This is a genomic window from Pseudomonadales bacterium, assembly GCA_024234615.1.
Taxonomy (GTDB): domain Bacteria; phylum Pseudomonadota; class Gammaproteobacteria; order Pseudomonadales; family IMCC2047; genus JAJFKB01.
In genome coordinates this window covers 172,331-633,703 of record JACKNY010000003.1, presented here as the reverse complement: position 1 = coordinate 633,703, position 461,373 = coordinate 172,331, and the positions used below count along the sequence as shown (strand labels likewise).

The following is a 461,373-nucleotide window of genomic DNA, read 5'->3' as shown; positions in this document are numbered from 1 at the left end:
GTGCCTTAAAATGACAAAGCATTTTTCGCCCGTCATTACTTAGAAAGCTCTCATGCCAGGACATATCGTACAGGGGCATACATTCGAAAGTTTCGTCTGCCATTTTTTGGACATCGCCCAACCCGATCGGTGGACTAAATTCTCTCAGCAAAAATATTTCGGCCATGACGGCAATACCTTAATTTAATTCTGCCAATAGTTGGTTAGCACGTGAACGGGCCCAGGTTGCTACCGGTGTCATATCCATCGCTCTTATCGCTGTCAAGTGCTGTTGCCAGGTAACCCTATCGTTAAGTAATTTGCCAGCTTGGACTAACGCCACATGAGATAACAGAATGTCAGAATTGCGGGTAAGCTGCTTCGCATAACTCAGAGCTTCATTTGCATGTGCGATTGCAGAATCGGCATCGTCAAACTGGATGTCCAATAACGCGGCCCGGTTCAGAATGTAGGTTAATCGCTGTTTGGCATCAGCATAGCGTAATTCCTCAATGCTACTGTCAAGTGTTTCGCTCTCACCATTAAGGGCATAGTGACACAGTGCAGTAAGACACCTCGCAAAAGGTGCTTCGCTCCCTTCACGCAGTTTTTCACCAATGGCGGTCAATTGCTGGCAACGGTCAATCGCAATATTAAAATTTCCACGTTCGATATCTATCATGATGAGGTATTCATTGGCCAGATACTCATTGAGTCTATCGCCTGCGGACTTGCAACGAACACGGGCTTCCTCTAGTAATTCTTCCGCTTCATCGAGGTTGTTATCAAAATAACGAAGAATTCCTTGTGCGGCGGATATTGCAGAGGTGCTGATTTGTTTGCGAGACGCTAATGATCGGGCTTCCATTAACATAGCCTCCGCCTGCGATAAATCCTTTTCCAACAAAGTCAGACACAAGGCGGTCTCGGCCATACCCACGATATGCTCTTCATCGCTACCACCACGTGTCACTCTTTCTGCCTGCAGAGAGGCACGTTGTGCGCCGGACCAGTTGCCATGAATCCAGCGAACATAGCTGGCCATTTGATATCCCAGCCTTGCATAAGGCAAGGCCCCATGATCCAGGGCTTGCTCTGCCAGTGAAATATACTTCTCTGCGGCCATTTTCCAATCATTCAAAGGTGCAGCTGTTAGTTCTATTTCGCACAATTCCAGTGTTAGACAGACCCGTTCAGCATCGCCCAGTTGCGTCGTCAACTGGAACCCCTTATGGGCAAGGTTCAGCGCATCTTCATTAGCATAAAAACGCAGGCAAAGCCGCCCCGCCGACACCATCGCTCGGGCGGCAAGCGCAGGGTCACCACTTTTTTCCGCATGGTAAGCTAGGTCGGCTGCCAACTTAAGGTTCAGGGCCATCTCCATCTCTAAAAGCTCAGCAACACGGCGGTGCATAATTTGGCGTCGAGTCGGCGAGATTGTCTGATAAACACTTTTTGCTATAAGGTCATGGAAAAATCCAAATTGCTGTTGTGTCAGCTGCAAAATATGGTGCTTTTCCGCAAGATCCAGAGCCCGGTTGAGCTGACTGCCATTTAAGCCCGTGGCTCTTTCCAGCAGTTTTAAATCAACATTCGGTGACAATACGGCCAGCCACAATAAGACGTCTTTAACCTCTTCATCAAGACGAGAAATTCGTTCCTCTATCAGCTCATCAAGTGAGCTACCTTGATCACCTTCAACTTCAGCGCGAGCCAACTCTATTGCCAACAGCGGATTACCAACACACTCCTGACTTAATCGTTGACTGTCTGCCTGTGGTGCTCGCGTGGTGATCAGTTTGCATAAAGCCTCCTGGGAAAGCGGTCCGAGTTTTAACTCCTGCAATAGTTGATCATGTCGCATTCCCCGGATAGCCTGCTGAACAGCTTCATTCTTACGCAATTCCCCGTCGCGCGCAGTAGCGACAACCATTAAGGCTTGCTCACGGTTGGTTCGCATGACATAGTGAATAGCAGCGGCACTGGATTCATCACACCAATGGATATCGTCAAACAGCACAACCATCGGGTGTAGGCGTGTTTCCCTGGCAACCAGTTGACTCATATCACGAAAGAGCTGATCGCGTGAGATACGCTTATCACCACTGAGTAGTTCAGCTGCGCTCGCTAACTGGGAACGGCGAAATGCATCACTCCATAGGGCAAAAGGCCCAATAATTTTAGACTCAAAGGCGCTGGCACGCAGCAAACAGGCTCCTGCCTCCTGCGCTAATTCTGCCATGAATTCGAGGATTCGGCTTTTACCGATACCTGGTTCACCACACAAGAGTACAAAAAGAGCCTGGCCCCCGATTGCCGTCTCCAATAGGGTCTGCAATTTGCTGATTTCAGGGTCACGGCCAACCAGAGATTCATTCTGGACTCCCCCCGAGTCAACAATTTTGGAAGGTTCTCTTTTAATGAAAGTACGGGGTTTAGCGGGTTCCCGCCAAGCTTTATACAGCAGCCCAGAGCCTGTTACCGAGATTTCCTTGAGCAGGCGAATACCGACCTGATATTGTTGTTCAGCTTCCTGCTTACGATCGAGCGAGATCAGCGTTCGAATGAATGCCGCACGGGCAGCTTCATCATAGGGCAGCAACCCCACCAATTGTCGATGATAGTCCAGAGCTCTTTCAGGCTGGCTTTTCAATCGGCTGATCAGCTCCTGCAATAAGATGGTCTGGGAACGGGCAGCCCTCTCTCGCTCAGCAATACACCAAGTGTAAAAATCAGAGAAGTTTGGCAGTTCAAGCCCTTCCAAAAACTCCCCACGGTATCGATTCGCACAATCCTCTAAAATTTGTGTGTCTTTTCTTTCCAGATCGTTGCTAACCAGACTGTGCAAGGTAGTGATATCGATCTCAACATCGCTGGCATCAAAGGATACGCTGGCGCGGTCGGCGATAATGCGGGTATGCTCCGCATCATCCACCAAGCGCCTTAGTTTGGATAGGCTCCAACGCAGCGAACCGCGAGGGTCATCAGGGATCTCCCAGAGCAAATCGCAGAGGTGTTCACGCCGAAAGGGTTTGTTATGAAGCACCAGGTAGGCAAGTAACCCTCTGGTTTTTTTTGACGGCGGTAAGACTTGCACATCTTGTCCCCGAATGACTTCAAGGTCACCAAGAAAATGTAGTTTGAGTCTATTATTTGCCATCATGTTAGGACTGCCTGGCCGGCACTCTAAAGAGTCAACTACTGCCGTGAGCAGTATATGTTAAAACAGTTGCCCAAAGAAAAAAACCACGCTCAGTACAACGCTCACTTCCTCGAAAGTAACGCAGGATTAACCCCATATCCCCTAAAGTAAGGGTTCGCCGAATAATGATTCATCGGCTCAATTTGGAGGAGATCCTTATGCCACGTTACGAAAACATTCTTCAGACTATCGGAAACACACCATTGGTAAAACTGCAAAAGTTGGCGCCACCTGATGTTAATCTCTATGTCAAAATAGAGTCATTTAACCCCATGGGTTCTATCAAGGATCGAATGGCGCAGGCCGTCATCGAATCCGCAGAACAAAGTGGCGAACTTCAACCAGGACAAACGGTTATTGAGGCCACCAGTGGTAATACCGGTATCGGACTAGCCATGGTCTGTGCGCAAAAGGGTTATCCTTTGGTCGTCACTATGGCCGAAAATTTCAGCATCGAACGACGTAAATTGTTGCGTTTTCTCGGTGCCAAGGTAGTGCTCACCCCGGCCTCAGAAAAGGGTACAGGGATGCTTAGCAAGGCCATGGAATTAGCCGAAACACATGGTTATTTTTTATGTCGGCAGTTTGAAAATGAAGCCAATGCCGATGTTCACTCCAGAACAACCGCCCAAGAGATTATTAGCGATTTTGCCGCTGAACCATTGCACTATTGGGTGTCTGGTTTTGGGACCGGAGGAACGCTGAAAGGTGTCGCTCGCGCATTGAAAGCTGCCAAGCCGGAAACCACAGTAGTTGCGGTTGAGCCTGACAACTCTCAGGTCCTCGGTAGCGGGATATCCCAACCACGCAATCCAGATGGTTCCATTTCCGAGAGCCATCCTTACTTCAGACCTCATCTTATGCAAGGTTGGAGTCCTGACTTTGTCTCACGCCTGACGGAAGAAGCTATGTCGGCTCGACTGGTCGATGAAGTAGTACCGGTTTCAGGCGATGAGGCATTGCGTCTTTCTCAAGCGTTAGCACAACGTGAAGGAATTTTTGTCGGAATATCCAGCGGTGCTACACTGGCAGGAGCCTTGCAGATTGCCGAGCGATCGCCCGCAGGAACCAATATTGTTTGTATGTTGCCCGATACAGGCGAACGTTACATGTCCACCCCATTATTTGAGGGTATCTCAGAGGAGATGAATGAAGAAGAAACCTTGTTATCACAATCCACGCCCGGATGCCGATTTGAAACACCACAAGCTGTAGCACAGCCAAAGAACGGGGGGCAACTGCCATCCGTAGCGCTGGATGTGAATGCCATTAGCTTCGTGGATGAAGCCATTACTTCGCATCCAGTCGTCATGTTCGCACTTGAGTGGTGCGAGTTCTGTTGGTCGGTTCGTAAACTCTTTAATACGCTGAACATTGACTACCTTAGCGTTGATCTTGACTCCGTCGCTTATCAAAAACAAAACAAGGGTGGGAATATTCGTCAAGTCCTGACCAGCCGGTTGGGGGTATCGACTATTCCACAGATTTTTATTGGCGGCCAACCTATTGGCGGTAGTACCGAGCTCTTTGCCGCCTATCAAAATGGCTCCCTTCAGGCTCAGCTAAAGGCCCTTAATATTGATTTCAAAGATACCCTTGGCCTGGTCGCCGCTGACCTGTTACCAAAATGGCTGCACCCTCGTAAAAGCGCATGAGGTAAAGGCGATGAGTACAAACCATATTCCTGTGATAAATATCTCAAACCTGCATCTTGGCGAGACGTTACGTGCTTTAGACAGTGCCTGCCGTGAGTGGGGCGCATTTCAAATTGTAAACCATGGTATTGACAAGAAGATTGCTGAGGATGTTTTTACGGCCATGCATCAATTTTTTGCCCAGCCAACGGAGCGCAAACGTTCAATTTCCCGCAGCTATGAAAATCCCTGGGGGTTTTATGATCAGGAGCTCACCAAAAATACCCGTGACTGGAAAGAGATTTTCGATTATGGCCCTGCAAATGGAAGCTCGCAAAAACCCCAATGGCCGCCAGGGTTAGCACAGTTCAAGCCTGCTGTGCTGGCATTTTACCGCGCAGGTGAAAATTTGGCATTTCGACTGCTGCAAGCTATCGCATCAAATTTAGGCGTGTCGGCACAGCAACTGACCCCCTATTTCCGACCACATCACACCAGCTTTGTCCGGCTTAACTATTATCCAGAGCATCCCAAAATTCCAAAAGCTGACAGATTTGATATCTCACAGTGCAACTATTTGGGTGTTAATCAGCATACCGATGCCGGTGTTTTGACAATCCTTTTGCAAGACAACCAGGCAGGCCTGGAGGTATTTCGGAATAACCAATGGCACTTAGTGGAACCCCGTTCAGAAGCATTGGTGATTAACCTGGGTGACATCGTTCAGGTGTGGTCCAACGATAGGTACTGCGCGCCAGTACACCGGGTTATTACCCATGAAGGCGTTAAGCGATTCACCGCACCTTTCTTTTTCAACCCGGCTTACAACACTGAATATAGTCCTTTACCAACGATGATTGATGACCGGCACCCGCCACGTTATCGTCAGATCAACTGGGGAGAGTTTCGTCAGAAGAGAGCACTGGGTGACTATGCTGATGTTGGTGAAGAGATCCAAATTAGTCATTATCGCCAACCCTAAGAGGAGAGCCCTTATGGCATTTATACAGACTATTCCCGTTAGTGAAGCCACTGGCGAGGTTTTGGAGTTATACCAACGACAACAGGGCCCCTATGGTTATCTCCCTAATTATGCGAAAGTATTTTGTTATCGTCCCGAAGTAATGAAGGCCTGGGCTAATCTACAAATAACTATCCGCCAGCATCTTGATCAAAAATCCTTTGAGTTGATTACGCTTGCTGCCGCCCAAGCGATTCATAATTCATACTGTTGTCTGGCGCATAGCAAAGTGCTTTGTGAAAAATTCTATACAGTTGATGAAGTCAAGGCGATTGCCAGCAACGCCGACACCAGTCCATTAACAGAAGCCGAGAAAGCGATGATGAGGCTGGCCCGTCAGGTGGCAACAGACTCCTCTTCTATCAATGCCGCTGATATTCAAGACTTGCTTGACCTTGGTTTTTCTGAAGCGAAGATATTCGATATTGTTTCAGTCGCCGCTGCACGCTGCTTTTTTGCTAAAATTGCAGACGCTTTGGGCGCAGCGCCAGATGCCGCTTTCCTGGCAATGGATCAAGGCCTGCGCGAATTATTGACCCCAGGACGGCCAATAGACCCAAGTCAGCCGGAAGTGTTGTCTTGATCGCATTATCCGATGATGATCTACATTTCCTCAAACTAAATCTAATCCCATCAAAATTGGTTCTAATATAACTTGGCAGGCAGGGGTACCCTAGAAGCGGACTCTCAATCCATCTTTTCGGGCTGTCATGTGTAACTTGACCGGAGTATTTTCCTTCCTCACAATAACCACACCTAATGGGGTCCTGTTATGCGGAAAAGACCCAAACGCTAGAAACTGCGTATCTTAATGATTTATAGGGAAGTAATGACAAATTAATAAAACTACAAATCTTACTAACGGAACCGTAGGGCCCTGTTAGTAGGCTATTAACTTTCAAAACGAGGAATTACCATGAGTACATACCCAAGAACGTTCTCACACATCGGAATTTCTGTTCCTGATGTAGTGAAAGCGGCCAAATTTTACAGCGAAGTCATGGGTTGGTATCACATAATGGAGCCCACCGTCATTACCGAAGAATCAGACACACCAATAGGCCAAATGTGTATTGATGTTTTTGGCAAAGGATGGGGATCCTTTAAGATTGCTCACATGTCTACTGGCGACAAAATCGGAGTTGAAATGTTTGAATTTAAAAACAATGAAGCTCCGAAAGATTTTGAATACTGGAAAACGAGCACCTTTCACTTTTGCGTTCAGGACCCGGATATTGAAGGACTGGTAGCAAAAATCGTGGCGCACGGTGGGAAGCAGCGGATGCCTATCCGTGAATATTACCCTGGAGAGAAGCCCTACAAGATGTGCTACGTCGAAGATCCATTCGGCCTCATCTTCGAAGTCTATTCACATAGCTATGAATTAACTTATTCACAAGGCGCTTACTAGAAAGTTAAAAATCTTACTAACGGAACCGTAGGGCCCTGTTAGTAGGCTGTTAACCGTCTTAGCTCTTGCCAATCACAGAGTGATAGAATAGTATCACTTTTATGAAAACAGAACTCGTAACCACACTAAAGCGCCAAGCCACCCGAATCCTTGCAGACCTACATGAGACCAAGGAGCCCGTTCTAATTACTGAACACGGCAAACCATCGGCCTACCTCATAGATATCGACGACTATGAGCACATGCAAAATCGCATGGGTATACTGGAAGGAATTGCACGAGGCGAAACAGCCCTACAAGAAGGGCGCACCTATTCACAGGCTCAGGCCAAGGAAAGAATGAGTAAATGGCTCAAATAATATGGACAGAGCCTGCTATTTCAGACCTTGATAAAATTGCAGAATACATTGCTTTAGATAAGCCTGAGGCCGCAGGAAATCTTGTTAAAAGGGTATTCGAAGCTGTAGAGAGATTAAAGCAATTTCCTAATTCAGGAAAAAAACCTCCTGAACTTTCCCGTAACACTCGATATAGCGAAATTATAATTGGTCCGTGCCGTATCTTTTACCGAGTAGACAAAAATAAAGTATTTGTTCTATATGTTATGCGTAGCGAAAGAGTGTTACGCCAGTATATTCTCAGTGATCGCATGTAAACCAACAGTTACTAACGGGGCCGTAGGGTCCTGTTAGTAGGCTGTTAAGCGCAATGTGAGATCAGATAAATTATCCAGAATTTCCGTCGTCATTTGTGTTGATGTAACAATTGTCCGATTTAAATAAAGTTTGTGAATCGGTGCCGCTGAAACCCGCATTTTAAGCGCGCATAATTTTAATAAAGATTGTGAACTATTTGAAATTAAAAATCATATCTCGAGGTGCTTTTTAATAAAGATTGTGAATACGTGCCCTCAAGCGACAGAAGCTGTTCCTATTTCTACAATATTACAACGATGAGCCGCTAAACCGAGAATGCCTGTGTCTTTTTCGCACCACCAAATACCTGCACCTACTCTCCGATGCTTAACCACAAATCAAACCGGTTCATTATTCAAAATATGGATACTCAGTCAAAGAATATCTTGATCACATTATCCTATGATTATCTGCATTTCCTCAAACTAAATCTAATGTCATCAAATTTGGTTCTGATATAACTTGGCAGGCAGGAGTGTCCTAATAAGAGATAGTCGAACTCTTAGAAAACTAATTTGCTGTCCGGCAGGAGCTGTAGTGGTCAATATTTTCCTGGCCACACCCCCCCAAAATATACGAGGCGGCACTAACCGTCTGATTATTGCTAATGAATATTTAATGGCTGAGCATAGGTATTTTTGGCCCGCAAAATAGCGATTGATATCTAATACCACGATGCATAACCCCTTCCGGCAACAGGCTTAGGTAGGGCGGCAGCTTAGGCTTACGGTTATTTTGAAAAATAAATCTGACACCTTTATTTATCCCGGCAAAATTCACCTGGGAACTCTAGCTCTATCGTAGTGTGCGACAAATCGTAGGGAAGTAAGAGCGTGGCTATTTCATTTTTTATCTTCGCTTGTGGCAATTGATCGATAGCCTTATCTAGAACAAGGTGAGCGGTCAAAACATGGTTGTTGCCGTCAAGTGACCACAAATGAACATGGTGAGCGTCACAGACATTTGGCAGAGAGCGAAGATCATCAATGATCTTCGCTCTGATTCTTTTATCGGGCGTGGCTTGCAAAAATAGTTTGATAGTCTCGGCAAGATTTTTTGCAACATTGAATAAGATAAATAATGTGAAACCGATCGATAGTACTGGGTCTAGTATGGGAAGTTCTACAAATAGCAGTACAGTTGCTACGATCAACACAGCGAACCACCCCAATACATCCTCAAGCAAATGCCAATTTAATACACGTTCATTTAGTGACTTGCCCCGACTCAGTTTATAGGCAGCAAAGCCATTAACAGCTACGCCAAAAATGGATAATAGGATCATGCCTTGAGCATCAGGCATTTCAGATTTGGCCAATCTGGGTAAGGATTCACTCAATACCCAGATTGATCCGCCGATGAGTACTGCACCATTAGTCAACGCACCCAACAATGAAAACCGTTGGTATCCGTAACTAAACGAATCGTTGGCTTGTTTATCTGAAAATTTATTCAGTATCCAGGCCAGACCTATTGATAAGCTGTCACCCAGGTCATGGACTGCGTCGGCCATAATGGCAGTACTGTTAGTCAGCCATCCGCCAATAAATTCAACGAATGTAAATCCCACGTTGAGAAAAAATGCCCAGCCGATACGTGAAGAGGCGCTGTTATTGTCGCGATGTGCGTGGTTGTGCATAGCTAGATTTCGTTATTTTAAAGGTCTTCCCCACCAATCGGTAGGGCTTGTTCAATGGGGCTGACGTAGACCCAGCCAGAAATATTCGGCCCAATTCGTCCTGCTTTACGAATAATGCCAGTGACTTCGTCAACTTGCGAATTTTCACAGACCAAAGATATTCGGACTTCTGAAATAACCACGTCAGCATCAGTGGAGTAATCCTGTTCGGATTCACTCAGCGGTTTGAGAGTACCTTTGACATCCAGTAAGGTAATGTTTTTATAACCAGCATCACGCAACGCTTCAACGACAGTGGCGGAACGGACGTGATGTATAAATGCTTTAATTTGTTTCATGCGCTTACTCCAAGCTTTGAATAGCTATTCGTGTGTAAATAGTGGGTCTGGCCATAGGGGAAAAGTGCCCCCTATGGCCAGTTCATCAGCTATTAGGATGCCATTGCATTATCATTATTTCCGATAAGGTCTTTGCCTTTGCGGTAAGCCATTCGGTAGAGACCTGGCAGTACCAGCAGCGTTAACAGCGTGGATGATATAATTCCTCCAATAACTACTGTTGCTAAAGGGCGCTGCACTTCTGCGCCAGTACTGGTGTTGAGTGCCATTGGCAAAAATCCTAGTGCTGCGACCAGTGCGACCATCAATATTGGCCGCAGTCGCAACATCGCACCTTCTCGAATGGACGCATCGATATTTTCACCTTGACTTAATTTATCGCGGAACGCCGAAACCATCATGACACCGGTAAGTACCGATACGCCACACAGTGTAATGAAGCCGACACCGGCAGTGATCGACAATGGAATATCACGCAACCAAAGGGCGATGACGCCGCCGGTTAACGCCAAAGGAACGCCACTAAAGACTAGGGCTGCATCCTTGGCCGAGCCAAAGGTCATCATCAGTAGGGCGAAAATCATAACCAGTGTAACGGGTACCAACAACGTTAATCGCTCGGTTGCAGATTGCAATTGCTCGAATGTACCACCGTATTCCAACCAATATCCCGGAGGCAAGGTAATCTGTTGTTCGACCTGTGTTTGTACCTCGGCGACAAAGCCGCCCAAATCACGGCCACGAACATTCGCACTAACTACCAGACGGCGCTTACCATTCTCTCGGGAGATTTGGTTTGGCCCCGGAGCAAGGTTGAGTGTAGCGACTTCATTAAGAGGTACGTAACCGCCTTGTGGTAATGGAATCGGTAGGCGCTCTAAGGTTCGCAGGTCATTACGGGTTTGCTCCGCTACTCTGACAACGATGGTAAATCGACGGTCTCCCTCAAATATCAATCCGGCTTCTTCACCGCCTGTCGCGGCGGCGACTATGTCCTGTACGTCGGCTACATTGAGACCATAGCGATACAAGGCAGAGCGATCGGTCTCAACGGACAGTATCGGCAACCCGGAAACTTGCTCGACTTTGACACCTTCAGCACCTTCAATGCGATTGAGAACCGCCGCAATTTCAGTGCCTGATTTCAGCAGTTGGTCGAGATCATCACCATAGACTTTAATGCCCAGATCGGATCGAACACCGGAGATAAGCTCGTTAAAGCGCAGCTGAATCGGCTGACTGATTTCAAAGGCGTTGCCGGGAATCAGTGCCAGTTTTTCTTGAATGTCGTCCAGTAGTTGCGTCTTTGACTTATCAGGGTCTGGCCAGTCTTTAGGGTCTTTCAGCATGACATAGCCGTCCGAAATATTCGGACCCATTGGGTCACTGGCAACTTCAGCTGTGCCGACGCGCGAAAAATACGTTTTCACTTCCGGTATTTCCAACACGGTGCGTTCGAGCTGAAATTGCATATCCAAAGATTGAGTAAGACTTGTTCCAGGAATGCGTAAGGCCTGAATGGCGATATCACCTTCATCGAGATTAGGAATAAATTCAGTACCCATTCTTGTGGCCATCCCACCAATAGCGATGACAAAAACAATCGCGCCCGTGAGCACAAACAGGCGAAACCTAAGCGCCCACTCTAGAATGGGAGTGTAGGCTCGTTTTGAATAACGCATAATGATATTGTCTTTTTCTTCGATATGACCGCTGAGTAGCAAGGCGACTGCGGCGGGCACAAAGGTTAATGATAAAACCAGAGCGGATAACAACGCGATAATCACGGCCATGGCCATTGGAGTAAACATTTTCCCCTCGACACCAGTAAGAGCGAGGATGGGTAAATTAACTAAAATGACAACCAGCACACTGATTAAACTGGGCGTAAAGACTTCGCGCGTGGCAGAAAAAACGACCTGAAACCGTTCTTCCAACTTTAGTAGTCTTCCAAGACGATGTTGTTGGCTCGCCAATCGAAAGATGCAGTTTTCCACGATAATCACCGCACCATCGACAATCAGACCAAAATCCAATGCGCCTAAACTCATCAGATTTGCACTGACCTTGGTTTGAACCATCCCCGTCATCAGCATCAACATGGATAACGGAATCACCAAGGCCGTGAGCAATGCGGCTCGCACATTGCCGAGCATGGCGAGTAAAACGACGACAACCAATACGGCACCTTCGAGTAGGTTTTTCTGCACAGTGGCGATGGTTTTGTCGACCAACACGGTTCGGTTGTACACAGGCTCAGCAGCGACGCCTTTTGGAAGCGTCTTGTTAATCTCAACCAATTTTGCAGAAACCGCTTCTGACACACTGCGACTGTTGCCCCCCAGCAGCATGACCGCAGTGCCGAGCACGGTCTCTTCACCATCGCGAGTAGCAGCCCCCGTTCGAAGTTGTTTACCAAAGCCGACGTCAGCAACTTCGGCTATGGTTACTGGGATACCATTTTTATGAGCGACGATAATTTTTTTGATCGCCGCGACGTCTGCTACTTGTCCGGGTGCTCGAATCAGGTACTGCTCGCCGTTTTTTTCGATATAGCCCGCACCGACATTGGCATTATTTTTTTCCATCGCTGCGACGATATCATCAAAGCTAAGCCCAAATGCCAATAGTTGGGCAGGATGGGGTGTAATATGAAATTCCTTTTCAAAGCCCCCGATAGTATTGATCTCGGTCACCCCAGACACTAATCGTAGTTGAGGGCGGATCACCCAGTCTTGCAGTGTCCGTAATGCGGTGGCATCGTACTTTTCACCGTTGGCCTGTCGCGCATCCTTATCGGCATGTACCGCATAGTGAAAAATTTCGCCAAGCCCGGTCGCAACAGGCCCCATCACAGGCTCGATGCCTGATGGCATATCGCTTTTGGCTTGCTGAAGCCTTTCATTAATCAGATTGCGGGCAAAGTAAATGTCTGTTCCTTTCTCAAATACGACTGTCACTTGGGAGAGTGCGTATCTTGATAGAGAACGCGTACTTTCCACATAAGGTAAACCCGTGATGGCAAGCTCAACTAAGTAGGTAATACGCTGTTCGACCTCTAGCGGGGAATAACCCGGCGCTTCGGTATTAATCTGTACTTGGACATTGGTAATATCTGGCACCGCGTCAATCGGCAGGTTTTGGTAATTCCAAATACCCAAGGCGCTGATCATCAGCACAAAAAACATCACCAGCCATCGGCGGGCGATGGAAAATTGAATCAGTTTATCAATCATAGCGAGGCCCTGTTATGGTCTCGCACTACAAAATGGTTTGGTGCTGGTGGCAAAAAATCACGCGTTTCAAGCATAATGTGATGGATACGGTTAGTGACCATGTTCAGCATCCTCCTTACCCATTTCTGATTTCAAAACAAAGCTATTTTTTGCCACATAAACTTCTTCAATTTCTAAACCGGAAAGCACCTCACTCAGCTCTCTATCGGCACGTCCCAAACTAACCGGGCGTGGCTCGAAACCTTCTTCGCCCTTGACAAAAACCACCTTCTCTCCCTCAACAAGTTGTACGGCTTCATTGCTAATAACTAAGGGAGCAGTTATCTCTGACAAAGTAATTTCAGCATTAACAAATAGCCCTGGCTTCCATTGGTTATCTGTATTGTTAATCCATACGCGAACGATCGTGACTTGGTTATTACTGTTGCCGGAAGGCGCAATGTAGATGACTTTTCCCTCGGCAGAGAGAGAACCATTAACGTTTTTTATACGAACTTTTTGTCCTAGCTGTGCTTTGGCCACGTCCTTTGGAAATAAGGACAAATCCACCCAAACTGTTGAGAAATCTTCAATAACAAATAAAATTCTATCGGCGGTTTGCTCGCCCATGTTGGCATTGCGCTGAGTGACAACGCCGTTAAGTGACGCAACAACGGAATAGGCTTTGAGGCTTTCATTGGCTTCAACAGTGACCAACGTTTCTCCTTTGCGAACCTGATCGCCAATTCTTTTATTGACTGAGCGAATAACACCATCAAAACGTGCACTGACCGACTGTACTTGTTCTGCATTACTGGCAACCACGCCGTAGACAGGCAAGGCTTCTCGAATCGTTCCCGAAGTAACCTGCTCAAGGCCGATACCGGCATGTTTTATTTGCTCTTGCGTTAGTTCGATGTGATCTTCGTCATGCGCTTCCTCTGCACCATGACCGGTTTCTGCTAGCGCCAGCGTCGGCACCAAATATAAGGTTAAATAAAAAATAATGTTGATGATGGGTGTGTTTGTGCGATTAATTGGTTTCATTATTTTGATCCTGAAAATTCGGTTGATTCGCCATATTGCGATGCGGACAAAGGCTCGGCCGTTAGCTGTTCGATTTCGGCACCATAAACCAGGGCCGATGAAGCGGATTCAATCAGTGTAAGTCTGGCACTAAGTAATTCCTGTCTGGCGGAAACGTATTCAAGATAGCCGTAACGGCCGCGTTGATAGGCTGTCTGTGTTTCTTTTAGCGCTTGCTCAAGAGCGGGGATGATGGTGTTTTGCAGTGACTTTGTAGCGAGAATGGCCTGCTGCCTATTGTGAAACGCCCGAAATAGCTGCGTGTGCATATCGAGTAATGCCACTTCCCTTTGAACGTAGATCTCATTTCGCTGGGCAAGCGCAGTGGAAACTGCACCTGAATTTCGCCGAGAAGAAAATAGCGGCATGCTAAAGCCAGCAACAATTGCGGAATTCTCACTTTCCTCGAAACGACGCAGGCCTAACGACCAGCTAATATCAGCAGTGGACTGGGTTTTGGCAAGACGCAGCTCAGCCTCTTTGAGTCGTTCTTCAGCCGCAAAGATTTGAATCGCCGGATTCTTCTCTACTCTGGCATAAAGCACATCAAAGGTTATGTCGGTTCCAAAACGAAACAAATCACCATCAACCTCAGTGAATTCGGGTGTTGTTTGCCCCCACAGTACGGTGAGTGATACTTTCGAATAATTAAGCTGTTGCAGGACAGATTGCCAAAGTAGGTGCGCTTGTGCGGCGGCAGCTTGCGCCCGCTTTACCTCTGCTTCAGGGATGGCACCTGACTCGGAACGCTTTGTTACTAAATCAAGTGTATTCTGAGCCAGCTCATTCGCTTCCTTAGCGAGGGACACCTTTTCCTGGGTTGTGAGAACATCAATATAGCGCCGGGTAACTTCACCCAATAATTCCAGTGACGCCACCTGTCGCTGAGCCTCCAGCACTGAGAAGTTGTTAGCAACAACACCTCGTCTGGCAGCGCGTTTGTTACCCATTTCCAGTACAGAAGAAAGCGCAAGTGTGAGTTCTGCGCTATCGAAGTTACTGAGCTCATCAGAGCCTGAAAAATTCTCAGCCTCTACACCCAATTCATAGGCCGGTTTTAAGTTTGCTGTCTCCCGCTGTCCAGTCAGCGCGGCACTGCGAAAATTATAAACTTTGAGGGAGGGATTTTGTGCCAGCGTTTGCTCAATGGCTGTAGATAAAGAAAGTACATTCTCGTTAGTGTTGGCCAGTAGTAAATTACTAAAAGAAAACACAAAAAGATTAAGGAAAACGAAACCAAATCTATTGGAGAGCCTAAAAGAGTTGGCTAGCCTTTTGGGGTGGGGAAAACTTTTCATAAAAAGAGTCATATCGGATACCTGTAAAACAAAACTATACGTAGAGCTAGAAATTGATCGCCAGCTACCTTTCCTTAGCTGGCGACAGGTCTAACGCGCTATCGTTTTTTCGTGAATAGGGTTTTGTTCTGTGGGCAGTTTCTGTGAATGAAAAGCGACCTTGATCGTGGAATTTGGTGGTAATTCCTTAGCAACTGTAGTGGAAAAGCGAACCCCTCCCTTTCGTTTTATGCTATTTGTCAACAATCGAGGGGAGTATGTGGTTGTGGTTTCGGTGATGAGCTGACCATTGGGTTTATACGCAGCAATGTCAATATGACCTTTGGGAAGCCCAAAGCTACGGCTAGCGGTCATGCGTCCTTTTACTCGAACTCCCTCATTACTGGCACAGGTTTTCACACGGCTAAAACGCCAAGCCGATGAGGGGGGCTTAACTATTTCTATGGTTGGTTTATTTTCAGCGCCCCAGGCAGGCAACATAACAATGGCTGTTAAATAAATGGCAATAACCAGTTTCATACAATTTCATCCTCATTTTCGAATAAGTCTCAGCCAGCGCAGAATACTGGCTGGTATAAATGAATAGCGTGACTTTCGATTAAACGATTGGAGGGCGGAAATTGGGACGCTGTATATTGGACAGATAAGCTAGTTGATAGCTTGGCGGGCTCTGTTTTGATGCTATATTTTGTAAATAGTCATCATTACTTGATAAAAATAAATGACTCATTGTATGGCAATGACAACAGTGATGGCAGTCATAGGCGCTACCAGTTGTTGAGTTTACTGGGCTCAGATCATCGGCTGTTAAGTTATTTCGTGTTACGTCGGGGTTATCATCGTGATCGAATTCTAAATGTTCAACTCCGGACTGGTGGGATTGATGGATATCGGCCATTGCCATAACCGATTGACAAGCAATCAGTGCAATAAGCAAACAAGATATCCAACGTTTAATCACAAAAAGACCCTTAGAGTAATAGGCAACACTATATCAGTGTGTCGAAAAACTTTTCAGATGCGCCAATTCGCAATAAAAAAGTTGCAGCCTGCTAAATGATAGCATCGCGAGTTAAACATTCAAATGTAAAATATGCTATTCGCCGTTAAGTACGATTGCGCCAATAATCGGGCAATAACAAGATCACGCTACCATGATCTCCTCAGGGCAAATGGCCCAAAGCCCATCGTAAGCTTTGAAACTGATTCGTTGCGGAATACAAGTTGCTGTAATATTTCGAACATCGCACTCAGTGCCGACATCACCTAAATCCCTCAGTGGGTAACATGGTAATTTAACTGGCAGTAGTAAATTTCGAGAATGGTTGTCGATACATTTTTTTCTCTCCTCAAAGTATAGGGTTGGTATAACCACCCATTCTCCATGGGGCGTTGTTTATTGGAATCTTAAAGCAAGATAAACACAATATTTATAAGTTAGGCGATAAGTTTCAGAATATTACCGAGTGATGTTTTGCGGCTTTTTCAGGTCTTCGTAAGCATTTCATTCTTAGCAGTAAAATATATTCTGTAGAATAGGTGGGATTGGAACTGTCCCATAAAAACAGCGATCATTTAATTACGAATTTATTTTGACTTTAATGTAGTTTGACCCTAATTTTTGTGGATCGCGGCGTACCTAGTCGGAAAACAGTGGTGCAAAAAGCCATACAAAGCTACAATTTCGTAGTATGGTTAGGGGTATTGAACTATATGTTGAACGCTAGATCGAACCATTGGATGTTATTATCGAAGGTGATAGGCGTTGCTTCAGTGAAATTTAAAAACACAGCGATACTGATGATTTTTTGGTTGTTCTGCCAACAGGCAGGGGCAGCCGCTGGTGCCATCGCAATGGTTTTTCCATCTCAAAATGAACTTGGATCAATCGTTCAAACTGACGTTCCTTGCCATGATCACAATACAGCTGAAAATATCCCATATAAGACTAGCTTAACGAGTCTAGATAGCCACAGTGATGTCAGCGAAAACCTAGAGCCATCAACCAGTTCCAGTCAGAGTTGTTGCGACATAAGCTGTCAATGTTGTATGAGTGGCTGCCAATCAATGTTAAGTAGTGAATCGAATCAAAACATACCCGCGCCGTCCGTATATACAGGCGACGATTATTTGTCAGTCATACCACATACCCCTGCTAGCTCACTTTTCCGCCCCCCAATATTTCTTAATCCATAGGGCTATTGCGCCCAACAAATATTAAATCTGCTGTATCTGGCAGTTTTTGCACCCGTATTTGAGGATTAAGTGATGAAAACATCCTATGTAAAAATTAGTTTTATTGTCATCTCAGCCTATTTCTTTTCAAGCGCAGCCATTGCTCGTCATGCTGTGGATACGAACATTACAATTGAACGCGATAGTACTAATGCCATTCGATTGAGCCATGTGCAACTACGCCATTATGACGATGGTAACTATCGACTCAGCGGGGAAGTGCGACGACGTCAAAATCTTTCGTTGTCCTTTGGTCACTTTGATCTAACGGTGTTTGATGAAGGCGGAGGTGTGGTATTTGAGGACGCGGAATACTATTGGCCTCGAGTCGTTAATCGTCGCTATAACCATCCTTCAAAATTTGTCTTTTCGATACCTGAGAACATCGCAAACCAAACAGAGTTGCGGCTGGGTTTTCACAAAGACACATTGGCCGAAAGACCAAAACCGATCCATTAATTATCGATAGCTATTATCGGTTCTTCCGCATTCTCGTGGGAGCCTGTTGATCAATTGTTAAGGACTCATTATGTTTAAGCGATTAATAATCATTCCATCACTGGCGTTGTTAGTTAGTGAAGCACCGGTATACGCCGAGTCGTTAAACGCCGATTTCAAGGCGAGCGATATCAAGGAAAACACCTTGGTTGTATACAAAAACCCTCAGTGTGGCTGTTGTGGTAAATGGGTAGAGCATATCAATGATTTTGGGTTTTCGAGCCAAATCGACGCTATTTCAAATGTCGTCTCGATTAAATCCAAATATGGCATTGAGCCGCGCTATCGATCTTGTCATACGGCTGTCGTCGATGGGTATGCCTTTGAGGGTCATATCCCGGCGCACGTCATCCGCCAATTTCTGACAGAAAAACCGCAAAACGTCATTGGCCTATCGGTACCGGGCATGCCAGCTGGGAGCCCCGGCATGGAAATGGGCGATCGGCATGATGCTTATGACGTACTCCTGTTGAAACAGGACGGCAGCACTGAAGTTTATGCGCATATAAGCGGGTATTAAATGTCCCGACTTTGATGGACAGGGAATAGCGAATGAAAAATTACCAGAAAGAACTCGTCCGATTCATTAAACCGACATTATCTCGTCGCCGTTTTGTTACCGGCGTGACTGCAGGTGGCTTGATGTTGGGTCTAGGGTCGTGGCCGCGTATTGGCTTAGCATCGGATTCCCAGCGTAGCGCAAGACAAACGTTAAATGGGAAGCAATTTGATCTTTCCATTGGTTACCAAGCGGTTAATTTTACGGGGAAAGAGAGCATTGCCACGGCGGTGAACGGTTCCGTGCCTGCACCGGTGTTACGCTGGCAGGAGGGTGATCGAGTCACGTTGCGTGTTACCAACAATTTAGCTCATGACAGTTCAATTCATTGGCATGGGATTATTTTGCCCACCGATATGGATGGTGTGCCGGGCCTCAGCTTTGACGGAATAAAACCCGGTGAAACCTATGAGTACCAGTTTGACGTCAAGCAAAGCGGCACCTTTTGGTATCACAGCCACTCTGGTTTTCAAGAACAAACAGGCGTGTACGGTGCGATTGTGATTGACCCCAAGGAACCGGATCCTGTGAGGTATGACCGTGATTACGTGGTGCAATTATCTGACTGGTCAGACGAAGCGCCTGAGGGCATCTACGCTAAATTAAAAAAGATGAGTAATTATTACAACTTCCGCGAACGCACCGCGGGGGATCTATGGCGTGATATAAAAGCGAAAGGAGTGACGAATACCTGGAACGAGCGCGCGATGTGGAATCAAATGCGCATGAGTGATAGAGATATTTCCGATCTTACAGCCTATACCTACACTTTTCTAATGAATGGTATCACGCCTGCAGGTGGCTGGATGGGCCTTTTTAAACGTGGAGAAAAAGTACGTTTACGCTTTATTAATAGTGCTGCGATGACCATTTTTGATGTACGTATCCCCGGATTAAAAATGACCGTAGTCGCTTCGGATGGCCAGAATATTCAGCCAGTCACAGTGGATGAATTTCGCATTAGTGTGGCGGAAACCTACGATGTAATCGTGGAACCCAGTGATGATAGCGCCTATACCATTTTTGCCCAGAGTATTGACCGTACTGGCTTTACCCGAGGCACGCTAACTCCGGACTCCGGTTGGACTGCTGAGATACCTGAAATGGATCCAGCTCCAATTTTGGGTCACCGTGAGATGGGCATGGGAATGGATCACAGCCAGCACCAAATGGAGAGTACGCCTGGTATGGACCACGGCCAGCACCAGATGGAGAGTATGCCTGGCATGGATCACAGCCAGCACCAAATGAGTGGTATGGCCACCATGGATCATAGCCAACAGGGTAGTATGTCAACATCACTGGGCAAAGCGGGTTACGGTAGTGCTCGAGCGATTGCACACAGCTCGACCGAGTTTGGCCCTCATGTAGATATGCGGGCCGGTAACCCTCAAAGTGGCTTGAACGATCCAGGGATTGGACTGCGCAAGCACCAGGAGCAATATGGTCGACGCGTGTTGACCTATGCCGATATCCGCAACTATTACCCAACTATTGATCGGCGAGAACCCAGTAGAGAGATTGAATTGCACTTAACGGGCAATATGAGCCGTTACATGTGGTCCATGAATGGTATCAAGTTTGCCGATGCGGCCCCCGTTCAATTAGCTTACGGTGAGCGGGTGCGCATTATTCTGGTTAACGACACCATGATGACACACCCAATTCATTTACACGGTATGTGGAGTGAAATGGAAACGGGTGATCCGCACTACATTCCACGCAAGCATACTGTCATTGTTCAACCGGGCTCGACGATCAGCTTTCTAGTCACCGCCGATGCGGTCGGGCGCTGGGCATTCCATTGTCACTTGCTGTATCACATGCCGGGAATGTTCCGGGAAGTTAGGGTAGTTTGAGGGGATTAAATGGATGAACATACGAATGCAAAAAATCAAAATTTTTCAATCGGTTTTGCTCGCTTCAACGCTTTCGCTAGCCGCCAATAGTGTCGATGCAGGCGGGGAGGATGACCCGCTGTTAACGAAAGTATTAATTGATCAATTTGAGTTACGAGACTCCGATAGTGAGAACCCTTTGGTGCTTGAGGGGCAAGCCTGGATAGGCAAAGACCTACATAAACTTTGGCTAAAAACGGATTTTGAACGTGTTGAGGGTGAAACTGAAGACGCCGAGTTGCAAGTCCTTTATAGCCGGGCTATCGCACCGTTCTGGGATTTACAATTAGGGCTACGTAAAGACTTCCAACCTTCACCGAGCAGAAGTTGGGCGGTGATTGGCTTACAAGGTCTCGCTCCTTATTTTTTCGAAGTCGAACCGGTATTTTTTATCGGGGAGAGCGGTCGCACAGCATTGAGGCTAGAGGCAGAGTATGAATTGTTGCTCACGCAGCGGCTGATTTTGACGCCAGACATAGAGCTAAATATTTATGGCCAAAATGATAGTGAAACTGGTGTTGGCTCAGGGTTATCGGATGTACAGATGGGGCTGCGTCTTCGCTACGAAATAAGGCGTGAATTCGCACCCTACATTGGTGTGAATTGGTCTAGGAAGTATGGGAAAACCGCCGACTATTCTAGGCGTACCGGTGAAGATCTTGATGATACACAGCTCGTCATCGGTATACGGGCGTGGTTTTAATCCTCAGCGGCAAAGCTAACCAATTTCGGTTCAAAACAGACTAGACCAAGATAAACGTGTAAGGATGATCGATGAAAAAATTATTTATTAGCTTATGTGTCACCGCAATACTGGGCCTGACGGGCGTTGTTTTCTTTATTTACTCGGGACTGTTTGATGTTAGCGCATCAGTACCGCATGCCGCCATTACGAAGTGGGCAGTGTCCACAACCATGCACGCCTCAGTGGAGCGAAGGGCCAAAGGGATTACGGTGCCTGACTTGGAGCAAGAAGAACTGATTCTTGCCGGTGTCAACGATTTCGATGCCATGTGTATTGCTTGCCATGGAGCACCTGGCAAGCAGCCTGACGCGATGGGACAGGGTTTGAATCCGCCAGCGCCAGATTTGCAAAAATCAGCGCAACATCTTAGCGCCGCAGAGCTATTCTGGGTGGTCAAAAATGGCATTAAAATGACCGGCATGCCGGCCTGGGGAGCGACACATGATGATGCGGCACTATGGCCTGTGGTTGCGTTGATGACCCAATTGCCAAAACTTGACCAAACCAAGTATGAAAGTCTGCTTGAGCGAGCGCGGGGAATGGGGCATCACACTACTGATATTCCTGATGCAGGCAATGGTAACCAAGACAACGAAGCTAAGACTAGATCCGTTGAGAGCGCCGTGTCTGAGCCTAGTGTGCAGCAGCAACTGGAAGTGAACTCGCAGCATGAGCATAAAACCGGCGAGCATCATAGTCATTAATGAAGTTAACTTAGCGGTGGATTCTCCGTTAGCAATCACAGAGAGTTAATTTTTGTAGGTTGCTCAATACTGATCTTCGAGGTGTTTTTTTGAGTACCGATTCATCAAATAGTGTCCCATTTCCGCCAACTACCACCAAAAAGTGGTTGAGCAGTAAATATTATGGAGCAAGGCGAAGTCGTTATTTAACTGCATGATATTTAGCGATTTGCTTGAAATAAAAATATACTCACTTAGTGGTATACCCCAAAATTGGGTAAATTTATTACCCTGTAATATTGATTTGGGTCAACTCAGTTGCTCAATTTATTTAATAGAGTTATCAATCGTAGAGCTGTGATTATTAATGGCATTCACACTCAATATTGGTCGTTAGAAAGTTCACAGTCTAATTTGCGATTAAGCAAAAAGGAGCCATTGTGATTCGCTTGGTAGGCATAGTACTCGTTATTTGGGGGTTGATATTTCAACCGCTGGTAATGTCTATGCCTGTCAAAATGGCCAACCATGGATCAGATACCATAGTAACTTTTAACGTTGATCCAGCGGCACACGTGGATGAGCATACTAGTCACCATGGTAAAAAAGCTGGTAATGAAACCGGTAGTGCACATCATCAAGAAAATGGTTCAACTGATCACTTAACTTCTCATGCTAATAATGATTGTGAAAATGACTGTCTCAGTGCTGGTAACTGCTGTGGCGTTTGCGCGGCTTCACTTAATCATCAAGTCATCAAATTTGCTGAGCAACAAATCAGTACGCCCATTGTTGGCAATGCTGAACATCTAGTGCTCGGTATACTTTCGTCTATATACCACCCCCCTAATCTTTCCTGATTTTCCGAAGTGGCGTTACTGCGCCTGAAATTTCGGATTCCCTTAAGGTAAATCTATCCATCTAGACCTTAATGTCTGGGTCTAGGACTTAGCCAAAAACCTTTATCGCCTGTAATGCGAGTATCGATGGTCTTTAAAAGACGTGGTGCGAGATAAATACAGAGATAACGAGTTGATTTTGATGCAACGCGGTGCGCTTTACCCGGTGCAGCCCAATGGAGAGTCAACATGAAAATTAAGAAATTAGTGCAGGTTATTACCTGTGGAACGTTAGCAACTGTCAGTGCTATGACTATAGCTGCTGATACCAGTGTCGAGGCATTAAGTCAGCGTCTCGAAATGATGCAGAAAGAAATGAACGAGCTTAAACGGCAACTACAGCAAAGCGCCAGTAAAGAGGAGGTCCAGGCGGTGAGGCAGGAAGTTGCTGTCGCTAGTGAATGGCGACAACCCGATACGCTGATACATATGGCAGGTTATGCCGATGTGGGCTACACGGACACAGAATCGAAGGATGGTAGTTTTAATGCGGGCACCTTTGCGCCGATCTTCCATTATCAATATAGGGACTTGGTGATGTTAGAGTCCGAACTAGAGATGAAAGTTGGGGAAGACGGTGAAACAGATATTGCCCTGGAATATCTAACGATCGATTGGTTTATGAATGACTATATGACCTTGGTCGGTGGTAAATTCCTCAGCCCTATCGGTCAGTTTCGGCAAAATCTTCACCCCTCATGGATTAACAAAATGGCTTCAGCACCGCCCGGATTCGGACATGACGGTGCGGCGCCAGTCTCTGACGTCGGGTTTCAGCTGCGAGGCGGCTTCCCAATAGCCGGTATACGAACTAGCTATGCCTTCTATGTGAGCAATGGTCCAGAACTCAAAGCAGAAATGGAGGAAGAAGATGGGGAAATTGAGTTCGAACTTGATGGTGTCGAGGCTGAGGGATTTGGCGCGGATAGGGACGGAGAAAAAACCTATGGTGGCCGGATTGGCATCATTCCTTTCGCTGGCTTAGAGCTCGGTCTGTCAGCGGCCAGCGGTAAGGCGACAGTCACTTCCGTTGAGGATGGTGATAGCACCTTGCTCGCAAACGAAGCCGCTCGTGACTATGACGTGTTCGGAGCCGACTTCTACTGGCAGTGGAAAACGTTCAACTTACGCGGTGAATATGTCAAGACTGAAATTGGCGATGACAACGGCAGTGGCACGGCCGCCTCTAAAGGCGCTGAATGGGAAACCTGGTATACCCAAGCCGGATACCGAATTCCAAATACCAATTGGGAATTGGTTACGCGCTATACGGATTTTGATTCACCACATAACAGCAATGATCAACAACAGTGGGGGCTAGGTATTAACTACCTCTTTGCGAGCAGTGTGATGGGCAAGTTGAGTTATGAGTTCAACGACGGCCTAAGTGGCACCTCTGCCAACGAGGATCGATTGTTGTTACAGCTGAGTTACGGATTTTAACTAGGAGAATGATTGTGAAAAAACTAAAGATCGAAAACTCATATGCTTCATATTTGAAGGCAATACCCGTGCTCTTAGCGGCCATGTTTTCACAATGGGCTCTGGCTTTTGACTACCCTGAAAAAGGAGATTTCGCCAAAGGCAGTAAGGCATGGGCGGACAACTGTACGCGTTGTCATAATATGCGAAGTCCCACTGACCTCAGTGATGATCAGTGGATTACCACGGCATTTCATATGCGCGTACGAGGTGGTCTAACCGGACAAGAAACCAGGGATATTCTCACTTTTTTGCAGGGCTCTAATGCCAAAGCTGAAAACGTCAGTGGCATCGCTGCTGTAAAAAATTCAACTGGTAGTGTTGCGGGAATGAGTTCTGGTAAAAGTATCTATGAGAGTACCTGTGTCGCATGTCATGGCGCCGATGGCAAGGGAAGCCTGCCAGGCATGCCTGACTTTACTGATAAACGCGGCAGGTTGAGCAAGCCTGATGGAGAGCTGCTAGCCAATATCATCAACGGGTTTAAAAGCCCAGCAAGCTTGATGGCGATGCCGGCAAAAGGCGGCAATCCGTCCTTAACTTCGGCAGATATGGATACCGTGTTGAAATATATCAAGGATCAGTTCGCTGACTAAAGGTGGAAGGACTGCCCTGGGTAAATTGAATTACCCAGGGCAGTTATCAAAATCAAAAATACTTTGAGGCGAAGTTTTGAGGGCCCGAAGGATATAACTTCACCGCTAAGGCGAGTGTCGGGGTTATGGGTCTGGAGGAGCCGTTGGCAAAGAGGTAAAGACTACTTGTTTAGCTGGTGCTGCACAAATGCCAAAAGTCAGCTTGACCTGTGTCTTAGACATAGGTGTAGGCTTTCGGGTGTGTGGAGTAGTCCTAGGTTTTATTCCGAAAACGAGAGGCGTTTATGAGAGTCAATCAATTAGCCGATGCATTGGATATCAGCGCCGACACAGTGCGCTATTACACTCGTGTGGGTTTGTTAGCGCCAAAAAAGAACCTTAATAATGGGTACAAAGAATATTCGACATCAGATGCTCAAAGGTTAAGTTTTATTTTGGCTGCACGGCAGCTGGGGTTTTCGGTGAAAGACGTCATGGTGGTTATCGACGAAGCTAAAGCAGGCCATACGGCATGCCCCGTGGTGCGAGAACTTATTAAGCAACGACTGACTGAAACAGAGAAAAAATTTACCGAAATGAAGGCGCTCAGAGCACGCATGCAAGCGGCCGTAAAAGACTGGGAATCTAAACCGGATCAAGCGCCAACCGGGCAAATGATTTGTCATTTGATTGAAAGCTTTCCTACGAAAAATAAAGGAGGCAGGCAATGAAGTATTGTCGATTTAATAAAGCAAATAGTAATCAACCTGTCGGCTGTTGCCACCAAATAATGAAAAGGGTTTCGTTATGAATCACTCAACACAGGATCAACAGGCAAGTCATGCCAAAGGCCATCAGGACGACCAGCAATCGCCGGTGGGTTCCGCGAGTCAGGAGTTAATCATTGAGGGGGCGAGCTGCGGCAGCTGTGTCGGAAAAATAGAAGCTGCCTTAAACAATGTGCCAGGTGTCGAGAAGGCCGAAATGAATTTTGCGCAGAGAACCGCCACAGTCATCGGTGCGGTGAATGCAGATGACCTGATTAAAGCGGTGGAAAAAGCAGGCTATAACGCGAAAGTACAAGAGGATGGATCGGAGCAGGATTCATTGGATGAAAAGGAGCAAGCCGACTGGGCCTATTACAAGCGCTTAATGCGTGAAATGACCATCGCCTTAACATTGGGCGTGCCTCTGATGGCCTATAGCGTCATTGTTGGCGAAATGACAGTGACCACCAATACAGAACGCATGGTTTGGTTGGTTGTTGGGCTAATCACTCTAGGTGTGATGTTCTTTTCCGGCAAACACTTTTATGTGGGTGCCTGGAAATCCTTGGCGAATCACAGTGCGAACATGGATACGCTTATTGCCTTGGGTACCGGCACTGCCTGGCTTTATTCCATGGTGGTGGTGTTCTTTCCGTACGCTGTTCCCGAGATGGCCCGGCATGTGTACTTTGAAGCGACCGCCATGATTATAGGCCTGATTGATCTGGGTCTTGCTTTGGAAATAAAAGCGCGCGGCAGAACCTCCGAAGCGATCAAGCGTTTAATCGGCCTGCAGGCGAAAACCGCACGGGTCATTCGTGATGATAAAGAGATTGATATCCTGATCGAGCAGGTGCTGCTGAATGACAAGGTGCGGGTACGGCCCGGTGAAAGAATACCGGTTGATGGCGTGGTGCTCGAAGGTCATACCGCGGTGGATGAATCGATGCTAACTGGTGAACCCATGCCGGTCGAAAAGAAGCAGGATGATGAGGTCGTCGGCGGCACCATTAACAAAACTGGTTCAATCGTGTTTAAGGCCACGCGCGTGGGTAAAGATACAGCACTGGCGCAAATCATCGGCATGGTCAAACGTGCGCAGAACTCGAAACCACCGATTGGCCGCTTGGCTGATGTGATCTCTGCTTATTTTGTCCCTGTGGTCATGATCATTGCGGTGGTGAGTGCATTAACTTGGCTGAATTTTGGCCCTGATCCGGCAGTAGCCTTTGCCATCGTTTCCGCCACCACAGTGTTAATTATTGCGTGTCCCTGTGCGCTGGGGTTAGCAACACCGATGTCGGTGATGGTCGGTGTGGGTAAAGCCGCCGAGGCGGGGGTGCTGATTCGTAATGGTGAAGCCTTGCAAACCTCCTCCAAAATCACCGCCATGATACTGGATAAAACCGGCACTATTACTTTGGGTTCACCTAAAGTCACCAATATTCATCTTGCTCATGCTGAAAGTGAAGATGAAGTGCTGCGTTTGGCGGCAAGTTTGGAAGCAGGGTCTGAGCATCCCTTGGCGGTATCTATCGTGGAGTCCGCCAACGAACGCAACTTGTCACTGGATAAAGTTGAAAAGTTCTCGGCGATTGCCGGACATGGCGTAGAGGGTTTCGTCGGTGAGCAGCAGTTGCTGTTTGGTAATGAAAAGCTGATGCGCGATAAAAATATAGCCGTAGACGACTACGTGAATGTTGCTCAAACCATGGCGGAAGAAGCCAAAACCCCCATGTATTTTGCGGTGAATGGGGAGTTGGCGGCAATTATCGCCGTTTCTGATCCGATTAAGGAAGACTCCATCTCAGCGATTAAACGCTTACAAAAAAATGGCATACGCGTGGTGATGCTGACCGGTGATAACCGCGCGACGGCAAAAGCGGTGGCGAAAAAAGTCGGGATTACCGAGTTCTTCGCCGAAGTATTACCCGAACAAAAAGCCGAAAAGGTCGCCCAGCTACAAATGCAAAATGAAATTGTTGGCATGACTGGCGACGGTATTAACGATGCCCCGGCGCTGGCGTTGGCGAATGTCGGTTTTGCCATTGGTACGGGCACAGATGTTGCCATCGAGAGCGCCGATATTACACTGATGCGCGGTTCCTTGCATGGCCTGGCCGATGCGATCGCCGTCAGTAAAGCAACCCTGCGCAATATCAAACAGAATCTGTTTGGCGCCTTTATCTATAACGTCGCCGGGGTGCCTTTTGCGGCTGGTGTTTTATACCCGTTCTTTGGCTTATTGCTCAGTCCTGTGATCGCCGGAGCGGCGATGGCTTTTTCATCGCTCACCGTCGTTAGTAACGCCAATCGATTGCGTTTCTTTAAAGCGCAGGAACACTAAGAGGCTCTCGCTATGATGATAATTAATATTCTCGGATTGTTACTGATAGCACTAATCGTCTGGTGGTTCTGGCTATATAAACCGCGTGAAGTCAGTGTTAGTGAAGGCGCAATTACTGTGACGGTAGAGGATGGCACCTATCAGCCATCGCGAATAAAACTTCCTGCCGGACAACCAGCCACCATTCAGTTTTTACGCAAAGATGCATCGCCCTGCGCGGGCACGGTGTTATTTTCAGATTTTGAAATTAGTGAAGAACTGCCACTGAACCAACTTAAATCCATTGCTTTACCCGCGATGGAGAAAGGTGAGTATGAGTTTAGCTGCCAGATGCAAATGTATCGAGGAACTCTTTTGGTAGATTAATCTATTTTGATTTGGAGGTGAGTCATGACTAAAAAAGAAGGTTCGTTTTGGATTACGCCTAACGGCTTAGCCTGTTTAGTGTTGATTGGCGCCGCAAGCTACTTTCTGTTGATCGAGCACCGACAGCATTTATTTCAATGGCTACCTTTTTTAATCTTGGCGCTCTGTCCTCTCATGCATATTTTTATGCACGGAGGCCACGGGGGGCATAGCAAGAATAAGCAACAAGATGTTCACAAGCCGGAAGAGCCCGAAGGCGAAGCTTATCGGCGCGGTTATGAAGAAGGCAAAAAAGACTCGGGCCACTACCCGCATTAAGGAGAGTAATTATGCATGGCGAATCAGGTTACGGTCTTTGGACCCTGGTGATATTAAATTCTGCAATATTTATCTTTTTTGCATTTAGCTTCGTGAAACCGAAAACGAAGTCCGATTGGCGCAGCCTTGGGGCTTTTTCCGCGTTTGTGGTCGCGCTTTTTACGGAAATGTATGGCTTCCCCCTGACCATATATTTCTTTTCAGGGTGGCTTGCCGATCGCTATCCGGATATCGATTTTCTTGCGCACAATAATGGCCATTTATTGCATACGATATTAGGATTTGAGGGTGACCCTCACTGGGATCCGCTACATATTGCCAGTAATGTCCTGATTATTCTTGGCTTCTTTTTGCTTTCCTCTGCATGGAATGTGCTGCATAAGGCGCAACAAGCGGGGTCATTGGCTTCTAACGGCTGGTATGCGCGTTGCCGCCACCCTCAGTATTTGGCCTTTATCGTCATAATGTTCGGGTTTTTGCTTCAGTGGCCAACCATCCCAACGTTAGTCATGTTTCCGATCTTGGTAGTGGTCTATGTACGTCTCGCAAAACGGGAAGAGCAGGCAGCACTGACAGCGTTCGGCGATCAATACCGTGCCTATATGGCGATTACACCTGCATGGATTCCAAAATTTAACGTTAATGCAACCACCACCGCCTAGGAGGCGACAATGAAAACACTAGTCACAGCAATCGTAATATCCACCGCACTCTCAGCCCCGGTCTTCGCTGCTGGCGAGCACCAACAAGGAGGCAAGACTCAAACTCACCAAATGCCGGAAGGAATGAAGATGGGAGAAATGGATCATAGCAAGATGGGCAAGATGGACCACGGAAAAATGGACAAGATGGATCACAGCAAGATGGGAGGTATGCATGAACATATGCAGGAGATGCATAAGCTCATGGCACAGATAACCAAAGAAAACGATCCAAAAAAACGCGCGCAATTGATGCAAAAACATATGGAAAGCATGCAGCAGGGCATGAAAGCCATGAAGGAGTCCATGAGTGAAATGAAAAAAGATATGGGAGAGGGTACAGCATCTCCAACTCTGAATATGGATGAACGAACGGAGGCGTTACAACAGCGTATCGATATGATGGAAATGATGATGGATCAAATGGAGTCGCATAGCACACAAGAGAAGAAACTGCACAAGCATAAACGTTAATTGAATTCTGAGTGGTGCGCAATTCGTACCCGCACCACTCAGTGGCTTATATCAGTTGCAGCAACAACTAGAAATAATAGGAGTACCGTCATGAAGAAGAAAGAACACAGACTGGGTGTTTCAGAAGTCGATTTGGTGACAAGACATTTGAAGATTGAAGATATATCCGCAGAAAAGATTCAAGCAGCGGTCGTTGAAATAGATGAGATTTACGGGATGGACTCGGTTGCCTTCGACGAAAAACATTACCGGTTAGATTTGGCCTATGACGCATCAAGGTTAAGTATTGAAGATGTTGAAAAAGTGATGAAGAAACATGGGCTTGAAGTGAGCCACGATTGGTGGACTCAGCACAAAGAGAGCAATTACCGTTTTGTCGATCAGAACGTAAAAGACAACGCCAAACATGAACCATGGAGCTGTCATAAAAAGTAGCGTTATGCGGATCGCTATACCAGCAATATATCCGTAGGGCATGAAGTGAGAAATTATCATGGTAAGCAGGCATATTCTAAGTGCGGTGGCCATGGGAGTAGCCCCTTGTGCGGGAGTATCTATAAAGCGCTAGGCCCGTTGTGATTGTTTCAAAATTGAAGAAATCCATCGATGCAATTATTCATTAATCAGTAAAGGAGATATGTAATGACACTTAATGCCTACAAATTTTGTTTGGCTTCGGCGATCAGTTTTTCAGTGATTTGGATTGTTTGCAGTCTGCTGGTCTGGCTTTTTCCGGAAATGATGATGAGCATGGCGGGCGATATGCTGCATGCTGATCTGGCCTCCATCTGCTGGCAGCTTTCTTTTAAAGGTATTTTGGCTGGATTGGCAGGATGGGCCATTACCGCAGGTATTATCGGCTGGCTGCTGGCATATTTTTATAACAAGCTTTTATAGAGAAGGTCAGATCTAAATTTGGACAAAAATTTAGTTATGCAGTGTTGGCGTTCAAGCCATTGTGGGAAAACACTAATTCATAAAATGGAATCTGCGGGGAAAGAGCCTAGTCTTGATACTCGAGCAGTATTTCGTATGGTCAAAAATATAAATAGCGCAAAATATGTTACTTAACATTACCGCTATTGTCGTCACGATATTGGTATTTCTCTTTCTGGCAAATAAAAAATTGCTGCACTCAGTTCAGTGGAAAGCTACGGTGACGCCACTAGCCTCTATCATCGGTAGTGGATTTTTGATTATTGCACCGCTCTTGCATTCCGTGCTGGGGAAATTGGCTCTGGGTGGAATAATGGCGCTATCCATTTTAGCCTACGCTATTGGCAGCGTAATTCGTTTTAATATTCGCTATGCGGAGCCTTATCTAGCATCTCACCCTCGCAGCACTTTGGTTAGAATTGAAAAGACATCGCAGGGGGTTCTCGGTATTGCTTACGCTATCTCTGTGGCTTTTTATATTAGCTTGTTTGTCGCTTTTGTATTTGACCGTCTATCGGTGGCAAGTATTTTGGGGACCAAGTGGGCCACCACAGCATTGCTACTAACTATCATGGCTCTAGCTTGGTGGAGAGGCACGCGGGGGCTGGAGTGGGTTGAATTATTTGCTGTGACGATCAAATTATCGATCATCGTTGGTGTTTTGGTTGCGTTGGCAAGTTACGACATTATGTCTGGAACAGTTTGGTTTGAGCATGAGCCGATTAAAAAACTGTCAAACTGGGATACGATAGCTATGTTGGCGGGAATGCTAATGGTTACCCAGGGTTTTGAAACTACCCGTTTTATGGGAGCACAATACCCTCAGCAGGTTCGTATAAATGCAGCACGCTATTCGCAAGGAATCGCTATTTTTCTCTATGTGGTGTTCATTGGTTTGACCTGCCCTATTTTCCTGACCTTTCCTATTGCCGAGTTGAATGAAACCAGCATTAGCTACACCTTAGGGAATGCAATTTCGGTTATCCCCATATTGCTGTTGTTTGCAGCTACCGCTAGCCAACTCAGTGCCGCACTCGCAGATACGTTAGGAGGTGGAGGTTTATTGAAGGATTTGGTGCCTACAAAATTTTCTGATCACATTTACTACGTGCTGGTGGTTGCTCTGTCGATTGGGTTGATCTGGTCGGCCAACGTATTCGAAATCATCAATTATGCTTCCAAGGGCTTCGCAATCTATTATTTATTCCAAGTTTTGATCGCGCTGGTGTTGATCAAGAAACAGCTTATTGGAGCGAATAAAAGACTCAGGTTAGGCGGCGGTGCTCTGTTGGCGTTATTATTGGTTTTTGTCATTCTTTGGTCAATTCCTGCGCCAAATGGTTAGAATGGAATGACCAGCTATATGCAATGATTCAAACCGTTAAGGGTTTAAGTTAATTTGCCTAATAAATACTCCAGTCTCACCACTAATGAAATCTAACGGCAAGCGAATGATGACCGCAAAACCAAACAAGGGGGCTATTGCGGTATATTTGCCACATAACAGCTTGAAGTAATAGGAATGCGGCATATAATCACATAAACAATGATGAATAAATGAGCATGATCATGTATTTACTTGAACTGGGCGCCGAGATCAAAACGCAACGAAAAGCACAGGGGTTGCGCCAGGGTGAGTTGGCCGAACTGGCCTGCCTGGATCGCACGACGATATCTAAATTAGAAGGTGGTCATCTGCTAGAACTGGGCTTCAACAAGGCTGAGCGTATCGTGAACGCCCTGGGCCTGCAACTTGCCCTACAGGTACCGAGAAAGCGCCCCACACTGGATGATCTGATTAAGGAGAACTGACCTTTCCCCGATAAATAGAACCATGACCACGATGAGATTTCCAGTTAATCTACTAACGAGGAACTCTCACTAAAAAAAGAAACGTTTTACCGAAGAACAAATTATTGGTGCGCTCTGTGAGGTCATGGGTTGTTACTCCTCATTAAAATGGTCAATTGGTTTAGGGGCTGGTTTCGGATAGCGCTTGTAGTTTGGGTTAGGTTTCAGACCGTTCGCTTCGTCATGAATAAATAAGCCAAGGCCTTTGTTAGTCTTGGTTTCATAGGCTTTGGCTTCCTTTTGCCAACTTTGGAACGCATCTTCCTCCAGTTGACGTTGCTTCACGATATCGAGCTCCTTGAGAATTGCGATGCGTTTGAGCATCATGGCTAGGGCATCATCCGGCAGGCCTTCAAAAGAGGGGATTTGCAAAATATTGAATTGTTGAGGTACGGCTTCTTTGCCGCAAGGAAAGAGTGACCTGTAGTTTGGCGTATCGTCGACTACTAAAATATGCCCAGGCTGATAGCCTTCAGCCAACGCCCATTCAATGCTTTTGTAGAGAGACTGCCCCCTTTCCCGACCACAGTGTTCGCGGGGCCAGATTTTTACGAACGAAGCTGATTCGATCTTGGCTAACCCAAGCATTGTATGGACATAGTGCAATGTCGCCGTAGAATAGATGGCTAAATCCAGCCCCCAGCTTTGTAATTGCTGGATGAAGTTTTCAAGGCCAGGCCGTTTGCAGAATGTGCAGCCCTGATACGCAATACCTTTCGGTGGCTCCTCAGGGTTCAGTTCTACACCGCTTAGCCGGGCAAAAAAGGCTGCTTCCTTTTCTTTAGCCGGGTTGTAGAGATGGATCAGGGTATCATCTAAATCCAATATCACTAGACGCCTATTATGCGATACGACGTATTTGAGTTGTGCCTTCAGCAGAAGGAGGTAATCGATCTTCTGTAGGTAAATAAGGTGTTGTAGGTAACCCTCCTCAGAAGGCGGAGGGTCAATGGGGTTCGGGCTGTATTCCAGCGCCGTATTCAATTCTTCTGACAGTTGCTGCAAAAGGCTTTGCCGTTCCTTGACGACTCTCCTGAGCTCTTCAATCGCTGGGTTTGTAGATGTTTGGGGCAAGTCTTTCATTGTGATGACCAGTAAGACTAATTATTCTCAAAGACTGGGTAACTAGCTAGGAAAAAACGGCGGCATAAACAACGGGATCTATCGACACTCGCGTTCCTTTGCCACAGAGGATATACGCCGTGTTTCGCGATAAAAAAATACAGTTCTCATGGAAGTCCTGCAGAAAAGTCGTACGTACAGAAACAAAAGGCCTTTGCGCCTCATCTTCGATAACTTTGTGTGCGTAGACAAAAGAAGGCTTAATGCCGCGTACTTGAAAACGTTTCAGATTCTCAGGAGTGACGTTGATATCAATCCAAATCCAGTCCGCAACGACGCAGTAGAGATAACCGGACAAGTGCTTTTTTACATACGCGATCTTTTCTGCCACTTTATTTTCATGACAACCAAAATCACAGGGATCACCTGTACAGTTAAAGATTCTGTCAGCCTGAGTAACAAAGGATTTGATATCCATGGTTACCAAGCCTCAGTGCTTTGAATGCGAAGGTTGGCTTGGGAATGTTTTAGGTGAGGACTTTTATTCATTGTTGTTACTTTTGATTCGAATGATAGTTGACGCTTAACATCTAAGCACAAATAATCCAGAATGGAAAGAAGACAATATTTTTTAACTATATGATTTATATATGTTTTATTATGTGTTTGATTGCAATAGCTAAGGCGTAATTTTGTCTTTTTTAGCTCCAAAAAAGACAAAATCCTAAGGTAAATATTTTGCTTTAGGGGTAAGGCAGAAGGCGTATATTTTGAGTCAGTTGATACTGTGTAAAATCGAAGTTGATGGCGCGCAGTATATCCAAAGGTTTGGGTAGATCACGCATGTTTGATTCAATCGCGCGTTATAGTTTAATCAATTTGTTAGGGTTGAATCCCGTGATATCTGTAGTTTCCCCCGGATAGCCCCCTTGATTACAATAAAAGTCCGTGCCGTACAGATTAGTTTCAACAGCAGCATGTGTGTGTCCAAAAAACCAAGCGGCAGGTTTGTATTTCATAATTAGCTCATCACACACCGAATTAAAATAGGGTGACAACTCGTTGCCGCGGTGAATTTTGTGGCACAGCTGATAACTTGGTGGGAAATGGGTCACGATAACGGTTTTACCCGCATAAGGTTTCTCTAACTCGCTTTCCAGAAAACGCCGGGCTTCCTGATGCCAATCGAGCATCGTCGCGGCAGTTAATGGCTTGCCTTTATAGCGAATGACCAAGAAATCAAATACGTATTGTTCAGCGATTTTCATGTATTTTTCCGGATCACCCAACCCCGCAAAGTTTGACCAAAGCGGGGTGCCTAAAAACCGAATGCCGTTGATAACAGCCGTTTTATTGATCAGCACCGAGACATTTTTATGTTTATAGCCTAGCGCCAATTCATTCATTTGCTCGTAGTCACGTTGATAGTATTCGTGATTTCCCGGCGTAAAAATCACCGGCAGCCCGGTGCTCTCCGCTGTCATACCACAAGTTTCCAACGCCTGCGGCATTCCTCTTAGATCTCCAGCGATAACGACGATATCTGCGCCGGGTGCCACTTTGACTGGCCCATCCAGTCCCCATACCTCGTAATGCAAATCCGATACAAGATAGATATTCGTCATTTAATTGTTCTCCTGTGCGATCAGCTTTTGACTCGAGCTATTAAGGGATCGAGTTGGTACCACGATGTTTGTTTAGAGGGTTAATTTTCATCAGGTTGAACGCTTTGCGCTACGATGCTCAAACCGGGAGAGGGTGTGGATATGATTTTCGGCTTGATCAATGAAACCATCCATTTGCTGTTCTAGCTCGTAGTAACCCGCGGCTGGCCCGACTAGTGAGTAATAAAACCTTAGTTGCCCATATTTCTCTTTAACATCGGTAATCTCAATTGAATATTTGGGCTGGCGCTTGAGTGCATCGTCTATCTGCGCCGATAAATGACGAATCACCTTTTTCCAGCTAGCAGGCACACAAAAGGTAAAATTTGCGTTGTTATAGAGTTTGGGATAATCAATGATGAGCTGATTAAAAGAATCTTGTTCACCGTTTTGTTGTAGAGTAGGCATTGATTCACCAACCAATTTTAAATTTTGATCAAATGTAATACAGAATATGAGATCATAAAAAACCCAAGAAAGGAAGCATTATTATGATTAAAAGCCTTTATTATCAATGACTTAATATATACTATAATATGTCTGTCTTTTATAAATGGATGTTTTGACTCGACAGAAATCGTACGCAAAGGTTGAATTAGTAGCTAGTATGGATTGCAATCAAAACGGCGCTAATTGGCGCGCTTACGGCTTATTCGTAATTTTTAGCCATTAAAATAGCTTAAACGCCTTTTTAGCGGTTTTTGTAATGTTATTCATTTCACTGATGTTCGACAGTGGCGTTTGCAATTGCAAACAACTTAACTGTGTTCGTCGGCTATTCCCACTATATGATTGTTAATCAAAATCTTTCCAGCTTTCTACTTTTTCGGATGAATCGTTCTTGTCTCGGAATTTCAGGCGGCAGTGCGTTATAAAGCCACTTTGTGTCATGCCGATAGAGCCACGTATAAGACCTTTTGCATTCTCGTTGAATATCGACTCGTCGTATTGACGGATTCTCATGCAACTTATCTGTTATAACCTGCTGATGTTGGCGAAGTGATTTGTAAAACCAAATTTTTTTTCGCAACGGTATAAGATAGTGATGTGCCCTGAGAATGAGCTCAATAGAGCCGACAGATACTCCGAACCGCTTAGCTATCGACTGGGTAGATTCACCAAACATGAGCTTCCTCCAGATCGCTCGGCGTTCGTGTGAGTAAATTGACTTAGGTCGAGTTCGGATTTTGACATTCTCTTGCTCGGCGATGCAGCCAAGTGAAGTGACCGATAGACCACTTTCACTAGATACTGATCTAAGGCTCTTGCCTTGATGCAGCAAACAGCGTGCTAATTGTTTCTGACCGGCTAGCGGATCAATTTTTGTCTTGGACTGCTGGACTGCTTGTTTGAAGTCATTATTCTCATGATATTGGTTAATAAATATCTTCCAGCTGCCAAAAAGGTAGCCGATAAGCAAAAGATGTTTAATCGGATGATGAGTAGATTCTTGGCTGTAAAATAGGCATTCTGGATATCGGTGCTTATCTATGGGATTAACCCGATTCAAAAGGTCGTGTCTAAAAAGACCCCACCAATGGTTGTATAGCGCATTTTTTAACGAGCTCATACGGATGTGATTGCATTCTGTCAATAAGGATTTATCGGCAAGCCCCCTGTAGTAAGTGTTGTATAGTCTCTCACGGATGAGATGAACATTTGAGTCATGGAAACAGTCTGTTAAGAGCGCTGCATAACGAAAGGCAGCTGATGACGTATCAATCCTTTCTGTCGTTGAGAAATTCGGTGGAGATATTAATTTTTTGCGGCCTTTCCGATATTTTTTTAGTGCCACTGCATGCTGGGTGCAACACGAGATACCCGGCAGTTGATGCGTGCAGTGCCAATAGCCTACGCCATGTTTAGCCATGTCATCCCGAATGCAAGTTGCGCAGCACTTGAAGCAAGGTTCAGAAATTATGCGGTTGGCGGCTAGCGATAGCAGGGAGATGACTTGACAGCTGTTTTTGGCGGCCAAGCAGGCTGTCAAACGTTTATATTCTTGCCGTGAGATGAACGGCCTGTAAAACGGGAGAATGGTATGACCCTCGATGAACTCTACAGGTGACGAATGGCTGGCCTGACACAGCTGGGGAATCACCGATAAGAAGTCAGAACTGACTTGCATATTATGATCATCAAACAATAAGTCGAGTGTCGAATTCACGGACAGAAAGCCAGAACGCTTGTGAAATCGATTGATGATGCTATAAGCAGTTTCATCAGGAAATATCACGGGGAAGTACGTTAAATGGGGAATCTGGTAGCCTATGTTTTTATGTCAAGACTCCGTCCCTATCCATGGGGTCACGTAGCGTTGGAGGTCGCCATATTTTGACAGGACTGCCCAGCAAATCGCCATCCAACTCAGAGGGTGAACGAACGTATCTCGATGGTACAACAACCGAAGGCATAGAGGGCTGACGGATTCATCTTGCCGATAGTTAGATCGTAACTTCGCTTGGAAAAACCAATTGATAACGTCTAAAGGGAACGTTACATCGATCGTTTTTCGAATAGTAGTTATCTTTCTGGTATTAGCCACCGACGGAAAGTTTGACGGGTTGAATCCCAGCTCGGCGAATATGTCCGAATAGACTTGCTGGGTATCAAATTGTGCGCCTTTTGTCAGGAGTTCAACCGATACCTCGCTAATCCAGTCAATGAACGGATGGTCAGGGATAGACTTCGCAGCCCCCATACACTCACCACATACTGGGCACCGGTTTTCCGGGAGAAGCTTTATTGATTTCACGCTGATGTCTTTAACCTGATAACCGCAGGCCGAGCAGGCGCCTTGCAACTTTACCTCTGGGTGCTTAAGGCAATGTGCAACGCCAGGTAACTGGTGTTCTACTTGCCAGAAGCATGTTCCGTACTGCTTATAATTCTCCTGGTTGCAGGCTAAACACCATCGCCATTGTTTGTCATGCCTATAACGCACTTGCCGCTTTGGATGAAGGATGCGGGAGTGGTTATACAACTGATGCCACTGTGTATGCGGCGGGGCAGTCTCCGGCTGGCCGGGTAGAAATGAGCGAAAATATTGCCAGAGTGAGTGTTCAGACAGTATGACGGAGATGCTCATCCCAGTATATTGACTTGCCGTAGCCGCGTATATTGGTCGCAACACATGGCTAGGATAAAAGTCCCCCTTTTCCAGTAAATCGCCAGGGACCAGATCACGCCAATCGTTTGTAACGCCACGCTGGATAGCGCGCATGAGAGTCCCCATGAGATGCTCGCCAGGATACAAGATTGGCATATAAGAACAGCGCCTGGAGGCTGCCGGATTATTCATACACCACCTATAAGCGCAGGATTATGAAAAGCTTGTACCGGTTTAGCGGGAGATTTTGATGTATTCTTTTTTTGCGATTGGGTCGATGTAGTAGCCTTTTCTTCACCCACGTCGCCGGATTCCTTTGTAGAGTCCATCGCTTCATCACTCCATGCGACACTACCATCTGGGTTCTTCGGTATTTTTTTCTCAAATGAGTCAAAGTCGCCCACACGAAGCGCTGCCAATGAGCCTTTCATATAGTGAAATTGGCTATCAAATACTTGCTCAAGTAATTGTGCATCAAATGGGGTACCGCCTTTCTGGATGCTGTAATACAAATGCAAACGAGACAATCGGATCATGACCGCCTGTAACCCGGCCGATAATTCATAAAACTTTTTTATGAACTCGGATTGGGTGTTGAGGACATCATCAACCCCCCATATCTGACGGAGGAATATAGCATTGATGAAATCTTTGAACGCCGGGGTGTTATATTTTAAGGGTTTTAGTTTAAAGTGTTGTTCGCTGAGCATACGACGTTTGGTTTGTGGGTCTGCGCTGATCAGTGGAAGTCCTTCATCCGTGGTTGAAATTATGATCGGGATACCCAGCTTATTAAACATGGCTTCTAAAATTTGTAAATTTGGTGAGTTTTTGATTTTTGCGTACTTTAGAAAAAACTGCATTTCGTCAAAATGTACGATCCCAATAAAATGGTTGGCCGCGACCTCTTGAACTTTCAATATATGCAGATCAACAGAGGTGTTGTCAGATCTTCGACTGAATTCTGTGAAATACCGTTCAATACCCAGTGCTTGGTCGACAGCTTTCATGAAATTTAGACAGAGCGCTTTTGGGCTCGGAGTGGCAGGTGCATCGAATGAAATCCAAACGATCTGGTCTTGCTGAAACGACGGAATAGAGCCGTAAGCACTATGTGAGATCACTTGCGGGATAATACCCAAGACTGCTCGTATAACGCTGGTTTTCCCTGTGCCAGTGGGACCTGAAAAAATGGAGCCTGGGGCAGTTGTCATGCCTGGTGGGACCACTTCGTAGATTTTGTTGTCATCATCACCACCAATCAACTCACCTCTTGAAGCCAGTTCATAAAGAAAACGCGTCATTTTTACTGTCAATGGATTGCGATATCGATAGCCGTCTAGAATCAGCTCAAAAAGCTTATCGTACAGCAGCGTGGAAATAGTCGGAGCCACAAATATTTCAGCTATTCTTCGAATGTTGAGATTTTGATAGATCCTTGACAAGGTATGAAAATCATCGGCAAATTTAGGCGAAAAATCAATCAATCGCCTCACTTCATTAGGGCAGAGAATTGGCTGTAAAGCCTCTGCTAGAGGATTGCCGTTTAGTTCCGGATCAGGGTGCTTTTGGTAATGGGGTTTTATTCTCATTATTAGTACCTCATTATTAGTACAAATTAAGCTCAATAATTTGCATACAAATCGTCATCGATATCGTTAGACGCTGAGGGGTCGGTATAGCGTAATTTATCGCTTTTAAAGCCTTCTCGTATCATCTGTACAATATTGTTATGATCCTTTTCAATCATGACTAGTTTGGCCTCCTTGATATCAGAAGGCATGCTTTTCCTGGCAGGATGATCGAGAATTTGAGCAGCGTTTACCGCCATCGCTTGTGTGTGATCGAAATTGAGCTGCAAACGCTCTTGCAAAGCTTTTTGTTCGAGCTCGTAGACTTCCTCAGCGTATTCTTCAAGCTTATCCATCACCACTTCTCTGCGCTGATTCTGCGCCCAATGATCAACATCTTTCAGACGAAGTTCGATAATATTTCCATCGTCATCTCGGTGCCAAATGTAGCTGACAGTGGCGTTGGTAATTCGAACCGGGATCTTATAGCTGCCCTTATATTTGGCCTTGCCATAGACACCCCGCTCAATGCCATTAGGGTACTCATATTCGAGACCATTGTGTTTGACACAATCACCATGGACAGTGGCTACTTCTTCGCGCAAAAATGCGAAACGTAATTTTGCTAGATCTTTGATAATCCGGCCGCCACCCATTTCGCGCTCCATTCCTGCAGTGTAAATCGCCTGTGGTGTAATACCGATGCCTTCTCTTGACATAATAAAATTGTGGAGTTTAAGTCGATTCACATTGTTGTTATGAAAAATAATTTCTTTACCGATGGCTATTACCAGTGAGCGATAGTCCCACACAGCATTGTTTGCAGCGTGTGGCAATTCTCTGAGCGTTGCTTTATGAACATAACCGGGCTGAAAATTCAAAAATGTTTTATTTATAACACCAAATTTACGTTCCACGACCGATTTGGCGTCACCCCTAAAAATCGCTGCGTAGTTCATCATTTTGATGCCGATTTCAGCTTTAAGCATCGCCTTTATGTTGTACTCTGAATATTCCGCTCCATTGTCACCAAAGATGATTCGCGGTACGTGATGACACGGCCAGGCATTTTCATCGAGATCCCAGCTGATAGATTTAGCCCAGTCAGACTTATTCATACAAGCGTGGTAGAGCGCTTCTCCTGCCCCTGCCCAATCCGGACCGTGAAAGCCAATGTAATAACCGACGATACATGTGCTCCATACGTCGACGACTAAGTAAAGCACCGGTCGTCCACAGCTCTTTATTTTAGGGTTGTACGGATACCGCACATAAATATCCAGTATCGTGGCGTCTATCGCGTAGCAGTCCCCCGAACCTAGCACACTATCTCGAGCCAGCCCGATTTTAACCGCCTTATCTTTTTCAAAAGTCAGCTTGCCGAGCTTATGCTTCAGCAATTCTTCATCTGACAACAAACTGTTAACGTGATAATAAAATTGTTGTTTTGAAATACGATCTTTTTCTTCGTGCAGCCAGTTATAGTAAATAACTTCGTCGCCAATTGATCTTAAGATTACGTGACTTTGATATTTCGACTGAAATTCTCCAAAGAGTTTTGTCAAGCTGAATTCTTTGAAAGCTTTAGTATTAGTAATTTTGAACTCTTTTAATATCTTAAGAATATTCAACTTGTCTTGCGCTGTAATGCCTCTCGTCTTTGATTTACAGCCTACTATCTGCCCATGGCGGTTTTTTCTGGTTTTCCGCCCCCGTTTGATCTGATTATCATCTGGCTTATCGTAGACGACTCGATTTCCGCATTGTTTGTAAGCAATCGGTAGCAGGGAGTTCTTAATAGAGCCGAATGTTATTAGTCGATTTAAAATTCGGTATATAACACCACTACTTTTAATCGAAAATTTACTTTGAATTTTTTGGATTTCTTCAGTAATTCCATCGCCGAAGATATAACGTTCAAAAATGTCTTCATCTTCTACAATGGATTTTATGATCCTATAGTTTTTGTCACGCTGAAAAAGCCATTTATCCTTGTTGGTGTTTTCCAGCCATTTTTCTGTTTTAAGCATCATCGCCGGGAGTTGCAAACAGCCGTCAGCAATGAGTTTTCCAGAATTTAATTGTGATTTGATGTCTTTAAATGAATAGATGACCGGTTTTTTATACTGACTTTTTTGATTAAACCAGCTGCCTTGATCGATCAGTGCGACTTTTTGGCGCTCATGGCATACACGTGCGACAAAGAATACGGTCTTTCCGTCAGATTTCTTAAAAATATCGCGCTCAACGAGATTCATCGTAGTTCATCTTGAGAGTTGTTGAGAGCGTAATTCTCTGAGTGATATCTAACGGTAAGTAGTGCTTGGTACCGCAGTAGCGGAACATATTCAGGCATGCAGAAAATGGCAGTTTTACTTCAAAAGCCGTTTCTTTTAACACGTCATTCAAAATATTGAGCGGGTCTTTATCAAAAACCTTTAAAAATTTGGATACGAAATTTACAAGCTCTTCTTCTTGATAGACCTGGTGACGGTACTCATTTAGCCAGTTGATACTGTATTCTGTGTTTTTCGATAGCTCCTTGTTTGTTAGAATAATAAATTCTTGTTTTTGATATTTCGTGTGGTAGATCTCGGCGATCTTTATTTTTTGCCACTCTCGAGTAATCGGTGATACTTCGTTGTTGACAGTTTTGTAGAGCCCATTCATGTATCGCACAAATACAGCAATTTCTCGATGCTTGCCCGACTCATAGTCAGTGCCTTCCATCACAATATCTGTCGACATCGTTTTAGCCGCATTTTCTTCCCAATCCCGTGGGTGCATGACGCCCAGTTCATTGGCAATTTTTATTGTTAACTCAATCGGATGTAGGGGGACTTGCGTCTTGAATGTTGCATTTTTAAACTTATAACGCAGATAAGTCATGGCCCGCAGCTCTAAATCACTCGCAGAGACATGCATACGTTCTGTTCCCGGCTCGAGGTGTAAGTGACGTCTGCCGATTTTCCACGTGTCGCGGATGCCGACAAAAGGAACGAATTCTTGTAAACGCTCCGTTTTAGCCAGCCAAGCCGACGTTTTCTTGAGCTCCTTCTCTGTGATAACCGCTTGAGCTTTCATCTCAAAGTGCTCTCAACGCGTTGATAAGCGGTTTCATATCGCCATTTGAGTTCCGCGAATAGGCGATGGAAGGGAGGATTTTTGCAATGTGTGGTCATGTGAACTCTCATCGTTTGCTAATTAGTTATTTACTTAGCAAATATGAAAGCACGAAAAAAAGGGGTTGGCTAGCTTAATAATAATCGAGAGTTTACGTAACCCATTGATTATATATGCTTAATTATATGAAAGTGACGAAACTGTGATATGGCAACTTATTGATTTAATGAATAAAAAACACTTAAGTATATAATAAAGTATATATTAATGCCAAGAACTATTAATTATATGTACATCAATTTCTTATAAATATAAAATCTAGTTGCGGCGGGATTTTAACACCCTCAGATTCCGGAAATTCACCTTCCAGTTGCTCAATTTGGAGTTAATCGGGCTAAAACGCGTTCATCCAAGGCATAACTTTGGGTCATTTTTATACCACCACAACCCTACATTAGGTCCATTTTGGTATCGATAACGACCCAGCAGCTGGCACTAAAAATTGATCAAATTATACTAAAGGGGCGCAGGCGCAAAAGCCAATTCACAAGATCCTCCCATTCATAATCACACCATACTTAGTTCGAGTTTGTGTTTTATCTTCTCCCAGCCTGGGATAACAGATTCTAGGAGCTTATAAAATTCTGGGCTATGATCATGATATTTCAGGTGACACAGCTCATGCGTAACAACATAGTCAATGCATTCTTTAGGCGCTCTGATCAGGTCTGTATTGAGGGTTACTGTACCCTTGTCTGAGAGGCTGCCCCATCTTTTTTGCATTCGCTTAATGGATAGTTTTGGCTGGTCAATATCGAGACCGTTAAATTTCTGCCAGCAGCGATCCATGCTCTCTGCAAATTGAGGTTGTGCCTTTTCCGAATACCATTGGTTTAATAGCTTCTTGGCAGCATTTGAAGTCGGTTTGCTCCGGCAAGTGATATGAAAAAAACCACGAAACAATTTCACTGCATTTTCCGTTCCCTCGGCTAACTTCAAGCGGTAATGCTTTCCAAGATACAGGTGGGTTTCGCCGTTCACGTAACAGCGATCAGGTGTCTTTGGATTAAACTGTTTGAAATAATTCAGCTGCCTGAGAATCCAACGAGCCCGCTTTATTATTTTCTTTTCTATCAAGGTGATATCGGACTGCACGGGCGCTTTGACAATAACCGTACTGTCAGGATGCACAGCAATTTCCATCGTTTTTCTGTCACAGTACAACAGACTAAAATCGATGGTCTTCCGCCCGTAAACAACCGAATGTTTGTTGTTATGGATTAATGCCTCCATTATTTATAGCTCCTGTGCTTTGCCACCTGCAGAACCTTCCCGATGATGTCATCCATCTGATCAATCGACAGCTCGATCCCTCTTTCCGTCTTGAGCTCATCATAGAGGTAATCGTCAATCTCATTAACCGCCTGTTTCTGAGCATCTTCATCATCCCAGAAGTGAACCTTCTTGTGTTTTTCCAATATGCCATGAATAGAAATTGCCGTATCAGCCGCAGCTGATTCAAGGTCTTCTTCACCTAATTCGTGTTTTTCAAAGAAAGGCTTAAGCACCCCGAAATAGGCCATGGCATCTTCATTCCCGGAAAGCTTGTCCGGTATATCATCATGTACCTTGCCGACAACCTTGTTGCGGATATCAACGACTTTGTTCAGATAATCCAGATCGGATATCCTCTTAGCCCTGAAATCTTCAATCGCCTGTTGGATCAGTTTTGAGAACTTCTCGTAAAACACAGGGTCCTCATCCATCTTTTCGGTGATGACTTTCTTCGTGGCGTGTGCAATCGTATCAGCCTTTGAAGCCGTTGTTTTCTTGGTTTGGTAGACGCCTTGTTCCTCTTTGACCTGATTAAACATTTTGTCGTCAAAGATATTGACCGGCTCATTCAGCTGAACAACTTCATTGGCCTGAATGTGTGTATCCAGCAGTTTTTTGATTTTGGGCTCATAATCCCGGTAATCAATTGCCTCTGCATACCGGAGCTTGACAGATGCTTTGAGTGACTGGAATTTTCGAAGGTCAGCCTTGTATCTGGACAATGTCTTCTCATCGGTTCCGGTCAAAAACTTCTCGGAGGAGAGTGCGATACCGAGGGTTTTTCCGAACTCCGAAAGACAGCCGTAAAACTCTTCTCTGAGCTCATCATCGGCAAGTAGCACTTCATAAGCCTCTTCATCGTAGGAATGCTTAACCGTTTTGAATAGATCCCAAAGATCGGAATACCTGCCGGGCAGTTTTTCGATTTCGCTGTTAATTGATGTCAGGGTGCCGACCAAATCGGATTCATCGAATCCTTCAAATGCACTGTACATGGTAAGTGCTTTGTCCAGCTCACCGAGGACGCTTGCATAGTCGACAATAAATCCGAACTCCTTACCCTCATGAAGACGGTTGACCCGGGCAATTGCCTGAAGCAGCGTGTGCTCCCTTAGCACCCGGCACAGATAAAGAACCGCATTTCGCGGAGCGTCAAAACCCGTGAGCAGCTTATCAACGACAATAAGGATTTCAGGTTCACTACCGTGTTTAAACTGGTTGATGAGCTGCTTGGTGTATTCTTCTTCACTACCGTAGCGCTTCATCATCTTTTGCCAGAATTTAACGATCTCATCCGTTGTTTCATCATCAGTCTCTTCATAGCCTTCACGCATATCCGGCGGCGAGATAACAACCTCGGAACTGACAATACCAATCTCATTCAGATACGCGTTGTACTTGAGGGCAGATGCTTTATTCGGGGCCACCAACTGAGCCTTGAATCCTGTTCCCTGCCAGTTGGAGCGGAAGTGCTCGCTGATGTCAAAAGCTCTCATGTAGATGACCTGATCGGCTTTGTTCAGCATTTCCGCTCGTGCATATTTCCGTTTCAGGTCCGCCTGCTGCTCCTTGGTCAAGCCCTGTGTGTGGCGCTCAAACCACAGATCAACTGCCGTCTGATTTTGCGTCATCTCCACATGCCGCCCCTCATACAGAAGCGGAACCACCGCGCCATCTTCAACGGCCTGTGTGATGGAATAATGAGGCTCCACCAGTTCACCGAATTTGGTGAAGTTGTTCTTTTCCTTCTTTAACAGCGGTGTGCCGGTAAATCCCAAATAACAGGCATGAGGAAACATCTGTCTCATCCGGGCAGAAAAGGAACCGAACTGGGTACGGTGGCTTTCATCCACCAGAATGAAAATATCGGGCGATTCATCCTGATATTTCTTTACCGCGTAAGCCTTGTCGAACTTGTGAATGAGGGTTGTGATAATGCCTGACTTCTTTTCAGCGACCAATTCCAACAGGTTTCTGCCTGATGTTGCCCGGTTTGCTTCAAGGCCACAAGCGGCAAAGGTATTCCCGAGCTGCTTGTCGAGGTCGTCACGGTCTGTCACAAGAACAATTCGCGGATTCAAAATTTCGGGATCTAAGGCCAGGTTACGGGCAAGCATCACCATGGTCAGTGACTTCCCTGATCCCTGAGTGTGCCAGATAACACCGCCTTTACGTGAATTGGTGCTATCGAAGTGCTTAACACGGTTCAGGGTAGACTTGATGACAAAATACTGCTGATAGCGGGCAACCTTTTTGATTCCCCCATCAAAGACCGTAAACTTCCAGGCCAATTCCAAGAACCTTTCCGGACGGCAAAGGGAGAAAAGAGATTTATCCTGCTCGGTCACCAGTCTGTTGCCGGTAAATGCTTCCGGTTTAACATCAAAGGTAGATGAAATTCTGGCGACAACATCTTCGGAAAGTGGTTGGTTGACTACTGCTGCCAGTTTTTCAAACTCGCGCTCACCGTTATCCATCTGAGGCTCTTTCCATACACCCCAGAATTTTGCTGCGGTTCCCGTTGTTGCGTACATGGCGCTGTTTTTATTCAGAGCCAGCACCATCTGGCTGTAGATGAAGAGCTTCGGGATATAGTCGTCGTTCTGATTTCTGATCGACTGCGAAACGGCCTGTTCCACTTCAATCTGCGGCGCTTTACACTCAATCACGCAAAACGGAATACCATTAACGAAGAGAACGATATCCGGACGGGCGGTTTCCGTTGACCGTGAACGTTCAACACTGTATTCGACCGTCACATGAAACTTGTTGCGACCGGGATTGCGCCAATCGATATAGTTCATGTTGAAGCTTTTTGAGTCGCCCTCGATGGTCTGCTCCATGGCCGTCCCAAGCGTAATCAGATCGTAAATAGCCTCGTTGGTCTTCAGCAGGCCGTCGTATTTGATGTTTTTCAGCTTCTGGATAGCCGACTGCACATTCTCCTCGCTGAAGAGATACTCACTGCTCTTGTAGCGAATGCGGTTGATCTCTTTGAGCTGGTTGCGCAGAATACTTTCCAACAAAACATTGGAGGTTCGATCCTGTCTTTCACGTAGTGCTTCTGCTGGCATCAAAAATTCAAATCCCAAGCCAATCAAAAGCTGCAAGGCCGGGATTTGAGAAAGATGTTTTTCATTTATCTGAAAGTTACTCATCATACCCCTCCGTTTTTGTGCTCATGCTGGCAGAAGCTAATGTTTTTAGCCCTTTTAAAACAAGATGCACGCACTCATCTACAAAAGGAGATTCCATTAATCGCTGATAATCGTCTGAATTAAGGCCGGAAGAACGTGCCAAATCATCCACTGACATGCCTTCCAAAACAGTCTTAATTCTCGTGTAGTCAGCACCCTGATTTCCATTTTTGGCTTTTTCCTGAAGCTCAAAATATCCAGCGTTATTTGTAATCTGCCAGTGTTCGGTTATCGGTTCAGCAATAGCTTTATCTGTGATTGTTTTACAAACCTCAGCAACAACACCACCGAAAGCACCGAGCAAAAAGATTGGTTTATTTTTTTCTATTGAAATAATTATCTCTTCAAGAACTCCCGGCATTTTTCCGTGATAACCCGCGAGTTTGCCACCAGCGCATATGCGCGCATGAGACTGCTCAATAGATTTCTCTCGCATCCATTTAAGGCAACGGGACCAGATATATTTGTTATCTGTTCCGCTTGGAGCTATGAAGACACTCTTATCGATGTCTTTTGCAATATCATCAGGAATATCATGCTCAACAGTTTTAATGATTCCATTGTACTTGGCTCTCCAAGCAACCATTTCTGAATCTGATACATACAAAGGCCAAGCCAGATGATTCTCTACATGAATGTTATCTGTGTTGAGACGGGTCTTTAATGCAATCGCCTCGTCGAGAATAAATTGTGTAAACCCATCTTTGCGAAGATCTCCTCCATAAATAATTGTTCCTGCCCTCGCAAGAAGGTGCCTTGCCAGATCTTGGGATAGTCTCTTCAGGTGATCAGCATATAAATGGTGGTCTGAATAATTACCGACAGAATTATCAGAAATGGAAATACCTATTCTGAAACTACTCAAAGCCCCATCTTCAGCCTTGTTCCACAATGGAGTAAAAGCATCCACTTCAAAATGCGAAAGCCAGTCTACTTCCTCGGAGTAGAGCGAAGGTTCAGGGTAACAAATTTTTTGTTTCCCACTATTTTTCAGATCGATCACCTGACGGATTTCGGGTGGCCTTGAGATGATGGCACAGTCATTATCAATCCAATTCTGGCTTTGATAATATTCGAGTGATTTTTTCGCATGCAGGTGACGTATCGTTTCCAGAATGGTAGCAATTAGGATACGTAATATATCAGGCTCACTAATCGGAGTGTCTGGTGACACATGCACACAGGGGACATTAGATCCTGCAGGAAATACCCTGTCTTCAAAATCTTGAAGACAATCAACCGCGACAATTGGCCGCTGGTGTTGTTTAGCGCAAAGGATTTCTCTCTGACACCAATATCTTGAGGAGTACGCGTCACTTCCTATTGCTACCAATGTGGAGTCTTTTATATGCTTTATAATTTCTTCATCAAATTTGAAGCCCGGTGATATTTCAGTCGCATCAAAAAATCGCGACATATTGGTGCTATCGATGAATTTATAGATTGATTCAGCGTGGAGGCGGCCAGTATCTCCAGCTTTTGCATGGCTTAAAAAAATCTTAATTGAGGAACACTTGCCATGATCATTCTCACTAATTTCGACAAAACCGTATCTGTATATTTCATGAGCCATGGCCAGTATAGCCCGCTGCTCTTTCAAATCTCCCTGCCATTCGTAAGACCTCAGGAAATTTAGATTTTTGAGACTGCCTTCACTGCCATGACCTAATCCATTTCTATCAATGGCTATTGGAACCGCCAGAAAGGTGTCCGATAGTGATAGTTGATTAATGTATGATTTCCATGAGTCCCGCCCTAATGTATTTACGCTTGCGAACACGAATACAATATCTTTTGCAGCCTGCTGTGTCGGTGAGTGTGACGGGGACTGATTCGGGTTTTCTGAACTATAGAAAAAAAGCGGTATATTTAAGCCACGAGAAAAAGGCCGGTCTACATCTCGCGCAAAGCTGGATCTGACAGCATCAAGTATCGAACCTACGGGGCCTTCATCTGCCGGGTTCCAGATGAAATGTATGGCTAAGGGTGGTTTGTATTCTGTTGCCATCAATGTGTCACCCAGCAAATTTTACACACGCCATTGTACTTCATCATATCCAGAGAGTTCTGAATCAGATGCGCCCGGGAAGTTCGAGCCTCATAAGCATCTTCAATCCAAATAGACAGTTCCTCTTTTGAAAACGGATAAGATCTGTATCGCGCATAACAGTCAGACTCGCCTTTGGCCCAGTTCGCTTTAATACGTGGGGGCAGGTGCGCTGAGTTTCCTTGGCTTGGCAGAAGGATGCCAATCAATCCATTGGGGGTGTATTGCCCCTGACGCAGAGAACTCTTTATCTCCCAGTCAACGTATCGTCGACCATGTGTGCAGCTTCCTATCAAAACAATCGTCACGGTACTATCACCAAGGTATTTTTCCCTTATGCGCTGCATTACATAGTCGGTGTTCGTGCTGTTGATAAACTCATCATTATCGTTGGCTCCCAACACCTTGGGAATGAAAACGGAAGAGAACTCCTTGATAAAAGCATCTACCTCGCTCCGATCCCCTTTGTAGTGAGAAATAAAAACTTTCCTTCTATTTGTACTTGATATCATTGTCAGTCCCTCCAATGTGTTTGAGCTTCGGTTCTATTATTTGAAAAGCTGTCCCGACGGTTTGTTGGCAAACATGTTTTACGTCGCTGAAATGCATCATGAATCCATTGGCGCAAATCATTTGGAGAGGTCGGCCAGGCATATATTTTGGCGAATCCGCATTCAATGTTGTCGCTCAGCCGTGGAGGAATTGTATATGGATTATAGACACTTCCGTTTTCTGTATACTTCAAAACTGACGCATTCATTTTGTATGACAGCTGCGCCGAATAAGTCGGGAGCAACAAACCCAGCAATCCGGTTCTTGAATTATTCCTTGTGTCACGAATACCTGACGCTATTTCCCAGTCCACATGCTTTCTGCTCCAAGTTCCTTGTCCAACAAGCACAAGTGTAACGGTTGCATCAGAAATAAAATCATCACGAATCAACTGACGGATACGATCTGTGGCCAAATAGGGATGTATATCACCATCCCCAACTGACCTTGAAATAAACCCGTCAAACTGTTCTCCCCATTGAGTTTCAAGGTGCTTTTTGTAGTAATCATCTGCATGATGAAAACTGATGAACGTCTTGTGCTTGGGGGTTACATTGGTGTTGTAAAAGCTCATCAATAACTCCTCTGACCCAATGATTTCATTACGGTAGATTCAAAGCTGCGGGCTTTATTCACCGAAGCTGATCTCTGCGAGAAGTTTTCGAGCCCAATGCTTTTTTCGAGCAGTAGAGACTGTCTTTTGTATTCCCTTGCAAAAACATCTATATCGCTATCAGACCGCAGTCGGGGCCACTCAAGAAGGTATTCAGGCAATGTTTCCTGCCAGCTATAGGCGGAGCGGTCTGGCAGAGGTGTAAAGCTAGAAATAACTCGGGGCATTTCTCGTGCAGTACCTATTTCAAAAGGCACCCACCATGACCCCTTTGTATTTTCTGTGACAACAGCAAGCAATGTGTCGCATTTGCGCAGTCTGTCGACCAGCAACGGAGTGAGGCTCGATTTCCCCCGATTATTTCCAAGCTCCTTATCCATATCATCGATATAACAGGTAATACCGTGGATGCGGTTAAGCCACCCAAATACCTTTTTGGCTAATTCGTCGTCTCTGGTTGTATGCGATATAAATATTGGCATTGAATCACTCCTTACTTTTTGTCTTTTGGAGGGCACGGGTCATTTCCGTAGCTGTTGCCAGCCCGGATCTTTCCGTCCACGCCATGAATCTTGGTGTCCGATTTATGGTTTCTGGCGATGTTCTCCGCCACGTCAATGGCCTGCGCCTGTGTGCGGGTAACTTTGGCCGCCTTGCTGTTACCTTCGCCCTTGACCGCCCAACCATCAGGATGCTTTACAACGTGCTGATTTTTACCTTTAGTCATGATTACTCCGCCACGTATTGGTTAACGATTTCCGGTTTAACCCGCCATTCGCCGGTGAGCATCTTATGCATCAGGCCGCGTTTCTGGGTTTTGTATTTTTCTGCGAGCTGTTTCAGCAGATCGATTTCCTGCTGGCAAACGGACAGAGTTTCAGCAATTTCTTTTTGTTCTTCGAGAGAAGGAACTGGAATCTTAATGCTCAAGAAGTCTGGTATACTTATTTGTTTTCCATCACGAATGCCGATGACGGCAAGGTTCAAATACTTCTCAATGAAGATGTAGGACTTAAAAAACAGCCGGTAAAAGTCACTGTTCAATTCAGTTTTTGGTCTCAACACTGTATACGCCGGGCTGATGATCCCTTGATAATTCGAGTATTCAATGCCGCCTTGGAATGAACGAAGACTTATTGCAAAATCTCCCCGCTTGATGAGCTTATAGCTTGCAGTTGTACCAGAGGGTGACATGACTCGGCCTTCCAACATGCTGCGAGGAATAACGCCACGATCTTGGGTGACTGACAGAAGCTTTTCATCAGGAAAGTTCTTTTCTGTTATCGTATCGAATATTTTCTTCGGTTTGACATGAGGCCAAGAGCCGCATTGCTGACTTATCAGTTTTTGGATCTGGCCCTTTAAGCTGGTTTCCTTCACCTGAATCAGCCGTTCGGTTTTCTCGATGGCCTCATACCAGGTGGACAGCAAATCGGCAATAGCTTCTTGCTCTGGCAATGGGGGGAGTAACACGGGAAAGGCTTTCAGCTGTGATGAGTTAATGCTTGCCAGATTAGTACTTTGTTTTGAGCAGCTGAGAAAGTATCTTTTACCATATGAACTACCTGTTTGAGCTGACAAAAAGCTTGGCAATAATTCATGGTTGTTTGGACGTACTGCAAACACATGATTCTGGTGTAGACAATTTGGGATTTGACCTTCCCAAACAGCCCCTCTTCCGAGTTTGTCAAAATCGCCTCCCTCTGTTAGCAAAACGTCGCCATTCTCAAGCCTGTAACGATTTACTTTATCTTTGTGGATATTAATGGTTTTTATCTCCGACAGATCCAAATAGCCATCTTGGACATTAGCTACTCGAAGATAGGGAAGCTTTATAGTTTCTTGTTTTGAATTCTGATTTTTAGCAATTCCTGTTTGTATAACTGCCACTTTTTCAAGGCGCTTCCTTTTCCAACCATCTGGAAATTGTTTGACTCTACTCATCGCTGAATCTCCTTAAGCTTCTCGGCTATCTTCACCCGCACTGATGCCAGCTCTTTTTCCAGATCATCAATTTCCACCTGCACCGCATCGATGTCTATTTCCTCTTCCTCCTCAAAGGTGTCCACATAGCGGGGAATATTGAGGTTGAAGTCGTTTTCCTTGATCTCGGCGATCTCGGCTACATGGGCGTATTTTTCCTCTTCAGCCCGGGCGGTGTAGGTCTCCATGATCTTGTCGATATGCCCTTCCGAGAGGGTGTTCATGTTTTTCCCAGAGACAAACTCACGGCTGGCATCAACAAGGAAAACGTTTTTGCATTCTTCACGAACGCCGCCTTTCTCACGGGAGCGGTCAAAGACCAGAATTGCCACCGGAATGTTGGTGGTCGGGAACAGGTTACCCGGCAGGCCGATCACGGCATCCAACAGATTTTCCTCGATCATTTTCTGGCGGATACGGCCTTCAGCTGCGCCTCGGAACAGAACGCCATGAGGCACCACCACGGCAACCCGGCCCTGCTTTTCAAGGGCGGTTTCCACCATGTGGCTGATAAAGGCCCAGTCGCCTTTGCTCTTGGGCGGGACGCCTCGCCAGAAGCGGTTGTACTGATCGCTCTCGGTATTTTCAGCACCCCACTTATCCAGTGAGAACGGCGGATTGGCCACCACGCAGTTGAATTTCATGAGCCGGTCATTTTCCACCAGCAGCGGGCTGTTCAGAGTGTCACACCATTCCACCCGGGCGCTGTCAAAGCTGTGCAGAAACATGTTCATCCGGCAAAGCGCCCAAGTGCTGCCGTTGGACTCCTGTCCGAAGAGGGCAAAGTTACGGTCGCCTACCTCTTTGGCTGCCTGAATCAAAAGTCCGCCCGATCCGCAGGCCGGATCACAGATACGATCGCCCGGTTTCGGGCCTGCCAGTTTGGCCACCAGCTCGGTCACTTTCAGCGGGGTAAAGAACTCTCCCGCCTTTTTTCCGGAGTCGGAGGCGAAGCGCTCAATCAGGTAGATGTAAGTATTACCGATCACATCCTCGGAAACGAGACTGGGTTTCATGCTGAGCTGTGGCTTGTTGAAGTCTTCCAACAACGTTTTAAGTCGTTTGTTGCGATCCTTCGTCCGTCCGAGGTTGGCCTCGCTGTTGAAATCGATATTGCGGAACACACCTTCGAGCTTGCTCTTGTTGCTCTCTTCAATATGGTCAAGCACGATGTTGATCAGCTCCCCGAGGTTGACGGCAGACCGGCGCTCATACAGGCTGTAATAGGTGGCGGGAAATTCATCCAGAACCGTCTCTTCGCCAGTCTCATCATTCTTTTCAGTGAGTTTCACCACCGGGAGAACAAAACGTTCACGTTCGAGCTTGCGTCGGATACGGATGTCGTCATCACCATACTGCTTCTGATACTCTTCATAATGGTCCTGCCATACATCGGAGATGTACTTCACAAACAGCATTACGAGTATGTAATCTTTGTACTGCGCCGGATCTACAACACCCCGGAAAGTGTCACATGCCGCCCACGCTGCGTTGTTGATGTCTTTCTGATTAATCTTACTGCTCATATCTTATTCTCCTTTTGCATGTTGCATGAGTACTGTTGAAATGTATTGTTCCCGCTTATCGGCCAGCGTATGAAGCAGGGTTTGTTCACGAGCAGACAGCGTGGCCAGCTCTACGATGTTTTTCTGTTTTTCCAGACTTGGAAGCGCCACCTCCAGATCTTCAATCGCCTGTTTACTGATCATTTTCTGAACCGTCCCTTTGGCCCGGCTGGTCAAAAAAATCTGCGCATCCCGCTGGCTGATGTACCAGTTCAGATACTCGGGAAAAACCTTGTCCGGCTTCGTCACCCTTATCCTTAATAATGGGGCGGCGACAACAGCCTTGCCCGGATCTACGAGAAGAACCGCTGCCGTAGTCACATGACCGCGAGACCTGAATACCAGATCGCCTCTTTGTGCGAGGTGATGCTCTTTCACGGCATCCAAATCAATCTCGACCAAATCATCACAGCCGACCGTGTTGTCATCCAAAAGGTCCTTCATCTGAATAACTGCAACTCCGCCACCTTCAGAGGCTTCGAGACGGGACCTGAACGAGTATCCCATCTGCACGATTGCCAGTTTTTTTATTTTCATCTTCATTCAATCACCCTGTAATACGCTGTAATATCGTTACTGTAAAATATACGCATAGCAATACTTCTTGTCAACTATTTTGCAAAAATAACGTTTCTGTATTTTAATATAAAAGCTTTAGCGATCTATTCCGCATTATGGTTGAGGACTTAATGGTAGAACAAAATGGGGGCGGATCTGGTTTTCTATGCTAACCCCATCAGAACCCGCTTCTAGGCGCTACGACCGGGTTGGATGCTTAATCAAAATTTAATCGGTAAATATGACCAGCTTTATTTGGCGCTATCACTGCAGCCAGCTCATGCCTGTAGATTTACGTTTAGTTTAGAGGCCGATCCACGACAAACATTGAGCAAGGGGGCGGGGTGTCTGAAATACAGGAAATCCAGCTAAATTTGCAGGGTTAGCTCAGGGTTACTTCGTTTCGACTATAGAAGCCCATCTACGAAGAAAAGAAAGACCACTTATGGACTTCCGGGCTAGGGCGTCATTTGGCCTCAGAGAAGATTCCCGCCAGGTTGCTTCAACTAATTGGGGGGGAGGTTCTGTATAAAGCTGTTATTTGGGCTGCTACGATAAGCAATCTAGAAAACGCTTTGAAATGTGGCTAGCGAGCATCAAGTGCGTATATTTTTGTTAGCAAAAATGGGCCTCTCAGCGCATTTGTTGACAAATCCAAGAATTCACAATCTTTATTAAATTCACAATCTTAGAAATGCGATTCACAAACTTTATTTAAATCCGACAACAATCTACATGTTATTCATATTCTGCAATGACGGGGCAAGAGCAAATTAAATTTCGGTCGCCATAGACATTGTCCACTCGGCCCACGGGCGACCAATATTTGTTCACCCTTAAAGTTGGCACGGGATAAGCCGCCTGTTCGCGGCCATAGGCATGAACCCAATCATTGGCGACTAAAACCTGGGCGGTGTGTGGAGCGTTTTTGAGCGGATTATCCTCTGCATTGGCTTCGCCGCGCTCTATTGCACGAATCTCTTCACGGATGCATATCATCGCCTCGCAAAACCGATCCAGTTCAGCTAAAGACTCACTCTCAGTCGGCTCAATCATCAAGGTTCCCGCCACTGGAAACGACATGGTCGGGGCATGAAATCCGAAATCAATCAGTCGTTTAGCGACATCATCTACTGAAATACCACTGCTTTCTTTAATGGGTCTTAAATCAATAATGCACTCGTGTGCTACGCGCCCGTTAACACCGGTATAGAGCACCGGGTAGTGATCCTGTAACCTGACAGCTAAATAATTCGCATTGAGAATGGCAACTTCAGTCGCCTGCCGTAACCCGCTCGCACCCATCATTTTAATATACATCCAACTGATGGGTAAGATTCCTGCGCTGCCCCAAGCCGCCGCAGAGACCGGGCCAACCGTAAATTGTTCGCCATTTTTGGCTAAGGTTTCGTGCCCCGGCAGGAACTTCGCCAAATGCTTACCAACCGCCACCGGACCAACACCGGGACCGCCGCCGCCATGTGGAATACAAAAAGTTTTATGCAAATTTAAATGCGACACGTCGCCCCCAAACTGACCCGGTTGGCACAGCCCAACCATCGCATTCAGATTAGCACCATCCATATAAACCTGGCCGCCCTGTTCGTGAGTGATGCGGCAAACCTCTTTGATTTGGTCCTCGAATACACCGTGTGTCGACGGGTAGGTGACCATAATGGCGGCAAGATTTTCGCTATGCTGTTCAGCTTTAGCCTTGAGATCGTTTAGGTCAACGTTACCCCGTTCATCGCACTTGACTACCACAACTTTCATATCACACATTTGCGCCGATGCGGGGTTGGTACCGTGTGCCGAGCTGGGAATCAGACAGATATTTCGATGCCCGTCGCCCCGGCTTTCGTGATATGCCTTAATCGCCAACAATCCAGCGTATTCACCTTGTGAGCCAGCATTGGGCTGTAAGGAAACCGCGTCATAACCGGTTACTACGCAGAGCATTTGCTCTAACTCCGTGGTTAATTGCAAATAACCGGCGGCTTGATCTGGCGGCACAAAAGGGTGAATGTGCGCGAACTCAGGCCAGGTGATGGGCAGCATTTCCGCCGTAGCATTCAACTTCATGGTACATGAGCCTAACGGAATCATAGCTCGATCCAGGGCAATATCCTTGTCCGCCAAGTAACGCAAATAACGCATCATCTCTGTTTCGGAGTGATAGCGATTAAAGCATTCATGCTGTAGTACGGCACTCGTGCGCTGGAACTGCTGTGGTAAGGCTACTAATACCTGAGACTGAATTTCATCCACATCAAAGGCAACCTTTTGACCAAGGGCAAATATCTCCCATAAACGCTCGATATCCTGCGCTTTAACCGTTTCGTCGAGGGAAATGCCCACGCAATTATTGTCTATTTCACGCAAATTTATTTGCTGTGCACGAGCCGCTTGATGTATTTCCTGAGTACTGTCTCCGGTTTCAATGACCAAGGTATCAAAAAAGCTTTGATTGGCTAGGTGCCAACCTAATTGAGTCAGCCCCGCAGCCAGTATCTGGGTGAGTTTATTAACCCTTTGCGCAATGCGGGTTAAGCCCTCCGGGCCATGATATACCGCGTACATGCTCGCCATGACGGCTAACAACACCTGCGCAGTGCAGATATTGCTGGTCGCTTTCTCGCGACGAATATGCTGTTCCCGTGTTTGTAGCGCCAGCCGATAGGCAGGATTACCCTGGTTATCAATCGACAGCCCCACGATGCGTCCTGGAAGGGCGCGCTTAAATTCTTCTTTGGTTGCCATATAGCCTGCGTGCGGACCACCGAAACCGAGCGGAACGCCAAAGCGCTGACTGGAACCGATCGCGACATCTGCGCCCAGCTCGCCGGGCGATTTCAACAACATGAGACTGAGTAAATCAGCCGCCATCACCACGAGGGCTTTATTGGCATGCGCCTGTCCGATGGCGCTACTATAGTCGTAGATTTCACCGGAGGCAGCCGGGTATTGCAGCAGTACGCCAAAACATTCGAGGGTCGCCAAATCAGTTCGATGATCACCCACTACCACTTGAATGCCGATTGGCTTGGCGCGGGTTTTCACTACCTCAATAGTCTGCGGGAAACACTCCTTGGAAACAAAAAAGACAGCACTTTTTGATTTGCTCATACGCTGGCAGAGTGTCATGGCTTCTGCCGCCGCCGTCGCTTCATCAAGCAGCGAAGAGTTTGCCATATTCATGCCGGTAAGATCGGAAATCATCGTTTGAAAATTTAGCAAGGCTTCCAACCGTCCCTGAGAAATCTCCGGCTGATAAGGAGTATAAGCGGTATACCAGCCTGGATTTTCCAAGATATTACGCAAAATGACATTTGGCGTGTAGCAGTTGTAATAACCTTGCCCGATCAACGATTGGTAGAGCTTATTTTTGCTCGCCACCGCCTTCAAATAGGAGAGTGCTTCCTGCTCCGAGCAACTCGCACCAACTGCCAGCGGTTCATCCGAATAAATGGTTGCGGGAACGACCTGTTTGATCAAAGCCGACATGCTATCCAAGCCCAGCTGTTGCAACATTTTTTGCTGCTCTGGTTCACTTGGCCCGATATGGCGCGCTATAAATTCATCGTTTGGCGCTAGCTCGGCCAAACTGCTCTCTTGCTGTGACACCCGTTGCGACATCAACACTACCTATCTAATGACTAAAATGAAACTGGAGCCGAAATCACTCCTGCTTAGTAACGAACTCCTTGATTAATGTTAAAAAAGACTAACACTCATCTTCCACATAAGTGTTGTAGCCTTCTTCATCCAGCCATTCACTATCATCGATAGGAGCATCTATTTTTAACTTAAAAAACCAACCATCTCCCGTTGGATCTTGATTGACGGTATCGGGCGCATCGGCCAGCACCGTATTAATAGCAACCACTGTTCCGGAAACCGGCGAATTGATTTCTCCCGCTGCTTTAACAGATTCGATCACTGCCGCCTCTTCACCCTCTACCAACTCACGACCTTCTTCCGGCAAGTCGACAAATACCACATCACCGAGCTGCTCTTGTGCGTAGTCGGTAATACCAATAGTGACCATCTCACCTTCCACCAATATCCATTCATGCGACTTAGTGTACTTAAGTGTGCTCATTTCAGTTCCTCGTTAAAATATAAATCAATTAATTTTTGTCGGTTGAAGACAACATCTGCCAGACAAGCCAGGAAATACCAGTTACCCACGAAAGTAGTGTTGCGGCACAAATGGCATTTTCACCACCTTTACCGGAATCCGCTTATCCCGCACCAAGGCATGTAGTTCTGTACCTAACTGCGCTTGCTCGTTCGAAACATAGCCCATGGCCACCGCCGCATTGAGCGATGGCGCAAAACCGCCACTGGTTACTCTGCCCACCGGATTTCCATCAGCATCCACCAATTGTGCACCTTCGCGCACGGGCACACGCCCCTCAACCTTAAACCCCACACGCTTTTGCGTTACGCTATTCATCATCTGAGACAAAATTACCTGCGCCCCAATGAAGCCGCCTTCTTTACCCCCACCAGTTCGGCGTGACTTGGAAATGGACCAGCTCAAAGCAGCTTCAATTGGACTGGTCTGGGTATCCAGGTCATGTCCGTAAAGGCACAAACCCGCCTCTAAACGCAGCGAATCACGCGCTCCCAAACCAATTGCCTCGACCTGTTCGAAGGACAAAATCCGCCGCGCAATTTTATCAGCATGTTGCGCCGGAAGCGAAATTTCAAAGCCATCTTCGCCGGTATATCCAGAACGCGTGACATAGGTTCGCACACCCTCCATTTCAACCGCACAACCGGACATAAAAACTAGCTCTGTCGTTGCTGGCGCCAATACCGCCATCACCCCTTTCGCTGCCGGTCCTTGTAACGCCAGCAATGCTTGATCCGACAATGGCTGCAAGTTAATTTGCGGGTCGAGATTGGCACGCAGATGAGCGATATCCTGCTCTTTGCATGCCGCATTGACGACCACAAAAAGCTGATTCTCAGCCCACTTAGTAATAATTAAATCATCCCTGATACCGCCCTCTTCATTGGTGAAAAGCGCATAAGTTTGTTTGTCGATGCCTAAAGCCTCGACATCCACAGGAACCAGTTTTTCCATGGCTTGCGCAACACCGTCACCACTTAATATGAGCTGCCCCATATGCGATACATCAAACAGTCCTGCCTGAGCGCGGGTGTGCAGGTGCTCTTTAATGATGCCCATGCTCTTATACTGAACCGGCATTTCGTAACCAGCAAATGGCACCATTTTGCCACCTAATTCTAAATGCAAACCATGCAGTGGCGTTTGTGCTAACTGACCCTTGGAATTGGTACTTTCAGAACTCATGTTTTAATCCTACCGCAGTAAAATATACGGCCCTTTACGAGGGCCGAGCTTGACGCAAAATAGAGTTATCCTATAGCCTTAACAACAATTTGTTAAATTAATAATAAAAATGCTCGTATTTATATTACAAATGGGACGATCGCTATGAAAAATCTCCCCATGGACGTACTGAGATCCTTTGTTACTGTAGCAGAGCTGCGTGGCTTCACCCAGGCTGGGGAGCTGTTAGGTCGATCACAACCGGCCATTAGCTTGCAAATCAAACGCCTCGAGGACATGCTCGGCTCGCCCCTGTTAAAACGCAGTGGACAACAGTTGGATTTGACTCAACCAGGACGCCAACTTTTTGATTACGCAAAGAAAATTCTATCTCTCAACGATGAGGTGCTGGCACAATTTATAAAACCTGAGGTCAGCGGGCGTATTCATTTTGGGATTCCCAGCGAATTCGCCACCGCACTGCTACCAAAAATTGTTGGCCGTTTTGTACAGTCTTATCCGAGCGTAACTTTGGAAGTGACCTGCGATTTGAGTAAAAATTTATTAAATGCACAATCGGATAGGATTTTTGATCTGGTGCTTGCGCTGCATGACGACCCCAATGCGAAACGCAATGATCGCGTCAAGGTTGAAGAGCTGGTTTGGGTCACTAGCACCGACCACCAGGCCCACCTACAGCCGACCGTACCGCTAATTGCCGCTCCCCAAGGCTGCATCTATCGTAATCGCGGCATTTCTGCGTTAGAAAAGATCAACCAACCTTGGCGCATCGTCTATACCATACCAGACTTAACCGGCATTCAGGCCGCCATTGAAGAGGGCCTTGGTGTCACTGTGTTGGCAAAAAGTACAGTGCCCAACAATTTACAGATTATTAAACCTTCCAATAAATTTCCCAAATTAGGCAAAATCGGTGTTAGCCTCAGCTATCAAAATAAAGCGTCCAATGACGCCATCGCCCGCCTAGTGGAATTTATTAAAACCAGTTTGAGTTAAGCCGCCATGACCAACAACACTCCGCAAAGCATTATTCTGGTTGGCATGCCCGGTGCCGGAAAAAGCACCATTGGCATTCTGCTCGCTAAGGAGCTTGGCCTCGATTTTCTAGATACAGACGTCGCCATTCAGGTGCGAGAAGGCAAAACGCTTCAGCAAATAATGGATGAGTCCAATTATCTCAAATTACGGGATATTGAAGAGCAGGTGCTACTTGCCACTGATTGTCGCGGAAAAGTCGTTGCAACCGGAGGTAGTGCGGTATACAGCGAGGCTGGCATGGCGCACCTGAAAGCCCAGGGCCTGGTGGTATTTTTGGATGTTCCACTTAGCGAGCTGACACATCGCATTCATAACTATGAAAGTCGCGGCATTGCACGTCACCCCAACCAGAGCTTTCCTGACGTCTTTGAGGAACGCTGCCAGTTATACCGCAAATATGCCGACCTAAGTATTTGTTGCGAGCAGCTTTCGCCTGCGGAAATTTTAAACAAAATTATTGCGGCATTACTGCCATAACTAAACATTCCTTGCGGGTGCTAGTTGTTGCTATCGGCAGGTCGTTATCAATAGCAGTGACGCCTTAGTTGTACCTCGAAGAATAATCCGCAGCCACTAGGCCTAATGAAGACTGACGACCCAATATTTCATTAAAGATATTTTGCATATCAACTCGATTTATCCGCAAAATATTCCTTGGAGAGTCGAAAGACGAGAGGACTTAAAAGCATCAGCGCAATCAGGTTTGGGATGGCCATTAAGGCATTAAGCGTATCCGCAATCGCCCACACCAACCCTAATTGAGCAATGGCGCCCAGCGGAATGGCGCTAATCCAAAGAATCCGAAAAGGTAGTATCGCTTTCACACCGAACAAATATTCTGCACAGCGCTCACCGTACACACACCAACCCAGCATGGTAGTAAAGGCAAATAGCGCCAAGCCAATACTGACCACATATTCACCACCAGGCATCCCCAAACTAAAGGCGGATGTAGTAAGCGGCGCACCATTCAGGCCACTACTCCAAACACCCGTTACTACTATAGCCAAACCGGTGATGGTGCAGACACAGATAGTGTCAATGAAGGTGCCAAGCATCGCGATAACGCCTTGACGAACCGGATCATTGGTTCGCGCCGCAGCGTGTGCAATCGGCGCACTACCCAGCCCCGCTTCATTGGAAAATATGCCACGCGCCACCCCTTGGCGCAGCGCCAAAGCAACCACGGCGCCACTAAAACCACCCGTCGCGGCATGTCCAGTAAAAGCACTTTTTACGATTAGTGCAAACGCCGCCGGAATTTCAGACAGATGGATCACCAACACGATCATTCCGGCTGCAATATAAGAAATCGCCATCAAAGGCACTAGCTTACCCGCCACCTGAGCAATGCGTTCTATCCCGCCCAATATGACACTGGCGACTAAAACGGTAATGACAACCGCAGTGAATTCGACCGGAATAGCAAAGGTGCTTTCAAGCACATTCGCCACGGAATTGGACTGTACCGTGTTGGCCAGCCCGAACCCTGCCAACGCGCCAAAGATGGCGAAGGCAGTTCCTAAAAACGTCCACTTCGGTGATAAGCCGTTTTTGATGTAGTACATGGGGCCACCAACATACTGGCCCTTTTCGTCTACCTCACGAAATTTAACGGCCAACACCGCTTCTGCAAATTTGGTCGACATACCGACCAGCGCCGTACACCACATCCAAAACAACGCGCCGGGCCCACCAATCGCAATTGCCGTCGCTACACCCGCTATATTGCCCGTACCAATAGTGGAGGAAAGTGCTGTCATCAGCGCATTGAAGGGTGAAATCTGGCCTTCTTCCTTACTCGACCGACCCTGCCAGAGCATGCGAAACCCATAGCCGAGTTTACGTATAGGCATGAACGCGAGGCCAATGGTCAGATAAACACCCGTGCCCAGCAGTAGCACAATCAACGGTACGCCCCAAAGCACATTGTTGACCTGATCCACGAAGCTCTGCAAAGCATCCATCGATATTTCCTCTGTTATAAAGACCTTTTGTTTTTATTTCTTTCGTTTTAACCCGACATTATTGTCCGGCAAACGCGGCTTACAACATCATTTTTGGCGTTACAAAGTTGCGCATCTCCCTGCCGCCAAGTGGCTACCCTATTTTTTATACACCGGAAAATCACGGCATAAGGCTAGGACTTGCTCGCGCACCCTGGCAATCGTTGCCTGATTACCAATATCATCCAAAACATCACACATCCAGCCCGTCAAACGTTCCACTTCAGCTTCCTTAAAACCACGGGTGGTAATCGCCGGAGTGCCGACTCGCAGGCCGCTGGTAACGAATGGTGATTGTGGGTCTTTAGGTACCGCATTTTTGTTCGCGGTAATGTTGGCACTACCCAATGCGGCATCCGCATCTTTTCCGGTAATTCCTTTATCAATCAGGTCCACCAGCATCAGGTGGTTTTCGGTTCCGCCGGAAACGATATTATAACCACGCTGGATAAATACACTGGCCATCTTCTTAGCATTTTTTACCACCTGCGCCTGATACTCTTTAAAGGACGGCTCCAAGGCTTCTTTAAAGGCAACCGCTTTTGCCGCAATAACGTGCATCAGCGGGCCACCTTGCTGACCGGGAAAGACCGATGAGTTCAGTTTTTTCTCTAGCTCAGGATTAGCCCGCGCCAGAATTAACCCCCCGCGTGGGCCGCGTAATGTTTTATGCGTGGTGGTGGTTACCACATCAGCAATCAGTACCGGGTTAGGATAATGCCCGGTCGCGACCAGACCGGCGACATGCGCCATATCCACCACAAAATAAGCACCAACCATGTCCGCTATATCTCTAAAGCGCTGCCAATCAACAATCTGCGAGTAGGCAGAAAAGCCCGCGATAATCATTTTCGGCTTATGCTCTTTCGCCAGCGCTTCAACCTGATCGTAATCAATTTCACCCGTATCCTCGTTGAGGCCGTACTGAATGGAGTTATAAATCTTGCCGGAAAAGTTAACTTTTGCACCGTGGGTTAGGTGCCCACCGTCCGCCAAGCTCATACCCAAAACGGTATCATGCGGTTGTAACAATGCCATATAGACTTCGGCATTGGCTTGCGAACCAGAGTGAGGCTGCACATTCGCGTAATCCGCGCCGAACAACTCTTTAGCACGTTCAATCGCCAACTGTTCTGCAACATCCACATATTCACAGCCACCATAATAACGTCGCTGTGGATAACCCTCGGCATATTTATTGGTTAATACGCCTCCCTGAGCTTCCATTACACGTGGACTCGCGTAGTTTTCTGAGGCAATTAATTCGATGTGCTCTTCTTGCCTTCGCTCTTCATCTTGAATAGCGCCGAACAACACGGGATCAAAATCAGAAATTTTATCGGCAGAACTAAACATCTTTTACTCCTGGCAGAAAATCAAGGACACCCTTTCGGAAACTCAGGGTATTAGGCGACGCGCCCGACAGAAAAGAGCACCATCCTATAGCCTTAACTTTAATTTGTTAAATTAATAATAAAAATATACACATTTGAAATTTAAATGCTTTTCACACGACAAGCATTTCACACTTCCTAGGCTTCGGTGCAGCGTGCCATGCCCCTTGGCTACAATCTGGAAAAAGGGCGTTATTTTAACCGAAAATCAGGCGCATTTGTCACTTAAACTTGGGGAAATTTAGGGCTTCTTCTCTAATTATAAATAACGCACAAAAACTCCATATACTCGATAAAATTGAGATTTTTTACGCCACTAAAATCCATATTAATTTAAAATATTAAAAATATTTTTATACAAAACCCCACATAAAAGATAACCAAAATTAGGCAACTTGCTCCGTCAACGTTCTGGTTTTCTGCGATCTGTGCAAGGCATAGGTAGAGAGCATCGCAAACACTAATGGCAATGCCAGCAATAAGAAATAATCCGCTTGCTCCCAGCCGATTCCAATTAAAACTCCCGCTACGTTAGGCCCAAGAATAGCGCCCAGACGTCCAATACCAATACCCCAACCTAAGCCCGTATTGCGCAGAGTGGTCGGATACAAACCTGCAGCTGCCGAATAGAGCCCGATCATACCGCCAATGGTGAAAAATCCGAGCACAAAGGCAAGTACCAGCAACACTGTTGCTGACGCATCGATCAACGCAAAAGCAACCATGCTCAAGGCCGCCAACAGAAAAAAGCCTATAATTAACCGGTACAGCCCAAACCGCTCGGAGAAATAACCGAGTAGCAACATGCCCAACAGACCTCCGGCATTAAGCGATGCCCCGACTAAAATACCCTGGTCTTTCGGCAAACCGGCGTTGACGATTATTTGTGGCGTCCACAATAGCAAGAAATAGAGCGTAAGCATGCTCATAAAGAAACTCAACCAAAGTAGCAGTGTGTTGGTCTTAAGACTCGGCGAAAGTATTTGACTAATACTTGCCGGCGGTGGCGCTTTTCCCGTTAAAGTTGGCAACTCAGTTATCATGCTGTGCCCCAACCGGGACAATACCCGATTAACTTGCTGTAGCGCATTAGCTGGTCGTTGTGCCATTAAAAAATGTAGTGACTCAGGCATAAATAACAGCACCACCGCCACCATTACCAAGGTTGAGAGCCCACCGAGAATAAAAACCACCTGCCAACCAAAGGCTGGAATGAGTGGAGCTGCAATCAATCCTCCCGCTAAAGCCCCTATCGGATAACCACTCTGCAAAAAGCTGATAGCAAAATTACGGCGTCGATCCGATGAGTATTCGGCCACCATAGTATTCAAACTGGCCAACAATCCGCCGACGCCCAGCCCAGTAATCACCCTCACTATAACCAGTAAAACGACGGAATTTACCAGCGCGGTACCCACCATGGCAAACCCAATAACGGCGAGACACCACAGAATAATTTTACGTCGCCCAAAACGATCCGCTAACGGCGCGATAAACAACGCGCCTAATGCCATCCCCGCTAATCCCGCGCTCAACACAATACCGAGCTTTTCCGGTGCTAACTGCCACTCCTCGCTGATAGTCGGCGCAGCATAAGCAATCGCCAAGACATCAAAACCATCCAACATATTAATCAACCAACAGATCAGTATTATACCAATCTGTAACGACTTCATCTGGCCCTGGCTAATAGACTTTATTAAATCTGCTTGCTGCATAACCCTAATTACCTTTTGTTATTATCCTTCATAAACCCAGCCCAAAGACGACTAAAAATACAGTGCCCCAGCGGCTAGAACGCTATAGTTCTTATTAGCAGTTGATGTAAATCAGATAAATCCCGCACCGCCAGATCGGTATACTCTGGCCAAGGAAACCTTTCCGTCGTGTCCATGTGTACCGCTGCCACACCCGCTGCCCGTGCACATTGCAAATCATAGAGATAATCCCCAACCATCAAGGCCTGCCCCATATCTGCCTCCCAATGATGCAACAATTTGTAAATCCCTTTGGGACTTGGCTTGGGCGCAACTTCATCCCGACCCAACACATGCAGTGTTTCAAAATATTGACTTAGGCCGATGGCCTCAAGAGCAACATGGGCGTTAGTTTTGGAATTACGCGTCAGCACCCCCATGTGCACACCCTGTTCCGCCAGCCCCCTAACTAATTCAGCGGCACCCACTGAGGGCTTGGCTGTGCTCGCCAGACCAATCTCTATTTCATCCAACTTTTTTTGTTTTATTAGCGCATCTTGCTTCGACAATCGACTAAGATGCAGCAAAATATCGGCATCAGGTGGAATTTCCAATTCCGCCTTTATTGCCTTAAAATCATGTTGTGGCAGAGTTAGCGTGCCATCCAGGTCGAAAATCCAGAAACGCCTAATTAATATACTGATATTTTTCAAGAATACTTACTCAGCTAACAGGTGTAGGCTTAGCATTAATGCAAGCCACACGTTATTCTTACTGACCAGAAAAATCAACGTAACAACGTCGCTAATTTAGGATTAAAGCAAATCGGTAATTTCATTTTAACTTTCACGTATTTATAATCACCGCACCAAAACTCACTACTACTCTAAGAATGGCACGATGGATATTGACGACAACAACCCTAAACCTTCCGGTGAACTCGCACTTCGAACTTACGCTTTACCCAATGACACTAACGCGCATGGTAACATTTATGCGGGCTGGATAGTCTCGCAGATGGACTTAGCTGCCTCAATTGCCGGTGAAAAAACAACTCGCAGCAGAGTAGTGACCGTCGATATCGGTCAAATGGATTTTGTTTCTCCCGTGAAGGTAGGTTCAGTAATAGACATATACGCCACGATCACCGAAATCGGCAGATCCTCCTTAACCATCCAGGTCGAAGTCTGGGCGCACAAGTACGACGAAACGGACTTTCACAAGGTAACGGATGCACAATTTGTCGTGGTATCGGTAGACCAGCAAGGCCGCGCGCAAAGCATCAACCAAAATTAATATGGCCTTCAGCAGCGCCTGCCGAACCTTTATTAAAGGTGTCGAGTGTCTCAATGAAATGCTCGGTCGCAGTGTAGCTTGGCTGACCTTAGCACTGGTCTTACTGACCTTTCTCATTGTCGTTTTGCGCTATTTGTTCAATGTTGGCTCAGTAGCGCTCCAAGAATCATTACTCTACCTACACAGTCTCATATTTCTGATGGGTGCCGCCTACACCCTGCGCCACGACAGCCATGTCCGGGTGGATATTTTTTACCGCCCAATGTCGGCACGAAACAAAGCCTGGGTCGACCTGTTCGGCGCAGTGTTTTTACTGATCCCTTGCTGCCTATTTATCTTTACTATCTCCTGGGAATACGTTGCCAGCTCTTGGTCTTACTACGAGGGCTCTCGAGAATCCGGCGGCATAGATGCTATCTTTGCCTTAAAAACGCTACTCCTTATCATGCCCGCAACGGTTCTACTGCAAGGTCTTGCACAATCAATGCGCAGCCTCTTGATCCTTACTGGGCAGATTGATCCCGATAATCCACCACCAGCGACGTCAACCTAATGGAATTCATGTCGCTGGCACTATTCATCGCCGTTATACTTATTTTAATCGCTGGTTATCCTGTCGCCTTCTCGTTAGCGGGAACCGGTCTTCTCTTCGCGTTCATTGGAATAATGACCAGCAGTTTTGACCCGGCCTTTTTAGAAGCCGTGCCCAACCGTATTTTCGGCATCATGACCAACGACGTGCTAGTCGCCGTACCCTTGTTTGTTTTTATGGGCGTGATGCTGGAAAAGTCCAACGTCGCCGAAGAACTGCTTGATACCATGTCGTCATTATTTGGAAAATTGCGCGGCGGGCTGGGCATTTCCGTGACGCTGGTGGGCATGCTGATGGCCGCCAGCACTGGCATCGTCGGCGCAACAGTCGTCACCATGGGATTGCTATCGCTGCCAACCATGTTGAAACGAGGCTATGATATACCACTCGCCACCGGCACTATTTGCGCGGCTGGCACGCTAGGCCAGATTATTCCACCCTCCATTGTGCTGGTCTTACTCGGCGACGTTATGTCTTCCGCTTACCAACAAGCACAGCTCGACATGGGCATCTTTTCTCCGGAGACCGTTTCCGTGGGCGATCTTTTTTTAGGCGCACTCATCCCCGGCCTGCTGCTGGTATTTCTCTATATTCTCTATATCTCGCTAGTCGCTCTCTGTAAGCCTGCCGCCGCACCCGCACACCCAGAAGAGGCACTAGGCAACACCTCAATCTTACATATTTTAAAAGCACTTGCCCCACCCTTACTCCTGGTGGTGCTTGTACTTGGCTCCATACTGGTTGGGCTGGCAACCCCTACCGAAGCCGCCTCAGTAGGAGCAGTAGGTGCCATGTTATTGGCCTACATCAAGGGAAGCTTTAACCTGCCAATGCTACGTGAAGTGATGCGCTCCACCACGCAAGTCAGCAGCATGGTCTTTATGATTCTGATAGGTGCCGCAATATTTTCATTGGTGTTTAGGGGGTTCGGCGGCGACGACCTGGTACGCGAATTCCTCAGCGATCTGCCCGGTGGCGTAATGGCCGCGATGATCGTCGTGATGCTAGCTATGTTTTTTCTCGGTTTCTTTCTCGACTTTATCGAAATCACCTTCGTGGTCGTGCCCATCGTCGCCCCAATTCTGCTGATCATGGGCCTCGATCCCGTCTGGCTCGGCATTATGATTGCCATTAACCTGCAAACCTCCTTCCTGACACCACCCTTCGGCTTCGCGTTGTTTTACCTAAGAGGTGTCGCTCCCGAATCCGTCGCCACCAGCCAGATTTACCGCGGAGTGATTCCTTTCATCGCGATACAACTTGTGATGCTGACGATGATTGCCTATTGGCCACAATTGGTGACCTGGTTGCCGGGGAAGGTTTTTTAGGGGTTGCTATGACGTTAGATATTGAAAATTAAAACAAATACATCGCTAAGATAGAAGTTAATTAAAGTCGTTTATGATCGGCTAATCTCATTGAAATGTCTGTACGAAGAACTAACATGTTGAGCGTAGTGGTAGGAAGGGATTCAGCGCTTCAACATTACCGAAACTTACATGACAAGCCGGGAGCCTCGGCCTGTTGAGAAAAGACAACGGCTCTCGAAAGAGCCGTTGAATGGATTTTATACTATACCCTAGCTCATCTTCCGTCTAGCTAGACCTATAACGCCTATTAAACCAACGCTAAACAACCATATAGTCGCTGGAACCGATACCGTGCTGATTCCCCCTAGGGCCTCATCGGATGCCGTGATCTTGAAGTTGTCAAATACTGCGTAACCGCCTTGTAGTAAATCTACCTGCAAAGTCACATTACCATTCGTCGAGAGCCTCGTGTCAAAGGCAAACACCCCATGCGTCCAGTCGAGCACATCTTGTGCCGACAATTTTCCAATCAGTTCTGCTGAATCTAATACAGTGCTTAACCCCGAGCCTGTGGTTGAAGTGCCCGATGGATTATCAAAAAGAGTAAACTTAAACTTCGGTAAATCCCCATTCACAAATGGGCCGCCGGGACCATCTAGCCCTAAGCTTGAAATATCGATAGCGAAATTGAAAAAGTCGTAGCTACCGATATTGAAGGACAAACCAAGTAAATCATTTTGTACATGCGATAACATTCCGATGGCATAATTTCCTCCCGTATTCGTTGAATCCGAATACCCAGTTCCAAATGCCTGGCCACCAGTCAACAGCGCAGTTTCAACGGTAAAATTTTGCGCAAAAGAAAAGCTCACTGGCTGACCGCCATATAAAGTATTCACTGATTGCTGTGACAGATCCTTGTAACCACTGCCGGAACCATTCACAAACCCTACTGGCGACTCAAAGTTCTGATCGTAGATGGTAATAGTGGTGGCGTTTGCAGCTGTCGGCATTGCCAAAATTGTAGCTACCAGAAGAGCTCCCGTATAAACAACCGAAAGAAAACGGTTGGTTTGATTAATTCCCATCATTAGTTCCCTTTTCATAATTAATTCCCGCCAGCCTTGGAATGAAGCCAAGCAACATACAATATGCATGCCATTATCACCATCTCGATAAGTATCAATGACCTATGTGATGTAGATTATGGGGGAGAGAATCCGTTTGTAAATTATCCTGACATTCGACTGAATATAACAACCCAAGTTAATGCTCTTCCCGAGCCTCAAAATACGCCTGCTCAGAAATCCGGTGCCAGTTAACCACTTGCTGATTAAAGGCTTTAAAAGAATCATAAACTTTCTGGGTAAGTGGATCCTTAGCCGCTTCCTCGGCGAGCACCTGACTGGAGATTTCACGCAATTTGCGTAGCACTTCATCGGGGAATTTACGTACTTGCACTCCGTGTTCTTCCACCAGGGTTTTCAGCGCCCGGTTATTTTCGGCGGTGTAATTGGCCAACATATCCATATGTGTCGCTTTGGCGGCTTCCCGTACGATAGCTTGCAAATCAGCGGGCAGAGCGTCGAAGGCATTTTTATTAACCATCGCTTCGAGAATCGGGCCAGGTTCCTGCCAGCCAGGGTAATAGTAATATTTAGCCACCTTGTGCAACCCGAACGCCAAGTCGTTATAAGGCCCAACCCATTCGGTAGCATCCAGTGCGCCGGTTTGCATTGATGGGAAAATTTCTCCTCCCGGCACTAGCACGGACACGCCTCCGGCCCGACTAAATACTTCACCGCCTAAACCGGGAATCCGCATTTTCAGGCCTTGCAGGTCTTTGAGGCTGTTGATTTCCTTGTTAAACCAGCCACCCATTTGAGTGCCGGTATTACCCGCCGCCAGAGGGATCAAACCGAAGGGCGCGTAAACTTCCTCCCATAGCTCCATACCTCCGCCATAATAGAGCCAACCGGCCATTTCCTGGGCGTTCATACCAAAGGGCACGGCGGTAAAGAATTGTGCAGCAACCGATTTCCCTTTCCAGTAGTAGGCCGCGCCATGACCAATTTCCGCGGTGCCGCGCGACACCGCATCAAAGACTTCCAGCGCTCCGACTAATTCATTCGCGCCATAAACCTTCACCTCAAGACGACCGCCACTCATTTCAGTAATGGCTTTCGCCATATAGTTAGCACCGGTTCCCAGCCCCGGGTAATTCTTTGGCCAGGTGGTTACCATTTTCCATTTGATTACTTGCTGTGGTTGTTGCGCGGAGTTCGCTCCATTATTGGCCGCCCCGTTTTGGCCGCCGCAGGCAACCAGACTGGCCATAAGTGCAATGATTATTAACGATTTTATTTTTTTCATGACGCCACCCTTTTGTCGATTCTTTTTATGCAAAGGATTCTTAAGTTATACCGTAATTCTCAGCAAGCTATTGAGTATTGGCAATGCCCGTGAAACCCTCGTTCTAAGCTCATCCACATAATGCGGCTAATACCCATAGAGCATAAACGAGCCGAACTTACCAACCGTCTTACCACATGAATGATAACCGCAGAAACTAAATGGCCTCCAGCTTGGCATAACCCACCACCAACCACTTCGCACCTTTCTGGTCAAAGTTCACCTGCACCCGAGCCTGCGCGCCTTGCCCTTCGTAATTGAGCACGACACCTTCACCAAATAGGGAGTGATTTACTCGTTGCCCTAAATGGAACTCGGTGTTGGGTATGGCCTGGCCGGAAAAATTGGCTCCCTTCGCTTCCCGGCTAAAACTGACGGGACGAGTAATTTTACTCTGTAAGCGAATTTCATTAAGTAACTCGGCTGGAATTTCTCGAATAAAGCGGGAAGGGCGGTTCATGGTTTCCGTGCCGTGCATACGTCGGTTTTCAGCATGGGTAATATAGAGCTTCTCCATGGCGCGGGTGATACCGACATAGCACAACCGCCGCTCCTCCTCCAAACCATTGGGGTCTTCCATCGACATCCGATGCGGGAATAATCCTTCCTCGACACCGGCTAAGAATACCAGCGGGAATTCCAAGCCTTTGGCGGAATGCAAGGTCATCATCTGCACACAATCATCATGTTCTTCTGCCTGCGCTTCCCCGGCATCCAAGGCCGCCTGCGCAATAAATGCGTTCAGCTCGGATATATCTTCATCTGCTTCAAATTGGAATTCACGCGTGGCGCTGACCAGTTCTTCCAGGTTTTCCACCCGTGCCTGGCCCTTTTCGCCCTTTTCCTGGCGGTGGTATTCCAACAAACCACTCATTTGCACCACATGATCGGTTTGTTCGTGCAAGGCAAGTCCTTGGGTCTGTTGGTCAAGTTGATTAATAAGGTCAGTAAAGCCCTCCAGCGCTGCCGCTGCGCGGGCCGTAATTTGTTTAGAGGCAATCAGCTGCTGGACCGCTTGCCATAAGGATGTTCCTTTTGTGCGCGCTTCGACGCGCATCAGATCAACGGTTTTCCCACCAATGCCGCGGGTTGGCACATTAATCACTCGCTCCAGTGCCGCGTCGTCATCTCGATTCGAGATCAACCGCAAATAGGCAAGGGCATTGCGTATCTCCAAACGGTCGTAGAAACGCTGACCGCCATACACACGATAAGGTATGCCGGAGCGCAGCAAAGATTCCTCTAATACCCGCGATTGTGCATTGGAGCGGTACAACACAGCGCAGTCACGATAGGCTCGCCCCTGTTTAAAGTCATCCTGAATAATGCCCACAATAAAGCGTGACTCGTCAATTTCGTTGAATCCGGCGTAGAGGGAAATCGGTTCACCCTCATTGCCATCCGTCCAAAGCTCTTTGCCTAGCCGCCCCATATTGTTGGCAATCACGCTGTTCGCCGCATTCAAAATGGTGCTGGTGGAGCGGTAGTTTTGCTCCATCCGAATGGTGCGGGTTTGCGGAAAATCCTTGGCGAATTTATGAATATTTTCAATTTTCGCACCACGCCAACCATAGATTGACTGATCGTCATCACCCACCACAGTGATCCGGTTCTGATCTCCCGCCAACACTCTTAACCAGGCATATTGAATGGTGTTGGTGTCCTGAAACTCATCAACCAGCACATGCTGAAAACGCTCCTGATAATGCTTTAAAACCTGCGGTTTATTCAGCCAAAGTTCGTGGGCACGCAATAACAGCTCTCCAAAATCCACCATACCGGCATTATTGCAAGTCTCTTCATAACCGGCATAAACCGCGCGCATCGTTTTACTGTAGGGGTCCAACTGTTCCGGGACAAAGGCGGCGCGCAGCCCTTCATCCTTTTGCGCGTTGATAAACCATTGCGCCTGCTTCGGTTGCCAGCGGCTGTCATCAATATTGAGGTTACGCATGACGCGCTTCACCACCCGCAACTGATCGTCGGAATCGAGAATTTGAAAATTCTGCGGTAAATTCGCATCCTGCCAATGCGCCCGCAGCAAACGATGCGCCAACCCGTGAAAGGTTCCTACCCACATGCCCTGTACCGACATGCCCAACAATTCTTCAATACGGTTACGCATTTCTCGTGCGGCTTTATTGGTAAAGGTCACTGCTAAAATGCTATGCGGCGAAATGTTTTCGGTTTGAATCAGCCAGGCGATACGCCGTACCAAGACACGAGTTTTGCCGCTACCTGCACCCGCCAAGACCAGCGCACTGGCTTCACAAGGCAGACTGATCGCTTCACGTTGCGCGTCGTTAAGGGAGTCGAGAATGTAAGTTACGTCCATACTAATACTGTCAAATTTGCCATTAGCGCGATCGGCGCAAAGGCGAAATTATAGCAGGGTTGTTAGTGTGAATGTTTTCGGAATTGTTAGAAATTACGGCGCCAGCGTAGCAGGACGAAAAAGCTGGCATGGAGAAACTGGCCGCCCCATTGCGAGCGGCCATTTCTTAACTAAGCCTCGTTTTGATAATGCGCCATCAGGATTTTCGCCACTTCTGGGCGGGCAAATTCCTGCGGTAAGTCTTCACCGGCCGCCAACATCTGCCGCACCTTAGTACCGGACAGGATGACAAAATCTTCGATGCTATGATCCGGCACATCGCGCATCATTACTACCTTGTTCAGCTTCTTGGAATAGGCGGTATGATCTGCCTTGAAAATTTCAATATCCAGCGCCCCCTTCGGCACCCGCTGATCAAAAATTTCCTGTGCTTCAAAAGCACCATAGTAATCACCAACACCGGCATGATCACGACCGACAATAAAATGCGCGCAGCCGCTATTCTGACGAAAGATCGAATGCAGCACCGCTTCGCGCGGGCCGGCATAGAGCATGTCAAAGCCATAACCGGTAATCATCACGGTATTTTTCGGGAAATAGAGCTCCACCATTTTGCGGATCGCCGCATCACGCACTGGCGCAGGGATATCACCCGGTTTGAGTTTACCCAGCAACATGTGAATCAACACACCATCGGCATCTACCGCTTCCATCGCCATTTTGCACAGTTCCTCGTGGGCACGGTGCATCGGGTTACGGGTTTGGAAGGCGACGACTTTTTGCCAGCCACGCTCCTGAATTTCATTGCGAATTTCCACCGCAGTACGGAAAGTATCAGGGAAATCCTGTTGGAAATAGCTAAAGTTTAAAACCTGAATCGGCCCTGAAATCAGATAACGACCCAAACCGGTAAAAGTCGCAACGCCGGGGTGATTGGCATCATTGGTACCGAAAATCTGCTGTGCCATGGCATCGATCTGCTCATCAGAAACCGGTTCAATCGCGGCGATCTCCTGAATCGCTAATACCGGATGGCCTTCGACATTGGGGTCGCGCAGGGCAATACGCTTAGCGTTGCCAATAGCGGCAATGTCATTGCTCAAGTTGACAATGGGCACTGGCCAGAACAAACCATCGGTGGTTTGCAAGTGCTCGGCTACGCTCAGTGCGTCCGCCAGATTCATGTAGCCATTAAGCGGATTAAAATAGCCCGCCCCCAACATCACCGCATTGGCGGCTGCCGCCGAGTTGAGCAACAGTGACGGTAAACTTTCTGCTTCTGCTGCCAGCGCATGATGCTGTTCAGAATCATAAACAAACAGGGGATTTAACTCATCAGACCCGAAGGGTTTAATCATTATTTCAACTCCAGATTGGTTTAGCCACGTACACGTCGAATCGCGTCAATGACCTGATCATGTATCGCGCCGCAGGTAGCCACAACGCCTTGATTATTACTCAGCAATGGCCCTTGGTTAAAATCCAGCGCATTGCCGTGCATATCGGTTACTTTACCGCCTGCCGCCTCGACGATTATTTTGCCCGCCGCATGATCCCAGATTTTTTCCTGGTAAGCAGCGCTGGTTGGTAAGCGCAAATAGATAGAAGCGTCGTTACGTGCCACTGCGGCATATTTGCACTGACTATCAATACGGTAAGGCTCCGTCGCTATTCCCAATAAAGCAGCAATTTGTGCTGATTCATTTTGATTCGAATGCCCCGACTCGACCGACTCACAAAAACGGGCCTGATTGACCGCAGCAACTTGGCTGACTTGAATTCGTTCGCCTGACGCACCGGCATCGGACAGGGGTAACATACGCGCCATACCACCTTTCGTCGCCGTAAACAAAGCACCCAGCTGCTCACCTACCAGCATATTAGGACAACCTAAAACACCCAGCACCACCTCGCCCTGTTCAATTAATGCCAGTGCGATGGCATATTGCTGCCCACGTAAAAACCCTTTGGTGCCATCGATGGGGTCGAGCGTCCAGTAACGCACCTGTGTTCCGTCGGCATTGCCGTGATCGATCCAATTAAGCACCTGCGCTTCATCCAGATCTCCGCCTAACTCCTCACCAACATGGGTCACTACCGAGTGGCGCAGTGGCGCCTGTTCATGGCTTTGTAGGTCGGTGGAGTCTTCTTCGCCCACCACCTGATCCTGTGGAAAAGCTTGCTGCAGATGAGCGCAAACAATAGCCTGCGAGGCAAAGTCGGCAACAGTTACCGGGCTTTTATCTTTTTTCTCCAGCGTATCAGCGGTAATTAAGTTTGCCTGTACGGATCGACACAGATTGGCAGCGGCTCGCACCGCCTGTATTGCGACCTCTAGTTCCTTTGCGTAGCTCATACAAAACTCGAATAATAGTTACTGCTTTGAAATAAAACCTTTATTCTCAAGATAGCTAATGATCTGTTGTACACATTCTTCCAAACTATGCTCTGCTGTGTTGACCGTAATTTCCGGATTAATCGGCGCTTCATAGGGCGCAGAAATACCGGTAAATTCTGGGATTACACCAGCCCGTGCTTTCTCATACAGGCCTTTGACATCACGGCTTTCGCATACTTCCAATGGCGCATCAATCAGAACTTCGATAAATTGCCCCGGCTGATGCTTATATCGCACCAGATCGCGGTCGGCACGGTAAGGCGAAATGAACGCTGAGAACACTATCATTCCGGCATCACAGAGGAGTTTACAGACCTCACCGATACGGCGAATGTTCTCAGTCCGGTCTTCGTGAGAAAAACCAAGATTACTATTGAGTCCATGACGGACATTATCACCATCCAAAATAAAGGCATTGATACCGCGCTCCACCAGCGCGAGTTCAGTGGCCAAGGCCAGCGTCGATTTACCCGAACCGGATAAACCAGTGAACCATAAAGTTGCCGGTTTATTACCGAGAATTTTTTCGCGTTGCGCCGCCTGAACTTGGCTCTCGCTCCAAACAATATTTTTACTTTTGGGTTCGCTCATCGATGCTCCTTACTTAAAGCTAGCGGTCTTTGCTATTTGTAGGCGCGTCATACTACCTTTATTGTCATGAAGTGCAACAAATTGCCTGCTAAATCATAGAATTATTGGCAATATATACATAACCTTCCGATTCCTAAAAGCATCGATATCCGCACTTTCCTATCCTAATGATATTCACCATATTTATTGCAATTACCCACTTTCAAGCTAGGCTTATTTAGCGTCGGTCGCAGAACAGGCTACCGAGAGTAGAAGTGGAGCTCCACTGTTTAGCAACTCTGGCTCAACCTATTGACCAACTAAACAGTTGTCATGGCAAAAGTCCTTTTAAGGCAATAGGCATTTATGGAAAAAATTTTGAACCCTCTTGCTTCTTCTGATGCAATGCTTTCACTTTATCAGAATGCCTGTGATATCTGTCCGGATCCAACCTTGATACTGGATAGGGAATACCGCTACTTATACGCCAACCCCGCCTATCTCAACATAGTCGATCTACCCCTAGATCAGGTCGTAAACCATACTATCAGCGAAATTGAGGGAACAGATGCCTTTCAGTTAATTAAACCGCGAGTCGACAGCTGTTTATCCGGCAAAAAATTAACCTTTTCCAGCCAAGTTTATCTGGCCAATCCTGTGCTTGCACTGCTGCACGTAAACCTTACCCCCTTTAGGGATGAAACCGGCGTGGTAACTCATGTTTTTGTTATCATGCGAAAGTCAGACAGCCATTTTCAAACTGAGCAAGAAACCGCTTTTAGTCAGTCACTGTTGTCGAAATCCCTAGTTTCTAGCCCGCAGCCCATTATTATCACTACCTTAAAAGGAGGGCAAATCCTGCAACTCAATGATGCAGGGTTCCGGTTGTTAGGCTATACACCAGAAGAGCTGATTGGCAAAAAGATGCGCGATTTTTGTCTTGAAACCTCTTATCGTGACAACTTGATTAAAAAGATGCAGAGGGATAAACAATGCACCATTCCCAACTTACCGATAAAGCATAAGAATGGCTCCATCGTCCATATCGAAGTCGTTTTAAACGCAACCTTTTTTAATGGCATCCCCGCCATTCTGGGTTTTTGCCGAGACAAAACCGCTGAATTATTGGCCCTTCAGACAGAAACTGATAAAGCCAATACGCTGCGCTTGCTCCGAACCATTGCGGAAGCGGCAAATGAGGCCCAGGATATTGAATCCGCATTCAACGTCTGTCTCGAAGAAGTTTGTAACTATTGTCATTGGCCCGTAGGCCATGCCCTGCTGTTCAATGAAAAAACCCAGCATGTTGCTGGTCGATTTTAAAGTTTTTCCCTGAGTTACCGCTTTTTTGCTTCTCTCGTGTGTTTTTTCATCCGAGCGGTTTTGACGAATACCTGCGACTCTTTTAGATTTTGGAATATCACCAGTATCAGGCATTTTCGTTTTTGCCACTTCAGCGATATTATTAAGATGATAGTCTAATTCTAGCTCACCTGCTTTTTTCTTTAAGCTGGAGGATGCAGCTGTTCTAGATTTAATCTCATTTTTTTCCCCAAACATCCCAAATTGTATAATCTCTATATTCTCTGCTTCTTTGAGATAAATCAGCAGTCCAATATTGATCGTAACTATTATTCGGTCTGATATAAATTTGATTTGCACTGTGAGGATCGTACGCGACCATTATCTTTTTAGGGCCGTGGTAGTTACGCTCAAACCAACCACGCCGCAATGCTTCAGCACAGGTGTAATAACATTTAAAAAGTAAGATCCCTTTCTCGGTAATCGATGCCTCAGTATGTGGTAGAAGATTTATCTTAACTAAATCCTCAGGCGGACAGCGTAATTTACCGGTGCGATATCTAATCCCCCATTCCCACAATGTTCTTGGATTATGTTCCAAGTTAGCGGGCATATCTTCAGGTGGGTCGTATTTTGAGAGTACATGATCGTTATTATAGTAGATCACACATCGCAGGATAACTTGAGTAAACTCATATAAAGTCAATGTGGCATCGAGTCGATAATCTGGGCCGTTACGCTTTTTGCCAATCGGCTTTTTTTCTACATATCCTTGAACATACGGCTTAAATTTTGTTTGAATCGTCCTGAAATAACGTTCAACAATTCCTTTCCAATCCGCTCTAAAACTCGGTGTGTTTTCTATTCTTACATTAAAAGACTTACTTAGTACTTCGACATGTCGACCTAGCATTTCTCCTTTATCACCCAAAATCGATTCCGGTAATCCCTTTACAGACCATTGTTCTGGCAATATTTTTATATCAAACTCCGCACATAACTCTTGTTTATCCCTAACTGTACTGGCGATTGATTCCATTGCGCTAACCCAAGATGGACCTTCGAGGCCAACATAGAATCCGACAATTAGGCGGCTAAATACGTCAACAACGATATAAATTACCGGGCGCCCAATTATTTTGCTTCGATCAATACTGGAAACCAAATATATGTCTCCAATAGTCGCATCAATTTGAAACCGTGTTCCCGGCCCTTCAACTTCTGCAGTCGAGGTCCCAAGCACCGGACGAAAATCTTTGAGATAATCTATATCTCCCTCTCTGGATTTAGTTACATCGATTTTTCGATATTCTTTATTAAAGAAGTAATGGAGCTGGGATAATGTCGGTCCCTCAGAAATCGCCGCCAAATCTTTCTTGGAAGGGTCGATGCCAAAGGCAATCAAAACCTGATTATGGGCGTAGACAAAATCATACTTTTTCTTATTTAAATAACTTTGTTCGAGACAAACACGAAATATCTTTTGTATATTTTCATCAACATTGACACCCACACCTAAAGACCTAGTTCGACGTCTTCCTCTTTTCTTCCTCCCTGCCTTTCTTTGTTTACCTTTACCACCACAGTTTTCATAAATAGCACTCAATGCATTAGGGCTTTTTCCTAACTGCCAATACCGGCGTAAGTAGCGATATATCGTCTGTTTGGTAGTTTTATTTTCCTTTATGCATTTTGCAATCAACTCCCCTCTTTGTTTACGCCGATAGATCCAAGGTTCCTCATTAACTAAAGGATTGAGCATAGCCCATGCTTTTTTTTGAATTTGTTCTGCTCTTGAGCCTTCCGTTGGTGGAGAGAGTATTTTCTCCAAAAAAGGATCATCGATATTCTTTAGTACCTCATCCGCTACTAAGTGTTCGAACTCCGCTTTAGCACTAGTTTGTGGAAAGGCACTTTTGCTATCTATATCAATCCATACTAAGATATTTTCGAATGTCCATAGGATACGCAGACGAAGCTTTCCCCATTGGTAAACATCATTCGTTAAAAACATAGTTTATCTCTCCACGTAACCATGCATCTGATGCCGTTAAGTCGGCACTGGTTAGCTTCGTGTGGGCAATCGTATTCATGTCCCATACAAATGCTCTTTGCGCCAATAAATGACGGAGCCAGCTTAAATATGTACCAGGCTCTTGTTCATTAGCTTCATCAAGGTGTGCGCAGATATGTGGAATTTTAATTTCTTGAAATGTATCGAAAGCGTAGATAAATTGATTGAACGCCAGCTTTCGTTCTTGCTCGGATAAGTCAAAGCTCTGGAAATGTGGGATTAGCCAACGTATATTTTTCACCAGAATCGGTGGAATATCTTGTTCCGTAATAATGTACCAGGGAACCTCTTTATTTTTCCAATATCTGCGCTCTAGTTCTTGCTTCTCGAGGGTTCTCGGGTCTTCTAGGTCTTCCGCATATTTTGCCGATATGGCTATTCGTTTCATTTCTCCTTGATCAGACATATCCACGACGAAATCTGTAGTCATCACCTGCTTAACACCCCCATATTCGGGATGGGGGATATTAGCGCTTTCAGCTAATGCAAATGTATCCTGTGGGTTTAACGGAAATTGCTCACGAATATCTATAACGGCAGAATGCCAGTCAAATAGGTAGAAGATAACCAGTTCGAGATCAGACAGAAGATGGACTACTCTGCCATGAGTAATGCTCGGTACACGGTGGCATCTACCTTTACTTGCTACATCTCTTATCTCAAGGAAAGGTTTATAGTGTTTTCCCGTTCCGTTTCCTCGCCCTTCTTTAAAACGTTTATTGATAGCCCGCTTTAATAGCGTTGAAAAGGTTTTAGGTGCCGGTTTTAAAAAGTCGCTCATCCTAATGGTATCCGTGCTATGACTAAATATTAAGCATAGCCCAAATAATCAGTAGTATGATACTTTATTATAAGTATGATACTTTATTATTAGTATGATACTTTATTATTCTTCCACAATTATTTGTCCACAAATACACGCCCCTACTCCACCGTAACTGACTTCGCCAAATTACGCGGTTGATCAACATCAGTACCTTTCAATACGGCAACATGATAGGACAGCAGCTGCAAAGGTACGGTATAAAGAATCGGTTCTAAGATGTCGTCGACCGGTGGTAAGATCAGCACGCGATTCTCGTCCGCCTCATTCACCGCCGCGTCACGATCTGCAAAAACATAAAGCACACCTCCGCGCGCTTTGACTTCCTGTAAATTGGATTTTAACTTATCTAATAGTTCGTTATTTGGCGCTACTGTGATGACCGGCATATCACTGTCTACCAAGGCCAGCGGTCCGTGCTTGAGTTCACCCGCCGGGTAAGCTTCAGCATGTATGTAGGAAATTTCCTTGAGTTTAAGCGCCCCTTCCATCGCCACCGGATACATGGCTCCACGGCCCAAAAAGAGTGCGTGGTGTTTATCAGCAAATTGTTCGGAGATAACTTTAATTTTTGGATCAAGTGTTAAGGCTTGTTTTAGCAAAGATGGCAATTGATGCAGTGCTGTAACAATTTGCTGCTCACGCTCCGGTGCTAGCCCGTGTCGACGCGCTAACATTAAGGTTACCAGTAACAAAGCTACCAACTGAGTAGTAAAGGCTTTAGTTGAGGCCACACCTATCTCTGGGCCAGCCTGCGTTAGCATCACTAAATCGGATTCGCGCACCAGTGTGCTGGTGCCAACATTACAAATACCCAAGGTTGCCAAATAGCCTTTATCTTTGGCCATACGCAGAGCCGCTAGGGTATCAGCCGTTTCACCCGATTGGGATATAGTGATAAATAAGGTGCCCGGTGTCACTACGGTCTTGCGGTATCGATACTCGCTGGCAACCTCGACATTGCAAGGCAAGCCAACTAGGTCTTCAATCCAATAGCGTGCGACTAAACCCGCGTGATAGCTAGTGCCGCAGGCAATAATCTGCACCGCTTTTACTTGGTCTAAAATATCTTTTGCCGCTGCACCGAGCGTTTGCTCTAAAACTTGGCTTTTGGTAATGCGTCCGGTCAACGTGGCGGCTACTACCTCTGGCTGTTCGAAAATTTCTTTGAGCATGTAGTGTCGATAAGAGCCTTTGTCTGCGGCGTCGACATGGTGCTCAAAACGATGCTTTGCACGCTGGATTTCATTTCCTTCACCATCAAAAACTTGAATACCTTCGCAGGTTAATTCAACAAAGTCACCCTCTTCCAGAAACATGAATCGGTCAGTTACTTGCAACAGAGCCAGTTGATCTGATGCGATAAAATTTTCGCCGATACCAACACCGACCACCAAAGGACTACCACTGCGTGCAGCAACCAATCTATCCGGTTGTTGCGTATCGATAACACCTAAAGCAAACGCACCCTCTAACCTTTTAACCGCCTGTTGCACGGCCTCTAGAAGGGAAGCGCCGCTTTCACAGTACTGGTGAATTAAGTGAGCGACCACTTCGGTATCCGTTTCTGAAGTAAACTGATAACCTGCACCACTCAATTCTTGGCGTAACTGCTCATGGTTCTCAATAATACCGTTATGCACCAGCGCAATACGCTCGCTCGAAACATGCGGATGCGCATTCGGCTCACTCGGCACGCCGTGGGTCGCCCAGCGAGTATGAGCAACCCCTAATACGCCAGCTAGTTTCTCCGCTGCAATTGCAGCGGCTAATTCCTGTACTTTTCCTTTCCTACGTACACGTTCAAAATGCGAGTTACCCGCCGCAACAACTGCCATACCCGCAGAATCATAGCCACGATATTCGAGCCTTTTTAATCCTTCAAGCAAAATACCTGTCACATCGCGCATCGAGATCGCGCCTACAATTCCACACATAATCTAATCATCCTGAGTTTAACGGGCTACTTTTTCTTGGTTGGTCGTCGCCAACCTTCGATTACTCGGGTTATGGCTCTAGCAACGACCAGTGTGTTGGGTTCAACATCCCTGGATAACGTTGAGCCCGCACCAATGGTTGCGTTTTCACCAATTTTTATCGGTGCCACCAGAGCGGTGTTTGAACCAACAAATACGCCATTACCAATTTCTGTTTTAAACTTGTTAGCACCGTCATAGTTACAGGTAATAGTGCCAGCACCAATGTTAACCTCTTTACCAAGTTCAGCGTCACCGACGTAACTCAGATGGCTCACCTTGCTACCGACACCGATAAAAGCATTCTTGGTCTCAACAAAATTACCAATTTTTGCGCCTTGGGCTAAGCGGGTTCCGGGGCGTAGGCGGGCAAAGGGCCCAATCTGACAACCAGATCCTATTTCGGCGTTTTCAATCACAGAATTAGCAAAAATATTTACTCCGGCACCAATCACCGCATTTTTAATCACGACATTAGGCCCAATACGGCTACCTTCACCAATACTAACACTACCTTCCAGCAACACATTGGCATCGATGAATATATCCGGTCCAACCGACACCTCTCCGCGAATATCGAGGCGCGCAGGATCGGCTAGCGTAACTCCCTGTGCCATTAATTGGTTTGCCAGTTGTTTTTGATACCAACGCTCCAGGTCGGCTAACTGCTGACGGCTGTTGATGCCCTGGACTTCCTGTTCCGTTTGCGCTGTCACAGCGTTTATCTGCATATCTTCTGCAACAGCCATCGCGATAGTATCGGTTAAATAATACTCCGCCTGTGCGTTATTGGTGGAAAGTCGCGGCAACCACTTTTTTAGTTTGCGACTTGATACAGCTAGGATGCCCGTATTGCCTTCGTTAATTCGTCGCTGCTCAGCGGTGGCGTCCTTTTCTTCAATAATCGCCTTAACTTGACCTGCCGCATCTCTAATTATTCGACCATAGCCGCTGGGATCAGCCAGTTTGACTGTTAATAACGCCATACTGCGTGCGTCGACTTTTTGTAATAAATCAGTGAGTGTTTGTGCCGAAGTAAGGGGTACGTCGCCATAGAGCACCAAGACTGTACTGTCTTCACCAATAGATGTCATAGCCTGAGCCACAGCATGCCCTGTCCCTAGTTGCTGCTCTTGTATCACCCAATTCAGGTTGTTGGTGGCAGTGCTGTCTTTAACTAGTTCCGCGCCATGACCAACGACAACATGTATCGCCGCTGCGCCCAATTCCTGAGCATTGCAAATCACATGCGACAACAGGGATTTGCCCGCTAAGTGGTGCAATACCTTTGGCAATTTTGACTTCATACGGGTGCCTTGGCCCGCTGCAAGAATCACCACCTCTAAATTCATTTTTTATTAATACTCCCTGTTTATAACCTAATTGAGCTGATTTGAAGTAAATACATTGGGAAACAAACGCCTTTGATACATTATTGTTCAATTCGTCTAAAAATCCATAAAAAAAGGCAGCTTCGGCTGCCTTTCTTAGCTTGCTGAAATGCTCGCTTGCAGATTATTTGCCCATCTTCTTACGAATACGAGAAAGTGTGCGTAACTGCGCTGCCGCTTCCGCTAGTTGTGAGGCCGCATAAGCATGATCAATATCGGCACTTTGATCTGTCATCATTTGCTCGGCCTGCTTTTTTGCTTCCAATGCAGATGCTTCATTCATATCATGCGCACGCAACGCGGTGTCCGCCAGAATGGTAACCAACGAGGGCTGCACTTCCAGATAGCCTCCAGAGGCGTAGAAAATTTCTTCTTCGCCATTGGCAAGGATCAATCGTACCGGCCCAGGCTTAAGCTGGGTCAACAGCGGAGCATGCCCTGGAGCTATACCTAAATCGCCGAGTGCTCCGGCTGCTATCACCATTTCCACCAAGCCAGAGAAGATTTTTTCTTCTGCGCTAACGATGTCGCAATGGACTGTCATTGCCATACCTTTTAAACCTTTTCAAACTGAGAATGCCTTCCAAATCAATCGGTTGGCTTTAGCCTTTCATTTTTGCTGCTTTCTCGATAACTTCTTCGATACCACCCGCCATATAAAAAGCCTGTTCCGGCAGGTGATCATACTCACCTTCCAAAATGGCTTTAAAGCCGCGAATAGTCTCTTTCAGTGACACGTACTTGCCTGGTGAGCCGGTAAATACTTCCGCCACATGGAAGGGTTGTGACAAGAAGCGCTCGATTTTACGCGCCCGTGCTACAGACATCTTATCTTCTTCAGATAATTCATCCATACCCAGGATCGCAATAATATCTTTCAGCTCTTTATAACGCTGTAACACTGATTGCACACCCCGCGCCACGTCATAATGCTCTTGACCAATAATTAACGGGTCGAGTTGGCGCGATGTAGAATCCAATGGATCCACCGCGGGATAAATACCTTTAGAGGCGATGTCACGCGACAACACAACAGTAGAGTCAAGGTGCGCGAAAGTAGTAGCCGGAGAGGGGTCAGTCAAATCATCCGCCGGTACATAGACCGCCTGAATAGAGGTGATAGAGCCAGTTTTAGTGGAAGTAATACGCTCCTGCAATACACCCATCTCTTCCGCTAGCGTTGGCTGATAACCTACCGCCGAAGGCATACGGCCTAGCAACGCTGATACTTCCGTCCCAGCCAAGGTGTAACGATAGATATTGTCGATAAAAAGTAATACATCTCGACCTTCGTCACGGAATTTTTCCGCCATCGTTAAACCCGTTAGCGCTACACGTAAACGGTTACCAGGCGGTTCATTCATCTGACCATAAACCATTGCCACTTTTGATTTAGTGAAGTCTTTGACGTCAACAACCTTTGATTCCTGCATTTCATGATAGAAGTCGTTGCCTTCACGAGTACGCTCTCCAACACCGGCAAATACCGACAAACCGGAGTGCTCAGTTGCAATATTGTTAATCAGCTCCATCATGTTGACGGTCTTACCCACACCCGCACCGCCAAACAATCCGACTTTACCACCCTTAGCGAACGGGCAAACCAGGTCGATTACTTTAATACCGGTTTCCAATAATTCTTCCGAAGCGGCTAGCTCCTCATAGGTCGGTGCATTGCGGTGAATGGGCATGCGCTCTTTTTCACCAATCGGACCACATTCATCAATCGGCTCGCCCAAAACGTCCATAATACGCCCTAAGGTTTCGATACCCACCGGCACTGAAACAGGGGCGTTGGTGCTCTCCACTGACAAACCACGGCTAATACCTTCCGAAGAACCCATCGCAATCGTTCTGACAATTCCGTCGCCTAACTGCTGCTGCACCTCAAGGGTTAAACCTTTTTCTGTCACCTTCAAAGCGTCGTAAACCTTGGGCAGTGCGTCACGTGGGAATTCCACGTCAATAACCGCGCCAATGATCTGTACAATACGTCCGCTACTCATTTCGGATTCCTCTTGTCTTATTGGGGTCAGCATTTAATCCACCCCGGTAAAATAAAAATTCTTAATTATGCCAAACGCAGTCCAGCCACCGCTTGCTACACCGCAGCGGCACCACTCACAATTTCTGACAACTCCTGGGTAATGGATGCTTGTCGCGCTTTGTTATAAATTAGCTGTAAATTATCGATCAAGTCACCCGCATTATCGGTGGCACTCTTCATCGCAATCATTCGCGCTGCTTGCTCACAGGCATTATTTTCAACCAAGCCCTGATAAACCTGTGATTCGATATAACGCGTTAACAGGCCTTCGAGCAACTCGGCATCATCCGGCTCATAAATATAATCCCAATGATGCGCTAACCCTTCATCTTCATCCGCTTTTAATGGCAATAACTGCTCAACGCGCGGCTCTTGCGTCATGGTATTAACAAAGCGGTTGTAAACCAACAGAAGTTTGTCGATACGGCCTTGCTCAAAGGCATCCAGCATGACCTTAATCGCACCGATCAAATCAGCTGCGGAAAACTCATCACCTAAATGCGTTTTTGCGGCAACGACATTACCACCCACGCTTTTGAAAAAACTGACTGATTTGGCGCCGATTAAACACAGATCAACCTCTACCGCTTTATCGTTCCACTCTTTCATGGAGCGCAGCGCTGCTTTAAACAGGTTGATATTCAAACCACCGCAGAGACCGCGATCAGTCGATATCACCACATAACCGACCCGCTTAACTTCACGCTCTTCCATATACTGATGGCGAAACTCTGACGTCGCTTTCGCTAAGTGACTGACCACGCTGCGGATACGGTCGGCATAAGGTCGACCAAGGCCCATCCGTTCCTGAGCTTTTCGCATTTTACTCGCGGCGACCAACTCCATCGCGCTGGTAATTTTTTGCGTACCTTTAATACTCGCAATCTGCGTGCGGATTTCTTTTCCGGCTGCCATGAGTTATCTCAGTATCCCAGTATTAGTAGTTAACAAAATAGTTGGCTTAATTCTCTGCTTACCAGGTTTGTGTCGACTTAAACTTATCGAGGCACTCTTTAAACTTGGCTTCGATTTGGTCATTCCAATCACCGCTAGCAACAATTTCGCTTAACAGCTCACCGTACTGGCCTTGAGCATAGGAAAGCAAAGCGCTTTCGAAATCACCAATCTTGGCAACTTCGATATCTTTCAAATAGCCTTCGTTGGATGCATAAATCAACAGACCCATCTCGGCAATAGTTAGCGGAGAGTATTGTTTCTGTTTCATCAGCTCAGTAACACGCTCACCATGATCGAGCTGTGCCTTAGTCGCTTCATCCAAATCAGAAGCAAACTGAGAGAACGCCGCCAATTCACGATACTGCGCCAAGGAGGTACGAATACCGCCTGACAGTTTTTTCATGATCTTGGTTTGCGCCGCCCCACCTACACGAGATACCGAAATACCGGCGTTCATCGCTGGGCGTACGCCCGCGTTAAACATATCGGACTCGAGGAATATCTGGCCATCAGTAATAGAAATAACGTTGGTAGGTACGAAAGCTGATACGTCACCTGCTTGCGTTTCAATAACGGGTAATGCGGTTAAAGAACCTGTTTTTCCTTTTACTTCACCATTGGTGAATTTTTCAACATATTCTTCATTAACCCGTGCTGCTCTTTCCAATAGACGTGAGTGCAAATAGAACACGTCACCAGGATAAGCTTCTCGTCCCGGCGGACGACGCAACAATAATGAAATCTGACGATAAGCCCAGGCTTGTTTGGTTAAATCATCATAAATGATCAGTGCATCTTGACCACGATCCCGATAGTACTCGCCCATCGAACAACCGGCAAAGGGCGCTAAGAACTGCATGGACGCAGGATCAGAAGCATTCGCCGCAACCACAATGGTGTGTTCCATCGCACCGTGCTCTTCCAGTTTGCGTACAACCGCGGCGACCGAAGACGCTTTCTGTCCGATTGCCACGTAAACACACTTAATACCGGTGCCTTTTTGGTTAATGATGGCATCAACCGCGACAGCTGACTTACCGATCTGACGGTCGCCAATAATCAATTCACGCTGGCCACGGCCAATTGGCACCATGGAATCAATAACTTTGAGGCCAGTCTGTACCGGTTGGTCAACCGATTTACGCGCAATTACACCTGGTGCTACTTTTTCTAAGGGGTCGCTGAGCGCTGCGTTAACTGGACCACGACCATCAATTGGTGCTCCCAGAGCATTAACAACGCGGCCTTCCAGTTCTGGGCCCACCGGAACTTCCAAAATACGACCGGTGCAACGGCAGGTCTGGCCTTCCGATAAGCTTTTATAGTCACCCAAAACAATCGCACCTACGGAGTCGCGCTCTAGGTTAAGCGCCATACCGTAAATACCGCCTGGGAATTCAATCATTTCCCCGTACATTACGTCTTGCAGACCGTGGATACGGATTACACCATCAGATACATTGACAATGGTGCCTTCATTGCGAGCTTCGGATGAGATATCAACCTTGGTGATACGCTGTTTGATTATCTCACTGATCTCTGCAGCATTCAGTTGTTGCATGGTATGCCTCTTAACCTGTTTTAATTCTTTCTGAACTTAGGTGTTCACCGCTTCTGCCAAACGTGTCAACTTGCCGCGCACTGAATCATCAATGACTAAATCTCCGGCCCGAATAATGACACCGCCAATTAGGCTTGGATCAACCTGTGTTTTTAAACTGATGTCTTTTTGCCACTTGCCCTTTAACTTTTCGGTTAGCATTGCTTGCTGATCCGACGACAGTTCAAACGCACTAATCACATCGACATCAACTGCCTGCTCTTGTTTGGCTTTGAGCGCTTCAAACGCGACGGTAACTGCTGGCAAGACCGCTAAACGTTTGTGCTCAGCCAAAACCCGAATAAAGTTCTGCTCTTCGTTACCCAAATCAGCACCGCAGATATCAGTAAAAAAAGCTGCTTTCTCTTCATTGCCAAGCGCGGGGCTGGCGAGCACTCTTTTCATTTCCGCATCCGCAGACACCAAGGCCGCTGATGCCAGAAATTCTGACCACTTGGAGAGTTCTCCTACGGCTAAAGCATGCTCAAAAGCTGCTTTAGCATAGGGACGAGCAATGGTGCTAACTTCTGCCATGTCTTGACCTATAGTTCCGCTGCTAACTTATCGAGTAGCGCTGAGTGCGCCTGTGCATCAACGCTAGCACCCAATACCTTTTCGGCGCCAGCAACGGCAATAGCCGCCACCTTGGCGCGCAACTCTTCACGCGCACGATTGAATTCTTGTTCAATCTCCGCCTGAGCTGCTTTCAGCAAGCGATCACCTTCTTCGCGCGCCTGGCCTTTTGCTTCATCGATCAATTGACTGGAGCGTTTGTGCGCCTGATCAATAATCTCTGCTGCCTGTTGCTTGGCTTCTTTAAGCTGGGCAACAGCCTTCTCCTGCGCTAATTCCAGATCCTGCTCGGCACGATCGGCAGCGCTCAAACCATCTGCAATTTTCTTTGTTCGTTCAGCCAACACATTAATGAGTGGTGGCCAAATGAACTTCATGCAGAACCAAACGAAGACAACAAAGGTCAACATTTGGCCTATGATAGTTGCATTAATATTCACACAGCACCTCGCTTATCGCTTGGGTTTAACATAAAAGACCGAGCTTTAAACGACCGCAAACAGAATGTAAAGCGCAATACCAACACCGATCATAGGTACCGCGTCAACCAGGCCCATTACGATGAACAACTGAGTACGCAGCATTGGGATCATTTCAGGCTGACGCGCTGCACCTTCCAAAAATTTACCGCCCAATACACCAATACCTACAGAAGCACCCAGGGCAGCTAGTCCCATCAGAATGCCGCCAGCCAAGTACAAAATTGCAGTTGCGAGTTCCATTTTTACTCCCGTTTCTTTCTAACAGTTAATTGAAAATTTTAATATGAATAAACTAGTGTGACGATTCATGCGCCATGCTGAGGTAAACAATGGTCAGCACCATAAATATGAAGGCTTGTAACAGGATAATCAAAATATGGAATACTGCCCAAGCCCATTGTAAAACACCACCAAACGCGCCCAGCACCCAACCACCGCTATACATTAGTGCGATCAAGATAAAAATCATCTCGCCAGCATAGAGGTTGCCAAAAAGTCGTAACCCGAGGGATACTGGTTTAGAAATCAGGTTAACGCCTTCCAAAAAGAGGTTGAAGGGTAGCATCCACTTACCAAAGGGATGCAGGGTTAGTTCACCCAGGAAACCGCCCAATCCTTTTATCTTTACGCTATAAAATAGAATGAGCAGGAACACACCGAGTGCCATACCAAGAGTTGCATTAGGATCAGTGGTTGGCACTACTTTAAGAAAGTGTATACCCGCTAACTGCGCGGTATGCGGGATTAGATCTACAGGCACCAAATCCATCAGGTTCATTAGAAATATCCAAACAAAAATGGTGAGCGCCAGCGGTGCAATGAGAGTGTTGCGGCTGTGAAAAATATCTTTAACGCTGCCGTCAATAAACTCTACCACCCACTCGACAAAGTTTTGTAACCCTGTTGGTGCGTCAGTGGTAACATTGCGTGCCGTACGCCAAAAGATAAATGAAAAAACGATACCTAATAATAAAGAAAAACCCAATGTATCTACGTTAAAAGCCCAAAACCCCATAGCGCCCGCTTCCTGCGCTGAATGCGCAAAACCCCAGGTACCATCAGGGTGTTGGCCAAACGTAAGGTTGGTAAGGTGGTGGGTAATATACCCTTTGGTTGTTAATGCTTCAGTAGCCATTTCGTCTTGTTCTGTTCCGTTAACGCGCTGACATTTTTAAACAGGTGTGTTGACACCTGTGCTAAAACCGGCCTCAGGTTTTAACGCCTAAATAATAACGGCGCCATCCAGAAAACCGATTGTGAAACCATAAAAGCGGCAAAGAAAAATAAAAAATTCAACTCATCAAAGAGCATTATCACGGTGACCATTAACATCACTACCGATATGACTTTGCTTAACTCAGCCCCATAAGCTGTTTGAAGAATTATATGTGCGTTACGCTGCACTGGTTTGCGATAAAAATATAACCAGATATACAGGCTGTTACTGATACAACTTACTAAGCCACCCAGTAAAATTGATATGGCTATACTAACGCTACTGAAGCCTACTCCTAACGCGGCAAACACCAGAGTTACACAGACTTGCGCGAGTGCAATTCGATAAACCGGCGGATTAACTTGTTGCGCAGATCGGTTGATCCTGGCTTACCCCAAATTTAAAGCCATCAAACAAACACCTAAGCGACTGATTGGTGCACATATTCTGCCTTCCAACAGGGCGCGTAGTATATGAGCAAATGCACTACCGATCAAGCCCTATTGCGCTAGCGGTCAAGCTTTGTATTATCTAGAGTTTGCTGGGTTGTTTTATCTTATATATTCAGAAAAAAAACTGGGGGGTTTCTTCTTTCCCCTTGCTCGCTATAGCCTGTACGGCGATCAAAGGGTAACCTACTATCGGGAGGACGGCTTAATAAATTAGTAGCGGCCCCCTACATTTTGCAGGCTTATAAAGGTTATAAGTCAGCGTTATTTGATATGACTTAAAATGCCCTCTAGTTCTTCTGAAGAATTATAGTTAATCACCATTTTTCCTTTCCCTTTCGCGCCATGTTGAATCGCCACCCTAGAACCAAGTTGATCACTCAAACGCTGTTCTAGCTGTTTTATATCTGGATCGATATAAAGTATCTTTTTCTCTACTGTTTGCTCGGTTAAAAGCCGCTTCACCAAAGTCTCCGTTTGGCGTACTGATAATTGCTTGTTGACTACCATTTGTCCAGCCTTCGACTGCACGCCGCCAGTCAATGCCAGCAGTGCACGCGCATGCCCCATATCCAGTTGTCGATGCGTCAGCATGCTTTTTATGTCTTCATTAAGGCCATTTAAACGAATAAGATTTGCTACCGCAGCGCGGGATTTGCCCACCGCCTCTGCAACCTGCTGCTGGGTAAGTTGAAATTCATCCTGTAACCGTTGTAATGCGACCGCTTCTTCCATGGCGTTCAGATTTTCACGCTGAATATTTTCGATCAACGCCATTGCAGTCGCCGTTTCATCACTGACATCGCGTATGATCGCTGGAATTTCATCCAGTCCAGCCAACTGCGATGCTCGCCAACGGCGTTCACCGGCAATGATTTCATAGCGTCCCGCGTTGAGTGGGCGCACAATGATGGGTTGCATCACCCCTTGGGCTTTAATGGAGTCTGCCAATTCCTGCAGTGCTTCCGGCTCAATCTCGCGGCGCGGTTGGTATTTGCCGCGCTGAATCAAATCTACCGGCAACCGCGAAAGTTGCTCTTTTGATACATCAGGAGCATTCGATGTTGGTTCGGACAAGTTACCTAGCAAGGCGTCCAAACCTCTTCCTAAACCTCTTTTTTGTGCGGCCATCAGATTTTTTGCTCCATCTTGCTTACGCTCATTATTTAATTACCCACAACCTGCTTTGCCCGTGACCTTCTCAAGACTTCTCCGGCAAACGCCAAATAAGCCAACGCACCTCTTGATTTACGATCATAAATCAAGGCCGGAGCACCATAGCTCGGCGCCTCCGCCAAACGCACATTACGCGGGATAACGGTGCTATATACCTTGTCACCAAAATGTTGAATTAATTGACGCGATACGTCTTTGCTCAGGCTATTACGGGGATCGTACATGGTTCGTAATAAACCTTCTATTTTGAGTTGCGGGTTGATATTTTGCGCGATGCCGTTAATAGTCTTCACTAAGGCAGACAAGCCCTCCAGCGCATAATATTCGCATTGCATAGGAATGATCACACTCTGCGCCGCTACCAACGCATTAACCGTCAACATGCTTAAAGAAGGGGGGCAATCGATAATAATATAATCGTATTGGTCCTGCACCGAGACTAAGGCGTTTTGTAACCTTTTTTCTTTATTGTTTATGCTTAATAGCTCCACCTCAGCGGCGGTGAGATCGCTGTTAGCCGGCAGCAAATCAAAACCCGCTGTGTCGGAACGAACAATAGCGGCTCGAGTATCACAACGCCCTGTTAGGACATCATACACCGAAACCTGCAAATCATTCTTATTTACCCCACAGCCCATGGTGGCGTTACCCTGCGGATCCAAATCTATCATCAGTATCTTGCGTTTAATCGCATGTAAGGAAGCTGAGAGATTCACCGCCGTGGTTGTTTTGCCAACACCACCTTTTTGATTGGTTACCGCGATAATTTTTCCCAATGACTCCCCCAAACTAACCCGTCCGCACGCTTAAAAATCTGTGCCTAAAATAACCAAATGGCGCTGTTCGTCCAAAAATGGCACCTTTAACTGTTCCAGCGCAACAAGCTTGGTTTGAGCTGGTAATACTTTTAATTCTTCGTTCGGAAGCAAACCTTTCATCGCGTAAAACTGCCCTTGCGGTTTCAATAGGTGACGAGCGCCGTTAACAAAGTCGGTAATATTTGAAAAGGCTCGAGAAATAATCACATCATACTTTTGTTCTGTCTGAAAGTGCTCTAACCGCTGGTTCACCACTGCACAATTATGCAAACTCAGCTCTATAATAGTTTGCTTCATGAACCGCGTCTTTTTGCCATTACTATCCAGCAAAGTAAAGTTTTTCTCAGGAAATAAAATACTTAATGGTACACCAGGTAACCCAGCCCCTGAACCCACATCCAAAATACTGCATTGTTCAGGTGAAAGATACTGCCCAACCACCAGACTATCCATAAGGTGGTGACTCAACATTAGTTGCGGCTTGGTTATTGCGGTTAGGTTATAAACCCGATTCCATTTTTCCAGCAAGCCAATATAGTTGCTAAATTTTTTTTGCTGCGAGTCCACCAACTTTAGCCCAAGCTCCAAGGAGCCCTGCCGGATTCCGTCGGCTAAAGAATCTGTCACAACCACCTAAGCACTTTTACTGGTTGCTGCAGCACGCTTTTTTAGGTGTATCAGCAATAAAGAGATTGCCGCGGCGGTAACTCCCGGAATTCTACTTGCCGCTGCCAAGGTTTGTGGCTGCGCCGCTGCTAACTTTTGCTTCACTTCGTTGGATAACCCGGAAATACTATGGTAATCCAGACTTTTAGGTAACGCTGTGTTTTCCTGTCGTTTTAACCTTTCAATATCGCCCTGCTGGCGTTCAATATAACCTTGATATTTAGCCTGTATTTGAATTTGCTCTTCCGCTTCTTCGTCGTCTATGCCTTCGCCTTTAAGATTTTTAATATCCTGATAATTTAATTCGGGGCGACGTAACAGTTCCAACAAACTATGCTCACGACTAATTGGTTTCTCTAATTTTGGTTCAATTTCACTGCTTTCTGCGGTGGCTGGATGAATCCAGGTTGCCTTAAGACGAGCTTGCTCTCTTGCTATCAAGTCCTGTTTACAATTAAACCGCTGCCACCGTTTATCATCGATCAAACCCAATTTATAGGCTTGTTCGGTGAGACGAAGATCCGCATTATCTTCTCTGAGCAGCAGCCGATATTCGGCGCGACTGGTAAACATACGATAAGGCTCACTGGTTCCAAAGGTAATGAGATCATCGACCATCACACCCAAATAAGCAGCCTCGCGACCGGGATACCAGGCTTCTTTTTCGAGCGCTTCCAGACCAGCGTTAAGGCCAGCTAATAGTCCTTGTGCCGCAGCTTCTTCGTAACCAGTAGTGCCATTGATCTGACCGGCAAAATACAGCCCATCCAGGTGTTTTACCCGCAAGCTATGGGTTAAGTCCTGAGGGTTAAAAAAGTCATATTCAATCGCATATCCAGGGCGCGTAATGTGTGCATTCTCAAAGCCTTTAATCGAACGTACCAAATTAAATTGGACATCGAATGGTAAGCTGGTGGAAATCCCATTCGGGTAGAGCTCATGGGTATTAAGCCCCTCCGGTTCCACAAAAATTTGATGCGATTCTTTATCGGCAAAACGATGTATTTTGTCTTCAATTGAGGGGCAATAGCGTGGCCCAATACCTTCAATCACGCCTGTGTACATAGGCGAGCGATCTAACCCTTGACGTATAAATTCGTGGGTTTGTTCATTGGTGTGGGTGATATAGCAACTGATTTGGCGCGGGTGCATTTCACGAGAGCCAAGAAATGACATGACCGGCAGTGGCGTATCTCCTGGCTGCTCCTGCATCACTGAAAAATCCACCGAGCGCGCGTCTATTCGCGGCGGCGTTCCGGTTTTAAGACGATCCACGCGTAACGGCAATTCACGCAGACGTTGCGCCAAAGCAATAGCAGGAGGGTCACCGGCACGACCACCACTGTGATTTTGCAAGCCAACATGGACGACACCACCGAGGAAAGTTCCAGCTGCTAATACCGTTGTTTTTGCGCGAAAATGCAAACCCATTTGGGTGATAACGCCAAGGACTTTGTTGCCCTCAACAATCAAATCATCAACCGCCTGTTGAAAGATATCGAGATTGTTTTGATTCTCCAAAATATTGCGGATGGCGGCTTTGTAGAGAATACGATCGGCCTGAGCTCGTGTTGCTCTAACGGCAGGCCCTTTGCGTGAATTAAGAATTCTGAATTGGATACCGGCTTGATCAGTGGCAAGTGCCATTGCCCCACCCATCGCATCAATTTCTTTGACTAAATGGCTTTTACCAATGCCGCCAATAGCGGGGTTACAAGACATTTGTCCCAGTGTTTCGATGTTATGGGTTAATAATAATGTTCGCGCACCGATACGTGCAGCCGCCAAAGCCGCCTCTGTGCCGGCGTGCCCGCCACCAATCACAATAACATCGTATCGTTTTGCGTAATCCACTCGGGTACTCAATAAATAGCAAAAGGGACACTAGTATAATGATTCAACGTTAAAAGAAAAGCGTCAAAGGGGAATATTGACAAGCCTAGTTAGGGTTACTAACCCACTAATAATATTATTAATTTATTATTTAAAAGATACTTATTGTTATTACTATTAGGGTAACGATAATCTGTGGGTAAGTAGGTTTTCCACACAGAAATAAACAACTTATGATTTTATAACTCTGTGGTGATTATAGGTTTTAATTGCGTATAGTTTCTACTGAAGCTGTTTATAACTCAGCAGGTTATACACAGGTGGGTATTACGCACAGGTTATCAAGGATAAGTAGAGGGTCAGGTTAACAGGTTATCAACAGTGCTAAATCGAGATATTTTTTATTTGCCGATGCAAAAACTGGAAAAAATTTCTCCGAGTAAATCATCATTCGTGAAAGCACCGGTAATTTCTGATAGCGCTTGTTGAGCTTGTTTTAAGTCCTCAGCTAACAGTTCACCCGCATTATACAGTTTTAATTGGGTGCGCCCGTTGCTGAGGTTAATGAGCGCCTGTTCGAGGGCATTTATATGCCTGCGGCGCGCACTAAAACTACCTTCACCAGCGCCACTGAAGCCCATGCACTGCTTGAGGTGTTGTTTGAGTATATTAAGACCTGCGCCCTGCTTGGCAGATACTCGTATCACCGGGCAGGGGGAGGCGTCGTCCTGGTGAATATAGCCTGGTGCGAGGTCGGATTTATCAATTTTGTTTTGTACTACTGTAATTTTATTAAGGTGATCCAAACGGTCGACAAATTCTGGCCATATCTCATGTGGGTGTGTTGCTGTTATGGTCGTGCTGTCGACCACTAAAAGAATTCTATCGGCCTGTTGAATTTCGAGTATTGCACGGCGAATTCCTTCCTGTTCAATAGGGTCCTTACTGTCACGCAGCCCTGCGGTATCAATGATATGTAGGGGCATGCCGTCAATATGAATATGTTCACGCAATAAATCCCTGGTAGTACCGGGAATGTCGGTCACAATTGCGCTGTCGCGGCCTGAGAGTTGGTTTAATAAGCTAGATTTACCAGCATTGGGTAAGCCTGCTACGACGACAGTCATACCTTCTCTCAAGGTTGCTCCTTGGCTGGCTTCGGCTAATACTTTTTGTACCTGTTTGATAATTTCGTCCAGCTCAGACGCGACTTTACCGTCGGACATAAAATCAATTTCTTCATCGGGAAAATCAATCGCAGCTTCAACGTAAGCACGCAATCGGATGAGTGCGTCAATAAGTTGATTTATCCGTTGCGAAAACTCTCCCTGTAGGGTTCGCAGCGCGCTGCGGGCAGCCTGTTCAGAGCTGCTGTCTATCAGGTCAGCAATAGCTTCAGCTTGAGTTAAATCCATTTTATCGTTAATGAAAGCGCGCTCCGAAAATTCACCTGGCCTGGCCATGCGTGCGCCATAGGACAAAATGGTTTTTATGAGCAAATCAATAATGAGCTGGCCACCATGCCCCTGTAGTTCTAAAACATCTTCGCCGGTAAAAGAATTAGGCGCAGGAAAATAAATCGCTAACCCTTGGTCGATGATATTTTCTAAAGGCTTAATAAGAGAGCCATAAAAAGGCCCATAGTGCGCATAGCGGGGAGTTAAGTTTTGTTGGGTGATCTGTTTACTGATGACTTTGGTAAGGGGGCCTGATAGGCGAACAATACCGACACTACCACGCCCAATAGGTGTAGCCTGGGCGACTATCGTGTCGGTATCTGCTGTTATAACGCTATTATCGTCCTTTATCTTACCCATAGTACAATTTTCAGCTAAGGCTGAAAGTTATTCCACGATTGCTTGGTTAGTTCTTACCTTTCACACCAGCCAGCTTTTCGATTTGTTTGGTGATCACCCATTGCTGTGCTATTGATAATAGGTTGTTAACCACCCAGTACAAAACCAGGCCAGCGGGGAACCAAAGGAAGAAAAAGGTAAACATGATCGGCATCATCTTCATTACTTTGGCTTGCATCGGATCGGGTGGTTCAGGGTTTAAAGTCTGTTGGAACCACATCGTGGCACCCATAATAATAGGCAGAATAAAATAAGGGTCCTTGACCGACAAGTCATTTAACCAGAGCATGAAGGGTGCTTGGCGTAACTCAACACTTTCCAAGAGTACCCAATAGAGCGCAATAAACACGGGCATTTGCACTAATATTGGCAAACAGCCACCTAAAGGATTAATTTTCTCTTTCTTATACAGCTCCATCATTGCTGTAGACATTTTTTGACGGTCATCGCCAAAGCGCTCTTTCAATCGCTGTAGTTCTGGACCGACGCGGCGCATATTGGCCATTGATTTGTAACTGGTTGCTGAGAGCTTAAAGAAAGCGAGTTTAACGCTCAGTGTTGTGAAGATAATAGCCCAACCCCAGTTTCCGAGGAAACCGTGTAAGGTTGACAATAACCAAAATAGAGGTTGCGCAATAAACCACAACCAGCCGTAGTCTACGGTCAGTTCTAAAGAGGGTGATATATTGCCTAATCGATCCTGAATTTTTGGGCCGACATAGAGTTGGGCGCCAGTTGTACCGGTTTGACCTGCAGGGACAACTAACGCGGGGCTGATCAGGCCGGCAATATTTTCTCCCTGACTATTTTTTCGGGTCTGATAAGTGTGTAGCTGATCTTTATTTGGTACCCAAGCACTGACAAAGTAATGCTGTAATATGGCAATCCAGCCGCCGGTATTTTTTAACTTCAGCGGTTTTTCGGCAAAATCTTCAAAATCCAGCTTTTGATAGCGCTCTTCTGTCGAAGTGGTGGCCGCGCCAACAAAAGATTTCATGCCCATACTGGTGGTTTGGCTGGGATCAGGGCTGTTATCTCGTTTAAACTGGGCAAAAAAATTGGCCTGCCAGCTGGTTTCGGATTGATTATCAATCAAATATTCGAGGTTAATCAGGTACTCACCGCGAGTTAGCCGATAACGTTTGGTTACAGTAACGTTATTTACATCGGTTAATACCAGGTCGACAGTTAATTCGTTGGCGCCCTCAGCTAATTTATATTCGGTTTGTTGCGCTTGATAAACCGGACGGCTGGAGCCACTGGAATCCAAACCGTTGGTTCCGATTAAACCACTTTGTGCCACATAGGTACGTTCTGCGCTGTGTTCTAACAATACAAATGGGTCATTCTTGCGATTTATTATTCTAGGGTAGGCGTTTAAAGCCGCATAGATGATGTCTCCACCAACTGGATTAATATGTAGCGTAAGCACATCAGTAACGACGGTAATGGGGTTTGCGGGTGACAGGGCAGCGGGAGATGCTTTTTCGATAATCGAAGGTACATCTTTTGTGGCCAGATCGGCGCTAGGCAGGTCGGTGTTTCTGGTCGGCAGATCTTGGTCGGGTAAAGCTGAGGGCTGTTCCCGCAACGCTGGAGTGGTTATTTGTGAGTGCGGCGCAGAAATGGGCTGCCCATAGTCCTCATTCCAGGCGAGAACTAATAAATAACTGACTATAGCAAGAGAGGCGATAAGAACTAAACGTTGAGCGTCCATTAGGCATCCGTAGTTGTAGAGCGATGTTGGAAAGAAGGTTTAGGGTTGATATCTGGAACCTGATCGATTCCACCCGAGTGCCAGGGATGACATTTACTGAGGCGCTGTAGGGATAACCAACCGCCACGAAATAAACCAAATCTTGAAATTGCAGTTTCCGCATAACAGGAACAAGAAGGGTAAAAGCGGCAGTTATTGCCAAGCAATGGGCTGATAAGGTATCGGTAGCCTTTTAATAAGCTAATAATGAGTCTACGCATGGGACGCTGCTGCCTTAATCGCGTTCTCTTGACGCACCAATTTGTGCCATTGGCGTTCAAATTCCAGCCTGATTTCTTGGTTACTCAATTTTTCCAGTTCCTTGCGCACCAATATGATGACATCGTAACTAAGCGTCTGATTGCTTAGTGTTCGGAACGATTCCCGGATAACACGTTTGATTCGATTTCGCTGCACGGCTAAGCGCACCTGTTTTTTCGCAATTATAAAACCAATGCGTGGACGCCCTAGTGGGTTAGCGGCAGCGAGCAGTAATATCGCACGTGTCGATGCTTTTAAACTTGATTGGTCGAAAACCCGCTGAAACTCGCGGGCTTTTAGTAGCCGTTGCTGCTTGGAAAAACCCAACCCAGCCATGCAAGAATAGAGTGGTGCCAAATAACCGCTGACGATATTATGCGGACAGTCTTTTGCGACCTTTGGCCCGACGTCGATTGAGTACCAAGCGACCATTTTTAGTTGCCATTCTTGCACGGAAACCGTGATCACGTTTTCGCTTTAAATTACTGGGTTGAAAAGTTCTTTTCATGATAATTTCTCACACAACACTTTGATTGGGCTAATACTGGTATTTTGGGAGGGTGGATTCTAGAGAATTCAGCGCTAATCTGCAATTCATTCCTGCATAAAACTAAATTAATTTTCAACAGTTTAGAGAATTTTCAAGATGTTAATTGGTTAAACTGACGATTAAGTCGCTGTCAATATCAGAATTTCCATTCAACAACGGGGCCGGGGGAACCTGTTAACTTTGTTACTGGCGGAAAGAATTACAAGCCCGGAGGCTCACAGTATGGTAATTTCCAGCCGGGTTGTGCAACCGTCTGATTGTGAAAACGCAATTAACGAGGAACACCGCTGCAACAGTCGCTTAAAGTTCTCAAGCTATTGAATATAAAAGTAATATAAATAGCCTAACCTGTGGATAAGTTTTCGATGAAAGGTTAGAATGCTGGCTTCTAGCGCCAGGCCGTTTTTCAACCATTATTATTGGCGAATTATTATAATCCGATTAAAAAGAGAAAGGGATTCGTGGCTAACACTGTCTGGGCTAAATGTATTGACCATTTGCAGAACGAACTGCCAGCGCAGCAATTTAATACTTGGATTCGACCGCTTCAAACTGAGATTAGCAATAACACGCTAAGGTTACTTGCGCCAAACCGATTTGTCATGGATTGGGTTTCTCAACGCTATTTAAAAAGAATCAATGAGCTTGTCGGTGAGCTAGAAAGTTCTGAAAATCTGCAGGTTGAACTAAGCATAGGGACGCGCAAAAGTGGCGTCAATACAGGTACATTCCAACCGGCACCGAATAATGCTGGCAGCAACGATGAGAAAAATTCCGAAACGTTTGATCGCATTGGCCGGAAAACAAAACAGAAAGAAAGCAACCAAGCGAGAAATATTAAACATCACAGCAACTTAAATCGCAGCTTTACCTTTGATACCTTTGTTGAAGGCAAGTCAAATCAATTGGCCAGAGCGGCTGCGATGCAGGTGGCGGAGAACCCCGGAGGCGCATACAACCCTTTGTTTATCTATGGCGGCGTTGGACTTGGTAAGACCCACCTTATGCACGCTGTGGGTAATTATATGGTCAAGCAGAAACCGGATGCCAAAGTGATTTATCTGCATTCGGAACGGTTTGTCGCAGACATGGTGAAGGCGTTACAAATGAATGCTATCAATGAGTTCAAACGTTTTTATCGTACTGTTGACGCGTTGTTAATTGATGATATCCAGTTTTTCGCCGCAAAGGAGCGTTCTCAAGAGGAGTTTTTCCATACCTTTAATGCCCTTTTAGAAAGCGAACAACAGATGATCTTAACTTGTGATCGCTATCCCAAAGAGATTAATGGGCTGGAGGAAAGACTAAAATCACGTTTTGGTTGGGGGCTGACAGTTGCTGTCGAACCGCCGGAACTGGAAACACGGGTCGCCATTTTGTTAAAAAAGGCAGATCAAGCAAAAATACATCTACCGCGAGAAGCAGCTTTTTTTATCGCACAAAAAGTTAGATCAAACGTAAGAGAGTTAGAGGGAGCGCTTAAGAGGGTGATAGCAAGTGCTCACTTCACAGGTAAGGATATAAACACAGAGTTTGTTAAGGAGTCCCTAAAAGACCTGTTAGCCATCCAAGATAAATTGATCAGTATTGATAACATTCAGCGCACGGTAGCTGAGTACTATAAGATCAAAATGGCGGACATGCTTTCTAAGCGTCGGAATCGTTCCGTCGCAAGGCCCAGGCAGGTGGCGATGACTTTAGCTAAAGAGTTGACCAACCATAGTTTGCCGGAGATAGGTGATTCTTTTGGCGGTAGGGATCATACAACCGTCTTGCATGCTTGCCGAAAAATAGCAGAGCTAAGAGAGACAAATAGCGATATTCGAGAAGACTATAAAAACTTACTGCGACTATTAACAACTTAGAAATTTTTTGAGTTCGTTAATGGTGAAGAAAATTCGAGAGTTGAGGACTGAATTATGAAATTTACCATATCCAGAGAAGCGTTATTAAAACCACTGGCCTTGGTTGCCGGCGTGGTTGAACGTCGACAAACATTACCCGTGCTATCAAATATATTAATGGTTGTGGATGGCGATCAGCTTTCTCTTACGGGCACTGATCTGGAGGTGGAATTGGTGGGTCGAGTGGCGTTAAGTGAGCCGGGGGAGGCAGGTGAAATAACTGTACCGGCGCGCAAAATGATGGATATTTGTAAGACTTTGCCGGATGAATCTGTCATTACGATTGAGCAGGATGGCGACAAGCTTAGTATCAGATCAGGTCGTAGTCGCTTTACGCTGTCAACTTTGCCGGCGATGGATTTTCCAAATGTTGAAGAAAAACCACAAAGCCTCGGATTTACAATCCCCCAAGAATTATTGCGGCATTTGATAGAATGTACCAGTGTTGCTATGGCTCAACAGGATGTCCGGTATTACCTGAATGGGATGTTATTCGAAATCCAAAAAGGTGGCCTGAAAGCGGTTGCGACAGACGGCCATCGGCTGGCGCTCTGTAGCGCCACAGCAGATATTTCAACAGCCGACACACATCAGGTCATTGTCCCCCGTAAAGGCATACTGGAGCTTAGTCGATTGTTGTCTGATGGCGAACAATCAGTAGAGATTAGTATGAGCAACAATCATATAAGAGCAATAACTAAAGACTTCACTTTTACCTCAAAGTTAGTGGATGGTAAGTTTCCAGATTACTCTCAGGTTATACCAAAGGATGGTAATAAAACTTTTATTGCCGATAGAGAGGAGTTTAAGCAGGTTCTTGGTCGGGCGGCAATTTTATCTAATGAAAAGTACAGGGGTGTGCGGTTAATGTTGCAAAAAGACCTGTTGCAGGTTTACGCCAACAATCCCGAGCAGGAAGAAGCTGAAGAAGAAATGAGCGTTGATTTTGATGGAGATAGGCTAGAGATAGGGTTTAATGTGGGCTATTTGTTGGACGTATTGTCGGTCACTAATAGCGAGAAGGTGAAAATGACCTTGTCCGATGCAAATAGTAGTGCGCTGATTGGAGAGCAAAAGGATAATCCTGATTCTATTTATGTTGTGATGCCGATGCGGCTTTAGTTGAATAAATTAAAAGTTATAATATGACAAACTTTTCATGTGCGTGCCCAGTCAATTACTTACGCTATTATCTGCTTAGAAAAAAGTAACCCCAGTATTTATGGCTGTTACCAGGTTGGCAATTACTCACTTACGCAATCTTAATAGTTTAGATATTCGGCTCGATAAAGGTGTAAATTTAATTACTGGCCCTAATGGTAGCGGTAAAACAAGTATTTTAGAGAGTATCTATTTATTAGGGCGAGCACGGTCTTTTGTTAGCAATAAACATACTAGCTTAGTACAAAGGGGAGAAAAATTTTGTACGGTTTACGGCGAAATTCAAACTAATAATGATGGGCTCGTCGTGCCGGTTGGGGTGACTAGAGCTATTGATGGCAAGCAGCAGATTAAAATATCAGGTGATCAGGTTTTTTCAAGTGCTGAATTGGCGCAATTACTGCCTCTTCAAGTGATCAATCCTGGCGCCTTTCGCTTGCTGGAAGGTGGTCCGAAAAATAGAAGGCAGTTTGTTGATTGGGGTGTGTTTCACGTGGAACACTCGTTTATGGGCAACTGGAAGAGGCTAAGCCGCTGCCTTCAGCAGAGAAATGGAATTTTGCGGCAAGGCATGTTTGATGACCAGCTGTTGCGGTCATGGGATAAGGAGTTTGTGGAAAGCTCATTGTTGTTGGCTGCTCAGCGGCAGCGTTACATAGAGCGACTTGAGCCAGTGTTTCAAGACATCCTCGCCAGGGTGTCTGAATTAGAAGATATTTCATTCGGGTTTTATCCTGGCTGGGATGAAGGTCTGGGGCTAGAAGCGGTATTGGCGGATTCTTTAGTGCGGGATAAAAAAGAAGGCTTTACTCATTATGGACCACAGCGAGCAGATTTGAAGGTTAAGCATCTAGGGCTTAATGCTTTCGAAACTCTATCTAGAGGGCAGCAAAAACTGGTTGTTAGTTGTTTGAAAATTGCTCAAGGGCATCTTTTTGCAGAATCGAATGGACGGCCATGTGTTTATTTGGTTGATGATTTGGCCGCCGAGTTGGATGTAAGGCATAGGCAGTCACTCAGTATGCTGCTTTCTGAATTAAATTGTCAGTTGATCGTTACCAGTGTTGAAGAAAGTGATTTTGCTCAATGTTGGAGTGAAAAAAGTATTCGTTTGTTCCACGTGGAACAGGGCAAAATAATCGAATAGTCGGAAGTCGGGGATAACCAGTGGCCCTTTGATTGGAGAAATAAATGAGCATAGAAAATACCTACACCTCATCGAATATTAAGGTTTTAAAAGGTCTTGATGCGGTTCGTAAACGCCCTGGAATGTATATCGGAGATACGGATGATGGGACAGGGCTTCACCATATGGTTTTTGAGTTGGTGGATAACTCAATCGACGAGGCGCTAGCGGGGCACTGTACAGAAATAAAGGTGACAATCCACCCTGACGAATCGGTTACTGTGTCTGATAACGGTCGTGGTATTCCTGTTGATATTCACAAAGAGGAAGGTGTTTCCGCTGCTGAGGTGATTATGACTATCCTGCACGCTGGGGGAAAGTTTGATGATAACAGCTACAAAGTGTCAGGGGGACTACATGGTGTTGGTGTGTCGGTCGTTAATGCGCTGTCTAGCGAGTTAACACTAACCATCCGCAAAGAAGGTAAAATTTATGAGCAGAGCTATAAGCATGGTGTACCGCTTGCGCCATTAGCTCAAATTGGAGATACCGAAAGTACGGGGACACAGGTTCATTTTAAAGCTTCACCAGAAACCTTTTCGAACATTGAGTATCACTTTGACCAATTAGCAAAAAGGCTAAGAGAGCTTTCCTTTTTAAACTCTGGTGTAGCAATAGTATTAAAAGATGAGCGTTCGGGAATTAAAGAAGAGTTTAAGTATGAGGGGGGGCTAAAGGCATTTGTCGAATACCTTAATCAAAACAAAAAACCTATCAATAAAATCTTTCATTTCAGCAAAGCACGAGAAGATGGCATAGTGGTTGAAGTTGCGTTGCAGTGGAATGATGGTTTTCAGGAAAATGTTTTTTGTTTTACTAATAATATCCCGCAGCGTGATGGTGGTGCTCACTTAGTCGGCTTTCGTGGATCATTAACTCGTTCCCTAAATTCCTATATAGAGAAGGAAAGTTTGTTAAAGAAAGCTAAAGTTAGCACGTCGGGAGATGATGCAAGGGAAGGGTTGGTTGCAATCATTTCAGTAAAGGTACCAGATCCTAAATTTTCATCCCAAACCAAAGATAAGCTAGTTTCCTCAGAGGTTAAGTCGGCGGTAGAGCAAGAAATGAATGCGGCTTTAGGCGATTATTTGGCTGAAAACCCCCAGGAAGCAAAAATAGTCGTACAGAAAATGCTGGATGCAGCCAGGGCTCGAGAAGCAGCTCGAAAAGCTCGTGAAATGACGCGCCGCAAAGGAGCGCTTGATATTGCGGGGCTACCCGGGAAACTAGCAGATTGCCAGGAAAAAGACCCAGCATTATCTGAAATATATCTGGTTGAGGGTGACTCCGCGGGCGGCTCAGCGAAACAAGGAAGGGATCGTAAAACACAGGCTATTTTACCGCTCAAAGGTAAAATTCTTAATGTTGAGAAAGCAAGGTATGACAAAATGTTGTCCTCTGCGGAAGTGGGAACACTGATCACAGCCCTGGGTTGTGGTATTGGCAGAGAAGAGTTTGACCCAGATAAGCTGCGTTACCACAGCATTATTATTATGACTGATGCAGATGTTGACGGATCACATATCCGCACCTTACTACTAACTTTTTTCTTTCGACAAATGCGAGAAATTGTTGAAAGGGGTCATGTTTATATCGCACAGCCACCTCTCTATAAGGTTAAAAAAGGTAAGCAGGAACAGTATATTAAGGATGACGAGCAGCTTGACGCCTATATGATTCAAGTTGCTCTAGAAAATGCAGCATTATTTGTTGAGGAAAATGCTCCGCCAATTAGTGGGGAAGGATTGGAAAAGCTGGTGTCAGAATACCGTATGGTATGGCGTACGATTAACAGGCTATCCCGGGTGTATCCGACGCATATCCTTGAATCTATGATCTATCTGGACGAGTTAACAGAACAAACGCTAAAAAATCGCGAAGCGGTGGAGGTGTGGATTAAACAACTGCGCCAGATATTAGAAAAACAAAACTTACCGGTTGAGTATCGCGTCAGCATTACAAACGACACGGAGCGGCATATTTTCCTTCCAGACGTGCAGATGATTCAACATGATTTAACCACGGATTACCCTTTTAGTCATGAGTTCTTCATCTCAAATGAGTACAAAAGCATTAAAAAAATCGGGGTAAGTTTACGTGATCTTATAGGTGAAAATGCCTATATTCAACGTGGCGAACGAAAGCAACAGATTACGGAATTTAAAGATGCGTTAGCTTGGTTGATTAATGAAGCAAAACGGGGATACAACATTCAGCGCTATAAAGGCTTGGGTGAAATGAATCCGGAACAGCTTTGGGAAACGACCATGGATCCCAATAATCGTCGAATGTTGCAGGTAACGATAGAGGATGCTGTGGCTGCGGATCAAATTTTTACGACTTTAATGGGCGATGAAGTGGAGCCCAGACGAGAATTTATTGAAAGAAATGCGTTATCCGTTGCGAATTTGGATTTTTAACGAAATAAAATAATTATTGAGATCAAGTGAAGAGGCAGATCAGATATTGAGGTCGCCTCTTTTTTGTGGGCAATACAAATTAAAAGGCATATAAAAGTATTTTTAATAGCCAAATAGAATTTCTTTTAAAATCAAAGCTTTATATCAAAGCTGTGTTTTTAGAAGTCTTTCATCTAAAGAAAGCTAAGGACAATATGCCTTTAAAGGCAATATTAGGCGATTAGAGAAGCGCTAATACTACCCTAGCCAATGGGTCGAAAAATCCAATAAATCGTCGTATATCGAAACTGAGAGGGTCGTTTTTTTGGCTGTTTTTTGACCATTTCCAGTTTTTACGAGGATTGGTTGGCAACCGCCGGCGATGGCCGCCTCCAAATCTCTAACAGAGTCACCAACAAATGGTACATTTTTTGTATCAATATGAAGAGACTCTGAAATCTGTTGAATGAGTCCGGGTTTTGGTTTACGGCAATTGCAGCCTTCATCAGGGCCGTGTGGGCAATAAAAAATACCGGCGAACTCACCACCATATTTTTTTACGGCATTAATCATCTTTTTATGGATCTGAGCAAGAGTTGCGACATTGTAAAATCCGCGAGCAATACCTGACTGATTGCTGGCGACCACCACTTTAATTCCAGCTTTCGATAGTTTTGCAATGGCTTCTAAGCTGCCAGGAATAGGAATCCACTCATCGGGCGATTTAATATAGTTATCTGAATCAAAATTGATGACGCCATCCCGATCCAGTATTACTAACTGACTTCTCTGAGTGGACATATGTTTTTTGGTTTAACTCGTCTGTAAAAATGAGATATCAGCAACTTCAAAAAATAGAGCACGTAATTTTTGTAAAAGTGCTAACCGATTCAGACGAATGGCATCGTTATCGGCCATCACCATAACGGAATCAAAAAATTGATCGACAGCGGGTCTTAAGTCAGAGAGGCACTCTAGGACAGCACTATAATCCCTATTTAACAGCATGGGAGCTATCATCTGTGCTTTTTCGGTAACGAGCGTCGCTAAGTGTTGTTCAGACTCCTCGCTAAGTAAGTGGGCGCTCACTTCCGTTGTGAGGCTTTCTGTCTCTTGTTTTGCAAGAATATTAGAAACACGTTTATTGGCGGCGGCAAGTGCATCAGCATCGGCTAATTTTGAAAAATGGTTAACCGCATAAATTCTGCGTTGAAAATCTAAAGGTTGGGTGGGACGCCGAGCATATACGGCCTGAAAAATATTGGTAGGGATGCCTTCGTCCTGAAACCAGGCTCGAAAACGATCCAACATAAAATCAAAAATAGTATCTGCTAGATCGTTTGGAATATCGAGATCCTGATAGGTGGCTATAGCTGATTTTATACAGGCTAATAAATCCAGCTCGAGTTGTTTTTCAATGATGATACGCAAAATACCAAGCGCTGCACGACGCAAACCAAAGGGGTCTTTATCGCCAGTCGGCGGTTGTCCGATCGCAAAAAGACCGGCCATTGTATCCAGTTTGTCTGCAATTGAGACGGCGCAACCCTCTAACGAATCGGGTAGCGAATCGCCAGAATATCGAGGTAGGTAGTGCTCAAATATCGCATTGGCGACAGAGTCGTGTTCGTTATCATGATGAGCATATTGTTGCCCCATCAGCCCTTGTAGGTTAGGAAACTCACCAACCATCAAGGTTACCAGATCGGCTTTACAGAGCAGCCCTGCCCGTTCCGCGTGGTTTTGATTCCCCTGAATTTGTTCGGCAAGCTTTCCCGCGAGAATGGCGATGCGTTCAGATTTTTCATGGAGGCTGCCAAGCTTTGACTGAAATACAATATTTTTTAAGGATTCTAAACGATTGGCTAAAGGAGTTTTCCTGTCAGTATCGAAAAAGAATGCGGCATCGGATAGGCGCGGTCTGATTACGCGCTCATTTCCGGCGATAACCTGGGCGGGATCCTTACTTTCGATATTGCACAGGGTAATAAAGTGAGGCATCAGTTCGTTATTTGCATTGACCAGATGAAAATATTTTTGGTGTTCCTTCATGCTGGAGATAAGAGCTTGATCTGGAAGGCGCAAAAACTCTTCATCAAAGCGCCCTATTAAGGCAACGGGCCACTCAACCAGGGCCGTGACCTCGTCTAAAAGATCGGTATCAATTACGGCGCGCCCATTTACATTAGCGGCGATTTTTTGCACCTGCTTTTCTATGCTAGCGCGCCGCTCTTCTAGGTCAACGATGACATATCCAGGATTTCTTAAACGTTCGCGATAATCCCCAGGCGTATCTATTTGAATAGGTTGATAATGGTGAAATCTATGACCATAACTGAAACGAGCGGATTGCTGCCCTAAGATCTCACAGTCAACTACGGCGTCGCCGAATAACATGAGCAGCCAGTGCGTTGGTCGAACAAATTCGATTCGGGAGCTACCCCAGCGCATGCGCTTAGGTATGGGCAGACGGTCAATACTGTGTTGAACAATACCGGGTAGTAACAAGGTAGTTGCTAAACCCTTTTGTTCGGATTGAAACGCGAGTTTGATGCCCCCCTTGCCGGTGTCAACCTGCTGTAATTGATCAACCCTGGTATTGCACTTACGAGCGAAGCCCTCTGCCGCTGGAGAAGGTTCTCCTTGAGCGTTAAAGGCGGCACTTACCGGCGGCCCTAAAATTTGCAAGCGGCTATCTGGTTGATATTCCTTTAGCTCTTTAACAAGGACCGCTAACCGTCTGGGCGAGGCATAGGCTGTTGCGCTGGAGTAATTTAACTGCTTTTCCTGTAGCCCTGATTCAACTCCCTGCAGGAATGCCGCCGCAAGCTGCTTTAGCGCTTTAGGTGGAAGTTCTTCTGTACCAATTTCAACTAGAAAATCTTTAACACTCATGTTCTATGCTTCTTCCTGTGAGTGAGCGCTTACATACTCGGATCGGATAGGTTCGGCCGCCAATGGGAAACCGAGCGCTTTTCGCGTTGTAAAATAGGCTTGCGCTACGGCGCGAGCAAGCGTTCTGACACGCAATATAAAGCGCTGTCGTTCGGTGACGGATATGGCTTGGCGCGCATCCAACAGATTAAAGGTGTGTGAGGCCTTAAGAACATATTCATAGGCGGGTAATGGTAAATTTGCTGAAATTAAAGTACTGCATTCTCGCTCAAAAAAATCGAATTGCTTAAATAATTCCGCAACATTTGCGTGCTCAAAATTAAAACAAGACATCTCAACTTCATTTTGATGAAAGACATCGCCGTACTTAACAGGGCCGTCCGGACCTTCCGTCCAAATAAGATCGTAAACGTTGTTTACGCCCTGTAGATACATCGCAATGCGTTCTAAGCCATAGGTGATTTCGCCGGAGACCGGATAACATTCGAGTCCACCAACTTGCTGAAAATAAGTAAACTGGGTTACTTCCATGCCGTTAAGCCAAACCTCCCAGCCTAGCCCCCACGCGCCCAAGGTGGGTGACTCCCAGTTATCCTCAACAAAGCGTATATCATGAATGCCAGTGTCTATACCTAATTGCTGTAGGGACTCTAGATACAGCTCCTGGATGTTATCAGGTGAAGGTTTTAGCAACACTTGAAATTGGTAATAGTGTTGGAGGCGGTTGGGGTTTTCCCCGTAGCGACCATCGGTGGGACGCCTGCTTGGTTGGACATAGGCTGCGCGCCAATTTTCTGGGCCGATTGCACGTAGGAATGTCGCTGGATGAAAAGTACCCGCGCCCACTTCCATGTCCAAAGGCTGGAGGACAACACAGCCCTGAGAGCTCCAATATAGCTCAAGCGCGTGGATTAATCCCTGGAATGTAATTAACTGCTGAGTTGCCAAATTGTTACCTACGTAATTATGAGTTACTGGATCATTGGAATCCTAAAAAGGGACGCGTAAGTATACAGCCTGTCTGTAAAATTCCAAAAAATCCAGGTAAAAAAAGTAAGTTAGAGCCTTATCGGAAAGTACAGGGTAAAATCGATTACAAGAATAAAAGCCAAGGATTCATGACGACCGTGCAGACGGCCAAAATAACACTTATTAGATTAAGCCTAAAGGTACTCGCTTTGCTTCCGTTGCCGTTAGTGCAAGCAATCGGAACATTTTTGGGACAGTGCGCTTGGTATATGAATAGTCGATCGGCAAAGGTGACCCGGCGTAATTTGCAGCTCTGTTTTCCCGAGATGACAGAAGTCGAGCGGATCAGGCTCGCAAAGGAAAGCTTAATAGAAACCAGCAAAACCATTGTTGAGATGGGTAAAGCCTGGTTGGTAGAGCCGGAAGTTACCCTGGATTACATTAAGAAAGTAACAGAAAAAGGCAATATCGAAGAAACCTTGAGGGACGGTAAAGGGCTTATTACTATCGTGCCACATTTGGGGAACTGGGAAGTATTGAACATCTATGCGGCGAATCGTTTTCCGCTGAATGTGCTTTATCAGCCACCAAAGCTCGTTGAGCTGGATGGATTTGTCCGAGATGCCAGAGCGCGCAGCGGCACCAAGGTTTATCCCACCGATCGCCGTGGTGTTGCGGCAATGCTACAGGCCTTAATCAAAGGAGAAGTCGTTGGTATTTTGCCAGATCAAGAGCCGCCGGAGAATGCGGGTATTTTTTCACCCTTCTTTGGCATTGAGGCTTCGACGATGACGCTATTGTCGAAATTAGCCCAAAAAACCGGTGCACAAGTCGTTAGCGCGTACGCAAAACGACTTCCAAAAGGGAAAGGGTTTGAAGTAATAATTGTGCCGGCCGACCCGGATATTTATTCGAATGATATAAACCTTTCTGTGGCGGCGCTTAATAGAAGTATTGAAGAGTGTATTAAGGACGCTCCCGCCCAATATCAGTGGGAATACAAACGCTTTAAAATCGGACCTAAAGGTAAAACCGGGTACTATCATTTTTGACCACACCGAGGTTAGCCTAAATCTTGTCCTCTATCGCTTATGCTCGCAGTTGAACAGCAAAAGAGGATAGCTTTGTTGTGATTAACGCTGCTATAGTTGACATAATAATTACAAAATGAAAATAAAAAGTGGTGAGGCGAGCCCAATGACAACAGAGATTGTAAGGAGTCCAAAAACACCGTCGGTGATAGGCGGAGCGATGATTATCGCTGGTACAGCAGTTGGTGCAGGGATGTTTTCTTTACCGACGGTTTCATCTGGAATGTGGTTTTCCTGGGCGCTATTGTGTTTGGTGTTTACTTGGTTTTGTATGTTTCACTCTGGTCTTATGATTTTGGAGGCTAACCTAAACTATCCCGTGGGTGCGAGTTTTGATACCTTCGTCAAGGATTTACTGGGTGTTGGCTGGAATATCGCCAGTGGGTTATCGGTTGCTTTTGTGCACTATATTTTGACCTACGCTTATATCAGTGGCGGAGGTTCCATCGTCATTCATACCCTAGAATCAACTATAGGCGCCGCCCCGCCGCCTGCCATAGCTACGCTACTGTTTGCTTTTGTTTTGGCTTTTATCGTTTGGCTCAGCACCAAAGCGGTAAGCCGGATAGCGACCATATTAATCGGTGGGATGGTTATCAGTTTTATCATTTCCGTGGGTGATTTGACGTTTAGTGTTAAAGCCTCGATTTTATTTAATACCTTGGAACAAAACCCAAGCTACCTACCCTTTTTATTTGCGGCCCTCCCCTTCTTTCTAACCTCTTTTGGGTTTCACGGTAATGTGCCGAGCCTTATGAAGTACTACGGCAAGAACCCTATAATTATTCGAAAATGTTTACTCTATGGTTCGTTGCTATCGCTTGGTGTATTCATTGTCTGGCAGGTCTGCACTATGGGCAATGTCCCACGGGCTGATTTTCAGCAGATTGTAGCTGATGGTGGCAACATAGGTGTTTTAGTTGCCGCAGTGAGCCATACGGTGGACAGTGAAAGGATCTCCGCCTTACTAAACATGTTTGCCAATCTCGCCGTGATTTCGTCATTCCTGGGTGTTGCCCTCGCATTATTTGACTATATTGCCGACCGATTCAATTTCGATGATACAGTTTTGGGCAGGACGAAAACGGCAATGGTGACCTTCGTGCCACCAACACTCGGCGGACTATTTTTCCCAGATGGGTTTTTATACGCGATTGGTTTTGCCGGGTTAGCGGCGACAGTCTTTGCTGCTTTTGTACCTGCATTAATGGTAAGAGCAAGCCGAAAGCGCTTTGGCAGCCCGCACTATCAGGTATGGGGTGGGAATGCGTTGGTCTTGCTTATTTTTCTGTTCGGGCTGTTGTATGCCGCTTGCCATATTTTAGCCATGCTCGGCTTATTGCCAATTTATGGTCGCTAACTGGTTGTTTCAGGTAGGATATTGCAAAGAGGAACCCGGTTTAGCAAGAGCCGGACTCCTCTACTTTAGGTCGCTGGTTATTCCCATTCGTCATCAACTTCACTTTCAAGATGCTCTAGATGCCGGTCTAACTTATCCAAAATTCTACCTAGTGTTTTTAGTTCTTGAGCAGTTAAGCCTGCAGAGATTAGTTTGCCGGTTTCCATGCGCTTGGGTGTAATTTGATCATGAAATTTAGCGCCGGCCTGGGTTAAATAGATGAGCAGTCGACGCCGATCATGTTTTGACTGTAGTGTATCGACAAAGCCAATACTTTTTAATGCTTTAACGGCCCTGGAAATGGTAGCAGCATCAAGGCTGGATATGCTGGCCAGTTGGCCATTTGTGAGGCCTCCGTAAGCTCCCAGTAAAGCTATCACGCGCCATTCTCTGTCACCAATAGGAACTCCAGACTCTTTAAGTAAAACTGATAGTTTATTACCTGTATCTGACATTCTTAGGCCAATCTGAAAAAAACGAAAGGGTAAGAATGTTTGCAAATCAATGGGAAATTTTGTTGGTGCGGACCTTTTTCGTGAGGACAGTGTCATGGCACTTGATTTTGAACCAGCCGTTGCGGATTTATTCCTGTTCATGAATTTAACCTCTTAGTGCTAGACGGCATTATTTGGTTATTATACAAAGGGTAATGTGAATTTCAATTTAGTTGAAGCTTCAATAAAATATTTGATGTTGCATTAAATAAAATGTAACGTGAGTTCCCATAAAAACCAGAAGGCTTGGGTTTACTGATGAATTTATTTAAAACATGTGGAGAAAAACTCGGCCCAGGAATGCTATTTGCTGCCGCTTGTGTGGGTACATCCCATTTGGTGCAGTCTACGCGAGCAGGCGCTGATTATGGTTTAGCACTTTGGTGGGTAATTCTACTCGCTTGCTTCATTAAGTATCCGGTATTTTACTTTGGCTCTGCCTATGCGGCCGCGACAAAAGAGTCGCTTATCGCGAGCTATTTCCGTCAAGGGCGCTGGGCGGTTTACTTTTTTAGTCTTGAGTTATTTGTAAACATGTTTATTGCTACCTCCGCTGTGGCGCTAATAACGGGTGGTTTGGTCAATAACATTATGGGGTTTGGCCTGAATCCCGCCGCTATGACGAGTATCTTGCTGGTGGGTAGCAGTATCCTTTTAGTGTCTGGAAAATATCACCTGTTTGAAAAGGTCACGACTAGCTTCGTTGTCTTGTTTACGGTCTTAATTTTGGTCGCAGTTTTGCTAGCCATTCCAAATTTATCAATTAAGCCCGCTGATTTTTCACCGTTGGTAACGCTAGATACCAAGACGATACTTTTTATTATCGCTTTTGCTGGTTGGATGCCAACGGCGATGGGCGCTTCGGTCTTTCAGTCGCTTTGGGTCTGCGCTAAATCTAAAGATTTAAAGCGGCAGGTTACACCCCAAGAAGCGCGATTTGATTTCAATCTGGGATATATCGGGACGATGGTGTTAGCCTCTTGTTTTCTCCTCCTCGGCTCTATCTTTATGCGCCAGGAAGGAATCACCATCGCGGAATCTGCTACTGGGTTCGCCGGTCAGTTTATGGGGTTGTTTACACAATCGATTGGGTCATGGGCCTATCCGATTATCGCCATCGCAGCGGTGGCGATCATGTTCTCAACATTGTTAACGCTCATGGATGCCTGTCCTCGTGCGCTTACGGGTATGGTTAACACGCTAAAACCACAGGCCAGAGAAAAGAATCATAGTTTATTTTCTTACAACGGGTTTATCGTTCTGCAATGTCTTGGAGCAATTCTTATCGTACTGTTGTTTATGCGTTCATTTAAATCCTTTATAGATTTCGCCACTAGTGTTGCCTTTCTGGTTGCTCCGTTTATAGCCTTTATTAATCACCGTGCCATGTTTTCTAGCATTGTGCCAAAGGAATTGCGCCCCGGGTTTCTGCTTAAGGGCTGGAGTCTGCTTGGCATGTTGAGTTTGGCGGCATTTGCGCTCTGTTATTTATATTTTGGTATTTTTAATTAAGCGACGTTAATATTTCAAGGCTGATACTTAATCAAAAATAGAGATTAAATCGTGGATGAATTTTCTAGGCAGGATCAAATTATAGGGTCATTCAGCTCGATGGACTGGATCTACGTATAACAAACAGGCTGCTGGAGAGCGCCAGCATGACGCCAGCAAAGTTCATTGTTGTCCATTGGAAATTTTCATAAAGCGTAGAAATGAGCAAAGCGACTATCGGGAAAAAGATAGTGGTATAGGCAGCCTTACTTGGGCCGATTCTAGCTATCAGCGTTAAATAACAAAAAAAAGAAAGCACTGTACCCACTATAATCAAATAGGCCAGTGACGCCGTATACGAGAAGCTCGGATCAAAGGTAAATACTTTGCCATTCACTATTGCAAACAGGCCTAGAAAAAAGGCGCCGTAAGCCATGCCGTAGGCATTACAAGTAAATACTGGCAAAGCCGCTGCGTGATTCCTGACTGATACCATACTGCCTAACGAAAACAGAGTGATCGCACAGAGGCAGAAAACTAAGCCAAAGAGTACATCGCCTCCGACGGCTAAATGTCTCAACTCAGGCCAAAAAATGAGTGCGATACCAGAGACCCCCACCATTGCGCCCAAGAGCATAAATGGCTCAATACGACGACCAAAAAAGAGTAGTTCAAAGAGAATATTCACCACCGGTGCAAGAGCAAATACTGTTGCAAGTAGCCCGGTCGGAATGGATTTTGCCGCCCAATAGGTTAATAAATAATTCAGACCAAACATCATCACTCCCAGGAGTGCGAGGAATTGATGGTCTTTAAAAGCAACCCTTAACCGTTGTCTCTTAATTATTGCTAGCAGGAAAAAAATAATGGAGGCGATACCGAATCGATAAACCAGAGAAACTTCTGGCGCCACGGTGGTGAGCTGAAATTTAATCGCGATCCAGGTTGACCCCCAGAATAAAACGGTAATAACAAACAGAAAACCACTCATCAACCCACCAGAGCCAAATCACGTTCGGCGCGGAAATATACTAATTTTGTAGAAGCTACGGTGAAAATTACTATTTTCGCCAAAACATGGGAGAGAAAATTACAATCAAAGTAAAGACCTCAAGTCGGCCCAATAACATCGACAGGCATAGCACCCATTTTGCCGGGTCGTTCAAATCGCCATAATGCGCTGCGACCCCGCCCAAGCCAGGACCAAGATTATTGAGTGTAGCGCCAACAGCCGACCAAGCGGTTACTTGGTCAATACCCGTAGCAAGCAATGCCATCAACATAAAAACGAACACCAGCATATAGACGGAGAAAAACCCCCAAACAGCTTCAATGACTCGTTCAGGCACAGAATGAGCACCTAATTTGATGGAGAAAACGCCGCTTGGGTGGATCAGGCGCTTAACTTCACGAATACCCTGTTTATAGAGCAAAAGAATACGGATGACCTTCATGCCGCCACCTGTTGATCCGGCGCAGCCTCCTGAAAAAGCCGCCACGAAAAGTAAAAAGGGTAGCAGGCTTGGCCAATTGGCAAAATCTGCGGTGGCAAACCCTGTTGTAGTCGCAATGGAAACCACCTCAAAAATGCTAGCGCGAACGGCTTTGAGGGCTGGATAGGTACCGCTGTATATGAGGACACCAAAGGTTATCAGTACGACGACGCCCACAATGGTGAGATAAAACTTGAATTCTGGATCATGGAAATAGTGCCGCAGCCGCCGATTACGCCAAGCGAGAAAGTGAAGGCCAAAATTAACACCGGAAATGAGCATAAAAATGACGGCTATTGATTCTAGTAATACACTATCGAAGTAAGCAAAGCTGGCATCATGGGTAGAAAAGCCACCAATAGCAACGGTGGAAAAGCTATGGCAGATGGCATCAAAAGCACTCATACCGGCCGCCCAATAAGCCAGAAAACAGAGTAACGTCAAGCTAGCGTAGATATACCATAGTGCTTTGGCTGTTTCGGTAATACGCGGGGTTAGCTTACTATCTTTGACGGGCCCAGGTGTTTCGGCGCGATACAGCTGCATACCACCAATACCGAGCATGGGTAATATCGCTACTGCTAGCACAATGATTCCCATGCCCCCCAACCATTGTAATTGCTGCCGATAATAGAGTAATGAATTAGGTAGTGCGTCAATACCGGTAATAACCGTTGCACCCGTAGTCGTTAAACCGGATATGGATTCAAAGACCGCATCCGCAAGGCTTAAAGAAACCGCTTGATTTAAATAAAGCGGTAGAGCACCGAACAACCCCAGCACCGTCCAGAATAGGGCAGTGATGATAAAACCGTCTCGGGTTCTCAGCTCATGTTTACTCCTTTGGAAGGGCAGCCAGACTAGTAGACCGGTACAAAAGGTAATGCCGAAAGCCATGAGAAATGCGTTGCTGGCGGATTCGTTATAAATCAGGCCAACCGCTAAGGGAATTACCATGGTAAGGCTGAAGACCATGAGCAATATACCCAGAATGCGTAAGATAACTGTGAAATGCATCGCTATGTTTGTTGCTTATTGTTGTTTTGGGCGTATGAAGTAGACATTAGCGGTTAAAAGAAACTTATCCCAACTTGAAATAACCGCTCGACTTCGCGCACCTTACTTTTATCGGGTAGAAAAAGAATGATGTGGTCGTCGCTTTGAATAACGACATGGTGATGTGCAATCAATACCTCCTTATCGCGCACAATAGCGCCAATCGTGGTTCCTTCAGGTAAGGTGATTTGGTCCAAGGACTTGCCGACAACGCGTGAAGATTGGCTATCCCCGCGAGCTATGATTTCGATTGCCTCAGCAGCACCGCGTCGTAATGAATGGACTGTCACAATATCGCCACGTCGGACATGCCGTAGTAATCGGCTTACAGTGATTTGCTGAGGGGAAATGGCGATGTCGATATCCCCGCCCTGAACCAAGTCAACGTAGGCAGGGTTGTTTATCAGCGTTATTACTTTTGTTGCCCCCAGTCGCTTAGCGAGCATGGAGGACATAATATTGATTTCATCATTATTGGTAAGCGCGCAGTATACATCGGCGCTATCAATACTCTCTTCCAATAACAGCTCCTTATTAGATGCATCGCCATGCAGTACGATGGTGCGATGGAGCTCCTCTGAAAGGGCACGACAACGGTTAACATCGTGCTCTAAAAGCTTAACCTGAAACTGCGCTTCCAGGTCGCCAGCGAGGCGTGCGCCAATATTACCACCGCCGACAATCACTACGCTTTTGTAGGGCTTGTCGATACGACGCAATTCGCTCATTACTTGGCGAATATCTCGCTTTGCCGCGATAAAGAAGACTTCGTCATTGACTTCGATCAGGGTGTCGGCGCGGGGTACAATGGCTGTACCTTTACGGTAGATTGCGGCTACGCGGGTATCGACCGCAGGTAGATGCTCACGTAAAGTACGAATTTGATTGCCGACCAAGGGCCCACCATGCACCGCACGTACGGCAACTAATTGTGCTTTACCGTCAGCAAAATCGAGCACCTGAAGTGTGCCAGGATTTTTGATAAGACGGCTGATGTGATTGGTGACTTCCTGGTGCGGACTAATGATTTCATCGATGGGTATTGCCGTGCGGCTGAAAAGTTTACCGCGCGTCAGGTAGTCTGCAGAGCGAACCCGGCTGATTTTATGTGGCGTATGAAATAGCGTATAAGCTACTTGACAGGCGATCATGTTGGTTTCGTCACTGCTGGTTAGAGCGATCAACATATCAGCGTCTTCTGCTCCCGCCATCTGCAACACGCTGGGAGAAGAAGCGTTGCCATATACGGTGCGAATGTCCAGCCGATCCTTGAGCTGATCTAACTTATCACCGTCGTTATCCACCACAGTAATATCATTTGCCTCACCGGCTAGGGTTTCGGTAACTGTGGTGCCAACTTGGCCGGCACCTAAAATAATTATCTTCATGGGTAGAGATTATTGTTTTTGTGGCATAGAGCCGCCATGTTAATTTGATGGAGCTTTGGCAAGCTTCGAATAGTAGAAGCCATCACTGCCCCCTTCCGTCGGTAATAAATAACGCCCAAACTCCGCAGCGATACCCCATTCGGCAGTCACTTTTTGCGCCGCGGCGTCGCTAGTTTTGCTGATAAATTGTTCGATCACCTGCTCATTTTCTTGCGGTAATATCGAACAGGTAGCGTACAGTAATAATCCACCAGGCTTGAGCAGCGGCCAGAGTGCGGTGAGCATCGCTAATTGTTGGATTGCAAGCTTATCAATATCCGCGTTTCGACGCAGTAATTTTATATCGGGATGGCGACGAATAACGCCAATTGCGGAGCAAGGTGCATCAAGTAGAATTCGGTCAAAGGGTCTGTTGTCCCACCATTGCTCAGGTCTGGTCGCATCACCTTTGACTATAGTGGCCGTTAAACCCAACCGCTTTAGGTTTTCAGCAATTTTTAGAAGACGATTACCGTCATATTCCACCGCGACGAGTTCTCCAAGTTCGGGCTGTTGTTCGAGCAGGTGGCAGGTTTTTCCACCGGGTGCGGCGCAGGCATCCAGAATCCGCATTCCGGGTGCCGTTTCCATCAGGCTGGCAGCCAACTGTGCCGCTTCATCCTGAATACTCACGGCGCCTCGCTCAAAATGTGGTAATTTATTGACAGCGCAGGCATGACTAAGCTGGATACCTGACTTGGCCCATTGGCAGGGGTGGGCGGTAATACCGTTTTCTAATAACAGGTGAAGATAATCGTTTCGATGGAGCTGTTGCTGGTTTACTCTCAGCGTCATGGGTGCTTGCGTATTATTTGCAGCACAGATATTTTCCCAATCATTAGGCCATGTTTGTTTCAATCGAGCTAATAACCATTTCGGGTGTGAATATTTGTATTCTTGCCATGCGGAAAGCTCTTTGAAGAGGTCATCTTTGTCACGTTGGAAGCGTCTAAGTACGGCATTGACAAGTCCCATCGCCCAGGGCTTACCTAAAGTGGTGCAGGCTTGAACCGTTTCGCTGACTGCTGCGTGGGCGGGTATACGCATATACAACAGTTGATAAAGGCCAAGTAGTAGCAGGGCTTGAATATCGGTATCTTTTTGTTTTAAGGGTTTATCCAAAAGCCTTTGGACAAGGCAATCCAATTTGAGCTGCCAGCGGCAAACACCATAGCACAGCGCCTGTGTCAGGGCTTCATCCTGAGGGCTTAACGGAGTTTTTCGAAGAGGTAGCAGTTCGTTTAAGGATTGTTGGCGTAAGAGGACTTTTGACAATATTTCAGCGGCAATAGCTCGGGTGTCCATATTAAGGACGCTCACAATACAGAGAAGAGGGCATTATTTAGTGACAAATATTTCATTAAGCAGAAGAGAATTGGTCGTTTTTACAAAAAATAGTGGTTTTTGCTTTCAATACTTCAGCCACCGGCAGGGTTTTCCCTCCAGGCAGCTGGATTTGTAGTAAGCGGAGCACGCCCTTTCCGCAGGCCACATCAATTCCTTGTGCGGTAGCTCGAATAATAGTACCGGGATTTTCGATGCTGGTTTCGTCCAATGCGATTGCAAGCCAGATACGCACGCGATGATCACCCAATTCGCTAAAAGCCACAGGCCAGGCATTGAAGGCGCGTACTTGCCGTTCCAGTTGTTTCGCATCGGCAGACCAGTCAATACGAGCCTGCTGTTTTTCCAATTTTGAGGCATAGCTGGCTTGGGCGTTATCTTGTTTTTGCGCTTGTGCCTGAATACTTGGTAAATCCTCTAACACGGCGAGTAAGGTCTTGGCTCCTAAGTTGGCTAAACGATCATGCAGGGTGCTGGCGGTATCCGTCGGTGCTATATCGCAAGCGGCTTTTAGCAACATGTCGCCAGTGTCCAACCCTGCATCCATCTGCATGATAGTAATACCAGAGTGGGTATCGCCAGCCAGAATGGCATGCTGTATCGGTGCCGCACCGCGCCAGCGCGGTAATAGTGAAGCATGGATATTGATACAGCCATACTTGGGTATTGCTAGTGCTAATGGCGGCAGGATGATGCCATAGGCGGCAACCACCATCAGATCGACATCCAATGATGTTAATTGCGCCAGTACCTCAGCGTTCTTTAAACTAGTGGGTTGAAAGACTGGTATATGTTGCAGCTGAGCTAGTTGTTTAACCGGACTGGCGGTTAATTGGCGACCTCTACCCGCTGGGCGATCAGGCTGGGTGTAGACGGCGACTACCTGATGCGAGCTATCGAGCAGCGCCTGTAGGCTGACGGCGGCAAAATCAGGGGTACCGGCAAAAACGATACGTAGAGGATGTGTGATGGAGGTTGGTTGATTCATTATCAATTGTGGATTTGGGATGAACTAAAAGAAATCAAAGCTGCAGCCGTTCTAACTTCACTAGCTTTTTGCGAATGCGTTGGCGCTTTAACGGAGAAAGGTAATCAACGAAAAGCTTGCCGTTAAGGTGATCTATTTCGTGCTGAATACAGACGGCTAACAATTCTTGGTCTTCTATTTCAAACGGCTGTCCCTCCTTATCCTGGGCGCGAATAATGACATGGGCGGGCCGTTTAACCAGCTCATAAAAACCAGGTACCGAAAGACAGCCCTCTTCCATTTCTTCAAATTCGTCTCCTATAGGCTCGATTTCGGGGTTTATAAAAACGAGCGGTTGGTTCTTTTCTTCAGAAATATCCATCACCACTAAGCGCTTTTGTACATTTACCTGAGTTGCCGCCAAACCAATGCCGGGAGCGGCGTACATGGTTTCCAGCATATCTTCCGCCAGCTGGCGGATGCTGTCGTCGATTTCTTCAATGGGCTGAGCTATTTTTCGCAGTCTGGGATCAGGGAATTTAAGGATGTTCAGTAACGCCATAGGGACAAAAAACTCCAATTGCGGTAAGCAATGCGCCAAGATACTATACCAAGGCTTCTATGCGTATAATTTTTTTGGCGATAAATTGCGGTAAAAGCTATATTAAACAGGCATAGTTGTAAATTTGTTCTATTATACAGAATACTATTTGGTATTTTACTACCCGAAATTTAAGGATTCATGCCATGAGGAAAGTGCTTTTTGGGTTCCTGACTGCTCTGCTGTTGTCGGTGGCGGCCTACGCAGAGCATCACGAGGGGGACAACCCGCTGCGATTGGATCACCCTGATAGCTACGTGGTTAAAAAGGGAGATACGCTTTGGGATATTTCAGAGACGTTCTTAAAAACCCCTTGGTTATGGCCAGAAATTTGGCAAGTAAACCCACAGATTGAAAACCCGCATCTGATCTACCCAGGGGATGTCATTAGTTTGATCTATGTTGGCGGTAAACCACGGCTGGTATTACAGCGTGGCGACGGCAGCAGAACTGTTAAATTGACGCCCCAAGCGCGCATTGAGCCTTTGGATACAGTGATTCCAGCGATTCCCCTCGATGCTATCGACGCTTTCCTCAATCGCAGCCGTGTGGTTGATGCGAAGACTTTAGATGACGCTTCCTATGTGATTGCTGGACATGAGGGGCGAATTGTTTCGGGCGGTGGTGATAAACTATATTCACGTGACAATCAGGATGGTGGCGTTAAGCTATACTCATCCTATGGTGTGTATCGACCGGGTAAAAGATATGTCGATCCTGATACAGGCGAAGACCTCGGTATGGAAGCCTTTGAAGTGGGTCTTGGTAAGATAGTACAAAAAGAAGGTGATATCGCTACGATGCGGGTTAACACCAGCAACGAAGAAGTACGTCTCAATGATCGCTTATTGCCCACTGAAGAAGCCAAGGTGATACCCACCTTTTTCCCAAGCTCTCCAGCGCAGGAAGTAGAGGCTAAAATTATTTCTGTCTTGGGTGGTGTCAGTCAGGTTGGGCAGTTTGATGTGGTCGCCATAAATAAAGGCGAGCGGGAAGACATCAAAGTTGGTAATGTCTTGGCGATCTACCATCGTGGTGGCAAAGTAAAGGACCGAATTCGCAAAGAAGTAGTGCAATTACCTTCTGAACGAGCGGGCATACTCATGGTGTTCCGAGTCTTTGAAAAAATGAGCTATGGTTTGGTACTAAAAGCACAGCGCCCATTGGCGGTGTTAGATGAGTTAAAAAACCCCTAACGAAAATCACTTAAACGTTGGATCAAGGATGATCGATGAACGTAACAGATAGCAAACAATTAGGGCCATGGTTGGCCCTTTTTCATATGTCCTTCCCGTTAAAAGTCAGTCTCGGATTAATCCAATATTTCGGTAGTCCGTCTGCGCTCTTGAGCGCCAGTGATACTGAGTTGGAAAGCTTAGGGGTTAGTGAAAAAATTAGGGCGGCCATTCGACGTTACCAAGAACATCCGCAAAGTGGCAAACTATACGATCTAATCAATGCATCCTTATTATGGGCGCATGAGCCTAATCGACACCTGATCACATTAGATGACCATCGTTATCCCCCGCGTTTGAAAGAAATTACTGCGCCGCCGTTACTACTATTTGTACAGGGTTCCCCAGCACTGCTTGCAACCCCCCAAATGGCAGTGGTGGGAAGTCGGCATGCAAGCCCTAGCGGCATCGAGACAGCTAATCTTTTTGCTCGCCAGTTGGCCGAGCGTGGCCTGACAATCACTAGCGGCTTAGCCTTAGGGGTGGACGGTGCAAGCCATCAGGGAGCCCTGATGACTGGACGACCGACTATCGCCGTGATGGCAACTGGGGCCGATCAAGTTTACCCGCGTCGGCATTTTGACCTTGCACAAGAGATTTGCCAACAAGGTGCGCTAATTACAGAGTTTCCACTTGGAACAACACCAAAACCTGCATATTTTCCACAGCGAAATCGTGTTATCAGCGGGTTAAGTTTGGGCGTGTTGGTCGTTGAAGCGGCGTTACGAAGTGGCTCGCTTATTACCGCGCGTTATGCAGTTGAGCAGGGTCGAGAAGTCTTTGCCATGCCTGGATCTATCCATAATCCCACCACCAAAGGCTGTCATGAAATGATTCGCCAGGGCGCTAAGCTGGTTGAAACCCTGGATGATATTTTGGAGGAATTGAGCCCGCAATTGTTAGCGGATGTTCAATCGTCAGGGCAAGGTTCTGAGGTAAAGGAGTCAGAAGCTGAAGAGCTTTGCGGAATGTCTCGGCAAGTGCTTGACCTGGTGAGCCATGAAGTAACCTCAATGGATCTGTTGGTGGAGCGCTCAGGGTTGCCGGTCGTTAAACTGAGTCAAATTTTAATGCAATTAGAGTTAGATAACCGAGTAGTGAATGTTGCAGGAGGTTTTATTCGGAAAATTTCCCGAAGATAAGTGACTATTGATAGTTAGCCCGGGTTTGTCGGACAATGCGGCATTTTTTTGCGAGACAGAAACTGCTAAAATGCGCTCCTTTTTTAGCGACTTTCTTGGTTTAGCCTATAACAGTTAATGATCAACGGGAATTTCTATGAGTATTAAATCATTCCATCCGCCTGTTCGTACTTTGATGGGGCCAGGCCCTTCCGATGTTAATCCACGAATTCTTGGTGCTATGGCGCGTCCGACCATAGGTCATCTGGATCCTGACTTTGTAATGATGATGGATGAGACGAAAGAGCTGTTACGCTACGCCTTCCAAACAGATTATAGCTTGACGATGCCGGTTTCCGCGCCGGGGTCAGCTGGCATGGAAATGTGCTTTGTGAACCTGCTGGAACGTGGTGACAAAGCCATTGTTTGCCAAAATGGCGTATTTGGTGGACGCATGAAAGAGAATGTAGAGCGTTGTGGTGCAACCGCCGTTATGGTGGAAGACCAATGGGGCACAGCGGTAGATCCGAATAAAGTGGAAGCGGCGCTGAAAGCTAACCCTGATGCCAAGGTGCTGGCCTTCGTTCATGCGGAAACTTCAACGGGAGCGATGTCAGATGCCAAAACCTTAGCGCAACTGGCCCAGGCCAATAACTGTTTAACCATCGTCGATACGGTTACCTCGCTGGGCGGTTCGGAGTTAAAGGTCAGTGAATGGGGGTTGGATGCGGTTTATTCCGGTTCGCAAAAGTGCCTCTCCTGCACGCCGGGTTTGTCGCCGGTAACTTTCAGTGAACAGGCATTGTCCGTGATTAAAAATCGTAAGACCAAAGTGCAAAGCTGGTTCCTTGATTTAAATCTGGTGCTGGGTTATTGGGAGGGCGACGGTAAGCGCGCCTATCATCATACTGCGCCAATCAATGCACTCTATGGGTTGCATGAGGCTTTGGTGGTTCTGCAAGAGGAAGGGATTGAAAACGCTTGGGCGCGGCACTGGCAGAATCATCACGCACTCAAAGCAGGGTTTGAGGCAATGGGGATATCTTTCGTCGTCAAAGAAGGTGATCGGTTGCCGCAACTAAATGCGGTAACTATTCCGGATGGTGCTGATGATGCAATTGTGCGTTCGCGTTTGCTTAACGAGTATAGTTTAGAAATCGGTGCCGGTTTGGGGGCGCTAGCGGGTAAAGTTTGGCGTATTGGGCTCATGGGATTTGCCAGCAATCAGAAAAATGTACTGTTTTGCTTGGGTGCCCTAGAGGCGGTGCTAGCTGATATGGGTGCTAAAATCAATCAGGGTGTCGCCGTGGATGCTGCGACCAAAACCTATCTTTAGCCAGTTTGGATATTCAAACCCAACAAAGCTGAGGACTGAGATGTGATTGAGATAGTGCAGCGAGAAACTGCTCCTCATACGCCAGTAACGTCGATTATACGCCGTCGAATATTGGTTGGGTCCGAGCAAGAGTTTGACCAGTGGTCGAAAGGGATTGCGCGCGCCTGTAGCCAATTTCAAGGGCACTTGGGCACCCAGCTTATCAAGCCGACTAATCCGCGCGGTGAACATGTCACCATCATTAGTTTTGATAAGTACGAAAATTACCGGCAGTGGGAAGAATCTGAAGAGCGCTGTCAATGGTTGGAGCAGGTAAGACCGCTGACGGAAGGTACGCCCTCCAGAGAGCATATTGAAGGGCTGAATTATTGGCTGTTATCGCATGGTAAGAAGGCAAGGTCGTGGCCACCAGATTATCGTATGGTGCTAATTGCGTTTTGTGCGATCTGGCCTATCGTCCATTTTGTACGTCCAGCGTTGGCGCCTTATATGCCAAGCCATCCTGTGTTAGCCTCCATTGCCTCTACCGCGATTATTAGTCTTATTATGGGCTATTTGTCTTTGCCGCTGATGGTTAAACTGTTTAGGCGCTGGTTAAACTAGATGGCGGTTAGGGCTAGTGGTTGTGCTAAGCTAATGCTGCCAATACGATCGTTTATTTGAGGAACGGGTTAATGATTATTGTGACAGGTGGTGCGGGATTTATCGGCAGTAACCTGGTAAAGGGATTAAACGAGCAGGGCCGCAAAGATATATTGGTGGTAGATAATCTTTCCGATGGCACCAAATTTACCAATCTTGCGGATTGTGAAATAGCCGATTATCAGGATAAAACCGATTTTCTGGCACAGCTAAAAGCTCGGCAGCTGCCAGCCGATATCGAAGCGGTTTTTCATCTCGGCGCCTGCTCGGCCACCACCGAGTGGGATGGTCGTTACATGATGGAAAATAACTATGAATATACTAAGCAAGTTTTCCACTACTGTATTGAAAAACGTATTCCCATGATTTATGCCTCCAGTGCGGCAGTCTACGGTGGCAGTGAAGTCTTCAAAGAAAGCCTGGAAAACGAGCGCCCGCTGAATGTTTATGGCTATTCCAAGTTTTTGTTTGATCAGTATCTCAGGAGACATCAGGCAGATATTCAAAGTCAGGTTGTTGGCTTGCGGTATTTCAATGTCTATGGCCCGCGGGAAGCGCACAAAGGCAGCATGGCCAGCGTGGCGTTTCATTTGAATAATCAAATGCATGAGTCCGGCAGAGTAAAACTTTTTGCCGGTTCAGACGGCTATGGTGACGGTGAACAGCGCCGGGATTTTATCTATGTCGGCGATACGGTCAAAGCCAAGCTCTGGTTTCTCGCCAATCCCGATAAATCAGGGATATTTAATCTTGGCACAGGGCGTGCGCAGCCATTTAACGATGTGGCTAATGCGGTGCTTGCCTGGCACAAAAAAGGTGAATTGGAATACATTCCCTTCCCGGATCATCTGAAGGGTCGTTATCAAAGTTTTACTCAGGCCGACATTAACGCGTTACGCCAAGTCGGTTACGCGGAACCCTTCAAGACTGTCGAAGAGGGCGTGCAGAGTTATTTGGACTGGCTCAATGCGTGCTAATCGTGATGTCTAAAACACCCAAGCGCTTTATCGCTGGAGCGGTTTGCCCGAAATGTGGGGAAATGGATAAACTTGTTATGTTTCGGGACGAAAACCAAACCCGGCGGGAATGTGTAAACTGTGGGTATCAGGATAGTCTGGAAGATGGCTTCACACAGGAAATTCCTACCCGCGTAACAGCAAAGCCAAAAATAAATCAGGTGGACGTGCAGCCGCTAAAATTTTTTCGACCTCCCAAATAGCCTGACATTTGCGGCGGGAACGATCTAAATATTGGTGAACCAATCCGGCATTACTAAATACCCCGTCAATCATCCGGCAGAGCATTTTATTCCCTGGGGAAAACCGTGAGTCCGCCAATGCGGTGATTCTGAATATGTTAGACAGGTTAAGAGGAAGCAAAAGTGAAAGCAGTGCTAGTCAATGAGCGTCAAGTAATGCCTTCCAAAGTGGTTTGTGTAGGGCGAAACTATGTTGAACATATTCAAGAGCTGTGTAATGAAATACCGGAAGAGATGGTAGTTTTCGTAAAACCCAATTCCGCTATTTCAGATAATTTGTTATCGACTCATGGCGAGCAACTGCACTATGAGGGAGAACTTTGCTTTATGTTTGAAGCGGGCACCTTTAATGCTGTAGGTTTTGGTCTTGACCTTACTAAACGCTTCTTGCAAACCAGATTAAAAGCAAAAGGCTTGCCCTGGGAGCGCGCTAAAGCCTTTGATGGTTCGGTAGTGTTCAGCCCATTTGTTCGATTTGAAAAGTCAGTAGATTTGTCCTTTATCCTGGAAATTAATGGCACACAACAGCAACGTGCAGACCAGAGTCTAATGATGTATAAACCGGATGAAATCCTAGCCGAAATATCCACCTTTATGACTCTTGCCGATGGCGATATTGTCATGACAGGCACGCCACAAGGTGTCGGTCGTGTTAATCCGGGCGATCTATTCGAGGGAAAAGTATTTGAGAGTGGGCAGTTACTCACCTCTAAAAAATGGACTGCTGAAAAAACGGGTTAAATAAGAACGGGAAAAGCTGACCCATTTTAATAATGAGCGCTTAAATAGAGCTACCTACCGTTGTTTATCAGCTCGGCTTTTGCAGCAAATCAACGCGAATCGGTACCAAGAAATTATATCCATCCTTGGCTCGACTCAGCATAAACTGATTTTTTACCTGCTCTAATAACTCTGACGTGAGTTGAATATCGCTGTGAGATACGTTGATGACATTGCGTTCAAACTCCGAAAAATCCTGAAACACTATAGGCGTATTGAAAAATACTTGCTCAGACAGGTTAAACAGCCCTTTCTCAACGGAATCAACGATGGCGCCGAATGCGTATTGCCGAACCTGCTCTTCATCATGGAATAGGCGTAGCACATCATTAAAGTCGCCAGCAAAAATAGGCTCTGAAATATAGGCCATGCCCCCTGGTTTTAAGACTCGCGCAACTTCTTGCATTGCTGAAGCCATCATCTCTGGTGGGACGTGGTGTAGAGATTTGAACATAAAGACGTAGTCAAAACTGTTATCGGAGATAGGAATATTCTGGCTGCCCGCCGCGATAAAGCTGACATTTGGCAGGTCGTCTATCAGTAAATTTTGACGGTGCTGAAATTCGTCCACCTCGGTGGCGGTGATGTGGCGATTGAGTCCATGCGTTGCAATTTGTCGAGTCAACTCTGCCTTACCACAACCTAATTCAAGAATGTTTTTATTATCCAGCGCCAACAGACTTTCGTAGATTTCGTATTCAGGGCAGACCTTGTCGATTGTTTGAGGTGATAGTTGCATTGTCAGGTTCTCTTATTAAATCATCAGGCGATTATCTTGAATAACAGCAATAAAGGCAATTTCGTGAAAGCAACAGTGAATGGTTGGCAATAATGGCGCTACTGGACTGCCGTAAAGAGTTCAAATCAATCTCGTCATCAATATTTCCAGCGCTGGTGGGTGCGCAACGCTAACGCTCAAAAAGGAAATCATCCAGAGTGTTCAGGTGCTGAAATGGTCTTGCAGCGTTGTGTGGTTCTCTGCGGGAATGATGCGTTGCTTTTGCTGAACTCGCCAAAGATCGGCGTATAATCCCTGTTTGGCCAGCAAGGCCTGATGCGTGCCCTGCTCTGCGACCATACCTTGATTGAGCACTACAATCTTATCGGCATCGACAACGGTGGAGAGTCGGTGCGCGATCACCAAGCTAGTATGGCCCTGCGAAATTTCCTGGATAGCGGCAAGAATCGCCTGTTCAGATTTACTATCCAACGAGGACGTGGCTTCATCAAACACTAAAATCGGAGGGCGTTTCAGTATGGTACGGGCGATAGCTACCCGCTGTTTTTCGCCGCCGGAAAGTTTCAACCCGCGCTCGCCAACCAAGGTGGCGCTGCCTTCTGGGAGCTCACTGATAAATGCTTCCAGGTGTGCCAAGCGAATGGCTTGGTTGACCTGCTCGTCGCTGGCGTCTGGATCGCCATAGCGAATATTTTCAAAAATACTGTCGTTAAACAAAACAGTATCCTGGGGTACCACACCAATAACCTTGCGTAATGAGTCTTGGCTGACAGTTCTAATATCCTGTCCATCGATACGTATAGTGCCGGCACTAACATCGTAAAAGCGAAACAGTAATTTCATCAGAGTGGATTTACCGGCGCCACTGGCGCCGACCACGGCGACTTTTTGTCCAGGCTCAACGCAAAAGCTCACACCTTTCAAAATTGGGCGATCATCGCGATACTGGAAATAGACATGCTCAAACTGGATTTCACCATTGCTGATAACGAGAGTTTTGGCCCCCTCGGCATCGAGCACTTTGGGGGCTTTCGCCAGCAGTACAAACATTTCCTCAATATTAGCCATGGAGCCTTTGATTTCCCGATAAACAAAACCAAGAAAATTGAGCGGCAAAAATAGCTGCATCATAAAGGCGTTAATGAGAACGAAGTCGCCGATGGTCATGCTGTTATCGGCAACGCGGTAAGCGGCTAATATCATCATGGCGGTCATCGAAGCGGCAATAATCAGTGCTTGGCCACCATTGAGGGTAAATAGTGATAATCGGTTTTTTCGCCTTGCCTGCTCCCACTTGGCTAGTTCTGCATCGTAACGATTTGCTTCAAACTCTTCGTTGGTAAAATATTTTACGGTTTCGAAATTCAATAAACTGTCGACGGCGCGCGTGTTACTCGATGAATCGGCGAGATTGGCTTCGCGAACATATTGGGTGCGCCACTCTGTCGCCTTGATCGAATAGAGCACATAAATCAATACTGAAAATAGTGTAATAGCGGCGAAGCCAAGGCCGTAATTGTAGAAAAGGATACCGACTACCATCGCGATTTCAATAAAGGTCGGTGCGATATTAAAGACAAAAAACCGCATTAAAAAGCTAATGCCGGTAGTGCCACGCTCTATGTCGCGCGCCAAGCCACCGGTACGTCGGTTTAAATGAAAATCGAGATCCATGCTATGCAAGTGGCGAAACACTCTGAGGCCGACTCGCCGCATGGCGCGCTCAGTTACTCGGCCAAAGATGGTATCGCGTAATTCACCAAATAGAACGTTACCGAAGCGTGCCAGGCCATAGGCCAACACCAGTCCGATGGGCGCGATAACCATGGCTAAAGGTTCAGCCGTCGCAGCATCCAGAGCATCGATGATGTGTTTAAGAATAAAGGGCCCGACCACATTGGCGACTTTAGCGGCGACCAGGAATAGCAGGGCAATGATAATGCGGCGTTTATATTCAAGCAGATAAGGCCAGATCAGTTTGAATACCCGCCAGTTAACCTTGGTGTTGGGGTCGTAGGAATAATTACGGTGCCGCATTAAATCAGTTGCCTTATTGAAGAATTAAAAAGGTTGAATCGCTTAGCGGGTGTCAGCCATCCACTATAGAATATATCAAGATTGTCAATTAGAGTTGTTTGATCTGGAACCCTGCTTTTTGTAAGAGGTCGACAATACTTCTTTCACCAACCAAATGGCCAGCGCCAACTACCACAAAATAATTATTATTTGAGTGCAGGAAGCCTTCGATTTTCTTGGCCATTTTTAGGTTGCGCTGAAGGAACATTTTTTCAAATGCTGGGCGTGAATCCGGGAATTCCCTTAACGGTTTTTTAATAAGCAGCTCATCCAGTTGTGCTGCGTCGCCGCGCTGCCAGATATCGGTAAGAGACTTCATTAGCTCAGGATAGTCATCAAATTCCGCCAGAGTTTGGCGCAACATTTGGCCACTTTCGTCCAGGTTTAACAGCAAATCCAGTTGTTGCTCGAGCGTTTCTAATTCAACAATTTTTTTCTTGCCACGTGCGCGATTGAGAAAATGAACATCAATACCCTGGTTGGGAGATAAGCCCAGGTTCATAATCTCCAGTGAGGTTAGGGACATGATAATCATGCCGGGCTTGTACTTTATGAACAATTCCGAGGGCAGATTACGTGTTGTGAGGTGCTGGATCAGCAGTTTATAGGTGCTAGCGTCAATGTGGTCGCGAATGGTTTCATTGCCGGTATAGGTGCCTACCCGAAACAAATAGCTTTGTGTTTGAATCGGGTCAATGTTGGCGATATCCACCTCAACTGCCAAGTGATCGGATTTTGAAAAGGCCGTTTCAATTTCGTGGCGCAGGGGGTAAAAGTCGGGGTTGGCAAAATGAATAGAACCCATCAGGTACAGGGTGTTATGAGATGATTTTACTTCCCAGATAAAACCGCTGTTTTCCTGAGCATAGGCGCTGTTCAGCAAAAACAGCAGTATGCTGTAAGTCAAAAACTTTAGTATGGTGTGCTGGTATTTATACATAAAGCGGCTTCTTTTTGATCAGGTGGATGACAGTAGCCATCCCTGCCCTTTGCTGTAGTAATAATACACGAACGCCATCGAGATGCTGCGCGCGGCATGAAAAAAACAAAAAGCTAGCCATAAGCCATGATTGCCCAGCGGTTGAAACAAATACCATGCGGGGAAAAAAATAAAAAAGGAAGATATAAGCATACAGTTTTGCATCGCATAGGCTTTGCCTGCGCCGAGAAAGATGCCGTCGAGCATAAAGTTCCAGCTGGCAACAAAGGGTAGCAATACTAGCCAAGGCCAGTAAATTAACGCTGCGGAGACAACTGGTGCTATATCAGTTAACAGGCCGATAATCACTTGATCAAACCGCCAGATGGCTATGGCAAAAAATACGCTGGTCAGGAATGCCCACAAGCTTGAGGCCTTGCTAACCTGAAAAAAAAGAGGCAACTGTTTAGCACCAATTGCGCGTCCCGAAAGGACTTCAGCCGCATTAGCAAAACCGTCTGAGCCGTAGGCGAAAAGCATGAGCATAGTCATTAACACCGAGTTAGCGCTTAAAGTTATCGTATCCTGCTGTGCGCTTTGGGCATAAAAAAACGAAAAGGAAAAAAGCAGGCAAAGGGTACGCACAAAAAGATAGCGATTAATTTTGAGCAGTTTGAAATAGCCAGCGAAAACAAAAAGTTGATCAAGAGGGAATGTCGAGGAGTGGCGTTTATTAACACGGTAGACCAGCATTAAGCCAAGCGCTAAACCGGCGAAACTTGAAATTAAAGATCCCCAGGCAACGCCATCCGTGAGCATCTTCATATGGACAACCAGCCAGTAATCCAGCCCGAGATTTATGAGGTTCGTGGTCAGCGCGATTAGTAAAACCTGGCGTGGTTTACCAATGCTGAGTAACCAGCCGACGATAACATAATCGCATAGAATAGCGGGTGCAGAATAAATACGGATATCGCAATAGATGCGTGCATAAAGCTCAACCTCCGGTGCAGGAGCCATATACCAAAACGCCAGTTTAAAAAGCGGCACCTGCAGGGTTATCAGTATCAAGCCGATCAACACGGCCAGAAAGAGTGATTTACTAAGGATGGACAGCGTTTCGTTAAGGTCGTTGGCGCCGTAGGCCTGGGCGCTGAGCGAGGTCGTGCCCATGCGTAAGAAGCCAAAAGCCCAGAACAACATGTCGAAAATAATTGCGGCCAGTGCGACTGCGCCCAAATAATAAGCCTGGGGTAAATGGCCTAGTATTGCCGTATCGACCAGGCCTAACAAAGGGACTGTCAGATTGGAAAGAATCATCGGCCAAGCGAGCTGGGCGATTTGTCTATGCAGTCTCGAAGGGTGCAAGATTCAACCGAAAATATTCACTTACGTCGAGCCAGGAAAAAGGGGCCTAGCTCGACAAAATTAAGAAAGAAATAGATTATGCGGCAGTAGTTGCTTTAATAACAGGGGGTAGTTCGTTGCTTCAAGCATAAAATAGTTGTACTATTTTTTCGCACTATCAAGTAGATGGGGATTGGTTGGATACGGTGGATTCTGCTGTTTGGGTATACCAGTGTATCCTTTTTTTATAAAGATAAAAAATAGGAGACGTGGGGATGCCGTTAAGAACGATGCCCTGGTTCAGGCTCGTGTTAGGTACACTGTTGCTGTCAAGCTCCAGCGCCTGGGCGGAATGGGCGGTCAATATGACACCCGGTGTGACTGCCATTAGCCGAGAAATCTATAGTCTGCACATGATCATTTTTTGGGTCTGTGTGGTGATTGGCGTAGTAGTTTTTGGAGTGATGTTCTGGTCTGTTTTTGCGCATAGAAAGTCTAAAGGCGCGAAGTCAGCACAATTTCACGAAAGTACCACGGTCGAGCTGATCTGGACCACCATACCTTTCGTGATTCTGATTGCGATGGCGATTCCCGCCACCAAAACTCTGGTTAAGATCTATGATTCGAAGGAGTCAGTGATTGATGTAAAGATCACTGGTTACCAATGGAAATGGCGCTACGACTATCTTAATGACGGCTTTGGGTTTTTTAGTAACCTGAGCACTGCGCAAGATGAAATTTACAACAAAACGCCAAAAGGTGAACACTATCTGTTAGAAGTGGATGAACCCTTAGTTGTTCCGGTTAACACCAAAGTACGCTTCCTAATAACGGCCAATGATGTGATCCACTCCTGGTGGGTGCCAGCAATTGCCGTCAAAAAAGATGCGATCCCGGGCTTTGTGAATGAGTCATGGACGATTATCGAAGAGCCCGGTGTGTACCGTGGTCAGTGCGCGGAACTGTGTGGCAAGGATCATGGCTTCATGCCGATTGTAGTCGTTGCTAAAGAGCAGGCGGAATATGATGTCTGGGTAGCAGAGAGGAAGGCTGCTGCGTCAGCTGAAGCAGGGCTTAAAGATAAAGCCTGGACTGCAGAAGAGTTAATGGCACGCGGTGAAAAAACCTACGCTACTTTTTGCGCCGCTTGCCACGGTGCTGAAGGGAATGGAGTTCCGCCAGTGTTCCCTGCGTTAAAAGGCAGCCAGATTGCCTTAGGCGATAAGAGCGCGCATTTAAATTTAGTCATCAATGGTAAGGCCGGCACCGCGATGGCGGCTTTTGGTTCACAGCTAAGTGAAGTGGATTTAGCAGCGGTAATTACCTACGAGCGTAACGCTTGGGGCAACGACACAGGTGACGTTATTCAGCCTGTGGATATCACCAACTTTAAAGCCGCACAATAAGGGGGGTCTGAAAGATGAGCGCAGTTTTAGATACACATGATCACGATCATCACGGCCCTGCCAAGGGCTTAATGCGATGGGTCTATACCACTAACCATAAAGATATTGGCACACTTTATCTATGGTTTAGCTTCCTCATGTTTTTGGTGGGTGGCTGCATGGCGATGGTTATTCGTGCTGAGCTGTTCCAGCCGGGCATGCAGATTGTCGCTCCGGAATTTTTTAACCAAATGACCACCATGCACGGGTTAATTATGGTGTTTGGTGCAGTGATGCCTGCCTTTGTCGGGTTGGCCAACTGGTTGGTGCCAATGATGATTGGCGCGCCGGATATGGCGCTGCCGCGCATGAATAACCTAAGTTTTTGGATTCTACCTTTCGCCTTTATGCTGTTGTTATCAACATTGCTAATGGAGGGTGGAGCGCCCAATTTTGGTTGGACATTCTATGCACCGCTTTCCACGACCTATGCGCCAGACTCTGTAACTTTCTTTATTTTTGGTGTACATATCATGGGTGCATCTTCCATTATGGGCGCGATAAATATTATCGCCACCATTCTGAATATGCGCGCTCCTGGCATGACGTTGATGAAGATGCCGTTATTCGTGTGGACTTGGCTGATCACCGCGTATTTGCTGATTGCAGTAATGCCAGTATTAGCCGGCGTAGTCACCATGATGTTGATGGATATCCACTTCGGCACCAGCTTCTTTAGTGCCGCTGGCGGTGGCGACCCAGTTTTGTTCCAGCACGTGTTCTGGTTCTTTGGCCATCCTGAAGTGTATATTATGATATTGCCAGCCTTTGGCGTGGTTTCACAAATCATTCCAACCTTTAGTCGCAAACCACTATTTGGTTACACCTCAATGGTCTATGCGACAGCGTCCATCGCCTTCTTATCTTTCATCGTTTGGGCGCACCACATGTTTACTGTGGGCATGCCATTAGCGGGTGAGCTGTTCTTTATGTACGCTACTATGCTGATTGCGGTGCCGACGGGGGTGAAGGTTTTTAACTGGGTGACCACCATGTTTAGAGGATCACTCACCTTTGAAACGCCGATGCTATTTGCGGTTTCATTTGTGGTGCTGTTCACCATAGGTGGTTTCTCAGGATTAATGCTGGCGATTGCCCCCGCTGACTTCCAATATCATGACACCTACTTTGTGGTGGCGCATTTCCACTATGTATTGGTGCCGGGTGCTATCTTCGGCATTATGGCGGCTGTCTATTATTGGCTGCCGAAATGGTGTGGCAATATGTACAACGAATCCTTGGGTAAGCTTCACTTCTGGCTATCCTTTGTTGGTATGAACCTCGCGTTTTTCCCGATGCACTTTGTTGGGCTAGCGGGTATGCCACGACGGATTCCTGATTACGCACTGCAATTTGCTGATTTCAATCAGATATCGTCTATTGGTGCATTCATGTTCGGCGCAACGCAGTTACTCTTCCTCTATATTGTGATTAATACGATTCGAAGTGGAAAACCGGCGACGGCGCAGGTTTGGGAGAGTGCGAAAGGGTTGGAGTGGACTATTCCTTCACCAGCGCCTTACCATACCTTTAGTACACCACCTGACGTGAAACAGTAGTGGGGTTGAACGGGTGAAGAAGATGCCAAACCAGACTAATAACAAGGTTATTTTAAAACTGGTGGCTGTTGTGTTTGGTATGTTTGGCTTTGGCTTTGCGCTAGTGCCGCTGTATGACGTGATTTGCGATATTACTGGTTTGAACGGTAAAACTGGTGGTCGCTACGAGATAACCAAAGCGCTGGAAGTAGACCAGGCACGCTGGATTACGGTGCAATTTACCACCAGCAATAATGCCGAAATGCCTTGGGAGTTTAAACCTAAGGAGGCAATGGTTAAGGTGCGGCCAGGCGAAATCAATCAGGTGTATTTTGTGGCGACCAACACTACGAATCATCGTATGAGCGCTCAGGCGGTGCCCAGCTTATCACCCTTTGCAGCAGCAGAATTTTTTAATAAGACGGAATGTTTTTGTTTCAATCAACAAACGCTTGAAGCGGGCGAGTCGATTGATATGCCATTGCGGTTTTTTGTGGCAAAAGATATACCGGAACGAATGAGCAAACTTACTTTGTCCTATACGCTGTTCAACCTGCCAGAATTGGCTGCGAACTAGCGTTTAGGCTCAGCAAAATTTACGAGACGGAGAATAATAATGTCATCAGATAGCTCCTATCAGTCCTACTACGTGCCAGAGCAGAGCAAACTGCCTATTGCCATGGCGATTGGGTTGGCTGTTACTGTGTTCGGTGCTGGCTCAATGATCAATGACATGAGCGCGGGTAAGGCCGACTCAATGACGCATTGGATTTTTTATTTGGGCGCACTAATTATTGCGGCAACCATGTTTACTTGGTTTTCTAAGGTTATCAAAGAAAACCATGCGGGCATGTACAGCGATCAACTCAACCGCTCCTTTGTTTGGGGAATGGGCTGGTTTATCTTTTCCGAAGTCATGTTTTTCGCGGCCTTTTTCGGTGCACTTTATTACGTGCGTAACTTTGCCGTGCCTTGGTTGGGTGGTGAGGGTGAAAAAGGAATTTCCAATATGCTCTGGCCGGAATTTCAAGCGACTTGGCCGTTAGTTAATATGCCTGATGCGTCTAAGTTTGCAACGCCTAAGGAGCTGGTTGATCCCTGGCATATACCGTTGTTGAATACCATCTTATTGCTGAGTTCTAGTGTCACTGTGCACTTTGCGCATACTGCTTTGAAAAAAGAGAATAGAGCTCAGTTGAAGTTGTGGCTGCTGATTACCGTAGCGTTAGGCTTTACCTTCCTTGGCTTCCAGATCTATGAATATGCGGAAGCCTATAACCATCTGGGGTTAACGCTCAACTCGGGTATTTACGGTTCTACCTTCTTTATGCTGACAGGGTTTCACGGCGCGCACGTGACCATCGGTGGTATTATGCTAAGCATTATGCTGCTTCGCGTATTCAAGGGGCATTTCAAGCCAGATGACCATTTCGGCTTTGAGGCTGCTTCCTGGTACTGGCACTTTGTTGATGTCGTGTGGGTTGGCCTGTTCTTGTTTGTTTATATTCTGTAGGCACTTTAGATCGGTGTTCTGTTTGGCTTTAGCTGTGTGTTCTGCCTAAAGCCAAACGCACCGACTCAAATCCGTCCAATTTTGACCACTATCTATGCCAAGGTGCGCCAAGGGTCAGATCTCCTGACCAGAGGCCATAACTAACACAGGCAATGAGCAAAACAGCCAGTATTACACGAATGCCCAGCGCTTTTCGGGTACGGTCAGACTTGCCTTTATCTTTGAGCAGACAAAAAACGCTGTAGCCCAAGCTAATCAGAATGGCGATGAATAAAATGACAATAGTTGGTTTGAGCCACATAATAGCAACCTGTTGCCTGTGTGTTGAAAGCGTTTGCTGGAGTATATCGGAAAAGCCGCTTAGCTTCATTATTTGCTATTGGATGAGTGATCGGGTTGCGCGTGGCTATTAGGATTCCCGGTGGGCGTTTTGAAATTATTCCGAATTGGAAAATTGCGCTGTTTTATATATTTTTTATGCCGATCTTGTTGCGTTTCGGTTTTTGGCAAATAGAAAGAGCCGAAGAAAAAACCCAGTTAGAGCAGGATTATAATCAACGTATGCAGGCGCCGCCGATCTCATTGCAGCAGGCAATGGCGTTATCGGATCGCGCTTATGTGCGAGTCACGCTCGAGGGTCAGTTTGATAACGAGCGGCTAATGTTACTGGACAACAAAATATTTCAGGGGCGAGTTGGGTACGAGGTCATCGCGCCCTTTATCCTTACTTCACCCCTGTCAGTTGAAACCGACACGAAACAAGGTCAAGGCATCGATTATTTGTGGGTGAACCGGGGCTGGCTTGCTCTGGGCGAGAGTCGGGCGCAACTGCCACAGGTGCCGCAGATCAAACATCAACAACGTATAGTGGTTGGTATTGATCTTCCAGTGGGAGAGCCCTTCATGTTAGCTGATGAGCCCTACAAGGGGCAATGGCCGGAGGTATTACAGAAGGTTGATGTCGAGCGCATGAACCAGCGTTATGGGCAATCCTCTCCGTTGCAGGGTGCGCCTTTTATGGTGCGCCTTGCCGAAGGTAGTCCAGGACAATTACAAATAATCTGGCAGCCGATCAATATGACACCGGCGAAGCACCTGGGTTATGCCTTGCAATGGTTTACCATGGCCTTTGCGCTAACCCTCCTGTATCTCTATGTTACCCTTAAGCGAATAAAAAAAGATGACAAAAAATAACCAAGAGTATATCGAATCCTCGGCGGGCAAACCCAAAGGCAGGCTAACCTTAATCAGTATTTTTGCTATTGCTTTTGTGCCGATGGTGTTGGCCACCTATATGTATTTCAATAATGTGCTGGTGCCATCGGGCCGGACTAATCACGGAACTTTAATATTGCCGCCATTGGTGTTTGACGAGCTTGAGCTTATGGATGTTGCTGGTCAGCCGCTCAAAGTTGATGCAATGGAGGCTAAGTGGATGCTGCTGGTGCTTTCGGATGGTGTTTGTGAGCGTGCCTGTAGCGACGCGCTGTATAAAGCGAGACAGGTTAATGTCGCTCTGCACAAAGAGTCTGACCGCGTAATCCGCTACTTGGTGGACGTTAGCGGTGATGGTTTGGAAAATGTTACTGAAAAACATAAAACCGAGTATCCTCAGCTTCATTACTCCAGTGCGGATAGGTTTCATCTTAAACGCTACTTAGATCATAAGGTCGACGCTAATACCGCCTTAACTCAGAGTTATATTCTCGTGGTTGATCCGATTGGTAATATCATGATGTATTTTACTGAGCAAAATAGTGGTAAGGACTTGCTCGAGGATTTAAAGCGGTTGCTTAAGGTTTCCAGAATCGGTTGAACTCAGATATCGCGCCTAGCTTGCTATTACTAGGTGCTCTGGTGATAATACGGTACTAAGCCTCTGGTGAAACCAGACTTTGTAGCAATAGGATCGCGCTGGTTTGTCCGCATTTGAGCAGATGTATCGCGATATATAAAAAATTAACGAATAGTGTACTCATGTCGGAAGTAATGGATTCCTCGAAATCACTTTCCCCCAGCTGGCGTGACTATCTGGAGATGTGTAAGCCGCGCGTCGTTGCGCTGATGCTATTAACCTCTGTCATCGGCATGTTTTTGGCGACGCCGGGTATGGTGCCTCTCGATATTCTGATATTCGGTAATTTAGGCATTGCTTTAGGTGCTGGGTCGGCAGCGACAGTTAATCATATTGTTGATTGGCGCGTTGATTCGGTGATGGCCCGTACCCACAACCGCCCCATCGCGCAAGGCCGCGTCAGCCTGCGGCAGGCAATTACTTTCGCACTGCTAATCGGTGTTTTAGGAATGGGCATGTTGGTGTTGTTAGTGAATCCGCTCACTGCTTGGTTAACGATGGCCTCTTTGATTGGTTATGCCTTTATCTATACCGGCTGGCTTAAACGCGCTACACCGCAAAATATTGTGATAGGCGGTCTTTCCGGTGCAGTACCGCCCTTGTTGGGTTGGACTGCCGTAACCAATAGCCTGGATGCAGACGCTTTGCTGCTGGTGTTAATCATTTTCGCCTGGACGCCACCGCATTTTTGGGCGTTGGCGATACACCGTAAGGATGAATACGCCAAAGTCGAAATACCCATGTTGCCCGTGACCCATGGTGAGCGTTATACCAGTTTACATATTTTGCTTTACACACTTATTATGATTGCCGTCACCCTGCTCCCCTTTGTCAGTGGCATGAGTGGAATTTTTTATCTCGTCAGCGCGATCGTCTTGGGTTTGGGCTTTTTGTATTGGGCGATTATGATTATGATTGGTAGCAATCCACATGCGCCAATCAAAACCTTCAAATACTCCATTTACTACCTCATGGCGCTATTTGCTGCAATGCTAATAGACCATTATCTGTAAGCGATTCCAACTATGTCGAGTATTAAGCAAACGGTTATTGTACTGCTCTGTGTTATCGCCCTCATTGTCGGGATGATGGTGGCGCGGGTGGTGCGCTCACCCGAAATTTCCACCGAGCAGTTACAACAATTAGGAGCGATTGTTAAACAGCAAAGCACTAAGCTTGCTGATTTTTCCCTGATTGATCATCAAGGTAGGACTTTTGACAATCGGCGCTTGCAGGGAAAGTGGAGTCTGGTCTTTTTCGGCTATACCTATTGTCCTGATGTTTGTCCCACGACGATGGCCTTGTTGAGCCAACTGGAACAAGAACTGCAAGGCTCGATTGCTGAGGACAATACACAATACATACTCGCGTCCGTCGACCCTGAGCGTGATACCCCGGAAAAATTAGCGGAATATGTCACTCACTTTAATACCGATTTTATTGGTGTTACCGGAGAGGTGGCGTCCATGTTTGAGTTTGCGCGCAACCTAAATAGCATGTTTGCCAAGGCGCCGATCGATGACTCAGGCAGTTACTTGGTAGATCACAGCATGAGCATCGCGATTATTAATCCAGCGGGAGAACATCATGGGTTTTTGCGCGGCCCACATAACGTCGCAAACATGAATCAAGCATTACGTGCGATTATGGGAAATTACCGCTAACCTTTTTCAACCCTTTTCCACTACATTGATTTCTCAACAAAGGTGCTTAGTCTATGAAACATACGCTGTTAGCAGTTATCTTTGTGGGAGCAACAATAATTCATTTACCTGGAGCTGTAGCGGCGGATAGGTCTGTGGAATTCCTCAACGTGCGGAAAACAAATTTACCTTTCTCAGATGCTGTCCGAGTCGGAGATCTGCTGTTTCTTTCCGGTAATATTGGTACGGTTCCCGGGAAAATGGCGTTAGCGCCAGGAGGCATTCAGGGTGAAGCCAAGCAAACCTTGGAGAATATAAAAACAACTCTTGAAGCCCATGGGTACGCCATGTCTGATATTGTTAAATGCACGGTAATGCTTGCTGATATTGCAGAGTGGGCAGACTTTAATCAAGTGTATGTTACTTTTTTTAGCCCACCCTACCCGGCGCGTAGCGCTTTTGCGACGAATGGGTTAGCACTCGGTGCTAAAGTTGAGCTCGAATGCATGGCTGCCATTGGCAATAAAAACGATTAGCTAGCCTTTCTAGTCAGTAATCGAAGTGGAATAAGATAACAAGAAAGGAAAACCAAGGCTGCTGCCAGGACAATGGATGGCCCGGTCGCCGTATCCCATTTCAATGACGCAAACACCCCCAACGCGACGGCAATGCAACCTAGCAAGCTGGCCATCAAGGCCATGCTTTCAGGGCTGTGGCTGATGCGGCGTGCGGCAGCTGCAGGAATAATCATCAGAGAAGTAATCAGCAGGACGCCAACAATTTTCATTGCCACAGCGATCACTATTGCCATCAGCAACATCAGTAATAATCGAATTAGCAAAACGGGATAACCTTCAGCTTGAGCCATTTCCTCATCAATGGTAATGGCGAGCAATGGTCGCCAGAAGATCAACAATAACGAAGAAACCACCACTGTTCCGACATAAATCCAAATTAATTCAGTGCTGGTAACGGTGAGTAAATCGCCAAATAGATAAGATAGCAGATCTAGGCGAACGCCTAATAAACCGATACTGATCAAACCGAGAGAAAGGGTACTATGGGCCAATATACCCAACAATGTGTCGGTGGAGATAAAACGGTGTTGTTGCAGCACCACCAATATCACAGCTATCAATACGCAGCAAATGATGACGGCAATATTGAGATTCAAATCAAAAGCAATACCGAGGGCGATGCCAAGTAAGGCGGAGTGCGCGAGGGTATCACCAAAATAAGACATGCGGCGCCAGACTACAAAGGAGCCTAGCGGCCCCGCGATGAGTGCGACACCGATTCCGGCCAATAGCGCGTACCAAATAAAATCAGCCATGGGGGTGTTCCGAGCGGTCGACAATATTGCCCGAATCATCATGGCTATGGTCATGATGGTGCGCGTAGAGCGCAATCGACTTCACCGCCTCGATACCAAAAAGTTCACGGTAAGCCGGGTCGTTGCTTACTCGCTCTGGGTGGCCGGAGCAGCAGATATGATGATTCATGCAAATGACTTGATCGGTTGAGGACATCACCAGATGGAGATCGTGCGAAACCATCAGTACGGCGCAGCGGTATTGAGTACGTATTTTCTTTATCAGCTGATACAGCTCTGTTTGGCCCTGAAGATCGACGCCCTGCACTGGCTCGTCGAGCACCAATAGCTGGGGATTGCGCAATAAGGCACGGGCCAGTAGGACGCGCTGCAATTCGCCGCCGGAAATACTTTGCATTGGGCGCGCAATTAAATGCTGTGCGGATACTTGCTGCAACGCGGTCAGCGTATCAATAGAGTGTGCTGATCGCCACACATTGAGGAAACCTTGTACATTTAACGGAATGGTACGATCCATTTGCAAGCGCTGCGGCATATAACCGATGCGTAAATCCGGCGCTTTGCTGATTCGCCCCGACGTGATTTTTATTAAACCAAGAATGGCCCGAATTAAGGTGCTTTTACCAGCACCGTTGGGGCCAATCAGGGTAATTATTTCTCCCGCGGTAATCGCTAAGCTCACTTTGTCGATGATCAAATCACCACCGATTTTGATGCTCACCTCGTCGAGGGAGATCAGAGAGTTGGGTACATTCATGCTTCGCTTAGCCCTGGTTGGCAACGACTACACAGCCCGATTACTTCGATAGTTTCACTTTGGATAGCGAAACCAAAGGAATCAGCTTTCTGCTGAATGGCCCGATTGATGTTCTGTGAGTCCATTTCGATGGCAATACCGCACTGTGAGCAAAGCAAAAACTGACTAATGTGTTCAGCCTTATGCAGGCTACAACCGACGAAAGCATTTAAGGAAGCGATACGATGAATAAAGCCCTGTGTCAAAAGAAATTCTAAAGCCCGATAGACGGTAGGTGGTGCAATGACCTTACGCTCGCCTTCGTGTTTGTGCGCCGTCAGTTGGGCAATAATGTCGTAGGCACCTAGGGGTTTGTGGCTCTGCCAAATCAAAAATAGCACCTGCTCACGAGTTGGCGTTAGCCTCAAGCCAGCCTCCAGACAGGTTGTTCGAGCTAATGCCATGGCGGTATCCACACAGTCGTTATGATTATGCGGCTGGCAAGCGATATGTTTTTTTACAGAGTTTGGCATGTGACTTAGTTTAACAATAAGTGTTATATTATAACATTATTATTATAGATAGAATTTCTCCATGCAGATTAAAAATTTTGCTTTTATCCTAATATTGCTAATCCCAATCAACCTAAGCGCTAGCGCCCAACCTCGCATATTGGCCAGCATTAAACCGCTACAAATGATCGCGCAAGCAATCCTTGGTGAAGGCCAACAAGCGCAAGTGCTTTTGCCACCTGGTGCGACGCCGCACCACTACAGTATGCGGCCCTCGGACATGGTCAAATTACATGGGGCTGAGGTTATTATTTGGTTAGGCGAAGAGTCGGAAAATTATCTAGCGAAGCCTTTAAAAAAACTGGCAACAGAAAAGTCTGTGTTGAACCTCGAACAATTTCTTAACCGCGGTACCGATGGTTATCTTGATCCGCATTTTTGGCTCAGCGGTAAACGGGCATTGACAGTCGCCAAAGTAATTGCGGCACATTTAATCAAGCTCGATGGTGAACGCGAAGCGGACTATCGCCGCAACCTGGATGCGTTTAGCGCCGATTTAGCGCAGTTAGAAATTCAGATAAGGCAGGATTTCGAAACACAGGGCTTTCGTTATCTGGTTTACCATGACGCTTATCGCTATTTTGAACAGGAATATGGCTTATCGCACCGAGGAATTATTAGCCTCCACCCGGAGGTAAACCCCGGTGCAAAGCATTTTTTGCAATTGCAAAGGACTATAGAAACAGAGAATATCCAATGTATTATTGCGGAACCTGAAAGCAATCCATCGGTATTAGCCACTTTAATGGCAATAAAGGAAATGGAATTATTGGTACTTGATCCGTTGGGCGGCACTATTGCATCGGTGCCGGAAGCCTACTTAATCTTTTTACGAAAGGTTGCTGATACTTTTATGCGCTGTCAATAAAGAAAGGAGTTAAAACTATTCAGTGGAATTGCTACAGCAGATCATTTCAACGCTTAAAGGTGTTTTAAGCCTTATTTTATTGGTTATCTATACCCTGCTGGGGTTGTCACCAGTTATGCTGATTGCATTAGTTAAATGGCTGGCACCGAATCAAGGCTTAAAGCGGCACTGTACGTATGCGGTGGTGAAAATTGCTGAATATCTGGTATATGCGTACAAAACAACTTTTGAAATAATTCACCGCCCGAAATGGGATGTTGCTGGGTTGGATGGATTATCGTCGCAAAACTCCTACTTGATTATCGCTAACCACCAGGCTTGGTCAGATATCCCCGTCCTGGTTTTTTTGCTTGTTGGCAGGGTGCCTTTCTTCAAGTTTTTCCTTAAAAAAGAACTGATTTGGTTGCCATTTATAGGTGTAGCCTGTTGGGCGCTCGACTTTCCCTTTATGCGGCGGCATAGCAAGGAAGAGCTGGCTAATAATCCGCAATGGCGTGGCAAGGATTTGGCAACTACGCGTGAGCTATGCAAAAAACTGGATGGTGAACCTGTCTCTATTGTGAATTTTATTGAAGGCACACGCTTTACGCCACAAAAAAGAATACGGCAGGTTTCGCCCTATCAGCATTTGCTCAAACCTAAGTCCGGTGGGGTTGCTTATGTAGTAAGCATGCTCGGCGATAACTTGGCTGCTGTTATTGATATGAGCATTATTTATCCAGGTGGCCCTCAAAATTTCTGGCAGTTTTTGTCCGGAAAATTAAAGAAAGTGGTGGTAAGAGTCAATAAACGAGCAATCCCCCCGCAGTTACACGAAGGAGATTATCAGGCGTCAGATGAGTATCGTGAAGGTTTTCAGCAGTGGGTGGCATCCCTTTGGCTGGAGAAGGATGCATTGATTGAATCAACGCTAACGAAACCAGTTACCAAGTGATAATTTCCCATTTGGGTACCATAAAGCGCGGCTCATCCACGCGCATAAAGTTGTCGCTACCATCTTCGGCCACCAGATAGTAGGGCTTACCCTTTTTGGGGATCACCTTGATGGCATAGAGAAAGCCGTTAATACGGTATTCGTGCACAACCTTGTCTTCCAGTTGTTTAATAATAATGTCGGGCTCGCCGGACTCTTCTTCAGGTGCAGCTACCACCCAATGAGGAAGTGCGGCGATTAAAGTAATGCAGAGTAGGTTTCTAAGTCGGTAATACATGGGCTCACCTAAAAGTTAATTGAAGGGGTTATGTCGTTAACCAAGAATCACCACATTTAAGTGTTTCATTCTCTGGTTGCGCGGTTATTATAGACAGCATTCTACCCTCAGAATTTAGTTCGTATCAAAAAATATCATGTCAAATACAAATAATGCCCCCTTAGTTCTGGTAGACGGTTCGTCTTACCTGTTTCGTGCATTTCACGCACTGCCCGACCTGCGCACTACTAACAAGCAGCCCACAGGTGCGGTTCGCGGCGTCATCAGTATGATACGTCGTTTGATGAAAGACTACCCTAACTCGCATATTGCCGTCATCTTTGATGCCAAAGGAAAAACCTTTCGACATGACCTCTATGCGGAATATAAAGCTAATCGTCCGCCGATGCCGGATGATCTCAGAGTACAGATTGAACCTATCCACCGCATTATTGAGGCGATGGGGATTCCTTTGTTAGTGATCGACGATGTTGAGGCAGACGATGTTATCGGTACTCTGGCAACACAGGCCACGGAGCATCAATTTGAAACGGTGATCTCTACTGGCGATAAGGATATGGCGCAGCTGGTAAGCGAACATGTCAGCCTGGTCAATACGATGGATGGCACTAAAACGGATAGGCAAGGGGTTGTCGATAAATTCGGAGTGCCAGCCGAGCGCATCATTGATTATCTGGCGTTGGTGGGGGATAGCTCGGATAATATTCCCGGCGTCCCTAAATGCGGCCCGAAGACTGCGGTTAAGTGGCTGAATCAATACGGATCTCTGCAAGTGGTCATGCAGCATGCCGATGAAATTGGTGGTAAAGTCGGTGAAAATTTACGCAGCGTACTAGACATTTTACCCCTCTCCTATCAACTGGCCACGATTAAAACGGATGTTGCTCTGGACGTGACGCCGGAATCCTTAACCCACCAAGAACCAGATCGAGAAACCTTGTTGCGTTGGTTTAAAGAGTTGGAGTTTAAAACCTGGGTGGCGGAACTTGAATCTGACTGTCCGCCAACTGAAGTGGTTAGTGCAGAAGCTAAGAGCGAAGGCGAAATCGGTTCAAATCAGGCGACAGATTATGAGGTTGTGCTCGACAAAGCTAACTTCGAAAAATGGTTGGATAAGATCAATCGGGCAGACTTAGTCGCTTTTGATACGGAAACCACCAGCCTGAATTATATGGAAGCAAAATTGGTGGGTGTTTCCTTAGCGGTAACCCCCTATGAGGCGGCTTATATACCGGTTGGACATGACTATTTGGGCGCGCCAGCTCAGCTGGAGCTGAGTTATGTACTGGCGGAACTGAAGCCTTTTCTGGAAAGCTCAGATCACCGCAAGGTCGGACAAAACTTAAAATATGATATGAATATTTTGGCCAATCATGAGGTCATGCTGGCCGGTATTGCGCAGGACACTATGCTGCAGTCCTATGTGTTGAACTCGACCGAGCGCCACGACATGGATAGCCTGGCATTAAAATATTTAGGCCACGAAACCATCCATTTTGAAGATGTTGCAGGGAAAGGCGCGAAACAACTAACCTTTAATCAGGTTGAAATGGAGTCGGCGGGTAAGTACGCCGCCGAAGATGCGGATATCACTTTGCGGCTATACCGGCAAATGCGCCCGATGCTTGAGGCGGTGCCCTCTTTGCAAAGGGTGTATCAGGAGATTGAATTAGCTTTAGTGCCGGTGCTTTCTCGTATCGAATGTAAGGGAGCGTTGGTGGATGCAAAGATGTTGGGGCAGCAAAGCCAAGAATTAGCAGAACGCTTGCTGGAAATAGAAAGGCAAGCCTTTGACATGGCGGGGGAAGAATTTAATCTGGGCTCGCCAAAACAACTACAAGTGATTTTTTACGAAAAGCTGGGCTTACCAATATTGAAGAAAACCCCGAAAGGACAACCCTCCACAGCAGAACCAGTGTTACAGGAATTAGCGCTGGATTACCCATTGCCGAAAGTGATATTGGAGCACCGCAGTTTAAGTAAACTCAAATCTACCTACACCGACAAACTGCCACTTCAGATCAATCCAAAAACTGGACGAATTCATACCTCCTATCATCAAGCTGTGGCGGCTACCGGGCGTTTATCTTCTTCAGACCCCAATTTACAGAATATTCCAATTAGAACGGCAGAGGGACGAAAAATTCGTAAAGCTTTTATCGCCCCCGAGGGATATAAATTGGTTGCGGCGGATTACTCCCAAATCGAGCTGCGGATTATGGCCCACCTATCGCAGGACAAAGGTTTACTGGAAGCCTTCGCCAAAGGAATGGACGTGCACCGCGCGACCGCCTCAGAGGTGTTTAATACCCGTTTTGATGATGTTTCTAACGAGCAACGTAGAAGTGCCAAAGCCATTAATTTTGGTCTGATTTACGGCATGTCTGCGTTTGGTCTTGGGCGCCAGCTGGGAATTGCCCGCAAAGAAGCACAGGCCTACATCGACCGTTATTTTGAACGTTATCCGGGGGTGCTAACCTATATGGATAACATCCGCAGTCAGGCCGCCGAAAAGGGTTATGTGGAGACTTTGTTCGGTCGCCGCCTTTATCTGCCGGAAATTAATGCGCGTAACGCTATGCAAAGACAAGCGGCGGAGCGAACAGCGATCAACGCACCCATGCAAGGCACAGCAGCGGATATTATCAAAAAAGCAATGATTGAGGTCGATCGGTGGTTAGCGAAAGATAAGCCGGACGCGCAGGTGATTATGCAGGTGCACGATGAGTTGGTATTAGAAGTGGCGGAGCCAGCACTGGATTTGGTAACGCAAAAACTGCGTGAACACATGAGTTCGACGGTCAAATTGGATGTGCCATTGATTGTCGACATTGGTATTGGCGATAATTGGGACGAGGCACATTGATGTTTTAGCAAGAACCAAAAAGGGCAAATTGTTTGGTTCGGGAACTATATTAAAAGAAGGCAGTCTCATTGTTTGTGCTTATACAGTAAGCAAACTGACTTGATCTTCTCCTAGTCAAAGCATCTCCGGAATGCATCCCCGCAGATACCGGAGAATTTCGCCCCATGCATCTCCCCCAAGGGTGTGTGGGGCTTTTTTATGTGTTGATGATTATGCCGGTCGTTATCCCAACTGCAACCATGCGGCTAATTTATTTCTAGCTTCCTCGACACCGGTCAGGGCGGTTCCAGAAAATAGCTGTACGGTGGCAAGCGGTGAGCTTTTCAGAGCTTGCTCAACTTTCAATCTAGTGGACTTTGCTGGGCCGAATTTCAATTTATCCGCCTTGGTTAATAGAATATGAGTGGGCAGCTGGCATTCGCGGGTCCATTTCAGAATGGATTGATCAAATTCAGTCAGTGGGTGGCGGATGTCCATAATTAAAAATAACCCGCACAGGCTGGTACGATTACGCAAATAGTCGTCGATAAAAATTTCCCATTTCTTTTTTTGCGCTAACGGTACTTTCGCATAGCCATAGCCCGGTAGGTCAACCAGCCTGTGTTCAGCTGTTGTCACACTAAAAAAATTGAGTAATTGGGTGCGGCCAGGTGTTTTACTGGTTTTGGCCAATTTTTTTTGCTGAGTTATGGCATTGATTGCGCTTGATTTGCCGGCGTTGGAGCGTCCTGCAAACGCAACCTCCCGGCCCTCTTCCGACGGACACTGGTTGAGCCTTGCTGCGCTGGTTAGAAAACCAGTCTGTTGAAATGGATTTTTGAGGGTATTATTCATGGGCTGCGACTTGTCTGCCTTTCTGATATTGGAAGCGGGAACGGATTATAGCGCGTAACGCAGCAATTAGCGCACATAGTCTACTTGGCCCGGCCACAGGTCTCCCGTTTATGAAAATAATAGTATATACTTCGCCCTGTTTTAAGCAGGGTGGAATGCCGCACTTCTGATAATACCAACTATAATAAAATAGGTATTTTAGTAACGGAGTCTTGTGGCAAATGAAAATATTATGTGCTTGGATATTAGCTGTTAGCTTTACACTCACAGCATCGGCGCAGGAGTTGGGAAAAACCTTCCAAAAAACCTGTGGTTTTTGTCACCAATCGGGGGTCGCTGGAGCACCTAAAATCGGCGACAGAGCCGCTTGGGAACCGCGCTTGAAAAAAGGCATGAAAGTCTTAGTTGAGAGTGTTGTGAGTGGTAAAGGCGCAATGCCTCCGAAAGGTTTATGTGCTAACTGCGGGACAGAAGATTATCGAGCGTTGATTAATTATATGGCGGCTCAGTAAGTCGGGCGAATATTGGTATTAAGTTTAGGATATAAAATGAGAATACAGTTTTTGAGCTTAGTTTTGGGGATGAGTTTGGCGGGTTACGCGGTCGCTGATGGCGATGCCCAGGCCGGTCAAACGAAAGCTGCCGCATGCGGCGCTTGTCATGGTGCTGACGGGAATAGTTTTGTGGCTGCGTTCCCTAAGTTAGCGGGTCAAAATACGAACTATCTGGTTAAACAGATGAAGGATATTATGTCGGGAGCACGTTCAGTGCCGACTATGGCCGGACAGCTGGATGGTAAGTCTGACCAGGATTTAGCAGATATCGCCGCATATTTCGCTAGCCAGAAAGTGTCTGCGGGTGAAGCGAAAAAAGAGTTAGTTGCCTTGGGTGAAAGACTTTATCGAGCCGGCGACAAAGATATTGGGGTTGCTGCTTGTACCGCCTGCCATTCACCTACGGGCTCTGGTAACTCGGCAGCAGGGTACCCTGCGCTGCGTGGGCAGTATGCAGATTATACTGCTGCGCAACTGAAAGCATTTCGAGATGGTCAGCGTACTAATGATGGCGATGCTAAAATCATGAGCACGGTCACTTACCGTCTTAATAATGCTGAGATTGAAGCTCTGGCAAGTTATATTCAAGGGCTGCATTAAGCTGATTAAGCTGGTGCGAGCGAATAAATAAGAGGGTGGCTCAGCCGCCCTTTTTTATAGAGCCTAAACAACTGGGTGTCGTTATTGGTAAGAGAATATTAATTCATCGATCAATTTTCAGATTTGATGGTCTTAGTCAGGCAAATGAATTAATTGATCTTTATATGGAGTTAGCGAATGCGGAAATTAATTAAAAAAAGTTTTCTTATTTTACTCATGATGCCATTGTTAGCCTGTGCTGAGGCTGAACAGGAGTTTCGCGCGGGTGAACACTACGTTGAGTTACCAAGGGCCGCCAGCACCAGTGCTCCTGAAGGGAAAATCGAGGTTGTGGAGCTGTTCTGGTATGGTTGCCCGCATTGTTACCAATTAGAACCACGTTTAGAAAAGTGGGCAACAGAACTACCCAATGATGTAAAATTTGTACGTATGCCTGCAGTGATGGGGCGTGGTTGGGAACTACATGCTCGCGCCTATTATGCCGCTGCCTTACTCGGGGTTGAGGGTAAAACCCATGCGGCCTTATTTGACGCGATACACAAAAAACGTGAAAACCTTTTTGACCAAAAATCGCTAGCCGGATTTTATGCAAAATATGATGTTAAGGAGGCCGACTTTAATCAGGCCTTTAATTCCTTCAGTGTTAATAGCAAAATCATGCAATCGAAAAACCGCCAAAAAGACTACCGAGCAACTGGTGTACCCGCCATTATCGTTAATGGAAAATATCGCGTCGGAGCTGGTATGAAGGCGGGCGAAGATGGACTATTTGAGGTTGTCAATTACCTCATTAGAAAAGAGCGTAAGGCGATGAAGCAGGACTAGTCAGCACTCTGCTTCTAGTGCGAAGTGGGTTTCCTCGTCTTGCCCACTTTAAGAGTAACGAGGTCAGCTAGGCGATCGTACGTTTTGATAGAGCGGTAGTTAGTATGCTTCGACATTTTTCGACTAATTTAAAACGTTCGGCCAACCGTTCGCCTGCAACGCTAGTGTCTTTTGATGACACGCAAAAGAATGGGCCGCCGAAGACCCACAGAACGAGCTTAAAGCTACTCAGTTATAATATCCAAATCGGCATACAGAGTCAGGCGTACCGTCATTATGTGACGCGCGGCTGGCAGCATGTTCTTCCACACTCCCAGCGTTCCGAGAATCTAGACCGCATTGCATCAACCTTGTCGCACTTTGATATTGTTGCGTTGCAGGAAGCGGATGGTGGCAGTATACGTACTGGGCACATTAATCAAGTACGATACTTGGCGGAGGCTGCTGGGTTTCCCTATTGGTATCAGCAGCTCAATCGAAATTTGGGTAAGTTGGCGCAGCATAGTAATGGCGTGCTCAGTCAGCTGAAACCCCAGGTTATTGAAGATCATAAGTTGCCTGGCTTATTGCCTGGACGTGGCGCCATCGTGTTGCGCTATGGCAGTTTGCAGGTGCCTTTAGTGCTAGTCATATTGCACCTTTCGTTGGGTCAGCGCGCGCGCAACAATCAGCTTTCCTACATTAAAGAGCTGATTAAAGATTATCGGCATGTGGTGGTGATGGGTGATTTGAATAGCAATGCCAGTGCCATACTTAAACAACTCTCACCCCTGAGTGAAAGGGGGCTTACATCGCCATCGGGTGTCTTCAATACGTATCCGAGCTGGAAGCCGATTCATAATTATGATCAGATTCTTGTCAGTTCCAGTTTGACAATCAAACATGTAGAAGTGTTAGATCGTACCTTATCTGATCACCTGCCGATAGCGATGGAAATTGAATTGCCGGATGTTCCAGGGTTCGTCTGTGCTAGCTAAGGAATTAATCAACGGGTCCTTAATATCTATCCTATCCAGATCAATTTTATTGAACAGTTTTGTGGGGTAAGGTTGCATAGTTAAAGTTATTTATTATATAAGGGCATGGTAAAACCGAACACCCTCGGAGAATCGAACGGCCAGGCAAACTGAGCTAAGGAAAGAAAGCGATAATGAAAAGGGCGAGTTATGAGCATTGATCTCATTAGTATAGAGCGGCAATGTGAAAGTGAACCTTCGGCTGTTGACATCAATGTTGGGGATTTGTTGGTTGCTTACCTCGAACAGCTCAAAGTCGAATATGTTTTTGGTATTCCGGGCGGTGCTATTGAGCCCTTGTATAATGCGCTAGCGCGCAGCGCCAGACGCGGTGGACCGAAGGCCATTATTGCGAGACATGAAACCGGTGCGGCCTTTATGGCGGATGCCTACGCGAGAAATACTGGTCGGCTGGGGGTTTGCTGCTCAACTACAGGACCGGGTGCTACCAATATGCTTACCGGGGTTGCCTCTTCTTTCGAAAATAGCACACCGCTGTTAGTGATTACACCGCAAACTTCGCTAAATAAATTTGGCCGCAAAGCGATGCAGGAATCGGGCGATACTGGCATTGATTTGGTGGGGATGTACCAGTTTTGCACACGCTATAGTACGCTGGTCAGCCATGTGGAACAGTTTGAGCATAAGCTGGTGTCTGCCATTATGACCGCTTTTAGCTCTCCTAGTGGGCCAACGCATATTAGTATTCCGTCAGATATACTCCATGCCAAAGTGGCTGCCGGACCTTCCTATAATATTCATAAATTACTGCAGCGTCCTATGATGCAGGACGACTTTTCGGTTAACGAACTCATCAAACTTTTGACCGCATCCAAGAAGACTGTATTTGTGTTGGGCGTTGGCGCAAGAGAAGCTGCCAGCCAAGTTATTGATGTTGCGCTGGCCCTAAAAGCCACTATTTTAACGACACCGGATGGTAAAAGTTTTATCAGCCCTTACCACCCACAGTTTCGGGGCGTAATAGGTTTTGCTGGCCATCGTAGCGCTAATAAAGCGCTCTCAGATCCTGCTGTTGACACAGTGGTGGTAGTTGGCGCGTCATTGGGTGAATTCACTTCAAACGCCTGGGATACAGGAGCGATGCTTAATAACAGGTTGATTCATGTCGATGAATTAGAAGCGAATTTTACGCGATCACCGATGGCGAAATTACACGTACGGGGAAGAATTGCAACAATATTCGAGCATGTTATTGCCAGCTTGGCGGAGCGTGAACAGAAACAGAAAGTTATTGCGCTAATTGAAGACCACCAGCGCAGTCGGCCCACTTCAATCGAAAATAATCGCAAAGATAGCTCTGAAAATATGCACTTTGAGCTGGATGATCCACGAAAAATTTTTGATGACAGCATTCCTATTAAGCCACAATGGCTAATGCATCAACTGACACAAATTTTTCCGGTCAACACGCGTTTTCTGGCTGATACCGGCAACAATCTCGCTTGGGCAATTCATTACCTGAACCCCTTTGACCGACGCGTCGGGCAACGTCGACAGCTATCACGTTGGAATAGCGAGCAGCACCGCTATGATTATGGTCGACGGCAGCGCAGTAATGCGTTATTTCAGGTTTGTGCGGAATTTTGCTCGATGGGCTGGTCGCCCGGTAGTGCCATTGGCACAGCGTTGGCAAACCCAGGTGAGCCTGTTGTCTGTATTGTTGGTGATGGCAGTTTTCTTATGTCAGGAAATGAAATTACCGTAGCGCTGCAAGAGAAGTTGTCGGTCATTTTCTTAGTGCTCAACGACACTTCGCTCGGCATGGTAAAACATGGGCAGATACTCAACGAATCTGAAAGCATCGGTCATTATTTGCCAAAGGTTAACTTTTCTGCGCTTGCAGAAGCGATGGGCATTCCCGGATACAAAGTGACAACGCCCAAAGAGCTTAAAGCTCTCAATATTGATGTGATCTGCCATCGAGCAGGCCCAACACTTATTGAAGTAATTATAGATCCCGACGAAGTGCCGCCTATCGCGACACGTATTAAGGGTATGAATTAAGCGACTGCCATGGCCGAAGAAAAAGAGAAAAAGAAAGAGTTTATACATTCCAAAATCTGGGAAGAAATACCCGAACCGGATAACCCCTTTGCGGCTGCTGCTTGCTATTGTTCTGGCTACGATGTTTATGGCGATTTGCTGGGCAAAATAAGCTGGATTGAATATTTATATCTTTTGTTCAAATTAGAACCTCCAACAAAAGATCAAGCGAAACTATTAGAAGGCTTGGCGGTTGCTATTGCCAATCCTGGGCCACGGGATTTGAGTGTGCGAGGAGCGATGAATGGTGGCGTGGGTGGTTCTACAGCTGCTGCTTGCTTGATGGCTGCTTTAGCGCCGGGAGCCGGTCAATATGGCGGGGCAAGAGAAGTATATTTAGCGGTTAAGTTATGGAACAAATGTGGTTTTGATTTAAATTGCTGGCAAGAATCCGTCAAGAATTATGAAAAGGATGAAAAGCTTGAAGTTTGGCCTGAGATGGAGCATCCACCAGGATTTGATCCGCACGGCGTCAGTTGTGCTACGCCAGTAAAACAAACGCTTAAATATTTGTCCGGTATAAGTAGCGGTGCTGCCTTGAAGTGGCTATTAGCCTACCAAACTGAGGTAGAACAGGCTGCGGATTGTCCGCTCGCGATGACAGGTGTTGTTGCAGCGGCGTTGGTTGATTTAAAGTTTGACGCTGAACAGGCGGAGATACTTTTCTTATTACTACGGTTACCTGGAGCGGCAGCCCATGCCTTGGAGCAAAAGCACCAAGGTTGGCGTAAATATCCCTTCTTTTCAAAGGGCGTGGTACTGACAAATGATCCAGGCCCAAGTTTAGAATAACTCAAACTTTATAAATAAACTCTGGGGTGGTGTTATGCGTGGCCCAAAACAGTTATTGGATTGTGAAGATAAGTGGGTAACCGAAATGGGTGCCTGGATTGCCGGTGAGCGAGTTGTATTCAGAGGTAAAGATTTGTTTAAAGAGCTTCATTCAATGAGGTGGATGGGTTTATTGTTATACGGGATAACTGGTAGAGAGTTTAATGATAAGCAAATCAGGTTATTTGAAGGGTTATGGGTTCTTTCTGTAAGCTATCCAGATGCTCGGATTTGGAACAATAGGGTAGCGGCATTAACTGGAAGCGCAAAAGCCACCGGTAGCCTAGGCATTTCAGCCGCTACTGCTGTTTCAGAGGCGAAAGTATATGGGAAACAGGCCGACTTGGCAGCGATTGAGTTCATAAAGAGAGCAAAAAGGCACAAAGATCAGGGGGGAGATTTAACTGAGTTAGTCAAAGCAGAGCTACATACTAAGCGTGCTATTGGTGGCTTTGGTCGCCCTATCATTATGAAGGATGAAAGAATAGCTCCAGTGATGAGGCTGGTAAAAGACTTGGAATATCATCAGGGCGAGTGTTTAAAGATTGCATTTGAGATCGAACAAATTTTAATAAGTGAAAGATTTCGGATGAGGATGAATGTTGGTGGGTTGGTTGCCGCAATTGCTTCGGATCAAAACCTTAGCGCTTTAGAGTATTATTACTATGTCCTTTTAGCGTTTACTGCAGGACACTTTCCTTGTTTTATTGAAGCTCAAGATTACAAAATGGAAGGAACGTTCTTTCCTCTGCGCTGTGAAAGAGTTTCTTATCAAGGAAAACCTCATAGAAAATGGGAAATTTAGAAAAACCGTCTAGACTAAAGACATAACTGCAAAGTGTGTCGAGCATGGACGGTCTTAACCCGTGTTTCTTGAGGTACAAAAATGATTAAGCAAATAAGCTTATTAGCTGTTTCGATTCTAATTGGGTCAACTAATTTAAGCTATGCGGAATTTGCGGAAGAAGATGAGTTGGCTTTGTCATACGGTGATGAGGATTTCATCAGTATCGCTACTGGGAGAAAGCAGCCTATAGCTAAAGCTCCGTCCGTTTCTAGTGTAATAACTGCTGAACAGTTACGTGATATTGGGGCCAAAGATATTTCTGAAGCATTAGAAACAGTACCAGGTCTACATGTCTCCATACAGGCCGCTGGTTATAGCCCGGTTTATACAATTCGGGGTGTTCATTCAGAAGTTAACCCGCAAGTTCTTCTCCTTGTAAATGGGGTTCCCCTCACTAATATTTTTACCGGAAGTCGGGGGCAGGTATGGGGTGGAATGCCGGTAGAGAATATTTCTAGAATTGAAGTAATACGAGGTCCGGGTTCAGCAGTTTTTGGTGCAGATGCGTTTTCTGGAACAATTAATATCATTACAAAGACCGCAAATGAGATTAATGGCTTGGAGTCGGGCTTCTCGTCGGGATCTTTTGATACACACCGAGGATGGCTGCTCTACGGTGGTGAAATTAATTCTTGGGAGGTTGCGTTCTCTATTGAGGCATCAGATTCTAGTGGTCAGCACCAGAAAGTAGTTGCTGACGCACAATCGTTTTTGGATGCTAATCTTTCAACCTTTTCTTCATTGGCTCCCGGAGGAGTTGCTACAGGAGGGGAGTCGATAGATGTTAGAGCTGATATTTCAAAAGGATATTGGAGGTTTAGGCTTGGATATCAGGGCCGTCGAGAAATAGGTACGGGAGCGGGAGCAAGTCAGGCGTTAGATCCTGTAGGTGAAGGTCAAAGCGATAAAATTAACTTCGATATTACATACAAAAATATAGAGGCAATTCAAGATTGGGATATTGAAGCGAGAGTTAGTTATTTTGACGTGTCTACGCAAACCGATCTTATACTATTTCCTGCAGGAGCGTTTGAAACAGTTTTCCCAGGCGGATTTCCAGACGGGGTAATTGGTAGACCTGATGTGTACGAGCGTCATTATCGTATAGATACCTCTGCGTTTTATACGGGGATTGATGGGCACGATATTCGTATGGGCGCGGGTTTTCATTATTTAGATCAATACCGTATAGAAGAATCGAAAAACTTTTTTATCTTAGCAACACCCTCTGGCCCCTTACCGGTGCCTCTAGGTGCCTTAGTTGATGTTACAAATACGATGCCTTACAACCGTGAAGAAGTTCGCGAAGTATCCTATTTGTTTGTTCAGGACGAATGGAAGCTTATTCGAGACTGGTCCCTTACCGCCGGTGTGCGCTATGACCACTATTCCGATTTTGGCGATACTGTTAATCCCCGCTTTGCATTAGTTTGGGATACCGCTTACAACTTCACGACCAAACTTCTTTATGGCAAGGCATTCCGTGCGCCCTCTTTTGCCGAGCAGTTTAATATCAATAATCCCGTTGCGATTGGTAATGACAGCCTTGACCCTGAAATTATTGATACTTATGAGCTTGCCTTTGATTATGTTTACTCCCCGCATTTAAGAATGGGCCTCAATGTTTTCTACTATGAAATGCAGGATATCATTAAGTTTACGCCGACGGCTGAAAACACGGGAGACCAAACCGGGCAAGGCCTGGAGTTTGAGTTTGAATGGAAGGCCAGTGATGACCTAAGTGTTCGTGGTAATTATGCCTATCAGGACTCGGAAGATGAGGACACGAATAGTGATGCACCCAATGCCCCGCAGCAGCAATTCTATCTGCGAGCGGATTACCGATTAACCTCCGCCTGGAGCTTAAACTCTCAGTTGAATCATGTGAAAGATCGCGCCCGTGCGTTTGGGGATTTACGCCCAGATGTGGATGACTACACCACAGTTGACCTCACGGTGCGGGGTAAAGACCTTTTGCCAGGCCTGGAGGTGGCGTTTTCTGTGAGAAATCTAACCGATGAGGATGTCTTTGAGCCGTCTCTTGCTCCAGGACTTATTCCTAATGACTTACCCCTTGCGGGGCGTAGCATATTTGCTGAAATAAGAAAATCTTGGTAACGCCTAGGGCGACAAGAGAATACGGGTCATTGATTTCACATCAAGGAAGACGCTGCTGTGTTAGAAAGCAAAAATAAAAACCCAATTTACTTGAAAGCGCTATTACTGGCGTTTTGTTTTAGCGTGTTGGGTGCGTTGGCGGAAGGCTCACCCATCGCAGTGTTATACCCTGATGTTCGAGAGCCATACAGTGGCATATTTCGCGATATAGTTGGAGGGGTTGAACGTCAAGCGGAGGCGAAGGTAACGACTTTTTCTTTAAAAAAAGGCGATAGTCTGGATACGGTTCGTGACTGGCTCAACGCCAATAATCCGAAGGCAGTGATCCTGTTAGGCAATCGAGGCAAATATCTTGCCGAACATTTAGGCAGTCAATATGCGACGGTAGCCGGTGCTGTTATTCTATCGAATGAAAATATAACTCGTGGGTTGGCTGGTATATCTTTGGCGCCAGCCCCGAATCGATTATTTGCCAAGCTAAAAGAAATGGCCCCAAAGGTCAGACGTGTGTCAGTTATCTACCATGCGGATACGAATGGCTGGCTGATTGAACTAGCAAAAGTGGCTGCAGAGAACAATAATTTAAATTTGGTGGCGCTGCCCGCACAGGATGTTCGTGATGCGGCGGCGCTCTATCGGGAAGTGTTGGAAGGCCAGGATAATGGCAGTGATGCGATTTGGTTATTGCAGGGTGATCCGACTTTGGACGAAAGAAGCCTGCTGCCAACTATTCTCAATCAAGCTTGGAGTAAAAATTCGGTTGTATTTTCCAGTAACCCTTCTCATGTGAAGCGCGGAGCTCTTTTTTCCCTGTACCCTGACAACTTCAATATGGGTAAAAGCTTAGCACTTAAAGCTGAGCAAATGGCGACAGGTCAGAAAGTAGGTGCTGAGCCGCTTCAGGATTTATTAATGGCGGTCAATGTGAGAACGGCAGAACACCTCAATCTCAAGATCAGCAGGTCAAATGAGCAAGAATTTGATCTAGTATTTCCGAGCCGCTAGCGATGAAAATTTTCCCGAAAATTTCAATCAGTAAAATGGGTTTTAGGCAGCTCCTGGTTGCAACCTTTACCATTGGTATACTTTTACTGGCGCTCGCTTCTACCTTTGTTATGACGTATCTCTTAGGGCGTTCAGCGGAGTCGCGGGTGACCGGCGAGGGCTTGAATTTGGTAGAAACCCTGGCAGATAGAAGCCGGGTTGCGTTGCTTTATCACAGCGATATTGATGCGAAGTATGCTGCCGATGCGATGCTGGCATTCCCGGAGGTTCTGGCGGTTGGCATCTATGATGATAGGAAGCGCGCACTTTATACGACAGGCAGCGAAATTATAGAAGTGACTAACGGCTGGTTCTGGCCTGAAACTGTTGGGCTTGACTCGAAGATGGATAAGGCGTGGCATTTTGCGGCACCCGTTTATGCCGGTACTCAAGAGGAAGAAGGTTCACCCTTTTTGACGGAAGAAATTGAGCCGGAACTTATCGGTTATGTCCGGCTGTTTATGGGAAAAGAGGGCCTCAATAAAACCCAAACCGAGATTTTTAAATCGAATTTAGCGGTATCTTTTGCGCTAGCGGCGGTGTTGTTGTTCATTCTCTTGGCCATTACCAATCGAGTAACCAAGCCTATTAGCAACTTAGCGCGGATAATGAAGCAAGCTAAGGGTGGCAAGAAGGATATTCGGACGGGTATTAAAGGCACGAGTGAAATGATAGAAATGCAAACTGCCTTCAATACTATGATGGATGTGCTGGATGCCCGCGAAAATGACCTGCGTGCGGCGCGCGATCTTGCCCTTGATGCAGCGCGTATAAAAGGAGAGTTCGCTGCCAATGTAAGCCATGAACTGCGGACACCGTTAAATGGTGTGCTCGGAATGCTGGAGTTGTTGAATGATATGGGCTTGAGCGATAAACAATCCGAGTATGTGGAAATTGCCAGTGGTTCAGCCGAAGCCTTACTGTCTCTCATCGATAATATTCTTGATTTCTCTAAAATTGATTCCGGCAAATTGGAGTTGGATAGCACTGAATTTATTTTGGCGGATTTACTGGAAGAAATTGTGTTGCTGCTCAGCATTCAGGCGCAGCAGAATGATATCGATCTTGCATTTATCATTGCTCCAGAGGTGCCTGCGTGCCTCAAAGGTGATAGTGGCCGTATCAGACAAGTACTGATTAACTTGGTGGGTAACGCCCTCAAGTTTACCGAGCGCGGAGAGGTGGGTATAGAGGTTAAATTAATTCGACAAGATGAAAATGAAGTGAGCCTGCGCTTCGAGGTGGTTGATACTGGCATTGGTATGTCGCAGGAGGTTCAACAAAAAATATTTGAAGCCTTTTCCCAGGCCGATGGCTCTACCACCAGAAAATATGGTGGGACAGGGTTGGGACTGGCAATTTCAAGACAGCTAGTCCATTTGATGGGCGGCGAAATTGGTGTTACCAGTGAGCAGAGTAAAGGCAGTACCTTCTGGTTTGAATTGAGCATAGGCTACGGAGCGCAAGCAGAGGCTGTTCCGCAGTTACAAATTGGAAATAGTAGCTTTAGGGTGCTCTTAGTCGATGATAGTGAGCTCAATAGACGCTACATCAGTCAGACCCTGCAAGCGCTGGATATAACTTTTGACTGTGAAAAGAACGGCGCACTGGCGTTAGAAAAACTACGTGCTGCAGCGGCTGAAGAAAAACCCTATCAGGTCGTGTTAGTGGATGAAGTGATGCCCGGCATGAAGGGGACTGATTTAGCACGAATGATCGTTAATGATCCGAGAATCATTAAAGCTAAAGTTATCATGATGGTGAGTCGCGCTAATCCGACTTATGCGGATACACACCGATTAAATATTTCAGGGTTTCTGACGAAACCTGTACAACGGCGCGAGTTGATTTCCAGTTTGAGAAGCCTGTTGTCGATTTCCGGTGAACAACAGCATATCAAAGTGCATGAAACCAAGCTGTCAGAGAATAGTGTTGCCTCGTTTGGTGGTCGCCGTATCCTGGTAGTGGAAGATAATCGAGCAAATCAGCAGGTTGCTATGGGGATGCTGGAACGCCTTGGTTGTTCGGTCAAGATGGCAAATCATGGCAAAGAAGCGTTGGAAATGATCGCGCGAGAATCTTTTGATCTCGTACTGATGGATTGTCATATGCCGGAAATGGATGGTTATGAGACAACGGCACAAATTAGACAATTGGAAGCGGGCTTATCACAAATAACTATTGTGGCGATGACGGCGAACGTGCAGCAGGGCGAAAGTGAGAAGTGCATTGCCGTTGGTATGAACGACTATCTGGCAAAACCCTTAAAGATAAATCTTCTGAGGGCTATGTTGGAAAAATGGTTAACAGTTACCGAATATGCTGCTTCTGATGAGCCGAACAGCCAGCAAGAGCAAAATCGAGCTGCCTTAGAGGGTATCATTGATCACCAGGTTTTTGCACAGCTGGCGGAGCAGATTGGCGATGCGTTACCGACCCTAATCAGCGTCTTTATTGACGATTTGCCATCCTATATTCGATCTCTCAAGGATGCGATGTCGGTACAGGATGCAAGCTCTGTGGCTGATATTGCCCATAGCATTAAGGGCAGCGCGAGTAATTTTGGGGCGAAAAGGCTAATTGCTGTGTGCTCCGAACTGGAGGCGCTGGGTCGTACTGGGAAACTGACGACTGGTAAATCATTAATGGCAGATGTCATAAGTGAATGTGGGTTGTTGCGGCAGGCGTTGGAATCAGAGTATGAGGTCAGTAAGTCGGAAGTTCAAACAACTAGTGAGCCGGAACTGATCCTGGATGAAGTGGAAAAGGCCTATCAACGAAAAGTACAAGCACGTGTGCTGATAGTTGATGATGATCGCGGTATGCGGTTTGCCATACGTAAAGTGCTGGAAAATGACGGCTATCGGGTTGATGAAGTACAGAACGGCGAGCAAGCGTTGATGTACTGCGAACGTTTTATGCCGGATTTAGTTTTAATGGACGCCATTATGCCGGAAATGGATGGCTTCAAAGCCTGTTCCGAAATGCAGGCGTTGCCTGGCGGGAAAGATTTGCCAGTGCTGATTCTTACCGCGTTAAATGATGAAATATCCATTGGCCGAGCGTTCGCCGCAGGAGCCACCGACTATATTTCCAAACCGGTAAATTTCGCCGTGCTGCGCAAACGAATTTCGCGCCTGTTGCAGGCCAGTCATGCGGAAAAACACATCCGTAAATTGGCCTATAACGATACCTTAACCGGGCTGCCCAACCGCACATTGTTCACCGAAAAATTGAGTCAGGTGATCGCGCAGAGTACACCTGATAGGATGGTTGCTGTGCTATTCCTTGATCTTGACCGATTTAAATTAATTAACGATACCTTTGGTCATGACGCAGGCGACCTCCTGGTGAAAGTGGTGGCGGAGCGACTGCAAGGTTGTGTGCGGCAAGGCGACGTGGTGTCACGATTCGGCGGTGATGAGTTTACGATCATCCTCGATCGTGTGAAGTCCTTTGCGGTGGTCAAAACAATTGTCTCAAAAATTCACCAAACATTATCGCGTCCTTTTGTGTTTTTAGGTAAAGAAATGCACGTCAGTTCCAGTATCGGTATTTCCATGTACCCGAATGATGGAGATAACATAGGTACACTGCTTAAGAATGCCGATATCGCCATGTATCGCGCCAAGGGTAAGGGTAATTGCTATGAGTTTTATGAGCAGAATATGGAACAGGATGTAGCGCGTCGATTAGGGATTGAAAGTGACTTGCGTGGTGCGATTGAGCGCAATGAAATGCTGGTTTATTACCAACCGCAACAGGATTTGGTAACGAATGAACTGATTGGTATGGAAGCCTTAGTCCGCTGGCAGCATCCCAAACAGGGAATGATGAATCCACTTGAGTTTATTAGTCTGGCAGAAGAAACGGGGCAGATATTAGAGCTGGGTGAGTGGGTAATGAAAACAGCCTGCGTACAATTAAAAACCTGGTTAGACCAAGGGGTTCCGCCCATGCGTGTTGCTGTCAACTTGGCAGCGAGACAGCTTGATAACGGAGATATTGTCGAGCGAGTTGCCGCAACTATTATGGAAACCGGCCTTCCGCCAGAATTGCTAGAACTGGAAATCACGGAAAGCACTATTATGGAAAATGCTGAGAAAGTGATTGTTACTTTAGATCGGCTTAAGACGATGGGCGTTAAGCTCGCGGTTGATGACTTTGGGACGGGCTACTCGTCGCTGAGTTATCTCAAACGATTCCCCATTGATTTGCTGAAAATAGACCGTGCTTTTGTTTCCGACATTACTACTAATAAGGTTGATGCGGACATCGTCACTACGATCATTGCCTTATCGCATAGTTTGAATGTTAAGGTGATAGCCGAAGGCGTTGAAACGGAGGAGCAAAAGGCGTTACTTGCGCGTGAAGGTTGCGATTCTATGCAGGGTTATTTGTTTGGCAGGCCGGTACCGCCAGATGAGTTTGAGCGTCAATTTTTACATAAGAAAATTTCTCAAGCGAGCTAGTTGAAGCGTTGAGAGGCCCTCTGCTACTAAAGCCTTGAGGCTGCGGCCTCAAAAATTTCTATGAGTTGTTGTCGAATCCATTTGTGTAAGGGTGAATTGAGTGTGCGTCGATGCTGAATAAGGCATAGGTCTAAACGCAATTCGTTAAGCTCTGGAATATTGAATGGCTTCGAGACAAAGTGTCCTTTGGTAAGACGAAACTCCGCTAAGTATTTTGGTCCGAGCATTAGCGAGTCGCTCAGGCTCAAAACTTCCATTGCCGTCAAGAGCTGAGTGGTTTCCAGAATAGTCTGTCGATGAATGCCGGCATTTGCGAAAGTTTTTTCGACTTGTAACAGATCGCGGTCGGTGATATTCGGTAGATAGAGAGCGACATGTGGATAACTGATTATATCTTCACGATCTAACACCTTTTTCTTGGCTAAAGGGTGTTTGTCGCGGATCCAACACACTGCTGTGTTCGTGCCTAGAGGGTAGAATTCAAAATCGTTCTTCTGATCTTGTTTTATGTAGATTGAAAAATCTAATGCGCCGGAGGCTAGCAAATCCATATGGCTATCGAGAATATTACGGGTCTGTAGTTTTACGTTCGGGGCATTATCATGGATGCGTTTCAGCAGCATTGGAATTGCACCTATCGCCACCGTTTCTGGTACGGAAATATGGATGAAGCCTTCCGCAAGAGAAGGGTCAAATTCAGGTGTAAAAATGGCTGCTTCCATCATATCCAGCACCTTTGTAAGTGGCTGCTGTAATTGCTCTGCCTTGGGGGTTGGAATTAAGCCGTGAGCTGTTCGAGTAAATAAAGGATCATCAAATAGAATACGCAAGCGCTGTAGCGTCTTGCTCATCGCTGGCTGAGTAATAAAGAGCCGTTCTGCTGAACGTGTGACATTGCGCTCCTCCAGTAGTATCTGTAGCGCAATGAGTAAATTGAGGTCAATTCGGGATAATCGATTTTCCATCGGAACCACCAGATTTTAAATATAACCTGAAAGAATGTTTATTATAAAAACAATACATTTTTATTATTTCATGATAACCACTATATTAACAGCCTAGATTGCTTAACGAATAAGCACTGATGGGCTAGGCGCCCCAACTGGTTAGTCGGCAAAATGCCGTAAAGTTAGAATTTTCCTCTCCCTTTTCAAGCCCGCCCCTGGGTAGTTAGGGAATTTCAAGCCCACCGTCCCCCTGGTGGGCTTTTTTTTTACCCGTAGTTTAATCAGGTTAATGCAGCGTCCTACCAAGAGCCTCCCTGAGCGGTATTTTCTTGATCTGGCAATTGTTTCAAGATAGCTTAAGTAGCCCCATAGCATACGAACAAATGAGGTAGATAGCGTCCAATGCCAGAATTACCTGAAGTGGAAACGACACGCCGTGGTATCGAGCCTTATGTGCTGGGTAGGTCGATAACAGCGGTGGTTGTTAGGCAACCAAAACTACGCTGGCCAATGCCGGATAGACTGGCATCGTTGCTGCAGGGACATTGTATTCGCACTTTAGATCGTCGTGGGAAATATCTGTTGTTTGGCTTGAGTACAGGAACACTGATTGCCCATTTAGGTATGTCCGGTAGTTTAAGACTGGTTACTGAGGATGTTTTGGTTGGTGCACATGATCATCTGGATATCAGGTTTGATTCTGGTCGTGTGCTGCGTTATACGGATCCAAGGCGTTTTGGCGCGATCCTGTGGACTGAACAGGACCCTCTACAGCATAGCCTGTTGCATCCGCTCGGGCCAGAGCCGCTGGAAGCGGAGTTTGATGGTGATTACCTGCATCGACTATCGAGAGGGCGTGGCTTACCAATAAAGTCCTTCATTATGGATAGTCACGTGGTGGTTGGCGTGGGCAATATCTACGCCAATGAAGCACTTTTCCTGGCGGGTATTTATCCCAAGCGGGCAGCAGGAAAGATCAGTTTGTCGCGTTATCGACACCTTGCCGAGGTAATAAAAACTGTGTTGGCGCAGGCTATCGCAGAAGGTGGTACCACATTACGAGATTTTGTGGGCGGTGATGGTAAACCAGGGTATTTTAAGCAGTCATTAAATGTGTATGGCCGAGGTGGTATGGACTGCATAACCTGTCATTCACCATTACGGGAAATTCGACTTGGGCAGCGCACTACGGTTTATTGCACGCAATGCCAGCGCTAAGCATTAGTAGAGAGTTTCTGGTACTTGGCCTTTAGCGCGGCCTTTGACTCCGGGTAGGCAGGATTGAGGGGGATACAATCTACCGGGCAGACTTCTACGCATTGGGGTTCATCATAGTGGCCGATGCATTCTGTACAGCGCTCCGGGTCAATTTCATAGATTTCTGTGCCAGGATAAATGGCATTATTCGGACACTCTGGCTCGCAGACGTCGCAGTTAATGCATTCTGCTGTAATCATTAGCGCCATATTATCGCCTATTTATAATGTTCTTTGAGGGCTTGCTCTACCAGAGGGTGTACAAATTGAGAGACATCGCCATCGAGAGAAGCGATTTCCCTGATAAGGGTTGAGGAAATATATGAGTATTTTTCTGAAGGGGTCATGAAGACGCTCTCCAGTTCCGGGTATTGTGCGCGATTCATATTCGCCAATTGGAATTCGAATTCAAAATCAGAAACGGCACGGAGGCCGCGGATTACGATAGTAGAATTTCGCTGCTTGGCGAAACGTGTAAAAAGAATATTGAAACTACAGACTTCAACATTATCCAAATGCGATAAAACCTTTTGCGCTAATTCGACGCGCGTTTCAAGGGAGAGTAATGGCCCCTTTTTGGTACTGGCGGCGATCGCTACAATAATGTGATCAAAAAGTTTCGCTGCACGCTCTACTAAATCGGTGTGACCGTTAGTGATAGGGTCGAATGTGCCTGGATAAATAGCGGTTTTTGTCATAATTAGGTTCTAATTTTGGCTTTTTTCAAGCGAATTGAGCGATGTTACCTAATTCGTTGGTAATGCTCAAATATAGTGTGGATAAAGGTCATGCTGTGACCCAATTTAGGTATTCGTGCATAAATAGCCAGTGACCTGCCCTGCTTTTATCTGGCGAAAAACACTCCAACTGCTTGGAATAGCTAGCGGCGTAGTAGCCTCAATTTCAATATAAACCATAGCTTTTGGTCGCAATAGGTTTTTCTCTGCGATGGCGGCGCAGCTCAGCTCAACCAAATTCTGGTGGAAGGGGGGATCGATAAAAATAATGTCGTAAGGCTCAACCTGGTTGGTGGATATTCGCGTCAGCCACTCGAGAGTGTTGGCTTGGACGAGCTGCGCGGATTGGCAATTGAGAGTCGCTAAGTGAAGTTGTAATTGAGATATCGCTTTGCTGGCCTGATCAATAAGAGTGGCATGGCTAGCGCCTCTGGAAAGAGCCTCTAGACTGAGTGCGCCGCTGCCAGTAAAAAGGTCAAGACAGCGGGCATCATGAATAATTGGCGTTAGCCAGTTAAAAAGAGTTTCGCGCACCCGGTCGGGGGTAGGCCGCAGACCGGGTAAATCAGGGAACAGGAGTTTGCGCCCCCGCCATTGCCCGCCAATGATACGTAAGCTATTAGGCTTTTTAGAAGAAACGGGTAGAGATCTGGATTTACGTGACATTAAGGGCGATGTGTCCCAGCGGGTTGAGGTAAATGTTCCTGTTGCTCTGATGTCTCCAAGGGCGGCTGGATGCGGGATAGGATAAGAATGGCAGCAGCAGTAACTAACATCAAAATGGTTAAAAAGCGGCGATTAAAGCGAGGTTGTTTGTTTGTCATAATGCCTCTCCCCACAGAGATTGTTTAGTTCATTCCCTGCAGGTGGTAGGATAGCCCATTTTTAATGGGCGCTACAGAACATTAACGTAGCGCCTGAATCATTGTTGACGACAGGTTGGAGATTTTAATTGATCGAGAATATTGAAGCTACAGGGCTGATATTGTTGGCGCTGTTAGTACTATTATGGGTAATTGATGTTGCTGCTAGACGTCAGCGCAAGCGAGTTCCTGGCACCGGGCAGAAACGGTCGATATCCGCCCCTGCTATACCAGATGTTGAGGGAAAGGCCGTTGCAAGCGGCGAAAAAGAGTCAGATCCCGTAAGCACAGTCATTGCGGAAGCGCCATTAAAATTGGCAGAAACGTCTGCATCTGCTCCTTCCGCTGAGTCAGATGAATCTGTTTTAGCGCGGATGAAGCGGGGATTAAAGCGTACTCATGGCAATCTTGTGGACGGATTGGCAAGTCTGGTGCTGGGCCAGAAAACGATCAATGAAGATCTGCTCGAAGAAATTGAGGCGCAGCTATTGCTTGCGGATGTCGGTGTAGAGGCGACAAATCATATTGTGCAGGTTTTAACGGCCTCGCTTAAGCGATCTGATTTGGCTGACTCAGATGCGCTTTATCAGGCATTAAAAAACGAATTACGAGAATTGCTGGCACCCTGCACCGCCCCACTTGATCTGGGCGCAAGGACAGGCCCCTTCGTGGTTCTGATGGTTGGTGTTAATGGTGCTGGAAAAACCACTACAATTGGTAAATTAGCCAAGCGATTTCAAAATGATGGCTTGAAAGTTATGCTCGCGGCAGGTGATACGTTTAGAGCGGCAGCAGTCGAACAATTGGAGGAATGGGGTCGTCGTAATGACGTTCCTGTCGTTGCACAGCACACCGGCGCAGATAGCGCCTCCGTGATCTATGATGCGTTAGAATCAGCGCGTGCGCGTGGTATTGATGTGTTGATTGCGGATACGGCAGGACGTCTGCAAAATAAAGACAACCTGATGGCTGAGCTGAGCAAAATTAAAAGGGTAATGGCTAAGTTGGATGAGCAAGCGCCGCATGAAGTGATGCTCGTGTTGGATGCGGGTACCGGGCAAAATGCCTTGAGTCAGGCGAAACTTTTCAATGAGGCGGTAGGTGTGACTGGCATTACTTTGACTAAACTGGATGGAACTGCGAAGGGCGGCGTCATTTTTGCGGTGGCAAAGCAAATGAGCTTGCCAATTCGCTTCATCGGTGTGGGGGAGAAAATTGATGACCTCAGACCTTTTGATGCGGATCAATTTGTGGCGGCGTTATTTGATTAGATTTGCGCACTGTGCAATGCTTTTGCCAGGTTTAGGTAAAGTAAAGAATCTATTGGTCTCTGGGATGTTGTGACGACTCTATGATTGTCTTTGAAAACGTCAGTAAGCGATACGAAAATGGGTACGACGCACTTAGCCAAGTTAACTTTAACCTGGCGGCGGGAGAAATGGCGTTTCTCACCGGGCACTCCGGGGCCGGTAAAAGTACACTATTGAAGCTGCTGCTATTAATGGATCGCTGCACCCGTGGTCAGGTTTCAGTAGGCGGACAAAATCTGAATAGAATTCGTCGCCGTCAAATTCCCTACTATCGCCGCAAAATTGGGTTAGTGTTTCAAGACCATCAATTATTATTTGATCGTTCGGTTTTCGATAACGTTGCGTTGCCAATGGTAATTGCTGGTGCGCAAAAGCGCGATGTCGGGCGACGCGTGCGCGCTGCTCTGGATAAGGTGGGCTTGTTGAGCAAAGAAAAATTGAACCCTATGGCCTTGTCCGGTGGTGAACAGCAACGGGTGGGTATAGCGCGCGCGGTGGTGAATAAGCCGGATTTGATCTTAGCGGATGAGCCGACGGGTAATCTTGATCCTAAGCTTTCGGCGGAAATCATGCGGTTATTTGAGCTGTTTAATCAGGTAGGCGTTACCGTGCTGGTTGCAACCCACGATCTGGCGCTCATTGCGCGCTTGAATCACCGCATATTGACTCTGCAAAAGGGTCGATTAATCAACGACGGCCGTTGATATGCTTTTTAAAAGAAACCAGGATCGACGCCAGATCCCACAGCAAAAACTCCCCGCGCATCTGGAACGGCGGTTTAATGAAGGGGGTGCGACCCAAAAGGAAATAAGCCTCGGCGACCGTTTTAAGAGCTATCTGGTCAACCATAGGGAAGTGGCCCTGCTCAGCCTAAAACGATTATTGGCTGCGCCAATACCCAGCGCCATGACCTGGGCTGTGATTGCCATCGCCTTAGCCTTACCCGCAGGATTGTTTCTATTCTTACAAAACGTAGAACAACTCAGCGCGGGTTGGGATCGGGCGGTGCAGATTTCGGTTTATTTAAAACAAAATGTTAACGATACCCAGGGGCGTCAGCTGGCTGAGAAATTGAAACAGCGACAAGACGTTAAAGAGGTTAGATATATTTCTGCTGAACAGGCCTTGGATGAGTTTCGCAAACTTTCTGGTTTTGGAGAGGCCTTACTCTACTTAAATGAAAACCCCCTGCCCGCAGTTATCGCGGTTTTCCCGGAGACAGAAGCTAGCTCTTTGGACGTGACTAAAAACTTACTGAAAGAGTTGCAGATATTGCCTGAGGTGGATCAAGCGCAACTGGATTTGGAGTGGGTGGAGCGTCTTTATAGCATCATGCAGTTTGGTCAACGGGCGGTTTTGGCCATTGGCGGATTGCTTGCGTTAGCGGTACTCCTGGTGATCGGTAATACCATTCGACTGGCCATTGAAGCGCGTCGCGCTGAGATTGTGGTAATAAAATTGGTGGGTGGAACCGACGCCTTTGTGCGGCGGCCCTTTCTTTATACGGGAATTTGGTATGGTATGGGTGGTGGGATTTTAGCTTGGCTGCTGATAAATATGGTGTTGTTCTGGTTGCATAAACCTGTATCTGAAATTGTGATCGCTTATGGCAGTCGTTTTCGACTAGAGGGTCTGGATATCCTGCAGATATTGATATTGCTCTGTCTCAGCAGCTTATTGGGTTGGCTGGGAGCTTGGATAGCGGTAGGCCGTCATTTGAGCGATCTTGAGCCAAGATAATTCAGCATTGTTATAAAAAAGTCTCAAAAATAGTATTTATAATCCTGTAAGTAATAAGAGGAACTTTTTAAGGCGCTTGGCACTCTTAGCAATCGGTGTTAGTATTTTCCTCCTTATATTCGGAGCAACTTGATGAACTACTTGCAAACTTTGGGTAATGTCACGCCGGGGCGCAATCTTGGAGCCTATATTACGGCGGTATCCAGTATTTCTGTGCTAACAGTAGAGCAAGAGCGTGAATTGGGTGAACGCCTGTACTATCAGGATGACCTGGACGCGGCGCGCCAACTGATTATGTCGCACCTGCGTTTTGTTGTGCATATTGCCAAAAGCTACTCAGGTTATGGGCTATCTCAAGCCGACCTCATCCAAGAAGGCAATGTTGGTTTGATGAAAGCCGTCAAGCGTTTCAATCCTGAGAAGGGTGTGCGTCTGGTGTCTTTCGCCGTGCATTGGATTAAAGCGGAAATGCATGAGTTTATTCTGCGTAACTGGCGTATCGTCAAGGTTGCTACCACTAAAGCGCAGCGCAAATTATTCTTCAATTTACGTGGCGCGAAGAAAACGCTGGCTTGGCTGACTAACGATGAAGTTGATGCTGTGGCTAAAGATCTTGGTGTTGAACCCAAGGTAGTGCGTGAAATGGAAAGTCGCTTAAGCGCACATGATGCATCCTTCGATATGTCTACAGATGATGACGATGACACCGCCTATCAAGCGCCGGTTAATTTTCTGGAAGACAGATCCTTTGACCCGGTAATGCAGTTGGAAGCGGAAGATTGGGCAGAGGATTCGCACAGGCGTTTAAGCGCAGCAATGGAGCAGCTGGACGAACGGAGTGTCGATATTTTGAATCAGCGCTGGCTATCGGATAATAAGTTAACCTTGCATGACTTGGCAGAGAAATATGAGGTTTCGGCTGAGCGTATTCGTCAGCTGGAAAAAAATGCTATGAAAAAAATTAAAGTGGCGATGGAAGCCTAATAGGCAGATTGAGTAGAAAGCCGCTGGATGCTTAAATCCAGCGGCTTTTTTATTGCAGCGAGATACCCAGAAGATTCAAATGAGTAAACTATTCCTTTTGTTCGGCTCGCTAAGCGCGGGACTTGCCGTTATCTTAGGCGCGTTTGGCGCACATGGCCTGCGTGGCAAACTGCCAGTAAATCTACTCAGTGCATTTGAAACGGGTGTACAGTATCAAATGTACCATGCATTAGCATTAATGATCGTTGGCGTATTAGTGCAAATCTATCCGACCAGCAATCTACTCAAATGGAGTGGTGCGCTTTTTATTCTTGGCTCCCTGCTCTTTAGCGGTAGCCTCTATGGCCTGGTGCTGACGCAGATAAAATTATTTGGCCCCGTTACCCCTCTTGGCGGCGTGGCATTCATTGCTGGATGGCTGCTACTTGCCTATGCGTTGTTTAAATCCGCCTAATGTCTGAACCATCAATGCCAGTGACCAACCGACGCGCTATTCGTAGTTTTGTGTTACGAGCAGGGCGCATGACTCCCAGTCAAAAGGACGCCTACGAGACACTTTGGCCTCAGTTTGGTATTTCAATCAAGCAAGGCAGGCAAGATATAGCGGCTTTGTTTGAGCGCTCGGCACAGACCGTGTTGGAAATTGGATTCGGCATGGGCGATTCATTAGTAGAAATGGCGTATAAGGCTCCAGAGACTAATTTTATTGGCGTTGAAGTGCACCGGCCTGGTGTCGGAAGGTTGTTGCGGTTAGCCTCAGAGCAAAAGTTAAGCAATATCCGTGTCTACGCGGAGGATGCGATTGAGGTGCTTAAGTGCGGCATTCCCGACGCCAGTCTTGATCGTTTACAGCTATTTTTTCCTGACCCCTGGCATAAGAAAAAACACCATAAAAGACGCATCGTACAACCGGAATTTATGCGTTTAGTCACGGCTAAGGTTAAGGCCGGCGGTGTTTTCCATGCCGCAACCGATTGGGCAAACTATGCCGAGCATATGATGCAGGTTCTATCCGAGACGCCGGGTTGGGAAAATCTGGCAGGGGGCGGCCAATTCTCTCCAAAACCAGACTACCGCCCTTCGACTAAATTTGAGGCCCGTGGGGAGCGTTTAGGGCATGCCGTTTGGGATTTACTCTTTAAACGATTAGCCTGATCGATCGGCGTTTTTCGCTATCGCACTAATTGTTCTCGGTAAATCACTCAAGCGATTAATTTCTGCGCTCGCTTTTACACCACCAGGCCATTCTTGATTGTTAATATTGATCCAAACCGTATAAAACCCCAGCTGCTGTGCACCAAAAATATCTTGCTCGGGATGATCTCCAACATGCACGCATTCTGAAGGACTAAATCCAGTATAGTTGAGCGCCGCTTGAAAGAGCTTGGCATCTGGCTTGCTACTCTTGCATTCCTCGGCGGAAAAAGAAAAGTCAAAATATGGGCGTACAGGCAATAGGTTGATATCGGCGTTGCCATTGGTGAGGGCGCCCAATTGGTAGTCCTGATGGAGCCGATCTAGTATTTCAAGGGTATCATCGAATAGGGTGACCTGATGTCGGCCGTGGAGAAAAACTTGAAAGGCGGTCTCGGCATGCTGAAGTGCCTCAGCGTTTGAGTAACCACTCTGTTCGATGGCCGTCGCTAACGCCATTTTGCGTAACTGACTAATTTGATGTCTTAATTCAGGGCGGAGTTCGACAAGCCCAAACATTAATTGTCGTATGCTAGTTATACTATGGTGCTGTTTTATCTTAGGGCAATGCTTAAGGAGGTAACCGAAGGTGTTTTGCTCGGCAACTCGAATGGCATCGTCAACGTGCCAAAGCGTATTATCCAGATCAAATGTAATGGCTTTAATGGACATCGCTTAGCCGGTATGTCAGGTTATTTCTCCAGATAACCGATGAATAATTCGGGCAACCACTTCGCCAATATAGGTGAGTAGCAAAGTGCTCATATTATCCCGGTAATAGTTTTTATCTTCATTCGCTATGGCAAGGATACCAATTAAGTGGTACTCCGCGTAGAGCGGGAGTACGGCGGCTGAACCCACCTGGTCGGATTGGTCAGGGAATAATAAGGCGGACTCCTCAGCTTTCAGCACGCCACAATAGGGTTTACTTACTTTCACCAAACGAGCAAGCTGGTTAACGGCGTCTTGCGCCAAGATAAGTTGTCTCGCAGGATGGACGACTTGATCGGAAACGAGCCAAAGACGGCAACAGGCGCTACCAAAATCCGTTAGCATCGAGTGCTCAACCAGCTCGCTCACTTGGCAAAGCTGTTGAGCGGATATAAGTGCCAAAATCAGTGTTTTGGCTTTATCAAACAATTGATCGTTGGTGCGGGCATTATTGATCAGTACATTGAGCTGCTGTGTCAGCTGTTTGTTTTCGGCCCTAAGTGCTTTGACCTGGTGTTCGATCAGAGAAATAGTTTTCCCCGTTCCAGTATGGGGAATTGATAGCGCCGTTAAGAGCGTGCGATTTTGTTCAAAAAAGCTGGGGTTGCGCAATAGGTAAGCACTTACTTGTGCTGTTGTAGGCTCAGTGTCTGAGTTGGCTGATGGTTGATTTTTGGTGGCTTCGGTCATGTGAAAATACGTCCTTCGAATACTTTTTTGCAGGGTCCTGTCATTTTGACGCTATTGCCCTGCCCTTGCCATTGAATAGTCAGCGTGCCGCCAAGCAAATGTGCCTGGACCTCATTGTCTAAAAGTCCGCGCATGATACCGGCGACGACGGCCGCGCAGGCGCCAGTTCCGCAGGCCATGGTTTCCCCTGCCCCGCGTTCATATACACGCAAGCGAATTTCGTTGCGGGCCAGTATCTGCATAAAACCGGCATTTGTTTTGTTGGGAAAGCGCTCGTGCTTTTCGATTAACGGCCCTACCGTTGCCACGGGCGCAAGATCGACATTATCCACCAACTGAACGGCGTGAGGGTTGCCCATGGAGACCGCACTAATGTCTAATTCCTGTCCATTGACTAACAATGGATAACTAATAGCCTCTTGGTCAGCAAGAAATGGGATTGCGGCTGGGGCTAGTTTTGGCTCGCCCATATCCACCATCACTTGGTGCTTATCGATAATATTCAATTCGATAAGCCCACCCTTTGTTTCAACAATGAGATGATTTTTTTGAGTTAATTTGTTATCGCGCACAAAGCGGGCAAAACAGCGTGCGCCGTTACCGCATTGCTCAACCTCATCGCCATCGGCATTAAAAATGCGGTAGCGAAAATCGGCTTCGGGGGTGCGTGGCGGTTCGACCACTAAAAACTGATCAAAGCCAACACCGGTGTGTCGGTCAGCCCATTTGCGAATCAACTGAGGGCGAAATTTCAGGTACTGACTGACCATATCAACGACCATGAAATCATTACCGCAACCATGCATTTTGGTAAATTTTACGAGCATAGAGCCTTCTCAGTTGGGCAAAATAGATTCCAGTGCGATTTGATCGGCGATTGTTTCGCGTTTTCTCACCACATGGAATTTGTCATCATTCACCATTACTTCCGCAGCACGATTACGAGAGTTATAGTTCGAGCTCATACTAAAACCATAGGCTCCCGCCGAGCGGACAGCCAATAAATCAGCGGGCGCTATGCATAACTCACGATCCTTTCCTAAAAAATCTCCGGTCTCGCAAATAGGTCCTACGATGTCGTAGCTATGGGTTACACCATCATGAATTTTTACTGGAATAATCTGCTGCCAGGCACCATACAGAGAAGGTCGCAGCAGATCATTCATGGCCGCGTCGACAACAGCAAAGTTTTTTTCTTGATTACTTTTCAGTAAGATCACGCTGGTGACCAGTATACCCGCATTGGCAACGATGGATCGACCGGGCTCGAAAATAAGGGTCAGTTCACGGTTGGCAAGCTTTTTCACGATTGCTGTTGCGTATTCGCTGGGATGCGGTGGCGTTTCATCTCGATAAGAAACACCTAAACCGCCACCTAAATCCAAATGTTTTAGTTGAATTCCCTCAGCGGCCAATTGATCCACTAGCAATAAGACACGATCGAGCGCATCCAAAAATGGCTGCAGTTTGGTGAGCTGGCTGCCGATGTGGCAATCCACCCCTTTAATTTCCAGGTTCGGTAAAGTCGCCGCGAGCCGATAAACCTCAAGTGCCTTTGAAATATCGATACCAAACTTGTTTTCTTTCAAACCGGTTGAAATATAGGGGTGAGTTTTGGCATCAACATCAGGATTAACTCGCAACGAAATAGCGGCTTTCTGATTTAATTGCGCGGCGATTTGATTGATTAGCGTGAGTTCTGCTTCAGACTCTACGTTAAAGCAATAAACGCCAACCTCAAGCGCGCGACGAATCTCATGCGCTTGCTTGCCAACACCGGAAAACAATACTTTACCTGGATCTCCGCCTGCCGTTAATACTCTCTCTAACTCGCCGACTGAGACAATATCAAAACCAGAACCGAGCCGAGCCAATAGGTTAAGTACGCCTATATTGGAGTTGGCTTTAACGGCGTAGCAAATTAGGTGGGGCTGTGTTGAGCAGGCGTTTACATAAGCTTGATAGTGACGTTCGAGCGTTGCGCAAGAATAGATAAAACAGGGGGTGCCCACCTGCTCCGCGATTTTTGCAACGGTTAAGTTCTCGACATAAAGTTCGCCATCGCGATAATTGAAGTGATCCATAGGAAACTAAAGGGTTATTGGTGATGGCTATACCCAGCTGATTCGCTGGGCTGTGGTAAATACAGGGGGCCTTTTTGACCGCAGGCCGAAAGAGTCAATAAAGCCAATAGAGTGAGTGCAAATATTTTATTCATTGGTTTGTTCTATAATTAGATCCAAAGCTCAGAAGTATAACGCGAAGTGCCAGTACTCTGTCTAGATTAATCCAGTAATCGCTTAATAAATCAGGATCATTCGGTGAACGATAAAGACAGCGAAATATTCAAAACAGAAATGGGTGACGTGCAGCCGTTAAAAAAGGTGAGCAAAGTTGCGCTTAAAAATAAACGCGAAAATACACCCGGTATTCAGGCGCGTCGTCTTGCGGCTCAGGCATCCCATGAGGGCATTAAAGCACCCTTCTCCACTGAAAATATTGAAGCATTGGTGCCCCAGGCGATCCTCAGCTTTCAGCGTCCGGGTATTCAAAATGGCGTATTTCGTAAATTGCGTTTGGGACAATATCAAATTGAAGCAAGATTGGACCTGCACCGCTTAACAGTCGAACAGGCATTGCAGGCTATTTTAGTCTTTATTAAGGATAGTATCGCTTACGATATTCGTTGTGCGCTAATCACTCATGGTAAGGGTGATGGACGCCCCGAGCCGGCCAAGCTAAAAAGCTGTGTTGCCGCCTGGTTACCGCAAATGGAGGATGTCCTTGCTTTTCATAGCGCGCAAAAACATCATGGTGGCGTTGGCGCGACGTATGTCCTGCTCAAAAAAAGTGAAAAGAAAAAGCAGGAAACCTGGGAGCGGCATATTGGACGGCGCCGCTAATTAGCGGAGTAATATGTCCTGATGCCGAAACGAAGTGAGTTTGTAGATTATTTGGTTGAAAACCTCCAAAGCTTGGGAGTAGTTCGAGCGCGAGCGATGTTCGGCGGTTTTGGTATTTACCTCAATGATCTGATGTTTGGGTTGGTAGCGGACGATGAGCTATTTTTAAAAACAGATGCGCAAAACGAAACCTATTTTGATGAGTTAGCCTTGCCCCATTTTGAATACGAAAAACAGGGCAAGCGGTTACAAATGTCCTATCGCAGAGCTCCTGAGTCTGCTTTGGATGAGCCCGACGAACTGGTTGATTGGGCGCTCAGAAGCTATCAGGCGGCACAGCGAGCGCGACGTTAATTGCGGGGTTAGGCTCGCCGACTGCTCAATTAGAATGTTCCTGGATAAAGTCCGCCATCAATTAACACATTCTGGCCGCTGATATAGCCCGCATAAGCGCTACAAAGAAAGGCACAGGTGGCGCCAAATTCCTCAATAGTTCCCATCCTCCCCGCGCAGAGGTTATCGAGAAATTGCTTTTGATACTGCTCGATTTTGATGTTCCGCTCCTGTGCTTGTTTGGCCACAATCGCTCGTCCACGATCAGTATCAAAAAATCCCGGTAGCAAATTATTCACGGTCACATTTTGTTTTACATGTTGTCTGGCAAGCCCGGCGACAAAACCCGTGAGGCCGCAACGGGCTCCGTTAGAAAGTCCCAACTCAGCGATAGGCGCTTTTACCGCACTGCTGGTGATATTCAGAATCCGCCCAAAACCCCGATCTGCCATGGCATCGATGGTCCGGCGCATCATATCGATGGCGGAAAACATATTGGCATTTAGTGCATCGAACCAGTCTTTTTGATTCCAGTTGCGAAAGTCTCCGGGGGGTGGTCCGCCCGCATTGTTCACCAAAATGTCTGGATCAGGGCAAGCTTGAAGTACCTTGTCTCTGCCGATTTCAGTAGTAATATCAGCCGCCACGTAGACAACCTTGGTACCAGATGCGTCTTCAATTTCTTGTGCGGCGGCTGATAACTGTGCTGCGTTGCGGGCGCAGATAGTTACCGCTACGCCCTCCTTTGCTAAGGCCATCGCGCAGCCCTTGCCGAGCCCTTTGCTAGCGGCGGAAACAATGGCTTTTCTCCCGGATATACCTAGATCCATGACAACCTCATTAATTGTATAGTGATCGATAGGAAATTGTACGTCGGTCTATTGTCCGGCACAAACGTCCAGGTGGTTCACGAGACGATTACTTTGTAATCTCTGCTGGTCTAATTCTCCATAGCTTACGGCGGGATGCTTTATGATGCTCAAGATCGGTCGACAAAGAGGTGACGTTCCGGTAATAATCGATAATATACAGTGATTTTGCCTTGAAAAGTCATTGGTCGCAGACTGTTAGGGTGATAATTCTCACTCAGTTCCGGCATTTCTTTCAAAATGGTTGATGCCGAGAAAACGATAGCCGACTCCCGCCTCAGTCTCAATGTAGCGAGGAAAGGTGGGATCATCCTGGAGTTTACTTCTCAATTTACCGATAAAAACTCTCAAATAATGGGTGTCTTTGGTATGGTGAGGCCCCCAGATTTCCCGTAGCAGATATTGTTGCGTCATCATTCTCCCGGGATGAGTAATAAATAGATGCAGTAACTCAAATTCCTTTTTGGAAAGGTGAATATCTTGTTGGTGTAAGTTGACTTTGCGGCTGTAAAGATCAACAACTAGGCAGCCATCATCGTAGAAAGTGGGAGGGGGCTCTATGCCAGAAAAGGTTCTTAATACCGAACGGATTCTGGCGAGAAGCTCCTTCACGCCGAAGGGTTTTTCGACATAATCATTACAACCAGCGTCAAGAGCCGCCACTTTTTCACGCTCACTATCTCTCACCGATAAAACGATAATAGGGCCTTTAAAGAAATCCCGAAGAGATTTGAGTACGTCCTGGCCGTCCATGTCCGGTAAACCCAAATCAAGAATAATGAGATCCGGATCTTCGAGGGCGGCTATATTCAAACCCTCCTCGCCATTTTTCGCTTCAAGAATTTGATAGCCTTGAGTGCTGAGGCTAATAGTAAGGAATCTCCTTATCTGTGGTTCATCATCAACAATGAGTATACGTATCATTTTTCAAGCCTGGATAGTCTGGTGATCTTCAGGTAGAGGAATAACCACCCTAATGGTTGTGCCTGCTTCAGGAGTGCTCTGTATTACCTGTGCAGTGCCTCTGTGTGCTTTTAAAATACCTTGAGAAATTGCCAGTCCGACTCCCGTTCCTGACGGGTATCGATCACCATACGAAAGGGTATAAAACATATCAAAAATATTGTTCCAGGATTCTGGAGGAATACCTGGCCCCTGGTCATGTATGTCAATATGCAATTGATGCGCGCTTTTATAGCCATTAATTTTGATCACAGATTCGCTTGGCGCAAAGCGAATGGCGTTTTCCAGAACGTTAAATAGCGCTTGTTCAATCAGCGCCGGATGGACATAAACCAAGGGTAAATTCGGCTCTAAATGGATATCTATGTGAACGTTGTCGAGCATAGATTTGCTGCGTTTAATAACCACACTGACAATATCTTCCAGGCCGATCCAATCCCGATCCAAAGTTAGCTCGCCATGGCCAAGTCGGGCCATATCCAGTAGTTTCTGGATGTGGCGATCCAACCGCTGTGCCTCGCTTAAGGTGTTTCTCGCCAGTTCGTCTCGTTGTTCTTTGTCAAGGTCATCATGCAGGTCGATTAAACTAGACACGGACCCTATCATGATGGCCAGCGGTGTTTTCAGGTCGTGGGACACGGAGGATAATAAGGCGGAACGTAATTGCTCTCGTTCCTTTTTTACGATCTCTTGTCGTAACGAGTCGCTAAGCTGAACCCGATCCCAAGCTAAGTGTGCCATTCCAACAAAGCTTTCTAAATGACTGAGTTCTAGCAAAGAGAATACCTTTTTGGCAGTGACTTCAATAAAAGCATGGCAGTTGCCGTTGGTGTAAAAAAAAATTGTGGCGTGATTGCCCTGATGTTGGAAGGTGCTGTTATTGCTATTATTTATGCTTGGTAAACAGGGTGCTGATGGCCGAGAGTAATCTTTACTGTTCAGTAAAATAAATTCTTTAGTATTTGCATCTTGCAAGAAACACTGTGTTAAGAATTGGAAACTACTTTCAATTTGAGCGGCTAGCGTTTGAACAACATCCTGATTACTAATACCAACTGACAGCTCTCGCGCTAGCGCAACCTGATTATGATGCCACTGCTTATTCGCCTCCATCGCCACCACTTTTTCCCGCAAGCTTGCCGCGAGATGACCAGTGACGATAGCCACTAGAATCAGCAAGCCGCCAGTCAATACATCGTCGCGGTGTATCATCAATAAAGTGAAGTGTGGTTCGGTATAGAAAAAGTTGTAGGCCAGAAAGCTCAACAAAGCACAGACTAGAGCAGGCTTAACATGGGTCGATACTGCCGTAAATAATACTCCCGCCAGGTAGATCATGGCGAAGTTGGCTTTGGGTAATATTGGTGAAAGCGCCCATGTTGCCAGTGTGGCAAGGAAGGGCACCAGCCAGGGCAATAGCCATGTTAGTAGCTGATCCTGAGATCGATGCAATTTCATAGTATTGGCTACCCTCGCCAGAATACTGGTGAGAAAAGTATGATAACAGTAAATAGTTCCAGGCGTCCCAAAATCATCGCAACAGCAAGTATCCATTTAGCGATATCAGGCAGCGGTTCAAAATTACCTGAAGGGCCAATAATCTCGCCAAGCCCAGGGCCGACATTTGCAAGCGCAGTAACTGCTGCGGTAATACTCGTCAGGAAATCAAGACCAAGAGCCGTTAATAGTAGGGTGACGGCGCCTAGAGAGACGAAGAACATAAAGGAAAAGGCGGCTGCTGACGCAATAATGTCATTCTCCACTACTTTGCCGTTGTAGCGGATTGCAAAAACGCCACGGGGGTGAACGAGCTTTCGAAGTTGATCCCTCAGGTACAGATACGAAAGTTGAAAACGAAATATTTTCATTCCTCCCGTCGTTGACCCGGAGCACCCCCCGACAAATGTGGCTAAAAAAAATAGCGCAATACTAAAATGGCCCCAAAGCGTGTAGTCCGCAGAAGCATAGCCAGTAGTTGTGATCATTGACACGATATTAAATGCTGAGTGGGTGATGGCATCCATAACCGGTAAATGTTTGCTTGCGATCAAATGTCCGGCAAGGATCAACGTAGCCAATATAATAATAGCTAGAAACGTCTCTACCTGTTGATCCAAAAATTTTTTCATTGAGCGTTGGATTAAAATACGAACGTACAACATAAAAGGCATCGCGCTAAGCAGCATAAAAATAACTGAAATCAAGAGTATTTTTGAATCGAAACGCGCCATCGATAGATCATCGGTGGCATAGCCGCCGGTCGAAACAGTGGTCATCGCATGATTAATGGCGTCGAATACCGTCATCCCCGCAAGCCAGTAGCAAAGAGAACAAAGAAAAGTAATCGCTATGTAAATGGTCAGAACAGCCTTAGCAAACTGTTGAAACCGTGGCATGGTTTTTTCAGACCAGTCTGAAGACTCTGTCTGAAAAAGTCGCATACCTCCGATTCTTAAAAAAGGCAGTACCGAGACGGCCATGCCAATAACCCCTAGACCGCCAAGCCACTGCAACAGTGATCGCCACAGCAGGATAGCGTGAGGCACATTCTTTAAGTCACTCATGACGGTGGAACCGGTCGTAGTAATCCCCGATACCGACTCGAAAATGGCATTAGTGATGGACATCGGATGGTGACTGAAGATGAAAGGAAATGCGCCGGTTAAGGATAAAACCAGCCAGCTACTACTGGTCAAAAGATACAACTGGCGGGCCGAAAGTGCAATTTGCGGCACTCTGAAAAACCAGACTAGCGATGCTCCCAGCAAGATGGTCAGCATTGCGGAAAATAGGAAGTCATGAGCCTCAGGATCATGATAAATAAAAGCAAAGATAGTTGGCGCTAGCATCATGGCAGCCATGATGAGAGTTAAAATGCCGCAGATGTAGAGAACTGGGCCGAAAAGTTTACGCATGGTTAGGGGTCACTCGTCAATATTGTTTCATTTAATGCTCGCAACAATTAATAATTGGATGATCAAAAACAACAGATTCTGCCTCTGGTAAAGGTGGTTGTCTGCTATCAAGGGACTGACCGTCACAAAGTCGGATGCGTCGCGTTAGCCGAAAAAGGTCAATCCTACTTGAAACAAACGCTCAACCTCTCGGAAACGTCTCTTGTCGTTGAGCAACATGATAACGTGGTCCCCATCCAGAATTTGTGTTTCTTGATGAGCCATTATGGTTTTTCCTTCTCGCACAATGGCGCCAATAACCACTTCTTGAGGCAGTTTGATCGCACCGACGGTTCGGCCCACTACCTTCGAATGATGACTCTCTCCATGGGCAATGGCTTCCACGGCCTCCATAGGGTTTTGTCGTAAAGGATGGACATTTACCATGTCCCCGCGCCGAACATGCGCTAGGATGGAGCCGACAGTGGTTTGCTGTGGTGAAACGGCAATATCGATAATCCCACCTTGGACTAAATCAACATACGCGGGGTTGTTGATTAACGTCATTACTTTTTTTGCTCCCAGACGTTTGGCGAGCATGGATGCCATAATATTTGTTTCGTCGTTATCGGTCAGTGCACAAAAAAAGTCGATGCTATCAATATTTTCGTTGAGCAATAACTCGCTATCAGAAGCGCTGCCATGAATCATAATCGTATCCTCCAGGGTTTTGGCCAGAGTGTTACAACGATGGATATTGCGCTCAATAATTTTAACTTGGTACTGGCTTTGAATGGCTAGCCCTAAGCGTGCCCCAATATTACCCCCACCCGCAATCATCACTTTTCTATAAGGGCGGTCAGTACGAGATAGTTGTTGAATAATATTCTGGGTTTCCGCGCTCGTGGAGATGATAAATATCTCGTCATCTACTGCTAGAATGGGTGTCTTTGCTAATAACACTGGCTGTCCATTACGGAAAACTCCGATTATCTGTGCAGGAGTATTCGGTATCAATTCGGCCAGACAGGAGGGAGCCTGACCAACCAGGCTGGAATCATGAGCTATATTGATTGAAAACATCTGTACAGCACCGTTCGCGAAATTATGAATCTGTAAGGCGCCCTGGTGTTTGAGTAACAGAGTTAAGTGGTCGGTAACTAATTGTTCAGGACTAATGAGGACGTCGATGGGAATAGATTTATTGCAAAAGAGTCGGTCTTTGAAGTCCAGATAATCGTGCTCTCGGACACGTCCAATTTTTGTGGGTGTGTGGAACAGAGTGCTTGCTAATTGACAGGCAACCATATTAATTTCGTCACTGCTAGTGACAGCAATGATCATGTCCGCATCCTGTGCGCCGGCCTGTAGCAGAGTGCTTGGATGCGAAGCATTACCGACAACAGTTCGTATATCAAATCGATCAACAAGTTCTGCCAGCCTTACCGAGTCTATATCCACGATATTAATATCGTTCGACTCACTGGAGAGGGTTCCTGCCAGTGAACTACCGACTTGTCCCGCCCCCAAAATGATGATCTTCATTGGATGACTTTCCCGCCACAGCTATCCAATGCAGTTAAACATAGGCGTTCAGTAATATAGTTAGCAGAATTTCTAAAAATGATCTGTTTTCGTGATGGCTGGGTTAGCGCAGTATTCACTCTGTTGCTTGTAAACTTGAATCGATGGGGCGCTATGATCATTTAATAAAACCTCACTCTGCAGTGAGGATATGATCAATCTAACACTCATAAAAAAGCTATTCACAAAAACCACAGTTGCCGTAAAAAAAGTGTAAATTTCCTAGAGAAAGTAAGGATACTTCGGAAATTCAAATAGATGAGTCTTGTCTCAGTGAAAGTGGAGGGCCCAGAAATGAGTGTTCATAACAAACAAAGATCTTTGCGCCTTGCACTATTATTCGACTGTTCGACGCTGTTTAGTTGGTCATCAAACAACGTGCGCGTTGAATTGCTGCCTTGACTTGAGCAGGAGCAGTTCCGCCGAGATGATTGCGTGCATTGACGGAACCTTCCAGAGTAAGCACATCGAAAACATCTTGCTCGATAATACTGGAAAACTGCTGTAACTCTTCGAGTGATAGTTCGGAAAGGTCTTTATTCTGAGCAATACCGTAGGCAACGGCTTTGCCAACAATTTCATGGGCGTCGCGAAAGGGAATTCCCTTGCGTACAGCGTAATCCGCCAAATCGGTAGCGGTTGAGTAGCCACGCATCGCGGCTTCACGCATTTGTTCTTTGTTAGGCGTGATGGCTGGCACCATATCCGCATAGGCGCGCAAGCATCCTCTGAGAGTATCAATAGTATCAAAGAGTGGCTCTTTGTCTTCCTGGTTATCTTTATTGTAAGCCAGCGGTTGCGACTTCATCAGGGTTAACAAAGCGACGAGATGACCGTTAACGCGGCCGCTTTTCCCGCGGACTAATTCGGGTACATCAGGATTTTTTTTCTGCGGCATGATGGAAGAACCCGTGCAAAAACGGTCGGGCAAATTGATAAAATTAAATTGTGAGGAAGTCCAGAGTACCAACTCCTCGGAGAAGCGCGAGAGGTGGGTCATGATCAAACTACCAACTGCGCAGAATTCAATGCCGAAGTCCCTATCACTGACCGAATCTAAGGAATTTTCGCTAGGCTTATCAAAGCCCAGTAACTTTGCAGTATATTCGCGATCAATCGGATAGGTTGTGCCAGCCAGCGCAGCCGCGCCCAGAGGCATCACGTTCAATCGCTTGCGGCAGTCCTGTAATCGGCCATAGTCCCGCTCCAACATTTCAAACCAAGCCATCAGATGATGGCCAAAGGTTACGGGTTGAGCTGTTTGCAGGTGGGTAAAACCGGGCATGATGGTTGTCGCCTCGCGTTCAGCGAGATCAAGTAACCCCAGTTGTAAGCGGCGTAATTCTTGGGCAATAAGGTCGATTTCGTCACGTAAATAGAGCCGCATGTCGGTGGCGACCTGGTCGTTACGTGACCGCCCTGTATGCAGTTTCTTCCCCGTAGCGCCTATTAGTGCGGTCAATCGAGACTCCACATTCATGTGGACATCTTCCAGGCTAACAGACCAATTGAACTGACCGGCCTCAATTTCCTGCAGTACTTGATGGAGACCATTTTGGATCTGCTGACACTCATCTTTAGTCAGGACACCAACCTTTTCCAGCATTCGTGCATGGGCCAGCGAACCTTGGATATCATGTCGATAGAGGCGCTGATCAAAACTCACGGAAGCTGTAAAGGCTTCGACAAACGCGTCAGTGGCTTCGCTAAAGCGCCCGCCCCAGGATTGATTCTTTATATCTTCTTGATGTTTAGGCATGTCGGATTATATAAAACTGGACTATATTTAGTGGCTAAGGACTGGATTAGTTGTATGACCATTCACAGACAAGTGCTATCGACAAATAATTTTTGGTGGTCGAATCTTGAATGCGCCTTCGCGTGAATGAGGCAACTAACTCAAATTTGCGCGAATTATATCACCGCCCTGGACAGTATGTTGAAAAATATCAAATTGACAGTGAGCGACGAACCCTTTGTCAGTGCGCGCGCTGATAATACCTTTCTTCCCAATTTTTGTCAGGGCCGTGCTGTTTTCTTGCTGGTGCTGGTGACGGAACTGTTTGTCCTTACTATGGTGCTAGCGTCATCTGGCATTAAAGCCTTCTCTTGGGATTATTTGGCGCTGGTTTCGTTATTCGTGCAATGGGTAGCACTGCTGAGCGCGCTATTACTCTGTGGTTTAAAAAATCGGTTAGAGCGGATGCGGTTACCGCAGACGGTGGCTCTTGTTTATAGCTTAATTTTAGTGGTAACGACGCTGGCCACGCTGATTGCAGATTGGATAATGGCGGGAGCAAGTTTTACTCAGGGTCAAATTAAGATCGATGGTTACAACCTACTGCGTAATCTCATTATTAGCGCCATCATGGCGGGAATGGTGCTGCGTTATCTCTATATGCAGGCGAGTCTTCGGCGACAGGAGCAAGCGGAGTTACAAGCACGGGTTCAGGCGCTACAGTCGCGTATTCGTCCACACTTTCTCTTTAATAGCATGAATATTATTGCCAGTTTAATCGAGACTGATCCGGTGACTGCCGAACGGGTGGTGGAGGATTTGTCGGAGCTTTTTCGAGCGAGTTTGGCTGGTGCAGACCAGCCGGTACGGTTGCAGCGAGAGATTGAGCTGTGTCAGCGCTATGTGGGGATTGAACAATTAAGATTAGGCTCGCGGCTAAAGGTCAATTGGCAAGTGGCCTCGTATCCTGACGCAGCGACTATCCCATTACTGACGTTACAACCATTAATTGAAAATGCCATTTATCATGGTATTCAGCCTTTACCGGAAGGAGGGGTTATCGGTGTTCTCATTCAATACCAAGCAGGCTCGTTGCAAATTACAGTGAGTAATCCCTGTCGGGTGGATCAGCCAGTAAGGGAGTCGGGCAATCAGCTCGCGCTGGATAATATCCGTCGACGCATGCAGGCTTTTTACGGTGCTGAAGCACGTTTGGATACACACCTGAGCGACGGTATTTTTGTGACGCAACTAAACTATCCAATGCGACAGGGCTAACGGCGTGAGTAATATTATTTTAGTCGATGATGAAGTGTTAGCACGGGATCGTTTGCGACGAATGCTAGAGGGTGAAAAGGATTACGAGGTGATTGCCGAAGCTGCTAACGGCGACCAGGCGATTAGCTTGGTGCAGCAATATCAGCCGGATATTCTGCTCATGGACATTCGCATGCCAGGCATGGATGGACTTGAAGCCGCTCAACATCTGAGTCAATTGACGCGGCCTCCGGCCATTGTTTTTTGCACCGCTTATGATGAGTATGCAATTAACGCCTTTGATGTTCAGGCCGTGGGGTATGTGCTCAAACCAGTGCGAAAAGAACAGCTGTTAAAGGCGCTGGAAAGAGCAAAAGGAATTAGTAATCTCCAGCTTAAAGCGCTGCCAAAAAAGTTAAAAGCCCGTACCCATCTATCAGCCAAAACGCATGTTGGCGTTGAATTGATGGCGTTGGACGGTATTAGCCACTTCGTCGCCGATCAAAAATATGTTACCGCCCATTATCAGGGGCGTCAGATCCTGCTGGATGAGCCGTTAAAGCAGCTAGAACAGGAATTCGGTCAACGACTGCTACGTATTCATCGTAACTGCCTGGTCTCCCTTCATCATGTTGAACGCTTAATCATTGCTAAGCAGGGCCAAAGCAGCATTAAACTGAAATCTGTTGAGCGGCCGCTGACGATAAGTCGCCGACATCTGCCACAGGTTAAAAAAGTGCTTAAAAGCCTTTAGCCGCCTGCTTTACATTCCTCGGTGAATAGCCGACCATAGAACTCTTTTTTATAGAGCGTCCAATTAATCACATATCATGAGTAAAAAAATATTACGTATCGCCACGCGAGGGAGTGACCTGGCACTGTGGCAGGCAAATTTTGTTAAACAGCAACTTGAACAACGTCATTCTGAGCTCGAAGTAGAGCTAGTCATTCTTAAAACGCAGGGGGATAAAATTCTGGATGTACCTTTAGCCAAAGTGGGCGGCAAAGGTTTGTTCGTTAAGGAATTAGAAACGGCGATATTAGAGGGGCAGGCAGATATCGCGGTGCATTCAATGAAGGATGTGCCAATGGAATTCCCCGAAGGGCTGGGTTTAGCGATAATATGTGAGCGAGAGGATCCGACGGATGCTTTCGTGTCGAACAAGTATCAACGCTTAGAGGATTTACCGAACAATGCCGTGGTTGGCACTTCAAGTCTGCGACGGCAATGTCATATTAAAACCTTGCGCCCCGATTTGGAGATTCAATTTTTGCGTGGCAATGTCAACACGCGCTTACGTAAGTTAGATGAGGGGCAATACGATGCTATCATCCTGGCGTCTGCTGGGTTGAAGCGCCTGGGGATGGTCGAACGCATCGCACAATCGCTATCCCTTGAAAATAGTTTGCCAGCAGTCGGCCAGGGGGCTGTAGGAGTTGAGTGTCGCACGAACGACAGAGACACGGCTAACCTGTTGGGCTCCTTACACCATACCAATACCGCTTGGTGCGTTGGCGCAGAACGGGCCATGAACGCTACGCTTCAAGGGGGTTGTCAGGTACCTATTGCCGGACACGCCATATTGCAACCTAACCGGCAACTTTATCTGCGTGGCATAGTTGCGGATCCCTATAGCGATACCGTGCTGCGAGCCGAAGGGAGAGCGTCCTTTACCTCCGCTGAGCAGTTAGGAACGGCGGTTGGGAAAGACTTGCTGGCTCAGGGTGCGGATAAAATTCTACAGAAAGTCTATGGTGAAAACGGGCCGACATAGGCCTGCATAATAATGGCTGATATTAAAGGAAAGTCGGTGCTGGTGACGCGGCCAGAACCTCAGGCGCAGCATTTATTAAAAGAACTGGGCCGGTTAGGTGCGAACGCAATGGCGCTACCCGCTATTGCCATAAAAGAGGTTGCGCTGAGTCCGGCGGATAAACAAAAGATAATCAACCTTGATAGTTATGCGGCGATCTTCGTGGTGAGCACTAATGCTGCAAACCTTGGCATGCAATGGATAGACCGATACTGGCCACAATTACCCGTACATACAACTTGGTACGCCGTGGGCGGCGCAACGGCAAAAGCACTGGCGGCGTTTGGCATTGCTGCGCAGGTGTCAGATTCTGGGGTCGATAGCGAGGCATTGCTTGCGCTGCCTTCGTTACAACACCTGGATGCTCAGCGCGTGCTGATTCTGAAAGGGATAGGCGGGCGTGAATTTTTAGCGCAAACGCTACAAAAGCGTGGAGCTACGGTGGAGAGCTTATGCCTGTATCAGCGTGAAAAGGTGACATATGGGCAGACAGAAATACTGGCGCTGCTTGGCGAACACCGGCCGGATATTATATTAGTGACCAGTGTAGCGATATTGGAAAGCCTCGATGAGTTGCTCTCACCTTGCTACGAGAATCTAAAGAGCGTAAATTTAGTGGTCGCAAGTGATCGTATCGCACAGGCTGCGAAGCGTTTAGGTTACCACAACCTAGTAATGGCAACTGGTGCCTCAGATGAAGCAATCATAGCTGCGTTTAGTGAATCAGGAAATCTTTGAACTAATTAACTATGACGGAAGATAAAGACTCAAAGCTAGAGACGGCATCTGCCGGGGTAGATGCGAAACCTAAAATTCAGACACAGAACGTCGAGTCTCGAGCAAAGGAGCCGCCGTTGCTTAGTAATCCTGCTGCGAGCGGGTCACCAGTAAAAAAAATAAGTCGAGGCCCTGTTTGGTTGGCGCTGTTTGTTGCCCTCTTCGCTGTGGCTGCTGCAGGCTACACCTATTGGCAACTGGAGCAATTCCGGCTGACAAGCCAAGCCCAGGTCAAACAAAGCGAGCAGAGTTACCTTGAAAACCTGGAAGATAAAATACAAAGTCAGATGCAAAGTCAGTCGACAAGACTTGAATCCAGTCTGGCGGATTATCGTAGTCAGCTAGTCGATCAGGAAAACGCCATTGCTGAATTACGCGCTAGGATCGCTGATTCTCGCCGACAAATAGGTGAGATTACTCATGTTAGCCGCAAAAGCTGGATGTTGGCAGAGGCTGAATATCTGCTGAGATTGGCGAATCAACGATTAATTATGGAACACGAAAGCACTAGTGCTTTAGCCCTCTTGGGGTCGGCAGATCAGATTCTACAGGATGTTGACGATGTCAATCTGTATCGGGTTCGCGCTGAAATTGCTAAAGAAATGGCAGCGTTAAGAGCTACCGGCGGAGTCGATGTGGAGGGTGCTTTTTTGGCCTTGGCGGCATTATCGGACCAGCTGGTAGCATTACCCTTGCTATCACCGCACTCAAGACCTGACGCAGACAATGAAGAAGTTGCTGCCATCACTAGCTTTCAGAAAGCAGTAACGCGACTGGAAAAATTGGTAACCGTTCGCCACAGGGGGCAGCCGGTGGCACCTCTGTTGCCACCGGAGCAACATTATTATGTGCAGCAAAATTTGCGCTTAATGCTTGAGCAGGCACAGCTTGCGCTTTTGCAACGAAAACCCTTACTTTTTGCGCAAAGTTTAAAGAAGGCTGAACAATGGGTGCAGGACTATTTTGAACTAAATGCCTCAAGTGGTGCCCTGTTGGAAAGTCTCGCCGATTTAAAGCGATTACAAATTGCGCCGCAGTTGCCAAACATTTCAAAATCTTTAGAGCTACTCAAAGACTATTTATCTAACCCTGAATCGCAGATGGAAGCTGAGTATTCGAATGAGAACAAGAGCGGCAGGGAGACGCCATGAAAAAATTACTGGTGCTGATTCTGTTGGTCTTAATCGCTGGTGTTTGGGTGGCCGGGAAAATGAGCTTGGATGCAGGTTATCTATTGATAGCCTATCAAGATACCAGCATAGAAATGAGTCTTTGGGTTGGTCTGTTGCTGATCGTTGTTGCGGTAATATTGGTTTATATATTGGTGTGGCTCGTTGGCAAACTGCTAACCAGCGGTGATACGGCAAGGCGCTGGAAGCATAATTTTGGCCATAAGCGATCACTATCGAAAACGAATGCCGGTGTGACTGCCTATCTGGAAGGTAATTGGGCTGAAGCACAGAAAAAATTTGAGCAGGCCGCTGCAAAATCAGATACGCCCTTACTGGCTTATCTGGCAGCAACTCAAGCTGCGGCTAAGAATGAGGATTACCCCGCTTGTGAGGTTTACTTACGGAAAGCGAATCATGTTGCACCGGGTATGAATACGGCTATTGAGATGGCCAAGTTAGATGTGCAGATTCAGCGTAAGCAATACGAACAGGCGCTGGCAACAATATTAAGATTACGTAAAGAACAGCCAAAGCATAAATACCTATGTAAACGTCTCCAGGAAGTTTATGTGGCGCTGGAAGATTGGGAGGCTTTAAGTCAGCTAATGCCAGTGATGCGAAAACTCAAAGTGGCGCCACTGGCAGAGTTAGATGAAATTGAGAAGAAGACAGCATTGTTTCAGTTGGAACGGGCGGCGAAGGGTCAGTCTGAAAGCGGAAAAACACAAACCCAAGCCGCACGAGTAGTCATGGTCTGGAATCAAATTCCATCCAAGGTTCGGCGTGATGAGTTAATTACCCTGGCCTATACCCAGCACTTAACAAAATTAGGTAAAGCTGAATTGGCTGTGCAAGCATTGATTGAGTCCATTAACCATCACTGGAGTGAAAAGTTAGTGGAGCAATTTGGACTGGTGCAGGGAGAAGATATTAAGCATCAATTGCTGACTGCTGAGCGCTGGTTACAAGAGCGGAACAATAGTTCGGTATTGATGCTGGCGTTGGGACGATTGAGTTTGCGCAATAAACTCTGGGGCAAAGCAAGAGAATATTTTATCAGCAGTATTAAACTGAGAAATAGCGTTGAAGCTTGTGCGGAGTTAGGAAGATTACTCGGCTGCCTGGGAGATGAACAGGGTAGTAGTAGATATTTGCAACAGAGTGTTGAATTGACCCGTCAGAACTTGCCACAGCTGCCTATGCCCAGCAAGCAGACACCGCTTTCGCAGGGCGTTGGCTAGCGGCTAATCGCCAGTATTTCGAGGCGCATAGCTAAACACATCTGAATAAGTATGCTCTTCTCTGAGGCCATGCTTGGCGAGTTCATCCAGGGTTGCATAGACCATGGTGGGTGAGCCGCTGATGCAAAGTCGACATTCCTCAAGGCTTTCGAAGTCCTGATGAATGGTTTGATAAAGCAGTCCCTCGCGGCCTAGCCACTGACAGCTTTCCTGTGCATCGCTGACCACCAAATGATAAAAAAAGTTGGGGTGGGCGCTATGCCACTCCTTTAACTGATCAAGATGATAGAACCCAGAAGCTTGTCGATTGCCCCAATACAGATGTACGGGGTTAGGCAGTTGGCGGGAAAATATTTCGTGCAACATACTTTTCATTTGCGCAAAGCCAGTCCCGGCAGCCACTAAGATAATGGGGACAGTTGGGTGTAACTTGAGGTCGTCCGGTAGGTAGCAATCCCCCAGAGGTAGCTCGACAGAGATAAATTGGCCTCTGCGCAACAGTGCGAATAGTTGTTGTGAAGACTTTTGTTCAGGTACTTGTAGGATATTAAGCTCAAGCCGGTCAGTCTCACGTGGTGAGCTGGCGATGGAAAAGGCACTGGCTTCTCCTTCAGGCAGTAGTATCTGCAAATATTGGCCTGCGGCAAAACTTACCTGACTGGGGTTTTCAGGTTCAAGCTCGATACAGTAAATATTCGAGTTAGCCGCAGTGCAGGATTTAACGAGGCAATTATGGCGCATTCGTCTCTCTTAATCACAAATGGGTGGTGCAAATCTTTTGATCAATCGATGCCTAGATCATTCCAAATAGTATCAATTTTATCTTTTACTACAGTATTCATTTTAATGGGTCGTCCCCATTCGCGACTGGTTTCTCCAGAGAGCTTACTGGTCGCATCAAAACCAATTTTTGAGCCTAAACCTGCTACGGGCGAAGCGAAGTCTAAGTAGTCAATCGGAGTATTTTCGATAATACAGGTATCGCGTGCTGGGTCCATACGGGTTGTCATGGCCCAGATAACATCCTGCCAATCACGCACATTGATATCCTCATCGGTGACGATAACAAATTTTGTATACATAAACTGACGCAAAAATGACCAAACTCCCATCATGATACGCTTAGCGTGTCCGGCATACTGTTTTCTGATGGATACAACGGCCAGACGGTAGGAACAACCTTCAGGCGGTAGATAGAAATCCACTATTTCGGGGAATTGTTTTTGTAGGATGGGTACAAAAACTTCGTTCAGAGCAACACCTAAAATGGCGGGTTCGTCTGGCGGCCTGCCAGTATAGGTGCTGTGGTAAATAGGATTGTTGCGATGAGTGATATGGGTAACTGTGAAAACGGGGAATTGCTCAACCTCGTTATAGTAGCCGGTGTGATCACCAAAAGGCCCTTCCTCTGCATTTTCACCGGCAGCAATATAGCCCTCTAGAATGATCTCAGCGTGCGCGGGAACCAATAAGTCGTTGCTGATGCACTTAACCAGCTCTGTTTTATGGCCTCGTAATAACCCGGCAAAGGCATATTCTGAGAGTGTGTCTGGAATTGGCGTTACCGCGCCCAACGTCGTTGCCGGGTCGGCGCCCAGAGCGACTGCGATAGGAAATGGCTGATTGGGATTGGTTTGCTGCCATTCCTTGAAATCAAGCGCGCCACCACGATGGGCGAGCCAGCGCATGATTAATTTGTTTTTACCGACCAGTTGTTGTCTGTAGATGCCGAGGTTTTGTCTTTCCTTATTCGGCCCCTGCGTGATGACGAGCGGCCAGGTAATAAGAGGCGATACATCTTCTGGCCAGCAGGTTTGAATGGGGAGTACGCTCAAGTCAACCTGTTCCTGGCTGAGGATATTTTCCTGGCAGGGCGCTCGGTCAACGACTTTGGGTGCCATATTCATTACTTGTTTGAAAATAGGCAGCTTCGACCAAGCGTCTTTTACTCCCTTGGGTGGGTCTGGCTCTTTCAAAAATGCCAATAGCTTGCCCACTTCTCGCAGGGAATCGGTGCTGTCCTGGCCCATACCGAGCGCCACCCGAGCCGTGGTGCCGAAAAGATTCGCCAGGATTGGAATGCTTGAACCTTTAGGGTTTTCAAAGAGTAATGCGGGGCCTTGCGAACGCAAGGTGCGATCACAGATCTCGGTTATTTCAAGATAAGGGTCAACCTCGGCTTTGACACGAACAAGCAGACCCTGTTTTTCAAGAGCATCAATAAACTCACGAAGGTCTTTGTATTGCATACGAGGTAAAAGGTTTTATCGAAAAACCGATTTAAACTAACCGCGCTTCATAGATAAGAAGAACTCGTCGTTAGTTTTAAAGTCCTTCAGTTTATCTAATAGAAATTCCATGGCTGGCGAATCTTCCATCGAGTTAAGCAGTTTACGTAGAATCCACATTTTCTGTAATTCATCTTCCGTGGTGAGCAATTCTTCACGACGAGTGCCTGAGCGGCGTATGTTAATGGCAGGATAAACGCGCTTTTCTGCAATTTTTCGATCCAAGTGAATTTCCATATTACCGGTGCCTTTGAATTCTTCGTAGATGACTTCATCCATTTTGGAGCCAGTATCGATCAGCGCAGTCGCGATAATGGTTAAACTGCCGCCCTCTTCAATATTTCGAGCAGCGCCAAAGAAACGCTTGGGGCGCTCCAGAGCATGTGCGTCCACGCCGCCAGTTAAGACCTTGCCGGAAGAAGGTACAGTCGTATTGTAAGCACGAGCTAAGCGAGTGATGGAATCTAGTAGGATGACGACATCTTTTTTGTGTTCGACCAGACGTTTGGCCTTCTCGATAACCATTTCGGCGACCTGAACGTGACGTGAAGGTGGTTCATCAAAGGTACTGGCAACCACTTCACCTCTTACCGAGCGTTGCATGTCGGTAACCTCTTCCGGACGTTCGTCGATTAGCAGAACAATCAGGTGGCAATCGGGGCTGTTATGCACGATGGATTGCGCAATATTTTGTAGCATTAGTGTCTTACCTGCCTTGGGCGGCGAGACAATCAGGCCTCGTTGGCCTTTACCGATAGGGGCGACGAGATCGATAACGCGGGCTGATAAATCTTCGGTGCTACCGTTGCCTCGTTCCAGCGTCATACGCTCATCTGGAAAGAGCGGTGTTAGGTTTTCAAATAGTATCTTATTCTTGGCGTTTTCCGGCTGGTCAAAATTAATTTCATTGACTTTTAATAATGCGAAATAACGTTCGCCATCTTTCGGTGGTCGAATTTTGCCAGAAATTGTATCGCCGGTACGCAGGTTGAAACGTCGTATTTGGCTGGGTGAAACGTAAATATCATCTGGCCCGGCTAAATAGGAGCTGTCGGCAGAGCGCAGGAAGCCAAAGCCATCCTGCAATATTTCTAAGATGCCATCCCCAAAAATATCTTCGCCACTTTTCGCGTGGCGTTTAAGAATGCTAAAAATAACATCCTGTTTACGGGAGCGGGCAAGGTTGTCTAGGCCGATTTCTTGGGCGATTTTTAGTAGTTCTGGGACAGGCTTTTGTTTTAATTCAGTTAGATTCATAGGAGTTATAATGCTAATTTTCGTGCTGTCGACATTACGTCGCGGCGGGATTAATTTTAGTTTGTTGTGAATGTTTGGGATTGAGATATGAAAGAAGGGATCAAAGAAGAATTCCCTGAAAAGCAAAGATAACACTCATTTTGCAGCGCGTCTAGTCATTACTAAAATTAAAATAGAATGCCCTCCGAGTATGCCGGAGGGTTCTAAAATCTTATAGATTGCTGTCTATGAAGGCGGCTAATTGAGATTTGGATAGTGCACCTACTTTGGTCGCTTCAACGTTACCATTTTTAAATAGCATCAGTGTCGGGATGCCGCGTATGCCATATTTTGGTGGAGTGGCTTCATTCTCATCAATATTGAGTTTGCAGACTTTTAGGCGACCGCTGTACTCTTTCGCGATCTCTTCTAAAACTGGCGCGACCATTTTACATGGCCCGCACCATTCGGCCCAATAATCCACTAATACCGGGGTATCTGATTGCAGCACGTCCTGTTCGAAGGAGCTGTCGCTTATTTGGCTAATCTCACTCATTATTTTCATGTTCCTGCTGATTTCAAGGAGGGATACTATATCACCAGTCTTGGCCAAGATTGAAGTGAAAATCTCCTGATCATCCCTTGGTGTAATTCAAAAGTTCTCTGCTATCCTTAAATGTGGTGTTTCTAGTTTTGATTTTCAAGGGTTGATTATGCAGGGAAATAACGCTCAAAGTATTCAGATTAATAGCGTTGGCCAGATGGCGGTTATCGATCTCGGCTCCAATAGTTTTCAAATGCTTTTAGTTGAAGTGTTGGGCGGGCGGATTGTTGAAATTGCGCGGTTCCGTGAAAAAATTCAACTGGCAGCCGGGCTGGATGTTAATTCTAATTTGCAGGAAACAGTGTTGCATCGGGCTTATCAGTGTTTACGGGGATTTGCTGAACACTTGGTCGGTATTGAGTGCTCTAATATTAGAATAGTAGGGACTGATGCGTTGCGGCGAGCAGTGAACAGGAAACAGTTTGTTGATAATGCCGCCGGCTTGTTAGGCGCGCCGGTACAAATTATTTCTGGTGAGGAAGAAGCAAAATTGATTTATCGGGGTGCTATTGCGTCAGTGGATCAACCTGAATTGGTGAGCTTGGTGATGGATATTGGCGGCGGTAGTACCGAATTGGCTGTAGGACAGGGCTCAGATGTGATCGCGCAAGCGAGTATTGCGTTGGGTTGTGTAGATTACACGCGGCGATTTTTTTCAGAGCAGAAGACTGACCAGCAACAATTTCTACGTGTGGTTAGGCTCATGCGCCAGACCTTAGGGTTACTCCCCGAGGAAATTCGCGTAGGACAATGGCAGCAGGCTATTGGGACTTCAGGAACTATTGCTTCCATCGAAAGGGTATTAGTCACTAATGAATGGTGCCCCAAAGGCATCAGTAAAGCTGGGTTAATGCGGTTGGTTTCCCATATTTGTTCGGGGCGGCCTATTGATGAGCTGGATATCAAGGGCATAAGTGCTGATAGAGCAGATATATTTATCGCGGGCGTCGCGATTACGCTAGCACTGTTCGAAGAGTTGGATTTGCAATACCTCAAAACCTCCCCTCAGGCGCTTAAGGAAGGTTTGATTTATGCGATGCTAGATGACATCTGACTCTGGTTTTAGCGATTAAGGATTTGCGCGGCACGTTTTGCAAAATAGGTAAAAATTGCGTCTGCTCCAGCGCGTTTAAAGCAGGTGAGCGACTCTAGAATCACCGCCTCTTCCTCCAGCCAGCCTTTTTCAAAGGCAGCCATATGCATGGCATACTCACCGCTGACCTGGTAGACAAGGGTTGGCATACCGAATTCATCTTTAATTCGTCTAATAATATCCAGGTAGGGCATACCAGGTTTAATCATCACCATATCAGCGCCTTCGGCAATATCCAGCTCCGTCTCGTGAAGCGCTTCGTTGCTGTTGGCTGGATCCATCTGATAACCCTTTTTGTGACTGCCACCAAAGTTGCTGGAGGAGCCGATGGCGTCTTTGTAGGGGCCGTAATATTTTGAGGCATATTTTGCGGAGTATGCCAGAATTCGGGTATTCGAATGATTTTCCGCTTCGAGCGCATCGCGAATTTCGCCGATTCTGCCATCCATCATATCCGACGGTGCAACAATATCGACGCCTGCGTCGGCGTGCGAAAGTGCCTGTTTGATCAGTACATCAATAGTAGCGTCATTAAGCACGTATCCGCTGTCGTCCGTAATGCCATCGTGTCCATCTAGGGTGTAGGGGTCGAGGGCAATGTCGGTGCTAATGCCTAGTTCTGGGCAGGCGTCCTTTACCTCTCTAATCGCTCTTTGTACTAGACCATCTGGGTTGTATGCCTCCGCGCCGTCAGCACTTTTTTGTGCTTGTGGAATATTTGGGAAAATTGCGATGGCTGGAATTCCCAAGGTAACTAGTTCGCGCGCTTCTTTTACCAACTCGTCTACTGAAAACCGTAATTGACCCGGCATGGTGGCGATAGGCTCGCGTTCAGCCTGACCTTCTTTAACAAAGACAGGGAAAATAAGGTCGTTCACCGTTAGTTCATTTTCACGCATTAAGCGCCGGGAAAAGTCATTGGCGCGCATACGCCGCATGCGGGTGTTTGGAAATGCTTTATTGGATGTATTAAGAGGCACCTTAGCTTCCCTTTATAACAAAGACAAAATATGAGGGCTAGGCTACCATGTTGCGATCTATAGCAAAAGTACCCGTATTTAATCCGAGGCATTAATCCGTGAGCGAGCAGTGGTTAGCGAATGAGGTTGTTATTAGGCTAGGCGTTACGTTCGGTTTGTTGGTCTTGCTGGTGCTAGCGGAGTTTGTGATTCCGCGTAAAGGTCGTGTACAAAAGCGCCATACCCGCTGGGTCGGGAATGGGCTTTTACAATTAAGTAATTTGTTGGTTATACGCTTTGCATTACCCTGGATAGTACCTACTAGTATTGCGGCTTTGGTGGCGCAGAAAGGAATAGGCATCTTCAATTGGCTAGCCATTTCAGAGTGGGCTATTTTTGGGCTAAGCATTTTGGTGTTGGATTTAGCCATTTATTGGCAGCACCGGCTAATGCATGTGGTTCCAGTGTTGTGGCGTTTGCATAAAGTGCATCATGCTGACGTAGACGTCGATGTGACAACTGCGTTGCGGTTCCATCCGCTGGAAATCATTTTTTCCCTAGGTATTAAATCGACAGTGGTGTGGATCTTCGGGATACCGGTCGAGGCCATTATTTTATTTGCCCTACTGCTTAACGGCATGGCCATGTTCAATCATGCAAATATTAATTTGCCGTTGAGATTGGATCGAGCACTAAGATACTTTGTGGTTACGCCTGATATGCACAGGATTCATCATTCCGTTATTCGCAGAGAGCAAGATAGCAATTTTGGATTTAACCTGAGTTGTTGGGATAGGCTGTTTTCCAGCTATAGAAAGCTACCGGAGCATGGGCAGCAAAAGATGCTGCTGGGGTTGTATGAAACTAATGGGCAGAATACGGGGTCTGTTATTTGGATGTTAAAGCAGCCGTTTGCACGAATAGAGGATAGTGTAAAGAGCAGGCGTTGATCGCATAAAGGAACCAGAAATGAATTCAAAAAAAATTACGGTGCTGTCAATAATTGTCCTGTTGGTGGTTGTGTTTGTTGTTTTCGATTTATCTCAATTTCTAACGATAGAGTATTTTAAGCTGCAAAAGGCAGCAATTAACGAATTTTATCAGCAAAAACCGTTGGAAACGGTAGTGCTCTATAGCCTTATTTATATTGCGGTGACGGGCCTTTCGCTGCCGGGTGCTGCCGTATTAACACTGATTGGTGGTGCTATCTTCGGGCTTTGGTTTGGGGTACTGATAGTCTCTTTTGCCAGCACCATCGGTGCGACGGTTGCGTTTTTAATGTCCCGGTTGTTGCTGAAAGATTGGGTGCAGGAAAGATTTGGAGCAAAGCTGAAAGTGATCAATCAGGGTATCGAAAAGGATGGCGCTTTTTATCTTTTCACGCTACGTCTAGTGCCGGTTTTCCCCTTTTTTGTGATTAACCTAGTAATGGGGCTTACCCCGATTCACGTGCTTCAGTTTTTTGTTATCAGTCAATTAGGTATGCTGCCAGGCACTTTCGTATATGTAAATGCTGGTACTCAGTTAGCTCAAATTGAGTCAGCGGCGGGGATACTGTCGCCCGGCTTGCTGTTGTCCTTTGTCATGCTTGGTGTTTTTCCTCTACTTGCAAAAAAACTGGTTAGTCTAGTACAAGCAAAAAAAATTCTCCGAACGTACAGTAAACCCCAAAAATTTGATACCAATCTGGTTGTGATAGGCGCGGGTTCTGGTGGTTTGGTCACTGCTTATATCGCAGCAGCTGTGAAAGCTAAAGTGACTCTCATTGAGAAAGATTTGATGGGTGGAGACTGCCTAAATACGGGCTGTATTCCTAGCAAGGCATTGATTCGATCTGCGAAAATTAACCACTATATCAGTCGTGCTGAAGAGTTTGGGCTAAAGGCTGTACCATCTGGCGTTGATTTTCCAGCAGTGATGGGGCGAATTCAGTCCATAATTAAGCAGGTTGAACCCCATGATTCGGTTGAACGTTACACCAGCCTGGGAGTGGACTGTGTGCAGGGTGAAGCCAAAATCGTTTCTCCTTATCGAGTTGAAGTCAATGGCCGAGAAATTACCACACCCAGGATAGTTATTGCCACTGGTGCGCGTCCGTTTGTGCCGCCAATAAAGGGCGTCGAGGCGATTGGCCATTTAACTTCTGATAATATTTGGCAGTTGCAAGAACAGCCTGCAAGGCTTTTGGTGGTTGGTGCAGGGCCTATTGGTTGCGAATTGGCACAGAGCTTTGCCCGACTGGGATCCCAGGTTACTTTGCTGGATATGGCGCCTAAAATAATGCCGAGAGAAGATGAAGACGTTTCTGGTTTTATGTATCAACGGTTACAGGCGGAGGGGATTTCAATCAAGCTTTCCCATAAGCCAATTGAGTTTGCCGAGGTAGAGGATAAAAAGTACCTTGATGCGGAATCTGCAGGTGCAACGACTCGTATCTATTTTGATCAGGTAGTGATAGCCGTCGGCAGAAAGGCAAACACGCAAGGATTTGGGTTAGAAAATCTGAATATCGATTTGACGCCACAGGGAGCCATTCGGGTCAATGAGTATTTGCAGACAAACTACCCTAATATCTACGCTTGCGGTGATGTCGCCGGTCCCTACCAGTTCACGCATACCGCGTCACATCAAGCCTGGTACGCGGCAGTGAATGCGCTGTTTGGGCGTTTCAGAAAGTTTAAGGTAGATTACTCAGTGATTCCTTGGGCAACCTTTACCGACCCGGAAGTTGCACGCGTGGGGCTAAATGAACAGGATGCAAAGCAACAGGGCATAGACTATGAGGTAACCCGTTTTGCAATTGAAGAGCTGGATCGTGCGATTGCCGATGGTGAAAACCATGGTTTTATCAAGGTGTTAACCGTGTCGGGTAAAGATAAGATTTTAGGCGTTACCATCGTGGGTTATCATGCGGCGGAAATAATTGCCGAGTATATTCTGGCGATGAAGCAGGGCATCGGGTTGAATAAGATATTGGGCACTATTCATATTTATCCGACACTTTCGGAGGCTAATAAGTTTGTCGCCGGTAACTGGAAGCGCGCCCATGCTCCGGAAAAATTATTGGAATATGTGGCGCGATTTCATGCATTTGTGCGCGGTTAAACCGACCGAACTAAACAGTCAAATTTTAAAAAGATGAGCACAAAAAATGACAATCTCAGTTCAAGACGAAGTGAAAAATTACTACGGTGAAGTTCTGCAAGGTTCAGAGGACCTCAAAACCAACGCCTGTTGTACGGATGCTGCAATGCCTAGTTATTTGAAAGCAGTACTGAGCAAGGTGCATGATGAAGTGCTGAGCCGTTATTACGGTTGCGGACTGGTCGCACCCGAGCAGCTTAAGGGTATGCGTATTCTTGATCTGGGTAGCGGTTCGGGACGAGATTGTTATGCATTATCCGCGTTGGTTGGTGAAAGTGGTTATGTGGTGGGTGTGGACATGACCGATGCACAATTGGAAGTCGCCAACCGCCATCTTGATTACCATCGCCAACAGTTCGGCTATACCAAGTCCAATGTCGAATTTCACAAAGGCTATATCGAAAAACTGGATGAGCTGGGTTTTGCTGATGCGAGCTTTGATATCATCGTCTCCAACTGTGTTATTAATTTATCGTCTGACAAGGAAGCGGTATTAAAACAGGCCTATCGGTTGTTAAAGCCGGGTGGTGAAATGTATTTTTCCGATGTTTATTCCGACCGACGCGTTCCCGCAGAGCTAGTCGCCGACCCGGTGCTTTATGGTGAGTGTTTGGGGGGTGCGCTGTATTGGCATGATTTTATCGGTATGGCTAAACAGGCTGGGTTCGGTGATCCGCGTTTGGTTGAAAGCCGCGAATTGAGTATTGAAAATGACCTGATCAAGCGTAAATTGGAAGGCATTCGCTTCTATTCTGCAACTTATCGTTTATTTAAGGTTCTGGAGTTGGAGCCCTCATCTGAAAATTACGGCCAGTCTGTTATATACCGTGGCACCATTGAGTACCATCCACAGGTTTTCGTTTTTGATACAAACTTTCGGCTCCCCAAGGGCGAAGCTACTCCTGTGTGTGGCAATACCTATCGAATGCTAAAGCAGTCGCGCTTTCAGCAACACTTTGATTTTATCGGCAGCTGGGATCGACACTTGGGTATTTTTGAACAGGCGGGGTGCTATATCCCATTTAACCAAATGGAAACACCCAGTCGCGGCTGCTGTAGTTAATGAACGGAGGGAATATGCAATGGCTAAAGTAGCAGTCGTGTTGGCGGGTTGTGGTGTTTATGATGGGACAGAAGTTTATGAGGCGGTTTGTACTTTGCTAGCGCTGGATAAAGCAAATGCAGAGGTGCAGTGCTTCGCGCCGAATGTTGAACAAATGCACGTCGTTAATCATCTGACAGGGGAAGTGGTTCCCGGTGAGAAGCGTAACGTATTGATCGAGGCTGGTCGGATATGTCGCGGACAGGTTAAGGATATCGCACAAGCCGAGGTGGTCGATTTTGATGCGCTGATTGTTCCCGGTGGTTTTGGTGCAGCTAAAAACCTCTGTGACTTTGCGGTTAAGGGAGCCGACTGTGAGTTGAACCCAGACTTTCTTCGCTTTGCTCAAGCCATGCATTGCGCCGCCAAACCGATCGGATTGATTTGCATAGCACCAGCGATGTCGGTCGCCATCTGCGGAGCAGGTGTCGAATGCACAATCGGCAATGATGCGGGAACTGCCGCCGCTTTGGCGTCAATGGGGGCTGTGCATAGGGAATGTCCAGTGGAAAAAGCCTGGGTCGATCAAGAGAGAAAGTTGGTCACTACGCCCGCCTACATGCTTGCCAATCGTATTAGCGATGCCGCTGTCGGTATTGAACAATGCGTGAAAGAGGTGCTGGCGTTGATTTGAGATTGTTTAGGTGGTTGCTTGAAACTCATCTCTAGCAAGTAGATTTGCCCATTTTTGTTTTACATTTTCCGGCAAAGGACAGGACTTGCGTGTATTTCGGTCAAAATGCACGCCAACACATTCACAGGATGCAGCTTCTTGCCCGGTTTCTGCGTTATACATGTAATGGATAAAACGAATGACCTTTTCTGTCACTTCGAGTGGCTGGGTTTTAACGATGAGCAAATCGCCGGCCATGACTTCTGCCCGGTACTTCATTTTTTGCTCCAACGCGGCCATGCCTTTATTGGTTTCTTTAATATAGTCGGAGGTGATGCCGATCATCGACAGAAAATGCCAAGTACCCTCATCAAATTTTGCGGTATACCACTGCACATTCATGTGCCCCATATGGTCTAGTTGATTCGGATATACGATACCGCGATAGGTTTCTATCATGACATCAGGCTCCTAAGTTTGCGCACTGATGGAAGGTAATTGTTTTTGCCAAAATAATGCTTTTCCCAAGCGAGGATCAATTTCGTAACCCGCATATCCAAGCTTTTTGTATGCGGCTTGTGCGGTCTGGTTACCCTCTAAAACCTCCAGCGTCACTTTGCAGCATCCTCTTTCCCGGGCAATGGCCTCTACCTTGTCTAACATGCGTCGACATAATCCGAGTCCGCGATATTCATCGCATACCATGACATCATGAATATTAATAACGGGTTTGCATGCAAAGGTGGAAAAAGCTTGAAAACAATTAACCAAACCTGCTGCTTCGTCGTCGACATAGCAGAGAATACTGAAGGCCTGAGGTATTTTGGCAAGTGCTGAAACAAGTGAAGTTTTCACATTGTCTCGTAACGCTTCGCCTCCTCCCATTGGATCCAGTGCGTAGATATTTAGCAGATCGACGATTTCCTTTGCTTGTCGCCGGTTGCTGTAGTCAGCCTGAAAGACATTAATATCCAAAGTTTTTCCTTGCTTCAAATGAGTATCAAAATATTGGATTCTATCCAGGTTGCTATCTCACCGCAAAAGGTCGTGCTGGTGAACCGGTAGCGCCCTTAAAGGGTATCGCGCCGAAGACGAAAGCGAATTCGTATACCTGATCTGCTAGCAAACTACGAAAGTCTACGTTTTCCATAATATAGATGCCATTTTCCACGAGGAATTTTTGATGGTTAGGCGCAAAAATAGTTGGATCGGGGCCAGGAATTGCCTCAACCGCCCAATTGTCTGAGCCTACTAATACCACTTTTTTTGCGACGAGCCAATCGCCAGCCTGGGCAGATAGCCCAGGCGTGCAGCTATTGAATTTTTTATTGTCGGTTTTCCAGAGTGCGCCCCAACCAGTGTAATAAAAAAGCGCATCTCCGGGTTGAATGCTTGCTTCGCTTTGTCCTTGAGCGATTAAGGCTGCTTTTAAATCGGCAACGGAAATTTCCTCAGAGCAGGCCAGCATGCGTTTTTTATAACCTGCAATATCAATAAGGATTCCTCGGGTAAAGATCGGTTTAACCTGTTCAACACCTAATTTCTTGAAGCCCCTGCCGCTGCCGATATCCGCATGCGAAAGACCATTATAGTAGCGAATATCTTTAAGATTTTTCACGTCGCCTACGACGGTCGCCATGTGGCTGAGAGAATCAAATTGGGTGCCGTCCTGGGATAGGTGTCCAGCAATATAGTCTTCATTCCAGACCAGTTGGTTATCCCCCATCGGGCCCCAGGAGGGTGCCCCCGGCACGGTTAAGGTATATTTGCGGTCTTCAGGCGTTAACTCAAATAGCGGCATATCCTCTTCGAAAATATGGGCCATATCATAGATCTTGCCGGTTTTTATTAGGCTCGCCGCTTGTAATACTTTTGTAGGGTTCAGGCGATTGAGCGCACCCAGTTGGTCATCTGAGCCCCATTCAGAAGGCCACCACTTTTTTTGTGATGGTTCAGCAGCAAAACTTGGATAAGGGGCTACAAACAACCCCAAAATAAATATCAATAATACGGAGCGATGGTTAAGCACGTCGACTCTCCTTTAAAGTTATTTCAATAACAAGAAATTAAGGCGTTAATCAGAGTTTCCTCAACGCTATTACAGCTTAGTTTTACAAAAATTGCGATACGCGCCTATATCCTGAGCTCTGCCGAGCCAACTTTCCAGCGTTTTAGCTGCAAATAGGAAGACTTAAAATTGGTGTAATTGGTTCTACGGTATCATTGCGACCTGATTAGCAAAGAGTTAAAGAAAAGTTGCCTCTAAAAATTAATTACTGTATAAATAAACAGTAATTAAAAGCAAATGCACTCTGGAGATACCGTGATGCAATTCAGAAGACCAAGACTATCGGTAATTCAGGATTCTAACTGCCTAGGACGGCAACGATTTAAAGATCATATCACTGGCGAAGAACTAAATAGCCATAAAATATTGGAGCGGATGAATGCGGGCATATACTCGCGCTATCATGTCCGGCACCTGAATCTATCAGTGGTATCTGGCCGCTGTTCGATGGGGTCGCATTGAGCGACAACCTGTCTGACATTGCGTCTGGAAACCTGATAAGTTTGCTTTAAGGGTAAGCATCTATGCCGATTTAGCGACTCACTGGTTTAACGAGCCAACTGCTTGTGCTGCTATGACTTCAGTGCGGTATTGTCCAGCTTCATCCGCTGTTTTGAAGGGGCCAAAGGTTGTTTTTATCGCCTGTTGCTGACCCGGTTCAAGTGCTCCTGGCAGCGTGAAGTTGGCGGTAGCGCCAACGGGATAACCGTTTACCATTTTATCCAGTTTAAGGGTAACTGCTGTGACTGCAATGTTCGCTTGGTTTTTAACCGCGATCATCAAATATCCATCTTCACTCAAGTAGGCTTTGCTTAACACATATTTGCTGGGAGATTTTGGCAACTCCAGCATGGTTATTTTTGACATAGCCTGTTGTCCCAAATCGCCGCCAGAAGTTGCCGCACTTTGGTAGTACTTTAGTGCAGCCGCCTGGTCGTTATCTTTAAGGGATAGCTCGCCGAGTATAAAACTTGCGGCTTGAGTCGGTAGCAGTTGATTACTATGTTCGAGATCCTGACGGGCCAGAGCCTGTTTTTTTTGTTCGTAACGCAACACTCCTCGTGCCAAGTAATGACTAAACAGGTTGGGGTTCTTATCGATAGCGGTCGTAAAGGCTTTTTCAGCATTATTGGGATCTTTTTGCATTTTCCAGGCGTGCCCGCGTAGTTCCCAAAAATAGCCGTCTTTGGGTTGAATTTTGATCGCTTTATCCAAGTATGTCAGCGCAAGCTTGGGATTTTTTTGCTGTAAAGCCTTGATTGCTTCCTCCTCCGCCTTATAGGCAGGTGCATCTTTTTTCAACTGAGCTATCTTGCTTTGATAGCGGCTTACGTACAGCTCCCCTTTGGGCAGACTTTTTGCTTTTTCTGTATTAGCCTCGACCCGCTCCTGGGAGGGAGGGTGGCTCGCGAATAGCCCGCTAATAAAATCAGTTTGTCGGCCCTCGCTTAGTTTGACAAAAGTTTGCTGTAATCGAACGGCGCCGTACGGGTCATAGCCCGCCTTCGACATATATTCCATTCCATAGTAATCAGACTCTAACTCTGCTGAGCGACCATACCTTGCCATCCAGGCGGCAGCGCCAACCTGAATGGCAGTATTAGCGAGTTGACTGTAGTTACTATCGGCTAGAGTAAGTCCAAGTATTTGTGCGCCAGCACCTATAAAAGTACCGCGAGTCATTTGTGCAGCACTATGCCGGGCTGCGGCATGAACAATTTCATGTCCAAGGACGGCCGCCAATTCTGCTTCATTGTCGAGGTGTGACAGCAGGCCTCGATTGATGGCGATCTTACCACCGGGAAGCGCCCAGGCATTAGGTACCGAGTTATTCAGTACCACAAACTCGTAAGGTAAGTCTGGGCGGTCGCTCACTGCTGCTAGTTTATTACCTACTTCTTTAATGTAGCTCTGTAAATTGGGATCGATATAATAAATACCGCCCTGTGCTTGCTGAGAGGGGCGGTAATTTTGCTCGCCGATAGCGATTTCCTGGGAGTTCGAAACAAGGGACAGTTCATTTTTGCCGGTAACGGGGTTGACGCTACAACCGACGGCTGTCAGAAAAAAAATGACGATAGATAGACGAGTCACTATCCTTTTCATTCAAAACTCCTTTCCTGTGGACGAAACAGGATGGTGGATTGGTTTAGCCACAAATCATAAAAGCTGTACTGTACTAAATTGTGAAAGGAGTGGAAATGCTAACAGGAGAACAGATTGCCAAGGATATTAAAATGTAAAGGCTGGAATTAATAGATGAAAGGTAAATGGGCACTTACTTTTAATGAGCCTGCCCTTTGCGGGGGTAGGTCGGCGGTCTGCATTAAGTCGTTGTTAAGCGTGGAGTTAGTTTTAGGAATAAAGGTGGACGAGCGATCATGGTTTTAAGTCAAGCCAAAGGACGCCGTGTTGTAAGGCAGTGAATGGTGGGCCTTCCCAGACTTGAACTGGGGACCTGCCGATTATGAGTCGGATGCTCTAACCAACTGAGCTAAAGGCCCATTCTTACTTTTTCAGAGATAATTCTTCTGATTTAGGGGTAATAACGGCGCAGCGCATTATAATGTGCTGTATTATTTTTGACCAGGCTAATCATCCAGGAAGCTACGCAGGTGCTCTGAACGGCTCGGGTGGCGCAGTTTTCTAAGTGCTTTGGCTTCAATTTGTCGAATTCGCTCACGGGTGACGTCGAATTGTTTGCCCACTTCTTCCAGGGTATGGTCGGTATTCATATTGATGCCGAAGCGCATACGCAGTACCTTTGCTTCCCGTGCGGTCAGTCCAGCTAAGACGTCTTTGGTTGCTTCTTTCAAACCTGAGCCTGTCGCTGAGTCAATTGGCGAGTCGATGTTGATGTCTTCGATAAAATCCCCCAGATGGGAATCTTCGTCATCGCCAATCGGCGTTTCCATGGAAATAGGTTCTTTTGAAATTTTTAGTACTTTACGGATTTTATCTTCCGGCATCTCCATCCGCTCACCGAGTTCTTCCGGTGTCGGCTCACGACCCATCTCCTGTAGCATTTGCCGGGAAATTCGGTTGAGCTTATTAATCGTCTCAATCATGTGTACAGGAATTCGAATAGTTCTTGCTTGATCTGCAATCGAACGAGTGATTGCTTGGCGAATCCACCAGGTGGCATAAGTTGAGAACTTATAGCCGCGACGGTATTCAAATTTATCTACGGCCTTCATCAGGCCAATATTACCTTCCTGAATTAGATCAAGAAATTGCAGGCCGCGATTGGTATATTTCTTGGCGATGGAGATCACTAGTCGCAGGTTGGCTTCCACCATTTCCTTTTTCGCGCGTCGCGCCTTGGCCTCACCAATCGACATATGGCGATTGATTTCCTTCACTTCGGCAATACTAATACTTAGGCTACTTTCCATCTGCTTGAGTTTTTTCTGCGCGCGCACAATGTCGCCTCGATACTGCTCCAGCCCTTCGGAAAACTCGTGACCGCCAGCGATCATCTCGTCAAGCCAAGCTGAATCGGTTTCGTTGCCCATAAATTTTTTGATAAAGAGCTTACGCGGCATTTTGAGCGTACGTGTACAGGTGTGTAGTACGAAACGCTCTTGTTCACGAATAAAGGTAAGCGCCGTGCGAATGTGGTTAACAAGTCGTTCGTAGTGGCGAGGTGTTAATTTAAACGGTGAAAATATTTCGCCTAATATAGCCTGTTGAGCGCGTGCCTTTGGTGAACCGGAGCCATACTTTTTGACGGCTTCGTTAACTTTTTTGAGCTGTACTTCAAGCTCACCCATACGCCGGGCGGTTTCTTCTGGGTCGGGACCGCGTTCTACCTCATCATCACTATCTGAGCTATCGCTGTCGTCATCATCGTCATCGTCATCATCATTGTCTTTATTATTCGCTTTTGCGGCATCTGGTGAATTAGCTGCCGGTGGTAGTATTTCACCGCCATCGTCATCAATGTAACCGCTTAAAATATCGCTAATGCGACCCTCTTCTGCAATGGCAGTATGGTATGCAGTAAGAATGGACTGAACGGCTTCAGGAAAGCTCGCAAGTGCAGTCATTACTTCGCGAATACCTTCTTCAATACGCCGGGCGATAACGATTTCACCTTCACGGGTAAGAAGTTCCACAGTACCCATTTCGCGCATATACATGCGTACTGGATCGGTGGTTCGACCAACATCGCTCTCGACGGCTGCTAATGCAGCAGCGGCTTCTTCGGCAACATCATCATCAGCGGCATCAGTGAGGAGGCGGGCTTCCATATCTGGCGCCACCTCATCCACGGTGATGCCCATATCATTGATCATGCGAATAATGTCTTCTACTTGATCAGGATCTGAAATGTCCTCCGGAAGATGGTCATTAACCTCTGCGTAAGTCAGATAGCCCTGTTCCTTACCGCGTGCGATAAGATCTTTCAATCGGGATTTTTGTTCCGAAGTATCTACCATAGTTGACCTGCTGAGGACTCGACACAAAAGGGCCGAAAGTATAATGATTTCGAGGTTAGGATGCTAGTAAATTATGCGGCTTAATGTTAATAATTCAAGGGCTTGGGCTTTAATAAGTTATTTATTCCGATAAGTGGCTTTTTTTTGTCAAAAGCCGCCCTAAATCTTTTTTTTCTTGTTCTGATAGTGGCTCAGTTTTTGCTTTCTGTAATAGATAATCCAAAGCCTTTTCTTGGTGTTGGCTAGCGATAAGTTTAAGCGCGTCCAAAAACTCCACTTTTAAACGATCTTTATCTTTGACGGGTAGCTCGGTGGCTGCCAGTCGGGCGATTTCTTCTTGGTGAGCTTGCTGCTGTGAGCCTTGCCAATACCCAATAATTCCGCCGGGATTAAGTGATGGGTTTGCTCGTAATAGCTGGATGAGTTCGCGTAATAAATCAATACCAGGAGTATCAGTGGCCGTTAAATCAGGATAATCATCCAGGTGCTCAACAAATTGTGGGTGGTGTAAAAGTGAAAGAGTTACCCACTCAATGGGCGTTCTGACATTCCGTCGCGGTGGATTTTGCGTTCTTCGCATTTGCGGACGATTATTTTTCGACCTGGCGGAATGGGGTTGTTTGTCATCGACATAGCTGTCTATCGGCGGCGAGGGTTCATCCGGCGCAAATTCCAGTAATCGGTCTAATGATAGATTGCTAAGATTAGCGAGCTGATCCAGCATAAGTTGGCGCAGTACACCGTTAGGCATCGGTTGCAGTTTTTTTAACGCTAGCTTGCTGAATCGCGCTTTACCGTCCAGTGTGCCGATATCCGCCAGTTGGCGTAAAGAGTCGAAGAAAAATTCGGGTAGTGGTAGGGCGTTATCGATGCGTGCAAGAAAAGCGGCTTTGCCTTCTTTGCGTACGATGGAGTCAGGGTCTTCGCCTTCGGGTAAAAACATGAAGCGTATCTGTCGGCCATCTTCCATTACTGGTAGTGCATTATCCAGCGCACGTTCAGCTGCTTGCCGTCCTGCTTTATCGCCGTCAAAGCAAAAAACCACTTCTGACACCATACGAAAAAGTTTGGTTAAATGATCACGACTGGTAGCAGTGCCCAGAGTGGCGACGGTATTCAGGATATCGTGCTGTGCCAGCGCGACTACGTCCATATAGCCTTCGACTATGATGAGCTGGGTCAGACGGCTGTTAGTCTGACGCGCTTCATAGAGGCCGTAGAGTTCTCGGCCTTTGCTGAATACTGGGGATTCAGGGGAGTTCAGGTATTTGGGTTTATCGTCACCTAAGACGCGGCCGCCAAAGGCAATTGTGCGCCCACGATTATCACGAATCGGAAAGATAATACGATCACGAAAGCGATCATAGGTTTCCTTTTTGTCCGTATGTGAACGCTCATCTTTAACTATCAGCATGCCTGCTTGGATCAGCTGCTGTTCGTCATCCTCTGTTGCGCACAGCGTTTTGCCAAGATTATTCCAACCTGGTGGTGCATAGCCGATACCAAAAGTTTTAGCGATTTCGCCGCTGACACCTCGGTTTTTAAGGTAGTCGATGGCGCGGTTGCGTTGCGGATGCTCTCGTAATTGTTGTTGATAATAAGCCTGCGCCCTCTGCAATTGCTGAAACAGGGAGTTTTGTTTTTTCTGTATATCTGGGTTTATCGGACTGGCATTCTGGGGTACTTCTAGCCCGGCTTTCTTGGCTAACTCTTCTACAGCAGGGCGGAATTCGAGACGGTCAAATTCCATCAGAAAGCCAATCGCATTGCCGCCAGCGCCGCAGCCAAAACAGTAGTAGAACTGTTTGTCCGGGCTGACGCTAAAGGAGGGTGTTTTTTCCTGGTGAAAAGGGCACAGGCCCGTGTAATTACGACCGCTTTTGCGCAAACCAATACGTGCGTCAACCAGTTCGACAATGTCGGTACGGTCGAGCAGGTCATCAATAAAATTTTGAGGAATGCGGCTAGCCATTGCAGCCTATTATCGCCGTAAGTATTTTATAAGGGAATCTTTGTATCGCACACCAAACAAGTTACAGCCAAGTTGTTAGAAGTGCTTTTGGAGCTTACCTATTTTAAAGGGTCTTTAGCCAAAACGATTTTTTATCAGCTGGCTGACTTGGCCCATATCGGCTTTGCCCTGTAGCTGTGGTTTGAGCACTGCCATCAGTGCGCCCATATCTTTAATAGAGCTTGCGCCAGTGCTGGCAATCGCTTGGTCGATAAGCTGGGTTATTTCCGCCTGGCTCAGCGCTGCGGGCATAAATTCCTGAATCACTTTGATTTCGGCAATTTCGATGTCCGCCAGATCCTGACGTTGCGCTTTTTCAAATTGCTGAATAGAGTCGCGGCGTTGTTTCAACATTTTATCAAGCACCGCAAGAATACGAGCCTCGTCCAGCTCGATACGCTCGTCAACTTCGATGCGCTTAAATTCTGACAGCATTAATCGAATAGCGCCAAGCCGCTCCTTATCTTTTGCACGCATGGCGACTTTCATTGCCTCGGTAATGCGTTGTTTCAATTCAGACATGGTGCAACCTGGCTTTAGGGGGATGCTGATAGAGCTGGTGCTAATAACTGTTTCTATACTAACTAGTACAGGCGTTCCATGCGACGGTTCTCGCGCTGCACTTTTTTCGCGTGACGCTTAACTGCTGCTGCGGCTTTGCGTTTACGTATCCAGGTGGGTTTTTCATAAAACTCACGGCGACGGACTTCAGCCAATACGCCAGCCTTTTCGCAAGAGCGTTTAAAACGACGTAATGCGATATCAAAGGGTTCATTCTCTTTCATTTTTACTGAAGGCATTAATCTTACCTATTTTTAAGCTTTTGTGTTCCAATTAGCGGGTCAATTTGGTAAAACCCCGCACCTAATAAGTTCCCATACCTGCATACCTAGGGGCGCGCATTCTAATCCCAAATGCAAGGAATTGCAAAATTTTAGCAGTCAATGTGCAGGTTTTCTTTGAATTGTTGGCACTTAACTGAGAGTTGCTTTAAGTAAGGTTGTTTTGGAATGAAAGTATTGGGTATCGAAACATCCTGCGATGAGACAGGTATTGCGCTCTATGACAGTGAGCTGGGTCTGTTAGGAGAGGCGCTTTATAGCCAAGTGGATTTGCATTTGGAATACGGTGGCGTGGTTCCCGAGTTGGCTTCGCGCGATCATGTGCGCCGAGTAATTCCACTGATTAAAGACGTATTGCAGCAAGCAAATTGTAGTGCTGATGAGGTCGATGGCATTGCCTATACTGCTGGCCCTGGGCTGATCGGTGCACTAATGGTTGGAGCATCAGTGGCGAAATCCTTGGCGTTTGCTTGGCAAGTGCCGGCATTGGGCGTGCATCACATGGAAGGACACATGCTAGCGCCGATGCTGGAAAGCACGCCACCTAATTTTCCCTTTGTGGCACTGTTGGTCTCCGGCGGGCACACGCAATTGATTGATGTACAGGGTATCGGATGCTATCGATTATTGGGTGAGTCGGTTGACGATGCCGCCGGAGAAGCTTTTGATAAAGCTGCGAAAATGCTTGGTTTAGATTATCCAGGTGGGCCAGCGATAGCAGCCCTGGCAGAAAAAGGTACACCCGGAAGATTTGTCTTTCCGCGACCGATGGTGGATCGCCCCGGTTTGGATTTTAGCTTTAGCGGGCTAAAAACTTACACCAGAAACTGTATTGCCGAACAGTGCCGGGAAGTAGCTTTAAATGAGCAGCTCAGGGCTGATATAGCGTTAGCCTTTGAGACGGCCGTGGTGGAAACCTTAGTCATCAAATGCAAGCGAGCGTTAGAACATGCCCGTCATGACACACTGGTGATCGCTGGCGGCGTCAGTGCTAACCGCCGATTACGGGAGGGCTTGCATGAAATGCTTGAGAAAAACCCTGGGAAAAAACTGTATTATGCGCGCCCGGAATTTTGCACAGATAATGGTGCGATGATTGCCTTTGCGGGTTGCCAGCGGCTTTTAGCTGGACAGCGTGAGAGTCTGGAAATTGTTTGCCGTCCGCGCTGGCCATTGGAAGAGTTGGAAGCTATTGAAAATCAGATGATTCGTTGACTAATTAAGAGCAGGAAATCTATGGATATTGTCTACATCCGTGAGTTGGAAGTTGAGACTTTGATAGGAATCTATGACTGGGAACGGGAAGTAAAACAGGTTGTAAACCTCGATTTGGAGATGGCGACTGATATTCAGCAGGCTGCGAAAAGCGATGATATTAAAGACACCCTGGACTACAAGGCAGTTTCCAAACGGCTGATTAGCTTCATTAGTGGGAGCGAGTTTCTGTTAGTTGAGGCGATGGCCGAGCAGGTGGCAAAGATCGTGTTGGAGGAATTTAACGTGCCTTGGTTGCGCTTACGGCTGAGTAAGCCAGGTGCTGTCAGGGGCGCGCGCGATGTTGGAATCATTATTGAGCGACAAAAAAAGTGAGTTGTTATGCCTAAAGTATTTCTTGGCATTGGCAGCAACGTACAGCGTCACCAACACATCTGTTGTGCGTTAGACATGTTGACCGAGTCGCTGGGAAAGCTGAGTATTTCCTCGGTTTATGAGAGCGCAGCAGTCGGTTTTAAGGGCGATGATTTTTATAATTTGGTGGTGGGAGTAGAAACTCCACTACCTTTGAATCAATTAATTCAATTGATTAAACAGGTCGAAGATCAGAATGGGCGCGATCGTAGTGGACCAAAATTCAGCGCTCGAACTCTGGATATCGATGTGTTGACCTATGGGGATTGCGTCGGTGTATATGAGGGCGTTTTATTGCCACGCAAAGAGGTTGTGGAGCAGGCACATGTGCTGTTGCCACTCACTGAAATAGCCGCCGATCAGGTGTTACCGGGTAGTGGCAAACGCTGTATCGATTTATGGCGTGACTATGACAAAGCACGTCAAGCACTTTGGAAAGTCGATTTCGTTTGGCGTGACCAGTTGATTTCTCAGGCGCAATAAAAGGGCGCAAGGCTATGGATTGAGTGTCCTGCCACCGTCGACGTTGATGATCTGTCCGGTGATATAGGGTGCCTGGTTAATCAGAAATAACGCTGCTTGACAGATATCTTGCGGATTCCCCATTTTTTTCAGAGCGACACGGTTCAGGACTCTCTCCTTCTCGGTAGTGTTGATATCTACCGCCTGCCCCGGCCACAGTATCGCACCGGGAGCAATACCATTGACCCTTACCTCGGGGCCTAATTCAATAGCTAAACTTTTGGTCAACATTGTCATGCCTGCTTTGCTAATGCTGTAGATAGGATGGCCTTTTAGCGGTCTTTCGGCGTAAATATCGACAAGGTTCAGGATACAGCCAAGGCGATGCTTAAGTGTCTCCGCGAGAGCCTGGCTTAAGAATAGCGGTGCTCGCAAATTGATATTGATCAGGTCATCCCAGTTATTTGCGGTGAGGCTGCCTACTTCGGAGGGATAAAAACGTGCCGCATTGTTAATCAAGACATCGATATGTCCCCAGACAGAAATAGCTTCCTTAGCGAGCTGTTCAACGGCTAAAAAATCAGATAAATCGGCGCTGAGGCAATGAGCAGAATCGGGCCGAAGTGTTTCCAGCTCTGCTTGTAGAGATTTGGCATCTGTATCCGAGGTGTCGTAATGAATTAAAATGCTGAACCCTTCTTGATGTAATGCGCGAGCGAGCGCCGCGCCAATACGTTTAGCGGCGCCAGTCACCAGGGCGACTTTTGCGGTAGCATTAGTGCTCATCTTTTTTTCCATAATTTTTACGGTAGGTGTCAATCAAGTTTACGCGTTGCTGTCGTAATTTTTCGCCTAATTCGCTTCCCTTGAAGCCTTGATCGAGCAGAGCTTTGGTATCAACTTGGCTGATCAGTTCGAGTATCTGCTGCAAGTATTTAGCCTGTGGATAGGCATTGTCCTCGAACCCTAAGCGGCCTTTGGCATCGGCCTCGCAGGCTAAGAGGAATTGTTGAAATCGGTCAGGGCGTCGCAGTGCATCGATGGCTTCTAACAGCGCCATAATTTTAACCGGGCGTATTTCTAAAGCTCGATGGCAATGGGTGTGATAAAGCGCGACCTGCTTGGCGAGATCGGTGTATTGCCTGGGTGCCTTCATGCGCTCGCCAATTGTTTCAATTAGGGCGCTGCCTTTTTTTTCGTGGCCGATATGGGATGGCCATTGATTCGGTGAGGTTAAGCCTTTACCAAGATCGTGCAGCAATACGGCGTAGCGTACTGGTGTTGGGGCGGCAAGTTTGACGCACTGCCGTAACGCCATCAGGACATGCTCGCCGGTATCGATTTCAGGATGGTATTTTTTCGTTTGTGGAATACCAAAGAGACAATCAAGCTCTGGTAATATGGCCTTTAAGGCGCCACAGCGTCGCAATACGCGAATAAACTCATCGGGTGACTGCTCGCTCAACGCGTTATCAATCTCACGCCACAGGCGTTCGGGGGCTATGTGAGCGATTTCGCCGGAGGCAACAATCTGTTGCATTAGTGTCAGAGTTTCTTCGGCAATATTAAAGCCAAGGTGATGGTAGCGAGCGGCGAAACGTGCGACGCGCAACACGCGCAAAGGATCCTCAGCAAAAGCTGGGGATACATGGCGCAAGACTCTATCCGTTAAATCCTGCTGACCATGATAAGGGTCGATGAGCTGGCCATCCTGGGTTTCAGCAATCGCATTAATGCTCAGATCTCGGCGTGCGAGGTCTTGCTCTAAGGTAACCGCTGTGCTGCTATCGCAAGTGAAGCCTTTGTAGCCTTTGCCGGTTTTGCGTTCGGTGCGAGCTAAGGCGTATTCTTCCTGGGTTTTCGGATGTAAAAAGACCGGGAAGTCTTTGCCAACCTGACGATATCCAAGTGCTAACATTTGTTCAGGTGTCGCGCCCACCACGACCCAGTCCTGCTCGTGGAAAGGGTATCCCAGCAATTTGTCGCGTACGGCACCACCGACTAAATAAATATCCATGTTAGGCTCTGTTTGCACGCATCTGTATAATTTTTCGATAGTTTTCGGTAAGAATAGGCTTGCTCATTCTAAACTACTTAAGCCATTTTTATAATCGCTGATGGTCGGTTATAGCGTTGCAATGATCATTTCGCCGTATCCAGGGAGTATTTTAAATCAGTGAAGATGTATTGTCGGCTTACGCCGCTCGCCAGCTACGTTCTGTAACATACTAGAATAAAGGGGGAACCCTGCGGAACCTCGGTGGATGTGGACGATTTGGTATGATTGAGCTGGATAGGTTAATTGGTCGTAGGCACTAGTGGCGCCTCGTTATTCATCTAAATTATCATCCTCGTTTTCCTCAAAACCTGCTTTTAAGGATTCATCGTTACAGACGAACTTGGCAGTTACTTTGCCATCGCTGATGGATTCGAGGTGAACATCAAAGCCCCAAAGACGATGGAAATGTTTCAGTACTTCCGCGGCGTCTTCCCTGTCCAAGGGTATCCGGTCCTGCTGACGGTGATGTAGCGTAATTGAGCGATCACCACGCAAATTAACCGAATAAATTTGGATGTTTGGTTCTTGCGCGCTGAGATTATAGTGGTGCGCTAATTGTTCACGAATTTTTTTATAACCAAGATCATCGTGAATGGCGGTAATTTCAATCTCATTATTTTGGTCATCGTCGAGAAGACAAAACAGTTTTAGGTCGCGAATAACCTTGGGCGACAAGAACTGCAGGATAAAACTCTCGTCTTTATAGTTTTGCATGGCGTGGTGCACGGTATCCAACCAATCCGTACCGGCAAAATCGGGGAAAAACTCCTTGTCCTCCTGAGTTGGGTTTTCACATATTCGGCGAATATCACAAAACATGGCGAAACCGAGGGTATAGGGGTTGATGCCGCTAAAATAAGGTGAATCAAAATCCGGCTGGTAGATCACATTCGTATGTGATTGCAAAAATTCGAAGATGAACCCTTCGCTCACTTTGCCTTCGTCATAGAGGGTGTTGAGCAGAGTATAATGCCAAAAGGTGGCCCAGCCTTCGTTCATGACTTTGGTTTGTCGCTGAGGGTAAAAGTACTGCGCAATCTTACGTACAATTCTTACCACCTCCCGCTCCCAAGATTCCAGCAGTGGCGCGTTCTTTTCAATAAAATAGAGCATGTTCTCCTGTGGTTCGGAGGGAAAGCGAAAGGTTGTTTCCTGCTCGGATTGCTCTTTCTTGGGAATGGTGCGCCATAGGTCGTTCACTTGATGCTGCAAGTATTCTTCGCGCTCCGTTTGGCGCTGTTGTTCTTTTTCCGCTGAAATGGGTGTTGGCCGACGATAACGGTCGACACCGTAATTCATAAGGGCATGGCAGGAGTCGAGTAGGCCCTCTACGGCTTCAATGCCATACCTCTCCTCGCAGGAGGCGATATAGTTTTTGGCGAAGAGTAGATAGTTAACGATAGCGCTGGCATCGGTCCAGGTTTTGAAAAGGTAGTTGCCCTTAAAAAAGGAGTTATGACCGAAGCATGCGTGAGCGATCACCAGTGCTTGTAAGGTGAGGGTATTTTCCTCCATCAGGTAGGAGATGCAGGGGTTTGAGTTAATGACCAATTCATAGGCCAGTCCCATGTGGCCGCGACGGTAGCCTTGTTCTGTTGAGAGAAACTGTTTTCCGAACGACCAGTGATGATAGCCCACCGGCATACCGGTAGAAGAATAGGCATCCATCATTTGCTCAGCACTGATAACTTCTATTTGATTTGGATAAGTGTCGAGACGATAACGTTTTGCCACCCGTGCGATTTCAGCCTCATAAGCTTCTAAGTGAGCGAAGGTCCATTCTGAGCCTTCGGCGATCAAGTTGGGTTCTTTAGCGCTGCTACGAGTGCTGCCTGGCAAGTTGTCTTTAGACAAAGCCGGGTTTTGAGGTGATGGTTGTTCCGAAGCTGGTGTCTCCTGAGACACTATTTCAGGTTCTAAACCATCTGAGATAGGTGTTGAATTTTCTCCCTGTGAGCTGTGTTTACCTTTTTTATGGTCGCTCATTTGGTTTTCCTTTCAAATAAATCGTGGAATACCGGATAAATGTCATCCAGGCCTACGATTTGCTGCATGGCGAATTGATGAGGATATTTTTCCGCAATGTCTTCATAGGCGAACCAAAGCGCCTGATGATCGCGCGGCGTTATTTCTACGTAGGTGTAATACTGGACTTTGGGCAATAGTTTCGTTATCAGTAGGTCGTGACAGAGTGGCGAATCATCCGCCCAATTATCACCATCTGAAGCCTGTGCTGCGTAAATGTTCCAGTCATTTGCCGGATAGCGTTCGGCGATAATCTCATTCATCATTTTTAAGGCGCTAGATACAATAGTGCCCCCGGTTTCGCGGGAATAGAAAAACTCGTCTTCATCAACTTCACTGGCACTGGTGTGGTGGCGAATAAACACCACTTCTATTTTCTGATAATTGCGTTTGAGAAATAGGTATAGCAGGATAAAAAAACGTTTTGCCATATCCTTGATGTCTTGCGTCATGGAACCGGACACATCCATCAGACAAAACATTACGGCGCTTGTCGTCGGTGTGGGTTGTTCGATGACATTGTTATATTTCAGGTCAAAGTCATCGAGAAAAGGTATCTGGTTCAGGCGGCGATGGAGCCGATCAAGCGTCAGCTTTATTTCACGAATTCTTTCCTGACCATCGGCGTCATTTTTTTCTTCCAGTGCTTTCAACTCAGTTTCCAGGTCGCGGATTTGTTTTTTGGTTGAGCCGCCGAGAGCAATACGCCGCGCGTGTGCACTGCGCAATGACTGCAATACATTCAATCGGGCCGGAATACCCTGGCGCGTGTAGCCACCCTTTACCAGCTTGTATGAGTCAGTGTCTTTGAGTTGTTTTTTGATCAGATTTGGCAATTCCAGGTCTTCAAACATGAAGTCCAAAAATTCTGCTTGAGTGAGCTCAAACACGAATTCATCTTCACCCTCACCGGAATCACTGGCTTCGCCACTACCTCCCCCTGAGCCTCCGCCCTTTGGTCGTTTAATTCTATCGCCGGTAACAAATTCTTTGTTGCCAGGGAAAATCCGGGTCTGGCGACCGCCGCGACCATGATGAAAGGTCGGCTCTGAAACATCTCTTTTGGGTATGCTGATTTCCTCACCACGTTCAATATCGGTGATGCTGCGTTTTTTTATCGCATCGGAAACCGCTTCTTTAATATGTTTGCGGTAGCGGCGCAAGAAGCGTTGCCGGTTGACAGCGCTTTTATGCTTGCCGTTAAGTCTGCGGTCGATGATCAGAAAAGCCATGACAACTATTCCATTCGCCCCGGTTAAGCAGAATCTGGCATAGTTAGAAGAGTGGGGTGCTCTTCCGCGACCCGATTCTATCTGTCTAGCCAGCGCTTAAATGATTTTCATCTAGGCAGCTTGATCAAGTGCTGGCCGTGGTTGTGTCTCTAACGTGACTTGCGTACTCTCAAATACCACTCAGAGAGTAAGCGCACCTGCTTCTCGGTATAGCCGCGCTCAGTTAATCGGTTGACAAAATCTTGATGCTTCTTCTGATCCTCAGTGGAAGATTTTGCATTGAAGGAAATGACGGGTAGTAAATCTTCAGTACTGGAGAACATATTTTTCTCGATCACTAGGCGCAACTTCTCATAGCTGTTCCAGGCTGGATTTTTACCATGATTGGAAGCTCGTGCACGCAGTACAAAATTAACCACTTCATGGCGGAAATCCTTAGGATTGCTAATACCAGCCGGTTTTTCAATTTTCTCAAGTTCATCATTCAGAGAGGCATGGTCGAGAATCTCACCGGTTTCAGGATTTCTGAACTCCTGATCCTGTATCCATAAATCGGCGTAAGTAATGTACCGGTCGAAAATATTTTGACCGTACTGTGAGTATGATTCCAGGTAAGCGGTCTGGATTTCCTTGCCGATAAATTCAATGTAACGTGGTGCAATAAACTCTTTCAGGAAGTTCAGGTAACGGTCACGTGTTTCCGTTGGAAACTGTTCCTGCTCAATTTGTTTTTCCAATACGTACATCAGGTGTACCGGATTGGCTGCTATTTCCGATGCGTCGAAGTTAAAGACTTTGGAGAGAATTTTGAAGGCGAATCGAGTAGAAAGGCCGTTCATGCCTTCATCGACTCCTGCCGTGTCCTTATAGTCCTGAATAGATTTCGCCTTTGGGTCGATATCCTTTAAGTTTTCACCATCGTAGACTCGCATCTTGGAGTAGATGCTGGAATTTTCTGGCTCCTTCAAGCGCGATAAGACGGTGAACTGGGCTAGCATGCGTAATGTATCCGGCGCGCAAGGGGCTTCGCTGAGAGAGCTGTTGGCTAAAAGTTTCTCATAGATATTGACCTCTTCGCTGACCTGTAGGCAATAGGGGACTTTGACGATGTAAACGCGGTCGATAAAGGCCTCATTATTTTTATTGTTTTTGAAGCTCTGCCATTCTGCTTCATTGGAGTGTGCCAGAATAATGCCGTCAAAGGGAATCGAGCCAATGGCCTCGGTGCCGTTATAGTTACCTTCCTGGGAGGCTGTCAGTAATGGATGCAGAACCTTAATGGGTGCCTTAAACATTTCTACAAATTCCATAATGCCTTGGTTGGATTTGCAAAGCCCGCCGGAAAAACTATAGGCATCTGGATCGTTTTGCTCGAACTCTTCCAATTTACGGATATCGACTTTACCTACTAATGATGAGATATCCTGGTTGTTCTCATCGCCGGGTTCAGTTTTTGAAATGGCAGTCTGGTGTAAGACGGAAGGGTGCTGTTTGATCACTCTAAATTGGCTGATATCGCCGTTAAATTCTTTGAGACGTTTTGCCGCCCAGGGAGACATGATGGTTCTGACATAGCGAATCGGAATCCCATATTCTTCTTCGAGTATTTTGGCGTCTTCTTCTGGTTTGAAGAGTGCCAAGGGCGATTCGTTAATAGGAGATCCCTTGAGTGAATAAAAGGGTACTTTCTCCATGAGTTCTTTCAGTTTTTCCGCCAAGGATGATTTCCCGCCACCAACCGGGCCAAGTAAGTAGAGAATCTGCTTCTTCTCTTCCAAACCCTGCGCAGCATGCTTAAAGAAGGAAACGATTTGTTCGATGCACTCCTCCATGCCGAAGAAGTCGCCGAATTGTGGATAACGTTTAATCACCTTATTGGAGAAGATGCGGCTTAGGCGAGGATCTTGTGAGGTATTAATTAATTCCGGTTCGCCGATGGCAAGTAACAATCTTTCTGCGGCGCTAGAGTATGCAGAAGGGTCGTTCTTGCATATCTCAAGGTATTCTTGCAAGCTAAATTCTTCTTGCTTGGAATCTTCGTAGCGGGTTTGGTAGTGGCTGAAAATACTCATGGTATCCTCCTGGAATTTACCTGTGCCTAATGACGACAGCTATCGCAGTAAATTACCCAAACGAATTCAGTTATGGATAAGTGTTAACGTCAATCTGTAGCTATAAGTATAAGTCAAAAATTTTGAGCTGCCCGTTATTCAATAAAAATATGCGAGAGCTAAGCAACACATTAGAGGATGGCGATAAGATGAAGTTCATATTTACTGACAGCATTGATAGAACAATTTTGTTATGTCTTGCGGAAAAAAGAATTGGCTAGAGCCTGCGTAATTTCGTTGGTTATAGTGAGCACTTACGGTCACTCTAGTGGGGCATAAGATGCTATGAGAGGAAAGCCAGCATCACGTGGATTAAAAGACAGGCCTGCGCGATGCGGAATATCTATCGGTAAGCTGTTTTATTGTAGGGAAGCTAAATAAAGCTATCTACTTGATGAATTAAAAATTGATGAATAAAAAAATATTTTCCCAGCAAGAAAAAACAGACCTCAAGGGCCTTATTCGAGCCATTCTGGAGCACCCTAAGCTGTTTATAATTTCTGGCGCTGGGATTAGTACGGACTCTGGCATACCCGATTATCGTGATCGCGATGCAGCATGGAAGCGTAACCCGCCGGTCATGCATCAAGCATTTATCGAGTCGGAGTCAGTACGCAAGCGTTATTGGGCTCGAAGCCTGTTGGGTTGGCGGTTTTTTCAAAAAGCGAAGCCGAACGCGAGTCATATGGCACTCTATGAACTGGAGGTGGCGGGGTATGTCCAGCAGCTGGTGACACAGAACGTAGACGGTTTGCATCAGCAAGCAGGTAGCACTCGGGTGATTGACCTGCACGGACGGATTGACACAGTTTGTTGTTTGGGCTGTGGCAATGATACACCTCGAACTGAATTACAGATTCGCTTAGAGCAGGAAAACCCAAGCTATACAGCGTTAGCGGCAGCTATTGCCCCAGATGGAGATGCTGACTTGAACGAATCTGATTTTAAGGATTTCATGATTCCCTGCTGTGATCTTTGTGGCGGCGTCTATATGCCCAAGGTGGTTTTCTACGGTGGCTCTGTACCGAAGGAACGTATTGATCTGGCCTACTCTCATTTGCATCAATCCGATGCTCTGCTTGTGCTAGGCTCTTCACTCATGGTTTATTCAGCCTATCAGTTTTGTCGTTACGCAACCCAAAAGCAGATGCCTGTTTTGGCGATTAATCAGGGCAAGACCCGCCACGATGGAAATTTCGACATTAAATTGGATGGCGATTGCAGCAGTGCCTTGGTGCAAATGGTAAGCGCGCTCGCTTCGTCAAAATAAATAGCCCTATTTCCGTGCTCCTATTGCCCCTGTGTGCAATCCTGCGGATAGAGCGTGCGCCAGTGCTCAAAACCACCATCTAAGCTATACACTTCCTGGAAAGATTGTTCGACAAAGAATTGAGCGGCGCTTTGACTGGAATTGCCATGATAGCAACAAACGATGAGGGGTTTGCTCTTGTCCGCTTTTGCTATGAACTCTGCAATGCAGTGGTTATCGATATGCTGGGCGGCGACAATATGACCGAGCTGGAAGCTTTGCTCGTCGCGAATATCAATAAGGTTTGTATCTGCTTTCGCTAAGAGTGTTTTCGCTTTTTCTGCAGAAATACGGGAGAAATTCATAATGCGATACCTCTTATTTGTCTGTTAGCCTGGGTGGACAGTCACAATTGAATATCCGATGGTCTTCCAGTCTCATCATGGTGAGTTTACGCCCCCAGACGCAGCCGGTATCCAAGGCAAAAACCCGGTCTTCATTGCTTTCCCCTTCAAGGGCTGCCCAGTGTCCAAATAGAATATTGAGATGCCGTGTTTGTCTATTTTTATGTGCGAACCAAGGACCAAAGCCAGCGGGAGCATGTTCGATGCCTTGATGATGTGTCAGCTCCAGTTCGCCCCGCTCACTGCACAAGCGCATTCGGGTAAAGTAGTTGGTAATCAATCGTAAACGTGCCCAGCCGGTTAGTGTATCATCCCAAATATTGGGCTGATCTCCATACATTTGGCAGAGGAATTCTTTGTAGTCTGGGCCTTTGAGCGTCGCTTCCACTTCCTGCGCCAGAGATAATGCCTGTTCAATGCTCCATTGCGGCGCTAGCCCTGCATGCACAAGCACATATTGGCGCACTGGGTCGTAAAAGAGTAAAGGTTGTTGCCGTAGCCAGGTTAATAACTCATTACGATCCGGGGCGGCCAGGATATCGTTGATAGAGTCTTTTGGATGGGGCCGCCTGATGTCTTCTGCAATGGCGAGTAAATGCAGATCGTGGTTGCCGAGGACAATTTTGGTGTGCTCGCCTAGGCTTTTTAAAAAACGTAGCGTTTCAAGCGAATTAGGTCCGCGGTTAACTAAGTCGCCAGCTACCCAAAGTGTGTCCTTGGAACGGTCAAAATTAACTCTGTCCAACAGACACATGAGAGAATCATAGCAACCTTGAATGTCGCCGATTGCATAAGTGGCCATTTAGAGTCCCCAATTAGTGTAAGGCATGGGGCCTGGCTAAAGTGAAGGCATCGATCGGTGCATCAAATAACTGGCCATCTTCGCTCAACATCTGATAGGAGCCCTGCATATGCCCCACCGAGGTGTTGAGCACTACTCCGCTGGTATAAACATAGCTGGCGCCGGGTTCGATAATGGGTTGCTCTCCTACAACGCCCTCGCCTTTAACCTCCTGTACCTCGTTGTTGGCATCAGTAATGATCCAATGTCGGCTGAGCAGTTGTGCAGTTAAGGTGCCGATATTACTGATGTTAATGGTATAGGAAAACACGAATTGGTTATCCTCGGGGTGAGACTGTTCATCAATGTATTGGGTCGCAACATCAATCAATATCTGATAGCGATCATCATCCGTTAAATTCATAAAGCCTTGTTGCCTTTTCGTACTTGCCGTCAGTGTCATTGGCGGCGTGGGAATTGTTACAGGGTTAAAGTATCGCTGATTGCGACGAAGTTTTGTAGCGTTAGATTTTCGGCGCGTATGCTCGGGTCAATGTTTAATGCTTCCAATTGAGCATCAGTAATCATACTTTTGAGGTTATTTCGCAGTGTTTTGCGGCGTTGAGCAAAAGCGCTGCGGACGACTTTTTCAAATACTTCTATGTCTCGTGCGGGAATCGGTGGCTTCATATAAGGGGTGAGCTTCACTACGGCGGATTCTACTTTTGGGCGTGGGTTAAAGGCCGTGGGGGGAACGTCGAGCAGCGACTCTACCCGGCAATGGTATTGCACCATGATGCCAAGTCGACCGTAGTCTTTACAACCGGGTTGCGCGGCCAGCCGCTCCACCACTTCTTTCTGCAACATAAAGTGCATATCCTGAATACTGCTCGCACAGCTGATGAGGTGGAAGATAAGGGGTGTGGAAATGTTGTATGGCAGGTTACCGACGATGCGCAATTTTTGCTCAGCCTGGGCGAGGGAAGGAAAATCAAACTTGAGTGCGTCCGCTTGGTGAATCCTGAGGTGGGGATAATTAAAAAACTTAGTGCGCAACACAGGAATAAGATCGCGGTCAAGTTCGACCACCGCTAAATGGCCTCCGGTTGTTTCCAGCAACAGTTCCGTTAATGCGCCGAGTCCTGGGCCGATTTCAACCAGCGCCTGTTGTGGCTTAGGGTTAATAATCCGAATAATGGCGCGAATGATATTGGCATCTTCGAGAAAATTTTGTCCGAAGCGCTTGCGTGCTTGATGTCCAGCTGGTCTGCTCATAGCTGGGTGTGCTGTTGGGCGGTTACCATTTGCACGGCATATTCGATGGCTACTTTAAGGCTACTCTCATTGGCACTACCGACACCGGCTAAATCCAAAGCGGTGCCGTGGTCAACGGAGGTGCGGATAATGGGTAAACCTAAAGTGATGTTGACTGCATTGCCAAAACCCCGGTATTTAAGTACCGGTAGGCCTTGGTCGTGGTACATCGCGAGCACCGCATCAGCCTCTTCCAAATACTTGGGGGTAAAGAGTGTATCAGCAGGCAGCGGCCCAACCAGGTCCATGCCTTGCTGGCGCAGGCGATTAAGCGTGGGGGTTATAATATCAATTTCTTCGCGGCCCAGATGACCGCCTTCTCCGGCATGAGGATTAAGGCCACAGACCAGAATTCTGGGTTGTGCTAGGCCGAATTTATGCTGCAAATCCTGCTGTATAATACTGATCACTTCATTCAACAGCACTTCGGTAATCGCTTGTGGCACTTGCGCTAATGGTAAGTGCGTGGTGGCGAGGCAAACACGTAATCCCTCGGTTGCCAGCATCATCACCACACGTGGGGTGTTCGTCAGCTCAGCCAGAAACTCAGTGTGGCCGCTAAAAGTGTGGCCCGCATCATTAATGATGCCCTTATGTACAGGCGCGGTAACCATCGCATTAAATTGCTTTGTTTGACAACCTTTGGCGGCTAGGCGGAGTGTTTCTAGTACATAGGTAGCGTTACGGGAATCTAAGGAGCCGGGAGTACATGGGGTATTGAGCATAACCGGCTGGCAGTAAAGTTCGCCCGCCGCTAACGGGCTAGCACTTTGATCCTTTTCAAAAGGAAATAGTTTGAGAGGCAGGTTTAAGCGTGAGGCGCGTTCGCGTAGCATGTCGGGGTCGGCGATAACGACCAGCGCAGCAATTTGCCGCTGCTGGGCGATTTTAATACAGATATCCGGGCCTATCCCTGCCGGTTCGCCCGCGGTGATTGCTATTATTGGACTTTTCATGTTCAGAGGTTTTTTCTTGTACCGTTAGAATGGGGACTTCTGCTTGGAACCTGTCGGTGTTGATGCATCTCTATGGGCAATCCGACTCCAGGTTCAGCAACCCCCGCTATGATCGAGTAGGAGAGACGGAGGTTGTTATTTCTCTCTAGTAAGGTCGTGTTTAAACGGAGATTAATAGAGTTTAATATCGACGAAGGCATCCTCGCGCTCTTCGCTTAGCCAGATCTGTAGTTCTTCCTCAAACTTGCGCTGATAGATAATTTCGCGGGCGCGAGCACGCTGCATATCTTTACCCATATCTTGCATACGTCGTCCAAGCACCTCGATAATATGCCAGCCGAACTGCGAGCGGATGGGTTTGGTTAACTGGTTGATTTCTGCTCGCTCCATTGCTTCGCGAAATTCAGGCACCAGGTCACGACTATTCATCCAGCCCAAATCACCTCCGGATGCTAGCGACCCGGTATCGGCACTATGGCTTTTTGCCAGTTCTTCAAAGCTTTCGCCTGCCTGTATCCGCTCATAGAGCTGCCCGGCAAAGGCTTTTGCCTGCTCATCATCGCGAATCTCAGAGGTTTTAATGAGAATATGACGGACGTGGGTTTGTGGCACCATCAGCGTGTCGCCACCCTGTTTATTCAGTAACTTGATCAGGTGAAAACCGTTGGGACTGCGTATGGGGTCAGATACTTCACCGATCATCAGTCTGGGTACATATTCTAAAAACACCGAAGGTAACTGTGATTCTTTACGCCACTCCATCGCACCACCGCTAGCAGCGCTAGGGTCATCGGAATTGGCCGCTGCCAACGTGGCGAAATCAGCACCAGTATTTAACTGACGTTGCAAGTCTTTGGCTTTTGCTTCCGCTTTTGCTACTTCGGCAGCACTCGCATCCTCAGGCACTTGAAGCAAAATGTGGCCCAACAGATAGGCTGCTTCTAGCTGTTTTTTACCCGCCTCTGAGGTGAGGTAATTTTGTATTTCCTGTTCTGTAATTTGAATGCGCGCGCCGACTCGGCCCTCGCGGACACGGGTGGAAATCATTTCATCCCGTATTTGCTCACGGGTTTCTTGATAAGAAACACCGTCGGCCTGAAGCTGTTGCTTGAATTGTTCGAGGCTGAGGTTGTTTTGTTGAGCAATCCGCTCCATCGTTTGATTCAAGGTATTGTCGTCGATACGTACCCCTGCGCGCTCACCAATCTGCATCTGGATACTTTCCATGATCAGCGACTCAACCACTTGGCGTAGCAGTTCATCCTCTGGAGGCATTGCCGCCTGCTGCCTGTTGATGGTGCGGATGATATCTTGTTTGCGCTTCAATACCTCGCTTTCCATAATAATATCGTCATTTACTACCACGGCGACTCGATCCAGGCGTTGAATTGCCGCTTGACTGATAGATATGGACGAAATTAATCCCGCAAATAGCAGAAGACTGACAAAGGAAGTAGTTTTATTGATTAAAAAAGTCATTGTTTCGTTGCTCTCGATAACCGGGAATACTATTGCTGAGAATGCCTTCCAGCGATTGGCCTAAACCGGCAAGCCCCTTCAGCTGAAATTGAATGTAAATACCGTCTTTTTCCTCGACCTCGTTCGCCAGAAAGAGATCGTCATCATTGATCCAGCGTCGTGCCGCAATACGAATACTCCAGCAACAGCTACTATATTCAATACCTGCCAGTGCCTCAATAATTCTGTCATGGATAAGGTCCTGGTTCCAGCGGGTGAAAATCTGCCAGCGATCGGATAGCGGCCAGATCAGCGAGACATCAGTTTGTTCCAATTTTTGACGATCATTACGGACACGATAGCCCAGATTAAAAATATGCTGGTTATTTGAGTGATAGCGCAATCCGATGCTGCTCTCGTTAGTGCGCTCAAGTTCGGGGTCCCACTCAATATCACCATAGAAACGCCAACCAGAGCGCAGTGCGTAGCTAAATTCCGCCGCATAGGCTGACTCTGAATTGGTAGCATCGATAGCGGGGATGCCTGTTAGGCTAACCAAACGATCTTCAAAATAATAGATTTGACCAATGCTGGCGCGAAAACGTTCAAACCCGGATGCTTCTATAAGACGGGTGGTCAGGCCAACCGCTAACTGATCGGCATCGCCGATACGGTCGCCGCCGGTAAATCGATCTTCACGAAAGAGCTGGTTATAGCTAAAAGTGAGCTCGCCCGTATCGAAATTCGGGATCAGGTGCTGATCCTTTTCTTCTGGTACCTTGAGATAAAACAGTCTGGGTTCAAATGTCTGGGTCATGCTCTCGCCAAACAGTGACATTGCGCGTTCAAAGAAGATGCCACTATCGAGGCTGTATAAGGGAGTCGCTATATCCGGTGAGTCATCGAAGCTGCTATCGAGATCATCCAACGAGTATTTACTGTATTTGTACTTCAGGGTTGGCTTGATATAGGCAAATGGCCACTCCAGATTCCAGCTAACGCTCGGTTCCGCACGCATGCGGCTGCCGACTGCGCTTTGCAGACCAGTCAGGTTATCATTATCGCGGTCAAAATAGCTGTATTCCGTTTTTAAGCCAATTTCCAAGCCGGTATTCTTGAGCGGATAGCTGGCCTCAAAAAGTATTTGCGGCAATCGATCATAAGGCTTGTTAGCATCGGTGATAGCGTCGTCCAGCGTTTGATAGCCGTGTAGCCGGGTGATCACGCGCCACCAATCACTGGTATAGGAGGCTTGCCCTATTCTAAGCAGGTGGGTTCGGCTGGAAATATTCAGGTCAGTTCCGAGGTCGCTAAAGTAGTCTTCATCACTGACAGTTGCATAGTCGATAAAGGTGTTAATGCGATTAAAGAGGCTACCACTATGTTCGACCGAGCCGAGCCATCGATCGTTGCCGTTAAACTCGTCATCACTGTCCAGGTAAGCTCCACCGATAATACCCTTGTTATTTTTATGCAGATAACGGAATTCCAGTTCGCTCATGGCACCACGATCAGAGATATAACGTGGTGTAAAAGTCGCATCATAGTTGGGGGCGAGGTTGAAATAATAGGGCGCAGCAAAATCGATACCGTCGTCGGACTTGCCGAGCTGGGGGAACAGGAAGCCGGACTTGCGTCGATCATCAATGGGGAAACGAATGTAGGGTGTATAAAAAACCGGTACGTTTTTTACCTTCAGTACGGCGTGTTTAGCGACGCCATCACCCTGTTCGCGATCAAGTTCAATATGCTTGCTTGCTAAGGTCCAGCTATTGGTTCCGGGTGGACAATTAGTCACCATGCCTTTGGTGATGCGGATAATGGCATTTTCATCCTTTTCCAGTTGCTGTGCTGTTCCGCGCATATGGCTTTCGTGAGCGACGAATTCCGCATCTTTAATGGTGACGGCTTTTGTTTCCAAATTAATGTGGGTTTCCTGGCCGATTAACAGTACCCCAGGCTCACGGTAGGTGGACTCACCTTCCAAATCAACCGTGCCGGCATTTCTATCGATCAGCGCTTTATTACTTTTCACCTGCCGATAGCCCTGTCGAACCACAACATCACCAGTCAGGGTGCTGTGGCCATCTTCGGTTGTTTCGGATTGAATAGAGGAGCCAAGAATTGGCTGTGTAGCAGGGTCCAGGTCGCGCAATTCCTCGGCTAGATAATCGGGCTCGACATAAGCGCCGGCACAATAGGCTGGGGTGCTGGCCTGATCCTCTTCGGAGAGTTGGTTTCTATCCACCCAGTCTAGTCGCGCATAGGGCCCTTTGGGTTTTGGCGCTTTACCTTTTTTGACGGTTGTCACTGAAGCCGCACGCGATGTTACAGGTACATAGAGCGTACCTTGAGCTGAGTTTGCCTCAATCGCATCACACTGCCAGCCGCTACCGCTGGCATTCGGTTGGCAGCGGTAACGGCCATTTTCTGATGCTGAACTTTCAGGGGTGGCTGCTAATACTGCGGAGCTGAACGCAAAGGAAACCAAGCTAATAACTATCTGTGATCGCATAGGTAGAATGTTTGACATTATGGAAGAAAAAGTCCGTTGCAGGCGCTTTTGCATGGGCGCATTTATTATTTTCCAGAGCATTGCAAACCATTGGATATTGATGCAATGCCCTTTCGTCAGAATTGGACGTGGTACCGTTACGCCCGAAAAGAGCAGATAATAATGCATTCGCCGGGATAGGGCTAGTTCGGAGACTCATCCGAGACTGGTATTTCTAAATGAAGGGTTATGTCGCATGCTAAAACGGACGCTAATTTTTTTCGGCCTCAGTTCAATGACCATTGTGCTGGTAGCGGTAGGCTATATCGCTATGACGCCGAACCTCGAAATAACCAGCCTGAAGATGATCGTTAGTGCGCTGGCCGGAAGCGGAATCAAGTCGCCGTCGCGAGAACTTGTGGAGAACCGGCTAGTGACACCAGAGGGGTTTCGTTTAAACCGCTATGCCACAGCAATTCCCGGTGCGCGAATGTTGCTAGTAACCGCAAAGGGTGATCTGCTGGTGAGTACGCCAAGGCAACATCAGGTGATACTGCTGGCGCGCGATAAGGATAAGGACGGGATTGCCGATGCAAAAAGGGTGTTGCTGGACAAGCTCAATCGGCCCCATGGTTTGGCCCTCTGGCGAGAGTGGCTTTATATTGCCGAAACGGATGCTATCGGGCGTGTGCTTTTTGATGTCGATTCAGGCCGCCTGGGTGGGCAATATGAACGCATCATAGAAGGTTTACCTAAGGTCGGAAATCATTGGTCAAAGAGCATTGGCTTTAGCCCCGATGGTTGGCTTTATCTCAGTATTGGTTCGAGCTGTAATGTTTGTGTGGAAACTGATGTGCGGCGGGCAACTATGATGCGTTTCCGTCCTGATGGCAGTGCCGGTGAAATAGTAGGTACGGGGTTGCGCAACAGCGTCGGTTTCGATTGGGCACCCTGGGATGGCGCTTTGTATGCCACCGACAACGGTCGTGACCTGATGGGTGATGACTATCCGCCTTGTGAGCTTAACCGTATCGAATATGGTCAGTTTTATGGTTGGCCTTATGTGAATGGTTTTGGTGATCTAGATCCTGACGAAGGTCAGGGTAAAGAAGCGATGCTCCTGAATGCGGTTTCGCCGGTCTTTGGTTTTCGGGCGCATAACGCTCCGTTAGGCATACGTTTTAATCGTAGCGATGCTTTGCCCCAAATGTACCGCAAAAGTGCTTTTGTCGCCCTGCACGGCTCTTGGAATCGCTCATCGCCCGATGGCTATAAGCTCGTATCTTTGCATTGGGATGATAAAGAAGGAATTACACAGCGTGACTTCTTGACGGGATTTGAGCAGGATGGCGATATTATTGGGCGACCAGTGGATGTGGCACAAGGCAGTCAGGGTGAGTTGTACCTGTCGGATGATTATTCTGGCACGATTTACCGCATCGTTTATATGGGCGAGACTGCGGTTCAATAATCATGGATCAATTTGGGTGAAAAGAATAATCATCTGTTCGAGCTGTTCTGCTTTTTCACTGTTGCGATGAAAGGCGGTGTACACATCTCGATTGATGGGTGGTGCGCTCGAAATAAGATACAGTTGCCCAGCATCAATATAGCGCCTGGCAAAGGGCGCTGGCAGAAAGGCGGAGCCGCCATTTTTCAACATAAAATCGAGGGCAATCCTGCCGGTACTCGTATACAGAATTGGAGCCGCAGCATGGCTACAGTACTGAGCATGTTGGATATTAAAAGAAGTGCCCCAGTCCACTTGGATGTAAGAGCGTGAGAACACCTCGTCAAATCCGATATTTTGGTAGCTTGAAACCAGCAGCAGCGGAAGGCTACGGATTTTATCCACTTTCAACTCATCGACCTTGGGTGGGTCAAACATAATCGCGAGATCCAACGTATAACTCATTAGCTGTCGGGTCAGGAATTCCTGTTCCTGGGCAACTGCCCGTAACGTAATCTCAGGAAATTTCTGTAGCAGTTGATTGAGGTAATCCTGCAATAAAGAATCCCAAAGATTAGGCGAACCGCCGATGGCCACCTGGAGTGACTGATCACTGACGAGAGAAGACTCCTGCACAGCGCGACTGAGCGAGATCATAATGGCTTCGGCATGGGGCTTTAAACGTTCACCAGCGGGTGTGAGGTTAATATTGTTGCGGTATCGATTGAACAGGCTAACGCCTAAAGTATTCTCTAGCTGGCGAATGCGGGAACTTACCGCAGCCTGCGTCAGATAGAGATTTTCCGCCGCGTGACCAAAATGGCGGGTTTTTTCAACCTCTAAAAAAGTTCTAAGTAGCTCTGTATCCATGGTTGTGGTCAGGCAGGTTTGGTTTAACGATTGTGACGATCAATAATCCCCATCATTTTGTAGACAAGCAGAGCCGCTGAGAATTCGTAAGTATGAAACCCTGCAATTGGAGCGAATTCCATTAGGTCAAAACCCACAATATGACGCTGTTTGACGACGGATTCGAATAAAGACAGAGTTTGGTACCAACCCAGGCCTCCCGGTACCGGAGTACCGGTAGAAGGAAATATGGCAGGGTCCATGCCGTCAATATCGAGGGTGAAGAATACGTTCTTTGGGAAGTCCTGCGGCAGTTCGATGCTCTGAATCTGGTTCGGCACTAAATCTTCCGCATCAATATAGTGAACACCAAAGGCTTTGCGGGTAGCGATTTCTTCTTCACAGAAGGCGCGAATGCCTAACTGAAAGAGGGGGATGTCGAGATCAACTATGCGCTTCATGACGGAGGCATGGCTATAGGGGTTACCCTCATAAGCGTCACGCAGGTCGGCATGGGCGTCAATCTGAACAACGCCCAAGTCCTTGATGCCCGCATCCAGCAGGCCCTTTATCAATCCATAAGTTACCGTGTGCTCACCGCCCAAGCCAACCGGCAGTGCTTGTTGCGATACGATATGGTGAGTTGCATCGGCGATGCGCTGAATGACTTCGGCTTCTGCTCCGGTGACATCAATGGGCGGGTGGGTGAAAATACCTCGATCCGCCGGACGGCTCTGGCCATCCCAGATTTCCAGTTGCCAGGACGCTCCCAGAATAGCGGCAGGACCGAGTGCCGTGCCGCCGCCGTAGGAAACAGAGGCTTCGTAGGGAACGGGCAGCACATGGAAGCGTGCTTTTTCAGGTGCTGGATGCTGAAGTTCAGAGCCAAGAAAAACTGGGTAGTTGGGTGCTGCTAGTTGATCAAAATCCTGCATTAAAAGCGCCTTACTCTTAAGAAAGCCGATGTTTAAAATCTTGATAGCCGAACTGTTTGATCAGTCGAAATGCGTCTGTCTCTGAGTTCCAAATAGCAATCGAAGGCAGGTTAATGCCATTGAAAGTAGTTGTTTTTACCATCGTATAGTGGGCCATGTCGTCAAAGGCGAGGCGTTGACCGATTTGCAGTGGCTGATCGAAACTATAGTCGCCCATAACGTCGCCGGCTAAACAGGTTTGCCCGCCCAGACGATAGGTGTGGGCCTTTTTGTTGGGCTGACCAGCATCGAATATTTCTGCGCGATAGGGCATTTCCATTGTGTCTGGCATATGACAGGTGGCGGAACTATCGAGAATGGCAATAGGCATATCGTTATGGATGATATCCAATACTTCCACGACCAAGATGCCGGTATGAATGGCGATAGCTTCACCTGGCTCGAGATAGACCTGCACCTGATATTTTTTTTGAAACTCAATCAAGCGGGCTATTAACGCGTCAACCTGATAGTCATCGCGTGTAATATGGTGGCCACCACCAAAATTGACCCATTCCATCTGTGGTAACAGGTCGCCAAATTGCTGCTCTACCGCATCAAGTGTGCGTTCGAGAGGAGGAAAGTCCTGTTCGCAGAGGGTATGAAAATGCAAACCGCTGATGCCTTCCAGGTTTTGTCCCGTAAATTGGTCGCGCGGAATGCCCAGGCGTGAACAAGGCGCACAGGGATCATAGATGGGTGTGGTGCCTTCCGAATGTTGGGGGTTAATCCTTAAGCCAAATTGTAGCTCTGGTCTTTTGGTTCTGGCTGCTTGCAGTAAAGGTTGAAAACGCTGCCATTGACCAAAGGAATTAAACACCAGATGGTGGGAAATTTTAACTAGCTCTGCTAAATCGGCTTCTGTGTAAGCAGCGCTGAAGGTGTGAATCTCGCCGCTAAATTCCTCGTGACCAAGTAGCGCTTCATGCAATCCGCTGGCGCAAACTCCTTTTAAGTAACGGCTGATTAAAGGCGCCAGACTAAACATCGAAAACGCCTTCAGTGCCATTAAGATTTTTGCGCCGGACTCGCGTTGCACACGATCCAGTATTTTCAGGTTATGCTCTACCGCTACTTCATCGACGACAAAGCAGGGCGACGGCGCGCGTGCTAAATCAAAGTGTTTAAACGTTTTGCTGTTGATCACAGCAGGTCAAACCCTGGTTCTTCGATAACCTTCCAGGGTAGCCCATATCGATTCATGTCGGCCATAAACGGATCCGGATCCATTTGTTCCATATTCCAAACACCAGGAACCATCCAATGATTTTCCAGCATCATCTTGGCGCCGATCATGGCGGGCACACCAGTTGTATATGAAATCGCCTGTGATAGAACTTCTTTGTAGCAATCCTGATGGTCGCAAATGTTGTAAAGGAAGCAGATTTTTTCCTTACCGTCCTTGATGCCGCGCACTAAACAACCAATGCAGGTTTTGCCTTTGGTTCTTGGTCCAAGTGTCGAGGGGTCAGGCAGTAATGCTTTCAGGAACTGGATAGGCACTATTTGCTGGCCTTGATATTCGACAGGTTCAATGCCAGTCATGCCGACATTGCCCAACACTTTCAGGTGGTTGAGGTAGTTCTCGGAAAAGCTCATCCAGAACTGAGCGCGCTTTAGGCTTGGGAAGTTTTTGGTGAGCGATTCCAGTTCTTCGTGATACATACGGTAAATATGGTAAGTGCCGACTTCATCGGGACAGGTAAAGGGCTGTTTTAATGACATCGCGGGAGTGGTGACAAACTCACCGTTTTCCCAATGCCGACACTCAGCAGTGACTTCACGAATATTAATCTCCGGATTAAAGTTGGTGGCGAAGGGGTAGCCATGATCACCGCCGTTAACGTCGATAATGTCGAGATAATGGATTTCATCAAAATAATGTTTTGCCAGATAAGCGGTAAACATATTGGTGGCACCTGGATCGAACCCAGAGCCAAGTAATGCCATTAGACCGGCCTGTTTGAACTTGTCTTGATAAGCCCATTGCCATTTGTATTCAAATTTGGCGGTGTCGAGCGGTTCGTAATTGGCGGTATCCAGATAATTCACGCCGGTTTCCAGGCAGGCATCCATGATGGTGAGATCCTGGTATGGGAGGGCGACATTGATGACCAGTTGCGGTTGCTCGCGCTGAATCAGTGCGACCAGTTCGGGTACATTGTCCGCATCCACCTGGGCCGTTTTTATGGGGTAATCAATTTGAGCAGCAATTTTTTTACACTTTTCTTCGGTGCGGCTGGCCAGCACAATTTCAGAAAATACTTCCGGTACTTGGGCACACTTGTGAGTGACTACCTGTCCGACGCCACCAGCGCCAATAATCAATACTTTAGCCATAATAAACCTCAACTCTCTTTTTCGTAGTAGGTATAGCCTTGCAAGCTCGCGTTAAAGGCGTTGATTGTTTGTTGTCGTTCACGGGCTGTAATGCGGCCCTCCCGGACTGCACGTTCTGCGGTGTTGCGATAACGTAGTTGCATTTCCTTGGGTTCGTATTCCACATAGCTCAACACATCAGCGATGGTGTCACCATGTATTTCTTTCACGAAATCAAAACTACCGTCACTATTTAGGCGCACGCTAACCACATTGGTGTCGCCGAACAAGTTATGTAAGTCCCCCAGAGTTTCCTGATAGGCACCGACCAGGAATACGCCAAGATAATATTCTTCACCCTCGATCAGCGGGTGTAGTGGCAGTGTTTGGGCAATCTCTTGGCTGACAAAAAACTTATCGATTTTGCCGTCGCAATCGCAGGTGATATCGGCGATAACTGCCTGTCGACTAGGTTCTTCATTCAGTCGATGGATGGGCATGATAGGAAACATTTGATCAATGGCCCAAATATCCGGCAATGATTGGAACAGGCTAAAATTACCGTAATAAATATCGCTTAGGGATGATTTGAGATCGTTTAAATCGATCGAGCTATGCTCAATATTGTCGAGAAGATCTGTGATACGGTGCAGTATGTCGAGAAATAAATTCTCGGTAACCGACTGCTGACGTAGACTCATTTGTCCTCGTTTGAAGAGTTCGCGCACCTCGTGCCGATAGTAATGGGCATCGTTGTAGCACTCCTGCACACGTTCCGGGTTAAGGTAATCGTAAATTTCACGCATACGCCTGATCAATGGGTGCTCATCCTCCATAATATCCGGCACCTTGGCTGGTTCAAATGAGGTTGTGTCTAAAATATTAAAAAGCAACACGGATGAGTAAGCTACTGTTGAGCGCCCGGATTCGGTGACAATAGTGGGGTGGGCGATGCCGTACTCGTTGAGAGTATCTTTCAGGGTATCGACAATATCCTCACAGTACTCGTCAAGGCTGTAATTGCGGCTCTGTTCATCGTTATTTTGAGCACCGCTATAATCAACTGCCAAGCCGCCGCCGAGATCAATATAGTTCAATGCAGCACCTTCGCGAATCAAGTCAGCGTAATAGCGACAGGCTTCAACAACGCCTTTTCGAATTTCTTGAATATTGGGTATCTGCGAACCTAAATGACAGTGCAACAACTGCAAACAATGCAGCATATTTTCTTTTTTTAGCAGGTCGACTAGGTCGACGATTTGGGTTGTGGTAAGGCCAAAGACGCTACGGTCACCGCTGGTTGAATTCCAATGTCCGCTGACCTTGGTGTTCATTTTGATGCGTAGCCCGATCATTGGCTCGATGCCTAGTACTTTGCTACGTTCGATAATAATCGGGAGCTCAGCTGGTGTTTCGATGACGAAGAAACAGAGAAAACCAAGGCGAATTGCCTGTAATCCAAGGTCGACAAATTCTTCATCTTTGTAGCCATTACAAATGATTAAGCTACCGGGTTCTTCAACGGTAGAAAGAGCAGCAATCATTTCCGGTTTGCTGCCCACCTCAAAACCATGCTGATAACGGCTGCCGAAATGGGCAATTTCTTCCACAACCTGGGCTTGTTGATTCACTTTAATGGGATAAACACCGCGGTAGCCAGCCTGGTAATTCTGTTCCTTAATGGCCTTTCTAAAGGCTTCGTTCAGCCGCTGAATTTGCGCGTCCAGAATATTTTCTATACGCAACAAAACCGGCATTTGCATGTCACGTTCAAACATACCCTCAACAATGTCCATTAATGGCACTGCGGTGCTAAGGGTTTTTGCTGTGACTTTGCCATCGGGCGATAGACCGAAATAGTCATTGCTCCAGCGATTAATTCCGTATAACTCAGCGGAAAGTTCGTATCCCCAGGGGGTGTTGAGTTGCTGATTCAAATCGTATCTCCAGAGGCGGTAATAGGTATTGGGTTGGCGCTGAATGTTAAGAGGGGCTGGCTATCCGGGCAGCGTCAAAGGGCTAGCAATTTTGCCTCAGTTTTTGCATTAAAGCTACAGCATTTTTAGCGACTTTAGTGCAATTAGTGAAGCACCTAGATTGTCGCAAATATAAGGAAATTTCAACTGATTCAGTTAAATAAATTTATCTTTACGATAAATAACTTTCGTTTTACCGCCCCGCAGACCTTTACCATAATTACCTAAAAATAAATTCGTATTTATATTAATGACAGGTGTTTGTTTATGGAACTAATGACGATTGAATCCTCTGGTGTTTTTTATGATAACGATAGGTTCCCTATTGGTTTTCGACGTTGCGGCGAGTTCACTATTGCCGAGGCTGAATTGCTCCACAACTACGGTAATTCTTTGATTGCGTTGGAGTCAGGAGAGAGAAGTCCGATGACGAAGGACGAGAAACATTTTGTTGCTGTCTGCAAAGGTGAGAAGGAAGTGACGACGGAGCTGGAGCGCGTCTGGAAGAAATATCGTACAATAGCGGCGCGTAGTCGATTGGTGAGTGCATTTGGTGCGTCAAAGATTGATCGCAGTCCGGATTTGTCCGAGTACGCTGAAGATATGGACGATATTTAATACTATCGTCAATACATAATCTTGGCCTGATACCCCTTTATCGGGCCAAGATTGCAAAAAAATAGAATAAGACTTGAAAAGTTTAAAACTTAAAAAGCTACCTAGAATTTCACCTAAAGTATGGCAACGATCGAATCCGTTAGGTATTCAATATTCGTATGATTCATACCTGCAATACTAATACGACTAGAGTCGACCATATAGACGCTGTATTGATCGCGTAATTGGTGTACCTGCGTTGGCGTAATTCCTAGAAAAGAGAACATGCCCAATTGATTTTGGATGAAGGAAAAGTCCTGGCTTGCGTTTTTAAATTTTAATTTTTCCACTAACAATACCCGCATCGCATTGATTCTATCGCGCATTTCGGCGAGTTCAGCCAGCCATTGTTGGCGTAAATCCACATTGTTTAGAACCAAACTGACCGCCGCCGCGCCATGTGAGGGGGGCATTGAGTACATGCCACGCGCAATGCTGGCGGCTTGAGTCGTGCTTATCTTGGCCGCTTGTGCGCTATCCGCAACAATGGATAGTGCCCCAACGCGTTCACGGTAAATACCGAAGTTCTTTGAGCAGGAGCTGGCGACGATAATTTCAGGTAGCCGTTCAGCCATCAAACGCAGCCCGTACGCGTCCTCCTCTAAACCGTCCCCGAAGCCTTGGTAGGCAATGTCAATATAAGGAATAAATCCCTGGATTTCCGCCATTTCCGCTAACGACTGCCATTGCGCTTGGCTCAAGTCTGCACCACAGGGGTTATGACAGCAGCCATGGAGTAATACTAAATCACCGCGCTTGGCCTGTTTTAGAGTTTCAGTCATCTGATCAAATTTAAGTTGATGGCTGGCGGAATCGTAATAAGGATATTGCGCTAACTTAAGACCCGCATTACCCAATAAAGGGATATGATTTGCCCAAGTTGGATCACTCACCCAGGCGGTTGTTTCCGGGTTGCAGCGCCGCGCAAAGTCAGCGCCGAGACGCAGTGCGCCGCAACCACCGGGAGACTGGATGGTGGCGATACGGTTATCGAGATAGGCCGAATGAGTTGCACCAAAAAGTAGTTGTTGGATGGCCTGAGTAAAGTCCGGGCTACCGGCCGGCGCTAAATAGGCTTTAGAATTTTCTGTGTCCAGGATAATTTTTTCAGCCTGTTTGACGGACTCCAGTACGGGCGTATTTCCCTGCTCATTTTTATAGACGCCTACGCCCAAATCAATTTTATTGGGATTAGGGTCATCGCGATAAGCTGCCATCAAACCAAGGATCGGGTCGGGTGGCAAAAGCTCTAGTTTCTCAAACATCAGTATCTCCGAAAAAATATCAGCGGCATATCTTTAGAAATGCGGATTTAACCGTATTTAGCCTATGATTGCGAGCGTTTTCCAGCGTTTACGCTGGTGGTAAATTGAGTGAGTGTTTTCGAGAGTGCTGTGCGCTCCATGGCGATGTCTATCAGCTGAAATTGGCCACGCTGGCTAAAGGCTTCACTGAGTGCTGATTTAAGCTGTTCACGGGTAGCAACGCGGTAACCTTTACCGCCAAGCGAATTGGCAATTTCCGCGTAGTTCAGATCAATTAGATCGTTAAATTTTGACTCACCCTGAAATGCGCTGAGCATGCCCCAACTGGCGTTATTAAAAAGCAAGACAATTGGATCCCAACCATAACGGACACAGTTTAGCAGCTCCCAGCCAGTCATTTGAAATGCGCCATCACCAACCAGAACTAAGGGTCTTAGACCTGTTGCGACTTGTGTGCCTATGCCCGCCGGAATGCCGTAGCCCATGGTGGCGTAGTATCCTGGTGCGATGAGACCACCATATTTCATATCGAGGGCTGTGAATAGACAATCGCCCATGTCGGATGCGATCGGCATATCGCCGTGATCCCGAAACAGATCATTAACTGCCGCTGCGATATCGGTCGGGGTTATTTTTTGTGCGTCAGCAGGCAGATCGCCAGGGTAATTGCGTTCCAGACCGAATGCTTTTCTGCCGCTCGCGCTATGCCCTTTTAGTTCAGTAACTAAGGCGCGAAGTGGGATATCCTTGTAAGTGTGGTAGCTCATGGAGACGCTGCTGTCGCAGGCCAAAATAGATTTTCTCGTGTTAATTTTACTCACCGATACACCAAAATTGGTATCGGACAGAATAACGCCCAGCATAATAAGAGCATCCGAACTTTCTACCATCGTCGTTACTTGTTGGTCGCCTGCCGCTCCCAGGTAAGTGCCGCAAAGTGGGGCATTGGTATTGGTGAGCAAACCTGTTCCCATGAAAGTGGTAGCGACGGGAATACCAAGGTTGATGGCCAGTTCTGCAACGTCCTGCTCCAAGCCGAAGCGACGAATTTCAACACCGGCAAGTAACATGGGTGATTTTGCGTTTTCCAGCGCTTTGAGAATTTCATCAACGCAGGCTTTTAACGCATCTTGATCGACATTCAGTTCGGGGTGGATAATTGGGACTTCGTTACAGGGAGCATTCACGCTATCACGGGGAATTTCGATATACACGGGGCGTGACTGAGCAACACAATTGCCCAGCACTCGGGCGATCTGTTCCGGTGCGCGCACCGGATCATCCAGGACAGCTTGGTCGCAGGTAATTTCCTTAAACATGGCTAACTGTGAATCAAGTGTTTTTGCCTGGTGATGCAGTAATAGCCCCGCATTTCTCTCGCCAGCGCCAGGCCCTCCGGAAATGACGATCACAGGCGACTTTTCGGCATAGGCGGCGGCGATCGGGTTTATCATGTTCAGCGCTCCTGCGCCATAGGTCACTGCCGCAATAGAAGGCTGACAATGTAGCCTTGATGCAGCGTCCGCTGCAAACCCCACACCAGGTTCATGGCTTAGGGTATAAAGAGGGAGAATATTGGTTTCTTCAATGACTTTAAAAAAAGGTAGCGCAAAATCGCCAGGAATGCCGAAAATTTCCTGTGCCCCGTAGTTTTTGCACGCCATTAAAAGTGCTTCTGCAAGTGTCATCGATATGATCCTTAGTAGTGTTTTTCTGTTCTGATATTGTAGTTTGGCAATAGAGGAATATTGTTGCTAATTTGTGGGTTAATCGGGAAATTATGAAATATATTTCTATTATTTTCAGAAATACGAAAAATCAACCATAGTTTGCTGAGGAAATGGGGAGCTATTCTGAAGGGCCGTGCCTACAGCTTAAAAATAAATACCAAAAAAAGTGCAATGGGCGCTAAATACCTTAAATCTGAGAGTGATTTCCCGACCATTCGAAAAGTGATCGCTAAAAAGCAATACTTTGCCCGCGTGCTGGGATCTCGGTAGTGATATTTTTTTCGCTCCAGAGTTTTTGTGAGAGGGCGTCTTGTGCTTCAGGTTCGCCATGGATCAACATAATGCGCGGGTTGCTTTTAAAATGAGTAAGCCAGTCGATTAGTTCGCTTTGACCGGCGTGGGCGGAAAATCCGCCCAGAGTCGCGATTTGTGCTTTCACCACATACTCTTCGCCAAATAGACGAATATATTTAGTGCCGTCTACTAATAGCCGCCCCAAGGTTCCCCGTGCTTGAAAGCCAACGAACATTAGGGTGTTACGTTTATTCCAGATACGTTGCTTAAAGTGGTGGCGGATGCGGCCACCGGTACACATACCACTCCCGGCAATAATGATGGCGCCTTTTTTTATGTTGTTAATAGCCATGGAATCTTGTGGAGTTATGGATAAGTGCAACCGAGGAATGAAGTTGCTAAGTAAGGATTGGTCGCCGGAGCTTAACTTTTTGATACCTTGACAATCGAGCGTATGGAGCCAGCGATCATATATTTTAGTCACTGCAATCGCCATCGGACTATCGAGAATCACCTGCCAATTGTCGAGTTCGCCTTCACGGTGAAAGCGTCCTAGGTGGAATAGAAGCTCCTGAGTGCGACCGACCGCAAACGCCGGGATAATGATGTTGCCGCCACGATCCCAGGTAGTGCGCAGCAAATCGCGAAATTCGTCGATGGTATCCTCCATTGGACGGTGGTTGCGATTACCATAAGTGCTTTCCATTAAAAGAACATTGGCCTGTTCGAGCCTATCCGGATCGTTCATGAGTACGGCGTTTTGCTTGCCAAGATCGCCAGAAAACACCAACGTTTTACGTTGTTGTTTTTCTTCGAGCGTGATTTCAACGATAGAGGAACCAAGAATATGCCCCGCATCATGAAAACAAAGAGTGGTTTGTTCAGTTATGTTTATGGGTGTTTTGTAAGGGTGGGGGTGGCACAATTTCAAGGTTCTAAGGACATCATTTTTGACGTAATCAGGTTTTAGCGCTTTTAGTCCTTTGCGTGCTTGCTGGAGATTCTTTCGCTCGAGGTCGCGTTGATAAAGTCCGGCGGCATCGTTGAGCATAATATCGAGCAACTCAGCAGTCGCTTCAGTGCAATGAATGGCGCCTCGAAAACCAGCATGCACTAGCTTCGGTAATAGCCCGGAATGATCAAGATGGGCATGAGAGAGAATAACGGCGTCAATTTGGGTAGGGTCGAAATCAAAATGCTCGCTGGTAATTCTGTCAACGGCGCTACCCCCTTGATGCATGCCACAGTCAAGCAGCACGCGGCCAAGTGCCACAGATTCCAGTAAATAGCAGGAGCCGGTTACCTCCTGTGCGGCACCTAAAAACTTTAATGTTGCCATCTTAATTATTCTCCTGTGCTGATTAAGTCGGTATCAACCGGAATCAGGCGTTCAGCTACTAAGCAAGCTACGACATCACCCAGCACGTTAACCGAGGTTCGACACATGTCCAAAATACGATCGACACCCAAGAGCAGGGCGATACCTGCGGCAGGAATTCCCACACCTTCCAAGATTAGGCTCAGAATCACAATGCCTGCTCCGGGCGTTGCTGGAGAGCCAATGGAGGCGGAGACAGCCATAGTGATGATAAAAGCATAACTGGTTAAACCCAGTTCGACCTGGAATACCTGTGCTAAAAAAACGGTAGCAATACTTTGATAGAGCGCAGTACCTGTCATATTAATAGTGGCGCCCAGAGGCACCAAAAAACGGGCGATGCCTGGCCTGATATTAAGTTTGTTTTCAGTTACCTCTAGAGTCAGCGGCATGACTGCGGCGGAGCTGCTGGTCGAAAAGGCTAATAATAACAACTCTCTAACTTTAGCGAAGAATAACCGGAGCGGAAGTTGCCCGGATAGTTTTATGACGAGGGCGTACATAAAAACCAGTAACAATAGGCCGAGTATCACCGTCATTACGTACATCAACATGCCGGTTAAAACTTCCATGCCTAAACTTGAAACCAGTTTGGTGATTAATCCGAATACAGCAAGTGGTGCTATGCGCATAGCCCAGGATACGACTCGGATGCTGACTTCCTGTAGCGCACCAAGCAAATCAAACAGCGGTTGAGCCTGTTTTTTGGGGATCGATATGAGTGCAAAACCGAGCACTGCAGCGAACAGGATGACTTGCAGCATTTCCCCGGAAACCATCGAAGCTAACGGGTTTTTTGGCAGTAGCGATAGCATTTTCTCCGGTAGTTGATCGAGCGCTGGGAAAGCAGCGGTGCTGACAGGCGGGGCTCCAAATTCTGCACTATTGGTCAAAACGGCTAGTTGTAAATGGCTACCAGGTTGGATGAGCTGCCCGAGCCCAATACCGATGATAGCGGCCATCACTGTGGTGAAGATAATAAATATGAGTGCTATCAAGCCAATTTTTTTTAGAGCTTGAGGGTTGTTGTTTGCAGCAAGCCCTCGAACGATTGAGGCCACAACCAGAGGAACTACGATCATTTGGATTAATACCAGAAAAATCTGGCCTGGCAAGGCCAGCCAGGCCGTAATGACTTTGACTGTTTCTGGTTCGATTACCCCGAGGTCAGGCCCTAATATAAGCCCGAATAATATGCCTAAACCGAGCGCAATCAGTACCTTTAACCATAAGCGACCAGCAACTAGGCTTTCTAGGCGATCACTTAAGCGTTTTACTGGCTGCAATTGAAAATCCTAAATATTAGCTGTGTTTATAGTGCTGAGTATTTATCAGACTATGGCATTCGTTGGGCGATAACAAGTAGTTTTGGGTATAGGAAATGTATAACAAGGAGGGCGAGTTATCTAGTACCGAGGCTGAGGGTATCGTGTTCGTTAGAAATAAGCAGATAGAAAAACGGCCCAGAAGAATGATTATTATATCATCATTCTTCTGGGCCGTTTTTTTGATTGGTAGCGGGGGCCAGATTTGAACTGACGACCTTCGGGTTATGAGCCCGATTTTATGGATTTTTATATCAACAACTTAATACGTAACGTATTGATATATAATCCTTTATTATTTGTTGATGTTTATCGGTAATACACTATAATGTCCTTACAGAACAGCTTAAGGACAAATCATGGCTAACGACTTCAATCAGAACACAGTCATAAAAGCCAAACCAAAAGATACACCTTATGAGCTCAGGGACGGGAGAGAGCGCGGCTTAATTCTTCGCATTCAGCCCTCAGGCAAGAAAGCCTGGATAGTAGAACTGCGTAATCACAATGGCAGAAAGCGCCGCAAAACCATCAAGATTAATGGCATATCTGATGCCAACATTATTACTTATACCCAAGCTCAAAAAGAAGCCCAAGCCATCAAGCTTAACCCTGAAAAACACTTCCAGGTTTACGCTGTCAATACCAACGTAAACAGCAAAAAGTTAGGTGATTTCCTGGACGGGCCTTATAAGGCATATGCTAAAGAAAACATCCGCTCGCACACTGAATTAATTCCACGGCTTAAGAGGAACTTCCAGCATTTATTTGCGCGTGACTTAGATAAAATATCAGAGTTTGATATGGAGAGTTGGCAGCGTTCGCGTAATGTTAGCTTTAAGACTAAACAGATTGAATTTAGTTATCTAAAAGCCGCACTAAACCGCGCCGTCGATACCTTTAAATTGATTGGATCCCACCAGCTCGAAAGATACAACTTGAGAGAGCCTAAGAACGCCGTCACGACAACACATAAAGATCCTAGATATTTGCTTGAGGAAGAAGAAATACGCTTGAGAGCAGCGCTAGAAGTAAGGGATAGAACTTTATGCAATAGTCGAGAGTCAGCCAACAACTGGCGGCAGAAAAGAGGTTATCCGCTCAAATCTGTGATGGAAGGTTATGCGGATTATATGACCCCTCTTATTTTGCTTGCTCTAAACACAGGGCTACGCCGGGGTGATTTATTTGAGCTGGAGTGGCGACACGTTGACTTTGAGTTAAAACATATTCGTAAAGTGATTAGCAAGATACGTCATACCAAGTTTGGCAAGATGGCTAAAACCATTCCTTTATCTGATGAAGCATTTTTAGTGCTGGAAAAATGGCAGAAACAAACCAAAGGCGAAGGCCTAATATTCCCTAATTCAAAAACCGGCGCGCCACTAAAGGATATAAAAAAAGCATGGAGCGGCATTCTAAAAGGTGCCGAAATACAGGATTTTCGATTCCATGATCTACGCCATTCCTTCGCCTCAAAATTGGTAATGGCTGGCATTGATCTAAACACTGTTAGAGAGCTGATGTGCCATTCCGATATTAAAATGACTTTGGTTTATGCTCACTTGTCGCCGGGGCATAAAGAAAATGCAATTGATCGAGTATTCAATCAAAAGAATTGAACCGCCGAAAGGCATTCAATAAGCGCGGCCAAAGGTGCCTATACACCCAAGGCCGCTAACCACAAAACTTACTATTAGGAGTAAGAATCATGGCTACTCAAGAGAATACCACACAGGAACAGGTGGACAAGGAAATTGAAATAACGCCAAAGCTGGCAATGGACGCACTACTAAAGATATGTAACGCGAAAGATGGTTTATACCCTTATACGTGCTGTAAGTTAGAGCCTGGTGTTAGCGCCGGTTTAACAACGGCCCTAGAGGTTATGTCAGCAAACTTTGAAATTGTGTATGACTTTATTTCTCAGGCTGAAGACCAACAAAAGGAGGCGCAAACATGAGTAGTAAATCGCAAGAACTCATCAAGGGTGAATATGGAGAAATCGTGTTGATCCAAGACGGCTTGCGCGGCATAGCGCGAACCATGGAGCATAGTAGCGGCGATGACATTAACGATCTGGGTTATAGCATTGAGGTAATAGCTAACCGGCTACAGGATCAGGTTAATAATCTTTATGGAAAATTGGGGGGTGAGTCATGAGCACAAATACAGCCGAGAGAAAGCCGGAGGAGATGGATCTTTTATTGACCCGTTTATTTATGAGTTTACCTGAAGAGAGAAGGAAAGCACTTTACCCTTGGTTGATAGCCAAGTCTTCTAATGCCCATTTAGTAGTAATGGAGCGTGGTAAGCCGAGGTTAAAGCAGAAATCCGGTTAACCTAAATCGCCACCCCTAGCCTGGCCAGGCGAAAAGGCGTTTACTCAGCGCCCTGGGGTGGTTTTTTAATGAGTCGTAGGAGTGCGAGATGTCAGAAAATTTACCAAGCATAAGCGGTTGCGGTTACTTCAACCAGGTTTATGCGAAGATGGTTCGTTACAGAAGAGGCTGTTTTGATAATCGTTTTTTCAATTTGATCAAAGAAACAGATTCTTTTATCCCGCCAGAATCAGGCCCACAAAATGATACGGAATGGAAAGAGTACGCTAAAAACACAACTCAAAAATATCGCGAGAAACTAACCGGTCATAATTTTGAATTTCTAACTTGGTGTGACGCTAATCAATATTGTAAGGCCGTATTAGATGAATTAACAAACAAAAAATCTATCGGTATGTGGATGGCCCCAGGTGAAAAAATTGACCCTTTGACAATTGAACAAGAATATTATTATCGGACTGCCAATGTGATCGCTGATGTAATTCATACTTTTCTACTCAGCAAAAACGCAGCATCGCAAAAACTACCCACGAGTATCATGAGCCAAAGTGAAAGACTTATGGATTCGATACTACAGCACGCCACTGAGCATAATCTTAGAAAGCCAGTAAGATTTATGGCCACATTACAGAAATTTGCTGATGGACAATATCCGTTCCATATCTTCGCGCAAGATCCGGCGTCAGTTCCAGACTCAATCACTGGATTTAAACACTATATCTTAAAAGATGTTGTTGTTGGATTGCGTTACTGGTTTTCATTTGAAGGCACAAAAAAAGATAGAGTTAGCCCGTCAGTGGTGTGCAGCATCATGGAAATACTTGGCTATTCATTTGATGAACGCTCCATGAATAGAATCCTGAAGCAATATGATGGCGCTGACTGGTCAACCATATGACATTTCAGTATTTAAAAAACTTTCAATTGTCATGACAAATTAATTATTAGATTAATTTCTCTTGCCATTATTTAGTTCAGCACAAACCCATATCTTTAAACCTCAGTAAACATAAAACACCCTTTGGTGTTTATTTTGATCCTTTACGGAGGTTTTACCATGCAAGCAGAACGCGCCGCGTTTTCAATTAATGAAATTGCGTATCAAGTTGGTGTTGGCCGAAATAAAATTTATGACGCCATCGCCGACAACGAACTACAAACTATCAAAGTTGGCCGTCGCCGACTAATCACCCCCGCCCAACGTGATCGCTGGATAAAGAGACTGGAGGAAAAATCTGGGGGTGCGGCATGAGCCTACGCGCTTCAATCAACAATAAATGCCGTGAGTGTATCTACGACAAACACCAGCCCGGTACTTGGCGGCAGCAAGTCCAGGGTTGTACTTCTCCCGGTTGCCCGTTGTACCAAACTAGGCCAAAAACAACCCGGAAAAGAGTAAATCGAGTGACACCCCTTATCAACCTACAGGGTGGCGCAAATAGCGCCATTATGGTGACAAAATGAGCGCAAATGAAAAGGCCCCATCTCCCGCCAAGGTTCAGAGGCCAAATCAAATAGAACAAGCTAACGATACCAAAACCCCTTCAAAAAAGAAACGTGTATTAACAGCACTCATTGACGGCCAATCCTTCAACCGATTCGAAGCCGAACGCCAGTTGAGCGACCACGTTTTAAATTCAACGGTTGCGGATTTGCAGCGTCTTGGAATCACCATCGCCCGACAGCTTGAAACTGTACCAGGCTATCGAGGGTTGCCAACCAAGGTAGCGCGCTATTGGATTAGCCCGGAACACAGAGAGCGCGCCCAGCTTGTTTTGGGGAGGTTGCGCTAATGGGTATCTTAACCGGAGCGAAGTAATGACCACGCCCAAAAAGGCGAAAGGTCGAGCCAATGTTAAGGCTTTCGTACAGCTCTATCAGGATCTTTTGTGGCACCCCAATTACCTCAAACTGACCCATAGAGCCGTACGGTTGCTAAATGATCTTTTCGCTCACTACAACGGCGGCAATAACGGAGATTTGTCAGCGTGCCGAACACTGATGAAAGTTCGTGGCTGGACTTCTGGCTCAAGCCTAGATTATGCGCTTCAAGAACTTTTGTATTATGAGTTTGTAAAGGTATCGCGTCACGGAGGAAGAAACCGCCCCACGTTGTTAGCCTTAACCTGTTTTCCAATTGATGAATGCAAGGGTAAGCATGATTTAAGGCCTACGGTGGCGGCAACAAATGAATACAAGGTGACCAAAAAACAATGGCAAAACCCAAGACGAAAACAAAAACGCTACCCCACTGGTGGGTCAACTTACCCCACTGGTGGGTCAATGAATGTGGTTAATTTGAGCACTAACCCACGGGTGGGTCAATGGAGGCCTTAAATTCAACGTTTTTGGCTTCTGATTAACCCACTGGTGGGGACCTTTATATATATACCAGGTATTTAGCATTTTAAGAATGTAATTAATCTCTTCAAAGAGCGAGTGGCTCGAAACCTAGAGAACGAGGTGTGAACAATGACTGACTATTTAATATTAGAAGTTGAGACTGGCCTAGTCGATGGCATTTACAAAACCAGGCATGGGCTAGATGGCATTTTGAAACGCTGGCACGAACGCAGACCGCAATACGCGCATCTAATTGTTCGTGTTGAATGCTTCGAGATACCCAAAACAAAAAAATACTGGTCGATCCCGGATCATGTTTTTTTGCCGAACAAAACCGACAACGAGTTTATTTCGGCATGTTCGGCAGTCGATTAGAAACCCGCCCGCGCGCACGTATAGGAGTTTTAATGTTGCCCGCCGAAAGTGCCGAAACTTCATTTATTAGGATCAATGGCCGCACCCTGGATCTGTTTTTACCAGATACCTATCAAACCACCCTATTTAAACGTCACAACGTCACAAGTCAAGCGCGGCGCGGCTTTCAGGGGTTGTTGCAAACGTCACACGTTGCTATTGTGACGAATAGAAATCGGGCTGTAACCCGCGTGGTTGCTGGGTTGTGACGTTGTGACGGATAGAACCAGGGTATGGGTAGAGGCGAATGTTTTAACCAAGTGTGGCGCAACATTGCACCGGACTGTTTTAACCAGGTGTGGCGCAACGTTGCAACGTACCTGTTTGAGCTTAACAAGGTAACAGTAAACCATTGATATATATTGACAAAACACCATTTATACTGTATATTTATACAGTATTATTTGATATGAGGAAAAGCCGATGCCAGACCACGAGGCAGCCGAAACGTAAAAACGTTATTGCGCGATAGCGCCCAAAAGTCACTGCTTCAAGTGGCAAAAGATGCGCTCGCTGGCGACCCCGCAGCACAACGCGAAATGGTTAGGCTGACTGGCCGTGAAGCACTGGAGGCGATTGCCCGACGATGAGCGAAACCATATACACTCAAGAAGATGCCCAGGCGTTCGCGCTTCAAACAGTGTCCCACAATATCAGCGTTTTGTTTGAAATGTTAGCAGTGGGTGCTTCACTAACCGATTCTGCACAATTTGCCCAGGTTGAAAATGATCTGAAAACTGGCAAGTGCTGGATAAAAGCCGAGATCGGCCTGGATACTGAGGGGCTTTTAGACTTCAAATTCTTAGCTATCCGTGAAGGCAAAAAACCACAAACCGTTTTTCAAATTACCCCGAAACGCCAGACGAACTAATTTCAAACAACCAGGCCATACGCGAGGTATCGCCATGACAAACCACACTTCCCCACAACTGCTTGAGATCAAGCGCGCCAACTTAACCGAGACCGGACAATTTTCTGGACTCGCATCCGACTGGGAAACCGAGCCAGACAGCCAAGGCGACATTATCCACAAAGGCGCATTTCAGCAAGCTCTGGAGTACCACCGAAAACAAAACACGCGCCCCGCTTTTCTTTGGAGCCACAAAGCTGAGCTGCCCTTAGGCCATTGGATTAGCGTTCGTGAAACTGAGCGAGGCTTGGAGGTAACAGGCCAACTAAATCTAGATGTTGCTAAGGCGCGAGAAGTTTATTCTTTGATGAAAACCGGCAGCATCGGACTCAGCATTGGATTCATGCTAAGCAAGGACGGAGCTGCAGAAAGAAATGGAGTACGGGAAATTCTGGACATTGCGCGATTACCTGAAATTAGCGCAGTTGCTTTACCTGCAAACAGCAGAGCAAGAATTCACGAGATCAAACAATCGCCTAGAGCGTTTGAGAAGGCCCTGATTGAGAGGATCGGGTTATCACGAAGGGAGGCTAAACGCGCTGTTGCTGGCGGCTATTCCCGACTCGTTTGCGATGAGCGAGCAATTAACCTGGAGGACGTGATCGACCGAATCGACCGGCTCCAGAAAACCATCGACTCACGAGGAATTTAACCATGTCTGAACAACAAATAGCAAAATGCTTAGATGGCATTGTTTCAATTCAAGCGCATCAATTAGGCTTGAGACCACAGCACAAAACACTGGCCGACCGCATCCTATCAGCTGCCGACACCAAAGCAGTGTTAAACGGAAAAGCCAGCGCCATTGCGAAGTTTAAAATATCCGACATCGAGCGCAAGTCTGCGGTTACAACAACACAGGCGCTAAATGATCCGTTGGCATTCTCTATGCGGCCCAGCATTGACCCTGGAGCGACTCAGCCATTATTCCTGCGGTCATTGTTACCGACATTCGCCAGTGATCAGGGGCAAGTTGAATACCCAGTACGCACAGTGTTTACACAAGGCAGCCCGGCGGTAGTTCCTGACAATACCTCGATGGGACAGCAGGCATATACATTTGCTAGCGTATTCGAGCCAATGAGCACCCTAGGCGTTACGGCGGCGGTCAGTAAACAGCTGATGAGCGACTCCGGCGCATTCCAGGCGTTTATGCAGCAAAGCCTATTAGTTGATCTTGCAGAGAGCGAGCAAGACCAATTGATCAACGGCTCCGGATCCACACACTATGTTAGCGGCTTGATCCAGGGCGCGACTACTTGGAGCAACGAAAGCCCTAACATTACTAATCAACTCGATGTTATCCGCTCCGCAATAAGGCAAATTCAAGCCGCAAAGTTTGCACCTAATGCGGTCATTCTGCACCCCACCGACTGGTTCGCAATCGAAACCAAGAAAGGCGGCGCATCTGATGACACCTACGCGGCAGGCGGCGCACGTTACGCAGGCGAACCCAATCTTTGGGGCGTTCGCGTTTATGTCACCACCCAGGTTGCTGCCGGGACTTTTCTAATTGGCGACATGAGCCGGGCGGCAGTGTTGTTTGAGGAAAGCGGCCCAGAGGTTGAGATCAGCAGGCACCACTCGACAAACTTCCAAGAGAACATGATCAGCCTTAGAGCCACCCAGCGAATAGCGTTGATCATTGCTAACAGCACAGCCCTGGTTACAGGTTCGCTGTGATGATGTTTAGAATTGCTGCCAAGGATGGCGCTTTCAATATTGCCGAGGAAGCGGCAGACCTGGACGCAGCACTTGAACAGATGGCGGCTCGATTTGAGTTCACCAGCTACCGGGCAATGTGTAGCGACCTAAAGTTAACTGGCTCAGATTTAGAGGTGGCCATTCTTGAGGACAAGCGCACCGGCGCGGTTGAATGGGCCGAGGATTATCTAAAGCTAGAACATGAGCGAGGCGTGATTGCTTCGCTTAAAGCTTGGATGCGACGCATATGAGGCCGGCCACATTGGAGTTCGCTAAGTGTTTGGCTGAGGGTAGCCGCATACCGGTAACGGATGAAGTAATGCCCCTCATACTAGACCTTAGTGCTAGACGGTTCCCTGTTCGCGTTGAAGGCAGTGTGGCGCGAGTACCGCATCATCTGCAACCACTAGCCGAGCGCATGATATACGCGATCACAGAGCCATTCGAGCAGCACAGCATAGGGTGGGGCGGGTAGATCCTCGAATGGAATGGCTTATAAGTACCGCCGCTCCCCCTTTATTTTATGCGTGCAAAATTAGACCCGAGGGTATTATGAAAGGTAGAAAACCATTAAGCCGCGAACAATTGGATTTAAAAGGCACTTATCAGAAATGCCGCCACGAAACGCGCAATACTTTTGATTCTGACGAATTACCGGACGTAGGCGACCCTCCTGTTCACATGAGCGGCCCACAGCGGGTTATTTGGCGGGAGTTGGTATCTGAATCGGTGCCGGGCGTTCTGAGAGCGTCAGACCGCATTATGGTGGAGATTTCTTGCGGTTTATTGGATCAGTATCGCAACGGCGAACCGGCAGCATGGCAGATGCAACTGTTAGTTAAAACGCTCGCTAGTTTAGGGTTTGCCCCGACTGAGCGCCACCGGCTTGGTGTAAAGAAACCGGACGAACCTACAGACGAATTCGAGCTTTTGAATTAGTGGCACTAGCATACCCCAGGGCGGGTATATCCTTAAACTGATTGCTTCATAAGTACCGCACGATAGTTTTTATTTTGCGTGTGCAGTTGAGAAAAACGGTTTTTAACGAGTGCAAGCGAACAAAAGAAGCTAATAAGAAGCGGCTAAGAAACAACCGCGCAATGATACCGGCGACTTTATTGGCGGTGTGGTGCAACGTTGCACCGTACCGCCAAAAGTAGACCGAGAGTGCGACAGGGTAGCAAAAGAGGCTGGCGTTTCGTGAGCTATTCCTTAAATTTATGGAGGCTGAATTAATGGGCACAAAAAACCCCGCACTAGGCGGGGTTTCGACTAAAACTTTATAGATCACTAAGCGCTTGCTTTAACTTCCTCGAGTATACGCGTTTGTCTTTCAGTTGCTTTAACCAAAACATCAGCAAATACACGCTTCTTTTCACGCGACGAAGCATTCCTAATAAATTCTGAGAATTTAGTAGATCCTGACACTCGATTAAAATTGAAAATTTTCATCTATTTATAAAAACCCGAATAGATCAAAGGATGCGTTGAAGTTCAATTTCAGTATATTTCTCAGGTACGAAATTGTCAATTTTGTTGATATTCGCTTTATATACTCTGTTGGAACCATCATTATTTTTTAGCAGTAAATCTACGGCGATATTTTTTTGAAACCTAGTTTTTAGGCGGTTCACTACATTACGGGCCTGAAAATACTGCTCAATAAATGTTTCTTTCAATATTCTTCGGCCTTCAGTTTTTTCCCGCGCCTCAACGAACTCCCAAGCAAGTATCGGATCTTGATATACATATAATATTTGCACAAATCGATCTCTTGAAAGTGACCTTTTAATGTTATCTTTCGCAATCCTATAATTCGTTAATGTTCCGTCAAGTATAAAACTTTGTCTGTTTTTTAGCGCTAAATCATGAATTTTACTTAAGAGAATAGATGCCGCACCCTGAAATAAATACGCATTTTTACCGTTGTAATCTATAAAATGAGTTCTTAATTCGTCTAAATCTATTCTTAATATATCTGGGCCGTCATTACGGTATAGATTTATTAACTCTATGGAAGCCTCCGTTTTACCGGCTCCCGGCGATCCCGCCATGAATACAGATACAGGAGTTTCTTCCGCAACGTACTTACTGGGCGACGTCAAATCCTTAGCGATTCGATTTTTATTTTTTCTAGCGTAATCAAGAGCTCGAGTTTCAATAGCTTGTTCTTCCTGATTCAACGTCATTAGTGCTAATTCACTCTAATCTAAATTTCAATATGTTTACCATTAGCATAATCTGATGCGCCAAAGGAAGTAAAAATTGTTGTAAATGTTGCAGGAAAGGAGAAATGCTAGCTAAGTCGTCCTTACATTGTCCTTAAGCAAGAAATAAAAAAGGCCTACGCAATGCGTAAGCCTTTGATTTAATTGGTAGCGGGGGCCAGATTTGAACTGACGACCTTCGGGTTATGAGCCCGACGAGCTACCAGGCTGCTCCACCCCGCAACAATTCTTTACTTACTAAGGCCTCCTGGTGAGGCTGAGTAGTGAATGGCACTTCTTTTAGGTAAGAAACCATCCGGATAATCTTTTTTGTTAAGTAGAACCTTAACTGATCCACTTAAAAAGGAAGACGGATTATAGGGAGCTGAATGCAGTCGGTCAAGCCCAAACCGACTAGTTTTAAAATATATCGCAAAGTGCTAATTTTGTTTGTCCTAGCGCGGAAGAATTCATTGTACTTGGTGAGGATAAACGGAAATTACAAGGGGTTTGCTCAATTAAATTGGTGCCGAAGGCGGGACTTGAACCCGCACGAGCATAGCTCACCACCCCCTCAAGATGGCGTGTCTACCAATTCCACCACTTCGGCTAGTATTTTACTCATCAATTTTTGGCAAATCGGTGTCCATGTCTTGTGCGGTTTCGTCCAGCGTCGGCAAGTTGCCGTCTGTGACGGGCTGATTTTCTGGGAGGCTTTGTTTTTGTTCGATCACTACGGGGTCTGGGAAGCCTAAGTTTTCTTCTGCAGATGCTTTTTGTTTTGCGTAAACAGCCAACGCAAAACTCGTAATAAAGAATAACGTGGCGAGAATGGCTGTTGTGCGAGTGAGAAAATTCCCTGAACCTTGGCTGCCGAATACCGTTTGTGATGCGCCCGCGCCGAATGACGCACCAGCATCAGCGCCCTTGCCTTGCTGTAATAGCACTAGACCAATTACGGCCAGAGCTAACAATACATGTACTATTAATATGATACTTTCCATTTTTTATCCTGCTGCGTTGCAAATCGCAGTAAATGTTTGGCTGTCGAGCGATGCTCCGCCGATCAGTCCACCGTCAATATCCGGCATAGCAAACAAGCTCAATGCGTTATCATGGTTGACGCTGCCGCCGTACAAAATAGGTAGCTGCGCTAATTCCTTCGCTAATAAGCCGATTCGCTGACGAATAATATAATGCACTTCTTGTGCTTGCTCTGGCGTCGCAGTATTGCCTGTTCCAATTGCCCAAACTGGTTCGTAGGCAATCATTGCGTGACGAAAGCTCGCGATACCGGCCAATTCAATGACTGCACTTAGCTGCCTTAAAACTATTCCTTCGGTGTTGCCGTCATTCCTTTCTTGCTCGCTTTCTCCGACACACAAAACAGGTGTTAATCCGGCATTTGCTACGGCCTTAAACTTTTCTGCTACCTGTTGATCAGTTTCAGCAAACAGGTGACGTCGTTCGGAATGCCCTACGAGAACATGGCTACAACCAAACTCCTGCAACATGGGGACAGAGACTTCACCTGTATAAGCGCCATGGTTATTGGCATTCACATTTTGCGCCCCCCAGCTAATCGATGTGCCGTTGAGAAGCCGCTGCGTTTGTTCCAAAAAAATCACTGGAGGACAGATAACGATGCCGCTCGACACGTTCTCACAACTTTCTTTCAGGGTGCCAAGCAAACGCTCAACGCTGGCTTTGTCACCATTCATTTTCCAGTTTGCGATGACCCATCTACGCCGCATAAATCTATCGTACCTTTCGCGAAGGGCGCCAATACTAACTAAGTTGGAGCTAACTTACAAGCCGGTATCAGGCAGTCTGGTGCAAGATTAAGTAATTCTTTGAGTGACAGCAGAAGCTGTATGCTAACCCATTGCTTTTTTCACTGAGTCCGCCAATTCGTTGGCGAGCTGGTTGACCAGTGCTGCATCCTCTCCCTCAACCATGACACGTACTAATGGCTCAGTGCCTGACATGCGCAACAGCACACGGCCTTGATCTCCCAGCCTTTGTTCGGTCGCCACAACCGCCTTTTGTACGGCCTGATCCTGGGTAGGGTCACAGCGTTCTGCCAAGCGTACATTAACCATAGTTTGCGGCATTTTAGTCATGCTTTGTTTTAGTTCATGCAGATTATGCCCGCTTCTTGTCATTGCACCTAACACCTGTAATGCAGCAACAATGCCATCTCCGGTAGTGGCTTTGTCAAGGCAAATAATATGCCCTGAGGATTCTCCTCCTAGCAACCAGCCTTGTTTGACCAACTCTTCTAATACATAGCGGTCACCAACCTGAGCACGCTCAAAAGGGATATCCAATGCGTTGAGCGCAAGTTCCATTCCCAAGTTGCTCATAAGCGTTCCAACCACACCGCCGCGCAAAGCATTATCCTTATGCTGCTGGCGTGCGATAATGTAGATTAACTCATCGCCATCTAAGACCTCACCCTTATGGTCGATCATCAACACTCTATCGCCGTCGCCATCGAAAGCGATCCCCAGATCACAGCCTTCATCCAAAACCACTTGGCGTAGCGACTCCGGTTTAGTCGAACCACAATTTTCATTAATATTCAGTCCATCAGGATTAACCCCAATGGGTTTCACTTTTGCGCCCAGCTCTTTAAAAACCGATGGTGCGATATGATAGGTAGCGCCGTGGGCGCAGTCGATCGCCAATTTTAAGCCTTTTAGATCGATACCAGAGGGAGCAGTGCTTTTGCAAAACTCGATATAACGACCAGCTGCATCCGCAATGCGCGAGGCCTTACCTAATGAATGTGATTCTACTGTATATAAAGGACGTTCGAGCTCTGCCTCAATCGCATATTCCAGTTCATCAGGTAGTTTCTTTCCTTCGCCGGAAAAAAATTTAATGCCGTTATCATAGTAAGGGTTATGGGAGGCGCTGATGACGATGCCTGCCTGAGCGTGAAAGGTACGGGTCAGATAGGCAATGGCCGGAGTTGGCATTGGCCCCAGCATGCTGATATTGACACCGGCAGAGATAATGCCGGCTTCTAGCGCCGACTCAAACATATAGCCGGATATCCGAGTATCCTTACCAATCAGAATATGACTGTAGCCTTTCTCGGCGAACACGCGACCTGCCGCCCAGCCCAATCTAAGCATAAATTCAGCGGTAATTGGTGTTTCGCCGACCTTGCCGCGAATACCATCGGTTCCAAAATACTTTTTACTCATGATTAATCCTAGTCATATTTTGCGTTAGTTATCACGCTGGCTACTCGAATTGAGTCAAATGTTTCAGCAACATCGTGACATCTTATAATTTTCGCTCCTTGGGCTACCGCTAAAGTGGCGGCAGCTAAACTGCCATATAGGCGTTGCCCAGTTGGTTTGTTCAAAATTTGGCCGATCATTGTTTTCCGTGATACGCCTATTAGCAGTGGCGCATTGAGGTCGGCAAAGGCGTTTAAATTGCTTAGTAACTGTAGATTATGTTCCAGCGTTTTTCCAAACCCGATACCTGGGTCGACAAGTAGCTTATCGGGTGCTATGCCTGCTTTACTGCAGTCCAGCATGCGTGCCGCAAGATAGTCATAAATCTCAGTGACAACATCTCGATAGGTAGGCTGCTGCTGCATTGTCTCAGGCTCATTAAGCATGTGCATCAGACAGACCGGCAGCCCTGTGGTGGCCGCTGCGGCCAGTGCGCCTTTCCGAGTTAAGGCGCGTACGTCATTGATCAGCCCAGCACCAGCGTTTGCCGCCGCTAGCATTACTTCTGGTGTGCTGGTGTCGACCGAAATAATCGTTGGCAAATTATTAGTGATTGCTTCGATAACTGGAATGACTCGGTCTAACTCTTCCTGCAAGCTAACGGCTTCGGCGCCTGGTCGCGTAGACTCTCCTCCCACATCGATAATTACTGCCCCTTCGCTGAGCATTTGTTCTGCCCGGGCTAAGGCCTTATCTAGGCAAAGAGTATTGCCGCTAAAATAGCGACCGCCATCGGAAAAGGAGTCTGGCGTCACATTCAGAATGCCCATAATCTGGGGAGTGGTTAGGTCGAGCGTTGAGCCGCCACAGTTTAACTGCTGTGACGGCCTTGGTTGAATAGTGTGGGCCATGGGCATGGCTTAGGCGGAGGGATACTTAATGTTCGCTAGCTGGTTTCCCAGGAGAGTCTTTAAACTTCGTATCATCGGCTGGAGTGTCGATATCTGTCGTCTTTTTTGCGGTAGTGCTGCCAGATTCGCCTGAGGAACCTTCATCCCAATCGGAAGGTGGACGTGGCGTTTTACCCTCCATAATGTCATCAATTTGATCAGAATCCAGTGTTTCGTAGAGCATAAGAGCATTGGCCATGCTGTGCAGTTTTTCAATATTCTCCTGCAACAATTGCTTAGCTTGATCGTAGCAGCTATCGATAATAACGCGAATCTCTTCATCAATAAGACGCTTGGTTTCAGATGATACATGGCTTTGATGACCTGCAGCCGAGCGCCCCAGAAAAACCTCGCCGTCATCTTCTTCATACATCAGGGGTCCCATTTTTTCTGACAAGCCCCACTTAGTGACCATGCTGCGCACCATGGCGGTGGCACGCTTAATATCATTGGCTGCTCCTGTCGTTACCCCGTCTGCGCCAAGAATCATTTCCTCAGCGATGCGGCCGCCAAACAAGCTGCATACCTGGCTCATCAGCGCCCTTTTGCTATGGCTATAACGGTCTTCTTCCGGCAGAAACATAGTTACGCCAAGAGCCCTTCCACGTGGGATAATGCTGACCTTATAGACGGGGTCGTGCTCTGGCACTAAGCGTCCGACGATGGTATGCCCTGCTTCATGGTAGGCGGTGTTGAGCTTCTCTTTCTCGGACATCACCATGGAGCGTCTTTCCGCCCCCATCATAATTTTATCCTTAGCCAATTCGAATTCACGCATCGTTACCGTACGGTTATTCGAGCGGGCGGCAAAGAGCGCTGCTTCGTTAACCAGGTTCGCCAAATCTGCCCCAGAAAACCCGGGAGTTCCACGCGCAATAACATTGGCTTTCACGTCGTCAGCTAAGGGTACTTTACGCATATGCACTTTAATGATTTGTTCGCGCCCGCGGATATCCGGCAGGCCAACAACGACTTGGCGGTCAAATCTGCCCGGACGCAATAAGGCGGGATCTAGCACATCGGGACGGTTAGTTGCTGCGATGACGATCACGCCTTCTTTACCCTCAAAACCGTCCATTTCGACTAACAGTTGGTTTAGCGTTTGCTCTCTTTCGTCATGTCCACCGCCCAAGCCTGCGCCGCGATGACGGCCAACGGCATCAATTTCATCGATAAAAATAATACAGGGCGCATGTTTTTTTGCTTGATCAAACATATCTCGCACACGGGAAGCGCCCACACCGACAAACATTTCTACGAAATCTGAGCCGGAAATGGTAAAGAAGGGAACTTTGGCTTCGCCTGCAATCGCTTTTGCCAAAAGGGTTTTACCTGTGCCGGGAGGGCCGACTAGCAGAACACCACGTGGAATATGTCCGCCAAGGCGCTGAAATTTGCCGGGTTCGCGTAAAAATTCAACAAGTTCCTGTACATCTTCTTTTGCTTCCTCAACACCAGCGACGTCAGCGAAGGTAGTGTTTACCTGGTCTTCTCCCAGTAGGCGTGCTTTGCTCTTGCCGAAAGACATAGGCCCTTTGCCGCCACTACCGCCACCCTGCATTTGACGCATAAAAAACATGAATACGGCGAGAATCACCAAAATGGGGAAGGCGGCAACCAATAGTTGCGCCCAGATGCTTTGCTGTTCGGGTTGCTTGCCTACCACCGTGACCCGATGTTCGAGCAGATCATCAATTAACTTAGGATCCTGTAGGGCAGGACGCACAGTTTCAAAACGACTACCGTCTTGGCGTTCGCCGCTAATGATATAACCGTCGATAGTCACGAGGGTTACTTGATCAGATTGAACTTGTCGTACAAATTCTGAGTAATTAAGAGGTTGGTTTTTCGGCTCAACATTAAAATTATTAAACACCGTCAGTAAGACAGCGGCTATTACCAACCATAACACCAAATTTTTTGCCATATCGTTCAAGGCAATACCCTCATTTTAACGCGCTATTGAACAAATGCCGTAAGCGACGTAAGAATAAAATCAGGCTCGAAAGCCTTTCGCTATTATATACTTTTCCCGTGATCGTGCGCGCGAAGCATCCGGTTTACGGGATTGAACCTTATCAAACTTTGACCGCAATGCGGCTAATAATTCATCAAAACCTGCGCCCTGAAAGACTTTTGCTAAAAAACACCCTCCAGGACGTAATACCTGGGTGGCCATCTCCAGTGCTAGCTCCACGAGGTACATCGAGCGAGCTTGATCTACCGCATTGATACCACTCATATTGGGGGCCATATCCGAAATTACAAGGTCTAGGCTACGCCCGCTGAGTAGGGCTAATATTTGCTGATAGGCCTCATCTTCGGAAAAATCGCCCTGGATAAACTCAACACCCTCAAGCGGTTCCATTGGCAAAATATCGGAAGCGATAACACAGCCTTTTTTGCCAACCAGCTCTACTGCCACCTGAGACCAGCCCCCCGGAGCAGCACCAAGATCTAAAAGTATCATGCCAGGCTTAATCAGCTGGTCTTTCTTTTGAATTTCCAGCAGCTTATAACTCGCCCGCGAGCGATAGCCCTCTTGCTGAGATTTTTTAACATAGGGGTCATTAAAATGCTCATTTAACCATCTGCCACTGGATTTACTTCTGGCCATATAGTAAGGAAACCTCTATCCCGCTGATTAACGATTCGTTATAATGCCGCGCCTATCTAACCCAGCAGCGAATTCGTGAGTTAATCATGGCGTTAACCAACCAAAAAATCAAAGCCTATCGCAGTATTGGCCATAAACTGAAACCCGTGGTAATGATTTCGGATCAAGGTATCTCAGAAGGCGTCCAGCAGGAAATTGAGCGCGCTTTAAATGATCATGAGCTTATCAAAATAAAAATTAGCTGTGGTGACCGTGTTTACAAAAAAGAACTCATTGGCAAAGTCTGTGATTTGTCTCAGTGCGAGCTGGTGCAAACGATAGGCAATATGGCACTCATTTACCGTGCTGCCTCAAAGCCGAACCCTAAATTATCCAATCTCCTTCGTGCGCAATAAGCTGGTATAAGCAACGCTTTTGTTTGATAGATAACCGGTCTGCATGAGTTTATATGTGTTTAACCTCAATGATTTCGTATTCAACAATACCATCGGGTATGTTCACCTGAACCAGATCACCTTCGAGCTTGCCGATCAGTGCTCTCGCAATAGGTGAAGTTATCGAAATTTTCTTTTGTTTCAGATCGGCCTCATCTTCACCGACTATTTGATAGGTAATGGCCTGTCCTGTCTCAATATTTTCAATTTCAACGCTAACACCAAAAATCACCTTACCGGTATTATCTATTGCTGTCACATCAATCACTTGCGAATTGGATAACTTTGCCTCAATTTCCTTAATTCTGCCCTCTGCAAATCCCTGCTGTTCTCTTGCCGCATGATACTCTGCGTTCTCCTTAAGGTCGCCGTGCGCGCGGGCTTCTGCAATCGCAGCGATGATGCGGGGGCGATCAACTGTTTTTAATTGCTCCAATTCTTCGCGTAATTTTTGCGCGCCGAGCTTGGTCATAGGTACTTTGCTCATGCTTCCCCTCCGGTAACAGCTCCGCCGTTGGACCGCTGTAGTTGATCTTGTGTCACTTGCTGATGTAAATCCTGCAAACGCCTTACCTGCTTTTCCTCGCCGAAGGCCAATGCTTGGCAGAAAGCGTTAGCTGCTGCCAAGGTGGTGCTGTAATAGACCTTTTGTTGTAAAGCTGAGCGTCTAATACTAGCCGAATCAGCAATCGCCTGTTTGCCTTCGGTCGTATTTAGAATGTATTTAATTTCGCCATTCTTCAGCATATCGATGATATGGGGGCGTCCCTCGACGACCTTGTTGACGATAGCTACGTCTATGTTAGCGCTTTTCAGCACTTTCGCGGTTCCGCGTGTGGCGACTAATTCGAAACCCTGTGCAACCAGACTTTTGGCAATCTCAATCAAGGCGACTTTATCGGCATCGCGGACACTAACAAAGGCGCGGCCACGCTTGGGTAAATTTTCACCCGCTGCCAACTGGGCTTTGTAAAAAGCTTCGGCGAAGCTATCGCCAACGCCCATCACTTCGCCAGTTGACTTCATCTCGGGTCCGAGGATTGGATCGACTCCGGGAAATTTATTAAAAGGGAAGACTGCTTCTTTTACGCTCATATAAGGCGGAATGATCTCTTTAGTGAAGCCTTGTTCGGCTAATGAGACCCCTGCCATACAGCGGGCCGCTACTTGAGCTAGCGAAACGCCGATACATTTGGAAACAAAGGGAACTGTGCGCGAAGCCCTGGGGTTGACTTCAATAACGTAAATAGTGTCGTCCTGTATCGCGAGTTGGACATTCATCAAACCGACTACACCCAGTTCGAGCGCCATGGCTTTCACCTGTTTTCGGATTTCATCTAATACCAAGGGCTCGAGATTATAAGGTGGCAATGAACAGGCGGAATCGCCGGAATGCACGCCCGCCTGTTCAATATGCTGCATTACCGCGCCAATGACGACATCCTTGCCGTCACAAACTGCATCGACATCTACTTCCACCGCTGCGCTTAAGAAATGGTCCAGCAATACCGGACTTTCATTGGAAACGGCTACAGCCTCTTTCATATAGCGTTTTAGCTCATCGTCGCTATAAACAATCTCCATGGCGCGTCCACCCAAGACATAGGAAGGGCGAACTACTAATGGATAGCCAATTTCTTGTGCCTTTTCTAGGCCTTCTTCTAGACTTCTTACGGTCGCATTTGGTGGCTGAATTAAGCCTAGCTTGTTTATCATTTGCTGAAAACGTTCTCTATCCTCAGCGCGATCGATGGCGTCTGGCGTCGTGCCTATAATTTGCGCACCTGCAGCTTCTAATCCACGTGCTAACTTAAGTGGGGTCTGTCCGCCATACTGTACGATGACGCCTTTGGGTTTTTCCTTTTCAATGATCTCCAATACATCTTCCAGCGTGACCGGTTCGAAATACAGACGATCAGAAGTGTCGTAATCGGTTGAAACTGTTTCCGGATTACAGTTAACCATGATGGTTTCATAGCCATCATCGCGCATCGCCAGTGCGGCGTGCACGCAGCAATAATCGAATTCAATGCCTTGGCCGATGCGGTTAGGTCCGCCACCAAGTACCATGATTTTCTCCCGTGAAGTGGGGTGGGATTCGCACTCTTCTTCGTAGGTGGAATACATGTAGGCGGTAGATGCGGCAAACTCGGCGGCACAGGTGTCCACCCGTTTATAGACTGGGCTGACCTTTAACTCTTTGCGGCGTTCGCGTACTTCGCTTTCCGTGACGTCCAGTAATTGCGCCATCCGTGCATCGGCAAAGCCCTTGCGCTTTAATCGATACATCTGATCTCTGTGGAGGTCGGCTAATTGGCAAGTTATGAGCGCCGATTCCTCGGTAACGATATCCTGGATTTGTATCAAGTACCACGGATCAATCCCGGTTAATTCATATATCTCATCGCTGCTGATATTCATACGGAAAGCGTCGGCAACGTAGCGTAGGCGATCTGCGCTGGGGGTACGCAGCTCGCGTATAATATCAGCTCGATTTGACTCGTCTAGGCTGTTAATTATTGGCTCGAAGCCGCAAATACCGGTTTCTAACCCTCGCAACGCCTTTTGCATAGATTCCTGGAAGGTGCGGCCAATCGCCATTACTTCACCCACCGATTTCATTTGTGTGGTCAATCGGGCATCGGCCTGGGGAAATTTTTCAAAGGTAAAGCGTGGTATTTTGGTGACAACATAATCGATAGTCGGCTCAAAGGAAGCGGGTGTTGCACCACCGGTAATTTCGTTCTCCAGCTCATCCAGCGTATAACCAACGGCAAGCTTCGCCGCGACTTTGGCAATTGGAAAGCCGGTTGCTTTTGAGGCCAGGGCGGAAGATCTCGATACTCTTGGGTTCATTTCGATAATGACCAGGCGACCAGTTTCGGGATGCATCCCGAACTGTACGTTTGAACCGCCCGTTTCCACACCAATTTCACGCAGCACGGCGATCGACGCATTGCGCATGATTTGGTATTCCTTGTCTGTTAGGGTTTGCGCTGGGGCGACGGTAATGGAGTCCCCGGTATGCACACCCATAGGGTCAATATTTTCAATAGAGCAGATAATGATGCAGTTATCTTTTTTGTCGCGCACCACCTCCATTTCGTATTCTTTCCAGCCGATCAAGGACTCATCGATGAGCAACTCGTTGGTTGGGGAAAGATCGAGTCCGCGTTCGCAAATCTCAATAAACTCTTCTTTGTTGTAAGCAATGCCACCACCGCTACCACCCATGGTAAATGATGGTCGAATAATACAGGGGAAGCCAAGTCTGGCCTGTACTTGGATGGCTTCTTCTAAGCTATGGGCGATGGCGGCTCGAGGTGTTTCTAAACCGATTGCTTTCATCGCTTTATCAAAGCGTTCCCGATCCTCAGCCTTATCAATGGCATCCTGGGTTGCGCCAATCATTTCAACACCAAATTTTTCAAGCACACCTTCGCGATCTAAATCCAGTGCGCAGTTAAGTGCTGTTTGCCCTCCCATGGTGGGGAGCAAGGCATCTGGGCGTTCCTTTTCAATAATTTTAGCGACGGTTTGCCAGCGTACCGGTTCGATATAGGTGGCATCGGCCATGACGGGGTCCGTCATAATAGTGGCCGGGTTGGAGTTGACCAATATGACGCGGTACCCTTCTTCACGCAGGGCTTTACAAGCCTGGGCTCCGGAATAGTCAAATTCACACGCCTGGCCTATAACTATTGGGCCCGCGCCGAGGATTAAAATCGATTGTATATCAGTACGTTTTGGCATGAATCTTCGATTACTCTTTTATTGCTGCAGGCGTAGTCGCCCTGGCAGCCTGCATTAACGAGATAAAATGGTCAAACAGTGGCGCTACATCATGTGGTCCTGGACTGGCTTCAGGATGGCCTTGAAACCCGTAGGCGGGCTTGTCCGTGCGTTTAATACCTTGCACCGTACCGTCAAAGAGGGATTTGTGGGTAATGATCAGGTTTGCTGGCAGGTTGGTTTCATCCACCGCAAAACCATGATTCTGACTGGTAATCATTACCTCGCCAGTAACCAAATCCTGCACCGGATGGTTAGCGCCGTGATGCCCAGATTTCATTTTGACGGTTTTGGCATCACTGGCAAGGGCTAACAGCTGAAGTCCGAGGCAAATGCCAAAAGTGGGGATGTTTGCCTCAAGGATATCTTTAATGGCAGTAATGGCATATTCACAGGGTTCTGGGTCGCCGGGTCCGTTGGATAAGAAAACACCATCGGGACTCATTGCCAGAACATCGGCAGCTGGAGTTTTTGCGGGCACGACTGTTAGGTCACAGCCTCTGGCTGCCAGCATTCTCAAGATATTGTGTTTAATACCAAAGTCATAGGCCACTACTTTATAGAGTTTACGTTCAGACTGGCTATGGCCTTCCGACCAGCGCCAGACGCCCTCACCCCACTTAAAAACACTTTGAGTGGTGACGACCTTGGCTAAATCTAACCCTTTCAGACCTGCGAACTTTTGTGCTTGTGCTAGCGCCGCAGCGGTGGCCTGCTCGATGTTTTCACCGTCAGCCAGTACCCTGATGCAGCCATTTTGCGCGCCTTTGTCGCGTAAAATGCGAGTCAGCCGACGGGTATCGATATCGGCGATGCCTACGACATTACGCCGTTTTAAATACTCTCCTAATGACTCCGTTTTCCGCCAGTTGCTGGCGAGCAAAGGCAAATCTCGAATGACCAGGCCTGTTGCCCAAATATGTTCAGATTCCTCATCCTCGGGATTCGTTCCTGTATTGCCGATGTGAGGATAAGTGAGGGTCACTATTTGGCTGGCATAGGAGGGGTCGGTTAGTATTTCCTGATACCCCGTCATTGCCGTATTGAATACTACTTCACCAACGGCATTACCGTCGGCGCCAATCGAAACGCCAATAAATACGCTCGAATCGGCTAAAACCAGAATCGCCTGCTTTGTCAAATTACACTCCCAATCTCCGCGCGAGGCTTGCAAAAAAGCGAGACAAGACAAGGTCTCATCCCGCTTTTTAAAGATGTGCTTTAATAGGTTTCACTGAAACGGGGATTTTACGTGATTAGCGAACCAAGTGTCTATTCTTGTTAGCTAATCAGTTGAATTAATTTCTGAGAAGAGCCTTTGCCCGGCTGGTCCTGTGTAAAAACTCGATTGACGATGGTTGATTCAGTTACTTGAGTGCGAGCACATCCTGCATATCGAATAAGCCTTTGTCTTTGGCGGCCAACCAGCAGGCAGCGCGTACCGCTCCGCGGGCAAAAGACATGCGGCTCGATGCTTTATGGGTGATCTCGACGCGTTCACCCTCAGCGGCAAAGGTTACAGTATGGTCGCCCACAATATCTCCAGCTCTTACCGTGGCGAAACCGATGGTGTTGCGATCCCGTGCGCCAGTTTGCCCTTCACGGCCATAAACAGCGACTTCTTTCAAATTGCGCCCCAGAGTTTTAGCTACGACCTCTCCCATGCTGAGCGCAGTACCGGAGGGGGCGTCTATCTTATGCCGATGGTGAGCCTCATAAATTTCAATATCAACGTCATCGCCTAAGACTTGTGCGGCAACTTCGAGTAGTTTAAAGCACAGATTAACGCCAGTGCTAAAGTTTGATGCCATGCAGACGGCAGTTTCATTGGCGGCGGCAATAACAGAAGCTTTTTGCTCGGGGGTAAAACCTGTCGTACCTATCACTATTTTATTGCCAGTACGCGCGCAAACTTGCGCGTTGCGCTGAGTGGCGGCAGGGGTAGTAAAATCGATGAGAACATCAAACTGATCTAGAACTTGCTCGATATCAGAGGTTACTGATACGCCCAGCTTGCCAATCCCCGCCAACTCACCGGCATCGGTCCCAATCAATGAGCTATCGGGTCTTTCAATGGCTACCGCGAGTTCGGCATCAGGCGTGTTAACAACAGCTTCGATGAGTGTTTTTCCCATGCGTCCGGCGGCGCCAGTCACGGCTATTCTTATGCTCATAATTCTTCTCGTTAGTTGCTTATTGTGCTTTGACGCTTCTTACAGCAGCCGCCACCAAAACTGGCTATAGCTTCATGTCATCAAAAAAGCTTTTGACGCCCTCAAACCAGGAGGATTTTTTGGGAGACTGGCTGTTACCACCCTTTTCTAAAGTTTTTTGAAATTGCTGCAATAATGTTTTCTGCTCGCTGGTCAACTTCACCGGAGTTTCGACATACACGCGACATAGTAAGTCGCCAGTCGCGCCGCCACGCACTGGGGCAACGCCCTTGTTACGCATTCTGAATAATTTGCCAGATTGGGTTTCTGGGGGGACTTTTAATTTGACACGTCCATCCAGCGTTGGCACCTCCAATTCACCACCTAGTGCCGCATCGACAAAGCTGATGGGTACTTCGCAATATAAATTGGCATCTTCACGTGTAAAAATTTTGTGTGGCCGCACGGACATCTGCACATATAGATCACCCGGAGGACCGCCATGCATACCAGCTTCGCCTTCTCCTGTCAGTCTTATCCTGTCGCCATTATCGACGCCAGGTGGGACTTTCACTGAGAGGTTTTTATATTCTTCAGTTCTCCCTGCGCCATGACAGATATGGCAAGGATCTTTTATGACTTTACCTTGCCCATGACAACGCGGGCAGGTTTGTTGTACCGAAAAAAAGCCCTGTTGCATGCGTACTTGGCCTGCACCTCCGCAAGTGGTGCAGTCAGATGGGGCAGATCCTTTTTTGGCACCTGAACCGCCACACTCTTTGCAACTAATCTGGGTTGGTACTCGAATCTTGACGGTGGCACCTTTGACAGCGTCCTCCAGATCGAGCTCCAGGTTATAACGTAAATCCGAGCCCCGCTGCACATGGCTACGCGCACGACCGCCGTTGCCACCGAAAATATCGCCAAAGACATCGCCGAAAATATCGCTGAAGTTGCCAGAGCCAGCGTGGAAGCCACCACCTCCAGCGTCAACACCAGCATGGCCGAATTGATCATATGCGGCACGTTTTTCGCTATTTGAAAGTACTTCATAGGCTTCGCTCACTTCTTTGAACTTAGCCTCAGTACCCTTGTCGTCCGGGTTTCTATCCGGGTGATACTTCATAGCCAAACGGCGATAAGCTTTTTTAATATCCTTTTCGTCGACGTTGCGTTCAACCCCGAGCACTTCATAGTAATCGCGTTTTGACATGCTTTCTATTATCAACCTTATTATTGCGCAAAAACGCGGAACCCTTTTTTGCAGGGAATCCGCGTTCCTTTAGTTCAGATTTACAACCAGAGAAAATGGCATTTATTCACCATTCCGCTCGAACTCAAATTTGAGATTGTTTGCCTATTTATCATCCTTTACTTCTTCAAACTCTGCATCAACTGCGTCATCTTCAGACTTTGATTCGTTATCTGCTGCTTGTGGCCCGGACTCCGCTTGGGCTTTCTCAGCATATAGTTTTTGTGCGAGTGAGCTGGAGGCTTCGGTTAAAGCTTTAGTCTTCGCTTCGATGTCATCCTTATCACCAGTTTTTATCGCGCTTTCAACATCGGCTATCGCCTTCTCAATGGTTTCTTTTTCTTCGGCGGAAGCTTTATCACCCGCCTCTTCAAGTGTTTTGCGGGTTGCATGCACCAAACCGTCTGCTTGGTTGCGAGCAACTATCAGCTCTTCAAATTTACGATCTTCCTCAGCATTGGCTTCCGCGTCCTGTACCATGGCATCGATTTCTTCGTCTGATAAACCGCTAGAAGCTTTGATGACAATGGATTGTTCTTTGCCTGTCGCCTTATCTTTAGCGCCGACATTGAGAATACCGTTAGCATCTAGGTCAAAGCTCACTTCAATTTGTGGCATTCCGCGCGGTGAAGGAGGAATATCCGCCAAATCAAAACGTCCCAGCGATTTATTCTGTGTTGCCTGCTTGCGCTCTCCTTGCAACACATGAATAGTTACTGCGGACTGGTTATCTTCTGCGGTAGAAAACACCTGAGTTTTCTTGGTCGGAATGGTGGTGTTTTTCTCGATCAACGTGGTCATCACGCCACCCAGCGTTTCAATACCTAAAGACAGCGGAGTAACATCTAACAGGAGTACGTCTTTCACGTCGCCGGACAATACTGCTGCCTGAATGGCGGCACCTACGGCAACCGCTTCATCAGGATTAACATCCTTGCGGGCTTCTTTGCCGAAGAAATCTTTAACTTTCGCCTGCACCAGGGGCATACGCGTTTGGCCGCCGACTAAAATCACATCATTGATATCCGATGCGCTCAATCCGGCATCTTTTAATGCAATTTTGACGGGCTCAAGGGTTCTTTCCACCAGGCTTTCCACGAGTGATTCAAATTTTGCACGCGTAATTTTAACGTTAAGGTGTTTCGGACCGCTGGCGTCAGCAGTGACGTAGGGCAGGTTGACATCAGTTTGCTGTGTGCTGGAGAGTTCAATTTTTGCTTTTTCTGCAGCATCTTTGAGGCGCTGTAGCGCTAACGGATCATTGTGCAGGTCAATGCCGTTTTCCTTTTTAAACTCATCCGCCAAATAATCAATAAGTTTCAAGTCAAAGTCTTCGCCACCAAGGAAGGTGTCGCCATTGGTTGAGAGCACTTCAAATTGATGCTCGCCATCCACTTCGGCGATTTCAATAATGGAGATATCAAAAGTACCGCCACCCAGGTCGAAAACGGCAACAGTCGAATCACCACGCTTTTTGTCCATACCATAGGCTAAAGCGGCTGCGGTTGGCTCATTAATAATGCGCTTTACTTCCAGGCCGGCAATGCGTCCCGCATCTTTAGTGGCTTGACGTTGCGAGTCATTAAAATAGGCAGGGACGGTAATAACGGCTTCCGTAACGGTTTCACCGAGATAATCTTCCGCTGTCTTTTTCATTTTCTTCAGTACTTCTGCTGATATTTGCGGTGGTGCCTTTTTTTCGCCATTAATTTCTACCCAGGCATCGCCGTTATCGGCAGCCTTAATGGTATAGGGCACCATCTTGATGTCTTTTTGCACGACTTCATCATCAAAGCGGCGACCGATTAGGCGTTTAATAGCAAAAAGGGTGTTCTTGGGGTTAGTCACCGCTTGCCGCTTAGCCGATTGACCCACTATGATTTCGCCGTCGCCAGTGAAGGCGACAATCGAAGGTGTGGTGCGATCGCCTTCAGAATTTTCAATCACCTTTGGCTTTCCTGACTCCATTACGGCAACACAGGAATTCGTGGTACCTAAGTCAATGCCGATAATTTTACCCATTATCTTTACTCCAGATTCAGTTTAACTTTTACAATTTTAACAAGGTGGCGTTTGCGCGCCGCTTCAAATAGCTTGGAATTAGTTTCTAATATTGGAATGATTTACGCTTTTTCAAGCCTTCTCATCTATTTTTGGTGCATCTCCTTCCGCTGTCTTGGCGACCACAACCATTGCTGGGCGCACAATTCGTCCGTGCAAGGTATACCCCTTTTGCATTACATGAACGACTGTATTCGGTTCCACTGTATTTTGCTCTATCATGGATACCGCTTGGTGGAATGCCGGATCAAAAGGCTCTCCCTCCGGGTTTACTGGCTCAATTTGGAATTTGGCTAATGCTTTGAGTAGCATGTTCAGCGTCAGCTCGATACCTTCACGCATTGCTTTGACAAAATCATTGTCATCTCCGGAAGCATCCAGTGCACGCTCTAAACTATCAACCACCGGCAATAATTCTTGGGTGATTTTTTCTAAGCCGAATTTATGAGCATGTTCAACATCACGTTCTGCCCGTCTGCGAATATTATGCAATTCAGCCTGTGAGCGGAGAGCTATATCTTTTTGATGCTCTGCTTGTTGTAAGGCGTCTGTCAGCTTGGCTAATAAATCTTCTGTGCTTGCAAATTCAGAGACATTGTCAGTATCTTCCAACAGTTCCGACTCAGTTTGTTGCGACTCAGCGCCGTCGTTCATAGTATTTTCTTGCTCGGACATAGATTCGTTTTCCGCCATCGGTAATTAACCTCCAAGATATCGCCGTCGTAATCGGTTAAGATGCGCTAAGCTATATGGGGTCTAGAGGTCTTGATTCAAGATTTTTTCAAAAATAAATATTGTCGCTTGAGCTGTGTCGATGTACTGTCTTGGCCAATGCTTGGCGCTTATACTTGCGTCCGAGATTTTTTCTGCTGTTGCCAAGCCCTGGTCATTTCCATTATAAAGTCAGCTATCAAAATATTGCGGTAACCCATTAAACACTTCCAAAAAATAATACGGTTCAGGTGTTAACACATTTAAGCATCAAAAATTTTGCTGTGGTTCGTGCGCTTGATATTGAACTGGGCAATGGATTAACGGTGATTACCGGAGAAACTGGCGCGGGTAAATCTATTATGATAGATGCGCTCGGGCTGGTTCTGGGTGATCGTGCCGATAATAGTGTTATTCGGGATGGCGAGGATCGAGCTGAAATAACAGCCGTATTTGACGTTGCACCGGACACCGAAGCTGGCGCCTGGCTTAGAGAGCATGAGTTCGCGAGCGAAGAATGCATTATTCGCCGTATCTTGTCGACGGACGGCCGTTCCAAAGCATTTATCAATGCCAGTCCGGCAACACTGCAGCAGATTAGGACCTTGGGTGAAGCTTTGCTGGATATTCACGGTCAGCACGAACATCAATCGTTATTAAAAAAAACCGTTCACCGGCAGTTGTTAGATAAATATGCGGGTGTCACTTCACTTGTTGAGAAAATAGCGCTGACCTATCAAAACTGGTCCGACGCGGAAAGAAAATTATTAGAGATTACTGGCCAGCTTGAACAGCAGCGTGCCCAGCAGGAGCTTATCAGTTACCAGCTTGATGAGCTGACAGCGCTAAACTTACAGGAGGGTGAAATTGAGCAATTAGAACTTGATCATGATCGCCTCTCCAATGCAGAACATATATTAGCCATTGGTCAACAAATAAGTGCGCTGTGTAGCTCTGAGGAAAGCAATGACGCTTATGCGGACTGTTTATCACTAATCGGACAGGCAATTCGTTTAAGCGATCAGCTTAGGGCGGATGAAAATCCAGACCTGCAAAATTGCGTTGCTCTTTTGGAGAGCGCAAAAATTCAGATTGAAGAGGCGAACCGAAGTCTCCAGCAATACCTGGGTCGCATTGAGGTCAACCCTGAGCGACTTCAATTAGTGGAACAGCGTATCGGTGAGGCGCACCAGCTTGCGCGGAAGCACCGAGTGCAGCCGGGCGAGCTTATTCAAACCTTGGCAACGCTCAAGGATGAGTTTCTTCAGAGGGATAATATCGATGATGTAATTCAGTCTCTTAAGGCACAAAGTAACGCGGCAAAAGCGGCCTACGCCAGCTTGGCGGAGAGTTTAAGTGCTGCTCGAAATGAGTTTGCGGAACGGCTAAACGAGCAAATTTCCATGCATATGCATACCCTAGGGATGCCTGGGAGTTGTTTTGTCACGCAATTAACACCTCATCATCAATCGACGCTGTCACCCTATGGCGGTGAAGATGTTGAGTTTCTGGTCAGCACCAATCCTGGCCAGCTCCCGCGGTCTTTGCAAAAGGTGGCTTCTGGAGGGGAGCTTTCACGCATTAGTTTAGCGATACAGGTAATATTGGCGAGCAGGACAGACACGCCAACCCTGCTGTTTGATGAGGTGGATGTTGGCATCGGTGGTGCTACGGCAGAAATTGTCGGTCAATTGCTCAGGACAATCGGTGCCAAAGGCCAGGTTATTTGTGTTACCCATCAGCCACAGGTGGCGGCAAAGGCGCACCATCATCTATACGTTAGTAAAAATATCGGTGTGGATAGTACGGATTCGCAGGTGACGACTTTATCCCGCCGGGAGAAAATATCGGAAGTAGCACGTATGCTTGGCGGTATTAAACTAACAGATCAAACCCTCGCCCATGCCGAAGAAATGATTGCTCAAGGAGCTGAGTGAAGCCTGTTAAGAATGGCAGTTTTTACAGAGCCCGTATATGTAGTGGCTATGGTCGGTGACCTGGAAGTCCGCTTTGTCGGCAATTTCTTGTTGCCGCTGCTCAATCAGCTCATCAAGAAATTCTTTCACTGAGCCGCATTTCACACAAACCATGTGGTCATGATGTTTATTGGACGTCAGCTCGAATACGGAACGGCCACCTTCAAAATGGTGCCGTTTAACCAGGCCAGCGGTTTCAAATTGCGTTAATACTCGATAGACGGTTGCCAGGCCAACATCATCACCTGTCTCTAGCAATGCCTTATAAACATCTTCAGCGGACATGTGGTGGACATTAGATTCTTCCAGGAGTTGTAATATCTTCACCCTGGGCACGGTTACCTTCAGTCCAACGTTACGCAACTCTTGATTTTCTTCCGACATGCTCGCAAACTACCCCTCTAGCTTTTTTCAGCAGAATTTCGCTATTATGCTATTTTTCGCACCCTAATTGGAACATCTATCGTGAGATTAACTGTAAATATAGTGCTACTCTTTTCCTGTCTCAGTCTGATTGGGATGGGCGGTTGTTCGTATCTGCCAAAGGTCCCAACTCCAAAATTGCCAAAGCTGGGAGTGCCCAAATTAACTGGTTTTCCAGGTGTCTATAAAATAGATATTCAGCAGGGTAACGTGATTACTCAGGAAATGGTCGATCAGCTCAAGCCCGGTATGACCAAGCGTCAAGTGCAATTTGTGATGGGGACACCTTTGATCATGGACACTTTTAATCAAAAGCGTTGGGACTATGTTTATAGTTTGCAGCCTGGCGGAAAAAAACGGGAGCAGGAAAGTGTTGCGCTTTATTTTGAAAATGATCGGCTAAGTCATTTTGAAGGCGACTATTTGCCCGGTTCTCAACCTTAATCCCTGGCTTCATCCGAAGTGGTAACTTTTTGCTGCTTAGCTTTATCGGCTCGCTTGACGCGAGATGCCTTGGGGTCGATTAAAAGAGGACGGTAAATTTCCACTCTATCGCCCGCTTTGACAGTCTCAGATTTAGGATCTTTCACCATCTTGCCAAAAACACCCATAGGGTCTTTTTCCAAATCAATCTGACTAAATTGGTTAGTGATCCCAGACTTTAAAGCGGCTTGATAGATAGTGGCGTTGCCCTCAATTTTTACAGGGATGATGATCTGCTTATTGGGCAGCGCATAAGCCACTTCAACTAAGATTTGATTGTCGTTATCCATAAATTTCATTCGCTCGTTTACAAAAGGCATCCACCATTGTGTTTGCCGCTTCGTTAAATAGCGTGCTGAGGGCCATCGCCGTTAAACGCCCGGAAAACTCAAAGTCCAAATCCAGTGATACTTTGCACGCGTGATCGTGTAAAGGCTTGAATTGCCAGACGCCTTTAAGATATTTAAAAGGACCGTCGATAAGCTCCATCTCAATCCGCTCATTTTCTGATAACTGGTTCCTGGTGGTAAATTTGTGCCCAATTTTACCCTTCGCGATTTTTAGGCTTGCGACCATTTCTGAAGGACCGTCGCTAATAAGCTTCGCATTTGCGCACCAAGGCAAAAACTTTGGATAGGAGCGGATATCGTTAACCAGTCCAAACATGGTTTTTGCCGAATGCATGACTAAAGCACTGCGATGGATTTTCGCCACATCTACTCCAAACTGTTTTACCTATTCAAGAGTGGATTGTAGTGGTTAGACCTTAACAAGCCAACAGTAGTGATCAAGATCGAGTTAAGAAAAGACAGGTGAGTGCAAAATTGATAATATCAATCCGCCTGAACGGCAAGGTCGAGGATAATAGTTATAAGCCGATGATAATAATTATAAAACTGCCAATGAGGAAAATATGTCAATCAAGCGTGAACAGTTTGGCTCAAAAATAGGCTTTATCCTTGCCGCAGCCGGTTCTGCCGTCGGAATTGGAAATTTAGTAGGATTTCCTGTTAACGCCACAAAAAACGGTGGTGCCGCTTTTTTAATTGTTTATGCCGTCTTCGTTGTTCTCATTTGTTTGCCAGTTATGCTGGCGGAACTCTCGCTCGGGCGCCATTCACAACGCAACCCAATCGGCGCGTATAAAAGGTTGGCGCCAGATAGTAAGATCTGGCAATTGGGTGGTTGGTTATCTGTTATTACGCCCTTTATGATTGCCGTTTTCTATATGGTTATTACTGTTTGGATATTGGGATATCTCGTTGGCGCGGTGTTTGGTAATCTGGATTTGTTGGGGCAAGCGAACTATTTTAACGCTTTCATTACCAGCAAGCAGGTATATTTTTTGCTGGTGCTACTGACCAGTCTAATAGTCTTTATCCTCTATCAGGGAGTTGCCGAAGGAATTGAGCGTGGCGCTAAGTTGATGATGCCGACGCTCTTTTTTATGCTGATTGGATTGGTGATTTTTGTGCTCACTCTCGATAATGCTTTGTCAGGTGTTAAATTTTATCTTATTCCTGACATCAAGAAGCTCACTCCGACAGTGCTTAACGGCGCTCTTAGCCAAGCGTTCTTTTCCTTGTCGCTTGGTATGGGGATTTTGATTACCTATGGTTCCTACATGAAGCAGAATAATAACATCCCCGCTTCTGGAAAAATGGTAGCACTGGCGGATACGGGAGTCGCCTTCTTGGCGGGCTTATTAATTATTCCTGCTATTTTTTCGTTCAATCCTAACACTAATACCGCAGAGTTATCTGACTCCTCTATTTCCTTAATTTTCAGCTTTTTACCAAAAATATTTCTTGCGCTACAAAGCTCGATCGGTTACTTAGGCGCCAGTATTGTCGCCTCGGTATTTTTCTTGTTAGTGTTTTTTGCAGCGCTCACATCTCAGGTTTCTATCATGCAAGTCCCGCTTGCCAGTCTGCAAGATGAGCTTGGCTATAGCCGCGGCAAAAGCTTGGTCGTTCTCTGCACTGGTGCCGGCGTGCTGACACTTTGTTGCATTTTGTCTTTTGGGGATATGAGATTTTTGACTGAATTCGTAAATTATGCGGGACAAACTAAATCTTTCTTTGACGTAATCATCGATGTTTTTTACGACACTATATTACCGCTAAACGGGCTCATTATTTGTTTGTTTGTCACCTACAAATGGAAAAAGGCTAATCTTGATGCGGAACTGGAGCTTGGTGCGCCTAACTACAAAGGCTCATTGTTGGAAAGGTACGTTACTTTTTCTTTAAGCACCTTAATACCTTTTATTCTTGCGGTGATTTTCATAAATACCGTGGTGCTAAAATATTTTGGTATCAGTTTAATTGGCTAGCCGTATTCAAGAGTGCATCATGCCGATATAATGCCGCGCCATGGCTAAAAAGCAGAAAACCTCACCCGGAACCATAGCGCTCAATAAAAAAGCGCGCCACGAATACCATATCGAAGAGAAGTTCGAAGCTGGATTAGTCCTGGCCGGATGGGAGGTAAAAAGTTTACGTGCAGGCAAAGCGCAACTGACAGAGAGCTACGTGCTTTTGAAAGACCATGAAGCCTGGCTACTCGGCGCGCATATCGCTCCCCTCAACACCGCCTCCACGCATGTGATTGCCGATCCGATTCGTACACGCAAATTATTACTTAATCAAAAAGAACTGAGTAAGTTATTTAGTGCAACGGAGCAGAAGGGGCATACCTGCGTACCTCTTGCGTTGTATTGGAAGAAAAACCTAGTGAAATGTGAGATCGCTCTAGTAACTGGGAAAAAGAAGCACGATAAACGCGCCACCGAAAAAGAGCGCGACTGGAACCGTGAAAAACAGAGGGTTGTGAGGCATGATGCCAAGCACTAAAGCCATTACTGATTTAAAGAAAAGCAGCGCACTGAACTTGTGCAACAAAATATAATCCAACCCTTGGTTGAATTAGCCTATAATGGCACAGCTCTTTAACAATTTAAAAACGCATCAAAATACAGAATCTATTGATACTGAACTTCTCAGAGCACTTTTTATGTGACCTTAAAAGTGCTCTGAGAAGTTCAGGGGGCGATTCTGGATTCGACGTGGGTTACAAACCTCCGGGTGCATGCCGAGATGACAGCCAATCTCGTTAATCCAAAGCTGTAATAGTTATAGTCGCAAACGACGAAAACTACGCTCTAGCAGCTTAAACCCTGTTAGCGGTTGATACTGGATGCTAGTAAACAGGACTCAACTGTCATAGAGAACTAGATCGCAGCAAAGCGTGCCTGAAGCAGCGCTGCTAAACACTTTTCAGGATCGCTGTTATCGTCCCGCCCGCTGGGCTGATAACGGTTAACTCAATAAGCGGACCTAAGCATGTAGAGCCTCGAGCAGCGGACTGACGGACGCGGGTTCAAATCCCGCCGCCTCCACCACCACACAGCGGGAGCCCTTTATATTCAAGGGTTTCCGCTTTTTTTTATGCAGCTATCAAATACACGATTTGCAAAAAAGGCACAAAACGTGGGTACAAAGTGATGGCTGACTATCTTTTACTTAGACCCTCAGGGTATCATTTCCACTACGTTATTCCCTCAAGATTTAAAAGGGTATTTCATCAGCGGGAGATTAAGTTCGCCCTAACAACCCATCATAAAGCCAGAGCTAAGAGAGAAGCCCGTAAGCTGGTTGTATGCGCGGAAGAAGTACTCAGGTTTATAGCAGAGAAACAAGAAGAACTGATAGATTATTTTCTTCCAGAATATCAGGAGGCGATGGCAACGGCTAACTATAGATCTGTTGCGGATAGGGCTGAACATTTACTTAAAGAGAACGGCCAGGGAGCCTTTAATTCAATGGCTTCTTAACGGACTAATCAACGGAGTTTGATTGCTGAATTGGTTAGGAGACGGGGAGCCTGCTACTCAATATTCGCCTTTGACAGACGTTTTAAACCGGGATACTACACGTTGTAATGAGAAAGGCGACCACCGTGCTTAGAATCACGCTTGGATGCATCAAACGCTCTCAGATGAATCATGAATTTGTGGGCTCTTTGATGTCGACACATTTCATACTAAATCGAGGCAGCAAAATCCAAAACTTGATGGCACCGAGAGTCCTCGATGCCAAAAAACTTTTGTCGCGTTTGGGGTCTCGTGCGCTCGAAACTAAACCGAGGATGATAAAAAAATAAAATTTAAGGTAGCGACTTATTAAGCACTAAATTCTGTGTCGCCTTAAATCCGCAGTTGCTCAAAAACTCTAATAAACCGAAACTTTCCCAATGTACCTGAGTTTGAATATTGTTTACTTGTAGTGCAGATAGGTTAACCATCAACTGCGATAATAGAGCTTTGCCAACGCCGCTACGGTGGTACTCAGGGTTGACGCCAAGGGTATCGAGTACGGCAGAGGGTTCCATTTGACCGAATTCGCCATAATCTAATCTTACCATGGCGAAACCAACAACCGTGTTGTCTTGCTCAACGACCAAGGAGACCCGTATACCAGATTCGTTTAATACTTCTGATATTTTAGATCGGTAGAAGGCGGTGCGGTCATTACCTGTTAGTTTTTTGTCTACCTTGACGATACCTGCTAGATCACTTTCTTTCATCGTTCGTACAGGAATAGTATCTCGAAATAAAGATACATAATCATTGTTCGCGCCATCTTGATATCTCGGAGATTCCGGGTCGCCGCCGTCAAAAGATGGCTGTGATTCACATTCGCGGTTGACAACGATAGAGGGTACTAGTTTGAAGCCTGCTGCTGAGAAGTAGCCGGTTAGGCCGGTATCGCTCCAATCAATCATCGTTCTAATATTTTTGATAGATTGCTTAGTCATCCGCCTTTCAAGTTCTTCCATCATCAGGGTAGCAACGCCACCTTGCCGGTAAGCTTTAGCGACACCAATGACATCTATAACAGCGATACGCTCATTAATACCAAATGCGCCATCCTCAATTCTCACAAAACTAAAACCGATCAGTTCTCCCTCAACGGTGGCGGCGCAGGTGATCAGTGATTCAGGCGCAGCCAATGCAATTTCTAAGCGCTTATCATAAAAGCTCCGGCGAACTCGACCGCTATTTTCAGCATCAATAGTGACAACTTTGTCGAGATCCTCTGGTCGGAGGGAACGAAGGTCAATATTTGTCATAATCCTTTTTCCTATGTGATTTGATTGAGAAGTCGACGAGTAGGTGTTCTTGCAGATAAGTCGTTCCATAACTTGACTGTCCGCTGCGCTCTCGTATCAACGTAAATACTATTTTGAACAACTTCCGGTTGAGCAGGGAGTTGGTGCTGGCAATGCCGCTTTCCCAATTTTCTGATATTCCTCGTTCCAGGTGGCGTCCTCTAATACAACATCAACTGATGGGAAAAGTGATACTTTACCATGTGTTCCTAGGTTTTCATGTACCTGATAGCTATCACCTTGGTACATTAGGATATCACCGACTGCAAAGTCATAGGTCTTACAAATTGTCATGAGTTTTACCTCCTAGGCTACAAAATCTTTTGTTGGGGGTGTTTTTATCCCATCCCCGCTTAGTCGTTTTCGATAAGAGCATGTCTTCAGCTTCCAGTATCGCAAATAAGCAATAATCTAGATTCAAAAAGAGTATTTAATAAAAGCATATATAGTATGTGATACTTATTATAAGGTCAATATATTTTATGAATCCCTACTTAATTGCCTATAAGGGGCTGGGGAGTAGCAAACGGATGGGTTCCGGGAGAACGATTGACCGCCCCTTCGCATAATCAACCCAAACGATGCGGGAGCTGCCTGTACAAAAAATAATATCTGGCCGCTCGGCGTCACGCAATTCGTAGTAGCCATTAAAGCTGGAGCGTCCGGGAGCGCCGCCAAACATAAGAGCTTGCAGTTTAACCGGATACACGGCAGGAATGAGGAATTGGCAACAGGCATCGACGATAACCGGGCCTTCAGCGCTACCGTCGAGCGTAATCGAGTAGCCTTGTTCCCTTAACCATTCGGTACGTATATTTTCGAAATAACGGAAATACATGGTGTTATTTACATGTCCTAGGGCATCCATGTCACCCCAACGACTAGGAAACTGCATCTCATAGAGTTTATTTCGTGCTTCGCTCATTATATGTTCCTGATGAATGGCGTTTTCTTGCTTTGCAGCAATACATAATAAAGCAGTTTAACTAGCCGGGACTAGCGAAGGCGTGACAAAAAGTGCATGAGTTGACAATTGGGCGCTTTAACGGATGGACAGATTTGCCATCCTATATTTTGAGACTATTCATTTTCGTTCATTGCTGAAATTAGCCCTCGAATGAAGTGGGGCTTGATGGCCTGCGTAAAATCTGTAAATAATTTTGCGGAGGACTCAGCCTCCTGATAATTCTTATAGGGGCCAACGGGCTGGCCTTCTCGCGTATGAAAGTACCATTGCCCGTTTCTCTGATAAAAACGTGCAGACCTATATTCCGGTACTTCCCATTCTCCAGCCCGCAACGATTGATCTGAATGCTGCGCATGCTGAGCGACTAAGCCGTCGAGGTGGGAGCTGATAAGTTCATCTAAATTATTACTATTCAATGATTTTGCAAGTTCTGCAAATGCCCTGGCGGATTTCTCTGCTTTTGTTCGATCGTTATAAGGCCCGACCGATTTATTTTCACGCGTTCGGTAATACCAGGAGCCACCATCCTGGACAAAACGGTTGGTGCGATAAGGAGGTGCTAAAGCATCCCCTGTTCGCCCTTTGCCCCTTGCACTTTCTAACGCAACAATTTTGCTCAAGTAGTTATCTCTTTAGCGTTAATTCTAAAACACTCAGTTTAGCTCCGCGCAGTTTCAAGTAAAAACTGACCAGGTAGTTGAAAATATATCGTACATTATTCTGCTAGAACTATAGGATTGCTTTAATTGCATAACCCAAAACATTTAATAATCGTCGTCGCTCAACTACTTAATTTGGGTGATAAAATTATAGTTACCGGGTGATAAAGTCGGCGTGTACCCAGCCGGTCTTACCCAGCGCCTCAACTTCCCACCATTGCCCATTTTTTATACCGGTAGGAATAATACTGGTACCTTCATAGAGCGGCGCAATAACTGGGGCTTTTGGCGAAGGCCCGGAGCGAAAATTTACTTGGGTGGAAGTAACGTAACCTGCATTATCAGTATTTGCTGAACCGGCAGGAATGGCCCCGAGTTGAGTAACCAGCTTATTATGCGCATCCAGGAAGGCAGCAGCAGTAATTTTCCCAATGTCAGTGCTTTCATAGGCGCCTGCGCCGCCGGCAACGCCACCAATCCAACCTAAGCCGCCAAAGCCTATGTCTGACTTCTTCGCACTTCCGGTGGCAATGGCTTCCTGGACGCTGGTTCTAACATTGGTAACGCTAAGCATCACCTGTGATTCCAGTTTTTTAATCTTTAAACCACCGGCAATTGCACCTAATTTTCCTGGCAGTAAGCCACCTAATCCGCCAGCGCCACCACCTGCATCTGCGTCTTTATGCACTATTGCGGGGGTAATAATATAATCAGCCGCCGCCATCTGGCCACCCCCCATATTACTACCCTTCTGTAGTTCACCTTCGCCAGCCAATGCTCGTTCTTGTTTAAGAGCGGCAGAGGCGGCACCACGATCAACCACCTGGAAGCACCCACTTTGTGCCATCAGTAGCTTGACCAAGGGTACGGGGCTGCTGAGTCCGTAGCGGGTATACATTGAATGTTCTGGTTCTAGTAATGCGGCGGTTCCGATTGGCTTAGCGCAGCGAATTAAATCGCTTGCCTGTCCCTGCGTGCCTGCTGCGCCACCGGATCCAGAAATTTCAGACCCACCTTCACCTTTTTGTGTTTTGTTTTTGAATAGCCCGAATCCGGACAAGATAGAAATACTTAGGGTGCAAACCAATAGCCTAATCAATAATCCGTTCTTCGACATTCCCCCCCCCGGTGATAATCATCCACAGTATTTAAATGATCGAAAAAAGAGTTACGAGGATCAATCATTCTAGCGCTACAGAAATGCAAGTCAATAGCGCAAAAGGCTTACACCGATAGGATAGCATTCGCAAAAGAGTTCAGGTCGACGATGTTTAAAACTGTCGTTAAAGAGCAAGGGCTATGCTTTTCCCGCCTGCGAGCAACAAAAAAGGGGATGATTTCCCCCTTTTTTATCTACGTTGTTTGTCAAGCTAAATTGCGCTGGCGCCCGTTTCTCCGGTTCTAATTCGAATCGCTTGTTCGAGATCAAACACAAAGATTTTCCCGTCACCAATTTTGCCGGTATTGGCCGCTTTAGTCACCGCTTCGATAACCTGGTCAACCAACTCGTCAACAATTGCAATTTCTAATTTAACTTTCGGAAGAAAGTCAACCACATATTCGGCACCACGGTAGAGTTCAGTGTGGCCTTTTTGTCGACCAAACCCCTTCACCTCTGTCACAGTGATCCCCGTTACGCCAATCTCCGATAATGCCTCGCGAACGTCGTCTAACTTAAAAGGTTTAATGATGGCATTGACCAGTTTCATTCATATTCTCCAGCAAAAAAATTAACCCACCTGCCCTATATTGGGTCGTTATTGTAACACGATCCAATTACTGCGTAATGACAGGACTCACTTATTGGTAAATTCCGGATATGCTTCCATTCCGCACTCAGATATATCCACACCCTCATACTCTTCTTCCGCGCTTACCCGGATACCGAGAGTAAGCTTCAGTACAAACCAGACTAATAAGCTGGTCAAAAATACCCATACAAAAATCGTTGTTAGGCCAGCTAATTGTCCCCCAAAAGTTGCCTCGCTATTTGTAAGAGGCACCGCTAACAGTCCCCAGATACCGACTGTGCCATGTACCGAAATTGCCCCGACAGGATCATCTACTCTGAGTTTATCCAGAGTTAGGATTGAAAACACTGCTAAGATGCCGCCAGCGGAGCCAATTAACGTTGCTGCCAAGGGAGAGGGTGTTGATGGCTCTGCTGTAATGGCGACAAGCCCCGCCAGTGCGCCATTCAGCGCCATGGTTAAGTCGGCCTTACCAAACATCAGTCTTGCCACCGCCAAGGCCGCAACTAAACCACCCGCAGCCGCAGCATTAGTATTAAGAAATACCATGGCGACGGCGTTTGCGTTAGAAATATCGCCGAGCTTTAACACTGAACCACCGTTAAACCCGAACCATCCCATCCAAAGAATGAAGGTTCCGAGCGTCGCCAAAGGTAAGTTTGCACCGGGTATGGCGTTGATATGTCCGGTACTGCCATACTTACCTTTACGTGGGCCCAATAACAGCACTCCCGCTAAGGCCGCGGCCGCTCCTGCCATATGAACAATACCTGAGCCCGCAAAGTCTGAAAACCCCAGGTCTCCCAGACTGAAGAGACCGAAAACTTGTTTTGAGCCCCAGGTCCAGCTACCCTCCATGGGGTAAATGAATCCGGTCATCACTAACGCAAATATCAAAAAAGCCCAGAGTTTCATGCGCTCCGCGACAGCGCCGGAAATAATTGACATAGCGGTGGCCACAAATACTACTTGGAAAAAGAAGTCGGACGCGCCTGAATACACCGCATCACCCCCAAAGCCATTTTCCGCCGAGGCGACCAAAGCATCTGCGACCAGAGTTGTGCCGCCATTAATTCCTTTCAGGAAAATGCTGCCGTCGTACATGATAGCGTACCCGCAAATCAAATACATGATGCAGGAAACTGCGTAGAGGGCGACGTTTTTAGTCAGTATTTCTGTCGTATTCTTAGAGCGAACAAGCCCCGCTTCTAGCATCGAGAATCCCGCTGCCATCCACATTACCAATGCGCCACATACCAGAAAATAGAAGGTATCCAACGCGTATTGGAGTTCAAAAATTTGGTTTTCCACTTGGCCTCCTGAAAATATTTGATAGATTTAGTGTGATGAAAATCTACATTGATTTTGCAATTGAAAAAACGACAGTAGGAGCGCAGTCGTTACGTGAGAAACCTGCACCGGCACAGTCTGCCTTTGAGATATCGGTATCGCTCCAGCTCAACCCAAGCTCGATACCCAGCACTTCTTTTGAAAGGCTTAGGCTGTAATGGGTATAACTGTCATCATTACCGAACGTTGCCTCATCAAGGTCTTGCTTAGCTAAATAGAGTGTCAGGCCAAACCCCTTGGGCAGATCAATATCATAGCTGCCGTAGTAATACAGTGCGTTACCGGTCTCAGCGAAGAAGTCATCGGAATAGTTAAACCCAAGTGTCAGGCTTTTCCAGTTAGCGCTGGCGTAATACTCTAAAAAATCGCCTTTGGGATCGGCAGGGTCTGAGGGGTAGTCGTAATAAAGAACGCCGACATCGTAGCTGAAGTCCTCGTTAATTTCAGCGCTATAGCCAGCGTAATAATCCAGCTCGAGACTATCAGCGAAGTCAACATTGGAGCCCCAAATTCCGAGGTAAAAGCCGCTGTCATGGGTTAGATCGAAACCGCCTTGGAGTGCCGGATCACCGGTAGTTTGGGATAGTCCTCGATAGAGATAATCGGTTGTTAAGGCAATATTTCCAGAGAGCGAAAAGCCTGCTACAGTTTCAGCTTCAGTGCTATCTTCCGCCGCCACTAAGGCTGAAGCAACAAGTAACGTGGCAGGTAATAATCGAAGTGCTGGTTTCATTTTCATGATCTCCTAAAAAGGAATGGTAGTTGTGTATTGAGAATTTAATACGTGACTAAAAGCATAGAGTATGCCAACTGCATATTATGTCTATTTATCAAATAGTTAGGTCGATGTTAGGGATATCCATTTTTTTGGGACGCCCTGGTTTGGTGCATAAAGAGAAGGTCATTTGTCTTATTTAGTGCGAAAATTCTTGCTTGTCGACGTTTAAATAGGTCCATAAACAAGACAAAATGGACGAAGGAACATTGTTTTCAATCCATGCTAAAATGATGGGCATGTTGATAAAACGAAGAGAGAAATGATTACTCCAGAGATCATCGCCCAAATTGGCCGACAAATAGCGGCTGCTTTGCCACAAACCGCAAAGGAGACGCAGCAAGAGATAGAGAAAAATGTGCGTGCTATCCTGCAAGCCACAATTAGCAAACTTGACCTAGTGAGCCGAGATGAATTTGACGCTCAGTTGGTTGTGCTTAAGCGCACACGCGAAAAGCTCGAGCAAATGGAGTTGACTCTGTCAAAATTAGAGCAAGAGATCGCTCAGAAAAAGACAACGCGAAAAAAATCGAGCACCAAAAAGTCAGCCGAGGCAAAGTCCTAAATCTCCCAAACAACTTTTAAATAGACTATATCCAAGGAAGGAAGCATGAGTTTAGCGATTACCTATTCGCGCGCCAATTTAGGCATCGAAGCACCGCTTGTTACTGTTGAAACCCATCTTTCTAATGGTCTACCCAGTCTATCGATTGTCGGCTTACCGGAAACGGCGGTTAAAGAAAGTAAAGATCGTGTCCGTAGCGCCATTATTAATTCCCAGTTTGAGTTTCCAACCCGTCGTATTACCATTAACCTAGCGCCCGCTGACTTGCCGAAAGAGGGGGGACGCTTTGACTTGGCCATTGCGCTGAGCATTCTTGTGGCTTCGGGACAAATCCCGAAGCAGGCAATAGCTGAATATGAATTTCTCGGTGAGCTCGCGCTAACCGGTCAGCTGCGACCAATTCATGGTGCTCTTCCCGCTGCGTTACAATGCGTCAAACAGCGGCGTTCATTGGTTGTGCCAGCTGAGAATGCGGCGGAAGCGGCCTTGCCCGAACAATGCCGAACTATAGCCGTTAACCATCTATTGGAAATTAGCGCTCACCTAAGAGGCCAGCAAACACTCGACTATTACCAGACTGAGCCCTTTACAAGCAAAGCGTCATCGAATGTAGACTTAACAGATGTTAAAGGACAATATCAAGCCAAACGTGCGTTAGAGGTAGCCGCAGCTGGATGCCATAATTTATTATTTGTTGGCCCTCCCGGTACGGGCAAAAGTATGCTGGCCAGTCGACTGCCCACTCTCTTGCCGGAATTGCCTGAAAAGGAGGCGATGGAAGTGGCCGCCATTCAATCTATCTCCAGTCAGCACTTTGACCCGCTGAGCTGGCGGCTACCACCCTTTCGAGCGCCCCACCATACCGCATCTGCTGTGGCGCTTGTGGGAGGTGGTAGCAATCCAAAGCCCGGGGAGATTTCTCTGGCGCACCGAGGTGTTCTCTTTATGGATGAACTGCCAGAATTTGATCGACGCGTATTGGAGGTTTTACGAGAGCCTTTAGAGTCTGGTGAAATCGTCATCTCCAGAGCCAGTCAACAGGTTTGTTTTCCGGCAAAGTTTCAGCTTGTTGCGGCGATGAACCCCTGTCACTGTGGTTACAAAGGGTCACCAACAGGCAATTGTCGCTGTACGCCAGATCAACTCAGTCGTTACAGCCGCAGAATTTCAGGCCCTTTACTGGATCGCATTGATATGCAGATAGAAGTGGCTACTAATACGCAGGAACTACTAAACCAGTCTTCAGTAGCGGGGGAAAGCAGTGTCATCGTTAAAAAACGCGTTATTGCTGCCAGGAATATTCAGCAACAACGGCAGCATAAATTGAATACGGAATTAGCTGCCTCGGAAGTAGAAAATTATTGCGCCCTGAGAAAAGAGGATAAAGAACTCATTTCGCACGCCATTGAACGGCTCAATCTTTCTGCGCGTGCCTACCACCGTATTCTAAAAGTGGCGCGGACTATTGCTGATATGGATAAAAGCGAAGGGATTCGGTCAGCTCATTTGATGGAAGCTTTAGGGTATCGTAAGTTTGATCAGGTGATGGGGAGAAATGCTGGATAGCAGATTCCCCTTCTTTATATTACCTCGGTCGTGTTTAGCCAAAATAAGGATACCGTAAAATGCACTACTTTTTGGCACCTTTTTGCGGTGAATTAATCGAAGCGCCCAATATTAAAAGGGGTAATATCTACCTCTGGAGGCTCTTTGCACAGCACCTGGGCGATTAATTTGCCGGTAATTGCCGATTGCGTCATGCCGACATGTCCATGCCCGAAAGCGTAAAATACATTTGACGCACGGGGGCTTACCCCAATGACTGGCAGACCATCTGGTGTTGAAGGTCGATGGCCCATCCAGGATTTGCGTACCGAGGTGTTGATGAGGGGGAAATAGTCCTTAATCTTACGGGCCAGCAGGTCTGTTCTCTGATAATTAGGTGGTGCTTCCAGTCCCGCCAGCTCTACGGTGCCACCCAAACGCAGACCCGCTGTTAGCGGAGTTGCAACAAACTCGTCATCCGGGAATAGCAGTAGATGTTGAATTGAAGCCCCCGCCGCAGAAAGTGTTGTTGCATAACCCCTTTCTGTGTCTAGTGGCACGTTGTCACCGACAAATTGACAAAGTGATTTAGACCAGGCACCTGCAGCAATGACAAGCCTATCGAATCCGATTGACTCCCCTTCGTTGAGCCGCACACTGGAACTATTGCCTTCCCGTAATTCAATTGTTGACACATCACCGATATGAATATCGATGCCACGCTGACGTGCAAGATCATGCAGACCCGCTAACAATGTTGCCGGGTCGGCCCAATAACGGATGGACGGAATGTGGATGGCATGCTGAATGCGTGAATCTAGACCCGGGAGGTTCTGCTTTAATTCCGCGCCCCCTAGCCTATGGCAAGCCTCGCCACGAGCACGAAATAGTCGCCAGCGGTTATTCCAATCCCGCTGTAATCGCTGCGGGCTTTTATACAGAGCCAGCGCTCCTTTTGTGCTAATTAATGAGCGTAGCGGTGTATCTCCTATGACATCAATATGCGCATCATAGGCTCGTGACATCAGAGATTCCTGTGCAGCAACTACATGGGCAAAGTGGCCCGGTGTCATAGCCGCTTTCACGAATCCTCTGAGCCAGAGCATTAGTGTCGGTAGCGAGGATGGCCGCAAGGTGAAGGGAGCCAACGGGTTCATCATCCAGCTGACACCACGTACCACATTGGTCAAGGTTGCCAACGGTTGTACTTCGCAGGTGGCAAAGCCGGCCATGTTGCCGGATGAGGCTCCATCGTAGGAGAAAGGGCTGCGATCAATCACTAAAATAGCCGCATCAGGCTTACGTTTATGCAGTTGCAGGGCGCAATGAGTACCGATAATGCCGGCGCCGATGACAAGTATCTTTAGCCGCTCATCCATATGGTTACTTGCGCGCAAGCACCGCCACAGGCACAAACAGAACCACTGTCATCAGGAATGCTCCCAACCCCAGCCAGAGGACATTAGTAAAGTCTGGGCTAACCACTAACATTCCTGCAACCAATGGACCGGTTGCTTGCCCGCCGGTATGCAGGGCGCCACTCAACACCGTTAAACGGGCGCTCTTGTCAATCTTAGCAGCGAAACCTAAGACATAGGGGTGTCCTAAATTGTTGCCGTAATTGAACAGACAAGCGGCAAGGGTAAAAGCAACGACTCCCTGTGTCCACCAAAGTATGAATATAGAGGCGACCGCAAAAGCGATTGCCAGCAATAACGGAATGATACGGCCTAGCTTTAAATCCAGCCAACTGGCGGTGAAGCCGCCAGCAACTCCTGCAAATAGCGATATAGCCAGCGCATTAGCAATCCCCGTTAACTCGAGTTGTTGCTGTAGTCCCAGCCGTTCGAGAAAAGACCAGACACCTCCCTGGCCGATAAAGTAAACATAGTTTGCCAGCAATAAAAATCCTAATGGCAGCAACGGAAAGTTTATCCCTGCAGACGTAGTGGTAGCTCGCTTAGCGTCCTCTTCGGTAAGATTCACTTCGCTGATACTGACTTTCTGTGCCCAAACTGACCCTGCCAGACTAATTACCGCGTAGAGGGAAAGGTTGATAAACAGCCCGGTCACTCCGGCTGTATCCAGAAACAACGGAAGGATTTGAATATTAATAGCACCGACCGATAGCGAGACGGCAAAGTATAAGCCGAAATTACGGTTAGGCCGCCGAGTATTTCCCAATAGACCAAACCCTAACGCTAATAACGAACCCTCGGCTGCCCCAACTAAAGCCCGCTGCACCAGAAGCACCTCAAACCCCGGGGTGTAGATACAGGAAATATTAAGTGCAATCAGTGTAAATAACAGCCGTTGAGCCCAGACCCGGCAAGCGGCACGGCTGATCCAGAAAAAGGCCAGCGCATTTGATATGGCAAGTGCGAAAATCTCCACCGATAAGGTCTGGCTCGCCTGTGCAGTGCTAAGGCCAAGGTGGTCTATATAGCCACCGATCAGAAAAGGTGCTATCGCAAAGGGGGCAACGGCCGTCTTAGAAAATAGGATGCTGGCAATAATCGTGCGCCAATCATCGCGGTCGATGCGGTTGTTACGGTCTTGATACATGAGCAGTTTCTATAAGAAGACGGCGTTAAACCTTATCAATCAATATCGAATAAATCAATTATTAATGGGGTTAAAAAGGGTTTTATCAGCTGATATTGTCTAAAAAAACCCTAAATATGGTTATATTACAGATAACCATATAAATTATATTTTTTATTAATGGGATTTATGCGGTCTTGGATGGCTTGATTGGTTATTAAGGAAAAGCATCAATAGAATGATAAGGTTTAGACATGATTGATTGTGCAACCATATTTTTTGGGATAGCTTTCCAGAAATTGATTTTTGAGCTAATCCCTAAATCACTAGCTTCAAGCGCTTCAAACGACGATTGACGCAACGACCTCCTCGCCAAGCTTGTCACCCTGTTGTAGGAGGCTGTTGCAGATATTATCAAATGATATTGCCTTGTTATAAAAATAACCCTGTACTTGATCACATTTGAAATCACGTAATAAGGCGAGCTGATCAAAACTTTCAACGCCTTCGGCAATAACTTCCATACCGAGATTGTGCGCTAAATTAATAATGGCCTTCACAATCACGGCATCCCCTTTTTTGTTGACGGCATTTTGGACAAAGCTCTTATCAACTTTTAGCGAGGTGATTGGCAGGCCTTGAATATGGGCGAAAGAGGAGTAGCCAGTGCCGAAATCATCCAGCGAAAAGTGTACGCCTAATTTACTGAGGCCATCCATGCAGCGGCGGGTTTCATCTTCGTTGGCCATGACTGCTGTTTCGGTGAGTTCAAACTCAAGGTACCGTGCATCGACCTGGGTTTTACGAATAATCTTGGCAACAGTTTCTTTCAGGTTCTTATCCTGAAACTGGCGGAAAGAAAGGTTCACCGCAATGTTAACTTTGGAGCCTTGCTCCTGTAACAATTTTAGCGAAAGACAAGCCTGATGGATCACCCAATAACCCATGGTGACGATCAACCCGGTTTCCTCGGCAAGCGGGATAAATTCATCGGGGGACAACAAGCCGCGCGTCGGATGTTGCCAGCGGATGAGACCTTCCATGCCAACGATTTCTCCGGTAGCGATATCGATGCGAGGTTGAAACAGCAAACGAAATTCATTACGTCGCAGCGCGCGCCTGAATTCGGCTTCCATCACTAGCTGATTGGAAGCTTTGGTGCTTAACTCCCTGGTGTAGAAACAATAGCTACAGCCGCGTTCTGTTTTTGCTTGGCTCATGGCTAGATTGGCAGCGCGGAGCAGAGATTCAGCATTAACACCCGCCGCAGGGTAGAAGGAAATACCTACACTACAACCCATGTGTGTTTGATCGCCGGGAACGCTGTATGGCTTACTCAGTTCATCAATGATTTGGTGGACCATGCGCAAAACGTCCGAATCCGCAGTCACACCCTCGAGGATTACCGCAAATTCATCACCGCTACTGCGTGCTAAGCTATCGCTTTTGCGAACACAGGATTGTAACCGGTTCGCCACGGCCTGGATCACCATGTCGCCTGCTTCACGGCTATAGGAGACGTTGATGTTTTTAAAATTATCCAGATTAATCACCAGCAATACCACTTTCTGCCGTGACCTTTCGGCGCGCTGAATAGCATGGCTTAGGCGGTCATTAAAAAGCGTACGATTGACTAGGCCGGTCAGGCCATCGTAATGGTCGTGATAGGATAGTTGTTGGTGCGCTTTTCTTAGTTGCAACACGTAGCGCAATGAGCGTTCCAAGGAAAAGACATTGGTTTCTCCCTTTGCCAAATAATCCGTTGCGCCCGCTTTGATTAGCGAGGTGCCCAGAGTGCTGTCCATCTCTGCGCTAACAACAATTATTTGCGCGGATGGATTAAGGGATTTGGCTTCGCCGAGAAACTCGTTGCCGGTTTCGCTACTGAAGAGGTATTCGGTAAAAATAATATCGAAGCTTTCGTTAGCAAGCACTCGTAGTGCTTTTCCTACCGTACAGCACCAGGTTAATTCGTAATTTAAGCCTTCGATTTGCTGCAACACATAGTCTAAAAATAAACGCTCTGTGTGCTGATCATTGACCAGCAGAATGCGTACCAGCTCACTCCGTATGCTTTGTTCTAATATATTCATAGCCCATTTAGATCAGCATTATGGATCGAATTAATCGAAATAAAGTACGCGCTGGCAGACTATGCCAACTCATATATTTTTGTACACACCTCTTTATAAACTCAGTTAACGTCAGCCTAGAGTTCTAATTATTTGCTGCTATCAACCATGTATTGGACGCTTGCTTGCAATTCCTGATCTGAGCAACTCATACAAGTGCCGCGGGGAGGCATTGCGTTGATACCATTAATAGCGCTATTCACCAAAGCATCCACACCTTTAGCGATACGTCCCGCCCAAGCGGCTTTGTCGCCGACTATTGGTGCCCCAGCGACGCCCGCTCCGTGACATAATGCGCAGGAACTATTATAAACCTCTTCGCCAGAACGTCCGGCTGCTGCTGGTGCGGCGCTTGACGCAGCGTTTGCAGGAGCTGCAGCAGCAACGGCAGGTGCATCTTGTTCGCACGGTTCACCGGCGACACAGACGACACCAGCAGGTTTGATGCGTGCGATGATATCGGCTTCTGAGTCGCTGTCAGCGCGCACAGAAGTAGTTGCAAAAAATGCTGTGGTGAATGAAAGAAAAAGAAATAAACCTCTGTGCTTCATTTTGTTGTTATGGCCAATCACTACAACTACCCCTTTAACGCGCAATTAATGTTAATCAAAACTGACTATGTTTTTAGCGGGCAATTATAACGATTAATTGCAGGCGGGAAAACAGATAATCGAGAAAGGCTTGATAAGGGCTTCGGGGATTGAGGGAGATCAAGCCCAACCCATGCTTTGCGGTTTACGCTCAAGGCAAAACAGAAAGGCCAAATTCTTATTAAGAGGTTGTATCAGTGCGTACTGGCATGAGTACCGCACGAGGAAAATGTGCTGTAATTCTCAAAAAGGTAATGCTCGGGCGAACAGGAAGGTAAATAATTCGTTGACAGAAATAAGCATAAAAATGATATTACCAGCCTATAGAGCTGTTGGTAATACGCTGGTAGAATAGCCGCTCTCTTATGCGCCTCCGTAGCTCAGTTGGATAGAGTAACCGGCTTCGAACCGGTTGGTCGGGAGTTCGAATCTCTCCGGGGGCGCCAAACTTACTAATTGCAAAAAATAGCTTCACACCATTTACCATTATATCCACTCCCTGAAGTGGCCTTCCTTATAGCTGTCTAAAAAGCCAAAATAACGCCTCATAATTTCGCTCTTCCAAAGCCAGAAAGTTACGTATACCCTTAGGTAATGCAAAAACAGGATCAAAAAAGTTGAAGCTCAAACTTACTGGATGCGGACAATCAGTTGAATTGGGGCAACGCCTCTGGGGCTGTGATGTCTGATCCTGTATGCCAATTATGCTTGGCGCCATTGCGGCACAGCTTTATAGATCTCGGGATGTCGCCCCTGTGTGAGACTTATATCGAGCCTCATCAGCTCGATCAAGCAGAAATTTTTTATCCGCTACACGCTTTTGTCTGTGAGCATTGCTTCTTGGTGCAGGTGCCAGAATGCGTCGCTCCAGAAGATATATACGACGATTACCCATACTTTTCGTCTTACTCCGACAGCTGGACCGAGCATGCCAGACGGTACTGTGATTCAATGTTGGATCGTTTTGGTTTGAGACCTGATTCGTTGGTGATGGAGGTCGCCAGCAACGACGGTTATTTGCTCCAGCACTTTGTAAAACAGAACATCCCCTGCTTGGGTATTGAGCCCGCTACAAATGTTGCCAAAGTGGCGGTTGAGCGTGGTATAGAAACGGTCAGTCGGTTCTTTGGACAGGCGCTGGCAAACGAACTGGTAGAGCAACTCCCAAAGCCGGATCTGCTGATCGGCAATAATGTCCTCGCGCATGTTCCTGACCTGAACGATTTTATTGCGGGTATGAAAATACTGCTTAAGCCCTGTGGTGTCATCACGATGGAATTCCCCCATCTGCTGCGACTGATGCAAGAAAAGCAGTTCGATACCATTTACCATGAGCATTTTTCCTACCTCTCTTTTCTGGTTGCTGAACGGGCATTTGCCCATCACGGACTGACAATCTTTGATGTGGAGGTACTTCCTACGCACGGTGGCTCGTTACGCATTTTTGTGCGACACACTGAGAATACCTCGCTTGCAATAGCGGATGGCGTAGACCGGCTCAGGCAACAGGAACTGGTATTTGGTATCGATAAGCTGGAAACCTACGCAGAATTCGAGCAAGGGGTATTCGAAACCAAGCGCAAATTACTCGAATTCTTAATTGCCGCCAAGCATGCGGGCAAGCAGGTAGTAGGCTATGGTGCGCCGGGGAAAGGCAATACCTTGTTAAATTACTGTGGTATTCGTACCGATTTTCTTGATTACACCGTCGACAGAAGCCCACACAAACAAGGTCGCTTTACGCCCGGAACCCATATCCCTATTCTGCACCCGGATCAAATTTTCCAAACACGCCCGGATTATGTGCTGATACTGCCTTGGAATCTGGCTGAGGAAATCACGCAGCAGATGGCGGCGATTAGAGATTGGGGTGGGCAGTTTGTAGTACCAATCCCTGAAGTGAAGGTGCTGTGATGAATATTCTGGTCACTGGTAGTGAAGGTTATATCGGCATGCGGCTCACCCCCTGGTTGGCTGCGCGTGGTCATAGGGTAACTGGTCTAGATTCGGGCTACTATCGCGATGGTACGCTGTACCTTGATCCAATCGGTCTGCCAGAGTTACCGCGTACCCTTTATAAGGATTTACGCACCGTCACGCCGGCTGATTTCGAGGGATTTGAAGCGGTCATTCACTTGGCCGAACTGTCCAATGATCCTCTGGGAGAACATTGTCCGGATGTCACCTTCGAGATTAACCATCAGGGTACGCTACGCATCGCCAAGGCCGCGCGCGAGGCTGGCGTAAAGCGTTTAGTTTATGCTTCCTCATGCAGTGTCTATGGTGCGGCAGTCACTGATTTTGTCGATGAGACGTCACCGGTCAATCCACAAACCGCCTATGCCCAGTGTAAAACGTTGGTCGAACGGGATCTCAAGGCGATGGCGGATGAGAATTTCACCGTTGTTTTTTTGCGCAATGCAACTGCATATGGCCCTTCGCCCAGAATGCGGTTTGATATTGTTCTTAACGATCTCTGCGCCCTTGCCTGGACTCAACATAAAATCTCGATGATTAGCGACGGTAGTCCGTGGCGACCAATCGTTCACATAGAGGATATCTGTGAGGCGCTACGCTGTGCTCTTGAAGCACCGTCGAACACAGTGAACGGTGAAGTCTATAATGTGGGGAATAGTTCGGAGAATTACCGAATTCGAGAGATTGCAGAGATTATTGCCTCCGTGTTTACCGGTTGCGAAGTAACCACCGGGTTGCCCAGCGGAGACAATCGTAGTTATCGTGTCTGCTTTGATAAGATTGCTACGTGTCTGCCTGGGTTCAAAGCAAGATGGACCGCAAAAGAGGGTGCTATCGAATTGAAGCAGCTGTTTGAACGTATTCAAATGCCCCAGAGTATGTATGAATTTCGTGCCTTTACCCGGTTAAAACAATTGACCTATCTCCAGCGAACCGGTCAACTCGATCAGAATTTGTATTGGAGTGCGCGGTGAAGTTTATACCGACTCATCTTCAAGGGGCCTATATCATCGATATAGAAGCGCTGGAGGACTCTCGAGGTTTTTTTGCCCGAACCTGGTGTCAGGAAGAATTTCAGCAGCATGGTATTGACATAAGTCCTGTACAAATGAGCGTTTCACATAATGCGCTAGCGGGGACGCTCCGCGGCTTGCATTTCCAATGGCCTCCTTCGCTAGAAGCGAAACTGGTTCGCTGTCAGCGGGGCCGTGTTTATGACGTGATAGTCGATTTACGACCGGACTCTGCCACTTTTACCGGCTTTGTCGCCGTCGAGCTTGATAGCCGAAAACACAATGCCTTGTATGTCCCGCCAGGTTTTGCGCACGGCTTCCAAACACTGGAGGCCAATAGCGATATTACCTATATGATGTCAACGGCTTTTCGTCCAGAGCTCGCTGACGGTTTACGTTACAACGATCCTCAATTCGAAATAGATTGGCCGTTACCTGTGAGCTGCATTTTGGATCGAGATCGCGACTATCCAAACTTCAATAAAAACGATTACAGCCAGCGTTATTTTCAGGCGCTTAAAGCTACGAATAACGCCAGTTCAGCTCACCAGGATAAAGGGAAGTAAATCGCCGATGATTGCGCTCATTGATATGCACAAAGTAAAAAATCTTCTCTGTATTGGTGCGCACCCTGACGATATTGAGCTTGGGGCAGGTGCAACCATAATGCGGTTGATAAAGCAGAATCCGGGCTTGCGTATTCGATGGGTTGTCTTGACTGGTGGCGATACTCCGCGCGCAGAAGAAGCAAGGCAAGCCGCGGCAATGTTTACAGCCGGAGCAGCTGACGCCTGTGTAGAAATACATGAATTTAAAGATGCGTTTCTACCCTGGCAAGGCGAACAAATAAAGAACGTTTTTGAAGTCCTTAAGCACGACTTCGCGCCGGACCTCATCTTCACTCACTATGGCAAAGATCGCCACCAGGATCATCGGCTAATATCAGAGCTCACATGGAACACTTGGCGAGACCATGGCATTTTGGAGTATGAAATTCTTAAGTGGGACGGTGACCTTGGGCAACCGAATGTCTTTGTGTCGTTTGACGAAGCTTTAAGCCAAAAGAAAGTGGAGGCGATTTATAGCACATACCTGACCCAGCAATCACGGGGCTGGTTTAAAAAAGAAAATTTCCTGGCATTGATGCGTGTTCGCGGTGTGGAGAGCAACGCTGATTACGCTGAGGCTTTCTATGCTAGGAAAATGCTCTGGTGAGGATGCCAAAATCACGGTTGCGGGCCTTATGACGGCGGCCAAAGCTGCCAAGGCCTTTCTCCCTGCTGATCCATATCGTCGAATACTTTCTTGTCTTTGAGGGTATCCATGCACCCCCAAAACCCCTCGTGCGTATAGGCCAGCAGTTGCTTTTCGGCAATCAGACGCTGGAAGGGCTCTTCAACAAGCTCTTCACCTTCTTGCAGATAATCAAAAATCTCTCGTTTAAAGGCAAAGAAACCACCATTAATCCAAAAATCTGATTGGCTGGCCTGACGAATGTCCTGCACTAGGCCGTCACTTCCTACCGCCACAGTATGAAAGCTGTGCTTTGGACGTACACAAACAAAACTGGCGATCTTGTTCTTTGTGTGAAAATGTTCCAGGTAGTCTCCTAGCGGGAGATCGGATAGTCCATCACTGTAGTTAGCCAGAAAGGTGTCATCATCGCCAAGATAGTCCTTTACCGCCAGCAAACGCTGACCGATATTCGTATTTGCCCCGGTGTCCGCGAAGGTAATCTTCCATTCAGTGTTATCGTCATTAACAAAATGTAATACGTCTGCCAATCCAGAAGGTTTTAAGTCGTTTGAGGTAGAAGGTGGGAGGTTCATGAAGTACTGCTTTATCAGGTCTCCCTTGTAACCAAGGCAAAGAATGAATTCGTTGTGCCCGAAATGGGCATAGTATTTCATCAAATGCCAAAGAATAGGTTGGTCGCCAATATTCACCATCGGCTTTGGGATGGTATCCGTAAACTCGCGTAGCCGCGTACCCAATCCTCCGCAGAAAAACACTACTTTCATTGGCTCCATTCCTTAAGGTTTATTCTCAGTTGATTTTTGCTTGCGGTAATATCCTTATCCCGGTCATGACGTTACCTCCTTTAGCAAGTCATGGGCACAGAGTGCTTGTGCAGCGAGCATGACCTCCCTGAATCGGAGGCCGGAGCGCTCCGCGATATCCAACAGGCTATGCTCACCATCGGATAAATTGAGTACCCAAAGTATAGCCATCTGCGTATTCGGTGATGCTTTTATGCCACCAATGCTGGAGTAGAGGCCGTATTTCGATAGTCGAGGTTCACCTTTAGGTTTCATGTTCAGGTAAAGCCGGTCATTTTCGATGATGTCGAAAATGTCGAGACAAGCGGTACAGGATTTAGCGAGCTGCCCAGGCTGGATAAAATTCAGGTCATCAGCTGATGTATGGTACTGAGGGTAACAGCCATGAGGCGTTCTTGATAATCTGCCAACCGGCAAATTAAACCCAGGCGAACAATACTGGCGCTCGTCATAGCCATAAGGTGAAAATTCGAACAATTCATGTTCTGTCTGTTGTTTCAAAATATGGATTGCGGCCCGATCAATAGCCGCGTCGCCGCCGCGGCTTGATTTGTAGCTTAGCGGTCCCGGGTCACCGAGGCCCGCCAGAACCAGACCGTGCTTAATTCTCGGTATGATTGGCTCGTTGCAGGCAAGCCAGGTGAGCGAACCAATCGTGGCGGGAATAAATAAAAACCGATACGAGAAGCGAAGGCGCAGTGATTTGAGATGCTTGGCCAGATATGCGGCGATTACCAGGCCGGAAAGATTATCGTTGGCAAGCGAAGGATGACAGATATGGCAGGAAACGAGGACTTCGTTGTCCGATTCGCCAGGAATATAGATTTCACCGTAGCTTAGCGATCCTGGTTTCAGGGTGGTGTCGATACAAACTTCGTACTCGCCTTCGGGTAGAGCATCCAGCTGGTTTTGGCTTAAGCAGAAACCCCAGTTTTCCTCGTAGTAGGAGGTTCGATAAGGAATTAAATCGGGTTGATCCGGTAAGGTGTAAAGATGGGGACGGAGTTCTTCAAGCGATAACCTGGTTTTGACGGGAATACTGTAACTCACGACGTGAAGGCTGGAGCGTTGAAAATCGATAACACGTGCTCCCGTGGCATTTTTGACGTAGGCATCACGGATATTCCATTCGTTAGGGACTACCCAATCAAAGACTTCGGTGTCGCTGGAGACTTCGCGAAATTGTATTGACGCAACCGTGCTCAGACGCGACAGCGTTTCACGCACGCCGTCGCCAGTGATGCTGCGGCAGATTGGGAAAAGCTCCGCAATCAGATCATAAAGCTGTTTTGCGAGATCCTCCTCGCTAATGGCTAAACGGTATGGATTACTGGTCATTTGAGGCTTGCCCATCCAGAGATTTAACCTGATTGCGTTGACAGCGACTGAAAACGTATCTGCTTTTCATAAGCGTTGATCTGCGATTATGTTCCTGGGTTGTCTAACCAATTCAATGCTCTCGGTACCACTCAATAGTTCGGGCCAGGCCTTCTTCCAGTGCAACTTGTGCCTGCCAGTCCAGCTTGCGCTTTGTTTCGCTTTGGTTAGCGCGGCGCTCCTGTTCCATAAGGCGGTCAGCGATTACGCCAAATCGTGCCTGGATGGTAGGGTCAATCTGTTGCAGAATTTCCTCCACGACTGCTTTGATAGTATGGGAGTGACCGGAGCCGAGATCAATGGTTTCTCCTTCTATTCCCGCCCGGCAACCCAGCTGAGTGAGCCCATCTACCAAATCACTGATATATATCCAATCAACACGACGTAGTCCGCTCGATAGTTCGGGTGCTTCCCCCTTCAAAGCTTTAAGGATGCAGTAGGGAACGAGTTTACGGCGATCTTTCTGTTCAGGACCATACACCATAAATACGCGGGCAATCACGACTGGCAGACCGTAGAGCGCGTGAAACATCCGGGCATAAGCACTGGCCGCGAACTTGGCTGCAGCATAGGGTGATGATGGCACGGGATTGGCATCGCTCCGGTCTGGCTCTTCCTGTGAATTCGAGATGACCAGTCGTTTACAGCAGCCACTCTGTTGGGCAGCGGTCAGCACGCAAATGGTGCTTTTAAGGTTGTTCTCAAAGGTCGGTAGCACCGCTTCAAGTTCGCGTCGCCCATCGACATGACTTGCCAGATGAAAGATGAAATCAGGTCGGATTTTGTCCATTAAGTTTCGAACCGCTGCTAGGTCAGTCAAGTCAAGACATACCCACTCGGCATAATTTCCACTGGGCCTGTTGTTTAAATAAATACCCGTGACCTGTGCGCCCAACTGGCTCAGGCGTCGACATAAATGAGTGCCGATGAAGCCGCTGGCGCCAGTGATCAAGACCGAAGCCTCGCGGTAATACGTATCGGAATTTACCATCATGAACCCCCATTAAAAGGGCTGTTCCCCGATAGACAAAAGATGGGATGGCTCTTCGTAAAAACACCAGCCAGTCTCTGTGGTTTTTCGGACAATTGAAAACTCCCGCAATTATTGGCGCAGGTCCTGACATGCCTACCCTGATCGAGTCGATTCGTTGCTCTAGATCGAAGGGTGTTCATCGGCCCGGGATCACTATTCGAGCTAGTCGGCGAATAACCTGATGGCGTAATGCGGCAACGCGCCGCAACAGATAAAGCCAGACGCGCAGCTTCTCCGACAGGCTGATCGGAGCCTTACAGGTTGTGATGAATCGATAGGCATGCAAGCTGACGCGTTGCCTTAAGGAGGGTCCCCGGGGAGCGTCCCGCTCAGCAGCGGTAGAGGCGTTCATCAATATACTGGATGTTTCGGCATCGAAGCGTCGCACAAATAACCGTTCTGGAATTTCCACGAATTTCCCTAAAAGCGATAGTTCCGCAACCATGCTGATGTCGGAGCCCGGCATCGGCCTGATAAGGCTGGTTCTTCGCAATGCGGATGCTCTGATAACGCCATGCATGATGTTGTTAATCCGTTCATGCTCCAAATACTGGCTGAACCGGGTGGAAGGCCGCTCATCTTCGAGATTGAAATTATCATAATACTCCACGGCAACTTCCTTTCCATCCGGGTCGCAAAGGAGTAAATAGGCCCTGGGGTAGGCAAGGACTACGTCTTCTCTGGCTTCCAGCACGGCCACACATTTCTCGAAAAAGCCTTCTAAACAGAAATCACTGTCTGCTGCCCATTTGAAGTATTTCCCCGTCGCCATCTCAAAAACCAAGTCGAAATTTTTATAGAGCCCGATGTTGGTAGTGTTGCGATGGTATCGGATGCGGCCATCACGCTCAGCTAATCTGCGGCATATCGCCTCGGTCTGATCGGTGGAGGCATTATCGGAAATAATTAGTTCGAACTCCCTAAGGCTCTGCTCAAGGGCAGATTCAATGGCACCCTCAATCCATTTTGCACCATTGTAAACAGGTAAACCAATACTCAGCAGAGGCGGAGAAGACTGCTTGTTCTGAGCTGGATTTGAAGGCGAATCCTCAAGCATGGGTTTCGGTCATAATGTTATTTTCGACTTTAGGATTTTCGATCATCAGCGGTGGTTATAATGAGGATAGACAGCCTTTTTGTATGAGGCAAGCATTGATTGACCTGCGTTTATTCTATGATCTTAATTTGCATAGTGAGGCAATCTGTCTATCAGTAGAGGTTCCTAACGATAGCCCGGAGCACAAAGGTGGCAATATAGCTGGGATATTAGGGAAAACGGCAATACACTAAAAGTTATTGAACCTTATTGCTGCCAGGTGGAATGTTTATTTTCAATCGAGACCCAAGATGAGTGAAGGCAACTTAACGACCGGTGACTTTAAATTGTCTCAGCTTTCGTCTGGACCGACTGACCCTCCCTGGGCCATTGCGGTATTTGCTCATAACGAAGCTAAGACAATTCAGCGGGCACTGGAGAGTATCATTACGGCAATCGGTAATCAGGGTATTTCGATCTACGTGCTCGCCAACGGTTGTACTGATACGACGATAGAGAGGGTTCATCAGAGTGCGGCCAACATCAATAATCTCTGGCTGTTGGAATCTAAGGTCGCCGATAAAGCCAGTGCCTGGAATCTCTTTGTGCATGAGGTGTTGTCAAACAACCGGTTGGCGGGATTAGATATCTGCTTCTTTATGGATGGTGATGTGACTCTTGCTGTCGATGCATTAGAGCTTTTGGCGGCGGCGCTGGAACAGGTTCCCAGTGCTGAAGCCGCCGGGGCCATGCCAGCAACAGGTAGAAACAAGGACGCCTGGCGCCAACGGATGCCGATCAGCGGCATGCTCGCTGGTAATTGTTATGCTTTGCGTAGTAGCTTTATTCAGCAGATTAGGGAGCGACCAGTCAGGATGCCAGTCGGTCTGATTGGTGAAGACTTTTTTGTCTCCTGGTTAGTGGCGAGTAATGTCTGGCGTAAACAGTTGACGAAAGATGAGGACGTCCGTTGTATTTTCCACAAAGAGGCCGAGTTCGCTTTTCGCTCTTTATCCCCCTGGTCGCTAACCGATTGTCGAACCTACATGCGTCGCAAATGGCGTTACACCTTGCGCGGGCTGCAACATCAAATGCTTATACTGTTGTTAATGCGACAGGGTTTGGAGGCTATGCCGCGAAATGTGAGTGAGCTGTATCAAAAAGGCCCACTGCCCTCGCGCCTGAGCTGGTGCGGATCTGATACCCTGCTACGTTTTATTGCAGTGCTGTGGATACGAGCGCAACGAAAACGGAGTAGCGCTGAGATTGACAATCTAAGTACGTACCGGGAGTAAACAAAGATATGATACCCGCTTCGACCATTCTGTACGGCCTTGGCCTTGTTGCTAGCTTATTCAGTAGCGGTCACTTTGTCGACGCTTAAGCCATCCTGTTTTAACAAAGCATCCACTTCAGGTTCTCTGCCACGGAAATTAACAAATAGACGCATAGGCTCGTCCGAGCCTCCCTGCTCAAGAATACTGGTTAAGAAGCTCTTGCCCGTTTGTGGATTGAAAATCCCTTCATCTTCAAATCGAGAAAAGGCATCAGCAGAAAGCACTTCTGCCCACTTATAGCTGTAGTAACCTGCTGAGTATCCGCCAGCGAAGATGTGACTAAAACCGTGCTGAAAGCGATTTTCTTTAATTGTCGGAGTCACTGCCACCTGTTCGCGGACCTCATCCAACAGCTCTTGTACTGGTCGTGGTGACCCTGATTGATATTCCAAGTGAAGCTTGAAATCGAAAAGCGAAAATTCTAACTGCCGCACGGTTTGCATAGCAGTCTGAAAATTCTTTGCTGCCAGCATTTTTTGCAAGAGGCTGTCCGGCAAGGGTTCACCACTTTGGTAATGCTGGGAGATAAGCGCTATCCCCTGTGGCTGCCAGCACCAGTTTTCCATAAATTGGCTGGGCAATTCCACCGCGTCCCAAGGCACACCATTGATGCCGGAAACACCCGCTACCTCGATTTGGGTTAGTAGGTGATGCAGGCCGTGACCGAATTCATGGAATAGCGTGGTCACTTCATTGTGGGTTAATAGTGCCGGGTCGTTACCCACCGGGCCATTGAAATTACAGGTGAGGTAGGCCACGGGTAGCTGTAGTCTACCATCTGCTAACCGCCGTCTGACGCGGCAGTCATCCATCCAAGCTCCTCCGCGTTTGTTTTCTCGGGCATAAATGTCTAGATAGAACTTGCCGATCAGCTGCCCGTCTTTGTAAATATGGTAGAAGCGCACATCAGGATGCCAGCAATCCACCCCTTTGACTTGTTCAATATCGATAGCAAAAAGCTTGTTGACGATCACAAACATGCCACTAATGACATGATCTGCCGGAAAATAAGGGCGCAACGCCTCTTGGGAGATGGCAAAGTGGTGTTGTCTGAGTTTTTCTGAATAAAAGCCTACATCCCAGGGATTTAATTGTGCCACCCCAAACGCTGTATTGGCGTATTCCTGCAAAGCGGCATATTCCTTTTTTGCCAGCGGCGTTACTCGTTGCGCCAAATCTGTTAAAAACGTCATTACCTGCTGAGGAGACTCAGCCATTTTTGTCGCTAAAGAATAGGCCACGTAGTTTTCAAAACCGAGCAGCTCGGCAAGCTCGTGGCGCAGCGCCAGTGTTTCATCAATTAACGCCGAATTATCCCAAGTGCCTGCGTTCGGGCCAACATCAGAGGCGCGCGTGACATAGGCACGATAGACCTCTTCTCGCAAGGCGGCATTTTCACCGTAGGTAATGAGGGGAAAATAGGATGGAAACTCCAATGTAATCAGATATCCACTTTTTCCTTTCGCTTTGGCTGCCTGCTGCATCGCCGCTAACGCAGATTCTGGCACCCCGGCCAGCTCTGCTGCATCCTCTATCAGCTTGCTCCAAGCCTGAGTTGCATCCAATACATTTTCGGAGAACTTACTGCTTAATTCGGAAAGACGTTTTTTAATTTCCGCATAGCGTTGTTTTTTTGCCTTTGGTAAATCCACGCCGGCCAGATGAAAATCTCGCAAAGTGTTATCAATGTGTTTGCGCTGGGCCTGCGAAAGTTTTGCATATTCTTCGCTGTTTGCGAGTGCTTTAAATGCCTGATACAGCTCTGGGCTTTGCCCTAATTCCGTGCTGTATTCTGACAGCAAGGGCAAGCAAGCATTATACGCATCGCGCAGTTGACTGCTGTTGACCACCGAATTCATGTGCTGCACGGGTGACCATGCTTGGTTCAGTCGGTCATTCAACTCATCCAGCGGCATCACCAAGTTATTCCAGCTCGGGGAGCCCAACGTATCTAACAATTCATTTATTTGTTGCCTATTTTCAGCAATAATCTGGGCGATGGCGGGCTGCACCTGATCAGGAGTAATTTGTTGGAAGGGCGGGAGGTCATGATTTAACAAAAGGACGTTGGTCATTATTTTCTCTTTATTGATAGGCAGGCCCTCCCTTGTGCTCAAACAAGATTAGAGGGACTTTTAAGATGACTGAACCCTAAGATTGTTGCGCCAAACTTTTATTTTTCAAGACTTGATAGGAATATTCATGACGGTAAGAGCATTTCAAGGGATCAATCCAACCTTAGGCAAGGACGTTTATGTCGATCCGCTGGCGCTGGTGTTGGGTGATGTCCACCTGGGTAATGACTGCTCGGTCTGGCCCGGCACCATCATCCGTGGTGATGTCCATCGTATCCGTATCGGTGAGCGCTGCAACATTCAGGATGGTTCAGTATTGCACGTTACTCACGCCGGGAAGTTTACCGCTGACGGCTACCCGCTTATTTTGGGTAACGATATTACTGTGGGCCATCAGGCCATGCTGCATGGCTGCACTCTGGGTGACAGGATACTCATTGGTATGGGCGCGACTGTTATGGATGCGGCAGTGGTGCCTGACAACGTGGTAATTGGCGCCGGCAGCATGGTCACACCAGGTAAGGTGTTGGAAAGTGGATTTCTGTATGTCGGCAGCCCGGCAAAGAAAGTGCGTGCTTTAAGTGAAAAGGAAATCAGTTTTTTTACTTATAGTTCAAATAGTTATGTGGGGTTGAAAAATACCTATCTGCTTGAAAACTACATCCAATAACGTTCATTCGCCCTGCAATGTTACTAGCAATCGTCGACTGCCGGCATGATCGCGGTGCTCTCCCAGGTAAATTCCCTGCCAGGTTCCCAGTGCTAGCTTGCCATTGTTGATCGGCAGGCTGACCGTTACGCCAAATAAAGCAGTTTTAATATGAGCAGGCATATCATCAGAACCTTCCAACGTATGGCGATAATAGGGCGCATTCTCCGGTACCATGCGGTTAATATGCGATTCCATATCCGCCCTCACGTCAGGATCGGCATTTTCGTTAATGCTTAAAGATGCCGAAGTATGCTGAATAAACAGGTGCGCGATTCCCACATTGAGTGATTTTAACTCCGGCAACTGCGCAACGATCTCGTCAGTCACCAAATGGAAACCTCGGGATCGTGGTTTTAATATTAATAGTTTTTGCTGCCACATAGTGTCTCACCAATAAACATTCAGTTGTTAGATGGTACAATGCCAATCTATTATTTTCACTGATCCCCAACCTGGTTTTACATGACGTCACCCCCAGACAAGCGCATCAAACGTATAAAAACTGGCTTTTTCGAACGTCGCATGGAGATGGCCAAGGCCGGTTTTATCAGCGGCTCCAAAATACTCACGCACAGCGCTACCAATTTTTGGGCAAGCCCAGAAGAAAAAGAACGTAATAATAAAAAGTTAATGTCTGAGCAAGCACAATACATGGCCTCGGAAATGGGCAAGCTCAAAGGTAGCGTAGTAAAAATTGGCCAAATGATGGCTCTTTACGGTGAATATTTTTTGCCGAAAGAAATCACCGATGCGCTGCATACGCTGGAGGAGAATACCGCTGAGCTAGAGTGGTCTGCTATTGAAACACAACTACTTCAAGAACTTGGAGCGCATAAACTGGCGAAATTAGAGATCGATGAAACGCCCCTAGCGGCGGCCTCACTCGGCCAAGTACATCGCGCCCGCCGCATAGAAGACGGTCAGGAGCTTTGCATTAAAGTGCAATATCCCGGCGTTGCCAAATCCATCGATTCCGATTTCAACGCGATCATTCAACTCTTAACCCTCAGTCAAATGATCACCTCTAAACGCGCCTTCGAGCAATGGTTCCGTGAAGCCAGAGCGATGTTACACCAGGAAGTGGATTATCTGCAGGAAGCACATAATACAGAGTTTGCCGCGCAAATGCTGACAGGCGATTTACGCTACATTGTGCCGCAGGTTTTTCGTGAGTTTTCTAGCAAAAAAATCCTAACCACCAGCTATGAACCAGGGCTTGTTGTCACCGCTGCAAAGGTTAAGAAACTCTCCCTGCGTCGTCGCAACCATCTAGCCAAGGCGTCTCTAGATCTTTTTCTCAGCGAACTTTTTGCTTGGGGAGAAATACAAACAGACCCTAACTTTGGCAACTACCGTGTGCGTCTGGGTGACGGCAAACAACCCGACCAACTGGTTCTGCTCGATTTTGGCGCCATGAAAAAATTCCCGCCTAATTTTCTCAACCCGTTTCGTAATATGATCAGCGCCGCACACCATAACCGGCGCGATGCCTTCCTCGAAAATGCCATTGCCCTGGAATTTATGCGCGCCGATTATCCGGAGGACGTGTTACAAAACTTTGCGGATGTCGCGATGGAAATTATCGAACCGCTCGCTGCCAACTACCACAATGTTCCAGACTTTGCCCTTAACCCAAAGGGTGAATACCGTTGGGCCGAGAGCAAACTGCCCAGAAGGGTGGCGAAAAAAGCGTCGCAGGCGTCGCTATCAAAATACTTCGCTTTACCGCCTAAAGAATTCATGTTTATGAATAGAAAATTAATGGGGGTGTATAGTTTTGTGAAAACGCTAGGGGCGGAGTTCAATGGGGGTGAGGTGTTGAAGAAGTATTTGTCATAGCTCAGACTAAAACCGCAGCCTGATAAACCGATTCAAATTTGATACAGCAAAAGAAGCCTGCTGTACAACTATATTCATAGGAAGGAACGAGCCCCTTCAGTCTACATTACTAACTACTCTGGGAGTTTAGCTTAGTCTCAACACTCTCAATCTTATCCTGCATACTCTGCTCACGGTCGATACGAGTGCCGACTTTTAGGCTGGTGGAGATGCGCGGGGCACCCATGGCATGCACTTTTTCATGGCATTTTTTGACGGTGGCGAAAACATCATCCCAATCTCCCTCGACGTTAGTACCGTAGGCGTGCATCTGATAGGAGAGGCCGGACTCTTGCAGGATCTTTTGGCAAGCGGCGACATACTCGGAAACCGAAACGCCTACGCCGAGCGGGATTACACATAAATCAATCATCACTTTCATGCTAGCTGTCCTCTTATCTGTTCAATTACTGGTTGGGTTTTTGGACGCACCTGTCGCCAGATAAAAAAAGCTTCGGCAGCTTGTTCTACCAACATACCCAAGCCATCCATGGCCTTAGCCGCGGCCTGTTGCTTGGCCCATTGTATAAAAACCGTATCCTGGGCGCCGTACATCATGTCGTAACACCAGGCGTCAGCGCTTATAAGCCCATCCGGTAGTGGCGGCAACTCACCTTGCAAACTGGCGGCGGTGCCGTTAATGACCCAGTCAAACTGCTTGCCAGCCAGCTGTTCATACCCCGTTGCCAGAATACGGCCTTGTTTAGAAAAGAGTTGAGCCAGCTGTTCGGCTTTGCTTAGGGTGCGATTAGCAATTACTAGTTGCTTGGGCTTTTCTGTTAACAAAGTACCTAAAACCCCCCGCACTGCGCCGCCAGCTCCCAAGATCAACACCCGTTTACCGGCGAAGCTTCCCTGCTGGTTATTTAAAATATCGCGCACTAAGCCAACGCCATCGGTGTTATCCGCATATAGACGTCCTTCTCTGCCGAGCAAGAGCGTATTAGCAGAACCGGCCTGCTTGGCCCTTTCGCTGCGCACTTGCGACAGTTGCCAAGCCTGAAGCTTGAAAGGTACGGTGATGTTGAGGCCTTTGCCTCCCGCAGTAAAAAATTTTTTGACCTCAGTTTTAAACTGATCGATGGGGACCAGCAATTTAGTGTAATCCAGATCTTGCCCGGTTTGCTGGGCGAAGATGCGATGAATTTCTGGCGATTTGCTTTGCGCGATGGGGTTACCCATTACAGCGTATTGATCGGTCATACTTTCACCTAAAGAATCCAGCGATTGGGCTGTAAATATTTTGTGTATAATTCGGCTTCCGGGCTATCGGGTTCTGGCTGCCAGTTGTAGTCCCAGTGTACGACCGGAGGTAGCGACATTAGAATGGATTCAGTGCGTCCGCCGCTCTGCAGACCAAACAAGGTGCCGCGATCCCAGACCAAATTAAACTCCACATAGCGCCCACGACGATAACATTGGAATTTGCGCTCACGTTCACCAAAGGCGTTATTTTTACGCTTAGCCAGGATAGGTCGATACGCTTCTATGTAGCTATCCCCCACATTGCGTACAAAGTCAAAGCAGCGCTCGAACCCCCACTCGTTAAGATCATCAAAAAACAAACCACCAACTCCACGGGGCTCCTGGCGATGCTTTAAGTAAAAATATTCGTCACACCATTTAGCGTAGTTCTGGTAGACCTGTTCTCCAAAAGGCGAACATGCCTTTTTTGCGGTTTCATGCCAGTGTTGGCAATCCTCCTCGAATCCATAATAGGGGGTGAGGTCGAAACCACCACCAAACCACCAAACTGGCTCCTGGCCCTCTTTTTCCGCGATAAAAAAACGAAAGTTAGCGTGGGATGTCGGTGCATAGGGATTGTGCGGATGAATAACCAGCGAAACCCCTAATGCTTGGAAGCTACAGCCCGCTAGCTCTGGCCTGGATGCCGTCGCCGACTGCGGCAATTGGCCACCGAAGACATGGGAAAAATTCACGCCACCCTTTTCAATGACGGCACCTTTTTCTATCACTCGAGTGCGGCCACCACCGCCCTGTTCACGCTGCCAGTTTTCCTCTTCAAAAATAGCCTCACCATCTTCCTGTTCGAGCGATGTACAGATTTTATCCTGTAAGCTGAGTAAATATTCTTTCACTGCTTCGATGCTGGGTTGTGACAAGGGTCAGTCCTTTCGTTGAAACCAGATGTATGCAAATTATTATAAGCGAGAGTCTTCAGAGAGTGTTATTTAAGTGCCGCGCAAGGCTTTTCCGCTGATGATGTCTTTGATGGAGGAGACTTGCTTAGCTCCACCCAGAGGTCCAGCCAGCACATAATCCAATTGACCATGAAAATATCGCTCGACCTGCCAGCGATAACGCGCCGACGCACGTCCGGTAATATTAGCGGAGGTCGACACGATGGGGCCACCAAATGTGCGGCATAATTCTCGAACCAGCGGGTGAGTGCTTACCCGCATTGCAACTCCGTTATTATCGCCTTTAATCCACGGCGGCGCGAAACCGGTATCTGGCAATACCCAGGTTTTAAATCCAGGCCACTGCTGTTGCAGCATCTCGCGTTGGGCCGGACTAAGTTGTGCGAGGCAAATTTGAAAATCTGCAATATCGCCGCTAATGAGGATAAGGCCCTTAGTTATGGGCCGGTTTTTCATCTGGAGAAGTTGCCGCACCGCTCGTTCATTAAAGGGGTCGCAGCCTAAGCCCCAGACCGCTTCGGTCGGATAGGCAATGACGCCGCCAGCGTGCATTATTTCAGCAGCAAATTGAATCGGCCAGCTTCGCATGGGTATCGACCCGAATTGGAGAGGGGGCGATGTTTTAGCCCTCCCACATGGATTTATTACAGAGAAATTTTTGAGCTAGCTCTTGAGCTGCTGCTGTAGGGCTGCATCTTTCGCTTGTACTTCTAAGGCATTTGCCTGACGCTCATCTTTCAAACGCTGCGCCAAATTCTGATCAGCGGTCGCCCAGATTTGCGCCGCCAAATAGGCTGCATTTTTCGCGCCCGCTTTACCAATAGCTACGCTGGCAACAGGAATGCCACCAGGCATTTGTACTGTCGACAACAACGCATCCATCCCTCCTAGCCCACCGGATTCGATAGGAACACCAATCACGGGTTTAAGGGTGTTTGCCGCAACCGCACCGGCTAAATGTGCCGCCATACCTGCTGCCGCGATAAAAGCCACACAGCCGCGCGTGTCTGCGTCTTTCACATAGGCTTGAGTTGCTTCGGGCGTACGATGCGCTGAAGTGATCTTCACCTCGAAACAGAGTTCGAGTTTCTTTAAAACATCGATAGCTGCCTGCATCACTGGTAGATCAGAATCTGACCCCATTAAAATGGCAACAAATGGTTTCAACATCGGAGAACACCTCTTCATGGTAAAAAATGGCGAACGTTACCCCAGCTATGCTGGATTTTCAAGTAGCCAGCAGCAGTTCTAGACCGCTCGTTTTTGTAGTAGCACAGTCCGTTAAATCATCGATTGTTGGTAGTTTTCCAAGCCCACTTTTTCAATGAGCCCCAATTGAGTCTCTAACCAATCGATGTGCTCTTCTTCGCTTTCCAAAATATCCTGAAATAAATCACGCGAAACATAATCGGTATTCGATTCGCAATAAGCGACGGCTTCGCGTAACAGGGGTACCGCTTCCATTTCCAATTTTAAATCGCACTTCAACATTTCATGGGTATTTTGTCCGATATACAGCTTGCCTAAATCCTGTAGATTAGGCAGCCCTTCAAGAAAGAGAATTCTCGATATCAACTGATCGGCATGCTTCATTTCGTCGATAGACTCGTGATATTCCTTCTCATTAAGTTTTTCCAGGCCCCAATCTTTGTACATGCGGGCATGCAAAAAATACTGATTGATTGCGGTTAATTCGTTTTTAAGCGCTTTATTTAAAAATTGAATAACTTTCTTATCTCCCTTCATAGGAGGCTCCTTTCAGTCAAGTGACAATAGCAGTGTTGCTGACAGTGTAACCTGTCGTTTAAATATTTTGAATTCAGGAATTAAGCGCGTATCTAAAAAATCAGGTTTTTGTGAGTGCAACGAAGTATCCTGCAAGCACTGAGCTGATGCAGCTGTCGCGAAAAAGACAGTATTTATGGAATGCCTTAATGAGAGTAGGCAAATATCGAGCTTATTGGAATTGGATAGATAAAGGAAAAAATTATGCGGCGGAGTAGGCCAAGGACATTACTCTGGATTCAGCTTTATACTCTTGAATAACTTCCTTCGCGGACTGACAGCAGCGGCCACACTGGGAGCCGACGCCCAGACTTTTGCTAATATCCCGTAAATTTCGAGCACCTTGATCCATCTCATCCATTATGTCGCGATCAGTAATACCCTTGCATAGACAAACGTACATTATCAATTCCTTTAGCCGCTTAGCTGTAAACAATAAAACGAATGATAATGATTCCTATTAAGATTGTAAAGTACTATTTTCCCCCGGAAGTATCATTTCCATAATTAACCCTCCCTCTGGTGCGTTATGCGCGAAAATTTCACCACCGTGCAATTTAATCGCTCTCTGTGCAATGGCTAGGCCTAACCCATACCCGCCACTGGCGCGGTCACGCGCTTCGGCTTCACGGTAGAAGGGCTCAAATATTTGCAGTAATGCCGACTTGGATACGCCTGCGCCGAAATCACGTACACTTATTTTCAAGTCCTTTCCTTGAGCCTCTGATGTTACTTCAACGTTGGATTTTTCCGGCGAATAGCGCATGGCATTGCGGACAATATTTTCTAACGCGCTATGGATTAACTCAGCATTGGCAATCATGGTAAATGGGACGCTGGCAGTAAGAACCACGCCCTTGTTTTGGGGCTCTGCCTCATAATTAGCGTCTTCTACCACTTGCTGTAGCAGTCCCTGAATATCAACACGCTCTTTGTTAACGTTAGCACCATTCGTGGTCAAGCGCACCAGCGAAAGAACCTGACCAATAAGCTCATCCAGCCGATTCGCTTCTTTTTCAATGCGATCATGGTCTAGCTTGCCTCGATCTCCGTCGGATTTTCTTGCCAGCTCAAGCGCCACCAGTAATCTCGCCAGTGGTGAGCGCAGTTCATGAGAAACATCTCTTAGCATCCTCTTTTGCGCCGAAACCAGCTCCTCAATATGTTCCGCCATACGGTCAAATTCACGACCAAGATCACCTAGCTCATCACGTCTTGCCGTGACCTTTGGCTCAACCCGCGCGCTAAGGTCCCCTTTTGCTATCTGCTGTGTTGCGGTTTGAAGCTGACGGATGGGAGAAGTGATGTTTCTCGCCATCCACAAGCTAATCAGTCCAGTGACGGCCAGCGATACGGCTAGTAGAACGCCGCTAAAAGGAGGGGGACCAAAGCGCCAAACGCCCGGCCCAAAGCCGGGCTTATAGTTACGGGCTATCCGAACAAACCAAAATTGCGCACCATTATTCCCGGAAACTGGCTGTACGACCGCACGATGGCGCCCCATTACAAGCTCGAAACGCTCCTCTTGAACTTTCAATTCAGACTCAATTTGTTGTGGCAATACTCGCCCTAAAACATCCTGTCGATGAGCATTAATCAGGAAGGTTGAGTTGATGTGCCGATTGTGGTGCTGCATCAACCAGCCTCGAAACCCCTCAGTTCCCTGAGTTTCAAACAGGGTTACTGCCACTGCCGCTTGATGTTTATCACTCAGCTCGCGTCTTACATTGACATGATCGCGATCTAAAAGCAGGCTGACGGTAAAGGTAGTGGCGACCATAATCAAAATCATCGCCGCCCAGATAGAAAGAAAAATTTTCCAGAAAATTGTATTGAGTTTTAATTTATACGGCATAGTTGGTGTTCAAGTTTCATTTGAATCAAGCGGTTTAAGCGGCAACACGAAGATATAGCCAACACCTCGTACCGATTGAATGCGCGGCTCTCCATCTGAGTAGGGCCCAAGTTTTCTACGGATGTTGCTGACATGCATGTCGATGCTGCGATCATACTGAGTCAGCTTTCGTTCTAACACCGCCTCGGTTAATTGCTTTTTGCTGATGACCTCCCCCCTGTGCTCCAGCATTTCCTTCAACAGGTTAAACTCAGTGCTGGTCAAACCAAGGTCGCGGTTCTGACACAGTGCTTTGCGTGAAGCGGGGAACAATTCAATATCCGCCACTTTAAGCACTGAGTCCATGCCCTGATCTGCAATGGCAGGCGTAGCGCGGCGTAGGATTGCTCGAATCCGTGCGACCAGCTCTCGTGGGTTACAGGGTTTCGACAAATAATCATCCGCCCCCATTTCCAGGCCAACGATACGATCTATATCGTCACCGCGTGCGGTCAGCATCAAAATTGGCGTTTGCTGTTGCTGCCTTACTTCCCGCAGTGCTTCAAATCCGTTCATTTTAGGCATCATCACGTCGAGAATCACCAATTGAAATGATTCCTGCAAAATACAGGCAACAGCCGCTTCGCCATCGTGTACCGCTTCGACGACAAAGCCTTCTGAAACAAGGTATTCACTGAGCAGCTCGCACAGCTCAACATCATCATCCGCTAATAAAATTCGTGCCATAGTCTTGTTCAACGTTTAATCATTCTGTGATTTAAGCCTCTCTGGTTTGTGAGTAACAGACTATTTACACAACTTTACACTGCCTTGACCCAACTTTGCAGAGCATCCTGTAATCTCTCAACTGTCGTATTAGACATTTCAGTGATAATTTAACTACGGAGATATATAGCCATGAAACACACTCGACATTTATGCAGCATGTCACTACTTGCCACAATTTTATGCTTCAGCAGTCCTATCTTCGCCCAGGGTAATATGGATGGCAAACCGGACTGTGGTCATGAAAGAGGCTGGTTTAAAGGTAAGCGCCATGACGGCGGACCAATCGGTCACTTCAAGCATATGCTTAATCGTCTTGAGCTATCCGATAAGCAGCATGAAGAAATCAAGTCTATCATCGACAACGCTACCCCCGGTTTCCGCGACCTGATGACTGAAATGAAAAATCAAAAAACCGCTATGCACGAGCTAACACTTCAGGATGACTTCAACCCTGAAGCAATTGGCGCCGCAGCGGATAGCCAAGCGCAATTAATGAAGAAAATGATGCTGACCAGTGCGCAATTAAAAGCCGATATTTTTGCGAAACTAACACCCGAGCAACGAAAGGATCTAAAGCAGCACATGCAAAAAAGACGGCATCGCTTTTAATGGGCAACTTTGCAATGGCGCAGTAGTCACTGCGCCTCAATTAATATAGCGGCAGTCTAATGGCTGCTGAGCAACAACCAGTCCGAATTCATCGAGCGCGCGGTTGCGAGGTGTGTAACAATGTTCGACGGTTTTAATCGCAACTCGGGCATACAGAATGAAACAACTGACGCTTATTCGACATGCGCATGCAGATCAGCATATTGGTCTCAGCGATTTTGAGCGTCCATTGAATGCCAAGGGTGAATTCACTGCCCGGGCTATGGGTAGGGTTTTACGTGATCACCCGATACCCTTTGAGCAGATCTTTGCTAGCCCGGCCAAACGCGCGCTGAGCACCGCCAAACTGATTTGCAAAGCAATTCACTTGCCCGAACAAAAGATTGTCGTTGACCCCTTGCTCTACACTTTCGACGATACTGTTCTATTAGGTTTTATTGAGGCGCTCGACGACCGCATCGATAACCTAGCGATAGTTGGCCATAACCCCGCGCTAACCCTGTTGCTTGGCGAGCTCACCCGCTCACCTCTAAATAATTTGCCCCCTTGTGCTATCGCTCAGATGGAGTTGTCGATAACCAATTGGTTTGAGATTCGCTCCGGTTGCGGCAGATTGCTCCGCCTAGAATTACCGCAAAGCATTTAAATTCTGGGTTTAGTCTTTTCCCAAAAGACACCGGTTGGAAGAAATACCGCACGTTCCATCATCATTCTTAGGTTTTATTGATCTGAGTCACAAGATTTATCTTGCTTAAATGATAATGCTTTTGATAATTATTCTCATTTGTTTTAATATTCCCACATCTTCTAACCCTAGTAGCAAAGTGTTTCAACTGCGCGTTTTTTAGCCTATGTATTTGGAGTAATGAGAAATGATCAAGCTAACCACCCTCACCTGTGCCGTGTTATTAGCCAATGTATCGAGTGCCGATGACATTCGACTCGAAGAAGTCACCATCATCGGTAGTCCGGCTGATGCACAGGAGCTGCCTGGGTCTGCCTATGTGGTTAGCGAGACTGAATTACAAAAATTTGAATATACCGATATCAACCGTATGGTTCGCCAGGTTCCAGGAGTTTATCTACAGGAAGAGGATGGTTTTGGGCTACGCCCCAATATAGGTATTCGTGGCACGGGATCAGAACGATCTGACAAAATCACTCTACTCGAAGATGGCGTTTTAATTGCCCCCGCTCCCTATTCGGCTCCATCGGCTTATTACTTTCCTACTGCTGGCCGTATGAGCAGCGTCGAAGTACTTAAAGGCGCCAACATTTTACACCAGGGCCCTTCAACGGTAGGCGGTATCGTCAACCTCATCTCCACACGGATACCCAATGGCTCTGTCGGTGAAATCAATCTGGAAGCGGGGGAGTACGGAAGTAACCGAGTTAGCGCGCATTATGGTAGCAGCGGCGAAAATTGGGGCTGGCTGGTAGAAACGCACCAACAGGAAAGTGATGGGTTTAAAGATATTGATAACAGCAGCAAAGACAGCGGTTTCGAGATTGAGGATTATGTCATCAAAGCCCGCATTAACAGCGATAACGATGCCGCTGTATACCAGCAATTGGATTTTAAATACCAGTATTCGGAAGAAACTTCTGACGAAACTTATGTCGGCCTAACGGATGCCGATTTCAATGCCGACGAAAATCGTCGCTACGCCCTCACCGAATTAGATGAAATGAAAACCCGCCATTCCGGGGCTAATCTACGCTATATGGTGAAATTTAACGATAACCTTAGCCTTACCACCACCGCCTACTATAATCGCTTTAAGCGCGATTGGTTTAAAGTCGACAAAGTGGATGGTGGCAGCTTCGACAGTCTCATTGGTTCAGCAAATAGTGGTGACTTGGCTGCACAGTCGATTTTAGAGGGAATGACTGATGCCAGCGTAGACATCAAACACAACAACCGGGAATATCTCAGTAAAGGTCTACAATTTGTTGCTAACTGGACCATTTCGCAGCATCAGCTAGAAGCCGGTGTTCGTTACCATGAAGACGATGTAGATCGCTTTCAACCGACAGAAGTGTTTAATCAAACCAATGGCAAACTGGTATTTAGCGGCATTAATAGCCCTAGTTCGAGCAATAACCGGGTCGAGTCGGCCGAGGCTGTTGCGCTGCACCTTATGGATGTTTGGCATGTTAGTGACGCACTGGCGTTAACACTGGGGTTACGCCATGAAAATATTGAAACGCAACAAAAGCGCTACGCGGATGTACAACGTAGCGCTAGCAGCATTACGGCAAGTAACGATGTTGAAGAAACACTCTGGAGTTTTGGCGCCACTTACGACCTGAACGACCAATGGCAGTTATTGGCAGGAGCTCACTCTGGCTTTGCTCCTGCGTCCGCCGACTCTAACGAGAATGTTGACCCGGAAAAAAGCACCAACTATGAAGCGGGTACGCGTTATCAAGGTGAAAGGCTGAGTGCTTCAGCCATCGCCTTCTACAGCGATTACGAAAGCACGGTACTCAACTGCACTGCGGCGTTTCCCTGCGGCGCGCAAACGAGCGGGTCACAAAGCCTTGGCAAATCAGAAATCAAAGGCCTTGAGCTAATGCTGAATACCACACTTTATACCAGTACAAGCTTCAGTGTACCGCTGATGGTCAGTTATACCTACACTGACGCTGAAATTACTGATGCAGACGACAATGGTTCTCTCCAAGACGGCGATGTCTTGCGCTATGTGCCGGAAAACGTACTAAATGCCCAACTGGGGCTGGAATTTAATTCCGGCTGGAGCACTTATTTGAATGCTAGCTATACCGATGAAATGTGCCACAACAACAGCTGCGACCGTGCGGGGGTGGACGATAACCTGTTAAAGACAGACGAACTGCTGGTTTTCGATCTGGTCACGCAATATCCATTAAATAATGTGACAAATCTTTACTTAAAAATAGATAACCTGTTAGATGATCAAGATATTGTCGCACGCAGCCCTGGCGGGGCTCGCCCGAACAAACCTCGCACTGCCATTATCGGCGTGAAATTTAGCTTTTAATTTCTGGATACCAGGAATAAAAACGGAGTCCTAGTGACTCCGTTTTTATTTATCCTTCAGATTATTTCAACGAGCAAAAAAAACGATCGGTCAGGCCGATCGTAAGTTTCGAGGAGGGAGGAAAAATTCGTTGTACTTACCAGTTAAACTCGCACATCAATTAAGGTTCCTAAGACTTCGTCTGCGGTTGCTATAACCTTAGTTGCTGCTAGCGTGGCTAACTCTTGCGCCTTTAAATCCACCATAGATTGCGTTAAATCGATAGTAGTATCCAAATTTTCTGGCTGCACGGTTCCTGTTTGTGCAATGTCACTGGCAATTTCTTGCATATTTTCAAGGCCGCGGCTAATACCTGAAAGGCCTATCTGAATCGGTGACATAAGGTTCATAACAACCCGCTTTTTACGAAAATTTGTCTTGGCGCAAATTTAAGTCTAGGACAGATTTTAGGAATGGCAATTATAAATCAAAATATATTACTGACTTTCAGAGATAACTAATCTCCAAATAGGGGGCGATTTGGAGCGGATCAGGATCTTCAAAATAGGGTAAATAACCTAAGAAAGGCGCTTCCATCCGATCTCTTAGTGCCAATAAACTATCACCTAAACCAGGCATATTGTCGGCTGTTGTACAGTTTGCAACCCAGCCGGCGACCTGTAGTCCATCAGCGCGGATAGCCTCTGCAGTGAGCAGACCATGATTAATACAACCCAGGCGCATCGCCACCACAATGATAACCGGCACATTTAACGCCTTAACCAAATCGGACATATATTGCTCTTCATTCAGTGGTACCCGCCAACCACCGGCACCCTCGATTAGCATCACATCCGCATCATTGGTCATGGCTTGGCAATGTTGTGCCAACTCATCAATGTCGATATTGAGGTCGATTTCTGCCGCCGCAATGTGCGGGGCAATGGCGGGTTCCAGGGCAATGGGATTAATATCTTCGTAACTCAACTGCACCGACATATGGCTCTGTAGCTCCAGTGCATCATCATTGACCGGGCCTTGGTCGGTCATTTCGCAGCCAGCAGCGACAGGTTTCAGTGCAACGCTGGTCAGATTTGCTTTATTCACCGCCTCTAATAGTGCTGAGCAAACCAGGGTTTTTCCAACACCGGTATCAGTGCCAGTGATAAAATAAGTCCGAGTAATCTTTTTCTTTTTACTAAACAGGCCCATCGGCTTTTCTCCTCGTTATTTGGCGCTTTTATTAAGAACAAAATAGTAGACTTGGTAGGTTGCTGGCAGCATATCTTGATCGTCACGATAGACTTCATAGGCTTGCAGTAATTTTTGGATGCTGCTTCTGCCGGTTAATCCGACACGTCTGCCACGATTGAGATTATGTGCACCCAAGGATTTCAGTTCACCTGTCAAACCCCTTAATTGCTGATATTGAGTGACTATTTGCTCTTCCTGTGCGGTACCGATAAAGCCCGCGGCATGGATTGCGGATTGAATTTCCTGCAAGCCTAAAAAGTGATTCACATGAACATAGTCATCAACCTGACGCCAGGCGGTTTTAAGCTCGCACAGTGTTTGCGGCCCCAAGGTTGAAAAGGCAAAACAACCGCCTGGTCGCAATACTCGCATGGCTTCCGCCATTATTCTTGATAGGTCGCTACACCATTGTAATGCGAGGTTTGAGAAAATCATGCACAGACTGCCATCGCGCAATGGCAAAGATTCCGCATCCGCACAACACCAACGCATATTCGGCAAATCACTTTGCCGCTTGGCATAATCAATCATGCCCTGCGCCATATCCAGCCCAAGAATTTGCTCCGCCTGAAACATATCCTGTAAATGAGGCGCAAAATAACCCGTACCGCAACCAAGGTCCAACACTGTACGGTGGTTTCCCTCAGGTGCTAACTCGAGCAACCTATACCCGATGCGGCGTTGCAGTCCCGCTACTGCATCGTAACTGGTCGCGGCTTGACTAAAGGAATGTGCGATATCCAGTTTAGTGGCCGTATCAAAACTATTCACTGAGGCCACCAGAGACTGAGAACGCGTTGATTATTGCTAATAAATGACTCGCATCAGATATCCAGGGGATATGCGATGCCCCCGTTATAATCTTAATTGCAGCTTGAGGGTTCAAACCTTGACTCAGATGGGCCGCTGCAAGCGGAACCAGAGCATCTTTCTCACCAAAAATATGACATTGTGGTGCTTTAATTTCCGCTATCACCCTGCGCAAATCCAACTCACTCAGCAACACTAGGCTTGCCATTAAGTGCTCTGGCGTGGGTGCATTTTGTAGTAGTGGTTTCAATAAACGCAAATCTGCCCGAGATGAAGCTGCACCTTGCGTTACCAGCCCCGCAAAACGATTTAACGTTGTTTGTGGATGTGCAGACAGTGCGCTGACGAAATCTGTAAATACCTGATGCGGCATGGCATTTGGCCAATCTTGATTAGCCACAAAAACGGGATTGCTCGCAATAGTCAACACAGCTTTGACCCCTTCAGGTTGGAATTTAGCATAGTGAGCCGCCAACATTCCGCCTAGCGACCAACCACACCAGATTGCTGGTTCACTGACTTCCAAAGCAAATTCTGCCATCAGCGAATTCAAATCCCATGTCTTGCTTTCCGCTGTCTTAGCTCTGCCATACCCCGGCAGATCGATCAGATAGAGATAAAAGGATTGTTGCAGCGGTTCCAGCAACGGCTGCCAGACATCTGAATCAAACCCCCAGCCATGCACCAATACCAATGCCGGACGTTTCTGGTTACCCAGGCGGCGAATGACGATATTACGCTTAGTTACCGGATTACTCACGATTCAGCTTCGCCTTACCTAGCGCATCGAGCAGTTGCTCAACCTGGTCGCTGCTGTGTGCTGCGCTCAAGGTTACCCGCAACCGCGCCGTGCCTGCAGGGACCGTTGGCGGTCTTATCGCTGTTACTAACACACCCTGCACCTTAAGCGCTTCACTCATCGCCAGTGCTTCTGCGGAAGACCCCACCAATACTGGCTGAATAGGCGATTGCGACGTCATTAAGCTCAGGCCTCTGGCCTGCGCCCCACGACGAAACATAGTAATTAACTGCACCAAGTGCTCGCGTCTCCAGCTATCCTGCTCCACCAATTTCAGACTAACCAGGGTCGCCGCCGCAACTGCTGGCGGTAGCGCGGTGGTGTAGATGTAAGTGCGCGCCTGCTGTATCAGGGTTTCTATTAAGACCTCACTACCGGCGACAAAAGCCCCTGCCGTACCAAAACTCTTACCGAGCGTACCGACTAACACCTGAACATCTTCTTGGTTAACGCCAAAGTGTTCACAGACACCTCTGCCTTTTTTCCCCACACAACCCAAACCATGGGCATCATCTATCATTAACCAAGCATTTTGTTTTTTTGCTGTCGCGAGTAACTGCGGCAACGGAGCCAGGTCGCCGTCCATGCTGAATACACCATCGCTAATAATCAGTTTGCGGTTGGCTGCAAACTTCTCAAGTCTGCTGGAAAGCTCTTCCATATCGCCGTGACGATAACGCTGGAAATTGGCTCGGCTGAGTATGCCCGCATCTAATAAAGAAGCATGATTTAAACGATCCTCGAAAACGCCATCGCCCTTACCTAACAGCGAAGTAACCGCTCCCAGGTTTGCCATATAGCCGGTTGAAAATAGTAATGCTCGCGGGCGTCCTGTAAATTCAGCTAATGCTTCTTCAAGCTGATAATGATAGTGGCTATGCCCGTTAACCAAGTGTGATGCCCCACTGCCGACACCGTAATCTTGAGCGCCTCGTTGAAAAGCGCTGATAACATCAGGATGGTTTGCCAAACCCAAATAATCATTACTGCAAAAATTCAGGAACTTTTTCCCGGCAATAATAATTTCCGCCCCTTGCGGGCTTTGCGTGACTAAGCGCGTGCGGTAGAGGTGCTCTTGTTTTCTGCGGGCCAAATCAGCCGCGAGCGTGGCAAAACCTTTCATAGTTTAGGTGGCAAAGGCTAGCGCGTTGCATCATAAAACAGTGCAGCCTCCTGCGAGGCTCGCAATGCACTTAATATCGCAGTATTTTCAGCACCCTCTTCATGGGACTGTTGCAACTGTTCGGGTTCAATGCCCAGTTTGTTAAATAAAGTTCTGTCCTTATCCGCTTCTGGATTTGCGGTGGTAAGCAATTTATCGCCATAAAAAATGGAATTAGCCCCTGCCAAAAAGCATAGCGCCTGCATTTGCTCATTCATATTTTCACGGCCCGCTGACAAGCGAACGTGCGAAGCAGGCATCAGTATGCGGGCAACCGCAATGGTGCGAACAAAATCAAAGGGCTCCAAATCATCGACCTGATCCAATGGTGTGCCTTCAACTTTCACCAACAGGTTGATGGGCACGCTTTCTGGGTGCTGTGGCATATTCGCCAGCTGCTGTAACAAACCGACACGATCCTTGAGTTCTTCACCCATGCCCATAATGCCGCCACAACAGACTTTCATCCCAGCACTGCGGACATTCTCCAGTGTATCCAATCGATCTTTGTAGCTTCTAGTGGAGACGATATCGCCGTAGAATTCCGGCGAGGTATCTAGGTTATGGTTGTAGTAATCCAGTCCGGCAGCGGAAAGCTCCTGTGCCTGATCACCACTGAGCATCCCCAGAGTCATGCAGGTTTCCATACCCAAAGATTTCACCTGTTTGATCATTTCCGTGACGTAGGGCATATCCTTTTGAGTGGGTGATCGCCATGCGGCCCCCATACAAAAACGGCTAGCGCCCTTTTCCTTGGCGGCACGCGCTTCCGTGACAACTTTTTCAACCTCAAGCAGCTTTTCCTTGTCCAGACCAGTATTGTAATGGCCGCTTTGTGGGCAGTATTTACAGTCTTCCGGACAAGCGCCAGTTTTAATCGATAACAACGTGCTTACTTGAACTTGATTGGGGTTGAAATGCTGGCGATGTACCCATTGTGCCTGAAACATTAAATCATTAAAGGGCAGGGTGAAAAGCGCGCCAATTTCTGCGGTTGTCCAATCATGACGGGGTGCAGTTTGGGTGGGTAAATTCATTGCATTGTCCTGTAAATTGCAGCGTGGTTTGGCAAAGAAGGACAATACTAGCAGTAGGCATTATTCTGTCAACCAAGATTTTTGGTTGGGTTGACTACTGTTTATTATTTAACCTATCCTGATTTCGTGTTATGCGCTCCGGTGACAGATCAAGCGCCATAAGGCGCCCCTGGCATAATGTACTTTCAGGGTGATCCTTCGGAGCCAGTTGTTATCGGCATCTCAATCAACGCAGGGGCGTCTTGATCTAGTGCGTGCGCTAACATGGTTCGTAGTGCGCTCGGCGAATCGGCACGATAACCTGTAACATCGAAGGATTCCGACAGCTTAATAAAATCAGGATTATGCAACAATGAACCATGTAAACGGTCAGTGTAAAAACGTTGCTGATTACGCCGGACATTTTCATAGACACCATTATTAAACGCTACCGTCACAAGATTACTGCCATGTTGCGCCGCCCCGTGGCCAGCTCTTGAACTCCAAAAGCTTGAAAGTACTGATTCCTAGGCAGGTTATTGATGATCCCCCAGCTCCGATCAACCTAGTCCGGATGTTCTGGCTTCATCAGGTAGAAGCATAAACGGGTTACCGTCGGCTGATTAATTCGAGGCTCTCGTTGAGTTATTTTTGTCTGAGACCGGGATATAATGCGCTACTGCGATACCATTCGAGTTTCGCCCAAACGCCAAGGAGCGGCGCCATGAAACACCCATTATCAACTAATCTGTTCCATCTTTTGCCAAATTATTGCACCCTTTGTGGTGAAAAAATTATCAATGCAAACAAATCGCTCTGCCAAGCCTGCCAGGAACAATTACCCTGGCTTGGCAAGGGTTGTCTCTATTGCAGTCTTCCTGTCACTGACGCACAGATAAGAGAGGCTATCTGCGGGCACTGTCAACAGTCACCACCACCTTTTCAGCATAGTTATTGTCTATTTCGCTATGGTTATCCGATCGATCAGCTGATAAGCCAATTAAAATTCAATCAACAGTTGGCGATTGGGAAATTACTCGGACAATTGATGGCGGAGTTTGTTTGCGCTCAGAGTCGTTTAGAGGCATTACCCGAAGCGATTATCCCAATGCCACTGCATAAGCGGCGCTTGCGCCAGCGTGGATTTAATCAGGCCTACGAAATTGCGGCAATTTGCGCCAAAAAACTGAATATCCCACTACCACATGGCGTTTGTCATCGAATTAAAGATACGCCCCCTCAACTTGGTCTGGATGCTAAGACCAGACGACGTAATTTGTGTCACGCTTTTCGTATTGATAAAACCTTTAAATTCCGCTCGGTAGCCATTGTTGATGACGTTATGACCACCGGTAGCAGTATGCGTGAAATCAGCAGTGAATTATTGCAAGCGGGGGTCGAACACATAGAATTGTGGTGTATTGCCAGAACAACCATTGAATAGTGGCTGGTTTTCTTCATAATGGCTGGCGCAACAATAAAAATATAAGGTGGAGCCCCGGATGAATAGCGAAAAAGTCGTATTTGCCTTCTTTATTGTGTTAGCCCTAACCCTCAACTTTGGTTTCTTTTTGGGCGACATTGACAACCCTGATCATCACAATGTTTATGAGCTTTATGCGGCGATTGTCGTCAGCATCATTGCTACCATTATGAAATTTGGTGATCGTACGCATGTCGGTGCCGTACTGCTGGCAACTAGCTTCGTCGCAGATTTACAACTGGTTGCTGGCGCTATTGTCTGGGCGGTAGCCACGAACATGGATATAGGGCTCAGTTCTCACATGATGGCCAGCATTGTCTCGCTTTCAGCGGGTGCTCTTCTTGCCAATATTACCTCCGTGATTCTGTTGATTCTGGAAACTATTATGGTTCGTCATTAGGCTGGTTAAGTCCATGCAGCACGTTTATTATCTTCTCCTGCGGCGGCTGCGAACGCCTATCATCACGATAATTGTGGTGTATGCGATATCCGTTCTCGGCTTTACGTTAATTCCAGGGCAGGACGATCAAGGCAATCCCTGGCGCATGGACTTTTTTCATGCTTTTTATTTCGTTAGTTTCATGGGTTCAACTATTGGTTTTGGTGAAATTCCTTTTCCTTTCACTGCGGGACAAAGGGCTTGGACCATTGCTACGATCTATGCCTGTGTTATCTCCTGGCTTTATGGTATCGGCACCATCTTTACACTGTTTCAGGATAGTAACTATCAGCGTCTGATTAAACGTACCAACTTTGCCCGTCGAGTTGCTCGAATCTATGAGCCCTTTTATTTAGTCTGTGGTTATGGCATCACTGGTAACCGATTGATACACCAACTGGATTCGTTAGGAATCAGGACGGTTGTCATTGACATCAATCAACGCCTGATTGATGAGCTGGAAGCTGACAAAATAGCACTCTCCGTGCCAGCACTTTGTGCTGACGCTTCCGACCCTAATGTGTTGAATTTGGCTGGTATACAAAATCCACTCTGTGTTGGTGTGCTGGCGCTGACCAATGACGATCATGCCAATCTGCAAATCGCTATCGATAGTAAACTCTTTAGCCCTCAGCGCCTGGTGATTAGTCGAACCCAATCGAAAGAAACTACGGCGAATCTGGGCTCCTTCGGTACCGATCATATTATCGACCCCTTCACCATTTTTGCTGATCACCTGTTACTTACGCTACAAGCGCCTTATAAACACTTGATTCATGACCTCATTGTTAACCCACACCATCGTGCATTGGCGGTACCCGATCAAAACACTTTGGGACGTTGGGTAATTTGTGGATATGGTCGCTTTGGTCAAGCGCTTGAGGAAGAGTTTAAAAAACATAAGATCGAGATAACTTTTATTGATGTGAATCTGGAGCAACGTAACGCTCCGGAGGGAACCATCCTGGGTCTTGGCACCGAGGCGGATACGTTACGCGAGGCGGGGATAGAAAACGCTATAGGCATCATTGCTGGTACGCCCGATGATGCCAATAATTTATCCATCATTATTACCGCCCGTGATATTAAACCTGATCTGATTACTGTGGTACGACAAAATAGTGGCGCCAACAAACCAATTTTTAGGGCGGCAGAAGTCAATATGATCATGGAATCAGGACATATTATCGCCAATGAAATTTTCATGCTCATACGCACACCGCTCCTGGTCGATTTTTTTGAATTGGTACGCGAATATGACGAAGACTGGGCTCGTGCATTGTTTTTACGAATTACCAATACCCTGAATGGGCAGTTGATGAGCGCCTGGACTTTTCATGTTAACCAGGACGGAAGTCCAGCCGCCTATGCTTTATTAGCGCAAAATGAGGAAGTGAAACTTTCCTATTTATGCCGCGACCCGCGCGACCGCGATGAGTCGCTGGCGACTATTCCGTTACTTATAAAACGTGGCGTTGAGCGAATTATGCTTCCCGACCCCGTTACTCCGTTGCAGCTGGATGATCAAATTCTCTTCTGCGGTCAAAAACAAGCCAAGGCCTTTATGGAGTGGAGCGTCTCGAATCACAACACACTGCGCTACATTAAAACCGGCAAGGAAGGCCCTGACGGCTTGCTTTGGCGCTGGTTAAGTAAACACAAACAGCAGAGAGCCTGAAGGCCGTACTTATGCGATTGTATTTATCTATCACATGCATAAAAATCATTAATTTTAACTAGTCAATAAGACCTGTCATAGTAAACTTTCAAAGTTTTTAACTCTCGGAGATTATTAGATGCTTACTAACAAAGAAGGTCAAAGTGTACCTAAAGTCACCTTTCGCACCCGTGCCAACAACGACTGGGTGAATATCACCAGCGATGAGTTGTTTGCGGGTAAAACCGTTGTTGTATTCTCATTACCTGGTGCATTCACGCCTACCTGCTCATCGACACATTTACCCAGATATAACGAACTGGCGAAAACCTTTTATGCAAATGGTGTCGATGACATTGTTTGTATATCGGTAAATGATGGTTTCGTGATGGAAGCCTGGCAAAAGGATCAACATGCGGAAAACGTTAAAATTATACCCGATGGTAACGGAGAATTTACCGACGGTATGGGTATGCTGGTTGATAAAAACGATCTTGGTTTCGGCAAACGTTCCTGGCGCTATTCCATGCTGGTCAAAGATGGTGTCGTTGAAAAAATGTTCATTGAGCCGGAAAAACCTGGTGACCCCTTCGAGGTTTCCGATGCCGACACTATGCTTAACTACATAAATTGTAATGCCGAGAAACCAGAGTTTATTACGCTTTTCACTAAGGAGGGTTGCGGTCACTGCACTCGCGCCAAGCAATTGTTACAAGCGCATGGCATGGACTATGAAGAGGTAAAATTAGGTAACGGCATAACCACCCGCAGTCTGCGCGCGGTATCTGGAAATGCGACAACACCCCAGGTATTTATCGGTGGCAAGCTAATTGGCAGTGCCGATGATTTAGAGTCGTATTTTAAATCATAGTGCGAATTAGGCGTTGAGGGAGGAAGCAGAAAATTAGCTTCGATCAGCAGCGCCTTAACTTTTGGGAAACTGCCCTTCCAAGCAATCAAAGAGACGCGAGGAGAAACAATGAGCATTCCAATACCTAAGTCACACCTGGATTTACTTGAAGGTCCTATATACGTGCAATTAGCGACTCATATGAAGGATGGCTCGATACAGGTCAATCCGGTCTGGTGTAGCTACGATGGCGAACATATTTTAATCAATTCAGCGCTTGGCAGGATCAAAGACAAAAATATGCAGGCCAACCCCATGGTTACTGTTTTTGCGGGCGATCCGAGTAATCCCTACCGCTGGCTGGAAGTGCGTGGCGTAGTTGTGGAGATCACCCAGGATGGCGCTGACGCGCATATTGATGATCTAGCGGAACTCTATCTGGGACAACGTCCTTACCCGTTCCGTGAGGACGGTGAGGTTCGAATGATCTATAAAATCCAGCCACAAAGAGTACAACCCTTTGCCATGTAGGAAAAAGCTGATACTAAGGCCAAAAGATGGGAAATAGGTGTGAGCGTCAACACCCGCTAAATCAAGCTATCAATTTTTCCAGAACAGGCATTAATTCAGAGATGGCGCCGTAACGCCCAAAGAAACCGTGCTATCTTGCCCTGGAAGGCACGCCTTCCTTATTAGTTTCGGTTTCTTTGTTTGTTATCTGGAGGCGCTCACTCGCGCCAACCTTAAATACGACTATACCGGAACCACATTATTTGCACATGGCCCTTTCTGACCTTGGCCAATTTCAAACTCAACTTCTTGACCGTCATTTAGGGTCGCATAGCCGCCGCCACTTTTAATTTCTGAATGGTGTACAAAAAGATCTTTACCTCCATCCGCTGGAGTGATGAACCCGTAACCCTTGTCTGCATTGAACCACTTCACTGTACCTTTACTCATTTCTTACTATCCTATTTAAATGGAAGCTACATATTACTACGATAATGACTTTTTTAATAAAATAAATAAGGTGACTGGTGATATTGGTGCTGAATATCTTCAGATAAAGAGTAATAGCGGGCTGTGAGCAGCTAAAAAGTAATACCTTGTTTTTATTGCGACGGCTGCAAACAAAGCATTTCAAAAGCCACCATCACATGCAGTGCCTGTACCATCGACGCTCTGCTATAGGCAGTTAACGCGCTCTAAATTAATCCCTGGACAACACTTTTCGTTTTTGCTGTGGCGTCATGGTGCGCCACTTTCTTTGTAACTGTTCGCGCTGTTGTTGATCGAGTTGTTTAAAGCGTTCACGCGCTTTGATTACGCGGCGCTGCTGCTGTGGTGTCAGTTTCTTGAACTCTTGATAGCGTTTGCGAAGCTGTTCCCGTTTTTCCTCCGGTAGCGACTGCCAGTGTTTGAAGCGCTTATAGGCGGCTTTACGCTTGGCGGCTGGCATTGCAGCCAGGCGTTTTGCGCCTTTTTGCAGGCGCTCCTGTTTTTCTGTCGGTAATTGCGCCCAATTTTCAGAGAACCTTTGCAGTAACCGCTGTTCCTGTTTAGATAATTGCTCCCAAGTGACACCGGTATTGGCATGCAGCCAACTACTGCTCAGCAGCAGAAGCGCTAATAAACCTATCAGTTTATTCATCGAAATCCGCCTCGTCTGGATTTTTAGTTTTGCTCATATCCTCTTTGGGAATCTTCATTTTCTCAATCTCATCTGGGGGTATCCAGTCGCCATCTGAGGTCTCCCAGCCACCCATAAACTCGATAAAATCCGCGAAGTCTGTGTCAGACTTTGCCAGCGCAATACCGCCAAACAGTAGCAAGATGCAAGGCCAGAGGTTATACCTCATTGACGCTCGATTCCTGCTGCTCCAACCAGAGATAAAAATCCAGATCTTCATAAAGCTCGATACTGTCATCATCGAACAGTAGGTCGATATCAGCGACGCCTTGCACCATTTCCGGTGATATATCATTCTCGCCGGGCCATACCAGTAACAGCGCTATCAACAGCGTTGTCGCAGTCGCCAAACCGCCAACCCAAATGGTATTGGGCTTAAACCATCGTTGTTTACTTTCTAACGCGTTCAGTGCGTGGACGCGGGCTTGACGCAACGCTGATAAGGTCGCCGTATCCAATTCGCTCGCTTGCTGGTCCAGCGACTGTTTTAGCTGTTTCACCAATGGGTCATTTGGATCTTTCTCTGTCATGGCGCATAACCCTCCAATGCATACTTTAATGCTTCACGTGCGCGTGAATAATGTGTTTTCACGCTGCCCTTCGAACAACTCATCACAATCGCCGTCTCCTCTTCACTGAGTCCCTCCCAGGCACGTAATAAAAAAGCCTGTTGCTGTCGCAGGGGTAACTTCTCCAGGGTGTTATTCAAGGCCTGCCTGCTGCGTTCATTACCCAGGTCGTGGCTCGGCTCCAAAGTGGTTTGATCGGCAAACCTTGCTAAGGGGTCTTCATCCTCTTCCTCACCGAAGCCCAGTTTATCTAGCCAGACGCGCCAACGGTTACGCACTTTGTTACGACGATACCAGTCACGAATGCGACTTTGCAAAATTTTGAAAAATAGGCAGCGCCACTCCTGCTCGGGTTTGTCGGCATACAGCTGTACCAATTTGAGCATCGCATCCTGAACGATGTCGAGCGCCTCTTCCCTGTGTCCCACCGCCATTTTGGCGATACTATAGGCACGGCGCTCCACCGATTCTAAAAATTGATCCATTGCCTGTCGTCTGTCCAGCCTTAATTCCTCTTATGGGCATGGCTCTGTGCCGCTGTTACGATGGCTTAACTTTTATTTTTGCGCCGGTCAATGTGACGCTGCACACGTTCACCTTTGCGATCCATGTGACCATCAATGCGGTCACCCTGGCGATCTAGCTTACGGTTAATTCGGTCTCCTTTGCGATCCAAGTGAGCTTCCGCTCGATCACCCCGCCGCTCTAACCGATCCGCCAGCTTGTCTTTACCCTTCGCCTCTGCACGCTCTGCTTTACGATGAAAACGCTCTTCAACGCGATCGCCTTTGCGATCCAAGCGATTATCAATGTGATCACCCTTTCTGTCCAGGTGACGCTCGATGCGGTCACCCTGTCTATCGAAATGATCTTCAACCCGTTCGCTCGCATTTCCGGTGCTGGCTAGCGTCGGTATCATCAAGACTAGGGCTGGTACAAACAGTATTTTCTTAGTGATATTTTCCATGTGGTTGTCCTCTGTGTAGTGAAGAAATTTGCGTCTTACTCTTTCTAAACGCAAACCGGTGAAGAAGGTTGACAGAGATTGTTAATTTCATTGTAAGTCGGAACCGGGTATCCTTTTTCTCTTCATGTGAGAGCGGAGAGCGTCGATGCGGGGTAATTTTTTCAAGGGTTTGGGATATCTTTACCAAGGTGCCGGTTTATTATGCAAACCGGGTATCTGGCATTATGTCGTTATCCCGCTGGTGATTAATATCTTGCTGTTTTCGGCGATTATTTATTACGCCTACCATCAGTTTAACGCCTGGGTGGTTTATCTGTTGAACTGGCTGCCTTCCTGGCTGAGTTTTATCGATTGGTTGTTATGGACGATCTTTGCTGCGCTCGTTACCCTGTTAGTGGTGTTCGGCTTTAGTCTGTTAGCGAATTTAATTGCCGCACCCTTTAACGGATTTTTAGCGGAAGCGGTTGAGAAATATTTAACGGGTGAGCCTTTGACTGTCTCGCCCCGACCTTTAACGCTGGAAATTATCGCTAGCCTGTGGCGTGAACTGGTTAAGATTTCCTACTATTTACCGCGCGCACTTGCGCTGTTGTTACTCGGATTTATTCCGGTGATTAATACTGTGGCACCCTTGCTTTGGCTTCTTTTTGGCACCTGGATGCTGGCCATTCAATATGTGGATTATCCGATGGATAATAATCGCATCAGCTTTGACCGTATGAAATTGTTGCTGAAAGAGCAAAGATTAACGCCCATTGGCTTCGGTAGTTCGGTGCTGATGGCTTCTCTCATTCCGCTGGTTAATTTGATCGTGATGCCTGCTGCGGTGGCAGGTGCAACTCTGTGTTGGGTAAATGAATTTCGCGGTCAAGCTAACAATCCCTCGGTGCAACGGTCTAATTAACGCAAATAATATGGCTACTCTAGCAAGGAGTATGGAGATGATTCGCATAGGTATTAACGGTTACGGGCGTATTGGACGCTGCGTTTTGCGTGCTATTCATGAAAATAATCTCGCCCGAGAGTTTCAGATAGTGGCGATAAACGACCTTTCAGATTTTGACCTGCTGGCGCATTTAACTGAATTTGATTCCACGCACGGCTACTTTAACGCGAAGATTAGTCAACAACAGGGTGAACTGAGTGTTAACGGCCAGGTCAGTAAGCTTATTGCCGAAAAAGAACCCGCTAAAATTCCTTGGTCTGATCTTCAGGTGGATTTGGTATTGGAGTGTACGGGTAAATTTAAACAAGCAGATCTAGTGCGTCAGCACCTGAGTGCAGGAGCACCGAAAGTGCTGGTCAGTCACCCCGTAAAAGAAGCTTGTGCAACTATTGTCTATGGCGTCAACCATCAGACTTTAACAACACAGCACCAAATCATTTCCAATGCCTCTTGCACTACCAACTGTTTAGCGCCGGTTGCGAAAGTGTTGCAGGATACGATCGGCATCGAACATGGCTATATGACGACCATCCACGCCTACACCAATGCACAGGCTTTATTAGATAAAGCCAGTGGTGACTACTATCGATCCAGAGCCGCGGCGCAATCAATGATTCCAACCAAAACTGGCGCCGCTGCAGCGGTCGGTTTAGTACTACCGGAATTAGCCGGTAAATTAGATGGTATGGCTGTGCGCGTACCTACCGCTAATGTCTCTTTGATAGATTGTCAGTTTATGATGCAGCGTGACACCAGTGTCGAGGAGGTAAATCAAGCGCTCAAACAGGCAGCGGAAACACAAATGCAATCTGTGCTCAGTTTCAATGAACGCCCGCTGGTCTCTATCGATTTTAATCACAATCCACATTCCAGTATTTTTGATGCGACTCAAACTCGCGTGACGGGGCGTCATGTCAAGGTCATGAGTTGGTACGATAACGAATGGGGCTTTGCGAACCGTATGTTGGATGCGGCGCGCTATATTGTCAGTCTTTAGGGTTTTGAGACAATAGGGTTGAGTGTCTTAATCATTGCAATAGTACTGCGGGTAGAACTAAGTCGTTAACTTAAGAAGTTCCCCAAAAACAAGAACAGGCTCTAGCAACAGGAGTGGTCTTGGTGACGATTTTTAATCCGATAGGAAACGTAGGCGCGTTTGACCCCGAGCATACGTGCGGCCTCGGAAAGGTTGCCATTGGCACGCTTAATGGCTTCGGTGATCAGCCCGTATTCAATATCATCAATGGGAATTTGCTGAGAGAGCACTTCGTTCAGTAATGATTTTTCCTGCACGGTATCCTGTTTGCTCTTGATCGCGCCGGTGGGATCCAGTTTGAGCAGCATCGAATCAATCGCTTCTTCCGATAAAAATAAATGGCTCAGATCGATGGGCTGGTTGTCCTGCGCCAGAATCACGGCACGTTCAATCAGGTTTTCCAGCTCACGAATATTGCCAGGATAGTCATGCAGGTAAAGGGCATCAACCGCCAGATTTGAAAATCCGGTGATATGCTTAGCGTGGCGTGTGGAAAAGAGTTTCAGGAAGTGATCCATCAAGATCGGGATATCTTCGCGACGATCTTTTAATGGGGGAATATGGATAGGGAATACATTGAGACGGAACAAAAGATCTTCACGGAAAACACCCTCTTGCACCGCTGCGTGGAGATCCATATTGGTAGCCGCAATAATTCTGACATCAACTTTACGGGTTGAGGTATCGCCCACCCGTTCAATTTCCCTTTCCTGCAGTGCGCGTAATAGCTTGATTTGTGCTGACAGAGAAAGTGTGCCAACTTCGTCCAAAAATAGTGTGCCGTTATGGGCGCGCTCAAAACGACCGGGGCGTGATTCGGTGGCGCCAGTAAAAGCGCCTTTTTCAACGCCGAACAATTCCGATTCGATCAGGTTTTCAGGAATTGCCGCGCAGTTAAGGGCGATAAAGGGTTGATCAGCACGATTGCTGATTTCATGTAAAGCGCGGGCAAATTTACCTTTCCCTACACCCGTAGCGCCAAGCAGTAGTACGGTTGCCGAAGTGTCAGCTACTTTTTGGATTAGGTGGCAGGTGGTGATAAAACCGGGTGAGGTACCAAGCAGATTATCCAAAGGAGAAGATTTGTCTTTGTCCGTCTTGGCAGAGCCCGCCATCAGTTTGCTCTGTGTTTGATTTGATGAGGATCGACTCATCACCATTTGTGGCTGTAGTGCGCTTTTCTCATCTTTGATTTCTTCAGCATCCCATTCATCAAGCGGTTTTCCGACAATCCGACAATGTGGGTCTCCCTTGGCAAGACACTCGACCTCTTTATAAATAACCGGGCGCCCCATAAAGGCACTGGTATAGCCGATAGCGTAACCGAGCTGCATCCAGCATACCGGAAAATCGGTTTTGCCGAAGGCTTCCAGATGGTTGACGGCGTCGAAGCAGTGATGCCAAATAAATTCACCGTAGAATTGCCCGGTTTCAGTGTCGCCTTCTGCCCGCACAGGTTCAGCAAGTAATAACCCGTGTAGTGAATGTAATTGTGGCCCGACAAGAAAGGCATCCAATATTGAATCGCGGGTGCGCAGCTTACGGGCGATGACGGCATCCTTAATTCCTGCAGAATAACCCATCCGAGTGAGCACTGCCCGTGCTTCCTCTAAGCCAAGCTTTTTGATCGCTTGTTCACGTAAAAAGCCGAGGCTGGACATATGAATGAGTGCGACTCTGTCACTATCAAGCCAAATACGACCCTCTTTAGGGGAGAAGCGCAGTGCGCTGGTGAGGTCGTCAAAACCGCCGCGATCATCGCCATCGTGAGGACCATGTCCAGGAGAACGGAGCCTGAATTTCTGGATATCGGTGGTAAAGGGTGGTGACTTACTTGAGTTAGGCATTGGTTTTTTCTCGGAAAAAATATCAGCCTGAAAGTTTTTATCAAATTTGCACATTACTTTAACTGATCAATAACCAATGTGCAAAATGATAATTTTTGTAATTATTGAAGTTTCGCAGGTCACCCTATCTGGAATAAATTAAGCCTTATGTTTATTGGATGATTTCGGCAAATTTATTAATTTTAGCCTTTGTTTACAGCTAGTTAGAAGTGGCTTTCCACTCGTTGTCAGTCCCTGGATTTGATGAATTTAAAAAATTGGCCTGCTCTTTGCAAGCCTGCTCTTTGCAATAAACATTATCGGAAGTACTTGATGAAGGAAGGTTGTAAGAAGAACAGTGTGGCACATAAACCGGGGTAGTGCTGCATTTAAATGAGGTGGCCCTCATCAAAAAGGATACAGCTTCAACTTGGATAAATTATTTAGGGCCCTTCTATTGAGCGGAAAAGCTTTCAAATAAAAACCGCTCGACAAATAAGCAAGCCAGATTGTGATCTTTTATTTCGCTAACCATTGGCGAATCAATTGATCAGCTGAAAATTGCAAATATAAACAAATTTGGTCTGGCCAGTTCGCCGCAATCACCAAATTAATATAAGTCGTTAGGAGGATCCAAATGACATGCTCCAAAGGTCAATACGCGAAGCCGCACGAGATTGAAACCATTCCTGGTACCGAGGGGTGGGAACGCATGTATCCGTACCAATACCAGTTTGTGACCGACGATCCTGAGCGCCAGAAATATGAGGAAGAATCCTTTTGGTTCTATGATGGACTGCATTATCCGGAGCCGGTCTATCCCTTCGATATGATCTGGGACGAGGCGTGGTATTTGGCGCTGTCACAATTCAACACCCGCATTTTTTCGGTGCCGCCAGTTTTTGGTGTGGATCACCGTATCATTAATGGCTATCCCTATATCTCTCCAGTTGCGGTCAAAGATCCTGCCGTAGTTGAAGAACGCATTGCTCATTTCATGGAACGTGCTGGTTATTACTATGAAAACTGGGATGAGTTGGAAGCCAAATGGGAAGGCAAAATGCGGGAAACTATTGATAAGTTGGAAAAACTTGAGATCACCCCGTTGCCGGAATTGGAAGATATCCTGGTAGTAAAAGATGGTCTGGGAGAATCCAAAGGTTACCATTTGCTGAAGTCTTACGATCAGCTGATCGACCTGGGCATTCGATGCTGGCAGTACCATTTTGAATTTCTCAACCTTGGTTATGCTGCTTATGTCACCTTTTTGGATTTTTGCCAGCGACTGTTTCCAGATATTCCGGCGCAGCGAGTTACTCAGATGATTTCGGGTATCGACGTCATCATGTATCAGCCGGACGAAGAACTTAAAAAGCTAGCGCGGCGAGCAGTGGAGTTGGGTGTGCAAGCGACACTGCGAACCAGCACTGAATTTAGTGTTGTCGAAAAAGCCCTGCAAGAAACCGCACCGGGTAGAGAATGGCTGATTGCCTTTGAAGAAGCGCGTTATCCCTGGTTTAACGTTTCCACCGGTACGGGATGGTATCACCATGACAAATCTTGGAATGATGATCTTAATATTCCGCTTTCATCAATCACCATGTACGCCGACAAGGCGGAAAAGGGCGAGTGTCTGGATCGACCGACTAAGGCGATTCAAGAGGAGCGCGATCAAATTACCGCTGAATATCGGGCATTGATAGCAACCGATCAGGATCGAGCGGCCTTCGATCAGCTTTTGCAGACGGCAAAAACAGTATTCCCTTACGTCGAAAATCACATGTTCTATGTTGAGCACTGGTTCCATTCGGTGTTTTGGAACAAGGTGCGTGAAGTGGGGGTGATCATGAAGGATCACGGACTGATTCATGATGTGGAAGATATCTGGTATCTCAAGCGTGGCGAAATTAAAGATGCGTTGTGGGATATGGTTACCGCTTGGGCTACTGGGGTGAAGCCGCGTGGTGCTGTAACTTGGCCAAAGGAGATCGAGTGGCGTAAAGGGGTGATGGATAAGTTCCGGGAATGGCGTCCGGAAGCAGCAGTCGGCACCGTCCCCGAAGTTATTCAAGAGCCCTTTACTGTGGTGCTTTGGGGCGTTACCAGCGAGTCGCTGCAATCCTGGTCAGAAATTCAGGATACCGATGATCTCGACAGTGTGACCTGCTTTAACGGTTTTGCCGGCAGCCCCGGTACTGTTGAAGGTATCGCCAGAGTTTGCCGCACGGTTGATGAAATTGCGGGGCTAAAAGAGGGAGAAATTCTCGTGTCTCCGACCACCTCACCATCCTGGGCGCCAGTATTTAGCAAAATTAAAGGTTGTGTGACCGATGTTGGCGGCGTCATGAGTCATGCAGCGATTGTTTGTCGTGAATACGGTATGCCGGCAGTAGTTGGAACCGGGCTTGCCACCAAGATTGTTAAAAGCGGTCAGATGATTCGCGTCAATGGTTCGACTGGCGAGATCAATATTATCTAAAAATACTTGGCGTCGGCAAAGCAATATTGCCGACGTAGCGAAGTGTAGCGCAGTAGGAGGAAAGCATGAGTGTCGATAAGCCTTGGGTCAGTTGGTTTGATGACTGTAGAAGAGAAATGGTTGAGCAGGTTGGCGGCAAGTGTTCGTCCCTTGGTGAGCTGATCAACGCGGGAATTCGAGTACCGCCAGGTTTTGCCATTACGGTAGCAGGGTATGAGCACTTTATGGCGCAGAACAATATCTTGGATGAAATTGATGTGATGCTCAAAGGCGTCGATCCACAAGATATTGCAACCTTGGAAAAACTCAGCCTCAAAATCCGTAACAAGATTGAACAAATGCCGATTGATACAGAGTTCGAAGATCAGATTGCTGAGTTTTACCGTAAGCTATCAGTGCGCTCCTGTATGCCAGCCGTAGCCGTCGCGGTACGTTCCAGCGCCACTGCAGAGGATTTGCCCGGCGCCAGTTTTGCCGGTCAGCAGGATACCTTCCTTTGGGTGCGTGGTATCGATGAGGTGTTAGCTCACGTCAGACGCTGTATTTCCAGCCTGTTTACCGGTCGCGCCATCGCGTACCGCATTGATATGGGTTTCGATCATCGCCAGGTTGGTATCAGCGTCGGAATCCAGAAGATGGCTAACTCCTTTGCTGCTGGCGTGATGTTTACCCTGAACCCAAGCAACGGTGATCGTTCTTCTATCGTTGTTGATTCCAACTTTGGTTTCGGTGAGTCGGTAGTTTCTGGCGAGGTAACGCCGGATCAATTTCGCATCAATAAAGTTTCCCTGGAAGTACTTAATCGCACCATATCAGACAAAGAGATTTGCTATACCGTTGATCCGAAGACACAGGTTTCGATAAAGACCGAAGTACCGGAAGAGCGCCGTAAGGTGCAATCAGTGACTGACAAGGAATTGGTTGAACTGGCGAAAATGGGTAAGCTCATTGAGCAGCACTATGGCTGTCCCATGGATATCGAGTGGGCGGTCGACAAGGACATGCCGGAGGGTGGCAATATTTTCATTTTACAGGCGCGTCCTGAAACAGTCTGGAGTAATAAAGCAGCGGAAGTGGTTTCGACTGCGAAGGGATCCTCAGCAATGGATCATATTTTAAGCAGCATGATGGCGGGTAAGAAAGTCAAGTGACCTCGTTACAACAGTTCATGTGCTATTACCCCAATCGTCTGGAGAGAGAGAAATGATTGTAAGAAATTGGATGAAACCTAACCCCATCACGGTCGTGAGCGACACGCTGGTGTCAGAGGCGAAACGCTTACTTGCAGAAAATAACCTACATGTATTGCCGGTACTGGACCATAAAAAACTTCGAGGCTTGATTACTCGGGCAGATTGTTTGCGCGCCGCGCATTTCGTGAGTAATACGCAAAGCCCCGATGAGTTTGCATTTTTCACTGAACGCCTAAAAGTGAAGGACATCATGGTGCGCAATCCCGCCACTATCGACGTAAGCGACACCATGGAGCACTGCCTGGAAAAAGGCAAACAGCTGGGTGTTGCCCAATTTCCAGTAATGGAAAATGGTGCGGTAGTGGGCATTATTTCGGCCAATGAAATTTTTGCCATGGCAGCTAATTTTCTCGGTGCCTGGGAAAATCGTAGTGGCGTAACCTTGGCGCCTATTCCGCTCGAACCTGGTGTGATCGCGGCAATATCAGAAACTGTAGCGGCTACCGGTGCTGATGTGCAGGCGATTTACCCCATAGGTAAAGCTGAACCACCGGACTACAAAGTCAGTAACGAGAAAAAGATCATCGTCAGATTTTTAGGTGTGGATCCCGACACGGTGGCGCAGGCGCTTAAAAAAGCGGGCTATAAGGTGGTTGAAACGGTAGCTGGGTCAGCTGACCAGGCTGCTTAGTCCTACCACAGATAAACTCGGCGTTACAGTTGATCGTCAAAATTTAAAATCAGAAGAGGAATAACCCTATGGATTTACGAGATTTTATCAACCGATGTGAAGAGGCCGGTGAACTCAAGCGCATAACGGCAGAAGTAGATTGGAATTTGGAGCTTTCACATATCTCCAAATTGACCGAAGAAAGAAAAGGGCCAGCGCTATTATTTGAAAATATCAAAGGTTATGACTCGCCGGTTTTTACTGGGGCCTTCGCGACACCAAGCCGCTTGGCCATGTCAATGATCATGAACCCCAGCAACTCGCTCTGTGATTCAGCCAAGGAGTGGATGGAAAAAACCATTGATGAACTCATTCCGTCAAAAGAAGTCACGGATGGGCCGGTTCTAGAGAATATAGTGACTGGTGATGATGTTGATATGAACATCTTTCCAGTACCTCAGTTCTTCCCGCAAGACGGTGGACGGTACATTGGCACAGCAACCTTTTTGGTGATCAGAGATCCCGAAACAGGCAAGGTGAACCTGGGAACTTACCGTATGCAAATGCTCGATGGTAAGCGCTGCGGTGTACAAATTCTGCCGGGTAAGCGCGGCATGCGTATTCTTGAAAAATACAAAAAAATGGGTAAAAAAATGCCCGCTGCTGCGGTAATCGGTTGCGATCCATTAATGATGATGGCGGGTGCGCTACAGCATGAAGGTGCGCAAAGCCAATACGACATCATTGGTTCCGTTCGTGGTGCGCCATCTGAATATATGCTGGCACCGATGACTGGGTTACCGATTCCAGCGGCCGCTGAAATTGTGCTCGAAGGTGAGATTGATCCTGATAATTTCCAACCGGAAGGTCCATTCGGTGAGTACACCGGCTACTACACCGACGAGCTGTACAAGGAAATCAAAAAGCCCTGTCTGGAAGTGAAACAGATTCTGCATCGCAATAAGCCGATTCTGTGGGCCACTTCCGTGGGCCGTCCGGTCACCGACGTGCATATGTTGCTGTCCTTTACCCGAACCGCGATGCTCTGGACGGATTTGGCGAAGATGGGCATCCCTGGTATCCAATCGGTCAATGTCATGCCTGAATCCGCCGGTCGTTTTTGGGCGGTGGTGTCGGTAAAAACCATGTACCCGGGGCATTCCAGCCAGGTCGGTAATGCGGTGATCGCTACCACTACCGGTAGTTACGGCATTAAGGGCGTGATTGTGGTGGATGAAGATATTGAAGCCGATGATATTCAGCGCGTGTTCTGGGCCTTGGCCTGTCGCTACGACCCACAGCGTGGCACTGAAATGATCAAACGTGGCCGCTCTACACCATTGGATCCGGCGCTGGCTCCAAACGAAAGCAAACTCATTACTTCACGCATTATTCTCGATGCCACGATTCCTTATGAGTGGGATGAGAAGCCAGTGCCAATTTCTCTCGATGAGGAAACCCTGGCAAAAGTGAAATCGCGTTGGAGCGAGTACGGCATCGACTAAGTTATTTCTTTTGAGTTGCGCCCTGGCCTGCTGCAATCAGGGCGCAATTTGAAAGGTACTGAATAGATAGGAGAAGAGGATGGGAAAAGCAGAAGACATAAAACTGGTCATTCTTGATGTGGATGGCGTGATGAGCGATGGCCGCATTGTGATTGATGATAACGGTGTGCAGTCACGCAACTTCGACATTAAAGATGGCATGGGTGTGGTGGCGTTACAGATGCTGGGTGTTGAGGTGGCGATTATTACCTCCAAACATTCCGGCGCGGTAAGGCACCGTGCGGAAGAGTTAAAAATTAAGCGCTTCTATGAAGGTGTTAAGAAAAAGACTGAAGCCTACGCAGAAATTCTCGAAGACATGAAAATCACCGATGCAGAAGTCTGTTATGTCGGTGATGACCTAGTGGATTTGAGCATGATGAAGCGTGTTGGGTTACCGGTTGCCGTAGCGGATGCCGTGCCCGATGTGCTGGAGCATGCGGCTTATATCACCAGTGCACGCGGTGGTTATGGTGCAGTGCGTGAAGTGGCGGAAATGATTCTTAAAGCCCAGGGTAAGTGGGATAAGTTGCTGAGCAAGATCAGCTAATTGAATTTAATTAAGTGAAGCAGGAGAGACCAGATGAGTGCAATTCTTAAAGGCGAGGGCGCAAGCGAAATCAATGCGCCGAAAAGCAACCGAGAGTATATCGAGCGATTAATGGAAACAGGTGACTGTGTTCGCATCGAACAAGAGGTGGATTGGGATAATGAAGCCGGCGCAATCGTGCGTCGTGTCTGTGAGTTAGCTGCACCAGCACCTTTGATGGAAAATATCAAAGATTATCCCGGCTTTAGGTACTTCGGTGCCGCCCTGTCCACCTATCGACGGGTAGCCATTTCCCTAGGTATGGATCCGGATTCCACATTACCGGAAATTGGTAAAGAGTACTTGAAACGGACCAACGGTGAGCCGATTCCGCCTGTCGAAATTGATCGTTCGGCAGCACCCTGTAAAGAAAATATTCTGATGGGTGCTGATGTGGATCTGTGTAAGTTGCCGGTGCCGTTGGTGCATGAAGGTGACGGTGGACGTTACATCGGTACTTGGCACGCAGTTATTACCAAGCATCCGATTCGCGGTGACTATAACTGGGGTATGTATCGGCAGATGATGTACGATTCCCGAACCATGTGTGGTGCGGTTTTCCCCTTCTCAGACTTGGGTAAAACGCTAAGCGAATATTATACGCCACGCGGAGAAACCATGCCTTTTGCAACAGCGATCGGTTTGTCACCTCTGGCGGCGATGGCTGCTTGTGCGCCTTCACCGATTCCCGAAGCAGAACTGACGGGCATGTTGGCAGGAGCGCCGGTTGAACTGGTTAAGTGTGAAACCAATGACCTGTTGGTTCCGGCCAACGCCGAAATCATTCTGGAAGGTGAAATCATCCCTGACGTGATGGTGGAAGAAGGCCCCTTCGGTGAATACACCGGCTATCGGACCTCGCCGCGTATGCCGCGTGTGACTTTCCGCGTCAACTGTATCACTTACCGCAATAAAGCGACGCTGACTATTTCCAACATGGGTGTCCCCATGGATGAAGGACAGCTGTTACGTTCCTTTTCGTTAGGGCTGGAGTTAGACAAACTATTGCGTAGCCAGGGTATTCCGATCACGGGCGTTTACATGCATCCGCGTTCCACGCACCACATGATGATTGTGGGCGTCAAGGTCACTTATGCCGGTGTTGCACAGCAGATCGCGCAGTTGGCTTTCGGCAGTAAATTGGGGCCCTGGTTCCATATGGTGATGGTGGTGGATGACAGCATCGATATCTATAACTGGGATGAGGTGTACCACGCCTTCTGCACCCGCTGTAACCCGGAGCGCGATATCCATATCTATAAAAATACCACCGGAACAGCACTTTACCCCCACGCCAGTCCGCATGAGCGTAAGTACTCCATTGGTTCTAAGGTTTCCTTTGACTGCACCTGGCCGGTGGACTGGGATAAGGTGAACGACGTACCGACAGTGGTTTCGTTCAAGAATGTGTATACACAGGAAATCCAAGACAAGGTTACTGGAAATTGGGAAGCCTACGGCTTTGACCCAGTCAAATAAGTATTAAGAGAGGATAAGCAAAATGAATAAGTGGGAAGTTTTTGTTAATGATTTGTCAGAACTACCTGAAGGCGAAGGTCTGGAATTAACCATCCGTACCCTCAATGACGGGTTCCATAAATACACTTACAAGCGCGTGACAGCCGAAGTGTCCAAGTCTGTGGATCAATATGCTGACAGCCTGCAGGTGCGTTTTGGTCGCGGCCAGCTCAGTGATAAGAAATATTCAATCAACATACTGGGGGAAATTGAACGTTTCCCGAACTACCAGTAAGCCCTAAGTCGACCAATATAGGCGGGCGCTCGCGCCCGCCTCTCGGACAACAAAATGGCCTATCAAGATTTACGTGAATTTCTAGCGTCAGTGGCGGGAGACATACTCCGGGTTAGCCCCGAGTTTGACCCCAAATTTGAAATGGCGGCGTTACTACATGAGACGCAGTCAGATGGTCGCATTGTGCTGTTTGAAAACGTGAAAGGACACCCCGGTGTTAGCGTGATGGGTAATTTGCTTTCGAGCAGGGCGCGCACTGCAAAGGCGATAGGCACGACGGAAGAAAAGCTCAATCAAACCTATTTGAACTGTAAAAAGCATGCGCTCTCACCAGTGATGTTTGAAGGTGTAGCCCCGGTTAAAGAGGTGATTCATCGCAACCCAGTTGATGTTGCTGCACTGTTGCCTATGCTGACTTACCACGAAAAGGATGTGGCTCCCTTTATCACCTGTGGCTTGGTGTTGGCGAAAGATCCCGCAACGGGACGCAGAGCAATGGGTATCCATCGCATGATGTTCCAAGGCGGTAATCGGTTTGGCATATTTCTGGCAAATCCGCCGTTGTCATTGTTTTTCCAGCAGGCTGAAGAGGAAGATCGGCCCTTGGAAATTGCGGTCGCACTGGGTGTCGATCCAGCGACGCTGTTAGCAGCGGTGGTAAAAGTTGGCGCTACCGGACCGGATAAATTAGAAGTTGCGGGTGGCTTAAGAGGTTTACCGCTGGAGTTAACGCCGGCGGAGACAGTGGATATTGATGTCTTGGCGCGTGCGGAAATTATTATTGAGGGGCATATCTTGCCCGGAGTGCGTGAGCAGGAAGGACCCTTTGGTGAGAATACCGGTTACTATTTTTCCAACATTAGTCCGGTGGTAGAAGTGACGGCAGTTACACATCGTAAAGATTTTATTTTTGCGGCTTTATGCCCCTGGACCGTGGACGTGGATAACCTGTTATCCCTTGCTTCGGGCACGGAGTTATTAGGACAGTTGCAAAACCAGATTCACGGAGTAGTGGATTTGGAGCTGATTACCGGTACCTGCGGATTTACCGCAGTGATAGCGGTAAAGGACTGTCAGCCTACTGATGTGAGGCGTTTGATCCAGCTAGTCTTGAGTTTGGATTTACGGTTAAAAATTGTCACGGTGGTTGATGACGGAGTTGATATTCGTAATCCGCGTGAAGTGTCCTGGGCATTAGCGACGCGCTTTCAGCCTGATCGTGACACAGTCTTATTGGATAAGATGGCGGGTTATGTCATTGATCCGTCGGCAGTGGAGTCTGGTACAGGTTCAAAAATAGGTTTTGACGCTACTCGTGGACCAGGTGAACAGTTTGATGCCATCAGTATTCCGGTGGCGGCAGCGACTAAAGCTAGAGCTGTCCTAGCTGAGCTGGTGTGAGAGGCTTTGGGTATGGCAACTACACATAATTCGAAGGGCATTGTAACCAGCCCGTCAACTCAGATGGAGATGGTTGAGCTTGAAGGGAGTGTTTGTTCTGGGTTAGGTGAAGGCGGCAGTTTTATGCAGATGGATTGGGTTCTGCAGCAGTTTGTCAGCAAACTAGGGATCAAGCCTTTTCCGGGCACCTTCAATTTGGAAATGATCGGGCCGCAATGGGCACGTGTAGCGCAGCGTTTGCAGGAGGAGGCGGGAATCCATATCGAACCTCCGGAGGGATTTTGTAGTGCTAAATGTTTTCGAGTTGTTCTGCATGGGCAAAAACAGCAGAGGGTAGAGGGCGTCGTTATTTTCCCAAATGTGAGCGACTACCCTGTACAAAAATTTGAGGTAGTAGCTGCGGTGCCTGTTAGGCGGGCATTGCAGCTAGAAGACGGGGATCCAGTAAGGGTTCAACTGTATATGAGCTGATAGGTTTGTGCGGCGCAGTGACGCCGGATTAAAAGCCCATTTAGGGCGGTTCAATTAATTTATCGAAGGAGAGTTATATGAGCAGTATCACAACTACATCACCACACACGATTACACCAGAATTACCCAAACAGCTACTTTCCTACGCCCGTGCCGGAGCCCTTGGAATTGTTATTACTGTTGGCAACGACAAATACCCTACAGATGCTTTCGCCTGGGTCGTTGCGCTTGATGATAAGCGAGTGAGGTTTACAGTGGATCATCACAGCAAAACGCTGGGCAATTTGAGTCGAGATGGGTTGGCAGCCATACAGATTATCGGGCCGGATAATCTGGTGTTTCTCATCAAGGGTGTGTGCCGCTCAGTGAAAACCAATTTGGAGTCGGTACCGATGGATATCGGTTTATGGGAGATGGATGTGATTGGCGCTCGAGATCAATCTTGGCCGGGTGCTGCGCCATTACCGCTTGCCGTACAGTGGTCTGGCGATGAGCGCGAGTCAATGGTAAAGACAGAACAGGCTGTGTTTGGAGAAATGCGCGAAGCCTAGAGATAGGCTTAGGAGCTTCCATCAAGCATAAGATTTAATCTATCAGTAAACGGGAACAGAAAATGCCGTATTTTGACGAGAAAATTGAAACCTTACCACGGGATCAGTTGGCACAACTGCAATTAGAAAAGTTGCAGGCTATGATGAAAGAAATGTGGGGGACAAATAAATTTTACACTAACAAATGGGAAGCCGCCGGAGTTAAGCCAGAGGATATAAAAACCTTGGCCGATATCGCTAAGCTGCCAATTACCACTAAGAGCGAACTAGTAAAGGATCAAAGCGATAACGCACCTTTCGGTACCAACCTGACTTATCCTTTGGATAAGTACGTCCGCTTTCATCAAACCTCCGGCACTACAGGAAAGCCGTTAAAGGTGATGGATACCCATGAAAGCTGGGACTGGTGGGGTAAGTGTTGGGCCTATGTGCTAGCGGGTGCTGGTGTCACTTCTGATGACCGCATATTTTTAGCCTTTGCCTTCGGCCCTTTTGTGGGATTCTGGGCAGCGGTTGAAGGTGCTCGCAAGCTTAACGCCATTATGATTCCCGGTGGTGGGCGCGATTCAGTACAACGCTTAGAACTCATGCGTGAAATGGGTGCGACTTCCTTAGCCTGCACGCCAACCTACGCTATGAGGCTGGCTGAGGTAGCACGCGAAACGGGCTTTGATTTATCTCAGATTCCGATGAAATCAACCATTCATGCGGGTGAGCCTGGTGCGAATATTCCAGCGACAAAAAAACGTATTGAAGATTCTTGGCATGCTAAATGTTTCGATCATGCTGGCGCTTCAGAAGTGGGTGCGCATTCCTTTGAATGCGAAGCGCAACCTGGTGGCACGCACTTAATTGAAAGCGAATATATTGCTGAAGTGTTAGATCCGGAAACGCTTGAGCCAGTTGCCCCCGGCGAAAAGGGCGAACTGATTATCACCAACCTTGGCCGTATCGCCTTCCCGGTAGTGCGTTATCGTACGGGTGATATAGTACGTGCTAATCTGGAGAAGTGCGCCTGTGGCCGTACCTCAATGCGATTCGACGGTGGTGTTATTGGCCGTGCGGACGATATGGTGACGGTGCGTGGCGTAAATGTCTTTCCGGGTGCGGTGGAAAATATTATTCGCCAATTCAATGAGGTGGATGAGTTCCGTATTACGGTGTATACGGTTAAGCATATGGATGAAATGGATATCGAATTTGAACTGGTCGAGGGAACAGACGAAGGTATCCTTAGCAACATTAATGAAAAGCTTTATGCCATGCTGGGGTTTCGGCCAAGGCTTAAGGTGGCGGAGCGCGATAGCTTGCCACGCTTCGATATGAAGGCAAAGCGTTTCCACGTGAAAAAGGATGTAGCTGCTTAATGTAATAGGCGGGGCTTCGCTGTTCAGTGAGGAAAAATCGAGGTTCCGCATATTTACCATATCGCACAATTTCTTCCCGCCAATGCTGTATTTAATCGAAATGGTTAACTCAGATCATTATTATTGCCGCTGGCCGGGGTTATACTGCAGTGAAGCATTGAATTAAAACAATAAATAATTCAGCAAGTTAAGGTTATTTTTGGGGTGTGTTGGCGTTTAGCTGTGTAGACGAGTCTTTGGCTTAAGTCTTGCATTGCTTATTAATGAATAACCCAGAAAACAAAAAGAGAGGTGTCAGCATGGGATTGCCACTAGTCGTTGCGATAACCGGCGCCACAGGCGTTATCTATGGTGTAGAGCTTATGCGAGTCTTACGGGAGTTAGAGGTGTCCACGCACCTTATCCTCTCTGAGTCTGCGGTGCGTAATATTAAAATCGAAACTGATTATAGCGCCGAGGAAGTAAAGGCAATGGCGGATGAGGTTTACAGCAATAAGAATATCGGCGCTTCTGTTGCCAGCGGCTCCTTCCGAACACGTGGAATGATCGTCGCACCATGCACTATTAAAACACTTTCTGCGGTGGCAAATTCATTTAATGATAATTTGGTGGTGCGTGCTTCTGATGTGACTTTAAAAGAGAAAAGACCGCTGGTGTTAATGGTACGAGAAACGCCGTTGCATAAGGGTCATTTAGATCTTATGTCGCGGGTAGCAGATATCGGTGCCACGATATTGCCACCGATGCCCTCTTTTTACCATGGCCCAAAAACCATTATGGATATTGTACATCAGAGTATTGGTAAGGCTTTGGATCAGGTGGGTATAGAGCATAATCTATTTAAGCGGTGGACCTCTGACTGTGGTAAGGATCCGGATATCCGGTTGCCGAGAGATGGTGCTTAGCTTTCCTCGCCCCTATCAAAAGGATGTCCGCGAATCCCGTGTTTGAGCAGCAAGAAAGTGATTAATATGGAATCATCTGTTCCTGTGCCTGATGTCCAGGCGAGCCGGGATACGCGTGAAATTCCCATTCAACGCGTCGGTATTCGAGATATCTGCTATCCGGTAAAAATTCAAGCCGCAAGTGGTGAAATTCAAAGTAGCATTGCGCGCTGTAGTCTGTATGTCAACCTGTCCGCTGATCAAAAGGGCACGCACATGTCGCGTTTTGTCGAACTCCTGGCGGCCGTTAACGAGGAGTTGTCGTTTGCAAGCTTTACCGCGTTAATGGCAGATATGGTAGCAAAGCTGGAAGCGGAACAAGGCTATATTAAACTGGTGTTCCCTTATTTTGTAAATAAAGTAGCGCCAGTCACCGGTGCTAGCAGCCTGCTAGATTATGAGGTGACCCTGATCGGACGGCAGTTGGATGGTGCACCAGTGGTGAGCTTTAAAGTGGTTGTGCCTGTAACCAGCCTTTGTCCCTGCTCAAAAACTATCTCACGCTACGGCGCGCACAATCAACGTTCCCACGTTACTGTTGAAGTGGAGGCAGGGGAATCCTTTTGGATAGAAGATATAATCAGTCTGGTTGAGCAGGAGGCCTCTTGCGAACTCTATGCGTTACTGAAGCGCGCCGACGAGCAATACATCACTGAAAAAGCTTACGATAATCCGAAATTTGTAGAGGATATGGTAAGAGATGTTGCCGCACGATTGGTTCGTGATGATCGTGTGTTCCGCTATCGGGTGGAGTGTGAAAATTTCGAGTCAATCCACAATCACTCAGCCTACGCTATGATCGAAAGCGGCTAAAGTGCTTCAGAGTCGCTTTCATATTTTTTGAGCCGATACGCCATTTGCGGGCGAGATAAGCCAACGCTACTGGCTGCTTTGGACATATTCTCGTTAGCTTGATTCAATGCATTACTTAAGAGCCGATGTTCTATGCTTTTAAATGAGCTTTGTTGCGCAAGCATCATATCCAAAATATCTGAGCACAAGGCCTGAGTTTCACTAGGCTGTTCATTGCCTAACGCATGTCCCTCATGATTGGAAAGCAGAGCGGAAGAAATTAAACCTTCCATGCCGAAGAGATGACAAAGGTCGATTGGCTGATGATCATCAGCGAGGATAACAGTGCGTTCCACCAGGTTTTCAAGCTCGCGAATATTACCTGGGAATTCGTAACGATAAAGCGCCTCGGTGGCGAAATCAGAAAATCCCGGTATTTGTTTGTTATAGCGTTTTGTATAGCGTTCTAGAAAATGGGCCATGAGCAACGGGATATCTTCCCGGCGCTTACGTAGAGGTGGAATATCTATGGGAAAAACGTTCAACCGGAATAGCAAATCTTCTCTGAATTTGCCTGATTTTACCGCTTCCTGGAGATCCACATTAGTTGCCGCAATAATACGAACATCGACTCTACGCATAAAAGTATCACCGACCCGCTCGATTTCTTTTTCCTGTAGCGCGCGTAGTAACTTTGTTTGTGCTGATTTGGTTAGGTTTCCGACTTCGTCGAGAAATAATGTACCGCCGTGAGCACGCTCAAATCGTCCCGGCCGTGATTGTGTCGCGCCAGTAAAGGCGCCTTTAGAGACGCCAAATAACTCAGCTTCAATCAGTTCATCGGGAATGGCAGCGCAGTTTACGGCGATAAATGGTTGTTCGGAGCGCGTACTGATTTGGTGCAAGGTGCTGGCCACCATCTCCTTACCGACCCCGGTTTCGCCCAACAAGAGAACAGGGGCGATAGTGCGAGCAACTTTTTGCAGCATCTCGCAGACGTTGGCTAAACCCGGAGATTCACCAATTAAGCCACCCAACATATTGGTAGCAGGTTCTTTCTTTGGGAGTAGGCAGTGTTTTGCGTGCGGGTGGTTTTTGCGTTGAGTGGGGAGATGGCCAACAAAAATTTGTTGGGGTAGATGTTGAAGTTCACTTTGAATTTCATCCTCGTACCACATTTCCAGCAGTTTCCCGACCATACGGCACTTATGGGCGCCGGTGGCACTGCATTCAACTTCTTTGTAGATGACCGGTCGACCGATGAGTGTGCTAGCGTAGCCGCTGGCATAAGCAACTTCGTTCCAGCAGACGGGGCTATTGGCCATGCCGCCTTCGACAATACGGGTATCTACTTCAAAATCACCCGAGAAAATCGCTTCGTTATAAAAATGTTCTTTGGTAAGTTCGATTTCCTGATGTAGCATTTTAATCGACACCAAACCCCGTGCCGCTCTTAGTTTGGGGCCAATTAGGAATACCTCTTCAAGACTGGCGTTGGGGAATAATCTACGAGCCAGAAAGGCTTCACGTACGCCCGACTCATAGCCTAGCTGAGCAAGAATACTACCTGCTTCCCGGTGCCCCAGTTTCTTGTTTAGCTCCCAGTGCAGTAAGGACAGGCTTGCGGGGCGGATTAAAACTACCGGATCGGTATCAAATAGAATGCGCCCTTCGTTGGGTGAAAATCTAAGATGATTGATGAGGTCACTACGATCAGCAAAAATCGTATCTTCAGTTTCAACAGAAGGAGATAGCTGAATTTTATTAGATTTTTTGGTGGCTCCGGTAGCTTTTGGAGTGGCGCTAACCATTACATATCTCCGTTGATGAGTTTGCGTGACACCCGTCTGTTCCGTGTTATCGCTCTGTATAGACAGTGATTAGCCGAAGGGTTAGTAGCAAAAGAGCAAGCACCATTTTGCCGATATTAGCTCATAGGTGTTTGGTATACACAAAGATACTAGTGAATCGGGATTATTATAGCAATGGCCTTTTGGGTGTCCCAGCGATTTTAGAAATTGATGAAATTATAAAAAGCATAAAAATAATTCTCTATATGATCAAATTCATCCTGAAAAATTGGGTGTTCTGCTTCGTTGAAGTCTTCTAAAGCAGTGTTTAAGGATTCTCTAAAATAAGAATAAAATTTTATAAAACAATGAGATATATTTTTGTTAGGTTTTTTTTTGGGTTTAGGCGTAATTATTGCATTCTACCTCCCGTATCGCCCTTTAACAGGCATTTGCTATAGGGGAGGAAAGTGATAATTACAAATATAATAAACAATTTAAAGAAAACTCAAACTTACATCAGTCTATTTTGTGCGAGCGCCCTATTGACCGGCTGTGAAGCCTCGTTGGATTTAAGGGGAGTTGAGGATGAGCTGTCGAAGTCGCGGCTGCGCACGGATCAATACCAGCAGATGGTGATGAGCGAAGGGGTGCTAACGCTGGTGGGTTCTGCTGGGGTAGTGCTGAGCAGTCGTGATGAAGGGGTTAGTTGGACACGTCAGGAGGTGGCGGGGTCGCCGAACTTTATTGGGTTGTCGCTGTGTCCGGATCAGCGTCTGTTGGCGCTGAGTTTTGACCGTCAGGTGTGGTCGAGTAGTGATCAGGGCCGTTCCTGGGTTGCCCATGCCTTGCCGACCCAAGAGGACATGATCGGTCTGACCTGCGGCACCGATGGCAGCTGGTGGGTTAGCGGTAGTTACAGCACGTTATTACACAGCAGCGATCAGGGCCAAAGCTGGGCTGAAAGCAGTTTTGATGAAGATGCGCTGGTGACCCATATTCAATTTTTCGATGATCAGGTTGGTATTGCGGCGGCGGAGTTTGGTTTGTTCTTTAAAACCAGCGATGGTGGTCAGAGCTGGGACATGATCGGCACGATCGGTCAGGAGCTGTACCCGCTGACGGTGCATTTCAGTGACCCACAAAATGGCTGGGTTGGTGGTTTAAACGGTGTCATCATGCACACCGAGGACGGCGGTGAGACCTGGGCGGAGCAAGCCTCCGGGGTGGAGTCGCCGATCTATCGTTTCTTCGGTCAGGGCGATCGTCTTTACGCCGCCGGGGATCATGCGGTGGTATTAAGCTACCGCGATGGTGTCTGGGTTCAGTTGGAGACGCCCAACATTCCCATTTACCTGAGTGCTGGCCAAGTGCTCTCCCATCAACAGCTGTTAGTCGCCGGTGGCTGGGGGACGTTAATGACCCTGTCCGTTACCGACGCAGCGCTTTAGGCGCAGGAGAGAGCCCGCTATGAATCAAGTGACCCACTGGCTGCATAATATAGATAACCTGGTGTTCCGGCATCCGCGCAGCCTGCTGTCGATCATTGCCCTGATCACGGTATTTTTTGCGTTTCAAATTCCCGGTTTAAAGATGTATTCGGACTTTGCCGACCTGTTGCCGCAAAGTCACCCCTATATAGAACTGCACAATGAGATTAAGGACACTTTTGGTGGCGCTAACGTCATCGTGGTTGGGATAGAGATAGAAGACGGCGATATTTTCAGTAATGAAGCGCTGGCCATGATTCATCGTCTCACCCTGGCGGTGGATAACCTGCCGGGGGTGAACCACAACCTGGTATCGAGTTTAACCCACCGTAACTCGCGTAAGATCTGGTTGACCGAACTCGGCAACATCAACTCCGAACCCTACTATAACCCCTTGGGTGAAGCGATGTCAGACGAACAGTTGAACCTGTTACGTCAGGACGTAGTGGCCAACCCACGGATTTATGGTCCACTGGTTTCGCCGGACATGAAGGTGGCCTTGATCAAGGCACAACTGAACGAAGGCCAGTTGGACTACGAGCAGACCTTTGCCCAACTCCAGGCCGTGCGCGACACCGAAGCCCGCGCCGGGGTGAACATTTATGCTACCGGCCAACCGGTACTGGTGGGTTGGGTCTATACCTACAAAGAACAGATCATTGAGATCTTCCTGTTTACCGCGTTAATCATGATTGCCCTGCTGGTATTCCACTTCCGTAAACCCTATGGCGTGCTGATTCCCCTCGGCGGCGTGATTGTTTCTTCGATCTGGGGTGTGGGTATTATCAGTCTGTTCGGCTATAACCTTGATCCCTTAGGCCTGGTGATTCCCTTTCTGATTTCGGCGCGGGCCATGTCGCACGGGATTCAGCTGGTGGAGCGCTATTACAGCGAGCTGGCCGAGTGTGATGATGGCCCTCGCGCGGCCCAGCTCACCTTTGAGAGTCTGTTCCGTCCCGGCACCCTGGGTGTGGTGTCCGATGCCATTGGTTTATTGCTGATTGCCATTGGTTCGATTCCGCTCAACACTAAACTGGCACACTACGCGTCCCTGTGGGCGCTGTCGATTGTCATCACCGTCTTAATTGCGGTGCCGCTGCTACTGTCGATTCTACCCAAGCCCAAGGATATCGAACTCAAAACCAATGTGCTGCGCGCCATCGGTGATGGCTGTGCTCATCTGATGGCCAATAAATCCGCACCGCCCGCTATTCTCAGTGTGGCGGCGCTGTTGTTAATCGGTGGTTTCTACCTCTCATCCCAGGTGACCATCGGGGAAGCCGAGCCCGGCTCACCGATTCTGTATCAGAACCATGATTACAACATCTCCTCCAAGCTGATCAATGACCGCTTTCCCGGCTCCGAAGAGCTGTATATTGTTGCCGAACACGCCGAGAACGGTGGTTTAAAGCGTCCGGAAGTGCTGGCGGCGCTGGCGGATCTGGAGCGGCACATGATGAAGGACCCGGAAGTCGGGGGTGCGAAAGGCCTGCCGGACCTGATCAAGCAGGTCAACCGCCTGTTACATAACGATGACCCGCGTTACTATCAGATTCCGGCCGATCCGGCCTACACCGGTGGGCTGATGTTTACCTACATGGCCTCCAGTCCGATCCCCGGTGCCTTAAAGGAATTCACCGACACCGATGAGCGGGTTGCCAACCTGGTGTTCTTCTACAAGGATCACCAGGGTGAGACCATCCGTCGAGCCATTTATATGGCCAAGCAATGGATTACCGAGAACGAGGGCAAGGTGGACGGTCTGACCATCCGCTTGGCCGGTGGCACCATTGGCGTCACGGCGGCGATGAATGAAGCGGCCTTTGATACCAACAAGCTGGTGTTGCCCTTGGTGTTCTTACTGATTTTCCTGTTTGTGACCCTTTTTTACTCCTCGTTGCAGGCAGGTTTTTTAATGTTCCTGGCAATGCTGTTTGCCACCACCATGACCTATGCCTACATGGGCTTGCAGGAGGTGGGGATTAACATCAATACCGTGCCCATCATTGCGGTGGGGGTGGGGGTTGGGATTGACTACTCGATCTACATGATGGATCGCATCCGTGAAGAGATGGTCAAGCTCAACAACCTGCGCCAGGCGGTAGAGCGAGCGATCAGCACCACCGGACTGGCGATTAGTTTTACCGCCATCACCCTGATTGCGGGGATTGTGATGTGGGTCATTTTATCGGATTTGCGTTTTCAGGCCGATGCGGCACTACTGCTCAGTGTGATGGTGGTGCTCAATGCGCTGGCGGCGCTATTGTTGGTGCCCGCCTGGGTACTGGTGTTTAAACCCGCCTTCATTGGTCAGGTGTATGAAGATGAGGACGGGATTATACAGGCGGGTGCGCCACCAGCGTCCGCCACCAAGGCCGTTCGCCCACAGGCGGGTGCGACACATCAAAAGCAGGGGAAGCAAGGAGCAGTCACGCAGGAGCACAGTAAGCAAGTAGGAGAGGAGATTACCTTGAGCGGGGTAGTGCCCACAGGTAACGACTAATGAAAGGAGCCTTAGGCTCCTGATAATAATGATCCTTAATGAAGGAGAAGACTATGAAAGGTAAGCAACTGTCCGGGAAACTGGGCCTAATCACGGCGGCGGTCACGTTCGCTGCGGGGATCCAAAGTGGCGGTGTACTGGCGGAGGATGTGGAGTGGAGCGGTTTTGCCGAGAATGCCACTTACCACCGTAAGGACGTGGGGATATCTAAATCGCGTTTTGGGGCACAACTGGAGGGGCTGAAGTTTATTGGGGATGTCGGACCGTTCCGTAATGTCAGCATCAATGGGGTGTTACGCCTGAGCTATGATGCGGTATACGATCTGAATGAAGATGACTTCGGTAATCGTGCGGGTGGGGCGGCAACGGTGAACTCCGTAGCCGGTCCTGCGCCGGTAGTGCCGGTTAACGGCTTGGGTATCGGGCCCGCTGGAGGAGCCAATGTGGGGTACTGGGCAGTCAACAATGTCCTTGGTGGCGGCATGCTTCCTAATAACACCTTCGTTGATGTTTATACCAACAACCCCAATGAAGGTATGATCTCCTTGGGTGATCATTTGCGCGATCATGGCGATGGTGTTTCCTTCGGCGTACCGGTACGCCCCTGCGATAAAGACAGCCGGGGTTGTCTTGACGACTACCTGGACTTTGATAAGGAAGAACTGGCAGCGCCGGAGATCTTTAGTGATCGTGGTGACTGGCTGCGAGAGCTCTATATTGACTTCAGCCTACCCATGAGTGGTGGTAATGAGGTTAACTTCCGGGTCGGTAAGCAGCAGGTGATCTGGGGCCGTACGGATTTATTCCGCGTCTTGGACGTACTCAACCCGGTGGACTATTCTCGTCATAATATCTACGACGAACTGGAAGATATTCGTATCCCGATGTGGATGATGAAGTCGGACTTTCGCTTCGGCGCTACCGGTCCCTTTGATGACTTCAATATCCAGCTGATCTGGAACTTCGATAAGTTCCGTCCTAACAACCTGGGTCAGTGTGGCTCAGCCTACGTGATTCTCGATGCCGGTTGTTTCTTTCGCGGCATGAATAATCTATGGGAAAATGGCGGCACCGTAGCTAATTTTGCTAATGGTAGCTTGGCCACCAACTTTGGCCCACACACCATTGGTATTCGTGATGTCGACCTGCCCTCCTGGAGCCTAAGCAATACCCAGGTTGGCTTTAAGGTGGAAGGGGTGATTGGTGACTTCGGTTGGTCCTTGAATGCCTTGACCTACCGCTCTCAGTTACCTTCGCTACGGGCGGGCCACATTCCAGTGGTTGACCCTTTTGCGGGCGGAGCAGCAGCGGTACGCGATTACCTGATTGCCTTTGATATGGTATTCCCACGCGTGAACCTGCTCGGTGGTTCGATTGACTACTACTCACAAGCGATCGATACGGTGTTCCGGGTTGAAGTGGCTTACACCGAAGGTGAAGAGTTTGCCAACACCTTAGAGCGTCGTCTGTTCTCCGAATCAGACGTGGTGCGTTTTGTGATTGGTGCGGATAAGAACATCTTTATCCGTCCGCTCAACAAGACCCGCGCCTTCCTGTTCTCCGCGCAAATCTTTGGTCAGCACATTCTCGATCATGAAACGGCTAGCGCTACTCTAGGTACCGTGGGCATGCCAGACTGGGAAGTCAATCATATCGCGACTTTCTTAGTCAAAGGCTGGTGGATGAATGACCGCCTCAGTCCGCAAATCATCATGGCGCATGATTTTAGAGCGGGCGCTACCGTGGTAGCCCCTTCCATCGACTGGCTGATCAGTGATAACTGGCAGTTGATTCTGGGCGCCAACTACAAAACCGGCGGTGAAGATGAGCAGTTCGATGACTGCCGTCTGTGTAACCCCTTCCCACCCTTTACTTCAGGCCCAGTACCTGAGCATGGTGTTGGGTTTACTTCCGGTTCGGCGGGTCTTTCTGGCTTTGAGCCGTTGGGACGTTTCCGCTCCGGTCCGATCGGTATGGCCGAGAAAGAAGACGAAATACAGCTGACGGTGCGTTATCGCTTCTAAGGCGAGGGCATCGATTTACGACCTTAACTGATAAAAAGGTAGAACTGTTATGACGATAAAAAAACTGATGATCGGCCTGGCGCTCAGTGGTAGCTTGGCCGCTGGAATGACGCACGCGGCGACCGCCGAAGATGTTGAAAACTCCTTTTACCCCTATAAGAGCGGTGTGCCCAGCTTTAACGGGCTGAGTACTGGCATGACCATTAATAGTGGTAATGTGGGCCAGTTCGAATCCATTATTGATCCGGAACTGTTTAAACAGATTCAGAACGGCTGGATGGACATGCAAGTCGGCGCCACCACCTCCTTTGACCTGCACCCCAACTATGTACAGGCCACCCGTGATAACCTCAACAAAGTGTCCCTGGGTGCTGAAGTGGGCCAGATCAACAACTTCGTGGCTGGCCGTCCCTTTCCGGAAGAGCCGGATATGAACGACCCGCGCGCTGGTGAAAAGCTGGCCTGGAACTACAAGTACGGTTATAACTGGGGTGATAACGCCGCCATCTACCCGTTCTACTGGAAGTACCGCAACATGGACAGCGGCAACGTTGAACGTACCATCAAGTTCAACTTCCACTTCCTCAACTTCAAACACCGGGTTAACCAACCCCCGATCCCGGACATAACCCCGAACCCGTCAGAGTTATTCCGTGCTATCTATGTGCAGGTACTTGAACCCTTTGACGTGAAGAACACCCAGCTGTTGATTCAGCGCGCCGAAGATGATCAGAAGCGCGATAATTCCTGGTTGTATCTGGGCTTCCAGCGCCGCGTACGCCGTCTGGCCACTGGTCAGGTGACGGACTCCTTCCTGGGCTCTGACCTGATGATTGAAGACTTTGAGGGCTATAACAACCGTGTCTCCGACATGGCCTGGACCTACAAAGGCACCCGTAACATCATGATGCCCTTCTACAACCACAATGACCTCACCCTCGACCCCGACACACACCAGGACGATGAGGGGTATCAAGTGGTGGCCTTTGCCGGCAAAGGGGGTTGTTATCCCAACATCACCTGGCAGCTGCGTAAGGTGTATGAGGTCGAAGCTGCCCCGGTGGATTCCAATCACCCGATCAGCAAGCGGGTATTCTTTATGGATGCCCAGACCTACACGATTCCGCGCGCCAACATTTATGACCGTGCCGGTAAGCTGTGGAAGACTTGGTTTCTTGGGCAGGCGCACCCGGATCATCATTTAGCCAAGAACAAGGGCACCGGGGTGTCGATTGATGACTCTTTTGCGATGATCGATGTGCAGGCGAACCACTGCACTACCGGTCAGTTCAAAGGTCAGGTCGATCCTGAGCTGAACCCCGTCAGTAAGTTCACGGTGCAAAACCTGCGGGCTACTGGACGATAGGTTTTATCATTTACATAAGGCGCTTACGCTCTAGGGTGTAAGCGCCTTTTTTATTTCTTCGATCAAATCCCAGACCCTTCTGCGAATTAGCCTTGAAATATGCTTTAATTGACCGGCATTAAAATACCTTTTGACTATAACGTCTTTGCTTAGAGTTTTGATTGTACGGCGAAATATTGATTAGAGTAGGGGTACGGGTATGACGGAAGGACTGAATGTGATTGCCAATGCGATGGGTATTTTTGCCGGAATTTTTCTAGCGTTAATACTCCTGGGTCTGTTGTGCATATTATTTATGTACATCATTGATCGCAGCCAAACTAAGCATGCGATTCGGCATAATTATCCGGTGGTCGGCCGATTCCGTTATATGTTTGAGCACTTAGGAGGATTTTTCCGGCAGTACTTTTTTGCTTTGGATCGCGAAGAAATGCCCTTTAACAGAGCGGAGCGCTCATGGGCATACCGGGCAGCGAAAAACCTCGATACCACGGTCGCATTTGGCTCCACGCGCAATCTCAATATTCCTGGGACAGTACTTTTTACTAATTCTAGTTACCCGACGTTGGAGGAGGAAGCAGCGACACCACAGGCCGTCATCATTGGCGAAGGCTGCCGTATGCCCTATCGTGCCACTTCCTTTTATAATATCTCTGGCATGTCTTTTGGTGCTATTTCCAAACCGGCGGTACTGGCCTTGTCCAAGGGCGCACGCATGGCGCGGTGTTGGATGAATACTGGTGAAGGAGGTCTCTCACCTTATCACTTAGAGGGAGGGGCTGATCTCGTATTCCAAGTGGGTACCGCTAAGTATGGCGTGCGAACGCCGGACGGAAAACTTAATGAGGATAAACTACGCGAGCTGGCGCTGAATGATCGCATTAAAATGTTTGAAATTAAAATGAGTCAAGGGGCGAAACCCGGCAAAGGCGGAATTTTACCAGCGGCGAAAGTGACGAAAGAGGTTGCTGAAATTCGCGGGATTACGATAGCACAAGACTCCATCAGTCCGAACCGACACCCTGAGGTTGATGATCCGGATAGTCTTATTGACCTGATCAACCATATTCGGCAAATCAGCGGAAAACCGGTTGGTATAAAGGCCGTTCTCAGTTCGGCACAGGAGCTGGATGAGCTCTTTACCGTTATCGCCAAAAGAGGCGTTGCCTGCGCACCTGATTTTATCGCGCTAGATAGTGCTGATGGTGGTTCTGGTGCCGCGCCACAAAGTTTGATTGATTATATGGGGCTGCCTTTGAAGGAAAGCCTGCCCATGTTAGTGGATAAGCTTCAGGAATACCATTTACGTGAGCGGGTGAAGGTAGTTGCTGCGGGCAAATTAATTACTCCTTCTGGGGTTGCCTGGGCGCTGAGTATTGGTGCAGATTTTGTCACCTCTGCCCGTGGTTTTATGTTCGCACTGGGTTGTATTCAGGCGATGCAGTGTAATAAAAATACTTGCCCCACCGGGATTACCACCCATGATAAGCGACTACAGCGGGGGCTTGATCCAATGGATAAGTCGGAGCGGGTAAAGCACTATGCGCTCAACATGATGCATGAAGTTGAGATGATCGCCCATTCCTGTGGTGTAAAAGAGCCGCGTTTGCTGCGTAGATGTCATGCCAGAATCGTTGGTGATAACGGGCTGTCAATACCATTAAATAAGCTTTATCCGGAAGTAAAAACTATTAATTGAAATGTAAGGCGCTCTATTCGTTGTTTGGGTCTGTTTGCCTACGTCCGGTGTTTTTTCTTCTATCCGGGAGGATGGAGGAAGTTCGGCGTACCGCACGTCTTTCGCTCTGTTTGCGGCGCTGATCTTTGCGCTGATCGGCCTCAGGGGTCAATTCAATTTGGCTGACACCACCGACCAGTGAAATGGCCTGCTGGTACTTTTCGGCTTCGGCTTTCGTGAGGTTATCTTTTATCACGATGTTTCTACCTGAAAACATCCGCCGTAATTTAGCTAAGTGGTCGGGTAGTGCTGGGTTTAGCTTAAACAGCTTGGCCATGCCGATCTTGACTTGGTTAGGTTCAGCATCTGACGCTAATTCGCCTTTAAAGATCACCCGGTAAGCTTCTTTTTTCATTGTGCGCGGAATCTCTTTAATCACTTGTTCTTGGCAATATATCAAATGCTTGGGAAAGACGCATGCTCTGTGCAAGGCTTCGTTTAATAAATCATCGGCTTCGGCTATACTACGCCGCCCCCTTCGGGTTCATTTGGTTTTCAAGTAATTGGTTCAAATTCAGCACATGAATATAAGACAATATCTATCGAATCAGGTTAAGCAGGCAATGGATGCCGCCGGGCTTGCAGCAGAAAACGCCGTTCTACTAACGCAAAGTACGCGTCCTGAATTTGGTCACTATCAGGCTAATGGCGCTTTACCTGCGGCAAAACAAATGAAAACTAACCCGAGAGAATTGGCAGAGGCCATCGTCAAGCAACTGTACTTGACGGATGTTGCGGAAAAAATTGAAATTGCCGGGCCGGGGTTTATTAATATCCATTTATCGCCAGATTGGTTGGCGAGACAGTGTGAAGAATCATTACAGAATTCGCATTTAGGAGTTGCCCGTCATGCTGCCCCTGCAACGGTAGTTGTAGATTATTCGGCACCGAATTTGGCCAAGGAAATGCACGTTGGACATTTGCGCGGCACTATTATTGGTGACGCGGTAGTCCGTGTACTTGAGTTTATGGGCGACAAAGTGATTCGGCAGAACCACATGGGTGATTGGGGTACCCAATTTGGTATGTTGATTGCGCACTTAGAAGATCGATTGTCGGCGGAACAGGCATTGGCTGAAGTCGCGCTGGAAGATTTAGAGACTTTTTATCGGGAAGCCAAAATTCGCTTCGATGAAGATGTCACGTTTGCCAATCGTGCTCGTGAGTATGTGGTAAAGTTACAGGCGGGAGATGCACACTGCTTAAAGTTGTGGCAGAAATTTATCGATGTCTCCATTGCTCATAGCGAAGCGATCTATAAAAAGTTGAAGGTGACCTTATCGCATGAGCATATCATGCCAGAGAGCGCCTATAACGAAGATCTGCCGCACGTGGTAGCTGAACTAAAAGCAAAGGGTTTGGCGGTAACCGATCAAGGTGCACAGGTAGTTTTTCTCGATGAGTTTGCCGATAAAGAGGGCAAACCGTCACCGGTTATAGTACAAAAATCCGATGGCGGTTATCTCTACGCTACTTCAGATTTGGCAGCATTACGCTATCGTAATGATCAGTTAAAGGCAGACCGAGTGCTTTATTTCGTTGATGCCAGACAATCACTCCACCTGCAACAGGTTTATACCATAGCCCGTAAGGCGGGTTGGGTTGGCGAAGAAGTTTCTCTTGAGCATCTTGCTTTTGGCACCATGATGGGAACAGATGGTAAGCCGTTTAAAACACGTAGTGGCGGCACTGTCAAATTGGCTGAATTGTTGGATGAAGCAGTCACAAGGGCAGATCAATTAGTGGCGAGTAAAAACCATGAATTAAGCGCTCAGGAGCGTGCAGAGATCGCTGCAAAGGTTGGTATTGGCGCGGTGAAATATGCCGATTTATCTAAGCATCGCACCAGTGATTACGTGTTTAATTGGGATAGCATGCTGAGTTTTGAGGGCAATACTGCGCCCTATTTGCAATATGCCTATACGCGTATTCAAAGCATTTTCCGTAAAGCGGAGATCGATGCTGAGGCGACGCAACGGGTAATCCAACTCATTGAGCCGAGTGAAGTGCAGCTGGCGTTAAAATTACTACAGTTTTCTGAAACGATTGAGCAAGTTGCTTTGGAATGTACTCCGCATCAACTTTGTGGCTATCTTTACGAACTGGCCAGTGACACCATGGGTTTTTATGAAAACTGCCCAATTCTTAAGCAGGGTATCGCAGCAGAAATACGCGAGAGTCGTTTGCGATTGTGTCAGTTGGCGGAAAGGACGCTGCATACCGGACTCAACCTGCTGGGTATCGAAGTGATGGATAGAATGTAGTGTCAGGGCTCCAGGTTGGTCTCTCCGAACTGGGAAATAGGCTCTAGATTGAAGGCTAAAAGTTAATTTTTAGCGTCATTTTGATAATCAAATTGCTGTAAGTTGATAAAATACCCCCAATAAACTCGGGTGCGTGTGCGTCTCTTTATATTTCTTCGTTCAAAATATAACTCTCTGTTTTTAAATAAATATTCTGTATTTTTCGAGTTACCTCCTAAGTGGTATTTGTCGTTTTTTGACATACTTTTTCGCCAATAACTATTGATCTCGATCAAATTGCTCTATGTGCTAGTCACTATAGTTGTAGTCAGTTATTCGACTCTGAAGAGAGCAAAGATAATTAAGAAGAACAGGTTTTCGCTAAATTCACCTGGGGTAAAAAGGGATAGTGAGAACCGATTTCTACAAAACCAAAGGAGATCATCAATGAAACGCTCTAGACTAGCCCTATCAACACTAGCATTAACGCTAGGTTTAGGTTTGGGGAGTGCTGTGCAGGCTGCGACCAATGCCGCACCGACCTTAACTCCCGCAGAATTTGAAAAAGCTAAATCAATGTACTTTCAACGCTGTGCTGGTTGTCATGGTGTGCTGCGTAAAGGTGCCACTGGTAAAAGTCTGTTACCGAAAGACACCCTAGAAAAAGGTACGCAACGTCTTAGTCGTATTATCGAGTTGGGTACCGAAGGCGGTATGAACAACTTCGATGACACTTTCAGTAAAGCTGAAATTGATTTGTTGGCTAAGTACATTCAGATCGAACCACCTATCCCGCCGGAAATGCCACTTTCATTAATGAAAGAGCGTCACAAGGTTTATATTGATCCTAAAGACTACCCGACTAAACCTTTGCACGGACGTAATTGGGAAAACTTTTTTGTCGTTATCGAACGCGATGCGGGTAAAGTTGCCGTTATCGATGGCGATACCCATGAAGTGATTGACCACATTGATACCGGCTATGCGGTACACGTAATTAAAGCCTCTGAACACCATAACAAAGAGAAAATCGTTGATGGTGGAATTGCTGGTCGTTTCTGGTACACCCAGGGCCGCGATGGCAAGATGACCAAAATTGATTTGTGGCAGAAGCCCGGCAGTATGTTGGTGGCAGAAACGCAAATGGCCTACGATGCGCGTGACGTAGCTGTATCTGGCGATGGAAAATACGTGATTGGTGGTGGTTACTGGCCGCCTCACTTCGTTATTTTGGATGCCAAAACCATGGAGCCGTTGAAAGTTGTTTCGACGCGCGGTATCGATGTTGATGGTAACTATGTTAACGAAGCACGAGTAGCGGCAATCTACACAACTCCAAATGAACCCACGTTCCTAGTCGCGGTAAAAGAGCTGGGTCAAATGTGGCAGGTGGATTACTCTGATCTGGATAATCTGCGCATAGAGCAGATCAATTCAGCCAAGTTCTTGCACGACGGCTTCTTTGATCCAACCGGGCGTTACTTCCAAATTGCGGCAAATGCGTCCGATAAAATGGTTGTCGTTGATACCAAAGAACGTAAGCTTGAAGCTATGATTGATACAGACGCCAAGCCACACCCTGGCCCTGGTGCGAACTGGAATGATCCGAAATGCGGCCCAGTTGCGGGTACTACTCACCTAGGTGTTGGTCTAGTCTCTGTTTGGGGCAATGACCCAGCCAAGCATAAAGATCAAGCTTGGAAGCTGTGCTACGAAGTCGAAACTGAAGGGCCTGGGGTGTTTATTCGAACCCACCCGACCTCTCAGTATGTTTGGGCGGATCAGACTTTACACCCAGAGCCGGAAATTCAGCAAAGTGTGCAGGTTTTCGACAAAAAGACACGTAAAATTGTGAAAACAATCCGCGTGACTAAAGACGAAGGTAAAGTAGCCGTTCATATGGAATACAGCAAAGACGGTAGTGAAGTTTGGGTCTCTGTCTGGAACCGTAAGGACAACAAAAATGCCTCAGGTGAAATTGTTGTCTACGATGCCAAAACTCTTAAAGAGAAAAAACGCATCAAAGGCCTAACTACACCAACGGGTAAGTTTAATGTTTACAACCGTACTAACCACGTAACCTAACTTGTTATGAGGTGAATGTTACGCAGGCGAGGTGGGGGAACCCATCTCGCCTTTTTAACCTGACGACAGATCCATTATTTTCTTCTTTCCTGGGGAGTCCCTGTGATGGGAATAACAAACAAATTAAAAAGCTGGCTTTCCAATAAGCTGATATTAGGCACTACAATTGGTACCGCTCTGATATTCATGTTGGCAGGCGTTATCTTCTGGGGTGGTTTTAACACGGCGATGGAGGCGACCAATACGCTTGGTTTCTGTATCAGCTGCCATGAGATGGAAGAAAATGTCTATCAAGAGTACACCAAGACGATCCACTACACTAACCGTAGCGGTGTGCGTGCAACCTGTTCAGATTGCCACGTGCCGGATCCTTGGGTCTACAAATTCGTACGTAAAATCAAAGCTTCCAATGAATTGCTGCATAAAGCCTTAGGCAGTATTAATACGCCAGAAAAATTTGATGCTAAGCGCCTAAAACTGGCTAAAAATGTTTGGCATGACATGAAGGATACCAATTCACGAGAGTGCCGTAACTGCCACGACTATAACACCATGACCCCGGAAACTCAGAAACCTCGGGCGCGTAAACAGCACATGAATGCGATGCAGGCCGGTAATACCTGTATCGATTGCCATAAAGGTATTGCGCACAAAGCGGTTCATGATCAGTTAGCAGATGAAGAGCTGGATAAGTTAACGGCACCAAAACCTGACCGTGCAATTCCGTTACCACCGCAGTGGGTTAAGTTTTTGGAAGAGCAGGCGGCGGCGAAAGAGTCAAATGAACAACCGGCTGCAACAAACTTTGCTGAAGATGTCGCTATCGCGCAGGCAACTTCAGTCGTGGCGGATATTGTTGGCGCAGCACCAGTCAGCACCTCATCACTTGATTGGAGTCCTGCCCCGGTGCGTAATGTTACTGTGTTTTATCCGGGCGAGGCCTCGATGGAGTGGGTGTTAGGCCGTAGGCACGGCGGCGCTCGTTCCTTCAAAAAGGGTGATCGTTGTGTTGATTGCCATGATGAAGAAACGGCGGACATAGGACAGAAAATAGTTTCCGGTGAAAAGCTTGAGTCTCAGGTGATACCCGGCAAGCGAGGAAGTATTCCGGTGGTAGTACAAGCAATGCACGATAAGGAAAACCTGTATTTGCGATTTCAGTGGGCCGATACCGAGCATGCGCCGGTACCCTTCGTGGAGGGTGGCAAGATGGATAGTAAAAATGCTATGAAATTGGCCGTCATGCTGGCTACGGATGATGTGGAATATGCTGATAGAGCTGGTTGCTGGGGCACCTGTCATGCCGATCTCAACAGTATGCCATATGCACCGCAGGGTCAGGATGTGACGAAGTATCTCACTGAAAGCCGAACGGATATTGAGATTCGTGGCCGCAACGACAAGCCCTTGGGTGGTTGGGATCAGCGCAAAACCGAAGATGAAATCAAGGCGGAATTCAGTGCAGGACATTACATGGACATCATTCGCTATAAAGCCGGAGAAGACAAAGTGGAAGATGGTGCGATCTTGGCAGATCGAGTCATGCACGAAAATTCCATCGGCGAGTTTAATGCCATTAATCAGAATGGTCAGTGGGTCGTTGAAATCAAACGACCACTCAAGTCTGACCGGCCGGATGATATTAGTTTAGCGCTGGATCAGGTCTACAATTTTGGTTTTGCTATCCACGATGATTACAGTAATGCGCGTTATCACCATGTTTCATTGGGCTATAAGTTGGCGTTTGATAATGCTGAGGTTGAGGTTAACGCGGTTGAGCGATAAACGTTCGGGGGGTTCCCCGCAAAATTGCGGGGATTTAAAGTCACCGAAACAAAATGTTAGCATAGGTGGTATCGATATTCGTGATTAAATCACTGATAAAGGTAGACAAAATGATGGGGCAATATCTCTGCGCTGTACTCAATAATAAACACCTATTTTTGGTTATTATGCTGATTCTAGCCAATCTTGCTCAGGCCGATACAGTTGAGGTGGAAATTTTTAAAAAACAGTACATCCCTCAAGAGCTGACAATTAATAAAGGCGACACAGTCCGCTGGGTAAATAAGGAAAAACGCCAGTACCATAGTGTTTATTTTGAGGCGCTAGATGAAAAGGATGGTGAGTATTTCTGGCCTGACGAAGTGTTTGAGCGAACCTTTGAGAGAGCAGGTAGTTTCCCTTACCGCTGTGGTCCTCATCCCGAAATGACGGGCATAATTCATGTTCGCGGAGATGATAAATAGCACACTGTGCATTCAACGCCGGCTTAATTTATCGTGCTTTAAACGAATTTTTTCACAGATATAGTTGCCGATGGGGATGGCGGACGTTGCAGCCGGAGAAGGTGCATTGCACACATGCAAAGACCTGTGCGACTCAGCAAATAAAAAATCCTGTACCATCGAGCCGTCTTTTAAAACTGCCTGCGCACGGATTCCGGTGGCATGAGGTAGTAAGTCGTCTGTTTGGATTTGAGGACAATATTTCTGCACCTGTTTCAGGTAGCTTGACTTGAACCAGGCATTTTTGAGCTCCACTAAACCGGGTATGAATTGCTGCTTCATACTAGCCCAAAAACCAGGAAAGCTAAGCATTTCATAGCTGTCTTTTATATTCAGGTTAAATTTGCCGTAGCCTTCGCGCTTCCAGCCCAGCAGCGCGTTAGGGCCAACCGTGATTGAGCCATCGATCATGCGGGTCAAGTGCACCCCAAGGAAGGGTAAGGCGGGATCAGGAATTGGGTAGACCAGATGCTTGATCAGCCCGTTGAGCCGAGCAGGAAGTTGATAGTACTCACCACGAAAGGGAATGATCTGGAAATCAATCGGAATGCTAAGTAGTCGCGCCATGCGATCCGCCATCAAACCTGCGCAAGTGATTAAAAAGCGACAGCGAAATGTGTCATGCTTAGTGTTTACTAACACTTCCTCGCTGGACTCAGATAAGCCAACAACTTCGTGCTCTAGTAAATACTTGCCGCCAGCAGTGCTAAATTCTCTAGCCATCCGTCGAGACACCGCTAAGTAATCAACGATCCCTGTTGTTTCCACATAAAGGGCGCCAATACCGTTTATTGCCGGTTCTCTATCCTTGAGTTGGTTTTGGCTTAATGCCGTGACGCTGATCTGGTTTTGCTCGCAGCGTTCGCGCAATGCTGCCATGCGCTGTGCTTCAAGCTTATTAGTTGCAACCAAAAGCTTTCCACATTGCTGATAAGGTATGTTGTAGCGATGACAAAATGTCAACGTGGCGGCGAGACCTTCACGGCAAAAACGCGCTTTCAAACTACCCGGAGCATAGTAGACACCAGCATGGATAACCCCGCTATTGCGACCGGTTTGGTGTTGGGCGAAATCGGACTCTTTTTCCAACAGTAGAATTGAGGGTTGCGGTTGTTGCTGCTGTAGTTGCCAGGCCGTGGCTAGTCCAATAATACCGCCGCCAATAATGATGTAGTCATAAATCATGCTGTCCGGCTCTTGGGTTATTGATAAGAGATAGGAATGGTCAAGGTCTCTTTGACCGCCTCCATTACCACGATACTGGTAGACTCGTTCACACCCGGCACCGTTAGCAGTGTCTCGCCGAGAAACTCTCTATAGGCAGCCATATTGGCAACCCGAGCTTTCAGCAGGTAGTCAAAATTACCGGACACCAAATAACATTCTTGTACTTCCGGCAAGTTAATCACCGCGTGCTTAAAATCCTCAAAGGTTTCGGGAGAGGTGCGGGCGAGTCGAATCTGTACAAATACAATTAGTCCGGCGTCTAGGAACTCGGGCGTTAGGATGGCGGTGTAACCCTTGATATAGCCCTCTCTTTCCAGACGTTTAACCCGCTCTATGCAGGGCGTTGTGGTCAAACCGACTTGACGTGCGAGTTCGGCGTAGGAGGTGCGTCCTTCCTGTTGCAGAATGCGGAGAATGTGTCGGTCAATTCGGTTTAATTGTGCGGCAGAGGGTTTCATACGGGTGGTTTAAATAGTTGGAATTACTGTTTTTTTAAAAATAGTAGTTGAAACGACTATTTTATTCATTAAATAAAGAAAAAACACTAGATTATTATCAATATAATAGCCACATATTCTAAATATAAAATCTAATCTATTAGGGGGTAAAAAATGTTGATTGGTGTGCCAAAAGAAATAAAAAATCATGAGTATCGTGTTGGTTTAGCGCCAAGTTCTGTACGGGAGTTGGCGGCGCATGGCCATGTGGTGGTGGTGGAGCGAAATGCAGGCGCCTCTATTGGTTTTACCGATGACCAATATATTGCCGCTGGAGCGAGAGTTGAGGAGTCGGCGGAGCAAATATTCGCGCAGGCTGAGATGATCATTAAGGTTAAAGAACCGCAGCCCAACGAGTGCAAAATGCTACGAGAAGGGCAGTTGCTCTATACTTATTTGCATTTAGCGCCAGATCCTCAGCAGACAGAGTTGTTGGTGGCTTCCGGCGCGACTTGTGTTGCCTATGAAACGGTGACAGATGCACGTGGTGGATTACCGCTGTTAGCACCGATGAGCGAAGTGGCGGGGCGTATGTCGATTCAGGCCGGGGCGCATCATCTGGAGAAAGCCCAGGGTGGTTCGGGTGTGCTCTTGGGTGGTGTGCCTGGCGTTGCTCCAGGGAAAGTGCTTATTATCGGTGGCGGCGTAGTTGGCACCAATGCTGCACAAATGGCGGTGGGCATGCGTGCCGATGTGATAATTTTGGATCGCTCAACACCTCGCTTGCGTGAGCTGGATGATTTGTTTGGTAATCAAATTAAAACGGTTTACTCCACAGTTGACGCTATTGATTATTATTCAGCCAGTGCAGATTTAGTGATCGGTGCGGTACTCATTCCTGGTGCTGCGGCACCCAAGTTGTTACGTAAAGAACATCTGGCGAATATGCGACCTGGCTCGGTGGTTTGCGATGTGGCTATCGATCAAGGTGGCTGCTTTGAAACGTCGAAAGCGACCACCCATCAGTCGCCGACCTATGTCGTGGACGATATTATCCATTATTGTGTGGCGAATATGCCCGGTGGTGTCGCTCGTACATCGACGATGGCATTGAATAATGCAACCCTGCCTTTCGCTCTGGCCTTGGCAAACAAAGGTTACAAGCAAGCACTGTTGGATGACCCACATTTAATGAATGGCCTGAATGTACATCAGGGTAAAGTTACCTATCGAGCAGTGAGTGATGCGCTTGATTATGATTATGTCCCAGCCAAAGAGGCATTAGGCTAATCAGTAAGTAGGACTTGCGGTTGGGGTAGTGTGGCTTTTTCGTGCGGAAGCCGACGACTCCCCCCGCCATTCCATAGTGAGATAAAGTCACTCGATGACGTATTTGCCGGGCGCGGGAGCCAAAGGTGGAAATTCGGTGTTGCCAAGTTTATGTAAGTTATTTTTTGTATTTGTACTCCGTTGTTGTAGCCAATCAATCCAGTGTGACCACCAGGAGCCTTGATGTTGGGTGGCCTCCGATAGCCAGTCACTGTAATTTTCATCAGCTCGAGTATTGGTATAAAAACGGGCGGCTTTACTGCCTTCGGGACAAATGAGAGAGCGCATATGGCCACGATTTACCAGCACAAACTCGCGTTGACCACTCAACTTTAAGCTGCTTTGGTAACAGTATTCCCAGGGCGTGATGTGGTCACTGGAGCCAGCGACAAAGTATTTATCACCAGTTATCAATGACAAGTCGACAGGATAGCCACACAAAGTAAGGTGGCCTGGTTGCAGCAGATAATCGTCGCTATAGAGATCAAGAAAATCACAGAATAGTGAGTTGGGTATGCGTGGTATATCGGTATTCCAGTAGCGAACATCAGCGGTAGGCTGATCCTCCCCTGCAAAATAATTACAAGTCCAGGCATTCCAGAGCAAACAATTGGGTCGTAACCAGGCAAACATACGTGCTAATTCCTTACCCTCCAAAATGCCTCTTAGTTTGAGTAGAGTTTTAGCCGCCAGTAGCATTTGTTGACTGATGGCAATACCCACCTGCGCGCGTGTCTGCGTATAAAAATTAGTAACAACAAAACTTGCTGTGGTTGCTTCGATGCCATCGCGTTGTGCGAGGATGCTGCTTAGTAACGCTGCGAATATGCCTCCTGCGGAGTAGCCAAATAAATGGAGTTTTGTATTTCCCGAGATGGCATGGACAGTTTCGGTAGCATCCAGGAGTGACTCAATATAAGACTCTAGATTCCAATGCTTGTGTTTCTGGCTGGGGTTGCGCCAACTTAAAGTAAAGACTTGGAACCCGGCTTCAACCAGATAATGGGTTAGGCTGTTATGCGGATATAGATCATAGATATAGAACTTGTTGATGGGTGATGAAATTAACAAAATGGGTTCGCGATACACCTTGGCGGAGACAGTTTTATATTGAATTAATTCGAGCAGCTCGTTGCGAAAAACAACTGAGCCTGCGGTGATCGCGATATCCTTGCCAATGGTTAGTTTGCTTGACACCGAGGAGATTACGGGTTCTTCGAGTCCCAGCACATCACTCGTCATGCGATTAAGTCCGTGAACCAGACTGGCGCCGCGTGCTTTGATCGTGTGCTGAACGGCATCTAAACTAGCTCCCGGATGGCTAGGAGAAAGCGAATGGGTAAGCCGTTCGATAGCGGTTTTTGCCTGGAGTTTTTCATCTTCGCTGAGCGGGGTTTCGTCGATCAACCCTTGTAGGTAGCCACACCAGGCAAGGTAGGTTTGCATTGACGCCTTATAGATGGGGTTGGTTTCCCAGGCGGGGTCTTTAAAGCGATAATCATTTAGCCCCGGCTGTAAGGTTGATTTTCCGGAGATGATACGAGTGAGTTCCGTGCCCAGGCTGACAAGTTGCGGGGTAAATAGCAGTGGCAACGAGATACCGACTCGCGCCATTGATGTAAAGGTTTCCCAGGTATTGAAGCTGCGTCGGTCCGTTTTTGTCGGATGAACGCTGTCGGGGCTGGCTTTTTTTCCAGTCATAAAGCCTCTCTAAACTTTCGGTTCGCCTTTAACGATTTGATATTAATTGTTTTTTTGCTGAAGAGCTTATAACTGCACGCGAGCTCCCATTATCATGAATCAAGTTGGTTTAAGTCAAATAACTTCAGGAGAGGACAACGGGGTTGTCTTATTGTTGATTTTAGGTAATTAACGACGTCTTAAAAGCAGTTTAGATAAAATGCCGGCTCAGCTAAAGGCTGGTTAATTTGGTGTACTGAACAGATAAGAAAATTTCTTTATTTCTTCCAGGCGTATCAGCGTTTCTTCGTCTAGCTCGTCAAAGCGTTTGGTTTTTTGATAACGCTTGAGTGCGCGCGATGCCTGTGGATCATTGTGTGCATTGAGCAAGAGTGCTTTGGTGCGGGCTTTAATATTAGCGTCTAGATCACTTCGAATGACTTCGATGGCGCGTGGGATAGCGCTGGAACGGTGAATAATGTGATAGTTGCGTTTGTGGGCGATAGGGATATGATCCGGTTTGTCCCAGTCCAAATTGCTAATGGCACCAGCGTCGGCAACACCGCGAATCACGAGCTGAGAGGTGTGTTGTTCAGCGCCGCTGAAGATATAGCCAATCATGTCATCCGGTACTATGAAGTTTTTAGATTCTTTTGCGACTAATGTATACCCCTGACGCAATAACGTTGCTAACGGTAGCATGTATGCGCTGGTTGAGCCGGGATCTTCAAATGCCAACGTTTTTCCAGGTAAATCGGAAAGTTGGTTAATGCCGCTGTCATTGCGAGCAAAGATGATAGAGTAATAGGTGGGAACCCCTTTCTTCCATTTTCGTACAATAGGTTCAGCGGGTGCTTCTAAAGTATAGAGCATTGCGGAAAAAGGGGTTTCAGTTACCAAGTCAACCTTGCCCTGCTTCAGGAATTGGATCATTTCCTCATTATTTTTGGCGAGCAGTACTGCGCCTGATTGAATGCCTAAGTCGGACATGTTTTTAGCGAGATATGCTGCCATCGGAGCCAGCATTTTACGGTGTTTTCTAAAGTTGCTGCTGACCTTTCCAACCACAAAGGTTGAGCGATTAATCACCTGCTTGTCTTGCAGTTCTATTGATGGCTCGGCAAAGGAAAAATGGGTAAAGAAGAGAATAAACACTGCAAAACATCGTGTAGTTTTAACCCTTAGCATAGTGATAATGTCGGTTAACCTGCGGTTTGAAAAGGCTTAGTTTGCACTTAAAGAGGAGTGACTGGTGACAATCAAAAAGCGCCTATTCTATAACAATTAAGGGTGGGGTTGAATAGAGTGTGAATTTCAGAGTTTGGTTTGTCTTTCCATTTTTTGTTCGATGCTGAATGAGGATCCTTCAAGAACTTCTCTCTAATACAATCCTGACTTCCCTGTAGAGCAAGAAAAGATTGAGGGAATTTGTTCTACTTGCTACCCTGGATTGCTATCAGGGTGTCAAGGAGGTCATCACCAAGGGGTGATCTAATCAAGGTGACTATAAAAGGCCTAGCGAACCCTAAGGTTAGATTAGGTTGGTAAGCAGTTTTCGACAATTTTTTATAGAACAGGCAGAGCGTTAAAAGCGCCTAAATGAGGATATGATATGGCTCAGTATTCGTTAATTATTGATGGTAAGAAGGTTGATACCCAAGACTACTTCGATGTGTTAAACCCAGCGACAGAAGCATTGGTTGCCCAGTGTCCAGTGGCCAAGCAAGAACATTTGGATCAGGCTGTTGTCGCCGCACAAAAGGCGTTTAAGACCTGGAGTAAGGTTGATATGGCAACCCGCAAGCAAAAAATTAATGAGGTTGCGGATAAAATCGAGGCTCATTTTGACGAGTTGGCCGCGCTCATTACACAGGAACAAGGTAAACCCTTGCAAGGGTTTGCTGGGCTGGGTTCTGGCTTTGAAGTGGGTGGTTGTGTGGCTTGGTGTCGTTATACCACGACTTTAGACTTGCCGGTGGCCATTTTGCAGGATGATGATGAATGCCGGGTTGAATTGCACCGTAAACCTTTGGGTGTCGTGGGCTCCATTACGCCTTGGAATTGGCCGCTAATGATCGGCATTTGGCATGTGATTCCCGCCATCATGACGGGCAATACCGTCGTGATTAAGCCGTCATCCATGACCCCGTTATCCACCATTAGATTCGTTGAGTTGGCAAATGAAGTGCTGCCAGCAGGCGTGCTAAATATCGTTACTGGTGAAGGCGGTTTAGGGCGCTTGATCACCAGCCATCCGGGTATTCAAAAGATTGTATTCACCGGCTCGACCCCGACCGGCAAAGGTATTATGAAGAGCGCGGCGGATACGCTGAAAAAGGTAACTTTGGAGCTGGGCGGAAATGATGCGGGTATCGTCCTCCCAGATGTTGATGTCAATGCCATCGCCCCCAAAATATTTGCCACATCGTTTATTAATTCGGGGCAGACTTGCGCGGCGCTCAAGCGTCTCTACGTTCATGAAAGCATCTACGATGACATGTGTGCGGCGCTAACGCAATTTGCGGAAAATGTTAAAATGGGCAACGGTATGGACGATGGGGTTGATTTTGGGCCCGTACAAAACCGCGCCCAGCTGGATATTGTGCGTGAGTTGGCTGATGCGGCCAGAGCTGATGGTGGGCGCTTCCTGGTAGGCGGCGAAGCGATGTCGGGACCAGGATACTTCTACCCGTTAACCTTGGTGGCAGACGTAACCGATGGTTGTCGTCTGGTTGATGAAGAGCAGTTTGGGCCGATTCTACCTATTATTAAGTATTCGGATATCGATGAGGTTATCGAGCGTTCTAACAATAACCCCAATGGTCTCGGCGGTTCAGTTTGGTCGAATGATATCGATAAAGCTAAAGCAATTGCGGCTCGTATGGAATGTGGTTCGGTGTGGATTAATGGCCATGCGTTGGTTAAACCACACGTGCCCTTCGGTGGTGTGAAAGATTCGGGGCTGGGTGTTGAATTTGGTCAAATCGGTTTAGAGGAATACACTAACGTTCAAGCTGTTCACATCGAAAAAGCCTGAGGACAACTTCATGAACAATAAGGTTGTTTTTTTTATAGGGATGCTGCTGAGCTGTTTAGTTCAAGCGGAAATAAAGCCCGAAACAATCGGCAAGATTAATACTCTGCCGGTACCCTACCCATCAGATTGGGTGATCGTTCACGATGCGGCCTTCTTTCATATGCTGGAAGGTAAGATGATCGTGCTTGATACAAGTGCTGAGACCTTAGGTGAACAGTATAAAGGAATGTTTAATAATTCCTTTATCGGGCAATTTATTCAGTCTAGCAAGCGACCGGAAATGTATGTCGGCGAAACCTTTCATGCGCGCGGTAATCGTGGAGAAAGAACCGACGTATTGACCATCTATGATAAAGCAACCTTAACACCAATCGATGAAATTGTGTTGCCGGGAGGCAAGCTCATGAAGTCGATGCCCGAAAAGCAGTCTATTGCTTTGATTGATGATGAACGATTGCTACTCATTTCTAATTTTACGCCGGCTTCATCGGTAACCGTTGTCGACTTGGTAGCGCGTAAAATTCTGAGTGAAGTACAGACGCCTGGTTGTGCATTAATTTACCCCACTGGGGCGCGTGGGTTTAGCTCCCTCTGCAGCAATGGTGCGATGTTGTCAATTCAGCTCGATAAAAACGGGCAGGTAGCCGAGGAAAATCGAACGGAAGTATTTTTTGATACCGATAAAAATACACTGTTTGAAAAGTCCGCAATTATCAATGGTATTGCATATTTTCCGGGCCTGGCCGGTCAGGTTCAGCCCATCGATTTGAGCAAAAACAAGCCAAAGATACTGAAACAATGGTCTTTGATCAGTACTGAAGAACGTACTCAAGGTTGGCGTCCGGGCGGCTGGCAATTATTGGGTGCGGATGATAGCGGTCGTCTGTATATACTCATGAACCCGGAGAGTTTTAATGGCAGCCACAAGGATGGAGGGCCTGAAGTTTGGGTCTTTAATGCCAAAAAGGGTAAACGAGAACAGCGTATAAAGTTGAATAGCTGGGGTATTTCGCTGGCATTGACCTCGGGGAAAAATCCCAGATTGGTGGTCACGACGCCGGAAATGAACCTGGAAGTGTATGACGCAAAAACGGGTAAATTTATTCGCACTCTGAGTGACTTTGGCCAGGAAACACCCTTCGTGGTGTATCCGGCTCAGTAGACTGAGGCAAAAGTGACGATGGAACCCGTCAGCATTCTTCTGGCATCAATTTTTTTGGCTTGGCTATTTGTTACCGCTGGGTGGCATAAGGTACGAGAGCCGCAGCATTATATCCGTGTGATTAATGCCTATGACTTACCTCTGCTGGAAGGAAGCCAGTCACTGGTCTGGAGTATCGCCGGGCTGGAACTGGTCATTGCTGTTGCATTATTGATGGTTTGGACGCGACCCTATGCAGCATTGCTGGCTGCTGTGCTGCTGGTAATTTATGGAATGGCCATTGGTGTTAATATTTTGCGTGGCAAACGCGATATTGATTGTGGCTGTAGTGGCCCGTTAGGTCGGCAGCCGCTGAGTGGTTGGTTGTTGTGGCGCAACGCTTCGTTAGTATTGATCGCACTTTATGCGAGTTCTCAAATGGCGGTGCAATCAATAGGATGGTTTGACTGGGTCGTCATTTTGTTTGGGTCTTTGCTCGCCATACTGCTTTATCAAATATGTGAGCGCCTATCGTTTAATAGCCATTTATTGGTGAGATTACGGGGTTAGTATGTTGCAGACGTTGGTCATATCAAACATTTTGCTCTGGATAGCAGTAGTGATTTTAGCCTTGGTAGTTTTTGCCTTGGCGCGTCAAATTGGCGTGCTCTACGAGCGCGTAGCTCCGGCGGGCGCACTCATGGTGAATAAGCAGCTTGAGGTGGGTATGGATGCGCCAAAGGTAGCTGCCGAAACACTATCAGGCAGTGTTATCGAGATCGGCGGCGCACCTGCAAGTGGCCGCAGCCAGCTACTATTCTTCCTTTCTCCGGATTGCCCGGTGTGTAAAACGTTATTGCCAGTTATCAAGTCGGCAAGTAGTAGCGAAAAGGATTGGGTTGATCTGGTTTTAGCCAGCGATGGTGAAGAACAACCGCATGCTACCTATGTGAAGGCGCATAATTTGGAGAGTCAGCAGTATGTCATCTCTGAAGTTCTGGGGAGAACCTATGGGGTGGGGAAGTTACCCTATGCGGTGCTGATTGACGAACAGGGTAAAATAGCCTCAATGGGCATCGTTAATTCCCGGGAGCATTTGGAAAGTTTGTTTGAAGCGAAAGAGCACCAGGTCGCTTCAATTCAGGAATACATGAGTAAACAACAAAACGACAACAGTCTTTACACAGAAGTTCGATAGGAGAGCGTCCATGAATTGGATGGATAAGTTAACAGAAAGCTCGGCGCGTAAAATTGCACAACGCTCGTCAAGACGTTCAATGTTACGTCATTTAGGTGCGTTTTTGGTCGGTTCCGCCACGCTTCCATTATTGCCTGTGGCGCGAGCGGCGGAGACTCCGAAAGCAGGGCAGCCTGATGAGTCGGGAGATCCGACCAAGTGTGACTACTGGCGCTACTGTGCGATCGACGGGTTTTTGTGCAGTTGCTGCGGCGGTACACAGAATAGCTGTCCTCCTGGTACGGAGATGTCACCGATCACTTGGATTGGTACTTGTCGTAATCCGCATGACGGGATCAACTATATTATTTCTTATAATGATTGCTGTGGCAAAACTGGTTGTGGGGCTTGCCTTTGTACGCGTAATGAAAGCGACCGACCAATATATCGACCCGATAAAGCCAATGATCTCAACTGGTGTATCGGCACCAAAAGCAGTATCTATAACTGTTCCACAGCGATTGTTGTGGGCACTGCGTTAAAGCAATAATTACTAAGACGGTTTTCGGGTGTAACAAAGAAAGGTTTAGGAAATGAGAAGCATCAGTGGGCGAATAATTTTCGCCGCCATGTCGTTGTTGGTAGTGCTGGTATCGCCGTTTACGTCGGCGGAAATTAACCGCCAACGGGCGTTAGACAACTACATCATGCTTTGTCAGGGCTGTCATCTGCCGGATGCTTCTGGTGTTCCCGATAAAGTGCCTAGCATTAAAGACTTTGCGGGACATTTCCTTCGGGTTGAAGGCGGCAGGGAGTTTTTAATTCGAGTACCGGGTTCGGCCAACTCGGCTTTGGATGATATAGAGTTGACTGAGCTGTTAAATTGGATGCTGTTGGAATTTAGCGCACAAGAGCTGCCTGAGAATTATCAGCCCTTAACTGTCGAAGAAGTTGGGGTTTTGCGTAAAGATCCTTTAACGGAGGTAGTACACTCGCGTCAAAAGTTGGTTGATGCCATTGCACGATTAGGCTTTCACGAGGCGTCAAACTAACCGATAGAGAATACATTGGGGTGGAAGTGCTGCTTTTTTGCCCCCGTGATAGTTTGCTGTCTGAAACGACTTTGAAAACCCTGCCTCAAAGATTTATAAAATGAATAAAAAGTGGCGTACACTGCGTAGCGATAAGGCCTTAGACTAATTTAACGACCAATCCCGCCTCACCTTTGTGAGCACTCAAGCGGCATAATAACAGTCTAGCGTGAGGGGTCGAAAGACTCAGCATAAGGACCATCCCCCCCTCCCCCCCCCCGAAAGATAGCTGCAAACGCTTTCTGAACACTTGACACGAGTAGTCAACGAGTAAAAGCCCCCTGTTAGTAAACCTGGGATCAGGAAATAGATATCTTTTTGATTGACTTTGTATATTAGATAAAACTAAAATAAGCCATTAAATTAGTGCTGTCTAATATAAAATAAGGAGCTAAAGATGAATATCGACCGAATCATGTTTGCGTTTGCTGGAGCCATGAATTTGTTGGGTTTGGTATTGGGGTATTGGCTGCACCCTTATGGTTTTCTGCTGTCCGCCTTTGTCGGGCTGAATATGTTTCAGTCGGCATTTACGGGCTTTTGTCCAATGGCGATAGCGCTTAAGAAAATGGGTAAGCAGCCGGGCTGTGCTTTTAAGTAACAGGGGGATCATCGTGTTATTGTTATCGGAAAGTGCGAGCCGTAGGCCGAAGATTTTTCTTTCGCTGGCTGGGGTTATTAGTTTACTGATCTTTCTACTGGTTGCGTTGCCAAGTATTTGGCCTGCCTCTTTTCCGCTGCTCCACTCGATACAGATCGATACCGACCCTGAGAATATGCTAAGTGCAGAAGAGCCTGTACGAGTAACTCATAATAGTCTGCGCCATGAATTCAATCTGCATGACATGCTGGTGGTGGGGGTCGTTAATCAGCATCATCCCCAGGGAGTGTTTAATCAGGCGACACTGACACGCGTATATCAGCTAACTACCTACGCGCAATCCTTAATATGGCAGGACGATGGTAAGCAGAAGGGAGTGATAGGTGTCGACCTGATTGCGCCTTCCAGTGTGGATAACATCGAACAGGCGGGTCTTGGCAGCATTCGTTTTGAATGGTTGATGGCACAGCCGCCGCAATCTGAAACTGAAGCGATAAGCATTGCCGATAAGGCCTCTCGAATTCCTTTTCTCAAGGATACACTGGTTTCGTCCGATCGAAAGGCGCTGGCGCTTTACATTCCTATTAGTGAAAAAAAAGTTAGCTATCAGGTGGCGACTTTATTACGGGAAAAAATAGATAGTTTTGACGGGGGTGATGAATTTTACATCACCGGATTGCCGGTTGCCCAGGATCAGTTTGGTGTAGAGATGTTTCAGCAGATGGCCATATCTGCGCCTGCGGCGATGGCGTTAATTTTCTTATTACTGTGGCTGTTTTTTCGCAATCTGAAGCTCATTGTCTCGCCAATGATTGTTGCGCTGGTTGCGGTGACGATAACGATGGGATTGCTCATCATTACCGGTAATACCGTGCATATCATGAGTTCCATGATACCCATCTTTATTATGCCAATAGCGGTCTTAGATGCGGTCCATATTCTATCTGACTTTTTTGATCGCTATCCGCGTTCAGGAGATCGTTATCAAACATTGCGTGAGGTGATGGAGGAGCTGTCATCCCCGATGCTCTACACCTCGTTAACGACCAGTATTGGTTTTGCTTCGTTAGCGCTAACGCCGATTCCCCCAGTGCAAGTGTTCGGGTTATTTGTTGGCATTGGGGTTCTGTTTGCCTGGTTATTCACGGTCACACTGGTGCCTGCTTATATCATGTTGATGTCGGAGTCCTCCTTAAAAGGCTTTGGAATGGCTCAACACAGGGGGGGAGAAGCGCATCCATCCCTGCTGGCGCGGTTGCTATTTGCCCTGGGTAAAGGTACCTACCAATATGCGAAATTAATCCTGGTTGCTGTGTTAGTGCTGGTGGGCGTCGCCTATTATGGAATACAGCAAATTCAAATCAATGATAACCCGGTTAAATGGTTTGCTCCCAGCCATGAAATTCGGGTTGCCGACCGTGCCTTGAACGAACGTTTTGCTGGCACCTATATGGCCTATCTTTCTTTACAGGCAACGACTGAGGACATGTCAAAACAACAGGCGATAGAAAATTTATTGACCGGGATGGACTCACTTGCACAAGGAGTAGCAAAGGTTCTGCAAGGCAAAGCAACGAATCTTGCTGCAGCAAAAGGAGAGTTCAGTGAAATATTACAGCAGCTGCAAAGTTTTGCTTCGGTACAAGCCGAGCAAGCGGAAACAGATGCTGACTGGGAGTCTTGGGATGAAGCGGTTGCTTTTCTGCAAGCACAGCAACAAAACAAAGAGGTTTTCAAAAATCCGGAGCTGTTAACCTATATTAGTGATTTACAGGACTTCTTACTCACCACCGGGTTAGTCGGTAAAAGTAATTCGCTGACAGATATCGTGAAGACGGTGCATCGAGAGCTGCTCTTGGGTGAAGACTCAGCCTTCAAGGTGCCGACTACTAAAGCTGCCGTGGCACAAACGCTGATGACTTATCAAGGTAGTCACCGGCCTCAGGATCTGTGGCATTTTGTGACACCAGATTATCGTAAAACTAACATTTGGATACAGCTGAAAAGCGGTGATAATCAAGATATGAAAAAGTTAGTGGCGGAGGTTAATCATTATTTTGCTAAAAATCCTCCGCCACTTGCCTTGCACCATGACTGGTTCGGCCTAACCTATATCAACCTGGTTTGGCAAGACAAGATGGTGACGGGCATGATGAAGGCCTTTCTCGGTAGTTTTGTGATTGTGTTAGCCATGATGGTTTTTTTGTTCCGCTCACTCTGGTGGGGGTTACTCAGTATGGTGCCCTTGACCGTGACGATTGCCCTGACCTATGGCTTCATCGGTTTTATTGGCAAAGACTACGATATGCCGGTGGCGGTACTTTCATCTTTAAGTCTTGGTTTGGCGATAGACTATGCGATTCACTTCCTCGCCCGCGCTCGTGAATTACGCAAGCGGTATGCCAACTGGGAAGAAACGGTTCGGGCTGTCTACGGGGAGCCGGCGCGTGCTATCACACGTAACATTATTGTCATTGGTTGTGGCTTTTTGCCGCTACTGTTGGCACCGCTGGTCCCCTATCAAACAGTTGGATTTTTTATATCAACCATTCTTTTATTGGCGGGTGCTGCAACCCTATTATTATTGCCAGCACTCATTCGTCTCTTCGAGAATATCTTATTCCGAGGCTCCCTAACCAAGTCAGAGCGAGGTACTTAAAATGTATATTGGCCAATTAAAGATATTTATGGTGGGTATGGTAATGCTCTGTGCTAGTGCGGCTTGGTCAATGGAGGTGTCTGAAATTGTCAGCAAGGCCAATCAGGCCGCGTACTATAAAGGAGAGGATGGGCGTGCGAAGGTGCATATGTCGATCTTTGACGCGCAGGGCCGCGAACGCAATCGTGATTTTACTATTCTTCGTCGCGATGACACCAATGAGGTGGATGCCGAGCAGAAGTTTTTTGTTTACTTTACGCGGCCGTCTGATGTTAGCAAAACAGTTTTTCTAGTATGGAAAAAAATTAATCAGGATGATGATCGTTGGCTCTATCTGCCGGCATTGGATTTGGTTAAGCGCATTGCGGCAAGTGATGAAAGAACCAGTTTTGTTGGCTCGCATTTCTTCTACGAAGATGTATCTGGGCGCGCTATTGATGAAGATGAGCACACACTTTTGGAGCAAAGTAAAAATTATTATGTGGTGAAAAGTACGCCAAAGAACGCAAATGCTGTGGAGTTTGCCTATTACAAAAACTGGATCCACCGGGAAACCTTTATTCCGGTGAAAACTGAATACTATGATAACAACGACACATTATACCGTACTTATTCAGCACTCAAGGTAGAGGAGATAGATGGTTTTCAAACCGTGACACAAAGCCGCATGGCAGATTCACGTATCGGTGGTTATACAGAAATGAGTTACAGCGATGTGAAATACAATGTTGGCCTTGCCGATGACTTGTTTTCGGAACGTTATCTGCGTAACCCGCCACGCCGTGAGCTTAGGTGACATGCAGCTCAGGCAGGTTGTCTTGCTGGTAATCATCTGCCTCAGCAGCCATACCTATGGGGCTGCAGATGCAGAGCCGGAGCTACCAGCGGGGCTTGGCAGTGAAGTGGGTAGCGATGAACCACTGCTTCCTCCGGGATTAAGTATTTCCGGCCGCGAACAAGGTGAACCATCACTGCCGGCAGGGTTGGGGGAGACGGAAGCTGCGCCTCAGTCTAAAGGATCGGAGGGACTGGAACGTCGCTCTATCGACTTAAGCGGATTTGCCGAAGCGCGAGTCGGCAGTCGCATTGGTAATGATAAGAATGAAAAGCAGAAGTCTATTCTTGAAAGTCGGTTGCAAATTCAATGGGAGCAACAATGGTTGGCGCTAACTTCCCGGCTAACGTTGGACTTGCTTTACGATGATGTCGTCGATAACAGAAGTGTGGCCTTGGAATCAGGTCGGGGCTGGTTAGATCTGCGAGAGGCTTATTTGCTATTTCGCCCCTTTGCAAAAATGGATATAAAGGCTGGAAGGCAAATACTCACTTGGGGAACTGGGGATTTGATGTTTATTAATGACCTGTTTCCGAAAGATTGGAATGCATTCTTTATAGGCAGAGATGATGAGTATTTAAAGGCACCTTCCGATGCGTTAAAAGTTGGTGTTTTCGGCTCTCGTTTTAATATCGAGATGATTTATACGCCTAGGTTTGATGCGGATCGTTATATCGATGGTTCGCGTATTTCATTTTTTAATCCAAATCAGGGTGCCGTGGTCGGACAGCATGACAATTTTCACGTTGATCGTCCCGATCAATGGTTTTCGGAAGATGAGTGGTCTGCCCGTTTATACACTAATCGAGGATCGCTGGAGCTGGCGATCTATGCCTATCAGGGTTATTGGAAAAGTCCGAACGGAACAGATGCGAAAACCGGACGTTTTATTTTCCCACGACTTGAAGTGGGGGGGGTGAGTTTGCGTGGGCCAGTGTATCGGGGTATTGCCAATCTAGAGCTAGGCTATTATCACAGTAAAGATGATAGTAGCGGAAAAAGCCCATTTGTGCGCAATAGCGAGTGGCGGATGCTGTTGGGCTATGAGCAAGAATTGATGAAAAATTTCAGTGGCTCGATGCAGTTCTATTTAGAGCATAAGGAGGATTACCGAGCTTATCTGGAGAGCCTTCCCGGTGGTGCTGCCGAGGCCGATGAAGATCGTTTTGTTTGGACTCTTCGGTTAACTCGGCTATTGTTGAATCAAAACCTCGTGCTTTCGCTGTTCAATTTTTATAGCCCTACGGATAAGGATGGTTACGCACGACTTAAGGCGCAATACAAAATCTCGGATGCATGGCAAGTTGAATGGGGCGCAAATTTGTTTTACGGTGAAAATCAGCATACTTTTTTTGGACAGTTTGAGGACAACAGTAATCTCTATTTATCAGCCAGGTATGGATTTTAACCCTATCGACTGTCATTGCCGACCAGTATCCGCAGCCAGTATTTAAAATGGGTGAATCTAAGCGGTCACTCAATTGACCGCTCACGTCACTGCCTTTTCCCCGTCGTCTGCACTTTTAATATGGAATACTTTTACTTTATTGGCGATGGCGCCGTTACGCCAAAAATTGGTCAGTCGTTCCGCCACGGATTCCGATGTTTGTTGTCCTTTGCACATTAGCAGAGTGCCGCCTTTAGTAATCACATCTTCCGCTAAAATCATTGAGGAATTGAGTTGGGTGACAGAGATTTCCTGTTCCAGAGCACCTAATTCTTCATTTAAAAATTGTTCGAATGCATCGAGTACTTTAGGGTCGTATTTGCCGGGGCGCCGTTTTAGTTTTTCTAAGGCTGCATTGCCACGCAAGCCAGCCGTTTCCAATAGGTCATAATCGAGCAGTACACGTAAAATTCTAGCGCCGATGGGTATATCGTCTCCTTGCAAATCATCCGCAGGTGAGCCTGAGCCATCATAATATTTGTGTTGGTATTTAATGCTATTTGCCACCACTTCCATGCGGGGGATTTTCACAATAAGCTCTGCACCCAACAGGGGGTGACGGTTATACTGCTTTGACTCTTCTTCATTTAACGGGGAAAGCGAGAGTGCCTTTTTGGTGAGCTCTTCGGGTAAGGTGACGCAGCCCATTTGACTCATTAACGCGGCAGACTCGAGTTCCCAAAGATTGGGTAATGCCAATATCTTCGCGCATTCGAGCATATAACGCTTAATTCGTGTGGTGCGTCCAAAAACGTCAGGGCTGATTAAAGAAAGCACTTCTGCCAGTGTCTCTATGCTGGCTTTAAGCGTATTTTCGAGAACAGCTTTTTCAGCGTTAATCAGTTCGTACTGTTTTATCGCATCGTTAAGAGAGATAGCCATATCTTCAGGTGTGCAGGGTTTATTTAAAAACCGAAACACATCGCCTTTGTTAACGGCATCAATGGCGGTTTGTTGGTCCGCGTTACCTGTGAGCATCATCCGAATGGTATCAGGTGCAAGATCTTTGGCTTTCATTAAAAACGCAACGCCATCCATTTCGGGCATGCGCATATCGGACACAATAACGGCAAATGGCCCCTGTGTTTGTATAGCGTTCAATCCTTCGGCACCACTGATGGCGGTGGTTATATTGAACTGCTTACGTAAATTGCGCCGGTAAGCGTCCAGCACATTTGATTCGTCGTCGACGAATAGTATGTTATTGCTCATGAAAAATTAATTAACCTCCCCCAAATAATTCTACAGTGAGTGCGCGCCAGTCATTGATCTTTTCGGCATCAGCAAATTGAGCGACATAGTCCACGCAAAATGCGGGCTCTTGTTCATCCCGGTTATTGGTTTCAAGCTCAAGAAGCAAAGCATCGGCGATATGAGTTGCCGTTAAGGGTGAGAAAGAATGCTCAATGGCTTTATCCGGTATATGGTGATAGGCGACTGCTTCTACGACCGAACTGGGTAAATTCCAGACGCCCAATAAATAGGCGCCTATTTGGGCATGTGAAATACCGAAAATATTTTGTTCTTCTTCCCAGGCTTCATAAGGTTGACTTGAGTTGAGCGTCTTGGAAAATTTATCGACATAGGCCGTTGCGAGAACAAGCTTGCCGATATCGTGTAACAGCCCGGACATAAAGGATAAGTCGCATATTCTTCGGGGTTGATTTTCGTGTTGGGCAATGGCTTTGGCTAAAAAAGCAACATTTTGGCAATGACGGTTAAGCTGTTGCAAATTCAATGCACAGTCGTTTTTCTCAAAACTACTGAAAATTTTGACCGAAAGAATCAGGCTTCGAATAATATTTAAGCCGAGTATTGTGGTTGCCTCTTCCGGCGATGAGACATCCCGGGCCAAACCAAAATAAGCAGAATTGACTATTTTAAGCAATTTTGCGCTCATGCTGATATCTTCGCCGACGATGCTCCCGATATCTCTTAATGTTCCATCAGGAGAAGCTGCTACCTCCATGACCCGTGCATAGAGGTCAGGCAGACTAGGCAGTATATCAATGCTGGCTATGCAGGATCGCAGCTTTTCATCTTCCAGCATACTTCTAAGAGCAAAGGCTTGAGAAACCACATTTCTAATATGTTCTGCATCGGATGGTTTGGCTAGAAACTGGTGGGTTACCTGCACGCTTTCCAACAACATTTCCATTTCGGCATGGCCGGAAAGGGCAATGCGAATCGTGTCAGGATATTGGTTTTTAATTTTAGTCAGAAGTTCGACGCCATTGATACCTGGCATTTTCATGTCACTAACGACTACATCAAATACGGCATCCTCCATGAGCGCAAGCGCCTGTTCGCCACTTTCGGCAAATGACATCTCCCATTCATTTCGGTAAGGTCTGAGCATTCTGCGTAAACCATCTAAAATACTTGTTTCATCATCGACAAATAGTACACGTTTCATCGGTGGTAGCCCTCCTTTTTAGCCTGCTCCATACCCTTCATCATATATTTAGTCCATCGTACATACTGTTTCTAGCTCGCCATTGCTGTGGGAGTGCCGGATTCGGTTTGTGGAATTTCTAATGTATTTTCAATCGGCAATTTAATGTAGAAAGTTGTTCCTTCTCCCGGTGTGCTTTCTACGGTTATTTTCCCCTGATGCTTGTCGACGACCACTGAGTAGGCAATGGCCAAACCTTGCCCGGTTCCCTTACCTACCTGCTTAGTAGTGAAAAAGGGATCGAACACGCGCTCTTTGATATTCTCCGGAATACCGTTGCCCGTATCGCTAATACTGATCAGTATAGAGTTATCCTGCTGTTCTGTACGTATTTTAATTGTCCCCAGCTTGTCTGGTTCTGAATGGGTTCTTTTTTCTTCGATGGCGTGAGCAGCATTAACAATAATGTTTAGAATAACTTGATTAAACTCACCCGGTAACAGCATCACCGCCGGCAAATCATCGGCCAACTCAGTTTCCATTTCCGCTAAATATTTCCATTCATTGCGCGCTACGGTAATAGTGCTTTCAATGGCACGATTCAAATCCGTCTGTACTTTGCAGGTTGAGCCGGGGTGAGAAAACTCTTTCATCGCTTTCACGATATCTCGTATGCGAGTGGTGCCTTCTAGGGACTGTTCAATAGAGGATGGAATGTCCTTAAATAAAAAGGCCAGATCAATTTCTTTTTCATAGAGTTTGATCTTTTCCAGAAAAGGCTTGTTATCCCCCCCGTTTTCTAGGCTGGTAAGGAGCTCAGAGTATAATTCGTAAAGCTGCCTTAAATCCGCAAAGCTATCTTGCAGATAGCGGATATTGTCACCAACAAATTGAGTTGGTGTATTAATTTCGTGTGCTATACCCGCTGCGAGCTGGCCGATGGACTCCAGTTTTTGTGCCTGTTTAAGCTGTTCACTGAGCGAGTCGTGCTCCTCCTGCATTTTCTTTTCACGGGTAACATCAAGCATGACACCATGAAAACTAGTTACCTCTCCATGCTCCATGATGGGCGTTACGATATTGCGAATATACACCAGTTTGCCGTCATCTCTGATTAAGCGAAACTCTACATTCCGGCTGCGAATATCTTGGCTAAATAAACCGGGCAATTCTTTACGAAGATGCTCGGCATCTTCACGTACTACTCTTTTTTTAATGTATTGAGGGTCGTCAAGGATGTCCTTTGTATTGCAGCCAAGAAAGTTCTCCACCTGTTTGCTAACATAGGTATATTGAGGTGGGTCAAGATTAAATTGCCAAAGCACGCCATCAATTGAATTGATCAAAGAGGTGAGTTTTTGTTGGGATTGGCTAATACTCTCCATGAGCTTCCCACGTTCCTCCCCCATTTTTTTGTATTTTGTAACATCCATGGTAACACCACGCACTTTAGCGGGTTGCCCGTTTGCAAAAACGACGGAATAAATTATTCGTACCCAAATTATCTGGTTGTCGGCGCGCCGGGTTTGTGCCTCTAGTTGAAGCGGTTCATCTTCTTCCTTGGCTTGACGGATGGAGTCTTGGAATTTTTTCTCATATTCCGGAAGAAAGCGGGACATAAGCAGGTTGACATCATCTAACACATCTTCCTTGGTATAGCCCATGAGCTTTTCAACGTGCTCGCTGATAAAATTAAATCGATCCTGAGTCAGGTCGCGCTCCCAAAACATACCATCAACAGAATTTATCACTGCACGCAGTTGTTTGTCAGATTCCGACAGCTGATCGACTAAATCTTGTCTTTTGTGAGATTCTTCTCGTAATGAGTCTGCAGCTTCAAGCAATTCTTGGGTGCGGGCTTTGACTAGCGCGGTTATCGTGTCACTGCGCTTGAGCAGCGTATGAAGATAAATAGTTGCAATCAGGGTGAGTAATAATCCGGATAGTAAAGGCCCCCATTTCGTTAACGCGTTGGGTTCAAAAAAAGTATTGTCTCTCGGTAAATATAAAATGGAAAGACTGTCTGTATCCGTTTTTACCTGGTGAGGGTGGTAGATGGCGAATTTATTCGGTGGCTGGGTGGGGTTAATCTGTGTGCTCGAACTTGCGTGATCAGGGTTCGGTGGATAGGAATAAAAGAACTCTGGCTCGCCATTGGCTCCGTGTTTGTATATATAAATATCGAGCCAAGCAGGGATGATATCGGACAAGGCGCTTGAAAAAGCGATATCTACGTTTATTTCACCAATAAGATAGCCAATGGTTGGCACGGTTGTATCGAGGCCAATATTTGCGCTTAGGGCGCGATAATTATAAACCACCTTGCTGATGGTATTCGCTTTCCCAATACCCTGTTTGGGATAAGCATAATCAATTTTATACCAACTTTCTGGGTTAGAAGAGACCGGTACTTTAATGGCGCCGCTATCTGTATTGCTGGTTGTAGTGACGACAAGAAGGCGGTTTAGCGCTGGAATGTCGGACATTATCTGCGCTGAAAGCAGATCGAATTGTGAAGAAGAGATAATTTGCGGGTAACCTGAAATTGCCGCGCTAAGCGTATTTAATATAACGAGGTGCCTTCTTTTCTCATCCTGTAATTTAGCGGTGGAGGTTGAGGCTAATGTTTCGAAGGCGGCTAATTTTTGTTGTCTGTCTTCACTAACGATATAGTGTTGTGCGAAAAAGGATAAAAAGACACCTATTAAAAATACCAAAAGTATCGGGAGATAATGCTTTATAAGAGGTGATGATTTCATTTAAGCTGGTTTCTCAAGGAGTGCCCTTTAGCGGGTTGCAGCATTACTCAGCTGAAAAATATACGCGCTCTTATAGATAGTGGTAGCGTGCAATATTTTTATAGGATTGATGTTAAGTATCCTGTTTACCCATAAGAATGATCAGGCTATTTAATGGTCTGTTTTTAAGTATAGGCGGCCTTGGAGAAAAGCCAATAAAATATACTGTAAGCCAATTTGCTGTGACTACAGTGCAATAGATAAAAAGTCAGGATAGCTGAGGGTTAGAAGGGGGCTTGAAAACGGCGTTGAATCTATTGTCGAAAGAGTTTACAATCCGCCGCTGAGCTTATTGATAGAAATTGGAAGTGCTTGGCATTGCCAATATATTTTGTGAGAAGCCCCTTTTTAGGGGCTTTTTGTTTCTCAGCAGCTAGTAAAGAATTGTGTGCGGTAAGGTAAAGTTTGGGCGATATGTCCGTTTATTGCGTACTGTGGTTGGCAATCCGCAAGGTGAATGAGTGGTGCAGAGTGATGCAAAGTTAGCCGCTTTGGTTGAGCCGGTAGTTAAAGCTCAGGATTTGCAGCTATGGGGCATAGAGTGCTTAACGCTGGACCAGCGTAAGACGGTACGTATATATATTGATCATGACGATGGCGTCAAACTATCGGATTGTGAAGAGGTGAGTCGACAGGTCAGTAGTCTATTTGATGTAGAAGACCCTATTTCGGGAGAATATGTATTAGAGGTCTCTTCTCCGGGAATGGACCGTCCGCTTTTCATTGTTGAGCATTATCTCAAATATGTGGGGCACGTAATCAACGTAAAGCTGCGCCGCCCGTTTGAAGGAAGGCGAAGATTTAAAGGTATTTTACGAGCGGTTGAAAATGATGAGGTAAGTCTCGTGGTAGATCAGCACGAGTATTTTTTGCCCATTGAAAGTATTGAAAAAGCAAATATAGTACCCCAGTTCGGTTAATGCATTACCGTTGGGTTTCTAACGAGGCAAAGTGAAATGAGTAAAGAGGTTCTATTAGTTGTAGAAGCCGTATCCAACGAAAAGGGTGTGCCAGAAGAAATCATTTTCGAAGCGATTGAGTTGGCTTTAGCGACCGCTACTCGTAAACGCTATGGCGATGACGACCAAGCAAATATTCGTGTTGCGATTGACCGAAGCACTGGGAATTATGAGAGTTTTCGCAAATGGATGGTCTGGGCTGATGGCTTAGTCGATGAAGACGACGATGGCATTGAGTTCTCGCCAACCATACATATGACCTTAGAGGATGCGCAGGCAAAGGATGCATCTTTGCAAGTCGGTGATATGTGGGAAGAACAGATTGAAAATGTAGAGTTTGGGCGAATTGCCGCGCAGACGGCGAAACAGGTTATCGTACAAAAGGTGCGCGATGCCGAACGCGCCAAGGTCGTTGAAGCGTATCGTCACCAAGTCGGGCAAGTGTTGAATGGTACGGTGAAGAAGGTAACGCGGGATCAGATTATCGTGGATTTAGGTAATAACGCCGAAGCGCAGTTGCCACGTGAAAATATGATTCCTAAAGAAATGTTTCGGATGAATGACCGTATTCGAGCACTTTTAGTTGATGTGAATCCAGAGGTGCGTGGCCCACAGCTAATAGTGAGTCGTGCCGCGCCGGAACTGTTATTAGAGCTCTTCAAAATTGAAGTGCCGGAAGTTTCTGAGCAGGTTGTTGAAATCCGTGCTGCGGCGAGAGACCCTGGAGCGCGTGCCAAAATTGCAGTCAAAACCAATGATGGTCGTATCGACCCTGTGGGAGCCTGCGTTGGTATGCGTGGGTCGCGTGTACAGGCTGTCTCCAATGAGTTGGCAGGCGAGCGCATTGACATTGTGTTATGGGACGATAATCCCGCGCAGCTAGTGATTAACGCCTTGGCGCCTGCGGAGATAGAATCTATTGTGATGGATGAAGATGCGCATTCGATGGATGTGGCGGTTGCTGCGGAGAATCTGGCGGTGGCGATTGGTCGTAGCGGACAAAATGTGCGGCTGGCAAGCGAGTTGACGGGCTGGTCCATCAATGTAATGACAGAAGAAGATGCCGGAGCTAAACAAGAGCAGGAAACGGGTTCAATTATCGAGCGCTTTATGGAACGTTTGGATGTGGATGAAGATCTGGCGGCGGTTTTGGTCGAAGAGGGCTTTACCACATTAGAAGAAATTGCTTATGTTCCCATTGAGGAGATGATGGCGATTGAAGGCTTTGATGAAGAGATAGTCAATGCACTACGCTCGCGCGCCAAGGATGTGTTATTAACTCAAGCTATCGCCTCTGAAGAAGAATTAGAGGGTGCGGAGCCAGCACAAGATTTACTAGAAATGGAAGGCATGGATAGACATCTGGCCTTTATGTTGGCCAGCAAAGGCATTATTACCATGGAGGATTTGGCGGAACAATCAGTGGACGAGCTGCTAGAGATTGACGAAATTGATGAAGAGCGAGCAGGCAAATTGATTATGAAAGCCCGTGAGCCCTGGTTTGCCGAGCAGAGCGAACAAAACTAGGATAACCGTTTTATTATGGTAAAAGCATTAAAGGTACAGGAGAGCTGAGAATGGCAGAAGTAACGGTAGCAAAGCTAGCCGAAATAGTAGGCGCTCCCGTTGATCGTTTGCTGATGCAAATGAAAGAAGCTGGTCTTGAGCATGTTACGGCGAAGGATAAGGTTTCAGACGATGAGAAACAAACCTTATTGGCCTATTTAAAACGTTGTCATGGCGACACCGATGCTGCGCCGAAAAAGATTACGCTTAAGCGTAAGGTCACGACACAGCTGAAGACTTCAAGTTCTCAGGGTCGTAGCGCCAAAACGGTGAATGTAGAAGTACGAAAAAAGCGTACCTACGTGAAGCGCAGTGCCATTGAGGCTGAGCAAAGTGCAGAGAAGCTTGAAGCAGAAGTTCTGCGCCGTGAAGAGGAAAAACGTCTTGAAGAAGAGCAGGCGGCGATTTTAGCGGCAGAGCAGGCTGAACGTGAGCAACAAGCACTAGCTGAACAGGCCGAAATTGTAGCTCCGGTGACTGAAGATCAACCGCAAACTGATGATTCTGCCAGTGGTGCTGACCAACAGCAAGAAGTGGCTGAGTCAGACGAGAGTGATGATGAGTCAACGGTTAAAGAGCTTAGCGAAGCAGAGCGGCTCAAACTGGAAAAAGAAGAGCGGGAAGCCCTAAAAACGCCAGACAAGAAAGCGAAAAAAGTTGAAAAATCCAAAACCTCTAAGAAAAAATGGATTGAAGAGGCGGATGAGATATTTGAAGAAGAAATTCTGCATAAACCAGTTTCTAAAAGAGTTTATGTTGAGCCTAAGTTAGCCAAACCGACAAAGTTTCTCAAGCAGCATGGGTTTGCAAAGCCTGCTGCGCCGGTACTGAAAGAGGTTGCCATCCCTGACAATATTCTGGTGTCTGAATTAGCCCAACGCATGTCCGTGAAGGCCACGGATATTATCCGAGCACTCATGAAAATGGGGGTTATGGTGACTATTAACCAAAGCATCGATCAGGAAACTGCGGTGTTGGTGGTTGAAGAAATGGGACATAAATATCGTTTAGAGCAGCCTATGAATTTAGAACAGGAATTGCTGCAAGGTATCAATTACGAGGGCGAAGAAGCTGCCCGAGCACCAGTGGTTACGGTCATGGGACATGTTGACCATGGTAAAACATCACTGCTGGATTATATTCGTAAAACCAAAGTGACAGCCGGTGAGTCAGGTGGCATTACGCAACATATCGGTGCCTACCATGTGGAAACAGAGAAAGGCATGGTTTGTTTCCTGGACACACCGGGACACGCGGCGTTTACGGCTATGCGAGCACGTGGTGCACAGGCGACGGATATCGTGATTTTAGTAGTGGCCGCTGATGACGGTGTTATGCCGCAAACGGAAGAAGCGATTCAGCATGCTCGTTCAGCTGGAGTGCCTATCGTTGTGGCGATCAATAAAATCGATAAAGAATCAGCCGATATCGATCGTGTTAAGCATGAGTTGGTGGCGAAGGAAGTCATCCCTGAAGACTGGGGCGGTGATGTTCAATTTATTGCCGTATCCGCGCATACCGGAAAGGGTATTGACGATTTATTGGATGCGGTGCTGTTGCAGGCTGAAATTTTAGAATTGAAAGCGGTGCCGACAGCGCCGGCTCGCGGTGTAGTAGTTGAAGCGCGCCTAGATAAAGGGCGTGGTGCCGTTGCGACACTGCTGGTGCAAAACGGCACCCTTGAACAGGGTAATGCCATTATTGCCGGAAAAGTCTACGGCCGTGCCAGAGCGCTGATGGATGAAAACGGTAAACCGGTGAAACGCGCTGGGCCTTCAATTCCTGTTGAGGTATTAGGGCTGACCGAGACGCCTAATGCCGGAGATGATTTTCTGGTGTTGCCGAATGAACGAATGGCACGTGAATTGGCTGAATATCGTCAGCAGTTGCATAAGGTAGAGACGCAGGCTTCGCGTCAAGCGGTGCACTTGGAAAACCTGTTTGCCAATATGGGTGAAGGGCAGGCAAAAATACTCAATATCGTTTTGAAAACAGACGTGCGTGGCAGTTTAGAAGCCTTAAGTTCTGCGTTGGAAAAAATCGGCAATGAAGAGGTCAAGGTTGCTATCGTTTCCAGTGGCGTTGGTGGTATCTCGGAAACTGATGCCAACTTGGCGGTTTCTACTGGCGCTGTTGTTATTGGCTTTAACGTCAGAGCAGATGCCTCGGCACGTAAAGTATTTGAAGAAAATGGTACTGATTTACGCTATTACAGCGTGATCTACGATATTGTCGATGATGTGAGAAATGCGCTTTCCGGCATGCTGTCTCCGGAATACAAAGAGACAATTGTGGGCGTCGCCGAAGTGCGAGATATCTTTAACTCACCAAAATATGGCTCGATTGCCGGAAGTATGGTTATCGAAGGCACTATTTATCGTAACAAGCCAATTCGGGTATTACGCGAAGACGTAGTGATCTACGAAGGCGAGCTGGAGTCCTTGCGCCGCTTCAAAGATGACGCTAATGAGGTTCGTAATGGTATGGAGTGCGGTATTGGTGTTAAGAATTATACCGATGTCAGAGTTGGCGATAAGATTGAGGTCTACGATTCGGTAGCGGTAGAGCGTACGCTTTAGTGCATTACCCTGCTGCAGAATAGGAAATCATGGCTGATTTTAGTCGCATCCAAAGAGTCGCTGATCAGATTCAGCGTGAGTTGGCGAGTTTGATCCAGCTCGAAATGAAAGATCCTCGTTTAGGAATGGTGACCGTCAGTGCGGTGGATCTGAGTCGTGATATGAGTTACGCCGATGTCTTTGTGACTGTGTTGGAGCAGGAAGACAAAGCGAAGCGTGAGCAAACATTGGCGATACTGACTAAAGGCGCTGGATTTTTACGGGGCCGACTGGGGCATTTGATTAAACTGCGTATTGTGCCGACGCTACGGTTTCATTATGACGAAAGCATTTCTCGCGGGCAGCACCTATCGGCATTGATCGATAAAGCGGTGCAAGAAGATCGGCAACGGACGAACCAGGACGTAGAGGACAATTAGTTAGTGAAAAGGCAACGCAGGCGTAATCAAGGACGTCCGGTTAATGGTGTGTTTCTGTTGGATAAACCCATAGGGCTGTCCTCGAATGAGGCGTTGCAACGGGTAAAGCGGATATTTAATGCGGCGAAGGCTGGGCATACAGGCAGCCTTGATCCGTTAGCCACTGGTATGCTGCCCATTTGTTTCGGCGAAGCGACTAAATTTTCCCAGTTTATGCTGGAGGCGGATAAAGTATATCGCACCCGTGCGAAATTAGGTGTGCGTACAGCTAGCGGGGATAGTGACAGCGATATATTGCAAACGCGCTCCGTACCACAACTTGATAAAGAAATGATCGAAACTGTGTTACAGCAGTTTCGCGGTGATATTGAACAAGTGCCCTCTATGTTTTCGGCACTCAAACACCAAGGAGAACCTCTCTATAAGTTAGCCCGTCAGGGTATCGAGGTGGAGCGCAAGCCGCGGCCAGTGCAGATCTATAAATTCGAACTATTGGATCTGCAGAATGATGAGTTGGAACTGGAAATTTATTGCAGTAAGGGCACCTATGTGCGTACTTTGGTGGATGATCTGGGTGAGGTGTTAGGCTGCGGAGCTCATGTCATAGCGTTAAGGCGCTTAAGTGTCAGTGGCATGAAGCCATCAGGAATGCATAGCTTAGATGAGTTAGAGCAAATAGCGGCGAAAACGGAGACACCAGAAGAATGTTTTCGAAATTTGGATGCGATGCTTTTGCCAATTGCGGCTACGGTTGAGAATCTGCCAGAGGTGGAGCTTTCAGAGTTAATGACTTTTTACGTTAAACAGGGTCAGCCTGTCTTTGTGCCAAACACGAGCGCACAGGGTAAGGTGATTTTGTTTAATAAAGCAGCTGATAAGGAGAATCGATTTCTCGGTATTGGCGAAGTACTGGATGACGGGCGTGTTGCGCCGCGTCGTTTAGTAACAACGGGGTGAGCTAATAGTACTACCCCTTCAATAGAGTTATGCCTCTGTAAATATGCACGGGGGTGATAACGGAATGTAATTATGCATATTCTTAGGAGAATGAAGACATGGCACTATCAGCACAACAGAAAGAAGCAGTTGTTAAAGATTATCAACTGACAGAGGGTGATACCGGCTCGCCGGAGGTGCAAGTTGCACTGCTGACGGCAAACATAGAAGGTTTGCAGTCACACTTTAAAGATCACTCAAAGGATCACCACTCACGTCGTGGCTTGATTCGTATGGTTAATCAGCGTCGTAAATTGCTGGATTATTTAAAGCGTAAGGATGCTGAGCGTTACACCAATCTAATTGGTCGATTGGGCTTGCGTCGTTAATAAACTCAGAAAACGCCAATAATCAGTAGCAGCTGATTGCTGGCATTTTCGCACAAAGATTGAGGTAATACCGTGAACCCGGTAACAAAAACATTTCAGTACGGCGGTCACACCGTCACTCTCGAAACGGGCCGTATTGCCCGTCAGGCAACGGCGGCGGTTTTGGTGACAGTAGGTGATACCGCTGTATTGTCGACTGTGGTGGGTAGAAAAGAGGCTAATGAAGGGGCTGGATTTTTCCCCTTAACAGTTAATTACCAAGAAAAAACATATGCTGCGGGTAAAATTCCCGGCGGCTTTTTTAAGCGTGAAGGTCGTCCTACAGAGAAAGAAACACTGACGTCTCGTTTAATCGACCGTCCGATTCGTCCGCTGTTCCCTAAAGGCTTCATGAATGAAGTACAGGTAATCTGTACAGTCATGTCTGCGGATAAAAACCAAGATCCGGATATTGCTGCGATGATTGGCGCTTCAGCGGTACTGTCAATTTCAGGTATCCCTTTCAGTGGCCCGATTGGCGCTGCTCGAGTCGGCTATACCGATGATCAGGGATATATGCTCAATCCTAGCCAAGCGGCATTAGAAACGTCACGTTTGGATATGGTCGTTGCCGGAACCAAAGATGCTGTTTTGATGGTGGAGTCAGAGGCTCAGGAATTAAATGAGGATTTAATGCTGGGCGGCGTTCTTTATGCGCATCAAGAAATGCAGGTGGTGATTGATGCAATAACTGAACTAGCCCAAAGCGTTGGTAATCCCGTATGGGATTGGCAACCACCAGTTAAAAATACGGAGTTACTCGACGCCATTAAATCTGGTTTTGGCGGAGCGATTAGTGAAGCCTATCAAATTAGCGATAAGATGGATCGTTATGCGCGTATCAGTGAAATACGCGCCCAGGTTGTTGAGCAGTTCACGGATGTGGATGCTGGTTTGGATGGTAAGGAAGTATCATCCGCCTTTGCGAGCGTTGAAAAAGATTTGGTACGCGAAAGAGTGCTTAGCGGGCAACCACGTATAGATGGGCGTGATACCAAAACAGTTAGGCCAATTGCGGTAGAGATAGGCGTGTTGCCAAAAACGCATGGCTCTGCGTTATTTACGCGAGGTGAAACACAAGCCCTAGTCGTAGCGACCTTAGGGACAATGCGTGATGCGCAGATGATTGAGTCGTTGCAAGGTACAGAGCACGATAATTTTATGTTGCACTACAATTTCCCTCCTTTCTGTGTCGGTGAAACTGGGTTTATGAGTGGTCCCAAGCGTCGCGAAATCGGTCATGGCCGGTTGGCTCGTCGCGGACTCGCTGCGGTGCTACCTAACGCGGATGATTTCCCTTATACCATCCGGGTGGTATCTGAAATTACGGAATCCAATGGTTCTAGCTCTATGGCCAGTGTTTGTGGCAGTAGTTTGGCGCTGATGGATGCAGGTGTGCCGCTGAAACAACCAGTTGCCGGTATCGCCATGGGATTAGTTAAGGATGGCGACCGTCATGTGGTTTTGACTGATATTTTGGGTGATGAGGATCACCTTGGCGATATGGACTTCAAAGTGGCAGGCACCAGCAATGGTATCACTGCATTGCAGATGGATATCAAAATCCAGGGCATCACTGAAGAAATTATGGAAGTCGCGTTAGAGCAAGCGCATGAAGCACGTGCTCATATACTCGGTGAAATGAGTAAAATCATTGCTCAGTCGCGTGCAACACTTTCTGATAATGCACCGACGATGCTTAACTTTAAAGTGGCACCGGATAAGATTAGGGACATTATCGGTAAGGGTGGTGCGACAATTCGCTCCATCTGTGAAGATACTGGAGCGCAGATTGATATTGAAGATGATGGCTCCGTGCGTATTTATGCGGATGACAAAGAGTCAGCTGCTGCTGCACAAATGCGTATTGACGAAATTACTGCCGAAGTGGAAGTAGGCGCTATTTATGATGGTGTTGTTGCTCGTATCGTCGATTTTGGCGCTTTCGTGACAGTCTTGCCTGGTACTGACGGTTTGCTGCATATTTCGCAGATTGCTAAAGAGCGGGTTGATAAAGTCACTGATTATCTGCAGGAAGGCCAGCAAGTTAAAGTTAAAGTGTTGGATGTCGATGGTCGCGGACGTATCAAGCTAAGTATGAAGGCGTTGACGGAGGAACCCGGTCAGGATTCCTCGGCAGAGCCGGAAGCGACAGAGTAAAAATAAAAAGGGGGCAAACAGCCCCCTTTTTTTATAATGAATTTTTCGTAAATTAGTCATTCATGCATTGGCAGCCCGTTAATAGCCCGCGATAATTTCCGCACGGCGATAACAGTCCGTAGCATGATCATTGAACATTCCGGTAGCCTGCATGTGTGCGTAACAGATGGTGGAGCCGACAAATTGGAATCCTAGCTGTTTAAGCGCTTTGCTCATTCGGTCCGACTCAGCAGTCGTTGCTGGGTAATCGGCCAGAGACCGGTAATGGTTCACAATGGGTGTGCCATCGACAAATTGCCAAAGATACTCGGCAAAACTACCATACTGCTCCAGCAGTTTTAGGTAACAACGCGCATTATTCACGGCGGCATTTATTTTAAGATGATTGCGAATAATGCCAGGATTTTGTAACAGAAGTTCTATTTTTGTTTCGTCATATTCAGCTATTTTAACAGGATCAAACTGGTCAAAAGCCTGCCGATAATTATCGCGCTTTTTTAACACAGTGTACCAGCTTAGCCCAGCCTGGGCGGATTCCAGAGTCAAGAACTCAAACATTTTGCGGTCATCATGGACGGGTACGCCCCATTCGAGGTCGTGATAGGAGACATAGTCTGGTTTAGCCAGATCAACCCATGGGCAACGCTGTTTGCTATCCATCTTGTAATGTCTCTTATATATCGAGCTGTATATTATCTATTAGCCGGGCTTTCCCCAGTTGTGCCGCCGCCAAAATAATGAGCTGACGATCAGCAGAGGTAGGGGTTTCCAGTGTATTGCGATTCATTACATGGAAATAGTCTGGTTTAAAGCCCGCATCAAATAAGCGTCTATTGGCCGCTTGCTCTAACTGGTAATAATCACGGGCTCCAGCAGTAATGGCTTGTTGAGTGGCGACTAAGCTCTGATAGAGTGCCGGTGCTTTCGTTCTTTCCTCTGCGGTGAGATAGGTGTTGCGCGAACTGAGCGCGAGACCATCTTCGGCGCGCCCGGTTTGAACGCCGACTATCTCTAACGGAATGCAGAGGTCGTTGACCATGTGACGAATAATGGTAAGTTGCTGAAAGTCTTTTTCGCCGAACATGGAAACATCGGGCTGAATAATATTGAAGAGTTTGGCGCAAATGGTGGCGACACCGGTAAAATGCCCCGGTCGGCTGGCGCCACATAGAATGTTCGATAGTACAGGAATAGTGATTTGAGTGTTGACGCCTTCCGGATACATCTCGCGTGCAGTTGGTGCAAAGAGATAATCGGTGTCCTCTGTGATCAGCTTTTGCTGATCAGCTTCTAACGTCCGGGGGTAGGCATCCAAGTCTTCATTCGCGGCAAATTGCATAGGGTTGACGAATACGCTGGCAACTACGCAATCAGCGGCTTCACGGGCCGCACGTATAAGCGCCATGTGACCCTCATGTAAATTACCCAAAGTGGGCACGAAACCAACGCTACGTCCTAGTTGACGCTCTGTTGCTAGCGCTTCGCGTATTTCGTTAATAGTTGTGAAGGTTTGCATGTGAGGCCTTAATGATCGTAGCAGTGTTCGGGGCCAGGGAAACTACCGCTTTTAACCGCTTCCACATAGGTCGCGATTGCGGCTTGGATACTGGCACTACCGGATAGAAAGTTTTTTACGAACTTTGGTGCGTAGTCGGTGGCTATGCCTAGCATATCGTGCAATACCAAAACTTGCGCATCCGTACCTGGCCCTGCACCAATACCGATTGTAGGGATTTGGAGCTGTTCGGAAATTCGGCTGGCGAGAGCGCTAGGAACACATTCCATCAGTAACATATCAGCACCAGCTTGCTCCAGTTTCAGCGCAGCATCCAGCATCTTTTCTGCTGCTTCGTGCCCTCGGCCTTGAATTTTATAACCACCAAACTTATCCACAGATTGCGGCGTCAACCCTATATGAGCACATACAGGCACTCCGCAGAGGCTTAGTTTTTTAATGGTCTCTGACAACCAGGCGCCTCCTTCTAGTTTGACCATCTGTGCTCCTGCCTGCATTAATCGAGCTGAATTTTCCAATGCGGATTCCGTAGTGGCATAAGTCATATATGGGAGATCTGCCATGATTAAAGCACCACGGTTACCACGGCTTACTGCCTGAATGTGATAAACCATTTGCTCCAGGGTGACCGGGACGGTACTTTCGCAACCCTGTACGACCATGCCGAGTGAATCTCCGACTAACAGTATTTCAATTCCGGCCTGGCTCAAAAGTTGCGCAAAAGTCGCATCATAGGCTGTGAGGACAGCAAATTTTTTACCCTCGGATTTAAGTTTTTTCAGGGTGGAGAGAGATATCTTGCTCATAAACATCATTCCTACAGCTTAGGGTTGCTTCGTCTAATTGCGCTCTTGAGTTGGAGGTGAGTTTGGACTATTGACTGTTCGGTTCTCGGCGGGTTATCAGAACTCATTGTAATGATTCGTACGATTGACTACAAGCGCCAGAAGCCTAGTCTTGGTTGAGGGCATTAAGGAATTCACTTGCTGTAGCAATGGCCTGGAGTCCGCTCTGATTGGCACTTTTGGCAAGCTCGATAAGAGTTACTCCGTTTGGAAGTATGAGGTTGGGGCTAATGTCGAGCAGTGGTATTAAAACAAAATCCCGGAGGTGCATTTGGGAGTGAGGAATAGTTAAACGGTCAGTATGAATTTGCTGCTGTCCAAAAAGTAAAATGTCTAGGTCTATTGTTCGTGGACCCCAATGAACTGTTCGAATACGCCGCTGTAATCGTTCGATGTGTTGCAAATAATCCAGCAGTTGCTCTGGAGATAGTTGGGTGTTGACAAGTACGACCGCATTCAAGTAATCAGGTTGATTCTCCGGGCCGATGGGGCTACTTTGATAAATCTTGGATAAGGCGAGAAATTGTGATTTTGGTAGCTGCTGAAGTTGATGCAAAGCACGACGTAATTGGGCTGCCGGGTCATTGAGGTTACTGCCTAGGCCAATATAAACGGGCGTTGAGCTTGCCGCTATCATAACTTCTTAGGTTTACGTCGCCGTAATGGCTTGTGTTGGTTTAAGGCGCTTACCATTGATTTGCGCTCTGCTGTGCTTGCTTGTTGATAGTGAGTCCACCATTCACCTAAACCTATTCCTAGCTCTGGGCTAGACTCTCCGCACTGTTCTCGCAATAACAAGAAATCATATGCAGCACGAAACCGGGGGTGGCTCAGAAGTTTTTCTGCACGCTGCCCTGAGCGTTTTTCTAAGCGCTGTTGCAGGTGCCAGATATCGCGCATCGGAAGACTAAAACGGCGCGGAATTGAGGTGCGGAAATTTTGTTCAGAAATGACCTGTTGCGCAGCTCGTTGCAGTGCAAGGGGCGGTGGTTCACCTTTCGCAATAAGCTGCTTCGTCTTTTTTTGAAGCGGTGCCCAGAGTAGAACTGCCAGTAAAAAAGCGGGAGTAATACCCTTGTTCTGTGCAATCCTTAGATCAGTATTTTGTAAGGCGAGATTGATAAAATACTTCTCATAATCTTGCTTCAGGTGAGTGCTGGTTTGTGGGAATAGTTGTTCAAAGACGTTGTATTGGCGCATGAGGTTATAGGTTTTTACGCCATGGCCAGAGAGCAACAGCTTGAGAAACTCATCGAACAAGCGTGCTGCGGGGATATGGCTTAATAGCTCCGAAAGTGCCAGAATTGATTGGTCTGATTCGGCATCTAAACTGAAGTCCAGTTTTGCCGCAAAGCGCAGAGCCCGCAGAATTCTCACTGGGTCTTCACGAAATCGCTGGGATGGATCGCCGATCGTTTTTAACTTGCGATCTTTGATGTCTTGATAGGCGCCAGTATAATCCAAAAGGCTATTATTTCTTAAATCATAATAAAGCGAGTTTATGGTGAAGTCTCGCCGGATGGCGTCATCTTCAACTGTTCCATAGATATTATCCCGCAAGAGCTGTCCGGTTTCGCTGGTTACCGCGTGAGGATGTTTGTCATCACTATCTGGGTGATGGCCGCGAAAAGTGGTCACCTCAATAATTTCACGGCCGAAATAAACATGCGCTATTCGAAAGCGACGCCCTATGATCCGTGCTTTGCGGAAAAGCTTTATTATCTGCTCCGGGCGTGCGTTACTGGAAATATCGAAGTCTTTCGGGTGGAGGCCAAGCAGCAGATCGCGAATACCTCCACCGACGAGGTAGGCTTCAAATCCAGACTGATGGAGGGTTTCTATTACCTCGATGGCATTAGAGCTGATCGCTTTGCGCTCAATCCCATGATTTTTGGCACTAATTACTTTTGGTATCATGCATAACTTTTGATGTTGGGCCAGGCCTAAGAAAGCTCTTCTGCATAGAGATGGCGGTTAACATTGGCGATTTGCAATGTGCAAAAAAATTCTCTGAAAATTTGGTGCCACATGATATCCGTGAGTCTTGAAGCAAAGCACGTGAGCCGTCAAAGATAGATTAAGCTGTTAGCAAAGAGATAAAGATGCTGACCCATTGTATCGGGGCCAGCGATGAAAGAATAGTGCAGAAATAAAGCAGATATTATTATTTTTTCTAATCGTAAAAATTGTAAATGCGGGTGTGACAATGTTGGATATCTTTTTTTTTAAATTTTCTGGTTGCTTTCCAGAAACCAGAAAATAAATGGTATATCCTGTGGGCCACATAAAAGCCACGCATTCAAAAATTTGCCTGCCTGCTCTTTAAGTTATTGTAATTATACTGGCAAGAGCAGTTCGCCAATTTTCCTCCCACTTTTATACTGTTATTGTCGCGGGTTATTTTTATTAATGCGGCAACAAGCTGGCGACATAGTAATCATATCTAGGGTCGATTACAACCTAAAATGGTATAAATATTGAAAAAAGTTACTTTATAAACAATAGGTTATATTTCGATTCTTTATGTGACATTAGGTGTGCGAATGGTAACATCAAATAACCATCAAACGGATTTTTTGGGTGGTTTTGTAACGCTCCACCTATTCTGGGCGTGTTGCTGATTTGCGCTTTGGGATGCCAAGTTTTTGACGACGCTCCCACAAACACTTACGACTAATACCTAGTTTTTGCGCAAGCTCCGTTTCTGTCATCAAGTCCTGATGTTCGAGGACAAAATGTTGAAAATAGTCTTCTAGGGAAAGGTCTTGACTCGATTCGGGTTTTGCAGCTTCAGCTAATCCAGCGCTGGAGTTTTTCTGTTGAGTGTCGACTACTGGAGAGGGTTCTTTATCCAATAGCATCAGATCGGCATTGATCATATCATCCTGTGCCATCACCACGGCACGCTCAACGATATTGCTTAATTCACGATAATTACCTGGCCATTGATATTGATTAATGGCTTTTATCGCATCGCTGGAAAAACCGGAAATGGTCTTTTTATATTTGGCGCAGGCTTGTTGTAGCAGGGTTTCTGCAATTTTTATTTTATCGCTGCCGCGGTCACGTAAGGGTGGAATTTCTATAGAAAAAACATTGAGATGGTAAAACAGTCGTTTGTTGAACTTATTTTGTTGTAGTAACCCACGGAGATCGTTTTGCGTGGTGACAATGAGGCGTATGTCGATGGGGTTTAAACTAGGGGTTTTATTATGTTTCTCGATCATCTCTAAAACTTCGAGAAAATTTGCTTGTCCTTCCGGTGGTAGTTCGCTGATTTCGTCGATGAGTAATGTTCCACCATTCAGTTGAATCAGATTTTCCAGGTTGAGATCGCTGCGACCAGTTAACGTTTTTTTGTGATAGCCAAAAATTTCAGCTTCTGTTGTGGTTTCTGGAGGGGTTGCGCAGTTCATGTAAATGAGGAGTTGTTCAGTGCGATCGCTTAATTCAAAAATACGTTTTGCAAAGAGGCTTTTACCCGTGCCAGTTTCTCCAGATACCAATACAGTGCAAGGTGTTGGTGCAATCTGTCTTATCTGATGACAAATAGTTTTGATGGCGTCGCACTCTCCCATGATATCTTTGATACCGGAAGTGTTTTGGCTGTCAATTTGATCAGAGTTGTCTTGCATAGATATCGTTTGGCGCATGAGAGTGTAATTACGATTCGTAACAAAAAAGCGTAAAAAATACACAGTTACTAAAAGTCCCTATAATAATTAAGGTATCTAGCGAATGTAAAGCCTGACTCATCGATAGTTGTTGGGTGAACCCCCAAGACTTGATCATTTGGTGATATAAGGGGTTTTAATCATATTGCTGTGTATGATGCTGCTCTGAGAAATTTGAGTTTTTCGCGGTATCTGTGCCATGCTCCAATGATTGATACCCCAGTTTAGTATGGATGCCAGATCAGCCTCTATGAGTTCTTTTGGTGGCCTTTGCCCTAATACTGAGAGCGCTGTATAGAGACTGGATAGTCGGTCACGAGGGTTTAATGGTTGTGCCAGATTTTGTTTGCTTAGTTTTTGCCCCTGAATGTTGGTGATAATTGGGACGTGAGCGTATTCAGGCGGATTGATTGAAAGTGTTTTAAATAGATAGCACTGGCGGCTGGTGGAGCTTAACAAATCCTGGCCGCGGACGACTTTGCTGATGTGCTGAAATGCGTCATCTGTAGCAACCGCCAATTGATAGGCGACCAAGCCATCTCTGCGGAAAACCACAAAATCACCTACTTCCTGCTCCATTTGTTGCGCTTGAACACCCTGTATCTCATCATCAAACTGTATCCTTTGCGGCGGTACCATTATCCTAACGGCAAAGTTGTCGCGGCGTTTGAGCCTTCGGTGGCGGCAGGTGCCTGGATATATCGGGTGGTTTTTAAGCTGTTGCCGGGAGCAGTCACAGCAATAAACCTGCCCTTGGTCAAACAGGAAGTCAATAATATCCTCGTAAGCCGCGAGCCTTGAGCTTTGATATAGTACGCTCGAATCCCATTCAAGGCCGTGCGTTTCTAGCGTTTCTAGGATCAGTTTATCGGCACCAGGCTGCTCGCGGGGTGGATCAATATCCTCTATGCGCACTAACCATTTGCCCTTATTTGCCCTGGCGTCTAAAAAGCTGGCTAAGGCTGTTACCAGAGAACCAAAATGTAACGGGCCGGTTGGCGATGGAGCAAACCGGCCAATGTAGGGAGGGGGTTGCGAAAACTGCGAATTCATCCTTTAGAATCAAAAGGTTGGATTGCAGTGTGCTTGATTGGATACACGCTGATTGGTTCGCTGTTGTCTGAGCAACCAGCGGCGAAAGAGTTTAACCGCCGTAACTTCGCTCTTTAATTTCGTCTAGGGTTTTGCAATCAATGCAAAGCGTCGCGGTGGGGCGAGCTTCTAGGCGTCGAATACCAATTTCGACACCGCAGGAATCGCACCATCCATAATCGTCCACTTCGATACGCTCGAGGGTTTCATTGATTTTCTTTGTTAATTTACGCTCGCGGTCGCGAGTCCGCAATTCCAAGCTAAACTCTTCTTCCTGGCTAGCGCGATCATTCGGGTCGGCAAAGTTATTCGCTTCTTCCTGTAGGTGGTGCATGGTACGGTTGGCTTCTGCCGCGAGCTCTTGCTTCCAGGTATGAAGAATTTTTTTGAAATGCTCTTTTTGAGCGGCACACATGTACTTTTCACTCTTTTTCTCTTTGTAGGGTGTAAAGCTTTTTAGCGTAGGTCCGCTTTTTGTCTCTGTTTTTGGCATAGTGGCTGCCCCGTAAAACCTCAAATGACTAGTAACTATAAATTTCGATCCAGGCTTCCGTCAAATTATTATTGCCAGTACCGACCTGTAGGCGATATCAAAAAAATTGGCCATCTACTAAATGGCCATTTTACTGAGTCGCTAATTTTACCGCGCGTATTATATATCGCAATTGACGTAAATATGCGAATAAAATGTGCAAGTTTTGGTTTTGTCGAACTATTGCGCTATTGGTAGCACTGAAAATAGCCTAAAACCAGACCTACACGGTGTTTGCAATGCTATGAAAGCTGGCCATTCGTCGGGGGTCGATGCGGCCTTCTGCCACTGCTTGCTGAAGTGCACAGTCCGGCTCTTTAAGATGCTTGCAATCACGGAATTTGCAATGTCCTAAATAAGGGCGAAACTCAATAAACCCCTCTGCCAGCGTTTGCTCGTCAATATGGCCTAACCCGAACTCACGAATGCCGGGAGAGTCGATAATGTTGCCGCCCGATGGTAAGTGATAAAGGTAAGCAGTGGTAGTTGTGTGGGTACCTTTGCCGGTGGCGTGGGACAGTGTCGCGGTACGCAAGTTGGCATCAGGTAAAATTGCATTGACTAATGAGGACTTTCCTACCCCGGATTGCCCAACAAAAATGCTGGTATGCCCTGTTAGGTTTTGGGTTAGCGCAGTTAATCCTGCTTCGCTTTTTGTTGAGGTTGTTATGCAGGTATAGCCGATACTCTCGTAAAGCTTGATGATATCCTGCATCAGTTCTTTTTCGGCGCCCTGTAAAAGGTCAGCCTTGTTTGCCAGGATCAGCGGCGCAATAGAAGCCGATTCGGCAGCAATCAAATAACGATCAATTAACCCGAGTGGTGTTAAGGGTTGGGTGGAGATAACAATAAATATTTGATCGATATTGGCGGCGATGGGGCGCAGCAAACCATTGGCATCGGGACGAGCAAGTTCGGATTGGCGCTCTGATCTAGCGACGATAACGCCGACTTTTTCGTCGATTGCACGCCATATTACCCGGTCGCCCGTTACGATAGCCTCAAGGTTGGTACGAAAATGACAACGAAAACCAGCACCACCTGACTCGCCGTCTAATGCTTCGACTTCAACTTGCATGCCATAATGAGCAATGACTAAACCGGGCCTTTCGGGGCCAAGTTGATTGGCTTCTAGCTTTTGATCAAGAGTGGCATTCCAAGCTTCGGAACGCTTAATGCGTTCGTCCTGAACTTTTTTGATGCGCCAAAGTTGGCGTCGAGTTAAATGCCTTTTAGCCATACGCAGATAATAGAGTTACAATTTTCTCTCATGTTCGTACTTTGTGTTACACCCTCACTTTAGGAAAGCTACATGTCTCAGCAAGAAAACCTGGTATGGATTGACTTGGAAATGACGGGTTTAAGCCCCGAGCAAGATACCATAATAGAGATTGCCACCATAGTCACCAATTCAGATTTAGAGATTCTCTCCGAAGGACCAGTTTTCGCTATTCATCAAGCGCCGGAAATCATGCAGGCAATGGATGAGTGGAATACCCGGCAGCACGGCCAATCCGGTTTGACTGAAAGGGTCAGACAGAGCAAAATCAGTATGAGTGAGGCAGAGCAGGAAACGATCCGGTTTTTATCGCGATATGTTGAGTCTGGACAGTCGCCAATGTGCGGCAACAGTATTTGTCAGGATAGACGTTTTCTGGCTAGGTACATGCCACAGTTGGAGAGTTTTTTTCATTATCGCAATCTGGATGTGAGCTCGGTGAAGGAACTGGCCAAACGGTGGCGACCGGATATTTTCGCCAGCCTCAAGAAAAAAGGCGCACACTTAGCGCTGGACGATATTAAGGATTCGATTGCGGAGCTGGCTCATTACCGCACTCACTTTTTTATCGATCAGCAGACTTAAACCATGGGGTTATTCAGGTTTAATGTGGTGCTTGTTGGTGTGTTGAGCTAGCGCCCAATTGACATGCTCTCTTACTAGTTCCGAGCTGTGGCTTTGCTTGGCGCTTAGCGCATTGAGGATACGGGCGTCAGGTGGCGCGTTACCAAGCGCCACCGCAATATTCCTAAGCCAACCTTCGTAGCCTGCACGGCGAATAGCCGAGCCTGCGGTTTTCTCCAAGAATTCTTCTTCAGTCCAGTTAAATAGCTCGATTAGCTGTGCGCTATCCAGCCCGTGTCTTGGCTGGAAGTCCGCTTCGTTGGAAAGCTGAGCGAAGCGATTCCAGGGACAGATGGTTTGGCAATCATCGCAACCGAATATACGATTGCCGACCTTGGGTCTTAAGGGTTCCGGGATCGGCCCTTTCAATTCGATTGTTAGGTAAGAAATGCACTTGCGGGCATCTAAAACGTAGGGGGCTACAAAGGCTTGTGTCGGGCAAATATCCAGGCAGGCTGTGCAATTGCCGCAATGACTTTTGGGTTCAACCTCATCTAGAGGTAGTGCCAGGTTGGTAAAAATTTCACCGAGAAAAAAATACGAACCGGCTTCACGGTTAAGGAGCATGGTGTTTTTGCCAATCCAGCCTAGGCCGGATTTTTCTGCTAATGCTCGCTCCATCACTGGTGCGCTGTCGACAAAGGCGCGACAACCGTGTTGATGGGCTTGCGCATCTATCTTTTCGGCAAGTTTGGCCAGGCGTTTGCGCATTAATTTATGATAATCACGCCCCAGTGCATAACGGGACACCTGTGCATTTTGTGCCTGTTGTTCATGTTTGGAAACCCTTGCTTGGGTAGTGAGGTAGTCTAGTCTAACTGAGATTACCCGCAGAGTGCCGGGAAGCAATTCTTCAGGATGGCTGCGTTTGCTGCCATGATGCGCCATATAGCCAAGTTCGCCATGATAGCCATTGGCGAGCCATTGATTTAGCCGGGCTTCATGCTCCTGCAGCGCTACATCGGTAATACCGACTTGCTGAAAGCCAAGTTCTGCCCCCCAGACTTTGATGTTGGCGGCGAGTTCGATCATGGTTGAAACGTTGTTAGTGTGGGCCGGCATTGGTGCTCATAGGCTAGAGTGAAATTTGTAAAAATCTTGTGTCATAATAGCGCAGCGCTTGCCTATAAAAAACTGAAGAGATCTTCTCTTAGCATTGAACAAGTGTTTGTAGAAAGGAAAGATGATCGGTATGAGCAAAAATTATAATCTGCCCACTCAGCTTTATAGCGCACAGCAGGTGCGAGAATTGGATCGTTGCGCGATTGAGGATTTTCAAATCCCTGGTATCCGTTTGATGCGCCGAGCTGGGCAGGCGGCCTTTGATCAGTTACAGAGGCGTTGGCCAAGCGTGAAGTCGATCAGTGTCTGGTGTGGTTCCGGGAATAATGGTGGTGATGGTTACGTCATTGCTGGTCTCGCCTGTCGGCAGGGTTTTACGGTTCAGCTGGTTCAGGTTGGGGCGGAAAGTAAATTACGAGGTGACGCGAAACTCGCCTGTGACTGGGCGCGACAGGAAGGAGTTGAGTTCTCCACGTTTGATGCGTCTTGTAGGGCTAAGGGAGAAATTATCGTCGATGCTCTACTGGGTACTGGTTTATCCGGAGAGGTGCTGGGGGATTATGCGCAGGCGATATCTGTGATTACTGGCACCGATACGCCTGTGTTAGCGGTAGACATCCCATCCGGACTTTGTAGTGATACTGGTGCAGTATTGGGGCAAGCGGTGACTGCCGATATGACCATCACTTTTATTGGCGTTAAACAAGGCCTACTGACAGGGGCGGGGCCGGCTCATTGCGGGGATCTAGTATTCGATGATTTGGCGGTGCCAGCTGAAGTATTTGAACGGGTCAATGCCAGCGCCCAGCGCATCGATGCCGACGTTTTAGCTAGCTGGCTACCAGCGCGCGCGCGCAACGCCCACAAGGGTGATTTCGGCCGTGCTCTGGTGGTGGGTGGTGATTTAGGTACAGGCGGTGCGGCGTTGATGGCGGCACAAGCCTCTGGCCGTGTTGGTGCTGGATTAGTGAACTTGGCCACGCGCCCGGAGCATTTGGCGGCAGTGCTGGCACGTTGCCCGGAAGTGATGGCACATGGGGTTAATTCAGGTCAGGATCTTGAGCCATTGCTGGAGGGAATGGATGTTATCGTGATTGGTCCGGGTCTTGGGCAGCACGCCTGGTCGGAGCAAATGTTGCGTGTGGTGCTCGCTTCTGAGTGCCAGTTAGTGGTGGATGCGGATGCGCTGAATCTAATTAGTGCTGGAGCAGTAAATCATCATCAGCGCGTTAATTGGCTACTAACACCGCATCCCGGTGAAGCCGCGAGACTGCTGGGGTGCGCAGTAAAAACTGTTCAGAATGATAGATTTGCCGCCATTCGTGAACTACAGCATCAGTATGGCGGTACAGTCATTCTTAAGGGTGCTGGCAGTCTTGTCTGCGATGGAGATGATGCGGCGCTGGCGCTTTGTTCGGCTGGTAATCCTGGTATGGCAAGCGGTGGCATGGGTGATGTGCTGAGCGGTATTTTGGGCGGTTTGTTGGCGCAAGGGTTTAGTCTTTCGCAAGCGGCGCAGCTGGGTGTAAGCCTGCATGCCGCAGCCGCCGATAAAGCGGCGCAGGCGGGTGAGCGTGGCATGCTGGCGACTGACTTGTTGCCGTACCTGCGTCAGCTCGTCAATCCGATTTAATGGCTGCTCAGATGAAAAACAAAAATCTGATATTAACGCTGGCGAATGAAACCGAAATGACCGCCTTCGGCAAGCGCGTCGCTGATCTTATCGAACTCGGAACAGTGGTCTTTTTGCGTGGTGATCTGGGGGTGGGGAAAACGACGCTATGCCGTAGTATTATTCATGCACTGGGTTATGTGGGGCGTGTGAAGAGTCCGACTTATACGCTGGTAGAGCCTTACCAACTGGACATTGGCGTCGTTTATCATTTTGATTTATATCGCCTTGCGGAACCCTCTGAGTTGGAGTATATCGGATATCGGGACTACTTTAACCAAGGCTCTATTTGTCTGGTTGAATGGCCAGAGCGCGGTGCAGATTTTTTGACACTACCGGATGTGGATATTGACATTCAAGCGGATGATGAGCAGCGAAAGTTGGTGCTTACCGCTGCCGGTGAGTGTGGCGAACGACTATTAAGCAGCTTAAAACTAGTTTAATTCTAATGTAAGTTTGATAAACTTTGCCTAATCAATTGATTTGTACTAAATTTTCAATCAAGAGCCTTGGCAAAACTATATTGGCAGAACTATCAGTGTGACTGAACCTATGCGGTTAGCCGTCATTATTCTAATGAGTTTTATTCTGGTTTTTGTTCCTCCCGTAGGCGCGGCGACCAGAATTGATAGCGTACGTGTTTGGCCTGCGCCTGATCATACCCGCATCGTGTTTGATGTCTCCGGTGACGTCGAGCACAAAATCTTTACCATGGGCAATCCAGATCGTTTAGTTATTGATATTAAAAACACCGTCAGCAAAACTAATTTACGCGCCCTAGAGTTGCCGCCCGAGTTAATCAAAGGTGTGCGTCAGGCAGCGCGCAACCAAACTGACTTGCGCGTTGTATTTGATCTAAACAGCAAAATTAAGCCCAGCAGTTTTGTGCTGCCGCCGAACAGTCAATATGGTAACCGACTGGTGATCGACCTTTACCCCGCTGCGCAAACAGTGCAAACAGCGGAAAAGGGAAAGCCCGTAGTAACCAAGCGGTTGTCAGAGAAGCGTCAAGTAGTGATTGCCATCGATCCCGGTCATGGTGGGGAGGATCCTGGCGCTATTGGGCCAAAGGGTATTCGCGAAAAAGTGGTGGTGATGGCTATTGCGAAAGAGCTTGCTGCGATATTTAAAAGTCAAGCAGGCTACCAGCCCGTGCTGGTGCGTGGCGGTGATTATTATGTCGGCCTGCGGCAACGTACTATATTAGCGCGAGAACACAAAGCTGACATGATGATATCCATTCATGCTGATGCCTTTAAAAGCCCGCAGGCGAATGGTGCTTCTGTCTATGCATTATCGAAACGAGGGGCAACTAGTGAAGCCGCACGTTGGCTGGCTGATTCGGAAAATAGCGCCGACTTGATCGGTGGCGTCGGTGGTGTCAGTCTGAGCGATAAGGATGATGTGTTGGCGGGTGTACTGGTAGATTTGTCCATGACCGCCAGCTTACGTTCCAGTGTCGCTGCGGGTTCGGAAGTAGTGAGGGAGCTGGGTAAAGTCACCCGCCTGCACAAAAAACAATTGGAGCAGGCTGGTTTTGTGGTGCTTAAATCACCAGATATTCCCTCAATACTAGTGGAGACAGGTTTTATTTCCAACCCGAAGGAAGCTGAAAAATTAAATAATCCCTCACACCAAAGGGCGCTAGCGCGCGCTATTTATAATGGTGTGCAAGGATATTTTTCCGAAAACCCGCCGCCGGGAACCTATCTGGCCTGGCAGTTGGAACAGCAGAAAAATATTAGAGAATACCGCATTGCCAGGGGCGATACCCTGTCAGATATCGCCAGTCGCCATCGGGTATCTACGCGGCAGTTGAAATCGGTTAACGGGCTCAAGTCCGACCAGATTCAAGTGGGACAGGTACTTCAGATTCCGGCATCTTAAAAAGCTTTCTGTGTAAATGAAAACCATGCTAGTTTCTTGTTGTGATGGCTTGTGGAATACTTCATAGACAAAGCAATCTTACGGATTAAGCTGGCACCACTCAGAACGTAACAGCCTAAATTATATAGCGGTGGCAGCTTTACGGGCGAGTACAGCAGGTTGGAAAAATAGCAACAGACGTCTTTTCCGCTATTCTTGGTTGTTAATGCAGCCTCCCATCCTTTACCATGTCGTTTTGCTTCTAAGTCCCCAAAACCAAATCCAGCTATGTCACGTATCAAACTACTCTCTCCACGTTTAGCCAATCAAATTGCCGCCGGTGAGGTGGTGGAGCGGCCCTCGTCGGTTATTAAAGAGCTTCTGGAAAATGCTTTGGATGCCAATGCGACACAGGTGGAGATTGATGTTGATCAGGGCGGTGCGCGGTTAATTCGGGTGCGCGACAACGGGCAAGGTATTGAGAAGGATGATTTGCCGCTCGCGCTGAGTCGCCATGCCACCAGCAAAATTGAGAAGTTGGAGGATTTGGAACGGGTTTGCAGTCTGGGGTTTCGGGGCGAGGCTTTGGCGAGTATTGCCTCGGTGGCGCGAGTCACCCTGACCGCCAACACCCAAGATCAGGAGCAGGCGTGGAAAGTGGAGTGTGCCGGCCAGGAGATGGAGGCGCATGTCAGCCCGGCGGCGCATCCGGTGGGCTGTACGGTGGAGGTGCGGGATTTATTTTTTAACACGCCCGCCCGGCGTAAATTTCTGCGCACCGAAAATACCGAGTTCCGGCATCTGGAGGAGGTGATCAAGCGCATTGCCCTCAGTCGCTTCGATGTCGGATTTCAGCTGCGTCATAATCAACGAGTGGTGCATGCCTTAAAATCCGCCAGTCACGAACAGGATCGGGAGCGTCGGGTGATGACGCTCTGTGGCACGGCATTTATGGAAAACGCGTTACATATCGATGTTGAGGGTGGCGGTGTTAGGCTGCACGGCTGGGTCGGCTTACCGACCTTTTCACGCAGTCAGGCGGATTTGCAATATTTCTTTGTTAACGGCCGCGTGGTGCGCGATAAGTTGGTGACGCACGCGGTGCGTCAAGCCTACCAGGACGTGCTTTACCATGGTCGCCATCCGACCTACATCCTTTATCTCGAAGTGGATGCTGCTTTGGTGGATGTTAACGTGCATCCGACTAAAAGCGAAGTGCGATTTCGTGATGGTCGCTTGGTGCACGATTTCCTGTTTAGCAATTTGCACCGGGCCTTGGCGGATACCCGTCCGGGTGCCGACGGCGATAATCCAAAGCAAATAGCGGTGAGCGCTGAGCTTGGTCGTGCGCCTGTCGCAGCGCAATCTGGCATGCCGCTCTCTTCGCGGGGGTTTAGTTTTAAGCCGAGCAGCCAGCAGGTGCGCGAGCAGATGGCAAGTTACCAGAGTCTGTCGCAAACGGTTGATGAGATGGCGCTGCAGACTGAAGGTCAATGGCCGCGAGCCTTTGCTGATGAAGTAGAGGCTAGTGACGCACTGCCGCTCGGATTCGCATTGGCACAGTTACAGGGCGTGTATATTCTGGCGCAAAATCAGCAGGGTATGGTCGTAGTGGATATGCATGCGGCGCATGAACGTATTACCTATGAAAAGATGAAACATAGTTTTGCCGAGCATGGCGTCAAGGCGCAGCCTTTGCTGGTGCCAGTGTCGATTGCGGTGAGTGAGGGTGAGGCGAACTGTGCGGACGATAATGCAGCGGTGTTTGCGCAGCTGGGGTTTGTGGTTGAGCGAGCCGGGCCGGAAACATTACTGGTGAGGCAAATTCCGATGCTGCTATGCGAGTCGAATGTTGAGCAGTTGGTGCGTGATGTATTGTCCGATCTACTCGCACACGGACAGAGTGCGCGTATTCAAGAGCATATTAACGAGATATTGAGCACTATGGCCTGTCACGGATCAGTGCGAGCTAACCGTAAATTAACTGTGCCGGAAATGAACGCCTTGCTGCGTGAGATGGAACAGACTGAGCGCAGCGGGCAATGCAATCATGGTCGTCCGACCTGGACACAGTTGAGTATGGCTGATCTCGACAAGCTATTTTTGCGAGGGCGCTAATGGCGCAAAAAAAATTGGCGCTCTGTTTGATGGGCCCGACCGCCTCCGGCAAAACCGATCTTGCTATTGCGTTAACCCGGCACCTGCCTTGCGATATTATCAGCGTTGACTCAAGCTTGGTTTATCGGGGTATGGATATAGGTACAGCTAAACCCGATGCGGATACCTTAAAGCGGGCACCGCACCGGCTGCTTGATATCAGAGACCCGAGCGAGCCCTATTCGGCTGCAGAGTTTCGTCGGGATGCGTTAGTGGAAATGGAGAGCATCTGGCAAGCAGGCCGTATTCCCTTGCTGGTTGGCGGTACTATGCTCTATTTTAAAGTGCTGCGTGATGGCATTGCACCGATGCCAAGCGCAGATCAGGCTGTGCGCGAGAGAATCCAAGCCCAGGCTGACGAGATGGGCTGGGACGTGTTGCACCAGCAGTTGACCCAATGTGACCCCGTTGCTGCCCAAAAGATTCACCCGAATAACCCGCAACGCTTAATGCGCGCGCTGGAAGTCTATGAACTGACAGGTAAGCCAATGAGTGAGCATTGGCAGCAGCAGGTGGATCAAGGTCAGCACGAAACCGCCTCAGCCTATGAGCTCTGTTTTTTTGCGATCGCGCCACAGCAAAGAGCTGAACTGCATCGCCGGATAGAAGCGCGATTTAAACTGATGCTCGAGAAAGGGTTGGTGGATGAAGTGAAAGCGCTTTATAAAAGAGGTGATTTAAACTCGTCCATGCCAGCGTTAAGAGCGGTAGGTTATCGTCAAGTATGGGCGTATCTGGACAGTGAGTTGACCTATGATGAGATGGAACAAAAGGCGATTGTGGCGACCAGGCAGCTCGCCAAGCGCCAATTAACCTGGCTGCGTAGCTGGCCGGATTTGATCCGGTTGGACTCTGGCTCGGAAAATTTAATGGACGTAGTCTTGAAAAATGCTGTTTTATCACAATATATCATTGGCTAACGTCGGCATTTTTTGGGGTATCCTGAGTAAATTGCAGATCAGCTTGAGACAGCGGTTGCTGGTTGTATAACAGAAAGTCCGGTAAATCAGAATCTGGTAAAACAGAGTAATTGGATAAAGTTATTGAACTCTAGCAGAGCAATGTGAACCAAAGAGGCGGCTTGGGGCGATAATTTAGTTGAATTATCTCGATTATCGGGCGATAGTTGATTCAGTGACGCTAAATCCACGGGCACCGGGTTGGCTTTTACAGTTATAATCGCCAGCAAAACAATAAGCAATAATTTAGCAGCAATGCTGAAGTCTTACAGGAGCAATTTACATGTCAAAGGGGCATACATTACAAGACCCTTTTTTGAACGCTTTGCGGAAAGAACGGGTACAGGTTTCTATATTTTTGGTGAATGGCATCAAGTTGCAAGGGCAGATTGAATCTTTTGATCAATTTGTTATTTTGTTAAAGAATTCCGTTAGCCAAATGGTCTACAAACATGCTATTTCGACCGTCGTGCCGGCACGTAATGTGCAGATTCCAATGACGGAACCGGGTAGCTAACTGACATTCCAAGAAAGGTTGAGCTAAGTTTTTGTTTTTTGAACGTCCGCAAAGTGGTGAAAAAGCTGTTCTGGTTCATTTAGAGTTATCTGATGAAGAGGAGCAGGAAGATATTTTTGAATTTCAAGAACTTGCAAAATCGGCCGGAGCCTTCGCGGTTAATCTAATGTCCGCGAAGCTGTCACATCCTAATGCGAAATACTTTGTGGGCACCGGTAAGGTTGATGAAATTCGTCAATCAGCACGTGCCCACGACGCTGAGTTGGTTCTATTCAATCATGGTCTGACCCCTAGCCAGGAGAGAAATCTGGAACGGGAGCTTCAGTGCAGGGTGCTGGACAGAACCGGTCTCATTCTCGATATCTTTGCGCAGCGAGCACGTACTCACGAAGGAAAATTACAGGTTGAGCTGGCGCAGTTGCAATATATGTCGACTCGTTTGATTCGAGGCTGGACGCACCTTGAGCGTCAAAAGGGTGGTATCGGCTTGCGTGGACCGGGTGAAACGCAGCTCGAAACTGACCGTCGTTTACTGAGGGCACGTATTAAATCCATCGGTTTAAAATTAGACAAGGTTCGAAGGCAGCGCAACCAAGGCAGGCAGGCGCGTAAGCGGGCAGAAGTTGCTACGGCTTCGTTGGTGGGCTATACCAATGCTGGGAAATCGACACTTTTTAACCGCATGACTGCTGCCAACGTCTTTGCCAAGGATCAGTTATTTGCGACATTGGATCCAACCTTTCGACGTGTTGAAGTTGAGGGTATTGGTTCCGTCATTTTGGCAGATACGGTTGGTTTTATTCGGCACCTACCGCACAAATTGGTGGAAGCTTTTCAGGCAACTTTGCAGGAAACGAGCGAGGCAACTTTGCTCCTGCATGTGGTTGATGCGGCAGACGAGAATCGAGAAAAAAATATTGAACAAGTGAATTTTGTATTGAGCGAGATTCAAGCGGAAGCTGTACCTCGGTTAATGGTCTATAACAAAATTGACCAGCTGGCTGGGTTTGAACCGCGCATCGACCGCGATGAGACCGGTCGCCCATGGCGAGTTTGGCTGTCGGCACAAACGGGAGCCGGTATTGATCTTCTAATGCAGGCGCTCACGGAAAAGCTGGCGGATAACCTCGTGTCCCAAGAGCTGAAAATTTTATCCAATAATGGTCGTTTGCGTGCGGAGTTTTATCGACAGGGAGCCGTGTTAAAGGAATCTATCACGGAGCAGGGCGACTATCTGATTCAAGTACGTTTGCCAAAACAGGATTTAGATAGGATTTTGGCGCGCAATTAGCATCAAGAACTACCCATTTATGCTTGCAGCACAGAGCCCCGAACTCTAGAATGCGAAGCAATTTCTTTAAAGATATCGGCTTGCTAGAGGTATTAGCAGCTAACGAATGATGGAGAAGGCCATGGCCTGGAATGAACCGGGTAATCAAAAAGATCGAGACCCTTGGGGTGGGAAAAATAGCGGTGGCAATCAAGGGCCGCCGGATTTAGACGAGGCCATTCGTAAGCTCCAAGGTCAGCTCGGTAAAATTTTCGGTGGTAAAGGTGGCTCTGGATCTGGTCCGGGTGCCGGCGCAGGCAAGTTAAGCGGTGGCCTGTTTTCCGTGGTGCTTATCGTTTTAGCGGTGGGCTGGGCGCTCATGGGTTTTTATACCGTCGATCAACAGGAACGAGGTGTGGTGTTACGTTTGGGTAAATACCTAGAAACGGTGCCGCCGGGATTACACTGGAACCCTTGGGGAATTGATGAGGTTGCTAAAATTAATGTGACCAAAGTGCGATCACACAGTTCGCGGGGAACCATGCTGACGGAGGATGAGAACATTGTTGAAGTCAACTTATCAGTGCAGTATGTTATTTCTGATCCGAAAAAATTCCATCTGAGCGTGCGTGACCCCGAGTTAAGCTTGGTGCATGCTAACGACAGTGCGCTGCGCCATGTGGTTGGTAGTGCGGAAATGCATAAGGTCCTAACAGAAGGTCGCGAGCTGATTGCGCAGGATGTGCAAATTAGGTTGCAGAGCTATCTAAACCGCTATAACACCGGATTACAGGTAAGCAAAGTTAACATCGAGAATGCGCAAGCGCCAAAGGAAGTACAGGCGGCATTCGATGACGTCATTAGGGCGCGTGAAGATGAGCAGCGGGTGAAAAACGAAGCGGAGGCTTACGCCAATGGCATTATTCCTGTCGCACGCGGTTACGCGCAGCGTTTGCGAGAAGAAGCCAATGCCTATCGGGAAGAGGTTACTACCAGGGCGGAAGGTGAGGCCAGTCGATTCTTGAATTTGTTGGTTGAGTACAAAAAAGCGCCAGAAGTAACTCGGGAAAGGCTTTATCTAGACGCTATGCAGTCCGTTATTTCCAACAGTTCAAAAATCCTTATCGATGTTGAGGGTGGTAATAACATGATGTATCTGCCACTCGATAAAATTATTAACTCAAGCGGCTTGAGCACTGCAAAGGGTGGCAATATTGGAGAACGTCAGTTGGAAGAGTTGACGAATCAGGTTGTTGAGAAAATTAATGAGCGTCGATCCACCACCCGCATAAGGGAGGGGCGTTAAGATGACATCTAGATCATTAATAAGTCTGATCACTATTTTTTTGGTATTGCTGGTAGGCTTCCAGTGTATGTATATCGTCAGCGAACGTGAGCGCGCCGTGCTTTTAAAATTTGGTGAAGTGGTGAAAACTGATGTGCCACCTGGGTTGCACTTTAAAATCCCCTTCGTCAATAAGGTGAGAAAGTTTGATGGCCGTCTACTGACACTAGACTCGCAGTCACAGCGTTTTCTCACCCTGGAAAAGAAAGCGGTGATCGTAGACTCCTATGTCAAATGGCGCATATCTTCCGTGGAAAAATACTATACCGCTACATCCGGTGATGAGTTTGTTGCAGCAAGACTGCTCTCAGCGCGGGTTGATACCGGATTGCGCAACCAGTTTGGTGAGCGTTCCATGCATGAGGTAGTATCAGGTGAGCGGGATGAGCTAATGACTGAGCTTACTCATAATTTGAATGACATAGCACAGAAAGAATTAGGCATGGAAGTATTGGACGTGCGGGTTAAGGGCATTGATTTGCCGCCGGAAGTCAGTAGCTCAGTGTTTAACCGGATGGCGACCGAGCGTGACCGGGAAGCGAGAGACCATCGCGCCAAAGGTAAAGAGCTGGCGGAAGGTATCTCCGCTGATGCAGATCGACAAAAAACAGTCATTGAAGCCAAAGCCTTTCGCGATGCTGAAAAAATACGCGGTGAGGGTGATGCGCTGGCCGCAGCCACCTATGCGCAAGCCTATAACCAGGATCCTGAATTTTATGCGTTTTACCGAAGCCTGAAGGCCTACAAGGAAACCTTTAGTAACAAAGGTGATATTCTGATACTTAAACCCGATAGTGAATTCTTTAAATACCTTAACAAGAAGAAGTAGTGCTGTTATTTAATTGATGCGTTTGAGGTATAATCACTAACTTATTAGTCCAGCCGGGGGAGCCCCCGGCTTTTTTGTGAAAAGGTGGTTCGTAATTGAGCATATGGCATGAGTTAGCCGTGGCTTTTTGTTTAATGATGGTGATCGAGGGCATCCTGCCGTTTATTGCGCCGCAACGATGGCGCAAAATGGTGCAGATGATCGCTGAAGTCGACGATCGCAATATGCGCACCATGGGGCTTATTAGCATGTTAATCGGCACAGGGGTTCTGTACCTGATTAACTAGGGCCTGTTAGCGGCCGTTAGGATAGAATTAAGCATAAGATGACAGATTCAAATCGTTGGTTATTACCGGATGGCATCGATGAAGTGCTTCCGCCGCAGGCGTGGAGGGCAGAATCTTTGCGCCGTAAACTGTTGGACTTATACCGCAGCTGGGGATACGAGTTAGTACTGCCGCCCTATATTGAATATCTGGAGTCCTTACTAACCGGGATCGGTTCGGATTTGGATATCCAGACGTTTAAGGTGACAGACCAATTAACTGGGCGCTTGATGGGAATTCGTGCCGACATGACGCCTCAGGTGGCGCGCATTGATGCACATAGCCTCAGACACCAGGGCCCGGCCCGTTTTTGTTATGGCGGTAGCGTTTTACATACGCGCGCGCCGAATATTTCTTCAACCCGCAGCCCGATCCAAATGGGCGCAGAACTGTTTGGATGTGCGGATATCGCTGCCGATAACGAGATCATTAGTTTGATGCTGGAAACTATCAAGCTGGCGGGTGCAGAACGAGTTCATCTTGATCTTGGGCATGTTGGTATTTACCGGGGCCTGGTCAGCATGGCTGAGTTAAGTACGACACAGGAAGCGGAGCTGTTTGGTTTGCTGCAAAGCAAAGCGAAAGCTGATGTGGAACGGTTTGTCGCAGACAATGTTACGGCCAAAGATGTGGCGCAAATGCTGGCCAAATTGGTTCGTTTGAATGGTGGCTATGAAGTTTTGTCTGAGGCGAAAGAGTGTTTTAAAAATGCACCTCAGTCTGTGTTGCAAGCACTAGATATGCTTACAGAATTAGGCCAATCACTGGCTGCGCTATATCCAGAAGTTGATCTGTACTTTGATTTAGCTGAGCTGCGCGGTTATCAATATCACACCAGTATGGTTTATTCCGCCTATGTCGCTGGGCATGGGCAGGCGATTGCAAAGGGCGGTCGCTACGACCATATTGGAGAGGTTTTTGGAAGGTCGCGTGCAGCAACGGGGTTTAGTGCCGATTTAAAAGCATTGATCAGGTTGGCGCCAAGCCGAACTGACGTACCAAGAGCAATTGTCGCGCCACGTAATAATGCTCCCGCCTTAGCGGCAGAGGTGCAACGATTGCGTGCGAAGGGTGAAGTTGTGGTTTATCAGTTACCAGAAGACTGTAAGAGTGGCAGCCAGTTTTGCTGTGATCGACTGTTAGTGATACGGGATGGGGAATGGGTGATCGAGTCTATTTGAGCGTGAGGAAATCCTGCGAGTGAATAGAGTAATTATTAACAAGCACATCAATTAGATTGAGTTTATAAATGGGTAAAAATGTCGTCATTTTAGGCACCCAATGGGGTGACGAAGGAAAGGGTAAAATCGTTGATCTGTTGACGGATCAAGCCAGTGCTGTGGCGAGATTTCAGGGTGGCCATAATGCGGGCCATACTCTCGTTATTGAAGGTAAGAAAACAGTTTTACACTTGATACCCTCAGGTATCTTGCGTGACGATGTGCTCTGTTTGATTGGCAACGGCGTCGTGTTGTCTCCGCAAGCGTTGTTGGAAGAAATGGCGGGTCTTGAGCAAAGTGGCGTGCCGGTGCAAGAACGGCTACGAATCAGTGCGGCCTGCCCACTGATTTTACCGTATCACACTGCCTTGGATCAGGCGCGGGAAATTGCGCGCGGTGAGGCAAAAATCGGCACCACTGGACGTGGCATAGGGCCCGCCTATGAAGATAAAGTGGCGCGTCGCGGATTGCGTTTGGGGGATTTATTGGATGCGAATAGATTTGCCGGGCAGCTTAAGGAGGTCATGGAATATCATAACTTTACGCTAACCCATTATTACCAGGCGGCGGCATTGGATTATCAGCAGGTGTTGGATCAAGCCCTGGCACAGGGCGAGCAAATTGAACCGATGATTGCTGATGTCACCGGACTGTTACACCAATACCGTGAGCAGGGTCGTAACCTGTTATTTGAGGGCGCCCAAGGGTCGTTGCTGGATATAGATCATGGCACCTACCCCTATGTGACCTCATCCAATACAACGGCTGGTGGCGCCAGCACTGGTAGTGGATTTGGCCCCCTTTATTTGGATTACGTGTTAGGTATTACTAAAGCCTATACCACGCGCGTTGGTGCCGGTCCGTTTCCTACGGAACTATTTGATGACATGGGTAAGCATATGGCCGAGCGTGGCCACGAATTTGGTGCTACCACCGGGCGTGCACGTCGTTGTGGCTGGCTGGATCTGGTTGCGCTTAAGCTCTCGATGCAGATCAATAGCGTGAGTGGTATCTGTCTGACTAAACTGGACGTATTGGATGGCTTGCAAACCATCAAGGTTTGTGTCGGTTATGAAGGTGTTGGGGCAAAAGATCATTGCCTATTTAGTGCAGAAAAACTCGCTACACTAAAACCTATTTATGAAGAGATGCCGGGCTGGGTGGAGTCTACCGTAGGTGCCAAGGCGCTTGAACAGTTGCCACAAAATGCTCAGGATTATATTGCTTATATCGAGGAGCGTTTGGGCGTGCCAGTTGATATCATTTCTACCGGCCCGGATCGTGAGGAAACGATTGTCCTGAGGCATCCCTTTTCCGAATAGACAGGAACTGTTGGCTAACCCCCGACATGTTTTGGCCAGATGAGCGCTTTTGCGCAGGATAACAAAATGGTTGTGAGATCGGCTAGCATTCAGCGGGCTGCCGTTAAAGTTGGCGAACTTATCATTGGGGGCAATGCCCCCGTGGTGGTGCAGTCCATGACCAATACCGATACGGCTGATGTTGCCACAACTGTGCGTCAGGTTGCACAGCTAGCCCAGGCGGGTTCTGAGTTGGTGCGTTTGACGGTCAATAACGAAGCAGCCGCACAGGCCGTTCCAGTTATTGTCGAGCAGCTGGCAGCGCAAAATATCTATGTTCCCCTCGTCGGTGATTTTCATTTTAACGGGCATAAGCTACTTTCTCGTTTTCCCGACTGTGCGCAAGCACTGGCCAAATATCGCATAAACCCAGGTAATGTGGGACGCGGCAAAAAGAAAGACGAACAGTTTACCACCATGATTGAGATCGCCTGTCAGTACCAGAAACCGGTACGCATTGGTGTCAATTGGGGTAGTTTGGATCAAGCCTTACTGGCGAAACTGTTGGACGAGAACCGTCAGCTAAAAGCACCGAAAGACCTTAATCTGGTGCAGGCCGAAGCGTTAATCGCTTCCGCGCTGGAAAGCGCGGCGATGGCTGAAGCAATCGGGCTACCCCACAATGCTATCGTGATTTCCTGTAAAACCAGTTCCGTACAGGAGCTAATCAATATTTATCGACAGCTGGCCAGTCGCTGCGATTATCCTTTACATTTAGGCCTGACCGAAGCCGGTATGGGATCGAAAGGTATTGTTGCTTCAACCGCCGCGTTGTCGGTGTTATTACAAGAAGGCATCGGTGATACTATCCGTATTTCTTTGACACCTGAACCCGGTGGCGACCGCACTAAAGAGGTGACTGTCGCGCAGGAGATTTTACAAACTATGGGATTGCGCTCCTTCACGCCAATGGTGATCGCCTGTCCCGGCTGTGGTCGAACCACTAGCACCTATTTCCAACAGCTCGCTGAGGATATTCAAACCTATTTGCGCCAGCAGATGCCAATTTGGAAGCAGACCCGTCCAGGGGTCGAGGATATGCGGGTGGCGGTGATGGGTTGCGTAGTGAATGGGCCTGGAGAAAGTAAACACGCCAATATTGGCATTAGTCTGCCGGGCACAGGTGAACGCCCAGTCGCTCCGGTATTCGTTGATGGTGAGCGCACAGTCACTCTTAAAGGCGATCGAATCGCCGAAGAGTTCCAGGTCATTATTGAACGTTACGTTGAAAGCAATTACTCATAATGCCAGCGATATGAGTTAATTTGAGCGCTCGTAAGAAAGATGATTTTTTTATCGGTTAGCCATGACCGATGACTCGGGATGTAATAATATTTAATGACAAAATTACAGTATCTAACTTTCGTACCTTACCAGACAATTTTTTGCACACTGGTAGTCAAGACAGCCGTGAAATAGCGGTCTATGATACTTATTACAGAATAGGCCTGATTCGGCCTGCCAACGACCACCGTACCTTTTATTTAGTGGAGACATTGAGCTTTGAAAGCCACCGATATAACGAACCCGGAATACTTCCATAAGGTTGTGGACTGTCAGTATGGATGCCCTGCACATACGCCAGTGCCGGAATATATTCGGCTGATTGCAGCGCAGCGCTATGCCGATGCCTATATGGTGAACTGGGATTCAAATGTGTTTCCGGGCATATTGGGGCGTACCTGTGACCGTCCCTGCGAGCCAGTCTGTCGTCGCGGTCGGGTTGAGGAAAAGCCAGTAGCCATCTGTCGTTTAAAACGGGTTGCGGCAGACAATAAAGGCGATGTTTCCGCGCGTATGCCAAAAATACCTACGCGCAAAAATGGTAAAAAAATTGCGCTGATCGGCGGTGGGCCGGCATCCCTTACGGTAGCAAGAGACTTAATGCCGCTTGGCTACGAAATTGATCTCTATGATGACCAAGCCAAAGCCGGTGGTATGATGCGCAGCCAGATTCCGAGTTTCCGGTTGCCGCCACAAGTGTTGGATGAGGAAGTGAATTACATCCTTGATATGGGTGTGAAGGCTACCTTCAGTACCTACGTCGACAGCTTGAAAGATATGCTGGCTAAGGGCTACGATGCCGTGTTTGTAGGCACCGGGGCCCCCAGCGGTAAAAACCTTGATGTTCCGGGGCGGGAAGAAGCTAAAGCTAACATACATGTTGGTATCGAGTGGTTGGCCAGCGTCGCCTTTGAACATACCAGCACTATTGGTAAACGCGTGATTGTGCTCGGTGGTGGTAATACAGCGATGGATTGTTGCCGTACCGCCAAGCGGCTTGGTGGTGAAGATGTCAAGATCATCGTCCGCTCTGAGTTCGATAAAATGAAAGCCTCGCCGTGGGAAAAAGAAGACGCCATGGCGGAGTACGTCGAGTTTCTTAACTGCCATGTCCCCAAAGAATTTGTTCATGAAAACGGCCAGTTGACCGGTATGTTATTTGAAAAAGTGGAAGCGGTTTATGATGAGCAGGGAAGACGTAACCTAGTGCCAACGGGGGAGGATTTGGTTCATGTCGAGTGCGATGATGTTCTAATTGCTATTGGCCAAGATAATACTTTCCCTTGGATTGAACGCGATCTCGGTTTGGAGTTTAACCGTAAAGGTATGCCGGTGGTGGATAAGGTGACTTTCCAATCGACACATCCGAAAGTCTTCTTTGGTGGGGATGCTGCTTTTGGTCCTGAAAATATTATTACCGCAGTGGCACAGGCGCAGCAAGCGGCGATTTCCATCGATCTGTTTTGTAAAGGCAAAGAGTTGGTTGCGGATCGACCCGGTCCCGGGGTGACCCTGACCAGTCAGAAAATGGGTGTGCATGAATGGAGTTACGATAACCAAATTTCCACAGAAACACGTGTTCCGGTACCTCATGCGGATAAAAAGTTGGCGCTGTCAGATCGCAAGGTAGAAGTGGAGTTGGGTTTCGATATTGAACTGGGTTTCCAGGAAGCGGCGCGCTGTTTGAACTGTGATGCACAGACGGTTTTTACTGAAGACAAGTGTATCGAGTGTGACGCTTGCGTGGATATATGTCCGACTGACTGTATCAACTTTTTGTCAAATGCGAGTGAAAAAATTCTACGCCAACAAATGCGTGTCCCCGCAACAAACCTCGATCAGGATATCTACACCTCAACCAAGCTGAAACAGACGGGTAGAGTCATGGTGAAGGATGAGAATGTCTGTCTACACTGCGGCCTTTGTGCAGAAAGGTGTCCAACAGGAGCCTGGGACATGCAGAAATTTTTATATAACGTAAGTAAGGCTGGGCGAACATGCGCAGGATAGAAGCAGTCAACGATTTTGTTATTAAGTTTGCAAACGTCAACGGTACCGGTTCTGCCAGTGCCAACCATATGTTTGCGAAATCCATTTTTCGAATGGGGATCCCGGTTAGCCCACGCAATATTTTTCCTTCGAATATTCAGGGGCTTCCCACCTGGTATGAAGTGCGGGTAAGCCAACGGGGATACCTGGGCCGTCGTGGTGGCGTTGATATCATGCTCTGTGTTAATCCGCAAAGCATGGCCGATGATATTCAGAGTCTGGATCCGGGTGGCTATTTTATCTATGACTCCACTAAGCCACTCGATACTCGCCTGATGCGCAAAGACGTTGAGTTTATCGGCATTCCATTTACGCAAATTTGTTTACGCGAATATGAAGATGCCAGGTTGCGGTTGCTGTTTAAGAATATGATTTACGTAGGTGCATTAGCGGCGCTGTTGAATATTGATTTTGCCGTACTCAAGGATTTGGTTTCTGACCAGTTCAAAGGTAAAGAAAAATTAATAACCCCCAACGTGCATGCCATGGAGCTGGGTTATCAATATGCGATAGAGAATTTCAGCTGTCCGTTAGGGGTTCGCGTTGAGCGTGCCAGCGAGATCGGCGAGCACATCTCCTACACGCACCATATTCTGATGGACGGTAATACGGCGACGGCTTTGGGTGCGATTTATGGTGGCGCAACTGTCGCCGGATGGTATCCGATTACGCCCTCCACATCAGTGGTGGAAGCCTTCGAAAGATATGCGCGACGGCTACGTATCGATCCGGGTACGGGTAAAAATAACTTTGCTATTGTCCAGGCAGAAGATGAATTATCGGCCATGGGTATCGTGCTGGGCGCGGCTTGGAACGGTGCACGAGCCTTTACTGCAACCAGCGGTCCAGGGTTGTCGCTGATGACAGAATTTCTTGGCTTAGCCTACTTTGCTGAAGTACCGGTGGTATTGATCAATGTGCAGCGAGCGGGCCCCTCGACAGGCATGCCGACGCGCACCCAGCAGCCGGATATTTTAGCGGCCGCTTATGCATCACACGGTGACACCAAGCATGTACTGCTGTTTCCCTCGACGCCGCGTGAGTGCTTCGATATGTCGGCGCAAGCTTTCGATTTGGCGGATCGCCTGCAGACTCCCATTATCATGATGTCGGATCTTGACTTGGGTATGAACGAACACATGTCGCCACCGTTGGAATGGGACGACAGCCGTAAATTTGATCGTGGCAAAGTACTAACGGCAGAAGATCTCGACAATATGGATGCGCGTTTTGGCCGTTACTTGGATACGGACGCAGACGGTATTCCTTATCGCACCTATCCGGGAACACATCCGGAGAAGGGTGCCTTTTTTACACGCGGATCATCGCGCGATGTTTACGCTACCTATACCGAAGATGGCGAAGCTTACGTTCATAATATGCAGCGTTTGCTGAAAAAGTTTGAGACTGCCAAACGCTATGTGCCAGCGCCGAAGATCAAAATGGCGAAGCAAAAAACCTCGGTTGGCGCGCTATTTTTTGGCACCACCGCATCGCCCTGCTATGAAGCGGTTGAAATGCTGGCCAAAGAAGGACATGCGATCGATACCATTCGGATTCGTGCTTTTCCCTTTAATCAGGATGTTGAGAAGTTTATTTCTGAGCATGAGATGGTATTTGTGATTGAACAGAATCGCGATGGCCAGTTACGGCGTTTGCTGATCAATGAAGGTGAATTACCGCCGAATAAGCTGATCTCCATTTTGCATTATGACGGTATGCCGATCACTGCACGCAGCATCGCTATGAGCATGCGAGATTCGTTATCCGACAACAAAGTCACGCCGATTACTCGTAAAAAGGCGAAGAAGGTGAAGTCATGAGTTATTCTAAACCGAAATTCAGGCACCCGGAGTTACCCACCAATGAGCTGGGGTTCACCAAGCGTGATTATGAGGGCGCGATTTCAACGCTTTGTGCAGGCTGTGGGCACGACTCTATCAGTGCGGCGATTCTAAATGCCTGTTTTGAAATGTCGATCCAACCGCACCGAGTCGCTAAATTATCAGGTATCGGTTGTTCCTCTAAAAGTCCGGCCTATTTTTTAGGTAAATCGCATGGTTTCAATTCCGTGCACGGACGTATGCCGTCGGTCGCGACGGGCGCTAATCTGGCCAACCGTGACCTGATTTACATTGGCATTTCCGGCGATGGAGACTCCGCATCGATTGGCTTAGGTCAGTTTATGCATGTGGTGCGACGTAACCTGAATATGCTCTATGTTGTGGAAAATAACGGCTGTTATGGTTTAACCAAAGGCCAGGATTCCGCCACTGCTGATTTAGGTTCGGCTACCAAAAAAGGTAACGCCAACCCCTATGAGCCGATGGACTTAGTGAGTCTGGCGTTACAGATTGGCGCTACCTTTGTGGCGCGCAGTTTTTCCGGCGATAAAAAACAGCTGGAGCCTTTGATTAAAGCGGCCATCACCCATAAGGGATTTGCCTTAATCGACGTGGTTTCACCCTGTGTGACCTTCAATAACAGTGTGACTTCGACCAAGGGCTACCAATACGTGCGCGAGCACATGAGTCATATGGCGGTAGATTTTGTGCCGATGCGTGAAGAAATCTGCACTAGCTATCAAGCGGGCACCACACAGCAGGTCTGTATGCATGATGGTTCAGCGGTTCATTTGCACAAGACGGGTGCTGACTTTGATATCCATGACCGTCATGCGGCGATGGAAGCGGTCTATCAGCACAAGAAAGCCGGTGAAATTTTAACGGGATTGCTTTATATGGCGCACGACTCCGATGACCTGCATGAGGTGTTAGGTACCGTATCCAAGCCACTCAACGCACTAAGTGAAAACGAACTATGCCCGGGCAGTCGTTTTCTCGACAGTATCAATGAAGGTTTAAGATAGCGATCATCGGTTTAGATTGGCGTCGAAATTAATTTGGCTTCGACGCCAGTTACTTTAGTACATATGTTGCCCACCGTTAATACTCAAGGTTGAACCCGTCACAAAGCCCGCATCGTCGGCGATTAAAAACAATACGCCTCTGGCGATTTCCGAAGCTTGACCTAAGCGCCCTACGGGGATTTTGGCGATTATTTTTTCCAGTACGTTTTCCGGTACTGCGCGTACCATGTCAGTATCGATATAGCCAGGCGCAATGGCGTTGACCGTGATGCCTTTAGCGGCACCTTCTTGCGCTAAAGCTTTAGTAAAGCCGTGAATTCCAGATTTAGCGGCTGCATAGTTTACCTGCCCGTATTGTCCTGCTTGGCCATTAATAGAGCCGATATTAACAATGCGGCCAAAGTTCCTGGCGCGCATGCCTTCGATGGTCGCTCGACACATGTTAAAACAGGATGTGAGGTTGGTTTGGATGACATTGTTCCATTGTTCAAATGACATTTTGTGCATGGTGCCATCAACGGAAATACCGGCATTATTAACCAAAGCCTGTACCGGCCCTAAGTCTGCTTCGATTTGACTGACGGCTTTTTGGCAAGCATCGAAATCGGCCACATCAAATTTATAGACGGGGATCTCTGCTTCCTGTTTGAACTTGTTGGCAGCCTCTGTATTGCCCGCATAGCAAGCGGCGACGCTGTAGCCTGCTGATTTTAAGGCGATGGAAATTGCTGCCCCGATACCTCTGGTACCACCTGTGACAATAACAACTTTACTCATTTCTGCTCCGAATTGATTAGTTGAACACCAAGTGCAATGCGACGCCATGTCGAAGCTGGGATCGCGAATATAATAAAAACATTAAGCGCTGTAACGAGGCCCCGGCTAGAGCCAAATATCAGGCAGGCGCGTCTGGCTGGTTTTCCGGTGCTGCCTGCGAGAATGCATCCAGTTCATTGCAGTTGTTGTAAACCGTATGAATTTTCGGGTAGTGGCTCATCTCTAAACTGAAACGCAGCGCGTTATAGACCTGCGGAATCAAATAGATATCGGCCATACTGACTTGCTTGCCAAAGCAATAGGGAGCTGCCTTGATTTGGGTTTCAAGGGCATCAAAGCCGAGCTTGATCCAATGCCGATACCAAGTTTGCTTTTGTTCGTCACTAACACCGAGTTCCCCTGTCAAGTAATTGAGTACCCGTAGATTATCAATCGGATGAATATCGCAGGAGATAATATTGGCCCAGGCGCGTACTATGCCACGATCATAAGAATCCTGTGGTAACAGTGCCGGTGTCGGGTAGTTTTCCTCCAGCCATTCTAAAATGGCACCGGATTGAGTGAGCACACGGCGGTCATCTAAGCGCAGTGCGGGCACAAGGCCCTGTGGGCTAATCCCTAGGTAATCTTCACCTCTATGTTCGACCTTGAGCAGATTAACCGGCACTGCACTATATTTGATACCCTTGTAGTTCAGCGCGATTCTGACACGATACGCGGCGGAAGATCGGTGGTAGGTAAAAAGTTCCATGTCGAGTCCTCGGCGCTGCTGGGTCTTGCGGCGCCTTTTATACGGGTGGATGGTATTGCACCACCTGTTGGTCAATCGCGCCAAAGATGGAGTTGCCTTGAGCGTCCTTCATTTCAATGCGGATGCGATCACCAAAACGCATGAAGGGTGTTGAGGGCTTGCCATCAGCAATGGTTTCCAAGCAGCGAACTTCAGCGAGGCAGGATGATCCGGTAGGACTGCCGACGTTGGCTATGGTGCCTGAACCAATGACGGTGCCGGTCATCAGTGCTCTCGATTTGGCCGCATGAGTGATCAGTTGGGCAAAGTCAAAGATCATATCCTGGCCAGCATTAGGCGCACCGATCTGTTCGTCATTAAGCGTACTGATTAGTGGTAAGTGCACTTTAGCGCCATCCCAGCTATCACCAAGTTCATCTGGGGTGACGGCGACCGGAGTAAAGCTAGTCCAGGGTTTGGATTGATAAAACCCGAACTGTTTGCCTAACTCTGCTGGAATCAGGTTACGCAAGGAAACGTCATTGACCAACGCCACTAATTTGATATGTTTGCGTGCGCCCTCGGGTTTTGTCCCAGCGGGAACATCATCCGTAAACACCACGACCTCTGATTCAAAATCGATACCCCAATCCTCCGATTCAACCGGGATGTCGTCGCAGGGGCCGATAAAGGCATCGGATGCGCCCATATACATTAGCGGGTCGGTCCAAAAGGATTCGGGTAGCTCGGCACCGCGGGCTTTGCGCACTAACTCAACGTGGGTGACATAGGCGCTGCCGTCAGCCCAATGATAGGCGCGTGGTAAGGGGGCGTCACATAGTGCCGGATTGAAAGCAAAGGCAGCGCTTATGGTGTTGGCGTTCAGCTGTTCGGAAATGGCTTGCAAGCGCGGTTCCAATTCCGCCCAGTCATCCAGCGCCTGCTGCAAAGTGTTGGCAATTTCAGGTACGGCAATGGCGCGTGTGAGGTCTCGTGAGACCACCACTAGTTGGCCGTCACGGCCTTGTTTTAACGAAGCAAGTTTCACGTTTATAAATCCTTTCCAGGTGATTTCCAGGAATTAATATAATCAAGGTTTTCGGTTTTTACTGCAACCTCGGTTACCGAAAGCGAATAGCGCGTATCTATCATGACGGCCACTTCATCGGTTTCCTTGTTAGGGTTGGTCAGCGCCTTCTTTAACGCTTTGGGGTGAGGCCCGTGAGCAAAACCGCAGGGGTGGAAGGTGACCATCCCCTCTTCAATATTATCGCGGCTGAAAAAATTACCGCGATGGTAGAAGAGTACTTCATCATAATCATCGTTATTATGGAAAAAGGGTACTTTCAAAGCGCCTGGATCGGACTCGATCGGACGCGGGCAAAAAGTGCATATGATAAAACCGTTACCGACAAAGGTACTGTGCGCCGAAGGCGGTAAATGGTAGCGATGGCTCATCAGCGGTCTGATATCGCGCCAGTTTAATCGCACCACCGTATTGTCGCCATGCCAGCCAACCGCATCTAGCGGATTGAAGGGAAAAGTGACTTTGCTAAGCTGGTTGAGGCGCTTAATATGAACCTGCCAAGTACTGTTGCCCTGCTGAGCCTTAAAGGCGCTGTTAATTTTAGGGTGGTCAAGAATCGCGGGATCATAAATGGCATTTGGGCCCAGAATGCCGCGATCCGGCATCGTGTAGGCACCATCTTTGTTTTCCATCATCAGCACTGTTAACGGGTCTGTGACATCAATACGCCAGGCTGTGCCACGCGGAATCATGATGTAGTCGCCATCCCTAACGCTGAGATGGCCATAATCACAATAAAGGTCACCGCTGCCGTAATGGATAAACAGTAATTCGTCACCATCGCTGTTGCGCACTAAGTGCGTCATGCTGCTATCGGTTTTCCACTGGCGTACGGCAAGATTATTATTTTCTAGGGTGACTGGCGCGTCGTAGGGTGAAAGACTATTGGCGGTCAGTTGGTTAAAGTCAAAAGCTCGCGGTTGTAGCGGGCCTTCCCAATCAATCCAGCCAGTTGGTGGATTTTGGTGGTGCATGTGAGTGACGGGACCGAAGAAACCTTCCCGTCCAAGCTCGCGTTCATAGGTTCCTTCAGGAAAATCACAATGGGCTTGGCGAGACGTTTCGCCTTCCTGAATCGGAAAAGTTAGCCACTTTTTGGCGCTCATGGTCTCTGTCCTGTGTTTGCTAGGAATAGAAAGTAATGCTATATAGTTACAATTGAAACTAGTTTAAAGCAAACTAGTTCCTTTTGCAACCAGTTTGTTTTCCGCTTAAACTCGCGCCTGGCAAATCAAAAGGTCTATTACCCTTGGAAGAAAACGTGAGCAATAAAAACAACCCAAAAGTAAAATTAAAACACTTTATGCCCTATCGCTTGAATAACCTGTCGGAAAGGGTAAGTGTAGCGCTATCAAGGATTTACTCAGATGAATTTGATATTAGTGTAGCGGAGTGGCGCATACTGGCGACGCTGGCGGAGTATCCACATTTGCTGGCTAAGGAGATTGGACTGCAAACTCATATGGATAAAGTCAAAGTATCAAGAGCTGTCGGCACCTTGGATCAAAAGCAATGCTTGATTAAGGAAAAAGATATGAACGATAGCCGCGCTATACGCCTGGCGCTGAACGCAAAGGGATTAACGCTGTACGAAAATATTGCACACAAGGCGTTAGAATGGGAAAAGTCTTTGTTGGCAGGGTTGAGCGGGCAGCAGAAAAAAGGTCTTTATGAATTGCTCGGTTATCTTGATGAGCGGGTGAGCGCCATGACAAAAAAAGGTTAATACTAACTGCTTCCAAATACGGGTTGGCATAAAATATTTGTTCATTCAACATAAAGAGAATCTTGTATAACTGTTGCTTGCACTCGACAATAAGGCGTTAAAAAACCAAGTCAAAATACGCACATACAGAATAATTGACTGATTATTTGGCTGTTCCCTATGGAATCAAAAATTGACCGGATTGATAGAAATATTCTTGAATTGCTACAAAAGAACTCAGGGCTTACCCATCAGCAGATAGCCGATAAAATTGGCAGCTCACCAACCTCTGTTTGGCGACGTATCCAGAACTTGGAGGCCAAAGGAGTGATTAGTGCCCGCGTCGCCCTGCTTGATCGTAAAACTATCGGCCTCAACGTCTGTGTAATCTGTAATGTTAAGTTAAGCCATCATAGTGATGAAACGCGGTTGACGTTCGAGAGCTTTGTAGCTTCACTTCCAGAAGTCACCGAATGTTATGCGGTTTCCGGTAGTCATGATTATACGCTCAAGGTGGTAGTGAAGGACGTGGAAGCCTATGAAAGGCTGCTAACACGGCAATTACTCAATCACCCATTGGTGGATTCTGCTGCTTCAAGCTTTACCCTTAGAGAAGTCAAATACAGTACTCGACTTACGCCGCCCTAGTTCATGGAGACTGCATTGCTTGGCTTTCGTACAGAGGTTTTCCTGATTTTAAACGGGAGAGCAACTAGTTGTTGGTCATCGTCTGCTTAGCGATCTCCACCTGGATGGTTTGAACGATATGGCCACGGATATCGAGCTAACAAGAACTTCTGCAATCGATAGCGAGTCTCTTGCAGAAAATCTAGCGAGAAGATGGGCGTCGACGTGAATCGCCAGTTCGTGATTTGTTGCGAGATTTTATGGGTTGGCGTGACTCGGAACGAATGGCTTTGCCCAGTGGTGGCGTGTCGACCAACAGATGCTGTGGTGGATGCTCACATTCAATTTTTTTACCGAGTAACGTGCCAATAGGCATGAGCTGAAAAGCATCCTCTTCGCAGGCAAAACTAATAGAAGTGCCACTTTTGCCTGCTCGTCCGGTACGGCCTATTCTATGCACATAGTCCTCAGGTTCTTCCGGTAAAGTGTAGTTAACCACATGGCTAACGCCGTCAATATGGATGCCTCTGCCAGCAACGTCAGTCGCTACCAGCACGTTAAGTTGATCTGATTTGAACCCTTCTAAGGTTTTTACGCGTTTATTTTGGGCTATCTCTCCTGATAGCAATCCCGCCTTAAAGCCATGACGTAGTAATTTTTCATGCAGGTGACGACATTGATCACGACGATTGGCAAAAATAATCACGTTATCCACGTCTGACTGCAGCAGCAGGTTATAGAGTAGTTTGTATTTCTCATCACTCGCGCAAAGATAGACATGCTGGGTGACCGTATCGGTGGCAATGCTGTCTGGCTCAATTTCCACTCTAATCGGGTCAATCGTCCACTGATCGGAAAGTGATAATACTTCGGGAGTAAAGGTAGCACTGAATAATAAGGTTTGACGATGAATTTTCTGCGGTGTCTGGCGGATAATCCGCCGAACCTGCGGAATGAAACCCATATCCAGCATGCGGTCCGCTTCATCAATTACCATGATTTCAATTTGATCCAGATAGATATCCTGATTGCCGCAAAAATCGAGCAGGCGACCGGGTGTGGCGACGAGGATATCGACAATCTCATGGCGCAAGCGTTGTTGTTGCTTACCGTAATCCATGCCGCCGACCAAAGCGTGTGTTTTAAGGCCGGTATATTTATTGAGTGATTCCGAATCTTCCGCGATCTGCATGACCAACTCTCGTGTCGGTGCGATAATCAGGGCGCGAGGTTCGTGCCCGAAGCGCTCTCCCTCGAGCGGGTTATTAAGCAGATCATTGATGATATTGATGAGAAATGCGGCGGTTTTACCCGTTCCGGTTTGCGCCTTGCCGATCAGGTCATGCCCTGTCAGCGTGTGAGGTAAAGACTGTGCTTGAATTGGCGAGCAGTATTGAAATCCGAGATCAGCAATACCGTGCATTAGCTCGACGGGCAAATCGAAGCTGTGAAACAGAGTTTTTCCTTCGATTTCGGGCACTTGGAATTGGCTGATATCCCACTTCAAAGGGGCATTTTGCGGGCTGGTTTTTTTGCGAGCGTGGCTGGCTCGTTTCGTACCCTGTGCATGGCCGCCCTTTATATCCTTCTTGGCTGGTGTCTTTGCTGCGGAATTCTTCGTTGGTGGAGCGGCTTCAACCTTGGCCTTTCTTTGGAATAACTTGCGGATCAAATTTGCCTCATTGTAACTAGTATCAAAAGGCGGCCAGTATAGCATGAACGGAGGCATTCATATGCAAATTAGTCTCCTTGCCGGAAAGTCTGGCTGTATCACGTCAGTTTCAAGCAGAAGACTAGTTTGCTAAGGGGTTTACGGAGGTAAGAGCTCCTAGCTATAGGCCTAATTTGTCGGCGACGAAATCGACATCCTTATCGCCGCGGCCGCTTAGGTTAACTAAGATTTTATACTCTGGGCCGAACTGGGGAGCTATTTTGATCGCGTGCGCAAGCGCATGAGCACTTTCCAACGCCGGAATAATACCCTCTACCTGTGACAGTTTCATAAAGGCATCCAGGCATTCCTGGTCATCGGCAGCGACGTATTCAACCCGTTTAATATCATGCAAATAGCTATGCTGTGGGCCAACGGATGGATAGTCCAGGCCAGAAGCAATCGAGTATACCGGTAGTGTTTTACCCTGTTCGTCCATCAGTACATAGGATCTATAGCCATGTAAGCTGCCGGGACGACCTTTGCTTAGGGTTGCGGCGTGATCTGGAGTATTGAGACCAAGCCCGCTCGGCTCAACCCCGGTAATCTTAACGTCGTCATCCTCTAAAAAGGCGGTAAATATTCCCATCGCATTGCTGCCACCGCCGACACAAGCAACTATTTGATTAGGTAGTTGGCCGGTCATTTGTTGGAACTGCTCGCGTGCTTCATCGCCGACGACACGTTGAAAGTCGCGCACCATCTGTGGGAAGGGGTGTGGTCCAACCACGGAGCCAATCGCATAAAAATAATTTTGCGGATCTTCAAGGTAGGCTTCGAAGGCGCTATCGACTGCGTCTTTGAGGGTGCGGGTGCCACGAGTAACTGAGATAACTTTGGCGCCCAGTATTTTCATGCGTGTTACGTTCGGGTGTTCTTTTTGCACATCGACCTCGCCCATATGGATTTCACAGGGTAAGTCCAATAAAGCGCAAGCGGTGGCTAAGGCAACACCATGTTGGCCAGCGCCTGTTTCTGCTAGCACCTTGGTTTTACCCATATGCTTTGCTAGCAAGGCTTCTCCAATGCAATGATTTATTTTATGCGCTCCGGTGTGATTAAGATCTTCTCTTTTTAGGTAAATTTCAGCGCCTCCGAGTTGCTCAGAAAGCCGCTTGGCAAAATATATGGGGCTGGGGCGTCCCACATAATGTTGAAAAAGATTCTGTAATTCGGACTGAAATCCTTGGCTGTCCCGAATTTCGCAGTAGGCTCTATAAATGTCGTCCATTACTAGCTTGAGTTCGGGTGGAATATTCTCCTGCCCACCGTACTCGCCAAAATAACCGTGCTCATCGGGCATTGGGAGAAATTCATACTTGCTCATGCTGTGCTCTCTATAATTTATGAAATAATTTCACGATTTTTCGTGGAGGACGGAGTATATGTCTTCCTTCGCGCAGGATCAATTGAAGCGGCTTTTTTTAGTGTTAACAGGCGCTAAGGAATCTCTAATGCAAATACATGCCTAATTCGTATATTTGGTGCGTAATTCGCATACTTTGTCTGATCGATTCGCTGTAAATTAAACTGGCCTGATATCTTTAGGTTGGGTATTGCCGGGGCGCTATGTCTCACTTGTAGCGAAAAAGCCTATTTTGAGTAAAGCATCGGCGTATCTTGTAAGTGAGCATAATGTGCATTGGTATAGCGCGAAAATAATAAGATTTTGTGGAGTTCATAGGGTCAATTGGAGAGAACAGATGGTGTCTAAATTCAAGAACAAACCGAACCTTCTCTATCGCCTGCCGAATATGGTGGCAGCAATGGGGGTTTTGGCGACAGCGGCTACGGTTCCGGCGTATGCGGAAGACAGCAAATCACGGTTAACGATAGAAGAAGTTATTGTTACGGCGCGGAAACGTGAAGAAAGCGTGCAGGATACGCCAATTGCTGTGTCTGCTTTTACGGGTGATGGTTTGGAGATCAGGGGTGTGACGGATTTGTCCAGTTTGGATAATTTCTCCCCAAATCTGGTGTTAAACCGCTCACCCAGTAATTCAGGGGTGACCAACGCGGCGATCTATATTCGCGGTATTGGTCAGAATGACTTTTCCCCAGTCATCGATCCGGGTGTGGGCATTTATGTCGACGGGGTTTATCTCGGACGTTCTGTAGGTGGCATATTGGATCTGGTTGATCTGGAGCGGGTAGAAGTGTTACGAGGACCGCAGGGCACCTTGTTCGGAAAAAATACCATTGGTGGTGCGGTCAGTTTGACCTCGAAGCGTCCGAGTGAAGAATTTGGTGGCAAAGTTGGCGTGAAACTGGGTACCGACAACCGTCTTAATCTGAGTGGTACTTTGGATGTTCCTATTAGCGACCAATTATTAACGCGGATATCGTTAGCCTCCTTTAATCAGGATGGTCATGTTGATCGGGTCTTTGACGGTAAGGACTTGGGTGATGACGATACTATTGCTGCTAAATTCACAGCACTGTGGCTAGCGAACGACAATTTGGAGGTCAATTTTTCCTTTGATTATTCGAAGGATGACGAAAATGGTCCGGCCCTGGTAACTACTGGCATGGAGCCAATCAATTCTGGTTTTTTCGGCCCGGGAGGAGCGCCATCCATGACGCTAGCGCAGAATACACTTGCCGCACAACTGGCAGAACCGGGTGGTATTGCTCCCGGCGGAACCTTCTTTGATCCGGCTGCGGCGGGATTACCTTTTAACTTTGGTGCCTGCTTCGAACAGGCCAATCTCAACAATCCGGAATACCAAGCTTGTTTTTGCAGCATCTGATCAAATGCTGCAATTCGTTGCACAAACACTGTAGTTGAGTGATCTGCCATGAAACCTACTAGAAGTTACCAGTCCGCCGCTTCAAGTGGAGCATTCGGTAAACAACCTCACCCTGCCACCAGAACGATTCTGCAGGCTTGATGGCGAATTTGGTGGTATTCGGGGTGTGTTGGGATTATTGGTCAGTGGTTGATCGATATTTTGATCCGACCAGCCGAAGCCGAATGACCCCGCTTGGGCAGCCAGTCGAGCCTTCCGCCCTGGAAGCAGCTATTATTTTGAAGAACGGAAAAACATTAACCAAGCGCTTTTACCTCAGGCACGCATTCAGTCAGGCGACCTTTTTTGACAGTGATCGTACAGCGCGTAATGTTGGGCATATATTGACGATGAGTTGAGTATAAGCACTACCGCGAAACCATTGGGATGCGAAATCAAGAAAGATTCCCATTAACTATCTGCCAGACCGACATTCTTTGAGCGCTTCATCGGACTTGGGGCTGGAAACTGTCCGCAAGCAATAAGCTAAATTTTAAAGGTGTGGGTGATAGCGACCAGAAAAATAGTTTACATGTGGAAGAGTATTACCGTTACGGTCATTGAGTGTTGCCAAACGATGTACTAAAAGTACGCGGTGAAAAATCGATGACCGATAAGGGTGATGAATATATCCGAATCATTCGGACTGGTGAGGCCGGCGGATATCGCACCTGACAATACCGTGGCTTCGATTAAGCTCGCCGATGCGCGCATTGAGTTTGTCAAACTCATGAACCTTGGCGCAAGTTTGATGGCATGATAACCGTTTTCGTTCTTGAACAGTGCCGCTTTGGATTTTTTAATCCTACTCGCGTTGGCCCCTTCGTCACCAATGCTGGCGATGCGGACATTCAGGGTGTTGAGCTGGAACTGCTGTTGGCCCCGGCAGAGAGTTGGCTGATCAGCGCCAGTCTGGGTTATCTCGATCCAGAACGAACCAAAGTCGGCGCTGGCGTACAGGGTTTGACCGAGAGCAGCCGGTTCGAGAACATCTCTGATTGGAATGCCAACCTACAGCTCACCAAAGAAATTCAACTGGGAGATATGGGCACCTTAACACCGCGACTGGAATGGTCCTATCGCTCAGAGTTTGGAACCAACTCAAACAATGTGCCTTATGATGGTCCGGCTGCCGCACCGGCTTTTCTGGGTTCGCCGGATTTAGGTTTTGGTATTCCTAACCCGGCACAGTTGCAGGATGATTATGACCTGTTTAACGCCAGTGTGCGTTGGGATGGGCCGAACTCAGACTGGTCTGTTACCTTGGGAGTTGAGAACATTGGCGATGAGGAATACCGAACCTTCGGTAATCAACAGGACGCTTTTGGCTTTACTACAGAAATCTTTGATCGCGGGCGTCAGTGGTATCTGGATGCCAGCTATGAGTTTTAACAGAGGCTAACCATACTCTGCCCCCTCAAGGGAATGACTTAAACAGTCATTCCCTTTTTTTATGTCGAGATAAAGGCTAGTGTAATTTTTTGAGGATATGTATTCGGTATTATTTTTTTAGTGTTTCTGACGGCAGGCAGCGATAGCGTTCTTGGTAATAATGAGCGTAACGACCAAAACTGGTAATTCCCTGTTCCAGCATTATATCGGTGATACGCAAGGCCGGGTCGGCGGCGAGAAGGGCTTGATGTAAACGTTGCAAGCGTCGGCCACGAATATATTCGGCAGGGGATATTCCCTCAAATTGACGAAAACCGTTTTGCAGTGTGCGTGCACTGACGCCAACAAATTCAGCCAATGCCGCCAGGCTAATATAATCACAAAGATTTTCTTCGATGTAGTCCTTCGCCTGGCGCACGTGCCAAGGTACCGGGTTGTGCTTACCATTGCACAGTAAATCCGTATAAGAATGTTGAAACATAGATAACAAGATCGACATCAATAGATTTTTATACTGATCGATAATCTGTTGATGCGTGAACATTTCAGGCACGGCTTTAGCTTGCATAAAAAGGTTGTTCAAGGTCTGAATCAGTGCTGCGCCTGCTGCTGATTGGCTTGGCGTCTCCAATGCGAAAATAAGGGGTGTATAAACCTCGTGGCCTATCAGCTGGTATAAATGGTCTTCCAGTTTGCTGCGTTCGATTCGTATATTCAGGTGCCGTGATTGGTGATCCATATACACATAAGACAGCATGGACGGCGAGGAAATCGAAATAGTTTCTGGTGTGCTGATTAATTTTTTACCGCCAAGATGAAGCTCAGCATAGCCGCTGACAGGTATGTGCACTAGATAAAAATCAGGAGCCGCTTCGGGCTTAATTTCCACCGCTGCGCCGTAAGCGAGATCTAAGACTGAAAAATCACCCAACAAATGCCCAAGTATCTGGCTGTCTACGGTTCGGCTGGCCTGAGCAATCTTCATTCGATGTGACCAAAGGTGATGACCTACCATTTCTATGGTTTCATCGATATCACTGGACCGAAGGGCGTGGTTGTTGATCTTTATCCGGTTATCTGCGTTGACGAATGAAGGCAAGTTGAACTCCTCGAAGGCACTATGGGCCTATCTGAAGATGCTGGTATAAACCCATGATTTGACTCGGTTATGGTACAACTATTTGTGCGTTTAAGCCAAATTATCACGGGAATATGATTTGTGGGAAAAATATTTTTTCCGGAACAGGATAGGTGGTGCGCTTAACGGATATTGCCCTCATCGGCACCTCCTTTATACTGAGCCTATTCGCACTATAGATAAGGGTGAATTGATGAAATGTGTTGCGTGTAACTGTGCGAACCAAATTAACTGGTTTGCTTTCATTACGCTTATTCTGACTATCTTCTTGGTTGGTTGTGGTAGCCATAATGAACAGCGCTCAAATCTGTCTACGCCTGCCACTCAAGCTGTCGCCGATGTAAATACAAAAAGAATTTTGCAGGCTGAGCAAGAGCCGCAAAACTGGCTAACCCATGGCAGAACATATAACGAGCAGCGCTACAGTCTTTTGTCTCAAATTACCGAGGATAACATCGCTAATTTGGGGCTGGCTTGGTTTCACGATTTCGACACAAAACGCGGAATGGAGGCTACGCCGATCGTAGTGGATGGGGTGATTTATGTTTCTGGCAGCTGGAGTCGTGTCTATGCGCTTAACGCCGCCACGGGAGCATTGCTCTGGGAATACGACCCTAAGGTCCCTCCAGAGTGGGCGGTCAACCTCTGTTGCGATGTGGTTAATCGTGGCGTTGCGGTTTGGCAAGGGCGAGTGTACGTCGGCACCCTGGATGGTCGCTTAATTGCCTTGAGTGCAGATGATGGCCAGGTTGTCTGGTCGGTGCAGACTACGCCGACGGATAAACCTTATTCAATTACGGGCGCGCCACGTGTGGTTAAAGACAAAGTAATTATCGGCAACGGTGGCGCTGAACTGGGTGTACGAGGATTTGTTTCTGCTTATAGCGCCCAGTCTGGCGAGCTGGTCTGGCGTTTTTATACGGTACCGGGCGACCCTAACGAACCCTTTGAAAGTAAAGCATTGGAAATGGCCGCAAAAACCTGGCGGGGTGGTGAGTGGTGGAAAATAGGCGGCGGTGGCACAGTTTGGGATTCCATGGCCTATGATCCAGAATTGGATTTGCTCTATTTTGGTGTCGGTAACGGTTCTCCCTGGAGCCGATATTTGCGTAGCCCCGGTGGTGGCGATAACCTTTTCCTCTCCTCCATTGTCGCGGTTCGTCCTGATAGTGGTGAATACGTTTGGCATTATCAGACAACGCCTGGTGATAGTTGGGATTACACTGCTACACAGCACATGATATTGACTGATTTAGAAATTGATGGAAATCTGCGTAAGGTCATTATGCAGGCACCGAAAAATGGATTTTTCTATGTGCTGGATCGCAAGACCGGAGAGTTTATTTCGGCGCAGGCTTTCGTCGACGTCAATTGGGCTTCACATGTGGATGCCAAAAGTGGGCGTCCAGTGGTTAAGCCGGAGGCCTATTACGATCAGACCAAACCTTTCGTTTCGATGCCTGGCCCGGCGGGCGGCCATACCTGGCAACCCATGAGCTATAGCCCCAGCACGGGGTTGGTGTATATCCCGGCGATGAGCACGGCCTACCCCTATATGGTGGACGCTGGATTCCAGCATCAAAGCTTTGGCTGGAACACCGGAATTGATGATTTGGTAGCGGCTATGCCGGAAGATGAGGCGCAGCGGCGGGCGATTAAAGCCAGTTTAAAGGGGCGCTTGTTGGCCTGGGATCCAGTGCGACAACAAGTCAAATGGCAGGTGGAGCACGCCAATATCTGGAATGGTGGGGTTGTTTCCACCGCTACGAACCTCGTGTTTCAGGGTAATGGCGCTGGTTATTTGAATGCCTATAGCGCTGACCAAGGTAACAAGCTGTGGTCGTTTTTTGCACAGACTGGCATTATGGCGGCGCCTATCAGCTATGCCGTGGATGGTGAACAATATATTGCGGTAGCGGCGGGTTGGGGCGGCGGCGTACCTTTGATTATTGGCGGTATGCTGACCGAGGCGGCGAATCAGAATGTCAGTCGGTTACTGGTTTTTAAACTCGGTGGGAAGGAGCAATTACCACCGCTGAAGGTACAGCATAAAGAGCTTAATCCGCCAGCGATGACGGCATCGCCGGAAACTGTTCAGCAAGGCAAAGCCTTGTACCATAAGTATTGCGGTGCCTGTCATGGTAACAGCGTGATTAGCGGCGGTATACTGCCTGATTTGCGTTACACGCAAATGCATACAGTTTGGAATCAGATTGTGTTGGAAGGGCTTCTAAGTGATCGCGGCATGGTTTCCTTTCGTCAGGTCTTAGACAAACAGGATGCGGCGGCTATTCAGGCTTATGTGATAGAGCGAGCACACAGGGATAAGGTCAATCTTAAAACTATGCAATAACGCCAGTGAGCAGGGCAAGTTTCCCAGGTCGATAACGGTATAAAAATTGTGCAATTGTTGTACAATGTGCGCCCATTTTTAACAGAGTAGGACACATGAAACCGGAACTCTTGTCGCCAGCAGGCACCCTGAAAAGTATGCGCTATGCATTGGCATATGGTGCGGATGCGGTTTATGCGGGACAGCCGCGCTATAGCTTACGGGTGCGTAACAACGAGTTTAACCACCTGGATATTATGGCCGATGCGGTTGCCGAGGCGCATCAGGCAGGCAAGCAATTCTATATCGCCAGCAATATTTCACCTCACAATAATAAGGTGCGTAGTTATCTGCGTGATATGGAGGCGGTGATCGACATGCGGCCGGACGCGTTGATTATGTCCGACCCTGGTTTAATCATGCTGGTTCGGGATAAGTGGCCGGACATGCCGGTACATTTGTCGGTGCAAGCCAATGCCGTGAATTTTGCCACCGTTCAGTTCTGGGGTAAGCAGGGTGTGAGCCGTGTGATTCTATCGCGTGAATTATCCTTGGATGAAGTTGCCGAGATTCGGCAAGAGTGTCCCGAAATGGAAGTTGAGGTATTTGTGCATGGCGCGCTTTGTATCGCTTATTCAGGGCGTTGCCTGTTATCCGGTTACATGAATCATCGTGATCCGAATCAAGGTGCCTGTACCAATGCCTGTCGCTGGAAATATCAGGCGCATGAAGCTAAGGAAACAGAAACTGGTGATATCGTACCGTTAAACGCGGTACAGGCAATGGAGCCGGAGGAGGGTGCCGATGAACCCGTCATGTTGTTACAAGAACAAGGAAGACCGGATGAGCTGATGCCCGCCTTTGAGGATGAGCATGGTACTTATATCATGAATTCCAAGGATCTGCGTGCAGTGCAGCATGTGCCGCGTTTTGTCGAAATGGGTGTGCATTCTTTAAAGATTGAAGGCCGCACCAAGTCCCATTACTACGTGGCACGTACTGCGCAGGTGTATCGACATGCCATTGACAGTGCAGTGGCAGGCGAAGCCTTTGATATGGGGCTGATGACTGAGCTTGATCATCTTGCCAACCGTGGTTATACAGAAGGTTTTTATCGTCGCCATGTACCCCAGGATTATCAGAATTATGATCAGGGTGTGTCGGCAAATCCTAATCAACAGTTTGTCGGTGAAGTTACCCAGGCGGATGTCGATAGTGGTTGGATTACCGTAGCTGTAAAAAACCGATTTGAAAAGGGTGATACGCTGGAGCTCATTACGCCCCAGGGCAACCATCTATTTAATCTTGCCGCACTGGAAAATAAACGTGGGGAAGCCATTGCCGCCGCACCGGGGTCGGGTCATGTGGTACGAATTCCCTTGCCTGAGTCATTGTATTTGGCTGAAGATGGCGGTTATGCGATGTTAATGCGTTATCTATAAAGAGGGGTTGAAAGATTAAGTCATGAATGATGACAGGTTGGTGGATATTGAAACCAAGGTTGCTTACCAGGAAGACACCGTACAGGCTTTAAACGATGCCCTTTGTCAGCAGCAGCGCCGTATCGACCAGCTGGCGTTACAGCTTAAAGTGTTAGCTGAAAAAATGGGTGATCTCGCCGTCGCACGGGAGGGAGAAAAGCAAGAGCAGGAAATTCCACCGCATTATTAAAAGAGGGTGTTTCAATACTGCATTATCAGCCTAGCGCTATGTCAGATAGTTCGGAGAAACATGCGAATATAGCAAAGTACAAATCTACCGGCGTGCTGCTATTGGGTGTGGCATCCACGTGAGTCGGTGCTAAGAGTTTGCTGCTGTTTGGGTCGGTGCCGAGAGGCGGTGAGGGGGGAATTTGCAGGTAAAGAGACTGCCTTTGCCGGGCACGCTTTCAATATCCAAGTGGGCGTCATGGTTGATCAGAATATGCTTGGCTATCGCTAACCCCAAACCAGTGCCGCCACTGTCCCCGCTTCTTCCTTTATCGACGCGGTAGAAACGCTCGGTGAGTCTAGGAATTTCTTTGCTATCAATGCCGACGCCATTGTCTTTCACAGACAGGCAGCCGCCAGAGGCATTAGTGAACCATTTAATTTCGATATGGCTATTCCGGGGCGAATATTTACTTGCGTTTACCACCAGATTGGAAAGTAGACTATAAAGTTCCTCGCGGTTGCCGAGCAATTGCTCATCGGAGTCAAGGTGAAGAACGAGAGATTGGTTTTTCTCTTCAATCATCGGCTTTAAGTCTTTTTGAACACGGCTTAACAGGGTGTTCATATCAACCAGATGCAGGCTGTTGTCTACGCTGCGGGTTTCAAGTTTCGAGAGGGTTAAGAGATCCTTTACCAAAAGTTTCATGCGTTCGGTTTGCTGGCGCATATTGGCGGCTGCGCGCAACCACATCGGGGGTATTTGGTCACTATTATCGGCAAGGGTTTCCAGGTAGCCATTCAACACGGTTAATGGCGTACGCAATTCATGCGACATGTTGGCGACAAAATCGGTACGCACTTGCTCCAGTTTTTTCAATTCGGTGATATCGCGCACAATAATCAAGCGTTCCTGTTTGCCAAAGAATGCTATTTGGTATTGCAACGTTATCTTATCATTGACGGGAGCAGGCAGTTCCAGTTCCTTGGTATAATCATCACTGTCGAAATAATCCTTAAAGGCAGGGTCACGGATGAGGTTGGTAATTAACTGGTTCACGTCGGCGGGCGACTCCAGGCCCAATAGTCGTTCTGCCGCTGGGTTCCACCATTCGATAGCGCCTTCGCGGTCGAGCATCACAAAACCGTCTTTTAGGGCATAGGTGGAATCCCTGAAGCGTTTGATAACCCGTTTTAAACGCGCCCGGTATTTCAATTGACGTTGCTGTAATTTGTAGATTTCATCGAAAACAGCACCCCAAAGTCCATGACTATTAGGCGGGTCGGTCGGGTCAGTATTTTTTAGCCAATCGTAAAGGCGGAATAGTTGTCGGAGATTCCAAAAAATATAGCCGCCTAAGGCGAATGCAACAACAAGACTGACCGCATTCAGCAGCCAGCCGATAACGAGGCTGCTAAGCAGTAAAATAGTGAGGTGTCGTAATTCTGTTGCAGGGTTAAAATTCACAAAGGCATCTATTTATTTAGCAAATTAATAAAAGCTCCGGCTGGTTAGGGCCACATTTTACATGCTCGTGGAGTAAAAAGTAGATTTAAAGCTTATCTTAATCGCTAGACCATCGGCGCTTGATGCGGTGTCTTTTCATTCGTGAAGTTAGCTTAGGTTGGATGAGAAACGGTAGCCGGCACCGCGAACGGTTTGAATGTATTGATCGTAACCATGTGCTGTTAAAGCCTTGCGTAGGCGTCTTATATGGACATCTACGGTACGATCATCGATGTAGACGTTGCCACCCCAAACCATATCCAGTAACTGCTCTCGCGTGTAAACTCGGTCAGCATGAGACATAAAAAACTGTAAAAGGCGGTATTCTGTTGGCCCTAGTTTGATTGGGGTTCCATTGGCGCTGATCCGGTGTGCCTGAGTGTCCAGTTGTAAGCCTGCGCAGTCGATTTGCCCGCCAGCGTCATTTTGAAATCGACGTAATACCGCGCGTATGCGGGCCATCAGCTCTTTGGTGGAAAAAGGTTTAGTGACGTAGTCATCGGCACCTGTTTCCAAACCTTCGATTTTATTACGTTCTTCGCCTTTAGCGGTGATCATAATAATGGGAATTTCTTTGGTTGCGTTGTCTCGGCGCAGACGGCGAGAAAGCTCAATCCCACTGGTGCCTGGCATCATCCAGTCCAAGAGCACTAAATCCGGGCGCTGATCGACGATAAGTGAGTGTGCTGTTATGGCATCCGCTGCCTCTAGGCAATCAAAGCCGTTGAGTTCGAGAGTCATGGCAACCATGTCCCGAATAGAGGCTTCGTCGTCGACGATGAGAATCGTTTGCTTAGCCATATAAAATCTTGGTTTTCCTCAGTGCTTGGCGATGTTACATTAGAGCAGCGTAATGTTACAAGCAGATGACAAGCGTCCAAAGCGCCACTGAGCGTCGTTTTCGCGGCGCACTTTCTGGCTTGGTTTTCAATCATAGCAATTAGGAAATTACTTGGAGATGACGAGTTATAGCATTCATGAAAATGTTCATGAGGCTTTGAGTAATTATGAGCTGCCGCAAAAATTAGGTTTTGGTCTGTCGCCAGGCCCTGTGATGTATTCGGCTAAATATGCCGACGGCATCTGGGGAGAGGGTATCTTGGAGGCAAATCGGCCATTACAAATTCAGCCCAGTGCGAAAGTACTGCATTATGGCCAGGAAATTTTTGAGGGTATGAAGGCTTATCGAATCGATCAGGAGCGAGCGAACCTATTTCGGCCGGAACGTAACTGGCAACGCTTTAATCTGTCAGCAAAGCGTATGGCAATGCCCGAAATCTCTCAGCAACTTTTTATGGAAGGGGTTTATTTGGTGACGGCATACAGCGAGGCAATGATTCCCGCGGAGCCAGGCAAGTCCCTCTACCTTCGCCCTTTTATGTTTGCGTCGGAGCCGAGCTTGGAGGTGACAGGGGCAAACCAGTTTGTATATATGGTGATTGCCAGTCCTTCCGAGTCCATTCATGCGGGCACAATGAAGGTGCTGATTGAGCGTGAATACACTCGTGCCGCCATCGGAGGCACCGGTGCGGCTAAGACTGGGGGAAATTATGCGGCGAGCTTTGCGTCACGGCAACGCGCGATGGCGATGGGGTATCACCAGTCGCTCTGGTTGGATCCGGTCAACCAGCAAAATATCGAAGAGCTTTCCGTAATGAATTTTTTCGCAGTGATTAATGATGAACTCTATACCCCAGCACTTACCGGGTCGTTGCTGGATGGAATAACGCGAGACTCCATTATTCAATTGGCCGGGAGCATGGGGATTAGGGTGTACGAGCAATCGCTCAATATTGATGAGTTGATCCGGCAGATTCAATCCACAGACTGTAGTGAATTGTTCTGTTGTGGTACCGGGGCAATACTCTCACCGATAGGGGCTTTGGGTGAATATAATGGTACTGAGTATCAAGTCAAATACCCTGATGGTAAATTATCCTTAGCCATTCGGGAGCAAATGCTTGGTATTCAGGAAAGGCGTTTAGCGGATCCTTATCAATGGGTACAAATGATCCCTGATGAATATTATCCGCACTGCTGATTGATTATTTGGATTTTTACAATAATGAGTGTTGTCTGAATGAAACCTTCTTCTGAGCAAAACCCTTTCTGGGATTTCTCGCTCCGTCATTATGCGACGCCCGGCGTTGCAGGCATTTGCCTTACGCTACAGGATAAGGCCGAACTAAGCGTGAATATTCTGCTGTTTGCGTTGTGGTTGGCTGAACGTGGTCGCGAATTAGATATGATCCCGCTGAAGCAAAGTGAAGCTTTGCGTCAATGCAACGAGCAGGTGTTGTTGCCGCTGCGTAGTGCGCGTTATGGCATGAAACGGATAGGGATGAGCATGGGGCAACCCAAACTCTATCTGACCATGAAGAAGGCTGAGTTAGAGGTCGAGCGGATTGAGCAGAAATTATTGTTGCGCCTTGCACAGGGTATGCCTGAGTCTAAGCTTGCTGCACGCGTGCTTGCCAAAGCGAACCTTATTGCCTATTTCAATGCTGCAGGCGTGGATTTTCAACCATGGCTTGGGGAAATTGAACGTTTAATAGATCTGGTGCTAGGCGAGAAGGATAATAACGTGTTTTATATCAGCTCGGGTGAATGAGTGACACGCCGATTTAATCAAGTTCGTAGCTGAGGCCGTTAGAAGCAATTGCGTAATAAAGGCCCTGTCTGTTGCTAAAACTGACCGCAAGCAGGCTGGCCGAAGTGGGTTTCCATTTATCCTTTTTGGTCACTTTCCAATGCTTTGCTTCGAGGTTGCTATCAATATTCCAGAGTTGCACTAGCTGACTGTTGGTGCCGGTAAGCAGTTGCTTTTCGTCCGCTGAGAATCTGGCGGCAGTGTAGGTGGAGCCAGCAATGTAAGGCCCTTTTTTAATCGGCATTTCTTTTACAGGCTGACCATTCTGGGTGTTCCAGATGATAGCTTTGTCTGCTTGCGCGGCGGTGAAAGCATATTTTCCCGAAGGGGATAATGCCGTGGTAATTAATTGATTTTCGTGTGCCCAGCTCTGCAGCTCTGCTCCGGTCTCTAAATTCCAGAGTTTTGCGGTTCGATCATCGGAGCCGGTTAGCGCAACCTTGGCATCCTGGCTGAGCGCGACACTGCGGACCTTCCCGTTGTGATGAAAGATGCGTTTAACGCCACCATTTTTGATATCAAAAATCACTGCCGTATGATTATCCAGCCCTAATAATGCGTAGTCGCCATTGGGTGTCAACGCCATGCTCAAAATATTCCCGGGTGCTGTCCAGAACCAGACGGGTTTGCCGGTGCCTATCTCCCAGAGCACGATGGTGCGCTGGGAGGCTGTTGCCGCGTAGTTGTTTTCTGGTGAAATCGCAGCAGCGACGATGGCGGTATACTCCCCTTTTGCGTGATTCCAATCATACAGGCGTTCCCCTCGCGGCATATCCCAAAGGCTGGCGCCATGGTTGATTGAGCCGACTATCGCATAATTGCCCTGGTTAGATAGTGTTGCTGCATACAACCCCTGCGCTGCATTTTCCCAGCTTTTTCTCGGGGGGGATGATTGATCGCAACCGACCAGAAGAATGCATACAACGAATAAAACGCTATAGCGAGGCAGGGAGAAATCCGACAATAGTTGTAGCATAGTGGGCCTGTGAGAGAATAGGTTTCCTGCCAGTTTAGGTTACTTTCAAGTTAGTGCTTGTCAGCTTATATCGACCGCCGTTTAAAGAGCATGAGGCTAATTATGGCGAGGCCAATAAAGGCGATAAAGGTCCAGCCGGGTATGCTCAAATTTAAAAAAGTCCATTGCACTTTGGCGCAATCGCCGGTGCCGCGTAGCATAACGCTGACTATTTCCGACCAGGGCAGTACTTCTAGCATGTATTCAAGTCCAGGCCCACAAGCCGGTACCTGGTCTTCTGGTAGGCTTTGCAGCCAGAGTTGACGGCTGGCCAGGGCTACTCCACCGAGGCTGAAGAGTAACGTCAAACCGGCATAGATACGCTGCATGACAATTGCGGGACCATGGATTGCCGCGAGGAGGAAGATAAGGCCGCTGGTATAAAATGCAATGCGTTGTGCCATGCAAAGAGGGCAGGGCTCAAGGCCCTTCACATATTGAAAATAAAAAGCGGTTAAAATTAGCGCCGCGCAAAATACAAAAGCTAAGAGGTTAAGCTGGCGTGGAGTTATCGAAATCATCATATATTTACTTGCCCGTGTTGATTAGGGTTCTATACTTAAAACGCTATTATAGGTGTCGATCCGCAAATTGAAACATTCCCATATAAAAAGGAGATCATTGGTAATGAAGTTACGGTTGTTTGGTCTTATATTGCTCGTTCAGCTTTTGTGTACTCCGTTGATGGCGGAAGAAGAAGCGGTAGAAGAGGCGGATGGTGTTCGCTATATCGAGTTGACCCCTGCCTTCGTTACCAATTACGGCGGACCAGGCCCGCTCAAATATATTAAGACCGAAGTGTCGCTACGTGTCGATTCGCAAGAAGCCTATCGGTTGGTGAGACATCACATGCCCTCTCTTCGATACGCGCTGATTAAGGTATTGACCCAGCAGACCGAGGAAACGGTCAGCAGTATGGAAGGCAAGGAGCAGATTCGGATGCAAGCCTTAGCTGACCTACAGGCCGTGATGAAGGCGGAAGAGGATAACGCGTCGATTGAAGACGTACTCTTCAGTAGTTTTTTTGTGCAACGCTAATACACGCACTTGATTAGCGACTACCGGAATATCTGCAATACATTTCTTGTTCTTAAGAGCACGCTAAAACCGGCATACTGTTACTTTTTTTGCAATATCGGTTATTATCGATCACCTCGTGATTGAATAATAATAGACGGTCTATGGCGACACCGAGAAACTCATCAGTACAAAAAGCCTTTCAAATTTTGGAAGCATTTTCGCCTAACGGCTGCCAGCTTTCAGCTACTGAAGTGGCTAAGAGAACCCGGATGACGGTTGCCACTGCACATCGATTTTTGCTTACCTTGGAAAACCTCGGTGTGGTTTCCCGGGCGAGCGACAATCGCTTTCAACTGGGTACCCTGCTGGCGGAGTTAGGGGGTCGGGTAGAGCACAATAAGGTAATGACCCACGTAGTGGCGCCCCATGTCGATGCCTTGGCAGAGCATTTTGGAGAGAGGGTGAATGTGGCGGTGCTAAGCGGAAAGAAAGTTATTCAAATCGCTATTGGGCACAATGCCCGTTCCTTGCAGTTAGGTATACTGGATGACAGGATATTGCCAGCCTATTGCACAGCAGCTGGTCGGGTGTTGCTAGCTGGATTGCGGCCCAAAATGTTGGATTACCTGCTTGATGATCTTGAGTTCGAATCTTTTACCGAGAAATCAATTACTAATCGCGCTGCGCTCATGGAAGAACTGCAGGAGATTGAGCAGCAGGGGTATGCGCTAAGTTGCGGCGAGATTGATGAAGGGGTTTCCTGTGTCGCCGTTCCCATTCTTGATGACCATAGTGAAGTGGTTGCTGCCCTATCGGTGACCACTCAGCTACCGTCATTAACATTAGGCCAAATCAATAGTTACCGCCAAAATTTGGCTCACCATTCTGAACAAATACATCGCGAACTTTATATGGAAAATAGAGTGTTGCCCTATAAAGCCAAGCCGCGAGGGAATTTTCCTCATGCCAAAAGAATTGGGGATTTTATACTGGTGTCGGGCACCAGTGCGCGGCAGCAGGATGATACTTTTCCCGGTGTTGTCCAGGGTGCAGGAAGCAAAACAGTTTTAGATATGCGTCGACAAACGCATGTTGCGCTGCACAATATCGTTGATATAGTTGAGAGCTTTGGTGCTAAACGTGAAGATATTGTTGAAATTCAGGCGTTCCTGGTGAGCATGAAAGATTATGAAATTTTTAACGAAGTCTACGGTGAGTACTTCGACTATAGTGGACCGACTCGAACCACGGTTGCCGTTAATGAGCTGCCGCACCCACATCAATTGCTGATGCTAAAAGCGATGGCCTACTTCCCAGTATAAACCACAGCGACTGGGCTTCCTTGCCGCAAAAAAGGGTTCTATGACCATCTTCTTGCCGATGGCTAGTTTGATATCCCTAAATCTTAATAATTATTGAATTCAAAGCAGACAAAAATCTATTTGCTTAGATTTTTGTACGTATAAACAAAAATAATAAAATCATATCGTTATATCAGGCAAATTGCCTATTTCGCCGCTAATATCTAAAATATTGATAAATAGTTCTTGATATATAAGATTATAAATTTAAACTGAGAAATATTATTGGCCATAAAAGAGTTTCGTATGCTCGAAGCTTTAAGTTCGGATCGATTGCCCCAGCCACGATTTCGCTATAGCCAGTTGGTTAAAGCGGGCCCCTACTTGCAAAGCGCCGGAATGATTGCGCTGGATCTAACTACCGGTGTGCTAGTGCCTGGTGGTGTCTATCAGGAAACCAGAAAAATCCTTGAAAACATTACTCAGGCCCTACCAGATTTTGGATTGTCACTGAGCCATATGGTCGGTGCGCGTATTTTTACCACTCACTTTGGGCAATTTTCTGAAATTAATCGTGCCTGGGAAGAAGTGTTTACGGAAAATGTGCGACCGCCAGCAAGAACTGCCGTCGGAGTTAGCGAGCTACCTCTCGGAGCCAGCGTTGAAATAGAATTTAATTTTTATAAAGCAGAATAGAAGAGGCCTCTAGAACTCGAATTTTTTGAGGTGCCCCAAACTCAATTTGATGGGAGTCGATGTGAATCAAGCTGAAAGTAAAGTTTTATCACATAAAGCAACACCACGCGGAAGCTTCCCGCATGTTAAAAGAGCGGGGGATTTTATCTATGTTTCTGGAACCAGCTCCCGGCGCCCGGATAATAGTATTGAAGGCGCCAGTACCGATGCGAATGGTCGAGTGCAGATGGATATTCGAATACAGACGCGGGCTGTGATAGAAAATATTGCCGATATTCTGGCGTCAATGGATGCCGCCTTGAGTGATTTATTGGAGCTGAGTTGCTTTTTGGTTGATATGGAGGACTTCGATGGTTTCAACGAGGTTTATGCCGAATATTTTGATGAAACCGGACCCACGCGTACCACCGTCGCGGTAGCGCAATTGCCACATCCGCATTTAGCGATAGAAATAAAAGCGGTTGCTTACAAGCCCGCCCCTAACGGAGGAGACTAAGTTATGAGCAAAGGTGAAATTGTTGCCGGTTATTTAGCGCCCCATCCACCGCATTTAGTGTATGGTGAAAATCCACCCCAAAATGAAGCCCGTTCGAAAGGCGGTTGGGAACAGCTACGTTGGGCCTATGAGCGGGCACGTGTGACATTGGAAGAGCTAAAACCGGATGTGTTGCTGGTGCATTCACCACACTGGATTACTGAGCAAGGTCACCATTTTCTCGGTGTAGAAAAGCTGAGCGGTAAATCGGTCGATCCGATCTTTCCCAACCTGTTTCGTTACCGCTTTGACTTAAATGTTGATGTTGAGCTGGCCGAAGCTTGTTGCGCGGAGGCGTCCGCTCTGGGGCTCGATGCAAAAATGATGCGAAACCCTAAATTTCGGGTGGACTATGGCACCATTACGACTTTACACATGATGCGCCCGCAGTGGGATATTCCGGTGGTCGGGATATCCGCCAATAATTCGCCCTATTATCTCAAAATGGAAGAGGGTTTGGAGGAGATGGATCGACTGGGGAAAGCTACCCGCAGAGCTATTGAAAAGACTGGCCGACGAGCTGTGTTGCTAGCGTCTAACACCCTTTGCCATTACCACTTCAGAGAAGAACCTGCTATTCCTGAAGACATGACTCAGGAACATCCCGAAACCTATGAGGGTTATCTATGGGATATGCGCATGATCGAGCTATTGCGAAAAGGTGAAGTGGACGAAGTGTTCCGGTTGCTACCCCAGTTTATCGAGGAGTCTTTTGCGGAAATCAAATCCGGCGCCTTTACCTGGATGTTTGCGGCCATGGGTTACCCGAAAATTCCTGGGGAGCTGCATGGCTATGGCACGGTGATAGGCACTGGCAATGCGGTGATGGAATGGAACCTGGTTAAGGCTGGTTTGGCACACCCTTACCAAGCCGAAGTTGCTTAACCAGCGGCTGAAAAATAATAGAAAAGGAGAATACAGCATGGCTATCGTTTCAGCATTTCTGGTTCCTGCGTCGCCCTTACCCTATGTGCAAAGAGATAACCCTCCTTGGGGTCGCTTGGCTGATGGGATGGATGCTGCGGGCGTCGCCTTAGCAAAATCCAATCCGGATACCATTGTCATCTACTCGACTGGCTGGTTTGCGGTGTTGGATCAGCTTTGGCAAATGCGCCCGCATTTGCAGGGCGTGCATGTTGATCATAATTGGCATGAGTACGGCGATTTGCCCTTTGATATTACCATTGACACCGGGTTAACTCAGGCGGCGATTGATGGTGCAAACGAGAAGGGTATCAAGTCCAAGGGGGTGGATTATGATCAGTTTCCGATCGACACTGGCACTATCGTCGCCTCCAATTTCCTTAATGCCGATAACCGTTTGCCGCTGCTGAATACCTCTAATAATCTCTATCATGACTGGGCTATTACTGAGCAACTTGGCAGTGTGGTTGCGGAACAGGCGGTTAAACTGGGGCGAAAAATAGCGGTGGTCGCGGTCGGTGGGTTATCAGGATCTTTTTACCGCCAGAGTATTAATATTGCAGATGATCGTATTTCCTCTGAGCAAGATGACGCTTGGAACCGCAAAATGCTGGCGCTGATTGAAGCGGGAGACAGTGTTGCCATGCTAGCTCAATGCCCTGCTTACGCCAAGCAGGCTAAAGTGGATATGGGGTTTAAACACATGGCCTTTATCAAGGGTGCGCTTGGGAGTCAGTTGTCTGGCGGCAAAGTGCACGCCTATGAACCGGTGTACGGCGCTGGCGCAGGGGTTATTGAATTTAGCGTTTAAAGGACTCTCCTGAGCAGGTTTAGCAAATATATAGGAAGTATAATTTTAGGTAAATCCTGCGTATAGCCGTATTGTGACAGCTAATTGATTTTGCACATCTTTCCGCGTGTTATGCGTTGCGTTCTAAAATGGAAGCCGTTAGGCTTTTGTTGATCTTCAGTGGGGCAAACTCCTTTTGATTAAAATATAACTGTGAGCCGAGTGCTCATTGAAACATTGAGCTTTGGGGAATCATTCATGACACCACCTATGTTGCTGAAGAGCAGCTTGCAGCTTTGGCGTTTATTTTTTTTAAACATTGCTGTGCTGCTTGGCTTTAGCCTGATCTGCTCTAGTTCTTTCGCGACGGTTGCGGTTGATACGATTGAACAAAGTTTCTTACATCAGACTAGCGCAGATGCGTCGCTAAAATTGCCTGCGCCAGGAACCTTGATTGATGGGAAGAATCTGGCTGATTACGAGGCTGTCATCGAGCCCGTTTTGGTGAAGCTGATACAGGAAGGAAAGCTCAGTATTCAGGTTGGCGAATCAAACAGCTATCCTGTACATCCGGCCTATGTAGAGGCTACCCACAAATACGCTGCCAATGTATCTCTGGCGGATGAACCCGGCGTGATCAACAACTATATTGCCGGACGCCCTTTCCCGCTGATAGAGGATGCTGATCCTCGCGCGGGTGAGAAAATTGCCTGGAACATGCGTTATGCCTACGCCCCAGACGAGAATGAGGTAGAGAAATTTTTCTGGCAATACCGCGATATGCGCACCGGCAAAGTGGAAAGAAACCTGGCCATGTACGGCAGAATGATGCGTTTAAAGCATCGTCATACGACTGAACCCAAGCCAGATCTGCCGCAAAACCCATCAGAAATTTATAATGCGCTCTATTTGCGTGTAAACAAGCCGCCCGATATTGCCAATACGCAATTGCTGATCCATCGTCAGGAAGATGATACGCGCAAAGAGCAAGTCTGGATGTATCATGCATCGCAGCGCCGCGTGCGACGTCTGGCTAGCGGTCAGACCACAGATGCATTTTTAGGCAGCGATATTATGATCGAGGATTTTCTTGGTTTTAATGGGCGCCTGATGGACATGGAGTGGCAGTATCGGGGTAGTCAGTGGTTGCTGATGCCCCTTTACCGGCACACCGAACTTCCTTTTGCCGGGGAAGATGCGGAAGAAGAGGGTTTTCAATTAGTCGGGTTTGGTGGGCAGGGTAATTGTTTTCCTCAGGTTACTTGGCAGTTACGCAAGGTATATGTGCTAGATGCCATGCCGCTCAGCTCGAATCATCCGTTATCGCGAAGAACATTTTATGTGGATGCTCAGACCGCTAGCCCGGCCCTGATTAAAATCTATGACCGTGCGGAACGGTTATGGAAACTGAGTATTGCCGGGGCTTCGGATTCGAATTATCACCATCCAAACAATGTGGTTTGGCAGGGCGCTATTGTAGAAGTGGTTTCGATGATAGATTTACAGGCGGAGCATTGTACGACGCTACAGCTTTTGCCAAGAATTCCTGACGAGCGCTTCCGGACTAACCTTTTCAATGTGCAGTATATGCGTGCCAGTGGCCGTTAAGCTAGCACTTAGGAGGCTAGGTATTGACGAAGATATTCGTCAAAGCTCATTTGATCGTTGGCTTCAATTTCGCTTTGTTGCTGTCGTGAATCCTGTGCTAATTGTGTGAAATAGTCTAACGTTGATGCAGGGAGCGGCTGGCTTTTAAAATAATCTCCCTGTATTTTGGTTTGTTGCAAGGCAAACTCAAAAAAGGAAATGTGCTGATCATTCAGCGCCTGAAGCACTCTTGAGGAAGGCGTTGCATCAGGATTTTCAAGCTTTTCCCGTTGTTCTGCTACCGCCGCAAGGTAGTGCCTGTCGCCGGTAGCACGGTCCATAATATCGGCAATGTTAGCTATTTTATCGAAAAGCTCAGCGCCCCAGGCAGCTAATTTTTGGGTTCGATTATTGCATCGTGCCAGGAAAAGATTAGGCTCGCGCCCCCTATTAACCACCAGCGATTTATTTTGGGCTAACGCTTGGCATTCCTCATCGCTAGCAATGGGACTATCCTCGAGCAAGCAATAAAGTAGGAAACAGTCAACAAAGCGTGCCTGGGCGCTGTCGATACCAGCGGGTAAGAAAGGGTTGATATCAAGATTGCGCACTTCGATATATTGTACGCCATTTCTTGATAGTTCATGCAGTGGCTTTTGCCCGGACGGCGTGACGCGTTTGGGGCGGATATCACTGTAATATTCATTTTCTATTTGTAAAACGTTCGTATTGAGCTGCCGATATTGGCCATTATGTTTGACACCAATGGCTTCGTATTCAGCGTGTGGCGTATGAATTGCCCGGCCCAGTGTGGTTATATAGTCATCCAGTGAGTTATAACAAACGTGTAGGTGCTGCTGAGCATTATTCTGATACCCCAGATCGCCCATTCTTAAGGAAGTACCATAGGGCGCATAAAGGGTGTTGCCTGCCAAGCTCTTCAGGCTATTGCTACGGCCCTGAAGAAAAGAGGGGCAAAGCGCTGGTGAGGCTCCGAACAGGTATAGGAGCAGCCACGAATAACGGCGGAAGTTTCTAATCAGTGCAAAATATTCGTCTGTTTGGAAGGACTGTAAATCTCCAGTTTCCTCCAAGCTTTGCTGAAAGTTTGGCCAAAAGGTTTCGGGTAAGGAAAAGTTATAATGAATCCCGGCGATGGTTTGCATCATTTTGCCGTAACGATACGCCAGTCCAATACGATAAACGTGCTTTAGCATACCAATATTTGAACTTCCGTAGCGTGCTATGGGGATGGCGTCTTCACCACCCAAAAAGCAGGGCATGCTGGTGGCCCAAATAAACTCATCATCCAGCTGGCTATAGTAATAGCGATGGATATCCGACAGGTAGTTGATGGTTTCTTCCGGTGTATTAAAAACCGGTGTAATAAATTCCAGCAGCGCTTCGGAATAATCGGTGGTGATTGAGGGGTGCGTTAAGGCCGAGCCTAACTTCGCTGGATGAGGGGTTTGCGCTAATTCGCCCTGTGCTGTTGTGCGTAAGCCCTCTTTTTCGATACCACGATTAATTTGTGATAGGTAAGAAATAAGGTCCGCTGAGGAGACGAGATTAAGGCGTTGATCAAATGTGTGTGCCAAGTTTACGCTCCTGCGCAGAGAGAGGGGGAAAGCATGTCAGGACAAAACGGGGCATCAGCTGAAGCCCCGTCTAATGGCATAATTTAACCGCGTCCATCGTTCACAGGCTCTGGTACAGGTTTAAGCTTTTGGCCCAGCCTGGATGATGCTTTCGGGCACATCAAACTTTTTAAAGTTTTCAACAAATTTAGTGGCTAACTCCTGAGCTTGCTGATCGTACGCTACTGTGTCTTTCCAGGTATTGCGTGGATTGAGTAGCTGTGTATCAACGCCCTTTACCTGCACTGGGATGCTTAGATTCAATGTTGGAAGATGGGTAGTTTCCGCGTCACGTAGCTCACCACTCTGTACGGCCGCAATAACTGCTCGAGTGGTTGGAATGCTAAAGCGTTCACCGCCCTGCCCATAAGCACCACCGGTCCAGCCAGTGTTGACCAAGTAGACCTGACTGCCAAAATCCTCTAGTCGTTTAATCAGTAGTTCGGCATACTCACTCGGCGGACGCGGGAAAAAAGGTGCGCCGAAGCAGGTAGAAAAAGTGGATTTAATGCCTGCCGTAGAGCCCATTTCGGTCGAGCCTACCAGCGCTGTATAACCACTCAAAAAATGATAGGCCGCCGCTTCCTTGGAAAGAATTGAAACCGGAGGTAGTACGCCGGTAAGGTCACAGGTCAGGAAAATAATGGCGTTAGGCTCGCCTGCTAAGTTTGCTTCTACTCGCAGATCGATATGTTCGCGAGGATAGGCGGCGCGAGTATTCTGAGTGAGGCTGGCATCGCGGTAATCAGGAATGCGTGTTTGTTCATCGATTACGACGTTTTCGACAATGGCGCCAAACTTAATGGCGTCCCAAATAACCGGTTCGTTCTTTTTGCTCAGATCGATACATTTGGCATAGCAGCCACCTTCAATATTAAATACCGAACCCTTGCCCCAGCCGTGTTCGTCATCACCGATAAGGTAACGATTTGGGTCGGCGCTAAGGGTTGTTTTACCTGTGCCGGATAGGCCAAAAAATAACGTAACATCACCACCGCCGTCGGTATTCGCTGAGCAGTGCATCGGTAAAACATCTTTTTCCGGCAGCAGAAAATTTTGTACTGAAAACATGGCTTTTTTCATTTCACCCGCATATTGCATGCCGGCGAGCAAGACTCGGCGTTTGGCAAAGTTGATAATCACTGCGCCGTCACTGTTAGTGCCATCGCGCTCAGGGTCACAGCTAAAATGCGGAATGTTGATAATTTGCCACTTGCCTTTGTCGCGGGGATTAAATTTTTCCGGGCGTACAAACAAAATTTTACCAAAAAGATTATGCCAAGCAGTTTCGGTTGCAACCGTGACGGGGATGTAATGTTCGGGGTCCGCTCCTACGTGCAAATGAGCAACGAAAGATTCCTTCCCATGAAGATAGTCTTCAGCGCGCTCCCAAAGGGTATCAAATTTGTCAGAGGGAAAAGGGCGGTTGATCGGGCCCCAGTGAATCTCATTTTCAGTGCTGGGTTCTTGCACGATAAAGCGATCCATCGGAGATCGGCCTGTGCGTTTGCCGGTATTCACTACCAGAGAACCATTATCTGCAAGCCTTCCTTCACCTCGACGGATTGCTAACTCGACCAGTTCAGCGATACTAAGATCGACATAGCTTGTGCTCAATTGCTGACTTTCAGCGGCATTATTCATTTTAATTTCCTACGGCGTACGCCGCCTAAAAAAGCCGGCACAACATATCGAACCCGGCTAAATACGCCGAGGTTAATTAATTCCGTCGGCCGAACAGTTTTTGGGCGCGTAATTATGACAAAAAAAAGTCGAGAAGCTAAGCAGAAATTCGTCTAATTACCAAATTTAGAATGATAGTAGATATTCATATTACTAATTAAGAATCAGTGTAAAGTTCTGGAGGGTGATAAATCACTGGCCATTTTCGTAATATCCAGCTCCAGCATATAGGGTTCCAGATCCTCACGAGTAAAGTGGTAGGTTGCGTTACAAAACTCGCACTTCACTTCCAGCTCTTGTTGTTCCGCAATGATGTCCTCAAGCTCGTCTTGACCCAAACCGATGAGTGCGCTCATAGTTCTTTCTCTGTTGCAGCTGCAGCGGAAAGAAATGGGTGATGGTGGGTAGAGATTTACCTCTTCTTGATGATAAAGGTGGTAGATGAGAGCCACATTTTGTAAGTCTCGGAGTTCTGTTTCTGTGAGCGTATTCGTGAGCATACAGATGCGAGGCCAGGCATCTTCGTCGAAGTTATCACTTGTCGCTGGCATTGCCTGTAATAGTAAGCCAGCGGCAGATTGGCCGGGATTTGAGCTTAACCAAATTTTGGTCTTTATTTGCTCTGATTGATCAAAATAGGACTCCAGACATTGGGCTAAAGTATCGCCTGTAAAGGGCACCATACCCTGGTAACGCTGGCCTTGATCGGGTTCGATAGAGATCACTAACTGGCCTTCACCCAATAATTCTTTCAGCGATATCTGCTCAGGTTCGCCCTCCCAGCGGGCGATAGCGCGCACCTCTTGATTGTGCCCGCACTCTGCCATTATCAGGCTCAGTGGGCCATTTCCTTGGGCTTGAATACTGAGTTTGCCATCCACTTTGATGGTGCCACTGAGCAGTGCCGCTGCCGCCATAAACTCGCCAATTAACGCCTTAATGGGTTGTGGGTATTCACTGTTTTCCAGTACCTGTTGGTATGCTTCCTCTAAGCCCACCAGTTGTCCACGAATATCAACATCGGAAAACAGGAAGTGCTGTAGTTGGTCGGGTGAACTCATAGGGGCTGTCTCTCATTTGACGAGTCATGAATGCTCTTAAACCGTACAATTTGACGGCGTTGTTTTTTAGTGGGACGTTGCTCCGTCTGTGGCATAGAGGCCCTTTGTAATTTACGTTGTTCAATTTCAAGCTGTCGTTTGGCCATACTATCCGCTGTTTCTACGTAAAGTTGTCTCGCTTCCTCTGCACCGCGGCGTTGCTCTGATAGATTAGTGACCAAGACGGTCATCTCACTCCAGCCCTGCCTTATTGTGAGCTTTGCCCCCGGCTCGACAATTTTGCTCGGTTTGCTGCGAGCAGCTTCATAATGGACTTTGCCACCTTCTATGGCTTTTTTCGCTAGGGCGCGGGTTTTGAAAAAACGTGCTGCCCAAAGCCATTTGTCCAATCGTACCGGCGTCTCATTCATCTTGAGTCATCGTCGGCGGATGAATATCGGCAAAACTGTCAATGCCAAGGAACTCATTTATTTCCCTGTTGGGCTGCTGACTATCCGGTTGCAAAATAGTGAGTAAATGCTGAATGCCATAGTCTTTTGCCGCTCTCAATACAGGCAGACTATCATCGATCAGCAACGTTGATTTCCTGGAAAAGGATTGATGTCGTTGCAATTTATGCCAGAACTCGGAATGTTCCTTTGGGCAATCAAGGTCATGAGAGCAAATAATCCTATCTACCCACTTATTGAGTCCGGTGAATTGGAGTTTTAGCTTGATACTCTCCTGATGGGCGTTGGTGACGATCACAGCGTTCTTGTTGGTGGTTTTTAGCAGGTCTAAAAAATCCGTAACGTGCGGTCTAAATTGAATTTTATGCTGTATTTCCCGTTTCAAAACGGGGATATCCAGTTGCAGTGTCTCTGACCAATAGTCTATGCAGTACCAGCTAAGGCTACCTTCCCGCTCCTTAAATTGTTTCATTAATTTTTGATAGGCGCGTTCTGGGGGCATTCCGTGCTTTTCAGCGTAGCGTTGAGGAATGTGCTGGAGCCAGAAATAGTT

General features: G+C 47.2%; 433 protein-coding genes, 4 tRNA genes, 1 other RNA gene and 1 pseudogene (2 of these 439 only partly in view). 211 read left to right on the top strand and 228 right to left on the bottom strand.

What is annotated here, in order from left to right:
• Both H6995_15705 and H6995_15700 read right to left on the bottom strand, forming a co-directional pair.
• Window positions 1-166: the 5' portion of a DUF4242 domain-containing protein gene (locus H6995_15705; GenBank protein ID MCP5216448.1), read on the bottom strand. The gene continues 356 nt to the left of window position 1, outside the view; 166 of the gene's 522 nt are visible here — the first part of the coding sequence; the start codon lies at window positions 164-166; the stop codon falls past the left edge of the window.
• A 12-nt stretch (window positions 167-178) separates the two neighbouring features.
• Window positions 179-3,142, bottom strand: coding sequence for an AAA family ATPase (locus H6995_15700; GenBank protein MCP5216447.1), 2,964 nt, complete (start codon window positions 3,140-3,142; stop codon window positions 179-181).
• A 197-nt stretch (window positions 3,143-3,339) separates the two neighbouring features.
• On the opposite strand from H6995_15700, the gene cysK reads away from it, so the two are divergent.
• The 6 genes from cysK to H6995_15670 all read left to right on the top strand — a co-directional run bounded on the left by cysK (window position 3,340) and on the right by H6995_15670 (window position 7,902).
• Window positions 3,340-4,836, top strand: a complete 1,497-nt coding sequence (gene cysK, locus H6995_15695) for a cysteine synthase A (GenBank protein MCP5216446.1) — start codon at window positions 3,340-3,342, stop codon at window positions 4,834-4,836.
• A 10-nt stretch (window positions 4,837-4,846) separates the two neighbouring features.
• Entirely contained in the window at window positions 4,847-5,797 is a 951-nt protein-coding gene (locus tag H6995_15690) for a hypothetical protein (GenBank protein MCP5216445.1), read from the top strand.
• Between the two features lie 13 nt (window positions 5,798-5,810).
• Window positions 5,811-6,419: a peroxidase-related enzyme gene (locus H6995_15685; GenBank protein MCP5216444.1), complete on the top strand. Its 609-nt coding sequence runs from the start codon at window positions 5,811-5,813 to the stop codon at window positions 6,417-6,419.
• A gap of 333 nt (window positions 6,420-6,752) precedes the next feature.
• Window positions 6,753-7,247, top strand: a complete 495-nt coding sequence (locus H6995_15680) for a lactoylglutathione lyase family protein (protein ID MCP5216443.1) — start codon at window positions 6,753-6,755, stop codon at window positions 7,245-7,247.
• Between the two features lie 101 nt (window positions 7,248-7,348).
• Window positions 7,349-7,606 carry a type II toxin-antitoxin system Phd/YefM family antitoxin gene (locus tag H6995_15675; GenBank protein MCP5216442.1) on the top strand — a complete coding sequence of 86 codons (258 nt, stop codon included), beginning with the start codon at window positions 7,349-7,351 and terminating at the stop codon, window positions 7,604-7,606.
• On the top strand, window positions 7,594-7,902 hold the full coding sequence (locus tag H6995_15670; protein MCP5216441.1) for a type II toxin-antitoxin system RelE/ParE family toxin: 309 nt from the start codon (window positions 7,594-7,596) through the stop codon (window positions 7,900-7,902). The genes H6995_15675 and H6995_15670 overlap by 13 nt, the downstream gene beginning before the upstream one ends.
• A gap of 797 nt (window positions 7,903-8,699) precedes the next feature.
• Here the strand turns inward: H6995_15670 and H6995_15665 are convergent.
• From H6995_15665 to H6995_15640, 6 genes are all read right to left on the bottom strand, one after another.
• On the bottom strand, window positions 8,700-9,581 hold the full coding sequence (locus H6995_15665) for a cation transporter (GenBank protein ID MCP5216440.1): 882 nt from the start codon (window positions 9,579-9,581) through the stop codon (window positions 8,700-8,702).
• 17 nt (window positions 9,582-9,598) lie between these two features.
• Window positions 9,599-9,919, bottom strand: a complete 321-nt coding sequence (locus tag H6995_15660) for a P-II family nitrogen regulator (GenBank protein ID MCP5216439.1) — start codon at window positions 9,917-9,919, stop codon at window positions 9,599-9,601.
• Between the two features lie 92 nt (window positions 9,920-10,011).
• Complete coding sequence (locus H6995_15655) at window positions 10,012-13,155, bottom strand: CusA/CzcA family heavy metal efflux RND transporter (protein MCP5216438.1); 3,144 nt, start codon at window positions 13,153-13,155, stop codon at window positions 10,012-10,014.
• A gap of 90 nt (window positions 13,156-13,245) precedes the next feature.
• Window positions 13,246-14,181: an efflux RND transporter periplasmic adaptor subunit gene (locus H6995_15650; GenBank protein MCP5216437.1), complete on the bottom strand. Its 936-nt coding sequence runs from the start codon at window positions 14,179-14,181 to the stop codon at window positions 13,246-13,248.
• Window positions 14,181-15,518, bottom strand: a complete 1,338-nt coding sequence (locus H6995_15645; protein MCP5216436.1) for a TolC family protein — start codon at window positions 15,516-15,518, stop codon at window positions 14,181-14,183. Before H6995_15645 ends, H6995_15650 begins: the two co-directional genes overlap by 1 nt.
• A gap of 90 nt (window positions 15,519-15,608) precedes the next feature.
• Window positions 15,609-16,037 (bottom strand): hypothetical protein, encoded by a 429-nt coding sequence (locus tag H6995_15640; protein MCP5216435.1) that lies wholly within the window; start codon window positions 16,035-16,037, stop codon window positions 15,609-15,611.
• Window positions 16,038-17,786: 1,749 nt separating this feature from the next.
• Here H6995_15640 and H6995_15635 point away from each other — a divergent pair.
• The 18 genes from H6995_15635 (at window position 17,787) to H6995_15550 (ending at window position 32,813) form a co-directional block, all read left to right on the top strand.
• Window positions 17,787-18,212 carry a hypothetical protein gene (locus tag H6995_15635; GenBank protein MCP5216434.1) on the top strand — a complete coding sequence of 142 codons (426 nt, stop codon included), beginning with the start codon at window positions 17,787-17,789 and terminating at the stop codon, window positions 18,210-18,212.
• A gap of 70 nt (window positions 18,213-18,282) precedes the next feature.
• Window positions 18,283-18,771, top strand: coding sequence for a DUF411 domain-containing protein (locus H6995_15630; protein MCP5216433.1), 489 nt, complete (start codon window positions 18,283-18,285; stop codon window positions 18,769-18,771).
• 32 nt (window positions 18,772-18,803) lie between these two features.
• Entirely contained in the window at window positions 18,804-20,669 is a 1,866-nt protein-coding gene (locus tag H6995_15625) for a copper resistance system multicopper oxidase (GenBank protein MCP5216432.1), read from the top strand.
• A 13-nt stretch (window positions 20,670-20,682) separates the two neighbouring features.
• The gene (locus tag H6995_15620) at window positions 20,683-21,411 is read left to right on the top strand and encodes a copper resistance protein B (protein MCP5216431.1); all 729 of its coding nucleotides are present in this window, start codon (window positions 20,683-20,685) and stop codon (window positions 21,409-21,411) included.
• A gap of 71 nt (window positions 21,412-21,482) precedes the next feature.
• Complete coding sequence (locus H6995_15615) at window positions 21,483-22,157, top strand: cytochrome c (protein ID MCP5216430.1); 675 nt, start codon at window positions 21,483-21,485, stop codon at window positions 22,155-22,157.
• 419 nt (window positions 22,158-22,576) lie between these two features.
• Complete coding sequence (locus tag H6995_15610) at window positions 22,577-22,996, top strand: hypothetical protein (GenBank protein MCP5216429.1); 420 nt, start codon at window positions 22,577-22,579, stop codon at window positions 22,994-22,996.
• Window positions 22,997-23,224: 228 nt separating this feature from the next.
• On the top strand, window positions 23,225-24,478 hold the full coding sequence (locus H6995_15605) for a hypothetical protein (GenBank protein MCP5216428.1): 1,254 nt from the start codon (window positions 23,225-23,227) through the stop codon (window positions 24,476-24,478).
• An 83-nt stretch (window positions 24,479-24,561) separates the two neighbouring features.
• A complete protein-coding gene (locus tag H6995_15600; GenBank protein ID MCP5216427.1) occupies window positions 24,562-25,113 on the top strand; it encodes a c-type cytochrome in 552 nt (183 codons plus the stop codon).
• Between the two features lie 284 nt (window positions 25,114-25,397).
• Window positions 25,398-25,823, top strand: a complete 426-nt coding sequence (locus H6995_15595) for a MerR family transcriptional regulator (protein MCP5216426.1) — start codon at window positions 25,398-25,400, stop codon at window positions 25,821-25,823.
• Between the two features lie 76 nt (window positions 25,824-25,899).
• A complete protein-coding gene (locus H6995_15590; GenBank protein MCP5216425.1) occupies window positions 25,900-28,206 on the top strand; it encodes a copper-translocating P-type ATPase in 2,307 nt (768 codons plus the stop codon).
• Window positions 28,207-28,218: 12 nt separating this feature from the next.
• Entirely contained in the window at window positions 28,219-28,572 is a 354-nt protein-coding gene (locus H6995_15585) for a cupredoxin domain-containing protein (protein ID MCP5216424.1), read from the top strand.
• A gap of 24 nt (window positions 28,573-28,596) precedes the next feature.
• A complete protein-coding gene (locus H6995_15580) occupies window positions 28,597-28,890 on the top strand; it encodes a DUF2933 domain-containing protein (GenBank protein ID MCP5216423.1) in 294 nt (97 codons plus the stop codon).
• Between the two features lie 11 nt (window positions 28,891-28,901).
• A complete protein-coding gene (locus H6995_15575) occupies window positions 28,902-29,552 on the top strand; it encodes an isoprenylcysteine carboxylmethyltransferase family protein (GenBank protein MCP5216422.1) in 651 nt (216 codons plus the stop codon).
• Window positions 29,553-29,561: 9 nt separating this feature from the next.
• Entirely contained in the window at window positions 29,562-30,065 is a 504-nt protein-coding gene (locus H6995_15570; GenBank protein ID MCP5216421.1) for a hypothetical protein, read from the top strand.
• 90 nt (window positions 30,066-30,155) lie between these two features.
• Window positions 30,156-30,500 (top strand): cation transporter, encoded by a 345-nt coding sequence (locus H6995_15565; protein ID MCP5216420.1) that lies wholly within the window; start codon window positions 30,156-30,158, stop codon window positions 30,498-30,500.
• A 207-nt stretch (window positions 30,501-30,707) separates the two neighbouring features.
• A complete protein-coding gene (locus H6995_15560; protein ID MCP5216419.1) occupies window positions 30,708-30,962 on the top strand; it encodes a hypothetical protein in 255 nt (84 codons plus the stop codon).
• A gap of 163 nt (window positions 30,963-31,125) precedes the next feature.
• Entirely contained in the window at window positions 31,126-32,346 is a 1,221-nt protein-coding gene (locus H6995_15555; protein ID MCP5216418.1) for a hypothetical protein, read from the top strand.
• A 212-nt stretch (window positions 32,347-32,558) separates the two neighbouring features.
• Entirely contained in the window at window positions 32,559-32,813 is a 255-nt protein-coding gene (locus H6995_15550) for a helix-turn-helix domain-containing protein (GenBank protein ID MCP5216417.1), read from the top strand.
• A 132-nt stretch (window positions 32,814-32,945) separates the two neighbouring features.
• Here H6995_15550 and H6995_15545 read toward each other — a convergent pair whose 3' ends face one another.
• The 22 genes from H6995_15545 to gcvT form a co-directional block, all read right to left on the bottom strand.
• Window positions 32,946-33,935: a hypothetical protein gene (locus H6995_15545; protein MCP5216416.1), complete on the bottom strand. Its 990-nt coding sequence runs from the start codon at window positions 33,933-33,935 to the stop codon at window positions 32,946-32,948.
• A 46-nt stretch (window positions 33,936-33,981) separates the two neighbouring features.
• Window positions 33,982-34,392: a hypothetical protein gene (locus H6995_15540; protein MCP5216415.1), complete on the bottom strand. Its 411-nt coding sequence runs from the start codon at window positions 34,390-34,392 to the stop codon at window positions 33,982-33,984.
• A 385-nt stretch (window positions 34,393-34,777) separates the two neighbouring features.
• Complete coding sequence (locus H6995_15535) at window positions 34,778-35,539, bottom strand: metallophosphoesterase (protein ID MCP5216414.1); 762 nt, start codon at window positions 35,537-35,539, stop codon at window positions 34,778-34,780.
• A 90-nt stretch (window positions 35,540-35,629) separates the two neighbouring features.
• Window positions 35,630-35,986, bottom strand: coding sequence for a hypothetical protein (locus H6995_15530; protein MCP5216413.1), 357 nt, complete (start codon window positions 35,984-35,986; stop codon window positions 35,630-35,632).
• Window positions 35,987-36,377: 391 nt separating this feature from the next.
• Complete coding sequence (locus H6995_15525) at window positions 36,378-37,814, bottom strand: TniQ family protein (GenBank protein MCP5216412.1); 1,437 nt, start codon at window positions 37,812-37,814, stop codon at window positions 36,378-36,380.
• Between the two features lie 45 nt (window positions 37,815-37,859).
• Entirely contained in the window at window positions 37,860-38,879 is a 1,020-nt protein-coding gene (locus H6995_15520; GenBank protein MCP5216411.1) for a TniQ family protein, read from the bottom strand.
• Complete coding sequence (locus H6995_15515; GenBank protein ID MCP5216410.1) at window positions 38,876-40,279, bottom strand: AAA family ATPase; 1,404 nt, start codon at window positions 40,277-40,279, stop codon at window positions 38,876-38,878. Before H6995_15515 ends, H6995_15520 begins: the two co-directional genes overlap by 4 nt.
• Before the next feature lie 32 nt (window positions 40,280-40,311).
• Complete coding sequence (locus tag H6995_15510) at window positions 40,312-42,516, bottom strand: hypothetical protein (GenBank protein ID MCP5216409.1); 2,205 nt, start codon at window positions 42,514-42,516, stop codon at window positions 40,312-40,314.
• A complete protein-coding gene (locus tag H6995_15505) occupies window positions 42,503-43,342 on the bottom strand; it encodes a hypothetical protein (GenBank protein MCP5216408.1) in 840 nt (279 codons plus the stop codon). Before H6995_15505 ends, H6995_15510 begins: the two co-directional genes overlap by 14 nt.
• Before the next feature lie 606 nt (window positions 43,343-43,948).
• Entirely contained in the window at window positions 43,949-44,674 is a 726-nt protein-coding gene (locus tag H6995_15500) for a M48 family metallopeptidase (protein ID MCP5216407.1), read from the bottom strand.
• On the bottom strand, window positions 44,674-47,874 hold the full coding sequence (locus tag H6995_15495; protein MCP5216406.1) for a type I restriction endonuclease subunit R: 3,201 nt from the start codon (window positions 47,872-47,874) through the stop codon (window positions 44,674-44,676). Before H6995_15495 ends, H6995_15500 begins: the two co-directional genes overlap by 1 nt.
• On the bottom strand, window positions 47,867-49,921 hold the full coding sequence (locus H6995_15490) for a hypothetical protein (protein ID MCP5216405.1): 2,055 nt from the start codon (window positions 49,919-49,921) through the stop codon (window positions 47,867-47,869). The genes H6995_15495 and H6995_15490 overlap by 8 nt, the downstream gene beginning before the upstream one ends.
• Window positions 49,921-50,472 carry a TIR domain-containing protein gene (locus H6995_15485; GenBank protein ID MCP5216404.1) on the bottom strand — a complete coding sequence of 184 codons (552 nt, stop codon included), beginning with the start codon at window positions 50,470-50,472 and terminating at the stop codon, window positions 49,921-49,923. Before H6995_15485 ends, H6995_15490 begins: the two co-directional genes overlap by 1 nt.
• Window positions 50,473-50,474: 2 nt before the next feature.
• Window positions 50,475-51,086, bottom strand: a complete 612-nt coding sequence (locus H6995_15480) for a TIR domain-containing protein (GenBank protein MCP5216403.1) — start codon at window positions 51,084-51,086, stop codon at window positions 50,475-50,477.
• On the bottom strand, window positions 51,086-51,607 hold the full coding sequence (locus H6995_15475; GenBank protein ID MCP5216402.1) for a toll/interleukin-1 receptor domain-containing protein: 522 nt from the start codon (window positions 51,605-51,607) through the stop codon (window positions 51,086-51,088). Before H6995_15475 ends, H6995_15480 begins: the two co-directional genes overlap by 1 nt.
• 11 nt (window positions 51,608-51,618) lie before the next feature.
• Window positions 51,619-51,852, bottom strand: coding sequence for a DUF2188 domain-containing protein (locus H6995_15470; protein ID MCP5216401.1), 234 nt, complete (start codon window positions 51,850-51,852; stop codon window positions 51,619-51,621).
• Window positions 51,853-51,854: 2 nt separating this feature from the next.
• The gene (locus H6995_15465; GenBank protein MCP5216400.1) at window positions 51,855-53,069 is read right to left on the bottom strand and encodes a restriction endonuclease subunit S; all 1,215 of its coding nucleotides are present in this window, start codon (window positions 53,067-53,069) and stop codon (window positions 51,855-51,857) included.
• Window positions 53,066-54,634, bottom strand: a complete 1,569-nt coding sequence (locus H6995_15460) for a type I restriction-modification system subunit M (GenBank protein MCP5216399.1) — start codon at window positions 54,632-54,634, stop codon at window positions 53,066-53,068. Before H6995_15460 ends, H6995_15465 begins: the two co-directional genes overlap by 4 nt.
• 3 nt (window positions 54,635-54,637) lie before the next feature.
• A complete protein-coding gene (locus H6995_15455) occupies window positions 54,638-55,216 on the bottom strand; it encodes a restriction endonuclease subunit S (protein MCP5216398.1) in 579 nt (192 codons plus the stop codon).
• Between the two features lie 753 nt (window positions 55,217-55,969).
• A complete protein-coding gene (gene gcvP / locus H6995_15450; GenBank protein MCP5216397.1) occupies window positions 55,970-58,867 on the bottom strand; it encodes an aminomethyl-transferring glycine dehydrogenase in 2,898 nt (965 codons plus the stop codon).
• Between the two features lie 88 nt (window positions 58,868-58,955).
• Window positions 58,956-59,333: a glycine cleavage system protein GcvH gene (gcvH, locus tag H6995_15445; protein ID MCP5216396.1), complete on the bottom strand. Its 378-nt coding sequence runs from the start codon at window positions 59,331-59,333 to the stop codon at window positions 58,956-58,958.
• An 81-nt stretch (window positions 59,334-59,414) separates the two neighbouring features.
• Window positions 59,415-60,557, bottom strand: coding sequence for a glycine cleavage system aminomethyltransferase GcvT (gene gcvT / locus H6995_15440; protein MCP5216395.1), 1,143 nt, complete (start codon window positions 60,555-60,557; stop codon window positions 59,415-59,417).
• 144 nt (window positions 60,558-60,701) lie between these two features.
• On the opposite strand from gcvT, the gene H6995_15435 reads away from it, so the two are divergent.
• Window positions 60,702-61,553 (top strand): LysR family transcriptional regulator, encoded by an 852-nt coding sequence (locus H6995_15435; protein ID MCP5216394.1) that lies wholly within the window; start codon window positions 60,702-60,704, stop codon window positions 61,551-61,553.
• A 6-nt stretch (window positions 61,554-61,559) separates the two neighbouring features.
• Window positions 61,560-62,072, top strand: a complete 513-nt coding sequence (locus tag H6995_15430; GenBank protein ID MCP5216393.1) for a shikimate kinase — start codon at window positions 61,560-61,562, stop codon at window positions 62,070-62,072.
• Between the two features lie 149 nt (window positions 62,073-62,221).
• Here H6995_15430 and H6995_15425 read toward each other — a convergent pair whose 3' ends face one another.
• The 4 genes from H6995_15425 to H6995_15410 all read right to left on the bottom strand — a co-directional run bounded on the left by H6995_15425 (window position 62,222) and on the right by H6995_15410 (window position 67,396).
• Window positions 62,222-63,562 (bottom strand): sodium:alanine symporter family protein, encoded by a 1,341-nt coding sequence (locus H6995_15425; GenBank protein ID MCP5216392.1) that lies wholly within the window; start codon window positions 63,560-63,562, stop codon window positions 62,222-62,224.
• 138 nt (window positions 63,563-63,700) lie between these two features.
• A complete protein-coding gene (locus H6995_15420; GenBank protein MCP5216391.1) occupies window positions 63,701-64,957 on the bottom strand; it encodes a serine hydroxymethyltransferase in 1,257 nt (418 codons plus the stop codon).
• Window positions 64,958-65,381: 424 nt separating this feature from the next.
• Window positions 65,382-66,713 carry an MFS transporter gene (locus H6995_15415; protein MCP5216390.1) on the bottom strand — a complete coding sequence of 444 codons (1,332 nt, stop codon included), beginning with the start codon at window positions 66,711-66,713 and terminating at the stop codon, window positions 65,382-65,384.
• 74 nt (window positions 66,714-66,787) lie between these two features.
• Window positions 66,788-67,396, bottom strand: a complete 609-nt coding sequence (locus H6995_15410; protein ID MCP5216389.1) for an HAD-IA family hydrolase — start codon at window positions 67,394-67,396, stop codon at window positions 66,788-66,790.
• A gap of 196 nt (window positions 67,397-67,592) precedes the next feature.
• Here H6995_15410 and H6995_15405 point away from each other — a divergent pair, with 196 nt between their 5' ends.
• The 3 genes from H6995_15405 to H6995_15395 are packed head-to-tail and all read left to right on the top strand — an operon-like array spanning window position 67,593 to window position 69,908.
• Complete coding sequence (locus H6995_15405) at window positions 67,593-67,988, top strand: acyl-CoA thioesterase (GenBank protein ID MCP5216388.1); 396 nt, start codon at window positions 67,593-67,595, stop codon at window positions 67,986-67,988.
• 1 nt (window position 67,989) lies between these two features.
• A complete protein-coding gene (locus H6995_15400; protein MCP5216387.1) occupies window positions 67,990-68,541 on the top strand; it encodes a TRAP transporter small permease subunit in 552 nt (183 codons plus the stop codon).
• Window positions 68,541-69,908 carry a TRAP transporter large permease subunit gene (locus tag H6995_15395; GenBank protein MCP5216386.1) on the top strand — a complete coding sequence of 456 codons (1,368 nt, stop codon included), beginning with the start codon at window positions 68,541-68,543 and terminating at the stop codon, window positions 69,906-69,908. Before H6995_15400 ends, H6995_15395 begins: the two co-directional genes overlap by 1 nt.
• Window positions 69,909-70,159: 251 nt before the next feature.
• Here the strand turns inward: H6995_15395 and H6995_15390 are convergent, their stop codons facing one another.
• The 6 genes from H6995_15390 to cysC all read right to left on the bottom strand — a co-directional run bounded on the left by H6995_15390 (window position 70,160) and on the right by cysC (window position 77,626).
• Window positions 70,160-70,996 carry a hypothetical protein gene (locus H6995_15390; protein MCP5216385.1) on the bottom strand — a complete coding sequence of 279 codons (837 nt, stop codon included), beginning with the start codon at window positions 70,994-70,996 and terminating at the stop codon, window positions 70,160-70,162.
• Window positions 70,997-71,156: 160 nt separating this feature from the next.
• Window positions 71,157-72,263 carry a TRAP transporter substrate-binding protein gene (locus tag H6995_15385; protein ID MCP5216384.1) on the bottom strand — a complete coding sequence of 369 codons (1,107 nt, stop codon included), beginning with the start codon at window positions 72,261-72,263 and terminating at the stop codon, window positions 71,157-71,159.
• A 196-nt stretch (window positions 72,264-72,459) separates the two neighbouring features.
• Window positions 72,460-74,637, bottom strand: a complete 2,178-nt coding sequence (gene uvrD, locus H6995_15380; GenBank protein ID MCP5216383.1) for a DNA helicase II — start codon at window positions 74,635-74,637, stop codon at window positions 72,460-72,462.
• A 170-nt stretch (window positions 74,638-74,807) separates the two neighbouring features.
• Window positions 74,808-75,995, bottom strand: coding sequence for a sulfate adenylyltransferase (gene sat / locus H6995_15375; GenBank protein MCP5216382.1), 1,188 nt, complete (start codon window positions 75,993-75,995; stop codon window positions 74,808-74,810).
• Between the two features lie 20 nt (window positions 75,996-76,015).
• A complete protein-coding gene (locus H6995_15370; protein ID MCP5216381.1) occupies window positions 76,016-76,993 on the bottom strand; it encodes a 3'(2'),5'-bisphosphate nucleotidase in 978 nt (325 codons plus the stop codon).
• Window positions 76,994-77,011: 18 nt separating this feature from the next.
• Window positions 77,012-77,626: an adenylyl-sulfate kinase gene (cysC, locus tag H6995_15365; protein ID MCP5216380.1), complete on the bottom strand. Its 615-nt coding sequence runs from the start codon at window positions 77,624-77,626 to the stop codon at window positions 77,012-77,014.
• A 345-nt stretch (window positions 77,627-77,971) separates the two neighbouring features.
• On the opposite strand from cysC, the gene H6995_15360 reads away from it, so the two are divergent.
• A complete protein-coding gene (locus H6995_15360; GenBank protein ID MCP5216379.1) occupies window positions 77,972-78,928 on the top strand; it encodes a PAS domain-containing protein in 957 nt (318 codons plus the stop codon).
• Window positions 78,929-79,145: 217 nt separating this feature from the next.
• On the opposite strand, the gene H6995_15355 is transcribed toward H6995_15360, so the two are convergent.
• The 22 genes from H6995_15355 to rpmH form a co-directional block, all read right to left on the bottom strand.
• Complete coding sequence (locus H6995_15355) at window positions 79,146-80,921, bottom strand: DDE-type integrase/transposase/recombinase (protein MCP5216378.1); 1,776 nt, start codon at window positions 80,919-80,921, stop codon at window positions 79,146-79,148.
• Window positions 80,905-81,762, bottom strand: a complete 858-nt coding sequence (locus H6995_15350) for a TnsA endonuclease N-terminal domain-containing protein (GenBank protein ID MCP5216377.1) — start codon at window positions 81,760-81,762, stop codon at window positions 80,905-80,907. The genes H6995_15355 and H6995_15350 overlap by 17 nt, the downstream gene beginning before the upstream one ends.
• 143 nt (window positions 81,763-81,905) lie before the next feature.
• Window positions 81,906-83,741 carry a glutamine--fructose-6-phosphate transaminase (isomerizing) gene (gene glmS, locus H6995_15345; protein ID MCP5216376.1) on the bottom strand — a complete coding sequence of 612 codons (1,836 nt, stop codon included), beginning with the start codon at window positions 83,739-83,741 and terminating at the stop codon, window positions 81,906-81,908.
• Between the two features lie 26 nt (window positions 83,742-83,767).
• Window positions 83,768-85,132, bottom strand: a complete 1,365-nt coding sequence (gene glmU, locus H6995_15340; GenBank protein ID MCP5216375.1) for a bifunctional UDP-N-acetylglucosamine diphosphorylase/glucosamine-1-phosphate N-acetyltransferase GlmU — start codon at window positions 85,130-85,132, stop codon at window positions 83,768-83,770.
• 163 nt (window positions 85,133-85,295) lie between these two features.
• The gene (locus H6995_15335; GenBank protein MCP5216374.1) at window positions 85,296-85,721 is read right to left on the bottom strand and encodes a F0F1 ATP synthase subunit epsilon; all 426 of its coding nucleotides are present in this window, start codon (window positions 85,719-85,721) and stop codon (window positions 85,296-85,298) included.
• A gap of 52 nt (window positions 85,722-85,773) precedes the next feature.
• On the bottom strand, window positions 85,774-87,177 hold the full coding sequence (atpD, locus tag H6995_15330; protein MCP5216373.1) for a F0F1 ATP synthase subunit beta: 1,404 nt from the start codon (window positions 87,175-87,177) through the stop codon (window positions 85,774-85,776).
• A gap of 95 nt (window positions 87,178-87,272) precedes the next feature.
• Window positions 87,273-88,133, bottom strand: a complete 861-nt coding sequence (gene atpG / locus H6995_15325) for a F0F1 ATP synthase subunit gamma (protein MCP5216372.1) — start codon at window positions 88,131-88,133, stop codon at window positions 87,273-87,275.
• A gap of 58 nt (window positions 88,134-88,191) precedes the next feature.
• On the bottom strand, window positions 88,192-89,736 hold the full coding sequence (locus H6995_15320; GenBank protein MCP5216371.1) for a F0F1 ATP synthase subunit alpha: 1,545 nt from the start codon (window positions 89,734-89,736) through the stop codon (window positions 88,192-88,194).
• Between the two features lie 36 nt (window positions 89,737-89,772).
• Entirely contained in the window at window positions 89,773-90,309 is a 537-nt protein-coding gene (locus H6995_15315) for a F0F1 ATP synthase subunit delta (GenBank protein MCP5216370.1), read from the bottom strand.
• 8 nt (window positions 90,310-90,317) lie between these two features.
• Entirely contained in the window at window positions 90,318-90,788 is a 471-nt protein-coding gene (locus tag H6995_15310; GenBank protein ID MCP5216369.1) for a F0F1 ATP synthase subunit B, read from the bottom strand.
• 45 nt (window positions 90,789-90,833) lie between these two features.
• On the bottom strand, window positions 90,834-91,070 hold the full coding sequence (atpE, locus tag H6995_15305; GenBank protein ID MCP5216368.1) for a F0F1 ATP synthase subunit C: 237 nt from the start codon (window positions 91,068-91,070) through the stop codon (window positions 90,834-90,836).
• 52 nt (window positions 91,071-91,122) lie between these two features.
• Entirely contained in the window at window positions 91,123-91,965 is an 843-nt protein-coding gene (gene atpB / locus H6995_15300) for a F0F1 ATP synthase subunit A (protein MCP5216367.1), read from the bottom strand.
• A gap of 80 nt (window positions 91,966-92,045) precedes the next feature.
• A complete protein-coding gene (locus H6995_15295; GenBank protein ID MCP5216366.1) occupies window positions 92,046-92,357 on the bottom strand; it encodes an ATP synthase subunit I in 312 nt (103 codons plus the stop codon).
• A 402-nt stretch (window positions 92,358-92,759) separates the two neighbouring features.
• On the bottom strand, window positions 92,760-93,626 hold the full coding sequence (locus tag H6995_15290) for a ParB/RepB/Spo0J family partition protein (protein MCP5216365.1): 867 nt from the start codon (window positions 93,624-93,626) through the stop codon (window positions 92,760-92,762).
• A gap of 35 nt (window positions 93,627-93,661) precedes the next feature.
• Window positions 93,662-94,447 (bottom strand): ParA family protein, encoded by a 786-nt coding sequence (locus H6995_15285; GenBank protein MCP5216364.1) that lies wholly within the window; start codon window positions 94,445-94,447, stop codon window positions 93,662-93,664.
• A 30-nt stretch (window positions 94,448-94,477) separates the two neighbouring features.
• Window positions 94,478-95,122 carry a 16S rRNA (guanine(527)-N(7))-methyltransferase RsmG gene (gene rsmG / locus H6995_15280; protein ID MCP5216363.1) on the bottom strand — a complete coding sequence of 215 codons (645 nt, stop codon included), beginning with the start codon at window positions 95,120-95,122 and terminating at the stop codon, window positions 94,478-94,480.
• Window positions 95,123-97,009 carry a tRNA uridine-5-carboxymethylaminomethyl(34) synthesis enzyme MnmG gene (gene mnmG / locus H6995_15275; GenBank protein ID MCP5216362.1) on the bottom strand — a complete coding sequence of 629 codons (1,887 nt, stop codon included), beginning with the start codon at window positions 97,007-97,009 and terminating at the stop codon, window positions 95,123-95,125.
• Between the two features lie 380 nt (window positions 97,010-97,389).
• Window positions 97,390-98,805, bottom strand: coding sequence for a tRNA uridine-5-carboxymethylaminomethyl(34) synthesis GTPase MnmE (gene mnmE, locus H6995_15270; protein MCP5216361.1), 1,416 nt, complete (start codon window positions 98,803-98,805; stop codon window positions 97,390-97,392).
• A 46-nt stretch (window positions 98,806-98,851) separates the two neighbouring features.
• On the bottom strand, window positions 98,852-100,561 hold the full coding sequence (gene yidC, locus H6995_15265; GenBank protein ID MCP5216360.1) for a membrane protein insertase YidC: 1,710 nt from the start codon (window positions 100,559-100,561) through the stop codon (window positions 98,852-98,854).
• Entirely contained in the window at window positions 100,561-100,821 is a 261-nt protein-coding gene (gene yidD, locus H6995_15260) for a membrane protein insertion efficiency factor YidD (protein MCP5216359.1), read from the bottom strand. The genes yidC and yidD overlap by 1 nt, the downstream gene beginning before the upstream one ends.
• Window positions 100,814-101,293: a ribonuclease P protein component gene (gene rnpA / locus H6995_15255; protein ID MCP5216358.1), complete on the bottom strand. Its 480-nt coding sequence runs from the start codon at window positions 101,291-101,293 to the stop codon at window positions 100,814-100,816. Before rnpA ends, yidD begins: the two co-directional genes overlap by 8 nt.
• Window positions 101,235-101,369 (bottom strand): 50S ribosomal protein L34, encoded by a 135-nt coding sequence (gene rpmH / locus H6995_15250; protein MCP5216357.1) that lies wholly within the window; start codon window positions 101,367-101,369, stop codon window positions 101,235-101,237. Before rpmH ends, rnpA begins: the two co-directional genes overlap by 59 nt.
• 503 nt (window positions 101,370-101,872) lie before the next feature.
• Between rpmH and dnaA the strand changes: the two genes are divergently transcribed.
• The 4 genes from dnaA (at window position 101,873) to gyrB (ending at window position 108,082) form a co-directional block, all read left to right on the top strand.
• Window positions 101,873-103,276 carry a chromosomal replication initiator protein DnaA gene (gene dnaA, locus H6995_15245; GenBank protein ID MCP5216356.1) on the top strand — a complete coding sequence of 468 codons (1,404 nt, stop codon included), beginning with the start codon at window positions 101,873-101,875 and terminating at the stop codon, window positions 103,274-103,276.
• A 54-nt stretch (window positions 103,277-103,330) separates the two neighbouring features.
• Window positions 103,331-104,437: a DNA polymerase III subunit beta gene (gene dnaN / locus H6995_15240; GenBank protein ID MCP5216355.1), complete on the top strand. Its 1,107-nt coding sequence runs from the start codon at window positions 103,331-103,333 to the stop codon at window positions 104,435-104,437.
• 100 nt (window positions 104,438-104,537) lie between these two features.
• The gene (gene recF / locus H6995_15235) at window positions 104,538-105,623 is read left to right on the top strand and encodes a DNA replication/repair protein RecF (protein MCP5216354.1); all 1,086 of its coding nucleotides are present in this window, start codon (window positions 104,538-104,540) and stop codon (window positions 105,621-105,623) included.
• A gap of 44 nt (window positions 105,624-105,667) precedes the next feature.
• Window positions 105,668-108,082: a DNA topoisomerase (ATP-hydrolyzing) subunit B gene (gene gyrB, locus H6995_15230; GenBank protein ID MCP5216353.1), complete on the top strand. Its 2,415-nt coding sequence runs from the start codon at window positions 105,668-105,670 to the stop codon at window positions 108,080-108,082.
• Window positions 108,083-108,319: 237 nt separating this feature from the next.
• Here gyrB and gmhB read toward each other — a convergent pair whose 3' ends face one another.
• The 3 genes from gmhB to glyQ are packed head-to-tail and all read right to left on the bottom strand — an operon-like array spanning window position 108,320 to window position 111,904.
• A complete protein-coding gene (gene gmhB, locus H6995_15225) occupies window positions 108,320-108,862 on the bottom strand; it encodes a D-glycero-beta-D-manno-heptose 1,7-bisphosphate 7-phosphatase (GenBank protein ID MCP5216352.1) in 543 nt (180 codons plus the stop codon).
• 12 nt (window positions 108,863-108,874) lie between these two features.
• Entirely contained in the window at window positions 108,875-110,956 is a 2,082-nt protein-coding gene (locus H6995_15220) for a glycine--tRNA ligase subunit beta (protein ID MCP5216351.1), read from the bottom strand.
• 3 nt (window positions 110,957-110,959) lie between these two features.
• Window positions 110,960-111,904 carry a glycine--tRNA ligase subunit alpha gene (glyQ, locus tag H6995_15215; protein ID MCP5216350.1) on the bottom strand — a complete coding sequence of 315 codons (945 nt, stop codon included), beginning with the start codon at window positions 111,902-111,904 and terminating at the stop codon, window positions 110,960-110,962.
• A gap of 170 nt (window positions 111,905-112,074) precedes the next feature.
• Here glyQ and H6995_15210 point away from each other — a divergent pair, with 170 nt between their 5' ends.
• Both H6995_15210 and mtr read left to right on the top strand, forming a co-directional pair.
• Window positions 112,075-112,977, top strand: coding sequence for a lysophospholipid acyltransferase family protein (locus H6995_15210; protein MCP5216349.1), 903 nt, complete (start codon window positions 112,075-112,077; stop codon window positions 112,975-112,977).
• A gap of 145 nt (window positions 112,978-113,122) precedes the next feature.
• On the top strand, window positions 113,123-114,376 hold the full coding sequence (mtr, locus tag H6995_15205; protein ID MCP5216348.1) for a tryptophan permease: 1,254 nt from the start codon (window positions 113,123-113,125) through the stop codon (window positions 114,374-114,376).
• A gap of 77 nt (window positions 114,377-114,453) precedes the next feature.
• On the opposite strand, the gene H6995_15200 is transcribed toward mtr, so the two are convergent.
• A complete protein-coding gene (locus H6995_15200; GenBank protein ID MCP5216347.1) occupies window positions 114,454-115,011 on the bottom strand; it encodes a MarR family transcriptional regulator in 558 nt (185 codons plus the stop codon).
• Window positions 115,012-115,167: 156 nt separating this feature from the next.
• Here H6995_15200 and H6995_15195 point away from each other — a divergent pair, with 156 nt between their 5' ends.
• Window positions 115,168-116,421 carry an Nramp family divalent metal transporter gene (locus H6995_15195; GenBank protein ID MCP5216346.1) on the top strand — a complete coding sequence of 418 codons (1,254 nt, stop codon included), beginning with the start codon at window positions 115,168-115,170 and terminating at the stop codon, window positions 116,419-116,421.
• A gap of 91 nt (window positions 116,422-116,512) precedes the next feature.
• On the opposite strand, the gene H6995_15190 is transcribed toward H6995_15195, so the two are convergent.
• The 6 genes from H6995_15190 to H6995_15165 form a co-directional block, all read right to left on the bottom strand.
• Entirely contained in the window at window positions 116,513-117,391 is an 879-nt protein-coding gene (locus tag H6995_15190; GenBank protein ID MCP5216345.1) for a DMT family transporter, read from the bottom strand.
• Window positions 117,392-117,461: 70 nt separating this feature from the next.
• Window positions 117,462-118,910, bottom strand: a complete 1,449-nt coding sequence (locus H6995_15185; protein MCP5216344.1) for a potassium transporter — start codon at window positions 118,908-118,910, stop codon at window positions 117,462-117,464.
• A 53-nt stretch (window positions 118,911-118,963) separates the two neighbouring features.
• Window positions 118,964-120,337, bottom strand: coding sequence for a Trk system potassium transporter TrkA (trkA, locus tag H6995_15180; GenBank protein ID MCP5216343.1), 1,374 nt, complete (start codon window positions 120,335-120,337; stop codon window positions 118,964-118,966).
• 39 nt (window positions 120,338-120,376) lie between these two features.
• Entirely contained in the window at window positions 120,377-121,681 is a 1,305-nt protein-coding gene (rsmB, locus tag H6995_15175; GenBank protein ID MCP5216342.1) for a 16S rRNA (cytosine(967)-C(5))-methyltransferase RsmB, read from the bottom strand.
• Window positions 121,682-121,736: 55 nt separating this feature from the next.
• Window positions 121,737-122,708 carry a methionyl-tRNA formyltransferase gene (gene fmt / locus H6995_15170; protein MCP5216341.1) on the bottom strand — a complete coding sequence of 324 codons (972 nt, stop codon included), beginning with the start codon at window positions 122,706-122,708 and terminating at the stop codon, window positions 121,737-121,739.
• Window positions 122,709-122,742: 34 nt separating this feature from the next.
• Entirely contained in the window at window positions 122,743-123,249 is a 507-nt protein-coding gene (locus H6995_15165) for a peptide deformylase (protein ID MCP5216340.1), read from the bottom strand.
• A 185-nt stretch (window positions 123,250-123,434) separates the two neighbouring features.
• Between H6995_15165 and H6995_15160 the strand changes: the two genes are divergently transcribed.
• From H6995_15160 to H6995_15130, 7 genes are all read left to right on the top strand, one after another.
• The gene (locus H6995_15160; protein ID MCP5216339.1) at window positions 123,435-124,484 is read left to right on the top strand and encodes a LysM peptidoglycan-binding domain-containing protein; all 1,050 of its coding nucleotides are present in this window, start codon (window positions 123,435-123,437) and stop codon (window positions 124,482-124,484) included.
• Between the two features lie 35 nt (window positions 124,485-124,519).
• On the top strand, window positions 124,520-125,665 hold the full coding sequence (gene dprA, locus H6995_15155) for a DNA-protecting protein DprA (protein MCP5216338.1): 1,146 nt from the start codon (window positions 124,520-124,522) through the stop codon (window positions 125,663-125,665).
• A 136-nt stretch (window positions 125,666-125,801) separates the two neighbouring features.
• Complete coding sequence (locus H6995_15150) at window positions 125,802-126,980, top strand: alanine--glyoxylate aminotransferase family protein (GenBank protein ID MCP5216337.1); 1,179 nt, start codon at window positions 125,802-125,804, stop codon at window positions 126,978-126,980.
• 42 nt (window positions 126,981-127,022) lie between these two features.
• Window positions 127,023-127,583, top strand: a complete 561-nt coding sequence (locus H6995_15145; protein MCP5216336.1) for a hypothetical protein — start codon at window positions 127,023-127,025, stop codon at window positions 127,581-127,583.
• Window positions 127,584-127,654: 71 nt separating this feature from the next.
• Window positions 127,655-128,599 carry an ADP-glyceromanno-heptose 6-epimerase gene (rfaD, locus tag H6995_15140; protein ID MCP5216335.1) on the top strand — a complete coding sequence of 315 codons (945 nt, stop codon included), beginning with the start codon at window positions 127,655-127,657 and terminating at the stop codon, window positions 128,597-128,599.
• A gap of 5 nt (window positions 128,600-128,604) precedes the next feature.
• A complete protein-coding gene (locus H6995_15135) occupies window positions 128,605-128,841 on the top strand; it encodes a YheV family putative metal-binding protein (protein MCP5216334.1) in 237 nt (78 codons plus the stop codon).
• A 195-nt stretch (window positions 128,842-129,036) separates the two neighbouring features.
• Window positions 129,037-129,621 (top strand): fumarylacetoacetate hydrolase family protein, encoded by a 585-nt coding sequence (locus H6995_15130; protein ID MCP5216333.1) that lies wholly within the window; start codon window positions 129,037-129,039, stop codon window positions 129,619-129,621.
• A gap of 67 nt (window positions 129,622-129,688) precedes the next feature.
• Here H6995_15130 and H6995_15125 read toward each other — a convergent pair whose 3' ends face one another.
• From H6995_15125 to H6995_15110, 4 genes are all read right to left on the bottom strand, one after another.
• A complete protein-coding gene (locus H6995_15125; GenBank protein MCP5216332.1) occupies window positions 129,689-130,399 on the bottom strand; it encodes a class I SAM-dependent methyltransferase in 711 nt (236 codons plus the stop codon).
• 201 nt (window positions 130,400-130,600) lie between these two features.
• The gene (locus tag H6995_15120; protein MCP5216331.1) at window positions 130,601-132,436 is read right to left on the bottom strand and encodes an ABC transporter ATP-binding protein/permease; all 1,836 of its coding nucleotides are present in this window, start codon (window positions 132,434-132,436) and stop codon (window positions 130,601-130,603) included.
• An 88-nt stretch (window positions 132,437-132,524) separates the two neighbouring features.
• Window positions 132,525-133,415, bottom strand: coding sequence for a TraB/GumN family protein (locus tag H6995_15115; GenBank protein ID MCP5216330.1), 891 nt, complete (start codon window positions 133,413-133,415; stop codon window positions 132,525-132,527).
• 18 nt (window positions 133,416-133,433) lie between these two features.
• On the bottom strand, window positions 133,434-134,762 hold the full coding sequence (locus tag H6995_15110; GenBank protein ID MCP5216329.1) for an MATE family efflux transporter: 1,329 nt from the start codon (window positions 134,760-134,762) through the stop codon (window positions 133,434-133,436).
• Window positions 134,763-135,031: 269 nt separating this feature from the next.
• Between H6995_15110 and coxB the strand changes: the two genes are divergently transcribed.
• From coxB to H6995_15090, 4 genes are read left to right on the top strand one after another with little or no spacing between them, the layout of a single operon-like run.
• Window positions 135,032-136,147 (top strand): cytochrome c oxidase subunit II, encoded by a 1,116-nt coding sequence (gene coxB, locus H6995_15105; protein MCP5216328.1) that lies wholly within the window; start codon window positions 135,032-135,034, stop codon window positions 136,145-136,147.
• Between the two features lie 14 nt (window positions 136,148-136,161).
• Complete coding sequence (ctaD, locus tag H6995_15100; GenBank protein ID MCP5216327.1) at window positions 136,162-137,745, top strand: cytochrome c oxidase subunit I; 1,584 nt, start codon at window positions 136,162-136,164, stop codon at window positions 137,743-137,745.
• A gap of 22 nt (window positions 137,746-137,767) precedes the next feature.
• Window positions 137,768-138,301 (top strand): cytochrome c oxidase assembly protein, encoded by a 534-nt coding sequence (locus H6995_15095; protein MCP5216326.1) that lies wholly within the window; start codon window positions 137,768-137,770, stop codon window positions 138,299-138,301.
• 39 nt (window positions 138,302-138,340) lie between these two features.
• Window positions 138,341-139,237 carry a cytochrome c oxidase subunit 3 gene (locus tag H6995_15090; GenBank protein MCP5216325.1) on the top strand — a complete coding sequence of 299 codons (897 nt, stop codon included), beginning with the start codon at window positions 138,341-138,343 and terminating at the stop codon, window positions 139,235-139,237.
• 88 nt (window positions 139,238-139,325) lie between these two features.
• Here the strand turns inward: H6995_15090 and H6995_15085 are convergent, their stop codons facing one another.
• Complete coding sequence (locus H6995_15085) at window positions 139,326-139,538, bottom strand: twin transmembrane helix small protein (protein MCP5216324.1); 213 nt, start codon at window positions 139,536-139,538, stop codon at window positions 139,326-139,328.
• A 101-nt stretch (window positions 139,539-139,639) separates the two neighbouring features.
• Here H6995_15085 and H6995_15080 point away from each other — a divergent pair, with 101 nt between their 5' ends.
• The 5 genes from H6995_15080 to H6995_15060 all read left to right on the top strand — a co-directional run bounded on the left by H6995_15080 (window position 139,640) and on the right by H6995_15060 (window position 143,271).
• On the top strand, window positions 139,640-140,431 hold the full coding sequence (locus H6995_15080; GenBank protein ID MCP5216323.1) for an SURF1 family protein: 792 nt from the start codon (window positions 139,640-139,642) through the stop codon (window positions 140,429-140,431).
• On the top strand, window positions 140,418-141,053 hold the full coding sequence (locus H6995_15075) for a hypothetical protein (GenBank protein MCP5216322.1): 636 nt from the start codon (window positions 140,418-140,420) through the stop codon (window positions 141,051-141,053). Before H6995_15080 ends, H6995_15075 begins: the two co-directional genes overlap by 14 nt.
• A 173-nt stretch (window positions 141,054-141,226) precedes the next feature.
• The gene (locus H6995_15070; GenBank protein MCP5216321.1) at window positions 141,227-142,105 is read left to right on the top strand and encodes a protoheme IX farnesyltransferase; all 879 of its coding nucleotides are present in this window, start codon (window positions 141,227-141,229) and stop codon (window positions 142,103-142,105) included.
• 12 nt (window positions 142,106-142,117) lie between these two features.
• A complete protein-coding gene (locus tag H6995_15065) occupies window positions 142,118-142,756 on the top strand; it encodes an SCO family protein (GenBank protein ID MCP5216320.1) in 639 nt (212 codons plus the stop codon).
• 53 nt (window positions 142,757-142,809) lie between these two features.
• Entirely contained in the window at window positions 142,810-143,271 is a 462-nt protein-coding gene (locus H6995_15060; protein MCP5216319.1) for a RidA family protein, read from the top strand.
• Here H6995_15060 and H6995_15055 read toward each other — a convergent pair.
• Genes H6995_15055 through H6995_15045 form a run of 3 tightly spaced genes read right to left on the bottom strand, consistent with a single transcriptional unit; the run spans window position 143,268 to window position 145,337 of the window.
• Window positions 143,268-144,068 carry a metal ABC transporter permease gene (locus tag H6995_15055; GenBank protein MCP5216318.1) on the bottom strand — a complete coding sequence of 267 codons (801 nt, stop codon included), beginning with the start codon at window positions 144,066-144,068 and terminating at the stop codon, window positions 143,268-143,270. The genes H6995_15060 and H6995_15055 overlap by 4 nt on opposite strands.
• A complete protein-coding gene (gene znuC, locus H6995_15050; protein MCP5216317.1) occupies window positions 144,061-144,825 on the bottom strand; it encodes a zinc ABC transporter ATP-binding protein ZnuC in 765 nt (254 codons plus the stop codon). The genes H6995_15055 and znuC overlap by 8 nt, the downstream gene beginning before the upstream one ends.
• On the bottom strand, window positions 144,822-145,337 hold the full coding sequence (locus H6995_15045) for a transcriptional repressor (protein ID MCP5216316.1): 516 nt from the start codon (window positions 145,335-145,337) through the stop codon (window positions 144,822-144,824). Before H6995_15045 ends, znuC begins: the two co-directional genes overlap by 4 nt.
• Window positions 145,338-145,398: 61 nt before the next feature.
• On the opposite strand from H6995_15045, the gene H6995_15040 reads away from it, so the two are divergent.
• Both H6995_15040 and H6995_15035 read left to right on the top strand, forming a co-directional pair.
• Window positions 145,399-146,244, top strand: a complete 846-nt coding sequence (locus H6995_15040) for a zinc ABC transporter substrate-binding protein (GenBank protein ID MCP5216315.1) — start codon at window positions 145,399-145,401, stop codon at window positions 146,242-146,244.
• Between the two features lie 22 nt (window positions 146,245-146,266).
• On the top strand, window positions 146,267-147,178 hold the full coding sequence (locus tag H6995_15035; protein ID MCP5216314.1) for an acyltransferase: 912 nt from the start codon (window positions 146,267-146,269) through the stop codon (window positions 147,176-147,178).
• On the opposite strand, the gene H6995_15030 is transcribed toward H6995_15035, so the two are convergent.
• The gene (locus H6995_15030; GenBank protein MCP5216313.1) at window positions 147,168-147,455 is read right to left on the bottom strand and encodes a DUF2782 domain-containing protein; all 288 of its coding nucleotides are present in this window, start codon (window positions 147,453-147,455) and stop codon (window positions 147,168-147,170) included. The genes H6995_15035 and H6995_15030 overlap by 11 nt on opposite strands.
• A gap of 136 nt (window positions 147,456-147,591) precedes the next feature.
• On the opposite strand from H6995_15030, the gene polA reads away from it, so the two are divergent.
• Window positions 147,592-150,321, top strand: coding sequence for a DNA polymerase I (gene polA / locus H6995_15025; protein MCP5216312.1), 2,730 nt, complete (start codon window positions 147,592-147,594; stop codon window positions 150,319-150,321).
• 222 nt (window positions 150,322-150,543) lie between these two features.
• Here the strand turns inward: polA and H6995_15020 are convergent, their stop codons facing one another.
• Window positions 150,544-151,155, bottom strand: a complete 612-nt coding sequence (locus H6995_15020) for a YihA family ribosome biogenesis GTP-binding protein (GenBank protein ID MCP5216311.1) — start codon at window positions 151,153-151,155, stop codon at window positions 150,544-150,546.
• 221 nt (window positions 151,156-151,376) lie between these two features.
• Between H6995_15020 and H6995_15015 the strand changes: the two genes are divergently transcribed.
• From H6995_15015 to H6995_14970, 10 genes are all read left to right on the top strand, one after another.
• On the top strand, window positions 151,377-151,667 hold the full coding sequence (locus H6995_15015; GenBank protein ID MCP5216310.1) for a cytochrome c5 family protein: 291 nt from the start codon (window positions 151,377-151,379) through the stop codon (window positions 151,665-151,667).
• Window positions 151,668-151,703: 36 nt separating this feature from the next.
• Window positions 151,704-152,309, top strand: coding sequence for a cytochrome c4 (locus tag H6995_15010; GenBank protein ID MCP5216309.1), 606 nt, complete (start codon window positions 151,704-151,706; stop codon window positions 152,307-152,309).
• Between the two features lie 177 nt (window positions 152,310-152,486).
• The gene (locus H6995_15005; protein ID MCP5216308.1) at window positions 152,487-153,134 is read left to right on the top strand and encodes a thiol:disulfide interchange protein DsbA/DsbL; all 648 of its coding nucleotides are present in this window, start codon (window positions 152,487-152,489) and stop codon (window positions 153,132-153,134) included.
• A gap of 104 nt (window positions 153,135-153,238) precedes the next feature.
• The gene (locus tag H6995_15000; GenBank protein ID MCP5216307.1) at window positions 153,239-154,111 is read left to right on the top strand and encodes an endonuclease/exonuclease/phosphatase family protein; all 873 of its coding nucleotides are present in this window, start codon (window positions 153,239-153,241) and stop codon (window positions 154,109-154,111) included.
• A 189-nt stretch (window positions 154,112-154,300) separates the two neighbouring features.
• The gene (locus tag H6995_14995) at window positions 154,301-156,175 is read left to right on the top strand and encodes a thiamine pyrophosphate-binding protein (protein MCP5216306.1); all 1,875 of its coding nucleotides are present in this window, start codon (window positions 154,301-154,303) and stop codon (window positions 156,173-156,175) included.
• A gap of 9 nt (window positions 156,176-156,184) precedes the next feature.
• Complete coding sequence (locus H6995_14990) at window positions 156,185-157,006, top strand: citryl-CoA lyase (protein MCP5216305.1); 822 nt, start codon at window positions 156,185-156,187, stop codon at window positions 157,004-157,006.
• A gap of 34 nt (window positions 157,007-157,040) precedes the next feature.
• Window positions 157,041-157,850: a hypothetical protein gene (locus tag H6995_14985; protein MCP5216304.1), complete on the top strand. Its 810-nt coding sequence runs from the start codon at window positions 157,041-157,043 to the stop codon at window positions 157,848-157,850.
• An 81-nt stretch (window positions 157,851-157,931) separates the two neighbouring features.
• Complete coding sequence (locus tag H6995_14980) at window positions 157,932-160,010, top strand: TonB-dependent receptor (protein ID MCP5216303.1); 2,079 nt, start codon at window positions 157,932-157,934, stop codon at window positions 160,008-160,010.
• Window positions 160,011-160,067: 57 nt separating this feature from the next.
• Window positions 160,068-161,015, top strand: coding sequence for an ABC transporter substrate-binding protein (locus H6995_14975; protein MCP5216302.1), 948 nt, complete (start codon window positions 160,068-160,070; stop codon window positions 161,013-161,015).
• Between the two features lie 2 nt (window positions 161,016-161,017).
• Window positions 161,018-165,526, top strand: coding sequence for an EAL domain-containing protein (locus H6995_14970; protein ID MCP5216301.1), 4,509 nt, complete (start codon window positions 161,018-161,020; stop codon window positions 165,524-165,526).
• A 26-nt stretch (window positions 165,527-165,552) separates the two neighbouring features.
• Here the strand turns inward: H6995_14970 and H6995_14965 are convergent, their stop codons facing one another.
• Complete coding sequence (locus tag H6995_14965; protein MCP5216300.1) at window positions 165,553-166,491, bottom strand: LysR family transcriptional regulator; 939 nt, start codon at window positions 166,489-166,491, stop codon at window positions 165,553-165,555.
• Window positions 166,492-166,875: 384 nt separating this feature from the next.
• Here H6995_14965 and mutM point away from each other — a divergent pair, with 384 nt between their 5' ends.
• Entirely contained in the window at window positions 166,876-167,691 is an 816-nt protein-coding gene (mutM, locus tag H6995_14960; GenBank protein MCP5216299.1) for a bifunctional DNA-formamidopyrimidine glycosylase/DNA-(apurinic or apyrimidinic site) lyase, read from the top strand.
• On the opposite strand, the gene H6995_14955 is transcribed toward mutM, so the two are convergent.
• The 4 genes from H6995_14955 to H6995_14940 all read right to left on the bottom strand — a co-directional run bounded on the left by H6995_14955 (window position 167,688) and on the right by H6995_14940 (window position 169,290).
• Window positions 167,688-167,939, bottom strand: coding sequence for a YfhL family 4Fe-4S dicluster ferredoxin (locus tag H6995_14955; protein ID MCP5216298.1), 252 nt, complete (start codon window positions 167,937-167,939; stop codon window positions 167,688-167,690). The two genes, mutM and H6995_14955, sit on opposite strands and share 4 nt — an antisense overlap.
• A gap of 8 nt (window positions 167,940-167,947) precedes the next feature.
• The gene (coaD, locus tag H6995_14950; protein MCP5216297.1) at window positions 167,948-168,427 is read right to left on the bottom strand and encodes a pantetheine-phosphate adenylyltransferase; all 480 of its coding nucleotides are present in this window, start codon (window positions 168,425-168,427) and stop codon (window positions 167,948-167,950) included.
• A 105-nt stretch (window positions 168,428-168,532) separates the two neighbouring features.
• Window positions 168,533-169,132, bottom strand: coding sequence for a 16S rRNA (guanine(966)-N(2))-methyltransferase RsmD (gene rsmD, locus H6995_14945; GenBank protein ID MCP5216296.1), 600 nt, complete (start codon window positions 169,130-169,132; stop codon window positions 168,533-168,535).
• Window positions 169,132-169,290 (bottom strand): hypothetical protein, encoded by a 159-nt coding sequence (locus H6995_14940; GenBank protein ID MCP5216295.1) that lies wholly within the window; start codon window positions 169,288-169,290, stop codon window positions 169,132-169,134. Before H6995_14940 ends, rsmD begins: the two co-directional genes overlap by 1 nt.
• Before the next feature lie 140 nt (window positions 169,291-169,430).
• On the opposite strand from H6995_14940, the gene ftsY reads away from it, so the two are divergent.
• From ftsY to trmB, 6 genes are all read left to right on the top strand, one after another.
• The gene (ftsY, locus tag H6995_14935) at window positions 169,431-170,600 is read left to right on the top strand and encodes a signal recognition particle-docking protein FtsY (GenBank protein MCP5216294.1); all 1,170 of its coding nucleotides are present in this window, start codon (window positions 169,431-169,433) and stop codon (window positions 170,598-170,600) included.
• An 80-nt stretch (window positions 170,601-170,680) separates the two neighbouring features.
• Window positions 170,681-171,343: a cell division ATP-binding protein FtsE gene (gene ftsE / locus H6995_14930; protein ID MCP5216293.1), complete on the top strand. Its 663-nt coding sequence runs from the start codon at window positions 170,681-170,683 to the stop codon at window positions 171,341-171,343.
• Window position 171,344: 1 nt separating this feature from the next.
• The gene (gene ftsX, locus H6995_14925) at window positions 171,345-172,379 is read left to right on the top strand and encodes a cell division protein FtsX (protein ID MCP5216292.1); all 1,035 of its coding nucleotides are present in this window, start codon (window positions 171,345-171,347) and stop codon (window positions 172,377-172,379) included.
• Between the two features lie 129 nt (window positions 172,380-172,508).
• Window positions 172,509-173,363: an RNA polymerase sigma factor RpoH gene (gene rpoH, locus H6995_14920; GenBank protein MCP5216291.1), complete on the top strand. Its 855-nt coding sequence runs from the start codon at window positions 172,509-172,511 to the stop codon at window positions 173,361-173,363.
• A gap of 79 nt (window positions 173,364-173,442) precedes the next feature.
• On the top strand, window positions 173,443-173,817 hold the full coding sequence (locus tag H6995_14915; GenBank protein ID MCP5216290.1) for a DUF423 domain-containing protein: 375 nt from the start codon (window positions 173,443-173,445) through the stop codon (window positions 173,815-173,817).
• Window positions 173,817-174,518, top strand: coding sequence for a tRNA (guanosine(46)-N7)-methyltransferase TrmB (gene trmB, locus H6995_14910; protein MCP5216289.1), 702 nt, complete (start codon window positions 173,817-173,819; stop codon window positions 174,516-174,518). The genes H6995_14915 and trmB overlap by 1 nt, the downstream gene beginning before the upstream one ends.
• Here the strand turns inward: trmB and H6995_14905 are convergent.
• The 5 genes from H6995_14905 to H6995_14885 are packed head-to-tail and all read right to left on the bottom strand — an operon-like array spanning window position 174,510 to window position 178,176.
• Window positions 174,510-175,229 (bottom strand): HAD family hydrolase, encoded by a 720-nt coding sequence (locus H6995_14905; protein ID MCP5216288.1) that lies wholly within the window; start codon window positions 175,227-175,229, stop codon window positions 174,510-174,512. The two genes, trmB and H6995_14905, sit on opposite strands and share 9 nt — an antisense overlap.
• Before the next feature lie 15 nt (window positions 175,230-175,244).
• A complete protein-coding gene (locus tag H6995_14900) occupies window positions 175,245-175,958 on the bottom strand; it encodes a DUF484 family protein (GenBank protein ID MCP5216287.1) in 714 nt (237 codons plus the stop codon).
• Window positions 175,955-176,785: a diaminopimelate epimerase gene (dapF, locus tag H6995_14895; protein ID MCP5216286.1), complete on the bottom strand. Its 831-nt coding sequence runs from the start codon at window positions 176,783-176,785 to the stop codon at window positions 175,955-175,957. The genes H6995_14900 and dapF overlap by 4 nt, the downstream gene beginning before the upstream one ends.
• A gap of 9 nt (window positions 176,786-176,794) precedes the next feature.
• Complete coding sequence (gene lysA / locus H6995_14890; protein MCP5216285.1) at window positions 176,795-178,042, bottom strand: diaminopimelate decarboxylase; 1,248 nt, start codon at window positions 178,040-178,042, stop codon at window positions 176,795-176,797.
• A gap of 14 nt (window positions 178,043-178,056) precedes the next feature.
• A complete protein-coding gene (locus H6995_14885; protein MCP5216284.1) occupies window positions 178,057-178,176 on the bottom strand; it encodes a lipoprotein in 120 nt (39 codons plus the stop codon).
• Between the two features lie 103 nt (window positions 178,177-178,279).
• On the opposite strand from H6995_14885, the gene smrA reads away from it, so the two are divergent.
• On the top strand, window positions 178,280-178,861 hold the full coding sequence (gene smrA, locus H6995_14880) for a DNA endonuclease SmrA (protein MCP5216283.1): 582 nt from the start codon (window positions 178,280-178,282) through the stop codon (window positions 178,859-178,861).
• Between the two features lie 21 nt (window positions 178,862-178,882).
• A complete protein-coding gene (locus H6995_14875) occupies window positions 178,883-179,215 on the top strand; it encodes a TfoX/Sxy family protein (GenBank protein MCP5216282.1) in 333 nt (110 codons plus the stop codon).
• A gap of 29 nt (window positions 179,216-179,244) precedes the next feature.
• On the opposite strand, the gene H6995_14870 is transcribed toward H6995_14875, so the two are convergent.
• The 6 genes from H6995_14870 to argH all read right to left on the bottom strand — a co-directional run bounded on the left by H6995_14870 (window position 179,245) and on the right by argH (window position 187,263).
• A complete protein-coding gene (locus H6995_14870; protein ID MCP5216281.1) occupies window positions 179,245-180,024 on the bottom strand; it encodes an SDR family oxidoreductase in 780 nt (259 codons plus the stop codon).
• Between the two features lie 252 nt (window positions 180,025-180,276).
• On the bottom strand, window positions 180,277-180,987 hold the full coding sequence (locus H6995_14865; protein MCP5216280.1) for a response regulator: 711 nt from the start codon (window positions 180,985-180,987) through the stop codon (window positions 180,277-180,279).
• A gap of 3 nt (window positions 180,988-180,990) precedes the next feature.
• The gene (locus tag H6995_14860) at window positions 180,991-182,484 is read right to left on the bottom strand and encodes a DUF4118 domain-containing protein (protein ID MCP5216279.1); all 1,494 of its coding nucleotides are present in this window, start codon (window positions 182,482-182,484) and stop codon (window positions 180,991-180,993) included.
• A gap of 8 nt (window positions 182,485-182,492) precedes the next feature.
• The gene (locus H6995_14855) at window positions 182,493-183,941 is read right to left on the bottom strand and encodes a TrkH family potassium uptake protein (GenBank protein ID MCP5216278.1); all 1,449 of its coding nucleotides are present in this window, start codon (window positions 183,939-183,941) and stop codon (window positions 182,493-182,495) included.
• Between the two features lie 144 nt (window positions 183,942-184,085).
• Window positions 184,086-185,465: a Trk system potassium transporter TrkA gene (trkA, locus tag H6995_14850; protein MCP5216277.1), complete on the bottom strand. Its 1,380-nt coding sequence runs from the start codon at window positions 185,463-185,465 to the stop codon at window positions 184,086-184,088.
• A 397-nt stretch (window positions 185,466-185,862) separates the two neighbouring features.
• On the bottom strand, window positions 185,863-187,263 hold the full coding sequence (argH, locus tag H6995_14845; GenBank protein MCP5216276.1) for an argininosuccinate lyase: 1,401 nt from the start codon (window positions 187,261-187,263) through the stop codon (window positions 185,863-185,865).
• A gap of 177 nt (window positions 187,264-187,440) precedes the next feature.
• Between argH and H6995_14840 the strand changes: the two genes are divergently transcribed.
• The 6 genes from H6995_14840 to H6995_14815 all read left to right on the top strand — a co-directional run bounded on the left by H6995_14840 (window position 187,441) and on the right by H6995_14815 (window position 193,503).
• On the top strand, window positions 187,441-188,520 hold the full coding sequence (locus H6995_14840) for a sensor histidine kinase (protein ID MCP5216275.1): 1,080 nt from the start codon (window positions 187,441-187,443) through the stop codon (window positions 188,518-188,520).
• A gap of 13 nt (window positions 188,521-188,533) precedes the next feature.
• On the top strand, window positions 188,534-189,253 hold the full coding sequence (locus tag H6995_14835) for a response regulator transcription factor (protein ID MCP5216274.1): 720 nt from the start codon (window positions 188,534-188,536) through the stop codon (window positions 189,251-189,253).
• A 76-nt stretch (window positions 189,254-189,329) separates the two neighbouring features.
• Window positions 189,330-190,274, top strand: a complete 945-nt coding sequence (gene hemC / locus H6995_14830) for a hydroxymethylbilane synthase (protein MCP5216273.1) — start codon at window positions 189,330-189,332, stop codon at window positions 190,272-190,274.
• 12 nt (window positions 190,275-190,286) lie between these two features.
• Complete coding sequence (locus tag H6995_14825) at window positions 190,287-191,051, top strand: uroporphyrinogen-III synthase (GenBank protein ID MCP5216272.1); 765 nt, start codon at window positions 190,287-190,289, stop codon at window positions 191,049-191,051.
• 11 nt (window positions 191,052-191,062) lie between these two features.
• Complete coding sequence (locus tag H6995_14820; GenBank protein ID MCP5216271.1) at window positions 191,063-192,241, top strand: uroporphyrinogen-III C-methyltransferase; 1,179 nt, start codon at window positions 191,063-191,065, stop codon at window positions 192,239-192,241.
• The gene (locus H6995_14815) at window positions 192,238-193,503 is read left to right on the top strand and encodes a heme biosynthesis protein HemY (GenBank protein MCP5216270.1); all 1,266 of its coding nucleotides are present in this window, start codon (window positions 192,238-192,240) and stop codon (window positions 193,501-193,503) included. Before H6995_14820 ends, H6995_14815 begins: the two co-directional genes overlap by 4 nt.
• 3 nt (window positions 193,504-193,506) lie before the next feature.
• Here H6995_14815 and H6995_14810 read toward each other — a convergent pair whose 3' ends face one another.
• The 4 genes from H6995_14810 to trxA form a co-directional block, all read right to left on the bottom strand.
• Entirely contained in the window at window positions 193,507-194,244 is a 738-nt protein-coding gene (locus tag H6995_14810) for an NAD(P)H-flavin reductase (GenBank protein MCP5216269.1), read from the bottom strand.
• 41 nt (window positions 194,245-194,285) lie between these two features.
• Window positions 194,286-195,752 carry a 4-hydroxy-3-polyprenylbenzoate decarboxylase gene (gene ubiD / locus H6995_14805; protein ID MCP5216268.1) on the bottom strand — a complete coding sequence of 489 codons (1,467 nt, stop codon included), beginning with the start codon at window positions 195,750-195,752 and terminating at the stop codon, window positions 194,286-194,288.
• 36 nt (window positions 195,753-195,788) lie between these two features.
• A complete protein-coding gene (rho, locus tag H6995_14800; protein MCP5216267.1) occupies window positions 195,789-197,048 on the bottom strand; it encodes a transcription termination factor Rho in 1,260 nt (419 codons plus the stop codon).
• Window positions 197,049-197,259: 211 nt separating this feature from the next.
• On the bottom strand, window positions 197,260-197,583 hold the full coding sequence (trxA, locus tag H6995_14795; GenBank protein MCP5216266.1) for a thioredoxin TrxA: 324 nt from the start codon (window positions 197,581-197,583) through the stop codon (window positions 197,260-197,262).
• 157 nt (window positions 197,584-197,740) lie between these two features.
• Between trxA and H6995_14790 the strand changes: the two genes are divergently transcribed.
• On the top strand, window positions 197,741-198,685 hold the full coding sequence (locus tag H6995_14790; protein ID MCP5216265.1) for a hypothetical protein: 945 nt from the start codon (window positions 197,741-197,743) through the stop codon (window positions 198,683-198,685).
• An 8-nt stretch (window positions 198,686-198,693) separates the two neighbouring features.
• On the opposite strand, the gene hemB is transcribed toward H6995_14790, so the two are convergent.
• The gene (gene hemB / locus H6995_14785; protein MCP5216264.1) at window positions 198,694-199,662 is read right to left on the bottom strand and encodes a porphobilinogen synthase; all 969 of its coding nucleotides are present in this window, start codon (window positions 199,660-199,662) and stop codon (window positions 198,694-198,696) included.
• Between the two features lie 140 nt (window positions 199,663-199,802).
• Here hemB and H6995_14780 point away from each other — a divergent pair, with 140 nt between their 5' ends.
• From H6995_14780 to elbB, 4 genes are read left to right on the top strand one after another with little or no spacing between them, the layout of a single operon-like run.
• The gene (locus tag H6995_14780; GenBank protein ID MCP5216263.1) at window positions 199,803-200,633 is read left to right on the top strand and encodes a sterol desaturase family protein; all 831 of its coding nucleotides are present in this window, start codon (window positions 199,803-199,805) and stop codon (window positions 200,631-200,633) included.
• Between the two features lie 19 nt (window positions 200,634-200,652).
• Complete coding sequence (gene lpdA / locus H6995_14775) at window positions 200,653-202,788, top strand: dihydrolipoyl dehydrogenase (GenBank protein ID MCP5216262.1); 2,136 nt, start codon at window positions 200,653-200,655, stop codon at window positions 202,786-202,788.
• A gap of 46 nt (window positions 202,789-202,834) precedes the next feature.
• The gene (locus H6995_14770; protein MCP5216261.1) at window positions 202,835-203,890 is read left to right on the top strand and encodes a methyltransferase domain-containing protein; all 1,056 of its coding nucleotides are present in this window, start codon (window positions 202,835-202,837) and stop codon (window positions 203,888-203,890) included.
• Between the two features lie 19 nt (window positions 203,891-203,909).
• A complete protein-coding gene (gene elbB, locus H6995_14765; protein ID MCP5216260.1) occupies window positions 203,910-204,563 on the top strand; it encodes an isoprenoid biosynthesis glyoxalase ElbB in 654 nt (217 codons plus the stop codon).
• 6 nt (window positions 204,564-204,569) lie between these two features.
• Here elbB and H6995_14760 read toward each other — a convergent pair whose 3' ends face one another.
• From H6995_14760 to rpsU, 9 genes are all read right to left on the bottom strand, one after another.
• Window positions 204,570-205,001: a thioesterase family protein gene (locus H6995_14760; protein MCP5216259.1), complete on the bottom strand. Its 432-nt coding sequence runs from the start codon at window positions 204,999-205,001 to the stop codon at window positions 204,570-204,572.
• A 12-nt stretch (window positions 205,002-205,013) separates the two neighbouring features.
• Window positions 205,014-205,427 (bottom strand): GNAT family N-acetyltransferase, encoded by a 414-nt coding sequence (locus tag H6995_14755; protein ID MCP5216258.1) that lies wholly within the window; start codon window positions 205,425-205,427, stop codon window positions 205,014-205,016.
• 142 nt (window positions 205,428-205,569) lie between these two features.
• The gene (locus H6995_14750; protein MCP5216257.1) at window positions 205,570-206,571 is read right to left on the bottom strand and encodes a cyclase family protein; all 1,002 of its coding nucleotides are present in this window, start codon (window positions 206,569-206,571) and stop codon (window positions 205,570-205,572) included.
• A gap of 579 nt (window positions 206,572-207,150) precedes the next feature.
• Entirely contained in the window at window positions 207,151-208,716 is a 1,566-nt protein-coding gene (locus H6995_14745; GenBank protein MCP5216256.1) for a M48 family metalloprotease, read from the bottom strand.
• Between the two features lie 321 nt (window positions 208,717-209,037).
• Window positions 209,038-209,114: transfer RNA gene (locus tag H6995_14740), tRNA-Ile, on the bottom strand.
• Between the two features lie 87 nt (window positions 209,115-209,201).
• Window positions 209,202-211,052 carry an RNA polymerase sigma factor RpoD gene (gene rpoD / locus H6995_14735; protein MCP5216255.1) on the bottom strand — a complete coding sequence of 617 codons (1,851 nt, stop codon included), beginning with the start codon at window positions 211,050-211,052 and terminating at the stop codon, window positions 209,202-209,204.
• 121 nt (window positions 211,053-211,173) lie between these two features.
• Window positions 211,174-213,024: a DNA primase gene (locus tag H6995_14730; GenBank protein ID MCP5216254.1), complete on the bottom strand. Its 1,851-nt coding sequence runs from the start codon at window positions 213,022-213,024 to the stop codon at window positions 211,174-211,176.
• Window positions 213,025-213,138: 114 nt separating this feature from the next.
• The gene (locus H6995_14725; GenBank protein MCP5216253.1) at window positions 213,139-213,585 is read right to left on the bottom strand and encodes a GatB/YqeY domain-containing protein; all 447 of its coding nucleotides are present in this window, start codon (window positions 213,583-213,585) and stop codon (window positions 213,139-213,141) included.
• Window positions 213,586-213,647: 62 nt separating this feature from the next.
• On the bottom strand, window positions 213,648-213,863 hold the full coding sequence (gene rpsU, locus H6995_14720; GenBank protein ID MCP5216252.1) for a 30S ribosomal protein S21: 216 nt from the start codon (window positions 213,861-213,863) through the stop codon (window positions 213,648-213,650).
• A gap of 210 nt (window positions 213,864-214,073) precedes the next feature.
• On the opposite strand from rpsU, the gene tsaD reads away from it, so the two are divergent.
• From tsaD to folK (H6995_14705), 3 genes are read left to right on the top strand one after another with little or no spacing between them, the layout of a single operon-like run.
• Window positions 214,074-215,120, top strand: coding sequence for a tRNA (adenosine(37)-N6)-threonylcarbamoyltransferase complex transferase subunit TsaD (tsaD, locus tag H6995_14715; GenBank protein ID MCP5216251.1), 1,047 nt, complete (start codon window positions 214,074-214,076; stop codon window positions 215,118-215,120).
• A gap of 21 nt (window positions 215,121-215,141) precedes the next feature.
• The gene (gene folB / locus H6995_14710; GenBank protein MCP5216250.1) at window positions 215,142-215,495 is read left to right on the top strand and encodes a dihydroneopterin aldolase; all 354 of its coding nucleotides are present in this window, start codon (window positions 215,142-215,144) and stop codon (window positions 215,493-215,495) included.
• Window positions 215,496-215,501: 6 nt separating this feature from the next.
• The gene (gene folK / locus H6995_14705) at window positions 215,502-216,017 is read left to right on the top strand and encodes a 2-amino-4-hydroxy-6-hydroxymethyldihydropteridine diphosphokinase (GenBank protein MCP5216249.1); all 516 of its coding nucleotides are present in this window, start codon (window positions 215,502-215,504) and stop codon (window positions 216,015-216,017) included.
• A gap of 12 nt (window positions 216,018-216,029) precedes the next feature.
• Here the strand turns inward: folK (H6995_14705) and H6995_14700 are convergent, their stop codons facing one another.
• The 5 genes from H6995_14700 to H6995_14680 form a co-directional block, all read right to left on the bottom strand.
• Window positions 216,030-216,794, bottom strand: coding sequence for a pteridine reductase (locus H6995_14700; protein ID MCP5216248.1), 765 nt, complete (start codon window positions 216,792-216,794; stop codon window positions 216,030-216,032).
• Window positions 216,772-218,013 (bottom strand): multifunctional CCA addition/repair protein, encoded by a 1,242-nt coding sequence (locus H6995_14695; protein ID MCP5216247.1) that lies wholly within the window; start codon window positions 218,011-218,013, stop codon window positions 216,772-216,774. The genes H6995_14700 and H6995_14695 overlap by 23 nt, the downstream gene beginning before the upstream one ends.
• A gap of 312 nt (window positions 218,014-218,325) precedes the next feature.
• Window positions 218,326-220,041 (bottom strand): SpoVR family protein, encoded by a 1,716-nt coding sequence (locus H6995_14690; protein ID MCP5216246.1) that lies wholly within the window; start codon window positions 220,039-220,041, stop codon window positions 218,326-218,328.
• The gene (locus H6995_14685) at window positions 220,038-221,312 is read right to left on the bottom strand and encodes a YeaH/YhbH family protein (GenBank protein ID MCP5216245.1); all 1,275 of its coding nucleotides are present in this window, start codon (window positions 221,310-221,312) and stop codon (window positions 220,038-220,040) included. Before H6995_14685 ends, H6995_14690 begins: the two co-directional genes overlap by 4 nt.
• A 149-nt stretch (window positions 221,313-221,461) precedes the next feature.
• Window positions 221,462-223,384 carry a PrkA family serine protein kinase gene (locus tag H6995_14680; GenBank protein MCP5216244.1) on the bottom strand — a complete coding sequence of 641 codons (1,923 nt, stop codon included), beginning with the start codon at window positions 223,382-223,384 and terminating at the stop codon, window positions 221,462-221,464.
• A 448-nt stretch (window positions 223,385-223,832) separates the two neighbouring features.
• On the opposite strand from H6995_14680, the gene H6995_14675 reads away from it, so the two are divergent.
• Window positions 223,833-224,693 (top strand): NAD-dependent protein deacetylase, encoded by an 861-nt coding sequence (locus tag H6995_14675; GenBank protein ID MCP5216243.1) that lies wholly within the window; start codon window positions 223,833-223,835, stop codon window positions 224,691-224,693.
• A 20-nt stretch (window positions 224,694-224,713) separates the two neighbouring features.
• Here H6995_14675 and glpE read toward each other — a convergent pair whose 3' ends face one another.
• From glpE to H6995_14640, 7 genes are all read right to left on the bottom strand, one after another.
• Window positions 224,714-225,037 (bottom strand): thiosulfate sulfurtransferase GlpE, encoded by a 324-nt coding sequence (gene glpE, locus H6995_14670; GenBank protein MCP5216242.1) that lies wholly within the window; start codon window positions 225,035-225,037, stop codon window positions 224,714-224,716.
• Between the two features lie 13 nt (window positions 225,038-225,050).
• Window positions 225,051-225,878, bottom strand: a complete 828-nt coding sequence (locus H6995_14665) for a symmetrical bis(5'-nucleosyl)-tetraphosphatase (GenBank protein ID MCP5216241.1) — start codon at window positions 225,876-225,878, stop codon at window positions 225,051-225,053.
• Between the two features lie 13 nt (window positions 225,879-225,891).
• Window positions 225,892-226,281 (bottom strand): Co2+/Mg2+ efflux protein ApaG, encoded by a 390-nt coding sequence (gene apaG / locus H6995_14660; protein ID MCP5216240.1) that lies wholly within the window; start codon window positions 226,279-226,281, stop codon window positions 225,892-225,894.
• A 56-nt stretch (window positions 226,282-226,337) separates the two neighbouring features.
• Window positions 226,338-227,132 (bottom strand): 16S rRNA (adenine(1518)-N(6)/adenine(1519)-N(6))-dimethyltransferase RsmA, encoded by a 795-nt coding sequence (gene rsmA, locus H6995_14655; GenBank protein ID MCP5216239.1) that lies wholly within the window; start codon window positions 227,130-227,132, stop codon window positions 226,338-226,340.
• Window positions 227,129-228,127, bottom strand: coding sequence for a 4-hydroxythreonine-4-phosphate dehydrogenase PdxA (gene pdxA / locus H6995_14650; GenBank protein MCP5216238.1), 999 nt, complete (start codon window positions 228,125-228,127; stop codon window positions 227,129-227,131). The genes rsmA and pdxA overlap by 4 nt, the downstream gene beginning before the upstream one ends.
• A 171-nt stretch (window positions 228,128-228,298) precedes the next feature.
• Window positions 228,299-229,606 carry a peptidylprolyl isomerase gene (locus tag H6995_14645; GenBank protein ID MCP5216237.1) on the bottom strand — a complete coding sequence of 436 codons (1,308 nt, stop codon included), beginning with the start codon at window positions 229,604-229,606 and terminating at the stop codon, window positions 228,299-228,301.
• On the bottom strand, window positions 229,587-232,100 hold the full coding sequence (locus tag H6995_14640; protein ID MCP5216236.1) for an LPS-assembly protein LptD: 2,514 nt from the start codon (window positions 232,098-232,100) through the stop codon (window positions 229,587-229,589). Before H6995_14640 ends, H6995_14645 begins: the two co-directional genes overlap by 20 nt.
• 235 nt (window positions 232,101-232,335) lie before the next feature.
• Here H6995_14640 and H6995_14635 point away from each other — a divergent pair, with 235 nt between their 5' ends.
• A complete protein-coding gene (locus H6995_14635; GenBank protein ID MCP5216235.1) occupies window positions 232,336-233,550 on the top strand; it encodes a sorbosone dehydrogenase family protein in 1,215 nt (404 codons plus the stop codon).
• Here H6995_14635 and H6995_14630 read toward each other — a convergent pair whose 3' ends face one another.
• From H6995_14630 to speA, 5 genes are read right to left on the bottom strand one after another with little or no spacing between them, the layout of a single operon-like run.
• Window positions 233,551-234,399, bottom strand: a complete 849-nt coding sequence (locus H6995_14630) for a LysR family transcriptional regulator (protein ID MCP5216234.1) — start codon at window positions 234,397-234,399, stop codon at window positions 233,551-233,553. It abuts the gene before it with no gap.
• A gap of 23 nt (window positions 234,400-234,422) precedes the next feature.
• Window positions 234,423-235,313, bottom strand: coding sequence for an agmatinase (gene speB, locus H6995_14625; protein MCP5216233.1), 891 nt, complete (start codon window positions 235,311-235,313; stop codon window positions 234,423-234,425).
• Window positions 235,314-235,329: 16 nt separating this feature from the next.
• Window positions 235,330-236,499, bottom strand: a complete 1,170-nt coding sequence (gene nspC, locus H6995_14620) for a carboxynorspermidine decarboxylase (GenBank protein MCP5216232.1) — start codon at window positions 236,497-236,499, stop codon at window positions 235,330-235,332.
• Complete coding sequence (locus H6995_14615) at window positions 236,496-237,692, bottom strand: saccharopine dehydrogenase family protein (GenBank protein MCP5216231.1); 1,197 nt, start codon at window positions 237,690-237,692, stop codon at window positions 236,496-236,498. The genes nspC and H6995_14615 overlap by 4 nt, the downstream gene beginning before the upstream one ends.
• A gap of 8 nt (window positions 237,693-237,700) precedes the next feature.
• Window positions 237,701-239,608 carry a biosynthetic arginine decarboxylase gene (speA, locus tag H6995_14610; GenBank protein MCP5216230.1) on the bottom strand — a complete coding sequence of 636 codons (1,908 nt, stop codon included), beginning with the start codon at window positions 239,606-239,608 and terminating at the stop codon, window positions 237,701-237,703.
• A 306-nt stretch (window positions 239,609-239,914) separates the two neighbouring features.
• On the opposite strand from speA, the gene H6995_14605 reads away from it, so the two are divergent.
• Complete coding sequence (locus H6995_14605; GenBank protein ID MCP5216229.1) at window positions 239,915-240,265, top strand: DUF413 domain-containing protein; 351 nt, start codon at window positions 239,915-239,917, stop codon at window positions 240,263-240,265.
• Window positions 240,266-240,378: 113 nt separating this feature from the next.
• Here H6995_14605 and H6995_14600 read toward each other — a convergent pair whose 3' ends face one another.
• From H6995_14600 to H6995_14585, 4 genes are all read right to left on the bottom strand, one after another.
• A complete protein-coding gene (locus H6995_14600) occupies window positions 240,379-241,569 on the bottom strand; it encodes an aspartate/tyrosine/aromatic aminotransferase (protein MCP5216228.1) in 1,191 nt (396 codons plus the stop codon).
• 62 nt (window positions 241,570-241,631) lie between these two features.
• Window positions 241,632-243,257: an indolepyruvate/phenylpyruvate decarboxylase gene (gene ipdC, locus H6995_14595; GenBank protein ID MCP5216227.1), complete on the bottom strand. Its 1,626-nt coding sequence runs from the start codon at window positions 243,255-243,257 to the stop codon at window positions 241,632-241,634.
• Between the two features lie 271 nt (window positions 243,258-243,528).
• Window positions 243,529-244,932 carry an MBL fold metallo-hydrolase gene (locus H6995_14590; protein MCP5216226.1) on the bottom strand — a complete coding sequence of 468 codons (1,404 nt, stop codon included), beginning with the start codon at window positions 244,930-244,932 and terminating at the stop codon, window positions 243,529-243,531.
• A gap of 5 nt (window positions 244,933-244,937) precedes the next feature.
• On the bottom strand, window positions 244,938-246,257 hold the full coding sequence (locus tag H6995_14585; GenBank protein MCP5216225.1) for a dicarboxylate/amino acid:cation symporter: 1,320 nt from the start codon (window positions 246,255-246,257) through the stop codon (window positions 244,938-244,940).
• A 398-nt stretch (window positions 246,258-246,655) separates the two neighbouring features.
• Here H6995_14585 and H6995_14580 point away from each other — a divergent pair, with 398 nt between their 5' ends.
• The 17 genes from H6995_14580 to H6995_14500 all read left to right on the top strand — a co-directional run bounded on the left by H6995_14580 (window position 246,656) and on the right by H6995_14500 (window position 254,948).
• Window positions 246,656-247,918 carry a site-specific integrase gene (locus H6995_14580; GenBank protein ID MCP5216224.1) on the top strand — a complete coding sequence of 421 codons (1,263 nt, stop codon included), beginning with the start codon at window positions 246,656-246,658 and terminating at the stop codon, window positions 247,916-247,918.
• 89 nt (window positions 247,919-248,007) lie between these two features.
• Window positions 248,008-248,259 carry a hypothetical protein gene (locus H6995_14575; protein MCP5216223.1) on the top strand — a complete coding sequence of 84 codons (252 nt, stop codon included), beginning with the start codon at window positions 248,008-248,010 and terminating at the stop codon, window positions 248,257-248,259.
• Window positions 248,256-248,459: a hypothetical protein gene (locus tag H6995_14570; protein MCP5216222.1), complete on the top strand. Its 204-nt coding sequence runs from the start codon at window positions 248,256-248,258 to the stop codon at window positions 248,457-248,459. The genes H6995_14575 and H6995_14570 overlap by 4 nt, the downstream gene beginning before the upstream one ends.
• The gene (locus H6995_14565; protein ID MCP5216221.1) at window positions 248,456-248,638 is read left to right on the top strand and encodes a hypothetical protein; all 183 of its coding nucleotides are present in this window, start codon (window positions 248,456-248,458) and stop codon (window positions 248,636-248,638) included. The genes H6995_14570 and H6995_14565 overlap by 4 nt, the downstream gene beginning before the upstream one ends.
• An 88-nt stretch (window positions 248,639-248,726) precedes the next feature.
• Complete coding sequence (locus tag H6995_14560; protein ID MCP5216220.1) at window positions 248,727-249,536, top strand: hypothetical protein; 810 nt, start codon at window positions 248,727-248,729, stop codon at window positions 249,534-249,536.
• A gap of 159 nt (window positions 249,537-249,695) precedes the next feature.
• On the top strand, window positions 249,696-249,890 hold the full coding sequence (locus H6995_14555) for an excisionase family DNA-binding protein (protein ID MCP5216219.1): 195 nt from the start codon (window positions 249,696-249,698) through the stop codon (window positions 249,888-249,890).
• A complete protein-coding gene (locus H6995_14550) occupies window positions 249,887-250,102 on the top strand; it encodes a hypothetical protein (GenBank protein MCP5216218.1) in 216 nt (71 codons plus the stop codon). Before H6995_14555 ends, H6995_14550 begins: the two co-directional genes overlap by 4 nt.
• Window positions 250,099-250,431 carry a hypothetical protein gene (locus H6995_14545; protein ID MCP5216217.1) on the top strand — a complete coding sequence of 111 codons (333 nt, stop codon included), beginning with the start codon at window positions 250,099-250,101 and terminating at the stop codon, window positions 250,429-250,431. Before H6995_14550 ends, H6995_14545 begins: the two co-directional genes overlap by 4 nt.
• 25 nt (window positions 250,432-250,456) lie before the next feature.
• Complete coding sequence (locus tag H6995_14540; GenBank protein MCP5216216.1) at window positions 250,457-250,975, top strand: hypothetical protein; 519 nt, start codon at window positions 250,457-250,459, stop codon at window positions 250,973-250,975.
• A 135-nt stretch (window positions 250,976-251,110) separates the two neighbouring features.
• Complete coding sequence (locus H6995_14535) at window positions 251,111-251,356, top strand: hypothetical protein (protein MCP5216215.1); 246 nt, start codon at window positions 251,111-251,113, stop codon at window positions 251,354-251,356.
• Between the two features lie 32 nt (window positions 251,357-251,388).
• Entirely contained in the window at window positions 251,389-251,604 is a 216-nt protein-coding gene (locus H6995_14530) for a hypothetical protein (GenBank protein MCP5216214.1), read from the top strand.
• A 377-nt stretch (window positions 251,605-251,981) separates the two neighbouring features.
• A complete protein-coding gene (locus tag H6995_14525) occupies window positions 251,982-252,266 on the top strand; it encodes a hypothetical protein (protein ID MCP5216213.1) in 285 nt (94 codons plus the stop codon).
• 34 nt (window positions 252,267-252,300) lie between these two features.
• On the top strand, window positions 252,301-252,957 hold the full coding sequence (locus tag H6995_14520) for an HK97 family phage prohead protease (GenBank protein MCP5216212.1): 657 nt from the start codon (window positions 252,301-252,303) through the stop codon (window positions 252,955-252,957).
• 2 nt (window positions 252,958-252,959) lie between these two features.
• Complete coding sequence (locus H6995_14515; GenBank protein ID MCP5216211.1) at window positions 252,960-253,988, top strand: phage major capsid protein; 1,029 nt, start codon at window positions 252,960-252,962, stop codon at window positions 253,986-253,988.
• The gene (locus tag H6995_14510; protein MCP5216210.1) at window positions 253,988-254,260 is read left to right on the top strand and encodes a hypothetical protein; all 273 of its coding nucleotides are present in this window, start codon (window positions 253,988-253,990) and stop codon (window positions 254,258-254,260) included. The genes H6995_14515 and H6995_14510 overlap by 1 nt, the downstream gene beginning before the upstream one ends.
• The gene (locus H6995_14505; protein ID MCP5216209.1) at window positions 254,257-254,484 is read left to right on the top strand and encodes a hypothetical protein; all 228 of its coding nucleotides are present in this window, start codon (window positions 254,257-254,259) and stop codon (window positions 254,482-254,484) included. The genes H6995_14510 and H6995_14505 overlap by 4 nt, the downstream gene beginning before the upstream one ends.
• A gap of 77 nt (window positions 254,485-254,561) precedes the next feature.
• Window positions 254,562-254,948, top strand: a complete 387-nt coding sequence (locus H6995_14500; GenBank protein MCP5216208.1) for a hypothetical protein — start codon at window positions 254,562-254,564, stop codon at window positions 254,946-254,948.
• Between the two features lie 536 nt (window positions 254,949-255,484).
• Here H6995_14500 and H6995_14495 read toward each other — a convergent pair.
• The 9 genes from H6995_14495 to rlmE form a co-directional block, all read right to left on the bottom strand.
• A complete protein-coding gene (locus H6995_14495; GenBank protein MCP5216207.1) occupies window positions 255,485-256,198 on the bottom strand; it encodes a zeta toxin family protein in 714 nt (237 codons plus the stop codon).
• A gap of 184 nt (window positions 256,199-256,382) precedes the next feature.
• Window positions 256,383-256,459: transfer RNA gene (locus H6995_14490), tRNA-Met, on the bottom strand.
• Window positions 256,460-256,740: 281 nt separating this feature from the next.
• Window positions 256,741-256,826, bottom strand: a tRNA-Leu gene (locus H6995_14485).
• Window positions 256,827-256,833: 7 nt separating this feature from the next.
• The gene (gene secG / locus H6995_14480) at window positions 256,834-257,220 is read right to left on the bottom strand and encodes a preprotein translocase subunit SecG (protein MCP5216206.1); all 387 of its coding nucleotides are present in this window, start codon (window positions 257,218-257,220) and stop codon (window positions 256,834-256,836) included.
• 3 nt (window positions 257,221-257,223) lie between these two features.
• A complete protein-coding gene (locus tag H6995_14475; GenBank protein MCP5216205.1) occupies window positions 257,224-257,970 on the bottom strand; it encodes a triose-phosphate isomerase in 747 nt (248 codons plus the stop codon).
• A 123-nt stretch (window positions 257,971-258,093) separates the two neighbouring features.
• Window positions 258,094-259,431, bottom strand: coding sequence for a phosphoglucosamine mutase (glmM, locus tag H6995_14470; GenBank protein ID MCP5216204.1), 1,338 nt, complete (start codon window positions 259,429-259,431; stop codon window positions 258,094-258,096).
• Window positions 259,432-259,439: 8 nt separating this feature from the next.
• On the bottom strand, window positions 259,440-260,321 hold the full coding sequence (gene folP / locus H6995_14465; GenBank protein ID MCP5216203.1) for a dihydropteroate synthase: 882 nt from the start codon (window positions 260,319-260,321) through the stop codon (window positions 259,440-259,442).
• Window positions 260,322-260,346: 25 nt separating this feature from the next.
• Entirely contained in the window at window positions 260,347-262,287 is a 1,941-nt protein-coding gene (ftsH, locus tag H6995_14460) for an ATP-dependent zinc metalloprotease FtsH (protein MCP5216202.1), read from the bottom strand.
• Window positions 262,288-262,356: 69 nt separating this feature from the next.
• On the bottom strand, window positions 262,357-262,977 hold the full coding sequence (gene rlmE, locus H6995_14455; GenBank protein MCP5216201.1) for a 23S rRNA (uridine(2552)-2'-O)-methyltransferase RlmE: 621 nt from the start codon (window positions 262,975-262,977) through the stop codon (window positions 262,357-262,359).
• Window positions 262,978-263,063: 86 nt separating this feature from the next.
• Here rlmE and H6995_14450 point away from each other — a divergent pair, with 86 nt between their 5' ends.
• On the top strand, window positions 263,064-263,372 hold the full coding sequence (locus H6995_14450; protein MCP5216200.1) for a YhbY family RNA-binding protein: 309 nt from the start codon (window positions 263,064-263,066) through the stop codon (window positions 263,370-263,372).
• A 49-nt stretch (window positions 263,373-263,421) separates the two neighbouring features.
• Here the strand turns inward: H6995_14450 and greA are convergent, their stop codons facing one another.
• From greA to grpE, 7 genes are all read right to left on the bottom strand, one after another.
• On the bottom strand, window positions 263,422-263,898 hold the full coding sequence (gene greA, locus H6995_14445) for a transcription elongation factor GreA (GenBank protein MCP5216199.1): 477 nt from the start codon (window positions 263,896-263,898) through the stop codon (window positions 263,422-263,424).
• Window positions 263,895-267,164 (bottom strand): carbamoyl-phosphate synthase large subunit, encoded by a 3,270-nt coding sequence (gene carB / locus H6995_14440; GenBank protein ID MCP5216198.1) that lies wholly within the window; start codon window positions 267,162-267,164, stop codon window positions 263,895-263,897. Before carB ends, greA begins: the two co-directional genes overlap by 4 nt.
• A gap of 10 nt (window positions 267,165-267,174) precedes the next feature.
• On the bottom strand, window positions 267,175-268,344 hold the full coding sequence (gene carA / locus H6995_14435; protein MCP5216197.1) for a glutamine-hydrolyzing carbamoyl-phosphate synthase small subunit: 1,170 nt from the start codon (window positions 268,342-268,344) through the stop codon (window positions 267,175-267,177).
• A 226-nt stretch (window positions 268,345-268,570) separates the two neighbouring features.
• The gene (gene dapB / locus H6995_14430) at window positions 268,571-269,377 is read right to left on the bottom strand and encodes a 4-hydroxy-tetrahydrodipicolinate reductase (protein ID MCP5216196.1); all 807 of its coding nucleotides are present in this window, start codon (window positions 269,375-269,377) and stop codon (window positions 268,571-268,573) included.
• A gap of 64 nt (window positions 269,378-269,441) precedes the next feature.
• Window positions 269,442-270,569, bottom strand: coding sequence for a molecular chaperone DnaJ (dnaJ, locus tag H6995_14425; GenBank protein MCP5216195.1), 1,128 nt, complete (start codon window positions 270,567-270,569; stop codon window positions 269,442-269,444).
• 144 nt (window positions 270,570-270,713) lie between these two features.
• Window positions 270,714-272,630 (bottom strand): molecular chaperone DnaK, encoded by a 1,917-nt coding sequence (dnaK, locus tag H6995_14420; GenBank protein MCP5216194.1) that lies wholly within the window; start codon window positions 272,628-272,630, stop codon window positions 270,714-270,716.
• 111 nt (window positions 272,631-272,741) lie between these two features.
• Complete coding sequence (gene grpE / locus H6995_14415) at window positions 272,742-273,362, bottom strand: nucleotide exchange factor GrpE (protein ID MCP5216193.1); 621 nt, start codon at window positions 273,360-273,362, stop codon at window positions 272,742-272,744.
• A 269-nt stretch (window positions 273,363-273,631) separates the two neighbouring features.
• On the opposite strand from grpE, the gene recN reads away from it, so the two are divergent.
• Window positions 273,632-275,317 carry a DNA repair protein RecN gene (gene recN, locus H6995_14410; GenBank protein ID MCP5216192.1) on the top strand — a complete coding sequence of 562 codons (1,686 nt, stop codon included), beginning with the start codon at window positions 273,632-273,634 and terminating at the stop codon, window positions 275,315-275,317.
• Between the two features lie 6 nt (window positions 275,318-275,323).
• Here the strand turns inward: recN and fur are convergent, their stop codons facing one another.
• On the bottom strand, window positions 275,324-275,740 hold the full coding sequence (gene fur / locus H6995_14405) for a ferric iron uptake transcriptional regulator (protein ID MCP5216191.1): 417 nt from the start codon (window positions 275,738-275,740) through the stop codon (window positions 275,324-275,326).
• Window positions 275,741-275,875: 135 nt separating this feature from the next.
• Here fur and H6995_14400 point away from each other — a divergent pair, with 135 nt between their 5' ends.
• On the top strand, window positions 275,876-276,223 hold the full coding sequence (locus tag H6995_14400) for an outer membrane protein assembly factor BamE (protein MCP5216190.1): 348 nt from the start codon (window positions 275,876-275,878) through the stop codon (window positions 276,221-276,223).
• Here H6995_14400 and H6995_14395 read toward each other — a convergent pair.
• Both H6995_14395 and H6995_14390 read right to left on the bottom strand, forming a co-directional pair.
• Entirely contained in the window at window positions 276,220-276,552 is a 333-nt protein-coding gene (locus H6995_14395) for an RnfH family protein (GenBank protein ID MCP5216189.1), read from the bottom strand. The genes H6995_14400 and H6995_14395 overlap by 4 nt on opposite strands.
• Window positions 276,545-276,976, bottom strand: coding sequence for a type II toxin-antitoxin system RatA family toxin (locus H6995_14390; protein MCP5216188.1), 432 nt, complete (start codon window positions 276,974-276,976; stop codon window positions 276,545-276,547). Before H6995_14390 ends, H6995_14395 begins: the two co-directional genes overlap by 8 nt.
• 199 nt (window positions 276,977-277,175) lie before the next feature.
• Between H6995_14390 and H6995_14385 the strand changes: the two genes are divergently transcribed.
• From H6995_14385 to H6995_14370, 4 genes are all read left to right on the top strand, one after another.
• Window positions 277,176-278,597, top strand: a complete 1,422-nt coding sequence (locus H6995_14385; protein MCP5216187.1) for a sodium-dependent transporter — start codon at window positions 277,176-277,178, stop codon at window positions 278,595-278,597.
• 40 nt (window positions 278,598-278,637) lie between these two features.
• Complete coding sequence (gene smpB / locus H6995_14380; GenBank protein MCP5216186.1) at window positions 278,638-279,117, top strand: SsrA-binding protein SmpB; 480 nt, start codon at window positions 278,638-278,640, stop codon at window positions 279,115-279,117.
• Between the two features lie 191 nt (window positions 279,118-279,308).
• Window positions 279,309-279,665, top strand: a transfer-messenger RNA (tmRNA) gene (ssrA, locus tag H6995_14375).
• Between the two features lie 102 nt (window positions 279,666-279,767).
• On the top strand, window positions 279,768-280,097 hold the full coding sequence (locus tag H6995_14370; GenBank protein ID MCP5216185.1) for a hypothetical protein: 330 nt from the start codon (window positions 279,768-279,770) through the stop codon (window positions 280,095-280,097).
• 332 nt (window positions 280,098-280,429) lie between these two features.
• Here the strand turns inward: H6995_14370 and H6995_14365 are convergent, their stop codons facing one another.
• From H6995_14365 to H6995_14330, 8 genes are all read right to left on the bottom strand, one after another.
• A complete protein-coding gene (locus H6995_14365; GenBank protein ID MCP5216184.1) occupies window positions 280,430-281,395 on the bottom strand; it encodes a GNAT family N-acetyltransferase in 966 nt (321 codons plus the stop codon).
• A 108-nt stretch (window positions 281,396-281,503) separates the two neighbouring features.
• Complete coding sequence (locus H6995_14360; protein MCP5216183.1) at window positions 281,504-281,728, bottom strand: hypothetical protein; 225 nt, start codon at window positions 281,726-281,728, stop codon at window positions 281,504-281,506.
• A 208-nt stretch (window positions 281,729-281,936) separates the two neighbouring features.
• Window positions 281,937-282,359, bottom strand: a complete 423-nt coding sequence (locus tag H6995_14355; GenBank protein ID MCP5216182.1) for an acyl-CoA thioesterase — start codon at window positions 282,357-282,359, stop codon at window positions 281,937-281,939.
• Between the two features lie 155 nt (window positions 282,360-282,514).
• Window positions 282,515-283,021 carry a hypothetical protein gene (locus tag H6995_14350; protein ID MCP5216181.1) on the bottom strand — a complete coding sequence of 169 codons (507 nt, stop codon included), beginning with the start codon at window positions 283,019-283,021 and terminating at the stop codon, window positions 282,515-282,517.
• 193 nt (window positions 283,022-283,214) lie between these two features.
• Window positions 283,215-284,177, bottom strand: a complete 963-nt coding sequence (locus H6995_14345) for an SH3 domain-containing protein (GenBank protein MCP5216180.1) — start codon at window positions 284,175-284,177, stop codon at window positions 283,215-283,217.
• Between the two features lie 253 nt (window positions 284,178-284,430).
• Window positions 284,431-284,769 (bottom strand): P-II family nitrogen regulator, encoded by a 339-nt coding sequence (gene glnK, locus H6995_14340; GenBank protein ID MCP5216179.1) that lies wholly within the window; start codon window positions 284,767-284,769, stop codon window positions 284,431-284,433.
• Window positions 284,770-284,856: 87 nt separating this feature from the next.
• On the bottom strand, window positions 284,857-286,122 hold the full coding sequence (locus tag H6995_14335; GenBank protein MCP5216178.1) for an ammonium transporter: 1,266 nt from the start codon (window positions 286,120-286,122) through the stop codon (window positions 284,857-284,859).
• A 43-nt stretch (window positions 286,123-286,165) separates the two neighbouring features.
• Window positions 286,166-286,894 carry a hypothetical protein gene (locus tag H6995_14330; GenBank protein ID MCP5216177.1) on the bottom strand — a complete coding sequence of 243 codons (729 nt, stop codon included), beginning with the start codon at window positions 286,892-286,894 and terminating at the stop codon, window positions 286,166-286,168.
• A gap of 304 nt (window positions 286,895-287,198) precedes the next feature.
• Here H6995_14330 and H6995_14325 point away from each other — a divergent pair, with 304 nt between their 5' ends.
• Both H6995_14325 and H6995_14320 read left to right on the top strand, forming a co-directional pair.
• A complete protein-coding gene (locus H6995_14325) occupies window positions 287,199-287,501 on the top strand; it encodes an accessory factor UbiK family protein (GenBank protein MCP5216176.1) in 303 nt (100 codons plus the stop codon).
• A 45-nt stretch (window positions 287,502-287,546) separates the two neighbouring features.
• Entirely contained in the window at window positions 287,547-289,067 is a 1,521-nt protein-coding gene (locus H6995_14320) for a YifB family Mg chelatase-like AAA ATPase (protein ID MCP5216175.1), read from the top strand.
• 92 nt (window positions 289,068-289,159) lie between these two features.
• Here H6995_14320 and H6995_14315 read toward each other — a convergent pair whose 3' ends face one another.
• The 4 genes from H6995_14315 to H6995_14300 form a co-directional block, all read right to left on the bottom strand.
• A complete protein-coding gene (locus H6995_14315; GenBank protein ID MCP5216174.1) occupies window positions 289,160-290,425 on the bottom strand; it encodes an FAD-binding oxidoreductase in 1,266 nt (421 codons plus the stop codon).
• A gap of 4 nt (window positions 290,426-290,429) precedes the next feature.
• Window positions 290,430-291,611: a hypothetical protein gene (locus H6995_14310; protein ID MCP5216173.1), complete on the bottom strand. Its 1,182-nt coding sequence runs from the start codon at window positions 291,609-291,611 to the stop codon at window positions 290,430-290,432.
• 320 nt (window positions 291,612-291,931) lie between these two features.
• Window positions 291,932-293,683, bottom strand: coding sequence for a GGDEF domain-containing response regulator (locus H6995_14305; protein MCP5216172.1), 1,752 nt, complete (start codon window positions 293,681-293,683; stop codon window positions 291,932-291,934).
• A gap of 128 nt (window positions 293,684-293,811) precedes the next feature.
• Window positions 293,812-294,273: a cytochrome c5 family protein gene (locus H6995_14300; GenBank protein ID MCP5216171.1), complete on the bottom strand. Its 462-nt coding sequence runs from the start codon at window positions 294,271-294,273 to the stop codon at window positions 293,812-293,814.
• 408 nt (window positions 294,274-294,681) lie between these two features.
• Between H6995_14300 and H6995_14295 the strand changes: the two genes are divergently transcribed.
• From H6995_14295 to H6995_14275, 5 genes are all read left to right on the top strand, one after another.
• Window positions 294,682-294,758, top strand: a tRNA-Arg gene (locus H6995_14295).
• 235 nt (window positions 294,759-294,993) lie between these two features.
• On the top strand, window positions 294,994-296,226 hold the full coding sequence (locus tag H6995_14290) for a methyltransferase domain-containing protein (protein MCP5216170.1): 1,233 nt from the start codon (window positions 294,994-294,996) through the stop codon (window positions 296,224-296,226).
• Entirely contained in the window at window positions 296,226-297,263 is a 1,038-nt protein-coding gene (locus H6995_14285; GenBank protein MCP5216169.1) for an SDR family oxidoreductase, read from the top strand. The genes H6995_14290 and H6995_14285 overlap by 1 nt, the downstream gene beginning before the upstream one ends.
• On the top strand, window positions 297,260-297,868 hold the full coding sequence (gene rfbC / locus H6995_14280; GenBank protein MCP5216168.1) for a dTDP-4-dehydrorhamnose 3,5-epimerase: 609 nt from the start codon (window positions 297,260-297,262) through the stop codon (window positions 297,866-297,868). The genes H6995_14285 and rfbC overlap by 4 nt, the downstream gene beginning before the upstream one ends.
• 7 nt (window positions 297,869-297,875) lie before the next feature.
• Complete coding sequence (locus H6995_14275) at window positions 297,876-298,517, top strand: PIG-L family deacetylase (protein ID MCP5216167.1); 642 nt, start codon at window positions 297,876-297,878, stop codon at window positions 298,515-298,517.
• A gap of 26 nt (window positions 298,518-298,543) precedes the next feature.
• Here the strand turns inward: H6995_14275 and H6995_14270 are convergent, their stop codons facing one another.
• The 4 genes from H6995_14270 to H6995_14255 all read right to left on the bottom strand — a co-directional run bounded on the left by H6995_14270 (window position 298,544) and on the right by H6995_14255 (window position 302,829).
• A complete protein-coding gene (locus tag H6995_14270) occupies window positions 298,544-299,323 on the bottom strand; it encodes a glucose-1-phosphate cytidylyltransferase (protein MCP5216166.1) in 780 nt (259 codons plus the stop codon).
• Between the two features lie 63 nt (window positions 299,324-299,386).
• On the bottom strand, window positions 299,387-300,700 hold the full coding sequence (locus H6995_14265) for a DUF4910 domain-containing protein (protein ID MCP5216165.1): 1,314 nt from the start codon (window positions 300,698-300,700) through the stop codon (window positions 299,387-299,389).
• Between the two features lie 112 nt (window positions 300,701-300,812).
• Window positions 300,813-301,730, bottom strand: a complete 918-nt coding sequence (locus H6995_14260; GenBank protein MCP5216164.1) for an NAD-dependent epimerase/dehydratase family protein — start codon at window positions 301,728-301,730, stop codon at window positions 300,813-300,815.
• Window positions 301,731-301,908: 178 nt separating this feature from the next.
• Window positions 301,909-302,829, bottom strand: coding sequence for a glycosyltransferase family 2 protein (locus H6995_14255; protein ID MCP5216163.1), 921 nt, complete (start codon window positions 302,827-302,829; stop codon window positions 301,909-301,911).
• Window positions 302,830-303,119: 290 nt separating this feature from the next.
• Between H6995_14255 and H6995_14250 the strand changes: the two genes are divergently transcribed.
• The gene (locus tag H6995_14250; protein ID MCP5216162.1) at window positions 303,120-304,103 is read left to right on the top strand and encodes a glycosyltransferase family 2 protein; all 984 of its coding nucleotides are present in this window, start codon (window positions 303,120-303,122) and stop codon (window positions 304,101-304,103) included.
• Between the two features lie 56 nt (window positions 304,104-304,159).
• Here H6995_14250 and prlC read toward each other — a convergent pair whose 3' ends face one another.
• On the bottom strand, window positions 304,160-306,220 hold the full coding sequence (prlC, locus tag H6995_14245; protein ID MCP5216161.1) for an oligopeptidase A: 2,061 nt from the start codon (window positions 306,218-306,220) through the stop codon (window positions 304,160-304,162).
• A gap of 127 nt (window positions 306,221-306,347) precedes the next feature.
• On the opposite strand from prlC, the gene H6995_14240 reads away from it, so the two are divergent.
• Window positions 306,348-306,890 carry a gamma carbonic anhydrase family protein gene (locus H6995_14240; GenBank protein ID MCP5216160.1) on the top strand — a complete coding sequence of 181 codons (543 nt, stop codon included), beginning with the start codon at window positions 306,348-306,350 and terminating at the stop codon, window positions 306,888-306,890.
• A 3-nt stretch (window positions 306,891-306,893) separates the two neighbouring features.
• Here H6995_14240 and H6995_14235 read toward each other — a convergent pair whose 3' ends face one another.
• Window positions 306,894-307,313 (bottom strand): YjbQ family protein, encoded by a 420-nt coding sequence (locus tag H6995_14235; protein ID MCP5216159.1) that lies wholly within the window; start codon window positions 307,311-307,313, stop codon window positions 306,894-306,896.
• A gap of 81 nt (window positions 307,314-307,394) precedes the next feature.
• Here H6995_14235 and H6995_14230 point away from each other — a divergent pair, with 81 nt between their 5' ends.
• Window positions 307,395-308,771: an AarF/ABC1/UbiB kinase family protein gene (locus H6995_14230; protein MCP5216158.1), complete on the top strand. Its 1,377-nt coding sequence runs from the start codon at window positions 307,395-307,397 to the stop codon at window positions 308,769-308,771.
• Window positions 308,772-308,880: 109 nt separating this feature from the next.
• Here H6995_14230 and H6995_14225 read toward each other — a convergent pair whose 3' ends face one another.
• The 9 genes from H6995_14225 to H6995_14185 form a co-directional block, all read right to left on the bottom strand.
• Window positions 308,881-309,192: an MTH1187 family thiamine-binding protein gene (locus tag H6995_14225; GenBank protein ID MCP5216157.1), complete on the bottom strand. Its 312-nt coding sequence runs from the start codon at window positions 309,190-309,192 to the stop codon at window positions 308,881-308,883.
• Window positions 309,189-310,013 carry a shikimate dehydrogenase gene (aroE, locus tag H6995_14220; GenBank protein ID MCP5216156.1) on the bottom strand — a complete coding sequence of 275 codons (825 nt, stop codon included), beginning with the start codon at window positions 310,011-310,013 and terminating at the stop codon, window positions 309,189-309,191. The genes H6995_14225 and aroE overlap by 4 nt, the downstream gene beginning before the upstream one ends.
• 8 nt (window positions 310,014-310,021) lie before the next feature.
• A complete protein-coding gene (gene hemF, locus H6995_14215) occupies window positions 310,022-310,933 on the bottom strand; it encodes an oxygen-dependent coproporphyrinogen oxidase (GenBank protein ID MCP5216155.1) in 912 nt (303 codons plus the stop codon).
• A gap of 69 nt (window positions 310,934-311,002) precedes the next feature.
• On the bottom strand, window positions 311,003-311,560 hold the full coding sequence (locus H6995_14210; GenBank protein MCP5216154.1) for a Sua5/YciO/YrdC/YwlC family protein: 558 nt from the start codon (window positions 311,558-311,560) through the stop codon (window positions 311,003-311,005).
• Window positions 311,561-311,635: 75 nt separating this feature from the next.
• The gene (purE, locus tag H6995_14205) at window positions 311,636-312,142 is read right to left on the bottom strand and encodes a 5-(carboxyamino)imidazole ribonucleotide mutase (protein ID MCP5216153.1); all 507 of its coding nucleotides are present in this window, start codon (window positions 312,140-312,142) and stop codon (window positions 311,636-311,638) included.
• Between the two features lie 111 nt (window positions 312,143-312,253).
• On the bottom strand, window positions 312,254-312,718 hold the full coding sequence (gene bfr / locus H6995_14200; GenBank protein ID MCP5216152.1) for a bacterioferritin: 465 nt from the start codon (window positions 312,716-312,718) through the stop codon (window positions 312,254-312,256).
• A gap of 241 nt (window positions 312,719-312,959) precedes the next feature.
• The gene (locus H6995_14195; protein MCP5216151.1) at window positions 312,960-313,160 is read right to left on the bottom strand and encodes a (2Fe-2S)-binding protein; all 201 of its coding nucleotides are present in this window, start codon (window positions 313,158-313,160) and stop codon (window positions 312,960-312,962) included.
• A 57-nt stretch (window positions 313,161-313,217) separates the two neighbouring features.
• Window positions 313,218-314,612, bottom strand: a complete 1,395-nt coding sequence (locus H6995_14190; protein ID MCP5216150.1) for a HAMP domain-containing protein — start codon at window positions 314,610-314,612, stop codon at window positions 313,218-313,220.
• Window positions 314,613-314,621: 9 nt separating this feature from the next.
• Window positions 314,622-315,338 carry a response regulator transcription factor gene (locus H6995_14185; protein ID MCP5216149.1) on the bottom strand — a complete coding sequence of 239 codons (717 nt, stop codon included), beginning with the start codon at window positions 315,336-315,338 and terminating at the stop codon, window positions 314,622-314,624.
• A gap of 171 nt (window positions 315,339-315,509) precedes the next feature.
• Here H6995_14185 and H6995_14180 point away from each other — a divergent pair, with 171 nt between their 5' ends.
• The 3 genes from H6995_14180 to H6995_14170 all read left to right on the top strand — a co-directional run bounded on the left by H6995_14180 (window position 315,510) and on the right by H6995_14170 (window position 319,015).
• Complete coding sequence (locus H6995_14180) at window positions 315,510-315,989, top strand: Spy/CpxP family protein refolding chaperone (GenBank protein ID MCP5216148.1); 480 nt, start codon at window positions 315,510-315,512, stop codon at window positions 315,987-315,989.
• 157 nt (window positions 315,990-316,146) lie between these two features.
• The gene (locus H6995_14175; GenBank protein MCP5216147.1) at window positions 316,147-316,635 is read left to right on the top strand and encodes a histidine phosphatase family protein; all 489 of its coding nucleotides are present in this window, start codon (window positions 316,147-316,149) and stop codon (window positions 316,633-316,635) included.
• A 226-nt stretch (window positions 316,636-316,861) separates the two neighbouring features.
• The gene (locus H6995_14170; GenBank protein ID MCP5216146.1) at window positions 316,862-319,015 is read left to right on the top strand and encodes a TonB-dependent receptor; all 2,154 of its coding nucleotides are present in this window, start codon (window positions 316,862-316,864) and stop codon (window positions 319,013-319,015) included.
• 143 nt (window positions 319,016-319,158) lie between these two features.
• Here H6995_14170 and H6995_14165 read toward each other — a convergent pair whose 3' ends face one another.
• From H6995_14165 to H6995_14135, 7 genes are all read right to left on the bottom strand, one after another.
• A complete protein-coding gene (locus H6995_14165; protein MCP5216145.1) occupies window positions 319,159-319,404 on the bottom strand; it encodes a flagellar biosynthesis protein FlgE in 246 nt (81 codons plus the stop codon).
• A 97-nt stretch (window positions 319,405-319,501) separates the two neighbouring features.
• Window positions 319,502-320,206: a dethiobiotin synthase gene (bioD, locus tag H6995_14160; protein MCP5216144.1), complete on the bottom strand. Its 705-nt coding sequence runs from the start codon at window positions 320,204-320,206 to the stop codon at window positions 319,502-319,504.
• Window positions 320,207-320,221: 15 nt separating this feature from the next.
• The gene (bioC, locus tag H6995_14155; protein MCP5216143.1) at window positions 320,222-321,019 is read right to left on the bottom strand and encodes a malonyl-ACP O-methyltransferase BioC; all 798 of its coding nucleotides are present in this window, start codon (window positions 321,017-321,019) and stop codon (window positions 320,222-320,224) included.
• The gene (bioH, locus tag H6995_14150; protein MCP5216142.1) at window positions 321,012-321,818 is read right to left on the bottom strand and encodes a pimeloyl-ACP methyl ester esterase BioH; all 807 of its coding nucleotides are present in this window, start codon (window positions 321,816-321,818) and stop codon (window positions 321,012-321,014) included. Before bioH ends, bioC begins: the two co-directional genes overlap by 8 nt.
• Complete coding sequence (gene bioF / locus H6995_14145) at window positions 321,811-322,980, bottom strand: 8-amino-7-oxononanoate synthase (protein MCP5216141.1); 1,170 nt, start codon at window positions 322,978-322,980, stop codon at window positions 321,811-321,813. The genes bioH and bioF overlap by 8 nt, the downstream gene beginning before the upstream one ends.
• A 17-nt stretch (window positions 322,981-322,997) precedes the next feature.
• Window positions 322,998-324,056 carry a biotin synthase BioB gene (gene bioB, locus H6995_14140; GenBank protein MCP5216140.1) on the bottom strand — a complete coding sequence of 353 codons (1,059 nt, stop codon included), beginning with the start codon at window positions 324,054-324,056 and terminating at the stop codon, window positions 322,998-323,000.
• A gap of 185 nt (window positions 324,057-324,241) precedes the next feature.
• Window positions 324,242-324,493 (bottom strand): hypothetical protein, encoded by a 252-nt coding sequence (locus H6995_14135; GenBank protein ID MCP5216139.1) that lies wholly within the window; start codon window positions 324,491-324,493, stop codon window positions 324,242-324,244.
• 266 nt (window positions 324,494-324,759) lie between these two features.
• On the opposite strand from H6995_14135, the gene H6995_14130 reads away from it, so the two are divergent.
• The 5 genes from H6995_14130 to H6995_14110 all read left to right on the top strand — a co-directional run bounded on the left by H6995_14130 (window position 324,760) and on the right by H6995_14110 (window position 328,995).
• On the top strand, window positions 324,760-325,479 hold the full coding sequence (locus tag H6995_14130) for a ComF family protein (protein MCP5216138.1): 720 nt from the start codon (window positions 324,760-324,762) through the stop codon (window positions 325,477-325,479).
• 58 nt (window positions 325,480-325,537) lie between these two features.
• On the top strand, window positions 325,538-325,918 hold the full coding sequence (locus H6995_14125; GenBank protein MCP5216137.1) for a hypothetical protein: 381 nt from the start codon (window positions 325,538-325,540) through the stop codon (window positions 325,916-325,918).
• A gap of 13 nt (window positions 325,919-325,931) precedes the next feature.
• Window positions 325,932-327,635, top strand: coding sequence for an NAD-binding protein (locus H6995_14120; protein MCP5216136.1), 1,704 nt, complete (start codon window positions 325,932-325,934; stop codon window positions 327,633-327,635).
• 118 nt (window positions 327,636-327,753) lie between these two features.
• Window positions 327,754-328,485: a glutathione peroxidase gene (locus H6995_14115; GenBank protein MCP5216135.1), complete on the top strand. Its 732-nt coding sequence runs from the start codon at window positions 327,754-327,756 to the stop codon at window positions 328,483-328,485.
• A 108-nt stretch (window positions 328,486-328,593) separates the two neighbouring features.
• On the top strand, window positions 328,594-328,995 hold the full coding sequence (locus H6995_14110; protein MCP5216134.1) for a PPOX class F420-dependent oxidoreductase: 402 nt from the start codon (window positions 328,594-328,596) through the stop codon (window positions 328,993-328,995).
• 222 nt (window positions 328,996-329,217) lie between these two features.
• Here H6995_14110 and H6995_14105 read toward each other — a convergent pair whose 3' ends face one another.
• From H6995_14105 to H6995_14080, 6 genes are all read right to left on the bottom strand, one after another.
• Window positions 329,218-329,424, bottom strand: coding sequence for a cold-shock protein (locus H6995_14105; GenBank protein ID MCP5216133.1), 207 nt, complete (start codon window positions 329,422-329,424; stop codon window positions 329,218-329,220).
• 250 nt (window positions 329,425-329,674) lie between these two features.
• Complete coding sequence (locus H6995_14100; protein MCP5216132.1) at window positions 329,675-330,115, bottom strand: DUF3106 domain-containing protein; 441 nt, start codon at window positions 330,113-330,115, stop codon at window positions 329,675-329,677.
• Entirely contained in the window at window positions 330,108-330,323 is a 216-nt protein-coding gene (locus tag H6995_14095) for a hypothetical protein (protein ID MCP5216131.1), read from the bottom strand. Before H6995_14095 ends, H6995_14100 begins: the two co-directional genes overlap by 8 nt.
• Window positions 330,313-330,684 (bottom strand): hypothetical protein, encoded by a 372-nt coding sequence (locus H6995_14090; GenBank protein ID MCP5216130.1) that lies wholly within the window; start codon window positions 330,682-330,684, stop codon window positions 330,313-330,315. The genes H6995_14095 and H6995_14090 overlap by 11 nt, the downstream gene beginning before the upstream one ends.
• Window positions 330,681-331,208: an RNA polymerase sigma factor gene (locus tag H6995_14085; protein MCP5216129.1), complete on the bottom strand. Its 528-nt coding sequence runs from the start codon at window positions 331,206-331,208 to the stop codon at window positions 330,681-330,683. The genes H6995_14090 and H6995_14085 overlap by 4 nt, the downstream gene beginning before the upstream one ends.
• A 65-nt stretch (window positions 331,209-331,273) precedes the next feature.
• Window positions 331,274-331,690 carry a hypothetical protein gene (locus tag H6995_14080; GenBank protein MCP5216128.1) on the bottom strand — a complete coding sequence of 139 codons (417 nt, stop codon included), beginning with the start codon at window positions 331,688-331,690 and terminating at the stop codon, window positions 331,274-331,276.
• Between the two features lie 145 nt (window positions 331,691-331,835).
• Between H6995_14080 and cysZ the strand changes: the two genes are divergently transcribed.
• Together cysZ and gap are read left to right on the top strand one after the other, a co-directional pair.
• Window positions 331,836-332,594, top strand: coding sequence for a sulfate transporter CysZ (gene cysZ / locus H6995_14075; GenBank protein ID MCP5216127.1), 759 nt, complete (start codon window positions 331,836-331,838; stop codon window positions 332,592-332,594).
• A gap of 37 nt (window positions 332,595-332,631) precedes the next feature.
• A complete protein-coding gene (gap, locus tag H6995_14070) occupies window positions 332,632-333,633 on the top strand; it encodes a type I glyceraldehyde-3-phosphate dehydrogenase (protein ID MCP5216126.1) in 1,002 nt (333 codons plus the stop codon).
• Window positions 333,634-333,734: 101 nt separating this feature from the next.
• On the opposite strand, the gene H6995_14065 is transcribed toward gap, so the two are convergent.
• Window positions 333,735-335,519 carry a sigma-54-dependent Fis family transcriptional regulator gene (locus tag H6995_14065; GenBank protein ID MCP5216125.1) on the bottom strand — a complete coding sequence of 595 codons (1,785 nt, stop codon included), beginning with the start codon at window positions 335,517-335,519 and terminating at the stop codon, window positions 333,735-333,737.
• A 616-nt stretch (window positions 335,520-336,135) separates the two neighbouring features.
• Here H6995_14065 and H6995_14060 point away from each other — a divergent pair.
• From H6995_14060 to H6995_14000, 13 genes are all read left to right on the top strand, one after another.
• Window positions 336,136-337,977: a PEP-utilizing enzyme, mobile region gene (locus H6995_14060; GenBank protein MCP5216124.1), complete on the top strand. Its 1,842-nt coding sequence runs from the start codon at window positions 336,136-336,138 to the stop codon at window positions 337,975-337,977.
• 65 nt (window positions 337,978-338,042) lie between these two features.
• Window positions 338,043-339,128, top strand: coding sequence for a phenylphosphate synthase subunit beta (locus tag H6995_14055; protein ID MCP5216123.1), 1,086 nt, complete (start codon window positions 338,043-338,045; stop codon window positions 339,126-339,128).
• 52 nt (window positions 339,129-339,180) lie between these two features.
• Entirely contained in the window at window positions 339,181-339,861 is a 681-nt protein-coding gene (locus tag H6995_14050) for a CBS domain-containing protein (protein MCP5216122.1), read from the top strand.
• A 68-nt stretch (window positions 339,862-339,929) separates the two neighbouring features.
• Window positions 339,930-341,345 carry a phenylphosphate carboxylase subunit beta gene (gene ppcB, locus H6995_14045; GenBank protein MCP5216121.1) on the top strand — a complete coding sequence of 472 codons (1,416 nt, stop codon included), beginning with the start codon at window positions 339,930-339,932 and terminating at the stop codon, window positions 341,343-341,345.
• A 79-nt stretch (window positions 341,346-341,424) separates the two neighbouring features.
• Entirely contained in the window at window positions 341,425-341,934 is a 510-nt protein-coding gene (gene ppcD, locus H6995_14040) for a phenylphosphate carboxylase subunit delta (protein ID MCP5216120.1), read from the top strand.
• Window positions 341,935-341,967: 33 nt separating this feature from the next.
• Window positions 341,968-343,452, top strand: a complete 1,485-nt coding sequence (gene ppcA, locus H6995_14035; GenBank protein MCP5216119.1) for a phenylphosphate carboxylase subunit alpha — start codon at window positions 341,968-341,970, stop codon at window positions 343,450-343,452.
• Between the two features lie 22 nt (window positions 343,453-343,474).
• A complete protein-coding gene (locus H6995_14030) occupies window positions 343,475-343,726 on the top strand; it encodes a phenylphosphate carboxylase subunit gamma (protein MCP5216118.1) in 252 nt (83 codons plus the stop codon).
• Between the two features lie 54 nt (window positions 343,727-343,780).
• Complete coding sequence (locus H6995_14025; GenBank protein ID MCP5216117.1) at window positions 343,781-345,127, top strand: UbiD family decarboxylase; 1,347 nt, start codon at window positions 343,781-343,783, stop codon at window positions 345,125-345,127.
• 63 nt (window positions 345,128-345,190) lie between these two features.
• Entirely contained in the window at window positions 345,191-345,598 is a 408-nt protein-coding gene (locus H6995_14020) for a CTP-dependent riboflavin kinase (protein ID MCP5216116.1), read from the top strand.
• Between the two features lie 77 nt (window positions 345,599-345,675).
• Complete coding sequence (locus tag H6995_14015; protein ID MCP5216115.1) at window positions 345,676-346,149, top strand: hypothetical protein; 474 nt, start codon at window positions 345,676-345,678, stop codon at window positions 346,147-346,149.
• Window positions 346,150-346,211: 62 nt separating this feature from the next.
• Window positions 346,212-347,516, top strand: a complete 1,305-nt coding sequence (locus tag H6995_14010; GenBank protein MCP5216114.1) for an AMP-binding protein — start codon at window positions 346,212-346,214, stop codon at window positions 347,514-347,516.
• A 299-nt stretch (window positions 347,517-347,815) separates the two neighbouring features.
• Window positions 347,816-348,421: a UbiX family flavin prenyltransferase gene (locus tag H6995_14005; protein ID MCP5216113.1), complete on the top strand. Its 606-nt coding sequence runs from the start codon at window positions 347,816-347,818 to the stop codon at window positions 348,419-348,421.
• A 66-nt stretch (window positions 348,422-348,487) separates the two neighbouring features.
• Window positions 348,488-349,273, top strand: a complete 786-nt coding sequence (locus tag H6995_14000) for a GTP cyclohydrolase I FolE2 (protein ID MCP5216112.1) — start codon at window positions 348,488-348,490, stop codon at window positions 349,271-349,273.
• On the opposite strand, the gene H6995_13995 is transcribed toward H6995_14000, so the two are convergent.
• The gene (locus tag H6995_13995) at window positions 349,270-351,063 is read right to left on the bottom strand and encodes a sigma 54-interacting transcriptional regulator (GenBank protein MCP5216111.1); all 1,794 of its coding nucleotides are present in this window, start codon (window positions 351,061-351,063) and stop codon (window positions 349,270-349,272) included. The two genes, H6995_14000 and H6995_13995, sit on opposite strands and share 4 nt — an antisense overlap.
• Before the next feature lie 449 nt (window positions 351,064-351,512).
• Here H6995_13995 and H6995_13990 point away from each other — a divergent pair, with 449 nt between their 5' ends.
• From H6995_13990 to H6995_13970, 5 genes are all read left to right on the top strand, one after another.
• Complete coding sequence (locus H6995_13990; GenBank protein ID MCP5216110.1) at window positions 351,513-352,493, top strand: glycosyl hydrolase; 981 nt, start codon at window positions 351,513-351,515, stop codon at window positions 352,491-352,493.
• A 19-nt stretch (window positions 352,494-352,512) separates the two neighbouring features.
• Window positions 352,513-355,035 (top strand): MMPL family transporter, encoded by a 2,523-nt coding sequence (locus H6995_13985; protein MCP5216109.1) that lies wholly within the window; start codon window positions 352,513-352,515, stop codon window positions 355,033-355,035.
• Between the two features lie 38 nt (window positions 355,036-355,073).
• Window positions 355,074-357,059, top strand: a complete 1,986-nt coding sequence (locus tag H6995_13980; GenBank protein MCP5216108.1) for a DUF1302 domain-containing protein — start codon at window positions 355,074-355,076, stop codon at window positions 357,057-357,059.
• A 49-nt stretch (window positions 357,060-357,108) separates the two neighbouring features.
• Window positions 357,109-358,425 carry a DUF1329 domain-containing protein gene (locus tag H6995_13975; protein ID MCP5216107.1) on the top strand — a complete coding sequence of 439 codons (1,317 nt, stop codon included), beginning with the start codon at window positions 357,109-357,111 and terminating at the stop codon, window positions 358,423-358,425.
• Between the two features lie 199 nt (window positions 358,426-358,624).
• The gene (locus H6995_13970) at window positions 358,625-360,124 is read left to right on the top strand and encodes an FMN-binding glutamate synthase family protein (GenBank protein ID MCP5216106.1); all 1,500 of its coding nucleotides are present in this window, start codon (window positions 358,625-358,627) and stop codon (window positions 360,122-360,124) included.
• A 13-nt stretch (window positions 360,125-360,137) separates the two neighbouring features.
• Here H6995_13970 and H6995_13965 read toward each other — a convergent pair whose 3' ends face one another.
• Window positions 360,138-360,518, bottom strand: coding sequence for a hypothetical protein (locus H6995_13965; protein ID MCP5216105.1), 381 nt, complete (start codon window positions 360,516-360,518; stop codon window positions 360,138-360,140).
• A 166-nt stretch (window positions 360,519-360,684) separates the two neighbouring features.
• Between H6995_13965 and argS the strand changes: the two genes are divergently transcribed.
• The 4 genes from argS to H6995_13945 all read left to right on the top strand — a co-directional run bounded on the left by argS (window position 360,685) and on the right by H6995_13945 (window position 366,740).
• A complete protein-coding gene (gene argS / locus H6995_13960) occupies window positions 360,685-362,427 on the top strand; it encodes an arginine--tRNA ligase (protein MCP5216104.1) in 1,743 nt (580 codons plus the stop codon).
• A gap of 426 nt (window positions 362,428-362,853) precedes the next feature.
• Window positions 362,854-364,491, top strand: a complete 1,638-nt coding sequence (locus tag H6995_13955) for a c-type cytochrome (protein MCP5216103.1) — start codon at window positions 362,854-362,856, stop codon at window positions 364,489-364,491.
• A gap of 105 nt (window positions 364,492-364,596) precedes the next feature.
• The gene (locus H6995_13950) at window positions 364,597-366,276 is read left to right on the top strand and encodes a NapC/NirT family cytochrome c (protein MCP5216102.1); all 1,680 of its coding nucleotides are present in this window, start codon (window positions 364,597-364,599) and stop codon (window positions 366,274-366,276) included.
• Window positions 366,277-366,356: 80 nt separating this feature from the next.
• Window positions 366,357-366,740, top strand: a complete 384-nt coding sequence (locus H6995_13945; protein MCP5216101.1) for a cupredoxin domain-containing protein — start codon at window positions 366,357-366,359, stop codon at window positions 366,738-366,740.
• Between the two features lie 12 nt (window positions 366,741-366,752).
• Here H6995_13945 and lhgO read toward each other — a convergent pair whose 3' ends face one another.
• Window positions 366,753-367,964 carry an L-2-hydroxyglutarate oxidase gene (gene lhgO / locus H6995_13940; GenBank protein MCP5216100.1) on the bottom strand — a complete coding sequence of 404 codons (1,212 nt, stop codon included), beginning with the start codon at window positions 367,962-367,964 and terminating at the stop codon, window positions 366,753-366,755.
• A gap of 17 nt (window positions 367,965-367,981) precedes the next feature.
• Complete coding sequence (locus H6995_13935; protein ID MCP5216099.1) at window positions 367,982-368,464, bottom strand: Lrp/AsnC ligand binding domain-containing protein; 483 nt, start codon at window positions 368,462-368,464, stop codon at window positions 367,982-367,984.
• A gap of 153 nt (window positions 368,465-368,617) precedes the next feature.
• Between H6995_13935 and ald the strand changes: the two genes are divergently transcribed.
• A complete protein-coding gene (gene ald / locus H6995_13930) occupies window positions 368,618-369,733 on the top strand; it encodes an alanine dehydrogenase (protein ID MCP5216098.1) in 1,116 nt (371 codons plus the stop codon).
• Window positions 369,734-369,820: 87 nt separating this feature from the next.
• Here ald and H6995_13925 read toward each other — a convergent pair whose 3' ends face one another.
• Window positions 369,821-371,473: an alpha/beta fold hydrolase gene (locus H6995_13925; protein MCP5216097.1), complete on the bottom strand. Its 1,653-nt coding sequence runs from the start codon at window positions 371,471-371,473 to the stop codon at window positions 369,821-369,823.
• Window positions 371,474-371,695: 222 nt separating this feature from the next.
• On the bottom strand, window positions 371,696-372,640 hold the full coding sequence (locus H6995_13920) for a phosphate/phosphite/phosphonate ABC transporter substrate-binding protein (protein ID MCP5216096.1): 945 nt from the start codon (window positions 372,638-372,640) through the stop codon (window positions 371,696-371,698).
• A 424-nt stretch (window positions 372,641-373,064) separates the two neighbouring features.
• Between H6995_13920 and H6995_13915 the strand changes: the two genes are divergently transcribed.
• From H6995_13915 to H6995_13870, 10 genes are all read left to right on the top strand, one after another.
• Entirely contained in the window at window positions 373,065-374,489 is a 1,425-nt protein-coding gene (locus H6995_13915; protein MCP5216095.1) for an aldehyde dehydrogenase family protein, read from the top strand.
• Between the two features lie 10 nt (window positions 374,490-374,499).
• Entirely contained in the window at window positions 374,500-375,651 is a 1,152-nt protein-coding gene (locus H6995_13910) for an amine dehydrogenase (GenBank protein ID MCP5216094.1), read from the top strand.
• An 18-nt stretch (window positions 375,652-375,669) separates the two neighbouring features.
• Window positions 375,670-376,200: a DoxX family membrane protein gene (locus H6995_13905; GenBank protein MCP5216093.1), complete on the top strand. Its 531-nt coding sequence runs from the start codon at window positions 375,670-375,672 to the stop codon at window positions 376,198-376,200.
• Window positions 376,201-376,204: 4 nt separating this feature from the next.
• Entirely contained in the window at window positions 376,205-376,828 is a 624-nt protein-coding gene (gene mauD, locus H6995_13900; GenBank protein ID MCP5216092.1) for a methylamine dehydrogenase accessory protein MauD, read from the top strand.
• Window positions 376,829-376,838: 10 nt separating this feature from the next.
• Entirely contained in the window at window positions 376,839-377,357 is a 519-nt protein-coding gene (locus H6995_13895) for a methylamine dehydrogenase (amicyanin) light chain (GenBank protein ID MCP5216091.1), read from the top strand.
• Window positions 377,358-377,514: 157 nt separating this feature from the next.
• Complete coding sequence (locus H6995_13890) at window positions 377,515-377,859, top strand: cytochrome c, class I (GenBank protein ID MCP5216090.1); 345 nt, start codon at window positions 377,515-377,517, stop codon at window positions 377,857-377,859.
• 436 nt (window positions 377,860-378,295) lie between these two features.
• Complete coding sequence (locus H6995_13885) at window positions 378,296-378,499, top strand: DUF2892 domain-containing protein (protein ID MCP5216089.1); 204 nt, start codon at window positions 378,296-378,298, stop codon at window positions 378,497-378,499.
• A 13-nt stretch (window positions 378,500-378,512) separates the two neighbouring features.
• Entirely contained in the window at window positions 378,513-381,158 is a 2,646-nt protein-coding gene (locus H6995_13880) for an MMPL family transporter (GenBank protein MCP5216088.1), read from the top strand.
• Between the two features lies 1 nt (window position 381,159).
• Window positions 381,160-381,954 (top strand): outer membrane lipoprotein-sorting protein, encoded by a 795-nt coding sequence (locus H6995_13875; protein ID MCP5216087.1) that lies wholly within the window; start codon window positions 381,160-381,162, stop codon window positions 381,952-381,954.
• A 22-nt stretch (window positions 381,955-381,976) separates the two neighbouring features.
• Window positions 381,977-383,401: a hypothetical protein gene (locus H6995_13870; GenBank protein MCP5216086.1), complete on the top strand. Its 1,425-nt coding sequence runs from the start codon at window positions 381,977-381,979 to the stop codon at window positions 383,399-383,401.
• 81 nt (window positions 383,402-383,482) lie between these two features.
• Here the strand turns inward: H6995_13870 and H6995_13865 are convergent, their stop codons facing one another.
• The 3 genes from H6995_13865 to H6995_13855 form a co-directional block, all read right to left on the bottom strand.
• Window positions 383,483-384,652: a response regulator gene (locus H6995_13865; protein MCP5216085.1), complete on the bottom strand. Its 1,170-nt coding sequence runs from the start codon at window positions 384,650-384,652 to the stop codon at window positions 383,483-383,485.
• 10 nt (window positions 384,653-384,662) lie between these two features.
• Complete coding sequence (locus tag H6995_13860) at window positions 384,663-385,856, bottom strand: HDOD domain-containing protein (GenBank protein MCP5216084.1); 1,194 nt, start codon at window positions 385,854-385,856, stop codon at window positions 384,663-384,665.
• A gap of 71 nt (window positions 385,857-385,927) precedes the next feature.
• Entirely contained in the window at window positions 385,928-388,594 is a 2,667-nt protein-coding gene (locus H6995_13855) for a PAS domain-containing protein (protein ID MCP5216083.1), read from the bottom strand.
• A gap of 500 nt (window positions 388,595-389,094) precedes the next feature.
• On the opposite strand from H6995_13855, the gene rimP reads away from it, so the two are divergent.
• The 7 genes from rimP to pnp all read left to right on the top strand — a co-directional run bounded on the left by rimP (window position 389,095) and on the right by pnp (window position 397,680).
• On the top strand, window positions 389,095-389,553 hold the full coding sequence (rimP, locus tag H6995_13850; GenBank protein MCP5216082.1) for a ribosome maturation factor RimP: 459 nt from the start codon (window positions 389,095-389,097) through the stop codon (window positions 389,551-389,553).
• 36 nt (window positions 389,554-389,589) lie between these two features.
• Window positions 389,590-391,119 carry a transcription termination/antitermination protein NusA gene (nusA, locus tag H6995_13845; protein ID MCP5216081.1) on the top strand — a complete coding sequence of 510 codons (1,530 nt, stop codon included), beginning with the start codon at window positions 389,590-389,592 and terminating at the stop codon, window positions 391,117-391,119.
• A gap of 50 nt (window positions 391,120-391,169) precedes the next feature.
• The gene (gene infB / locus H6995_13840; protein MCP5216080.1) at window positions 391,170-393,737 is read left to right on the top strand and encodes a translation initiation factor IF-2; all 2,568 of its coding nucleotides are present in this window, start codon (window positions 391,170-391,172) and stop codon (window positions 393,735-393,737) included.
• A 29-nt stretch (window positions 393,738-393,766) separates the two neighbouring features.
• Window positions 393,767-394,156, top strand: coding sequence for a 30S ribosome-binding factor RbfA (gene rbfA, locus H6995_13835; protein MCP5216079.1), 390 nt, complete (start codon window positions 393,767-393,769; stop codon window positions 394,154-394,156).
• A 3-nt stretch (window positions 394,157-394,159) separates the two neighbouring features.
• Complete coding sequence (gene truB, locus H6995_13830; GenBank protein MCP5216078.1) at window positions 394,160-395,113, top strand: tRNA pseudouridine(55) synthase TruB; 954 nt, start codon at window positions 394,160-394,162, stop codon at window positions 395,111-395,113.
• A 98-nt stretch (window positions 395,114-395,211) separates the two neighbouring features.
• Complete coding sequence (gene rpsO, locus H6995_13825; protein ID MCP5216077.1) at window positions 395,212-395,481, top strand: 30S ribosomal protein S15; 270 nt, start codon at window positions 395,212-395,214, stop codon at window positions 395,479-395,481.
• A 72-nt stretch (window positions 395,482-395,553) separates the two neighbouring features.
• The gene (gene pnp, locus H6995_13820) at window positions 395,554-397,680 is read left to right on the top strand and encodes a polyribonucleotide nucleotidyltransferase (GenBank protein MCP5216076.1); all 2,127 of its coding nucleotides are present in this window, start codon (window positions 395,554-395,556) and stop codon (window positions 397,678-397,680) included.
• A gap of 78 nt (window positions 397,681-397,758) precedes the next feature.
• Here the strand turns inward: pnp and H6995_13815 are convergent, their stop codons facing one another.
• The 9 genes from H6995_13815 to rsgA all read right to left on the bottom strand — a co-directional run bounded on the left by H6995_13815 (window position 397,759) and on the right by rsgA (window position 406,579).
• The gene (locus H6995_13815) at window positions 397,759-398,340 is read right to left on the bottom strand and encodes a DNA-3-methyladenine glycosylase I (protein MCP5216075.1); all 582 of its coding nucleotides are present in this window, start codon (window positions 398,338-398,340) and stop codon (window positions 397,759-397,761) included.
• 13 nt (window positions 398,341-398,353) lie between these two features.
• Window positions 398,354-399,196 carry a pantoate--beta-alanine ligase gene (locus tag H6995_13810; protein MCP5216074.1) on the bottom strand — a complete coding sequence of 281 codons (843 nt, stop codon included), beginning with the start codon at window positions 399,194-399,196 and terminating at the stop codon, window positions 398,354-398,356.
• A gap of 8 nt (window positions 399,197-399,204) precedes the next feature.
• Entirely contained in the window at window positions 399,205-400,002 is a 798-nt protein-coding gene (gene panB / locus H6995_13805) for a 3-methyl-2-oxobutanoate hydroxymethyltransferase (GenBank protein ID MCP5216073.1), read from the bottom strand.
• A 145-nt stretch (window positions 400,003-400,147) separates the two neighbouring features.
• A complete protein-coding gene (gene folK, locus H6995_13800) occupies window positions 400,148-400,678 on the bottom strand; it encodes a 2-amino-4-hydroxy-6-hydroxymethyldihydropteridine diphosphokinase (GenBank protein MCP5216072.1) in 531 nt (176 codons plus the stop codon).
• Window positions 400,675-401,958 (bottom strand): polynucleotide adenylyltransferase PcnB, encoded by a 1,284-nt coding sequence (gene pcnB, locus H6995_13795; GenBank protein ID MCP5216071.1) that lies wholly within the window; start codon window positions 401,956-401,958, stop codon window positions 400,675-400,677. The genes folK (H6995_13800) and pcnB overlap by 4 nt, the downstream gene beginning before the upstream one ends.
• A gap of 683 nt (window positions 401,959-402,641) precedes the next feature.
• Window positions 402,642-403,676 carry a sigma-54-dependent Fis family transcriptional regulator gene (locus H6995_13790; GenBank protein ID MCP5216070.1) on the bottom strand — a complete coding sequence of 345 codons (1,035 nt, stop codon included), beginning with the start codon at window positions 403,674-403,676 and terminating at the stop codon, window positions 402,642-402,644.
• 153 nt (window positions 403,677-403,829) lie between these two features.
• Complete coding sequence (gene gluQRS / locus H6995_13785) at window positions 403,830-404,768, bottom strand: tRNA glutamyl-Q(34) synthetase GluQRS (protein MCP5216069.1); 939 nt, start codon at window positions 404,766-404,768, stop codon at window positions 403,830-403,832.
• A gap of 91 nt (window positions 404,769-404,859) precedes the next feature.
• Window positions 404,860-405,300 carry an RNA polymerase-binding protein DksA gene (gene dksA / locus H6995_13780; protein ID MCP5216068.1) on the bottom strand — a complete coding sequence of 147 codons (441 nt, stop codon included), beginning with the start codon at window positions 405,298-405,300 and terminating at the stop codon, window positions 404,860-404,862.
• A 262-nt stretch (window positions 405,301-405,562) separates the two neighbouring features.
• Window positions 405,563-406,579, bottom strand: coding sequence for a small ribosomal subunit biogenesis GTPase RsgA (gene rsgA / locus H6995_13775; protein MCP5216067.1), 1,017 nt, complete (start codon window positions 406,577-406,579; stop codon window positions 405,563-405,565).
• Window positions 406,580-406,651: 72 nt separating this feature from the next.
• Here rsgA and orn point away from each other — a divergent pair, with 72 nt between their 5' ends.
• Window positions 406,652-407,203 (top strand): oligoribonuclease, encoded by a 552-nt coding sequence (gene orn / locus H6995_13770; GenBank protein MCP5216066.1) that lies wholly within the window; start codon window positions 406,652-406,654, stop codon window positions 407,201-407,203.
• 9 nt (window positions 407,204-407,212) lie between these two features.
• On the opposite strand, the gene queG is transcribed toward orn, so the two are convergent.
• Entirely contained in the window at window positions 407,213-408,304 is a 1,092-nt protein-coding gene (queG, locus tag H6995_13765) for a tRNA epoxyqueuosine(34) reductase QueG (GenBank protein MCP5216065.1), read from the bottom strand.
• A 130-nt stretch (window positions 408,305-408,434) separates the two neighbouring features.
• Here queG and H6995_13760 point away from each other — a divergent pair, with 130 nt between their 5' ends.
• The 16 genes from H6995_13760 (at window position 408,435) to H6995_13685 (ending at window position 428,028) form a co-directional block, all read left to right on the top strand.
• Window positions 408,435-409,937 (top strand): NAD(P)H-hydrate dehydratase, encoded by a 1,503-nt coding sequence (locus H6995_13760; protein MCP5216064.1) that lies wholly within the window; start codon window positions 408,435-408,437, stop codon window positions 409,935-409,937.
• A 56-nt stretch (window positions 409,938-409,993) separates the two neighbouring features.
• Entirely contained in the window at window positions 409,994-410,419 is a 426-nt protein-coding gene (gene tsaE, locus H6995_13755; protein ID MCP5216063.1) for a tRNA (adenosine(37)-N6)-threonylcarbamoyltransferase complex ATPase subunit type 1 TsaE, read from the top strand.
• 109 nt (window positions 410,420-410,528) lie between these two features.
• The gene (locus H6995_13750; protein MCP5216062.1) at window positions 410,529-411,863 is read left to right on the top strand and encodes an N-acetylmuramoyl-L-alanine amidase; all 1,335 of its coding nucleotides are present in this window, start codon (window positions 410,529-410,531) and stop codon (window positions 411,861-411,863) included.
• 267 nt (window positions 411,864-412,130) lie between these two features.
• Window positions 412,131-413,960 (top strand): DNA mismatch repair endonuclease MutL, encoded by a 1,830-nt coding sequence (mutL, locus tag H6995_13745; GenBank protein ID MCP5216061.1) that lies wholly within the window; start codon window positions 412,131-412,133, stop codon window positions 413,958-413,960.
• Complete coding sequence (gene miaA, locus H6995_13740) at window positions 413,960-414,919, top strand: tRNA (adenosine(37)-N6)-dimethylallyltransferase MiaA (protein MCP5216060.1); 960 nt, start codon at window positions 413,960-413,962, stop codon at window positions 414,917-414,919. Before mutL ends, miaA begins: the two co-directional genes overlap by 1 nt.
• A 322-nt stretch (window positions 414,920-415,241) precedes the next feature.
• Entirely contained in the window at window positions 415,242-415,475 is a 234-nt protein-coding gene (gene hfq / locus H6995_13735) for an RNA chaperone Hfq (GenBank protein MCP5216059.1), read from the top strand.
• Between the two features lie 31 nt (window positions 415,476-415,506).
• Window positions 415,507-416,766, top strand: coding sequence for a GTPase HflX (gene hflX, locus H6995_13730; protein ID MCP5216058.1), 1,260 nt, complete (start codon window positions 415,507-415,509; stop codon window positions 416,764-416,766).
• 121 nt (window positions 416,767-416,887) lie between these two features.
• Complete coding sequence (gene hflK, locus H6995_13725; protein MCP5216057.1) at window positions 416,888-418,051, top strand: FtsH protease activity modulator HflK; 1,164 nt, start codon at window positions 416,888-416,890, stop codon at window positions 418,049-418,051.
• Window position 418,052: 1 nt separating this feature from the next.
• Window positions 418,053-418,919: a protease modulator HflC gene (gene hflC, locus H6995_13720; protein MCP5216056.1), complete on the top strand. Its 867-nt coding sequence runs from the start codon at window positions 418,053-418,055 to the stop codon at window positions 418,917-418,919.
• A 101-nt stretch (window positions 418,920-419,020) separates the two neighbouring features.
• Window positions 419,021-419,206, top strand: a complete 186-nt coding sequence (locus tag H6995_13715; protein MCP5216055.1) for a DUF2065 domain-containing protein — start codon at window positions 419,021-419,023, stop codon at window positions 419,204-419,206.
• Window positions 419,207-419,244: 38 nt separating this feature from the next.
• Window positions 419,245-420,426: an ATP phosphoribosyltransferase regulatory subunit gene (locus tag H6995_13710; GenBank protein MCP5216054.1), complete on the top strand. Its 1,182-nt coding sequence runs from the start codon at window positions 419,245-419,247 to the stop codon at window positions 420,424-420,426.
• A gap of 68 nt (window positions 420,427-420,494) precedes the next feature.
• A complete protein-coding gene (locus H6995_13705) occupies window positions 420,495-421,787 on the top strand; it encodes an adenylosuccinate synthase (GenBank protein MCP5216053.1) in 1,293 nt (430 codons plus the stop codon).
• A gap of 39 nt (window positions 421,788-421,826) precedes the next feature.
• The gene (gene ispG, locus H6995_13700; protein MCP5216052.1) at window positions 421,827-423,071 is read left to right on the top strand and encodes a flavodoxin-dependent (E)-4-hydroxy-3-methylbut-2-enyl-diphosphate synthase; all 1,245 of its coding nucleotides are present in this window, start codon (window positions 421,827-421,829) and stop codon (window positions 423,069-423,071) included.
• A gap of 258 nt (window positions 423,072-423,329) precedes the next feature.
• Complete coding sequence (locus H6995_13695; protein MCP5216051.1) at window positions 423,330-425,120, top strand: FAD-dependent oxidoreductase; 1,791 nt, start codon at window positions 423,330-423,332, stop codon at window positions 425,118-425,120.
• Window positions 425,108-426,982, top strand: a complete 1,875-nt coding sequence (locus H6995_13690; GenBank protein ID MCP5216050.1) for a 2-oxoacid:acceptor oxidoreductase subunit alpha — start codon at window positions 425,108-425,110, stop codon at window positions 426,980-426,982. Before H6995_13695 ends, H6995_13690 begins: the two co-directional genes overlap by 13 nt.
• Complete coding sequence (locus H6995_13685) at window positions 426,979-428,028, top strand: 2-oxoacid:ferredoxin oxidoreductase subunit beta (GenBank protein MCP5216049.1); 1,050 nt, start codon at window positions 426,979-426,981, stop codon at window positions 428,026-428,028. The genes H6995_13690 and H6995_13685 overlap by 4 nt, the downstream gene beginning before the upstream one ends.
• Before the next feature lie 54 nt (window positions 428,029-428,082).
• On the opposite strand, the gene phbB is transcribed toward H6995_13685, so the two are convergent.
• From phbB to H6995_13665, 4 genes are all read right to left on the bottom strand, one after another.
• On the bottom strand, window positions 428,083-428,805 hold the full coding sequence (gene phbB / locus H6995_13680; GenBank protein MCP5216048.1) for an acetoacetyl-CoA reductase: 723 nt from the start codon (window positions 428,803-428,805) through the stop codon (window positions 428,083-428,085).
• 118 nt (window positions 428,806-428,923) lie between these two features.
• Window positions 428,924-429,556, bottom strand: a complete 633-nt coding sequence (gene maiA, locus H6995_13675; protein ID MCP5216047.1) for a maleylacetoacetate isomerase — start codon at window positions 429,554-429,556, stop codon at window positions 428,924-428,926.
• A 37-nt stretch (window positions 429,557-429,593) separates the two neighbouring features.
• On the bottom strand, window positions 429,594-430,583 hold the full coding sequence (locus tag H6995_13670; protein MCP5216046.1) for a fumarylacetoacetate hydrolase family protein: 990 nt from the start codon (window positions 430,581-430,583) through the stop codon (window positions 429,594-429,596).
• A gap of 2 nt (window positions 430,584-430,585) precedes the next feature.
• Window positions 430,586-431,728, bottom strand: coding sequence for a homogentisate 1,2-dioxygenase (locus H6995_13665; GenBank protein ID MCP5216045.1), 1,143 nt, complete (start codon window positions 431,726-431,728; stop codon window positions 430,586-430,588).
• A gap of 197 nt (window positions 431,729-431,925) precedes the next feature.
• Here H6995_13665 and H6995_13660 point away from each other — a divergent pair, with 197 nt between their 5' ends.
• Window positions 431,926-432,348: a winged helix-turn-helix transcriptional regulator gene (locus H6995_13660; protein ID MCP5216044.1), complete on the top strand. Its 423-nt coding sequence runs from the start codon at window positions 431,926-431,928 to the stop codon at window positions 432,346-432,348.
• A 159-nt stretch (window positions 432,349-432,507) separates the two neighbouring features.
• Window positions 432,508-432,975 (top strand): Lrp/AsnC family transcriptional regulator, encoded by a 468-nt coding sequence (locus tag H6995_13655; protein MCP5216043.1) that lies wholly within the window; start codon window positions 432,508-432,510, stop codon window positions 432,973-432,975.
• Window positions 432,976-433,156: 181 nt separating this feature from the next.
• On the opposite strand, the gene rhlB is transcribed toward H6995_13655, so the two are convergent.
• Together rhlB and trpB are read right to left on the bottom strand one after the other, a co-directional pair.
• Entirely contained in the window at window positions 433,157-434,671 is a 1,515-nt protein-coding gene (rhlB, locus tag H6995_13650) for an ATP-dependent RNA helicase RhlB (protein MCP5216042.1), read from the bottom strand.
• Window positions 434,672-434,786: 115 nt separating this feature from the next.
• Window positions 434,787-435,992, bottom strand: coding sequence for a tryptophan synthase subunit beta (gene trpB / locus H6995_13645; GenBank protein ID MCP5216041.1), 1,206 nt, complete (start codon window positions 435,990-435,992; stop codon window positions 434,787-434,789).
• Between the two features lie 376 nt (window positions 435,993-436,368).
• On the opposite strand from trpB, the gene H6995_13640 reads away from it, so the two are divergent.
• The 4 genes and pseudogenes from H6995_13640 to H6995_13625 all read left to right on the top strand — a co-directional run bounded on the left by H6995_13640 (window position 436,369) and on the right by H6995_13625 (window position 438,846).
• Entirely contained in the window at window positions 436,369-437,415 is a 1,047-nt protein-coding gene (locus tag H6995_13640; GenBank protein MCP5216040.1) for a TonB-dependent receptor plug domain-containing protein, read from the top strand.
• A gap of 140 nt (window positions 437,416-437,555) precedes the next feature.
• Complete coding sequence (locus tag H6995_13635; GenBank protein ID MCP5216039.1) at window positions 437,556-437,813, top strand: hypothetical protein; 258 nt, start codon at window positions 437,556-437,558, stop codon at window positions 437,811-437,813.
• Window positions 437,814-438,060: 247 nt separating this feature from the next.
• Window positions 438,061-438,214: pseudogene (locus H6995_13630) on the top strand (flagellar basal body L-ring protein FlgH).
• Window positions 438,211-438,846, top strand: a complete 636-nt coding sequence (locus tag H6995_13625; GenBank protein MCP5216038.1) for a TonB-dependent receptor — start codon at window positions 438,211-438,213, stop codon at window positions 438,844-438,846. Before H6995_13630 ends, H6995_13625 begins: the two are co-directional and overlap by 4 nt.
• A gap of 109 nt (window positions 438,847-438,955) precedes the next feature.
• On the opposite strand, the gene H6995_13620 is transcribed toward H6995_13625, so the two are convergent.
• Window positions 438,956-439,831, bottom strand: a complete 876-nt coding sequence (locus H6995_13620; GenBank protein MCP5216037.1) for an AraC family transcriptional regulator — start codon at window positions 439,829-439,831, stop codon at window positions 438,956-438,958.
• Between the two features lie 346 nt (window positions 439,832-440,177).
• On the opposite strand from H6995_13620, the gene H6995_13615 reads away from it, so the two are divergent.
• The 3 genes from H6995_13615 (at window position 440,178) to H6995_13605 (ending at window position 443,987) form a co-directional block, all read left to right on the top strand.
• On the top strand, window positions 440,178-442,337 hold the full coding sequence (locus tag H6995_13615; protein ID MCP5216036.1) for a PQQ-dependent dehydrogenase, methanol/ethanol family: 2,160 nt from the start codon (window positions 440,178-440,180) through the stop codon (window positions 442,335-442,337).
• 95 nt (window positions 442,338-442,432) lie between these two features.
• Window positions 442,433-443,758, top strand: a complete 1,326-nt coding sequence (locus tag H6995_13610) for a tRNA 5-hydroxyuridine modification protein YegQ (protein MCP5216035.1) — start codon at window positions 442,433-442,435, stop codon at window positions 443,756-443,758.
• 22 nt (window positions 443,759-443,780) lie between these two features.
• Complete coding sequence (locus H6995_13605) at window positions 443,781-443,987, top strand: SlyX family protein (GenBank protein MCP5216034.1); 207 nt, start codon at window positions 443,781-443,783, stop codon at window positions 443,985-443,987.
• 129 nt (window positions 443,988-444,116) lie between these two features.
• On the opposite strand, the gene phoR is transcribed toward H6995_13605, so the two are convergent.
• Both phoR and phoB read right to left on the bottom strand, forming a co-directional pair.
• On the bottom strand, window positions 444,117-445,433 hold the full coding sequence (gene phoR / locus H6995_13600) for a phosphate regulon sensor histidine kinase PhoR (protein MCP5216033.1): 1,317 nt from the start codon (window positions 445,431-445,433) through the stop codon (window positions 444,117-444,119).
• A gap of 147 nt (window positions 445,434-445,580) precedes the next feature.
• A complete protein-coding gene (phoB, locus tag H6995_13595; protein ID MCP5216032.1) occupies window positions 445,581-446,273 on the bottom strand; it encodes a phosphate regulon transcriptional regulator PhoB in 693 nt (230 codons plus the stop codon).
• 157 nt (window positions 446,274-446,430) lie between these two features.
• Between phoB and H6995_13590 the strand changes: the two genes are divergently transcribed.
• The gene (locus tag H6995_13590; protein MCP5216031.1) at window positions 446,431-447,513 is read left to right on the top strand and encodes a branched-chain amino acid aminotransferase; all 1,083 of its coding nucleotides are present in this window, start codon (window positions 446,431-446,433) and stop codon (window positions 447,511-447,513) included.
• A 39-nt stretch (window positions 447,514-447,552) separates the two neighbouring features.
• Window positions 447,553-448,083: a TIGR02444 family protein gene (locus H6995_13585; protein ID MCP5216030.1), complete on the top strand. Its 531-nt coding sequence runs from the start codon at window positions 447,553-447,555 to the stop codon at window positions 448,081-448,083.
• A gap of 13 nt (window positions 448,084-448,096) precedes the next feature.
• Here the strand turns inward: H6995_13585 and H6995_13580 are convergent, their stop codons facing one another.
• Entirely contained in the window at window positions 448,097-449,098 is a 1,002-nt protein-coding gene (locus H6995_13580) for a hypothetical protein (protein MCP5216029.1), read from the bottom strand.
• Between the two features lie 65 nt (window positions 449,099-449,163).
• Window positions 449,164-449,658 (bottom strand): disulfide bond formation protein B, encoded by a 495-nt coding sequence (locus H6995_13575; GenBank protein ID MCP5216028.1) that lies wholly within the window; start codon window positions 449,656-449,658, stop codon window positions 449,164-449,166.
• 106 nt (window positions 449,659-449,764) lie between these two features.
• Here H6995_13575 and fliL point away from each other — a divergent pair, with 106 nt between their 5' ends.
• From fliL to H6995_13540, 7 genes are all read left to right on the top strand, one after another.
• Window positions 449,765-450,175: a flagellar basal body-associated protein FliL gene (gene fliL, locus H6995_13570; GenBank protein ID MCP5216027.1), complete on the top strand. Its 411-nt coding sequence runs from the start codon at window positions 449,765-449,767 to the stop codon at window positions 450,173-450,175.
• Between the two features lie 143 nt (window positions 450,176-450,318).
• Window positions 450,319-451,479, top strand: coding sequence for a helix-turn-helix domain-containing protein (locus tag H6995_13565; protein ID MCP5216026.1), 1,161 nt, complete (start codon window positions 450,319-450,321; stop codon window positions 451,477-451,479).
• Window positions 451,480-451,764: 285 nt separating this feature from the next.
• A complete protein-coding gene (locus tag H6995_13560; GenBank protein ID MCP5216025.1) occupies window positions 451,765-452,154 on the top strand; it encodes a RidA family protein in 390 nt (129 codons plus the stop codon).
• A 49-nt stretch (window positions 452,155-452,203) separates the two neighbouring features.
• Complete coding sequence (locus tag H6995_13555) at window positions 452,204-452,650, top strand: RidA family protein (GenBank protein MCP5216024.1); 447 nt, start codon at window positions 452,204-452,206, stop codon at window positions 452,648-452,650.
• A gap of 3 nt (window positions 452,651-452,653) precedes the next feature.
• Complete coding sequence (locus tag H6995_13550) at window positions 452,654-453,574, top strand: tRNA U-34 5-methylaminomethyl-2-thiouridine biosynthesis protein (protein MCP5216023.1); 921 nt, start codon at window positions 452,654-452,656, stop codon at window positions 453,572-453,574.
• A 37-nt stretch (window positions 453,575-453,611) separates the two neighbouring features.
• The gene (locus tag H6995_13545) at window positions 453,612-454,424 is read left to right on the top strand and encodes a tRNA U-34 5-methylaminomethyl-2-thiouridine biosynthesis protein (protein ID MCP5216022.1); all 813 of its coding nucleotides are present in this window, start codon (window positions 453,612-453,614) and stop codon (window positions 454,422-454,424) included.
• Between the two features lie 237 nt (window positions 454,425-454,661).
• Window positions 454,662-456,011 (top strand): DUF1329 domain-containing protein, encoded by a 1,350-nt coding sequence (locus tag H6995_13540; GenBank protein MCP5216021.1) that lies wholly within the window; start codon window positions 454,662-454,664, stop codon window positions 456,009-456,011.
• 8 nt (window positions 456,012-456,019) lie between these two features.
• Here H6995_13540 and H6995_13535 read toward each other — a convergent pair whose 3' ends face one another.
• The 5 genes from H6995_13535 to yrfG form a co-directional block, all read right to left on the bottom strand.
• Complete coding sequence (locus tag H6995_13535) at window positions 456,020-457,588, bottom strand: glutamate--cysteine ligase (GenBank protein ID MCP5216020.1); 1,569 nt, start codon at window positions 457,586-457,588, stop codon at window positions 456,020-456,022.
• A gap of 120 nt (window positions 457,589-457,708) precedes the next feature.
• Window positions 457,709-459,244 carry a phosphoenolpyruvate carboxykinase gene (locus H6995_13530; GenBank protein MCP5216019.1) on the bottom strand — a complete coding sequence of 512 codons (1,536 nt, stop codon included), beginning with the start codon at window positions 459,242-459,244 and terminating at the stop codon, window positions 457,709-457,711.
• A 230-nt stretch (window positions 459,245-459,474) separates the two neighbouring features.
• A complete protein-coding gene (hslO, locus tag H6995_13525) occupies window positions 459,475-460,371 on the bottom strand; it encodes an Hsp33 family molecular chaperone HslO (GenBank protein MCP5216018.1) in 897 nt (298 codons plus the stop codon).
• Window positions 460,368-460,781: a ribosome-associated heat shock protein Hsp15 gene (gene hslR / locus H6995_13520; protein MCP5216017.1), complete on the bottom strand. Its 414-nt coding sequence runs from the start codon at window positions 460,779-460,781 to the stop codon at window positions 460,368-460,370. The genes hslO and hslR overlap by 4 nt, the downstream gene beginning before the upstream one ends.
• Window positions 460,774-461,373 carry the 3' portion of a GMP/IMP nucleotidase gene (gene yrfG, locus H6995_13515; GenBank protein ID MCP5216016.1) on the bottom strand. Its footprint extends 72 nt past the window's final position, so the window shows 600 of its 672 coding nt (coding positions 73-672); the start codon falls outside the window, past its right edge — the gene reads right to left on this strand; it ends in the stop codon at window positions 460,774-460,776. The genes hslR and yrfG overlap by 8 nt, the downstream gene beginning before the upstream one ends.

Coding starts and splice junctions, on each gene's coding strand:
- H6995_15700 (MCP5216447.1), bottom strand. CDS start 3,142: ATGATGGCAAATAATAGACTCAAACTACATTTTCTTGGTGACCTTGAA.
- cysK (MCP5216446.1), top strand. CDS start 3,340: ATGCCACGTTACGAAAACATTCTTCAGACTATCGGAAACACACCATTG.
- H6995_15690 (MCP5216445.1), top strand. CDS start 4,847: ATGAGTACAAACCATATTCCTGTGATAAATATCTCAAACCTGCATCTT.
- H6995_15685 (MCP5216444.1), top strand. CDS start 5,811: ATGGCATTTATACAGACTATTCCCGTTAGTGAAGCCACTGGCGAGGTT.
- H6995_15680 (MCP5216443.1), top strand. CDS start 6,753: ATGAGTACATACCCAAGAACGTTCTCACACATCGGAATTTCTGTTCCT.
- H6995_15675 (MCP5216442.1), top strand. CDS start 7,349: ATGAAAACAGAACTCGTAACCACACTAAAGCGCCAAGCCACCCGAATC.
- H6995_15670 (MCP5216441.1), top strand. CDS start 7,594: ATGGCTCAAATAATATGGACAGAGCCTGCTATTTCAGACCTTGATAAA.
- H6995_15665 (MCP5216440.1), bottom strand. CDS start 9,581: ATGCACAACCACGCACATCGCGACAATAACAGCGCCTCTTCACGTATC.
- H6995_15660 (MCP5216439.1), bottom strand. CDS start 9,919: ATGAAACAAATTAAAGCATTTATACATCACGTCCGTTCCGCCACTGTC.
- H6995_15655 (MCP5216438.1), bottom strand. CDS start 13,155: ATGATTGATAAACTGATTCAATTTTCCATCGCCCGCCGATGGCTGGTG.
- H6995_15650 (MCP5216437.1), bottom strand. CDS start 14,181: ATGAAACCAATTAATCGCACAAACACACCCATCATCAACATTATTTTT.
- H6995_15645 (MCP5216436.1), bottom strand. CDS start 15,518: ATGAAAAGTTTTCCCCACCCCAAAAGGCTAGCCAACTCTTTTAGGCTC.
- H6995_15640 (MCP5216435.1), bottom strand. CDS start 16,037: ATGAAACTGGTTATTGCCATTTATTTAACAGCCATTGTTATGTTGCCT.
- H6995_15635 (MCP5216434.1), top strand. CDS start 17,787: ATGAAAACATCCTATGTAAAAATTAGTTTTATTGTCATCTCAGCCTAT.
- H6995_15630 (MCP5216433.1), top strand. CDS start 18,283: ATGTTTAAGCGATTAATAATCATTCCATCACTGGCGTTGTTAGTTAGT.
- H6995_15625 (MCP5216432.1), top strand. CDS start 18,804: ATGAAAAATTACCAGAAAGAACTCGTCCGATTCATTAAACCGACATTA.
- H6995_15620 (MCP5216431.1), top strand. CDS start 20,683: ATGAACATACGAATGCAAAAAATCAAAATTTTTCAATCGGTTTTGCTC.
- H6995_15615 (MCP5216430.1), top strand. CDS start 21,483: ATGAAAAAATTATTTATTAGCTTATGTGTCACCGCAATACTGGGCCTG.
- H6995_15605 (MCP5216428.1), top strand. CDS start 23,225: ATGAAAATTAAGAAATTAGTGCAGGTTATTACCTGTGGAACGTTAGCA.
- H6995_15600 (MCP5216427.1), top strand. CDS start 24,562: ATGTTTTCACAATGGGCTCTGGCTTTTGACTACCCTGAAAAAGGAGAT.
- H6995_15595 (MCP5216426.1), top strand. CDS start 25,398: ATGAGAGTCAATCAATTAGCCGATGCATTGGATATCAGCGCCGACACA.
- H6995_15590 (MCP5216425.1), top strand. CDS start 25,900: ATGAATCACTCAACACAGGATCAACAGGCAAGTCATGCCAAAGGCCAT.
- H6995_15585 (MCP5216424.1), top strand. CDS start 28,219: ATGATGATAATTAATATTCTCGGATTGTTACTGATAGCACTAATCGTC.
- H6995_15580 (MCP5216423.1), top strand. CDS start 28,597: ATGACTAAAAAAGAAGGTTCGTTTTGGATTACGCCTAACGGCTTAGCC.
- H6995_15575 (MCP5216422.1), top strand. CDS start 28,902: ATGCATGGCGAATCAGGTTACGGTCTTTGGACCCTGGTGATATTAAAT.
- H6995_15570 (MCP5216421.1), top strand. CDS start 29,562: ATGAAAACACTAGTCACAGCAATCGTAATATCCACCGCACTCTCAGCC.
- H6995_15565 (MCP5216420.1), top strand. CDS start 30,156: ATGAAGAAGAAAGAACACAGACTGGGTGTTTCAGAAGTCGATTTGGTG.
- H6995_15560 (MCP5216419.1), top strand. CDS start 30,708: ATGACACTTAATGCCTACAAATTTTGTTTGGCTTCGGCGATCAGTTTT.
- H6995_15555 (MCP5216418.1), top strand. CDS start 31,126: ATGTTACTTAACATTACCGCTATTGTCGTCACGATATTGGTATTTCTC.
- H6995_15550 (MCP5216417.1), top strand. CDS start 32,559: ATGAGCATGATCATGTATTTACTTGAACTGGGCGCCGAGATCAAAACG.
- H6995_15545 (MCP5216416.1), bottom strand. CDS start 33,935: ATGAAAGACTTGCCCCAAACATCTACAAACCCAGCGATTGAAGAGCTC.
- H6995_15540 (MCP5216415.1), bottom strand. CDS start 34,392: ATGGATATCAAATCCTTTGTTACTCAGGCTGACAGAATCTTTAACTGT.
- H6995_15535 (MCP5216414.1), bottom strand. CDS start 35,539: ATGACGAATATCTATCTTGTATCGGATTTGCATTACGAGGTATGGGGA.
- H6995_15530 (MCP5216413.1), bottom strand. CDS start 35,986: ATGCCTACTCTACAACAAAACGGTGAACAAGATTCTTTTAATCAGCTC.
- H6995_15520 (MCP5216411.1), bottom strand. CDS start 38,879: ATGAATAATCCGGCAGCCTCCAGGCGCTGTTCTTATATGCCAATCTTG.
- H6995_15515 (MCP5216410.1), bottom strand. CDS start 40,279: ATGAGAATAAAACCCCATTACCAAAAGCACCCTGATCCGGAACTAAAC.
- H6995_15510 (MCP5216409.1), bottom strand. CDS start 42,516: ATGAATCTCGTTGAGCGCGATATTTTTAAGAAATCTGACGGAAAGACC.
- H6995_15505 (MCP5216408.1), bottom strand. CDS start 43,342: ATGAAAGCTCAAGCGGTTATCACAGAGAAGGAGCTCAAGAAAACGTCG.
- H6995_15500 (MCP5216407.1), bottom strand. CDS start 44,674: ATGGAGGCATTAATCCATAACAACAAACATTCGGTTGTTTACGGGCGG.
- H6995_15495 (MCP5216406.1), bottom strand. CDS start 47,874: ATGAGTAACTTTCAGATAAATGAAAAACATCTTTCTCAAATCCCGGCC.
- H6995_15490 (MCP5216405.1), bottom strand. CDS start 49,921: ATGGCAACAGAATACAAACCACCCTTAGCCATACATTTCATCTGGAAC.
- H6995_15485 (MCP5216404.1), bottom strand. CDS start 50,472: ATGATATCAAGTACAAATAGAAGGAAAGTTTTTATTTCTCACTACAAA.
- H6995_15480 (MCP5216403.1), bottom strand. CDS start 51,086: ATGAGCTTTTACAACACCAATGTAACCCCCAAGCACAAGACGTTCATC.
- H6995_15475 (MCP5216402.1), bottom strand. CDS start 51,607: ATGCCAATATTTATATCGCATACAACCAGAGACGACGAATTAGCCAAA.
- H6995_15470 (MCP5216401.1), bottom strand. CDS start 51,852: ATGACTAAAGGTAAAAATCAGCACGTTGTAAAGCATCCTGATGGTTGG.
- H6995_15465 (MCP5216400.1), bottom strand. CDS start 53,069: ATGAGTAGAGTCAAACAATTTCCAGATGGTTGGAAAAGGAAGCGCCTT.
- H6995_15460 (MCP5216399.1), bottom strand. CDS start 54,634: ATGAGCAGTAAGATTAATCAGAAAGACATCAACAACGCAGCGTGGGCG.
- H6995_15455 (MCP5216398.1), bottom strand. CDS start 55,216: ATGAAGATGAAAATAAAAAAACTGGCAATCGTGCAGATGGGATACTCG.
- gcvP (MCP5216397.1), bottom strand. CDS start 58,867: ATGTCGCAACGGGTGTCACAGCAAGAGAGCAGTTTGGCCGAGCTAGCG.
- gcvH (MCP5216396.1), bottom strand. CDS start 59,333: ATGAGCACACTTAAGTACACTAAGTCGCATGAATGGATATTGGTGGAA.
- gcvT (MCP5216395.1), bottom strand. CDS start 60,557: ATGAGTTCTGAAAGTACCAATTCCAAGGGTCAGTTAGCACAAACGCCA.
- H6995_15435 (MCP5216394.1), top strand. CDS start 60,702: ATGAAAAATCTCCCCATGGACGTACTGAGATCCTTTGTTACTGTAGCA.
- H6995_15430 (MCP5216393.1), top strand. CDS start 61,560: ATGACCAACAACACTCCGCAAAGCATTATTCTGGTTGGCATGCCCGGT.
- H6995_15425 (MCP5216392.1), bottom strand. CDS start 63,562: ATGGATGCTTTGCAGAGCTTCGTGGATCAGGTCAACAATGTGCTTTGG.
- H6995_15420 (MCP5216391.1), bottom strand. CDS start 64,957: ATGTTTAGTTCTGCCGATAAAATTTCTGATTTTGATCCCGTGTTGTTC.
- H6995_15415 (MCP5216390.1), bottom strand. CDS start 66,713: ATGCAGCAAGCAGATTTAATAAAGTCTATTAGCCAGGGCCAGATGAAG.
- H6995_15405 (MCP5216388.1), top strand. CDS start 67,593: ATGGATATTGACGACAACAACCCTAAACCTTCCGGTGAACTCGCACTT.
- H6995_15400 (MCP5216387.1), top strand. CDS start 67,990: ATGGCCTTCAGCAGCGCCTGCCGAACCTTTATTAAAGGTGTCGAGTGT.
- H6995_15395 (MCP5216386.1), top strand. CDS start 68,541: ATGGAATTCATGTCGCTGGCACTATTCATCGCCGTTATACTTATTTTA.
- H6995_15390 (MCP5216385.1), bottom strand. CDS start 70,996: ATGAAAAGGGAACTAATGATGGGAATTAATCAAACCAACCGTTTTCTT.
- H6995_15385 (MCP5216384.1), bottom strand. CDS start 72,263: ATGAAAAAAATAAAATCGTTAATAATCATTGCACTTATGGCCAGTCTG.
- uvrD (MCP5216383.1), bottom strand. CDS start 74,637: ATGGACGTAACTTACATTCTCGACTCCCTTAACGACGCGCAACGTGAA.
- sat (MCP5216382.1), bottom strand. CDS start 75,995: ATGATTAAACCCTTCGGGTCTGATGAGTTAAATCCCCTGTTTGTTTAT.
- H6995_15370 (MCP5216381.1), bottom strand. CDS start 76,993: ATGAGCTACGCAAAGGAACTAGAGGTCGCAATACAGGCGGTGCGAGCC.
- cysC (MCP5216380.1), bottom strand. CDS start 77,626: ATGAGCGAACCCAAAAGTAAAAATATTGTTTGGAGCGAGAGCCAAGTT.
- H6995_15360 (MCP5216379.1), top strand. CDS start 77,972: ATGGAAAAAATTTTGAACCCTCTTGCTTCTTCTGATGCAATGCTTTCA.
- H6995_15355 (MCP5216378.1), bottom strand. CDS start 80,921: ATGTTTTTAACGAATGATGTTTACCAATGGGGAAAGCTTCGTCTGCGT.
- H6995_15350 (MCP5216377.1), bottom strand. CDS start 81,762: ATGAGCGACTTTTTAAAACCGGCACCTAAAACCTTTTCAACGCTATTA.
- glmS (MCP5216376.1), bottom strand. CDS start 83,741: ATGTGTGGAATTGTAGGCGCGATCTCGATGCGCGATGTGACAGGTATT.
- glmU (MCP5216375.1), bottom strand. CDS start 85,132: ATGAATTTAGAGGTGGTGATTCTTGCAGCGGGCCAAGGCACCCGTATG.
- H6995_15335 (MCP5216374.1), bottom strand. CDS start 85,721: ATGGCAATGACAGTCCATTGCGACATCGTTAGCGCAGAAGAAAAAATC.
- atpD (MCP5216373.1), bottom strand. CDS start 87,177: ATGAGTAGCGGACGTATTGTACAGATCATTGGCGCGGTTATTGACGTG.
- atpG (MCP5216372.1), bottom strand. CDS start 88,133: ATGGCAGCCGGAAAAGAAATCCGCACGCAGATTGCGAGTATTAAAGGT.
- H6995_15320 (MCP5216371.1), bottom strand. CDS start 89,736: ATGCAACAACTGAATGCTGCAGAGATCAGTGAGATAATCAAACAGCGT.
- H6995_15315 (MCP5216370.1), bottom strand. CDS start 90,309: ATGGCAGAAGTTAGCACCATTGCTCGTCCCTATGCTAAAGCAGCTTTT.
- atpE (MCP5216368.1), bottom strand. CDS start 91,070: ATGGAACTCGCAACTGCAATTTTGTACTTGGCTGGCGGCATTCTGATG.
- atpB (MCP5216367.1), bottom strand. CDS start 91,965: ATGGCTACTGAAGCATTAACAACCAAAGGGTATATTACCCACCACCTT.
- H6995_15290 (MCP5216365.1), bottom strand. CDS start 93,626: ATGGCCGCACAAAAAAGAGGTTTAGGAAGAGGTTTGGACGCCTTGCTA.
- mnmE (MCP5216361.1), bottom strand. CDS start 98,805: ATGGGTAAGATAAAGGACGATAATAGCGTTATAACAGCAGATACCGAC.
- yidC (MCP5216360.1), bottom strand. CDS start 100,561: ATGGACGCTCAACGTTTAGTTCTTATCGCCTCTCTTGCTATAGTCAGT.
- yidD (MCP5216359.1), bottom strand. CDS start 100,821: ATGCGTAGACTCATTATTAGCTTATTAAAAGGCTACCGATACCTTATC.
- rnpA (MCP5216358.1), bottom strand. CDS start 101,293: ATGGTCGCTTGGTACTCAATCGACGTCGGGCCAAAGGTCGCAAAAGAC.
- rpmH (MCP5216357.1), bottom strand. CDS start 101,369: ATGAAAAGAACTTTTCAACCCAGTAATTTAAAGCGAAAACGTGATCAC.
- dnaN (MCP5216355.1), top strand. CDS start 103,331: ATGAAATTTACCATATCCAGAGAAGCGTTATTAAAACCACTGGCCTTG.
- recF (MCP5216354.1), top strand. CDS start 104,538: ATGGCTGTTACCAGGTTGGCAATTACTCACTTACGCAATCTTAATAGT.
- gyrB (MCP5216353.1), top strand. CDS start 105,668: ATGAGCATAGAAAATACCTACACCTCATCGAATATTAAGGTTTTAAAA.
- gmhB (MCP5216352.1), bottom strand. CDS start 108,862: ATGTCCACTCAGAGAAGTCAGTTAGTAATACTGGATCGGGATGGCGTC.
- H6995_15220 (MCP5216351.1), bottom strand. CDS start 110,956: ATGAGTGTTAAAGATTTTCTAGTTGAAATTGGTACAGAAGAACTTCCA.
- H6995_15210 (MCP5216349.1), top strand. CDS start 112,075: ATGACGACCGTGCAGACGGCCAAAATAACACTTATTAGATTAAGCCTA.
- mtr (MCP5216348.1), top strand. CDS start 113,123: ATGACAACAGAGATTGTAAGGAGTCCAAAAACACCGTCGGTGATAGGC.
- H6995_15200 (MCP5216347.1), bottom strand. CDS start 115,011: ATGAACAGGAATAAATCCGCAACGGCTGGTTCAAAATCAAGTGCCATG.
- H6995_15195 (MCP5216346.1), top strand. CDS start 115,168: ATGAATTTATTTAAAACATGTGGAGAAAAACTCGGCCCAGGAATGCTA.
- H6995_15190 (MCP5216345.1), bottom strand. CDS start 117,391: ATGAGTGGTTTTCTGTTTGTTATTACCGTTTTATTCTGGGGGTCAACC.
- H6995_15185 (MCP5216344.1), bottom strand. CDS start 118,910: ATGCATTTCACAGTTATCTTACGCATTCTGGGTATATTGCTCATGGTC.
- trkA (MCP5216343.1), bottom strand. CDS start 120,337: ATGAAGATAATTATTTTAGGTGCCGGCCAAGTTGGCACCACAGTTACC.
- rsmB (MCP5216342.1), bottom strand. CDS start 121,681: ATGGACACCCGAGCTATTGCCGCTGAAATATTGTCAAAAGTCCTCTTA.
- fmt (MCP5216341.1), bottom strand. CDS start 122,708: ATGAATCAACCAACCTCCATCACACATCCTCTACGTATCGTTTTTGCC.
- H6995_15165 (MCP5216340.1), bottom strand. CDS start 123,249: ATGGCGTTACTGAACATCCTTAAATTCCCTGATCCCAGACTGCGAAAA.
- H6995_15160 (MCP5216339.1), top strand. CDS start 123,435: ATGAGGAAAGTGCTTTTTGGGTTCCTGACTGCTCTGCTGTTGTCGGTG.
- dprA (MCP5216338.1), top strand. CDS start 124,520: ATGAACGTAACAGATAGCAAACAATTAGGGCCATGGTTGGCCCTTTTT.
- H6995_15150 (MCP5216337.1), top strand. CDS start 125,802: ATGAGTATTAAATCATTCCATCCGCCTGTTCGTACTTTGATGGGGCCA.
- rfaD (MCP5216335.1), top strand. CDS start 127,655: ATGATTATTGTGACAGGTGGTGCGGGATTTATCGGCAGTAACCTGGTA.
- H6995_15135 (MCP5216334.1), top strand. CDS start 128,605: ATGTCTAAAACACCCAAGCGCTTTATCGCTGGAGCGGTTTGCCCGAAA.
- H6995_15130 (MCP5216333.1), top strand. CDS start 129,037: ATGCCTTCCAAAGTGGTTTGTGTAGGGCGAAACTATGTTGAACATATT.
- H6995_15125 (MCP5216332.1), bottom strand. CDS start 130,399: ATGCAACTATCACCTCAAACAATCGACAAGGTCTGCCCTGAATACGAA.
- H6995_15120 (MCP5216331.1), bottom strand. CDS start 132,436: ATGCGGCACCGTAATTATTCCTACGACCCCAACACCAAGGTTAACTGG.
- H6995_15115 (MCP5216330.1), bottom strand. CDS start 133,415: ATGTATAAATACCAGCACACCATACTAAAGTTTTTGACTTACAGCATA.
- coxB (MCP5216328.1), top strand. CDS start 135,032: ATGCCCTGGTTCAGGCTCGTGTTAGGTACACTGTTGCTGTCAAGCTCC.
- ctaD (MCP5216327.1), top strand. CDS start 136,162: ATGAGCGCAGTTTTAGATACACATGATCACGATCATCACGGCCCTGCC.
- H6995_15095 (MCP5216326.1), top strand. CDS start 137,768: ATGCCAAACCAGACTAATAACAAGGTTATTTTAAAACTGGTGGCTGTT.
- H6995_15090 (MCP5216325.1), top strand. CDS start 138,341: ATGTCATCAGATAGCTCCTATCAGTCCTACTACGTGCCAGAGCAGAGC.
- H6995_15085 (MCP5216324.1), bottom strand. CDS start 139,538: ATGTGGCTCAAACCAACTATTGTCATTTTATTCATCGCCATTCTGATT.
- H6995_15075 (MCP5216322.1), top strand. CDS start 140,418: ATGACAAAAAATAACCAAGAGTATATCGAATCCTCGGCGGGCAAACCC.
- H6995_15070 (MCP5216321.1), top strand. CDS start 141,227: ATGGATTCCTCGAAATCACTTTCCCCCAGCTGGCGTGACTATCTGGAG.
- H6995_15065 (MCP5216320.1), top strand. CDS start 142,118: ATGTCGAGTATTAAGCAAACGGTTATTGTACTGCTCTGTGTTATCGCC.
- H6995_15060 (MCP5216319.1), top strand. CDS start 142,810: ATGAAACATACGCTGTTAGCAGTTATCTTTGTGGGAGCAACAATAATT.
- H6995_15055 (MCP5216318.1), bottom strand. CDS start 144,068: ATGGCTGATTTTATTTGGTACGCGCTATTGGCCGGAATCGGTGTCGCA.
- znuC (MCP5216317.1), bottom strand. CDS start 144,825: ATGAATGTACCCAACTCTCTGATCTCCCTCGACGAGGTGAGCATCAAA.
- H6995_15045 (MCP5216316.1), bottom strand. CDS start 145,337: ATGCCAAACTCTGTAAAAAAACATATCGCTTGCCAGCCGCATAATCAT.
- H6995_15040 (MCP5216315.1), top strand. CDS start 145,399: ATGCAGATTAAAAATTTTGCTTTTATCCTAATATTGCTAATCCCAATC.
- H6995_15030 (MCP5216313.1), bottom strand. CDS start 147,455: ATGTATTACCGACTTAGAAACCTACTCTGCATTACTTTAATCGCCGCA.
- polA (MCP5216312.1), top strand. CDS start 147,592: ATGTCAAATACAAATAATGCCCCCTTAGTTCTGGTAGACGGTTCGTCT.
- H6995_15020 (MCP5216311.1), bottom strand. CDS start 151,155: ATGAATAATACCCTCAAAAATCCATTTCAACAGACTGGTTTTCTAACC.
- H6995_15015 (MCP5216310.1), top strand. CDS start 151,377: ATGAAAATATTATGTGCTTGGATATTAGCTGTTAGCTTTACACTCACA.
- H6995_15010 (MCP5216309.1), top strand. CDS start 151,704: ATGAGAATACAGTTTTTGAGCTTAGTTTTGGGGATGAGTTTGGCGGGT.
- H6995_15005 (MCP5216308.1), top strand. CDS start 152,487: ATGCGGAAATTAATTAAAAAAAGTTTTCTTATTTTACTCATGATGCCA.
- H6995_15000 (MCP5216307.1), top strand. CDS start 153,239: ATGCTTCGACATTTTTCGACTAATTTAAAACGTTCGGCCAACCGTTCG.
- H6995_14995 (MCP5216306.1), top strand. CDS start 154,301: ATGAGCATTGATCTCATTAGTATAGAGCGGCAATGTGAAAGTGAACCT.
- H6995_14990 (MCP5216305.1), top strand. CDS start 156,185: ATGGCCGAAGAAAAAGAGAAAAAGAAAGAGTTTATACATTCCAAAATC.
- H6995_14985 (MCP5216304.1), top strand. CDS start 157,041: ATGCGTGGCCCAAAACAGTTATTGGATTGTGAAGATAAGTGGGTAACC.
- H6995_14980 (MCP5216303.1), top strand. CDS start 157,932: ATGATTAAGCAAATAAGCTTATTAGCTGTTTCGATTCTAATTGGGTCA.
- H6995_14970 (MCP5216301.1), top strand. CDS start 161,018: ATGAAAATTTTCCCGAAAATTTCAATCAGTAAAATGGGTTTTAGGCAG.
- H6995_14965 (MCP5216300.1), bottom strand. CDS start 166,491: ATGGAAAATCGATTATCCCGAATTGACCTCAATTTACTCATTGCGCTA.
- mutM (MCP5216299.1), top strand. CDS start 166,876: ATGCCAGAATTACCTGAAGTGGAAACGACACGCCGTGGTATCGAGCCT.
- H6995_14955 (MCP5216298.1), bottom strand. CDS start 167,939: ATGGCGCTAATGATTACAGCAGAATGCATTAACTGCGACGTCTGCGAG.
- coaD (MCP5216297.1), bottom strand. CDS start 168,427: ATGACAAAAACCGCTATTTATCCAGGCACATTCGACCCTATCACTAAC.
- rsmD (MCP5216296.1), bottom strand. CDS start 169,132: ATGTCACGTAAATCCAGATCTCTACCCGTTTCTTCTAAAAAGCCTAAT.
- H6995_14940 (MCP5216295.1), bottom strand. CDS start 169,290: ATGACAAACAAACAACCTCGCTTTAATCGCCGCTTTTTAACCATTTTG.
- ftsE (MCP5216293.1), top strand. CDS start 170,681: ATGATTGTCTTTGAAAACGTCAGTAAGCGATACGAAAATGGGTACGAC.
- ftsX (MCP5216292.1), top strand. CDS start 171,345: ATGCTTTTTAAAAGAAACCAGGATCGACGCCAGATCCCACAGCAAAAA.
- H6995_14915 (MCP5216290.1), top strand. CDS start 173,443: ATGAGTAAACTATTCCTTTTGTTCGGCTCGCTAAGCGCGGGACTTGCC.
- trmB (MCP5216289.1), top strand. CDS start 173,817: ATGTCTGAACCATCAATGCCAGTGACCAACCGACGCGCTATTCGTAGT.
- H6995_14905 (MCP5216288.1), bottom strand. CDS start 175,229: ATGTCCATTAAAGCCATTACATTTGATCTGGATAATACGCTTTGGCAC.
- H6995_14900 (MCP5216287.1), bottom strand. CDS start 175,958: ATGACCGAAGCCACCAAAAATCAACCATCAGCCAACTCAGACACTGAG.
- dapF (MCP5216286.1), bottom strand. CDS start 176,785: ATGCTCGTAAAATTTACCAAAATGCATGGTTGCGGTAATGATTTCATG.
- lysA (MCP5216285.1), bottom strand. CDS start 178,042: ATGGATCACTTCAATTATCGCGATGGCGAACTTTATGTCGAGAACTTA.
- H6995_14885 (MCP5216284.1), bottom strand. CDS start 178,176: ATGAATAAAATATTTGCACTCACTCTATTGGCTTTATTGACTCTTTCG.
- H6995_14875 (MCP5216282.1), top strand. CDS start 178,883: ATGCCGAAACGAAGTGAGTTTGTAGATTATTTGGTTGAAAACCTCCAA.
- H6995_14870 (MCP5216281.1), bottom strand. CDS start 180,024: ATGGATCTAGGTATATCCGGGAGAAAAGCCATTGTTTCCGCCGCTAGC.
- H6995_14865 (MCP5216280.1), bottom strand. CDS start 180,987: ATGATACGTATACTCATTGTTGATGATGAACCACAGATAAGGAGATTC.
- H6995_14860 (MCP5216279.1), bottom strand. CDS start 182,484: ATGAAATTGCATCGATCTCAGGATCAGCTACTAACATGGCTATTGCCC.
- H6995_14855 (MCP5216278.1), bottom strand. CDS start 183,941: ATGCGTAAACTTTTCGGCCCAGTTCTCTACATCTGCGGCATTTTAACT.
- trkA (MCP5216277.1), bottom strand. CDS start 185,465: ATGAAGATCATCATTTTGGGGGCGGGACAAGTCGGTAGTTCACTGGCA.
- argH (MCP5216276.1), bottom strand. CDS start 187,263: ATGCCTAAACATCAAGAAGATATAAAGAATCAATCCTGGGGCGGGCGC.
- H6995_14840 (MCP5216275.1), top strand. CDS start 187,441: ATGTTGAAAAATATCAAATTGACAGTGAGCGACGAACCCTTTGTCAGT.
- hemC (MCP5216273.1), top strand. CDS start 189,330: ATGAGTAAAAAAATATTACGTATCGCCACGCGAGGGAGTGACCTGGCA.
- H6995_14825 (MCP5216272.1), top strand. CDS start 190,287: ATGGCTGATATTAAAGGAAAGTCGGTGCTGGTGACGCGGCCAGAACCT.
- H6995_14820 (MCP5216271.1), top strand. CDS start 191,063: ATGACGGAAGATAAAGACTCAAAGCTAGAGACGGCATCTGCCGGGGTA.
- H6995_14815 (MCP5216270.1), top strand. CDS start 192,238: ATGAAAAAATTACTGGTGCTGATTCTGTTGGTCTTAATCGCTGGTGTT.
- H6995_14810 (MCP5216269.1), bottom strand. CDS start 194,244: ATGCGCCATAATTGCCTCGTTAAATCCTGCACTGCGGCTAACTCGAAT.
- ubiD (MCP5216268.1), bottom strand. CDS start 195,752: ATGCAATACAAAGACCTTCGTGAGTTTATTGATGCTCTTGAAAAACAG.
- rho (MCP5216267.1), bottom strand. CDS start 197,048: ATGAATCTAACTGAATTAAAACAAAAGCCTGTCCCAGAACTACTAAAA.
- trxA (MCP5216266.1), bottom strand. CDS start 197,583: ATGAGTGAGATTAGCCAAATAAGCGACAGCTCCTTCGAACAGGACGTG.
- H6995_14790 (MCP5216265.1), top strand. CDS start 197,741: ATGCAGGGAAATAACGCTCAAAGTATTCAGATTAATAGCGTTGGCCAG.
- hemB (MCP5216264.1), bottom strand. CDS start 199,662: ATGCGGCGTATGCGCGCCAATGACTTTTCCCGGCGCTTAATGCGTGAA.
- lpdA (MCP5216262.1), top strand. CDS start 200,653: ATGAATTCAAAAAAAATTACGGTGCTGTCAATAATTGTCCTGTTGGTG.
- H6995_14770 (MCP5216261.1), top strand. CDS start 202,835: ATGACAATCTCAGTTCAAGACGAAGTGAAAAATTACTACGGTGAAGTT.
- elbB (MCP5216260.1), top strand. CDS start 203,910: ATGGCTAAAGTAGCAGTCGTGTTGGCGGGTTGTGGTGTTTATGATGGG.
- H6995_14760 (MCP5216259.1), bottom strand. CDS start 205,001: ATGATAGAAACCTATCGCGGTATCGTATATCCGAATCAACTAGACCAT.
- H6995_14755 (MCP5216258.1), bottom strand. CDS start 205,427: ATGGGAGGAGGCGAAGCGTTACGAGACAATGTGAAAACTTCACTTGTT.
- H6995_14745 (MCP5216256.1), bottom strand. CDS start 208,716: ATGAAAAGGATAGTGACTCGTCTATCTATCGTCATTTTTTTTCTGACA.
- rpoD (MCP5216255.1), bottom strand. CDS start 211,052: ATGGTAGATACTTCGGAACAAAAATCCCGATTGAAAGATCTTATCGCA.
- H6995_14730 (MCP5216254.1), bottom strand. CDS start 213,024: ATGGCTAGCCGCATTCCTCAAAATTTTATTGATGACCTGCTCGACCGT.
- H6995_14725 (MCP5216253.1), bottom strand. CDS start 213,585: ATGTCTGAATTGAAACAACGCATTACCGAGGCAATGAAAGTCGCCATG.
- rpsU (MCP5216252.1), bottom strand. CDS start 213,863: ATGCCTTCAGTAAAAATGAAAGAGAATGAACCCTTTGATATCGCATTA.
- tsaD (MCP5216251.1), top strand. CDS start 214,074: ATGAAAGTATTGGGTATCGAAACATCCTGCGATGAGACAGGTATTGCG.
- folB (MCP5216250.1), top strand. CDS start 215,142: ATGGATATTGTCTACATCCGTGAGTTGGAAGTTGAGACTTTGATAGGA.
- folK (MCP5216249.1), top strand. CDS start 215,502: ATGCCTAAAGTATTTCTTGGCATTGGCAGCAACGTACAGCGTCACCAA.
- H6995_14700 (MCP5216248.1), bottom strand. CDS start 216,794: ATGGAAAAAAAGATGAGCACTAATGCTACCGCAAAAGTCGCCCTGGTG.
- H6995_14695 (MCP5216247.1), bottom strand. CDS start 218,013: ATGGATATTTATTTAGTCGGTGGTGCCGTACGCGACAAATTGCTGGGA.
- H6995_14690 (MCP5216246.1), bottom strand. CDS start 220,041: ATGAGCGACCATAAAAAAGGTAAACACAGCTCACAGGGAGAAAATTCA.
- H6995_14685 (MCP5216245.1), bottom strand. CDS start 221,312: ATGGCTTTTCTGATCATCGACCGCAGACTTAACGGCAAGCATAAAAGC.
- H6995_14680 (MCP5216244.1), bottom strand. CDS start 223,384: ATGAGTATTTTCAGCCACTACCAAACCCGCTACGAAGATTCCAAGCAA.
- H6995_14675 (MCP5216243.1), top strand. CDS start 223,833: ATGAATAAAAAAATATTTTCCCAGCAAGAAAAAACAGACCTCAAGGGC.
- glpE (MCP5216242.1), bottom strand. CDS start 225,037: ATGAATTTCTCCCGTATTTCTGCAGAAAAAGCGAAAACACTCTTAGCG.
- H6995_14665 (MCP5216241.1), bottom strand. CDS start 225,878: ATGGCCACTTATGCAATCGGCGACATTCAAGGTTGCTATGATTCTCTC.
- apaG (MCP5216240.1), bottom strand. CDS start 226,281: ATGAATTTAACGGATGATGATCGCTATCAGATATTGATTGATGTTGCG.
- rsmA (MCP5216239.1), bottom strand. CDS start 227,132: ATGAGCAGACCAGCTGGACATCAAGCACGCAAGCGCTTCGGACAAAAT.
- pdxA (MCP5216238.1), bottom strand. CDS start 228,127: ATGAAAAGTCCAATAATAGCAATCACCGCGGGCGAACCGGCAGGGATA.
- H6995_14645 (MCP5216237.1), bottom strand. CDS start 229,606: ATGACTTTTTTAATCAATAAAACTACTTCCTTTGTCAGTCTTCTGCTA.
- H6995_14640 (MCP5216236.1), bottom strand. CDS start 232,100: ATGCGATCACAGATAGTTATTAGCTTGGTTTCCTTTGCGTTCAGCTCC.
- H6995_14635 (MCP5216235.1), top strand. CDS start 232,336: ATGCTAAAACGGACGCTAATTTTTTTCGGCCTCAGTTCAATGACCATT.
- H6995_14630 (MCP5216234.1), bottom strand. CDS start 234,399: ATGGATACAGAGCTACTTAGAACTTTTTTAGAGGTTGAAAAAACCCGC.
- speB (MCP5216233.1), bottom strand. CDS start 235,313: ATGCAGGATTTTGATCAACTAGCAGCACCCAACTACCCAGTTTTTCTT.
- H6995_14615 (MCP5216231.1), bottom strand. CDS start 237,692: ATGGCTAAAGTATTGATTATTGGCGCTGGTGGCGTCGGACAGGTAGTC.
- H6995_14605 (MCP5216229.1), top strand. CDS start 239,915: ATGGAACTAATGACGATTGAATCCTCTGGTGTTTTTTATGATAACGAT.
- H6995_14600 (MCP5216228.1), bottom strand. CDS start 241,569: ATGTTTGAGAAACTAGAGCTTTTGCCACCCGACCCGATCCTTGGTTTG.
- ipdC (MCP5216227.1), bottom strand. CDS start 243,257: ATGACACTTGCAGAAGCACTTTTAATGGCGTGCAAAAACTACGGGGCA.
- H6995_14590 (MCP5216226.1), bottom strand. CDS start 244,932: ATGGCAACATTAAAGTTTTTAGGTGCCGCACAGGAGGTAACCGGCTCC.
- H6995_14580 (MCP5216224.1), top strand. CDS start 246,656: ATGGCTAACGACTTCAATCAGAACACAGTCATAAAAGCCAAACCAAAA.
- H6995_14575 (MCP5216223.1), top strand. CDS start 248,008: ATGGCTACTCAAGAGAATACCACACAGGAACAGGTGGACAAGGAAATT.
- H6995_14570 (MCP5216222.1), top strand. CDS start 248,256: ATGAGTAGTAAATCGCAAGAACTCATCAAGGGTGAATATGGAGAAATC.
- H6995_14565 (MCP5216221.1), top strand. CDS start 248,456: ATGAGCACAAATACAGCCGAGAGAAAGCCGGAGGAGATGGATCTTTTA.
- H6995_14560 (MCP5216220.1), top strand. CDS start 248,727: ATGTCAGAAAATTTACCAAGCATAAGCGGTTGCGGTTACTTCAACCAG.
- H6995_14555 (MCP5216219.1), top strand. CDS start 249,696: ATGCAAGCAGAACGCGCCGCGTTTTCAATTAATGAAATTGCGTATCAA.
- H6995_14550 (MCP5216218.1), top strand. CDS start 249,887: ATGAGCCTACGCGCTTCAATCAACAATAAATGCCGTGAGTGTATCTAC.
- H6995_14545 (MCP5216217.1), top strand. CDS start 250,099: ATGAGCGCAAATGAAAAGGCCCCATCTCCCGCCAAGGTTCAGAGGCCA.
- H6995_14540 (MCP5216216.1), top strand. CDS start 250,457: ATGACCACGCCCAAAAAGGCGAAAGGTCGAGCCAATGTTAAGGCTTTC.
- H6995_14535 (MCP5216215.1), top strand. CDS start 251,111: ATGACTGACTATTTAATATTAGAAGTTGAGACTGGCCTAGTCGATGGC.
- H6995_14530 (MCP5216214.1), top strand. CDS start 251,389: ATGTTGCCCGCCGAAAGTGCCGAAACTTCATTTATTAGGATCAATGGC.
- H6995_14525 (MCP5216213.1), top strand. CDS start 251,982: ATGAGCGAAACCATATACACTCAAGAAGATGCCCAGGCGTTCGCGCTT.
- H6995_14520 (MCP5216212.1), top strand. CDS start 252,301: ATGACAAACCACACTTCCCCACAACTGCTTGAGATCAAGCGCGCCAAC.
- H6995_14515 (MCP5216211.1), top strand. CDS start 252,960: ATGTCTGAACAACAAATAGCAAAATGCTTAGATGGCATTGTTTCAATT.
- H6995_14510 (MCP5216210.1), top strand. CDS start 253,988: ATGATGTTTAGAATTGCTGCCAAGGATGGCGCTTTCAATATTGCCGAG.
- H6995_14505 (MCP5216209.1), top strand. CDS start 254,257: ATGAGGCCGGCCACATTGGAGTTCGCTAAGTGTTTGGCTGAGGGTAGC.
- H6995_14500 (MCP5216208.1), top strand. CDS start 254,562: ATGAAAGGTAGAAAACCATTAAGCCGCGAACAATTGGATTTAAAAGGC.
- H6995_14495 (MCP5216207.1), bottom strand. CDS start 256,198: ATGACGTTGAATCAGGAAGAACAAGCTATTGAAACTCGAGCTCTTGAT.
- secG (MCP5216206.1), bottom strand. CDS start 257,220: ATGGAAAGTATCATATTAATAGTACATGTATTGTTAGCTCTGGCCGTA.
- H6995_14475 (MCP5216205.1), bottom strand. CDS start 257,970: ATGCGGCGTAGATGGGTCATCGCAAACTGGAAAATGAATGGTGACAAA.
- glmM (MCP5216204.1), bottom strand. CDS start 259,431: ATGAGTAAAAAGTATTTTGGAACCGATGGTATTCGCGGCAAGGTCGGC.
- folP (MCP5216203.1), bottom strand. CDS start 260,321: ATGGCCCACACTATTCAACCAAGGCCGTCACAGCAGTTAAACTGTGGC.
- ftsH (MCP5216202.1), bottom strand. CDS start 262,287: ATGGCAAAAAATTTGGTGTTATGGTTGGTAATAGCCGCTGTCTTACTG.
- rlmE (MCP5216201.1), bottom strand. CDS start 262,977: ATGGCCAGAAGTAAATCCAGTGGCAGATGGTTAAATGAGCATTTTAAT.
- H6995_14450 (MCP5216200.1), top strand. CDS start 263,064: ATGGCGTTAACCAACCAAAAAATCAAAGCCTATCGCAGTATTGGCCAT.
- greA (MCP5216199.1), bottom strand. CDS start 263,898: ATGAGCAAAGTACCTATGACCAAGCTCGGCGCGCAAAAATTACGCGAA.
- carB (MCP5216198.1), bottom strand. CDS start 267,164: ATGCCAAAACGTACTGATATACAATCGATTTTAATCCTCGGCGCGGGC.
- dapB (MCP5216196.1), bottom strand. CDS start 269,377: ATGAGCATAAGAATAGCCGTGACTGGCGCCGCCGGACGCATGGGAAAA.
- dnaJ (MCP5216195.1), bottom strand. CDS start 270,569: ATGTCAAAACGCGATTACTATGAAGTGCTCGGGGTTGAACGCAACGTC.
- dnaK (MCP5216194.1), bottom strand. CDS start 272,630: ATGGGTAAAATTATCGGCATTGACTTAGGTACCACGAATTCCTGTGTT.
- grpE (MCP5216193.1), bottom strand. CDS start 273,362: ATGGCGGAAAACGAATCTATGTCCGAGCAAGAAAATACTATGAACGAC.
- fur (MCP5216191.1), bottom strand. CDS start 275,740: ATGTCGGAAGAAAATCAAGAGTTGCGTAACGTTGGACTGAAGGTAACC.
- H6995_14400 (MCP5216190.1), top strand. CDS start 275,876: ATGGGCGGTTGTTCGTATCTGCCAAAGGTCCCAACTCCAAAATTGCCA.
- H6995_14395 (MCP5216189.1), bottom strand. CDS start 276,552: ATGGATAACGACAATCAAATCTTAGTTGAAGTGGCTTATGCGCTGCCC.
- H6995_14385 (MCP5216187.1), top strand. CDS start 277,176: ATGTCAATCAAGCGTGAACAGTTTGGCTCAAAAATAGGCTTTATCCTT.
- smpB (MCP5216186.1), top strand. CDS start 278,638: ATGGCTAAAAAGCAGAAAACCTCACCCGGAACCATAGCGCTCAATAAA.
- H6995_14370 (MCP5216185.1), top strand. CDS start 279,768: ATGGCTGACTATCTTTTACTTAGACCCTCAGGGTATCATTTCCACTAC.
- H6995_14365 (MCP5216184.1), bottom strand. CDS start 281,395: ATGACAAATATTGACCTTCGTTCCCTCCGACCAGAGGATCTCGACAAA.
- H6995_14360 (MCP5216183.1), bottom strand. CDS start 281,728: ATGACAATTTGTAAGACCTATGACTTTGCAGTCGGTGATATCCTAATG.
- H6995_14355 (MCP5216182.1), bottom strand. CDS start 282,359: ATGAGCGAAGCACGAAATAAACTCTATGAGATGCAGTTTCCTAGTCGT.
- H6995_14345 (MCP5216180.1), bottom strand. CDS start 284,177: ATGTCGAAGAACGGATTATTGATTAGGCTATTGGTTTGCACCCTAAGT.
- glnK (MCP5216179.1), bottom strand. CDS start 284,769: ATGAAACTGGTCAATGCCATCATTAAACCTTTTAAGTTAGACGACGTT.
- H6995_14330 (MCP5216177.1), bottom strand. CDS start 286,894: ATGAAACCAGCACTTCGATTATTACCTGCCACGTTACTTGTTGCTTCA.
- H6995_14325 (MCP5216176.1), top strand. CDS start 287,199: ATGATTACTCCAGAGATCATCGCCCAAATTGGCCGACAAATAGCGGCT.
- H6995_14320 (MCP5216175.1), top strand. CDS start 287,547: ATGAGTTTAGCGATTACCTATTCGCGCGCCAATTTAGGCATCGAAGCA.
- H6995_14315 (MCP5216174.1), bottom strand. CDS start 290,425: ATGGATGAGCGGCTAAAGATACTTGTCATCGGCGCCGGCATTATCGGT.
- H6995_14310 (MCP5216173.1), bottom strand. CDS start 291,611: ATGTATCAAGACCGTAACAACCGCATCGACCGCGATGATTGGCGCACG.
- H6995_14305 (MCP5216172.1), bottom strand. CDS start 293,683: ATGAATATATTAGAACAAAGCATACGGAGTGAGCTGGTACGCATTCTG.
- H6995_14300 (MCP5216171.1), bottom strand. CDS start 294,273: ATGAAGCACAGAGGTTTATTTCTTTTTCTTTCATTCACCACAGCATTT.
- H6995_14290 (MCP5216170.1), top strand. CDS start 294,994: ATGTCTGATCCTGTATGCCAATTATGCTTGGCGCCATTGCGGCACAGC.
- H6995_14285 (MCP5216169.1), top strand. CDS start 296,226: ATGAATATTCTGGTCACTGGTAGTGAAGGTTATATCGGCATGCGGCTC.
- H6995_14275 (MCP5216167.1), top strand. CDS start 297,876: ATGATTGCGCTCATTGATATGCACAAAGTAAAAAATCTTCTCTGTATT.
- H6995_14270 (MCP5216166.1), bottom strand. CDS start 299,323: ATGAAAGTAGTGTTTTTCTGCGGAGGATTGGGTACGCGGCTACGCGAG.
- H6995_14265 (MCP5216165.1), bottom strand. CDS start 300,700: ATGACCAGTAATCCATACCGTTTAGCCATTAGCGAGGAGGATCTCGCA.
- H6995_14260 (MCP5216164.1), bottom strand. CDS start 301,730: ATGGTAAATTCCGATACGTATTACCGCGAGGCTTCGGTCTTGATCACT.
- H6995_14255 (MCP5216163.1), bottom strand. CDS start 302,829: ATGCTTGAGGATTCGCCTTCAAATCCAGCTCAGAACAAGCAGTCTTCT.
- H6995_14250 (MCP5216162.1), top strand. CDS start 303,120: ATGAGTGAAGGCAACTTAACGACCGGTGACTTTAAATTGTCTCAGCTT.
- prlC (MCP5216161.1), bottom strand. CDS start 306,220: ATGACCAACGTCCTTTTGTTAAATCATGACCTCCCGCCCTTCCAACAA.
- H6995_14240 (MCP5216160.1), top strand. CDS start 306,348: ATGACGGTAAGAGCATTTCAAGGGATCAATCCAACCTTAGGCAAGGAC.
- H6995_14235 (MCP5216159.1), bottom strand. CDS start 307,313: ATGTGGCAGCAAAAACTATTAATATTAAAACCACGATCCCGAGGTTTC.
- H6995_14230 (MCP5216158.1), top strand. CDS start 307,395: ATGACGTCACCCCCAGACAAGCGCATCAAACGTATAAAAACTGGCTTT.
- H6995_14225 (MCP5216157.1), bottom strand. CDS start 309,192: ATGAAAGTGATGATTGATTTATGTGTAATCCCGCTCGGCGTAGGCGTT.
- aroE (MCP5216156.1), bottom strand. CDS start 310,013: ATGACCGATCAATACGCTGTAATGGGTAACCCCATCGCGCAAAGCAAA.
- H6995_14210 (MCP5216154.1), bottom strand. CDS start 311,560: ATGCGAAGCTGGCCGATTCAATTTGCTGCTGAAATAATGCACGCTGGC.
- purE (MCP5216153.1), bottom strand. CDS start 312,142: ATGTTGAAACCATTTGTTGCCATTTTAATGGGGTCAGATTCTGATCTA.
- bfr (MCP5216152.1), bottom strand. CDS start 312,718: ATGAAGGGAGATAAGAAAGTTATTCAATTTTTAAATAAAGCGCTTAAA.
- H6995_14195 (MCP5216151.1), bottom strand. CDS start 313,160: ATGTACGTTTGTCTATGCAAGGGTATTACTGATCGCGACATAATGGAT.
- H6995_14190 (MCP5216150.1), bottom strand. CDS start 314,612: ATGCCGTATAAATTAAAACTCAATACAATTTTCTGGAAAATTTTTCTT.
- H6995_14185 (MCP5216149.1), bottom strand. CDS start 315,338: ATGGCACGAATTTTATTAGCGGATGATGATGTTGAGCTGTGCGAGCTG.
- H6995_14180 (MCP5216148.1), top strand. CDS start 315,510: ATGAAACACACTCGACATTTATGCAGCATGTCACTACTTGCCACAATT.
- H6995_14175 (MCP5216147.1), top strand. CDS start 316,147: ATGAAACAACTGACGCTTATTCGACATGCGCATGCAGATCAGCATATT.
- H6995_14170 (MCP5216146.1), top strand. CDS start 316,862: ATGATCAAGCTAACCACCCTCACCTGTGCCGTGTTATTAGCCAATGTA.
- H6995_14165 (MCP5216145.1), bottom strand. CDS start 319,404: ATGAACCTTATGTCACCGATTCAGATAGGCCTTTCAGGTATTAGCCGC.
- bioD (MCP5216144.1), bottom strand. CDS start 320,206: ATGGGCCTGTTTAGTAAAAAGAAAAAGATTACTCGGACTTATTTTATC.
- bioF (MCP5216141.1), bottom strand. CDS start 322,980: ATGAAAGGTTTTGCCACGCTCGCGGCTGATTTGGCCCGCAGAAAACAA.
- bioB (MCP5216140.1), bottom strand. CDS start 324,056: ATGAATTTACCCACCCAAACTGCACCCCGTCATGATTGGACAACCGCA.
- H6995_14130 (MCP5216138.1), top strand. CDS start 324,760: ATGAAACACCCATTATCAACTAATCTGTTCCATCTTTTGCCAAATTAT.
- H6995_14125 (MCP5216137.1), top strand. CDS start 325,538: ATGAATAGCGAAAAAGTCGTATTTGCCTTCTTTATTGTGTTAGCCCTA.
- H6995_14120 (MCP5216136.1), top strand. CDS start 325,932: ATGCAGCACGTTTATTATCTTCTCCTGCGGCGGCTGCGAACGCCTATC.
- H6995_14115 (MCP5216135.1), top strand. CDS start 327,754: ATGCTTACTAACAAAGAAGGTCAAAGTGTACCTAAAGTCACCTTTCGC.
- H6995_14110 (MCP5216134.1), top strand. CDS start 328,594: ATGAGCATTCCAATACCTAAGTCACACCTGGATTTACTTGAAGGTCCT.
- H6995_14105 (MCP5216133.1), bottom strand. CDS start 329,424: ATGAGTAAAGGTACAGTGAAGTGGTTCAATGCAGACAAGGGTTACGGG.
- H6995_14100 (MCP5216132.1), bottom strand. CDS start 330,115: ATGAATAAACTGATAGGTTTATTAGCGCTTCTGCTGCTGAGCAGTAGT.
- H6995_14095 (MCP5216131.1), bottom strand. CDS start 330,323: ATGAGGTATAACCTCTGGCCTTGCATCTTGCTACTGTTTGGCGGTATT.
- H6995_14090 (MCP5216130.1), bottom strand. CDS start 330,684: ATGACAGAGAAAGATCCAAATGACCCATTGGTGAAACAGCTAAAACAG.
- H6995_14085 (MCP5216129.1), bottom strand. CDS start 331,208: ATGGATCAATTTTTAGAATCGGTGGAGCGCCGTGCCTATAGTATCGCC.
- H6995_14080 (MCP5216128.1), bottom strand. CDS start 331,690: ATGGAAAATATCACTAAGAAAATACTGTTTGTACCAGCCCTAGTCTTG.
- cysZ (MCP5216127.1), top strand. CDS start 331,836: ATGCGGGGTAATTTTTTCAAGGGTTTGGGATATCTTTACCAAGGTGCC.
- gap (MCP5216126.1), top strand. CDS start 332,632: ATGATTCGCATAGGTATTAACGGTTACGGGCGTATTGGACGCTGCGTT.
- H6995_14065 (MCP5216125.1), bottom strand. CDS start 335,519: ATGCCTAACTCAAGTAAGTCACCACCCTTTACCACCGATATCCAGAAA.
- H6995_14060 (MCP5216124.1), top strand. CDS start 336,136: ATGACATGCTCCAAAGGTCAATACGCGAAGCCGCACGAGATTGAAACC.
- H6995_14055 (MCP5216123.1), top strand. CDS start 338,043: ATGAGTGTCGATAAGCCTTGGGTCAGTTGGTTTGATGACTGTAGAAGA.
- H6995_14050 (MCP5216122.1), top strand. CDS start 339,181: ATGATTGTAAGAAATTGGATGAAACCTAACCCCATCACGGTCGTGAGC.
- ppcB (MCP5216121.1), top strand. CDS start 339,930: ATGGATTTACGAGATTTTATCAACCGATGTGAAGAGGCCGGTGAACTC.
- ppcD (MCP5216120.1), top strand. CDS start 341,425: ATGGGAAAAGCAGAAGACATAAAACTGGTCATTCTTGATGTGGATGGC.
- ppcA (MCP5216119.1), top strand. CDS start 341,968: ATGAGTGCAATTCTTAAAGGCGAGGGCGCAAGCGAAATCAATGCGCCG.
- H6995_14030 (MCP5216118.1), top strand. CDS start 343,475: ATGAATAAGTGGGAAGTTTTTGTTAATGATTTGTCAGAACTACCTGAA.
- H6995_14025 (MCP5216117.1), top strand. CDS start 343,781: ATGGCCTATCAAGATTTACGTGAATTTCTAGCGTCAGTGGCGGGAGAC.
- H6995_14020 (MCP5216116.1), top strand. CDS start 345,191: ATGGAGATGGTTGAGCTTGAAGGGAGTGTTTGTTCTGGGTTAGGTGAA.
- H6995_14015 (MCP5216115.1), top strand. CDS start 345,676: ATGAGCAGTATCACAACTACATCACCACACACGATTACACCAGAATTA.
- H6995_14010 (MCP5216114.1), top strand. CDS start 346,212: ATGCCGTATTTTGACGAGAAAATTGAAACCTTACCACGGGATCAGTTG.
- H6995_14005 (MCP5216113.1), top strand. CDS start 347,816: ATGGGATTGCCACTAGTCGTTGCGATAACCGGCGCCACAGGCGTTATC.
- H6995_14000 (MCP5216112.1), top strand. CDS start 348,488: ATGGAATCATCTGTTCCTGTGCCTGATGTCCAGGCGAGCCGGGATACG.
- H6995_13995 (MCP5216111.1), bottom strand. CDS start 351,063: ATGGTTAGCGCCACTCCAAAAGCTACCGGAGCCACCAAAAAATCTAAT.
- H6995_13985 (MCP5216109.1), top strand. CDS start 352,513: ATGAATCAAGTGACCCACTGGCTGCATAATATAGATAACCTGGTGTTC.
- H6995_13980 (MCP5216108.1), top strand. CDS start 355,074: ATGAAGGAGAAGACTATGAAAGGTAAGCAACTGTCCGGGAAACTGGGC.
- H6995_13975 (MCP5216107.1), top strand. CDS start 357,109: ATGACGATAAAAAAACTGATGATCGGCCTGGCGCTCAGTGGTAGCTTG.
- H6995_13970 (MCP5216106.1), top strand. CDS start 358,625: ATGACGGAAGGACTGAATGTGATTGCCAATGCGATGGGTATTTTTGCC.
- H6995_13965 (MCP5216105.1), bottom strand. CDS start 360,518: ATGAAAAAAGAAGCTTACCGGGTGATCTTTAAAGGCGAATTAGCGTCA.
- argS (MCP5216104.1), top strand. CDS start 360,685: ATGAATATAAGACAATATCTATCGAATCAGGTTAAGCAGGCAATGGAT.
- H6995_13955 (MCP5216103.1), top strand. CDS start 362,854: ATGAAACGCTCTAGACTAGCCCTATCAACACTAGCATTAACGCTAGGT.
- H6995_13950 (MCP5216102.1), top strand. CDS start 364,597: ATGGGAATAACAAACAAATTAAAAAGCTGGCTTTCCAATAAGCTGATA.
- lhgO (MCP5216100.1), bottom strand. CDS start 367,964: ATGATTTATGACTACATCATTATTGGCGGCGGTATTATTGGACTAGCC.
- H6995_13935 (MCP5216099.1), bottom strand. CDS start 368,464: ATGAAACCCTCTGCCGCACAATTAAACCGAATTGACCGACACATTCTC.
- ald (MCP5216098.1), top strand. CDS start 368,618: ATGTTGATTGGTGTGCCAAAAGAAATAAAAAATCATGAGTATCGTGTT.
- H6995_13925 (MCP5216097.1), bottom strand. CDS start 371,473: ATGACTGGAAAAAAAGCCAGCCCCGACAGCGTTCATCCGACAAAAACG.
- H6995_13920 (MCP5216096.1), bottom strand. CDS start 372,640: ATGCTAAGGGTTAAAACTACACGATGTTTTGCAGTGTTTATTCTCTTC.
- H6995_13915 (MCP5216095.1), top strand. CDS start 373,065: ATGGCTCAGTATTCGTTAATTATTGATGGTAAGAAGGTTGATACCCAA.
- H6995_13910 (MCP5216094.1), top strand. CDS start 374,500: ATGAACAATAAGGTTGTTTTTTTTATAGGGATGCTGCTGAGCTGTTTA.
- H6995_13905 (MCP5216093.1), top strand. CDS start 375,670: ATGGAACCCGTCAGCATTCTTCTGGCATCAATTTTTTTGGCTTGGCTA.
- H6995_13895 (MCP5216091.1), top strand. CDS start 376,839: ATGAATTGGATGGATAAGTTAACAGAAAGCTCGGCGCGTAAAATTGCA.
- H6995_13890 (MCP5216090.1), top strand. CDS start 377,515: ATGCTTTGTCAGGGCTGTCATCTGCCGGATGCTTCTGGTGTTCCCGAT.
- H6995_13885 (MCP5216089.1), top strand. CDS start 378,296: ATGAATATCGACCGAATCATGTTTGCGTTTGCTGGAGCCATGAATTTG.
- H6995_13875 (MCP5216087.1), top strand. CDS start 381,160: ATGTATATTGGCCAATTAAAGATATTTATGGTGGGTATGGTAATGCTC.
- H6995_13865 (MCP5216085.1), bottom strand. CDS start 384,652: ATGAGCAATAACATACTATTCGTCGACGACGAATCAAATGTGCTGGAC.
- H6995_13860 (MCP5216084.1), bottom strand. CDS start 385,856: ATGAAACGTGTACTATTTGTCGATGATGAAACAAGTATTTTAGATGGT.
- H6995_13855 (MCP5216083.1), bottom strand. CDS start 388,594: ATGAAATCATCACCTCTTATAAAGCATTATCTCCCGATACTTTTGGTA.
- nusA (MCP5216081.1), top strand. CDS start 389,590: ATGAGTAAAGAGGTTCTATTAGTTGTAGAAGCCGTATCCAACGAAAAG.
- infB (MCP5216080.1), top strand. CDS start 391,170: ATGGCAGAAGTAACGGTAGCAAAGCTAGCCGAAATAGTAGGCGCTCCC.
- rbfA (MCP5216079.1), top strand. CDS start 393,767: ATGGCTGATTTTAGTCGCATCCAAAGAGTCGCTGATCAGATTCAGCGT.
- rpsO (MCP5216077.1), top strand. CDS start 395,212: ATGGCACTATCAGCACAACAGAAAGAAGCAGTTGTTAAAGATTATCAA.
- H6995_13815 (MCP5216075.1), bottom strand. CDS start 398,340: ATGGATAGCAAACAGCGTTGCCCATGGGTTGATCTGGCTAAACCAGAC.
- H6995_13810 (MCP5216074.1), bottom strand. CDS start 399,196: ATGCAAACCTTCACAACTATTAACGAAATACGCGAAGCGCTAGCAACA.
- panB (MCP5216073.1), bottom strand. CDS start 400,002: ATGAGCAAGATATCTCTCTCCACCCTGAAAAAACTTAAATCCGAGGGT.
- folK (MCP5216072.1), bottom strand. CDS start 400,678: ATGATAGCGGCAAGCTCAACGCCCGTTTATATTGGCCTAGGCAGTAAC.
- pcnB (MCP5216071.1), bottom strand. CDS start 401,958: ATGATACCAAAAGTAATTAGTGCCAAAAATCATGGGATTGAGCGCAAA.
- H6995_13790 (MCP5216070.1), bottom strand. CDS start 403,676: ATGCAAGACAACTCTGATCAAATTGACAGCCAAAACACTTCCGGTATC.
- gluQRS (MCP5216069.1), bottom strand. CDS start 404,768: ATGAATTCGCAGTTTTCGCAACCCCCTCCCTACATTGGCCGGTTTGCT.
- dksA (MCP5216068.1), bottom strand. CDS start 405,300: ATGCCAAAAACAGAGACAAAAAGCGGACCTACGCTAAAAAGCTTTACA.
- rsgA (MCP5216067.1), bottom strand. CDS start 406,579: ATGGCTAAAAGGCATTTAACTCGACGCCAACTTTGGCGCATCAAAAAA.
- orn (MCP5216066.1), top strand. CDS start 406,652: ATGTCTCAGCAAGAAAACCTGGTATGGATTGACTTGGAAATGACGGGT.
- queG (MCP5216065.1), bottom strand. CDS start 408,304: ATGCCGGCCCACACTAACAACGTTTCAACCATGATCGAACTCGCCGCC.
- H6995_13760 (MCP5216064.1), top strand. CDS start 408,435: ATGAGCAAAAATTATAATCTGCCCACTCAGCTTTATAGCGCACAGCAG.
- tsaE (MCP5216063.1), top strand. CDS start 409,994: ATGACCGCCTTCGGCAAGCGCGTCGCTGATCTTATCGAACTCGGAACA.
- H6995_13750 (MCP5216062.1), top strand. CDS start 410,529: ATGCGGTTAGCCGTCATTATTCTAATGAGTTTTATTCTGGTTTTTGTT.
- mutL (MCP5216061.1), top strand. CDS start 412,131: ATGTCACGTATCAAACTACTCTCTCCACGTTTAGCCAATCAAATTGCC.
- miaA (MCP5216060.1), top strand. CDS start 413,960: ATGGCGCAAAAAAAATTGGCGCTCTGTTTGATGGGCCCGACCGCCTCC.
- hfq (MCP5216059.1), top strand. CDS start 415,242: ATGTCAAAGGGGCATACATTACAAGACCCTTTTTTGAACGCTTTGCGG.
- hflK (MCP5216057.1), top strand. CDS start 416,888: ATGGCCTGGAATGAACCGGGTAATCAAAAAGATCGAGACCCTTGGGGT.
- hflC (MCP5216056.1), top strand. CDS start 418,053: ATGACATCTAGATCATTAATAAGTCTGATCACTATTTTTTTGGTATTG.
- H6995_13710 (MCP5216054.1), top strand. CDS start 419,245: ATGACAGATTCAAATCGTTGGTTATTACCGGATGGCATCGATGAAGTG.
- H6995_13705 (MCP5216053.1), top strand. CDS start 420,495: ATGGGTAAAAATGTCGTCATTTTAGGCACCCAATGGGGTGACGAAGGA.
- ispG (MCP5216052.1), top strand. CDS start 421,827: ATGAGCGCTTTTGCGCAGGATAACAAAATGGTTGTGAGATCGGCTAGC.
- H6995_13690 (MCP5216050.1), top strand. CDS start 425,108: ATGCGCAGGATAGAAGCAGTCAACGATTTTGTTATTAAGTTTGCAAAC.
- H6995_13685 (MCP5216049.1), top strand. CDS start 426,979: ATGAGTTATTCTAAACCGAAATTCAGGCACCCGGAGTTACCCACCAAT.
- phbB (MCP5216048.1), bottom strand. CDS start 428,805: ATGAGTAAAGTTGTTATTGTCACAGGTGGTACCAGAGGTATCGGGGCA.
- maiA (MCP5216047.1), bottom strand. CDS start 429,556: ATGGAACTTTTTACCTACCACCGATCTTCCGCCGCGTATCGTGTCAGA.
- H6995_13665 (MCP5216045.1), bottom strand. CDS start 431,728: ATGAGCGCCAAAAAGTGGCTAACTTTTCCGATTCAGGAAGGCGAAACG.
- H6995_13660 (MCP5216044.1), top strand. CDS start 431,926: ATGCCCTATCGCTTGAATAACCTGTCGGAAAGGGTAAGTGTAGCGCTA.
- H6995_13655 (MCP5216043.1), top strand. CDS start 432,508: ATGGAATCAAAAATTGACCGGATTGATAGAAATATTCTTGAATTGCTA.
- rhlB (MCP5216042.1), bottom strand. CDS start 434,671: ATGCTATACTGGCCGCCTTTTGATACTAGTTACAATGAGGCAAATTTG.
- trpB (MCP5216041.1), bottom strand. CDS start 435,992: ATGAGCAAGTATGAATTTCTCCCAATGCCCGATGAGCACGGTTATTTT.
- H6995_13640 (MCP5216040.1), top strand. CDS start 436,369: ATGGTGTCTAAATTCAAGAACAAACCGAACCTTCTCTATCGCCTGCCG.
- H6995_13635 (MCP5216039.1), top strand. CDS start 437,556: ATGGCGAATTTGGTGGTATTCGGGGTGTGTTGGGATTATTGGTCAGTG.
- H6995_13625 (MCP5216038.1), top strand. CDS start 438,211: ATGATAACCGTTTTCGTTCTTGAACAGTGCCGCTTTGGATTTTTTAAT.
- H6995_13620 (MCP5216037.1), bottom strand. CDS start 439,831: ATGAAGATTGCTCAGGCCAGCCGAACCGTAGACAGCCAGATACTTGGG.
- H6995_13615 (MCP5216036.1), top strand. CDS start 440,178: ATGAAATGTGTTGCGTGTAACTGTGCGAACCAAATTAACTGGTTTGCT.
- H6995_13610 (MCP5216035.1), top strand. CDS start 442,433: ATGAAACCGGAACTCTTGTCGCCAGCAGGCACCCTGAAAAGTATGCGC.
- H6995_13605 (MCP5216034.1), top strand. CDS start 443,781: ATGAATGATGACAGGTTGGTGGATATTGAAACCAAGGTTGCTTACCAG.
- phoB (MCP5216032.1), bottom strand. CDS start 446,273: ATGGCTAAGCAAACGATTCTCATCGTCGACGACGAAGCCTCTATTCGG.
- H6995_13590 (MCP5216031.1), top strand. CDS start 446,431: ATGACGAGTTATAGCATTCATGAAAATGTTCATGAGGCTTTGAGTAAT.
- H6995_13585 (MCP5216030.1), top strand. CDS start 447,553: ATGAAACCTTCTTCTGAGCAAAACCCTTTCTGGGATTTCTCGCTCCGT.
- H6995_13580 (MCP5216029.1), bottom strand. CDS start 449,098: ATGCTACAACTATTGTCGGATTTCTCCCTGCCTCGCTATAGCGTTTTA.
- H6995_13575 (MCP5216028.1), bottom strand. CDS start 449,658: ATGATTTCGATAACTCCACGCCAGCTTAACCTCTTAGCTTTTGTATTT.
- fliL (MCP5216027.1), top strand. CDS start 449,765: ATGAAGTTACGGTTGTTTGGTCTTATATTGCTCGTTCAGCTTTTGTGT.
- H6995_13565 (MCP5216026.1), top strand. CDS start 450,319: ATGGCGACACCGAGAAACTCATCAGTACAAAAAGCCTTTCAAATTTTG.
- H6995_13560 (MCP5216025.1), top strand. CDS start 451,765: ATGCTCGAAGCTTTAAGTTCGGATCGATTGCCCCAGCCACGATTTCGC.
- H6995_13555 (MCP5216024.1), top strand. CDS start 452,204: ATGGGAGTCGATGTGAATCAAGCTGAAAGTAAAGTTTTATCACATAAA.
- H6995_13550 (MCP5216023.1), top strand. CDS start 452,654: ATGAGCAAAGGTGAAATTGTTGCCGGTTATTTAGCGCCCCATCCACCG.
- H6995_13545 (MCP5216022.1), top strand. CDS start 453,612: ATGGCTATCGTTTCAGCATTTCTGGTTCCTGCGTCGCCCTTACCCTAT.
- H6995_13540 (MCP5216021.1), top strand. CDS start 454,662: ATGACACCACCTATGTTGCTGAAGAGCAGCTTGCAGCTTTGGCGTTTA.
- hslO (MCP5216018.1), bottom strand. CDS start 460,371: ATGAGTTCACCCGACCAACTACAGCACTTCCTGTTTTCCGATGTTGAT.
- hslR (MCP5216017.1), bottom strand. CDS start 460,781: ATGAATGAGACGCCGGTACGATTGGACAAATGGCTTTGGGCAGCACGT.